The organism is Georgenia yuyongxinii (assembly GCF_006352065.1).
In the GTDB taxonomy this organism is placed as follows: Bacteria; Actinomycetota; Actinomycetes; order Actinomycetales; family Actinomycetaceae; genus Georgenia; species Georgenia yuyongxinii.
Genome location: NZ_CP040915.1, coordinates 1999200 through 2456917 on the forward strand (window position 1 = coordinate 1999200; position 457718 = coordinate 2456917).

Sequence of the window (457718 nt, forward strand, 5' to 3'; positions counted from 1 at the left end):
CCTGATGGCCTACGCCGCGACCATCGTGGGCCATGAGACGGTCGCCGACGCCATGGCCGACCCGACCGTGCGCGGGTGGGTCGAGGACTGGTGGGACGTGGCCGGGGCGCACCTGCAGGTGGACGCGGACGACGTCCGGGCCTACCGGGCGGCGCTGGTCGACCGTTTCGAGAATCCGCGTGTGCGGCACCTGCTGGCGCAGATCGCTGCGGACGGCTCCCAGAAGATCCCGGTGCGGATCCTGCCCGCACTCCGGCTCGAGCGGGCCGCCGGCCGGCTGCCTGACGGGCCCGTCCGGGCCCTGGCCGCGTGGGTGCTCCACCTGCAGGGCCACGGTGCGCCCGTCAAGGACGCCCGGCAGGACGACGTCGTCGCCGCAGCCCAGGGCACGGTCGCGGAGGCGACCACCCGGCTGCTGGAGATGCTCGGCGCCGACGTCCTGCCCGACGACGAGCTGATCGCCGCCGTCACCGCCAAGGCCGAGGAGATCCTCGCGCTGGAGGGGACCGCCACGCAGTCCTGAGACGGGCGCAGGCCACCGCTCGGAGGGGATCGCCGAGTGGTGGCCGGCGCCAGCGACGCGTACCACCGAGGCGACACGCGCGGTCCTGCAGCACGCGGGACGGCCGTGCCGCCTCGTTGGCATGCCCTTGACCTCTCGCCGTTATCTTGCCGAGACCGGGCGAGGCAAGGAGTGGCAACAGATTGCCGCCCGCACGCCTCATATGACTGAATCGACCTGACCCCCTCCGCTAGTGGCGCGGGCTGTCGGCAGTGGACTCACTGGTGAGTTACAACCTCACTGGGGAGTGCAACCGCCGGACGCCGCTCGACGACGGAGCCCTCCACCCGCGTGACCGGGAGACGACCGGTGGCGAAAGCCACCGTCCGAATACCGGGCACGTGCGCCGAACAACCCGCATCGGAGCAATGGTGCGGCGTGCGTGACACCGAACGCTCATCGATGAGCAGAACAGGAATACCCATGAAGCGCAGCAGAATTCTCTCGATGATGGCCCTTGCCAGTGCGACGGCGCTGACCCTGGCCGCGTGCGGCGGCGGGGACGCCGAGGGCGACGGCGCAACCGCCGGCGGCGGCGAGACCGCAGCGGCGGAGGGCAAGACCCTCCGGCTCGCCCTCAACCAGACCGAGGAGCACCCCTCCTTCATCGCGCTGGACAACTGGGGCAACAGCCTTGAGGAGGCCACGGACGGTCGCTGGTCGATCGAGGTGTACCCGAACGAGACCCTCGGCGCCCAGCAGGAGGCGCTGCAGCTCGTCTCCGACGGCAGCGTCGACCTGGCCATCGTCTCCGGTACCCAGCTGGAGAACCTCAACGAGGACTTCCGCGTCTTCAACCTGCCGAAGGTCTTCGACGACGTCGAGCACCAGATGAACGTCGTCCACGACGAGGCCATCGTCGGCGACCTGTACACCTCCCTCGAGGAGTCCAACTCGCTCACCGTCCTGGGTGGCTTCACCCAGGGTGCCCGCAGCGTGTACACCACCTTCGGTGCGGTGGAGAGCCCCGAGGACTTCGCCGGGAAGAAGCTGCGCGTCCAGGAGTCCGACCTGCACATCGCGATGGCCGAGGCGCTCGGTGCGTCTGCCACCCCGATGGCGTTCGGCGAGGTCTACACCGCCCTGCAGTCGGGTGTCCTCGACGCCGGCGAGAACAACGAGGTCTCCTACTGGACCCAGAAGCACTACGAGGTGGCGCCCGACTGGACGTACACCAACCACCTCGTCGGCCTGGACTACCTCGTCGTGAACAGCGACCTTCTCGGGGGCATGTCCGAGGAGGACAAGCAGGTCTTCCTCGACACCTGGACCGCAGCACACGAGGAGCACACCGAGCTGTGGACCACCGCCACGCAGGACGCCATCGAGCAGGCGACCGCCGGTGGCGCGACCTTCCACAAGGTCGAGTCCGCGGCCTTCGACGAGGCGCTCTCCGGCCTCGCGGCCGAGTTCATCACGACCGACACCCAGCAGGCGCTGTACGACGCCGCGCGTAACGCCGCCAAGTGACCGGGAGCGGCGGGGAGGCGCACCGACGCATCGAGTCGGTACGTCTCCCCGCCGCCTCGTGTCGGCCGACGCGCCCCGTTGTGAAGCAACCCCAAAAGACAGCAGTCAGGAACGCACACGCTGTGCCCCCTGAGCGGAGGAACACATGAGTAACAAGGACGTGGGAGGTCCCCCGGCGGACCGCCCAGCAGTCCCCGAGCAGGGGGCGGGCCACCGCCAACGCCCGACCGGGGGACCGGTCGTCGCCGCCCTGGAAGCGGTCAGGGGGTTCATCGACAAGATCCTCGGCGTGATCTGCATCGTCATCTTCGGGGCACTTGTCTTCATCGTGTCCTGGCAGGTGTTCTCGCGCCAGGTGCTCCACTCGCCCGCGACGTGGACCACGGAGATCGCTCAGTACACATTCGTCGTGCTGGCGCTCCTCAGTGCCGCGCTGGTGTTCTCGGAGCGCGGGCACATCGCCGTCGAGGTGCTCGTCAACAAGTTCAACGAGACCTGGCAGCGCATCACCGCCGTCTTCGTCGAGGTGACGATCATCTTCTTCGCCGTGTTCGTCATGATCTACGGCGGCTACGCGGTCGCGCAGAACGCGTGGAACCAGAACATCTCGACGATGCCGCTCACCATCGGCCAGATCTACATGATCCTGCCGATCTCCGGCGTCCTCATCACGTTCTTCTCCCTCTGCCACATCGTGGGGATGTTCGCGGGCACCGAAGAGCCGCTGCCCGAGGTCGACGAGAACAACCAGGGAATCTGAGGCCGCCATGGAACCCGTGACACTTGCACTCATCATCTTCCTGGCGGGCATCGTCATCGGCATCGCCCTCGGTGTGCCCGTGGCCATCTCGATGGGCCTCCCGGCCGCCCTCGCCATCGTCGTCCTGTCCGGCTGGGAGGGCGCCGCCCTCACCTCCGCGCAGAAGATGTTCTCCGGAAGCAACAGCTTCTCCCTCCTGGCTATCCCCTTCTTCATCCTCGCCGGCGGACTGATGAACACCGGCGGCATCGCGCAACGGCTCATCGACCTCGCGCTCGTCGTCGCCGGCCGACTGCCGGCCTCGCTCGCCCAGACCACGGTCGTGGCCAACGCGATGTTCGGCACGGTCTCGGGCGCCTCGGTGGCGTCCGCCGCGGCCGTCGGCTCCGTCCTCTCACCGCCCATGCGCCGGGCCGGCTACGACCCGAACTTCGCCGCCGCGACGAACGCGGTCGCCTCACCCGCCGGCATGCTGCTCCCGCCGAGCAACACGTTCATCGTCTACTCGCTCGTGTCGAGCACCTCGATCGCGGCACTGTTCATGGCGGGCGTCGGTCCGGGCCTGCTGTGGGCGCTGGTCTGCGTCATCATGGTGGCGGTCTACGCCCGGAAGCACCCGGAGCTCAAGGGCACCGAGCACCCGACGCTCCGTGAGGGCCTGATCGTGCTCCTGCGCGCCATCCCGGCGCTCCTCATGATCGTCGTGGTCATCGGCGGCATCCTTGCCGGCATCTTCACCGCTACCGAGTCCGCCGTGATCGCGGTGCTGTACGCCCTGATCCTGGGCCTCATCCAGCGGAACCTGAAGGTCCGCAACCTGCCGGGTATCACCCTCGAGGCCGCGAAGACGACGGCGATCGTCATGCTGCTCATCGGCGTGTCGAGCATCCTCGCCTACCTGCTGGCCTTCGCCCAGCTCCCCGACCTCGTCGCGGACACGATGCTGGGGGTCACGGACAACAAGTTCCTCATCATCATCCTGATCATGATCATCTTGCTCCTGGCGGGCACGGTCATGGACCCGACCCCGGCGATCCTGATCTTCACGCCGATCTTCCTGCCGATCGTCGTCGAGCTGGGCTTCAGCCCGATCCACTTCGGCACGATGATGGTCTTCAACATGTGCCTGGGGAACATCTCGCCCCCTGTGGGCAACAACTTGTTCGTGGCCGCCCGCGTGGCGAAGGTGCGTATCGAGCCGATGATCGGCCGGGTCATGCCGTTCTTCTGGGCGCTGACCGCTGCACTGTTCATCGTCGCGTTCGTCCCGCAGCTCTCGCTGTGGCTGCCCGGCGTCATGGGCCTGCTGCCGCCCGGTACCCCGTAGCCGCGGCTGCACGCACAGCTGTGCCCCCTCGACCGCCGGGTCGGTGGCCGCTCCTCGCGGCCACCGGCCCGGCGTTCGCCGTTCGGCGTCCGGGTGCTCACTAGGATGACGCGACCGCACAAGGAGATGTCGTGAGTCAGGAGCATGCGCACCGGTCGAGCACGAGGGCCGCCGCCGATGCCTGGGAGTCGCTGTTCCGTGCCCAGGTCGTCCTCATGCGTCGCTTCGAGGGCGGCGGCGACTTCGCGCCGCTACGTCCGCGCGAGTACGACGTCCTGTTCACCCTGAGCCTGGCCGTCGCCCACTCGCTGCGGTTGCGCGACCTCAACGAGCAGGTCTTCATGAGCCAGCCCAGCCTGAGCCGCATGGTCGAGCGCCTCGAGGTGCGAGGCCTGGTGAGCCGTGCGCCCGCGCCCGACGATGCCCGCGGCCTCGTCGTGACCCTCACCACTGAGGGACTGGCGCTGCAGCGGCGGGTGGGTCGGCAGCATGTGCGCAGCATCGCGCGCTACGTCGGCGGCGCCCTGGACGAGGAGGAGCTGCGGACGCTCGCCGAGCTGACGAGGAAGCTGCGGACGTACCAGCCCTGAGATCGCGGCCATCGAGCAGCGCGTGACCCAACAAGGTTGCCGGCGCACCGGCGCACCGGCGCACCGGCGCACCGGCGCACCGGCGCGCCGGCGCAGAGCCGCAGAGCTGCAGAGCTGCCGCGGGCCGCGGGTCGCCGTCGCGACGGGCGCGCGCGGGAGGACGGTAGAGTGTTCCCTGGTGCGCCGGGAAGTCTGGTCGGCAACGATGCCGCCGACCCCAGGAGCCCTTGTGCCGCACCCCCAGCCTCACGAGCACCATCACGTTCCCACCACGCACCCGCGGCGCCGCCTCGCCGTGCGGTTGCAGGACGAGCGCTTCTCTGGCCTGCTCCTGCTGGTCGCCGCGGTGGTGGCGCTGGTGTGGGCCAACTCGCCGTGGCGCGAGACCTACCACGCCGTCGCGGGCACCGTCCTCGGTCCGGCGGCGCTCCAACTCGACCTGACCGTCTCCGCGTGGGCGGCCGACGGCCTGCTCGCGATCTTCTTCTTCGTGGTGGGGCTCGAGCTCAAGACCGAGCTCGTCACCGGTTCCCTGCGCAAGCTCGACGCGGCGCTGCTCCCCGTGCTCGCCGCCGTGCTGGGCATGGTGGGACCCGCGGTGGTCTACACCGCCGTGCAGCTCGCCAACGCATCCGGCGCGGGGAAGGGCTGGGCGATCCCCACCGCGACGGACATCGCTTTCGCCCTCGCCCTGCTGGGCATCTTCGGGCGCGGCCTCCCGCCGGCGCTGCGGGTGTTCCTCATGACGCTCGCGGTCGTGGACGACCTGCTCGCCATCACCGTCATCGCGATGTTCTACACCGAGGAGATCCGCGTCCTGCCGCTCCTCGGCGCCCTGGCCGCCGTCGCGGGGTTCGCCGCCGTCGTGCGGCGTCGCGCGCGCCGGTGGTGGCTCCTGGTCCCGTTGGCACTCCTCGCCTGGGGACTCATGCACGCCTCCGGTGTGCACGCCACCGTCGCCGGGGTACTGATGGGTCTGAGCGTGCCGGCCGGGATCCGCCCCGGCGAGCAGGACTCGCTGACTCACCGGTTCGTGGAGCGGGTCCAGCCGTGGTCTGCCGGCTTGGTGCTGCCGGTGTTCGCGTTCTTCGCCGCGGGAGTCACGGTGGTCGACTCCGGGCTCGGCGAGGTGCTGTCGGACCCGGTCGCGATCGGAGTGACCGCCGGCCTCGTGCTGGGCAAGTCGCTGGGCATCTGGGGCGGCGTCGCGATCCTGGTCAAGACGACCCGGCTGCGGCTCGGCAACGGAGTCGACCTGGCCGACCTGCTCGGCGTCGCCATGCTGGCCGGCATCGGCTTCACCGTCTCGCTGCTCATCGCGGACCTCTCCTTCGGTGGGTCAGCCTCGGGGGACGCGGCGAAGCTCGCCGTCATCGCCGGGTCGGTGATCTCGGCGGTGGCTGGAGGAGCGACGCTCCGGATACGAGCGAAGGTGCGGGTCCGTGGCCGCGCGGCGCGCACGGTCACCGGGACCGTACGCGGCGGGTACCGGGCCGCCTCGGGCAGGGCCCGGCGGCGCTGAACGGGGGCGAGCCCCGGGCAGAGCAACGCCGCCCTGGCACGCGGCGCCGGGGCGGCGTTGTTCTGCATCCGTCAGTCCGCGGCGCTGGCCCGGAGCATCCAGGCCTGCTTCTCCAGCCCGGTGGCGATGCCGATGAGCAGGTCGGCGCTGAGGTGGTCCTTCTCGTCCAGCGCGTCGAGGTTGGCCTTGATGCGGTCCGCTGCGGTCTGCAAGCGCTCCTCGAACATGCGGATGGCCTTGTCGGTGGCGATCGGGCCGCCGTCGAGCGCCGGCAGGCCGGAGGACTCCGCAACGGTCGCGGGCCGGCCGTCCGGGGTGCCGCCGACCGCGACGAGCCGCTCGGCCACCTCGTCGGAGGCGGCTCGCACCTGCGCGACGATCTCGTCCAGGTGCAGGTGCACGGCCCGGAAGTGGGAGCCGTGGAGGTTCCAGTGAGCCTGCTTGCCCTGCAGGGCGAGGTCGGTCAGGTCCACCAGGGCCTCCTGGAGGCTCGTGTCGACGATCTTCAGCGGCTTGGTGGGCACGGTGCGGCTCCTTCACGCCTCTCACGAGGCGAATCGTGAATGGGACAGTCCTTGTCACGATAGGTGCCCGGCGCGACATCCGCTTCCCGAGGATCGGGCCCTTTCCGGGGGCGCCCCGCCGCTGCGATAACCTGTACGGCATGACGGCCGCGGTGCTCCTTACCGAGCCGCGCTGACCCAAGAGGGCGCCCTGCCGGGCGCCACGCCGGCGCGGCCCACCTCCCTGCCGGGAGGTCCTCTCATGGCCGGAGCACCCCAGCACCTTCGTAGGCGAGGAACACGCATGAGCACCAACGACGCCACCACCACCGAGGAACGCGTCTCCCAGACCGGCCACCGCTACACCGCGGCCCTCGCCGGGCAGATCGAGCAGGCCTGGCAGGACCGCTGGGAAGAGCGGGGCACCTTCCACGCCGACAACCCCTCCGGTGACCTCTCGACGAGCCGCGACGTCCCGGCCGAGAAGTTCTACCTCCTCGACATGTTCCCCTACCCCTCGGGCAAGGGGCTGCACGTGGGCCACCCGCTGGGGTACATCGCCACCGACGTCGTCGGTCGCTACCACCGCATGAAGGGCAAGAACGTCCTGCACGCCCTGGGCTACGACGCCTTCGGCCTGCCGGCCGAGCAGTACGCCGTCCAGACCGGGCAGCACCCTCGGGTCACCACCGAGGAGAACATCGCCAACATGCGCACGCAGCTGCGCCGTCTGGGCCTGGCACACGATCCCCGCCGCACCTTCTCCACCACCGACCCCGAGTTCGTGCGCTGGACGCAGTGGATCTTCCTGCAGATCTTCAACTCCTTCTACGACGCCGACGCCGAGCGGGCCGACGGCGGACGTGGCAAGGCCCGTCCGATCGCCGAGCTCGAGGCTGAGCTCGCGGCCGGTACCCGCGAGACGCCGGACGGCCGGCCCTGGGCGGAGCTGGACACCAGCGAGCGGCGCCGGGTGATCGACGACCACCGCCTCGCCTACATCTCGGAGGCACCGGTGAACTGGTGCCCGGGCCTGGGCACCGTGCTGGCCAACGAGGAGGTCACGGCCGAGGGCCGCTCCGAGCGCGGCAACTTCCCCGTCTTCAAGCGCAACCTGCGCCAGTGGATGCTGCGCATCACCGCCTACGCCGACCGCCTGGTCGACGACCTGGACACGATCGACTGGCCCGAGAAGGTCCGGTCCATGCAGCGCAACTGGATCGGTCGCTCCACCGGCGCGCACGTGGACTTCGGCGTCGACGGCGCCGCCGAGCCCCTCACCGTCTTCACCACCCGCCCCGACACCCTCTTCGGCGCCACCTTCATGGTGGTCTCCCCGGAGCACCCGCTGCTCGCCGACGGCATCGTGCCCGCCTCGTGGCCTGAGGGGACCAAGGACGCCTGGACCGGCGGTGCCGCCACCCCCGCGGACGCCGTCGCCGCCTACCAGCAGGCGGCCGCCTCGAAGACGGACGCCGAGCGGCAGGACGAGGGGCGCACCAAGACCGGTGTCTTCACCGGCATCTTCGCGACCAACCCGGTCAACGGCGACGCCGTCCCGGTCTTCACCGCCGACTACGTCCTCATGGGCTACGGCACCGGCGCCATCATGGCCGTGCCCGCCGAGGACGAGCGCGACTACGAGTTCGCCCAGGTCTACGAGCTGCCCGTGATCCGTACGGTCCATCCGCCCGAGGGCTTCGACGGCGGGGCGTTCACGGGCGAGGGCGTGACGATCAACTCCGCGAACGCGGAGATCTCGCTGAACGGCCTGGCCATGGCCGAGGCGAAGCAGACGATCACCGAGTGGCTCGAGGCGAAGGCCGCCGGCCGCGGGGCCACCACCTTCCGGCTACGCGACTGGCTGTTCTCCCGCCAGCGTTACTGGGGCGAGCCGTTCCCGGTCGTCTACGACGAGGCCGGCCAGGTGCACGCCCTGCCCGACTCGATGCTGCCGGTGGACCTGCCGGAGGTGCCGGACTACTCGCCGCGCACCTTCGACGCCGACGACGCCGAGTCCTCCCCGGAGCCGCCCCTGGGCCGCGTGCCCGAGTGGGTGAAGGTCGAGCTCGATCTCGGCGACGGCGTCAAGACCTACTACCGCGACACCAACACCATGCCGAACTGGGCGGGGTCCTCCTGGTACGAGCTGCGCTACCTCGACCCGCGCAACGACAAGGCGCTGGTCGACCCCGAGGTCGAGCAGTACTGGATGGGTCCGCGGCCGGCCACCAGCCTGACCGACGGCACCACGGTGCCGGCGAACGTCTCCGGCGGTGCGGACCTCTACGTGGGCGGGGTGGAGCACGCGGTGCTGCACCTGCTCTACGCCCGGTTCTGGCACAAGGTCCTCTTCGACCTGGGGTACCTCTCCAGCTCCGAGCCCTTCCACAAGCTCTTCAACCAGGGGTACATCCAGGCGTACGCCTACGCCGACGCCCGCGGCCAGTACGTGCCCGCCGACGAGGTCGTGGAGACCACGGACGCCGACGACAACGGCTCCGCCGAGCCCACCTACACGTGGAACGGCCAGGAGGTCTTCCGCGAGTACGGGAAGATGGGCAAGTCCCTGAGGAACATCGTCACCCCCGACGAGATGTACGACGACTACGGCGCGGACACCTTCCGCGTCTACGAGATGTCCATGGGGCCGCTGGACGTCTCCCGCCCGTGGGACACCCGCGCCGTCGTCGGCTCCCAGCGGTTCCTCCAGCGGCTGTGGCGCAACGTCGTCGACGAGCACACCGGCGAGACCACCGTCGCGGACACCCCGGCGGACCTCGAGACCCGCAAGCTCGTGGCCCGCACGGCGGACGGGGTCGAGACCGAGATGTCGGCGATGCGGGTCAACACCGCCATCGCCCGGATGATCGTGCTCAACAACCACCTCACCGCGCTGCCCGCGGTGCCCCGCGAGGCCATCGAGCCCCTGGTGCTCATGGTGGCGCCCATCGCCCCGCACATCGCCGAGGAGCTGTGGTCGCGTCTGGGCCATCCCGAGTCCCTGGCCCGCGAGCCCTTCCCGACGGCGGATCCCGCCCTGCTGGTGGAGGACACGGTCGTGTGCGTGGTGCAGGTGGCGGGCAAGGTCCGCGACCGGCTCGACGTGCCCGCCTCCATCGGCGAGGACGAGCTGAAGGCCTTGGCCCTGGAGTCGGCGGCCGTCCGCCGCACGCTCGGGGACAAGGGGGTCCGCACGGTGATCGTGCGGGCGCCGAAGCTCGTCAACATCGTCCCCGCGAAGTAGCGGCACACAGGCCCCGCCCTGGCACCGCCCGCGGTTGACGCGCCGGTGGGTGCTGCGGGCCTCGGCGCGGGTGGGCGCCGCTGACGTCAGGCAGTGAACAGGCGGGCGATCGCGGCGTCGGCGCGCGCGAGCTCGTTGCGGTCGTACGTGGAGGTGGTCAGCATGACCTCGTCCGCGCCGGCGCGCCGCACCAGGTCCGCCAGCTCCGCGGCGACCTCGTCCGGCGAGCCGTAGATCGCCTGGTCGTAGAACTGCTCGACGCTCTCGCGCTGCTTCGGCGTCAGGCTCCGCCGGCGTACCGCGGCAGCCTCCTCCAGCGGCGGGTAGGCGCCGGTGGCGCGCGAGGCTGCCATCGCCCACCCGTCGGGCAGCAACAGCTCCTCGGCCGCGGCGCGGGTGGCGGCGACCATGACGTTCGCGCTGACGATCACGTACGGCCGGGCGGGCGTCGCAGCAGCACCGTCGTCGAACGCCGCCCGGTAGGGCGCCAGCGGCGCGGGCCCCAGGAGCACCGGGCCGCCGACGACGACGGGCAGGCCGGCCCGGGCCGCGAGGGTCAGACCCGCGCCGCTCGCCAGCACGAACATCGGCGGGGCCTGCGCCACGGCGGGCCGGGCGGTGACCGGGCCGCGGCCCTGCAGGTACGCGCGTACCTCGGCCACGTCCCGCAGGAACTCCTCGGGATCGGTGCGTGCGGTGCGGAGCGCCTCGCGCACCGGGGCGCTGAAGCCCAGCGAGCGGCCGAGGCCGAGGTCGATGCGCCCCGGGTACAGGCTCTCCAGCACGGCGAACTGCTCGGCCACGACCAGCGGGACGTGGTTGGGCAGCATCACCCCGCCGGACCCCACGCGGATGCGGTGGGTACGGGCGGCGACGGCGGCGGCGAGGACCGCGGGGCTGCCGCTCCCGATGCCGGGGACGGCGTGGTGCTCCGCCACCCAGAAGCGTGAGTAGCCCAGCCCCTCGGCGCGGCGGGCGCGCTCCACGGTCGCGCGGACCGCGACGGCGTCCGCTTCGCCCGCGCGGGTGCGGGAGCGGTCGAGAAGCGAGAAGGGCACGTCGAGAGCAGTCATCGACCGTGCAACCCGGCGGCGCCGCCGGGTATTTCGCGGATCCGTGACCGGCCCACGGGTGCCGGTTCGTGCACGGTCGTGCCCGCGCCTCGGGGGCGGGTGGCGTCTCGGCAGGCGGGCCAAGATCGGCGTCCGAGGCGGGTTGGGGGCAAGGTGGGGCGACTGCCGACCGACCGACCGACACCTGGAGCGACCCGATGGAGACTGCCCCGACCGATGCGCGTGCGACCGTGGAGCACGGCACGCTCGACGGCGAGCCCACCTGGGTCCTCACGCATCCCGACGGCGCCCGGCTGGTTGTGGCGGAGGTCGGCGCGACGCTGCTGTCCTGGCAGGTCCCGGGGCTGGACGGTGAGCTCGTCGAGCTCGTCGACGGCTACCTCTCCGCGGAGGAGCTGACCGCGCAGGACGGGTACCGCGGCGCGGTCCTGGTGCCGTGGAGCAACCGCATCCGGTCCGGCCGCTACACCTTCGCGGGGCAGGCCCAGGAGCTGGGGGGCTCGGGCCGTGACGGCGCGCTCCACGGGCTGCTCACCGCCTCGCGCTGGCAGCGCGCTCAGGCGAGCGTGAGCGACAGCGACCGGATGCTGCGCCTGGTCACCTCGATCGGGCCTGCCGACCACCCCGGCTACCCCTTCTCGATCGACGTCGTGGCCACCTACTCGCTCGGGGTCGGCTCCGAAGGCGAGCAGCGCCTCGGGCTGGAGCTGACCGCCGTGAACACCGGGGCGGACGCCGCGCCGGTCGCGCTCGGCTGGCACCCGTACCTGCGACTGCCCGGGCACGAGACGATCGACGGCCTCGAGCTGACCATTCCCGCCCGGTCGCGGGTGCTCACCGACGACGCCCTCATCCCGCTCGCGGGGGAGCAGGCCTACGGCGGAGTGGCCGCCCCGGTCCGGTACGCCCCGCTCTCCGGCACCGTCCTGGACGACGCATTCACCGGACTGGTCCCGGACGACGACGGGGTGGTCGCGACCGTGCTGCGCTCGGCCCGTACCGGGGAGAGCCTCACCGTGGAGCAGGAACCGTTCCAGGCTCAGGTGGTCCACGTCTTCACGGGAGACACCCTCGAGCGGGGCCCCCGCGCCTCGCTGGCCGTGGAGCCGTGCCAGCTGGTGGCCGACGCCTTCAACCGGGCGGACAGCACCGACGCGCTCACGCTGGAGCCCGGCGAGCAGCGGCAGCTGGTCAGCGACATCGTGTACCGGCGCCGCTGAGCAACGCGTCGCGGACCCCGGGGCCCGCCGGTCAGCGTCGACGCGTCCCGAAGATCGACCGGGTGATCTCCCTGCCGAGCTGTGTGCCCGCCGAGCGGACGAAGCTGTCGAAGGCGCTCGTGCGGCGCGGCGCGGATCGTCGGGTGGCCTCGCGGGTGCGGGACTCGTCGCGTTCGATCTTGGCCTGAAGCTCCTTGAGCTCCCGCGCGCGCGCGTCCGCCGCTCGCTCGGCCTCCTTGGCCTGTGTCTCCGCGAGCCGGTCCGCCTCGGCCCGTGCCGCGGCGGCCTGCGCCGCGGCCTCCTGTTGCGCCACGCGCGCGGCGAGAAGCTCGTGGGCAGACTCCGGGTCGACCGCTTCGGCGTAGCGGGCGCGCAGCGGCGAGGCGGCGACCACCTGTTCCGCGGCACCCGTCGTCGCGGGGTCCATCGAGGAGCGTGGCGCCCGGATCCGGGTGGCGGCGACGGGGGTCGGGGCACCCTTTTCGGAGAGCACGGTCACCACCGCCTCGCCGGTGCCGAGCGTGGTGAGCACCTCCTCGAGGTCGTACGGCGAGGTGGGAAAGGTACGCACGGTCTCCCGCAGCGCGTCGGCGTCCTTCGGCGTGAAAGCCCTCAGTGCGTGCTGCACGCGCGCCCCGAGCTGGCCCAAGACGTCCGCGGGGACGTCTTTGGGGGTCTGGGTGACGAAGAAGATGCCCACCCCCTTGGACCTGATCAGCCGGACCGTCTGCGTCACTTGGCGAAGGAACTCCTCTGAGGCGTCGGTGAAGAGCAGGTGCGCCTCGTCGAAGAAGAACACCAGCTTGGGCCTGTCCAGGTCACCCACCTCGGGCAACGAACCGAACAGGTCGGCCAGCAGCCACATGACGAACGTCGAGAACAGCGCCGGCCGGTCCTGCAGGTCTGGCAGCTGCAGCGCGGAGACGATCCCACGCCCGTCCGCACCGGTGCGCAGCAGGTCCGTCGTCTCGAACGCCGGCTCCCCGAAGAACACGTCGGCCCCCTGGGCCTGCAGGGCGGAGATCTCTCGCAGGATGACCCCGGCTGTCGCCGTCGAGATGCCACCGATCTCCTTCAGCTCCGGTTTGCCGTCCTCGCTGGTGAGGTAGGCGACGGTCGACCGCAGGTCCTTGAGGTCGATCAGTGCCAGACCCTGCGCGTCCGCCCAGTGGAAGATCAGCTGAAGGCTCGACTCCTGAGTCTCATTCAGCCCGAGCACCTTGCCGAGCAGCAGGGGACCGAAGTCGGTGACGGTGGTGCGGACAGGCACGCCGCGGCCGATGCCACCAAGAGAGAAGAGCTCGACGGGGAATGCGGCGGGCGCCCAGTCCTGACCGATGCCGCGAGTGCGCTCGAGGAGCTTCTCGCTCGGCTCACCCGCCGCGAGCAGCCCGGACAGATCGCCTTTGATGTCGGTGAGGAAGACGGCGACCCCTGCTTGTGACAGGCCCTCGGCGAGCACCTGCAGGGTGCGTGTCTTGCCGGTGCCTGTCGCGCCGGCGACCAGGCCGTGCCGGTTGAGCATGCCGAGCGGGAGGGTGACCTGCGCGCCAGGGACGGGGGCGCCGTCGTCGACCAGCGCCCCGAGCGGGAGGGTGGCGCCGGCGAAGGCATACCCCGCCGCAACGGTGGCGGCGTACCCGGTCGGTGCGATCTTTGTCGCCGCGGGTTCGCCGGCGGGGGAGGGGTTCTCGGGAGTTGGTGGGGCGAGAGGCGGGGCAGTCTCACCCACGCGAGCCTCACTCACGGCAGCGTGACCCACGGGACCGGCGCCCCCGGCGCCCGCAGCGGCGAGCGCAGCGTCCAGCGCCGCCTGTGCGGCGGCGGCCCTTGCCTCGGCGGCCTCGGCGGCTGCCTGGGCCGCGGCGGCCTTCAGCTGCGCCAGCCGGGCAGCATCGGATCCGGGGGGTGCGTCGTCGGCCATGGTCGGATCGTAGGGCGACCTGCCGATACGGCAACCGAGATCCGGAACCCTAGGGTGAGGGTATGAATCCGGACGTCGTCGTCGTCACCGACTCCACCGCGAGCCTGGCGCCGGAGGTGGCCGTCGCGTACGGCGTCCGGGTGGTGCCACTGCACGTGGTGGTGGACGGAGCCGACCGCGAGGACAACGAGACGGCACGGGCGGACCTCGTCTCCCGGATGGCCGTCGGCGCCACCGTCACGACGTCGCAGCCCTCGGTGGGCGAGCTGGCGGCGGCGTACCGCGCCGCCGCCGAGGGGCGGCGCGCCGTCGTCAGCCTGCACCTGTCGGCCGAGCTGTCGGGCACCGCGGCCGGGGCCCGGCAGGCCGCCGAGCTGGTCGCCCGGGAAGGCATCAGCGTCCATGTGCTCGACACCCGCACCGTCGCCGGCGGCATGGGTCTGGCCGCCGTCGCGGCAGGTGAGGCTGCGGCGGCGGGTCGGCCGGTGGAGCAGGTGCTGGCGGTGGCGCGGGAGACGGCCGCGAAGTCGACCGTGCTCTTCGCGGTGCCCGACCTCACCTGGCTCCAACGTGGCGGCCGGATCGGCTCCGGGGCGGCGTTCGTGGGTACGGCGCTGGGCATCCGACCGGTGCTGGGGATCGCCGACGGTCGCATCACGGTGCTGGAGTCCGTTCGCGGTCTGGCCCGGGCCCGACGGCGGGTGGTCGCCCGCGCGGTGCAGGCGGCGGGCGGGCCGGGGGCGCCCGTGCCGCACCCGCCGGCGGTGCGCGTGCGGCTCGCGGTGCACCACTTCGGCGACCTCGAGCATGCCGAGCAGCTGCAGGACGAGCTCGCGGAGGCCCTCGCCCACACCGGCGCGATCGTCGCCGAGACGTTGCGCAGCGAGCTGACGGCCGTGGTCGGAGCGCACACCGGTCCGGGCGTCCTCGGTGTGGTGGTGGCGCCCGCCGGCTGAGTGGTGCCCCCGCGTCCACAGCCGAGGGTCCCGCTCGTCCCGCCCTGTCACCGCGCCCTCCTAGCGTGCCGGGCGTGGAGACCCGTGACCGGCTGCGCGCGCTGACCCGGGCCGCGTACACCGCGGCCGCCGGCCACCTCGAGGTGGCCCCGGAGGACGATCCGGCGCCCGCCGGGTGGCGGTGGGCGCCGAACCTGCGCGCCGCCGTCGCGGCCGCGATCGTGATCGCGGTGCTCGGGCTCGGCTGGGCGGCCTGGTCGTACGCGACGGCGCCGACCGCGCCCATGCCGTTGCCGCCAGCCCCGTCGGCACCGGTGGGAGGCGACGCGGTGGCGGGGGACCGCACCGGGGCCCCGCCGCCCGCGCCGCCCGCGACGGCACCGGAGCCGGCTCCGACGCCGGGCCCCACGCCGGCCCGCGCGGACACGTCGGTGGTGGTGCACGTCGCGGGGGCGGTCGTGCGGCCCGGGGTGGTGGAGCTGCCGAACGGCGCCCGCGTGGCGGACGCCGTCGCGGCGGCGGGTGGCGCCACCGACGCCGCTGAACCGTCCGCGGTCAATCTGGCCCGGGTGCTGCTGGACGGGGAGCAGGTCTACCTGCCGACCGTCGGGGAGGCGGTCCCAGGCGCTCAGGCCGGGCCGGGTGCGCCGGCCGGGCCAAGTCCCCCGGCCGGCCAAGGACCGGGGGCGGCCGGACCGCCGGGTGATGGCGACCCAGGCACGGCCGGCGGGCCGGTGAACCTCAACACCGCGACCGCCGGCGTGCTCGACACCCTGCCCGGCGTGGGCCCCGCCATCGCCGAACGGATCATCCAGTGGCGGGATCTGAACGGCCCCTTCACCTCGGTGGACGACCTCGACGCGGTGGCCGGTATCGGCCCGGCCACCATGGACCGCCTGCGTCCCCTGGTGACCGTATGAGTGGGCACGGCGCCGCTCCGGCCCGCGGCGGGCACACGTCCTCGGCAAGACGTTCGCAGGCACCGCCGTCGACCGTGGCGGTCGACGCGCGCCTCGTCCCGCCCGCGGTCCTCGCCTGGGCGGCCGCCGGCGTCGCGGTGGCGCAGGACGTCCGCATGGTCCTGGCCGGAGGAGGGCTCGCGGCGCTCGTTACCGTCGTAGCCGTCGGTCGACACGTCCGGCACCGTCGGGCGCAGCCGTCACCGCCGTCACCGCCGTCCCCGAAGCAACGCCCGAGACGGCGCCCGGGACGCCGCCGGCACCGCGGGCCACCGGTCCGTTCGACCGCAGTGGTGATCCTGACGGCGTGCGCGCTCTCGGCGGTCCTGGTCTCGACCGCCGCGCAGCAGCACGTGCGGTACGCCGCTCCGCTGGCTGAGCTGGCCGCACGCGGTGCCAGTGTGGTGCTGACCGGGCGGGTCGCGAGCGAGCCCCGTGCCGTCTCCGACCAGCGGGCGTGGGAAGACGCACCCCGCCGCCGCCTCACACTGCGGGTGGAGGAGCTGAGCGGGCAAGGTCGGGCGGCTGAGGCTGCGGCGGAGGTCGTGCTCGTCGGTCCGCCGGAGTGGCACGACGCCCCGCTCGGAGCGCGGGTCCGCGTGCGGGCGACCCTGGTGTCGACCGCGCCCGGGGACCGAGCGGTCGCCCTCGCCGTGGCCGCGCAGGCGCCGGAGGTGCTCGACCCGCCGCACGGGCATCTCGCCGTGGTCAACGAGCTGCGGGACGGACTGCGGGCGGTCACCACCGGACTGGCGCCCGATGCCCGCGGGCTCGTGCCCGGGATCGCCGTCGGTGACGATCGCGCCGTCCCGCTCGATCTCGAGCAGGCGATGCGGGCGACCGCGCTGACACACCTCACCGCCGTGTCCGGCGCCCATGTGGCGATCGTCCTCGGCACCGTGCTCGCCGCCCTGGTCTGGGCACCGCGACGATGGCGCCTCACCCTGGCCGCCCTGGCCCTGGTCGGGTTCGTCACGCTGGTGCGACCGGAGGCCAGCGTGCTGCGTTCGGCGGTCATGGGTGGCGTGGTCCTCGCCGCGCTGGCTGCCGGCCGCCCGGCGCGGGCCCTGCCCGCCCTGTGTACCGCCGTCGTCGCGCTGCTCGTCGTCGACCCCTGGCTGGCCCGCTCCTTCGGCTTCGCGCTGTCCGTGCTGGCGACGGCCGGTCTCGTCCTGCTGGCGGCCCCGTGGCGGCGGTGGCTCGCTCAGCTCGTGCCCTGCTGGCTGGCCACGGCCGTCGCGGTGCCCGCCGCGGCTCAGGCGGCCTGCGCGCCCGTGGTCGTGCTGCTCGAGCCCAGCGTGGCGGGCTACGCCGTGCCCGCCAACCTCCTCGCGGCACCCGTGGTCCCGCCGGTGACCGTGCTCGGTGTGGCCGCGACCCTGCTCGCGCCGGTGTGGCCATCCGGGGCCACGGCGCTTGCCGTGGCCGCGTCGGTCGGCACCGGGTGGATCGCCACCGTCGCGCGCGTCCTCGCCGGCCTGCCCGGGGCGCAGCTGCCCTGGGTGTCCGGGCCCGCGGGTCTGCTGCTGATGGTCGTGGTGACCGTGGCGGCGGTCGTCCTCCTTGGGCGGGCGGGACCGCGGCTCGCGCGGAGCCGTGGCGCCGTCCTCGCGGTGGGGGCGGCCGTGACCGTGCTCCTTGTGGTCACGTGGCTGAACCGAGCCTCCTGGGTGCCGGGGCCGCGGCCACCGCCGGACTGGGTCGCGGTCCAGTGCGACGTCGGACAGGGCGGGGCGTTCCTGGTCCGCTCGGGTGAGCGCTCCGCCGTCCTGGTGGACGTCGGCCCAGCAGACGGTGACGTGGTGACGTGCCTGCGCGCAGCCCAGGTGGAACGCCTCGACCTCCTGGTCCTCACGCACGCCCACGCCGACCACATCGGTGCGTTGCCGGCGGTGCTGCGAACGGTCGAGGTCGCCCGTGTCCTGCTCGGACCCGGCCCGGAGCCGGCGGCCGCGGTCAGCGCCGTCCTCCGCCAGCTTGGCGACGTGCCGGTGGCGCGGCCGGTGTCCGACGGCGCGGACGCACACGGTCACGCCGGCACCGTGGAGTGGCGCGTGCTGTGGCCGCCGGCCGCGACGGTGACAAGCATGGCCGGGGATGACGGCATCAACGACCTCTCGCTCGTTCTGGACATGCGCACCTCCCACCTACGGACCGTTGCGCTCGGCGATCTGGAGCTGACGGGACAGGCGGGCTTGCTGCGGCGCCTACGCTCCGCGGGCTTCCCCGGGCCGGTCGATGTGGTCGTCATGGCGCACCACGGCTCGGGTCGCCAGGACCCGGCGCTCGCCGCGCACCTGAGGACCCGGCTCGCCGTGGTCAGCGTCGGCGTCGACAACGACTACGGTCATCCCCACCCCGACGCGCTGTCCCTGTACCGGCAACAGGGTGCCCTGGTGCTGCGGACGGACACCTGTGGGCCGATCGCCGTCGTTCCCGCCGGCGTTGACCTCGGCGTGCACTCGGCGTGCCCGCCGTGAGGAACGGCCCAGGGGCGGCCGAGCCGGGGCGTCGCGCCAGAGCCCGCGCCCGGTGGACGGGACGGCGGCCATGTCCCCGCTGCATGGCACCCTTGGCACGTGCCACCCACCCGCCGCAAGACCGCAGCCGCTCCTGGCCTGTCATGGGACCAGGTCGAGCTTGCGCCCGTCGTGCTCGTGCGCGGCACCGAGGGCCTGCTCGCCGACCGGGCGGTGGATCGCCTGCTGGACCAGGCCCGTCAGGCGGATCCCGAGGTCGAGGTCACCCGGCTGGAGGCAGCGGCCTACGAGCACGGACACCTGGAGATGGTGGCGAGCCCCTCCCTGTTCGGCGAACGTCGGATGGTGGTGGTCGAGGGCGCCGAGTCCATGACCGACGCCCTGCTCGACGACGGGCTGGTCTACCTCCGGGCCGTCCCGGACGACGTCTGGCTGGTGTTGCGCCACAACGGCGGCACGCGTGGGAAGAAGCTGCTGGACGCCATCGGTGCGGCCGGCTACCCGGTCGTGGCGTGCGAGCCGCTGAAGCGGGACAGCGACAAGGCCGACTTCGTCCGTGCGGACTTTCGCCGCGCCCGCCGCAGGGTCGACGCCGAGGCCGTCCAGGCGCTCGTGGAGGCGGTCGGCGCCGACCTGCGTGAGCTTGGTGCCGCCACGAGCCAGCTCATCGCCGACACCACCGGCACGATCACCGCGGACACCGTGCTGCGCTACTACGGCGGCCGGGTGGAGGCGACCGGGTTCAAGGTCGCCGACGCCGCCGTGGCGGGGCACGCCGGCGAGGCGGTCGCAATGCTGCGCCACGCCGTCGCCACCGGCACCGGGCCCGTCCCGATCGTCGCGGCACTGGCCGTCAAGCTGCGCACGCTGGCCAAGGTCGCCGCCGTGCGGGGCCGTTCGGGCGTGAGCGCCGGTGAGCTCGGTCTGGCGCCGTGGCAGATCGACCGGGCCCGTCGTGAGCTCGACGGATGGACCCCCGAGGGGCTCGCCCAGGCCATCACCGCCGTGGCCGCCGCGGACGCCGAGGTCAAGGGGTTGGGCCGGGACCCGGTGTTCGCAGCCGAGCGTGCGGTGCTGAAGGTCGCTGCGGCACACGGGCGGCGGCGCTGAGCCGCTGCGCGGAGCGGCGCTGCCGGAGGAGGGACGCCGGCCGCCGGCGAAGGAACACCCACAGCCAGCGGTTTTACCGACACCGTCCGGAATCTGGCGGGTAGACACCGCGCCTACCGCGGGGGTCTAGCGTGTGGCAGGTTCGCGTGGTGAGGGAAGGAAGTCCGAAATGTCTAAGAGCCGGCCGACGGCGGCGGCCCTGACGCGCTCCGAGCGCCTCGACCGCCTGCCCGTCACCCGCGAGCACGGCCGTCTCCTCGGTGGTTCGGGCATCGGCTGGGCGCTCGACGCGATGGACGTCGGGATGATCTCGTTCGTCATGGCCGCGCTCGCCCAGCAGTGGCAGCTCGACGACACCCAGCTCGGCTGGATCGGTTCCATCGGCTTCGTGGGCATGGCGCTCGGCGCCACGCTGGGCGGCCTGCTCGCGGACCGGATGGGACGCCGCAACGTCTTCGCCGTCACCCTCCTCGTCTACGGCCTCGCCACCGGCGCCTCCGCCCTGGCCACCTCCGTGGCGGCGCTGCTGGTGCTCCGGTTCGTCGTCGGGCTCGGACTGGGCTCGGAGCTGCCCGTGGCGTCGACGCTGGTCAGCGAGTACGCCCCCACCAGGGTGCGCGGCCGGCTCGTGGTCATCCTCGAGGCGTTCTGGGCCGTCGGGTGGCTGGCCGCGGCGCTCATCGGGTACTTCGTCATCGCCGGCTCGGACGACGGCTGGCGCTGGGCGCTGGCGATCGGCGCCGTGCCCGCGGTGTATGCGCTGTACGTTCGCCGGTCCATCCCGGAGTCGGTGCGGTTCCTGGAGTCCCGCGGTCGGCACGCCGAAGCCGAGGCGGCCGTGCGGCGGTTCGAGCAGTCACCACCGCTCTTCCGGTCCGCAGGCACAGGCGCAGGCGCCCCGGTCGAGGAGCGCGAGGCCGGCGGGCCAACCGTGGTCTCCGCGTCGGCCCATGGCACCGGTCCGGCCGCACTGTGGTCCCCGGCGCTGCGCCGGCGAACCACGGGGCTGTGGGCGGTGTGGTTCCTGCTCAACTTCGCCTACTACGGCGCGTTCACGTGGCTGCCGACCCTGCTGGCGGCGGACGGCCTCGGCCTGGTGAGGTCGTTCGGGTACACCGTCATCATCACGGCGGCGCAGCTGCCCGGCTACGCCGTGGCCGCGTACCTGATCGAGCGGTGGGGCCGCCGCCCGACCTTGTCGACGTTCCTCGTCGGCGCCGCCGGCGCCGCGTTCCTCTTCGCGATCGCCGACAGCCCGGCCTTCGTCATCACGGCCGGCTGCCTGCTGTCCTTCTTCGCGCTCGGCGCCTGGGGGGCCCTGTACGCCGTGACCCCGGAGATGTACCCGACTGCGATCCGGGGCACCGGAGCCGGCTGGGCCGCCGGGTTCGGCCGCATCGCCTCTATCCTGGCGCCGCTCACGGTCCCGGTCCTCAACCGGGCGGGCGACATCTGGCTGGTGTTCACCGTGTTCGCGGCGGCTTTCGTGCTCGCCTCCCTCGCCACGGCGTTGCTGACGGAGCCGCGCGGGCGCGCGCTGGAGGCCTGACCCAACCGTTCACCGGCGCGTCACCAACACCCGCCAGACCCGTGGTCCGGCGGCCACCTGGTGCCGCCACGGTGGCCTGGTGCGAATCGCTCTCGTGACAGAGTCCTTCCTGCCGTCCGCCAACGGGGTGACCACCTCGGTGGTCCGAGTGCTCGACCACCTCGCCGCCGCAGGTCACGACGCCGTCGTGGTCTGCCCCGGCCCCGCCCCGCGCTCCTACGCCGGGTTCCCCGTGGTGGAGGTCCCGGCCTTCAGCTACCGGGGGTTCCGCGCCGGGATCCCCAGCGCCGGTCTGGTGCGCACCCTCGACGACTTCCGCCCCGACGTCCTGCACGCAGCCTCGCCGTTCGGCATCGGCGCCCAGGCGCTGATCGCGGCGCGACGGCGGGGCATCCCCACCGTCGCCATCTTCCAGACCGACGTCGCCGGTTTCGCCCGCCAGCACGGCCTGGCCGTCACCGCACCGACCGTGTGGCGGTGGCTGCGGCACATCCACTCCTACGCCGACCTGACGCTCGCGCCGTCATCGGCGACCCTCGCCGACCTCGAGGCGAACGGCATCGGCCGCACCCGGTGGTGGGGACGCGGCGTCGACACCACCACGTATCACCCCCAGCACCGTCGCACGCAGGCCGGGCGGGCACTGCGCGCGGAACTGCTCGCCGGAGCGGCGCCGGGCACCGCGCTGGTGGGCTATGTCGGCCGCCTGGCTCCCGAGAAGCGCGTCGAACGCCTGGTGCGCCTGGCCTCACTACCGGGCGCGCGCCTCGTCGCGGTGGGCGACGGCCCGTCCCGGCCCGGCCTCGAACGGGCACTGGCCGGCACCGAGGCCCGGCTGCTCGGCCGGCTCGACGGGCCGGAGCTCGCCCGCGCCTACGCGGCGCTCGACGTCTTCGTGCACACCGGTACGACCGAGACCTTCGGGCAGACCCTCCAGGAGGCGATGGCGAGCGGGCTGCCGGTCGTCGCCCCGGCCGCCGGGGGGCCGATCGACGTCGTCGCCGAGGGCGTGACCGGGTATCTCTACGCCCCCGAGGACGACGACGCGCTCGAACGCGCGGTGCGCGTGCTCGGCGCGGACCCCGAGATGCGCGCGCGGATGGGGGAGGCGGGGCGTCGTCGTGTGCTGCCCCGGTCGTGGGAGGCGCTCGGCGAGGCCATCCTCGGTCACTACCAGGACGCGATCGCGCAGCGGGTGAGCACCCGGGTCTGAGGACGGCCGCACCACAAACGACGGCGCCGCCCCCCGTGCGGGGAGCGGCGCCGTCGTTGCTGGACGAACCTGTGGTCCGTCAGCGGGCCGGGCTCAGAGGCCGGCGACCTGCTTGGCCAGCTTGGACTTGCGGTTCGCAGCCTGGTTCGCGTGGATCACGCCCTTGCTGACGGCCTTGTCCAGCTTGCGGCCGGCGGCCCGGAGAGCGGTGTCCGCGGTCTCCTTGTCACCGGTTGCGACGGCCTCACGAACTCGACGCACGTACGTCTTGAGCTCGGACTTCACGGCCTTGTTCCGCAGCCGGGCCTTCTCGTTGGTGCGGATGCGCTTGATCTGGGACTTGATGTTCGCCACGTAAGGACTCTCTTGTGCGTTCGCCGAAGCGATCTGTCAACGGTCGTAGAGGGGTGTGCCGCAACCGGGACTGGGGCGTGGGGATACCTCGTGGTTGGTCGCTGGCCGGGTCCCCGCCGACCGGGCGGCGACCCAAGGAGACAGACTAGCAGGAACCGCCCTGGTCACGGCCGACACGCGCTGTGACAGGCGCCGCTCTCAGCCGTGGAACGCCTGCATGGCCGCCGCGACCTCGGCGTAGCGGGCCGGGTCGAGTGCCGCGCCCTCACGGCGCACCGCCGACGGGTCCACCCACAGCAGCCGGTCCACCCGGACCTCGCTCTCGCGCCCGCGTGCGTCCCAGGCGCCGGACCCGACGTCGACCCAGTGCCGGCCGAACCGTGCCTCGTCGGCCTGGTCCCGGTCGTGGTCCTTCGACGTCATCTGCGCGACGACGAGGCCGGCGCCCTCCCGCGCGAGCACCAGCACGGGCCGGTCCTTGCCCTGCTGGGGGTCGTCCTCGTACGGCACCCACGTCCACACCACCTCACCCGGGTCGGGCTGGTCGTCGTGCTGTGGGCTGTAGCTGAGTGCCGGCAGTCCCAGGCGGGCGACGTCATACTCGGTCGTCTCCAGCGAGGCGGCCTGGACCTGCTGCTCGCCCGAGCTGGCTCGCGGCGCGACGGCGCCGCGCGCACCGGCGTCGGGACGGGACCGGCGTGGGATCGGCCCACCGCGTTTCGCGCGGGTGCTCACTCGCGGCTGCTTGAGGTAGTCCCGGACCACGGACGCCGCGGCGACCCCGGCGATCCGCGCGGCCCGACGCCAGATGCTGCTCATGCTCTGCAGAGTAGGGCCAGGCACGTCAGCGGGAGAGCAGCACTGCCGCGGTCGCGATCCACCCGATGGTGGACAGCGGCACCGCGGCCAAGGTGCCCAGCAGCGCGACGACGGTCACCCGCAGGTCGTCAGCGAGGTACGGAGCACGCACGGGCCCGCCGGCCGCGAGGAGTGCCGCCCGCTGCGCGGCCTCCACCCGGGGCAGGAACCGCGCCGTGCGCATCGCCCCCTCCGCCACGGCGGCGTTGAGCGTGTCGACCTCCTCGCGGAGGCGGTCGGTGGGTTCGGAGGTGACGACCACCACCCCCACACCCGTCTGGTCGACCGTCCGGTGCACATGCAGGTCCTGAGTGCGGGCCTGCAGCCGTTCGCGGCGCACCGCGAGGACAAGGACCGGGACGGCCAGGACGACGGCGAGACCAAGCGGCACCCACGCCGCCCAGCCCTCCCCGGTCAGCCCGGCCACCAGCCCGAGGGCCGCGAACAGCCCCACGCCGACCCCCGCGGCGGTCAGGAGCAGCGCACCGGGACGGCGGGCCAGGCGCACGAGCGTGGGCACCACCTGGTTGAGGAAGTCACCGGTCGCCGTCATGCCACCAGACTCGCACGGGGATGGCGCGGCAGGGCAGCGCTCCTCGCCGCGGGCGAACAGACGCCCGGCCCGACACCCAAGACCCTGGGCGCGCGAACATCCGGTGAGGGACGCCGTCGCCCTGCTGCCACGCGGCATGGGACGATGGGCACGAGTTTTGTCCGACCGCGCGTTCCCGCGTTCCCCCGTAGAGGTAGTTGTGTCACCCATCCCCAGCCCGGCCCTGGCCGCGCAGATCCGCCCGGCGGCGACCCCGCCGGAGCTGCTGCGCAACTTCTGCATCATCGCCCACATCGACCACGGCAAGTCGACCCTGGCCGACCGCATGCTGCAGCTGACGGGGGTCGTCGAGTCCCGCGACATGCGCGCGCAGTATCTCGACCGCATGGACATCGAGCGCGAGCGCGGCATCACCATCAAGTCACAGGCCGTCCGCATGCCGTGGCAGGTGGGGGAGCAGGCCTACGCCCTGAACATGATCGACACCCCCGGGCACGTCGACTTCTCCTACGAGGTCAACCGGTCGCTGGCCGCCTGCGAGGGGGCGGTCCTGCTCGTCGACGCCGCACAGGGCATCGAGGCGCAGACGCTGGCCAACCTCTACATGGCCATGGAGAACGACCTGACGATCATCCCGGTGCTGAACAAGATCGACCTGCCGGCCGCCCAGCCCGAGAAGTACGCCGAGGAGCTCGCCAACCTCATCGGCGGCGACCCCGCCGACTGCATGAGGGTCTCGGGCAAGACCGGCGTGGGCGTCACCGAGCTCATCGACCGGATCGTGCGCGACATCCCGGCGCCTGTCGGGAACGCGGACGCCCCCTCCCGGGCGATGATCTTCGACTCGGTGTACGACACCTATCGCGGCGTGGTCACCTACGTGCGGGTGATCGACGGCCAGCTCAGCCCGCGCGAGCGCATCCAGATGATGTCTACCCGCGCCACGCACGAGCTGCTCGAGATCGGCGTCATCTCGCCGGACCCGGTCCCCTCGGACGGGCTGGGCGTGGGCGAGGTCGGGTACCTCATCACCGGCGTGAAGGACGTGCGCCAGTCCAAGGTCGGGGACACCGTCACGAACCTGTCGAAGCCTGCCGCGGAGGCCCTCGGCGGGTACCGCGAGCCGAAGCCGATGGTGTTCTCGGGCCTGTACCCCATCGACGGCTCGGACTACCCGTTGCTGCGCGACGCCCTGGACAAGCTCAAGCTCAACGACGCCGCCCTGGTGTACGAGCCGGAGACGTCCGTCGCCCTCGGGTTCGGCTACCGCTGCGGCTTCCTCGGGCTGCTCCACCTGGAGATCGTCCGCGAGCGGCTCGAGCGGGAGTTCAACCTCGACCTGATCTCGACGGCTCCGAACGTGTTCTACGACGTCACGACCGAGGACGGCACCGAGGTCCACGTCACCAATCCCAGCGAGTTCCCCGAGGGCAAGATCTCGAGCATCCGCGAGCCCGTCGTCCGCGCCACGATCCTCTCGCCGAGCGAGTTCATCGGCGCGATCATGGAGCTGAGCCAGGGCCGCCGCGGCATCCTGCGCGGCATGGACTACCTCTCCGAGGACCGGGTGGAGATCCGCTACACCCTGCCGCTCGCCGAGATCGTCGGGGATTACTTCGACCAGCTCAAGTCGAAGACGCGCGGGTACGCCTCGCTCGACTACGACGCCGAGGGCGACCAGGAGGCCGACCTCGTCAAGGTCGACATCCTGCTCAACCACGAGACCGTGGACGCGTTCTCGGCGATCGTGCACAAGGACAAGGCGTACACCTACGGGCTGACCATGGCCGGCAAGCTCCGCGAGCTCATCCCGCGCCAGCAGTTCGAGGTGCCCATCCAGGCGGCCATCGGCTCACGCGTGATCGCCCGCGAGACGATCCGGGCGCTGCGCAAGGACATGCTCGCCAAGTGCTACGGCGGTGACATCAGCCGGAAGCGCAAGCTGCTGGAGAAGCAGAAGGAGGGCAAGAAGCGCATGAAGAACATCGGCCGGGTCGAGGTGCCGCAGGAGGCCTTCATCGCCGCGCTCACCTCCGACGCCCCCACCGGTAAGAAGTGACGACGGCGGCCACCTTGCCGCCCGCCCTTGTCACCCACGTGTGCCGCGTCGGCACGTTGCACGACGACGCCGGCACCGTCGGCGTCACCGCGATCGACAAGCGGCCGGTGGACGGGGCCGTCCAGGTGGGCACCTACGGGCTCCGCGGGGACGTCCAGGCCGACCGCAAGCACCACGGCGGGCCCGAAAAGGCGCTCTACGCCGTCGACCAGGCCGAGGTGGACCACTGGGCCGCCGAGCTTGGGACGCCCGTGACACCGGGGCGCTTCGGGGAGAACCTGCGCCTCGCGGGCCTGGCCGTGGACGACGCCTGCCACGCTCGTGCTTCCGTGGTCGGTACCTCACCCGGCCCGGTCGGGGGGCGTGCCGTGCGTGTCGTGGTCCCCGCCGCCCGCCGCCGGGCCCACCCGCGGCTCGTCCACCTCTTCCAGGCCGGCGTGGCGCAGCCCGATCCGGACCGCACCCCCGAACACCTTGACGACCGCGCCGAGGATGAGCAGCCCGGCCACGATCTGCACGGTGGCGCCGATTCGTGCCGGTTGGGAGACCGCGGCGATGTCGCCGTAGCCCACAGTCGCGAGCGTGGTGACCGTGAAGTACAGGGCATCCGTGCGGTTGAGCGGCTCTGTGAAGGCGGACTCGTCCTGGCCTGACATGGTGGTGTAGAACGCGGCGAAGAGGACGACGAACAACGGGATCGACGTCGCGAGGGACTCCACGGCGCGAAGCCGCGGGGACGGCGCCGTCTGCACCGCGCGGACCTGCCACGCGAGCAGCACCGCCAGGCCGGCCAGCGCCGCCACCAGCCCGGGAAGCGTGCCGCCGTGCGTGTCGTCCAGCGGCAGCGCGTAGTAGACGACCACCAGCGCGACGGCCGTCAGGGCCGGTCGCACCAGCGCCCACCCGCGCAGCCGACGGCTGCGCCCGGCGGGTATGTCATCCACGGTGGACATCGAGAGCCATCATCGTCCTCCATCCCGTGCACGGCACAGCGAGGCGTGCAGCGACGGGCACGGGCGACGCGGTCGGCACTCGAGCCCGCCCGCTCCGGCCTTGCCGCGTCCGTCACGGTGGGGCCGGGCGCCGGAATGGTCACATCGCGGGTGTGCCTGGCATCGCCGACGGCATGGCGCCGCCCCACAGCGCCTGGGCCAGGTCCGGTCGTAGCGCCAGCAGCAGGGCCATGGCGAGGGCGCCCGCGGCGATGAGCCGTGAGGTGGCGACACCGTGCGTCCACAGCTTCTCCAGCGCGACAAGCCCGCTCAGCGCCGCCATGGCCACCAGGTTCATCAGGCCGACAGCCATCAGCGCCACGAACAATGCCCAGCAGCAGCCGAGGCAGTACAGACCGTGGTGGACGCCCACGCGCACATCCCGGAGCGGGCCGGTCAGCTGTGCGTACCGGAGGAACTGACCCAGCGGAGAGCGGCAGCTCCGCAGGCACACCCGCTTGAGCGGGCTGACCTGGTACGCGGCGACGGCCACGAATGTCGCGACGGCCAGCAGCTGTGCGGTGCGCGGCTGGCCGGCGGCGAGTCGGCCCGCCCCACGGGCCAGCAGGTACGCGGGCACCCCCGCGCCCACCCACGCGAGGAGGTATCCGCCGAGAAAGCCGACGACGCGCCCGGGCCGGGACGTCCGGATGGTCCGCAGGTACAGCGCTGCTACCGGCGCGACGGCGGGCAGCATCATCGCGGCCATCATCAGCACCCACACCCCGAGGAAGGCCACGAGCGACAGACCCATCGTCGCCGGCATGCCCGCCGCGCCCATGCCGCCGAGTGCGAGGGCGGCTGTCAGGGCCCACGCCAGGGCCGCAGCCCCGAGCAGGGCGGCGATGACGGCGTTGCGGCGGCCGAGCCACCCGGCGAAGGTCGCTCCGGAACCCATCTGGCCGTACTCCTCAGGCGGCCCAGGCAAACGGCGCGGAATGGCCGTTGGACCCCAGACTGTCCATGCGGACGCCAAAGGCGTCGACGTGCGAACGGGTGGACCGGGCCATCGTGAGCACAGGCGCCGGGAACGTCATCCCCGTCAGCTTTGCCACCTCGTCACTGTTGGGCAGCACCCAGTCCTCAATCACCATGTCGATCACGTCGCCCACTCGCAGGCGGTGGGTGCGCCCGTCGTCGGCGTAGGTGATGGGTACCCGCTCCGCGCCGAGCATCTCACCGACGAGTCCCGCCAGGGTCGCCCAGATGCCGCCCCGCTGACCCGAGAAGACGGCGCCGAGGTGCTCGAACTGCTCGTCCGTCGCGTGGTCGTCGACGAACAGCCCCACCTTCCAGCCACCCTCGCTCATCAGTCGGGGGGCGTCGGCGACGAGGACGGCCGTGCGGCCCGCCACGTCGACGCCGTCGATGCTCCCGGTGTCGATGTGGAACGCCAGGATCACCGTGCACCGCTCCTGGTCCGCCGGAAGTGTCAGCCCGGACGTCGTACACGGACAGACCATCCCGCAGGGGCAGTGCTCGAAGTAGGTGCCCGAGAGCTGCCAGGTCATGACGGTCTCCCTCCGGGCCAGGAAGCACATGGGAGCACAAGGTGGTGGCCGGCCAGGTCCGCGCCGGCGCGGTGTGCACCTGGTCCATCACGCGTAGCGGACCTATTGTCCGACTCGGTTCGGCCGGTGGTCAATGGTTCTGGGGCAGCACGGCGACCCGCATGACCCGCTGTGGCCCGAGCGACCCGCCGAGGTAGCGGCCGACATCGGTGAAGCCGCCGGCGGCGTAGGCGCGGATGCCCGCGGGGTTCGCCTCGTTGACCGTCAGGTACAGCCAGCGTGCCGCCGGCACCACCTGGCGCACCAGCCCTGGGAGCAGCCGGGCCGCGGTGCGCCCGTGACCGCGGTACTGGTGGCGAGCGTCGATGTAGAACGCCCGTAGCAGCGCCGCCTCCCGCGGCCGGTCGGTGAGAGCGTCGAGGTAGCCGACGGCGTCGACCACTCCGAAGCCAACAGCCTGTCCCGCGTGCTCGACGAGGAACGGCGTGCGGTACGGGTCGGCGTCGGCGGCCGGCAGGGTGACCTGGGCCCGCGAGGAGTACCTCTCCTGTTCCCGGAGCGGCCGCAGGGCAACGGCCGCCGCCCGCCGCGCCAGCGTCGCCGGGCCGGTCCCGGTCAGGACGTGCAGGGCGATGGTGCCGTCGGTGAAGACCGGTGGGGTCTGCGGGTCCGGGCCGTCCCGGCCGGTGTGACGGATCCCGGGCTGCTCGCCGTCCGCTCGCGTGCTCATCGTGGGAGAGGATAGAGGCCATGCCAGCCCTGCCCGATGGCGAGACGCCGCCCGACAGCGGCGCCCTGCCCACCTCCGCGGCGCTGGGTGCCGGCGCCCGCGACCTCGGCGTCTACCTGCACGTGCCGTTCTGCCGGGTGCGCTGCGGGTACTGCGACTTCAACACCTACACCAACGCCGAGCTGGGCGGTGGCGCGAACGCCGCCAGCTACGCCGACACCGCACTGCGCGAGCTCGAGCTGGCCGCGGGCGTGCTGGCCGACCCGGCCCTCACGGCAGCCGGGATGCCCACCCGCGTGGTCTCCACCGTCTTCGTCGGCGGTGGCACGCCCACGATGCTGCCGGCCACGGACCTCGTGCGCATGCTCGACGGCGTGCGGGCCACCTGGGGGCTGGCCCCCGACGCCGAGGTGACCACCGAGGCCAACCCCGACTCCGTCGACGCCGCCTCGCTCGCCACGTTGGCCGCGGGCGGCTTCACGCGCGTCTCCTTCGGCATGCAGTCCGCCGTGCGGTCGGTGCTCGCCACGCTGGACCGCACGCACGATCCCGCCCGCCTGCCCGACGTCGTCGGCTGGGCGCGCGCGGTCGGCCTCGAGGTCTCGGTCGACCTCATCTACGGCACGCCCGGGGAGTCGCTCGCAGACTGGCGCACCAGCCTGGACGCCGCCGTCGCCCTCGAGCCGGACCACGTCTCGGCCTACGCGCTCGTGGTGGAGCCGGGAACCAAGATGGGCGCCCAGGTGCGGCGCGGCGAGCTCCCGCTGCCGGACGACGACGACGCGGCCCGTAAGTACGAGCTCGCCGAGGAGGTCCTCACCGCCGCCGGCTACCGGTGGTACGAGGTGAGCAACTTCGCGCGGGCGGAGGGCGGTGAGCGCGCGGGGGCCGGCGAGCGGCCGCACACGGGTGCTGGCGCGACCGGCAGCGCGACTGGCGGCGCGCCCGCCGTCGGCCACGCCGCACCTCCCCACGCCAGCCGGCACAACCTCTCGTACTGGCGCGGGCAGGACTGGTGGGGCATCGGGCCCGGCGCGCACAGCCACGTCGGCGGGGTGCGGTGGTGGAACGTCAAGCACCCGCGCACCTACGCGTTCCGGCTCGAGCAGGGCCTGAGCCCCGCCTCGGGCCGCGAGGTGCTCGGCGGCGCCACCCGCGAGCTCGAGCGCGTGATGCTCGGCGTCCGGCTGGCCGAGGGCCTGGAGCTCGCCCCCAGCACCGGGACGGTCCCGGAGCACCTGCGCGGCGCCGTCGCCGATCTCATCGGCCAGGGCCTGATCGAGTTTGCCCCTGCCCGGGCCGGCCGAGTCGTGCTCACCCTTCGCGGCCGGCTGCTCGCCGACGCCGTCGTGCGCGCGCTGACACCCTGAGGGCGACCCGCCTCTTTGTCCGGCGGCCGGCGCACCACCCGGGTGCTGCTCACCCTGGTCGGCGCGCCTACGCCGTCGGCTCGGCCCTGCTCGCCGCCGCCCTGGTGCTCGTGGTGTTCCTGCCGTCCCAGCCGCCCGTGGGTTACGCCCTGTGGAAGCGGTCGCGGCTCCTATACGGAGATCGGGCTGATCGGCGCCTGGCTTCTGGTGGTGGCAGGGCGGCTGGGGGTGGCAGGGCGGCTGGGGGTGGCGGGCGACCGCCCGCCGGGCACATGATCCATCGAGCAGCCCTCGAGCAGCCCTCGATGATGAGGGACCGCCCGAGGCTCGCCCAGGTGCCTGGCAAGGTGCGGGCCGCCTCGCTCCGGCGGCGCTCCGTCATCGACCGACTACCGTCGGGCCGAGCGACGGTGGCGCACCACCCTCGGTCGGCCCGACGACCCTCGGTCGATGACAGAAGAGCAGCGGGAAGAAGGGTGTGCGCGCGCCCGGCGGCCGCCTACTCCGGCACCGCGGTGACGAAGTCGATGAGCTCCTCCATGCGTCCCAGCAGTGCGGGGGAGAGGTCCTTGTACGAGCGAACCGTGCGCAGGATCCGCTGCCAGCCCTGCGCGATGTCGGCCTGGTCGGCGTGCGGCCAGCCCAGCGCCGCGAGTGTCCCGACCTTGATGTCGGTGCCGCGCGGCACGTCCGGCCACGCTCGCAAGCCAACCCGCTCGGGCCGCACCGCCTGCCAGACGTCCACGTAGGGGTGGCCGAGCACCAGCACGTGTGCACCGGCCGGGCCCGAGGTGACCTGCGCGGCGATGCGCGACTCCTTCGACCCACGAACCAGATGGTCCACGAGCACCCCGGCGCGCCGGCGCGGGCCGGGCTGGAAGTCGCGGAGCACCGCCTCGAGGTTGTCGACGCCGTCGAGCAGCTCCACCACGACACCCTCCACGCGCAGGTCGTCGCCCCACACCTTCTCGACCAGCTCGGCGTCGTGGCGACCCTCCACGTAGATCCGCGACGCGCGCGCCACGCGGGCCCGCTGCTGCTCGACCGCGATCGAGCCCGACGCCGTGAGCCGGCGTCCGCCGGCGGTCACCGGGCCGCGGGGTGCCGCCGGCGCCGGTACAGGCGGCACGAGCCGGACTGGCTTGCCCTCCACCCAGAACCCGGCGCCGAGGGGGAACGTGCGGGTGCGCCCCTTGCGGTCCTCGAGCACCACCACGTGCATCCCGCCGGACTTCTCCACCCGGACCACCGCACCCACCCAGCCGGTCTCGACCTCCTCGACCACCAGGCCCTTCTCGGCAGCCCGGTCCTTGGTGGTGGCCCGGTGGGCGAAGGCACCGGAGCGGTGCGGGTCGGTGGACAGGACGTCAGATCCGTATCGGTCGCTCACCACCGCAGGCTAAGCCGGGTGTGGCCGTCACCACGGCGAGGCCGGGCGCGTGGCGCGTAGGATTAGCACTCAGGTCAGCAGAGTGCTACCCCTGCCCGGGTGCCGCCGCCGCTTCGGCGCGCAGCCGTGGCAGGGTGGGCGCGGCGCACTCGGGTGCGGGGAGGAGGAACGGTGAGCGACGAGCGACGGCTGGAGGTCCTGCGGGCGATCGTGCAGGACTACGTCCACACGCGTGAGCCGGTGGGCTCGCGGGTGCTGGTGGAGCGGCACTCCCTCGGGGTGTCCCCGGCGACCATCCGCAACGACATGGCGGCCCTCGAGGAGGGCGGGTACATCGCCCAGCCCCACACGTCCGCCGGCCGGGTACCCACCGACAAGGGCTACCGCGCCTTCGTGGACCAGATCTCGACCCTCAAGCCGCTCTCACCCGCCGAGCGCCGAGCGATCCAGGAGCTCCTGGACGACGCCGTCGACCTCGACGACGTGGTGGAGCGCACCGTCCGGCTCCTCGCCCAGCTCACCCACCAGGTGGCGGTGGTGCAGTACCCGTCGCTGAGCCGCTCGGCGCTGCGCCACCTCGAGCTCGTGCCGCTCAGCCCCCATCGGCTGCTCGTGGTGATCATCACCGACGCCGGCCGCGTGGAGCAGCGCTCCATCGAGACCGCCGCGGAGACCGACCCCGGTGTGATCGCCGAGCTGCGCGCCCGGCTGAACGTGGTGTGCGCGGGCCGACGCCTCAAGGCGCTGACCGGCCCCCTCTCCGAGCTGTCCGAGCAGTTCGCGCCCGAGCACCGTGCCCTGGTGGAGGCGGTGGCCGAGGTGGTCACCGACACCCTGCGCCAGGAGGCGGAGGAGCGCATCGTCATGGCCGGCACGGCCAACCTCGCCCGCGCGGACCTCGACTTTCCCCGGACCATCAGTCCGGTCCTGGAGGCCCTGGAGGAGCAGGTGGTCCTCCTGCGGCTGTTCTCGGAGATGGAGGACGACGCCGTCGCGGTGCGCATCGGCGCCGAGAACCACCACGCAGGACTGGTCGAGGCATCCCTCGTCGCCAGCGCCTACGGTGGTCCCAGCACCGAGGGCGTCGCACGCCTGGGTGTCCTGGGCCCCACCCGCATGGACTACCCGGGCACCATGGCGGCCGTGCGCGCCGTCGCCCGCTACCTCTCCCGCATCCTCGCCGGATGACCGCTCCCGGCCATCCCGCAGCACCCCCGCACGACGAGATCCACCCCCAGCAGACCCCCAGCAGAGAGTGACCTGGTGAACGACTACTACGAGATCCTCGGCGTCTCCCGTCAGGCGAGCCAGGAGGAGATCAAGAAGGCGTACCGCAAGCTCGCCCGCAAGCTCCACCCCGACGTCGCCGGGCCGGACGCGCAGGACAAGTTCAAGGACGTCACCCGCGCCTACGAGGTGCTCTCCAACCCGGAGAAGCGCCAGATGTACGACGTCGGCGGGGAGCAGGCCTTCGGTGCCGGCGGGGCCGGCGCGGGCTTCGGTTTCCAGGACATCTTCGAGACGTTCTTCGGTGCCGCGGCCGGCGGCGCCGCACGCGGCCCGGTCCCGCGCGGCCGGCGCGGCCAGGACGCGCTCGTCCGGCTGGACATCGACCTCGAGGAGGCCGTCTTCGGCACCGCCCGCGAGCTGCAGGTGGACACCGCCGTGGTCTGCCCCACCTGCAACGGCACCTGCTGCCGCCCCGGCACCCACCCCGAGACCTGCGCCGTCTGCCACGGCCGCGGCTCCGTGCAGCGCGTGACCCGGTCCTTCCTCGGCCAGGTCATGTCCACCTCGGCGTGCACCGCCTGCCAGGGGCACGGCACGATCATCCCCGACCCCTGCCAGGACTGCTCCGGCGAGGGCCGGGTTCGCACCCGCCGCAGCCTGCGCGTGGAGGTGCCCGCCGGCGTCGACTCCGGCACCCGCATCCGCATGGCCGGGCAGGGCGAGGTCGGCCCCGGCGGCGGGCCCGCCGGCGACCTGTACGTCGAGATCCGCGAGAAGGCCCACCCGGCGTTCGTCCGCCGCGGCGACGACCTGCACTGCACCCTCGCGATCCCGATGACCGCCGCCGCGCTGGGCACCGTCGTCGAGCTCGACACCCTCGACGGCGTCCGCGAGATCGACGTCGAGCCCGGCACCCAGCCCGAGCAGGTCATCACCCTGCGCGACCTCGGCGTCGGGCACCTGAACCGGGCCGGCCGGGGGGACCTGCACGTCCACCTCGACGTGCAGACCCCCACCCGCCTGGACGACCGGCAGCGCGAGCTGCTCGCCGAGCTCGCCGCCCTGCGCGGGGAGGAGCAGCCCGAGCCGCGCCTCGCCGCCTCCGGCTCCGGGGTCTTCTCCAAGCTCCGCGACAAGCTCTCCGGTCGCTGAGCCCGCCGGCATGACCACCGCCGTGTTCCACGCCGCCGGCATCCTCGACGGCGCCCGGCCGGGCGCCGTCGTGACGGTGACCGGCCCGGAGGCCCGGCACGCCGCCACGGTGCGGCGGATGCGGGCCGGGGAGGACGTCGAGCTCGTCGACGGCGCGGGGCTGCGGGTGGCCGGCACGATCGCCGCCGCCACCAAGGACGCGCTGAGCGTGACCGTCACCGCGGTCGTGCGTGAGGCCGCCCCCGCCGTCCGGCTGGTCCTGGCCCAGGCCCTGGCCAAAGGCGGGCGTGACGAGCAGGCCGTCGAGACCGCCACCGAGCTGGGCGTCGACGCCGTCGTGCCGTGGCAGGCGGACCGGTCCGTGTCCGTGTGGACCGGCCCCAAGCTCACCCGCGGACGCGAGCGGTGGGCCGCCGTCGCCCTCGCCGCGGCCAAGCAGTCCCGCCGCGCCTGGGTGCCCGAGGTCGCCGAGCCCGCGTCCACCACGGCACTGGCCGCCCTGGCGGCCCGGGTGGTCACCGGCGGCGGGGCCGTCCTCGTGCTGCACGAGCAGGCGACCACCCCGCTGGCCGCCGCCCGGCTCCCGGAGCCGGACGAGCGGGGCGCCGACGTCGTCGTGGTGGTGGGGCCCGAAGGTGGCATCACCGACGCCGAGGTCACCGCGCTCGAGGCGGCGGGCGCCCAGCCGGTCCTGCTCGGCCCGCACGTGCTGCGCACCTCCACCGCCGGGCCCGCGGCCCTCGCCGTGCTCGCCCAGCGCCTGGGCCGGTGGGGCTGACCGGGCCCCGCACACCACTCGCGCCGCCCCCGGCTGGGGCGCACGCACCCGGACCGATATCCTTGCCCAGACCGTGCCGCATCCGTCGAAGGAGAGACAAGGGCCCCCGCCCAACCTCATGTCGCACAACCCGCCCACCGGTGGCCTCCACGCCGGGCACGTCCAGCACCAGGTCTCCGTCCCCGAGGACGTGCCCATGGTGGCCCTCCTCGGCCAGCGCGACGAGGTGCTGCGCGCCATCGAGACCGGATTCCCCACCGTCGACGTCCACGTCCGCGGCAACGTCCTAACCCTCACCGGGCCCGGCCCGGACGTCTCCCTCGCCGAGCGCCTCGTCGACGAGCTCGCCGAGGTCGCCACCGCCGGGCAGCCGCTGAGCGCCGACGCGGTCCAGCGCGCCATCGCGATGCTCACCGCGCCGTCCACCGAACGCCCGGCGGACGTGCTGACCACCAACATCTTGTCCACCCGCGGGCGCACCATCCGCCCCAAGACGCTGGGGCAGAAGAAGTACGTCGACGCCATCGACTCCGCCACGATCGTGTTCGGCATCGGCCCCGCGGGCACCGGCAAGACCTACCTCGCCATGGCCAAGGCCGTCGGGGCGCTGCAGTCCAAGCAGGTCAACCGGATCGTCCTGACCCGGCCCGCCGTGGAGGCCGGGGAGCGGCTGGGATACCTGCCCGGCACGCTCAACGACAAGATCGACCCGTACCTGCGCCCGCTCTACGACGCGCTGTACGACATGCTGGACCCGGAGACGATCCCCAAGCTCATGGCCGCCGGGACGATCGAGGTGGCGCCGCTGGCGTACATGCGCGGGCGCACCCTCAACGACGCCTTCATCATCCTCGACGAGGCCCAGAACACCTCGCCCGAGCAGATGAAGATGTTCCTCACCCGGCTCGGCTTCAACTCCCAGGTGGTCGTCACGGGCGACGTCACCCAGGTGGACCTGCCCAGCGGCACCAAGTCCGGCCTGCGGGTGGTCCAGGAGATCCTCGACGACATCGACGACATCGTCTTCTGCCGCCTCACCAGCGCCGACGTCGTCCGGCACCGGCTCGTCAGCGACATCATCGACGCCTACGAGCGCTGGGACGTCACCTCCGCCGCGCGGGGCGACGGCGTGCGCGGGGACACGGCGCGGCGGCCGACGGACCGTCGCGAGCGGTTCGAGCACCGCGGAGGTAACCGATGAGCGTGGAGATCAACAACGAGTCCGGGTACGAGGCCGACGGCGAGGAGTTCGCCGCGCTGGCCCGGTACGTGCTCGAGGAGATGCGGGTCCACCCGCAGGCCGAGCTGTCGATCCTGTTCGTGACCAGCGACGTCATGGCCGACCTGCACGTGCGGTGGATGGACGAGCCGGGCCCGACCGACGTGCTGTCCTTCCCCATGGACGAGCTGCGCCCCGGCCGCGCCGGCGAGGAGCCGCAGCCGGGCACGCTCGGTGACATCGTGCTGTGCCCGGAGGTGGCGGCGGCGCAGGCCAGGGACGCCGGGCACTCCACCGTGGAGGAGCTGCTGCTGCTCACCACGCACGGGATCCTGCACCTGCTCGGCTACGACCACGCCGAGCCGGAAGAGGAGAAGGAGATGTTCGCGCTGCAGCGCAAGCTCCTGCTCACCTTCCTGGCCGAACGCTGAGGCGACCGTGAACGGCATGATCGACCAGGTCCCCGAGGTCGCGATGGCGCTGCTGGCGCTCCTCGGGGTCGGGCTCGGCTCCGCACTGAGTGCCGGGGAGGCGGCTCTCGCCCGCATCACCCGCACCTCGGCCGCCGAGCTGCAGGCGGGCCGGCGACGCAACGCCTCCGCCGTCGCCGCCCTGGTAGCCCGCCGCTCCGCCGCCCTGGCTGCGGTGGCGTTCGTGCGGGTCCTGGTGGAGATGACGGCCGCTGCCGCCATCACGCTGCTCGTGGCGGACCTCCTGCCGCACTGGTGGCAGGTGCTCCTGGTGTCCGTGGCCGTGACGGCGCTGCTGCTCGCCGTCGTCGTCCACGTCAGCCCGCGCCGGGTCGGACGTCGTAACCCCACCGGCGTGCTCCTCGCCCTGGCGCCGATGATGAACCTGCTCGCCGTGGTGGGCGGCGCCGTCGGACGGGTGGTCGGCACGATCACGCCCGGGCCCGCGCGCACCGACCACGAGGCCCGTGACGCGCAGGAGGAGGACCTGCAGGACATGGTCGACCGCGTCAGCGAGTCCGACCAGCTCGAGGAGGAGGAGCGCGAGCTCCTCCAGTCCGTCTTCGAGCTCGGCCGCACCCTGACCCGCGAGGTCATGGTGCCGCGCACGGACATGGTCACCATCGACGCCGACGAGCCGCTCGACCGGGCGATCACCCTGTTCACCCGTTCGGGGTACTCCCGGGTGCCGGTGGTGGGGGAGTCCACCGACGACCTGCTCGGCGTGCTGTACCTCAAGGACGTCATGCGCCGCGTGCACCGCCGCAACGACACCGTCGGCCTGACCGTGGCCGACGTCATGCGCGGGCCCACCTTCGTGCCCGAGACCAAGCTGGTGGACGACCTGCTCCGGGAGATGCAGTCTGGCAGCGTCCACATCGCCATGGTGGTGGACGAGTACGGCGGCATCGCCGGTCTGGTCACCATCGAGGACCTGCTCGAGGAGCTCGTCGGCGAGATGGTCGACGAGCACGACCGCGCCGAGCCAGAGGTCGAGGAGCTCGGTGACGGCGTGGTGCGCGTGCCCGCCCGGCTGCCCATCGATGAGCTCGGTGAGCTCTTCGGCCTGGAGATCGACGATGACGACGTCGACTCCGCGGGCGGGCTGCTGGCCAAGGCGCTGGCCAAGGTGCCGCTTCCGGGCGCCGAGGTCGACGTGCTCGGGCTGCATCTCGTGGCCGAGCGCGCCGAGGGCCGCCGGCGCCGCATCTCCACCATCCTCGCCTCCCGGATCCCCGACGAGGCGGCCGTCACCCACGACGACGAGGCACAGGTGCACCGATGAGCTTCCCCTCCGACGACGAGCTCATGGCGGGCCCCAACGCCCTCGAGCCCGAGCTGATCGCCGCCGACGACTATCCCGCGGACTTCCGGGCCGGGTTCGCCTGCATGGTGGGCCGGCCCAACGCGGGCAAGTCCACCCTCACCAACGCCCTCGTCGGGCAGAAGGTGGCCATCACCTCCGGCCGCCCGCAGACAACACGGCACACCGTGCGGGGCATCGTCCACCGCGAGGACGGCCAGCTCGTGCTGGTCGACACCCCCGGGCTGCACCGCCCGCGCACGCTGCTGGGGCAGCGGCTCAACGACCTGGTGCGCGAGACTCTGTCAGAGGTCGACGTCATCGTGTTCTGCCTGCCCGCGGACGAGAAGATCGGCCCGGGGGACAAGTTCATCGCCCGGGAGCTGAGCCAGCAGCGCACCCCGGTCATCGCGGTCGCGACCAAGGCGGACAAAGTCTCCCGCGAGGCGCTCGCCGCCCACCTCCTCGACATCCAGCAGCTGGGGGAGTGGGCCGAGATCGTGCCCGTCTCCGCCGTCCGGGGCGAGCAGGTGGAGCTGCTGACCGACCTGCTCATGGCTCGCATGCCCCTGTCCCCGCCGCTGTACCCGCAGGGGGAGCTGACCGACGAGCCCGAGAACGTCATGATCGCCGAGCTGGTCCGTGAAGCGGCGCTGGAGGGTGTGCGCGACGAGCTGCCGCACTCCCTGGCTGTGGTGGTCGAGGAGATCATCGAACGGCCCCGCGAGAAGGGCGACCAGCGCCCCCCGATGCTCAACGTCCACGTGAACATCTACGTCGAGCGCGACTCGCAGAAGGCGATCGTCATCGGCAAGGGGGGTTCGCGGCTGCGCGACGTCGGCACCCGTGCGCGGCACGGCATCGAGGCGCTGCTCGGCGCCAAGGTCTACCTCGACCTGCACGTGCGGGTGGCCAAGGACTGGCAGCGCGACCCCAAGCTGCTCCAGCGGCTGGGCTTCTGACCCGCGCGGGTGGAGGAACACCCGCGTGAGCCGCAAACGCCAGCGCGCGGCGTCGGTCAGGCTGTGTGTGGGCGGCACCACCGACCACCCGTGAAGGTCCGACGAACCACACCAACTACCCTGTCCCGGTGAGATACCGCAGGCTGGCCGCGACGATCGTCGTCGTCCTCCTGCTCGGCCTCGTCGGCTCGCTCGCCGGCCCGGGATGGAACCCGCAGTCCCTCGGCCACACCATCGTCCCCGAGACCGCCAGCACCCGCATCGGGTCGGACGCGCTCACCCCGCCGGTGGGCACCTTCGAGGTCATCCGCGAGGTGGTCGACGTCGCCGTGGACGACGGCGTCACGATCCAGGCGACCATCGCCTCACCCGTCGGCGCACGCGGCGAGCGCCCAGGCCTGGTCTTCATGCACGGCGCGGGCACCGCCACGCACGAGAACTTCGCCGACACGACGACGGACCTCGCCAGCGCCGGGATCGTCACCATCGTGCCGGACAAGCGCGCGGACACCTACACCACCCGCGAGCGCGACTACGTCGCGATGGCTGAGGAGTACCTGGACGCGTGGGACGTGCTCCGCAGCTGGCCAGGCGTCGACCCGGACCGGGTGGGCGTCTATGGCGAGAGCGAGGGTGCGATGTCCGCCCCCATCGCCGCGGTCCTGGACGATGACGTCGCGTTCGTCGTGCTCGTCTCCGCCCCGGTGCTTCCCATCCGCGAGCAGGGCGCCTTCGCCGCCGACACCTACCTTCGTGAGGTCGGCGTGCCCGACCGCCTGCTGCGCGCCATCCCTCGGCTCGTCGGGGGGCAGCTGCCCGGCGGCGGCTTCGACTACTTCGACTTCGACGTCTCCCCGTACCACCAGCAGCTCGCCCAGCCGGTCCTCATGGTCTACGGCACCGGCGACGCCTCCATGCCCATCGTCCAGGGGGCGGAGAAGCTCCTCGCGGACCTGGCGGTCGCCGGGAACGACCAGTACACGATCCGCTACTACGAGAACGCCAACCACGGCATCAAGGTCGACGGCGCCCTCGCGCGCGGGTTCACCGAAGACCTCGCCCGCTGGGTCCAGGGCCTGCCCGAGACCGCCGCCGCGCCGCCGCGGATCGCCGGCGACCAGCCGGTTCAGGAGTTCCGCGCCGACCCCGTCGACCGCCCACGGTGGTACGCGAGCGGCGACATGATCCTGGTGACGGTCCTTGGTGGGCTCGGCCTCCTCGTGCTTGCCGCGCTCGGGTGGATCCTGGGCCGGCTGCCACGCCTGTGGGGCGGTGAGCCGAGCACCACCGTCCGGCCGCTGGGCCGGTACACCCTCGGCCTCGGACTGGCGACCGTGGCCACCTGGGTGGTGTTCGTCGCCTACGTCGCCGGTGTCGCGGACCTGGCGCTGAACTACCGCACCAACGCCCTCCTCGTGCAGGGCGGCTGGCTCGCCCTGCAGGGCGTCGGCATCCTCGCCGCCGCCATGCTCGTCGTCACCGTGGCGGCCGCGCTGCGGCAGGCACGCGCGCCCCGGGGCAGCGCCGCCATGGGCCGTGCCGGCTGGTTCGCCGTCGGCTGCGCCGTCCTGGGCGCCGTGGTCCTCCTGGTCGCGGCCGCCTACTGGGGGGTCTACCCGGCGGTGCTGTGACGGGCGCCGTCGCGCCGCGCCGCAACCTGCGATGCGCCGCTCCCCGGCGTGGCACGCTGTGCCCTGAGGAAAGGGAGCGCATGGACACCCGATGGGGCATGGCCACGGACACCGGCCACCGCAGCGTCAACGAGGACGCGGCACTCGCGCACCCGCCGGTCTTCGCCGTCGCCGACGGCATGGGTGGCCACGCCCGTGGGGACATGGCGAGCCGGTCCGCCGTCGACGCCCTGCGTGAGCTCGCCGAGCACGCCGGTGCGCCGCTCACGGCGGCGGACGTCGGGGCCGCGCTCACCCGAGCCGCCGAGCAGATCCAGGCGACGATGGCCGCGGAGGCGGGGCCCGACGCGATCGCGGGCACCACCGTCGCCGGCGCCGTCCGGACCGAGCACGCCGGTGAGCCGGCGTGGCTCGTGCTCAACGTCGGCGACTCCCGCGTCTACCGGCTGCGCGGCACCACCTTCGAGCAGGTGAGCGTGGACCACTCGCTCGTGCAGGAGATGGTCGACGCCGGCACGCTCGACCCCGCCGCCGCGCGCACCCACCCACGGCGCAACATCATCACCCGCGCCGTCGGCACCGACCTCGAGGTCGAGGCGGACTTCTTCATGCTCCCCGCCCACCCCGGCGACCGGTTGCTCATGTGCACAGACGGCCTGGTGGGAGAGCTGGAGGACCAGGAGATCGCCGCGGTGCTGACCGCGACGGCGGACCCCGCGGAGGCGGCGGCCGCGCTGGTGGCCCAGGCCGTGGCGTCCGGCGCGGAGGACAACGTCACCGTCGTCGTCGTGGACACCGATGACGACGCCGACGACCACCGCTCGCCCTCGGATCGTGAGACACCCGAGCCCGGAACGTGACGCCGTCGGCCGCGCGCGCTAACCTCGAAGACGTGCGCACGGCTCGCTACGAGCAGCACCGGCTGCTCCTTCTCTGCCGCGACGAGGCCAACTAAGGCCGGCTCCTCGTCGCGGCGGTCGTTGTGCCTGGCCACCGAGCACCCGCACCAGCGACGAGGAACCCCCACGATGAAGACGCAAGGCTCGATCACCGCCCAGCTGCCCTCCGGCATGCCGGTGACGAAGTACCGCCCCTTCCAGGTGACCAACCCTGTGGACCTGCCCGACCGGCAGTGGCCCACCCGGCGCACCACCCGCGCACCGCGGTGGCTGTCCACCGACCTGCGGGACGGTAACCAGGCGCTCATCGAGCCGATGAACGCCGAGCGCAAGCGCACGATGTTCGACCTGCTGGTCAAGATGGGCTACAAGGAGATCGAGATCGGCTTCCCCGCCGCCTCGCAGACGGACTTCGACTTCGTCCGCTCCCTGGTGACCGACGACGCCGTGCCCGACGACGTCACCGTCTCGGTCCTCACCCAGTCCCGGCCGGAGCTGATCCACCGGACCATCGACTCCCTCGTCGGCTTCCCGCGCGCCACTGTGCACCTGTACAACGCCACCGCGCCGGTCTTTCGCGAGATCGTGTTCCGCAACGACCGCGAGGCCACCAAGGAGCTGGCCGTCTCCGGCACCCGTGAGGTCATGGCGTATGCCGAGAAGGTGCTCGGCGACGAGACCGTCTTCGGCTACCAGTACTCCCCGGAGATCTTCGTCGACACCGAGATCGAGTACGCCCTCGAGGTGTGCGAGGCCGTCATGGACGTCTGGCAGCCCGAGGTCGACCGCGAGATCATCCTCAACCTGCCCGCCACGGTGGAGCGCGCCACCCCCAACGTCTACGCCGACCAGATCGAGTGGATGAGCCGGCACCTGTCCCGCCGCGACGCCGTCGCGATCTCCTTGCACCCGCACAACGACCGCGGCACCGGTGTGGCCGCCGCCGAGCTGGGCATGCTGGCCGGCGCCGACCGTGTCGAGGGCTGCCTGTTCGGGCAGGGCGAGCGCACCGGCAACGTCGACCTGGTCACCCTGGGGCTGAACCTGTTCAGCCAGGGCATCGACCCGATGATCGACTTCTCCGACATCGACACCGTGCGCCGCACGGTGGAGTCCTGCACCCAGATGGACGTCCACCCGCGCCACCCGTACGGCGGCGACCTCGTCTACACCTCCTTCTCCGGCTCCCACCAGGACGCGATCAAGAAGGGCTTCACGGTGCGCGAGGAGAAGGTGACCGCCGCCGGTGGGGACGAGACCGACGTCGTCTGGGAGCTGCCCTACCTGCCCATCGACCCTAAGGACGTGGGCCGCAGCTACGAGGCGGTCGTGCGGGTCAACTCCCAGTCCGGCAAGGGCGGGGTGGCCTACCTGCTCTCCTCCACCCGGCACCTGGACCTGCCCCGGCGGCTGCAGATCGAGCTGTCCGGCATCGTCCAGAAGCACACCGACGCCTACGGCGGCGAGATCGACGCCGAGCAGCTGTGGGCGATCTTCGCCGACGAGTACCTGCCGCACACCGCCGCGATGGGCCTGCAGCCCTGGGGGCGGTTCGCCCTCAAGGGCACCACGGTGACCACCGCCGGGGAGGGCGCGGGCGCCGTCCTGACCGTCACGCTCGTGGACGACGGCGAGGAGAAGGTGATCGCCGCGACCGGCAACGGGCCGATCGATGCCTTCGTCAACGCCCTGCGGGAGGTCGGGGTGGGCGTGCACGTGCTCGACTACGCCGAGCACGCCCTGTCCGAGGGCGGCGACGCCACCGCCGCGGCCTACCTCGAGTGCGAGGTGGACGGCCAGGTGCTGTGGGGCGTGGGCATCGACCCCTCGACGATGACCGCCTCCTTCAAGGCCATCGTCTCCGCGCTCAACCGCGCCCTTCGGTGACGGCCCAGCCGAGCGGGCCGGCGACCGCCTGGCGCATGTCACTGCCCGCCGGCTGGGTGGTGTGGACCCCGGGGGCGGCCGATCTACCGGCCCTGCGGGCGAACGCGGCCACGACCAAGCGGGCGATCCTGCCCTTCTCCCGGGGCGTGGCCGCGGTCGAGCGTCAGCTCGCCAAGGCCCGTGGTGACGTCGTGCAGGTGGGCGTGCGGGTGCCCGACCCCGCGGCCGGCCTGGTGACGGGCAGCCTGTTCCTGACTCACCTGCCCCGCCCGGTGGGGAAGGACGGCAAGCCGCTCACCGCCCGCCAGCTGCTGGAGAACCGGCGCGCGCAGCGCCAGGCTCGTGGTCGCATCTACCACCACCAGGAGCTCTCGCTCGTCACGGTCCCCGCCGGGCGTGCGGTGCTCAGCAACGAGCTGTGGCGCAAGTCCTGGGGCATGCGTGACGTCGCTCTGCTCGCCACCGAGATCTTCCCCCGTGGCACCGACTCCTTCTTCCGGCTGGAGCTCACGTCCAGCTACCGCGAGCTGCAGCCCACGCTCATGGCCGAGATCAGCCACATGGCGCACTCGTTCACCGTGGACAGGCGCGGCCCGGATGCCGGCCCGGATGCCGGCGAGGAAGCCGATGCCGAGGGGGACGACGGCGCGTGACCCCGCCGCCGCGGCGCGCACCTGGGATGATGGTGCGGTGAAGCTCTACCGGGACGAGGCCGTGGTGCTGCGCACCCACAAGCTCGGGGAGGCCGACCGCATCATCACCATGCTCACCCGCGAGCACGGGCAGGTCCGTGCGGTGGCCAAGGGCGTGCGGCGCACCACCAGCAAGTTCGGCGCCCGGCTGGAGCCCTTCGGTGTCGTGGACATCCAGCTGCACCTGGGCCGCAGCCTCGACACCGTCACCCAGGTCGACACCATCGCCCCGTACGGCCGCTCCATCGGGGCGGACTACGCGCTGTACACGACGGCGACGGCGATGGTGGAGACCGCCGGGCGCCTCACCGACCTCGAGGGGGAGCCCGCACCGCAGCAGTACCTGCTGCTCATCGGGGCGCTGCACGCACTGGCCACCCGCCGGCACGCCCCCTCGCTGGTGCTCGACTCCTACCTGTTGCGCGCGCTCGCCGTGGCCGGGTGGGCGGCGAGCTGCTACGACTGCGCGCGCTGCGGCGAGGCCGGCCCGCACCGGGCGTTCAACCCCGCCCTCGGTGGCGCGCTGTGCGACTCCTGCCGGGTGCCGGGCTCTGCCGCGCCGGACCGCGAGACCGTCGTCCTGCTCGGCGCCCTGCTCTCCGGGGACTGGTCGTTCGCCGACGCCTCCGAGCCGCGCCACCGCAAGGAGGCCTCCGGACTCGTGGCCGCCTACCTGCAGTGGCACCTCGAACGCCAGCTGCGCTCCCTGCGGATGGTGGAGCGCGCGTGAGCGAGTTCGAGTCCACCCTGCGCACGTTCCCAGACCTGTCCGACGGCGGAGCACCGGCCGACCGCGCAGCTCGCCTCGCCGGTGACGTCCCCGCCGGCGCCCGGCGCGGTCCCGTCCCCCCGCCTCCGCACCCCTCGGGCGAGCGGGCCCCGCACATCGACCCGCGGTTCGTGCCGCGGCACGTCGCCGTCGTCATGGACGGCAACGGCCGGTGGGCCAACGCCCGCGGCCTGCCGCGCGTCGAGGGCCACAAGGCCGGTGAGGCGGCTCTGCTGGAGGTGATGGCCGGCGCGATCGAGCTCGGCATCACCCACGTCTCCGCCTACGCGTTCTCCACCGAGAACTGGAAGCGCTCGCCCGACGAGGTGCGCTTCCTCATGGGCTTCAACCGCAACGTGCTGCACCGCCGCCGCGACCAGATGGACGCCTGGGGGGTGCGGGTGCGGTGGGCCGGGCGCCACCCGAAGCTGTGGCGCTCGGTCATCCGCGAGCTCGAGGTGGCCGAGGAGCAGACCCGGCACAACACGGTGTGCACGCTGACGATGTGTGTGAACTACGGCGGCCGCGCCGAGATCGCCGACGCCGCGCGCGCGATCGCCCGGGAGGTCGCCGCCGGGCGCCTCGACCCGGAGAAAGTGAGCGAGAAGACCGTCGCGCGCTATCTCGACGAGCCCAAGCTACCGGACGTCGACATGTTCCTGCGCACCGGCGGCGAGCAGCGCACGAGCAACTTCCTGCTGTGGCAGTCGGCCTACGCGGAGATGGTCTTCATCGACGACGCCTGGCCCGACGTGGACCGGCGCACCCTCTGGCGCGCGGTGGAGACCTACGCCAGGCGGGACCGCCGCTACGGCGGCGCGGTGGACAAGCCCGCAACCCCGTGAGACGTCAACTCTTCCGCGAGATGTCAACTCCTCCGCGAGATGTCGACTCTGGCCCGAGACGTCAACTTTCCCGTGAGAAATCATCCCCGGCGTACGAGGCGTCGTCGGCGAGGGTGCCCGGCGCCGTGACATCTCGCGGAGAAGATGACATCTCGCGCACTCCGTGAGGTGTGCGGGCATCTCTGCTGCCTCGGCGCCGTCGCACGAGCACGCTGGCCACGATCACCACGGCGAGCGCCACGATGCCCGCGAGGCCCCAGGGGGAGCCGGCCGCGGCGGCCAGGGCGGCCTCCCAGACCGCGAAGCCGATCGTGGAGTAGATGGTTGCCCAGGCCATGGCCCCGGGGATCTGCGCGAGCGAGTACCGTGGCCAGCCGATCCGCAGCACCCCGGCGCCGGCGTTGACCATCGTCTGGAAACCGACGGTGAGGTAGGAGAACGGCACGACCGCCAGACCCCAGCGCCGGATGGCCTCGATGCCCCGCTCGGTGCCCTCGCCCTGGAGCCAGGTGTGCGCGCGCAGCCGCCATCCGCCGATGGGGTGGTTGCGCCGCAGCGCCTGCTCGGTGATCAGTCGCCCGATCCAATAGGTGGTCTGGCCCCGGATGGTGGCGCCGACGTAGAGGAACAAGAAGACGAGCCAGAAGGGCCACGCCGTCAGGAAGTCGGGCACGTGGTGGCTCCCTTCTGGTCGTGAACGGCATGGGCGTGGTCGGCAACGGCTCGGGCGGCGCGGGCGCTCGGGGTGGCGAGGGCGGTGGGACTCACGGCGAGAGCTGTTTCGCCGCGCAGTCGCCGCAGGTGCCGAACAGCTCGGCCGTGTGGTCGACGGCGACGAAGTCGTGCTCGCGGGCCACCCGGGCCGCCCAGGTCTCGACCGGTTCGCCGGCCACCTCCACCGTCCGGCCGCACTCGCGGCACACGAGGTGGTGGTGGTGCTCCTTGCGGGCGCACCGTCGGTAGAGGCTCTCGCCGTCGTCCATGCGCAGCACGTCGACCTCACCGGCGTCGGCCAGGGTCTGGAGGGTGCGGTAGACGGTGGCCAGGCCCACGTTCTCCCCGCCCTGCCGGAGCATCTCGTGGAGCTGCTGGGCGCTGCGGAAGTCTGCGGTGCGCTGGAGCAGGTCGCTGACGGCGGAGCGCTGCCGGGTCATGCGCAGCATCTCACACCACCTCCTTGACCTCGACGTCGTCCTCGACATCCAGGTGCGGATCGTGGGGCCGCGCGGGGCGCACGAGCACCGGGCGCAGGATCGATGTGACGGCGTACACCGCGATGGCCAGCACGACGATCGTCGCACCCGGCGAGAGCGGCACGAAGTACGTGATCGAGAGCCCGACGACGCACACCGCCACCCCGACCGCCATCGCGCCGCGCATGGTGGCGGTGAATGAGCGCGCGAGCAGCTGGCTCGTCGCGACCGGCACGATCATCAGGGCGGAGACCAGCAGCACGCCGACGACCCGCATGGAGACGGAGACGGTGAGCGCGGCCATGACGGCCACCAGCACGTTCAGCGCGCGCACCGGCAGGCCGGCGGCCCGGGCGAACTCCTCGTCGTGGCACAGCGCGAACAGGGCCGGCCGCAGCCCCAGCCCAGCACCGAGGACGACGACGGCGAGGCCCACCGTCAGCCACACGTCGAGGGTGGACACGGTGGAGATGGACCCGAAGAGGTACCCGGTCAGGCTTGCCGACGTGCCGCCCGCCAGCCCGATGAGCAGCACCCCACCGGCGATCCCACCGTAGAACAGCAGGGCGAGGGCGACGTCGCCGCTCGTCTTCCCGCGGGCGCGGACCACCTCGATGAGCACCGCCCCGACGATCGAGGCGACGACGGCACCGGGGACGGCGAGGGCGTCCAGGGGCGTCAGGCCGAGCGCGCCGCCCACCAGCCAGCCCATGGCCACACCGGTGAGGGCGACGTGCCCGATGCCGTCGCCGAGCAGCGACAGGCGCCGCTGGACAAGGTAGGTGCCCATGACCGGCGCGGCGACGCCGACGAGGAGGGCCACCAGCAGGGCGCGCTGCATCAGCGGGCTGCCCACCATCTCGGCGAGGGTCTCGAGCATGCTCACCACTCCACCTTCAGGTCGGGGGACCGCGTGCCGGGGTCGGCCTGGTCCTCGTGGGCGTGGACGTGGTCGTGACCCGCGGCGTCGTGGCCCTGCGCGGCCCGGGGCGGCGCGCCGTCGTGCACCACACGGCCGTGCCGCAGGACGACGGCGCGCTGCACCAGACCGGCAAGCTCACCGAGCTCGTGCAGCACGATGAGCATGGTGGTGCCGCGGGCGCGCAGGTCCGTCAGGGTGCCGGCCAGGGCCTCCTTCGAGCGGCGGTCGATGCCGGCCAGGGGCTCGTCGAGGATGAGCAGCTCGGGCTCGCGGACCAGGGCGCGGGCGATGAGGACCCGCTGCTGCTGCCCGCCGGAGAAGACGTGGACGCCGTCGTGGGCGCGGTCGGCGAGCCCCACCTGGTCCAGCGCGGCCAGGGCTCGGGCCCGGGCGCCCGCGCGCAGACGCAGCCGGCGCCCGTGGAGAACACCGGAGGAGACCACCTCGAGGGCGGTCGCCGGTACCCCGCCGGCGGCGGTGAGCCGCTGGGGCACGTAGCCCACCCGAGCCCACGGGACCCTGCGGGAGGTCACGTCCGCGCCGAAGAGCTCGGCCCGGCCGTTCGCGATCGGCACGACTCCGACCAGGGACTTCACGAGCGTGGACTTGCCGGACCCGTTGGCGCCGAGCAGCGCGACGGTCTCGCCGGCGGGGATCGTCAGGTCGATGCCGCGCAGGATGGTCGAGGAGCCCAGCACCACCGAGAGGTCAAGCGTGCGAACCGGGGCGGCCGCGGTGGCCGGCGGTGCCTGCGTGGGGCGAGGGCGGTGGGTCGTCACGCGCATCGCAGGCCTTCGCGCAGCGCCTGAAGGTTGTCCCGCATGATCTCCTGGTAGTCCTTCGTCTGGTCGAGCCGGCCGTCGAGGGGGTCGAGGACGGCGACCTCAACGCCCACCTCGCCCGCCAACGTCTCGGCGACGGCGGGGTTGACGAGCCGTTCGGCGAAGATGGTGGTCACGCCCTCCTGCCGGACGACGTCGGCGATCTCGGCGAGCCGGGCGGGGGAGGGCTCGGACTCGGGGTCGAGGCCCGAGACGCCCACCTGTGTGAGGTCGTACCGCTCCCCGAGGAACCCGTAGGCCTCGTGCGCGACGACGAGCGTGCGTGACCCGCACACCTCGAGTGCGGCCGAGAAGTCCTCGTCGAGCGCGGTGAGCTCGACGGCCAGATTCTCGGCGCGGGTGCGGTAGTCCGCGGCGTGGGCCGGGTCGGCGGCGGCCAGCTCGGCGGCCACGCCGTCGGCCACGTTCGCCAGGAGGGTGGGGTCGAGCCAGAAGTGCGGGTCCGCACCGCCGTGGTCGTGGCCGTGGCCGTGGTCGTGGGACTGCTCGGCATGGCCGGCGTCCGCGTCACCCTGGAGGTGGGCGGCGACCCCGGGGAGGGTCGCCACGTCGAGGACGTGGTCGGGGGTGGTCTGCTCGACTGCGTCGTCGACGGCGGCCTGGAAGCCGGAGAGGTAGAGGACCAGGCCTGCGGCGTCGAGCTGGGCGACGTCGTGCGGCGCGAGCTCGAGGTCGTGCGCGTCCACGCCCGGCGGTGTCAGGGAGGTGATCGACACGTCAGACCCGCCGACCCGCTCGGCCACGTACTGCAGCGGGTACACCGTGGTGAGGACGTCGAGCCGAGCCGCGCCGGGCTGGGCGCCCGCGCCGGGCGAGCAGGCCGCGAGGACGCCCGCGGCAGCCACTGCCGCGACGGCGGCAACGACAGCTGGGGTGGGCGTCTTCATGAGGACGATTCTCATTGCAGATGAGAACCGGAGTCAAACTCATCAGCGGTGAGAGGAGACACGCTCACGCCCCGGGTCGAGGCGCGCGGCCGCGGCGGCACCCTGGCCGCGCACACCGGTAGGTTGGAGGCCGCACGTGCGGGAACGGCCCGAGCCACCCGCCGGCGCACCCGTGCCAGCCGGGCACGGGCCCGCCCCTTCCGCCTGCACCCGCCAGGTGCGGGTTCTTTGAGAACCGGAGTGATCACACGTGGCCGCACCCTCGCGCCTGGACAACGTCATCAACCTCGCCAAGCGGCGGGGCTTCGTCTACCCCTCGGGGGAGATCTACGGCGGGACCCGATCCGCCTGGGACTACGGGCCGCTCGGCGTCGAGCTCAAGGAGAACATCAAGCGGCAGTGGTGGCGCAACATGGTCACCTCGCGCGACGACGTCGTCGGGCTGGACTCCTCCGTGATCCTCCCGCGCCAGGTCTGGGTGGCCTCGGGCCACGTCGGGGTCTTCACCGACCCGCTGACCGAGTGCCTGAGCTGCCACAAGCGCTTCCGCGCGGACCAGATGGAGGAGGAGTTCGAGGAGAAGAAGGGGCACGCGCCGGCGAACGGCCTGGCGGACATCGCCTGCCCCAACTGCGGCAACCGCGGTCAGTGGACCGAGCCCCGCGACTTCAACATGATGCTCAAGACCCACCTCGGCCCGGTCGAGGACGACTCCGGCCTGCACTACCTGCGGCCCGAGACGGCACAGGGCATCTTCGTCAACTTCGCCAACGTCATGACCTCGGCGCGCAGAAAGCCGCCGTTCGGCATCGGCCAGATCGGCAAGTCCTTCCGCAACGAGATCACGCCGGGCAACTTCATCTTCCGCACCCGTGAGTTCGAGCAGATGGAGATGGAGTTCTTCGTCGAGCCCGGCACGGACGTCGAGTGGCACCAGTACTGGATCGACGCGCGCACGGACTGGTACACCGACCTGGGCATCGCCCGGGACAACCTGCGCCACTACGAGCACCCGCAGGAGAAGCTCTCGCACTACTCCAAGCGCACCGTGGACATCGAGTACCGCTTCGGCTTCCAGGGCAGCGAGTGGGGCGAGCTCGAGGGCGTCGCCAACCGCACGGACTTCGACCTCACCACACACTCGGAGCACTCCGGTCAGGACCTCAGCTACTTCGACCAGGCCAAGAACGAGCGCTGGGTGCCCTACGTCATCGAGCCGGCCGCGGGCCTGACCCGCTCGCTCATGGCGTTCCTCGTGGACGCCTACACCGAGGACGAGGCTCCGAACACCAAGGGCGGCGTCGACAAGCGCACCGTGCTGCGCCTGGACTCGCGGCTGGCGCCCGTCAAGGCCGCCGTCCTGCCGCTGTCGCGCAACGAGCAGCTCTCGCCCGTCGCCCGTGACCTCGCCACGGAGCTGCGGGGCTACTGGAACGTCGACTTCGACGACGCCGGTGCGGTCGGCCGGCGCTACCGGCGCCAGGACGAGGTGGGCACGCCCTTCTGCATCACGGTCGACTTCGACTCGCTCGAGGACCAGGCCGTCACGGTGCGCGAGCGCGACTCCATGACCCAGGAGCGGATCTCCCTGGACAAGGTGCGGACCTACCTCGCCGAGCGCCTGCCCGGCTGCTGAGGCCTCGTCCGACCACGGGCCGCACCGAGCGGCGATGGAACGGGCACGTACTCGAATGTTGCCCGTTCCGTCGCCGCAGCCCGGAGGCCCGTGGTCCCGGCGCGATCCGGCTGCCGTCGACGCCACGCGAGGCGCACACACCTGGATCCGGCAACGAGCCGTCTGCCCGACGCTCTGTCGCCGATCTCGACTTGCCGGGGGGCTGCCAGGGCTGACGGCCGGTGTGGCTGCCAGGAGGCGCCCGCGTGGCAGGTCACAACGCCCACGGGTTGGGTGACCTGCACGTCTCGGGGAGAATGTCCGGGTGACTGACCTGCAGATCGGCGACATCCGCCTCGGGAGCCCGATCGTCCTCGCCCCGATGGCGGGTGTGACGAACCCGCCGTTCCGTCGGCTGTGCCGTGAGGCGGGCGTCGCCGGCCTGGCAGCGGGCGCGGCGGCCGACGGCACGACGGCGGAGCTCGCCGGACCAGCCGGTGCAGCGACGGTGACGGCGGACCGCCGGGGCACCTACGCACCGGCCGGCCTGTACGTCACCGAGATGATCACCTCGCGGGCGCTCGTGGAGCGCACGCCCGAGACGATGCGGATGATCACCCCGGACCCCCAGGAGCCGGTGCGCTCCGTCCAGCTCTACGGCGTCGACCCGGCGACCATCGCCGCCGCCGTGCGCATCCTCGTCGCCGAGGACCGCGCCGACCACGTCGACCTCAACTTCGGCTGCCCGGTGCCCAAGGTCACCCGCAAGGGCGGCGGGGCGGCGCTGCCGTGGAAGCGGGACCTCTTCGACGCCATCGTCACCCACGCCGTGGCGGCGGCCCGGGAGGCCTCGGCCGGCCGGGACCACGAGGTGCCCGTGACCGTGAAGATGCGGATGGGCATCGACCCCGACCATCTCACCTACCTCGACGCCGGCCGGCTTGCTGAACGGGCGGGCGTCGCCGCCGTCGCCCTGCACGCGCGGACCGCGGCGCAGCACTACGCCGGCCAGGCGCAGTGGGACACCATCGCGCGTCTCAAGGAGACCGTCACCACCATCCCTGTGCTCGGCAACGGTGACATCTGGTCCGCCGAGGACGCCGAGGCGATGGTGACCCAGACCGGCTGCGACGGCGTCGTGGTCGGCCGCGGCTGCCAGGGGCGTCCCTGGCTCTTCACCGACCTCGTGGCCGCCGCGCACGGGTCTGCGGTACGCGTCACCCCCGGCCTGCGCGAGGTCGCCGCCGTCATCCGCCGGCACGCGGAGCTCATGGTGGAGCACTTCGGCGAGGAGGGCCGGGCGCTGCGCGAGATGCGCAAGCACATGGCCTGGTACCTCAAGGGATACGTGGTCGGCGGGGAGGCCCGGCACGACCTCGGGATGGTCTCGTCGCTCGACGACCTGGACGAGCGCCTCGCCGCCCTCGATCTCGACCAGCCGTACCCGGGCGCCGCGGCGGAGGGTCCGCGGGGGAGGGCCGGCAGCCCCAAGCAGCCGCACCTGCCCGACGGGTGGCTGGGCAGCCGCGACATGGACGAGGAGCTCCTCGCCATGCTCGCGCACGCCGAGCTGTCGGTCTCGGGCGGCTGACCGGCCGATCGGGCGGACTCGGGCGGGTGGGTCAAGCAGTCACCGCTCGCTATCCGGTGCGGCGCACGAGCCAGACGGTGGTGTCCGCGGGCAGGGTGACGCGGCCGTCGTCGTGCAAGAGCTCCCCGCTCGCCAGCAGCACCTCGGTGCCTTCCGGCAGCATGAGCGGGGTGGCGCCGAGGTTCGCGACGACGAGCACCGCCGCCCGAGCCTCCTCGGGCAAGGCGGTGTTGATGAGGCCGACCACCGTGTCACTGTCCCGGTGCTCCTCCGCGAGGGCGAGACCGCCGACACCGAGGCCGAGCTCGCGGCGCAGCCGCAGGGCGGTGCGGTACAGCTCGAGGGTGGAGCCGGCGCGGCCGGTCTGGGCGTCCACCGCGAGTGCTGCCCACGCCGCGGGCTGGGGAAGCCAGGTGGTCCCGGTGGGCGAGAAGCCGAAGCCCGGGGCGTCCGCCTCCCAGGGCAGCGGCACCCGGCAGCCGTCGCGGCCCTTCTCGTCGCCGTTCGTACGGAAGAACGCGGGGTCCTGCCGGACGGCGTCGGGCAGCGCGGTGTGCTCGGGCAGGCCGAGCTCCTCGCCCTGGTAGACGTACGCGGAGCCGGGCAGGGCGAGCATCAGCAGCGTGGCGGCGCCGGCGCGTCGCAGGCCGAGTGCGGCGTCGGGCTGGGGGTCCTCCGGCCCGATGCCGTTGGGTCCCTTGCCGGTCCGCTCGAGCCCCAGCCGGGACGCGTGCCGCACGACGTCGTGGTTGGAGAGCACCCACGTCGTCGGCGCACCGACGTCGTCGTTGGCGCGCAGCGAGGCGGTGATCACGTCGCGAAGCGCCGGTGCGTCCCAGCGGGAGACGAGGTAGCCGAAGTTGAACGCCTGGTGCATCTCGTCGGGGCGGACGTAGCGGGAGAGGCGCTCGACCGGGTCGACCCAGGCCTCGGCGACGAGGATGCGCTCACCGGGATAGGCGTCGAGCACGCGCCGCCAGGCGCGGTAGACCTCGTGGACGCCGTCCTGGTCGTACATCGGCGGCCGGGCGTGGTGCTCCTCGGACGTTCGGGACACGGGCGGCTCGTCGCTGGTGTCCTCGGCGTCCTCGGCGCCCTCCACCATGGTGACGTGGCCGCTCCAGTCGGGCATGCCCGGGGCCTTGACCAGGCCGTGGGCGACGTCCACCCGGAAGCCGTCGACGCCGCGGTCCAGCCAGAACCGCAGCACGTCCTCGAACTCCGCGCGGACCTCGGGGTTGTCCCAGTTGAGGTCGGGCTGGGAGGAGTCGAACAGGTGCAGGTACCACTGGGCGTCGTTGGCCCAGGACGACCCGACGGCGTCGACCCGGTCCCGCACCCGGGTCCAGGCGGCCCCGCCGAACACCGACTCCCAGTTGTTCGGGGCCTCCTCGCCAGTCTCGCCCTGCCCCTCCCGGAAGATGTACCGGGCGCGTTCCCGGCTGCCCGGGCCCGCCTCGAGCGCCGCCTGGAACCACGCATGCTGGTCGGAGGTGTGGTTGGGCACGAGGTCGACGATCACCCGCAGGCCGAGCTCGTGGGCACGGGCCAGGAGGGCGTCGGCGTCGGCGAGGGTGCCGAAGATCGGGTCGATGTCGCGGTAGTCCGCGACGTCGTAGCCGCCGTCAGCCTGTGGGGACCGGTAGAACGGCGAGAGCCAGACGGCGTCGACGCCGAGTGTGGCGAGGTGGTCCAGGCGCCCGGTGATGCCGGGGAGGTCACCCAGGCCGTCGCCGTCGGCGTCGGCGAACGAGCGGGGATAGACCTGGTAGATCACCGCATGGCGCCACCACTCCTCGTCCCGGTGGGGCTCGGGGGTGTGGACGGTCAGGTCGGTGCTCGGGCGCAAGGTCTTCACGGTCAGGATGCTCCGTCGGGTTGGTCGCGGTGGTATGCGCGCATGCGCGCGGGTCGTTGTTGCGTGCTCAGGGCCGGCTCGCTCGCCGCGTCGCCGTGTCCGGTGAGCGGGCCGACCGGTCGTGCCGGCTGAGGGGCAGCTCCCACCCTCGCATCGCCGGTGGGCCTCGGGCCACCGCAGGGTGCGTGCTGCCGCCCGCCCGCCGTCAGATCATCAAGCCGTTCGCCGAGCCGGGCGCCGCTCCGGTGGAACCGCGCACGATGAGCTCGGGCACGAAGAGCAGCTCGGTGCGGGGCACCGTGGAGCCGCCGATCTCCGCGGCGAGCGTGGTCACCGCGGCCTGGCACATCGCCGCGACCGGCTGGCGGATGGTCGTCAGCGGCGGGTCGGTGTAGGGGATGAGCGCGGAGTCGTCGTAGCCGACCACGGACAGGTCGTTGGGCACCTTCAGGCCACGGGATCGGGCCGCCCGGACCGCGCCCAGCGCCATGAGGTCGGATCCGCAGATGACGGCGGTGCACCCGGCATCGAGCAGCAACGACCCGGCGCTCAGGCCCCCCTCCACGGTGAACAGCGTGGTGACGACCGGCGGGTCGGTCACGTCCAGGTAGGTGTGCATGGCTTCGAGGAACCCCTCGCGCTTGCGGTGCGCCGGCACGAACCGGTCGGGCCCGAGGGCCAGGCCGATGGTGCGGTGGCCCTGCGAGGCGAGGTGACGTACCGCCAGGTCCATGCTCCCGCGGTCGTCGGCGGAGAATGACGGCGCGTCGATGGCGGGGTTGTGCCCGTTGAGGAGCACGAACGGTACGCCGCGCTCGCGCAGGCGCAGGTATCGGGACGGGTCCGCCTGGGAGTCCGCGTGCAACCCGGAGACGAAGACGATGCCGTCGACGTCGTGGTCGAGCAGCATCTCGACGTAGTCGTCCTCGGTGGTCCCGCCGGGTGACTGGGTGCACAGCAGCGGAGTGAACCCGATCGTGGCCAGCATCGACTCGATGGCCTGCGCGAACGCGGGGAACACCGGGTTGGAGAGCTCGGGCACGATCAGGCCGACGAGGCCCGCGGACCGAGCGCGCAGCTTCTCCGGTCGCTCGTACCCGAGCAGATCCAGGGCCGCGAGCACGGCTCTACGGGTCTCGCCCGCCACGCCCGGTTTGCCGTTGAGCACGCGGGAGACGGTTGCTGTGCTGACGCCGGCCTGGTCGGCGACGTCTGTCAGCCTGGTGCGCCCTTGCATGGCTGGTCCTGACCAATCTGTCACGCGATGCGCGGTGCGCGCAGCGACTCTGTATCTGATGCCTGAAAGTTACTGCAAGAGGTTGCAAGAAAGCCAGCACATGGATACCGTCATTGGTATCCGGAAGGGCTCCTGGGAATTGTAGACAGGACTGAAACCGGCTTGAAACAGACGACACACACTTACAGGAGCTGAAAGATGCGACGGAGCATCACCCTTGTGGCCGCGGCGGTCGGAGCGACGCTGGCCCTGGCCGCCTGCGGCGGCGGTGACACCACGAACGACGAGACCCCCGAGCCGGCCGCCGAGGAGACGACGGAGGATGGTGAGCTCTCCGGCACCCTGACGATCTGGGCCGACGAGACGCGTATCGATCTCGTCAAGGAGATCGGTTCCCAGTTCACCGAGCAGACCGACATCGGCATCGACGTGGTCCAGAAGGCCTCCGCCGACATCGGTGACGACTTCATCAACACCGTCCCGACCGGCGAGGGCCCGGACATCATCGTCGTCGCCCACGACGGGCTCGGCGGCTGGGTCACCAACGGCGTCGTCGGCACGGTCGAGCTCGGTGAGAAGGCCGACCAGTTCTCCCAGTCCGCCCTCAACGGCGTGACGTACGACGGCCAGGTGTACGGCGTCCCGTACGCCATCGAGAACATCGCGCTCGTGCGCAACAACGCGATGCTCACCGAGACCCCGGACACCTGGGACGCGATGGTCGCGGCCGCGCAGGAGACCGGCGCGAAGTACCCGGTCCTCATCCAGCAGGACCCCGTGGCCTCCGACCCCTACCACCTGTACCCGCTGCAGACGTCGTTCGGGGCGCCGGTGTTCGCGAGCACCGAGGACGGCTCCTACACCGCCGACCTCGCCATGGGTGACGACGCCGGCCAGGCGTTCGCCGAGTTCCTCGCCGCACAGGGCGCCGCCGGGGTGCTGGACGTGAACATCAGCGCCGACATCGCCAAGCAGGCGTTCCTCGACGGCGAGTCCCCGTACATCGTCACCGGGCCGTGGAACACCACCGCCTTCACCGAGGCGGGCATGGACATCAGCGTGCTGCCCGTGCCCAGCGCCGGTGGCCAGGAGGCGCAGCCGTTCGTGGGCGTCCAGGCCTTCTTCCCGAACATCGACTCGGAGAACGCGCTGCTCGTGAACGAGTTCCTCGTGAACTTCATCGCGACCCCCGAGGTGCAGACGCAGCTCTTCGAGCTCGGCGGGCGTGTGCCGGCGATGACCGAGGCCGCCGAGAGCCTGGAGGACCCGATCCTGCAGGGCTTCAACGCCGCGGGTGCCACCGGTGCCCCGATGCCTGCGATTCCGCAGATGTCCGCGGTGTGGGAGTTCTGGGGCGCCGCCGAGGCCGACCTCATCAAGGGTGCCGCCGCGCCGGCCGACCGCTGGACCACCATGGTGGACAACGTCTCGACCGCCATCTCCGGCAGCTGATCCAACCTGGTTCGACCGGGTGACGGCGCGGCTCCCGGCCGCGCCGTCACCCGGCGTCATACCCGCCCCGGAGCCCGGGGCGACGACGTCATCGCCGACGAAGGAACAGACGTGACACCTGCGCCGCGCACCGCGGAGAGACTGCGCCGAACCGCCACCGACCTCCCGCGTACCGACTCGCACGCACGCCGGTACGGGCCCGGGTTCCTGGCCAAGCTCGCTGCTGTCGGCCTCGTCGACGCGCTGGGCGTCTACGGGATCTTCGCCGCCTCGGCCGTGTCCCACTGGGGGATCGTCGCGGTCCTCGCGGTGGCGCTCATCGCGGTGAACTGGGTCTACTTCTCCCGTCGCATGGTGCCGGCGAAGTACCTGGTCCCGGGACTGTTCTTCCTGCTGATCTACCAGCTGTTCGTGATGGCCTACACCGGGTACGTCTCGTTCACGAACTACGGCGACGGGCACAACTCCACCAAGGAGGACGCGATCACCGCGATCCTCCTGCAGAACGACCGGCGGGTCGAAGGATCCCCGACGGTGCCCCTGGCCGTGGTTCGCGAAGGGGAGACCCTCGGGTTCGCCGTCGTGCAGCAGGACGGCGACGTCGCGGTCGGGTCGGCCGAGGAGCCCCTCGCCGTCGTGGACGACGCCGTGGTCGAGGGCGACCGCATCACCGCTGTGCCTGGCTGGGAGGTGCTGCCCTTCGGCGAGGTCGCGAGGATCCAGCAGGAGGTCACCGGGCTGCGGGTGCCGCTGACGGAGGACCCCAACGACGGCGCCGTGCGCACGCAGAACGGCTCGAGCGGGTTTATCTCGCGCAGCTTCTACACCTACGACGCTGCGGCCGACACGATGACCAACACCGACGACGGCACCCTGTACCGCCCCAGCGACTCCGGCTCCTTCGTGGCCGAGGACGGGCGCGCGCTCACCCCGGGCTGGCGGGTGCCCGTGGGCCTGGACAACTACGTCGAGATGTTCACCAGCAGCCGGGTCTCGGGGCCGTTCTTCCAGGTCCTCGCGTGGACCTTCGCCTTCGCTGCACTGTCGGTCCTCACCACCTTCGCACTGGGACTGTTCCTCGCGATGGTCTTCAACGACCCGCGGGTACGTGGGCGGCGGCTTTACCGAGTCGCGCTCATACTGCCGTACGCGATCCCAGGCTTCCTGGGCACCCTGGTGTGGCGCGGCATGCTCAACGAACGGTTCGGCTTTCTCAACGAGGTCATCCTCGGCGGTGCGTCGATCCCGTGGCTGAACGACCCGTGGCTCGCCAAGCTCTCCGTGATCGGCGTCAACCTCTGGATCGGTTTCCCCTACATGTTCCTCATCTGTACCGGTGCGCTGCAGTCGATCCCCGGCGACGTCATCGAGTCGGCCCGGATGGACGGCGCCGGCCGGCTGCGGATCTTCCGCTCCATCACGCTGCCGCTGCTGCTCGTGTCCACCGCGCCGCTGCTGATCGCGTCCTTCGCCTTCAACTTCAACAACTTCAACCTCATCTACATGCTCACCGGCGGCGGGCCCAACTTCCCCGACGCACCGATCCCGCTGGGCGCCACCGACATCCTCATCACCATGGTGTACTCCACCGCGTTCGAGGGCGGCCAGCGCGACTACGGGCTCGCCTCCGCCATGTCCATCGTCATCTTCATCATCGTCGGGCTCGTCGCCTGGCTCGGCTTCCGTCAGACCCGCAAGCTCGAGGAGATCTGAGATGGCCACGAACGCGCACGCGCAGACCCGGCTCCGCCGGGCCCGCTGGTGGCGGGAGATCGGTTGGCGCCACGTCGTCGGCGTCGTCGCCGTCGTCTACTGCGTGGTCCCGATCCTCTACGTGCTCTCGGCCTCGCTGAACCCGCAGGGCAGCCTCACCGGCTCCAACAAGCTCTTCCGCGTGGTGGCCGCGGAGAACTACGCCGCTCTGGCCGAACGTGGGTTCTGGCAGTGGGCGCTGAACTCGCTGGTGGTGGCCGGTGCCACCGCGGTGGGCACGGTCGTCATGGGCGCCGCCGCCGCCTACGCCTTCTCCCGGTTCCGGTTTGCGGGGCGGCACGGCTCGCTCACCGCACTGCTGCTCGTCCAGATGTTCCCCCAGATGCTCGCCTTCGTCGCGATCTTCCTGCTGCTGCTGAGCCTCGGTGACGTCTTCCCCGTGCTCGGCCTCAACAGCCAGCTGGGTCTGATCGCCGTGTACCTCGGCGGCGCGCTCGGGGTGAACACCTTCCTCATGTACGGCTTCTTCAACACGGTGCCCAAGGAGCTCGACGAGGCGGCGAAGCTCGACGGCGCCAGCCACGCGCAGATCTTCTTCACGATCATCCTGCGCCTGGTCGCACCGATCCTCGCCGTGGTGGGCCTGCTGTCGTTCATCAGCTCCTACGGCGAGTTCCTCATCGCCCGGACCGTCCTGCAGACCAACGACCGGTTCACCCTCGCTGTCGGGCTCTACCAATGGGCTTCGGACGAGCGCAACGCCCCCTGGGGCCTCTTCGCCGCAGGGGCTGTGATCGCCGCCATCCCCATCCTCGTGCTCTTCCTCTTCCTGCAGCGCTACATCGTCTCGGGCCTGACCGCAGGATCCGTGAAGGGATGACGGCCCAGCCGTGGTGGCGCGACGCCGTCGTCTACCAGATCTACCCGCGCAGCTTCGCCGACGGCGACGGCGACGGCGTCGGTGACCTCGCCGGCATCCGGGCACACCTGCCGTACGTGCGCGCGCTGGGTGCCGACGCCGTCTGGTTCACGCCCTGGTACCCCTCCGCGGGTGCCGACGGCGGCTACGACGTGGCCGACTATCGAGCCATCGACCCGGTCTTCGGCACCCTCGCGGAGGCGGAGGCGCTGATCGCCGAGGCCCGCGCGCTCGGCCTACGGACCATCGTCGACGTCGTGCCCAACCACCTCGCCGCCACCCACCCGTGGTTCGCGGCTGCCGTCGCCGCCGGGCCCGAAAGCGCCGAACGGGACCGGTTCATCTTCCGCGCCGGCCGCGGAACGCGCGGCGACGCCCCTCCCAACGACTGGGCGTCCGTGTTCGGGGGGCCGGCGTGGACGCGCGTCACCGAACCGGACGGCACACCTGGGGAGTGGTACCTCCACCTCTTCGCGCCGGCCCAGGTGGACCTGAACTGGCGCAACCCGCAGGTGCGCGCCGAGTTCGAGGACGTCCTGCGGTTCTGGTTCGACCGGGGCGTGGCGGGCATCCGGGTCGACTCGGCGACGATGATCTCCAAGGACCCCGCGCTGGCACCGGTGCCGGCACACCCCGGCCCGGGTGAGCATCCCTACATCGACCGCGACGACGTGCACGACGTGTATCGCGGCTGGCGTGCCGTGGCCGACGCCGCCGGGGCAGACCGCATCCTCGTGGGCGAGGTCTGGCTCGACGACGGAGCCCGGCTCGCCGCATACCTGCGCCCGGACGAGATGCACACCGCGTTCAACTTCGACCTGATGACCCAGCCGTGGGACGCAGCCGCGGTGCGCGCCTCGATCGCCAGGACCCTGAGCCATCACGTCCTGGTGGGCGCCCCCGCCACCTGGGTGCTGTCCAACCACGACGTGACGCGACCGGTCACCCGGTACGGGCGCACCGACACCGCGTTCGACATCTCGACGCCGCGCCGCATCGTGCCCACCGACCTGCGCCTGGGCACCGCCCGGGCGCGAGCGGCCGCGCTGCTCGTCGGGGCGGTGCCGGGCGTGCTGTACGTCTACCAGGGCGACGAGCTCGGGCTGCCGGAGGTCGAGGACCTGCCGCCGTCGGCCCGTATGGACCCCATCTTCGCCCAGACCGGCGGTGCGGACCTCGGCCGGGACGGGTGCCGCGTGCCGCTGCCCTGGGACGGGGAGACGCCGCCGTACGGTTTCAGCCCCGCGGGGGCGGCGCCGCCCTGGCTGCCGCAGCCCGAGACGTGGGCGGACCTGACGGTCGCCCGGCAGGAGTCCGAGCCCGGCTCGGTGCTGCGCCTCTATCGCGACATGCTCACGATTCGCAGGGCCGTCCTCGCAGGCCGTGAGGCGCCTCTGCGCTGGGTTGACGCACCGGACGGTACCGTCGCGTTCGAGCGGGAGGGACAGCTCCGGTGCACCGTCAACATGGCCGGCGGACCGGTGCCGCTCCCGGAGGGCGAGGTGCTCCTGGCGAGCGGGCCACTTTTGCCCGGTGAGCTGCCGTCGGACACGGCGGTCTGGACGCGCCCCCGCGTCCGCTGATCGGCGCCGGTCGCGCTGAGCAGCGCGTCCTCAGGACGCCGACATCCACACGGTCGTGTCCGGCGGGACCACCACGTCGCCGTCCAGCGGCGGCGACAGGGTGTCGCTGGCGTGCAGGATCTCCCGACCGGCGGGGACGAGCACCGGCTCGGGCCCGACGTTGACGAGCACGAGCAGGCGGCGGTTGAGGAACGCCAGGGCCCCCTCCCCGGGTGCGTCCACCCACGCCACCGTGCCGGTGCCCAGGTGCAGCTCCGCACGCAGCCGCAGGGCCTGGCGGTACCGCTCGAACACGGTGCCGATGCGGCCCTTCTGCTGCGCCACGGCCTCGGCCACCGCACGGACCGTGGCGGCCACCGAGCCGTCCGCCGTGTCACCGGCCGTCAGCCCGACCGCCTCGCCCTGCGGCACGTAGGCAGTGCCAGGCAGGGCGAGCATGAGCAGCGTGGCGGCGTCGTGGCGACGCCGCCACGCGTCGCTGTCCGTCCTGGTCCAGTCGTCGGTCCGGACGGACGGCGCCGCCAGCAGGGTCCACCCGGCCGTGGCACCGACCGGGTCTCGCAGCGCGTAGGCGTCGGTGATCGCCGTCCGTAGCGCCGCAGCCTGCCACGGGGTGGTCACCAGCCGGTCGTCGCGGGTGATGTGCAGCCAGTCCTCGTGCAGGTGGACGGCGAGGTCGCGGGGGGCGACGGCGGTGCCCGCGCCGGTGGCCACCGTGTCCTCGCCGTGCTCGGCCAGGAGGGCCTGAAGCCCGCCGAGGTCGACGCCGGCGTGCTCGTGGCGGCCGGTGGCCGGCAGGGGGGCGGAGCCCTGGGGGGCCGGGCCCTCCAGGGGGGCGGCGGCGGACAGGTCGATGCCGTCCACCCCGCGGTCCAGCCAGGCGGCGCATCGCGCCAGGTGCCAGGCGGGGTCGGTGCCGTGGGGGGCGTCGGTGCCGACGACGGTGACGATCACCTTGACCCCGCGCTGATGGGCGCGGCGCACGAGGGTGTCCACGGCCGTGCGTGCGGGCTCGGCCGCCGGGTCGACGCCCGGGCAGTGGACCTGGATGGCGTCGGCGCCCAGCCGCGCGACGTGGGAGATCTCCTGCGCCAGCGCCTCGAGACCGGGGACGTCGGTGGCCACGGCCACCTGGAAGACCACCGCCTGCTGCCACCACGTCGTGGCACCGCCGGTGCGTCGGTGCACAAGGGTGGTGGTGGTGACGTCACCGAGGCGTGCGCGCCCGGTGGAGGCGGGCTGCGCCGTCGTCGCCATGCCGGGGTCCGTCACCTCGCCATTGTGGACCATGTCCCGTCCCGCGACCCGCTTCACGTAGGCTCCAGCAGTGCCCCAGGACTTCTCCGCCGCCGCCCGTGCGGCAGACGTGCCGGGCCGGGCCGAGGCCTACACCGACCGCGACCGCCAACGGTGGTGGTCCGAGCCGGCGAAGAATCCCCGCCGCACCGCCTTCGAGCGCGACCGGGCCCGCGTGCTGCACTCCTCCGCGCTGCGCCGCCTCGGCGCGAAGACCCAGGTGCTCGGGCCCTCCAGCGACGACTTCGTGCGCACCCGGCTCACCCACTCCCTCGAGGTGGCCCAGGTGGGCCGCGAGCTCGGCAAGGCGCTGGGCTGCGACCCCGACGTCGTCGACACCGCATGCCTGTCCCACGACCTGGGCCACCCACCGTTCGGGCACAACGGGGAACGAGCGCTGGACGAGGTGGCCGCCGGGATCGGCGGGTTCGAGGGCAACGCCCAGACGCTGCGCCTGCTCACCCGCCTCGAGCCGAAGACCTTCACCGACGACGGCGAGGCCGTGGGCCTCAACCTCACCCGCGCGAGCCTTGACGCCTCCACCAAGTACCCCTGGAGCCGCGGCGCGGGCCCGGTGCGTACCGACGGGACCACAACCGCGAAGTTCGGGGTCTACGAGGACGACCTTCCCGTGTTCGGCTGGCTGCGCGAGGGAGCGCCGGACGGCCGGCGCTGCCTCGAGGCCCAGGTGATGGACCTCTCCGACGACATCGCCTACAGCGTCCACGACGTCGAGGACGCCATCGTCGGTGGGCGGGTGGACTTCGCTCGGGTGCGGCTGCCCGCCGAGCAGGCCCGCGTGGTCGCGCAGGTGCGCGAGTGGTACGACCCGCCCGTGCCCGACGACGAGCTCGGCGCCGCCATCGACCGGCTCCTCGCCCTGCCGATCTGGATGGCCGCCTTCGACGGGTCCCGGCAGGACCTGGCGCGGATCAAGAACATGACGAGCCAGCTGATCGGCCGGTTCTGCGGCGCGGCCGAGGCGGCCACGCGGGAGGCGTACGGCACCGGCCCGCTGACGCGGTACGCCGCGGACCTGGTGGTCCCGCCCGCCACGCTCGCCGAGATCGTGGTGCTCAAGGGTGTCGCGGCGCTGTACGTCATGGCACCGCGGGAGTCCGAGCCGCTGTACATGTCGCAGCGGACCATCCTCTTCGACCTGGCCGACGTGCTCCTGGAGACCGGGGAGCGGCACCTCGAGGCGCCGTTCGTCGCCGACCGTCGCGCCGCGGCCGACGACGACGCCCGGCTGCGGGTGGTGGTGGACCAGGTCGCCTCCCTGACCGACACCTCCGCGCACCAGTGGCACGCGCGGCTGCGGGGCATGCTGTCCGAGGTCTTCTGACCCCCGCCCCCAGGCCCGCGAGATGTCATCTCCTCCGCGAGATGTCACCGGGCATTCGGACCGGCTTGTGCGTAAGGCGACGGGGACGACGCACCGCGCACCTAGACTGACGCCATGGCAGGCCTGATCCGACGCGAGGACATCGACGCCGTTCGCGAGCGGGCCCGCATCGAGGAGGTCGTCGGCACCTACGTCACCCTCAAGACCGCCGGCGTCGGCTCGCAGAAGGGCCTGTGCCCGTTCCACGACGAGCGCACCGCGTCCTTCCACGTGCGCCCGCAGCTGGGTCTGTGGCACTGCTTCGGCTGCGACGAGGGCGGCGACGTCATCTCCTTCGTCCAGAAGATCGACCACCTCTCCTTCACGGAGGCCGTCGAGCACCTGGCGAGCAAGGTGGGCGTCCAGCTGCGCTACGAGGACGGCGGCACCTCCCGCCCCCGGGAGGAGCCCGGCCGCCGTCAGCGCCTGATCGAGGCCCACCGGGTCGCCGAGGAGTTCTACGCCACCCAGCTCGACAGCCCCGAGGGCGAGACGGGCCGGCGCTTCCTCGCCGAGCGTGGGTTCGACCGCCAGGCCGCGGCGACCTTCGGCGTCGGCTATGCCCCCAAGGGTTGGGACCACCTCATGCGCCACCTGCGCGGGCGCGGCTTCACCGAGGCCGAGCTGACGGCGTCGGGCCTCGTCTCGCAGGGCAACCGCGGGATCTACGACCGCTTCCGCGGGCGTCTCGTCTGGCCCATCCGGGACATCACCGCCGAGACGGTCGGCTTCGGCGCCCGGCGCCTGTACGAGGACGACCAGGGCCCGAAGTACCTCAACACCCCCGAGACCCCGATCTACAAGAAGTCCCACGTGCTGTACGGCCTCGACCTCGCCAAGCGCGCGATCGCCAAGGAACGCAAGGTCGTCGTCGTCGAGGGGTACACCGACGTCATGGCCGCCCACCTGGCCGGGGTGGGCACCGCGGTGGCCACCTGCGGGACGGCGTTCGGCACCGACCACGTCAAGATCGTCCGGCGCCTCCTCGGGGACACCGACGACGCCGCGGCCGGGGTGATCCTCGCCTCCGGCGCGACCCGCGGCGGTGAGGTGATCTTCACCTTCGACGGCGACGCGGCGGGCCAGAAGGCCGCGCTGCGCGCCTTCGAGGAGGACCAGCGGTTCGCCTCGCAGACGTTCGTCGCCGTCGGCCCGGACGGCATGGACCCGTGCGACCTGCGCCTGCAGCGCGGCGACGAGGCGGTCCGCGAGCTGGTGACCGGCCGCGAGCCGCTGTTCGCCTTCGCCATCCGCTCGGTGCTGCGTCAGCTCGACCTGGCGACGGCGGAGGGCCGGGTCGCGGCGCTGCGTGCCGCATCCCCGGTGGTCGCCGGCATCCGCGACCAGGCGCTTCGCTGGGAGTACACCCGCGAGCTCGCCGGGTGGCTCGGCATGGATGAACCGTCGGTGCGGCAGGCCGTGCAGGGTGCTCAGCGTGCGGGTGGCCGGCCGGAGATGCCCGTCGCGGTGCTCGCCCCGGGCGGCGCCGGCGGGTGGAACGGCGGCGGGAACCGGCGCGGGTCGGCATCGGACTCCCGGTCCGGTGACCGGCGGTCCTGGGACACGCGCGGAGAGGGCGGTGCCCGCGGCGCCCGGACGTCGCGCGACGGCGGCGGCTACTCCGGGCGCCGGTACGACGACGGCCGCGACGGCTTCCGCGACATCTCTGCCGCACCCGGGTCCATGCCGGGCGGCCACCGGCCACCACGCGAGGATCCCGTGGCCCGTCTCGAGCGCCAGGTGCTCGAGGTGGTGCTCCAGCTGCCCCAGCACGCGCTGGGCGCCGGGTTCGACGACCTCGCGCCCGACACCTTCACGGTGCCCGCCTACCGGGGCGTGCACGACGCCATCCGCGCGGCGGGCGGCACCTTCGCCTACGGCCAGGAGGTCGAGCGCCACGCGGCGGTGCAGCCCGGCGGGGACGCGGCCAGGCACGCGGCCGCGTGGTGGGCCGAGCAGGTGCGGGAGAACGCCGTCGGACCGGTCGCCGGCGTCATCACCGAGCTCGCCGTCACGCCCCTGCCCGAGGACCGGCCCGATGCCCTCGCCGGCTACGCCCAGGGTGTGCTCGTGGCGCTGATCCGGATGGGGCTGACGCGGCAGATCGCCGACGTCAAGGGCCGCCTGCAGCGCACCGACCCGGCCGACTCCGCCTACCAGCAGGTCTTCGCCGACCTCATGGCGCTCGAGAACCGGCGACGCGCGCTGAGCCGGGACTGACGGCAACGGCTACTGAGCCCCGGACTGACCCCCAAGCGGCCGCCGGACGACTGCGGCGGCCGTCATGATCGAGCCGTGACCAGATGCCCCCGGGAATTGGGGGTGCGCACAGGGCCCGATACGACCATCGTTGGAGCAGTGGACGAGCGGCCGGGCGCAGAGCCGGGCGCGAACGTCGGAGCGCACTGTGATGGGGGAGCAGGTGGTCCGCAGGTCGGCCGCGCCGTCGATGCCCGATCACCGCATCGCCGTCGGAGTCCCGGGACAGGCGCGTCTGCGCCGGCTCCGCGCCCTCGCCGCGCGGCTCGCGCCGGCCGCCGTCGTCGCCGTGCTGTGCGTGCTGGCCACCGCGGCCCTGGTCCTCTCGGTCGTCGCCGTGTGGCCCGCCGGGGGAGGCGACACCGGCAGCGCGGAGACCGTGGCCGGCCCGGGTGCCGGTCCTCGGGCCGACGTCATGGCACCCGGCGCGGGTCCGCTGACGGGCAGGCCGGGCGGGGAGGCACCCGCTGGCGCCCTGTCGGGTCGTGCCGCCGCGGTGGACGTCGGCGAGTCGGCCCGCGTCGGCTCATGGGCCGTGCGGTTCGGCCGGACGCTCGGCGACGCGCAGGTCATGGCCGAGAGCGGGGCAAACGCGCGGATCCGGGAGCTGGCCGACGGCGAGCGGCTCGTGATGGCCACCGTCTCCCTCACGAACAACGCCGCCGGCGCCGCCGACCCCGCCCTCGACCTCATCGTGGGCTATCTCGGGTCGGACGGCGTCGAGTACAACGCCCTCACCGGGGCGACGTGCGGGTCCGGGAGGGACGTGCTGGCTCTGGGCGTGGTCCCTGCCCAGGACAGCGTCACCGGGACGGTGTGCCAGATCGTGCCGAGCGCGGTGATCGACGGCGGGTCATGGGTGCTCCGGACCGCCGCTGAGTACACCAGGCCTGTGTTCTTCGACGCGAGCTAGTTGGTCGGCCTGAGCGGGTCGCAGTCCCCGCACAGGAGCACCGCGGCGTCGACGGCCGCTCCCTGGGCGACGTGACGCAGGCTTGCCCCGGTGCGCGCGCATCCGGCGCACCCGTGCGCGGCCCGGGGCCACTCGTCGCTGAGGTCGAGCACGCCGAGAGCTCCGTCGGGGAAGCGCACCGCGTGAAAGGTCATACGAATAAGTATGCCCCGGAGTGTGCGATATGCACGTGTTGCCACGCCCGACGTCGGCCGGCAGCGTCCGTCCGAGCCGCCCGTCTGCCACATGCGCCTCTGGCGTATCGAACAGGCGTTCGATATGCTTCCGGCGTGTCTACGGGGCCGACGATCCTGCATGCCGATCTCGACGCGTTCTACGCGTCGGTCGAGCAGCTGCTCGACCCCGCGCTGCGTGGTCGCCCCGTCGCCGTGGGCGGTGGGCCCCGTGGGGGAGTGGTCCTCGCCGCCTCGTACGAGGCCAAGGCCACTGGGGTCCAGGGCGGGATGCCGGGATGGCGCGCGGCGCAGCTCTGCCCGGCCCTCATCTTTGTCCGGGGGCACTTCGACGAGTACCCCCGGCTCGCGGATCAGGTGATGCACATCCTCGGCGACGTCACACCCGCCGTGCAGCGGATCTCCATCGACGAGGCCTTCCTCGACGTCTCGGGATCCACCCACCTGTTCGGCCCGCCGGCCGTCATCGGGGCGACGCTGCGCGAACGGGTGCGAGCCGAGGTGGGCCTGCCGATCTCGGTCGGCGCGGCACGGACGAAGCACCTGGCCAAGGTCGCCTCCCAGGTGGCCAAGCCGGACGGGCTGGTGGTCGTCGACCCGGAGCGGGAGCGCGAGTTCCTCGATCCGTTGCCGGTAGGCCTCATCTGGGGCGTGGGACCGGTCACGGAGCAACGCCTGGCCGACCGCGGCATCCGCACGATCGGCGATCTCGCGGAGTCGCCCACCGGGATGCTGAAGCGCCTCCTCGGTCCGGCCGTCGGCACCACGCTGCACGCCCTCGCCCTCAACGACGACCCCCGGCGCGTGGCGACATCTGCTCGCGCACGCTCGGTCGGTGCGCAGTCGGCGATGGGCCGTCGACGCCCGACGCCCGAGCTCGTCCGTGAGGTGCTCGGCCACCTGGCCGAACGGGTGGCGGGCCGGCTCCGGGCGAAGAACCGGGCGGGGCGCACGATCACCGTGCGCGTGCGGTTTCCCGGGATGCGGTCCGTGACGCGCTCCCTCACCCTCCCTGCAGCGGTGTCCGCGACGCTGACCCTGACCGAGGTCGCCGAGCAGCTCGCCTGGCAGGCCATCCGTGACCATCCCGACGAGGCGGAGATCAGCCTGCTCGCCATCTCGGTGAGCAACCTGACGCCGCAGCACGGCGTCCAGCTCGAGCTGGAGCTGCCGCCGCCGGATCCGTGGCGGCCCGGCACGGCCCAGGGCTCCGCCAGGTGGGCCCTCGACAGGTCGATGGACGCCGCACGGGCCCGGTTCGGACGCGATGCCGTCGGGTACCTTCCGGCCACCCTGCGAGGCCCGGGCGGCGTCCCCGACGACTTCCGGGAGCTGGCCGAGCGTGACCTGTGAGCGACACCCCGCTCAGGGCCTTCGTGTGTCCGACCGAGCGGCCCGTCGCGCTCAGGCCGCGTTCGCGGGGAGAGGTTGCAGCGTGGCCGTGCCGTCGCCGACCACGCTCCGTCGGTCGGGGCACACCGGGGAGACCACGAGCTCCAGGCCGATGATGAATGCCACGAAGACATCACCGGGTGAGCAGCCGTAGCCGAGCAGTCGAGGGTCAGGTCTCCAAGCTCGCAGGTCAGGTGCCGCGAAACTGCAGCTCTGCTCGGTACGACTCCCGAGGCGTCAGCCGGGACGGTGCCGCCGGGGCGGATGCCCCGTGCTTAGGAGCGGTTCGGTGTCTGGGTTGGGCGCGCCCCTACGTCGCCGAAGCAGTCACGGACCGACTTCGAGCCCAAACGAGAAGGCCCGGAACCGTTGAGGTTCCGGGCCTGGTGGCTCCCGCGACTGGACTCGAACCAGTGCGGCTGGTTCTCGTCGCCACTGGGGCTGACCTGCGCTTTGACCACCTGACCTGCGCTTATGGGGAACAGTAACGGGAGACATGAGTTGACGCAAGAGGACAAGAAGTTACTCTGATCCTGCACGTATCCTGCACGCCGCCCCCACGCACACGACCCGAGGAGACACCCATGGCCGCGAAGAAGCGGGGGTTCGGGCAGATCCGACGCCTACCCTCCAAGCGATACCAGGCCGGCTACACCGGCCCGGACGCCGCCCTGCACTACGCCCCGTCCACCTTCGACGCCCGCGAGGACGCCGAGGCATGGCTCGCCGACGAGCGCCGCCTCATCGCCGCCGGGACGTGGGCCCCGCCCAAGGCCCGGGCGAAGGCCAAGGCCGAGGGTCCGATGACCTTCGGCACCTACGCCGAGTCATGGCTCCGCCGCCGCGACCTCAAGCCCCGCACCCGCGCCCACTACCGACGCCTGCTAGACGACTTCATCCTGCCCCGGTTCGAGGACGTGCCCTTCGCGCACATCACGCCCGTGGCCGTCGCCGACTGGCACGCCGACCTCGGCACCGCCACCGGCCCCACCTACCGCGCCCACGCGTACTCCCTCCTGCGCACCATCTCGCTCACCGCCGTTTCAGAGGACGTCATCGACGCCTCGCCGTGCCGGGTCCGCGGCGCTGGCAACTCCAAGCGTGTGAAGAAGATCGAGCCGGCCACGCTCGCCGAGCTCGAGGCCCTGACGAAGGCCATGCCCGAACGACTCCGGGCGATGGTCATGCTCGCCGCGTGGTGCGCGATGCGGTTCGGGGAGTTGGCCGAGCTGCGCCGGAAGGACGTGGACCTGAAGAACGGCATCATCCGCGTCCGCCGCGCCGTTGTCCGCGCTGACGGCGAGGTCATCGTGGGCACCCCCAAGTCCGAGGCTGGCGTCCGGGACGTGGCGATCCCGCCGCACCTCGTGCCCATGCTGAAGACGCACATCGGCGAGCACGCACAGTGGGGGAGGGATGGCCTCCTGTTCCCCAACCCCGACGGCGAGAACATGGCCTCATCCTCGCTGGCGTGGCACTTCAACAAGGCCCGCGTCGCCGCCAAGCGGCCGGACCTCCGGTTCCACGACCTGCGGCACACCGGAGCCGTCCTGGCCGCACAGACGGGCGCCACGCTCGCCGAGCTGATGGCCCGCCTCGGTCACTCAACCCCGGCCGCCGCCATGCGCTACCAGCACGCCGCGAAGGGCAGGGACGCCGAGATCGCCGCCCTGCTGTCCAAGATCGCCGAAGCGAAGTAGACCCACCCCCAGACGCCCCGGCCACCCATCGAGGTGGCTGGGGCGTTCTGCTGTCCCCTGAATTACCTGTGGACGGCCAGAAGTTCTACGACGACACGACACGCTGATAGGCGCGACACGCCGGGAAATGCGAACTCTTAGGGCTGTGGAAAACCAGCCTCCCCTGGCAACGCGTTGCGTTCTCCGTCCGCCGGCGCATCCGAAAGTGGGCACCGGGATTCTTAGACAAACGTGAGCCGGCTTGTATCGCATTTGTCTACTAGGCGGCCATGCGTCCGCGCAATGGGGCAGGTCAGAGGCTGTGATCGCCGTAGACGCGACGTCTACAACTTGTATGCCAGCAGCTGGCAAATGTTAGACGGCGCCGCGCAGACCGTTCACCTGGGCACCTGACCTGCAGCGATGCACACCTTGTGGGGCCCTCTGTGGATTCACGGTTCCACGCCCCCGGGGCTGCCAGGGCGAATGACACGAGTGGCATTTAGGCCCCTACGATGAGTTGTGTCCAGATAGGAACGTAGATATCCGGGCAAGGAACGACCCGCCCCCTGAACAACCGCCAAGTAACCCAGGGGACGGGCCGCAAACACCTCACAGGAGGCTCGATCAAGCATGGCACACACGACCCTGAGCATGCGCAACACTGCGCCCAGGAATGGCGCGCTCCCGCTCTACGTGAGCATCAAGGAAGCAGCAGCGGCCAAGGGGGTGACCGAGCGGACCATCCGGAGGTGGATCGCGACGAACCACCTCAGCGCCGAACGCGTCGGCCCCCGCCTCATCCGCATCCGCGTCGAAGACCTCGAGCAGATGGGCCACCGGATCGGGGGTGCGGCGTGAACCCCCAGAACACCCCCACCCCCCAGCACAACACCACCCGTCACGTGGCCAACTGCAAGACGAACGGGGGCCACGTCCCTCCGTCGCAGTGCCCCAAGTGCTCCCAGCCGCCGGACTACAAGCTCATGGGCTACCTCATGAAGCTGGACCGCCTCGCCGGCAAGAGGGCAGGTGGCCGATGAGCACCACGCCCGACCTCCAGCCCGTCCTGGACAACACCGACCCGTGGTGGCGGGACAGCGCCGAGCGTGCCCTCCAGGACCTCGCCGCCACCGGCCGCACGTTCGACGCTTTCGACCTCACCGAGATGGGCGTCATCGACCCGCCCCACCCCAACCACTGGGGAGCACTCTTCCGTGCCGCTGCCAGCGCCGGAACCATCGAGGTGGCCGGGTACCACAAGTCCCGCCGCCCGGGGCGCGCAGGGGGCGTGTGCGCCTTCTGGCGGGGGAAGCGGGCGGCGTGACCCAGCGGACCCAGCGGTTCGACTGGGAACGCGCACTCCTCGCGTCCGACCTCCCGGCGTCGGCACGCCTGATCGGGCTCACGCTGGCGACCCGCACGGACCCGGACCTGACCATCCCCGCGGACTTCACGCCCTCCCTGTCGACCATCGCCAAGTGGACGGGGCTGAGCAGGCGCGCCGTCCAGTTGCATCTCAACGGACTCGAAACGGCGGGTTGGGTCACTCGTTCGCGACCGACCGTGATGGCGGCGAGGGTGCACCACGAGCGCACACGGTACGGACTCGCCACACCTGCCGGGGCTGGGGCACCCGATGCCCTAGGGCATGAGATTCCCCAGCCTGGGGAACCCAGTGCCCTAGGGCTAGGGAATGAGGTGCACGGGGCTAGGGCACCAGTTGCCCTCAACCATCACGTTCCATCACCTTCTCCATCACCTTCCATCACCGACGTCGCTGTCGCTGCATCTCCTGGCTTCCGAGACCTCACAGAAGACGAGATTCAGCCCTTCATCGAATTCCACAAGATCCGCCGGTGGCGTCCCTGGCTCAAGAAGGCCATGGGCGAAGGCTTCTACGAGGACTCAATCCGAGAGTTCCGAGGAGCACGAAACCAGCCCGCCGCGACGTCCGACCGGAAGCTCATGCAGCACATGAACGTCGTCGCCGAACTAGAGCAGTACGAAGAACGCCAACTCCCGTACCAGAGCAGCCACGAAACCAAGTTGCTAGGAGCCTGACCATGAAGCCTTCCGAAGCCGCCAAGGTCCTCACCTACGTCGCCGCGTTCAACGGTCGCACCGTCGGCAAGACCGACGCCATGGCATGGGCCGACGCCCTCCACCCTGACGTCACCTACGAGGACGCCAAGACCGCCGTTGCGCAGCACTTCGCCGAGTCGACCGACTGGTGCATGCCCGCCCACATCAACCAGCGCGTCAAGACCATCTGGCGGGAGAGGGTCGACGCCATCGGCGGGGCCGTGCCACCCCCTCCTGACTCCATCGCCGACCGGCCCGGCCACTGCTACAGCGAGTGGCATCAGGTCTTCCTGCGTGCCGTGAAGATCGGTGCCACCCCGGAAGAAGCCGACCAGCAAGCCTGCGCAGCCGTGCAGATCACTCGCGCTCCCAACGATCCCCTCCGCTCACTCTCCTGGCGCCGGGCACAGCGTGAACAGCAGCAGCTCGGCGCCGCCTGATGTCACGCCGGCACGACCCACGCGCCCTCGACACCCCTGAGCGGTCAGAGGGCGCGTGGGAGTACGAGACGTGGGCGGCACAGTGGGGCGACACCGAGACGACCACCCCACCGGCGGACTGGCAGGTCGCATGGGCGGACACCACCATCAGCACCGTCGAGAAGGTCTGGTCCGAGCAAGGCGCCAAGCTGTACGCCCCACACCGGTACAAGTGGTTGCGCGACGACCTCCACACCTGGCTGCTCATCGAGGCCCAGAAGGTCGCCGACTGGTACGTGCCCGTCCCCTGCCCCGACCCCGAGGGCATGTGGGCCGCGACCCTCTGGCGCACCCTCCGCAAGTCGGCCCGGTGGCACTTCGGCACCGTCGCCAAGACCGTCGAAGAACAAGACGCCTACCACCGAGGCGTGACGTCCACCAACTACCTCACGGCAGAAGTCGGCGATGCGTGGCTACCCCGCCACGCGATCCACGGCGACGACTGGACCAGCCGAGACCCCGCCGACGTCGTCGGCCGTGTCGAAGCCCTCGCCGAGAAGGTCCGCCAGGCCGAGACCTACACCCGCGAGCAGGGCAGCACGTACACCACCGAGACGTCCCCGTACTGCTCCGAGCCCCTATGCACCCAGCCCGTCGACATCAACGGGCAGTGCCGGCCCCACTACGAGAAGGAACGACGCCTCTGGGGCAACGTAAACGGGCGCCTCTGCAACATCCCGGGGTGCGGCAGGCCCCACCGCTCACGGGGACTGTGCAACACCCACCAGGCCCAGCTGCGCGGCGGCAGGCTCCCCGCCGAGTACATGCAGTACGCCGAGGCCAAGCAGCAGCCCGCCACCGGGTGCCAGGTCCCCGGCTGCGACAGGCCCCACGACGCCCGCGGGTACTGCGCCAAGCACTACGCCATATGGCGCAAGGGCACGCTGTGAGCGGGGCACAGGCGAGGGCAGGTCACACCCTCCCAAAATGCCCCCACCCCCCTACCGGGCAGCAAGGCGCACACCGCTGCCCCCACCGATGCGCGCACGCCCCATGCCCCCGAGGCCCAGCCCCGGCCCGTCCCCACGCGGAGCCGACGGGATCACCGGCGCGAGCAGTTCAACATCTGCGGAAGCGAGGCAAACACCATGAGTAAACATTCATCAGCCGGTTCAGCATGGCAAGCAATCAGATTGAGAATCCTGCAGCGCGACGGCTACACGTGCGCGTACTGCGGCAGGGAAGCAGACACGGTTGATCACATCGTCGCGAAAGCGAACGGCGGAACAGATGATGAATCGAATCTGATTGCAGCTTGCAGGACGTGCAACGGGTACAAACAGGACCGCCAACAGATCAGGGTCCCCTACGTCAATACCAAATGGCTGACCAGCGTCTGATTCGGTCGAGGCTGGTCAACGCCGCCGAGTCGAGATCGGCCCGTTTCTTTAGCAGGGCCCCGGCAGCCCCGCCCCCAACTGTCGTTTTCATGCGTGAAGCTTCAAATATTCGGAGGAGGTGGCCAGATGGCTGCCAGGACGTTCGTGTCGTCGCTGAGGTCGTTCCAGAAGGCGTCGCCGTGGTTGGGCCCGGAGCATGACCCGGCGCTGGTGATGCTCGAGGCGATGGCGAAGGAGTTGGACGGCGGGGAGCTGACCCCGGCGCTGCTGTCGCAGTTCGGTCTGGCCTATCGGTCGCTGCAGAAGCTGGCCCCGCGGTCGGACCGGGGCGAGGTGGACCCGTTGGACGAGGTCCTGGCCGAGCGGGGGCGCTGAGTGGTGTTCGCACCGGCGTTGATGACCCCGCCGCTGTCGGAGGACTTCACCACCGATGGTGACTGGCTGTTGCGGTTCGCGGACCTGGCGTGGTGCACCCCGGAGTCGCCGGCGGGGATCGAGTTGGACGCGTGGCAGCGGGAGTTGCTGCGTCGGATGCTGGAGACGTATCCGCCGGGGCACGAGCGGGCCGGGGAGTTGCGTTACAGGCAGGTGCTGGTGTCTCTGGGGCGCCAGAACGGTAAGTCTGTGATCGGGGCACTGCTGGGTCTGTACGGCCTTCTGCGGGCCCCTGGTGCGCTCGTGATCGGTGTGGCGTCGACGGCGGAGCAGGCGCGGATCATCTACGACCGGACCATGTTCGTGATCAACCAGAACCCCACGCTCAAGCGCCGGTTCGAGCGGCTGACCGACACTCGCGGCATCCAGGCCAAGGACGGCAGCAAGTACGAGATCAAGGCAGCGAAGTCCGCCGCGGTGCAGGGCCTGCCCGTCTCGCTCGGCCTGTTCGACGAGCTGCACATCGCCCGGGAGGAGGTGTGGCAGGCGCTGGTCAACGGCACCGGTGGCCGCAAGGACGGGATCGTGGTGGGGATCACCACGGCCGGGGATGATGAGTCGGCGCTGCTGAAGGGCCTGTACGACCTGGCGAAGAGGGCCGCGGGCGGGGAGGCGACCCTGGAGCGGTTCGGGGCGTTCATCTGGGAGGCCCCGGCGTCACGGGTGCCTGAGGACGACGGCGAGCTGCTGGAGTTCCTCAAGGCGGCGAACCCGGCACTGGCCGATGGGCGACTCGACGCCCAGAACCTCATCAGCGACATCCGCGCCATGCCCGAGCCCGACGTCATCAGGTACCGCCTCAACCGCTTCCTCGACTCCTCCGCCGCCTCGTTCCTGTCCCAGGACCAGTGGGTGGCCGCCGGCCGTGGGGATGGAGAGACGTTCCCCGAGGGGCGCCCGGTGTTTGCCGTTGACCGGTCCCCGGACTGGGGGTTCGCCACGGTGACCGCGAACGTGAAGGTCGACGGGGTGACGCACACCGAGGTCGTGGCGTCGCTGGTGAACCCCACGCTCGAGCGGCTGCTGCAGGTGTGCACGCAACTGTCGGTGCACTCGCCGTCCATGTTCGTGATGGACGGGTACGCGTTGCGGGATCTCGGCGGGGAGCTCAAGCGGCGGGGCCTGCAGGTGCGCATCTGCACTCAGGGTGACGTCGTGAATGCGTCGAGCCTGTTCTATTCCAAGGTCGTGCGCCGGGAATTGCGCCACGGCAATGACGGGCTGTTGTCGGTGCAGATTCCTCGCACGGTGCGCCGGAACGTGGGCGAGGCGTTCCGGATCTCCCGGAAGGATTCCTCGGTCGAGATTGACGCGGTGCTTGCGACGGCATTGGGAGTGTGGGCGGCCGAGGTTGAGACCGATGTCCCGGTGCAAATCTTCTAAAGCCCCGGCGCGCCCTGCGAATAGACTTGCATTAGCCGGTATAGTTATGCGTATGCGGTAGGACACTTCCTTGGAGGCTGGATGGGCTGGTGGGCGTCGTCAAAGTCATGGCTCCTCGGAGCCGACGATTCCGCTCACCTTCAGGCCAGGGCAGAGACGCCCCCGCCGTCGGACCCGTCAACGGCTCGCATAGCGCCTGCCAGGACTGACCTCTCGACTGCCTCGGCGCTGTCGCTGCCGTCGGTGTACCGGGCCGTGTCGATCTTGGCCACCGGTGTCTCCCAGCTCACGGTGGACGTGTGGCGCGGTGACGAGCCCTCGCCTCGCGTCCCGGCCTGGGTGCGTCGCCCCGACATCAAGGTGTCCCGGTCGGCGTTCTTCGAGCAGACCACGGTAGGCCTGGCGGTGACCGGCAACGCGTTCTGGCGGGTGCACCGCGACTCGGCAGCCGACCCGGTGCAGGCACTGACGGTCCTGAACCCGCATGACGTCGTGATCAACGAGGACGGCACCTACGGCTACCAGAACCAGCGGCCGCTGCAGGACTGGCAGGTGCAGCACCTCGCCCTGCTGCGGGTGCCAGGCGCCCGGTACGGCCTCGGCCCGATCCAGGCCGCCCGCGCCGACCTGGCCGGCGTGCTCGATCTGCGCGACTACGCCGCCGAGTGGTTCAACACCGCCGGTGTGCCCAACGGAGTGCTGTCCACCGAGCAGGTCCTCGCGCCGGATCAGGCGGCGCAGTACAAGAAGCAGTGGATGGAGCAGCAGTCCCACAAGAACGGCCCCGCGGTCCTGGGGGCCGGGATCGCGTACTCGCCGATCATGCTGTCCCCGAAGGACGCCCAGTTCCTTGAGTCGCGCCGGTACACGGTCACGGAGATCGCCCGCCTGTTCGGCATCCCTGCGTCGTTGATGCTCGCCACGGTCGACGGGGCGGCGATGACTTACCAGAACGTCGCGGACGCGGACCTGTCGTTCGCCCGGTGGACGTTGGTGCAGTACCTGCGCGAGATCGAGGAAGCGATCTCCACTCTGCTGCCCCGTGGCACCGAGGCCCGGTTCAACCTTGACGCCGTGCTGCGCCCCTCGACGAAGGCCCGGTACGACGCCCACAAGATCGCCATCGAGGCCGGGTTCCTCACCGTTGACGAGGTCCGTGCCATCGAGGGCCTCAAGCCACTGCCAATGAGGGAGCCCCACCGATGAGCGAAGAGCTGTTGACGCGGGAGGCGACGTTCACGGCCTCCGATGTGGAGGCCCGTGAGGTCGTCGGTATCGCGGTGCCGTGGGAGCAGCCCACGGACCTGGCCGGCTACAGGGAGCAGTTCGCCCGAGGGTCCGTCGTGGACTCCGACGAGGCGCTGCTGTTCTACGGGCACGCCGAGCCCATCGGCCGGGTGATCCGCGCCGAGGACACCGACGCCGGGTGGGAGATCACCGCCCGCATCTCAGAGACCGCCCGCGGGGACGAGGTCCTCACGTTGCTGCGGGACGAGGTGCTGACGAAGTTCTCGGTCGGGTTCCGCCCGGTGGAGGCACGCACCGAGGAAGACGGGTTGGTCACCCGCACGAAGGTCAACGTCCGGGAGGTCTCGGTCGTGCCGTTCCCCGCTTATGCGGGGGCATCCATCAGTGAGGTCCGTGAGCGGCCCTCCGACGAGGCGCACCAGCGCCAGGAAGGGGCAGACATGCCCGACAACGTGACTGCCGCGGACCTGGAGCAGGTCCGCGCATCCATCGAGGACCTCGACCGTGAGGTTCGCATGATCCAGACCGACAAGCCCACCGAGCCGGTGGTGGACACCCGCTCCGCCGGTGAGGTGCTCAAGGCCATCGCCTCCGGTGACGAGGCCGAGCTGCGCGCCTACACCGGTGGCACGACCGCCGACACGGTCGCGAAGAACGGCTGGGTCGGTGACCTGACCCGCCTGGTCGACGAGGCCGCCACCCTGCGTGGGCTGTTCTCCACCGGCAACCTCCCGGCCGAGGGTAACTTCATCGAGTACGCCGTCCTGGGTGAGAACACAGCCGTGGTCGGCGACCAGGGCGGCGAGGGCAAGGACCTGCCGTACGGCAAGGTGACGGTCACCACGGCCACCGCCCCGGTGAAGACCTACGGCGGGTACACGCAGCTGACCCGGCAGGAGATCGAGCGGTCCTCCGTGGCCATCCTCGACCACAACCTGCGCGCCCAGTCCATCGCCACCGGCAAGGCCCTCAACGCCGCGTTCCGCACCTTCTACGCCGCCCAGGTGGCCGCACAGACCTCCGCCGGCAACACGGTCGAGATCCCCGCCGCCGCGGACTACACCGACTGGCTCGGTGCCGTCGTGGACGCCGCTGAGAAGTACGAGGACCTCGGAGTCTCCCTCGACGCCCTGGTCGTGGACAAGACGATCTTCAAGACGCTGCTGGGCTTCACCGGTAGTGACGGCCGCCCGATGATGAGCGTCGACGGGTCCGGCGCGAACACTGTCGGCTCCCTCGATGTCAAGGCCATCTCCGGGTCGCTCGCCACGATCCCGGTGCGGCTGAACGCCAAGCAGGCGGCCCCGGGTGCCGCGTTCGTGAACCGGCTCGCCATCCGGTCCTACAACAGCCCCGCGGTGCGCCTGCAGGACGAGAACATCATCAACCTGTCCAAGGACTTCAGCGTCTACCTGTACAGCGCCCTGGCGGCGGAGATCCCCGCCGCGATCGTCCCGGTCGTCGAGGCGGCCTGACTGTGACCGCTGCCGACCTCCAGAAGTACGTAGGCGCCCACGAGGGTGACGCGACCTACGTCGAGTCGTGCTGGGCCGAGGCCGCGAGCCTCGTCGCCCAGTTCGTCGGTGACGCGACGGTGCCCGCTGAGGTCATCCGCCGCGCCACCCTGGAGGTTGGCAGCGAGCTGTACCACCGTCGCAGCGCCCCCAACGGGGTCGCCCAGTTCGCCAGCCTCGATGGCACCGCAGTACGCGTCGCCCGCGACCCGATGGTCGGTGCGTACCCGCTGCTGACCCGGTACGTCGGTGGGGGGTTCGCATGAGCCTGACCGACCACCGCACCACGCTGGCCGCCGCGCTCTCGGGGGCTGGTCTGCAGGTCGAGGCGCACTTGCCCGAACGAATCAACCCTCCGGTCGCGATCCTCACTCCCGGCACCCCGTACCTCGAGGGCGGGGACACCTACGGGTCGTACACGCTGCGGTTCACCGTGCTGCTGGTGACGCCCACCGCGGCGAACGCGACCGCCACCACGGTACTGGACGAGCTGATCGTCAAGGCCGTGGCCGGGGTCGAGGGCGCCGACGGGTTCGGCCTGGAGCGGGTCGACCAGCCCGCGATGCTCCAGGCGAACAACGCCCAGTACATGTCCACGACCGTCGAAGTGCTCAAGCACATCAGGCTCTGAGGGAGGCGCTGTGGGGTCGACCCGGATCAAGTCCAACCGGCTCAGCTTTCGCCTCGGCGACGGCGAGGCCGACTTCTGGGCTGACCTGTCCGAGGTCGTCATGGACGCGGACCGGACCTACGTGCCGCTGCTGGCCGGCGGGTACCGGGCCCGTGAGGAGTGGTTCTTCGACGTCTCGGCGATCCAGTCCACCGCGCCCGGGTCGTTCTGGACGTTCCTGTTCGACCACGCCGGGGAGATGCACCCGTTCGGTTACGCCCCGCACGGCAACCCCATCCCGACCGTGGACGAGCCCCACTTCACGGGGATCGTCCAGATGCCGGCCCGCCCTTCCCTGGGTGGTGCCGCGTCCCCTGACGGCGAGTACAGCTTTGACGCTCGCCTGTTCATCATCTCCGGCCCACTGAGGGTCACCGAGTAAGGAACGGAGGCCCCCTCATGGGCTCTACCCGCATCAAGGGCAACAAGCTCGCACTGAAGTTCGGCTCCCCGGCCGAGGACTTCTGGGCAGACGCGACCAGCGTCGTCCTGGAGAACGAGGAGACCTCCGGCGACGGTGTCATCACCTTCGAGAACGCCGCCCAGGTCGACGACTCCCGGCAGTGGTTCTTCACCCTGTCCGCGATCCAGTCCACCGCCGCCACCAGCTTCTGGCGGTACCTGTGGGACAACACCGGCGAGACGGTGGCGTTCACCTACGCTCCGCACGGCAACGCCGACCCCACCGACAGCGAGCCGCACTTCATCGGCACCTGCAAGATCGGGCCGAAGCCGTCGGTCGGTGGCGAGGCGTCCGCCACGGGGGAGTACACCTTCGAGACCCGCCTCGACGTCGTCACCGGCCCCACGCTGGACGTCGGCGGGGCCTGACCATGGCGGGCGCGGGCGACTTCACCACCGACGGGCCGGTGAAGATCAAAGTCGAGGGGCTGAGGAAGACCGTCCGGGCGATGGAAGCCGCTGGCGCTTCCTCCCAGGACATGAAGGACCTCATGCACGCCCTGGGCCTGATCGTCGTCCGCGCCGCCCAGCCACGCTCACCGATCATCTCCGGCCGCCTGTCCGGTTCGCTGCGGGCCGGTCGGGGCAAGACCAAAGCAGTCGTGCGGGCCGGCGGGGCCCGCGCCCCGTACGCCGGGGTCATCCACTACGGGTGGCCCGCCCGCAACATCGCCGCGCACCCGTTCCTCGCGGACGCGCTGCAAGCCACCCGCTCGCAGATCTTCTCCGCCCTGAACGACGGGCTGGGAGACCTGCTCAAGAAGCACGACCTCACCTGACCACCACACGGAGGAACCATGATCGACATCAACCGCCTCACGCTCGGAGAGATCGCCAAGGTCGAGGAGCTGTCCGGGCAGCCCATCTCCACCATCGGTGACGAGAAGGCACCCAAGGGCCTCGCCCTGGCCGCGCTCGCGTTCGTCGCCAAGCGCCGCGAGGACGCCAAGTTCTCCTGGAACGCCGCCCAGGAACTGACCATCGAGGACGCGAACACCATCCTCGGCCTCGGTCAGGAGGTCACCGACGCCCCTTTGGACGGTGGCTCGGCGAAGCCGGCGAAGACCCGGACGAAGTAGCCCGCCGGTGGGCTGAGGACATGGCCATGTTCGTCGTGCACATGCGCCTCAGCCCCACCGAGTACCGGGCTTTGACCCTGATCGAACGAGACGCCCTGGTGCGCGAGCACAACAAGGCCAACCGCAAGAGGAGGTGACCCGTGGCAGGTCAGACCATCCAGATCTCTGTCCTGGCGGACACCAAGAAGTTCTCCTCCGCGATGCGGGGACTGTCCCAGGAGACGGGTCTGTCCAAGCTCGGGGCCGGGTTCGCCGCCCTCGGCAAGGCTGCTGCTGTCGGGCTCGCCGCCGCCGCGGCGGGCCTCACCGCCCTGGGCGTCAAGGCGGTCGGTGCCGCCGGTGAGCTCGAGCAGTCCATCGGCGCCGTGGACACCGTGTTTAAGGACTCCGCCGGGCAGATCCACGAGTGGGCCAAGGGTGCCGCGGAGGCGGCCGGCCTGACCCGCAACCAGTACAACGAGCTCGGCACGCTGATCGGGACGCAGCTGAAGAATGGCGGCACCGCCATGGATGAGCTCGGCCCGAAGACGAACAACCTCATCACCCTCGGTGCCGACCTGGCGTCCATGTTCGGTGGGACCACCGCTGACGCTGTCGGGGCGCTGTCGTCGGCGCTGAAGGGCGAGCGGGACCCCATCGAGAAGTTCGGGGTGAGCCTGAATCAGGCGGCCATCGACGCCAAGGCCGCGGAGATGGGGTTTGAGAAGGTCGGCGGGGCGCTGTCCGCCGAGGCGAACCAGGCCGCGACCCTGGCGCTGATCATGGACCAGACCGCGGACGCGCACGGCAACTTCGCCAAGGAGTCCAACACCCTGGCCGGTCAGCAGGAACGGCTCAAGGCCAAGCTCGGGAACATCACCGCCACTCTGGGCATGTACCTGCTGCCCATCCTCACGGCGGTGACCGCGTGGGTGTCCGACCGTCTGGGCCCGGCGTTCGAGGCCCTCACCGCCTGGATCGAGACGTCTGCGGTCCCGGCGCTGCAGTCACTGGGCGGCTGGCTGCGGGACAACGTCCTGCCCGCCCTGCAGGACCTGGCCACTTGGGTGCAGGGGACCGTGGTGCCCGCCCTGCAGGCCATGGGTGAGTGGATCACCGGCACCCTCGTCCCGGGCCTGATGGACGCCGGGACGTGGATCAACAACAACAAGGACTGGCTCGCCGCCCTCGCCGTCACCGTGGGCACCATGGTGGTTGCCTACCAGGGGTACGTGCAGGTCATGGCGATCTGGAAGGCCGCCACCGTCGCCGCCCAGGCCGTGCAGGTGGCGTTCAACGCCGTGATGGCCGCGAACCCCATCGGGCTGATCGTCCTGGCCATCGCGGGTCTGGTGGCCGGGCTGGTGTACTTCTTCACCCAGACCGAGACCGGCAAGGCCATCGTCGAGACTGCCTGGGCTGCCATCCAGGGCGCGGTCGAGGCCGTCAAGACGTGGTTCACCGACACCCTCGTGCCGGCCCTGTCGGCGGCGTGGGACACCATCACCTCCGGGCTGTCCACGTTCGCGACGTGGCTGTCGGACACCTGGACGTCGATCAAGAACACCGCCACCGACAAGTGGAACGGCGTCCTGGACTTCTTCCGGGGCATCCCCGGCAAGGTCACCGACTTCTTCATGAACTGGACTCTCCTGGGGCTGCTGATCCAGCATTGGGACTCCATCAAGACCACCGCCACCGAGAAGTGGAACGCCCTGGTCGACTGGGTCAAGGGCATCCCGCAGCGGTTCGTAGACGGGCTCGCCGCGATCGCGAACATCGCGATCCAGATCGGTATCTGGGTGCTCGGCATTAAGGACGCTGCGGTAGAGAAGTTCATGCAGCTCGTCGACTGGGTCAAGGAGCTGCCCGGGAAAATCCTGTCCGGCCTCGGTGACCTCAGCCGCCTGCTGATCAACGCGGGCAAGAACATTATCGAGGGGCTGTGGAACGGGCTGAAGGCGAAGTGGGAGGCGGTCAAGGACTGGGTCGGCGGCATCGCTGACTGGATCGCCGACAACAAGGGCCCGAAGGCGTACGACCTGAACCTGCTGGTCAACGCGGGTAAGTGGATCATGCAGGGCCTGCAGGACGGTCTCCGGTCGGAGATCCCGAACCTGCGCCGCACCTTGGAGGGCGTGTCCGCTGAGGTCGCCAGGACCCCCATGGCGCCCCTGCAGGTGGGCACGTCGGCGTCGTCCACGTCGGCGAGCCGGTGGGGCGCGGCGGGGTCGAACACCAACCCGGCCATGGACGGCGGGCACACCACCGCACCGCTGGACCTGTCCGAGAAGTCCATCCGAGGCATCGCTGACGCGGTCCTCGCGGGGGCGGGGGCTGTCGGCACCGCGTCCGCCCGGGAGCAACTGAACCACGCAAGGCGAGGAGTGAGGCGGTAAGCATGGCCGTGGTGAGTTTCGACAAGCTGATGTTCAACGTGGTGGCGGACCCGTCCGACCGGCTGGGGGTGGACACGATTGACGGCTTCTCCCGCCTCGAGGAAGCCCCAGGCCGATTCGTGCGCGGCGCCGGTGGTCGAGTGCGGGTGATGCGCCGCGCCGGGGCCAACCGTTCATGGTCGCTTGGCCTTCCGGCCCTCACCCAGGAGCAGACCCGGTGGCTGGAGGACCGCGTCGGGGTCCTGCTGTGCGTGCGCGACAACCGAGGCCACAAGATGTTCGGCACCTACATGGGCACCCAGGTCGACGAGATCCCCTCGACGGACAAGATCGCGGACGTGTCATTGACCGTGACCGAGGTGTCCTGGTCCGAGGCCGTATAGACCGCCGCCCCCGGCCGGTGGTGGTCCCGGCCGGGGGCGGTGCATTGTTGCCGATGTTGCGGTGCTCTACGCGTGCGCGTGCGCGAAGGTCAGCCGAGCCACTGCCACCCGCAGCGGGCCTGCGCCGGACCGTCGTCGTCTGCGGGGTAGATCTGCCACGCCGGCACCTGGTCGGCCGGCATGTCGTTGCCGAGGATCACGATGGTCAGCACCCAGTCGACGACGGTCGCGAGCCGGTCGGACGGCATCGCCGGGTTGAGGTCCATCTCGTACCAGGCGTCCTCGTCGAGGTAGCGGGTCAGTTCGACGATCTCGTCGGTGTCCGCGAGGTCCTCGTCCCATCGGACGTCGACGCCGAGCGCCTCGAGGAACTCGATGTCAGTTGCGAGCTGCTCGGTCTGTGTAGCGTTGTGCATGGTCCTGCTCTTTCCAAGGTTGAGGGTGGGACTCGCCCGTCCGGTGTTCCAGCACCGGGCGGGCATTTTTGCTGTCTAGAGGGCAGCCTCGAACAACTCGCGGCGCCGTTGGTAGAACGCGTCAGTGAGGCGCGTGAGGTCAGCGGGTGGGAAGCCGTCGCGGATCATCGCGGCGACCCGCTGCGCGTACTGGCTCTCCAGGGCGTCGTAGTCGGGTGCCGCGAGGACCGCGGTCACCGAGTCGTCAGCGAAGTTCACGGGCGCAACTCTGCCCGGTGGGGGCGGCGAGCAGGTCCGCGACCCGGTACACCTGCCCGGACCCGTCCTCGAGGTACAGGTGCACGGTCCCGTCCGGGTGCGGGACGACCTCGATGGGGGCAGTGCCGGTCGTGCTGTGGACCGTGGTGGCCATGGTGTCTCCCGTCTGCGGGAGCCTGCCCTCATCCTGCACGTATCCTGCACGTCCAGAAATGAGGAAGGCCCCCGACCTAGCATCTCTGCAGGTCAGGGGCCTAGTTGTTGTGGCTCCCGCGACTGGACTCGAACCAGTAACCGTCCGATTAACAGTCGGATGCTCTGCCAATTGAGCTACGCGGGATCGCGAGATTGGACTCTAGCAAAGATTCAGACCCGCTCCAGACCACGAACGGCCCGTTCCCGGCTCATGTGGGGAGTCCCACAGCCGCACGCGCCCGACGCTCGAGAGCGTCGATCAGCCGGCGCTCGTCGTCGTCACCGACCAGCTCTCCCTGGGCGGTGAGCTGAGAGAAGAGAGAGCCGTCCTCGTCGCGCCGGATCTGCGCCCGCACGAGCGCGCCGGTGGTCGTCTGGGCGGTCTCGGTGTGCACCACGGAGGACTGGACGCGCTCGCGGAGCGCGGTGGCGAAGGACTCGACCTCGTCGGTCGCGGTGGTCAGCGCAAGCGGGCGCTGCGCACCGTCCACCCACGTGACGGTGAACTGGTGCATGGCGCCGTCCCACCGGCCGTGCTGGACGGTGTGCCAGGGGTGGCGCGCCCGGATCCCGGAGGCGTCGGCGATCAGGAGCGCGCCGGTGGAGACGACGGCCCAGCCGCCGTCCGTGAGCTCGGCGACGGCGAGGGTGCCGAACGGCTTGAGGTGGACCGCCACGTCCGAGGGCAGTCGGGGGCCACGACCGAAGATCATGCTTCACACGGTAACGCGAGCGGCGCAGGTAGTCTGGTCGCCGCCGCGCAGGCATGCGCGGGCACGCCCTTGTAGCTCAGCTGGTCAGAGCAGCGAACTCATAATTCGTCGGTCGCGGGTTCAAGTCCCGCCGGGGGCACCGGCTCATACCGTCGCGACCGCAGCCGCTGGCTCCCATCCTGTTCTGGTGCTGCCGCACCCCATGAGTCATCCTGGAGCCCTCATGCGTAACGACCCGCAGGGCTCTGCCGCGCCGGCAGCTGGCGGACCGTCGCCCGCACCCGTCGCCGGGGCGGACCGGGAAGGCTCGCGCAGCAAACGTGTCCGCCGGATCGTCGTCGTCTCGTTGCTCACCGGCCTGGTGCTGGCCGGTGTGCTCGCCCTGGGGCTGCTCGGCGGGGCACGCGAGCACGTCGTCACCGGCTCGGCGCTGCTGGCGTTCGCGGTCGGCTGGGCGATGCTCGCGGTGTGGTCCATCCGCAGGTCCGACCAGCCGCAGCGCTGGGCGTTCGTCCCGGCGGCAGCGATGGCCGTGGCCGGGACAGGGCTGTTGCTGCTTGCGCCGGACGACCGTGCCCTCACCGCCGCCGGGTGGGTGTGGCCCCCGGTCCTGCTCGCGCTCGCCGTCTGGATCGCGCTGCGCGCGCGGCGCTCGCTGTCCGCCGGCAGCGGCCGCTGGGCGGTCTACGCCGTCGTCGTGATCATGATCGCCGCGTCCCTGGGCGGGATGGCCGAGACCGTCGCGCTGGCCTCCGACCCACGCACCCAGGCCATGCCCGGGGACGTCTACGACGTCGGCGGACGCCGGCTCCACCTTGACTGCACCGGCTCCGGCAGCCCCACCGTCGTGCTGCAGAGCGGGCAGGGCGAGATGTCCTCGAGCTGGGGGCTCATCGCACCGGCCGTCGCCGCGACCACACGGGTGTGTGCCTACGACCGCGCCGGCCAGGGGTGGAGCGAGGACGCGCCGCAGCTGCAGGACGGGTTGGCGGCCGCCGCCGATCTGCACGCGCTGCTGGCCCAAGCCGGCGAGCACGGGCCGTACGTGCTCGTGGGGCACTCGATCGGTGGTGCCTATGCGATGACCTACGCCGCCCGGTACCCCGACGACGTCGCCGGGATGGTTGAGCTGGACAGCTCCGACCCCTACCAGGCCACTGTCGCGCCGGGTGCGGCCGACAGCGACGCCCCGCCACCGTTCGGTGCGCTCGCCAGCCTCAGCCGCCTGGGGATCTGGCAGCTCGTCCCGGCCGGTGGGTCGGAGCTCCCAGAACCGTCGGCAGGCAGCGCCGACGCGTTCGCCACCAGCCCGCGCGGCTTGCGGAACTTCCGCGACGACTTCGCCACCATGCCTGCCCTGTTCACGGACGCGCAGGCGCTCACCACCTTCGACAGCAAGCCCCTGGTGGTCCTCACCGCCGCGTCGGGGCCGGAGGCCGCGCACGACCGGATGGCCGGGCTGTCCACCAACGGCAGCCACCGCCACACCGACGAGACGCACGCCGGCCTGCTCGATACCGAGACGGGCGCCGAGGTTTCGGTGCGCGCAATCGACGACGTCGTCCAGGCCGTGCGCACGGCGACCCCGCTGCCGCAGGAGTGAGCCCTGCGACGCCGCGGCCCCCGCCGGCCGCTCGGTCCGGCCACCACTCCTGCCGGGCTGTAGGGTCCGGCCAGGCCGGCTCGACGACGGCGACGCCCCCGGTACGCGAAGGAGCACCGCATGAAGGTCGACACCGCCATCCCCGGCTCGGAGTCGGCCGACCCGCGGACCGCCGTCGAAGCCGCCGAGCGCGAGGGCTACGACGCCGTCTGGATGACCGAGATCCGGCACGACCCGCTCCTGCAGGTCGCGCTCGCGGCCACGGCCACCTCCTCCGTGCACCTGGGCACCTCCATCGCGCTGGCTTTCGCGCGCAACCCGATGTCCCTCGCGGTGGCCGCAAACGACCTGCAGACGATCACGAAGGGCCGTTTCCTGTTCGGCGTCGGGTCCCAGATCAGGGCCCACATCACCCACCGGTTTGCCATGCCGTGGTCCCACCCAGCGCCGCGGATGCGTGAGTACCTCGCCGCCATGCACGCCATCTGGGACGCCTTCGAGCACGGCACCCGGCTCAGCTTCCGCGGGGACTTCTACAGCCACACGCTGCTCCCGCCGTTCTTCAACCCTGGCCCCAACCCCTGGGGCCGGCCGCCGGTCTACCTCGCCGGCGTCGGCGAGAAGATGACGGAGGTGGCCGGGGAGGCGGCGGACGGGTTCTTCGTGCACGCCTTCACCACCGAGCGGTACCTGCGCGAGGTCACCGTGCCGGCGCTCGAGCGCGGGTTCGCCCGCCGTGGCGCGCGGCCGGAGGGCTTCGAGATCAGCGGCATGCCGTTCGTCGCGACCGGCCGCACGGAGGAGGAGCTGGCAGCCGCGTGCGAGGGGGTGCGCGCCCAGATCGCGTTCTACGGCTCCACCCCCGCCTACCGGCCGGTGCTCGAGCTGCACGGCTGGCCGGGGCTGGGGGAGGAGCTGCACACGCTCTCCGTCCAGAACCGCTGGGCCGAGATGAGCGGGCTCATCGACGACGACGTGCTGGGCGCCTTCGCCGTCGTCGCCGAGCCGGACGACGTCGCCGCGGAGCTCACCAGCCGCTTCGGCGACCTGTTCACTCGCGCCAGCCTGTATGCGCCGTACGACGCCGGCACCGAGGTGCACCGCCGGATCGCGGCGGAGCTCCGCGGGGCGACGGCACTGGGGCGCCCGTAGCCTTCTCCCACGGAGGCGAAGCGGCCTTCGTTCGCCCGGCAGCTGGGGCCTGGAGCGCGGCCAACGTCACCGCCGCCGGACCGCACGCCCGCGCAGTCGTACCGCTCGGACATGGGACGATATCCCTATGGCATTTCGTGAGATCCGTGTCGTTGGTGATCCCGTCCTGCGCACCCGCTGCGAGGAGATCACGGAGATCGACGACCGCGTCCGGTCACTGGTGGAGGACCTGCTCGAGACGGTCGATGCAGACGGTCGAGCCGGGCTGGCCGCGAACCAGATCGGTGTGGGGCTGCGGGCGTTCTCCTGGAACATCGACGACGAGATCGGCTATGTCCTCAACCCGCGGGTCGTGGAGGTCTCCGAGGACGAGTACCAGGACGGCGACGAGGGCTGCCTGTCCGTGCCGGGTCTGTGGTTCCCGACCAAGCGGGCCTGGTATGCCCGGGTCGAGGGCATCGACCTCGACGGCAAGAAGGTCGTCGTCGAGGGCGAGGAGCTCATGGGCCGGTGCCTGCAGCACGAGGTGGACCACCTCGACGGCATGCTCTACCTGGACAGGCTGGACAAGGCCGTGCGCAAGAAGGCCATGAAGGCCATCCGCGAGCAGCTCTGAGGGCAGGGCGGCGGCAGCACCGGCCACGCACGTCGGTAGCGGCACGCTGTCAGGCCCGCGCCCCCGACACGCCGTGAACGTCCGTTGGCTGGCGGTGGCGGCCCGGTCTCGGGCATGATGGCGCTGTTCGTCGCGAACATGTCCTTACCTGGTGAGGCACGAGGTCGTTGGGGAAGACGCATCTCGGAACAAACCAGGAGGAGTTGACATGAGTGGTGCCTTCACCCGCGGCGTCATCTTCGTGCACTCTGCGCCCCGCGCGCTGTGCCCGCACATCGAGTGGGCCGCGGGCACGGTGCTCGACGCCCGCGTGACCCTGGAGTGGACGGCGCAGCCGGCCGCGCCAGGCATGTACCGGGCCGAGTACTCCTGGACCGGTGCCGTGGGCACCGGGGCGCGTCTGGCATCGGCGCTGCGCGGATGGACCCACCTGCGTTACGAGATCACCGAGGAAGCGAGCTCGGGCTGCGACGGCGGACGCTGGTCGCACACGCCCGAGCTCGGGATCTTCCACGCGCAGACGGACGCCCACGGCAACGTGGTGGTCCCCGAGGACCGTGTCCGCGCAGCGCTCGTCCACGCCACCGACCCGGTGCGCATGCGTCACGAGCTCGACCTCGCCCTGGGGCAGGCGTGGGACGACGAGCTTGAACCCTTCCGGTACGCGGGCGCGGGTGCCCCCGTCCGGTGGCTGCACCGCGTGGGCTGACCATCGACGACGGCGCTCCCTCCCCGGGCTGACCACGAACGACGGCGCCCCCTCCCGCGCAGGGAGGGGGCGCCGTCGTCCTGGGTGCTTGGTGTTCCGGGCTAGTTGGCGCACCCCACGCCGAGCCCGTTGCCGACGTCGACCTGGGCCGCGCGGGCCCGGCCGAGGTTCCACTCGAGGGCATCGTCGGCGCGGGTGTCACGCTGCTGCGCGAGGACGCACTGGGCCAGGTTCGCCGGCAGTCCCTCGGCGATCACCGGTGTGGCGTCGGGACCCAGCGTGGCGAGGTAGGCCGTGTCGATCTTGCCGGTCTCCTCGAACCGCTCGATGTTCTTCGACGCCACCCAGGCCTCCGGGTTGGCGAGCCCGACGGCCAGCAGCAGCGCCGCTCCCGAGGCGAGCGCGGCCCGCGGGAGCCACCGCCCCGACCACCGCACACCGGCGAGGATCACCAGCACCACGAGCAGGCCCAGCCACAGCTCGAACGCGTCCACGAGCACCCGCAGCACCGTGTACCCGAACGCCTGCTGGTAGACGGCCATCCGGAACAGGGCGGAGGCGACGACCCCCAGCGTGAGCAGGCACAGCAGACCCAGGGCGATACGGAGCAGCAGCCGGTCCCGGCTCGTGCGCTGCGGCGCCTTGCGGACCGCGAGGGCGATCGTGGCCAGGGTGAGGATGGTGGCCACGGTCAGCTGCCCGAAGCCCTGGTGGACGTAGTCGGCGTAGCTCATGCCGGTGGTACGCAGCACGTAGCTGTGCCCGCCCCACATCGGAGCGGCCTGCGCCACCCCGAAAGCCACGAACACGGCGATGACGATGCCGACCGGGACCAGCCACTCCCAGGCCCGTGCCACCGGGCGGGCTGCCGGCAGGGCCAGGGCCTCGACCTTGGGCGGGTTCAGCGCCAGGTAGCAGCCGGCGAGGACGACACCGCCGACCAGGACGAACACGAAGGACCGCAGGATCAGGGAGTCCCAGGCCAGGTCGGGGACGAGGCGGGAGACCCAGGAGCCGAAGACGGCGTCGCCGGAGGCGAACAGGCCGCCGAACACCACGAGCGCGACGAGCGAGATCGCGGCGGTGCGCAGGACGGGCCAGAGCAGCCGGTGGCTGCTTGTCGCCGAGATGGTCCGCCCGAGCAGCGGCAGGCCGCGAATGGCCGAGAGCACCCAGGCCGCGGCGGCGCCCGCCATCGGGACGAGGGTGCGGGCGCCGGTGAGGGCGGTGGTGACCAAGACGGCCACCACGAGCAGGGCGAGGACCGCCAGCCACTCGGCGGCGCGCAGGACCAGCAGCGCGCCGAGCCCGAGGCAGAGGGCCGCAGAGAAGAGTGTCCAGGGCCGTCGACGCAGGAGGGCGGTGCGCCAGACCAGGGCGCCGGCGAGCAGCAGCACCATGAGTGTGCCGAGCCCGAGGTTGCGCTCGGGCAGCACGAGGGCGGCGACAACCCCGAGGGCGAGCGAGCCGAAGAGGGCCAGCGGTGCGGTGGCCGGCTCGCGTGCGGGCCACAGACCGACGAAGAGGGACTCGACGAAGCTCGCGGCTGCGGGTGTCGACATGGCCGGGGCCGCCGTGGTGCTCGGGCCGGCTGTGGAGAGCGCCGATGCGGCCGACTGACCGGGCGGCCCGGGTGGGGGCGCCGGAGTGGCGGTGGACATGATGGGCTCCTCGATGCTGGGACTGGGGGCGGGGGCGGCGGGTGACCGCGCCGGCACGCCGGGGTTCCGGGGAAGTACGGCGCGGATGCGGGCGCCAGGTGCGCCGTCCGAGGTCGGGACCACGGCGATCGAGCCGCCGTGGAGGTCGCAGACCCAGCTGGCGATGGCCAGGCCCAGGCCGGTCCCGCCGCCGCCCTCGCCAGCGGTCCAGTAGCGGGTGAAGATCTGCTGGGCGCGGTCGGGTGGGATGCCCGGGCCCTGGTCGGCGACCTCGAGGGCCCAGTGGTCCGGGCCGTCGGCCGCGGTCCGGACGGTCACCTCGCCGCCGGCCGGCGTGTGCCGGATGGCGTTGTCCAGGAGGTTGGCGACCACCTGCGCGAGGCGGCCCGGGTCCGCGGTGACGACCAGTCCCGGCGCGACGTCGGTGACCAGCCCGACCCCGCGGGCACCTACCGACGCCTCCGCGACGGCCCGGTCGACCAGCTCGCCGACGTCGACGGGGCCGAGCCGCAACCGGTCCGCGCCGTCCTCGACACGGCTGAGGTCGAGCAGGTCGCCCACGAGGTCGCTCAGCCGCTCGGACTGGGCCAGGGCGGCACGCAAGGTCGCCTCGTCCGGATGGGTGACGCCGTCGGCCAGGTTCTCCAGGAGGGCCTGCTGCGCCGCGAGCGGGGTGCGCAGCTCGTGCGAGACGGTGGCGACGAGCTGGCGGCGTTGCTGGTCGGCCGTACCGAGATCGGCGGCCATCGTGTTGAAGGCCCGGGCGAGGCGGCCCACCTCGTCGGTGGAGGTGGCCGTGACGCGCCGGGAGTAGTCCCCGCGGGCCATCCGCGCGGCGGCGTCGGTCATCTCCCGCAGCGGCGACGTCATGCCCCGGGCCAGCCACTGGGTGACGGCGAGGGCGGCCGCCACGGTCACCGGGATGCTGAGCCACGCGGGCACCGAGGCGCGGTCGCCGATCTCGGCCACGAGCGCTGCGGTGACCACGCTCAGGCCGACGAGCAGGCCGAACTTGACCTTGATCGAGCGGATCGCGTCGAGCGGGCGGTCCAGGTCCGGTCGGTCGGTGCTCATCGGACGGCCTCGATGGCGTAGCCCACGCCGTGGACCGTGCGGACCCGCGCTGCCCCGATCTTGGCGCGCAGCGCCTTGACGTGGCTGTCGAGGGTGCGGGTGCCGTGGGCGTCGGACCAGCCCCAGACCTCCTGCATGAGGTCCTCGCGGGTGCGGACGGCGCCGGGTGCTTCCGCCAGGGCGGCCAGGAGGTCGAACTCGAGCGGGGTGAGGTGGACCTCGGCACCGGCGACGCTGACCCGGCGCTGGGCCTGGTCGACGGTGAGGTCGCCGATCTCCAGGCGCGGCGTGCCGGACCCGGCGAGCTCTCGTGCCCGATCGACGCGGCGCAGGAGCGCGCGGATGCGGGCGACGAGCTCGCGCATCCGGAAGGGCTTGGTGACGTAGTCGTCGGCGCCGACACCCAGGCCGACGAGCACGTCGGTCTCGTCGACCCGGGCGGTGAGCATGAGCACCGGGACCGGGCGGGTGGCCTGGATGCGTCGGCACACCTCGATCCCGTCGAACCCGGGCAGCATGACGTCGAGCACCACCAGGTCGGGGCCGTGGGTCTCGTGGGCGGCCACGGCGCCAGGGCCGTCGTAGGCCTGGACCACCGTGAACCCCTCGGCCCGGAGGCGGTCGGTCAGGGCCTGGTTGATGGTGGCGTCGTCCTCGACCACGAGGAGCGTCGGCGTCTCGGTCATGTTCCGAGCCTAGGAGTGTGCCCGTGGGTGCCTGGGAGGGGACATGTGGAGGTTGTGTGAAGAAGACCGGGCGCCAGCTCGGACCGTGCGCCGACTCGGACCGTGCGCCGAGCGCTGCGCGTTGCGGCTCGCGTGGGTGGTCCAACACCCACGCGAGCCGCGAACACCCACGCGAGGCGCGAACACCCGCGGATGGCGCAAACACCCGCCGACGCGGAGGGCGCACACTCCCGCGACGTCGCGCTGGTCGCGACCACCCCGTGCTGCATGGCCGCTCCGAGCGCGGGTCAGGCGGAGCGGATCACCAGCGCCACGTTGTGGCCGCCGAAGCCGAATGCGTTGTTGACCGCCGCGATGTCGCCGCTGTGCAGCTCGCGCGGGGTGTCGCGGACCAGGTCGATGTCGATGCCGTCCTGGATCTGGGCGACGTTGATGGTCGGCGGTGCGAGGTGCTCCCGCACGGCCAGCACGGTGAAGACGGTCTCGAGGGCGCCGGCGCCGCCGAGCAGGTGCCCGGTCATCGACTTGGTCGCCGAGATCGTGGCGCCGTCGGCGGCGTCGCCCAGGGTGCGGCGGATCGCGGCTGCCTCCACGCCGTCGCCGGCGGGGGTGGAGGTGGCGTGGGCGTTGACGTGGACCACGTCCGCGGTGGACAGGTCCGCATCGGCCAGGCTGATGCGCATGGCCCGCTCCTGCCCGGCGCCGGTCGGGTCGGGCGGGGCGATGTCGAAGGCGTCGGCGGTCATGCCCACGCCGGCGACGACGGCGTGCACGGTGGCGCCGCGGGCGGCGGCGTGCTCGGCGGACTCCAGGACCACGATGCCGGCGCCCTCGCCCATGACGAACCCGTCACGGTCGACGTCGTAGGGCCGCGAGGCGGCGGCGGGGTCGTCGTTGCGGGTCGAAAGCGCCTGCATCTTTGCGAAGGAGGCCAGCGGGAGGGGGTGGATCGCCGCCTCGGTGCCGCCGGCGATGACGACGTCGGCGCGGCCGGAGCGGATCATCTCCACGCCGTAGCCGATGGCCTCCGCACCGGAGGCGCAGGCGGAGATCGGGGCGTGCGCGCCGGCCTTCGCGCCGAAGTAGACGGAGACGTTGGCGGCGGGGGAGTTGGCCATGAGCATCGGCACGGTCAGCGGGAGGACGCGGCGGGCGCCCTTCTCCTTGACGGTGTCCCACGCGGTCAGCGTGGTCCAGATGCCGCCGATCCCGGACCCGATGACGACGCCGAGCCGTTCGCCGTCGACCTCGGGGGTGCCGGCGTCAGCCCAGGCCTCGCGGGCGGCGACCATGGCGTACTGCGCCGAGGGGTCGAGCCGGCGGGTCTCCTGACGGGTGAGGACCGTGTCCGGGGTGACGGCGAGCTGGGCCGCGAAGTTCACCGGGATCTCGTAGGTCTCGGCCCAGTCGTTGTCCAGCGTCCGCACGCCGGAGCGTCCGGCGAGGGCCGCCTCCCACGTCGATGCGACGTCACCCCCCAGGGGGTTGGTGGTACCCAGACCGGTGATGACGACGGACGGGCGTGCCATGAGCTGCTCCTGGTCTCTCGGTGCCGGGCTTCCGGCGGGAGGGCGGACGCGCCGCGCCCGGAATGACCGGGCGCGGCGCGGGTCGTGCGGGGCCGCGCAGGCACGCCGCAAGGGCACGCCGCGCAGATCACGCGGGAGGCCCGCGCGACGGCGTCAGGCGGTCTGCGCGCCGTTGATGTAGTTGACGGCGTCCTGGACGGTCTTCAGGTTGCCGACCTCCTCGTCCGGGATGCGCACCTCGAACTTCTCCTCGGCGAGTGTGGCGATCGTCATCATCGAGAGGGAGTCGACGTCGAGGTCGTCGGTGAAGGACTTCTCGGCGGTGACGGACTCGGTGGGCAGCCCCGTCTCCTCGTTGACGATCTCGGCCAGGCCGGCAAGGATCTCCTGCTCGCTGAAAGCCATGGGTGTCTCCATTTCGTTGGTGTGTCGAACTCTGTGTCGGTTGACAGTCTCGTACCGGCGGGGCGTACGGACCAGGGCGGGAAAGCGCCGTGGTGACGGTACCCGCCCGCGGCTTCCGTTACGGCAGCACCACGACCTGCGCAGCGTAGGCGAGGCCTGCGCCGAAGCCGATCTGCAGGGCGATGTCGCCGCTCTTGGCCTGGCCCTCGCGCAGCAGCCGCTCGGTGGCCAGCGGGATGGACGCCGCGGAGGTGTTCCCGGTCTCGGCGATGTCCCGGGCGACGACCACGTCCTCGCGCAGCCCGAGGTACTTCACCATGTGGTCGATGATGCGCATGTTCGCCTGGTGGGGGAGGAACACGTCGATGTCCTCCGGCTTGAGGCCGGCGGCCTCGATGGCCTGCTTGGCCACCGGCGTCATCTGGAAGACCGCCCACTTGTACACGGACGGGCCCTCCTGGCGCAGGGTGGGCCACTCCACCTCCGCGCCCGGCTCGGCGTTGCGGTAGTCGAGCCAGGAGTGGGTCTGGCCGATGACCTTGGCGGCGGAGCCGTCCGAGCCCCACACCGTCCGGCCGATGCCCGGCGCGTCGGAGGGGCCGACGACGGCGGCACCGGCGCCGTCGCCCAGCAGGAAGCTGATCGAGCGGTCGGTGGGGTCGATGAAGTCGGACATCTTCTCCACGCCGACGACGAGCACGTGCCGGGCCGTCCCGGCGCGCACGAGCGCGTCGGCCTGGGCAATGCCGTAGGCGTAGCCGGCGCAGGCGGCGGAGATGTCGTAGGCGGCGGCGGGGTTGGCGCCGATCCGGTCGGCGAGGACCGCGGCCAGGGACGGAGTCTGCTCGAACCATGTGACGGTGCCCACGATGACGGCGTCCACCTCGGCGCCGGTGATCCCGGCGGCCTCGAGCGCGGCGTTCGCGGCGCCCTCGGCCAGATCGACGACGGTGGTCTCCTCGGCGGCACGACGGCGCGAGACGATGCCGGTGCGCTGGCGGATCCACTCGTCGGAGGAGTTGATCGGCCCCGCGATGTCGTCGTTGAGGACGACGTTCTCGCCGCGGACGCCGCCGACGCCGAGGATGCGGGCGTGGCGGACGGGCTGGGCGGCGAGCAGGGCGGGGCGGGTCATCGGGTTCCTCCGTGGCGGGTCATCAGCTCGCGGGCTGCGGGCAGGTCGTCGGGGCTCTTGATCGCCACGGTCTCGACCCCTGGCAGAGTACGCCGCGCCAGCCCGGTCAGGACGCCGCCGGGGCACAGCTCCACCGCGCCGGTGACCCCGAGGGCAAGCATCTGCTCGCAGCACAGGTCCCACCGCACGGGGCTGGCGACCTGGTTGATCAGGCGCGTCAGCACCTCTGGTCCGGAGGCGACCGGGGTGCCGTCCGCGTTGGAGAGAAGGGTCACGGTGGGCTCGCCCGGGGTGAGCGTCACGGCGACCTCGCGCACGTGGGCGACGGCGGGGGCCATGTGCTCGGTGTGGAACGCACCGGCGACCTGCAGCGGGATCACCCGAGCGCGGGCGGGCGGGTCGGCGGCGAGGGCGGCGAGCTGCTCGAGGGTCCCAGCCGCGACCACCTGGCCGCCGCCGTTGACGTTGGCGGCGGTCAGGTGCTGCCGGGCGAGCGCCGCGGCCACCTCCTCCGGATTCCCCCCGACGACAGCGGTCATGCCGGTCGGGCGCGCGGCGGCGGCGTCGGCCATGGCACGGCCGCGCTCGCGCACGAGGACCAGCGCGTCCTCGTCGCTGAGGACACCGGCGATCGCGGCGGCCGCCAGCTCACCCACGGAGTGACCCGCGGTGACGTCGGGACCGGGGGCTCCGCCGTCGAGCAGGAGGGCGTGGAAGGACAGCAGCGAGGCCGCGGTCAGCAGCGGCTGCGCGACGCGGGTGTCCTTGATGGTCTCCGCGTCGGCGGTGGTGCCGAGGGCGACGAGGTCAAGCTCGGTGACGGCGGCGTAGGACTCCAGGCGCTCGCGCAGGACCGGCTCATCGAGCCAGGGGGCGAGCATGCCGGGGGTCTGGGCGCCCTGTCCAGGGCACAGGAGGGCAAGCACCTGTCCACTCTGCCAACCGCGACCGCGCAGCCCGCGCCTACGACGCCTACCAACTCGGGCGGGGCCGGTTGTCGGAAACCTACAAACCTGTGAGGGGCGTCTCGTCGATCGCGTGGGTGAGTGGGTCGCGTCGGCGGCCTCGACCTGCGGTGAGGCGACCTGCTGTCGGGCGACCTGGGGTCAGGCGACCGGCTGTCGGGCGAGCTGCGGCCCGTCGACCTCAGACGCCGCTGTGCCGGGCGGCCGTCTCCGCCAGCCGCCCGACGGCGAGGGCCACCTGGAGCACGAAGCCTTCGCGCGCGTCGGTGGGGTCCCACCCGACCACCTGCCCGATGCGACGCAGCCGGTAGCGCACGGTGTTGGGGTGGACGTACAGCGCGCGGGCGGCACCCTCGAGGGATCGGCCTTGGGCCAGGTACTCCTCGAGGGTCTGCACCAAGGTGGTGCCACCCGCGACGAGGGGCTTGTAGAGCTCCTCCACCAGGGTGCGCCGGGCCAGCGGGTCACCGTTGAGCATGCGCTCGGGCAGCAGGTCGTCCGCGACCACCGGGCGGGGTGCCGCCTGCCAGGCGTGCACGGCCAGGAGCCCGGCGACGGCGGCACGGGCGGAACGGCCGGCGTCGCCGACGTCGCGCACCTCGGGGCCCAGGACCACCGGGCCCTGCCCGAACCTGGGGAGGATCGAGTCGACCGCCGCGCGCAGGTTCCCCTCCCCGCCGAGGACGACCACGAGCCGGTCCCCCTGGATGCCGACCAGGGCGTCCTCGGCGGCACGTCGGCAGGCGCGGCGCACGTCGGCGGTCCGCCGTTCGTCCATCTGGCCCGGGGCCCGGCCGACCATGACCAGGGTGGCGCCACGGCCGGACCACCCCAGGGCGGTGATGCGCGAGCGCAACGACTCGTCGGAGACCCCCCGCACGAGCGAGTCGACCACCAGCGCCTCGAGGCGGGCGTCCCAGGCGCCGCGCGTCTCGGCGGCACGGGCGTAGACCTCGGCCGCGGAGAAGGCCACCTCGCGCGAGTAGAGGAGGACGGCGTCGCGCAGGTCCCGCTGCTGGCCGGGCTCGGCGAGCTGGACGGCGTTGTCCTCGACCACCTCGACCACGATGCGGACCAGCTGGAGGGTGTGCTGGAGGGAGATCGACCGGGTCAGCTCCGGCGGCGCGGCCCGGAAGATCTCCTGGGCGTTGTACGAGCCGTTGGCGGGCTCTTCGTACCAGGAGATGAAGGCGGCGATACCGGCCTGCGCGACCAGCCCGATCCAGGAGCGGTCCTCGGCGGCGAGATCGCGATACCAGTCCAGCTCCGCGTCGAGCCGCTTGAGGGCGGCGGCGGTGAGCATGTCGGTGCCGCCGCGCAGGCGCCGGACGACGTCCGAGCTGCCTTCCTCGCGGCCGGCGCGTTCGCTCACGGTCACAGCGGCGAGCATAGGGCAGCGGCACGCTGACCTTGTGGGATGCCTACAAAGTGGGACGCGCCTCAACTACCGGGAGGCTCCCGGAAGATCACCCGGCGTGAGGAGGACGTACCGGATATGGTCGTCGGCATGGCTCTCCTCGATCGACTCCGGGCACTGCTGACGAGAAAAAAGCCGGGGCACCTCGTGGGCGCCCGGCGTCCCTCGGCAGTGGCGCGGCCCGCCGACGCCATGCAGGAGGACGCGCTGCGTGCCCGGCTGATCGAGGACCCCAACGACATCGAGGCGTTCAAGGCGCTGGCGGAGCTCGTGCGGCGCCGCGCCGCGGGAGTCGGGCCGGCCGACCCGCTCACGGCGGAGCAGCTGCCGCCCGACGTGCGGCGCGCCTCCGACCTGGCCGGGTGGGCTCTCTCTGAGGAGATCGCCGGCAACCCCCGCGCCTGGTACGCCCTCGTCGAGCTCGGACGCCTCTCGCTGGAGGACGACCACGAGGCGGCCATGCGCCGGCTCAACGGCGCCTGCGAACGCGAGACGACCGGTCGCGCGCTGGCCGAGAGCGTGCGGATGCTCCGCGAGGCCGGCCTGCCGGGCGAGGGGCTGGGCCTCGGCGTGGGGCACTGGGCCCCGAAGGACCACATCGTCGAGGCGGGTCGCCAGGTGGTGCTCGCGGCGCTCGAGGCGGACCGCCCGCAGGACGCACGTCGGCACTTGCAGACCCTCGCCGGCGCCAAGGACCACGCCGCGGCGAGTGCCGCGATGGCCGAGCTCGAGCCCCGGGTCGCGGCTGCCGAGGTCGGCAACGAGGTCTAGTTCGCTCGGACCCTCCCCCTCGGCGAGACGTCAACTCCTCGGCGAGATGTCAACTTCTCCGCCAGATGTCATTCCGCCGGTGCATCGGCGGATATTCGAGCGGGCGGCGCGTCCGCGCTCTCGCGGGGCTCACGCAGCGTTCTTGTCAATCGCGGCCGGGAGTTCGGGGGCGAGGGACGCCCGGGGCCGGGGTCTGATCCCCGTCACCAGTTCCCCATCCTTCATTTCCGAGGAATAGAAACCCAGGTGGCCTGGGCTCTTTCGCGCGAGCGCCCCACCTGCTCTTTCGCGCGCGCGCCCCACCTGAGGGGAGAATCTGCCGTCCGAGATGACATCTCGGTGAGGAGATGACATCTCGCGGGCACGTGGCGGCGGGGGGAGACGACGGCGGCGGCCGGCCACCCGAAGGTGACCGGCCGCCGTCGGACCTGATCGGTCAGGCGTCGCCGCCCGCCGTGCCGGACTCGCCGGCGTGCACATTGAACAGGTCGTACTTCTCGATCGCCTGCCGCGGGACGTCCCGATCGATCTCACCGCGGTCCGCCAGCGCCTGCAGCGTCCGCACCGCCATCGAGTGGGCGTCGATGAAGAGCTGACGCCGGGCCGCCGGGCGGGTGTCGGAGTAGCCGAAGCCGTCCGCGCCGAGCGTGTAGTAGTCGCCCGGCACCCACTCGCGGATGGAGTCCTGCACCTGGTGCTCGTAGTCGCTGGTGGCCACGTACGGGCCGCCGGCGTCGCGAAGCCGGGTGGTCACGTACGCCTCGCGGCGCTCCTCGGTCGGGTGGAGGAAGTTGTGCTTGTTGGCCTCCAGACCGTCGCGGCGCAGCTCGTACCAGCTCGTTACCGACCAGACGCCCGCGCGGACGCCCCAGTCGTTGGCGAGCAGCTCGCGGGCGTGCACCGCCCACGGCACCCCGACGCCCGAGGCGAGCAGCTGGGCACGCGGGCCGTCACCCTCCGGCTCGGCGATGCGATGGATGCCCTTGAGGATGCCCGCGACGTCCACGTTCTCCGGCTCGGCCGGCTGGTGCATCGGCTCGTTGTACACCGTGAGGTAGTACATGACGTTCGGGTCGCGTGGGTCCTCGCCGTACATCCGCTGCAGACCGTCCTTGACGATGTGGCGGATCTCGTAGGCGTAGGCCGGGTCGTAGTGCACGAACGCCGGGTTGGTAGACGCGAGCACGGGGGAGTGGCCGTCCATGTGCTGGGTGCCCTCGCCCGCGAGCGTCGTCTTGCCGGCCGTCGCTCCGATGACGAACCCGCGCGCCAGCTGGTCCCCGGCCGCCCAGAACTGGTCGCCCGTCCGCTGGAAGCCGAACATCGAGTAGAAGATGTAGACCGGGATCATCGGCTCGCCGTGCACGGCGTACGACGTTCCGACCACCTGCATCGCCGAGGCCGAGCCGGCCTCGTTGATGCCGGTGTGGAGGATCTGCCCCTGCTCGGACTCCTTGTAGCTGAGCATGAGGTCGTGGTCCACCGAGGTGTAGTTCTGTCCCTTGACGTTGAAGATCTTCGCCGTCGGGAAGATGGCGTCCAGGCCGAAGGTGCGTGCCTCGTCGGGGATGATCGGCACGAGCCGCCGGCCGATCTCCTTGTCCTTCATCAGCTCCTTGAGGAGGCGGACGAAGCCCATCGTGGTGGCGACCTCCTGCTTGCCGGAGCCCTTCGCGAGGATCTCGTAGGGCTTGTCGTCCGGCAGGGTCAGCGTCTTGACGGGGTCGCGGCGCTCGGGGACGAAACCGCCGAGGGCCTTGCGGCGCTCGAGCATGTACTGCAGCGTCTCGTCGGACTCGTCCGGGCGGTAGTACGGAGCGTTGTAGGGGTCCTCGAGCTGCTCGTCCGAGATCGGGATGCGCAGGGCGTCACGGAGCATCTTCAGGTCCGTGGTCTTCATCTTCTTCATCTGGTGCGTGGAGTTGCGCCCAGCGAAGCTCGGTCCCAGCCCGTAGCCCTTGACGGTGTGGGCCAGGATGACGGTCGGCTGCCCGGTGTGCTCGGTGGCGGCCTTGTAGGCGGCGAAGATCTTGCGGTAGTCGTGCCCGCCGCGCTTGAGCGCCCAGATCTCGTCGTCCGTCATGTTCTTGACGAGCTCCTTGGTGCGCGGGTCGCGACCGAAGAAGTGTTCGCGCACGTAGGCGCCGTCGTTTGCCTTGTAGGTCTGGTAGTCCCCGTCAAGGGTCTCGTTCATGAGGTTGACGAGCGCGCGGTCCTTGTCCGCGTTGAGCAGGGCGTCCCACTCACGGCCCCAGATGACCTTGATGACGTTCCAGCCTGCCCCGCGGAACTGGGCCTCCAGCTCCTGGATGATCTTGCCGTTGCCGCGCACCGGTCCGTCGAGGCGCTGCAGGTTGCAGTTGACCACGAAGGTCAGGTTGTCCAGGTTCTGCTGGGCGGCCTGCTGCAGCATGCCGCGCGACTCCGGCTCGTCCATCTCCCCGTCACCGAGGAACGCCCAGACGCGCTGCTCCGAGGTGTCCTTGATGCCACGCTCGTGCAGGTAGCGGTTGACCCATGCCTGGTAGATCGCCTGCGCCGGCCCGAGTCCCATGGACACGGTGGGGAACTCCCAGAAGTCCGGCATGCGGCGCGGGTGCGGGTAGGACGGCAGCCCGCGGCTGCCCTCCGGATGGGAGTACTCCTGCCGGAACCCGTCCAGGTCGGCTTCACTGAGGCGGCCCTCGAGGAAGGCGCGCGCGTAGTTGCCGGGGGAGGCGTGCCCCTGGAAGAAGACCTGGTCGCCACCGCCCGGGTGGTCCTTGCCGCGGAAGAAGTGGTTCATGCCCACCTCGTACAGCGTGGCCACCGAGGCGTAGGAGGAGATGTGTCCGCCCACCCCGATGTCCGGCCGCTGGGCGCGCGTGACCATGACGGCCGCGTTCCAGCGGATCCAGCCGCGGTACTTGCGCTCGACGACCTCGTCGCCGGGGAAGTACGGCTCCTCGTGGATCCCGATCGTGTTGACGTACGGGGTGGTGATCGGGTTGGGGATCGCCACGCTCCGCTCACGGGCGCGCTTGAGCAGGTTGAGCATGATGTACCGGGCGCGCGGGCCGCCACGGTCGTCGATGAGACCGTCGAGGGACTCCAACCACTCCTGGGTCTCGTCGGTATCGATGTCCTTTACCTGGCTGAGCAGTCCGTTGATCAGCGGCGAGGACTCGTCTCGTGAACTCACGCGTTCCCTCTTCTCACTTCTGGCGGCGGCGGTGGCGCTGTCGGCGCTCCGCCGTTCAGGGTAGGACCATTGTCCGCCCTTGACCTGAGTGTGGCCCACCCCGAACCGCCTGACGTGCTGTGACTCTGCTGACAGCATCGACCGAAAAAGTCCGGCAATGAGTCGCGAGACCTCCCGGCTTGCACATTGCGGCCCCGCTACGGTGGGGTTGACCACACAGCGGCGGCACGGCGACCAGCCTGCCGCCCGGACGGGGATCGCCCCAGGGAAGGCAGGACACACGTGGCAGTCAGCGCGGGCGCGGGAGCCGGCAACAGGTTCGGCTTCACCACCGGGCAGGTGATCCAGGAGTTCGGTTACGACGACGACGTCGACCCCAGCGTCCGGGAGAAGATCGAGACGGTCACCGGCACGGAGCTCGTCGACGAGGAGTACGGCGACGTCTGCGACGGCACCCTGATCTGGTGGCGCGAGGACGACGCCGAGCACGAGGACCTCACCGACCTCCTCGTCGAGGCCCAGTCGAACCTGGAGGACGGCGGCGGTCTCATCTGGGTCCTCACCCCCAAGCCGGGGCGTCAAGGGCACGTGCGGCCCGCCGATGTCGAGGAGGCCGCCCAGACCGCGGGCATGCACGCCACCTCCGCCGCCACCGTCGCGGACGAGTGGTCCGGCATCCGCATCGCCTCCCGCAGCCGAGGACGCTGAGTGGCAGCGCAGGCGACGACGGCGCCTGGCGGCGTCGTCGTGGGTCAGCCGGCTCCGGACTTCGAGCTGCCGGACACGCACGGCACCCCGGTGCGGCTCTCCGGCCTGCGGGGTGCGCCGGTCGCGCTGGTGTTCTTCCCGTTCGTGTTCTCCGGGATCTGTACCTCCGAGCTGTGCGAGCTGCGGGACAACCTCGCCGACTTCGCCGCGCGGGGCGTGCGCCTGCTGGCGATCTCCACCGACGCGATGTTCGCCCAGCGCGCCTGGGCCGAGGCCGAGGGGTTCGGGTTCGACCTGCTCTCGGACTTCTGGCCGCACGGCGCCGTCTCGCGCGCCTACGGCGTGCTTGACGAGGCCAACGGTCACGCGCTGCGCGGCAGCTTCCTACTCGACGCCGACGGCGTGGTCCGGTGGAGCGTGGTCAACCCGCGTGGGCAGGCCCGCGAGCTTGCTGCCTACCGGGCCGCACTCACCGGGCTGGGGGAGTAGCGCTCCCGCCGGGCTGGGGCGAGTAGCGCCGCTCTCGCCCACCCCACGGTTGATGGCTCCAGGAGCGAGCGGCCGGACCCGTCCTCCGGGCGGTCGCCGCTGCCCTAGGCTGTCCCGGGCGCGTACCGCGCCGCACGGGCCTGTAGCTCAGTTGGTCAGAGCGCCGCGCTTACACCGCGGAGGTCGTCGGTTCGAGACCGGCCGGGCCCACCAGAACCGCCGCTCGACGGCGGCTGCCCGCCATCACCTGCGCCGGTAGGCTCCCCGCCATGCCCCTCACGCTCGCCGACGTCGTAGACCTCCTCGAGCGGCGGTACCCGCCCGGGACCGCCGAGGACTGGGACGCCGTCGGGCTCGTGGCCGGTGACCCCGCCGCGCCCGTGCGCAAGGTGCTGCTCGCGGTCGACCCCACCGAGGAGGTCGTCGCGGAGGCCCTCGAGTGGGGCGCGGACCTGCTGGTCACTCACCACCCGCTGTACCTGCGGGGCACCTCGACCGTGGCCGCCACGACGCCCAAGGGCCGCATGATCCACGCGCTGCTGACCGGCGGCTGCGGCCTGTACGTCGCCCACACCAATGCCGATGCCGCGTCCGACGGCGTCGCGCAGGCTCTCGCGGACACGCTCGGCCTGGTCGGCACCCGCCCGCTCGTCCCGCTTGACGGGGCCGCGCTCGACACACTCGTCACATTCGTGCCCCGTGAGCACACGCAGTCCCTGCTCGACGCGCTGGCCGACGCCGGTGCGGGCCGTCTGGGGGAGTACGAGCGGGCCGCATTCACGTCGCCCGGCACGGGCACGTTCCGTCCGCTGGCGGGGGCACAGCCCGCGATCGGGCAGGTCGGGACGGTGGAGGCGGTGGCCGAGGACCGGCTGGAGATCGTGCTGCCCCGGGAGCGCCGCACCGCGGTGCTCGCCGCGCTGCAGGCGGCGCACCCCTACGAGGAGCCGGCCTTCACGCTCGTGGCGCAGCCGACGCAGCCGGCCGTGACCGGCACGGGTCGGGTCGGGGAGCTGCCCGCACCCGTGACACTGCAGGCCTTCGCCGAGCAGGTGGCCACCGTCCTCCCCGCGACGCCGCAGGGCATCCGGGTGGGGGGCGACCTCGACGCCGAGGTACGCACCGTCGCAGTGTGCGGCGGGGCCGGGGATTCGCTGCTCGAGGTGGCACGGCGCAGCGGCGCGGACGTCTATCTCACCGCCGACCTGCGCCACCACCCCGCCTCGGAGCACCTGGCGGGCGGTCGCCCGTTCCTCGTCGACGCCACCCACTGGGCGAGCGAGTGGCCCTGGCTGCCCCGCGCCGCCGAGGGGTTGCGTACCGACGCCGCCTCGCGCGGCGCTAGGTTGGACCTGCGGGTCTCCACGTTGGTGACCGACCCCTGGACTCTGCGCCTGGCGCAACCGCACTCACAACAGCACAGCTGAGCACAACCGAAGGAGCACGCCTGTGACCACCGCCCCCGTGAAGGACCAGCGCCGGCTGCTCGACCTGCAGGCGCTCGACACGCGCGCCGCGAAGCTCGCCCACCAGCGCCGCTCCCTGCCCGTGCTCGCGACCCTGGCCGAGCTCGAAGGGCGGGCCGAGGACCTGCACCGGGCCCAGGTGGAGGCGAAAACCCTGGCGTCGGACACGCGCCGCGAGCTCACCAAGGCCGAGGCCGACGTCGAGCAGGTCCGCAGCCGCGCCGTCCGGCACCAGGCCAAGCTCGACGCCGGGGCGGGCCTCTCCCGTGAGCTGGTAGCCCTGCAGACCGAGGTGGCCCAGCTGGCCCAGCGTCAGGGCGTGCTCGAGGAGATCGAGCTGGAGATCATGGAGCGGCTGGAAGCGGCGGAGGTACGGGTGGCCGACCTCGATATGCAGGAGCGCGCGGTCGCGGCTGACGTCGACCGGCACACCGCCGACCGGGACGCGCAGTTCGCGACTCTCGACGCCGAGATGGCCGAGGTCCGCGCCGAGCGGGAGACGGTCGCCGGCGACATCGACGCGGAGCTGCTCGACCTGTACGAGTACGCCCGCCGCCGCACCGGCGGGCTCGGCGCCGTCGCGCTGCGCGGGCGGCGCACCGAGGGCGCGCAGGTGGACTTCTCGCTCAGTGAGCTGGCGGCCATCGACGCCGCCGGGCCCGATGAGGTGCTCACCTCCGAGGAGCACGGCTACGTTCTGGTCCGGCTCGACGAGGGTCAGTGACGACCACCCCGGGTGACGAAGGAGACCAGGGCGCGCTCTTCTCGCACGGCCAGGGCGACGTCTTCGCGCGCGGGGCCTCGGCCGGTCCGCCCGGGGCATCAGGCGCTTCAGCCGGTCCGCCCGCCCCGTCGGGGCGCAGGCTGGTCGTCGAGACCGACGGCGGCTCGCGCGGCAATCCCGGCCACGCCGGGTACGGCGCCGTCGTGCGCGAGGCGGGCACCGGCCGGGTTCTGGCGGAGTGGGCGGGCTACCTGGGCATCGCCACCAACAACGTCGCCGAGTACATGGCGGTGGTCAACGGGCTGCTGGCCTCAGCCGAGCTCGACCCGGGCGCCACGGTGGAGGTCCGGGCCGACTCCAAGCTCGTCGTCGAGCAGATGAGCGGGCGCTGGAAGATCAAGCACGCCGACCTGCGCGCCCTGGCCGAGCAGGCCCGGGCCGCGTTCGACCCCGCGCGGGTGCGCTACACGTGGGTGCCCCGCGAGCAGAACACCGCCGCGGACGCACTGGCCAACGCCGTCATGGACTCCCACGGCCAGATCCGCCGGAACCACGACCGGCCCACCGCCGCGCTGCGTGCCGTGCCTGGCGAGGTCGGTGTCCCGTGGGACGTGCCCGCCCCCGCAAGCGTGCGCGGCCCTGCCCACGACGCGGGGCCCACGGCCGACGACGCACCGGCCACCGCCGCCGGGGCGCAGGTCGTTGCCGGCAACGCCCAGACCACCGAGGAGGTCGTCGCCGCCCGGACGAACGCGCCGCGTATGTCGGGCACACCGCTGCCGCGCATGGGCGGTGAACCGGCCACCGTGGTCCTGGTGCGGCACGGTGTCACGGAGCTGACGGAGACCGGCAGGTACTCGGGCGGTGACACGCCCGGGCCCGCCCTCAGCGTGCAGGGCCGCGCCCAGGCCGAGCGTGCGGCCATACTGGTGGGCCGGGTCGGGGTGGACGTCTGGACGGACGTGCCCGTCCCGACGGCGGTGGTCGCCTCGCCGATGGTCCGCACCCAGGAGACCGGGGCCGCGGTGGCTCGGTCCCTCGGGCTGCCCGTCGTCAGCGACGACCGGTTCGCCGAGTGCCGCTTCGGGCAGTGGGACGGGTTGACGGTGCCCGAGATCGAGGCGGGCTGGCCCGGCCAGGTGCTGGACTGGGCCACCACCGCGGACGTGCGGCCGCCGGGCGGCGAGTCCCTGCGAGACGTGGGGGCGCGGGTGGCACGTGGGCTGCGCGCGGTCGCCGCGCGCCATCAGGGCGCCACGGTGGTCCTTGCCGCCCACACCGTGGTGATCCGCGCCGCGGTGGGCCTGGTGGGGCGGCTCGCCCCCGGCCACTGGTCGGCGGTCCGCATCCCGCCCGCCTCGCTCACGATCGTGCGGGTCTGGCCGCGGCCGGACGTGGACGGCAGGCTCGTCGGGGACCTCACCGTGGTGGGATGCCCCTCCGAGCTGGTGGCCTAGGCGAAGACGGTCACCCACAGCCGCCAGTCGTTGTCGTCGAGCTGCTCCGGCGTGTAGGCCCAGGAGTGCTCCCGCGGCATCACGCCGTCACCGCGCAGGCGCAGGGTGAAGCCGGCGTGGTCGGGGACGTCGGCGAACTCGGTGGTCCAGTGGCAGCCGTGCGGCGAGGGCCGGGGGGCGCCGTCGAGCGTGGCGGCTTCGATCACGGCACCGGCGCCGTCGAGGAGAGCGACCTCGGCGCCGTCGAAGAACGAGCCGGTGTACTCGTCGGCGGGGCAGGAGTCGCGCACGGTCGAGCCGGCGTCGCTGACGACGACACTGAGCGTGGCGGGGTGCTCGGCGCCGGAGACCGCAGAGCCAACCATCGCGACCGTGACGCCGATGGGCAGTACTGCGGCGGCCACGAGCGCGGCACGTCTCCTTCGGGAGCGTCCGCGCGGTTCACGGGTTCCGGACACTGCCGGGTCAGCCGACGTGCTGGTTGCGCCGTCATGCTGGTGAGCCGCGACTGCGGACATCTACCCTCCTGTGCTTTTGTGGTGAGACAAACATTCTATGCGGGGCGATTCGGACGAAACCGTCATCCTGGGGTCGCGGCGCGGTGACCTGCCACACCAGGCCGAGCGGGGGCAAACATGCCGCGGGACGTGCCGGCGGGATGGTGTACCGGCACCGGTCCGGTCAGGAGCGCTCGACCAGCGTGAGAGTCCGGGGCCCCCGCACGGCCGGGCCCAGCTCCACGGCATGGACGGCGCCCGCCTCCTGGCCTGCTGTGCGGGTCAACTCCTCCGCCGCTCCGGCCAGGTCCTCGGCCGTGCGCGGGGCGCGCCCGCCACGGGTGAGCAGATGGTGGGTGAGGACTCCACGGGCGTGCTTGGCGTTGTGCGAGACCACCTGACGGCGGCCGTCCTGCTCCCGCACCACCTGGACGACGACGTGCTCGGCCCCCGCGGGAGGTCGCCAGGCCGTGGCGTACGTGGCGGAGCGGCAGTCCACGACGACGTTACCCGTGGCCTGCTCGTCGAGGGCGTCCCCGAGTCGCGAGCGCCAGAACGCCGCCAGCTTCCCGGCTCCCGGGAGGTCCACGCCCATGGACAGCCGGTAGGCGGGGACGGCGTCGGCGGGCGTGAGCACGCCCCACAGCCCGGAGAAGATGCGCACGCTCTCGCGGGCGCGGCGGGCGGAACTACCGCGAAGCGCGCGCAGCCCGGCGGCGGCGTAGAGCACCCCGGTGTACACGGCTGCGGCGGGCGCCGCCGGCGCCGTGCGGAGGACAAGGTTGTGGCCCACCTCGTCTGCGACCTTGGCTCCGACGCCCAGGATCGCGGGCGCGTCGGGTCGTGCGGAGACCTGCTCGACGGCGCCGAGCACGAGCTCACGGGCACCGGTCAGCGCCGGCGCGCTCAGGGCGGCCAGGTCGACCGGTGCACCCGTCGCCGGCGGGGTCTTGCCCTCGGAGGGCGGCAGGAGCAGGAGCACCGGTGGATGGTAACGCCGCGCCGCTCCCGACTTCGGACGGTGCCCGGCCGGTGGACTCAACCCTGGGGAGCGTGGCCCCTGGACGCGTGGCGTGGCCGAGAGGCGTGGCCGCTGTGGCCGCGGGCAGCAGGTCACCCGGCCACCGGGACCGGTCGGCACCCACCCGCCGACGGTGGCCGGTAGACTGCGGGCGCGGATGAGTCGGCCAGGCGGTCGCGTCGTCCCGGCTCCGGCCGGGGCGCCGAGGAACGTCCGGGCTCCGTAGGGCAGGGTGGTGGGTAACGCCCACCCGGGGTGACCCGCGGGAAAGTGCCACAGAAAGCAGACCGCCACGGTGCCTCGGCACCGCGGTAAGGGTGAAACGGTGGTGTAAGAGACCACCAGCGCGGCGGGTGACCGTCGCGGCTAGGTAAACCCCACCCGGAGCAAGACCAGACAGCAGGCGTTCGAGGGCGGCCCGCCCGAGCCTGTGGGTAGGTCGCTGGAGGCGTGCGGCAACGTACGTCGTAGATGGATGGCCGCCACCGCGGCGCCGGTAACGGCTCCGCGGGACAGAACCCGGCGTACCGGCCGACTCATCCGCCCACGTCGGGCAACGGCGTGCGCAGCCATCCGAGGACGGCTGCGCACGAGGCGGGGTCAGTACTCGTTGGGCATGAGCACCCAGAGGATGAAGTAGACGATGAACTGGCTGCCTGGCAGAACCATGAGCAGCAGGACGAAGAGCAGTCGGGTCACCCAGGGCCCCAGGCCGAACCGGCGCCCCAGGCCGGCGCAGACGCCGGCGATGACCCGCGTGTCGCGGGGGCGCACGAGCCCCTGACGGCGGAAGTTGGTACGGACGTCGGTCACTGGATCGGCCCTTCTCGTAGCGGTGGTGCGATGACTCCACTACGGTCGCGCACTGCGGTGATCCGCCGCATCAGGGACGTCCCTGGTTCAGCCCCTGATCACCGGCCAGGGCGTCCCGGCCTGCGCGGCCGCATGTCCGACGGCGTGCGCAGGGCAGGGCGCGCGGCACGACCCGATGCCGACGTCATCGGTCAGGTGGCACCACCCGCGGCAAGGCGGGCAGCGCCGACGATCCCGGCCGTGTTCCTCAGCACGGCCGGAACGATCGGGGCCTTGGTGCGCAACAGTGGCAGGAACTTCGCGTGCTTCTTGCTGACGCCGCCGCCCACGACGAGCAGGTCGGGGGAGAACAGCATCTCCACGACCTCGTAGAACCGCTGGAGGCGTGCGGCCCAGTCCGACCAGCTCAGCCCCTCGGTCTCCTTGGCGGCCGACGAGGCCCGGTGCTCCGCCTCGTGCCCGTCGATCTCGAGGTGGCCGAGCTCCGTGTTGGGCACGAGGTGACCGTCGACGACCAGGGCGGAACCGATCCCGGTCCCGAGGGTCGTCAGCAGCACCACGCCCGGCACCCCCTTCGCGGCGCCGTAGGCGACCTCGGCGACGCCGGCGGCGTCGGCGTCGTTCACCGCGGTCACCCGGCGTCCGGTCGCCTCATTCATGAGCGCCGGCACGTCGACGCCCTTCCAGGACCGGTGCAGGTTCGCGATGAACGGCACGAGGCCGTGCTTGATGGGCGCCGGAAACGTCAGGCCCACCGAGGCGCCGGCGGGCAGGTCGAAGGCCGCCACCAGCTCGGCGACGGTGGCGGCCACCGCCGTCGGGGTGGACGGGCTCGGGGTGGGGATGCGCACCCGTTCCGCCGTCAGCACGCCGGTGGCCAGGTCCACGGGGGCGCCCTTGATCCCGGAGCCGCCGATGTCGATGCCGAAACCGATCTGCTCGTTCACGCTCAACCTCCGGTGGTGATCCGGGCAGGATCAGTTTCGATCAAGGCAGGGTGAGGACCTCGGCGCCGTCCTCGGTCACGACGAGGGTGTGCTCCCACTGAGCGGTGCGCGAGCGGTCCTTCGTCAGCACGGTCCACCCGTCGTCCCACTGGTCCCACTCGATGGTGCCCAGGGTGAGCATGGGTTCGATCGTGAACACCATGCCGGGCTCGATGATGTCGTCGTAGCGCGGCGCGGAGTCGTAGTGCGGGATGATCAGGCCCGAGTGGAAGGCCTCGCCCACCCCGTGCCCGGTGAAGTCCCGGACCACCCCGTAGTCGAACCGCCTGGCGTAGGCCTCGATGACCCGGCCGATGACGTTGACCTCGCGGCCCGGCTTGACGGCCTTGATGCCGCGCTCCATCGCGGTCTTGGTGCGCTCGACCAGCAGCCGGGACTCCTCGTCCACGTCCCCGACCAGGAACATCGCGTTGAGGTCACCGTGCACGCCGTCGACGTAGGCGGTGATGTCGACGTTGAGGATGTCGCCGTCGGCAAGGACCGTGGTGTCGGGGATGCCGTGGCAGATGACCTCGTTGACCGAGGTGCACAGCGACTTGGTGAACCCCATGTACCCAAGCGTGGACGGGTAGGCGCCGTGGTCCACCAGGAACTCGTGCCCGACGGCGTCCAGCTCGTCCGTGGTCACCCCGGGCGCCACGTGCTTGCCGACCTCGGCCATGGCCTGTGCGGCAATCTTCGACGCTTGGCGGATCCGCTCGATCGTCTCCGGCGTCTTCACTTCCGAGGCGGTGATCCGCTCGGGCCCGGTGCGCCCCACGTACTCGGGCCGGGGGATGGAGGCGGGGACCGGGCGCATCGGGGAGACGACGCCCTTGGTCAGGGTGCCCCGCGGGGCGCGGTCGGCGAGCATGGTGGTGTCAGGCATGGGGCGAGTCTACGGACCGCCCGGAACGTGGGACGATCCGGTCGGGCCGCACAGGCCGCGGAAGGAGGAGCCGGCGATGGCTGGTCGAGAGTTCTACTACAACCTCGCTACCGGGGAGGTCGAGGAGGGAAAGGTGCACGGCGCCACCAACCGCATGGGCCCCTACCCGACGCCGGAGGCCGCGCGGGCGGCGCTGCGGCAGGCGGAGGAGCGCAACGAGAAATGGGACGCCGCAGACGCGGCGTGGGAGGAAGACACCGAGGAGTAGGGCCGGCGGGGCGCCGCGGCGCCGTCGACAGGACGCCGGGTTCGGTGCCGGCCCCACGCGCCTACTGCTCGAACGTCTCCTCGGGCCCCGGGAACGTGCGCTCCCGCACGGCCGTGCCGTACTCGCGCGCCGCCCGGTAGAGCTCGGCGCCGACCTCGCCGAAGCGCCTGGCGAACCGCGGGGACCAGGACGCCATGCCCGCCATGTCGATCCACACCAGCACCTGGCCGTCGCAGCCGGGCCCGGCGCCGATGCCGATGGTCGGGATGGGGACCACCTCGGTGATGCGATCAGCCACGGGGGCGGGGATCATCTCCAGGACGACAGCGACCGCACCGGCCTCGGCGAGCGCCATGGCGTCGGCGACCAGGTGCTCGGCAGCCTCGTTGCCCCGCCCCTGGACGCGTTTGCCGCCGAGGATGTTCTCCGCCTGCGGGGTGAACCCGAGATGCCCCACCACGGGGATCCCCGAGCGGGTCAGCAGCTGGACGTGCTGGGCCAGGTGCGCCCCGCCCTCGAACTTCACGGCGTGCGCGCCGCCCTCCTTGACCATGCGCACCGCCGTGGCCAGGCACTGCTGGGGGGAGCCCTCGTAGGAGCCGAAAGGTAGGTCCGCCACCACCAGGGCGCGGCGGGCCGCCAGCGAGACCGCTCGCACCGCGGGCAGCATCTCCTCGACCGTGACCGGGATGGTGGTCTCGTGGCCGTGCATGGCGTTGCCGATGGAATCTCCGATGAGCAGCATGTCGATGCCGGCCTCGTCGAAGATCCGGGCGCTCACCCCGTCGTACGCGGTGAGCATGGTCAGCGGTTCGCCGCGCTCCTTGGCCTGGCGCAGGTGGTGGACGCGGACCCGCTTGGGCACCGGCACGCCACCAGGGGCAGTGCCGCCGGGGCCTCCGGGCGGGGTGGCCGGCCCACCAGGGCGGGTGCTCTCGGCGAAGTTCGGGTTCTCGGTCATCGGCACGTTCTCCAGGCTAGGACGGGTGCGGCGGGACGAATGTGGGCTGCGACCTGAGCGCCGGAGCGCCCCCCGGTCACGGGGCACCGGCCGGGCGAGGCTGTACGCCGTCGGCGGTCGACGGATCCGAGCCGGCTGCGACAGCGGCGGCGTGCTCGCGCCACCGGGTGCTCACGGGCAGGCGCCGATCGCGGCCGAACGCCATCGCGGTGACCTTCGGGCCGAGCGGGTACTGCCGGCGCTTCCACTCGGCACGGTCGACGAGGGTGAGGACCAGCTCGACGGTGTCGGCGTCGAAACCCGACGCGAGCAGCTCGCCGCGCCCGAGGCTGCGGTCGACGTAACCCTCCAGGACGTCGTCGAGCAGCTCGTACTCCGGCAGCGAGTCGGAGTCCTGCTGGCCGGGCCGCAGCTCGGCCGAGGGCGGCTTCTCGATGGAGGACCACGGGATCGGCGGCGTCTCGCCCGCCGCGTCCGCCGCCTCGTTGCGCCACCGGGCGAGCGCCCACACGCGGGTCTTGAGCACGTCCTTGATGGGGGCGAACCCGCCGACGGCGTCGCCGTAGATGGTCGAGTACCCCACCGCCAGCTCGCTCTTGTTGCCGGTGGCCAGCACCAGCGGCCCCTCGGCGTTGGAGACGGCCATGAGGATGACCCCCCGCATGCGGGCCTGGAGGTTCTCGGCGGGCACCCCCGTCAGGTGCAGGGCGTCCTCGAAGGCGTCGACCATCGGCGCGATCGGCTGCACGCGGTAGTCCAGGCCGATGCGGGCGGCGAGGTCGGCGGCGTCCCCCCGGGAGTGGTCGGAGGAGTACCGCGACGGCATCGACACCCCGACCACGTTCGCCCCGCCGATGGCGTCGGCGGCGACGGCGGCCACCAGTGCCGAGTCGATACCGCCGGACAGGCCGAGGACCACCTTGGTGAAGCCGTTCTTGCGCACGTAGTCGCGCAGCCCGAGCACGACGGCGGCGTACATCTGCTCGATGTCGTCGCGTTCGCGCGGGAGGGCGTACCCCGCCGGCGTCACGGGCGCGCTGCCGTCGCTGGGGAGCTCGACGAGGAGCTGGTCCTCCTCGAAACCGCGGGCGGCGGCGACGAGGTCGCCTGCGGCGTCGACGACGAAGGAGTGCCCGTCGAAGACGAGGTCGTCCTGGCCGCCGACGAGGTTGACGTAGGCCACCGGACAGCCGAGCCGGGTGGCCCGCTCGCGCGCCAGGCGGCGGCGCACCGCGCCCTTGCCGTACTCGTAGGGGGAGCCGTTGAGGACCAGCAGGGCGTCCAGGCCGGCGCCGGCGAGCTCGGCGACGGGTCCGCCGTCGACCCAGATGTCCTCGCAGATCGCCAGGCCGAGACGGTGGCCGCCCACCTCCAGGACCACCGGGCCGGTGCCGGGGGCGAAGATCCGGTACTCGTCGAAGACGCCGTAGTTGGGCAGATGGTGCTTGGTGTAGACCGGCCCCACCGCGCCGTCGTGCAGCACGGCGGCCGTGTTGGTGGGCCGCCCATCCGTCGCCGTGCCCAGGGTGCCGACCACCACGTGCAGGTTGCACAGCCCGTCCGCGGCCAGCTCGGCGGCCAGCTGGGTGAGCCGCGCGGCGGCGGCGCGCTGGAATGAGCCGCGCAGCGCGAGGTCCTCCACCGGGTAGCCGGTGAGCACCATCTCCGGCAGCAGGACGACGGCGGCCCCCGCCTCGGCAGCGCGGGCGGCGGCGGTGCGCACGGCCGCGGCGTTGGCCTCCAGGTCGCCCACCGCGGCGTTGACCTGGGCGAGAGCGATGCGCAGGGCAGACATGGCGCTCACCCTATTGCGGTCCGGCCGCGACTGCCGACGGCCCCGAAGCGCGAACGGGTTCCCGCCGACGGCGCCGGCACCCCGACTTCGAGCCGACACCGTGCGGCTGGCGGACCGGGGACGGCCCCGTGCGCCATGATGGGACCCGGGCGGCCCGTGCCGCGCCCACACCGGCCCGGCCTTCGGACCGACCGGCCCCCGTGCGCACCCAGGAGTGGTTGATGGACAAGCAGCAGGAGTACGTGCTCCGCACGATCGAGGAGCGCGACGTCCGGTTCATCCGGCTGTGGTTCACGGACGTGCTGGGCACCCTGAAGTCGGTCGCGATCGCCCCGGCCGAGCTCGAGGCGGCCTTCGCCGAGGGCATCGGGTTCGACGGCTCTGCGATCGAGGGCCTCACCCGGGTGTACGAGGCCGACATGCTGGTCCGCCCGGACCCCGCGACCTTCCAGATCCTGCCGTGGCGTGGCGAGGAGAACTCCGTCGCCCGCATGTTCTGCGACGTGCTCACCCCGATGGGCGAGCCCGCCCGGTCCGACCCCCGCAACGTGCTCAAGCGGACCCTGGCCCGGGCGGCGGACGCCGGCTTCACCTTCTACACCCACCCCGAGATCGAGTTCTACCTCTTCCAGCGCACCCAGCACCCGGACGACCCGCTCATCCCCATCGACACGGCCGGGTACTTCGACCACGTGGCCCGGGGCAGCGCGCACGACTTCCGCCGCGACTCCATCACCACGCTGGAGTCCATGGGCATCTCGGTGGAGTTCTCCCACCACGAGGCCGGGCCCGGCCAGAACGAGATCGACCTGCGCTACGCCGACGCGCTGAGCATGGCGGACAACATCCAGACCTTCCGCGCCGTGGTCAAGGAGGTGGCGCTGCAGCAGAACGTCATGGCCACGTTCATGCCCAAGCCGCTGGCCGACGAACCCGGCTCCGGGATGCACACCCACCTCTCGCTGTTCGAGGGCGACCGCAACGCCTTCTACGACCCGGCGGGGGAGTACCAGCTCTCGGACACCGCGCGGAAGTTCATCGCCGGCCTGCTGCGTCACGCCGCCGAGATCACCGCGGTGACCAACCAGTTCGTCAACTCCTACAAGCGGCTGTGGGGCGGCGACGAGGCACCCAGCTACGTCTGCTGGGGCCACAACAACCGTTCCGCACTCGTGCGGGTACCGCTGTACAAGCCCGAGAAGGGCGGCTCGGCGCGCATCGAGTACCGCGGGCTGGACTCCGCCGCAAACCCCTACCTCGCGTTCGCCGTCCTGCTGTCCGCGGGCCTGAAGGGCATCGAGGAGGGCTACGAGCTGCCCGAGGGCGCCTCGGAGGACGTCTTCGCCATGAACCGGTCCGAGCGCAGGGCGCTGGGCATCCAGGAGCTGCCGAACTCCTTGCACGAGGCGGTGCAGATCATGGAGGGCTCGGACCTCGTCGCGGAGACCCTGGGGGAGGAGACCTTCGGGTACTTCGTGCGCAACAAGCTCACCGAGTGGCAGGAGTACCGCAGCCAGGTCACCCCGTTCGAGCTGCGGCGGTTCATCCCGGCCCTGTGAGCACCGGCCGCGCCGGGGAGGTGTGATGGTACGGGAGGTCACCCGCACGAGCCGGCTGCGGCGGCTGGGCTTCACCGACGCCCCACGCGCCGAACGGCTGCTCGCCGACCCCGCCGTCGCCGAGGTCGTCGCGGCGGCCGAGGCCGCCGGGGCGCCGCTGCCGGAGGCGCTGAGCGAGACCGCCGACCCCGACCAGGCCCTGCTCGCCGTGCTGCGCCTGGTCGAGTCGGCCCAGGAGCACGCCCTCGCCGGGCCCGTGGAGGCGGTGCTGACCTGCGACGGCCCGCACCGCCGTCGTCTCCTCGCCGTGCTGGGGGCGTCCTCGGCGCTGGGGGACATGCTCGTCGCCCACCCCGGCGACGCCGCGCTGCTGCACGACCACGCCGGCGAGGACACGGTCCTGGACCTTACGCCCGACGACGAGCGCGCCCGCGCCCTGCAGGCGGTCGGGGCGGACCCGGACGCCCCGGTCCCGGTGGCCACCCTCACGGGTGAGGACGGTGTGGCCACCCTGCGCCGCACCTACCGCCGCCGCCTGCTCGAGATCGCCGCGGCGGACGTCACCAGCGCGGACCCCCTGGCGGACCTGCCGCGCGTGGCCGCCGCGATCGCGGACATCGTCGGCGGTGCCCTGGACGCCGCGCTCGCCGTCGTGCGCGCGGACCAGCCGGGCGGGGCCCGCGACGTGCGCCTGGCCGTCATCGGCATGGGCAAGGCCGGGGGGCGCGAGCTCAACTACATCTCCGACGTCGATGTCATCTACGTCTGCGAGCCGGCACCGGGGTCGGACCTGCCCGAGGACGAGGCGCTCGCCGTCGGCGCGAGGCTCGCGACCCAGCTCGCCAGGGCGTGCTCCGCGGTCGGCACCGAGCCGGCGCTGTGGCCGCTGGACGCGAACCTGCGGCCCGAGGGCAAGGACGGCCCGCTGGTGCGCACGGTCGACTCTCACGTGGCGTACTACGAGCGGTGGGCCAAGGGGTGGGAGTTTCAGGCGCTGGTCAAGGCCCGCCCGGTGGCGGGTGATCGGGACCTGGGCGCGGCCTACCGGGATGCGTTGGAGGACTTCGTGTGGCGCGCCGTCGAGCGCGAGCACTTCGTCGAGGAGGCCCAGGCGATGCGCCGGCGGGTCGAGGACCACGTCCCCGCCGCCGACGCCGACCGGCAGCTCAAGCTCGGCAAGGGCGGGCTGCGCGACGTGGAGTTCACGGTCCAGCTGCTCCAGCTGGTCCACGGCCGCACCGACTCCTCGATCCGGTCCGGCACCACCCTCGAAGGCCTCGCGCAGCTCGCCGCGGGCGGGTACGTCTCGCGTGACCACGCCGCGGAGCTGTCCCACCACTACCGGTTCCTGCGCGTCCTCGAGCACCGCATCCAGCTGTACCGGCTGCGCCGGTCCCACGTGGTCCCGTCCGCGGAGGCGGACCTGCGCCGGCTGGGCCGCGCCATGCGCACCGATGGCGTGGACGGCGCCGAGAGCCTCGAGGCGCGGTGGCGGCAGGTGCGCCGGGAAGTGCGCCACCTGCACGAGGAGATCTTCTACCGACCGCTGCTGCCGCTGACCGCGCGGCTCAGCGCCGAGGATGTCGCCCTGACACCTGACGCCGCCCACGCACGGCTGCGGGCCATCGGCTACCACGACCCCGATGGTGCGCTGCGGCACATCGCGGCGCTGACCGAGGGCCTGTCGCGGCGCGCGGCCATCCAGCGCCAGCTGCTGCCGGTCATGCTGGGCTGGTTCGCGGCCGGGCCGGAGCCCGACTCCGGGCTGCTGTCCTTCCGCAAGCTCTCCGAGACCATGGGCACCACCCACTGGTACCTCAAGCTGTTGCGCGACTCCGGCGTCGCGGCCCAGCGGCTCGCGCAGGTGCTCTCCACCAGCCGGTACGCGGCCGAGGCCCTCGCCCGGCTGCCCGAGGCGGTCGCCTGGCTCGACGACAGCGCCGAGCTCGCCCCCCGCGGTGAGGCGGCTCTGGCCGGTGAGCTCATCGCGTTGCAGGGCCGCCGAGACCAGCCTGTTGCCGGGGTGATGGTGGCCCGGTACCTGCGTCGTCGTGAGCTGCTGCGCGCCGCCCTCGGCGAGGTGCTCGTCGCAGGCGGCTTCGACCGGTCCGCGGGGATCGTCACCACCGCGGCGGACGTGGCCCTGCAGGGCGCGCTGCGGGTGGCCGTTGCCGAGGCGACGGCGGAGGCGGGCCTGGGTGCACCGCCGTCGCGCTATCTCGTGGTCGCCATGGGCCGGCTGGGCGGGGCGGAGATGAGCTATGCCTCCGACGCCGACGTGCTGTTCGTGCACGACCCCCTCCCGGGCGCCGACCTCGAGGTCGCCTCTCGTGCGGCGGTGTCCGTGGCCTCGAAGGTGCGGTCCCTGCTGGGCGAGACCGGGCCGGAACCGCCGCTGCCGGTCGACGCCGGGCTGCGCCCCGAGGGGCGCAACGGGCCGATGATCCGCACCCTGGGGTCCTACGCGGAGTACTACGGGCGGTGGGTCGAACCCTGGGAGCGGCAGGCGTTGCTACGGGCACGGCCGGTGGCGGGGGACGAGGGCCTCGCGGCGCAGTTCGTCGAGCTGGTCGACCCGCTGCGCTACCCCGAAGGTGGTCTGGGCGGGGCGGCGCTGCGCGAGCTGCGTCGCATCAAGGCCCGGGTGGAGTCCGAGCGGATGCCGCGCGGGGTGCCACCCACCCGGCACCTCAAGCTCGGCCCCGGCGGGTTGAGCGATGTGGAGTGGACGGTCCAGCTGCTCCAGCTGCGGCACGCCGGCGCGGTGCCCGAGCTGCGCACGCCCGCGACCTTGCCGGCGTTGCGCGCCCTGGAGGCGGCGGGCCTGGTGCCGGCGGAGGAGGCCGCCCGCCTGGCGGAGGCCTGGTCGCTGGCGTCGCGGATCCGCAACGCCATCGTGCTGGGCACCGGCCGGACCACGGGGCAGCGGATCGACGTGCTGCCGCACGAGTCGGTCGAGCTCGAGGTGGTGGCCCGCATCCTCGGCCACGGTTCGGGCGGGCGGCTGGACCTGGAAGAGGGCTACCTACGCGCCGCCCGCCGGTCCCGTGCGGTGGTCGAGGACCTCTTCTACGGCTGAGCCTCACCCCAGCGACCAGACTGGCATTCTGGCTGCGACCAGACTGGCATTCTGGCTGCTGCCTGAAACGACTGCCTCCCTGGGCAACTACCGACGAACACCGCGGGATCGTTCCAAGGCGTCGACGACGGCACGGACGACAAACAACGGACGTTCGGTGACGTCGGACCACGTGAACCGCAGGACGGTGTAGCCCAGGTTGCCTAGCGCGAGGTCACGGGCGCGGTCTACCGCCGGGTCGTGGAACCGTTCACCATCCAGCTCAAGGACCAACTTCTCTTCGTGAAAGAGGACGTCCACACGAGCGATGATGCGTCCGTGCTGGTAGATCTTCTGGTCACCCGACCACCCGGATATCCGTGCTGTGCGCAAGAGTTCGTGCAAGGCGAGCTCGCCTCCATTGACCGCTCCCACAGCGGCCATCTGCGCCAGCCGTGCCAGCTGTACGCCGTGGGGGCGTCCGGTGCAGCGTTCCGCAGCCTCCAGCAGCGCGCTGGGCGCGACGAGCTCGCGTGTGACGACCCAGGCGAGCAACCGCTCGGCCTCCTGCAAGTCAAGACGCATGAGGCAGTCCAAGACGGTGCGCCGTCGCGAGGTCACGGCGATGCCCTCGAGGTCGGTGACGTCGGAGCGTTCCAGCCGGACGTCATGCACTGACAGACCCGAACGGTCTCTCCGGCCGGACCCGAGGTGGATGTGGGTCGTGCCGTCGTCCTCCACCGGGAAACCGTGGAGCATCGCGGCGGTGCGCCTGATCACCACGGCGTGTGGGTAGGTCAAGCGGGCCGCGACCACCCGCCGGCGCACGTCGATCTCCAGATTGGCGTCGGCGATGCCGTCACCCACGACCGCCTTCCACCAGCCCTTCGCCAACCGGTGCCGTACGGCGCCACGGGTGAAACCTGACTGCATAGCCATGCGCGCAGTGAAGATCCCAGCGACCTGACGCCGTCGAAGCTGGGTCTCCGCGAGCTCGAGCGCGTGGATGTCCACAGAATCAGCGTGCCTGGATCAGCGGCGAGGCCCTGGCGGCCCTGTGGACACCGCCGCCCGCCGGCCCTCACTCAACAGCCAGACTGGCAATCTGGTTGTGGGCATCGGGGTCACAGCACCTTCGACAGGAACTCCTGGGTGCGCGTCTGGGTGGGATGGTCGAGCACATCGGCCGGGCGCCCCTGCTCGACGATCGTCCCCTCGTCCATGAACACCAGCTGGTCGCCCACTTCGCGGGCAAAGCCGATCTCGTGGGTCACGACCATCATCGTCATCCCCGAGGCGGCGAGATCCTGCATGACGGCGAGCACCTCCCCGACCAGCTCGGGGTCCAGCGCCGAGGTCGGCTCGTCGAAGAGCATGAGCTCGGGGTCCATGGCGAGCGCGCGGGCGATCGCCACCCGCTGCTGCTGCCCGCCCGACAGCTGTGCGGGGTAGTGCCCGGCCCGGTCGGCCAGCCCCACCCGGTCAAGCAGCTCGGTGGCGCGTGACCGGGCGGCCGTCTTGGTCACGCCCTTGACCTGCACCGGCGCCTCCATGACGTTCTCCAGGGCCGTCATGTGCGGGAAGAGGTGGAAGCGCTGGAAGACCATCCCGATGCGTGAGCGCTGCCGCGCGATCTGCTTCGGGTGCAGCCGGTACAGCTCCGGTGCGCCGCCGCGGGTCTGCGTGCCGCCGCGGGTCTGCGTGCGGTAGCCCATGAGCTCGCCGTCCACCCGGATGCGGCCGGCGTCGATCTCCTCGAGCTGGTTGACGCACCGCAGCAGGGTGGACTTACCTGAGCCGGACGGGCCGACGACGACGCAGACCGAGCCGGCGGGCACCTCCAGGTCGACGCCGCGCAGGACGTGCAGCTCGCCGAAGAACTTGTGGACGCCGTCGATCTGGACCATCGGTGTTCCGGCCACAGGGGCGGCGCCCGTGGGGGTGTCTGCCGCGTGGCCGTCGGGGATGGGGGCGTCGGTCATGGGGTGTACTCCAGGAACGGGTCGTCCTTCGTGGTGCCGGCGGCGAGGATGGCCCGCTGTTTGCGGCCAAGCGCCCGACCACGGCTGCCACGGGGCGCGCCGGCGCTCTGGAAGCCGCGGCCGTAGTACCGCTCGAGGTAGTGCTGGCCCACCATGAGCACCGAGGTGATGGCGAGGTACCAGATCGCGGCGACCATGAGCAGCGGGATGGGCAGGAACAGGCGGTTGCCCACCGCGTTCGTGGCGAAGGTCAGCTCGAGAGTGAACGGGATCGCCAGGACGAGCGAGGTGGTCTTGAGCATGGAGATCGTCTCGTTGCCGGTGGGCGGGACGATCACGCGCATCGCCTGCGGCAGGACGATGCGCCGCAGGATCGTCGACTCCTTCAAGCCCAGCGCCCGAGCAGCCTGGGCCTGCCCGGCGTCCACGCCGCCGAGCCCGGACCGGAAGATCTCGGCCAGGTAGGCGGCCTCGTTGAGCGCCAGGCCCACGATCGCGGCGTAAGCGGCGTTGAAGACGTCGTTGGTGTCGAAGACGACGAGCTCGGGCCCGAACGGCACGCCCAGGCTCAGGCGGGGGTACAGCACGCCGAGCAAGCCCCAGAACGTCAGCTGGGTGAAGATCGGCGTGCCGCGGAAGAACCAGATGTAGAACCAGGACACCCAGCGCATCACCGGGTTGTCCGAGCGGCGCATGATCGCCAGCGCAAGGGCCAGCACGATGGCGATCGCCATCGACGCCACGGTGAGCAGCAGCGTCCAGCCCACTCCGCGAACGACCGTGACGTCGCGCAGGTACAGCCACACGACGTCCCACCGGAAGTTCGGGTTGGTGACCAGCGCGTTGATCGCCATCGCCGTGAGCACGGCGACGACGGCGGCGGAGACCACCCGCCCGGGGCGCGGTACCGGGCGGGCGCGGATGAGCTCGGGTGCTGCTCCCGTCACGCCCCGGGTGTGGTCGGTGGCCATCTCAGACGGTGGGGTTCAGCTCGGCGGTCTCGAGCGCGCCGGTGACACCCCAGGCGTCGAGGACGTCCGCCCAAATGCCCTCGTCCATGAGGTGCTGCATCGCGGCCTGGAGGGCGGCCGTCATCTCCGGGTCGTCCTTGGCGACGGCAATGCCCTGCGGGGCCGCGTCCGTGACGTCACCGAGCTGCTCCACCTGGCCCCCGGTCTGCACGGCGGCGTACTGGCCTACGGGGGAGTCGGCGTACATGACGTCGACCTTGCCGCCCACCACGTTGGTGGTGACGTCCGCCTGGGAGCCGTACCGCAGGATCTCGATCGGCTCCTTGCCGGCGGCCACGCAGTCTTCGGAGAGGCCGTCGACCGTCTCGTCCTGGACCGTGCCGGTCTGCACGCCCATGGTGGTGCCGCACAGGTCGGCAGGGTCGAGGCCTTCGGGGTTACCGGCCTTGACCGAGAACGTGGAGCCCGCGGAGAGGTAGGCGATCATGTCGACCTGCTCAATCCGCTCGGGGTTGATCGAGAACGAGGCGATGCCGGCGTCGTACTGCGTGCCGATGGCCGGGATGATCGAGGCAAACTCGGCGTGGCTGATCTCGACCTCGGCGCCGAGGACCCGCCCGAGCGCCTTGGCCAGGTCGACGTCGTAACCGGTGGGGGTCTGGCCGTCCGGGCCGCCGAAGAACTCGGCCGGGGCGTACTGCAGGTTGTCCCCGATCGAGAGCTTGCCGTCGAAGTCGGCGGGGAGCAGAGCCGCTATCTCGTCGACCTTCTCGATCGCGGAGACGTCGTAGGAGGGCTCCGCGGGGGTGCCGGCGGCGGTGGTGGCGTCGTCGGTGCCCGCCTCAGCCGCGTTCGTGCACGCGCTCAGGGTCAGTGCCCCGGCGACGGCGAGGAGGGTGAGGGTGGGCAGGCGACGCATGTCGAAGCCTTTCGGGAGGGAAGCTCTGTGAACCCACTCATGGTATATCCGGATTAATGCATGACTATTCATCCACGGTGTGGGGTGCCGCACATGGGTCGCGCGTCCCATGTGCGGACGCCCAGCAAGAGTTGGCGTGACGCGTGCCCGCCCGTTGCCGCTCCACACCCGAGCGACGTCGAGCGGGGCGACGCAGAGCCACGGTCCTGTCCGGGGGCTTCCGGAGGGATCGGCGGATGATCAGAACGGCGGTGCCGGAGCATGTCCGGCTGGGATGTCGTCGTCCCACACGGATGGTTGAGGGTGAGCGCACCGGGCCACCTGAACGGGCAAACAAGAACGGCGGCTGACACGCGGAGACGCAAGATGTCCCACGAGGTCAGCCGCCGATCTCGACGACTTCACACGGGCCTGGGCCCGCGCAGGATCACAGGTCGTAGTACAGCTCGAACTCGTGCGGGTGCGGCCGCAGGCGCAGCGGGTCGATCTCGTTGGTGCGCTTGTAGTCGATCCACGTCGAGATGAGGTCCGGGGTGAACACGTCGCCCTCAGTGAGGTAGTCGTGATCGGCCTCGAGGGCCTCCAGCACGGCGGGCAGCGAGTCGGGGACCTGATCGATCTTGGCGTGCTCCTCGGGCGGCAGCTCGTAGAGGTCCTTGTCGATCGGCTCGGGCGGTTCGATGCGGTTCCGGATGCCGTCGAGGCCGGCCATGAGCATCGCCGCGAACGCCAGGTACGGGTTGGACGACGGGTCCGGCACCCGGAACTCGATGCGCTTGGCCTTCGGGGAGGTGCCGGTGACCGGGATCCGGATGCACGCGGAGCGGTTGCGGGCCGAGTACACCAGGTTGACCGGGGCCTCGAATCCGGGCACGAGGCGGTGGAAGGAGTTCACGGTCGGGTTGGTGAACGCGAGGAGCGACGGCGCGTGCTTGAGCAGGCCGCCGATGTACCAACGGGCCATGTCGGACAGCCCGCCGTAGCCGCGCTCGTCGAAGAACAGCGGCTTGCCGTCCTTCCACAGGGACTGGTGGGAGTGCATACCGGAGCCGTTGTCACCGTAGAGCGGCTTGGGCATGAAGGTGGCGGACTTGCCCGCCTCCCAGGCCACGTTCTTGATGATGTACTTGAACTTCATGACGTCGTCAGCCGCCGCGCGCAGCGTGTCGAAGCGGTAGTTGATCTCCATCTGACCGGCGGTGCCGACCTCGTGGTGCGCCCGCTCGACGTCCAGGCCGACCTGCTGCAGCACGGTCACCATCTCGTCACGCAGGTCGGCCATCTGGTCCGAGGGGGAGACGGGGAAGTAGCCGCCCTTGTACCGGGTCTTGTAGCCGAGGTTGCCGCCCTCCTCCTCACGGCCGGTGTTCCAGGCCGCCTCCTTCGAGTCCAGGTAGTAGAAGCTGGAGTGCTGAGTGGTCTGGAACCGGACGTCGTCGAAGATGTAGAACTCGGCCTCGGCACCGAAGTACACGGTGTCGGCGATGCCGGTGCTCTTGAGGTACGCCTCGGCCTTGGCGGCGATGTTCCGGGGGTCGCGCGAGTACGACTCGTCGGTGAAGGGGTCGACGATGGAGAAGTTCACGACGAGGGTCTTCTGCTTGCGGAACGGGTCCACGAAGGCGCTCGTCACGTCGGGCACAAGCTTCATGTCGGACTCGTGGATCGCCTGGAAGCCACGGATCGAGGAGCCGTCGAACATCAGCCCGTCCGTGAAGGCGTCTTCGTTGAAGGCCTCGACCGGGATGTTGAAGTGCTGCATGACACCCGGCAGGTCGCAGAACCTGACGTCGACGAACCTGACGTCCTGCTCCTTCGTGAAGGCGATGGCCTCCTCGGCGGTCGAAAACATTCGTTGCTCCCTCTGGTGGTGAACTCTGAACCGATAGTGAACCTAGCGGGAGGTGGTTTCCCGGGTGTCACTCGAATGTGTCGGGGATGTTACGCCGCGCCCGGGCCTACGAGTCCTGCGTCACAACAAGAACAGCGCCGCCTGGGGGCCGTCAGAGCGCTGGGTAGGCTCGGCTGGTGCCCGATACGACGACCTCGACCCCCACGGTGGCGAGCCTCAGCCGCCGGATCCTCGCCCTCTGCGTCGACTGGGCCCTCGCGAGCGCCATCAGCGCCGGCTTCTTCCAGTTCGACGCGATGGCGACGCTGGGCATCTTCGCCCTCATGACCTGGCTCATGCTGTCGACACTGAGCGCGACCATCGGCCACGTGCTCGCAGGGCTCGCGGTGCGCACCCTGGCCGGTGGGTTCGCCGGTCCGCTGCGCGCGCTCATCCGCACCGTCGGTGTGTGCCTCGTCATCCCCGCGGTGGTCTGGGGCCCCGACGGGCGTGGCCTGCACGACATATGGGCGGGCACGGTCATCCGCAAGATCCGCTGAGCCACCGCGAACGCCGGGTACGCGAGCGCCGCGGTACCGCGAACGCTGCGGCCCGGCAGCCATCTGGCTGCCGGGCCGCGGCGTTCAGGGAGAGCGCGTCTCAGCGACCGCGCATGCCCTTGCGGTCGGGACGGGCGCGCATAGGGTCCACGCCCTTCGGGATCGGCATCCGGGCGGAGCCCAGCGCCTGCAGACGCTTGGCGACGGCGGCCACCTCCGCCGGGGTGAGCTTGCCCTTGAGCTTCTGCACGTGCCCGACCAGCTTCGGCAGCGAGACCTGCCCGTCCTCGTTGCCACACTGCACCAGGTGCACTGGCACGTTCGGGGCCACGCGCGCGACCTTGCGGCGTTCGTCGTCGAGCATGCGCTGAACACGGTGGGTGGGTCCCTCGGAGACGAGCACGATGCCCGGACGACCCACCATCCGGAAAACCAGGTCCTGCGTGCGGGGGTTCACCGCGACCGGCTGTTCCTGGATGTTCCAGCCCCGGCGGATCTGGCCGAGCGCCGCACCGGCGGCCCCGGGCTGCCCCTCGATCTGAGCGTATCCGGCCTTCCGTGTCTGCTGGGCGAGCACGATCATCATGAGCATCAGGGCCAGGAGAAGCCCGAAGAAGGTCATGTACCACGGATGCCCCCAGGCGAACCCGATGACCAGCGCGATGCCCATGACGAGCACGAAGACGCCGATGAGGATCCACGTGATGTTGGGGTTGACCTGCTTGGTCATCCGGTACGCGTCGGCGATGTTGTGGTACCACCGCCGCTTCTTCTCCTGGGGGGCGGCGGAGGAACCCTCGACGTCGCTCTTGCTCTTGCGGGCCATGATCACGAAGGATACCGGGCCCACGGGCGCCCTTCCGCGCGCCGTCGGTCACTCCGGCCACGCAGCCGTCACCTGGCGGTGCGCCTCAGCCTCCGGCTCGGCGGCGCCGTCACACATCGCCCGGGGCAAGCCGGCGCTGCGGCACCCGCACCGCCACCGCGGCGACGGCGAGAGCGGCAGCGCTGCCAGCGGCAACGGCGAAACCGGCCTGGGCGCCGTACAGGTCAGCGAGGTGCCCGGCCAGGGCGGCCGCCGCCGCCACACCTACGACGTTGGCCGAGCCCATCGCCGTCATGGCGACCGCCGTGCCGCCGGGCGGGGCAATCCGGCCCGCGGCTGTGAAGAGCGTCACCAGGGCAGGACCGACCAGGAGGCCGACGGCCAGGACCAGGGCCGTGAGCGCCGCGGTCGATGTGGCAGCCGTCATGGCCGCGGAGATCCCGGCGATGCCGGCGCCGCAGACCATCAGCCGGAGCCGGAGGCTGACGACGTCGGGCAGGGCGACGACGGCGAGCGCCATCACCGCCGAGCCCACCCCCATGACCGCGTAGATCAACCCGGCCCGGCCCGGCGTCCCGGCGGCGGTCGCGAACGCCGTGACCGCCGTCTGGCTGGCGCCGAAGAACATGCCCACGCACGCCATGCCCGCGAGCGCGGGCGCCACCGCCTTGAGCACCGCGACGAGCGACGGCGCCTTGTGGGCTGTGACCACCGATCGCACCGGGGCGGCGACACCGCTTGCCCGGGTCGCGGCCGGTGACAAGGCGCGGACGGGCTCGGGCTCCCTCGCGGTCCCTGCCGCCGAGCGGTGCAACGCGAACGCGGTGACAAAGAGCAGCACCAGGACGGCGGCGATGAGCACGGGCAGCTCCGGTGTGCCGAGCGAGGCCGCCACTCCGACGAGGGCGGGACCGAGCACGAACACCATCTCGTCGGCCATCGACTCGTAGCCCAGGGCCGCACCGCTCTGCCGTGGCCCGCCGCCGAGCGCCAACCATCGCACCCGGGCGAGTGACCCGACCGGCACGGTCGTGGCACCCACGGCGACGCACAGCACGCACAGGACGGACAGCGGCGCGCCGCCGCCCGCCGCGACAACGAGAGCAGCCAGCGCGGCCGCGTTGACCGGCGCGAGGATCAGAAGCGGTACGCGCTGCCCGCGACGGTCCGTCCACCGCCCGATGATCGGCCCGGAGACGGCGGTGGACAGGGCGAGCGACGCGGAGGCGAGACCGGCGTCACCGACGGACCCGGTTGCCGAGGCCACCAGGGTGAGCACGCCGAGCACCACCATCGAGGTGGGCAGCCGGCCGAGGAAGCCGACGACGAGGAAGGACCAGCCGAGCAGCCGCGGCAGGGCGCCGTACTGGCGGAAGGTTCGCAGCTGCGACACCCCTAGACCAGTGCCGCGGCTTCCTGCCGGGAGGTGCGCTTCTCGGCGAGGTGGGCGAGCTCGACCGGGATGGGCAAGCCCTTGCGGGACATCGCCTGCCCCCACAGCCGGCCGGCGCGGTAGCTGGACCGCACCATGGGGCCGGCCATGACGCCGAGGAAGCCGATCTCCTCGCCGATCTCGGCGAGCTCGACGAACTCCTCGGGCCTGACCCACCGGTCGACGGGGTGGTGACGGACCGAGGGCCGCAGGTACTGGTTGATGGTGAGCAGGTCGCAGCCGGCGTCGCGCAGCATCTGCATCGCGTCCACGACCTCGTCGAAGGTCTCACCCATGCCGAGCATGAGGTTGGACTTGGTGACGAACCCGTCCTCGGCGGCGGACGTGATGACGCTCAGGGACCGCTGGTAGCGGAACCCGGGACGGATGCGGCGGAAGATCCGCGGCACGGTCTCGACGTTGTGCGCGAGCACCTCTGGCCGGGACGAGAAGACCTCGGCGAGCTGGGCGGGGTCGGCGTCGAAGTCGGGGATGAGCAGCTCGACGCCGGTGCCGGGGTTCAGGTCGTGGATCTGCCGGACGGTCTCGGCGTAGAGCCAGGCTCCGCCGTCCTCCAGGTCGTCGCGGGCGACGCCGGTGATCGTGGAGTACTTCAGGCCCATCTTCTGGACGGAGAGGGCGACCTTGCGCGGTTCCATCCGGTCCAGCGCGGACGGCTTGCCGGTGTCGATCTGGCAGAAGTCGCACCGGCGGGTGCACTGCGACCCCCCGATGAGGAAGGTGGCCTCGCGGTCCTCCCAGCACTCGAAGATGTTCGGGCAGCCCGCCTCCTCGCACACCGTGTGCAGCCCGTTGCCGTGGACGAGCTGCTTGAGCTCGCGATACTCAGGGCCCATGACGGCCTTCGTCTTGATCCAGTCGGGCTTGCGCTCGATGGGGGTCTCGGCGTTGCGCGCCTCGATCCGCAGCATCTTCCGGCCCTCTGGTGCGATGGTCACGTCTGGCTACCTCGTCCCTCTCGACGACCGCCATGTTCCGGCGGCTCCGCCCAGATCCTACGTCGACCCTCCGACATGCACCCGGAAGTCCCGGCCGGCGGACACCGGAGGGCTGCTCAGACGGTCGCCGTCGCCGGCACCGCGGCTCGGTCAGCGGACGGGCCGGGGCCGGGGGCGACCTGCGCGAGCGCCCGCAGGAGCAGCTGCTCCGTGGCGTCGGCGATGTCCGTGACGGTCACGGTGCGCCCCGTCTCGGCGGACAGTGAGGTCACGCCCGCGTCGGTGATGCCGCACGGCACGATGCGGTCGTAGGCGGCCAGGTCGCAGGAGGCGTTGATCGCGATGCCGTGCATGGTCACCCCTCGCGCCACACGCACGCCGACCGCGCAGAGCTTGCGCTCGCCCCCGCGGGCGTCCGCCGGTACCCAGACGCCGGAGCGGCCGGGCACCCGCACGGTCTCGACGCCGTAACCCGCGGCGAGGTCGATGACCGCCTGCTCGAGCACCCGGACGTAAGCGACGACGTCGATCGGCGCACGCAGCCGGACGATGGGGTACGCGATGAGCTGCCCGGGCCCGTGCCAGGTGATGCGCCCGCCGCGGTCGACGTCGACGACGGGGGTGCCATCGGTGGGCCGGTCCCACGACGCCGTGCGCTTGCCGGCGGTGTAGACGTCCGCGTGCTCGAGCAGGATGAGCGTGTCCTCGGCTCCGTCGACCACCTCGGCGTGGATACGGCGCTGGAGGTCCCAGCCCTCCTGGTAGTCGATCAGCTCGGTCCCCAGGCTCACCCGCATCGTTCGCACGAGAGCGATGCTAAGCCCGCCGCCCGTGTTGTCCACAGGCGCGGGCCCAGCGGCAGCGCGTGGCGGCCCTCGCCTGCTTGGCTGGCGGCATGTCGATCACCAAGCGGCGTCGCGGCCGGTCCGGGGGCTCGGCCGGCACCGGCCGCGGCCCGGTGGTGCCGGGGTACGAGCTGCTCGCGCCGGTGGGGTTCGGTGCGACGGGTGCGGTGTGGTCGGCGCGGGACGGGTCGGGGCGGCCGGTGGCCGTGTCGATCCTGCCGCTCGCGTCGGGTGCGCGGGGTACCGCGCAGCTGCGCCGGCTCGGCAACCTTCGAGCGAGCCGGCACCCGCACCTGGCGCGGGTCGACACCGTCGTCGGGCTCGACGGCGGCCGGTGCGCGGTGGTCAGCGAGGTGGTCACCGGGCCCAGCCTGGCGACCGTGCGTGCGGCCCGTGGCCCGCTGCCGCCCGGCGAGGCGGCGACTCTGCTGGTGGCACTGGGCGCAGCGCTGGGCCACCTGCACGAGCGGGGCGTGATCCACGCCGACGTGGCGCCGACCAACGTGCTGCTCGCCCCCGGCGGCGTGCCGGTCCTTGTGGACCTCGCCGGGGAGGGTGCCCACGAGCGGGGCACGCCCGGCTTCGTGGCGCCCGAACGTCGCCGCGGTGCGGCGCCTGGCGCGGCTGGGGACGTGTGGGCGTTGGCACGGCTGCTGATGTGGGCCACCGACGGCGACCCCGAGGTGGCCCAGCTGCTTGCCCCGGCCCTCGCTGACGATCCGGCCGCCCGCCCACGGGCACGGGACCTGGCGGCACGGGCGCCGTCATTGGCGGAGGCGACGGCGGTGCACCTGCCGCCGCAGCCGGATCTCGCGCAGGCGCAGCTGCGCGCGGGCGTGAACCAGGTGCCGACCCAGCTGGCTGTCGCGCGGCGCCCCCGGCGCCGACACGCGCGCCCAGGCGCGTGGTGGGCCGCGTCGATCGTGGTGGTCCTGGCGGCGGCCGGTGGGGGAGCGGTCGCCTGGGGCGGGCCCGGTGGGCCGGCCGGGCTCCCGGCCGGGGATACCGAGCCGACTCCCGTCCCCGGGACGCCGCCCGCCAGGCTCAAGTCACCGATTGTTGTTGACGTCGGTGCCGACTTGCCGCCCGAGGCCACCGGTACCGGTACGAGCACCGACATCGGTGGCCGCACCGGCACCCCACCCGAAGAGGACCTGACCGTCGTCGTGGCCGATCTGCTCCGGCTCAGGGACGCCGCCCTCGAGGCCGCCGACGCCGATGCCCTTGGGGAGTTGACCGTCCCGGGCTCGAGGGCCGCCGCCGCGGATGCTGACCTCCTCGCCCGTCTTCAGGGCGCCCGGGTCCGCCTCGAGGGGCTGCGCACCGAGGTCGGCGACGTCCGCGTGGTCCGCGCCCCGGCCGGCGGCACCCTTGCCGAGGTCGAGGTGATCCTGAGGCAGCGGGTGCACCACCGACTCGCTCGGAACGAGGACGGGACCGACGCCGCGCGCTCCGACAGCGTTGTCGCGGTGCCGTCACGGCCTCCAAGGTGCGTCGCTCTGACCCTCGAGGGGCCCACGCCGTGGCGGGTGGCGACTGCGAGGCCGTGCGAGGCGGGGGAGGAGGTCGGCTGAGACGCGCGGACGCCAGAGGGCCTGCGGCATGCTCAGGCGTCGGACCTCAGGCGGCGGCGAAACCTAGGCCTCGGGTCTCGAGCTCCTCGGCAAGGATCCTGATCGCCTTGGGGCCCACGCCGTGGATGCGGAGCAGCTCCTGCGGGGTGACGGTCGTTAGCTGGTGGTACCGGGTGTACCCGCGCAGGGCGAGCTCCCGCCGCGCGACCTTGCCGATGCGCGGTGTGAGCTCAGACGCGTCTGGGTTCGTCACGGGCCTCCTCCATGTGCCGGGGGACGGCAGGAGCCCCGCACCGAGGGTGCGGGGCTCCAGCCAGATGCCGAACCGTCAGAGACCGACCTCGGCCTCGAACGCGCCCTCCTCGAGCCGTGCCTTGACGGTCTGGAGGAACCGACCGGCGTCGGCGCCGTCGACCAGGCGGTGGTCGTACGTCAGCGACAGGTAGATGATCGAGCGGATGCCGATGGTCTCGTTGCCCTCGGCGTCCTTGACAACTGCCGGACGCTTGACGATGGTGCCCACGCCCATGATCGCGACCTCGGGCTGGTTGATGATCGGCGTGTCGATCAGCAGGCCCGCCGAGCCCGTGTTCGTGATCGTGAAGGTCGACCCGGACAGCTCGTCAGGCGTGACCTTGCTGTCGCGCGTGCGAGCGGCGAGGTCGTTGATCTTCTTGGCAATCCCGCCGATGGTCAGGTCGCCGGCGTCCTTGATGACCGGGACCAGGAGCCCGCGGGGGGTGTCCACCGCGATGCCCATGTGCTCGGCGCCGTGGTAGATGACGTTGTCGCCGTCGATCGTGGCGTTGAGCTTCGGGTGCGACTTGAGCGCCTCCGTCGCGGCCTTGACGAAGAAGGGCAGGAAGGTGAGCTTCGTGCCCTCGGCCGTCTGGAAAGCGTTCTTGGCGCGAGCCCGGAGCGTGGCCACGCGGGTGACGTCGACCTCCATCACCGAGGTCAGCTGCGTCGAGGTGTCCAGCGACTCCCGCATGCGCTTAGCGATGACCTTGCGCAGGCGGGACATCTTCTCGGTCGTGCCGCGCAGCGGGGAGACCTCGACCTGGGTGGGCTGCTTGGCGGGCGCGCCGGCCGGCGCGGCAGCAGGTGCGGCCTGAGCTGCGGCCTTCTCGGCTGCGGCCTTCTCCGCCGCTGCCTCGACGTCCTGCTTGCGGATGCGGCCACCCACACCGGTGCCGGTGAGGGAGGAGAGGTCGATGCCCTTCTCCACCGCGAGCTTGCGTACGAGCGGCGTGATGTAGGCGGTGCCAGCGGCGGCCGGGGCGGCCTCCGCGCGGGCCGGCTGGGCGGTCTTGGGTGCTTCAGCCTTCGGTGCTTCAGCCTTCGGTGCCTCGGCCTTGGGCGCCTCAGCCTTCGGTGCCTCGGCCTTGGGCGCCTCAGCCTTCGGCGCCTCCGGGGCCGGAGCCTCCGCCGGAGCCTCCTTCGGTGCCTCGGCTGCGGGCGCTGCGGCGCCTGCCTGACCGACGATGACCAGGTCGGCGCCGACCTCGACCGTCTCGTCCTCCTGGACAAGGATCTTCAGCACGGTGCCGGCCACGGGGGAGGGCACCTCGGTGTCGACCTTGTCGGTGGAGACCTCGAGCAGCGGCTCGTCGACCTCGACCGTCTCGCCCTCGGCCTTGAGCCACCGGGTGACGGTGCCCTCGGTGACGGACTCACCAAGCGCGGGCATCTTCACGGCCTCACCGGCCGGTGCGCTGCCCCCGGTGGGCGCGTTCTGCGTCGCCTGGGCCTTCGCCTCCTCGGCGGGCGCGGCCTCGGCAGAGACGGGCTGGGCTGCCTCGACCTCCTCGGCGGCGGGGGCCTCGGAAGCGGCCGGCGACGTCTCGGCCGGGGCGCTGTCCTCGGCCGGGGCGCTCTCGCCGCCGCCGGTGCCGTCACCGATGACGACGAGCTCGGCGCCGACCTCGACCGTCTCGTCCTCCTCGACGAGGATCTTCTCCACCACGCCGGCGACCGGCGACGGCACCTCGGTGTCCACCTTGTCGGTGGACACCTCCAGCAGCGGCTCGTCGACCTCGACCGACTCGCCCACGGCCTTCAGCCACCGGGTCACGGTGCCCTCGGTGACCGACTCGCCCAGCGCGGGCATCTTCACGGACTCAGACATGTCCTGGCGTCTCCTTCGATCGGGTCAGTTGTGAGCGTGCAGGGGCTTACCGGCGAGCGCAAGTGCGGCTTCGCCCACCGCCTCGTTCTGGGTGGGGTGCGCGTGGACGAGGGACGCGACGTCCTCGGGGTACGCCTCCCAGTTGACCATGAGCTGGCCCTCGCCGATGAGCTCGCCGACGCGGTCGCCGAGCATGTGCACGCCGACGATGGGGCCGTCCTTCTCACGCACCAGCTTGATGAAGCCGGTGGTCTGCAGGATCTGGCTCTTGCCGTTGCCGGCGAGGTTGTACTCGACCGTCTCGACGCCGTCGACGCCGTAGGTCTCCTTCGCCTCGGCCTCGGTGAGACCGACGGAGCCGACCTGCGGCTCGCAGTAGGTCACGCGCGGGATGCCCGACTCCACGATGGGCGCGGGGTTCAGTCCGGCGATCTGCTCGGCCACGAAGATGCCCTGGGCGAACCCGCGGTGGGCGAGCTGCAGGCCGGGAACGATGTCGCCGACGGCGTAGACGTTGCCGACGCCGGTCCGGAGGCAGTCGTCGGTGAGGACGAATCCGCGCTCCATCGGGATGCCGTTCTCCTCGTAACCGAGGTTCGCGGTCGCGGGGCCACGGCCGACGGCGACCAGCAGCAGCTCTGCCTCGAGGGTCTTGCCGTCCTGGGTGGTGACCACGACGCCGTCGTCGTTCTGGGTCACGCCGGCGAACATGGTCTTGGTGTGGAAGGCGATCTTGCGCTTGCGGAAGGCGCGCTCGAGGCCCTTGGAGAGCGACTCGTCCTCGTTGGGGACCAGGTGCGGCAGGCCCTCGATGATCGTCACGTCGGCGCCGAAGGAATTCCAGACGGAGGCGAACTCGACTCCGATGACGCCGCCGCCCAGCACGATCGCGCTCTTGGGCACGTAGTCGAGCTGGAGCGCCTGCTCGGAGGTGATGACCCGGCCGCCGATCTCCAGACCCGGGAGGGACTTCGAGTAGGAGCCGGACGCGAGCACGACGTTCTTGCCGCGGTAACGGGTCCCGTCCACCTCGACCGTGTCCGCGGCAACCAGCCGGCCCCAGCCGTTGATGAGGTCGACCTTGCGGGAGGAGACGAGCCCCTGCAGGCCCTTGTAGAGGCGGGCGACGATGCCGTCCTTGAACGTGTTCACCCCGCCCATGTCGATGCCGCCGAAGGTGCTCTGCACGCCGACCGCCGCGCTCTCGCGGATCGTGTCGGCCACCTCTGCGGAATGCAGCAGGGCCTTGGTGGGGATGCATCCCCGGTGCAGGCAGGTGCCGCCGAGCTTGTCGCCCTCGATCAGGGCCACCTTCATGCCGAGCTGCGCACCGCGCAGCGCGGCGGCGTAACCACCACTGCCCGCTCCAAGGATCACGATGTCGTACTCCTGCGTTTCAGCCACGTACCTCTCCTCGAGCGCTCACAAGGCCCTGCAAGGTCCGGTCTGGGCCCGGGGCCGCCGCCATTGTTCCACCACCGTGGCGCAGGGGACTAAACGTTCCGTGCCGTGCCCGTCACAAAGTCGCGCCAAATCACCGACAACGTCCTGTGCACGCTCCCGCAACTGTCAGCGTTCCCTCAGTTGGGGGGCCTAACGTATGGACCGTGCGTCTGTTCTCACGCCGCAAGCGCAACGACGGGCTCGGGACCAAAGAGGCCCGCGCCCGCACGCTCGCGCACTTCCGCGAGTTCACCGCCACGCGGGTGGGCGTCGAGGCGTACATAGAACCGCCCACGGCGCACGACCCGCACACGATGGTGCTCGTGGCCCGCACAGGGGAGTGGACCCGCCGTCGGGTGCCCGACGTCCGCGAGGCCCGTGCCCTCGCCGGCGAGCTGCAGATACCGATCTACGACGTCCACCTCACCGGATACCCGGCGAGCATGCGCCGGTGGAGCGCCGCCAACCGCCGTCGGGCCTGACGGCCACGCCCCGCCCACCGAAGCCGGCGGACGGGGCGCGTCTCGTCCGAGCGGTCAGCGCCGTGCCGCGGCCTCCAGCACACCGAGCAGGGTGCGCAGGCCCATGCCGGTGCCGCCCTTGTGGGTGTAGCCGTACGGCGCGGACTCGTTGAAGGCCGGCCCGGCGACGTCGAGGTGCGCCCAGGGCGTCTCGTCGACGAACTCGCGCAAAAAGAGGCCGGCGACGAGCATGCCGCCGAACCGGTCACCCATGTTGGCGATGTCGGCCACCGGGGTCTTCATCGACTCGCGTAGCTCCTCGGGCAGCGGCATCGGCCAGACCTGCTCGCCGACCTCTCCGGCCGTGGCCACGACGGCGTCGCGCATGGCCTCGGTGCCCATCACGGCCGCGACCCGGTTGCCCAGGGCGACCACCTGCGCACCGGTCAGGGTGGCGATGTCCAGGACGGCGTCGGGCTTCTCCTCGCAGGCAGCCACCAGCGCGTCACCGAGCACGAGGCGGCCTTCGGCGTCGGTGTTGAGCACCTCCACCGTCGTTCCGTCCCGCATCGTGATGACGTCGGAGGGGCGCTGCGCGCCGCCGCCGGGCATGTTCTCGGCGAGCGCGAGCCATCCGGTGACCTTGACCGGCAGCTCGAGAGCGGCGGCCGCGAGCACCGTGTGCAGCACGGTCGCCGCGCCGGCCATGTCGCTCTTCATGGCCTCCATACCCTTGGCCGGCTTGAGGGACAGACCGCCCGAGTCGAAGGTGATGCCCTTGCCCACGAGCGCGTAGTGCGCCACGGGCCGGGCGGGGGAGTAGACCAGCTTGACCAGTCGCGGCGGGCGGGCCGAGCCCTGCCCGACGGCGAGGATCCCGCCGTAGCCGCCGGCGGCCAGCTCACGCTCGTCCAGAACGGTGACCTTGACCTTGGTGCCCTTGGCGGCGGCGCGGGCCTCGTCCGCGAACGTCTCGGGGTACAGGTGCCGCGGGGAGGCGTTGACGAGGTCGCGGGTGGCGCGCACGCCGTCGCCCACGGCGCGGGCTCGGGCGAGCGCAGCCTTGGCCTCCTTGTCGCGGGCCAGCGGGGTGGCCAGCTCCAGGCGGGCGACGGGCGCGGGGTCGGTGCTCTTGTAGTGGTCGAAACGGTAGGCGCCGAGCAGCGCGCCCTCGGCGACGGCGCCCACCTGCGCTGCGGTCTCGGCCGGCAGCGCGAGCACGGCGTCGCCGGTACCGGCGAGGCTGCGCGTGGCGGCGCCCGCGGCTCGGCGTAGCGCCTCGGGCGTGGGCTCGCGCGTGACGCTTCCCACACCGGTGAGGACGACGATGGTGGCTGCGACCTCGTCGCCGGCGGGCACGCGGACCACCTCGTCGGCCTTGCCGGTCACCCCGAGGGCGGGCAGCACGGCGGCGAGCCTCGTCACGCTCTTCGCGGGCAGCTGCCCGGGCAGGAACAGGCGCGGGCCGTCGTCGGTCTGGGCGACGGCGAGGACGAGGGCGTCGGCACTGATGCGGGCAGGGTTCTTGGTGCTCAGGTTCAGGTCGGTCATCCAGCCGATGCTAGTCCGGGCCGCCGTGGGCGGTAATCTCCCGGGGTGCAGCTGACCGTCACCCTCACCGCAATCCTGGTCGCGCTGCTCGGGCTGTGGGCGCTGTGGTTCGCCGTCATGGGCCGAGCCGTGATCCTGCGTCAGCTCATCGCCGGCGGCGTGGTCGAGGTAGCCATCGTGGCGCAGCTCGTGGTGGCGTTCATCGGGGTCGCGCGCGGGTACGAGCTGGCGGATCCCTGGACGTTCTGGGGGTACGTGGTCACCGCCCTGTTCCTGCTGCCCGTTGCTGGAGTGTGGGCACTGGCGGACCGCACCCGATGGAGCTCCGTGGTGCTGGTGGTGGCCTGCCTGGCGATCCTCGCCATGCAGGCGCGGGTGTGGCAGGTGTGGTCGGCGTGAGCCGGAAGGACGAGGACGAGAACCCCATGGCACAGCGCGAGCAGGCGACCTCCGAGCACGTCGCGACGACGTCGGCCACCGACACCCGCCGCCCGGCCTACGGTGTGGGGCGGGTACTCATCCTGGTCTACGGCATCTTCGCTGTTGCCGCCTCCGCCCGGGCGAGCGTGCAGCTGCTGCGCGACGCCGCGGAGGCTCCGGTCGCCTACAGCCTCTCAGCCCTCGCCGGCGCGATCTACATCGTGGCCACGATCGCGCTGGCCCACAACGGCCGGCGGATGCGCCGGGTGGCGTGGGTCGCCGTCGTCATCGAGCTGCTCGGCGTGCTGATCGTCGGCACCCTCAGCCTCGTGGAGCCCGCTCTGTTCCCGCAGGACACCGTCTGGTCGCGGTACGGCGGCGGATACGGGTTCGTGCCTGCGGTGCTGCCCCTGCTGGGGATCGGGTGGCTCTGGTACTCCAGCCCGGCCCGGGTGGTCGCGCGCGCCGAGCGCGGCTGAACGCGCGTCCCGTTCGCCGACCGGCGGACCGACTCGGGCTGGCGACAGGCGGCTGCGATAGGTTGACCGGGTGCCGCACGCCCGCAGCCTGCTCTCCCTCCTCGACCTCCCGCGCCCGGAGATCGAGCGACTCTGGCTCGCCTCCGCGGGGTGGAAGGACCAGCGTTCCCGGCGGCGGGCCCGCTTCGCCGACCGGCGCGTCGCGACCATCTTCGACGGCCCGGCGTTCCGCACGCGGCTGGCGTTCGACACCGCGATCGACGCCGTCGGCGCGCACCGCGTGGACCTGCCGCTGGTGCTGGGGGAGCGCGAGCCGATCGAGGACACCGCGGCCATCCTGTCCTCCGCCGTTGATGCCGTCGTGGTGAGAGCCCGCGACCACCAGTCCGTCGCCAGCCTCGCCGCCGCCTGCGACGTCCCGGTCATCAATGCCATGACCGACGCCGGGCACCCGGTGGAGATCTTCTCCGAGGCGTTCAGCGTGCTGGAGCGGCGCGGCCCCATCGACGACGTCGTCCTCACCTTCGTCGGGGACGCGACCAACGTGCTGCGCTCGTGGTGCGAGCTCACCGTCGGCTTCGAGCTGCAGGTGCGTCACGTCTGCCCGCCCGGGCACAACCTGGACGAGGACTTCCTGGCGGGCCTGGCCGAGCTGGGGCAGCGCGGGAGCGTCACGACCACTCACGACCTCGCCGAGGGCGTCGAGGGCGCGGACGTGCTGTACACCGACGCGTGGCCCCTGGCGGCACGCAAGCCGGGCCGGCGCCGCGCCGCCTTCGAGCCCTACCGCATCACCACGGACGTGCTCGACGCCGCTGGGCCGAAGTCGATCCTCATGCACGTCATGCCGGTCAAACGAGGCGACGAGGTGACGGCGGAGGCGTTCGCCGATCCGCGCTCGGTCTCGCTCGCCGCCAAGCGCAACCTTGCCCCGACCCACGCCGCCATCGTCGAGCGCGCCCTCGGCTGAGCCTCCTGATCCTCCGTGGCACCGGGAACGGCGGCCCTGGAGCGATGTCAGTGGCGTGCGCCACTCTGGGAACACGCGTTCGAGTGCGGTGCTCGGACAGACCAGGGGAGGGGCGATGTCGGTCGACGACGGTGTGCAGGTGCTTGAGGACGAGCTGGCAGGACTTGCCGAGCTGCTCACGGCGCCGCGTCGCGGGGAGTGCCTCATGTGCTTCACCAACCGCATGCTTGTGGAGTTCGGGTGTGACCGGACGCTGCGGTGGGCCCGGCGGTACGCGCAGCTGCGGTCGCCTCACGCGTACGCGCTGCGCCGCCGGCTCGCGCGGCACGGCGCGTTCTGCGACTGCGAGATCTTCGCCAACGGCTGGGACGTGACCGTGCCAACCGTGCGTGACCCGGAGCACGGGGCGGAATGTTGGCCGTCGGAGGTCACCGGCTGCCGAGGCGTGCGGACGGGCTCGACGCAGCCGTGCAGCTTGTGGGCGCTCCGTCGGCGCGAGACCCCGCTGCGATGAAGGGCGAGGGGTCGCCCGCAGCACGGACGATGCGGACCAGTTTCACCGTCGCGCATCACGTCGCATCAATTATGATGCAGAGCATGCGCACGACGGTGGATCTACCTCCCGCCGTGCACCAGCGTGCTCGTCAGCTCGCTGCCGTGCAGGGCAAGTCCCTATCGGCCGTAATAGCCGACCTCACCATCCGTGGCCTCGCCCAGCTCGATACGCCTCTGCGGCTGCGTGTCGATGAGCGGACCGGGTTGCCGGTCCTGTCCGTAGGCCGCAGCGTCACCGACGCGGACGTGGCAGAGGCACTGGAAGACGCGTGACCCGTTTCCTGCTCGACTCCAACGTCCTGATCGCTGCCACCATCGCCGAGCACGAGCATCACGACGCGGCCGCGACGTGGCTGGCTGACGCAGAGGGGTTCGCGGTCTGCCCCGTCGTCGAAGGGGCGCTGGTGCGTTTCCTTATGCGCATCGGCGAGTCCGGGGACACTGCATCCCGGATTCTCGCGGCCGTCCGAAGCCACCCGCGAAGCCAGTTCTGGCCCGATGCCGTCTCTTACGTGGACGTCGCGCTCTCCCGGATCCGAGGACATCGGCAGGTGACGGACGCGTACCTTGCTCGGCTCGCATCGAGCAAGGGGAGCCTCCTGGCGACGTTTGACACCACCCTGGCGGAGTTATGGCCGGACCAGACAATGCTCATTCCACACGAGAAAACGCATTCGCCGGACGTGTGAGGCGTGGGCCCACAACGGCGGGACCATGAGTGGACCGCACAGGCGAAACGTGGCGGCCATCCCGCGACGGCTCTCGGCGGCTGGCGGCCTGCGGCTCACCTGCGTAAAAGCACATGGGTCGGCCAGCACCACCTCGCACAGCACCGCGTAGGGGAGGTCGTCTTATCCGAGCGAGTCCGAGCGGCCGCGCGTTCTGACATAATGTGCATTATCGGATCGCAGTGACGATTTGACTGACACTCGACCTCAGAGCTGTCCGGCCTCGCCTTGCTCGTCCAGCATCTCGGCTGCATCGCGGCTGCCTGCGTCGGCAAGGCGACGCAGCTCGGCCATGTCGCCACGCTCGCCAGCAAGCTCGATCAGCTGATCCACCGCATCGCGGCTGCCTGCGTCGGCAAGGCGACGTAGCTCGGCCATGTCGCCACGCTCGCCAGCAAGCTCGACCAGCTGGTCGATCGCGTCTCTGTTTCCCTTCGCTGCAAGGGCTCGCAGTTCGTCTAGTGCCTGGTCGTCCACGTCCGACCTCCGATCAAGCTGCGGCGTCCCTGCCTACCTGCGTGGCCACGCGCCCCGGGTCGCACACACTGCCGGTAGACCGGCCCGCAAAATGCGCGTACTCCGGACGTATTTATGGCACAGAACTCTCCGGAATAGCGTGGCCACGTGGATTCGGCGGAACCCACGGCAGAACTCTACCCGAAGGTTCACCCAACGTAGCGTTATATAATCCGTCATGAGGTCGTCGTTATCCCAAGGCATTGGCGCAGGGCGCACCTTCACCATTCATTGGTGCAAGCGGCAGGAGCCGCTTCCCTGGTCACCTCGGCGGCTGCAGCTACCGAAAGCCCCATCCTCTCCCCCGGCCGCGAATCACAGAACGGCATCCGCTGAGAGCGGTGCTGTCGGACGCCCACACGGTTTTTAAAGCCCACACGGTTTTTAAAGGCGCCCCGCCTTACCCGCTGAAAATGCCCGTACAATCGGCGAAACCAGCAAGACAAACAATTGTTGTGGAAGGCCGATCGGTGTCAACAGGCGCGCCTGTTGACACCTCACCAACCTCGCATGGCCCGGCACGGCACGGCACGGCACGGCACGCCTGAAGCCCTCCGCGGTGGCCCCTGACGGCGGTTACCCTCCCGCCGGGCAGTTCCCCAACTTCGCACGGGTGAGGCATGCATGGCTCGGGCACCGGAGAGGACCGTTTCACAGTCGGTGGCGCCGGAGGCACCGCGTGCTCCCATGGCGTCGACCAGAGCCCGGCGACACATCCGTATCGCCGGGCCGGGACAGGCGGAGTCACACCAGACCCGATGTCGAGAATCCGCACTCGGTTCCGTCCCCGCAGTGATCACGGCCACAATGGCCGCAACCCATGAAGGAGTCAACGATGGCCAAGTACCTGCTCCTCAAGCACTACCGTGGCGCGCCCAGCTCGGTCAACGACGTGCCGATGGACCGGTGGACGCCCGAGGAGATCACCGCGCACGTGCAGTACATGAACGACTTCGCGGCCCGGCTCGAGAGCACCGGCGAGTACGTCGACGGGCAGGCACTCTCCCCCGAAGGCACCTTCGTCCGTTACGACGGCGAGGGGCGCCCGCCGGTCACCGACGGACCGTTCGCGGAGACCAAGGACCTCATCGCCGGCTGGATGGTGATCGACGTCGAGAGCTACGACCGTGCAGTCGAGCTGGCGGGCGAGCTCTCGGCGGCGCCGGGAGCGGGTGGGAAGCCGATCCACGAGTGGCTCGAGCTGCGGCCGTTCCTCGCCGCGCCGCCGACCGTCACGGAGTGACCGCCGTGGACGAGGCCCTGGTGCGCGACCTGATACCGGGCGTGATCGGGGTCCTCGTCCGGCGCGGCGTCTCCTTCGCCGAGGCCGAGGACGCCGTACAGGACGCCCTGGTGGAGGCCCTTCGAGCATGGCCGGACGACGCACCGCGGGACCCGAAGGGCTGGCTGGTCACCGTGGCCTGGCGCAAGTTCCTCGACGGCGCGCGAGCGGACGTTGCCAGGCGAAACCGCGAGGTACGCGCCGAGCACGAGGCCGTGCCCGCCGTGAGCCCATCGGTGGACGACACCCTCCGGCTCTTCTTCCTGTGCGCCCACCCGTCCCTGACGCCCGCCTCGGCCACAGCGCTGACGTTACGCGCCATGGGCGGGCTGACCACGCGCCAGATCGCGCGGGCCTACCTGGTGCCGGAGCCGACCATGGCGCAGCGCATCAGCCGGGCCAAGCGCACCGTGTCGGGCGAACGGCTCGATCAGCCGGGCGACGTCGCCACGGTGCTGCGGGTGCTCTATCTGGTCTTCAACGAGGGGTACTCGGGCGACGTCGACCTCGCGGCCGAGGCGATCCGGCTGACGCGCCAGCTCGCGGGGATGATCGACCATGAAGAGGTATCCGGGCTCCTGGCGCTCATGCTGCTCCACCACGCACGACGCCCGGCCCGCACGCGGGAGGACGGCCGCCTCGTGCCCCTGGCCGAGCAGGACCGCACACGGTGGGACACCCGACTCATCGCCGAGGGCGTCGACGTGCTCCAGCGGGCGCTCGCGCGCGACCGGCTCGGCGAGTTCCAGGCCCAGGCCGCGATCGCGGCCCTGCACGCCGATGCGCAGACCGCCGACGAGACAGACTGGGTTCAGATCGTCGAGTGGTACGACGAGCTGGTGCGGCTGACCGACAGCCCGGTGGCCCGCCTCAACCGGGCCGTCGCGGTCGGCGAGGCCGACGGCCCACGGGCGGGTCTCGCCGCCCTGGCCGAGCTCGATCCCGCGCTCCCCCGCCACACCGCCGTCGCTGCCTACCTGCACGAGCGTGACGGCGACATGGTGGCCGCGGCCCGGCTGTACGCCGAGGCGGCCCGGCTGGCATATAACACCGCTGAACGGGACCACCTGACGCTTCAGGCGGCGCGGCTGAACGCGGCCAGGTGACCAGCGGCCCTGCCAGCCAGATCCGGACGGCACCTCCGACCAGCTCGGGCACGCCGTACTGCTTCCCGCACCGATCTGCCGCCGAGCACGCCGAGCTACGGGCGCAGGCCTGGGGCTACTTCGCGGACCGGTGTACCAGTGCCCATGCGCGCACCGCCGAGCTGCAGGGTGACACGCTGGAGCGGGTCGACCGTGGCGAGGTACACCTAGGCGTTGACGGCAGGGGTCACCGGCCCACGTACGCCGCCAGGTGCTTGCCGGTGAGGGTGGACCGTTCTGCGACGAGGTCGGCGGGCGTGCCCTCGAAGACGATCCGGCCGCCGTCGTGCCCCGCGCCGGGACCAAGGTCGATGATCCAGTCGGCGTGCGCCATGACGGCCTGGTGGTGCTCGATGACGATCACCGACTTGCCCGAGTCGACGAGCCGGTCGAGCAGACCGAGCAGCTGCTCGACATCCGCCAGGTGCAGGCCGGTGGTCGGCTCGTCGAGGATGTAGACCTCCCCCTTCTCCCCCATCTGGCTGGCCAGCTTGAGCCGCTGCCGCTCACCGCCGGAGAGGGTGGTGAGCGGCTGGCCGAGGGTGAGGTAGCCGAGCCCGACGTCGGCGAGCCGGTCGAGGATCTTGTGTGCGGCGGGGATGCGTGCGTCGCCGTCGCTGAAGAACTCCTCGGCCTGGGTCACGGGCATCGCGAGCACCTCGGCGATGTTCTTTCCGCCGAGCGTGTACTCCAGGACCGCCGCCTGGAACCGCTTCCCGCCGCACTCCTCGCAGGTGGACTCGACGGTGGCCATGACGCCAAGCTCGGTGTAGATGACGCCGGCGCCGTTGCAGGTGGGGCACGCACCCTCGGAGTTGGAGCTGAACAGGGCCGGCTTGACACCGTTGGCCTTGGCGAAGGCCTTGCGGATCGGGTCCAGCAGACCGGTATACGTGGCGGGGTTGCTGCGCCGGGAGCCGCGGATCGCGCCCTGGTCGATCTCGACGACGCCGGCACGGCCGGCGACCGAGCCGTGGATCAGTGAGCTCTTGCCGGAGCCCGCGACTCCGGTGACCACGACCATCCCACCGAGGGGGATGTCGACGTCGACGTCCTTCAGGTTGTGTGTAGCGGCGCCACGCACCTCCAGCGCCCCGGTGGGCTTGCGCACGCCGGCCTTGAAGGTGGCGCGGTCGTCCAGGTGCCGACCGGTGAGCGTGTCGCTGGCGCGCAGCCCCTCCACGGAGCCCTCGAACACCACTTCCCCGCCCTCGGTGCCGGCGCGCGGGCCGAGGTCGACGACATGGTCGGCGATTCCGATCATCTCGGGCTTGTGCTCGACGACCAGCACCGTGTTGCCCTTGTCCCTCAGCTGCCGCAGCAGCTCGTTCATCCGTTCGATGTCGTGCGGGTGCAGGCCGATGCTCGGCTCGTCGAAGACGTAGGTGACGTCGGTCAGGGAGGAGCCGAGGTGACGGATCATCTTGGTCCGCTGGGCCTCTCCCCCGGACAGCGTGCCCGCCGGCCGGTCGAGTGAGAGGTAGCCCAGGCCGATCTCCGTGAAGGAGTCCAGCAGGTGCTGCAGCCCGGTGAGCAGGGGTGCCACCGACGGCTCGTCGAGCTCTCGGACCCAGGCGGCCAGGTCGCTGATCTGCATCGCGCACAGGTCGGCGATGTTCTTGCCCTTGATCTTCGACGACCGCGCCTCCGGACTGAGCCGGGTGCCGTCGCAGTCCGGGCAGGTCGTGAATGTCACCGCCCGCTCGACGAAGGCGCGGACGTGGGGCTGCATCGCGTCGACGTCCTTGGACAGCATCGACTTCTGGATCTTCGGGATCAGCCCCTCGTAGGTGAGGTTGATGCCTTCCACCTTGATCTTGGTCGGCTCGGCGTACAGGAGCGTGTGGAGCTCCTTCTTCGTGAACTTCCCGATCGGCTTGTCCATGGGAAGGCCGGCGCCGGTGAAGATGCGGCCGTACCAGCCGTCCATGCTGTACCCGGGGACGGTGAGCGCGCCGTCGTTCAGCGACCTCGAGTCGTCGTAGAGCGCCGAGAGGTCGAAGTCGTTCACCGAGCCCATGCCCTCGCAGCGCGGGCACATGCCGCCGAGCTGGGTGAACGTCGCCTTCTCGGCCTTGGTCTTGTTGCCGCGCTCGACAGTGATCGCGCCGCTGGCCCTGACCGTGGGCACGTTGAAGGAGAACGCGTTCGGCGACCCGATCTGCGGCTGTCCGAGTCTGCTGAAGAGGATCCGCAGCAGCGCGTTCGCGTCGGTGGCCGTGCCGACGGTGGAGCGCGGGTTGGCACCCATCCGCTCTTGGTCGACGATGATCGCCGTGGTGAGGCCGTCGAGCAGGTCGACGTCCGGGCGCGGTAGGTTCGGCATGAAGCCCTGGACGAACGCGCTGTAGGTCTCGTTGATCATCCGCTGCGACTCCGCCGCGATCGTGTCGAAGACGAGTGAGCTCTTCCCCGAGCCGGAGACGCCGGTGAACACCGTCAGCCGGCGCTTCGGGATCTCCACGCTGACGTCCTTGAGGTTGTTCTCCCGCGCACCCTGCACCCTGATGAGGTCGTGGCTGTCGGCGACGTGCGGGGTGCTCGGCTGCGTCTCGGTCCTCGTGGCCATGCTCATGTCTCTCCGTCTCCAGGCCCGGTGCCGGACGAATCGCCCGGATCGCCGTCACATGCTCCCAGACCCCGAGGGGTTCGGGGTGCAGCCCTCCCCCGCTCCGCAGGTCTGCGAGTCCTCTTGCAGCGGCCCACCGTCGCCAGTACAGGCGGGTGCAGAGGTGGACCGGCCCGCGTCGTCAGCCCACCTGGTTGATGCGAATGAGGTTGCCCGTGGGGTCGCGGAAGGCGCAGTCGCGGACGCCGTACGGCTGGTCGGTCGGCTCCTGGACGACGTCGGCCCCGCGGGCCTGCAACCGCTCGAACAGGCCGTCGAGGTCGTCGGTGGCCAGGGTGACGCCGGCGTAACTGCCCTTGGCGATGAGCTCGAGGATGGTGCGGCGCTCGTCGTCGGTGATGCCGGGGTCGGCGGCGGGCGGTTGCAGGACGATGGACGTGGCCGGCTGGTTGGGCGGGCCCACGGTGATCCATCGCATGTCTTCGTACCCGACGTCGTTGCGAACCTCGAAGCCGAGGGTGTCGCGGTAGAACGCCAGCGCGGCGTCAGGGTCGGTCTGTGGGAGGAACGCGTAATGAATGGTGATGTCCATGCCGATTACGCTAGTTGGGGCTCCCTCGTCCGCGCTTCTCGATTCCTGACCGGTCTGGTGACCTGTTTGGCGAGGCACGGCGGGATCCCCTTTCCCACCTGCGACGGCTGACGCCGGTACACGCTGGGCGGCACGCCGACCAGCTCGGTGAAGCGGGTGCTGAAGGTGCCCAGCGAGGAGCACCCGACCGCGAAGCAGACCTCCGTGACGCTGAGGTCGCCGCGACGCAGCAAGGCCATGGCGCGCTCGATGCGCCGCGTCATCAGGTAGGAGTACGGCGACTCTCCGTAAGCACGCCTGAACTCCCGGCTGAGGTGGCCGGCCGACATGTGTACGCCGCGGGCGAGCGCCTCGACGTCCAGGGGCTGCGCGTACTCCCGGTCCATCCGGTCACGCACCCGGCGCAGCAGCGTGAGGTCACGCAGCCGCTGCGCCTCGGCGGGTGTGCTCGTCACGTTCACGATGGTGTCACGTGACGCCCTGCGTCGCCCAGCACCTCGGCTTGTCGTGCAGATGGTAGGTGCAGCCTTGACTTCGGCGTCATCTTGGAAGGCGCCGAACCATCGGCTCGACGTGGTGACACGCCGCCCGGCGTCGTCATCGTGCCGGGCGGCGTGGTGGGCGGCGTGGTTGGCGGTCAGCGCAGCTGGCCGCGGATGGCGCCGTCCGGGTACTTCTTGGTGTGAACGTTCGCGTAGTAGTCGTGCGGATCCTCGAGGATGTCTCGCGCGAGCCGGTACCGAACGTCCACGCAGCCCTTCGAGAAACCGTCCTTCGGTGCCTTGAGCGGCACGACGACCGGTCCGTTCTCGCCCCGCTCACCCTTGTGGATGTGCGCCTGGGTGACGCGGTCGAGGTTGCGCACCGAGATCGCGTAACAGATCTCGCTGTCCCGCCCGTCCAGCTTCACCTTGAACCAGGCACGTCCGGAGCCGTCGCGGTCGCCTCGGTGGCCGACCTCGTTGCGCCCGTTCAGCCATGCAGAGAGGGTCTTCTCCTCTCGGTCGTTGTCGTGGCCGCCGTACCGCTCGTCTGCCACGGCCGATGTGCTCAGCAGGACCGAACTGGCAAGAACTGCCGTCGCCGATGCGAGCGCTGCAAACTTGCGCCTCATCGTGCACCTCCAAGAAGTTGTGCAGTGAAATGGCGCCACCACGCTACGTCCGTCGTGGGGCCGGTGACTGCCCCACACGGGCGACCGACACGCCGTAACGGACGCGGCGGCGACCCCTACACCGGTCCCGTGGCACCTCACGGCGGGGTCACGGGCGAGCGGCATCCGGGGCGACACCGAGGGCCACCACGGCTCCGTGCTCGTCGTCGTGCACCAGCCGGGCCCCTAGGCCGGCGTCACGCACGGCCGCCACGATCGCGGCCGCCTGCTGATCGGCGCACTCGAGCAGCAGACGGCCCCCAGGCGCCAGCCACAATGCGGCTCCGGCCACGACCTGACGCAGCACGGCGAGCCCGTCCGGGCCGCCGTCGAGCGCCGTCGCCGGCTCGTGGTCCCGGGCCTCGGGCGGCATCAGTGCGATCGCGTCGGTGGGGACGTACGGGCCGTTAGCCACCAAGACGTCGACGTGGCCCCGCAGGCCGGCCGGCAGCGCCTCGAAGAGGTCGCCCTGGTGCACCTGGCCGAGTGCCCCGAGGTTGCGGCGTGCGCACCGCACGGCCACGCCGTCCACGTCGGCGGCGTGCAGGTCGATGCCGGGCACGTGTGTCGCCACCGCCAGAGCCACCGCGCCGGAGCCGCAGCACAGGTCCACCACGACCGCGCCGGGCTGTGAGGCAGCGATCGCCTCCCGGGCCAGCAGCTCGGTGCGACGGCGTGGCACGAAGACGCCCGGCTCGACCTGCACGCGAAGCCCGTAGAAGGCGGTCCACCCGAGCACCTGCTCCAGCGGCTCCCCCGCGACCCGCCGGCGGACCAGGGTGGTCAGCGCCGCGGTGGACGCCGCCGCGGCCGCGAGGAGGTCGGCCTCCTCCTCGGCGAAGACCGAGCCCGCCGCGCGGAGCCGGGCGACGAGCGCCGGGTCAGCCGGCATCGCCCGCCGGCTCGATGACGTCCCAGCGGTTGCCGTAGAGGTCCTCAAGGATGATGACTCGCCCGTGGGGCTCGTCGCGCGGTTCCTCGGTCGCGACGGCGCCGTGGGCGAGGGCGCGTTCCACAGTGGCGTCGAAGTCCTCCACGTGCAGGAAGAAGGCCACGCCGTCGCCGCTCTGGGTGCCCACCCGCGCCAGCTGCGCCTCCTTGGTGGCCAGCGCCAGCCGCAGGCCGGCACCACCGGTGCGCGAGCCGACCACCACCCACCGCTTGGTGCCACCTTGCGGGGTGTCCTCGAGCAGCTCGAGCCCGAAGGCGCCGGTATAGAACGCGATGGCCTCGTCGTAGTCACGAACGAGGACGTTGACCAGGGCCACGTACGGCACGGGTGCCCCTCTCCCCCGGGCCTACCGGGCCCGGACTAGTCCCGGGCGAACCGCCCGGAGAAGCTCCTACTGGTTCTTCACATCGTGGGCACGCACCGGCAACCAGGCCAGCACGTCGCGGATCTTGGCGTCCCAGTACGCCCAGTCGTGGGCGCCGGCACCGGTGTCGTACGTCAGCGGGACGCCCGCCCGCGCTGCCTCGTCGCGGAACGTCTCGTTGCCGGCGAAAAGTGCGTCGTCGGTGCCGCAGCAGACGTACAGGTCGGGCAGGTGGACGTCGTGAGCGCCCGCCCGGTGGAGCAGTGCGAGGAGGTCGAACTCCCCGCCCGCTATCGGCTCGTCTCCGAAGATCCGCGGATACAGGTCGTCCCGGTGGTCCTCGCCCTGTTGGGAGGCGAGGTCGAGCACACCGGACAGGCTGGCGGCGGCCGCGAACCGGGTCGGACGGGTCAGCGCCCAGCGCATGGCCCCGTAGCCGCCCATGGACAGACCAGCGACGAAGGTGTCCTCCCGGCGGGAGGAGACCCGGAAGAAGTGCCCCACGAGCTCGGGGAGCTCCTCGGTGAGGAAGCTGCCGTACCGGTTGCCGTAGCGCTCGTCGACGTAGAAGCTGCGGTCCACCTGGGGCATGACGACCGCCAGGCCCAGGTCAGCGACGTAACGCTCGATCGAGGTGCGCCGCATCCAGATCGTCGCGTCGTCGGTGAGGCCGTGCAGGAGGTAGAGCACCGGCGGTGGGCCGGCCGGTGCGGCGCCCGTCATGCCGATCTGCGCGCGTGTCGCCTGCGGCAGGATGACGGTCATCGAGGTGCTCAGGCCGAGCACCTCGGAGAAGAAGTCACAGCGGATCAGCGCCATGATCGTGCTCACCTCAGCTCTGCGGTCATACGGGTGCCGGCAGGTCGCGTCAGCGCCGCTCCCCCAGCAGGCGCCACGTGCCCGGCAGCAGCAGCGCGGCGGCCACGGCCTTGACGACGTCACCGATCAGGAACGGCGTCACGCCGAGCGCGAGCCCCTCCGCCAGGCCGACACCCAGGTGCGCCATGAGCCAGGGCAGGCCGACGGCGTAGACGAGGGCTGTGGCGGCCACGGCGGCCGCACCGGTGCGCCACGTCGAGCGGTCCCCGCCCCGGCGAGCGAGCCAGCCGAGGCAGGCGGCTGCCGGGAGGTAGCCGAGCACGTACCCGAAGGAGGCGAAGGCCCAGCCGCTGTTGCCGTCGGCGAAGACGGGGATCCCCGCCACCCCGCCGAGGACGAGCACAGCGATGCTGAGCGCGCCGCGCGCGGGGCCCAGTGCCGCGCCGACGAGCAGCACGGCGAAGGTGCCCAACGTCAGCGGTACCGGGGTGAACGGCAGCGGGATAGCGGCCTGCCCGACGGCGGCCACGAAGGCCGCCCCGCCGAGCACCAGGACCAGGTCGCGGGCGCGGACGGTGGCCCCGGCCGCAGCGGCACCGGGCAGGGCGTCGGCGAGCACGCGACGGGGGGAGGTGGGGACGGCGGCGACGGTCATCGGCACTCCTGAGGTTCTGTCATGATGTACGGCCTAGCATGCCGCACCCGACAGACGTGGGTCGTGCATGCCCACGGCGCGCCAGGTTGACGAGGGTCACACCATCGTTCACCTCTTGTTTGGAACACCACGGAGGGGCGCCGCGTTGGACCTGGTGGATGACGCGGGTGGTGGGCCCATTTCTGGCCCCCGCATCCGGCTGCCGCGGACCAGGCGCCGGAGAACTTTCGAGCGAGGGAGATGCACATGGCGGAGCGCTCATTGCGAGGCATGAAGATCGGCGCGAACAGCCTCGAGTCGGACGACGGCGTCGAGTTCGCACCCCGGATCATGGCTCAGTACAACTGCCCGGACGGCCACAGCTTCGAGCTACCCTTCTCGGTCGAGGCGGACGTCCCGCCGGTGTGGGAGTGCCGCTGCGGCAAGGAGGCCCTTCTCCTCGACGCGACCAAGCCGGAGCCCAAGAAGCCGGTGAAGCCCCCGCGCACCCACTGGGACATGCTGCTCGAGCGGCGGACCATCGCCGACCTCGAGGTCCTGCTGGAGGAGCGACTGGCGCTGCTGCGCAGCGGGGAGCTGCGGCGACGCAGCGCCTGAGGCGCAACAGGTCACAGGCACGACCAACGGCCCGCCCGGTCAGATGACCGGGCGGGCCGTTCCGGTCGATCCCCTGGGTCCGGGCCTCGTCGATCCCCTGTTCCCGTCCATCCCGTGGGTCAGGGCCGCGTGCGGGTGGCCCGGCGGGTGACCAGGGCGCGCAGCTGGGCGCCTCGGTGCCCCAGCCCCCACACCGTGCAGCGCCACAACGCCTCCACCACGATGTCCCGGGACATCTTGGACTGCCCCTCCGCCCGCTCCACGAAGCTGATGGGCATCTCCACGATGCGTCCGCCGGCGCGGTGGACCCGCCAGGTCATGTCCACCTGGAAGCAGTAGCCCTGCGACTGGATCTCGGCGAGCGGCAGATTGCGCAGCGTGTGGGCCCGGTAGACCCGGAAGCCTGCCGTCGCGTCCCGCACCGGCAGCCCGAGCGCCGCCCGGATGTAGAGGTTCCCGCCGCGGGAGAGCGCCTCGCGGTGCGCGGGCCAGTTCACCACCTCCCCACCAGTGACCCACCGTGAGCCGACAACCAGGTCGGGCTCGTCGGACAGGGCGGCCCGCTCGAGCAGGAGCGGGAGCTGCTCGGGCTGATGGGACCCGTCGGCGTCCATCTCCACGACGAGCTCGTAGCCGCGCTCCAGCGCCCAGCCGAAGCCGGCCACGTAAGCACGGCCGAGTCCGTCCTTGGCGGTGCGGTGCAGCACGTGCACCCGGGGGTCGGCGGCCGCCGCGGCGTCGGCGAGCTCCCCGGTGCCGTCGGGGCTCGCGTCGTCGACCACCAGCACGTCTGCGGCGGGGACGGCGGCGCGCGTGCGGGCCAGGGTGCGCGGTAGGGCGTCGCGCTCGTTGTAGGTCGGGACGATCACCAGGGTCCTCATCGCCGCGCCCCTCCCCCGCCGCGCGACCCCGAGGTCGCGGGCTGCCGCACGGTCCACGCCGTCGTCGCTCCGCGCGAGCCGGACCCGCGGCGCTCGCGGTCCGCACGCCGGTCACGCAACGTGGTGAGCAGACCCGCACCGAGCATCAGCACGGTCAGCACCGCGACGGCGACGGTGGGCCACCGCCCGAGCCGGTCGGCGAGGGTGAGCGACGTGCGCAGCGGCAGCTCCTGGGCCATCTGCGCGGCGGTGAACAGCTCGCTCTGGTGGAGCACCACCCCGTTGGGGCTGATGATGCCGCTCACCCCGACGGTCGAGACCTGAACCACAGCGCGGCCGTGCTCGACGGCACGGAACCGGGACATGGCCAGCTGCTGGGTGGACTCCTGGGTGCGTCCGAAGGAGGCATTGTTCGTGGGGATGACGATGAGCTCGCCGCCGGCCACGACGGACTCGCGGATGAGGTCGTCGTAAGCCACCTCGAAGCAGATCGCGGTGGTCACCGGGACGGTGCGGGCGAGCCGGTCGACCGGCACGGGCAGGAGCGCCATGCCGGTGCCGGGCAACATGTCGGTGCCCACGAGGTCCACGGCAGAGGTGAACTGGCGGAAGAAGTCCCGGTGAGGCATGTACTCGCCGAACGGCACAGGGTGCTGCTTGGTGTAGGCCACGTCGCCGCCCGCGCCGGCCTGCCAGAGGATGTAGTCGTTGTAGCGCACGTCCCCGGTGAAGCGCTGGGTGCCGAGGAGGATGGGCACCCCTGCGGCAGCCGCGGCCCCGTCGACGACGGCGGCGACGCCGTCGTCCGTGCGGGGGTCGATGTCCGAGGCGCTCTCAGGCCACAGGACCAGGTCGAGGCGGCCGTCCCCGACCTCGGCCACCAGCGCCTCGGTGCCGGCGGCGTGGTTCGCGGCGACGGCGCGGGCCTGGGTGTCCCAGGCGGCGCCCTGCTCGGGCACGTTGCCCTGGACCGCGCCGACCCGCAGGGTCCCGGCCTCGGCGCGGGCCCCGGTCGGCACGGCCCAGGGCGCGAGGAGGACGGCGGCACCCACGACAAAGGCGGCGCTGGCGGCGCCGATGCGCAGCCGACGCAGGTCGGCCAGGGCGTGGGCGAGCAGCGCGGCGAGCACGACGACGACGGCGCTGACGAAGGTGGTCCCCCCGACTGCGGCGAGCCGCAGCAACGGGGCGTCGGTCTGGGAGTACGCCAGAGCACCCCAGGGGAACCCGCCGAACGGCCACCGGCCGCGCACCTGCTCCACCGCGACCCAGACGACGGCGACCGCGAGGACCCCGAGCCAGGGCCTTCCGCGCACCCAGGAACCTCGACGGACCCACACCCACAGGGCGCCGAAGGAGCCGATCGCGCCGGCCTCGGCCACGGAGAGGGCGATCCAGCCGATCGGCTCGCCGACGGCCTCGTTCGCCCACCACAGGTGCGGCAGGAAGAAGCCCAGCCCCCACAGGAACCCGACGACGAAGCCCCACCGGGCGGAGTCCCGGCGCAGCGCAAGAAGCAGCAGCGCGACGCCGAGGTAGGCCATGGGCCACCAGGACTTGTCCGGGAACGCCGTCTCCGTCACCAGACCACCGACGCCGGCGAGCAGCAGGGTCCACCGGCGGGTGGGCAGGGAGGGAGGCACGAAAGTCAGTCTAGGTGCGGCGCCCCACGTGGTGAGGCACCGCACCGGACCAACGCGCAGGACCGGGCCCGCGCACCCTTCGGACCGGATGCCTCACCGGGGCGAGGAACAGCCGTTTTCTAACGGGTGCGCGGGCCTGGTCACTGCTTTCCCGAGAGTGGTGTCAGCCGCACAGCGCGGTGCCGCTGCGGTGGCCTGCTCGGCGGGGGTAGGGCACGAACCTAGCGTCCCCCGTGCAGTTCCGACAAGCGGCCGTCGGCGCTGGTGGCGGGGAAGCGCACAGGTCAGGCGGGGGTGAGATTCTGCTGTCTGTCGGCCCGGCCCGGCGTGTCGTCGGAGTGTCGTCGGACGCCCCCGCCACCGCCGGTGTCCCCCGCTCAGGGGCCTCAGGCTGGACCTCACGTCACACGTTGGACCACGCCACCACCCCGCGCCGCACCAGGCCCATGGCCTCGTGCGCGCGGCGGGCGGTCCGGTCGTTGGGCGCGGCGGTGGCGAGCTGGTCGAGGACGTCCAGGACCTGCTTGCACCAGCGCACGAAGTCGCCGGCGCCGAGCTCGGCCGCGTCGAGCGCGTCCGCCAGGGGCGCGCCGGACGCCCACAGGTGGACGGCGCCGACGAGCCCCATGTCCACCGGGGCGGTCACGGGCAGGCCGTGGAGCCGCTCGAGCTCGGCGAGCCGGTCGCCGATCCCGGCCGTCTCGACCAGGGCCTGGCCGAGGCGGCCGTTCCGGCCGCCGGGCACGGGGCCCGGGCCGCGCTGCTCCGGGGTGCGTGCCTCGTACACGGTGGTCGAGACCACCGCCGCGAGCTCGGCCGGCGTCAGCTGGTCCCACGCGCGGCGCCGCAGGCACTCCGCGAGCACCAGGTCCTTCTCCGCATAGACGCGGGCCAACCATCGGCCGTCGTCGGTGACCTCCCGCAGCGGCGGCTCCCCCGCCGCGCCCGCCCCCCCGCCTGTGAGGTACCCCAGCTCCCCGAGCACGGCGCAGACCCGGTCGAAGTCCTCGGCGATGGAGCCGGTGCGCCGGTGGATCTTGTCGAGCAGCTGCTCCTGCTCCTCGACGGCCCGCTCCCAGCGCTGCGCCCACCGGGCGTGTTCCTCGCGCTCGGAGCAGCCGTGGCACGGGTGCGCGCGCAGCTGGGCCCGCAGCCGGGCGAGCTCGTCGTCCGTGGCCGCGGCGGATCCGGCACGCGGGCCGTGGTCGCCCGCCTGGTAGGGGCGCACCTCACCCCCGTCGCCGAGGCGCCCCTCGGCGAGCGCGTTGCGCAGGGAGGAGGCGAGGTCGCGCCGCTGGGCGGGGTTGCGGGGGTTGAAGTTCTTCGGCACCTTCACGGCGCCCACCCGGCTGACCCCGTGCGGCAGCTCGGTGGTGGTCAGGGTGCGCACCTGCCGCTCGTCGGTGAGGACCCGCAGCTGGGGGCCGTCGAAGCCGCCGTCGATCGTCTCCAGCACGACGGCGTGGGCCGGCCGCCGGCCGCGGGTGTATCCGATCACCGTCCCCCGTCGCAGGTTTTCCATGGAGCCCCGCGCCTGCTGGCGCTGGACGACGGACCGCTCGCGGGAGAGGTTGCCCTCGCGGGCCTTGATCCGACGGCGCAGCTCGGCGTACTCGATGAAGTCGCCCAGGTGGCAGCGCATCTGCTCGGCGTACTGCGCCACGGCGTCGGCATGTCGGCGGGCCTGCCGGGCGAGACCGACGACGCCGCGGTCAGCCTGGAACTGGGCGAAGGAGGTCTCGAGAACCTCCCGGGCCTTGTCCAGCGCCAGGGTGCCGAGCAGGTTCACGGCCATGTTGTACGTGGGGTGGAACGCCGACCGCAGCGGGTAGGTGCGACGCGAGGCGAGCCCGGCGACCGCGACGGGGTCGATCTCCTCGGAGTACAGCACCACCGCGTGGCCCTCGACGTCGATGCCGCGCCGCCCGGCGCGACCGGTGAGCTGGGTGTACTCCCCCGGCGTCAGCTGGACGTGGGCGCTGCCGTCCCACTTCACCAGCGACTCCAGCACCACGGATCGGGCGGGCATGTTGATCCCGAGCGCGAGGGTCTCGGTCGCGTAGACGACCTTGACGTACCCGGCGGCGAAGAGCTGCTCGACGGTCTCCTTGAACACCGGCAGGAGCCCGGCATGGTGGGCGGCGACGCCACGCTCCAGGGCGTGGGCCCACGCCTCATAACCCAGCACGGCCAGGTCCTCGGGAGGCACGGCCGCGCAGGAGGCCTCCACCACCTCGCGGATGGTGGCGGCCTCCGCCGCCGTGGTGAGCCGGATGCCGGCGGCAACGGTCTGGTGCACGGCCGCCTCACACCCGGCCCGGGAGAAGATAAAGACGATCGCCGGCAGAAGTCCGTCCCGGTCCAGCCGCTCGACGACCACCGGGCGCGGCGCCCGGCGCACCCGTCCGGGGAACCGGGCCGCGTCGCGGCCACCGCCGCCGCGGTGGTAGCGGCCCGACCGGCCACCCCGAGGCCCCGTCCCGCCATGACCCGAGCCTCGGCCGGGCGCGTCGCGGGCGCTCCCGGTGCGCTGGGCGCGCCGGATGGCCTCGAGCAGGTCGGGGTTCAGCGGCGGGTCGGCCCGCACCTCGGTCGGATCCACATGGGCGGAGTACAGGTCGAGCAGCCGGCTGCCCACCATCATGTGCTGCCACAGCGGCACGGGACGGATCTCCGAGACGACCACCTCGGTGTTGCCCCGCACCATCGTCAGCCACTCGCCGAACTCCTCGGCGTTGGACACCGTCGCGGAGAGGGAGACCACCTGGACCGCCGGGTCGAGGTGGATGATGACCTCCTCCCACACCGGCCCGCGGAACCGGTCGGCGAGGTAGTGCACCTCGTCCATCACCACGAAGCCGAGCCCGTCGAGCGTGGGCGAGGCGGCGTAGAGCATGTTGCGCAGCACCTCGGTCGTCATCACCACCACCTGGGCGTTGCCGTTGATGGTGGTGTCCCCGGTCAGCAGGCCGACGCTGGCGTTGCCGTGCACCGCGATGAGGTCGAGGTACTTCTGGTTGCTCAGCGCCTTGATCGGGGTGGTGTAAAAGGTCTTGCGCCCCGTGGCCAGGCCGAGGTGGACGGCGAACTCTCCCACCACGGTCTTGCCGGCGCCGGTGGGTGCGGCCACGAGCACGCCGTGGCCTTCCTCCAGCGCCTGGCAACCGCGCACCTGGAAGTCGTCGAGCTCGAACTCGAGCCGCTGGCGGAACCGGGCCAGCTCGCTCCGCTCGTCGCGCTGCCGGCGGCGGGCGGCGGCGTACCGGGCGGCCGGGGAGCGCTCGTCAGCCGGGGTCGTCATTCCTCGAGCGTACGTGCCAGGACCTGGGCGGCGCCCGGATGGAGATCGCACTGCAGCGGCAGGGCGTCGAGCCGCTCGCCGTCGGCGAACGCGACCGGGGGCGCGGCGCCGTACCGGGCGGCCGGCTCGATGAGGACGCTGCGTGCGCGGTGCACCCGCACCGCGGGGTGATTCAGGTGGGTGCCCTTGTAGACGCGGGGGAAAAGGCGCATCAGCTCGGTGCGGGTGAGCCCGTCGGCGATCAGCACGTCCAGCAGGCCGTCGTCGGGCACGGCGTCCGGGGCGATGCGCATGCCGCCGCCGAAGCAGGGGGTGTTGGCGACGGCGACCAGGGTCCCGTCGCCCTGCCAGACCTGCCCGTCCATCGTGACGCGGTACCCGAAGGGCTCGAACGCCGCGAGCTCAACCATGAGTGCGCGCACGTACCGGCCCGCACCGGCGGGCCACGTCATCCTGTTGGCGCGGTCGTTGACGGCGGCGTCGATGCCGCAGGACAGCACCGCCATGTACCAGTGCTCCACGGGACCGCCCGGCCGGGAGACGGCGACGGCGTCCAACGTGCGAACCCCCGGCACGCCGTCAGCGGCGCCCCCCGCCCTTCCGTCCGCGGCGGTGCGATCCCCGTGCCCCAGTGCGGCGACGATGAGTGCCACCGAGGCGGCGACGTCGTGCACAGGCAGGGCGAGGTCCCGTGCGACGTCGTTGCCGGAGCCGACCGCGACGATGCCGAGCGGCACGCCGGTGCCGGCCACCACGTTGACGCCCAGGTGCACCATGCCGTCGCCACCGACGACGACGAGGGCGTCCAGACCCTGCACCAGGCCGGTGCGTGCCCGGGCCTCGGCGGTGTCGGCGTCGGGGCCGGAGAGGTCGAGGGCCGTCAGGCCGGCGCGGGACAGGCCGGCGCGCACCGCCTCGGCTGCCCGCGCGCCCCGCCCCTTCCCCGCGGTGGGGTTGACGACCACGCCCACCCGGCCGGTGCGGGGGCGTCCGTCCTCTCCCGTCACAGGCCGGCGGCCGCGTCGGCGGCGTCCTGAGCCGCGCGGCGCTTGGCGACCCGACGGTCGCGCAGGAAGCTGATGCCGACCGCCCCGAAGTACAGCGCGCAGATCGGCGCGGCCATCGCGATCATCGACCACGCGTCGGGCAGCGGGTTGGCGAACGCGGCAAACACGAAGGCGCCGATCACCGCCCAGCGCCACGCCTTGAGATAGGTCCGCCCGGAGACCACGCCGAGGAAGTTCAGGCCGACCATGATCACGGGCAGCAGGAAGGCGACGCCGAACGCCAGGATCACCCGCATGAAGAAGGTGAAGTAGGTGCGCGCGTCCATGAGGTTCAACGCCATGGTGGGCGTGAACGAGGTGAGGATCTCCACCGCGTGCGGCAGCACCCACCACGCCATCGTGCCCCCGGCCACGAAGAGCAGCGCGCCGGAGATGATGAAGGAGAGCGAGTAGAGCCGCTCCCGGCGCGTCAGTCCCGGGGTCACGAACATCCAGAGCTGGCCGATCCACCACGGGCTGGAGATGAACAGGCCGAGGAAGATCGAGACCTGCACCTTGAGGTCGAAGGCGGACCCCACCGTGCCGAAGTTCAGCGCGGCCTCACGGCCCTGCTCGGTGATGACCTCCAGAGGCGCGGTCATCGCGCCGAGCAGTGGGTCGTACAACAGCCACCCGACGACGGCGCCGACGATGATGCCCAGCGCCGCCCACATCACCCGTCTGCGCAGCTCGCGCAGGTGGTCGCCCAGGGGCATGCGCCCCTCGGGGTTCTTCTTGCGGGAGTGTGCGCGGTCCGTCGCGCTCACCGTCAGGGCTGCGGCGGCGGGTTCTGACCCGGCTGCTGGGGTGCCTGGCCGGTGTGGGGGTCCTGCACCGGCGGCGGGTAGACACCCGGCTGCGCGGCCTGCGGGTAGGCGGCCGGCTGCCCGGGCTGCGGGTAACCAACCGGCTGCTCGGCCTGCGGGTAGCCAACCGGCTGCCCGGCCTGCGGGTAGCCAACCGGCTGCCCGGCCTGCGGTACACCGGCCGGGGGCACCTGCGCGCCCGGGTAAGGCGGGTAAGCGGTCTGCGGGGGCTGGCCACCGGTGGCGGTGTAGGAGGACGCGCCGTCGTCGTCCTCGCGCAGCTCCTTGACCTCCTTCTTGAAGACCTTGAGCGACTGCCCGATGCTCTTCGCGATGTCCGGGAGCTTCGACGCACCGAAGATCAGCAGGATCACAAGCAGCAAGATGATGATGTGCGTGGGCTGCAGGCCGTTGCGGAACATCGGACACACTTTCGTTCGTGAGCGGGACTGTGCTCCAGCCTACCCGCCCCCACCTAGGACCTTTCGCCCGATCACGCCCGTGCCCGACCGCGGCGCGCAGGAAGCGTGGTGCGGGTGCCCGGCGCCGGTGGAGTGCCGGGTGCGGGTGCAGCGACGGCCAGGTCAGTCGGTCAGGCCGTGGCCTCGCCACCGGCCGCGGGCACGGTCCAGGCGGGCCCGGCGCAGCCGGACCCGCTCGTCGGTGATCCGGGCGCGGGTGGCGCGGGCGGCGTCGAGGGTGGCGGGCTCGCCCAGCGCGCCCGGCGCGTGCACGGCGGCGGGGACCGGGGCGTCGTCGTCCAGGCGGGCCGTCAGCTCCGCGGCCACGGCGAGGTCACGGCCCAGCGCCTTCGCCTGGCGCCAGAGCCGCAGCGTCAGGAGCGCGCCGGTGCCCAGCGCGGCCAGCACGAGGAGAATCCAGACGAGCCACCACATGCCGGTCAGGATAGGTGCTCGTAGGCGGCGAGCGCGGCACGGGCCCGTACCGCGGCGTCGTGGGCGGCCTCCGGCGGCTGGACCGACCGCACGGCCGGGCCCAGGGAGAGCACCAGGTTGCTGAGCCAGGCGGCGTCACCCACGAGCAGGCGCACCCGCAGGGCGCCGTCGGGTAGGTCCTCGACCTCCTCCACCGGGGTGTGCTCGGCCACCCACCGCGCCTGGGAGGTGAGCTCGAGGGTGAGCTCGCGGCCCTCCTCCCACGGCTGGGGCTCGATGAGGTCAGGGTGGTCTGCGGCCGGGGTGGTGAGGACGTCGACGTCGAGGATCCGGTCGAGCCGGAAGGTACGCGGTCCCTGGGCGCGGTGGCACCAGGCCCGCAGGGACCAGGACGCGCCGTCGGAGCGCAGCTCCACGGGGTCGACCTCCCGGTCGGTGACCACGTCGGCGGCGGAGACGTACCGCAGCCGTAGCCTCCGGCGCTCGGCCAGCGAGCGCCGCACCGCCGTGAGCGTGCCGACCGGTACCTCGGCGCTGACACGGACCTGCACGGCGGCGGCCTGGGACGCGGCGTCGCCGGTGGCCCCGGCGAGCTTGGCGATGGCGCTCTCCAGGGCGTCCGGCGACGCTGCGACTCCGCTCGCGACGAGCTCACGCAGCGACCGCAGCGCGACCAGGAGCGAGAGCGCCTCGGCGGGGCTCAGCCGCAGCGGGCGGTCCATCCCGCGGGCGTCGGTCAGCGTCAGCTCGCCGTGGTCCATCGCCTCGGCGGAGAAGTCGATGAGGTCGTCGGGGAAGTACCCGGGCGTGCCGGCGACCCACAGCAGGTTCACGTCCGCGAGCACCTGCGCCTCGGTGGTGCCGAAGTGGGCCGCGACGTCGGGCACCGGGGCGCCGGGATGGTCGTGCAGGTAGGTCACCAGGGCGAGCAGCCGGGTGACGCGGTCGGCGGTGGTCTCAGCCACGGGCGGTCACCTCGTCCAGCGCCGCTACGGCACGTAGCCGGCCAAGGACCGCGGCACGCAGCTCCGCCGGGGCCAGGACGAGCACCGCCTCGGCGTAGGTGGCGACCTCCTCCGAGAAGGCCTCCAGGTCCGCGTAGGGCACCTCGATGACGTCGCGGTCGGTGAGGGCAGCAGCGGGCCGAGGCCCATCGGCAGAGCTCTTCCCCGCCGGGTCCGCACCTGCTGCACCGGGCAGTGCGCGGGTGCGCAGGGCGGCCGCCCGATCGGGCAGCACGGCCAGGCGGGCGGTGCCGGAGCGGGGCCGTGCGCGCTCGAGGAGGCTCTCGACGTCGGTGTCCGCCGGGACCGTGAAGGCGCCGGGCGCGCCGGTGGCCCGGACGCGTCCAGTGATGCGTGAGAGGCGGAACGCGCGGGGCGCCGCGCGGTCGACGTCCAGGCCCACGAGGTACCAGCCGCGGTCGCGGCTGAGGATGCGCCACGGCTGGACGGTGCGTCGGGCCGTCTCCCCCGTGCTCGCCGCCCGGTAGGTGAACGTCACCGCCTGGCGGGCGTCGATCGCCTCGAGCAGCGGGGCGAAGGCGGCCTCGGGCCCGCGCACGCGTAGCGCGAGGCCCGCGTGGGCGCCCGGGTCGGGCGCGAGGCCGACGGCGCGCAGCTTCGTCACGCCACGCGAGGCGAACGCGCGCAGCGAGGCGTCCTGCCAGAGCTCGGCCGCCAGGGAGAGCACGCCTGCCTCCTCGGGCGTGAAGGCGACCGGGGGCAGGGTGTAGCCGGCGGTGTCGACGCGGTAGCCGACGTCGTCCTCGTGCACGACGCCGTGCTCGACGACGATCGGCACCCCCATCTCCCGCAGCAGGTCCTTGTCGCGCTCGAACATCCGCTCGAAGGCCTCGTCGCTCACGGCGTCGGCGTACCCGTTGACCCGCTCGCGGATCTGGCGCTTGCTCATCCACCTCGGGGTGTGCGTCAGCGCGATCACCAGGTCGAGCAGCCGTTCGGCCGCCTCCACGCGCTGTGCCACGCGCTCACGGTACCGGGCCGCCGGCCGGCGGTGCCGCAGGCCTGGGCATTCGGCGAGGCCGTGACGAGGGCCGTCATCCACGCAGCAGCCGCACGGCGAGCGCGATCATGACGACCCCGATGACGAGATCGAGCACCCGCCAGGTGGCCGGACGGCTCATGACGCGCGAGGCGGCGCGGGCACCGAACCCCAGGGTGGTGAACCACAAGAAGCTGCCGGCCACGGCGCCGGCGGCGAACCACCAGCGCGCCTCGCCGTGCTGGTTAGCGATGGAGCCAAGCATGAGCACCGTGTCGAGGTAGACGTGGGGGTTGAGGTAGGTCAGCGCGAGGGTGGTCGCCACGACCGTCCGGCGCCCTGCCCCGCCGCCCTCCAGCGGGTTCAGGGCCTGCGGCCGCCGGGCCTTCCACAGCGACCGCACGCCGTATGCGGCGAGGTACGCCCCACCGACCCAGCGCAGCACCGTCATCGCCGTCGGGTGGTCCTGCACGAGCGCACCGACGCCGCTCACCCCGACCGTGATGAGGAGCGCGTCCGAGACGGCGCAGATCGCCACGACGAGGCCGACGTGGTGGCGGGTCAGTCCCTGCTTGAGAACGTAGGCGTTCTGGGCGCCGATCGCGACGATGAGCGAGAGGCCGGTCAGGAGGCCGGGGAGGGCGGCGGGCACGCCGTCGAACCTAACGCCGCCCGCGCGTGAAGGACAGCGAATGTTTCTGACGGGCCATTAGCGTTGCTTTATGCAGGTCCGACCCGAGCAGCTCGCCGCACTGGTGGCCATCGTGGACGAGGGCACGTTCGAGGCGGCAGCGCGGCGGCTGTCCGTGACGCCGTCGGCGATCAGCCAGCGCATCCGCGCGCTCGAGACCCAGGTGGGCCAGGTGCTCCTGGTGCGGACGACGCCGAGCCGGACTACCGAGGCGGGCGGCGTGCTGCTCCGCCTGGCGCGTCAGCAGCAGGTCCTCGAGCACGAGGCACTGGCCGCGCTGTCAACCGGGGACGCCGGCGAGGCCGCCACCGCCGGGACCATGGACCTGGCGGTGGCGGTCAACGCCGACTCGCTCGCGACGTGGTTCGCGGAGGTCCTCAGCACGTGCGCTTCGTGGGGTGACGTGACCGTGCGGCTGCACGTCGAGGACGAGGGCCACTCCGCGGCGCTCCTGCGCACCGGGGAGGTCCTGGGAGCGGTCACGTCCGACCCCGTCGCGGTGCAGGGCTGCTCGGTGGAACGGCTCGGGACCATGCGCTACCTCCCGGTCGCGACGCCGGAGCTCGCCCGGCGCTGGACGAAGGGACGAGGCACGGACTGGGCGCGGATGCCGGTCGTGCGGTTCAACGCCAAGGACGACCTGCAGCACAAGGTGCTCGCCGCCCACGGGGTCACGGGCACGCCACCGACCCACATCGTCCCCACTTCGCAAGGATTCCTCGCTGCCGTGCGGGCGGGGCTGGGGTGGGGTGCGGTGCCCGAGGCACAGCTCGGCGACGACCTCGAGACCGGTCGCCTGACACGGCTCAGCAGCCGCGACCGCGTCGACGTCCCGCTGTACTGGCAGTGCTGGCGCATGCGCTCCCAGAGCGTGGAGCGCATCACGGAGGCCGTGCGGGTCGCGGCGGCGTCCCTGCACCGCTGACGTGGCGCGACCCCGGGCTAGAGTGCGCGTCACCTGCGAGCGTTGGAGGCAGCTCCGTGCGGCACACACCCCACTTCCTGCTGGAGGACGTCGCCGAGGTCAAGCGGCTCATCCGGGAGAACCCATGGGCGACGCTGGTGAGCCACACCGCCGCGGGCCTCGTGGCCAGCCACTACCCGGTGGTGCTCGAGGACGGTCCGGCGGGCGAGATCAGCATCGTCAGCCATGTCGGCCGGCCCGACGAGGTGGCGCACGAGCTCGGCGCGGGCGAGGTGCTTGTGATCATCCAGGGGCCGCACGGCTACGTCTCCCCGAGCTGGTACCCCGAGGGTGACCTCGTGCCCACCTGGAACCACGTCACGGCGCACCTGTGGGGCACACCGGAGATTCTCTCGGCCGAGGAGAACTACGCGGTCCTCGAGGCCCTGGTCGACCTGTTCGAGCAGCGGATGCCGCGGCCGCGGAGCCTGCGCATGGACGAGGACCAGAGCCGGCGCATCGCCACGGGCACGGTCGGGCTGCGGCTCCGGGTGACCCGGTTCGACGCGCGGGCGAAGCTGAGCCAGAACAAACCCGCCGACGTCGTCGCCCGCATCATCGAAGAGCTCGAGACGGACCGGCCGTACGCGAACGCCGCGCTCGCAGGCGAGATGCGGCGGTTCCACGGCGGCTGATCGGGAGCTCACCTCAGCGGCGCGGAAGGATGTCGGAGAGCCTGTAGCTGACCGGCTCCTCGAGCTGGTCGTAGGTGCAGGACCGTGGGTCGCGGTCGGGGCGCCAGCGCCGGTACCGGGGGATGTGCCGGAACCGGTTGCCCTCCATGTGGTCGTAGGCGACCTCGACCACGAGCTCGGGGCGCAGCGGGACGAAGGAGAGGTCCTTGGTCGCGTTCCACCGGCTCACAGCACCGGGCAGCCGGTTCTGCGGGTGGGCCTCCTGGTCGGCCCAGGCACCCCACGGGTGGTCGGCGAGGTCCACGTCCCGGTAGGGCGCCAGCTCGTCGAGCAGGCTCTTGCGCCGGGCCATCGGGAAGGACGCCGTCACGCCCACGTGCTGGAGCTGCCCGTCCTCGGTGTACAGCCCCAGCAGCAGCGAGCCGACCACGCCGCCGGTCTTGTGCCAGCGGAAGCCGGCGACCACGCAGTCCGCGGTGCGTTCGTGCTTGATCTTGTACATCGCACGCTTGTTCGGCTGGTAGGTGCTGTCCAGCGGCTTGGCGACGACGCCGTCGAGCCCCGCGCCCTCGAAGGTCTCGAACCACTGCAGGGCCTGGGCGAGGTCCGTGGTGGCCGGCGTGGGGAAGATCGGGTCGGCGGCGTCGTCGAGGGCCTCGAGGAGGAGCGCGCGGCGCTCACGGAACGGCCTGCGCATGAGGTCGTCGTCGTCGAGCGCGAGGAGGTCGAAGCCGACGAAGGAGACCGGGGTTTGCTCGGCGAGCAGCTTGACGCGGCTCGCGGCCGGGTGGATCCGCTGCTGCAGGGCGTCGAAGTCGAGCCGGTCACCGGTGACCAGGATGATCTCGCCGTCGATGACGCAGCGCGCCGGGGTGTTGGCCTTGATCGACTCGATCAGCTCGGGGAAGTACCGGGTCATGGGCCGTTCGTTGCGGCTGCCGAGGACCACCTCGTCGCCGTCGCGGAAGACGATGGTGCGGAACCCGTCCCACTTGGGCTCGGTGTGGCCGAGGTCGGGGACCTCGGGGACCGACTTGGCCAGCATGGGCGCGACCGGTGGCATGACGGGCAGGTCCATGACTCAGTCCTTCTTGGCGCGGCTTGGCTGCACCCGGGCCGGCTCGCCGGGCATCTTCGGGTACTCCGGCGGGTAGGGCAGGTCGCCGTGGCCGGACGCCTCGTCCCGCGCGTACCACTCCAGCAGCGGCGTGAGGTCGTGGGCGACGTCGTCGATGGTGGCGTGCAGGTCCCCGCGCTCGGCGAACCGGGCGGGCATCGTGCGCACGGTGAGGTCCCGGGGGTCGACGTCGGGCAGCTCGTCCCACAGCACCGGTGCCGAGACCGGCGCGTGCGCCAGCGGGCGGATGCTGTAGGCGCTGGCGATGGTGCGGTCGCGGGCGTTCTGGTTGTAGTCGACGAAGATCGTCTCCCCGCGCTCCTCTTTCCACCAGTGCGTCGTCACCTTGCCCGGCATGCGCCGCTCGAGCTCGCGGCCGAACGCGATGGCCGCGTGCCGCACGTCGGTGAACGTCCACCGCGGCTGGATGCGCACGTAGATGTGCACGCCCCGGTTCCCGGACGTCTTGGGGAAGGCGACCCAGCCGAGCTCCTCGACCAGCGCACGTGCCTCGCCGGCGACCGTGACGGCGTCGGTGAAGTCCGTGCCGGGCTGGGGGTCGAGGTCGATGCGCAGCTCGTCGGGATGGTCCACGTCCGCCTGGCGCACCGGCCACGGGTGAAACGTGATCGTGCCCAGGTTGGCCGCCCACGCGACGGCCGCCAGGTCGGTGGGGCACAGCTCGTCCGCGGTGCGGCCGCTGGGGAAGGTGATCGTGGTGGTGGGGATCCAGTCGGGCGCGGAGTCCGGCACCCGCTTCTGGTAGAACGCGTCGCCGCGCGGGTCCGCGCGGGTGGCGCGTTTGGCGCCCTCGCGGACCCCACCGGGCCACCGCTCCAGGGTCACCGGCCGCTCGCGCAGCGCCCGGAGGATCCCCTCCCCCACGCTGAGGTAGTACTCGACCATCTCGCGCTTGGTGATGCCGACTTCGGCGAAGTAGACCTTGTCGGGGTTGCTCACCCGCACGCTGCGGCCGGCCACCTCGATCTCGATCGCCGGTGTCTTCGACGGTGACATGGCCGGAACGCTACCGTGCGGCCTTCGCGCCGGCCCGAGGATCCCCCGCACGCCGATTGGGAGGGACGACGGCGCACCCCGCCGCTCGTCGTCGCGGCCGGTAGCGTGGCGGCCGTGATGATCTGGCGGGACGGCGTCGTGCGTGGCCTGGGGACGTCGTGGACGGGCGCCGTCGAGCTCGACGTCGAGATCACCGTGGCTCCCGGCCCCGACCGTGCGGAGGGCGCCGGTCCCCTGCCACCCGGGTCCCTGCCACCCGGGACGCTGCCGCCCGGGTCCCACGTCCGGGCCCTGGCCTATCCGCGCCTCGTCGGGGAGCCGAGGCTCGGCGACCGGGTGCTGCTGTCGGCAGCGCCGCTCGCCCGTGGGCTCGGCACCGGCGGGTACGCGCTGGTAGTCGCGTTGCCCGACCGGCTGCCCGCGGACCCGCCGCCCGCGCCCGGCCACCTCGTCAAGGCCCGGTACACCCCGCTGCAGGCCATGGTCCTGGGCGCCGACGAGCAGGAGTCGGCGCACCACCACCTCCTGGAGGACGCCGACGACCTCGCCGGGCTGCCGGTGGTGGTGGCGGACCTGCACTCGGCGCTGCCCGCGGTCGTCGCCGGCGTGCGCGCGGCCGAGCCCGCCCTGCGGGTGGCCTACGTGATGACCGACGGCGGAGCGCTGCCGGCCTGGTTCTCCCGCACGCTCGCCGGGCTGCGCGAGGCCGACTGGCTGTGCGGCTCGGTGACGGTGGGGCAGGCGTTCGGCGGCGATGTCGAGGCTGTCTCGCTGCACTCGGGGCTGCTGGCGGCGCGGATGGTGCTGGGAGCCGATCTCGCCGTCGTCGCGCAGGGCCCAGGCAACCTTGGCACGGGCACGCGGTGGGGGTTCTCTGGCACGGCCGGCGGGGACGCGGTCAACGCCGTCGCGGCCCTGCGTGGGCGCCCGGTGGCCGCGCTGCGAGTCTCCGGGGCAGACCCGCGCGAGCGGCACCTGGGCATCTCGCACCACTCGCTCACCGCCTACGGCCGCGTGGCGCTCGCCCCGGCCGACGTGGTGGTGCCCGCCTTCGACGCGGGCACGGACCTGGAGCAGTCCCTGCCGGAGGGTCTCCCGGCGAAGGTGCGGGCCCAGGCGGCCGCGCTGGCCGCCCCGGCCGGCATCCACCGGCTGGTGGAGGTCACGACGGCGGGGCTGGCCGAGGCGCTCGCGACCTCGCCCGTGCGCCTGTCCACCATGGGTCGCTCACTCGAGCAGGACCCCGCGGCGTTCCTCGCGGCCGCGGTGGCCGGGGTGCATGCGGCGCGGCTGGCGGACGTCGCAGACGCCTGGCGATGACATCTCACCGACAAGATGACATCTCACGGAGAAGATGACATCTCGCAGGCCGGGGTGGGTGGGCGCCGCTAAAAGCGGGGCTCGTGCAGGGCCACCAGCGTGGCGAGGCGCCGGGACTCGGCGACGGCGCGCGCGCCGTCGGCTCGCTGGATCGCCATGACCGCGAGCGTGTCGCCGTCGGTGAGGTCGAGCTGGACCCAGGGGCTGCCTTCCCCGAAGTTGACCGACACGATCTCCGTCCATTCCACGGCGCGGGTGTAGATGAAGTTGCGCACCGTCAGACCGGCCTGGTCGGGCAGGGCTCGGACGGCGCCCTGGCGCCACAGCAGCCAGAGGATGCACGCCGCGAGCAGCACCATGCCCGTGTGGTCGGCGAGGGTGAAGGTCACCCCCGGCATCTGGGGCACCAGGATCATGACCAGCGCCGTGCCCACGACCGTCAGCACACCGAGCACGATGGCGACCCGCCGGGCGGCGCGGGGCCGGAACGGCAGGTGCAGCTCGGCGGCCGTCGTCATGTCAGACGCGGCAGGCGTGGATCGAGGTGACCAGGATGGCCCGCGCGCCCACGTCGTACAGCTCGTCCATCACCTTGTTGGTGACGTCCTTGCGGACCATCGAGCGCACCGCCGACCACTTGCCGTCGTGCAGCGGCGAGACGGTCGGGGACTCGAACCCGGGGGTGATGGCCACGGCGGCCTCGAGGTGCTCGTTGGGCACGTCGTAGTCCATCAGGACGTACTGGCGGGCCACGAGGACTCCCTGGAGGCGCCGGTCGAGGATCGTCAGGCCGTTGGAGGGCTCCGCCTCGCCCGGCTTGCGGATGAGCACCGCCTCTGAGCGCAGGATCGGCTCCCCGAAGGTGGCCAGCCCGGCGGCGCGGAGGGTGGAGCCGGTCTCCACCACGTCCGCGACGACGTCGGCGATGCCCAGCTGCACCGAGGACTCCACCGCACCGTCCAGGTGCACCACCGCGGCGTCCACGCCGTGCTCGGCGAGGTAGTCGCCCACCAGCACGTCGTAGCTCGTGGCCACCCGCTTACCGTTCACCTGCTCGAGGCTCGTGATCTCCCCGGCGGGCGCGGCGAACCGGAAGGTGGAGGTCGCGAAGCCGAGCGGCCGGTGCTCGACGGCCTCGACGCCGGAGTCCAGCAGCAGGTCGCGCCCGGTGATGCCGACGTCCACCGTCCCGGAGCCGACGTAGACGGCGATGTCCCGCGGGCGCAGGTAGAAGAACTCGACGTCGTTGGCCGGGTCGGCGAGCACGAGCTCACGGCCGCCCGGGCCGCGCTGACGGTAGCCCGCCTCGCTGAGCATCTCGGACGCGGGCAGGGACAGCGAGCCCTTGTTGGGGACGGCGATACGCAGCACTTCAGCTCCGGTTCGGGGCGCGGACGGTCGGGGGGCGGGCCGGCTCACAGGTGACGGTAGACGTCGTCGAGCGTGAGCCCCTTGGCGATCATCATCACCTGCAGGTGATAGATCAGCTGGCTGATCTCCTCGGCCGCCGCCTCGTCGCTCTCGTGCTCGGCCGCCATCCACACCTCGGCGGCCTCCTCGACCACCTTCTTGCCGATGGCGTGGATGCCCGCGTCCAGCTCGGTGACGGTCCGGGAGCCCTCCGGCCGGGTCGCGGCCTTGTGCTGCAGCTCGGCGAAGAGCTGGTCGAAGGATTTCACGGCGCCCACCCTAGTTGGTGGCGGCGGGCAGGAACTTCGCCGTCCAGGCGTCGGCCGCGTCCACGTCCGCCTCGAGGAGTCCGCGCTCGGTCATGAACGCCACCATCGCCGCCCAGGTTGCGGGGTCCTGGGCTCCGAACGCGGACGCCTCGCCGTACAGGGGCACGGTGGCCTCGAGCGTGGCGAGCGCGGCCTGCTGCCGGTCGGGCCGGTCCAGGTCCGGCACGTAGTCGGCGGCCAGCTCGACGGCGGCGGCCGGGTCCGCGGCGACGTCCGCCGCCCCGCGCAGGGTGGCCTCGACGACGGCGGCCACGTCGTCGGGGCGGGAAGCGGCGGTCTCGTCGAGGACGCCCAGGCCGATCCCGACGAGGGGGGTGACGCCGTCGGCGTTCGGGGGGATCTCGATGGTGCGCACGGCCATGCCCGCGCCCGCGAAGTTCACGGCGTCGTTGTTGACGAAGCCCATGACTGCGTCCACGTGGCCCGCCGCGAGGGCGGCCTGCTGGGTGAAGCCGATGTGCTCGACGTCCACGTCGGCCTCGGTCAGGCCGGCCGCGCCGAGGAGAGCGAGGAGCCCGAAGTAGGTCTCGCCGAACGGGCCGGGGACTCCCACGCTGTGCCCGGCCAGGTCGGCCGGGGATGTGATGGGCGAGTCCTCCGGGACGATGAGGACCACCGGGTACTCCTGGTACAGCGTCGCCACGGAGAGCAGCGGCACGTCCTGGGATCGGGCCTGCAGCATCTCGTCACCGCCGGCGACGACCACGTCCTCCTGGCCGGCCGCGATCGCGGTGAACAGCTGCTCGCTCTGACCGTGGTGGCGCAGCGTGACGTCCACGCCGGCCTCGTCGTAGTAGCCCTTCGCGTCCGCGACGTAGAACGGGGCGAATTGGATGTCCGGCACGTAGGTCAGCCCGACGGTCACGGCTCCCGCGGCGGCGGGTGACGCGCCGCCCGCGCCGGCCGTGGTCTCTTCGCCGGAGGGTTCCCCGGTCGGTGGTGCGGCGCAGGCTGCGAGGGTGAGTGCGGCGAGGCCGACGGCGGCGGCGAGGCGGGCGCGGAAGGTCATGGATCGGCTCCTGGTGGCGCGGGCTGGCGGGCGGATGAGGTGAGGCTGGCGGGTGAGGTACTGCGGGCGGGCGGGCGGGTGAGGTGGGGCGGGCGGGCGGCAGGTCGGGGCGGGCGATCGGTCCCGGCGGAAGGACGTGGTGCGGTTCAGCGGTTGACCAGGTGCCGCTCCAGGGCGGTGAGCAGGCCGTAGATCGCCATGGCGAGCGCGCACAGGACAATGAGGGTGGAGAAGATGCCGGTGGTGTCGGCGGACCGGCCGTGCGCGGCGAGCATGAGACCGAGGCCCTCGCCACCGATGACCATCTCGCCTACGACCGCGCCGGTCACGGACAGGGTGAAGCCGTTGCGCAGCCCGGTGAGCAGGCTCGGCAGGGCCAGCGGCAGCTGGATGGAGCGCAGGAGGTCCCACTCCCCCGCACCGTCGAGCCGGGCGGCGGCGACGACGTCCGGGTCCAGGGACCGCAGCCCGTGCACGGTGGCCAGGAGGATGGGGAAGAACACCAGGAGCGCGCAGAGCACGGCGATCGGGACGAGGCCGTACCCGAGCCAGATCGTCAGCAACGGCGCGACCGCGACGGCCGGCAGCGCCTGGGACGCCGCGATGTAGGGCTCGAGCGCGGCGGCCGCCCAACGGCTGCGGAAGACGGCGTAGCCGAGCGGGAGCGCGACGACGGTGCCGAGCACGCACCCGAGGGCAGCCTCCACCAGCGTGGGTGCGGTGTACGCGAGCAGGTTGCCGGTCGTCAGGTCCTGCCCCAGGCGTACCGCCACCGCGGTGGGGGCCGGGAGGAAGAACGCCGGCACCACGCCGGCACGAGAGACCAGCTCCCAGGCGACAAGGACGACGGCACCGGCGACGATCGCCGCACCCCCACGGCGGCGCAGCGGGACTGCTCGCCGGGGCGGACGGGAGAGGCGGTCCACCGTGCGCGTACGGTCTGCCGACGAGACGGACGGCACGAGCGTCGCCGCTCTGCCGTGGCCTGCCTGAGTAGTCACCTGCGTCCTCCCCGTCCGGGCACATGGACCGGGGACGACGGACCGGCGGCGGCACGAAGCCGTCACCGAGCCTCGGCGCGCACGAGTTGCGCGCGCCGCGTGCTTCCTCCCATCCGGACTTTTACCGTCGGTCCTGGAGTTTCACCAGGTCAACCGAGCACCCGAGGGTGCGCGGCTCGCGGACTGTCACCGCCGGTTCGGACTCTCACCGACCCCGGAGCACGTGCTTGTTACCGGGCCAGCATACGGGAGACGCGTGTCCCGGCGCAGCCGTCCTCGCGAAAGCCGGCGTGGCCGCTCTCGGGGGGCGCCGCTCCAGAGCGACCGCAAGCATCTCGATCAGGTCACGATCTGGCGGCTCTGCGGTGCAAGCGACCGGGCTGTGGGCCTCGGCAGCCGGCAGGTCCACAGAGCGAACACCGGCTGGAGCGCAGCGCTCACTGCTGCCCCGACTGCCCTACCCACCCGCAGACTCCGGCCGCGCACAGCCGTTTGTTCCCCATGCGCACACCTGGTTCCGGCGCCGTCGCCACTCTCGCCCGACCGATGCACACGAGCATCGGGGCCGCGCACGACGCTTCCGCCCGTCACTCGGGACACGTCCAGAGGTCCTTGACGTGTGACCTTCGTCCCACCTAGGTTCTCCATGCGAACCACAGTTGCACCTGAGAACCACACGACCTTCCGGTCCGGCCCCGCATTGCTGCGGACGGGCCGGCGGGCCGCTACCCCCGAGAGCGCCCGCCACGACGACGAGACGACACGCGAAGCCGTACCACCCTCCACCGCCTCACGGCGGCCAGCCCAGTCGTCAGCCGACGACTTCGCCTGAAACCTTCGAGGAAGGACTCATCCCCATGAGAGCACGACGCCTGCCCCTGGCTGTTGCCGCAGCCTCCGCCCTCCTGTTCACCGCAGCCTGCGGCGGCGGTGGCACCACCGAGGAGACCTCGGCCGCCCCTGGCACCGAGGAGACCACCGGCGCCGAGGCCGGCGGCGACCTCACCCCGATCACGGTCGGTGTCATCCCGATCGTCGACACCGCCGCCATCTGGCTGGGCGTGGACCAGGGGATCTTCGAGGAGCACGGCCTCGACGTCACGCTCGACGTGGCCCAGGGCGGTGCCGCGATCGCCCCCGCAGTCGTCTCCGGGGACTATCAGTTCGGGTTCTCCAACGTCGTCTCGTTGCTCATCGCCTCGTCCAAGGGCCTACCGCTGCAGATCGTGGCGCCGGGCAACTTCTCCACCGGCGACACGACGGCGGACATCGGCGCCGTCGTGACCAAGCCCGACTCCGGCATCACCTCGCCGGCCGACCTCGCCGGCAAGACCGTCGCCGTGAACACCCTGAACAACATCGGCGATGTCACGGTCAAGGAGGTCGTCGCCAAGGCGGGCGGCGACCCCGAGTCGATCCAGTTCGTGGAGATGGGCTTCCCGGACATGCCGGCCGCCGTCGAGAGCGGGCAGGTGGACGCCGCGTGGATCCTCGAGCCGTTCCTGACGATCACGAAGGAGCAGGGCGCCGAGGTGGTGACCCACAACTTCGCCGAGGTCGACCCCGACATGATGATCGCCGCCTACTTCACCACTCGGCAGTACGCCCAGGCCGAGCCGGAGATCGTCGAGAACTTCACCGCGGCGATGAACGAGTCGCTGGACTACGCCGAGGCGAACCCGGACGAGGCCCGCGCGATCATCAGCACCTACACCGAGATCGACCCGGCGGTGCAGGAGGCCATGGTCATGCCGAAGTTCTCCAGCAAGATGGGCACCGACAGCCTGCAGCTCCTCGCCGACCTGTCCCTCAAGTACGGGCTGGTCGACGAGGAGGTCGACCTGAGCCAGCTGCTGCCGTGAGCACCGTGACCGCTGCATCCCCCCTGGGGACCACCGCCGCGGCCTCCCCCCGGCGCCGTTCGCGGCGCCGGGGCGGGAAGGGCGCGTTGGGTCTGCTCGGCATCATGGTCGTGGTGGTGCTCCTGGAGATGCTGCCCCGCATGGGGGTGGTGGACCCTCGGTTCCTGCCCCCGTTCTCGGAGATGTTCGCCGCGCTGGTCGAGCGGGTGCAGACCCCGGAGTTCTGGACGGCGTTCCGTCAGACGCTGACCACGTGGGCGATCGGGCTCGCGATCGCGATGGCCGGCGGCATCGTGGTGGGCATCGTGGTCGGGTCGGTGCCCTTCCTGCGGGAGGCGACCGCCTCGACGATCGAGTTTTTGCGGCCGATCCCGTCGGTGGCGCTGATCCCGTTGGCGGTGCTGCTCTACGGCACCGGCATGCGGTCCACCTTGCTGCTGGTGGTCTACGCCTCCTTCTGGCAGGTGCTGGTCCAGGTGCTCTACGGGGTCCAGGACGTGGACCCGGTCGCGAGGGACACCGCCCGGACCTACCGGTTCCGGGCCCTGACCCAGGCCCGCACCGTCATCTGGCCCACCGCGCTGCCCTACGTCGTGACCGGGTTTCGCCTGGCCGCGTCGGTCGCGTTGATCCTGACGGTCACCGGTGAGCTGATCATCGGCACCCCGGGTCTGGGCAAGCTCGTCGCCGTCGCGCAGCAGTCCGGCGCGGTGGCCTCCATGTACGCGCTGGTGATCGTCACCGGCCTGCTCGGCATCGCGGTGAACACCTTCGCCCGGCTCGTCGAGCGGCGGGTGCTGCGCTGGCACCCCTCCATCAGGCGGGAGACGTCCTCATGACCACCACGACCACCACGATCGCGGCCCCGATCGAACGCGACACCCAGCGGCGCCGCCGCGGCGGCTCGCTCCTGCGCCGGTTCCTCATGGCGCTGGGTCTGCCGGTCATCCTGCTAGGCATCTGGTGGGTGGCCTCGGCGGGGAGCGAGTCCTTCTTCTTCCCGCCCCTGTCCGAGATCCTGGCCACCTTCCCGGCCACGTGGTTCGAGGGCCGGATCACCGCCGAGGTGCTGCCCTCGCTCTACCGGCTGGTCGCCGGGTACCTGATCGCGCTGGTGGTCGGTGTCGCCGCCGGCACGGCGATTGGCCTGTCCCCGCGGTTGCGGGCCCTGACCGAACCCACGTTGGAGTTCTTCCGCGCCATCCCCCCGCCGGTGATGATCCCGATCATCATGCTCTTCCTGGGCATCTTCACCTCGATGAAGATCTTCGTCATCGCCACCGGGGCACTGTGGCCGATCCTGCTCAACACCATCGAGGGCGTGCGCGGCATCGACGACGTCCTGCGCGACACCTCCCGCGTCTACCGGCTGCGCCCAGCCACCCGGCTACGGACCCTGGTCCTGCGCGGGGCGTCCCCGCAGATCGTCACGGGTGCCCGCCAGGCACTCTCGATCGCGATCATCCTCATGGTGATCTCGGAGATGTTCGCCGCGTCCAACGGCCTGGGCTTCACCATCGTGCAGTTCCAGCGGTCCTTCGCCATCCCCGAGATGTGGACCGGCATCATCCTGCTCGGCCTGCTCGGCTTCCTGCTGTCCCTGATCTTCCGCGCCCTGGAGCGCCCCGTCCTGGCCTGGTACACCGGGCTGCGCCAGTCCCAACGAGGAGGCAACTAATCGTGTCCACCCCCACCGACCGGCCCGCCCCCGGGTCCACCATGCTCGACGTGTCCGGGCTGAAGAAGGTCTACACCTCCTCCACCGGGAACACCGAGGCCATCCGCGACCTGACCTTCCAGGTCAAGGCCGGTGAGATGGTCTGCATCGTGGGCCCCTCCGGGGCCGGCAAGACCACCCTGCTGCGCTGCATCTCCGGCCTGCTCGCGCCCACCGCCGGGACCGTCAGCCTCGAGGGCGAGACCGTCGCCGGCCCGCCCAAGGGCATGGCCGTGGTCTTCCAGGAGTACGCCCGCTCCCTGTTCCCCTGGCTCACCGTGGAGCAGAACGTCGAGCTCCCCCTGAAGGAGAAGCGCATCGGCAAGGCCGAACGCCGCCGCCTCGTCGACACCGCCCTGGACGCCGTCGGCCTGGCCGACGTCCCCCGCTCCTACCCCTGGCAGCTCAGCGGCGGCATGCAGCAACGCGTGGCCATCGCCCGCGCCGTGGCCTACGAACCACACATCCTCCTCATGGACGAGCCCTTCGCCGCCGTCGACGCCCAGACCCGCGCCGACCTCGAGGATCTCGTCCGCGCCCTGTGGCACCGCCTGGGCGTCACCGTCCTGTTCGTCACCCACGACATCGACGAGTCCATCTACCTCGGCCAACGCGTCCTGGTGCTGTCCGGCCGACCCACCGTCATCCTCGAGGACGTCCCCGTCAACCTCCCCGACCAACGCGACCAGCTCACCACCCGCAACGACCCCGAGTTCGCCCGCCTACGCGCCCACGTCTGGGACCTCGTCCAAAAGGCCAAGCGCGGCTACCGCCCCGAGGACGCCGTCCCGGTGGCCTCCACCGGCGGACCGAGCGACCTGCCCCCGACGGTCGGCGACGGACCCTACGCGGGACTCGCAGGGGCGTGACCGACGAGCGGACGCAGGTGGTGATCATCGGCGCCGGGCCCGCGGGGCTGCTGCTCTCCCACCTGCTCCACCTCGCCGGCATCACCTCGGTGGTGCTCGAGGACCGGGACCGTGCGCACATCGAGAACCGGGTGCGCGCGGGCGTCCTCGAGCACGGGACCACCGAGATCCTGGAGCAGGTCGGGGTGGCCGACCGGCTGCACCGTGAGGGTCTGGTCCACGAGGGCATCGAGCTGCGGTTCGACGGTGCGGGCCACCGGATCCCGATGACAGAGCTGACCGGGCGCCACATCACGGTGTACGGGCAGCAGGAGGTGGTCAAGGACCTCCTCGCCCGACGGCTGGCGGACGGCGGCGACGTGCGGTTCGAGGTCGCGGAGGTCCAGGTCCACGACGTCGACACCGCGGAGCCGTCGGTCACCTACCTTGCCGGGGGCGCGCGCCACCGGGTGGTGGGCGACGTGCTCGCCGGTTGCGACGGGTTCCACGGCGTGAGCCGGGCAGCGGCCGGCGACACCCTTCGCCACCTGGACCGGACGTACCCGTTCTCCTGGCTCGGCATCCTCGTCCACGCCGTACCGCGCACGGACGAGCTGATCTACGCCTCGCACCAGAACGGGTTCGCGCTGTACAGCATGCGCAGCCCAGAGGTGACGCGGCTGTACCTCCAGGTCGGTGCGGAGGAGCAGGTGGAGAGCTGGCCCGAGGACCGGATCTGGGAGGAGCTCGCCGTGCGGTTCGGCCTCGACGGCGAGCCGTGGGACCCCGGCCGCGGGGAGATCTTCGACGTCGGCATCACCCCCATGCGGAGCTTCGTCACCGAGCCGATGCAGCGCGGCCGCCTGCTGCTGGCCGGCGACGCCGCCCACATCGTCCCGCCCACCGGCGCGAAGGGCATGAACCTCGCGGTCCACGACGCACTCCTGATGTCGCGGGCGATCGAGCACTGGTACAGCACCGGAGAGGAGACGCTGGTGAACAGCTATACGACAGACGCGCTGGCTCGCGTCTGGCGCGCGCAGCACTTTTCGTGGTGGATGACGTCGATGCTGCACAAGTTCCCCGGTGACGACCTGTTCCAGCACCGGCTGCAGACCGCCCAGCTGGCGAACGTGACCGGCTCGCGCGCCTACGCCACCGCACTCGCAGAGAACTACGTCGGATGAGCGAGGCACCTGTGATCAGCGCGGACACACCCGCCGAGGCGGAGCGCTCTGCCGGCTTCGTCCAGTCGCTCGAGCGCGGCCTGGCCGTGATCCGGGCCTTCGACGCCGAGCACTCGCGGCTGACCCTGAGCGAGGTCGCCCGGCGCACGGGCCTGACCCGGGCCGCCGCCCGGCGGTTCCTCCACACCCTGGTGGAGATCGGGTACGTCGACGCCGACGGCCGTCTCTTCAGCCTGCGCCCACGGGTGCTCGAGCTGGGGTACGCCTACCTGTCCTCGATCTCGCTGCCCGAGCTGTGCCGCGTGCACCTGGAGCGGCTCGCGACCCGGGTGGACGAGTCCGTGTCGGTGTCCGTGCTCGACGGCACCGACGTGGTCTACGTCGCGCGGGTGGCGAGCTCGCGCATCATGAGCGTCGACCTTGGTGTCGGCGCCCGGCTGCCCACTTACGTCACCTCGATGGGCCGGGTCATGCTCGCGTGGTTGCCCCCGGACCAGCTCGAGGAGCACCTCGGCGAGCTGCGGCCCCTCACCCGGTACACGATCACCGACCGCGACCAGCTGGTCGACGAGCTCGGCAAGGTGCGCGCCCAGGGCTGGGCGATGGTCGACGAGGAGCTGGAGGAAGGCCTGCGCTCGATCGCCGCCCCGATTCGTGACCGCTCCGGCGGTGTCGTCGCCGCCGTCAACATGTCCACCGCCGCCCGCCGCGGACCCGCGGCGGCGATCATCGCCGAGATGCTCCCCCACCTGCTCGCGACCGCCGCCGCGATCTCCGCCGACGTCGCCGCCCTGCGGTAGTCGGGAGTCACGTGCTGAACCGTCCCCCGGAGACCCGCCGCCCCGCTGGGGTGGGACTCCTGGTGGTGACCACTGTCCTGATCGGGCTGAGCCTTCGCGGCCCGATCGTCGGCATCCCACCACTGATCGGCCGGATCGGCGCGGAGCTGGAGCTCACCGGCACGGCGGCGGGCCTGATCACGTCCTTGCCACTGGTGTGCTTCGCCGTCGGCTCACCGTTGGTGGCGTTGCTGGCCCGGCGGCTCGGCCTGGACCGCACCCTGCTGGTCGCGCTCGTGGTGCTCGGGCTGGCGGTCGCCCTGCGCCCGTGGGGCGGGCTGCCGCTGCTGCTCGCCGGCACCGTCCTCGTGGGCTTGGCGATCACCGTGGGCAACGTGCTGCTGCCCGTCCTCGTCCGCCGCGACGCGGGCGGGCGCACCAAGGGCGTCATGGCCGCCTCCACGAGCTCCTACGGCCTGGGCGCCGCACTCGCCGCGGCCGTCGCCGTGCCGATGGCGGGGTCCCTGGGCTGGCGGGGCGCGACGGCGTCGCTCGCCGTGCTGGTGGCGCTCGCCCTGGTGATGTGGCTGGTTCGGATGCGCCGTGGTGCCACCGGCCCGGGCGGTGCGGGCTCCGGCCGTGGTCGGGCGGGCGGTGTCGGGGCGAGCGGCGCCGGACCCGCCGGGTCAGCCGCGTCCGCTCCGGCGGCAACGTCCGCAACGTCCGGTACGGCTGCCGGGTCTGCTGCGGCTGCCGGGGCAGAGCGGAGCGTATGGACGATGCCGAGCGCGTGGTGGTTGGCGCTGTTCTTCGGCCTGCAGGCGGCGCTGTTCTACAGCGTGAGCGCGTGGCTGCCGCCGATGCTCGTCGACGAGGCCGGGGTAAGCGAGGCGACCGCCGGGACCGCGGTGTCGTTGTTCCATCTTCTGGGCATCCTCGGCACCCTTGCCGTACCCGCGATGCTGTCCTGGTTCGGCGACGCGCGCCGCGTCGGCCTGATCATCGCCGCCGGCTGGGTGGTGCTGCTCCTTGGCGTCGTCCTGCTGCCCGGGACTTGGCTGCTGTGGGTCGTCGTGGGTGGGGTGGCGCAGGGGGCCGGCATCGGTCTGGGTCTTACGCTGGTGGCGGTCCGGCCCGTCGACGTCGACTACGGCCGGTCGTTGTCCGCGATGGTGCAGGGCGCGGGGTACGGTCTCGCCGCCGTCGGGCCGGTGCTCATCGGCTGGCTCGCCTCCAGCACCGATGGCTGGGCCCTGCCCGTGACGGTCCTCGTTGCCGCCGCCGTGGCACTGGGGCTGGCCGGCCTGTTCGCCGGCAACGAGCGGCCCATCGGCGTCCCGCGCGGCTAGAGCCGCGGGCTCGACGTCAGTGAGCGTGGGCGCCCCGGGCGAGCTCGCGCAGGGCGTCGACCTCGGCTGAGGCGTCCTCCGCGTTGTAGACGGCCGAGCCGGCGACAAAAACGTTCGCTCCGGCGTCGGCGGCCCGCTCGATCGTGGCGCGCGAGACACCTCCGTCCACCTGCAGCCAGACGTCCAGCCCGGCCGCCTCGATGGCCGCCCGCGTGCGGGCGATCTTGGGCAGGGTGCCGTCGATGAAGGACTGTCCGCCGAAGCCGGGCTCGACAGTCATGACGAGGATCATGTCGAACTCGGGCAGCAGGTCGAGGTAGGGCTCGATCGGGGTGGCCGGGCGCAGGCCGAGACCGGCGCGTGCGCCCTGAGCACGCAGGTCGCGTGCGAGCTTGACCGGGGCGGTGGCTGCCTCGGCGTGGAAGGTGACGGACGCGCACCCGGCCTCGGCGTAAGCGGGGGCCCAGCGGTCCGGGTTCTCGATCATGAGGTGGGCGTCGACCGGGACTGGGGTGACCCTGAGAATGCTCTCGATGACCGGCAGACCGAGCGTCAGGTTGGGCACGAAGTGGTTGTCCATGACGTCCACGTGCGCGTAGTCGGCGCCGGAGATCTTGGCGAGCTCCCCACGGAGGTCGGCGAAGTCCGAGTTCAGGATGCTGGGCGAGATGACGATGCTCACCCCGTCACCCTAGGGCCACGTGGCGATGGGGGGCCCGGCCGTCCATCCTCCCCGTCCCCCACGAACGCGTGGGCAGCGGGCAGCCGGCAGCGGGCGGCGCGCCGGGCGGCCGCGCGCCGCACTGATGCCGCCGTTGCCGATGGCAACCGGTGCTCGAGCCGATCAGGCTCAGGCGGTCTTACGGAGAAGGGCGAGGAACATCGCGTCCGTGCCGTGCAGGTGAGGCCACAGCTGCACATAGGGTCCGTCCCCGAGGTCCGGTAGCGGCTCGTTCGCCACCTCCTGCACGGTGGCGACGGCGTCCAGCACCTCGACGTCCGTCCGCCTTCCGAGCACGTCCTCTACCACCACGGTCGTCTCGGCCACGTGGGGTGAGCAGGTCACGTACGCGACCACGCCCCCGGGCCGGGTCGCATCCAGCGCCGAGGTGAGCAGCGCCCGCTGCAGCGGCCCGAGCGCCGCGAGGTCCTCAAGGCTCCGCCGCCAGCGGGACTCCGGGCGGCGGCGTAGGGCCCCGAGGCCCGTGCACGGGGCGTCGATGATCACCCGGTCAAACCGGCCCGGATGGGTCTCACCCATCTCCCGGCCGTCGCCGGTCAGCACCTCGACCGTGCCCGCCGGAAGTGCCGCCACGGAGGCGCGCACCAGGCGGGCCCGGTGTGCGGCCACCTCGTTGGCCAGCAGGTGGGCCCCGCGCTGGTGCGCGATGGCGCCGAGCAGCGCGGCCTTGCCGCCAGGACCGGCGCAGAGATCCAGCCAGGCACGGTCACCGGTGTCGGCACTGTCGGTGCCGCCTCCCGGACGGTCGCCGTTGCCTCCGGTACTGGCGGCACCTGGTTCGGGCGGCGCGAGCGGTGCGGCCGCCAGGGCCAGCGCCACCAGCTGGGACCCCTCGTCCTGGGCGCCGGCAGCGGAGCGGCGTACGGCCGGCAGCTGGGCCGGGTCCCCGCCGCCGAGCACCAAGGCCTGAGGCGACCAACGTCCTCGGCGGGGCATACCGGCGTCGGCCCGCTGGGCCTGTGCGGCGAGCTCGTCGACGGAGACGAGACCGGGCCGTGCGACCAGAGTGACCTGCGGTGCAGTGTTGTCCGCCGCGAGGAGGTCGGCCAGCTCCATGGCCGGCCGCCCGTGCGCGAGGAGGGCCTGGCGCATTGCCCGGGCGATCCAGTCCGGGTGGGACTGGGTGACCGCCAGCCGCGCGACGGCGTCCGTCCGGTCGGGGTCAGCCACGTCTCCCACCGCGTCGAGCCAGGACTCCAGGCTGCGTCGGGACACCGCCCGAAGTACCGCGTTGACCAGCCCGGCAGGGCCAGGACCGGTCACCTCACGGGCGAGGGTGACCGTCTCGGAGACGGCGGCGTGACTGGGTACCCGCATGCCCAGAAGCTGGTGGGCACCGAGGCGGAGCAGGTCGAGCACCGGTGCGTCGAGCGTCTCGAGCCGGCGGCCGTCGGTGCAGCGCGCGAGGACGGCGTCGTAGCGCCCGCGGAGCCGGAGCGTGCCGTAGGTCAGCTCGGTGACGAAGGCGGCGTCCCGGCCGGTGATACCGCGCTCGCGGAGCAGCCCGGGCAGGACGAGGTTGGCGTAGGCGTCGGACTCCGCGACCTGTCGCAGCACGTCGTACGCCGCCCGACGGTGAGCGTCCGCGGTATGCCGGCGCCGCGGTTGGCTGCGGCCACCCGGGCGACTCGCGCCGCCACGGCCACCGCCACCGGAGCTCGCCTCGCGGCGGCCACCGCCACCGGAGCTCGTTCCGCCACGACCACCGCCGCCGGAGCGCCCCCCGGAGGGACCGCCGCGTCCCGTGCCGCCCGTGTCGCTCATCGGTCCACGCCCAGGCGGTCACCCGCGGCCGGGTGAGCGCCCCGCGCCCACGCCTCTGCTGGCATCCAGCTCTTGCCCGCCGGAGCCACCTCACCAAGGGCGACGGCATGAGACCCCGTCCCTACGAGGACCTCGTGCTTGCTCGCCCTGAGCTCCCCCGGACCTAGGTCGTCGACGTCGGGTCGAGGCGTCACGGGGCGCAGCTTCAGCCGAGCGCTGGTCGGGGTCGTCGTCCAGGCCCCCGGCGCCGGTGTGCAGCCACGAATGAGCCGGTCGACGGCGAGAGCCGGGTCCGCCCAGCGCACGCGGGCGTCGTCGACCTCGAGCTTCGGCGCCGAGCTGACGCCCTCGGCGTGTTGCGGTTCGGGCCGTGCGGAGCCGTCGGCGAGGGTGTCGAGCGCAGCCAGGAGTAGGCCGGCGCCGGACTCAGCCAGCCGGGCCAGCAGGTCTCCTGCCGTGTCCCGGGGCCGGACCGTCTCGGTGAGGGTCGCGTAGACCGGGCCGGTGTCGAGACCGGACTCGAGCTTGAAGACGCTGGCACCGGTGACCTCGTCGCCGGCGATCACCGCGCGCTGAACCGGGGCGGCGCCGCGCCACGCGGGCAGGAGCGAGAAGTGCAGGTTGACCCAGCCGTGCCGCGGGACGTCGAGCAGCTCGGGCGGCACGAGGCCGCCATACGCCACGACCGGCGCCACGTCGAGATCGAGTGCGGCGAGCTGCTCGGCGATGCCGTCGTCCCGCAGGCTGCGCGGCGTCAGGACCGTGATCCCCTCCGATCGGGCGAGCTCCGCGACGGGGCTCGCAGCGAGGCTGCGGCCGCGCCCGCGGCGCGCATCGGGGCGGCTCAGTACGGCGGCGATCTCGTGCTCGGAGTCGAGGAGGGCACGAAGGGTGGGCACCGCCACGTCGGGGGTGCCGGCGAACAGCAGGCGCATGGTTGCCGAGTTTAGGTGACTGGCCCGCTCTCGGCTGCGCGCGGGGCCCACCCCGCTCAGGCCGCCCAGTACAGGTCGAGCATGAGGCGTTCGATGGGGCTGTGGTTGGCGGCCGGGTTCGGTGCCTGGGGGGCGCGTGATGGCCGGGTAGGGCGGGCGCGGCCGAGGTGTAGCGGTGGCCCGTCGGGGTGGTGGTCTGCACGACGTGCCCGGGGTCGGGTCCGGCGCGTTGCTGTTCTGCCGCTCCGGCGCGTTGCTCGCCGGTGGTCAGGGGGTGGTCGCGCCAGCCGGGTGCTTGTTTGGCGTAGTTGCAGGCCTCGCAGGCGCCCTTGAGGTTCGCCGCGGTGGTGGGTCCGCCGTCGGCGTGGGCCACGACGTGGTCGTGGTGGCGGACCGGGGCGTCGCAGTACGGGGTGCGACAGCCCTGGTCGCGCAGGTCGATGAACCGCGCCAGCCCGGCCGGGACGCTGCGGCGCCGGAAGTCCGGCGCGACCTACAACCGCCGGTCACCACAAGGTCGGCTGGCTCACCACAGGTCAGGCGGGTCGACCTGAACCCGGACCGCGCCGTCCTCCTTGCGAGCGCTGCGCGCCGCGGCGGCGTGGGCGAGCCGGCGGCTCAGCGCGGCCCCCTGCCGGCGGTCGACCCGCAGGACGGCCCGCACCTCCGGTTCGGGCACGAGCGGGCGTGGGGGTACCGGCCGTGCAGCCGCCCGCGGCGACCCGTTCCGAGGACGGCGCGTGGGTGCCGGGGCCTCGGTGCGGGGGTCGGGGGCCTCGACGGCCACGGGACCGAGCACCTCGAGCCCGTCGAGCGGCTCGAGGTGACCGAGGAGCGAACGGACGGCCGTGGGCGGGCCCTGCACGGCCGCGAGGCGCACGGCAGGTGGAAAGGACAGCTCGGCCCGCTCGGCGAGCTCGCGTGCGGCGAAACCAGCCGGATCCCAGCGCACCAGTGCCTGCGCGGGCACGGGGGCGGGCTGGCCGAGCAGCATCACCCGTCCGCCGGCTTCGGCGCCACGCACGAGGGCGGCTGCCCCGAGCCAGCGGCGCAACGCCTCCGCGGATGCCCACAGCTCGGGGCGGGAGGTGCTCGCGGCGCCGTCGAGCAGCAGCGCGGCCGCGTATCCGCCCCGCGCGACGGGCTCGGCGCCGGGGGTTGCGACCACGAGCCGTGGGCGGTCGTCGACCGTCTCGACCACCCCGTGGTCCGCCGTCGCCCCGGAGATGACCACGGGTACCGATGGGAACGCACGGCCCAGCTCCTCGGCGGTGCGCGTGGAACCGACCCGGGTGGCCCGCACGCGGTTGTCGCCACACGTGGAGCACGCCCAGTCCGCAGCGATACGCCCGCACCAGGAGCACGACGGCGCCGCGCCGGCCCTCTCGAGCCGCAGGGGCCCATGGCACGTGCGGCACCGCGCGGGTTCGCGGCAGCGTGCGCAGGCCACCACGGGGACGTAGCCGCCCCGCGCGACCTGTACCAGGACCGGACCGGTCGTCAGCGCCTCCTTGGCGATGCGCCACGCCGGGTGCGGAATCCTGGCCGCGGCCGCGGGTCCCTCGCGGGCGAGTTCAACCTCTCCGGGAGCCTCGACGCGGGGCGTGACCCGCCGCAGCACCTCACGCGGCGCCTGGACGGGGTGCGCCCAGCGTTGCTCCACGAGAAGCTGGGCCTCGACGGTTCGAGTGAAACCGCCGACAAGCAGGGCGGCACCCTCCCGCTCGGCGCGCAGGGCGAGGACCTGCCGGGCGTGCGGGTACGGGGCGCGTGGCTCCGCGAGGCGATCGTCGCCGTCGTCGAAGATCACCGCGAGTCCGAGGTCGGTCACCGGGGCGAACGCTGCGGCCCGGGTGCCGACCACCAACCGCGCCTCGCCCAGGAGTGTGCGCAGAAAGGCGCGGTAGCGCCTCGCGGGCCCGTCGTCGGCGACCAGCCGGGCCACCGGTTCGTTCGGCAGGGTGGCGGCGAGGGCGTCGACCACCTGTGTCACGTGCCGGGTGGTGGGCACGACGACGAGCACGCCCCGGCCCGAGGCGAGGGTCGCCTGCGCCGCCTGCGCGATCGCCGTCGGCCAGGGCGGGACGCCCTCCGGCACAGTCGGCTCCGCCGGCGACCCCACCGACGCGGACCCGTTCGACAGTGCCGCACCCGGCACCGGCTCGTGCCCCGGTAACGCGGTCCACACGGCCCGCGGGCTCTCGCCCGCCGCCAGGTGGCGCAGGAACGCCGGCCCGCCCGTGTAGGCCTGCCACGCCTGGGAGTCCGGCGGGTCCACCACGGCTCCGACGAGAGCACCAGGCGCGTGCTTCTCCAGCACGGCCTTCTCAGTGGTCGCGTGACGCGGCGGAACCGCGAGCCGGACAACGTCCATCAGCGTGCCGGCGTAGCGGTCGGCGACCGCACGGCACAGGTCGAGCACGGTGGGGCTGAGCACCGGGACCGGGGAGACGGCGCGACGTAGCGGGGCGAGGGTGGTGCGGTGGTCGGTATCGGACCGGCGCTCCACGACGTAGGCCGAGCGGTCCCGGCCCGCGAAGCGGACCTGTACCCGGGTGCCCGGCAGGGCAACCGACGCCATGGCGGGCGGCACGAGGTAGTCGAACGTGTGGTCCAGGTGGGGCAGCGTGACGTCGACCACCACGCGGGCCACCGGCTCGCTCACGCCCTCGCCGTCCACCGCCTGCGGCGCGGTCGCGGGCAGGTCGAGGAGCGCGCCCTGCTGGGGGCGGGAGCGGCTCGTCGGTGTCATGTCCTCATCTCACCACGCCCGACCGACAGCACCGGCCGCGGCCGCACAGGTGTATGGACGTACCGCGAAGAGAGTCCCGCGCCTGCACGCGTCGGTCCATACAGCCCGCGTGGCCACCGCGGCGCCTGCACGCGGCGGTCCACACAGCCCGACCCGACCGTCAGGCGACGGCGGCCTGGAGGTCGCCGACCCGGTCGGTTCGCTCCCAGGTGAACTCGGGCAGCTCGCGCCCGAAGTGCCCGTAGGCGGAGGTGTGCCGGTAGATCGGCCGCAGCAGGTCAAGGTCCCGGATGAGCGCAGCAGGACGCAGGTCGAACACGTCCCGGATCGCCGCCAGGATCCGCTCCACCGGCACCGCCTCGGTGCCGAAGGTCTCCACGTACAGGCCCACGGGGTGCGCCTTGCCGATGGCGTACGCCACCTGCACCTCGCACCGGCGCGCCAACCCTGCCGCAACCACGTTCTTGGCCACCCATCGCATGGCGTACGCCGCGGACCGGTCCACCTTGGACGGGTCCTTCCCGGAGAACGCCCCGCCGCCGTGCCGGGCCATGCCCCCATAGGTGTCCACGATGATCTTCCGGCCCGTGAGCCCGGCGTCGCCCATCGGCCCACCGACCTCGAACTTCCCCGTCGGGTTGACCAACAGGTCGAACCCGTCGGTGTCCAGGTCGAGCGCGGCGGCCGCGAGCACGGGTGCCACGACGGCCTCCTCGACCTGGCCCCGGAGAAGGTCCTGGCGCACCCACCCGTCGTGCTGGGTGGAGACCACCACCGTGTCCACCGACACCGCGCGGTCGCCCTCGTAGCCGATGGTCACCTGGGTCTTGCCGTCCGGGCGCAGCCCCGCGACCAGCCCCTCCTTGCGCACCAGCGCCAGCCGCTCCGCGAGCCGGTGCGCCAGGTAGATGGGCACCGGCATGAGCGCCGCCGTGTCGTCGCACGCGTACCCGAACATCAGGCCCTGGTCCCCCGCGCCCTGGACGTCCAGCGGGTCCAGGGCGGCCGTGTCGTCGCGGCCCTCCACGGACTTGCTGACCCCGGCGGAGATGTCCGGCGACTGCTGCCCGATCGAGATCGACACCCCGCACGAGCGCCCGTCGAACCCGATCTTCGAGGAGGTGTACCCGATCCGGGTGACCTCCTGCCGGACGATCTGCGGGATCTCCACGTACGCGGACGTCGTGACCTCACCGGCCACGTGCACCAGGCCGGTGGTCACCATCGTCTCCACCGCCACCCGCGCCGACGGGTCCTGCTCGAGGATCGCGTCCAGGATCGTGTCGGAGATCCGGTCGCACACCTTGTCCGGGTGCCCCTCGGTCACTGACTCGGACGTGAACTGGCGGGCTGCGTGGGCGGGAGAGGTCACCGGACGATCGTAGTGGTCGCCCGCAGACGGTCGGCGACGGCGTCCAGCAGCGCCTCCGCGACGTCGCCCTTGGTGCCGCGGGCCCGGGCGACGATGTCGCCGGCGGCGTCGAGCACGGTGACCTCGTTGGGCACGTCACCGAAGCCCACGTCGGCGCCCACCTCGTTCACGGCGAGCAGGTCGGCGCCCTTGCGGCGTGCCTTCTCCCGGCCGTGCTCGAGGACGCCGCGCTGCCCGTCCCCGGTCTCGGCAGCGAAGCCGACAACCACCTGGCCGCGCCGCAGCCGGTCGGCGGCGAGCTCGGCGAGGATGTCGGGGTTGGTGACCAGCTCGATGGGCGCGGGGGCGCCGGACGTCTTCTTGATCTTGTGGCCGGCGGACGCGACGGGCCGGAAGTCGGCTACCGCGGCGGCCATGATCACGACGTCGGCGCTCGTCGCGGCCGCGCGAACGGCGTCGCGCAGCTGCAGCGTGGTCTCGACCTGCTGGACCTCGACGTTGGCCTCGCGGGGCAGGATGACGTCCTCGACGTTGGCGGCGACGAGCGTGACGCGGGCCCCGCGGTGGGCGGCGGCGACGGCCAGGGCGACGCCCTGCCGGCCGCTGGAGCGGTTGCCGAGGAAGCGCACGGGGTCCAGCGGCTCGCGGGTGCCGCCGGCGGAGACGACGACGGTGCGGCCGGCGAGGTCCGGCCCGGCCGGCACGGGGGTCGCGGGCGAGGCGGCGGAGGGGGCGGCACCGGTGACGTGACCGAGCAGACCCAGGGCGGCCTCGACGATCGTGGCCGGCTCGGGCAGCCGGCCCGGCCCGGTGTCGGCCCCGGTCAGGCGCCCGGAGTCGGGCTCGAGGACGTGGACGCCGCGCGAACGCAGGGTTGCCACGTTGGCTCGGGTGGCCGCGTGCTGCCACATCTCGGTGTGCATCGCCGGGGCGAGCAGCACCGGGCAGGTGACGGTGAGCAGGGTGGCCGAGAGCAGGTCGTCGGCGAGCCCGGCGGCCGCCTTGGCGAGGAGGTTCGCCGTCGCCGGGGCCACGATGACCAAGTCGGCGCCGCGGCCGAGGGCCACGTGGTCCACGTGCTCGGCGTCGTCGAAGACGGAGGTGCGCACAGGCTCGCCGGACAGGGCCTCCCAGGTGGGTCGCCCCACCATCCGCAGGGCCGCCTCGGTGGGCACCACACGCACGCGATGCCCGGCCTCCCGGAGCAGCCGGAGCACGAAGACCGCCTTATAGGCCGCGATGCCGCCGGTGACACCCAGGACGACACGCAACGCGCCGCCCGTCCCCGGAGGGGGCGTGGCGGCGCGTTCGGAGGACTCCGTCATGCCGACGAGGTTAGTCCTCAATCCGGGTCAGGGTGAGCATGCCCTCGTTGACCTCGCGCATCGCGATGGACAGGGGCTTGTCCTCCTGGGCGGCCGGCACGAGCGGGCCGACGAACTCCAGGAGACCTTCCTGCAGCTGCGCGTTGTAGGTGTTGATCTGCCGGGCGCGCTTGGCGGCGTAGATCGCCAGGGCGTACTTGGAGTCGACCTTCTCCAGCAGCTCGTCGATGGGCGGGTCGGTGATGCCCTCGGGGGCGGCGACGGTTCCGTACATGCGTGACCTTCTTCGCTTGGTCGGGTGGATCGCGGGCGGCGCCCCGGCACGGGCGCCCGACGCATACAGCCTTCTATACTACCTGCTCCCGCAGGCCCATAAGGTTCATGAGCTCCTCCGTGGCGCGTGCCACGTCGTCGTTGACGACGACGTCGTCGAACTCGGACACGGCGGCGAGCTCCTGGCGGGCGGTGACAAGGCGCCGCTCCCGCTCCTCCGGGCCCTCGGTGCCGCGGCCGACCAGCCGTTGGACGAGCTCCTCCCAGGTCGGCGGTTCCAGGAACACGAACCGTGCCTCCGGCATGGCCACGCGCACCTGACGTGCCCCCTGCAGGTCGAGCTCGAGCAGCACAGGCCGGCCCCCGGCCAGCTCACGCTCGACAGGCTCGCGCGGGGTGCCGTACCGGTGGACCCCGTGCACGACCGCCCACTCCAGCATCTGCCCGGTGGCGACCATCTCGTCGAACTGCTCGGCGGTGACGAAGTGGTAGTGCACACCCTCGACCTCGCCGGGCCGGCGCGGGCGGGTGGTGGCGGACACGGAGATCCACAGCTCCGGGCGCCGACGGCGCATCTCGGCACTGATGGTGCCCTTGCCGACGGCCGTGGGACCCGAGAGCACCGTGAGGCGGGCGCGCTGGGTGGTCGGGATGGCGGTCGCAGGGGCGGGCTCAGTCATGCGAGCCATCCTGCCAGCACCCGGCAGCAGCTACCGAGACCGTCCTCAGCCGAACCGCTCGACCAGCGCCGCCGCCTGGTGCGGTCCCAGCCCCCGGACCCGCCGAGCCTCGGAGATACCGATCTCGGCCATGAGCGAGCGGGCGGTCGCCTTGCCGATCCCGGGCAGCGACTCCAGCAGCGAGACCACCTTGAGCTTGGCCAGCGCCTCGTCCGTGCGGGCCGCCTCGAGCACCTCCGAGAGCCGCACCTGGGAGTACTTCAGCTTGTTCTTGACCTCCGCCCGCGTGGTGCGGGCGGCGGCTGCCTTCTCCAGTGCGGCGGCACGCTGTTCGGGGGTCAACGGCGGCAGAGCCACGGCGGTCACCTCGTCGTTCGCAGATGGGCAGGGGTCGGTGCGGTGGAGGCTAACGAGTCACCAAGGTACCGGCAACGGTCCCGGTCGGGGCGGTGAATGCCGACGGACCCGTCACGGTGAGGGCGGTGAATGCCGGCGGTCCCGTCCTGCGGCTCGGGGCCCGTCACATGTGATGAAGAGCCTCCTGCGCCCGGCGCACCACCGCCTCGAGGCCGGCGCTGTGCGCACCGCGCCAGAAGGGTCGCCCGCACCCGGTGCAGCGCGCGAACTCCTCGTAGGTGCGCCGGGTGCCCGCGGGCAGCAGGTGCGCCAGCTCCGCCTTGGCAGCGGGCTCCAGCTGGGCCCCGCACCTGAGGCACCGCGTCCACGGTGCCAACGGCGGTGCGAACCGTCGCAGCACCTCGACCATCTGCTCGTCCGTCGCGGTGGCGTGCACGAACGCGCCGTGCCGGGGCGGGACGGACAGCAGCCGACGGCGCAGCAGCTCGCGGTCGCGGGTGAGCAGCACGCGGTCGCCGGCGAGCGCCTGCGCGGCCAGGGAGTCGTCGTCGGCGTCGCGCTCGTAGGCCACGTCGAGCCCCACGAGCCGGAGTCGGCGGGCGAGGGCACCGAGGTGGACGTCCAGGACGAACCGGGGCGGCCAGGTGGGCACGGGCTGCGGGTGTGGCACGGGCGTGACGACAAGGCGGCGCCCGACGGCCCGGGTGCCGGGGTCCACGCCCACGCCGTCGAGCTCGAGGACGCCCACCTCGGTGAGCGGTACCCCGAGGGACTGCACGACGTGCCCGACCGTCACCGTCGACGTCGTGCGGACCTGGACGCGGTCCGCGCGGCGGGCTGGTGGCAGGTGCAGCCGCAGGTCGGGGTCGACCACGACGTCGAGCGTGCCGACGGGTGCAGCGACGGGACGCCCGGGTGGCCCGTCCGGCGCCACGGACGACCGGCCGTTCGAGCCGCCGTCGTGCCGTTCCATGCCACCCCTCCCCCGGCCGGCCTACAGGGTGAGCGCCGCCCGGGCGGCGTCGACCGCCGCGTCGAGGGCGTCCCGGAGCGCGTGCGGCTCGGGGCCGGCACGGAGCACGCCGCGGGAGGTGGCGGCGAGCACCTGGGTGCGGGCGTCACCGAAGACCTCGGCAAGCTCGGCGGCCCCGGCGCCCTGGGCCCCGACGCCGGGGGCGAGCAGCGGTCCGCGGACCGCTGCGAGGTCGAGTCCCAGCTCGTGCACCGCGCTGCCGGTCGTGGCCCCGACGACCAGTCCGACGGGTCCGAGGGCCGCCACACCGTCCGCCCCAGAACCGTCCGGGCCGGCCTCGGCGAGCACCCGGGCGTTCTCCTCCGCGGCCCCGGCGACCATCTGGCCGGCGACCGACCCGCCGGCGGTCCGGGCGTGCTGCACCGCGGCGCCCTCGGGGTTGGAGGTGAGAGCGAGCACGAACACACCGCGCCCGGTCTGCCGGGCCAGGTCGAGGGCGGGTCGCAGCGACTCGAAGCCGAGGTAGGGCGAGAGGGTCACCGCGTCGGCCGCGAGCGGGGCGCCGTCGCGCAGGTACGCGTCGGCGTAGCCGGCCATGGTCGAGCCGATGTCACCGCGCTTGACGTCCAGCACGGTGAGCGTGCCGGCGGACCGGGCGACCGCCAGGACCTCCTCGAGGACCGCGACGCCGCGGGCGCCGTGCCGCTCGAAGAACGCCGACTGCGGCTTCACCGCGGCCACGCGGCCACCGATGGCTTCGAGGACGCCCAGCGCGAACCGGCGCAGCCCGTCGACGTCGTCGCCGAGCCCCCACCGTTCGAGCAGGCCGGGGTGGGGGTCGATGCCCACACACACCGGACCATGCGCGTGCATCGCCGCGGTGAGCCGGGTCCCGAAGTGCCGCAGCCCTGCCGGGGCGGGCGCGGCGCCGGACCCGCCGCCGGCTCGGGGCCCGTCCGCGTGGACCGGCACCTCGGTCCCGGTCACGAGAGCCGCCCGGCCGGCACGGTGGCGGGCACCGCGGCCACCGGCGTCCCTGTGCGGGCGGCACGGTCGGCGTCGTGGTCCTGCAGGCTGCGGACGGTGAACGGCCCGGCCGTGACCGCCTCGATCGCCTGTACGGCCGCACCGAACTGCTGCACGGTCGTGATGATCGCCTTGTCGGCTGCGGTGGTGGCCGTGCGGATCTCGTAGCCGTCGGCACGGGCACCCTGCCCGCTGGGGGTGTTGACCACCATGTCGACGCTGCCGTCGTTGATGAGGTCGATGATGGTCGGTTCGCCACCGGGACCGCGGCCCTGGGACGCCTTCCGCACCACCGTGGCGTGCACACCGTGGCGGCGCAGCACCGCGGCGGTGCCGCCGGTCGCGAGGATCTCGAAGCCGAGCTCCACCAGCCGGGTGACCGGGAAGACGATCGAGCGCTTGTCCCGGTCGGCCACGGAGACGAACACACGCCCGGAGGTGGGCAGTCCGCCGAAGGCCGCGGACTGGGACTTCGCGAACGCGAGCGGGAACGTCGCGTCGAGCCCCATGACCTCGCCGGTGGAGCGCATCTCCGGGCCGAGGACGGTGTCCACGACGGTGCCGGCCGCCGTCGCGAACCGCTTGAACGGCAGCACCGCCTCCTTCACGGCGAGCGGGGCGTCCAGGTCGACGACCGTGGCGTCCTGCGCGGGCAGCATCCCGCGCTCACGCAGCGACGCGACCGTCTCCCCCGCCATGATCAGCGCCGCCGCCTTCGCCAGCGGCACGCCGGTGGCCTTCGCCACGAAGGGCACCGTGCGCGACGCGCGGGGGTTGGCCTCGATGACGTACAGGACGTCGGAGACGAGCGCGAACTGGATGTTGATGAGCCCGCGCACCCCGACCCCCTCGGCGATGGCCTCGGTGGAGCGGCGGATCCGGGCGATCTCCGTCTCGGAGAGCGTCACCGGCGGCAGCACGCATGCGGAGTCCCCGGAGTGGATGCCCGCCTCCTCGATGTGCTCCATGACCCCACCGAGGAAGAGCTCGGTGCCGTCGTAGAGGGCGTCGACGTCGATCTCGATCGCGTCGTCGAGGAACCGGTCGATGAGCAGCGGTGCCGGACGCCTGGACGCGTCGGAGCCGCCGGTGTGCCCGCCAAGGGCGGAGCGCGAGATGTAGTCGTGCAGACCCGGCTCGTCGTAGACGATCTCCATGCCGCGTCCACCCAGCACGTAGCTCGGCCGCACGAGGACGGGGAAGCCGATCCGGGCGGCGACGGCGTGCGCCTGCTCCGCCGTCGTCGCGGTGCCGAACGCGGGGGCCGGCAGCCCGGCGCGGTCGAGGACGGCGCCGAACGCGCCGCGGTCCTCGGCGGCGTCGATGGCGTCGGGCTGGGTGCCCAGGATCGGGACCCCGGCGTCGGCGAGACGCTGTGCCAGGGAGAGCGGGGTCTGCCCGCCCAGCTGGACGACGACACCGGCCACCGGTCCGGCGGCCAGCTCGGCGTGGTAGACCTCCAGGACGTCCTCGAAGGTCAGCGGCTCGAAGTAGAGCCGGTCGGAGATGTCGTAGTCGGTGGAGACGGTCTCCGGGTTGCAGTTGACCATCACGGTCTCGTACCGCTCCGCGAGGGCCATGGTGGCATGGACGCAGGAGTAGTCGAACTCGATGCCCTGCCCGATCCGGTTGGGCCCGGAGCCGAGGATGATCACGGCCTCCCGCTCGCGGGGCCGCACCTCGGTCTCGGTGTCGTAGGCGGAGTAGTGGTACGGCGTCAGGGCCGCGAACTCGGCCGCGCAGGTGTCGACGGTCTTGTAGACCGGGCGGAGCCCGTAGGCGTGGCGCACCTCGCGGACGGCCTCCTCGCCCAGGCCGCGCAGGCGGCCGATCTGGGCGTCGGAGAAGCCGTGCCGCTTGGCGAGGCGGAGCACGCTCTCGGTCAGGGCGCCGGCGTCGCGGACCTCGGCGGCCACCTCCTCGATGAGCACGAGCTGGTCGAGGAACCACGGGTCGATCGCGGTGGCCTCGAAGAGCTCCTCCACGGTGGCCCCGCCGCGCATGGCCTGCTGGACGTCCACGAGCCGGTGCTCGGTGGGCGTGCGCACCGACTCCAGCAGCGCCGCCACGGTCTCGGCGTCGGGCCGGGGCCCGTCCCAGTGGAAGACGGCGCCGGTCTTGTCGATCGAGCGCATGGCCTTCTGAAGGGCCTCGGTGAAGTTGCGGCCCAGCGCCATGGCCTCGCCGACGGACTTCATCGTGGTGGTCAGCGTCGGGTCCGCGGCGGGGAACTTCTCGAAAGCGAACCGGGGCACCTTGACCACGACGTAGTCGAGGGTGGGCTCGAATGAGGCCGGGGTGGAGCCGGTGATGTCGTTGGGGATCTCGTCCAGGGTGTAGCCCACGGCCAGGCGGGCGGCGATCTTCGCGATCGGGAAGCCGGTGGCCTTTGACGCCAGCGCCGAGGAGCGCGAGACGCGCGGGTTCATCTCGATGACGACGACGCGCCCGGTGCTGGGCTCGACGGCGAACTGGACGTTGCACCCGCCGGTGTCCACGCCCACCTCGCGGATGATCGCGATGCCCACGTTGCGCAGCTTCTGGAACTCGCGGTCGGTCAGGGTGAGCGCGGGCGCCACGGTGATGGAGTCACCGGTGTGCACCCCGACGGGGTCGACGTTCTCGATCGAGCAGACCACGACGACGTTGTCCGCCTTGTCGCGCATGAGCTCGAGCTCGTACTCCTTCCACCCGAGGATGGACTCCTCCAGCAGCACCTCGGTGGTGGGCGAGTAGTGCAGGCCGGCGCCGGCGATGCGGTCGAGGTCCTCGGGGGTGTACGCCATGCCCGAGCCGAGGCCGCCCATGGTGAAGGACGGGCGGACCACCAGCGGGAAGCCGAGGTCGGCGGCGATCGCGTGGGCCTCGGGCAGGGTGCGCGCGATCGCCGAGCGGGCGCTCTCGGCGCCGCAGCGCTCGACGACGCCCTTGAACGCCTGCCGGTCCTCGGCGGCGTTGATGGCGTCGATGGAGGCGCCGATGAGCTCGACCCCGTACTCCTCGAGCACACCGTTCTCGTACAGGGCCAGGGCGGTGTTCAGCGCGGTCTGACCGCCCAGGGTGGGCAGCAGGGCATCGGGCCGCTCCTTGGCGATGATCGTGGCGACCACCTCGGGCGTGATGGGCTCGACGTAGGTGGCGTCGGCCAGCTCGGGGTCGGTCATGATCGTGGCGGGGTTGGAGTTGACGAGGATGACCCGCAGGCCCTCCTCGCGCAGCACGCGCACCGCCTGGGTGCCGGAGTAGTCGAACTCGGCGGCCTGGCCGATGACGATCGGGCCGGAGCCGATGACCAGGACGCTGGAGATGTCGGTGCGCCTCGGCATCAGCGGGCCTCGCTCTCGGTGGTGGGGGCGGTGGTGGTCGGGGCGGTGGTGGTCGGGGCGGTGGTAGCGGCGGCGGTGTCGGGGGTGCGGGCCTCGCCGGTCGCGGCCGGGTTGCCGGAGCCGGCCAGCGGTGCTTCGGCAGGGCCGTCGTCGTCACCGTGGGGCTGGGTCTGCATGAGGCGCACGAACCGGTCGAAGAGGTGCTCGGCGTCGTGCGGGCCGGCGGCGGCCTCGGGGTGGTACTGGACGGAGAACGCGGGGAGGTCGAGTGCCCGCAGGCCCTCCACCACGTTGTCGTTGAGGGACACGTGGGAGACCTCCACGCGGCCGTACCGCCCGTCCTGGTAGGGCGCGACGGACGGCTCGGCCACCGGCGCGTCGACGGCGAAGCCGTGGTTGTGCGCGGTGATCTCCACCTTGCCGGTGGTCCGGTCGAGGATGGGCTGGTTCACGCCGCGGTGGCCGTACTCGAGCTTGTAGGTGCCGTAGCCCAGCGCCCGGCCGAGCAGCTGGTTGCCGAAGCAGATCCCGAAGAACGGCAGCCGGGCGTCGAGCACGCCGCGCAGCAGGTCCACCTCGTGGGTGGCGGCCTCGGGGTCACCGGGGCCGTTGGAGAAGAAGACCCCGTCGGGCCGGTGGGCGAGCACCTCGGCGAGGGTGGTGCGCTGGGGCACCACGTGCACGCGCACGCCGCGGGCCGCGAGCTGCTGCGGGGTCCGGGCCTTGATGCCGAGGTCGACGGCGACGACGGTGGCCACCGGCTCCTTCCCGGCGAACTCCCCCGCCGGCTCGACGACGTAGGCCTCCTCGGTGGAGACCTCCCGCGCGAGGTCGGCGCCGCGCATCTGCGGCGACTCCCGGACGACCTCGAGCAGCACCTCGCGGGCCTGCTCGGTGAGGTGCTCGGCGCCGGCGGGCAGGGCCGCACCTGAGAAGATCCCGGCGCGCATGACGCCCCGCTCGCGCAGGTGGCGGGTCAGCGCGCGGGTGTCGACGTCGCAGAGGCCGACGATGCCCTGCTCGGCGAGCTCGTCCTCCAGCTCCTTGGTGGCGCGCCAGCTCGACGCGCGGCGGGCGGCGTCGCGCACGACGAACCCGGCCACCCAGACGCGCCCGGACTCCGGGTCCTCCTCGTTCACGCCGGTGTTGCCGATGTGGGGGGCGGTCATGACCACGATCTGGCGGTGGTAGGAGGGGTCGGTGAGGGTCTCCTGGTAGCCGGTCATGCCGGTGGAGAAGACGATCTCGCCCACCGTGCGGCCGGTGGCGGCGTAGGCGCTGCCGCGCAGCACGTAGCCGTCCTCGAGCACCAGCAGCGCCGGTGCGCGCACCGCGCCCCTGGGTGCGGCGGTGGTCGGGGTGTTCGTGGCGGGCGCGGTCATCGCGCCACCTCCTCACGCGCCACGGGGGCGCCGTCGAGCACGGTGGCGTGTCCCCGCAGGAACGTCGCCATGACCTGGCCGGGAAGCTCCGTCCCGGCGAACGGGGAGTTGGCGGAGCGCGTCGCCTGGGCGGCGGGGTCCACCACCCGGCGGACGGCGGGGTCCACCAGGGTGAGGTTGGCCGGTTCGCCGACCGCGAGCGGGCGGCCGTGGTCTGCCACCCGGCCGATGCGGGCCGGGGCCTCGGCGAGGACGCGGGCGACGTCGGCCCAGGTGAACCGGCCGGTCTCGACCATGACCTCCTGGACCACGGGCAGCGCCGTCTCCAGGCCCGTCATGCCGAAGGCGCCGGCGGCCCACTCGCAGTCCTTGTCCTCCGCGGCGTGCGGGGCGTGGTCGGTGGCGACGACGTCGATCGTGCCGTCTGCCAGCCCGGCGCGGACCGCCTCGACGTCCTCGGCGGTGCGCAGCGGCGGGTTGACCTTGAACAGCGGGTCGTAGGAGCGGGCCCGCTCGTCGGTGAGGATCAGGTGGTGCGGGGTGACCTCGGCGGTCACCGCGATGCCGCGGGCCTTGGCCCAGCGGACGATGTCCACGGACCCGGCGGTGGACAGGTGGCACACGTGCAGGCGGGAGCCCACGTGCTCGGCCAGGAGCACGTCGCGGGCGATGATCGACTCCTCGGCCACCGCCGGCCAGCCGGCCAGTCCGAGCTCGGCGGAGACGGCACCCTCGTGCATCTGGGCGCCCACGGTCAGCCGGGGCTCCTGGGCGTGCTGGGCGATGACGCCGTCGAACGCCTTGACGTACTCCAGGGCGCGGCGCATGAGCACCGGGTCGGCCACGCACTTGCCGTCGTCGGAGAACACCCGCACGTGGGCGGCGGAGTCGGCCATGGCGCCCAGCTCGGCGAGCATCTCCCCCTGCAGGCCGACGGAGACGGCCCCGACGGGGTGGACGTCCACCCATCCGGCCTGCCGGCCGAGGTTCCACACCTGCTCCACGACACCGGCGGTGTCGGCGACCGGGGTGGTGTTCGCCATGGCGTGCACGGCGGTGAACCCGCCCAGCGCCGCGGCACGGGTGCCGCTGAAGACGGTCTCGGTGTCCTCCCGGCCCGGCTCGCGCAGGTGGGTGTGCAGGTCCACCAGGCCCGGCAGGGCGACGAGCCCGTCGGCGTCGAGGGTGACCAGGTCGATGGACTCCCCGGCGAGGCGGCCGGCGTCGGAGCCGACGGCGGCGATGATCCCCCCGCTGAGGAACAGGTCCGCGGGTGCGGCGCCCAGCGGGCGGGCCCCCCGGATGAGGTAGTCGGTCACAACGCGTTCCCTTCGGTGGCCACCGCGGCGGCCCGGATCTCGGCGGCGGGTGCGGCGGCGGCGTCCCCACCGGCCAGCAGCAGGTAGAGCACCGCCATCCGCACGCTCACCCCGTTGGCGACCTGCTCGATGATGGTCGAGCGGGGCGAGTCGGCGGCCTCGGCGCTGATCTCCAGGCCACGGTTCATGGGCCCGGGGTGCATGACGATGGCGTGGTCGGGCAGGGCGCGCAGGCGGGCGCCGTCGAGCCCGAACCGGCGGTGGTACTCCAGCGGGGAGGGGAAGAACCCGCCGCCGGCGGAGGACATCCGCTCGCGCTGGACGCGCAGCATCATGATCGCGTCGGGGGTGTCCTCGGCGATGGCGGCGTCCAGGTCGTACCGCACCGTCGCGGGCCAGCCGTCGATGCCGACCGGGAGCAGCGTGGGCGGGGCCACCAGGGTCACCCGGGCGCCCAGCGTGGTGAGGAGCTCGACGTTCGAGCGGGCCACCCGGGAGTGGAGGACGTCGCCGACGATCGTGACTCGCGCGCCGGCCAGGTCGGTGCCAGCCGGGGCCGGTGCGCCACCGGGGGTGTGCAGGTGCCGGCGCAGGGTGAAGGCGTCGAGCAGGGCCTGGGTGGGGTGCTGGTGGGTGCCGTCGCCGGCGTTGAGCACCGGCACGCCGATCCAGCCGGAGTGGGCCAGGCGGTACGGGGCGCCGGACGCGGGGTGGCGGATGACCACGCCGTCGGCGCCCATCGCCTGCAGGGTCTGGGCGGTGTCCTTGAGCGACTCGCCCTTGGACACGCTCGAGCCCTTGGCGGAGAAGTTGATGACGTCCGCGCTGAGCCGCTTCGCGGCGGCCTCGAAGGAGATGCGGGTGCGGGTCGAGTCCTCGAAGAAGAGGTTGACCACGGTGCGGCCGCGCAGCGTGGGCAGCTTCTTGATGGTGCGCTGCTGGGTGGTGGCCATGGCCTCGGCGGTGTCGAGGATCTCGACGGCGGCCTCGTGGCTGAGATCGGCGGCGCTGAGCAGGTGCCTCATCGGGCCACCTCCTCGTCGGCCGGGGCGGTGCCGCCGGAGATGGTGACGGCGTCGGGGGCGCCGTCGTCGGTCTCGCTGAGCTGGACGGACACCCGCTCGGCGCGCGACGTCGGCAGGTTCTTGCCCACGTAGTCCGCCCGGATGGGCAGCTCGCGGTGCCCGCGGTCGACCAGGACGGCGAGCTGGACGGCGCGGGGGCGGCCGAGGTCGTTCAGGGCGTCGAGGGCGGCGCGGATGGTGCGGCCGGAGTAGAGGACGTCGTCGACGAGGACGACGACCTTGCCGTCGATGCCGCCCTCGGGGACCGTGGTGGGGCCCAGGGTCCGGGTGGGCTGGCCGCGTAGGTCGTCGCGGTACATGGTGATGTCGAGGGCGCCCACCGGGACTGTGCCCGAGCCCTCGGTCGCTTCGATCCGAGTCGCGATCCGCCCCGCGAGCGGCACTCCGCGGGTGGGGATGCCGAGCAGGACGACGTCGTCGCTGCCGCGGTTGCGCTCGAGGATCTCATGGGCGATCCGGGTCAACGACCGGGAGACGTCCGACTCGGAGAGCACCTGGCGTGAGGCACCGGCGCTCATGGGCATGCTGGCCACAAAGGACCTCCTTCCCCGCCTCACAGGACGGGCCTTAAAGGATGTCTGACGGCGGCGATCGTACATCGCCGCGCAGGTGCCGCCGTCGCCCCGTCCCGGCGCGCGAGACGGATGGCAGCGCGCACGGGCCGTGCGTCGCGGCTGCGGCGCGGACGCGCCCGGCGTCGCGGCTGCGGCGCGGGCGCAACCGGCGCGGCTACTCAGCCCAGCAGGGTGGGCTTGAGCTCGAGGAGCCGGCCGAGCAGGCCGTTGACGAAGGCGGGCGAGTCGTCCGTGGAGAGCTCGGCGGCCAGTGCGACGGCCTCGTCGATGGCGACGGCGTCCGGGACGTCGTCGTTGTGGAGCAGCTCCCACGTGCCCAGGCGCAGGATGCACCGGTCCACGACCGGCATTCGCTCGAGTGACCAGCCTTGCGAGTAGGTGCTGAGCAGCTCGTCGATCTCGGCGCGGTGGGCGGCCACCCCGCGGACGATCTCGCCGGCGTAGGGCGGGAACGGGCCCTGGGCGACGGTCACGAGCTCACGCTCGGCGAGGAGCGCGAGGAGGTCGTCGGCCGTGTCGTCACGGCCCTTCTGGTCGGCCTCGAAGAGGACGTCCAGCGCCCGCCGGCGGGCCTTGCTACGTGCGGACACCGGGGTCCTTCCTGTGCGTGGGCGGGTGCCCGGGGTTGCGGTGGCCGTGAGTGGGTGCCGGCGTCCGGCGGGCCCGGCCCCCGCGTGGGGAGCCGGGCGCCAGCGTCAGCTGACGCGGCCGAGGTAGTCGCCGGTGCGGGTGTCGACCTTGACCTTGGTCCCCATCTCCAGGAACAGCGGCACCTGGATCTCGTAGCCGGTCTCGACGGTGGCAGGCTTGGTGCCGGCCGAGGAGCGGTCACCCTGCAGGCCGGGCTCGGTATACGTGATCTCCAGGACCACGGAGGCGGGCAGCTCGACGAAGAGCACCTGCCCCTCGTGCATCGCCACGATGGCCTCCTGGTTCTCGAGGAGGAAGTTCGCGGCGTCGCCCACGGTCTCCGCCGAGATCGGCAGCTGCTCGTAGGTGGAGGAGTCCATGAAGACGAAGTCGGTGCCGTCCTTGTACAGGTACTGCATGTCGCGACGGTCCACCGTGGCGGTCTCCACCTTGACACCGGCGTTGAAGGTCTTGTCGATGGTCTTCCCCGACAGGACGTTCTTGAGCTTGGTGCGCACGAAGGCGGGGCCCTTGCCGGGCTTGACGTGCTGGAACTCCACGACGGACCAGAGCTGTCCCTCGAGGTTGAGCACCAGGCCGTTCTTCAGGTCGTTGGTCGAAGCCACAGTTGTCGAGCCGTTCGTCGTCGGGATGTGTGATGCCGGCTGGCCGGTCATGGGCCGTGTGCCGAGCGCCCGTCAGGATACCGCGCCTAGCGTCCGGCAGCCGAAGCCACTGTGCACCCCCCGGCCGAATGCGCGGTACGGCACAACACCCAGCACATGAGCGATGGGCTTATACCGAACATGCGATCAGCGCTAGGCTAATGCTTTCAGGTAGACGACCGCGGCGGCCGCCAGCGCCCAGCTCGCGAGGCTGCCGATGAGGAACTCCTCGGCCTTGGAACCTGACCGGCGGTCCTCGGAGATCTCCGGGAACCGGACGATCCCCTTCGCTGCGAGCACCGCCGCGATGATGGCCTGCGCGCCGCCGAGGGCGAGCAGCACGATGAGCAGGCGCTCGAGCGGCCCGATGAGGCGGCCACCGCGCAACGTCGCGCCGTGAGCTTCCGGATGTGCCGGGGGCTCGACCGAGCCGACATGCTTTCCTCGGATCCGAAGCTCCCACCTCCGAGGGGCGGCTGGCACCGTCTGGGCGTCGTCCTGCAGTGCCCGCCCGAGGGCTGCCCGGGCGACGATGTTGCCGCTGACCGTCAAGAAGACCGTCACGGCCACCGCGGCGACGACGCTCGAGAGGGAGACGCTCCCCAGGACGTCCAACCGCGTGTCCGCGTAGAGGTCGGCGAGGAAGCCTTGCTCGTCCGCGGCGGCACCGTAGCTCGCGCCGACAGCGACGAGGACGACCAGGATCACGGCGGGCCACAGCCTGCGCGGCCGAGGCCCGTCGTCCACCGGCATCAGGAACACCCAGACCGCGGCGAGCACGAGGCAGGACAGGACAGAGAGCACGGCCAGGCCGAGGCCCCAGACGCCGAGGCCGGCCAGGACCAGCCACGACAGCCCCACGGCAGCCAGGAGGACCCCGCGCGGCCAGCCGACGGAGCGCACCGCGTCGGTGGTGCCGACCAGCAGGAGCAGGAACGAGGCGATCATGACGTGCCCGGCTCCTGCATCGCGTGGTGCCCGGCGAGCAGGGCGGCCCCGCCCGAGCGTCGCAGGCTCTGGGACACCGCGGACTGGGTGATGCCTTCGGCCCCAGCGATCTCGGCCTGCGGCTGCCCCAGCAGGCTGCCCGCCGTGACTCGCCGCTCCCGGGGCTTCATGGCGCTGATCAGGTGGTCGCGCATGAGCAGGTAGGAGTTGACGACGCCGTCCTCGGCAGGCCGGTCCGCTGACATGAACCACGACCTCAGGTAGGGGTTGGTGGCCTTCTCTCGCCGGTGTGCCTCGTCGATCGCGTCCCGGGCGCACCACCACGCGGAGCCGTCCTGGATCGGGCCGGTCGCCCCCTCCCCCACGTCCTGGATCTCGCCGGCGCCGAGGCCGAACCGGCAGTCGATCTGCTCGGGGAGCAGCAGCCGACCCATCGTGGTCGCCATCAGCGCGTCGGAGAGGTGGGCGAACACTGCCTGGAACTCGTCGCCCACGGTGGGCCACAGCGGCTGCTCGAAGTCGACGACGCGCGCGATCGCGCGGAAGGTCTCCTCGATGCGCTCCTGGGCCGCCTGCCGGTCGGGCAGCTCCCGGGAGCGGACGATGTCGACGATGAGCCCAACCGGTCCGAACTCCACAACATAAGTGTAACGCTTATTTCCACGCTCATATAAGCTTTTTGTCGAACAACTTGCCTACTGCGTCGACCACCTTGTCGATGCCGAGGCCTGAGGTGTCGATCACGGCCGTGGCGTGTCGGGCGTACAGCGGTCGGCGTTGCTCGGCCATCGAGGAGAACTGCGCCCGGGGGCTGCCCAAGGTCACGGTGCGGGGGGCGTTCAGCCCTACCCGGGGCATGCCGGCGGCGAGCGAGACGTCGAGGAAGACGACTGTGCCGCCCTGAGCGCGGTACTGCTCGAGCAGCGCGGTGCCGCCCTCGACGGCGCCGCTGCCCAGCACGAGGATGCCCGGGTGGGCGAAGGCCTCGGCCACCACGGCGTGCTCCAGCTCGCGGAAGCGCTCCTCGCCGACGTCGATGAACAGCTCGCCGATGCTCCGGCCGGCCTGCTCGGCGAGCACGGCGTCGGTGTCCGTCATGGGGACACCCAGCCCGGCAGCGAGCCGCTCCCCCACGGTGCTCTTCCCCGAGCCAGGCGGCCCGACGAGGACGAGGGCGGGAGCGTCTGCCCCGTCGGACGGCGTGACGGGGCGGTTCTCGGTCGGCGTGCTCACCTCGGCACCGTAACCGCCCGGCGGGCTCGGGTGCGCGTGCGACCCTCAGGCGGACGCGCGCACGCGGGCGTAGGCCTGCTCGAGGTGGGCGAGCTCGGGGGCCCGCAACACGGTCGGCCGCCCGATGTCCTCGAGCAGGACGAACCGCAGGGCGTTGCCGCGCACCTTCTTGTCGTGGGTCATCGCCTCGAGAAGCTCGGGCCAGGTCCCGCCTTCGTAGCGCACCGGCAGGCCGACCATCGTCAGCAGCTCGCGGTGCCGCTGCACGCCAGCGGCGTCGAGGATGCCGGTGGCGTGCGCGAGCTCCGCGGCGAAGACCATCCCGACGGCGACCGCATCACCGTGGCGCCATCGGTAGCCCTCGGTGCGCTCGATCGCGTGGGCGAAGGTGTGCCCGTAGTTGAGGATCTCCCGCAGCCCCTGCTCGCGCAGGTCCTCGGAGACCACGCGCGCCTTCACGGCCACTGCGCGCTCGACGAGCTCCCGCAGGACGGCAGAGCCGGGGGTGCGGGCGCCTGTTCCGCCGTCGGCCTCCACCAGACGGAGGATCTGGGGATCGGCGATGAACCCTGCCTTGATCACCTCGGCCAGTCCGGCGCGCAGGTCACCCGCGGGCAGGGTCGCCAGTGTGGTGAGGTCGCACACCACACCGGCGGGCGGGTGGAAGGCGCCCACGAGGTTCTTCCCGGCCGCGGTGTTGATGCCGGTCTTGCCGCCCACCGCGGCATCGACCATCGCCAGGAGCGTGGTCGGCACGTTGACGAGCCGTACGCCCCGCAGCCAGGAGGCCGCCACGAAGCCGGCCACGTCCGTGGTCGCGCCGCCGCCGAGGGCGACGACGACGTCCTCGCGCCCGAACCGCTCGGTACCGAGCAGGTCCCAGCACTCGGCGACGACGTCGAGGGTCTTGGCCTGTTCGGCGTCGGGGATCGTGTGGCGCATGGCGGTGCGGCCGTCCCCCTCCAGGGCTGTCCGCAGTGACTCGGCGCGGTCGGTCAGCGCACCCGGGTGGAGCACCAGCACGCGCGTGGCGTCGGGGCCGACCATGGCGGCGACCTCGGCGTCCAGGTCGCGGCCGACGACGACGTCGTACCCGGCCGGGCCGCTGACGTGGATGCGGGCCAAGGCGCCCCCGCGGGCGGCGAGCGCCTGCAGGATCTGGGCGGCGACCTCCGCGGGCCGCCGGTCGGTGGTCACGCACACCGTCGTCGCGACGGCCTCGTAGACGGCGCGACGCTCGCGCATCAGCGCGTCGAACTTGCCTGACGGGTCGCCCGCGAGCAGGGGACGATTGCCCGAGCGGCCGACGCGACGGACGGCCTGGCGGGTGTCGACGTCGAGGAAGACCACCATGTGGTCCCGTAGCGCCTCCCGGGTGGCGGGGTCCATGACCGCGCCGCCCCCGAGCGCCAGCACCCCGGTGTGCCCGGCCAGCTCCGTGGTGACCGCCCGGTGCTCGAGCGCCCGGAAGTGTTCCTCCCCGAGGGTGCGGAACAGCTCGGGGATGGTGGTCCCGGCGGTCTGCTCGACGGCCTCGTCGGTGTCGTGGAAGTCCACGCCCAGCTTGCTGGCGAGCAGCCGGCCGACGGTGGTCTTGCCCGCGCCGGGCGGACCGACGAGGACGACGACGGGACGGGTGGAGGAATGGCTGGGCACAATCCCACGCTACCGAAGTGCCCGCATGGTGGAAGCAGAGGTCTCAGGCGGTAGGACGGTGGAGATGCGCCACCGTCCGGGCGACCTCGGCGCATGTGCGGGGTGGCTCAGCGCATGTGCGCCGGGATCGCCTCGAGGTAACCCCGCAGGTTTCGGGCGGACTCGGCCACCGAGTCCCCGCCCACCTTCTCGAGCAGCGCCTGCGCGAGAACGAGGGCGACCATGGCCTCGGCGACGACGGCGGCCGGCGGCACGGCGCACACGTCGGAGCGCTGGTGGATGGCCTGGGCCACCTCCCCCGTACTGACGTCGACGGTGGCGAGGGCGCGGGGCACGGTGCTGATGGGCTTCATCGCGGCACGCACCCGCAGCACCTCGCCGTTGCTCATGCCGCCCTCGGTGCCACCGGCGCGGTTGGTCCGGCGCCGCAGCCCCTCGGTGCCGGGGACGATCTCGTCGTGCGCCGCCGAGCCGCGGCGGGCGGCGGTGCGAAAGCCGTCGCCGATCTCCACGCCCTTGACGGCCTGGATGCCCATGATCGCCCCGGCGAGCCGGGCGTCCAGGCGCCGGTCGCTGGACACGTGGGAGCCCAGGCCGGGCGGCAGGCCGTACGCGAGCACCTCCACGACGCCGCCGAGGGTGTCGCCGTCCTTCTGGCACTGGTCGATCTCGTCGACCATCGCCGCGGAGGTGGCGGCGTCCAGGCAGCGCACGGGGTCGGCGTCGAGCGCGGCGACGTCGTCCGCGCCGGGCAGGGGGGCGTCGTCGGGCACCGCGACCGGTCCGATCGCGACCACGTGGGAGACGAGGCGGACGCCGGCGACCTGATCGAGGAGCGCGGCGGCCACCGTGCCGAGGGCCACCCGGGTGGCCGTCTCGCGTGCGCTGGCACGCTCGAGGATGGGCCGGGCGTCCTCGAGGTGGTACTTCTGCATGCCGACCAGGTCCGCGTGGCCGGGCCGCGGCCGGGTCAGGGCGCGGTTGCGGGCAATCTCGCGCTCGTCGCCGGTGCCGGCGTCGACGAGGAGCGCCTCGCGTGGGACCGGGTCGGCGGACATCACGGTCTCCCACTTGGGCCACTCGGTGTTGCCGATCTCGACCGCGACGGGCCCGCCCATGGTGCGGCCGTGGCGGACGCCGCCGAGCAGGCGCACCTCGTCGCGCTCGAACTTCATGCGCGAGCCACGGCCGTGCCCCAGGCGGCGGCGGGCCAGGGCGTCCTGGATCTCCTCGGTGGTGACGGCCACCCCGGCCGGCACCCCCTCGAGGATCCCGACGAGGGCCTGGCCGTGCGACTCACCTGCGGTCAACCATCTGAGCATGGCTGCGATCCTGCCATGCCGGTCCGACATGCCCCCGCGGCGTCCACCGGAGGTCCGGGTTCGTCAGCGGCTCACTCCCACGAGCGAGACCGCCCCAGTGCCGCCGCCGGCTATCAGCGCGGTGACCACGGCGGCGCCGAGCAGCATCCACGGCCCGAACGCGATCGCCGTCGTCCGGGTGGCCCGCCGGGTCACGAGCAGGCCGACGGCGTACACGCCACCGAGCACAAAACCGGCAAGCACGCCGGTGAGCGCGGCGGACCACCCGAACCAGCCCAGCCAGAGCCCGAGCAAACCTGCGAGCTTGACGTCGCCGAGGCCGAGGCCGCCGGCCCGGAGCAGAGCCAGCACGAAATAGGCCACCAGGCACACCGCGCCGGCGGCCACAGCGCGGCCGAGCGGCGCCCACCCGCCGCCGGTGGCGGCGGCCAGGACGAGCAGGAGAAGGGCGCCGAGCGTCCCGGCGCCGACGAACCGGTTCGGCAGGCGGTGGGTGCGCAGGTCGACGACGGTGAGGAACGCGGCCACCAAGGCCAGCCATCCGCCGGCCGCGGCGACCGCCGCACCGTGCGGCATCAGGGCCCAGAACGCGGCGACGGCCAGGACCAGCCCGACGGCCACCGCCGCGTACCCGGCGGTGGCGAGGTCTTCGCGCAGCGACGGGCTGGGCGCCGGGGATGCCTCGGTCGGGGAGCCCGCCCTGGTGGGCGAGCCCAGGTCGGTCTGCGTGCCCGCCTTCTCGTCCCGCACCGAGCGGTCCCGGCTGGTCATCGCTGCGGCAGGTCGAACGGCGGCGGCGGCGCCGGCACGGCGCCGCCGGCGGCGGCGCGGCGCGCGAGCTCGGCGAGCAGGCCGGTCCGCATGGCCTCGACATCGGGCACGCGGCCGGTCATGAGCCGCACCTGCGCCTCGGCCTGGTGCAGGAGCATGCCCCAGCCCGGGGCCACGGTGCCGCCCGCCCCGCTCCACGCCCGCACGAGCGGTGAGGGCCAGGGGTCGTAGACGACGTCGAGCAGCACCCTGTCGGTCAGACCCTCGGGTCGCGCCTCCCCGGCCACGAGCGCGGTCAGTGCCGCGGCAACCGGGTCGGCGACCCCGGCGGGCACCGTGGAGATCACGAGGTCGGCGTCGCGCAGCACCGCGGCGACGTCCTCCGACCTCGACCACGGCAGGTTGGTGGTGGTCAGCCCCATCTTGTGGGCGGCGGCCGCGGCGGAGCCGGGGCCGGCGAAGCTGCGCGCCACGAGCGTGGGGCTCGTGCAGCCGAGCTCGCCGAGTGCGGCCAGGGCGGAGGACGCCGTCGCCCGGGCGCCCAGGATGACGCCGCGCTCCGGGCGCCACCCGGGCGGGGCGGCCTCACGGACGGTGGCGACGATGCCGTGCACGTCGGTGTTGAAGCCCACCAGCAGCCCGGTACCCGCCCGGGCGGGCTGGACCACCAACGTGTTGACGGCGCCGGTCACGTCGGCGAGCGGGTCGACGACGTCGAGGAGCGGGAGGACGGCCTGCTTCAGCGGCATGGTGAGCGAGAGTCCCGCCCAGGTGCCGTCGAGCTGCTCGACCACGCCGGGCAGCTCCGCCGCGGTCACGTCCTGCAGGCCGTAGGCCCAGGTCGTGTCGAGCCCGAGCTGGGCATAGGCGCTGCGGTGCAGCGCGGGTGAGAGCGAGTGCGCCACCGGGTGGCCGAGCACGGCGGCGCGCCGTTCGACGCCGGGGGCGGACAGGTCCTGCCCGCCCAGCACGTCGTCCACCCGCGACATCCTCGCTCCGTTCATTTGGCTGCATCCAGGTCTACCAGGTGACGCCACCGAGCCCGGCCGACGTCCACAGCACGCCCGGGCCCGCTCCCGCTGCGACCGGCGACCCGCCGGCCGCGCTGGCTACTGCGGGTTCTCCGCCATGTACTTGCGCAGCTCGGCGACGTTGGCGTTGTGCTCCTGGAGCGTCGCCGCGAACTTCGTCTCCCCGGTCTCCAGGTTGACGGTCGCGAAGTACAGCCAGTCCCCCGGCGGCGGGTCGACGACCGCGTCGATCGCGGCCTCTCCCGGTGCACCGATCGCCGTCGGCGGCAGGCCGGCGTGCATGTAGGTGTTGTACGGGTTGTCGTTGTCGAGGTCCTCCTGGGTGGGCACGCCGCCCACTTTCCCGACCCCGTAGAGCACCGTGGAGTCCATCTGCAGCCGGCCGGCCACCTCGCCGCCATTGGTGATCCGGTTCTCGATGACCCGGGCCACCTGGCCGTAGTACTCGGGCAGGTTCACCTCGCGCTCGACGATCGAGGCCTCGATGAGCACCTGCTGGCGCTCCTCGACGGGCACCCCGCGCTTGTCGAGGCGGGCGACGGTCAGCTCGACCATGGTGCCGAGGATCTCGCGGGCGTCGTCACCGGGCTGGAAGGAGTAGGTCGCCGCGGCGAGCCACCCCTCGGGGTTCCCGCCGGCCTCGGCCGGCAGCCCGATCCCGGCGGGGTCGGCCGCGGCGGCCTGGACCTCCTCGAGCGGGATGCCGGCGACGTTCGCGATCCGCTCGTACACCTGCTTGGCGTGGAAGCCCTCGGGCACGGTGATGGTGACCTCGGACTTGTTGGCCGGGTCCAGCAGGGCGGCGACGGCGTCGCGCGCCGGCATCTGAAGCAGCAGCGCGTAGGTGCCCGGCTGGATGCGGGGCGCGTTGACGTTCTCCTTGAAGGCGTCGGTGAACGCCCGCACGGAGGCGACGACGTCGGCCTCGTGCAGGACCGTGCCGATGTCCTGCCCGGTCGAGCCCTCCTCGATGACGACCACGGCCTCGCCCGAGCCGGGGCCCGGGTAGTCCTCCGGGCCGCCGGACCCGCGGACGAGGTCGGTCACGCGCGGCACCGCCCACACCGACAGGGCGGCGAGCAGCGCCACGGTCACGAACAGCACCACGGCGCTGCGGCGACGGCGGCGCTTGCGCCGGGCATCGCGGGCGCGGCGGTGCTCGCGGCGCGCGCGCCGGACCTCGGCGTCGTCCCGTTCCGGGGCGGTGGCCTCGAAGAGGTCGCTCACTCCGTCTCCTCCTGCGCTCGGGTGGGGCCCGGGCCGACCAGCTCACCGGCGGGGACGCCGGTGCGCCGCTCGATCTCGAGCGCCTGCTCCACGATCATCACCGCGGCCACCTGGTCCACGACCTCCCGGTGGCGGCGACCCGGCCGACCGGAGGCGTGCAGCGCCTGGTGCGCGCTGACGGTGGTCAGCCGTTCGTCGACCAGGCGCACCGGGAGAGGGGCGAGCGTGGCTGCGACCCGGACAGCGTACCCACGGGCGGCCGCGGCGGACTTGCCCTGCCGTCCCGACAGGCTGCGCGGCAGCCCCACCACCACCTCGATCGCCTCGTGCTCGCGGGCGAGCGCGACCACCTCGGCCAGGTCCGAGCCGTCCTTCTGGCGGGCGACGGTGCGCACCGGGGTGGCCAGGATGCCGCTGGGGTCGCACCTGGCGACGCCGATGCGCACCGTGCCGACGTCGAGGCCGAGCCGGACGCCGCGTCGGAAGGGCCGCGCGGCGCCGGGCTCGTCGGCAGGGTCGGCACCCGCCGGGCCGTCAGTCATGCGCCGACCAGGACGGCCAGCTCCGCGCGGACGCCGTCGAGAGCCTGCGCCAGCGCGGCCGGGTCGGTCCCGCCGCCCTGGGCGACGTCGTCCTTGCCGCCGCCGCCCCCGCCGAGGGTCTTGGCGGCGGTGCGCACCAGGGCGCCGGCGCGCACGCCGGCCTCGCGTGCCCCGGCGTTGGTGGCGACGACGACGACGGGCCGGTCGTTGGCCACGCCGCCGACCGCGACGACGGCGGGGGCGGACTCCCCGAGGCGGGCGCGGACGTCCAGGGCCAGGGTGCGCAGGTCGTCCGCGGAGGCGACCTCACCGGCGTCGTGCGTGACGACGCGTGCGGGACCGACCTGGGCGGCGCCGTCGGCCACCGTGCCCGCGGCGGCGAGCAGCTGCTTCTGACGCAGCGCGGCGAGCTCCTTCTCCGCGGCCTTGAGCTTCGTCATCAGGGAGTCGACCCGCTCCGGGAGCTCCTCCGGGCGCCCGCCGAGCAGGCTGGTGACCTGGCTGACCAGGGCGTGCTCCCTGGCGTGGTAGCCGTAGGCGCCGGCACCGACGAGGGCGTCGACCCGGCGCACGCCGGAGCCGATGGAGGACTCCCCCAGCACCGTGACGAGGCCGAGCTGGCCGGTCTGGGGCACGTGGGTGCCGCCGCACAGCTCCTTGGACCAGTCCCCGCCGATGGAGACCACGCGGACGTTGCGGCCGTACTTCTCGCCGAACAGCGCCATGGCACCGGCCGCACGGGCGGCGTCGATGTCCATGACCTCGTCGGTGACGTCGAGGTTCTCGGCGAGCTGGGCGTTGACCCTGCCCTCGACGTCGCCGAGCACCGACGCCGGCACCGAGGAGCCGTGGCGGAAGTCGAAGCGCAGGCGCGACGGCGCATTCTCCGAGCCCGCCTGGGTGGCCTGGTCGCCGAGGAACTCGTGCAGTGCCTTGTGGACCATGTGCGTGGCGGTGTGCGCGCGGGCGATGGCCTTGCGGCGGGCGGTGTCGATGGCGGCGACGCCGCGCTCGTCCAGGGTCAGGGTGCCCTCGGTGAGCCGGCCACGGTGCACGGACAGGCCCTTGACGGGCGCCTGGACGTCGGCGACGTCCACGATCGCGCCGCCCTCGAAGGTGATCGTGCCCTGGTCGGCGAGCTGGCCGCCGGCCTCGGCGTAGAACGGGGTGCGGTCCAGGACGACCTCGACGTCGGCCGGCGCGGACGCCGTCGGCGCCGGGACGCCGTCGACCAGGAGACCGACCACGCGGGCCTCCGCGGTGGTGTCGGTGTAGCCGAGGAACTGCACGGGCCCGCCCAGACGCGCCTGCAGGTCGGTGTACAGGGACGTGTCCACGTGGCCGGTCTTCTTGGCCAGGGCGTCGGCACGGGCGCGCTGGCGCTGCTCGTCCATGAGGGAGCGGAAGCCGGCCTCGTCCACGGCGACGCCGTGCTCGGCGGCCATCTCCAGGGTGAGGTCGACGGGGAAACCGTAGGTGTCGTGCAGCGCGAAGGCGTCCGCGCCGGAAAGCTGCGCCCGCCCGCCACCGGAGACCGCGGTCTTGGCGCGGGACACGGCGGTCTCCAGGATCGTGGTGCCCGAGGCGAGGGTGCGGCGGAAGGCCTCCTCCTCCGCGTAGGCCACCTGCGAGATGCGGTCGAAGTCCTTCTCCAGCTCCGGGTAGGAGCCCTTCATCGCGTCCTTGGAGGCGGTCAGCAGCACCGGCAGGGCGGGCTCGTCCACCCCGAGCAGGCGCATCGAGCGCACGGCACGGCGGATGAGGCGGCGCAGCACGTAGCCACGGCCGTCGTTGCCGGGGCGCACGCCGTCGCAGATCAGCATCATCGCCGAGCGGACGTGGTCGGCGACCACGCGCATGCGGACGTCGTCCTCGTGGCCGCCGGGGGCGCCGTATGTGCGGCCGGACAGCTCCTGCGCGGCGGCGATCACCGGGTAGACCTCGTCGGTCTCGTACATGTTCGCCTTGTCCTGCAGCAGGAAGGCGAGGCGCTCGACGCCCAGGCCGGTGTCGATGGCCTTGTTGTCCAGCTCACGCAGCAGCGGGTAGTCCTTGCCGGCGCCCTCGCCGCGCAGGTACTGGTCGAAGACGAGGTTCCAGATCTCGACGTAGCGGTCGCCCTGGGTGTCCACCGCCGGGCCGCCGTCGGGCCCGAACTCGGGCCCGCGGTCGTAGTGGATCTCCGAGGTGGGGCCGGCGGGGCCGGGCTGGCCGGTGTCCCAGAAGTTCTCCTCGCGGGTCTGGAACTGCAGCCGCTCGGCGGGCAGGCCGATCTTGTTCAGCCAGATGTCCTTGGCCTCGTCGTCCTGCTCCCAGCAGGTGATCCACAGCCGCTCGGGGTCGAGACCGTAGCCGCCGTCGTCCAGGGAGCTGGTGAGCAGCTCCCACGCCATGGTGATGGCGCCGTCCTTGAAGTAGTCCCCGAAGGAGAAGTTGCCGCCCATCTGGAAGAAGGTGCCGTGCCGGGTGGTCTTGCCGACCTCTTCGATGTCGTTGGTGCGGATGCACTTCTGCACCGACGCCGCCCGCGGCCACGGGGCCTGCTGGGTCCCGATGATGTAGGGGATGAACGGCACCATGCCGGCGATCGTGAAGAGGATGGACGGGTCGGGCGAGACCAGCGGGACGCTGGGCACGACGGCGTGGTCGTGCTTGGCGAAGTAGTCCAGCCAGCGGGTACGGATCTCAGCGGTGCGCATGGTTCCTCAACGGTTCGGTGCGTGGGGCGGTGGGCGAGGCGGCGCGGCCCGGGGCCGCGGTCAGTAGAACGAGTACGGCAGGTCGTCGGTTTCGTCGGGGTCCGTCGCGTCGGCGCCGGTGGCGCCGTCCACGCCGGCGAAGCGGCGTCCGTCGGCAAAGCGCCGTCCGTCGGCGCGGCGCCGGGCCACGTCCGCGCGGGCGGCAGCGACGGCGTCGTCGTCGGGGAGGAGCGCGGTGCGCAGCTCGGCCTCGCGACGGCGGTAGGCCGCGGTGAAGTCGGCGGGCACGGCACGCAGCCGGTCCAGCACGGAGGGGGTGCGGGCGACGACGGCGAGCGTCGCTGTCACCGCGATCGCGCCGAGCACGGCGACGCCGAGGAGCACCTTGGGGCGCACGTCAGCGCCCTCCCCGGCCGCCGAGCACCGAGCGCACCGCGTAGGAGAACGCGGAGATCTTGATGAGCGGCCCGCCGACGGTGGCGGAGACCAGCGTGGTCAGCGCGGAGACGTCCTCGGTGACCCGCGCGGCGGAGGCGGTGATGGTGTCGACCTTCTCGAGCTGGCCGTTGGTCGCCCGGATGGTGGCGACCGCCTCGTCGATGGCCGGGAGGGTGTGGTCGGTCACCTGGCGGACGGTGCCGCGCGCCTCGTCCAGGACCTTGCCGAGCTTGAGCAGCGGGACGGCGAGGACGACGACGAGTGCGACGAACGCCAGCGCGGCGATCAGGCCGGCGATGTCACCGACGGACATGTGGGCTCCTTTGTGCGGGCGCGGACCGGTGCTTCGGACGCGCGGGGGGCGGTCCGGGCACGCGTCAGGCGCAGCGCCCGGACCGCCGGGAACGAGGCTACCGGTTCAACGGCGACGCCCCGGGCACCGGCACAGGCCGGCCGCCCGGGGCGCCACGGTTCGCGAGAAGGATCAGCGCGAGTAGTACTCGACCACGAACTGCTCGTTGCAGGTGACCGGCACCTCGGCGCGCTTGGGGCGGCGCACCAGCTCGGCGCGGAGCTTGGTCAGCTCGACCTCGAGGTAGGCGGGCAGGTTCGGCAGCACGTCGCGGTGCGCGCCGGCGGCCGCGACCTGGAAGGGCACCATGGCCTGGCTCTTCGGCTTGACCTGGACCACCTGGCCGGGCTTGACGCGGAAGGAGGGGCGGTCCACGAGCTTGCCGTCCACCAGGATGTGGCGGTGCACCACGGCCTGGCGGGCCTGGGCGATGGTGCGGGCGAAGCCGGAGCGCAGCACGACGGCGTCCAGACGCATCTCGAGCAGCTCGACGAGGGACTCACCGGTCAGGAACTGCTCGCGGCGGGCCTCCTCGAAGTAGCGCACGAGCTGGGCCTCGCGGATGCCGTACTGGGCGCGCAGACGCTGCTTCTCCTTGAGGCGGACGGCGTAGTCCGACTCGGTGCGGCGGCGGGCGCGGCCGTGCTCGCCGGGCCCGTACGGGCGCTTCTCGAAGTACTTGACGGCCTTGGGGGTCAGCGGGATCCCCAGGGCGCGGGAAAGGCGCACCTGACGGCGCGTGCGGCTCACTGCCATGTTTCGTCCTGTCGTTTGTCTTGACGTCACACCGTGCGGGCGGAGCGCCCGTGCGGCGCGGGGTCGACCGTGATGGCCAGGACCCCAGGTGGTCACCTGTGCCGGAAAAGCCCGGCGAGGCAACCGAAAAAGGTTACCACTACCGTCCCGCGAGGATCTGCCGCAGCCGTTCGAGGCGGGCTGTGATGTCCCGCTCATGGCCGTGCGCGGTGGGCTCGTAGTAGCGGGTGCCTGCGAGCTCGTCGGGGGCGTACTGCTGGGCGGCCACGCCGTGGGGGTAGTCGTGGGCGTACCTGTACCCGTCGCCGTGGCCGTGCTGCTTGGCCCCGGCGTAGTGCGCGTCGCGCAGGTGCGCCGGCACCGGGCCGGCCTTGCCGGCGCGGACGTCGGCCATCGCGGCGTTGATGGCCTTGTAGGCGGCGTTGGACTTGGGCGCGGTCGCGATGTGCACCACCGCCTCGGCGAGCACCAGGGACGCCTCGGGCATGCCGATCATGGCCACGGCCTGGGCTGCGGCGACGGCGGTCTGCAGCGCCGTCGGGTCGGCCATGCCGACGTCCTCGGCGGCGCAGATGACGACCCGGCGGGCGATGAAGCGTGGGTCCTCCCCCGCGACCACCATCCGGGCCAGGTAGTGCAGCGCGGCGTCGACGTCGGAGCCGCGCATGGACTTGATGAAGGCGCTGGTGACGTCGTAGTGCTGGTCGCCCGCGCGGTCGTAGCGCACGGCGGCGACGTCCACGGCCCGCTCGACGGTCTCGAGGGTGATGACCCCCTCGCCACCGTCCTCCGCGGCACCCGCGGCGGCCTCGAGGATGGTCAGCGCCTTGCGGGCGTCGGCGCCGGCGAGGCGGACGAGGTGGTCCTCGGCGTCGGCGTCGAGAGTCAGGGAGCCGCCCAGGCCGCGCTCGTCGGTGACGGCGCGGTGGACGAGGGTGCGGACGTGCTCCTCCTGCAGCGGGCGCAGCGTGAGCAGGAGGGACCTCGACAGCAGCGGGGAGATCACGGAGAAGCTGGGGTTCTCGGTGGTGGCGGCCACGAGGGTGACCCAACGGTTCTCCACGCTGGGCAGCAGGGCGTCCTGCTGGGACTTGGAGAAGCGGTGAACCTCGTCGATGAACAGGACGGTCTCCGCGCCGGAGGTGACCAGGCGGCGGCGGGCCTCCTCGACGACGGCGCGCACGTCCTTCACGCCGGCGGTGACGGCGGAGAGCTCGGTGAAGCGCCGGCCGGAGCCATGCGCGACGAGGTACGCCAGCGTGGTCTTGCCCGTGCCGGGCGGTCCCCACAGGACCACCGAGGACGGACCGGCGCGGCGCGGGCCCTCTGCGGCTGGCTCGACCAGACGCCGCAGCGGGGAGCCGGTCTCGAGCAGGTGGTCCTGGCCGAGGACCTCTTCCAGGGACGCCGGCCGCATGCGCACGGCCAGCGGCGCCGTCGCCCCGACGACGGGCACGCCCGCGTCGTCGGCCCCGGCCGCCTCGAACAGATCCATGCCCCCGACCCTACTTCGCGCCGTGCCGCCCCCTTCCCGGCGAGATGTCATCGTCTCCACCAGATGTCATCTCCTCCGCCAGATGTCATCTCCGCCGGGACATGTCGCCGCTCGCGGCGCGGCCCCTGGGCGGACTGTGCCGCTCGAGGTGGCAGCGACATCACGCACGAGGGCGGGTGGCGGTGGCCGGGGCGGGGGCGGGCCGGTGCGAAGATGTCCTGCGTGTTCGACCGTCTCGGCCGTCTGGCCACCCGCCGTCCACGCACGATCGTCGCCGTGTGGGCCGTGTTCGCGCTCCTGTGCGCGCTCACCGCGCTCATGGGCGTGACCGGGCAGGACCTCTTCGAACGGCTGCGCACCGGCGAGCCCACCGTCCCCGGCTCCGAGAGCCAGGAGGGCCGCGAGATCCTCGCCGACGCGGAGGACTCCGGCACCCAGGTCTCCTTCGTGGTCCAGGGCGCCGACCTGACCGACCCGGACCAGGTGACGGCCATCGGCGAGGCCCTCGCTCCCGCGCACGCCGACCTCGCCGAGATCCACGGCGTCGACACCGTCGTGGACGCCTTCCTGCTGCCGGACACGGTCGCCAACCCGGCGGCGGCCGGGCTGGTCTCGACGGCGCGTGACGGCTTCCTCATGGTCGTCATGCTCGAGCCGACGCTGACCGAGGAAGCCGAGGAGAGCGCGCACGACCTCGTCGTCGCCCGCCTCGAGCGGGTGCCCGGCGAGCTCTCCGCCGCCGTGCCGGGGGTCACCGGCATCGCCAGCTCCTCCGCGATCCTTGCTCAGGAGGTCGTCGACCAAGTGCGCGAGGACCTGGTGACCGGGGAGACCGTGGCGCTGCCGGTCGCCCTGGCGATCATGGTGCTCGTCTTCGCCGGTTTCCTCTCCGCCGGGCTGCCGCTGGTGGGCGCGCTGGCGTCGATCGTCGGCGGGCTCGGCGTGCTGCTCGCGATGACGTACGCGATCGACATCGACTCCTTCGTCATCAACGTCGTGACGGTCCTCGGGCTCGGCCTCTCGATCGACTACGGGCTCCTCATCGTCTCCCGGTTCCGCGAGGAGGCGCACCGCCTGCTCGCCGAGACCGCCGCCGGGACGAGCGTGACCCCGCCGGCCGGGCTGCGCCGTCGGCGTCGCCATCGTGGCCACACGGTCGAGCAGGCGGTGCGCACCACGGTGGCGACGGCGGGCCGCACCGTGGCGTTCTCGGCTGTCACCGTCGCCCTGGCGGTCTCCGGCCTGCTCCTGCTGCGCCCGGAGGTGCTGCGCTCCATCGCCGCGGCCGGGGTGGCGGTGGTGCTGCTCGCCGTCCTGTCCGCGATCACGCTGGTGCCCGCGCTGCTCATGCTGCTGGGCGAGCGGATGCTGCGCCCCTCGCTGCTCGGCCGGGTCCCAGGCCTGCGCCGCGTGGTGAACGGGCTGGGCGACGTCGCCCCCGAGGACGGCGTGTTCTCCCGGCTGGCCCGGGGGGTGCACGCGCACCCCTGGATCGTTCTCGTCGGGACCCTCGCGGTGCTGGGACTGCTGGCCTCACCGGTCGCGGGCCTGCAGATGCGCAACTCCACCACCGAGCTGCTGCCCTCGCAGTCCCCGCAGCGCGACTACATCGCGACCCTGGCGGCGGACTACCCCGCGGCCACCGCGCCGGACGTCACGGTCGTCGCCCGGGCCGGCGCGGACGAGGTCGCCACCCTGGCCGAGGGGGTCACCACCCTCGAGCACGTCGCGGATGTTGCCGCCCCCGTCGCGCTCGACGGCTACAGCGTGCTCAACGTGTTCGTCGACACCGACGACGCCGGCAGCCTTGAGGCCGCCGCAGTCGTGCAGGACATCCGAGCGCTCGACCCCGGCTTCGAGACGTGGGTGGTGGGACAGGCCGCCAACCAGCTGGACTTCAACGCCGCCTTGGTGGAGGGGCTGCCGATCGCCGGCGGCATCATCGTCCTGGCGGTCCTGGTGCTGATATTCCTCATGACTGGGTCTGTCCTCGTGCCCGTGAAGGCCATCGTGGTCAACGTCCTCTCGCTCGCCGCCTCGCTCGGCGTGACGGTGTGGGTGTTCCAGGAGGGGCACGGCGCCGACCTGCTCGGCTTCACCCCGCTCAGCGGCCTGGAGTCCTACGTGGTGGCGGTGGTCGTCGCGTTCGGCTTCGGCCTGGCGATGGACTACGAGGTCTTCCTGATCTCCCGGATCAAGGAGTACTGGGACGCCGGGTACTCCAACGACGAGGCGGTGGAGAAGGGGCTGCAGCGCTCGGGCCGGATCATCACCTCCGCCGCCCTGATCATCGTCGCCGTGTTCGCCGGGTTCATGGCCGGCGACCTCATCGTCATCAAGCAGGTCGGCTTCGCACTGGCCATCACGGTGCTCGTCGACGCCACCCTCGTCCGCATGCTGCTGGTCCCGGCGACCATGACGCTGCTCGGCAAGTGGAACTGGTGGGCGCCGGCGCCGCTGGCACGGCTGTACGACCGGCTCAAGATCGTGCACTGAGCAGCGCTGTTCGGCCCCCACGCCGCTGCGGGTCAATGCCCTCTTCGTCCGGCCCGGGGATTAAGACTAGATCCCTAAAGGCGTTGGTATTCCGCCGATGTCAGCGGCCGCGCATAGGTTGTACTCATGTTCGAAGACGAGCAGGTGAGTGCAACGGCAACCGACGGCGCCGAGGCCACAGTCGACTCCGGCACTGCCCCGGCCGGGCCGTGTTGTCCGGACGCGGCCGAGGATCTGGTGTGTGAGCACCTGCGGGCCTGGTACGCCGCGGAGCTGGCCGAGGTCCGCGCCGCCGAGGCCGCCGAGGTGGCCGCGCTGACCAGATGGCGGTACTGGACCGGGTCGCCCTGGCCCGCGAGGGCCACGAAGGCGCGGCCGAGTCCCTGGGGTGGGTCCCCGAGCACGACGACACGGCACCGGCGTGGGCCGCGCTGGAGCTCCTGCCCGTCACCGGGCTCGACGCCCTGTCCACCGTTGTCCCGCCCGACCCGGCCACCCTGCGGCCCGGCCCGGCCGCCGCGGACCTGCACCCGGACGTGCTCGCCGAGCTCCCCGGCGACACCGCCGCGAGATCGACAGCACCACAACACCCCTGAGCCCCACCATGAACCCCTTCACAAACCCGGCGTACTGAGGGCGGCACACCTCACTGTCGCTCAAGGCTGCCCGTGGCTCGCACGGTCGGTCGAGGGCGCGGCCATCGCCAAGGCAACGATCGCCAGGCAACCGTCAAGGGCTCCGGCTTACCGGGACACCTCTCCCTCAGCCCGAGGCCCTCCCCGGCACAGCCCGTTGCAAACCCATCCGTCCTGCGGAGGAGCGGGCGTCCGCGAGAAGATGCAATGCATGACTCCATCTCGTACCGCGCACGGTGACCCTTCGCACAGCACGCTGGCGATCGTCGGTGGCTACGTCGTCCCCATGGACGGGCAGCCCATCGCGGGAGGAACGGTCCTCGTGGAAGCCGGCCTCGTCACTGCCGTCGGCACCGACGTCACGGTGCCCGATGGCACACCGGTCGTCAACGCCGAAGGTCGCTGGGTCCTGCCGGGATTCATCGACGCCCACGCCCACCTTGGGGTGGCCGAGGAGGGCGACGGCTGGGCCGGCGACGACACCAACGAGAAGACCGGTCCCAACATGGCCGCCGTCCGGGCGATCGACGCGATCAACATCGAGGACCTCGGCTTCCGTGACGCCCTCGAGGGCGGGGTGACCGCCGTCGTCGTCAAACCGGGCTCGGCCAACCCGATCGGCGGACAGACCGCGGCCATCAAGACCTGGGGCGGGCGCACGGTGGACGAGCAGGTCATCAAGGCCGAGGTCTCGGTGAAGTCGGCCCTCGGAGAGAACCCCAAGCGTGTCTATGGCGACCGGCACGAGATGCCGTCCACCCGTCTCGGCGTTGCTCGCGTCATCCGTGAGGCCTTCGTCGGCGCCCGCAACTATGCCGCCGCCCGAGCGCACGCCGCTACCGAGGGCAAGCCGTTCGACCGGGATCTCACCAACGAGGTGCTTGCGCGCGTGCTGGACGGTGAGCTCGTGTGGGACCAGCACACGCACCGGCACGACGACATCGCCACCGCCATCCGGCTGGCCGAGGAGTTCGGCTACCGGCTCGTCGTCAACCACGGGACCGATGGCGCCAAGATCGCCGACGTGCTCGCCGAGAAGGGGATACCAGTGATCTTCGGACCGATGATCTCCAGCCGCTCGAAGGTCGAGCTGCGGGATCGGGGCTTCGCCAACCTCGCGCGCCTCGCCGAGGCCGGCGTCGAGGTGGCGATCACGACCGACCATCCGGTCGTGCCGATCAACTTCCTGGTCCACCAGGCGTCCTTCGCGGTCAAGGCAGGCCTCGACCGCGAGGTCGCCCTGGCGGCGCTGACTGTCAACCCAGCCCGGATGCTGGGTTTGGACGGCCGGGTCGGTCGGCTGGCGCCCGGCCTCGACGGCGACGTCGTCATCTGGTCCGGGGACCCGCTGGACGTCTACTCCTACGCCGAGGCGGTCTTCATCGCCGGGCGGGAGGTCTACAGCCGTGATCAGGGGGTGCGCGAACGCAGCGACCTGCGCTGACCCATCGCCCTCCACCGCCTTGGCCCCTCCGGGGGAGCCAGGCCGCCGGCAGCCAAGTCACGTACGCTGGTTGAAAGTTGGACTATCTGGAACTGAGGTCACGTATGAGCAGCGAAGCACCTGAGGTCGCCGGCACCGCAGCAAAGGTCGTCGAGCTTCCCGAGCACGCCGAGGGCGGCAAGTACACGACCCCGGGCAAGGAGTACACCCGGGACACCCGCTACATCACCACGCGGATCACGGCCGACGGCGCCGACGGCTACCCCGTCGCGGCAGGCCGCTACCGGCTCGTCGCTGCCCGTGCGTGCCCCTGGGCGAACCGGGCGATCATCGTGCGCCGGCTGCTGGGTCTCGAAGACGCCATCTCGCTCGGCCTGCCCGGCCCCACCCACGACGCCCGGTCCTGGACGTTCGACCTCGACGACGGTGGTACGGACCCGGTCCTGGGCATCGAACGGCTCCAGGACGCCTATTTCCGCCGGTTCCCGGACTACCCGCGGGGCATCACGGTCCCCGCGATCGTGGACGTCCCCACGGGCGCCGTCGTCACCAACGACTTCGCCCAGATGACCCTCGACCTCTCCACCGAGTGGACGGAGCTCCACCGCCCGGGCGCCCCCGACCTGTACCCCGAGCACCTGCGCGAGGAGATCGACGCCGTCAACCGCAAGGTGTTTGCCCAGGTCAATAACGGCGTCTACCGCTGCGGGTTCGCCGGTTCTCAGGAGGCTTACGACCGCGCCTACGACCGGCTCTGGTCGGCGATGGACTGGCTCGAGGAGCGGCTCACGCACCAGCGCTACCTGGTGGGCGACACCATCACCGAGGCGGACGTGCGCCTGTTCACCACGCTCGTCCGCTTCGACGTCGTGTACCACGGGCACTTCAAGTGCAATCGCAACAGACTGACGGAGATGCCCGCGCTGTGGGCCTACGCCCGGGACCTCTTCCAGACGCCCGGATTCGGCGACACGGTGGACTTCCAGCAGATCAAGGAGCACTACTACGTCGTCCACACGGACATCAACCCCACGCAGATCGTGCCCAAGGGCCCGGACCTGTCGGGGTGGCTGACGCCGCACGGCCGCGAGGCACTCGGCGGGCGCCCGTTCGGTGACGGCACGCCGTCCGGCGCGGTCCGGGATGGTGAGCGGGTCGACCCCGCCCACACCGCCTCCTCGATGCGCGGCTGAGCCGGCTCAGCCTCGACTACTGATAGCTGACGAACGCGGGCGCGGGCTGCACCTGCATGGTCTGCTCCGGGGTGAGCATCGGGCTGTCCTCGTCGTAGAAGTTCTTCCAACCCCACCACCGGATGCTCGGGGCGTTGGCGTGCAGCGTGCTCCAGGTGGTCTGTTTGGCCGGCTGGGAGCCCTGCCCGTCGGCGTGCACCACGATCGCCAGCTCCGATCGCGACTGGTCGACCGCGTCCACGCCGGGGATCATCCGCACCTGGAACTGGTGCAGGATCAGCACCTTCTGCGGCAGGGAGTTCGCCCGGACCAGGTCCGCCAGCCAGGTGACCACCTGGTCGACCTCGGCGACGTCGACCTGACCGATCTGTCGCAGATGGACCTGGTCCGGCTTCAGCCGCCACTCCGGGTCCAGCGCCAGCCCCACGTTGGGCAGCTTCAGCAGCTCCTCGTAGCGCTTGGCCTGGGTGAGGAAATCCGTTCGGCCAGGCTGGAGGTCGAGGACGACGTACTGATCCTGCTCGTGCGCGAGGTCGACCAGCGGGCGCAGCTGCTCCACCGTCGCCTCGGCCGAGTAGTTCCCGTCGTCGCCCGGTCCGGCCGACGCCACGGTCGCGATGATCTCCAGGGCCGGCACCACCTGGGTGTCGGTCAGCGCTCGGAACGGCTCGGCGTGGGCACGTGCCCGCTCGGTCGTGGCGGCGGCGTCCTGCTCGCCCAGCACCCCCAGCGCACTGCTGCCCGGGTGCCCGTAGAGCGCGATGTAGGTCTTGCCCGGCAGGGCGAGCTGACCGCCGCCGGGCAGCTCGGTCCCCGTGCGAGCGGTCGCGACGCGCCAACCCAGCGTGCCGGCGTCGCCGAACGCGGTGCCCAGTCCCAGGACGACCTCGGGGGCGTTCGCCGCGGTCTCCTGGACGGACTCGGCGGTCGCGCGAGGGTCACCGGTGGGCACCACCTGAACCTTGGCACCCGCCACCCGCGCGTTGGCCACGGCGGCGGCCTGCTGGGGCTCGCCGGTGGTCATGACGACGACGGCCTCCGCCGCCGGCTCCGGCGGTGCGGAGAGCGGCAGCTCGGCGGCCTCGGCGGCCTCGGCGGTGGCGTCAGCCGACGGCGATTCATCGGTTTTGCCGGCTGTCGGTCCGGGAGTGGTCGACTCTTCGGTGTCCGGCGCCACCCCGGCCTCCGGCGCGGGCTCGGCCTCCGGCGCAGGCTCCGCGGGCTTGAGCAGCACCGGAGCCGCCGGGTCGAGACTCGCCACGGCGGCGACCTCGCCGCCGGCCGCCACCGGCTCCCCCGTGCCCCACGTCACCTCGAGCAGCTCGCCCAGCGCCTCGGCGTCCCGGGGCGCCTCGACCACCGCGACGTCCGGGGCGCCGTCGGGCAGGTCGGCGTCTCCCACCATGAGCACCGCCTCGGGATCCAGTCGCTCGAGCTCGCCGCGCACGACGGCGTCGTCACCGTCCACCAGCACGGGCACCCCGAGGGCGCTGGCGGCGGACGCGCCCTGGAGCACCTCGACCTCGCTCGCCAGCACCACCACCGGCGCAGAGGTGAAGAACGCCCGGCTGGACTCACCGGCCAGGCCCGCGGCGTCGTCGACCGCGAGCACGGCGGTCTCGGCAGGCACGGTCAGCGCGCTGACCGCAGGTTCGGGCGACGGCGACGGCGACGGCGGGGTGCTCGTCGCGCCGTCGTCCTGACCGGCCGTGGTGCAGGCGGCCAGGAGGAGAGCGACGGGCAAGACAGTAATGGCGCGACGGCGCACGAGGGATCGGTCCTTCCGGTGGATGCTGCGTCCGGGGGCCACGGTACGTGCCCGTCGGAGGCCGACAGGATTGCCGTGCCGAACGTCTCAGCGGATGACGGCGCGCAGGTTCCCCAGCGTCAGCGGGCTCGGCGGCAGCCCGCGCCCGGCAGACCCGGCGAGCGACCAGCACGCCCACGTCGCACCGCCTACGCCGTCCGCGGGACCCCGCGCGTGCGCGCAGCGGGCCAGCACGGTCAGCCCGAGCCAGGCGGTCGCCTCACGCGACTCCAACCACGTGACCATCCCTTCCGGGTCGTCGGTCAGGGCGCGCCCCGCGACCAGGGACAGGTCCTGCATGTCCAGCGCCAGCTCCAGCTGGGCGGCCGCACCCGTCGGTCCGGCCACCGTGCCGGCGCCGATGTGGTCCAGGGCGTTCCCGCACGAGCGCAGCACTCGCGCGACGTACGCGCGCACCATCGGCATCGCGCTGCCCCGCGCCACCAGCAGCAGCACCAGCACCGCGACCGCCAGGCCGATCACGGTGTCGAGCAGACGCTCGGAGATCACCTGCCCGACGGCGTCGCCCCCGCCGGAGGTCGCGATCGTCAGGGCGAGCGGGGTGATCAACGAGACCGCGACGGCGTAGTTGCGCGGCACCGCCAGCTCGATCGCCCCCTGCAGCACGATGAGGATCGCGACGGTGACCCACTGGGACGGGTCGGCCAGTGTGATGAGCGCGAAGATGGCGAGGCCGACGATGGTGCCGACGAACCGGTTGCGAGCGCGAATCAGGGACCGACGCCGGTCCAGGCCCTGGTACAGCACGAGCGCGGCGACCATCATCGCCCAGTAAATGTGGTCGGTCCCTGCGGTGAGGGCGATCAGGCCGGAGACGACGATCCCCAGGGCGACGCGACCAGCGGCGTCCAGCGGCACGGTCGGGGACCGGAACCCGCGCACCAGCATCTGCCTGGTGGTCGGCAGGCGCAGCGGCGCCTCGGCCTGGTCGGCAGCGAGATCGGGGTTCGGGGACGTCCCGGGCAGCATCTGGGCGGCGTAGGAACGGTGCAGCCCCTGCAGCTCCGCCACGCGGGCGGTCGCGCCCGGGCGGCGCGACGTGGTGTCGCCGCTGTCCCAGAGCATCCCCCAGGCGTGGTGCAGCGCCGCGGCGGCGTGCTGGGACAGCATCTCGGCGCCGTCGGAGTACGGGTTCGCGGCAAGGAATCTCTCGACGGCGGAGCGTGCCTGGCGCAGCGCCCGCAGCTGCGGGGCCGCCGGGTTGAGCAGGAGGTCGGCCATGGCGATCGGCACCGCGCAACCGGCTCCGATGGCGGTGGCCGCGATCATGAGGGTGGGTGACACGGAGCCCTGGGCGGGGATGAACCCCGCCACTCCCGCGACCATGACGAAGAAGAACGCACCGGGCGGGCCGACGCGCAGAGCCAGGGTGGCGAAGGTCGCGACCGCGCCGATGAGTGTGAGCAGGGCGATCGCCGCCCAGCCGATGCCGGCCGTCAGGGCACCCAGCGCGGAGGACGCCACGAAACCGAGGGCGACGACCACGAGCATCTTCCAGCGGTACCGCAGCGGACGGCCCGCGCCGTAGAGCACGGTGAATGCCCCGGTGCTGGCCATCAGGCCCACCTGGTGGTGACCGAGCAGCGTCAGCGTGATCAGCGGGACCGCGATCGCGGCGCTGGCTCGGGCCGCGGTCGGCCACGCCAGCGAGGCCAGCCATCCGACGGACTCGCGGGCCTCGGTCCCGACGCCCCCGGTCCGTGCGGTCACAGATGCGCTCCTGTCGGGGGTGTGGGGGTCGGCTGCAGAACCCAGGATATCTGCGGACACCGGTACCCACCTCGAGGGGCGCGGGTGGTGGTGGCCACCCGGAAGGAACCACCGCCGTGCGCGGTTCCACTGAGAGCCAAGGCGGTCGCCCCGGTGCCACACGCGTCGACAGGAACGCCATGTCGGACTACGGACACACCGTCCACCTCGGGATCTTCCCCACGCCCACCTCGCGCGAACCCGCCCGCGTGGTCCGGCTGGCGCGGCTGGCCGAGGAGGTCGGGCTCGACCTCGTCGCCATCCAGGACCACCCGTACCAGCCGGCGTTCCTCGACACGTGGACCCTGCTGTCCTACCTCGGCGCGGTGACCGAACGGATCCACCTGGCGCCCGACGTCGCGAACCTGCCGCTGCGTCCGCCGGCGGTGCTGGCCCGCGCGGTCGCCAGCCTGGACCTGCTCACGAACGGCCGGGTCGCCCTCGGGCTCGGGTCCGGGGCGTTCTGGGACGCCGTCGTCGCCATGGGTGGTCCGCGCCGCCAACCTGGCGAGGCGGTCGAAGCGCTGGAGCAGGCGATCGACGTCATCCGTGAGCTGTGGGACCCCACGCGGCGGCACGTACGCGCCGGTGGGGACGTCTACGCCGTCGACGGGGCCAAGGCCGGCCCGGCACCCGCGCACGACGTCCCGATCTGGGTGGGCGCGGCCAGGCCGCGCATGCTACGCCTGACGGGTCGCCTGGCCGACGGCTGGCTGCCCAGCGCGAGCTGGATGCGGCCCGAGGGGTTGGCGGCCGCCAACGCGGTGATCGACGAGGCCGCCCGCGCGGCGGGCCGTTCCCCGGCGGCGGTGCGCCGGCTCTACAACGTCGACGGGTCCTTCGGCGCCGGCACCGGCTTCCTCGAGGGACCCGCCGAGGCCTGGGTCGAGCAGCTCGCGGAGCTCGCCGTCACCGAGGGCATGGGCACTTTCATCCTCGCCGCGGACGACGAGGAGAAGGTCCGCCGCTGGGGCGAGGAGGTGGCGCGCGGCGTGCGCGAGCGCGTGGCCGCCCGGCGGGGCATGACCGATCCCACAGGACCCCGCCCTCCGGACCGCGGAAGAATCGGGGCATGACCATCCCCGCGACCCACCTGACCCCGGGTGACCTCGGCCTGCGCCGCGGCGAGGGCCTCGGCCCGCAGGCCACCGTGGTGCAGGTCTCCAGCGCGTTCTGCGCGCCATGCGCGGCGGCCCGGGCGGTGGCCGCGCGGGTCGCCCAGACGGCCGACGGCGTCCGGCACGTCGAGGTGGACGTGGCCGGGCACGAGGAGCTCGCCGCCATGCTCCAGATCCGCAGCACGCCGACGGTGCTGGTCCTCGACGCCGCCGGCGCAGTCCGTCACCGGGTGGAGGGCGTGCCGCGGCTCGCCTGGCTCCGCTCCGCCGTCGGCGTGGCGTGAACGCTCAGGCGCGTGCGACGGCCAGGCTGGCCACGATGCGCTCGACGAGGTCCGCGGTCTCCTGCCAGTCCTCCACCGCGTGCGTCGGCATCCCGAGGCGGACCACCGGGTAGTCGTTGCCACCCTTGTCGAGCCGGTCGCCCACGAACAGCATGTCCGCCAGCTCGATACCGGTCTGCTCGCTCAGCCGGGTCATGCCGTAGGCCTTGTCCACCCCGGCGCGGGTGATGTCCACCGACGTCGAGCCGCCCGAGCGGACCTCGAGGTCAGGCAGCCGGGCGGCGACGGCGTCACGCAGGGCCGCCTTCTTCTCGCCTGTGGGGTCCCACGCCTTCTTGGCCGCCAGCGGGGCCTGCTGCCCCAGGGCCGAGAAGGTGATCTGCGAGCCACGGTCCTCGAGGATCTCCCCCCAGGTCTCCTGCTCCCACAGACCCAGCCGCCTCGCCTCGGACTCCACCGCAGACCGGGCGCTGTCACGCTCGGCGTCGGTGAGGTCGTGGGCGTACACCTGCTCCCAGTCCCTACCGTCGTGGACCAGGTACCGCGTGCCGCAGGTCGGCATGAGGTGCAGCCGCGAGAGCTGCTCGACGCTGGCTGGCAGGTGGGTGAGGACCTGGTCGCGGAACTGGCCGAAGTGACCGCCGGAGATGATGCACACCGGCACGGAGTCCAGCAGCGCCGCCAGTGCGGCTGCCATCCGGGCGGGCATCGGGGACTTCGACGGCGCGAGGGTGTCGTCGAGGTCGAAGGCGATCAGTCGCACGTGGTCCGTCACATCTCTCCTGGCTGCTCGAGGGCCGGCACCGGGGCGCGGCACGCACGCCGGAACGGCGTGCTCGTCCTGTCGATTATGCCCGGCCGCCCCGCGCGCGGGCACGAACGGGTGGCAGCCCTGAGGGCGACCGACCTGCCGTCGCCGGCGCCACCTGGGCGACCAGGTGGGTTGTTCGGCACAATGGCCGCCATGACTGTGCCCCGGTTCACGCTCAACGACGGTCGTTCCCTGCCCGCGATCGGGCTCGGCACCTGGCCGATGTCGGACGCCGAGGCTCGCACCGCCGTCGCCGAGGCCATCCGCACCGGCTACCGGCTGATCGACACCGCGGCGAAGTACGGCAACGAGGTCGGGGTCGGTGAGGGCATCGCCGAGTCGGGGGTGCTGCGCGAGGAGATCGTCGTGACCAGCAAGCTGCGCGGCGACGACCAGGGGTACGAGGAGACCCTGCGCGCCTTCGAGCAGACCCGCCGGGACCTGGGGGTGGACTACGTCGACCTCTACCTCATCCACTGGCCGCTCCCCCGCCTCGACAAGTACGTCGACTCCTGGCGGGCGCTGGTGAAGCTGCGCGAGGACGGCCTGGTGCGCTCCATCGGCGTCTCCAACTTCACCGCCGAGCACCTCGACCGGATCATCGACGAGACCGGCGAGGCGCCGGCGGTGAACCAGATCGAGATGCACCCGGCCTTCCCGCAGGCAGAGCTCCGGCGTGCCAACGCCGAGCGCGGCGTGCTGACCCAGTCCTACCAGCCCCTGGCACGCGGACGGCTCCTGCAGGAAGCGGCGGTCAGGGAGGCGGCCGGGTTCCACGGCGCGACGCCGGCCCAGGTGGTGCTGCGTTGGCACCACCAGCTCGGGGTGCTGCCGATCCCGAAGAGCGCCGACCCGCAACGGCAGAAGGAGAACTTCGACATCTTCCGGTTCGCGCTGCGCGAGTGGGAGATGGAGCGCATCTCGTCCCTCGCGAGCCGCCGGCTCGGCGGTGACCCGGAGACGCACGAGGAGTTCTGACTCCCCGAGCGCCCTCGCCCCACCCCGTGAGATGTCAAGTTCTCCGCGACATGTCACGGCTCGGCCGCCGGCACCGGCACCGAGCGGCGGCGGCCGCCATGACATCTCGCCGAGAAGATGACATCTCGCCGTACAGGGAGGGGGCGGTCAGCGGGTGGCGTAGTACGCCGCGAGCCGGTCGAACCCTTCATCCAGGCTGACGGTCGGCGCCCAGCCGAGCACCTGCCGGGTACGGCGCAGGTCGAACCAGTGCGCGGTGGACATCTGCTCGGCCAGGAACCGGGTCATGGGTGGCTCGTCCTCCCCCGGCCGCACGGCCCACACCCGTTCGATGAGCCCGCCGGCGGCGCGGGCGAGCGACCCGGGCACCGACCATCGGGGCGGCGGCACACCACCCGCCCGGCACATCGCCGCGATCAGCTCGTACACCGGCCGCGGCTCGCCGTTCGTCACCACGAAAGCCTCACCGTGCGCGCGCTCGGCACGGTCCAGGGCGGCGACGATCGCACCGACCGCGTTGTCGATGTACGTCGTGTCGATGAGTGCGGCACCCGTGTCGACCCGCGGCAGCCGCCCCGCGGCAGCCCGGTCGACCACCCGCTGCACCAGCTGGGTGTCCCCCGGCCCCCACACGATGTGCGGCCGCACCCCGACCACGGCGAACCCGGGAGCGTCGGCGGCCAGGGCGTAGAGCTCCGCGGCGGCCTTCGTCCGGGCGTAGCTGCCGCGTGCCCGCTCCGGCTCCGCCGGCCCGGCGCCCGCCCCGACGATCGACGCGCCCATGTGGGCCACCGACGGGGAGGAGACGAACACGAAACGGGACGCGCCGGCCGTCCGGGCGGCGTCGAGGACGATCCGGGTACCGCCGACGTTCGTCCGCTCGAACTCGGACACTGCGCCGGCGAAGGAGACCTTGGCCGCCAGGTGCACGACGGCGTCCTGCCCGGCCGTCGCGGTGACCACCACCGCCGGGTCCTCGACGGTGCCCCGCACGTCACGGGTACCGGGCACCCCGGAGGGGCGCCGCTGCAGCGTGGTGACCTCGTCGCCCCGGCGCACCAGCGCGGCCGCGACCTCCCGGCCCAGCATGCCGCTGGCACCGGTGACCAGGACCCTCACGGGGTGCCGGCCTTCTCGCCGGCGAGCATCTTCGCGGCCCACACGGCCAGCCGGCCCCGCTCGACCTTGGAGTTGTGCCGAACGTCGGTGGGCACCTGAGGCACCCGGAGCACGGCCGCGACGGGCCTGCGCACCGCCGCACGCACCGCGCGGGCCAGACCCTCGGGCGCCAGCGCGGGCGGCCGCCGGGCGCCGGCGTGCACGGCCGGGTCCGTCTCCACCACCACGACCAGGTGCTGGGTGCCGAACGGGCCCACCCCCACCGCGGCGGCGCGGGAGACGCCCCGGACGCCGAGGACGTCGTTCTCGACCTGCACCGGGGTGACGACGCCGTCGGCAGTGACGATGACGTGGCTGAGCCGGCCCTCGATCCACAGCCGGCCGGCGGCGTCGAGGTGCCCGACGTCGCCGGTGCGGTGCCAGCCCGGCCAGGTGGCCGCGTGGTCCTGCGTGGCCCACAGCCGGTCGTACCGGTCCTTCAGGTGCGGGGCGGTGACGAGCACCTCCCCGGTCACGCCGGGTTCCTCGGTCGGCTGACCGGTGGCGGCACCGACCTCGTCGAGCGGGACGATGCGGACCTGCGCGCCCGCCACCGGGGAACCGACGCAGCTGCCGCCGCCGGCACCGGCCACCTGGCGCGTGTCGGCGTCGGCCTCCGCCGCCTGAACCTCCTCGAGGGAGACGTCCGTCAGCGGCAGCACCTCGGTCATGCCGTACGGGGTGTGGGCCGCGGCGGCCGGCATGACCTCGCCCACCTGGGCGAGGCGGGCCGAGGAGATCGGCGCGCCCGCCGACAGGACGAGCCGCACCCGGCCGAGAGCCTCGCGCTGCCCGGCGGTGAGGTCCCCGGCAGTGCGGACGACGTTCGCCAGCGCGGAGGGCGAGCCGAAGACGGCGTAGGCGTCGATGGCGTCGACGGCGTCGGCCAGCGCGCGGGCGGTGAGGGTCGCCGGGGCGGTGACGTCCATGTCCGGCGTCGCACTGGTCGCGCCGAGCGCGGTGCCGAGCAGGGCGAACGGAGCGAACCCGGCGACGAAGCTCCGCTCAGGCGACAGGCCGTAGGTGGCCGCGACCGCGTCGCGCATCGCCGCGAGGCGGCGGTGTGTGTAGACGACACCCTTGGCCGGCCCCGTGGAGCCGGAGGTGAAGAGGATCGCGGCGTCGGAGTCGGGGTCCGGTGCGGCCGGGAGCACCGCGCCGGCGTCGGCGAGCACGGCGCCGCGGCCGAGCAGCTCCCGGGTGCTGCCGTAGATGCCGAACGTGCGCCGGCGGGTGTGCGCGGTGCGCGGCGGGGTGTAGCCGACCTCCTGCATCGTGGGCCCGGCGACGAACTTGCGGCCCGGCCAGCCCAGGACACGAGCGGCGACCATCGCCTTCTCGATGCCGATGATGTGGTCGGGTCCGGCGCCGCGCACGGCCCGGGTCAGGCCCTTGATGCCCAGTCCGGCGTCGGCGAGGACCACGATGGCTCCCAGCCGCAGCGAGGCGAACAGCGCGGTGGTCAGGTCGATCCCGGGCGGGATCAGCAGGCTGACGCGGTGGCCCGGGCGCACGCCGGCGTCGGCCAGTCCCAGGGCCAGGTGCTGGACCCGGGCGGCGAGGTCCGCCCAGCTGAGCTCCGAGCGACCTCGTGCGGACAGGGCGACGACGGCGGTGGCCGGCGAGGTGGCCTGCTCCTCGAGCGCGGCGTACAGCGGGCGGTAGGCGGCGGGCGGGGCTGCCGGGGTGCGCCCGGTGCCGGCAAGGACGGGCTCCCCGCCCGGTGCGGCGGCTGCGCCGCCGTCGGCCCCGGCCTGGGCGCCCAGTCTGCGGCCCAACCACGACACCAGGGTGCCGGCGACGTCGGCGTCCTCGGGCAGCAGGTGACCGGCTCCTTCGAACCGGTGGACGTCGGCGTGGGGCAGCCGGGTCATGAGGTCGCGCAGGTACCGCTCGTAGAAGACGGGGTCGCGAGGCCCCCACATGATCAGGGTCGGCACCTGGATCCCACGGACGCCCTCGGCGATCCGCTCGAGCTCGGCGTGGCTGGGGTGCGCCGGATCGACGGGGATGTCCTCGACGAACGCGCCGATGCCGCGCCGGTCACCAGCGGTGGCGTAGGGCGCCTTGTACGCCGCGCGCACGGCGGGGTCCAGCCCCGGCCGCGCCAGGGACAGCGTGACGTCCAGGAACGCCGGCGTGCTGACCGTCGCCGGGCCGTGCACACGGTGGTGACGGGCCAGGCGCAGCAGGTAGGGCACCGGCTTCGTGGTGCTCTGGTGCACGCCGGTGTTGGTCAGCACCACCGCGGCCAGCTCGCGCGGGTGGTCCACCGCCCAGCCCAGGGAGACCACGCCGCCCCAGTCGTGCCCGACTGTGACCACGGGGACACCGTCCCAGGACGACCCGGACAGACCCAGGGCGTCGGTGAGCGCACCGAGCTCGCGCACCCGGTCGGCGAGCCGGTGGGTGGCCCCGGTCCGCTCGGAGAAGCCCATCTCGAGCTGGTCGACGGCGATCACGCGCCAGCCCGCGGCCGCGCCGGCGGCGAGCACCGAGCGCCAGAGGTAGGACCAGGTGGGGTTGCCGTGCACGCACAGCAGCACCCCGTGGGGTGTGGCGCCGTCGAGGTCGGGCGCGTTGTCGAGGTAGTGCCAGCGGTGACCGTCCACCTCGGCGCGGCGGGACCAGGCGGGGTTCACGCCGGGCCAGCCCGCGGGGTTCGCGCGCGTGCCGGCGCCGCCGGTGGACGTGTCGGCGCCTCGGATTTCCGCGCCCGGGACAGCGGAGTGCGCGCCAGTCACCAAGCCAGCTCCAGCATCGCGGTGTTGAGGCCGGACCCCACGCCCAGGCACATCACCCGGTCGCCGGCACTGAGCGACTCGGCCTGCTCGGAGAGGGTCATCGCGATCGAGGCGGGCCCCACGTTGCCCCACCGGTCGAACGTGATCGGCACGGCGGCCGGGTCGAGGTCCATGGCGTCCACGATCGCCTGGGTGTACGGCGTCGAGATCTGGTGCGTGACGTAGCGGTCCATCGTGCGCCAGCTCCACCCGTCCCGCTCCGCCTCGTGCCAGGCGTCGGTGACCAGCTTCAGCCCGTTGCTCAAGAGCTTCTTGGTGTCGGTGGTCATCTTCCCGAAGCTGCCCACGCACAGGTCGTGGTGCTCGGTGCCCGCCCGGGCGACACCGCCGAGGATCCGGTGCCCGTCGGGCCTCGTCGAGGCACGCCCGACGACCGCGGCCGCGGCGCCGTCGCCCAGGGTCAGGGAGGCGAACTGGTAGGCGTAGTCCTTCCGGGTGGCCCCCTCGGCGAGCAGCCGCTCGAGGGTGTCCTCCTGCGTGGACCGCACGTCCTCGCTGTTGACGACGACGGCGTACTCGATCTGGCCCGCCTCGATCATCGCCGAGGCCATCTGCAGGCCGTTCACGAAACCCACGCAGGCGTTGGTGATGTCGAAGTTCAGCGCCGAGGAGGGCAGCCCCATCCGGTCGTGGATGCGCACGGCCACCGACGGTTCGAGCGAGCTGCGCGAGACGGACGTGTTGATGAGCAGGCCCACCTCGCCGGGGTCGACCCCCGCCTCGGCGAGGGCCTTGCTGCCGGCCTCCGCCGCCATGTCCTCGAACGCGGTGCCGGCCTGCCACCAGCGGCGCTCCCGCACGCCCGAGACACGCTCGAGCAAGTTGTCGGGCAGCCGTAGACGCCGCCGGGCGGGGGCGAGCCGTTGCTCGAACTCCGCCGAGGTCACCACCACCGGAGCCTCGATGTGGGCGAGCGCGATGAGCGCGCTCTCGCGGTAGCGAAAGGTGGCGTTTCCCCTGAGACTCACCACCCAAGGCTACGGAACGTTTCCGTAGACGCGCACCCGTTCGTCGCGGAGGGCGAACCTGGGAACCTCCAGCGGCCCCCAGGAGTTACGGCCGGAATGCGTCGGTACCTGGGCCACAAAGTGCTACAGCTCACGTCCGGGCGGCGCCTCGCCGTCCGCATCCCCCTCGTCCTCGGTCAGCGGGTGCCGCACGAGGAAAACGATCGCCACCACCAGCCCGCCCCAGACGAGGGCGATGGCGACGACGAGCATGATGAGGGCGCTGGCGGTCATCGGACGCCTCCGGTCGACGGTGGTTTCGCGGCGTTGCCGTCGAGGCGGTCCGGGATGAACTCGTCCACGGGCTGGCGCCACCGGATGGCCGCGAAGACGAATGCGGCTACGACCGCACCACCGATGACGCCCCAGCCGACACCGTTGACGAACGCCCACGGGTAGTCCTCGTAGGGGTGCGTGACGAGGTCGGTCAGCGTCGTGACCAGCATGACGATCAGGGCGATCGGCACCACCACCCCGAGGAGCACGCGCCACCACGTGCCCACGCGCGCGGTGGAGATGGCGTTCAGGTGCGCCTGCAGCTCGGGCAGCTTGCGCACCCCGTAGGCGACCACGAGGCACATCGTGATGGCGGAGGCGACGATCCCGACGTTGTTGGCGTAGTTGTCGGCGGTGTCCAGCATGGCGAGGGACGACGTCGTCGAGTACAGGCCCAGGGAGATCAGCGCACACAGCCCGCCGATACAGAGCACGGCCTGCAGCCGGGTGAGGTTGAACTTCTCCTGGAACGCCGCGGTGATGACCTCGAGGATCGAGACGAGGGAGGTGAATCCCGCGAACGTCAACGAGAGGAAGAACAGCACACCGAAGATCGGCCCGCCCGGCATCAGCGAGATGATCTGCGGGAACGTGACGAAGCTGAGGCTCACTCCCGTCAGACCCTCGATCTCGCCGATCTCGATGCCCTGCTGGGCCGCCATGAAGCCGAGCGTGGCGAACACACCGATACCGGCGAGGATCTCGAAGGAGGAGTTGGCGAACGCGGCCACGTACGAGACCGGCACCAGGTTGGACCGTCGGCGCAGGTAGCTCGCGTAGGTCAGCATGATGCCGAAGGCGATGGACAACGAGAAGAAGATCTGGCTGTACGCCGCGATCCACACGCCCGGGTCCGCCAGGGCGGCCCAGTTCGGCGTGAAGAACGCGTTGAGGCCGTCCATCGCGCCGGGCAGGAACAGCGCACGGACCACCAGGATCGCGAAGAGCACGATGAGCAGCGGCAGCATGAGCTTGTTGACCCGCTCGATGCCCTTGCGCACCCCCCGCGCCATCACCCAGAGCGTCACGACCCACAGCCCGAGCAACGTCCAGAAGATCCCGCCCACGACGTCCGCCGTGACGGTGGGGCCGGCGTACTGGAGGAACTCCTCCGCGAAGAACGTGCCGGGATCGTCGCCCCACGCCTCGGTCAGCGAGAACCCGACGTACCGCAGCGCCCAGACCAGGACGACGGCGTAGTAGGTGGCGATGATGAACGCGATGGCCACCTGGAACCAGCCCAGCGCCTCGAACCGCCGGCCCAGGCGGCGGAACACCGCGGGAGCCGAGCCGCGGTAGCGGTGGCCCAGCGCGTAGTCGAGGAGCAGGATCGGGATGCCGGCCGTGAGCAGCGCGACGAGGTACGGGATGAGGAAGGCGCCGCCACCGTTCTCGTACGCCACGCCGGGGAAGCGCCAGATGTTCCCGAGCCCGATCGCGGAGCCGATCGCGGCGAGCAGGAACCCGAGCTGACCCGACCACTGCTCCCGCTCCACGGCGGGCTTCGCCTCGACCATGGCCCACACTGTCCCGCCATCGCCACACAGCCGCAATCGGACAACACGTACGCGCGTACCGCCGTCGGCCACCCCGTCCGCCATCCGGACGCCTGACGACCGCTTCCCCGCCCACCGAGACGACCCGGCCGGCCACGGGCCCGGGTGTGACGATCGGAGCGACCCACCCACCGTGAGAGGACCCCATGCTCCGCAGCACCGACCGCATCCAGACCACCCACGCCGGCTCGTTGCCCCGCACGGCCGAGCTGCTCGCCGCGAACGCGGCGCGCGAGGCCGGCGAGTCCCGGGAGGGCTTCGCCGAGCTGCTGCGCACCGCCGTCACGGACCTGGTGGGCCGCCAGCTCGACGCCGGCATCACGGTCGTGGGCGACGGGGAGTACGGCAAGTCGATGACCTCGGCCGTGGACTACGGCGCGTGGTGGTCCTACTCCTTCCAGCGCACCGGCGGCCTGGAGCTCGACGGCGACACGTCCTGGCTCACCGACCGGCACCTGTCCTCCCCCGGCGATGTCCGCCTCACCGGGTTCGCCCACCGCCGGGACCGCCAGCGCTTCGCCGAGGCCTACGCCGACCCGTCCTCCGGGATCTTCACCGGTGGTGACCCCAAGCCTTTCCCGACGGCGACCGGCCCGCTGCGTTACACCGGCCAGGAGGCGGTCGGCACCGACGCAGCCAACCTGACGTCGGCGTTGCAGACGACCGGTGCCCAGGAGGGCTTCCTCACCGCCCTCTCCCCCGGGTCCGCCTCGCGGATCTCCAACCGGTACTACGCCTCTGACGAGGAGTTCCTCTACGCCTGGGCGGAGGTGCTGCGCGAGGAGTACCGCACCGTCATCGACGCCGGGCTCGTGCTGCAGATCGACGATCCGTCGATCGCGGAGAACTTCGACCAGATCGAGCCCGAGCCGGCCGTCGAGGACTACGTGCGGTTCACCGAGCTGCGCGTCGAGGCGCTCAACCACGCCCTGCGCGGTCTGCCCGAGGACCGCATCCGCTTCCACCTGTGCTGGGGCAGCTGGCACGGTCCGCACACCACGGACCTGCCGATGAAGGACATCGTGCGCACGATGCTCAAGATCAACGCCGGCGCCTACTCCTTCGAGGCAGCCAACGTGCGCCATGAGCACGAGTGGCGGGTGTGGGAGGACGTCGCGCTGCCCGAGGACAAGCTCATCCTGCCCGGCGTTGTCTCGCATGCGACCAACGTGGTGGAGCACCCCGAGCTCGTGGCCGACCGGATCGAGCGCTTCGCCGGGCTCGTGGGGCGGGAGAACGTCGTCGCCTCGACCGACTGCGGCCTCGGCGGCCGGGTCCACCCGCAGATCGCGGCCGCGAAGCTCGAGGCGCTGGGTGCGGGCGCGGAGCTGGCCACCCGCCGTCTCTGGCGCTGAGCTGCGGCGCGGCCCGGACACCCTGCGCCCCCGGGCCCCGCCGCACGCGCCCCGGAACGCCTCCCACCCATTGCGTCGACGGGTGTGGCGGAAGACACTCGGAGTACAACGAATCGTCCACCCGAGATGAGGTCGACATGCGCAGCGACCCGACAGAGTTCCTCCCCGTCCTGGGCCGGGGCAAGCATCGCAGCCCCAAGCGGGGCGCGTGCTTCATGGAGATGGCCTCGGTGCTGGCGGGAGAACGGTGGAGCGACCACCCGGCCTGCACGCATCCGCTGCTGGCGCACCTGGCCAGGCTGGTCAACGACTTCACCTCCGACGCCGGTCGGCAGCGCCTCACCCCGCTGATCCCCTCGGTGATCGGTCTGCAGAGCGCGGACCGGCGGTGGGACCACGAGATCGCCCTGCTGGTGGCCACGCGCGCGCTGCCGTTCGCCTCCGCCCTGCGCCGCCCGACGGTGGCCGTGGGCATCCTGGCGTGCGAGCGGCTGCTGGCCCAGGCCGAAGGGCGCACGCCCGACGCGCTGCGGCCGTCCAGCGAGCGCGCGCTCGCGCACGACCCCGCCGCGGCCGGCTGGGCGCAGGAGTTCACCCGTCAGCTGGGTTCGGACCACGCCACCCGCCACCCCGGTCCGGCCATCCTGGAGTACTCCGTGCCGGCCATCGCCCACTCGCGCGGGGCCGACGCGGACGACATCCTCTTCACCCTGCTGAGTGACGCGATCACGCTCTGCGAACGGTTCACGAGCCGTGCGGAGCGGGCGACGGCGGAGGTCCAGCCGGTCGAGCGGCCCGCCCAGCTCGCGGTGGCGCTGCCGGGTTGACCCCGGCGACAGCTCATCTCGGAACGGTCGAGCGTGCGACCTCCCCCCGGAGGCCGCACGCCCGCCGGCACGGACTGCCCCGCTGCCACCGGTAGCCAGGGCGGGGCCGTGACGTGGGACGATGCGCGAGCGGTGCGAGATCCTCATCGTGTGCCGCCAACCGTCGTCCGCCGAGAAGGAGTCATCATGGCCACCCCGCACATCGCCGCCGAGAAGGGCGACTTCGCGCCCGCCGTCCTCATGCCGGGTGACCCGCGGCGTGCCGAACGGATCGCGAACCTGCTCATGCCGGACGCCCGGAAGGTCTCCGACGTGCGCGGCATCGGCGCCTACACCGGCACGGTCGACGGCAAGCCGCTCTCCGTGATGGCCTCCGGGATGGGGATGCCCTCGCTGGGCATCTATGCCAACGAGCTCTTCTCGCAGTTCGACGTACAGCGCATCATCCGCGTGGGCACCGCAGGCGGGCTGGCGCACAAGGTCAAGGTGGGCGACGTCGTCGTGGCCCTGGGTGCGCACACGGACTCGGCGATGAACACCACGCGGATCCCGGGCATCCACTTCTCCGCCGTCGCGTCCTACCCGCTGGTCGCCGCCGCTGTCGCCGCCGCCGGGGCCGACACGACGATCCACGTGGCGCCGGTGGTCTCCCGGGACCACTTCTACGGCAACCCCGCCGAGCAGATCCAGGCCCTCGCCGACTACGGCACGCTCGCGGTCGAGATGGAGGCCGCGGGCCTGTACGCCATCGCCGCCCAGTACGACCGCGAGGCGCTTGCCGTGCTCACGATCTCGGACCACCTCCTCGACCACTCCCAGGACATGACCGCCGAGGAACGCGAGCACAACTTCGAGCGGGCGCTCGCGCTCGCCGTCGCCGCTGCGCACTGCTGAGGGCGCGCCACCCTCGCTCCACGTCGGTTCAGACGGTCGGCGCGGCCCCGCGTCAAGCCAACACCCCGACGGCGCCCGAATTTCACCCTCTCAACGGCGTCGTACCCGTTGCACCCGCCGGGTGTCTGGCGCAGACTTGAGTGGGTCAAGAGCGCATCACCCCAGTGCCAAGGCCGGTGAGATCGTGATGATGAAGACCGATCAGCCAGACATGCTCCCGATGCTGTCACGCGGGAAGCACAGAAACCCACGCCGTGGTGCGTGCTTCATGGAGCTGGCCTCGTTCCTCGCCGGTGAGCGGTGGAGCGACCGGCCGTCGTGCACGCACCCCCTGCTCGCGCATCTGGCGCGCCTGGTCAACGACTGCACGTCGGACCATGCCAGGCCCCGGCTAGCACCGCTGATCCCGTCGGTTATCGGGCTGACCAGCAAGGACCCACGCTGGAACCACGAGATCGCCCTTCTCACGGCGGTCAAAGCGTTGCCTGTGGTGGCCGAGGAGACGCAGCGGGCGCTGGCCGTCGGTGTCCTGAGCGTCGACAGGATGCTGGCCGAGACCGACGGCCGTGAGCCGGGCACCTTGCGTCCGGCCACCGCCGAGGCACTCGACGCCGTCCCGCACGCGGCCCGGTGGGCGCGGGAGTTCATCGCGCACGGCGTCATCGGGCCGGTGCGCTACCACCCCGGGCCGGTGATCCTGGACTTCGCGGTGCCGGGCATCGCCACGGCGTGCGTCACCGATGCCGACGACCGGCTGCGCCGTCTGCTGACGGACGCGATCCACATGTGCGAGGACCTGGCGACGGCGGAGCGGGGCCCGGCCGAGGTCGACCGTCTCGCGGATCTGCGGCCGGAGCAGTGGCTGCTCGTGGTGTCGCCCGCAGCGACTCGCTGACCACGTTGGACGGCGGGGCGGACCAGGGACCGCCCCGCCGTCGGCGTGCCACACGGCGCCCGGAGGCGGACACGGGGCGCCACTTGGCGGACGCGGACAACCCGCGCCGCGCCGGGGTGTGCCGTTTACGGCGTGTCGGGCGGTTTTCGGGCTCTCTTTCACAAGCGGCGCGATTCGTCGTCGATTGTCGCTCTGATGTGCCCCGCCGCGACGGGCGCCGCCGGTAACCTCCTGACAAGTCGTCGAGGAAGGGGCCCTGACAATGACGCAGCAGCAATCGCCCGCAGCCGAGCAGCCTCCCGTCCGGCGGGGGCCGGGGCGGCCGCGGCATGCGGACACAGAGGCCCGTGCCTACCGCGCCGTGCTCGAGCTCTTCGGTCAGAAGGGCTGGTCCGGTCTGAGCCTCGACGGCGTGGCCACCCACGCAGGTATCGGCAAGTCGTCGATCTACCTGCGGTGGAAGGACAAGCGCGACCTCCTCATGGACGCGCTTCATGATCTCGAGGAGCACCTCGTGGTCCCCGAGGAGACCGAGAACCTCAAGATCCGGGACTACCTCGTGGCGCATGCCACCGCCCGTGCGGAGCTGTACCTGGGCGAGCACGGCAGTGCTCTGTCACATCTCTACTCCGCCGCCCACGCCAATCCGTCGGAGTTCGCCGAGATCCGCCAGCAGAACATCAGCCGCGGGATCCTGAGCCTCCACGGCCGGATCGAGAAGGCCGTCGCCGACGGTGAGCTGCCCAAGGACACCTCGGTGTTCCATCTGCTCGACGCGATCGAGGGAGCCGTCCTCGTCCACGTGCTCTTCAGCTCGCCCAAGAACAACGACGACCTGAGCACCGGCATCGGGGAGTACGTGCGCAAGCTCGTCGACATCCAGCTCCGCGGGATCGGCGCCACCGTCTGACGGCTGGGGGCCAGGCGCTCACATGCGCGCGTACGCGGCGAGGGTCCACAGATGCGTGACCGCGTACGCGCGCAGCGGCCGCCAGGACTCGGCGCGCGCCACGGCAGCCTGGGCGTGAAGCCCGCCGAGAGCGCGCCTGAGCACCAGGTCGCCGGCGGGATAGGCGTCCCGGTCCCCGAGGGCGCGCAGCGCCAGGTAGTCCGCCGTCCAGGGGCCGACGCCGGGCAGAGCCAGCAGCTGCCGGCGGACGAGGGCGGGGTCGCTCCCCGGGGTGATGTGGAGCCCATCGGCGCAGGCGGTCGCCAGCGCGTGGACGGTGCGGGCTCGCGCCCCGGTCACGCGCACTGCCTCCCGTAGCTCGGTGGGATCGACGCCGGCGAGCCTCTCGGGTCGGGGGAACGCACGCAGGTTCCCCGGGGCGAGGGTCCCGTACGTGCTGACGAGCCGAGCGGCGAAGGTCCGCGCCGCGGCCAGGGAGACCTGCTGACCGAGCACCGTGACGACGGCGGCCTCGAAGCCGTCCACATGGCCAAGCACCCGCAGCCCCGGCCGCGCCGCGACAAGCGGTCCCAGGAGCGGGTCTCCGCCCAGTACCTGCGCCACACCAGACGGCTCTACGTCCAGATCAAGCCAGCGGCGGACCAGCTCGAGCACCGCCGGCACGTCAGGCGCCGCCGCCTCCAGGACGGCATCGACGTGCGTCTCGGTCAGCCGGACGGTCACGGCAGCCGGCCCGTGCGCCGCCGGGACGGTGCGGGTGTGGGTGGCTGCGCTCGAGTCGTGGCGCTCGGCGCCCTGCAGGGCGTGCGCGGCCAGGGCACCGAGCACTCCGGCCACGTCGAAGGGCGCGTGCAGCGCCAGGCGCACCTCTGCTCGCACGGTGGTCGACGCCGTCGGCCGCGGTGCCGGCGTTCTCACCGACGTGACCCGTCCGGGTGCCACAGCCCGGAGCAGGCGCGCCGGTGCGAGCCCACCAGGTGGGTGTCGACCAGGCCGATGGCTTCCATGAGGGCGAACATGGTCGTCGGTCCGACGAAACGGAAGCCGTGGCTGCGCAGCTCCTTGGAGAGGGCGACGGACTCCGTGCTGGTGGTCGGCAGCTCCGCAAGCGTCCGCGGGGCCGGGGTGACCTCCGGCTGGAAGGACCAGACGAGCGCGTCGAGGCCACCCACCGCGCGCAGCGCGACCGTGGCGCGTGCGTTGGTCACCGTGGCCGCGATCTTCGCCCGGTTGCGCACGATCCGGGCGTCGGTCATCAGACGGTCGACGTCGGCGTCCCCGAAGGCTGCCACCACGTCTGGGTCGAAGTCGTGGAACGCCTCACGAAAGGCGGCACGCTTGCGCAGGATCGTCGCCCACGACAAGCCGGCCTGGAAACCCTCGAGGCAGATCCGCTCGTAGATCCCGCTCTCGCCGCGTACCGGTACGCCCCACTCGGTGTCGTAGTACTCCCGGAGGAGCGCGTCGGTGGCCGCCCAGGCCGGGCGAGCGAGACCGTCCGACCCGACGACGAGGCCGTCGTCGATCAGGCCCTCCGAGGTTGCTGAGGTCATGCGCCCACCCTGCCAGGCGTCACCCACATTACCGGACCCGCATACGGAGAAGACGTCCTCATGCTGCCTGCTCGAGCTCGAGGAGGCGCCGCTTGATCTCCGGGCCGCCCAGGTACCCGCCCAGCGAGCCGTCCGAGCGCAGCACCCGGTGGCACGGGACGACCAGAGGCACCGGGTTGGTCGCGCACGCTGTGCCCACCGCGCGCACGGCGCGGGGCCGGCCGGTCGCCGCAGCCACCTCGGCGTAGCTCTCGGTCTGCCCGAACGGGATCGCGGGCAGGTGGTCGAGCACCTCTCGCCGGAACCCGGTGGCCAGGCGCAGATCCACAGGCAGGTCGAACGCGCGGCGCCGGCCCCCGAGGTACTCCTCGACCTGGCGGGCGGCGCGGTCCAGACGCGCCGGTGCCCGCAGGATGCGGGGGCTCACGCGCTGCGCGAGCCCGGCCAGGACTTCGTCGTGGTCCTCGGTGTCGAAGGCGACGCGCACCAGCCCCGCGCCGGTCGCCGCGAGCAGCAGTTGGCCGAGCGTCGTGTCGAGGGTGCGGTAGGCGACGTCGAGGACGCCCCCGGCGGCCGCCTGGCTCGCCAGGCGGGTGTGCAGTCGCTCGAGGTCGGCGGCGTCGATGGTGCCGAGCGAGCTCAACGGGTCGGTGCTGGTCATCATGCGTGCTCCTGGAGGGTGGAACGCAGGGTCCTCATGCCGTCGGCGGCGGCCCGGCGGGCCGCCGCCGGAGTGCCGCCGACGAGGGCGGCGACCTCGGCGTACGGCAGACCGGCGAGATGGTGGAAGGCGATGGCCTCGCGCTGGCGGTCGGTGAGTGCGCGAAGCGCCTCCCACAGGCCGTCCTCCGGCGGGGCCGGGACACCGTGCGGGGAGACCTGGTCGGGTGTCTCGGCCACGGGCACCGCCCGGCGGCTGCGGGCACGGTGGAGGTCGATGGCCTTGCGGCGGGCGATGGTGACCAGCCACGCCTCGACGTTGGCGCCCTCGGACAGCTCCGGGTAGGCGCGCAACGCGGCGAGGAACGTCTCGGACCAGGCGTCGTCGGCATCCGTGGCGCCCAGGAGCGCGCGGCACACCCGCAGCACGGTGGGCCCGTGCTCGGCGACGACGTGTTCGAATGGCTGCACGTGAGGTAGACGTCCTGGGAAGCGCAGATGTGAGGACTTGACTCTATCCGGGTGCTGCGCCGCCCCTGCTGGACGCCACTCGCCATCGGGAAGGGTGCTGGCGCCGACCGTCCCCTCGGAACCTGAGAAGAAGTGACCCCCGCAGGGTGGAAGCCCGCGGGGGTCTGCCGGACACCTGGCGAAGGGTGGCCGGCACTCCCAGCCTACCCCGGCGGAGATCAAGCCCTGTGGAGTGGTGAGTGAGCTTGGCTCACGGGGTTCTGCGGGCGGCGCGCGGTTGCCGGACCAGCACGCCGGATAGCGCCCCGGTGGTCCTCGGTGCGAAGAGGCTCTGGACGGGCCTTGCCGTGTTTGCCTAGAGTCGCAACACCGAGTGTCCGTGCAGAGCTCGCGATGTCCGTCGACGGAGAGGACAGTCGTGGTGGACCTGTCCGCCTCACGCGCCCGGAGCCGCACCCGCCTGCCCGGCGCGCCTGGCACCAGGAGGGGTTCCCCATGATCACGTCCACGCTGGAGCTCACCCGCAAGGGGCAGGACGGCGGCTATGCCGTCCCCGCGGTGAACATCCTCGACGACCTGAGTCTGCGGGCGGTGATCGACGCCGCGGTCGAGAAAGCCTCGCCGGTGATCGTCCAGGTCTCGGTCAAGACCGTGCGGGCGGTCGGCGTGGACCTGATGACCAAAACCTTCGCGGCCGCCGCGACGTCGGTCCCCGTCCCGGTCGCGCTGCACCTGGACCACTGCCCCGACCGGAAGGTCATCGACGACGTCGTGGCGGCCGGCTGGTCCTCGGTGCTCTTTGACGCCTCGGACCGCGACCTCGCCCAGGCCGAGCAGGAGACCGGCGAGGTGGTCGCCCTCGCGCACGGGGCCGGGGTCGACGTGGAGTCGGAGGTCGAGAACATCGTCGGCGTCGAGGACGGCGTCGGCTCCGACGTCGCCGTGCACGCGTACTCCGTGGACCAGCTCGCCGAGATCGCCGAGCGCACGGGCGCGGACCTGCTCGCCCCCCAGCTCGGCACGGCCCACGGGCAGTACACGAAGGCCCCCGTGCTGCTCCCGGACCGGGTCCGCGAGCTCGCCCGGCTCACGGACCGCCCGATCGTGCTGCACGGTGGCACGGGCCTGAGCGACGCCGACTTCCGGACGTTCATCGACGCCGGGGTCTCCAAGATCAACATCTCCACCGGGCTGAAACGGGCGTACATGCACGCCGCCCTCGAGCACCTGCGCCGGGCGGAGGAGCGCGACAAGTGGGACCCGCCGTCGATGTTCAAGGACATCTCCGCGGCCGTGACGACCGAGATCGCCCGGTACTTCGACGTGTTCGGCTCGACCGGGCACGCCGACGGCGCGGGAGCGAACTGATGGCCCCGACCCTGATCTTCGACTGCGACGGCGTCCTGGCCGACACGGAGCGCTTCGGCCACCTGCCGGCCTTCAATGAGACCTTCGCCGAGGTGGGTCTGCCGGTGCAGTGGTCCGAGGAGGAGTACGCCGAGCGCGTCAAGATCGGCGGCGGCAAGGAACGCATGGCGAGCCTGCTCACCCCGGAGCTCGTCGCGGCGGCGCACCTGCCCACCGACGCCGCGGAGCAGCAGGCGATGATCGCGGACTGGCACAAACGAAAGACGGCCCACTACACCGCCCGGATCGGCGCCGGCGTCATGCCGCCGCGGCCCGGGATCGCCCGGATCGTCGAGGAGGCGGCCGCCGCCGGCTGGGGCCTGGCGGTCGCGTCCACCTCGGCCGAGGTCTCCGTGCGCGCCGTGCTGGAGCACGCCGTCGGGGCCGCGCGGGCCGCGGCCTTCGCCGTGTTCGCCGGCGACGTCGTGCCCCGCAAGAAGCCGGCCCCTGACATCTACCTGCACGCCCTGGACGAGCTCGGCCTCGAACCCGGCGACGCCGTCGTCGTCGAGGACAGCGAGAACGGACTCCGCGCCTCCCTTGCCGCGGGGCTGGCCACCGTCGTGACGGTGAGCAGCTACACCGCCGAGGAGAACTTCGACGGCGCCGCGCTGGTCCTCACCAGTCTGGGCGACGACACCGAGCCCGCCCGGGTGCTCGCCGACCCCCTCGGCCTGGGGGTGGGCGACCGCGTCCGCCTCACCGACCTGAGCACGATCCTGGACCGGACAAGGAAGGCGCCCCGATGACCGCAGCGCTTCAACGCACCGAGCTCGTGGTGCGGACCATCGCCGAGACGACCGTCGCGAACGAGAAGTACTTCGGCGATCTCGACTCCGTGGTCGGCGACGGCGACTTCGGCTACTCCCTGGCCCGCGGCTTCGAGAAGGTGCTCGAGCAGTGGGACGACCTGGACCGCACCGACGCCGGGGTGTTCCTGCAGAAGGTCGCGATGGTCATCTCCAGCCGCATGGGTGGGACGTCGGGGCCGATCTGGGGCACGGCGTTCCTGCGCGCGGGCGCGGCCGCGAAGGGGAAGCAGGAGCTGGGCAGGTCCGACGTCGTCGAGATGCTCCGGGCGGCGATCACCGGCATCAAGGCCCGCGGCGGCGCCGACCTCGGCGAGAAGACCCTCCTCGACGCGCTCGTGCCGATGACCGACACGCTGGCCGATCATCTCGAGCAGGGCGGTCAGGCCCAGGTGGCCCTCGACGCCGCAGCGGTGCAGGCGCGCGAGAGCGCCGAGGCCACCAGCGAGCTCCAGGCCAGACGCGGCCGGGCCTCCTACACCGGCGAGCGGAGCATCGGCTCGCCCGACCCAGGGGCCCTCGCGATCGCGGTGCTCGCGGAGGAGATCGCGAAACGGTGGCAGGACGGTTCCGCTCCCGCCGCCGGCTGAGGCTGCCACGCTGGCACAGTCGCCGGCCCCCGGGCCGGACCGAACATCACCGATCACTCACAACGATGTGGAGGACGCCGTGAAGAAGTTCGTCAACGACCCCAAGGATTACGTCCCGCAGATGCTCAAGGGCATCGCGCTCGCCAACCCGGACACCCTGCGCTACGTGCCTGACTACAACCTCATCATGCGGGCCGACGCCCCCCGCCACGACAAGGTCTCCATCGTCCAGGGCTCGGGCTCGGGCCACGAGCCGGCCCACGTGATGGCCGTGGGCAAGGGCATGCTCGACGGCGCCTGCCCCGGTGACGTCTTCGCCGCGCCGCCGTCGGACTACGTCTACGAGAGCGCCAAGCTCCTCGCCTCCGACAAGGGTGTGCTGCTGCTGGTCAACAACTACACAGGCGACAAGATGGCCTTCGAGATGGCCCAGGAGCTGGCCGAGGCCGACGGGCTCACCGTGCGCACCCTCTTCATCGACGACGACGTCGCCGTGCAGGACTCCACCTACACCGTGGGGCGCCGCGGGGTCGCGGGCAACTTCTTCGTCATTAAGGCCGTGGGCGCCGCCGCCGAGGCCGGGGCGGACCTGGACGAGGTGGTCCGCATCGGGGAGAAGGTCAACTCCGTGACCCGTACCCTCGGCATCGCCCTGACCGCCTGCACACCGCCAGCCAAGGGTGCGCCGTTGTTCGAGCTCGGCGACGACGAGATCGAGATCGGCGTCGGCATCCACGGCGAGCCGGGGCGCCGCCGGGCGAAGGTCATGACGGCGGACGCGATCGTCGACGAGTTCCTCGGCGCCGTGGTCCCCGACCTGCCCTACGCCTCGGGCGACGACGTCGCGCTGATGATCAACGGGCTCGGCGGCACCCCGATCAGCGAGCTGTACCTGCTCTACGGCATCGCCCACGAGAAGCTCGCGGCGCAGGGCATCAACGTCCGGCGCAGCTACGTCGGGGAGTACTGCACCTCCCTCGACATGGCCGGCGCCTCGCTCACGCTCGTCAAGCTCGACGACGAGATCACGAAGCTCCTCGAGGCCCCCGCGGAGATCGCCATCCGCGTGTTCTGATTCCGCCGCCCGCCTGCCTGACCACGGACGACGCCGGACCCCGCCTGCCCGGGTCAGGTCCGGCGTCGTCCGTGGTCAGCGCCCCTGCGGTCAGTGCCCCTTGTGGTCAGTGCCCCTGCGCGGCGGTCATGAAGCGCCGCTGGTAGCTGACGACCTGGTTCGTGGACGTGAACCGCGCGAGGTAGCCCGGCTCCGCCGTCACGACCACGCGGCGGCTCATGTCGCAGAACTCGTCGCTGGCCAGCAGCTTGTCGACCTCGGGGTAGTTCCGTTCGCCCTCCATGGAGCAGACGATCAGGCGGGTGTCGGGCAGGTTCGTCTCGCGCAGCACCCGCAGGTTGTGCCGTACGGAGTCCAGGCCGTCCCGGCCCTCGGGCGTGCGGGCCTGGCGGTAGGTGACCAGCTGCTCCGCCATGCGCCGGCACTCCTGAAGGGGGAAGTCGGTGTCCGTGCGGGCCAGGTAGTCGTTCTGGATCAGGTAGTCGCGCAGGGTGACGAGCACGCCGTCGTCCCGGCTCTCGGCGAAGTCGTCGAGCAGCTCGATCATCTTCGTGGACTGCATGAGGCGGTGCCGGATGAAGCTGTTGATGAAGTAGGGCCGCGCCTGCAGCGCCAGCTGGGCCTGGTACGGCTCGAACATGAGCGTGAAGTTCACCCGGAAGCCGTGCTCGCGCAGCTTCAGGGCGAGGTTGTGCCCGCGGAGGGCGTCCGCCGTCGCCGGCTCCCACCACCGCCGGTCCAGGTGCTTGTCGCCGCTGAGGAGCTGGCCGACGTTGGCGTCGTTGACCGGTCCGGTGTGCGGCACCTTGATCACCACCCGCCAGCGCGACAGGATCTGCCGGAACCGCTCGGCCTCCTCCAGGATCTTGCCGAAGTCCGCCTCGAACGGGTTGTTGAGCTCCACGCACACGTCGCAGCCAGGGCCCAGGATGCGGCCGATCTCGGCCATGACCTCCTCGCGCGTGTGGAAGGTGCCGTCGACGTTGGCCTCGGGGTTGTTGAGAAAGAGGTCGTAGATGATGCCGGGGTTGCAGGTGAGGTTCGCGATCAGCCCGGCGATCGGCGCGATCTCGTAGGGGTTGGCGCTGTCGGCGGAGAACAGGACGTTGGTGGGACGTAGCGTGCCGTCGGTGTCGTAGGAGATGTCCCGGACGAGGTCGATCGCGAGGAGCCCGTCCGCCTCGAGGTTCAGGGCGAGCCGGAACCCCGGGGGTGTGTGCCCCGCCGGCGTGCCGAAGTAGCCGACGACCTCTCTGAACTCCGCCGTCACCCCGACGTGCCGGGCGGCGCCCTCCAGCTCGCGGAAGGTCTCCGCGGCCAGGGGTTGGTCCAGCACCCGGTGGACGTCGTCCTCCTCGCCGGGCACGATCGGCAGGCCCAGCGAGCGCAGCCGGTAGGTGAGGGGCATGAGCGGTGTCGCGGCCATGGTGGCTCCCTGACGCGTGCAGGGCCGACGGCGTCGTCCGTGGCGAGCGGCGGCAGAGGGCCCGCTGGGCACACTGTACAAGGGGCCGTGGTCGGTGACCATGGCGCGATGAGGCTCGCGCAGACTACCCGCTCGCCGTCGTGCCCCGGCAGACCGATGGGGCGAAGTTCAACCGCTCCGGAGCGTTACTAGTCACGCAGCGATCTGATCTCGATGGTGCCCGCGCCGCCGTCGACCGTGACAACCTGCCCGTCGCGTAGCCGTGCGGTGGCGTCCGTGGTGCCGACGACGGCGGGTATGCCGTACTCCCGGGCGACGAGTGAGGCGTGTGCGGCAAGGGTGCCGCCGTCGGTGACCACGGCTGCGGCCCGGGCGAACAGCGGGGTCCAGGCGGGCGAGGTCGCCTTGGCGACAAGGATGTCACCGGCGGCGAATCGGGTGAAGTCCTCGGGTGAGGTGACGATGCGTACCGGGCCCGTGGCGCGGCCCGCGCTGGCCGGCTGCCCCACGATCGCCCCTGCCGGGACGGCCTCGCGGGTGCGGGCGGCGTCGGCCGCGCGGGCAAGTGGATCGCCGACTAGTCGGGGAGGCGCACCGAGAGTGAGCGGCGCAACGAGCCGGCGCTGCCGCTCCCACAGCGCCCGACGAGCCGCGGCCACCCTCGCCCGTGAGGTCGCGTCTCCGTTCAACGCGGCGGTCAGCTCTTCGCGGGTGAGGAAGAAGGCCTGCTCACGGTCGCCGATCACGCCCTGACGGGTGAGATGGTCGCCGAGGGCGTGCCCACAGCGCCGCAGCAACGGCCAGCCCAGGGTGAGGTCCCGGGCCTGCTCCTCGCGGGCCACGGTGTACCGCTGCACTGTGCGCAGCAGCCGCCCGAACCGGTGCAGGCGCCGGGGCCGGTCGCGCAGTGCCGCGACGACGGCACGCTCGGCCGCTACCCGTGTGGCGGCATGTTTCGTGTGCCGCGCGTCGACGCCCGTTGGGGCGCCGGTGCCCAGCTCGCCGGCGGTGGGCAGGAACCAGTCGACCGACTGCACCGCATGACCGGGCAGTGCGGGCTCGGTGCCGGGCAGACCGGTCAGCAGCGCCTGGACGCTGTCGATGACTCCGGGGATGAGTCCGGACGTACGGCCGAGCGCCGCGAGGTGACCCTCCATCTTCCACGCCGAGCCACCGACGATCGCGAGGTACCACAGGTACTCCCCCGCCATCCGGCTCACTTGGTCCACGATCTCCACCAGCCGGCGCGGGCCGGCGGTGGCGACCTCGCGTTCCCCGGCCTCGACCAGCCGCCGGTAGGCGGGAAGCGTGCCCGCACGCCACTCCTGCTCGAGGCCGGCGAGGAGCGCGCGGTCGGCGCCGACCGGGTTGGTGGAAACCCGCACGAGGGCGTTGAACAACAGCCACGGCGCCCGACCGCGGCTCTGTACGATCACGCGGCCCAGCAGCCATGGCGTCGGGACAGGCAGGGCGTTGTAGTACCAGCCGTTGACGACGGCGTAGCGGAACGGGACCACCGTGCCGACCGTGGCGCGCTCGCCGTCGAGGTACCCGGCCTCGATCCGGTCGAGCGGCCAGCTGGCGAACAGCGGCGTCATCGCCTCGGGCAACCACTCCCCCAGGCGGAGGTTGCGCATCCAGTATCCCGGCCCGGGTGCCTCCCACACGACGGGTCCGGGCAGAGCGGTCATCGGCCTGGCCTGCACCAAGAACAGGACCCCGTCCCGATCGATCGCCCACTCGATGTCCTGGGGCGCGCCGAAGTGCCGGGCCACGTGGCCGGCAAGTTCGGCAACGGCCGCCGCCCGGTCCCGGTCCAGGACCTTGTGGTCGGGGCCGGCGCGGGTCATCTCCACCGCCCCACCGCGGATGACCCACTCATCACCAGTCATCTCTCCGGACACCAGCCGCTCACCCAGACCGCGGACGGCGGTCACGACGGTCTCGTCGCGGTTGCCAGTGAGCGGATTGGCGGTGAACGCCACGCCCGCCGCGGCGGCGTTGACCATCTGTTGTACCAGCACGACCATCCCCGGCGAACCGCCGTCGCCGCGGTCGGCGTGGCCGCCGGTCCGCTGGCCCCTGACGGCCTGGTAAGCGCCGACTCGAGCTGCGCGCGACGAGTCCATGCAGCGACGGATCGCCTCGTGGAGGCCGTCACGATCCACATTCAGGTACGACTCGTACATCCCGGCGTAAGAGGCCCCGGGAAGATCCTCGGCCACCGCTGAGGAACGCACGGCGTACGGGCCCGGGACGGCTCGTGCGGCGGCGTCGACAGCGGCGCGCAGCTCGCTGGGAAGAATGCCGTCGGCCGGCGCAGCCACGATGAACCCCGGTGGCACCGGGAACCCGGCATGGGACAGCTCGGCCAGGACCCCTGCCTTGCTCCCCGTGGCCGACCGGTCGAGGCCGGCCGCCTCGGCGAGCCTCGTCACCGTGCCGACGGCGTCCATGCCGGCCCCCTTCGCTCCGAGACGGCCTGGCCCTTCACTGTTGTCGGCGTGCCGCGGTCCTGTTAGCAGCAACCGACGTTGGCGTTGTGGTCGACAGTGTGCTGGGTGGTGAGGACGTTGCCGAGGGCGTCGAGCGCCGCCGGGACGACCGCGTAGTAGGACCACTTGCCCCGCTTGTCCCTGGTGACGAGGCCGGCGTCGACGAGCACCTTGAGGTGGTGGGAGACGGTCGGTTGGGTCAGGTCCAGCGGTTCGGTCAGGTCGCACACGCACGCCTCCCCGCCGTCGTGGCTGGCGATGATGGAGAGCAGGCGCAGGCGGGCGGGGTCGGCCACGGCCTTGAAGGTGCCGGCCAGCCGGGTCGCCTCATCCGCGGCGATCGGTTCGCGGGTCAGCGGGCTGCAGCACGCGGCGGCAGCCGTGACGTCGGTCAGCGGCAGAGCGGCCATGCCGGCCAGTATTGCGCATCAATTGACAGACGTCGATGCGTGCGGCGTCCTCGCATCCCGAACCTGGCATTGAGAACACTCGACAGGACGGCAGTGGTCGGAGATCTCCGGCGCACGCCGGCGGAGGAACCCACGGTGGAAGTCCCCCGGCCTCACCGACATTCCTCCTCGCCACCGGCTGCGAGCACCGGCGAGGAGCCGCGCAAGCGGTTTGTAGGGTCGCGCGCCCCCGCCTCGTGGCGCGGGGCGGGCACCGGTTTCAGGCGGTGACCGCAACCGGGCTCGTGGTCAGGGCTTCCAGGGCGGGGATGCCGACCGGCTCGCGGGCGAGGAGCGGGAGCACCGCACATCGTGAGGAGCCCTCGGCCATGATCTTGGTGATCTCGGCGTGCTCATTGCGGGCGCGGCGGCGCAGCAGCGGGTCGGTCGTGGCCGCGGCGGCGAGGGAGTTGTTGACCACCCAGGCCCAGGGCTCGATGCCGGCCCGGCGCAGGTCGGCCTGCAGCTGCTCGGCCTCCATCACCGGGGTGGCCTCCGGCAGGGTCACCACGATGACCTTGGTCAGCTCGGGGTCCTGCAGCCGCATCATCGGGGTGACGAACGAGGCCCGCTCCCCCATCTGCCGCAGGACGTCGCGGTGGTAGGAGCCGGTGGCATCCAGCAGCAACAGGGTGTGCCCGGTGGGGGCGGTGTCGATGACGACGAAGCGTCGCCGGGCCTCGCCCACGGCCTTGGAGAAGGCCTGGAAGACGGCGATCTCCTCGGTGCACGGCGAGCGCAGGTCCTCCGCGAGGGCGGCCAGGCCGGCGTCGTCCAGCGCGGCCCCCTTGGTGCGCAGCACCGTCTCGCGGTAGGTGCGCGTGGCGACCTCGGGGTCGATCCGGGAGACCTGGAGGTTCTCCACGGCGCCGGCCAGGGTCTCGGTCAGGTGCGCGGCGGGGTCGGTGGTGGTCAGGTGCACCGGCAGGCCACGATCGGCCAGGGCGACCGCGATCGCGGCGGCGACCGTGGTCTTGCCGACACCCCCCTTGCCCATCAGCATCACCAGACCGTGGTCCTGGGCGGCGAGCTCGTCGACCAGCGCGTCCAGGCCGCCGACACCTCCGGGGATCTGTGGCACGGTGGCCGGCGGTACCGGCTCCGCGCCGGCGGCACCGGCCGGGCCGGGCTCGAAGAGCCTGCCGAGGGCGTCCAGACCCACCATGTCCTCGCCCTTGAGCTCCAAGACGTCGGTGGGCAGGGCACGCAAGGCGGGGGGCAGGCCATTCAGGACGGCCTGCTCGCGCGCGTGCACCGCGGCAGCCAACTCGTCCGGGCCCTCGGGTGCGGGCATGACGGAATTGACGACGACGTGCTGCCCGCCCATGCCCAGGGCGGCGAGCTCGCCGCGGGTGCGCTCGATCTCCGCGATCGCCGCCCGCTGGGCGCGGGTGACCAGCACCAGGCGGGTGCGGGCCGGGTCGCCGAGGGCGGCGACCGCCGCGGCGTACGCGGTGCGCTGGCGCTCCAGGCCGGCGAGGGGGCCGAGACAGGAGGCGTCGCCCTTGCCCTCGTCGAGGAAGTCGGTCCAAGACCCCGGCAGCTGGAGCAGACGGATGGTGTGGCCGGTGGGAGCGGTGTCGAAGACGACGTGGTCGAAGCCGGCGATGGACTCCTCGCCGGTGAGCAGTCCGGTGAACTCGTTGAACGAGGCGATCTCGGTGGTGCAGGCTCCGGAGAGCTGCTCCTCGATCAGGTCGACCTCCACCTGTGGCAGGAGGCCCCGCACGGGGGCGACGATGCGTTCGCGGTACGCCGTGGCCGCCTGGTCGGGGTTGATCTCCAGGGCGGACAGGCCCGGCACGGCCGGGACGGCGGTGACCGCGTTCCCGATGGTGAGTCCGAACACCTGCCCGACATTGGAGGCCGGGTCGGTGCTCACCAGCAGCACCGAACGTCCCTGGCGAGCCAGGACGATGGCAGCGCCACAGGCGACGGAGGTCTTGCCCACCCCGCCCTTGCCGGTCAGGAACAGGTAGCGCGGCGCCCCGATGAGGAAGGACGGCACAGTCATGGTCACAGCCTTCCGGGTCAGCAGCAGCCGGAGCCGCCGCAGCAGCCTCCGCCGTCCTGCGCCAGTCCCAGCTCCGTGCGCCCCGCCGGCACCGGGGTGAGCCCGGCCCAGTGGGCGAGCTGAGCACGGTCCGGATACCGGCCCGTCATCGCGATGACGCCGTCCACCACCACCAGCGGCAGCCCTTCGGAGCCGGAGACCTGCAAGAACTGGACAACGGCCTGCCGGCCGGTGAACGCTGTCGGCTCGCTCGCCAGGTTGAACCGCGCGATGTCACCGCCCTGGGACCGGAGCCAGTCCAGGTCGGCCGAGAAGGTCACCAGCTCCTGTGGCACGTCGGTGCCGCACACCCCGGTGCTGCAGCACATGGCCGGCTCGAAGACCTCGATGGTGCTCATCGCTTCTTCCCACTCTCCGATCGATGATTGTCTATGCGTGGAAGCATACGAGCCGGCCCTCGAGCCACGTCACACCAAGGTCCCGCCCAGGAGAGCGCCAACCCAGCGTGTGGCGCCGCGCCTGCTCAACCCCGCTGGGCGAGCACCGCCGCCTCGGGCAGCCGGTCCCGCGGTGCCGGCGCGGGGGCGGGGTAGAAGAACCGGGCAGCCAGCACCCCGATCGCGGCACCCAGCAGCTGGGCGAGGACGAACGGCAGCACGGAGGCCGGTGCGATGCCCGCAAAGGTGTCGGAGAAGACCCGGCCGATGGTGACGGCCGGGTTCGCGAACGCGGTCGAGCTGGTGAACCAGTACGCCGCCCCGATGTAGGCGCCGACGGCAGGCGCGACCAGTCGGCCGCGGCCGGAGCGGGTCAGGGCGAAGATGACGAGGACGAGGCCGGCGGTGGCCACCACCTCGGCGAGCAGCGGCCCCGCGCCGGCCCGGTCGGTCGTGGCCAGCGTGGTCGGCACCTCGAACATGAGGTTCGCCAGGACCGCGCCCGCAACACCGCCCACCACCTGGGCGAGGGCGTAGGCGCCGGCCGCTCGCAGGTTCAGGCCGCCGCCGGTCCCTCGCCCGAGGACCCATTCGGCCAGCGAGACCGCCGGGTTCAGGTGCGCCCCGGACACCGGCCCCAGGACGACGATCAGGATCGCCAGTCCCAGCGTGGTGGCCAGGCTGTTCTGCAGCAGCTGCAGACCGATGTCGCCGGGCGAGAGCCGCTGCGCGGCGATTCCCGACCCCACGACCACGGTGACCAGCAGACCGGTGCCCACGAACTCGGCCACCAGCCGGCGACCCCACGACGGCGCCACGGCCGTCCCCTCGTTGCTCATGCCTGCCATACTTGACGAACCGGGGTGCCTCAGTCAATATTGAGGCAATGAATGCCGAGCGAGGTGACGAGCTGCTGCGCCGGGCGGCGTTGCACGCGGCCCTGGCCGACCCGGCGCGGCTGCAGATCGTCGACACCCTGCACCTGGGCGACGCTTCCCCCTCCGAGCTCGCCGAGGCCCTGGCCATGCCGTCGAACCTTCTCGCGCACCACCTGAAGGTGCTCGAGCGTGAGGGGATCGTGGGCCGCACCCGTTCCGAGGGCGACAAGCGGCGCACCTATGTCCAGCTGGTGCCCGGTGCCCTGGACGACCTCACCGTTCCGAAGCTGCGGTCGGTCCCGCGGGTGCTGTTCGTGTGCACGGCCAACTCGGCCCGCTCCCACCTGGCGGCCGCGCTGTGGCGGCGAGCCAGCGAGGTGCCCGCCGTCTCGGCCGGCACCCACCCCACCGAGGCGATCGCCGATGGCGCCCTGGACAGTGCCCGCCGCCACGGCCTCGACCTCCCGGCGGTGCGGCCCCAGCACGTCAGCGACGTCCGGACCGATGACGACCTCATCGTCACGGTCTGCGACCGCGCGCACGAGGAGCTCGACTTTCCCGTCGACGTCCACTGGTCCATCCCCGACCCCCTTCTCGCCGGCACGCCCGAGGCGTTCGACCATGCCCTGGAGGAGATCGGCCGCCGCGTCGGCAGCCTTGCTCCGCGCCTGACCGCACTCAACAGCCCACAAGGCTTCCGGCCTGGCCGTGCACCGGCCGTCACCCACCACTGACCCACCACCCGATCGTCAAGAGGAGATTCCCGTGTCCGAGCGCCCCAGCGTCCTGTTCGTCTGCGTCCACAACGCCGGCCGTTCCCAGATGGCCGCCGCCTGGCTGTCCCACCTCGCCGGCGACGCCGTCGAGGTCCGCTCCGCCGGCTCCGCGCCGGCGGACCAGGTGAACCCCTCCGCTGTGCAGGCCATGGCCGAGGTCGGCATCGACATCGCCGCCGAGCAGCCCAAGGTCCTGACCACCGAGGCGGTCAAGGAGTCCGACGTCGTCATCACCATGGGCTGCGGCGACGCCTGCCCGATCTTCCCCGGCAAGCGCTACGAGGACTGGGAGCTCGAAGACCCGGCCGGCAAGAGCATCGACGGCGTGCGGCCCGTGCGCGACGAGATCAAGGGACGCGTCGAGGAGCTCATCGCCAGCCTCCTGCCCACCAACGCCTGACCGGAGCAACCCTCATGACGCAGGAGAACACCACACCCGAGATCCACGACGTGATCATCGTCGGCTCCGGCCCGGCCGGGTACACGGCCGCGATCTACGCGGCCCGCGCCGACCTTCGCCCGCTCGTCTTTGCCGGTGCCATCACCGCCGGTGGCGCGCTGATGAACACGACCGAGGTGGAGAACTTCCCCGGCTTCCCAGGCGGCATCCTCGGCCCGGAGCTCATGGAGAACATGCAGAAACAGGCCGAGCGCTTCGGCGGCGAGGTCCGCTACGAGGACGTCGTCGCCGTCGATCTGACCGGCGTGGTCAAGACCGTGACGACCGACGACGGCGAGACCGTCGCGGCACGGGCGGTCATCCTGGCCAACGGCTCGGAGTACAAGGAGCTGGGCCTGCCCGCGGAGACGACCTTCTCCGGCCACGGCGTTTCCTGGTGCGCCACCTGCGACGGCTTCTTCTTCCGTGGCCAGCAAGTCCTGGTCGTCGGCGGCGGCGACTCCGCGATGGAGGAGGCCACCTTCCTGACCCGGTTCGCTCAGAAGGTCACCGTCGTCCACCGTCGCGACACCCTGCGCGCGTCGAAGATCATGGCGGCCCGCGCCCTGGCACACGAGAACATCGAGTTCGCCTTCAACACCGAGGTCGCCGCGATCCACGGCAACGGCAAGGTCACCGGTGCCCGCCTGCGCGACACCGTCACCGGTGCCGAGCGCGACATCGACGCGACCGGCATCTTCGTCGCCATCGGCCACCGGCCCCGCACGGATATCCTCCGGGGCCAGGTCCACCTCGACGAGGCCGGCTACATCCAGGTCGCCCACCCCCACACCGCCACCAACGTCCCGGGCGTGTTCGCGTGCGGGGACGCCGTCGACCACACCTACCGCCAGGCCATCACCGCCGCCGGCACCGGCTGTGCCGCCGCCCTGGACGCCGAGCGCTACCTCGCCGCCCTGGACGAATCCGGCGACCCGGTCACCGACGCCGCCCAAGCACCCCAAAGCGCCGTTCTCAGCTGAACCACGAGCAATCCGGGAGAAGTCATGAGCACCGTCACCGCCGTCAGCGACACCACCTTCGAGACCGAGGTCCTCCGGGCAGACGGTCCCGTCCTGGTCGATGTCTGGGCTACCTGGTGCGCCCCCTGTCGCCGCACCGAGCCGATCATCGAAGAGCTCGCTGCCGAGCACGGCGACAAGATCAAGTTCGTCAAGCTCGACGCTGACGCCAACACGGAGACCGTCACCCAGTGCGGGGTCGTGTCGATCCCGACCTTCAACCTGTACATCGACGGCGAGGTGGTCAAGAGCCTCGTCGGCGCACAGACCAAGAAGCAGTTTCTCAACGAGCTCGGGGACTACCTCGGATAAGAGGGCGCCTAACCACGCAACGTTCCGGGACTCCGGGCACGGCCCCCAACTTCGAGCGGCGTGAGCGCAAACCGCAAATCTGCCCCTCCGCCATGGTGCAGCGCGCGTTCCCGGCACGGACTGGGCGAAAGCGACCAGCAAACGATTCAGGGAGCGCCCTTCGCTAACTATTCAGGGGCCGTCCTTCGCAAGGCAAGGTAGCGAGCAGGGCCGCAGCGCCTGGCAGAGATCCCGCCCTCTGCCAGGCGACACCGCGACGAAGTCATTCGTGCATCGTCGCACTCGAGGCCACACACCGCGTTGGACGCCGACCGCCCCCTCCCTGGCAGCTCGTCGAACGGACAGCTCTCAGGGGGATCAAGCCGATGGAGGTTTCACTGCAATGCTCTGGATTTCCAGGCGCAGCTTTGGGTCAGCCGCCATCCTCGTCACCTCGACCGAGGCGCTGGTGGGCACATGCCCTTGGAACCACTTCTTCTGGTATTTGTTCACAGTATCCTGATCTTCATCCACATTCGTGAAGAACCGAGTCATGTAGACGACGTCGCTCCTACTGCACCCAGCCGCTTCGAGCCGCTGGTCGAGATTGTCGAAAATGATTTGGAGCTGCCCCTCGATGTCCCGTGGAATAGCATCGAAGACCTCGGGCACGTGTGGGTGGTCGTGGTAGGTAGGAGACGCCGACACACCTGAGATAAACACCATCGTGCCCGCCGACGCTCGGATCGCCGGCACAAAGGGACTATTGATGCTGGGGTCATGCCCATCATGGTGAATAATTTCGAGATTGCTCGATGTGGACTGGTTGACAAGACTCATCGTTCTCGGTGTCCCTTCGGTGTAGTGATCGACCAAATAGCCCATCGGGTCGAAGAATCCATCTTCAGGCAGGTCGTCGGGATCACCCCGCCGAGCAGGCGGTATCCGCAGCCCGGTCGGGAGCGACTTCCCTGAGCGCCGACAGGTCGACGTAGTCGCAGACCTCGTAGTCCTCGGGAAGGCTTCCCTTCTCCACCAGCCATCGAGCCATGCGCTCAAGAAGCCCGTGCGTTTCCGCCGAGAACTGCGGATTGAAGTCGAGTTCTGCGTTGTCGATCGCCTCGTGATACTGCGCGTCGGTCAAGCCGTGCATCCCGGACACTGCTTCCAGTGCACCTTCAGGGTCGGACTCAATTTCCTCCGCCCCCCTAGCGAGCACCTCCAGCACACCAGCGACAGCCTCTGGATTCTCCGAAAGGTAGTCGTTCCTGACGATCAGCGTGAGCACCGAGGGCCACGTCTCAAGCAGTTCGAACTCCCCGCTCTCGATCGCCGTCAGAGCTTGCGCCAAGAACGTCGCGGCCGCATCGATCTCCCCCTTAAGGAGCGCAGGCACATGGCTGCCGGGATCCAGGTAAATCACCTCAACGTCGTCAGCAATGCCGTTCTCGGCGAGGTACTCCGCGAGCCAAAACTCCGTTGAGGAGCCCTGATTCACGGCAATCCTCTTGCCGACCAAATCCTGAGGTGACTGGATGTCCTTGGAAGCGACAAAGCGCAGCCCGGTCCACGACGTGACCTGACCGACGATCGTCGCATCATGGCGATCAACGAAGCTTACGCTCGGCAGGTCGCCGGCGACGAGCATTGTTCCATCCTGGGTCGCAAAGGCCTCGGCCGACTCGGGGCCCGACGAGAAGCCGGTGACGTTGATGTCAAGGCCCGCCTCCGAGAAGCTGCCCCGAGCATCGTCCTCACCCAGGAAGACGTGCCATCCGATCATGTTTGACGAGATGAACAGATTTGCTGGCGGAGCGCTGGCATCTGCGCCGTCGCCAGGCGTGTCCGCCCCCTCTGCACCCCGACTGCACGCTGCTAGCAGCGAAACAGACATGGCCAGTGCTGCGGCCGCTGCGATGGCCGTCTTGTGCCTTCTCACGATGTGATCTCCTCCTGCGGGCGAAGCCGCAGTAGCTAGTCAACCTGTGGTTGCCCCGAGCAGCCATGCCACATCCTGGCCACTGGGGGTGGTTCAGTGCACAGTCGTTCACACTGGGAATGGTGACAGCGTCATCTCTCGCTGGGAGATGGTGACCCTGTCATCGGTCGCCCTGCCCCTACAACGTCTCGGAGAACTCCTTACCGACATATGCCCCACCAAAACGCCGGATCAATCGGCGGAAGAGGTAATCGATACTGAAGCCGATTACGGAAAGACAGAGCAATCCTACGAACATCCTGTCGACCAGCATCGAGTACCGAGATTGGATGATCAAAAATCCGATACCTTCTTCGGCAGCGATCAACTCGGCGGCGACGACCGACATGAAAGCCAGCCCAAGGCCGATCCGCATCCCCGCTAGTATGTACGGAATAGCCGAGGGAAACACAACGAGTCTAAAAACGCTGAACCCACTCGCCCCAAGGGTTTGCGCAGCCCGAATCCGGGTGGGGGGCACCGAGGCAACGCCGGTCATCGTATTGAAGAAGATCGTGATGAACGCCGTGTACCCGACGAGCACAACTTTCGACATCTCCCCGATTCCGAACCAAATGATCATAAGGGGTACCAGTGCGACGGGAGAGATGGGCCTCACAAGATTCATCACGGGCATGATGAGTCCGCGCGCCGCGGCAATCCGTCCGGCGGCGGATCCGAGGATGATCGCCCAGACACACCCGTTCGCGTAACCGATAATGATCCGCATGAGGCTCGCACCCACGTGGTTGGCGAGCTCGCCGTCCACGATCATCGAATACGTCGTACTCAGGACGGTCCAGGGTGACGGTAATATGAGGGAATTAACGAAGGTCCCTGACGCGATCGTCCAAAGAATCAGCAAGGACGATACGGAGACGATGGAAAGCCCGAGTGGGCTTCGCAGTGACTTGCCCCAGCGACTTGGCGACCGCTCAGACCGTTCGTCCACCGGCTCGGCCGATTTGGTGCTGATGGACGTCATGCCGCACCCGCCTCTTGCGCGCGAGTACGGTTCGCGCTCTGAGGGACGTGAGAGATGGGATCGAGAATGAGGTCGGTCATTTCTTCTACTACCTCCACGATGTGGCGATCGGTCACCTTGCGCGGGCGCTCCGACACGATCTCGATGCATCGGGTCAGCTGTCCGCGCGTCCCCATGACGTAGACGAAATCACCGAGGAGGGCGGCTTCGCCGATGTCGTGTGTCACGAAAAGGATTGTCGCTCCCGTGCGTTCGTGCAGGTCTTGCAACTGTTCTTGCAAGAGAGAACGTGTGAGGTAGTCGAGCGCCCCGAAGGGCTCGTCCATCAGTAGGATTCCGGGTTGCAGCACGAGGGCACGAGCGATCTGCACACGTTGCTGCATCCCGCCACTCAGCTCGAAGACAAACTTGTCGCGTGCTTCCGGCAAGCCGACCAAGGCAAGTGCCTCCCTCGCTCGCTCGGCGCGCTCTCGCTTCGAGACTCCGGCCACTTTGAGACCGAACTCAACGTTCCGCTGGGCGGTGAGCCAGGGCATGAGCGATCCCTGAACGTCTTGGAAGACCACGACGCGGTCGGATCCAGCACCGTCGACTTGGCGGCCGTCGACCAACAGCTGCCCGCGGGAGGCCTTTTCGAATCCAGCAACGAGATTGAGAAGGGTTGTCTTCCCGCAGCCCGAAGGTCCAATGATGCAGTTGATGGTGCCAGGCTGCATCGTGATGCTGAGGTCTTCTATCGCCGTGGTGGAAGCACCCAGAGACGCTGCATAGGACTTCGAAAGTCCGCGGATTTCGACGCTCAGTCCGGTGCTCTGACCATTGTCGAGACGGGGGCGAGTTTGTTCACGACGTGTCGGAGTAGACATTGGCACCATTGCCTCCAATCGATTGGGCTGACTGTAGGGTCACCCTCTTGGGCTGTCAACGACATTTGCTGCAGACCCGCACGGGCAGAGCGTGGGGGGCGATGAACTGTGATGTTGACGATGAATGGCAGAACGCCGATTCCAGTCGTCGCCTTGCGGACAGTGGGGCGGGGGGATTGTTGCACTGAGCGGGGCGAGCCGCCCTCCCCGATCAAGAAAGGTTTCGGCGCCGGTTCCGAGGCTCGCCACCGTTGGCTTCTCCATCGAAGTCCGTCCCTCCATTGGGTCGACCTCGAACGCTAGGGCAAACGTTTGCGGTTGGTCAAGCGTTTGCGCGGTCCATGTTCGCTACCCCCGGCGGTCTGGCACCGAGGGGCCCCCCGGACCAGTGCTGGAACGCAGTATCCGCACCATCTCATCGACCTCCTTGCGCGCCAGGAACCGCGGAACGTGGCCATCGGGACCCGGGACGTCCCCGCCCGGGCCGCGTTCGAACAGCGGAGCTAGGGGGACGGGCACGATTCGATGGTGAGTTGCTTGACGACCGCAAACGATTGCACCTACGGTACGTCGAACATGGCCGGGGCAAAGACCACGATCCCGGCGATGTGACTGTGCTTCCCCCTGGACCGCCCCGACTCTGTTGGAGACAGGGTTGCTCGATAGGTCACCGGATTGGAGGGATCAGACTGTGGGACCGACAGCAAACGCGCAGGTAGGCATCACGTTGGCGGATCCGCTTGACCGTCGCCTTCCCCGCATTGCCGGCCCGTGTGGGCTCGTCATCTTCGGCGTCACGGGGGACCTCGCCAAGCGCAAGCTGATGCCGGCGATCTACGATCTCGCGAACCGCGGACTCCTCTCCCCGGCCTTCGCGCTGACTGGCTTCGCCAGGCGCGACTGGTCGACTGCGGACTTCGCCCAAGTCGTCCGAGACGCGGTCCGTGTGCACGCCCGCACCCCGTTCGACGAGCGGACGTGGGAGCAACTCGCGTCCGGGTTCCGCTTCGTCCAGGGCGAGTTTTCGGACGACGACGCCTTTGACCGCCTTGCTGCCACGGTGAAGTCGCTGGACGAGGAGCGCGGGACGGGTGGGAACCATGCGTTCTACCTCTCGGTGCCGCCCGGCTCGTTCCCGCTCGTGTGCGCCCAGCTCGCACGCTCGAGGTTGTCTTCCCCCGAGCCAGAGACCTGGCGGCGCGTCGTGATCGAAAAGCCCTTCGGCCACGACCTCGCCTCCGCACGCGAGCTCGACGCCGTCGTCTCCGACGTCTTCGCGCCGGGCTCGGTCTTCCGGATCGACCACTACCTCGGCAAGGAGACGGTCCAGAACATCTTGGCCTTGCGCTTCGCCAACCAGCTGTTCGAGCCGATCTGGAATTCGAATTACGTCGACCATATCCAGATCACCATGGCCGAAGACATCGGCATCGGCGCCCGCGCCGGCTACTACGACGGCGTCGGCGCCGCCCGGGACGTCATCCAGAACCACCTCCTCCAGCTGCTCGCACTCACAGCGATGGAAGCCCCCGTCTCCTTCGACCCGGCGGCACTGCGCGCAGAGAAGGAGAAGGTGCTCTCCGCCGTCCGGTTGGGGGCCGACCTCGACGCCACTACTGCCCGCGGTCAGTACGCCCCAGGATGGCAGGCGGGGGCGTACGTGCGCGGCTACCTCGGCGAGGACGGTATCCCCCCGGGCTCTGCCACGGAGACCTATGCCGCGCTGAGACTAGAGGTAGACACCCGCCGATGGGCCGGCGTGCCGTTCTACCTACGGGCTGGGAAGCGCCTTGGGCGCCGGGTGACGGAGATCGCCGTCGTCTTCAAGCGCGCGCCGCACCTACCTTTCGACCTCGGCGCCACGGAGGAACTCGGGCAGAACGCGCTCGTCATCCGCATCCAGCCAGACCAGGGCGTGACGATCCGGTTTGGTGCGAAGGTCCCTGGGGCCGCAACGGCGGTACGGGACGTGACGATGGATTTCGGCTATGGCCATGCGTTCACCGAGGACTCACCCGAGGCCTACGAGCGGCTTATCCTCGACGTCCTCCTCGGCGAGCCGCCACTCTTCCCCCGGCAGCGCGAGGTCGAACTCTCCTGGGAGATCCTCGACCCCGTGACCGCCAAGTGGGAGTCCTCGGACCAGATCCAGCACTACCGGCCCGGTTCGTGGGGCCCCATAAGCGCCGAGCAGATGCTCGCCCGTGACGGACGCGCCTGGCGCATGCCATGACAAGGGGCAGCCAGCAATGACCGTCACCATGTCGGGCACGACCTCCGCCGCAGTGAGTACCCGGCTGGTCGAGGTGCGCGAGGCCACCGGGATCTCCGCGCTGGGCCGGGTACTCACCCTCATCATCGTCGCGACCGACAACGACGTCGCAGAGCGGGCGATCCAGTCCGCGAAAGTCGCCTCACGTGAGCACCCGTGCCGGATCATCGTCATGGTGTCCGAGGATGGGCCTGGAAACACTCGGCTCGACGCCGAGATCCGGGTCGGCGGCGATGCCGGCGCGAGCGAGGTCATCGTCCTTCACGCGCGCGGCCGGGCCCGGCAGGCGTCCGACGCTATCGTCGTCCCGCTCCTGCTGCCCGACGCCCCGGTCGTCGCGTGGTGGCCAGGGACACCACCGCGCGATCCGGCCGGTGACCCTATCGGAGCCATTGCGCAGAGGCGGATCACCGATGTCTCCTCAGCCCCGGATCCGCTCGCCGCGTTGCACCGGCTCGGGCGGGCGTACTCCCCTGGTGACACGGACCTCGCATGGTCACGGGTGACGCTCTGGCGCGGTCTGCTCGCCGCGGCTGTCAACGAGCCGCCGCACGAGGCGATCACCGCCGCGACCGTCACGGGTACGTCGAGCAAGCCTTGGGTCCACCTACTAGCCGGCTGGCTCGCCGAGCGGCTCGGAGTGCCGGTCCAGCTCGCCGCCAAAGCCCGTGAGGTCATCACTACAGTCGAGCTGGCGCGGCCGAGCGGGCCCATCATGCTGCGGCGCACCCCGGCCTCCTCTGTCGCCTTTCTCACCCGGCCCGGGCGCCCGGACCAGCGCATCAACCTTCCCCTGCGCTCCGTCCAGGATTGCCTCATCGAGGAACTGCGGAGTCTCCACCCCGACCAGACCTACGGGCGAGCGCTCACCCGTGGACTGCCCGTCCTGGAGGAACGATGAGCTACGCCGACGCGGACGGGCGACGTACAACTCGTGCCCCTCCCAATCGACTAGCGGCCGGTGCGCGCCCTCCACATGGTGCTCGCCCGTGGGATCCGCATCGCGGTGCGCTACGCAGCCGCTCAGGTCCACAGCTGAGTCTGCGGTGGAGCCCCGACTGTGAACTCGTCGTTGGTTCTCGGTCCGTGTACGATCGCCGCCTGCTCCATTACCAGCCAGTGCCTATACTGTCTGGCAATTGGTGCCGGCTCATCATCCAGATGCGCAAGAGCCAATGAGTGTGTCGAATGGGTGCGTGATGACGAAATTTCGCCCGCTCGTGCTCGCAGCGGTCGTTTTTGCAGCATCCCCTAACCGCAATCTCAGCGAGCGGCGATCGACAAGCCTTCGATGCCGCATGAAGGAGGTCTCCCGTGCCGGGACATGCACCTCAGACCTGCGTCGATCCGGGTGAGGCATCTGGTGCGCCGGCGAGGCTCCCATGAGCAGTCGCCGCAGCGAAGGACAATCAGAGCACTCCGATTCACTCAACGGAACCAAGACCGCGACCACCAGACCGCAACGTCCGCCCACGCTCCGTGAGGTAGCCAGTGTCGCGGGAGTCGACGTATCGACCGCCTCCCGTGCACTGCGGACAGAGACGCGCGGCACCGTCAAGTCCGAGACTCTCGAGCGAGTGGTGGCAACGGCAGAAGCGCTCGGCTACCGGGCCAACCCGTTCGCGCGCGGATTGAAGGACCATCGGTCCATGACAGTCGGGATGCTCATCCCCGACCTTGCGAACCCGCTGTTCCCACCAATCGTGCGTGGAATCGAGGACGGACTCGGAGAGCACGGCTATGTGGCCATTCTCGCGAACACGGACATGGACCCTGATCGCGAGCGCCACTTACTGGACCTCTTCTTGGAACGCCGTGTCGACGGACTCTTCCTGGCGACAGCTTTACGGTCTTACCCATTGATCGAGAAGGTCGTGGAGTCCAGGATCCCAACTGTTCTGGTAAATCGCACCATGGATGACAAACGGGTGTCGATGGTCACGACGGACGACTATCACGGTATGGGGCTGGCGCTCCGGCATCTCGTGAATCTGGGGCACAAGCGCATCGCTTTTGTCGGGGCTGCACCTTCTACATCCACCGGATACAACCGGCACAAGTACTTTCTCGCCTGGATGGACAGGCTCGGGCTTCCGCTCGACGAGGAGCTGCTCGTCACCGCTCCGTGGTTCAACAAGCAGAGCGGCGCCGAGGCCTGTGACGAGCTGATCAATCGCGGGCGGGAGTTCACGGCGATCATTGCCGCAAGTGACATGATCGCTCTCGGCTGCTATAGCTCGCTGCGCGCTCATGGCCTGAAAATCCCAGACGATGTCTCCGTTGTGGGGTACAACGGTTCACGGTGGTGCGACGAGTTCAACCCACCACTGACGGCCGTCCATGTACCAAAGTACGACCTCGGTCGTGCAGCCGCAGATCTTATGCTCAGCCTGCTCCAGGGCCCCGACACGGAACCGTCGAGAGTCTTCTTGGACACCTCGCTTCAGGTGCGCGAGTCCACGCGCCAGATTTGAACCGGCTTCCTGCCCCGAGCATCGGCAACGGATTGGTCCTTCGCACCAAGAGATTTTGAGGGCCCGAGCGTCGACGACCCCGCACGGACCAGCGCGAACGAAACCGTCCTCAGCCGGCCAATCCCTGCCACACGAGCACACCCGCCGCCACCCCCAGGAAGGCCAGCACGACGCGTCCGAACACGGCCGGATCGAGCAACTTGCCCAGGCGCACCCCCGGCACCAAGAAGGCGGCCACGGGGACCAGGGCGAGCAGCCCTTCCAGGAGAAGTTCAGTGCTGTAGGCACCCAACCCTGCCAAGGTCGCCACCTGGGCCACCGAGAACACGCCGAAGAGCGCAGAGAGCGAGAAGACGTAGGCGCCCGGCGTGAGCCGCAGGCTGTGGATGTAGGTGGCGAGTAATGGACCTGAGATGCCCGTCGAGCCCTGGAGCGCTCCTGCCGCGAGCCCGATCGGTGGCGACAGCCAGAAGCTCGCGCGGCGCGAGACATGCAGTCGTGGCGCAGCGACACGCAGGACGACGTAGACGAGGATGAGCGCAGCCAGCACAAGCGAGAGCAGCCGGCCGTCCACCGTAGTTAGCGCGACAGTGCCCACGACAGCGCCTATCACTCCCGTGAACAGCAAATTCAGTAGGTGACGGCTCTGCGAAGCGCTCTTCACGTGGTTAACGACGAGCCAGAGGTTCGACACGACGCCCGGGATCGACATGATGATCACCGCGCGCTCGACGCCTAGGAAAGCCGCCATCACGGGGACTGCGACCTGCGGAAGGCCGGTGCCGGTCACCCCTTTGACGAATGACCCGACCGCCAGGGCACCCACAATGACGAGGAGATCCGTCATCGGATGAATGTCCTGTGCCCTGTGCGGGGTTGGGGCGTACAGCGTGGCACCACAGTCACAACACCGCCCGATCTAGTTTCAGCAACCGCAGCTCCGAACCTGCCGCTGGACATGGATGCCTGCCGCCACAGCGGGGGACACGCCGCCCCGTAGGGGACAAGCGTGGCATCGCGAAGCATCGTTTCGAGGGCCAAACGTTTGCAGTATCGCGCACCGTGCGATGAAGGTCAATGGCGCCGACACGGCCACCGCGGGGTGTCGCCCGGCCCGGAGTCAGTGCCTGACGGAGTCAGGTTTTGCCACCAGTTCCAGTCTGATCTGCGCGAACGCCTCAGAAGCCCACTTGGAATCGACGCCCTCGACGTTAAAGCCTTGACGTATGCAAACGTTTGCTCTTACGGTGGCCGTGTCGACCCAAAGGAGGGGACAGACAGATGGAGCAGCCAAGGGTGGCGATCCTCGGAACGCGGTACCGGGACTTCTCGATCGAGGAGGAACAGCTCGGCCCGCTCGGCGCAACACTCATCAGTGGGCCTGGCGGTTCGCCGGCGGACATTCTGGAGGTGGCAAGGGGTGCCACGGTCATCCTCGCGGGTTCCCGCCCCCGATTCACCGCGGAGGTACTCGCAGGTTTGTCCTGTCGCGGGATCGTCAGGTACGGAGTTGGCACCGATTCCATCGACCTCGAGGCGGCACACCGTCTCGGCATCGCCGTCGCCCGCGTATCGGACTACGGCACAGAGGCGGTGGCCTTCCACGCGGTCTCGATGGCAGTGGCCCAGTTGAGACGCCTCAACGAGGTGGATCGCTCCATCCGCAGCGGGAGGTGGGGGTTCGGCGAAGTCAGGCCCTTGCACGAACCGAGCACACTGGCGGCAGGTGTCATCGGCTACGGGCGCATCGGCCGGCAGTCGGCGGCGTACCTGAAGGCCCTGGGCATGCGGGTGAGCGCCTACGACCCGTATGCCGACATCCCCGCGGACCACGACGTCGCCGACGTCAGCCTCGAGGAACTTCTCGCCACCACCGACGTCGTCCTGCTCCATGCGGCCGGCCGCCCGGACGGAAGGCCCCTGCTCGACGCCAAGGCGCTGGGGCGGATGCGCCCAGGAAGCATCCTCGTCAACACCGCCCGTGGATCGCTCATTGACTTTGCGACATTGGTCGAGGCCCTCCGTGCAGGCCGGCCGGCTCGCGCCGCGCTCGACGTCTTCCCAACCGAACCGCCGGACCTCAGCGCCCTCAGTGACGTGGCCGACAAGGTTCTGCTGAGCCCGCACATGGCGTGGTACACGGAGGAGTCCGAGGCAGACATGCGGCAGAAAGCCGCCGCTGAGGCGGCCCGGCTGCTGCAGGGCGAGCCCCTCGCCGACCCTGTCGTGGAGATTGGACAACTGGCATGAGCAACGACCTCAGCACGATGACGAGCCCGGAGGCAGCCGAGTCGTTTGCCCGGTCCCGCACCGCTGTGATCCCTCTTGGCAGCGTCGAGCAGCACGGTCCGCACCTACCCAACGGCACTGACATCTTCGCCGCCGAACTCGTCGCCCGGGCGACGGCCGAGAGCCTTGATGCTGTATATGTACCACTCTCGCCGTACGGGGTCACGCCGATCCACGCCGGGCACCCGGGCACGGTCACGCTGCGGCGGGAGACCTTCGAGATGTTGCTGACGGACGTGTGCAGCGAGCTCATCGCCCTTGGGATTCGTACGCTCGTGCTCGTCAACTGGCACGAGGGCAACATCGCTTCGATGGATGCCGTGGCAACCGACCTACAGCATCGAACTGAGGCCGTCTTCATCTCGGCCCAAGCGTGCTACACCGCCCAGCGTGTCTACCGGGAGGCGGGTGGTGAACTCACTCACGGTGGAGGGATCGAGACTCTGGCCGTCATGGCGTACGACCCTGCATTGGCCAAGGTGGACCGAGCAGGCGAGCCGACCAGGCCCGAGGGTGCTGATGCGCTGGACGCCATGCGACGTTCTTCCGAGGTCTACGGATTCGTAACGGACGTCTCCGAACTCGCCGACGACGGCTGGTACGGCAACCCGTGGTGGGCCACGTCTGACCGGGCCACCGCCTTCCCCACCCTCGTGGCGCAGGAAATCGTCGAGCGGGTCCGATCCGTCGTCGCGGCCCACGAAGCACGTTCCTAGCCCGCTGTACTCATCACGCGCCGGGGTCACCCCTGCCAGTGCACAAGCGCAGGGCGGGGCGGGGCGATCGCACAGTACCAGGCAACGTCGACCGTCGGCGTAGCCACAACACCGCAGGAGGACATGGTCATGGAGAATAGGGTCAGGCTCGCATCAGTCGGTCTTGGACGCTGGGCACGGGTGCTCGCGCGCGGCGCCCAGCGTGGTGACACTGTCGAGCTCTATAGCTGCTTCAGCCGCAACGAGGAACGACGTCGCGCCTTCTGTGATGAGTACGGCATACCACGCAGCGCCGCAACCTACGAGGAGCTGCTCGCAGACCCGGAGGTAGAGGGCGTCATCATCACCACCCCGAACGACACGCATCGGGACGTCATCATCCAAGCGCTCGAGGCCGGCAAGGCCGTCTACACGGACAAGCCGATCGCGCACAGCTTGGAGCACGCGAGCGAGATCGCGGCCGCCGTCCGGGCGACCGGGCAGGTCTTCGCGGTCGGGCACAGCTCGCGCAGGCTGTCCGGCCATCGGGAGATGCGGCGCTGGATCGACTCCGGGCAGATCGGCGAGATCAGCCTCGCGGAGGCGAACTTCTCGAACGAGCGCGGCCTGGAGCTGACGCCTGACACGTGGCGCTTCTACGCCGACAAGAGCCCGGGCGGGGCGTTCATCCAACTCGGCGTGCACCATGCCGACACCCTGCAGTACCTGCTCGGGCCGGTGAAGCAGGTCACCGCTCACGCTCGGCGCCTGTTCACCAAGGCAGAGGTGCCCGATGCCGTCATGGCCATCCTCGAGTTCGAGAGCGGGGCCCTGGGGTACATCGGTACCGGGTGGGCATCCCCCGGCGTCTACTCAATGAATCTCCTCGGGACGAAGGCCAACCTCATGTACGACCTGGACTTCACCCACTGGGACGAGTCGCACCTGGCGGACGACTATTCGTCACTCCGATCGCAGTTCTACGGCGAGTCCGAGCGCCAGACCGTCGACCTGCAGCGAACGGACATGTTCCGCGAGCAGCTGGAGGAGTTCGGGCTGGCGATCCGTGGTCAGGCCGCGGTAGAGGTGGGGCCAGAGGAAGCAGTGCGCGCACTCGCCGTGGTTCGAGCGGTGCTGGAGTCGTCCGCGCGCAACGGTGCGGCGGTGAGCATCGACGAGGTGATCGCCAACGCGGACACCAGGCAGACCGTGGCTTGACCGATGCCGGTCTACCGTGGCGTCGAGCTTGGCTTCACGGAGCTTGCCGGCCGGCTGTCGGCCGATCCTCTACCCGGGGACGGCCTGACAGACGATGTGAGCATGCGGGTAGTGCGGATCCGGCCGGGTCCGCGCACCCCGCATCGCCATCCTCACAGCTGCGAGGTCATGTTCGTCGCACAGGGCGACGGGCGGTTCTGGGAGGGCGACACGGTTCACCAGGTCCGTGCGGGTGACGTCTTGTTCGTCCCGACCGGTGTCCCGCACGCGACCGTCTGCGTGGGTGACACCGACATCGTGCTCGCATGCTTCTTCCCCCGGCGGGATCTGCCCAGCAACATCGAGGAGCTCCCAGGTCCGGTACGTCACTGACGTGTGTGGGTCGGGGCCTGTCCACAACGACCCACACACGTCGCGAGCATTGATAAGGGTGAGTCGTGCACCGCTTCGTGACGAACAAGCAAGCCTCTTCCCGCATTCGCACGACGCTGGGTGCCGCCTGGCCCCCGCTGCTCGTGGCCATCGGATGCGCGGCTCTGGCCCGCGTCGTCCCGCTCCTCAGCCCTCTGCTCACTAGCCTCATCGTGGGCGCGGTGGTGGCGAATACTCGCCTGGTGCGCCTCGGGGCGCTCGGGCAGGCCGGCCCGATCGCGAAGACCCTGCTACGGGTTGGCATTGTCCTCGTCGGCTTCCGACTGTCGCTCGAGGCACTGGCCGGAGTCGGTGGCCGAGGGGCCGTCGTCATCATCGTCACCGTCGTCCTGGTCTTTCTTGCGACCTGCTGGGTCGGTGATCGGTTGGGGCTGGACCGCGGTCTTGTCACGCTCATCGCCAGCGGGTTCGCCATCTGCGGTGCGGCTGCGATCGCTGCCGTGGAGGGGGCGATCCGCCGACGCGATGAGGACGTTGCGCTCTCCATCGCCATGGTGACGCTATTCGGCAGCGCGATGATCATCATCGTCCCGCTCGCCGGCGCCGGGCTGGCACTCAGCCCGGAACAGATTGGGGTGTGGGCCGGGGCGAGCATCCACGAGGTCGCCCAGGTGGTTGCCGCAGCTTCTATCACGGGCGGGGCAGCGGTGGCGGTCGCCACAACAATCAAGCTCGGTCGCGTCCTGCTCCTCGGAATTGTCTACAGCGCCGCCCGCTTTCGGGACGGAGCGCCTGGGGGTCTGGACCAGGTCGCCCAGCGCAAGGTGCGGCTCGTGCCGTGGTTCGTCATCGGGTTCGTCCTCGCGATGCTCCTGCGCTCCAGCGGGCTCTTGCCGGCGACAGCGCTTGGCGCGATCGATGCGCTCGCCAACGTGAGCCTCGCCGCCGGAATGTTCGGCCTCGGACTAGGCGTGCGATTCGCCCAGCTCTACCCGCTGCCGTGGAGGGTGGTCGGGCTCTCAGCGGTGTCCACGGCTGTGGCTGCCAGCGCTTCGCTCGGGCTCGTTGTCCTGCTCTTCTAGGACTTTGGGTCAGTCATCTGAGGAGTACGGTCGGCCGCTTGCCGGCTCATGGCGTTGAGGTGCCGTTCCGCCGCCGCCCGCGCTCGCAGAACATGCTCGCGTGCAGCCTCGGCAGCCCCTTCGGCGTCCCCACTCTCGATCGCGGCAAGAATCCGCAGGTGTTCCTTTCGGGAAGCCGCGGCGCGGCCCTCGACCTCTAGCGTCGTCCGCATGCCCTCGAGTAGAAGGTCGTAGATGACTGCCTGAGTCTGTTCCAACAGAGAGTTCCCGGCCGCCTGGACGATCCGCGTGTGGAAGAGGGCGTCGAGCCGTTGCACCTTGTCGTTCTGAACGTCGTCGCTGTCCAGGGCCCCCTCGAGAGTCGCGTACGCAGCGCGAATCCTGGCGAGTTCGCCGGGGTCCTTACGCTGGCTCGCCCACCGAGCGGCGGGGACCTCGATGACCTCACGCATAGCGAAGAGCTGGGACAGATCCTCCTCCCAGTCCTGGAGCGATCCTCGCAGCTTCTGCTGGGTCGCCGGCTCTGCCACGAACACGCCTTGGCCGTGCTTGACCACGAGCCGTCCCTCCGCTTCGAGCGTACGCACGGCCTCGCGCACTGAGGGGCGGCTGACCTCCAGTGCCGCGGCGAGGTCCCGCTCCGCGGGGAGTCGTTCCCCGGGCTGGAGATGCCGCTCGGTCATCACCCGGAGGATCTCGCCCCTGATGCGCGCGATCAGGCCGGACCGACCGATCACCTGCCAGCCCTCGGTCATCTCGCGGTCCTGCGGTGCTGTCACGCGGACGCTCCTCTTGTCATTGACATCTGTGACGAAATACATAGGCTATCAAACACCAGAGGTCGGACCACTTACCAGAAGGAGGGGCCATGATCAGACAGCCAGACTTCCTGGCACACAGGCGGGGCGACTTTGTCGCTGTCGCGGTTCGGGACGTCGAACCAGGAGAGGCCACAGTCGGCTATCTCGACGAGACCCCATCGGCCCAGATCGACGTCACTCAGCCCGTGCCGCTCGGCCACAAGGTTGCACTGTCCCATGTGGCAGCAGAGGCAGACGTCATCGAGTACGGGCTGCGGATCGGCACAGCCAGCAAGGACATCACCAAGGGCGATTACGTCCACATCCACAACCTGAGGAGTGCCCGGTGGCAAAGAAGCCTCGCCTGACAGGATTTCGGCGGTCGAACGGGGCGGTGGGCGTGCGCAATCACGTCGCGATCCTCCCCGTGGACGACCTCTCCAACGCAGCTGCCGAGGGCGTCGCCGCGCTCGTGCCGGGCGCACTTCCCCTCCCCCACGCATACGGGCGGCTTCAGTTCGGGGAGGACCTTGACCTGACATTCCGTACGCTTATTGGGATCGGCTCCAACCCCAACGTCGCAGCTGTCATCGTCATCGGTATCGAGCCCAATTGGACCAACCGGATCGTCGAGGGCATCCAGAAGACCGGCAAGCCCGTCGAAGGATTTTCCATCGAGGGCAACGGCGATCTCAAAGTGATCGAGCTCGCCTCACGCGTGGCCAAGGAGTACATGCAGGCCGCTAGCGAGGAAGCACGCGAGCCCATCGACTGGTCCGACATCCTCCTCACGACCAAGGACGGCGAGTCGGACACCACCACCGGCCTCGGTTCATGCCGAATCACCGCTTACCTGAGCGACAAATGGGTCGAGGCCGGCGGCACGATGATCTTCGGAGAGACAAGCGAACTTACCGGCGGCGAGCACCTCATCGCCGAGCGCTGCATCGATGACGTGGTCCGGGCACGCTTCCAGGGGTTCTACGACGACTACATCCAGATGATCGAGGACACCGGCGCGAACCTTCTCGGCTCGCAACCCACCCAGGGAAATATCGCCGGCGGCCTGTCCACTATCGAGGAGAAGGCCCTGGGCAACATCGTCAAGACGGGCACCGCGCCGATCGTCGGTGCCCTCGCGCCCGCTGAGGCACCGAGCCGCCCGGGGTTGCACTTCATGGACACCTCCTCGGCCGCTGCGGAGTGCGTCACTTTGATGGCCGCTGGCGGGGGCGTGATCAACCTCTTCCCGACGGGGCAGGGCAACGTCATTGGCAACCCCATCATCCCCGTCATCAAGATCACAGCTAACCCGCAGACCGCGGACCTGATGAAGGACCACATCGACGTCGACTGCTCGGGCTTGCTCACCGAAGGGCGCTCGGTTGAGGACGCTGGCGAGGAGCTGATCAACATCGTCGAACGAACCGTGAACGGCAGGCTCTCGTGCGCCGAGGCTCTTGGCCACCGCGAGTTCACCATCACCAAGCTGTACCGGAGTGCTTGACCCGGACGACACGCACGCGGCGACGTCCCCGTCTGACCGGCCAGGCGGGGACGTCGTCGCGTGCCTTGCGATTCTCCACACAAGTTCGCGCGACCTGAAGGTGTTCCTCCCATAGCGACCATGGGTATACCGAGCGGCCCGGTTTGTTCGACTCCCTGACTGTCAGCGACGAACGAAAAGTAGGCCAGTTCCGACGGGGCGAAAAGTCTACCCCGCCGTTGTGTGGCTAGTGTGCCCTGAGGTTTTCGGGTTTACGCATCCTGCCGCCCTTGCCCGGCTCGCTAGTGACCCGCTCCAGCCACTGCTCGGAGTAGTCCCGGAAGGTGATGTCTCGAACCGCTGCCGCCTCGGCCTCCGCCCGCCGCCGGCGAGCGGCCACCGCCGGCGGCTCCCACTCCCCCTTGCTGATGGACCCGTGCGTTCGGTTGAGCCACGCGCGGGCGTCTCCCTCGGTGAGGAACGTCAGCGGTTTGTCGTCCTCGGTCCGCGCCGAGTACAGCTTGCGCCCGGTCCGGTGCAGCTAACCTGGCACCGTTTCGACAGCAGCTTCGAGAGGCTCCCCAACCTTCGCGACGCTGCCGCGCCGCCTTGTTCATCTCGCTCATCTCCGTACCTCCTGTCGCGTGTCCGTCGTGCCATCCCCGTGCCATTGCGAATGGGATTCTCGTGCCTCTCATGTCTCTCGGTGTCCACGACGCCCGAAGACACGAAAAGGCCCGGATCCGCGAAATTCCGCAGATCCGGCCCCTCTGACCAGATTCAACGGCCGGTGGGGCCGAGGAACCGTAGAAGCTGATCGTCAAGTCAGAACAAGTCAAAACCGTTGGAACTTCGCGGACCGGGCCTGGTGTATGGCGCCCGTTCCCGCTACGTGCCACTGCAGGATGACGATGATCGCCAGCTCGCAAATCACAGGAGCGCACAACGCAGCCCTGCCCCGGCTGTGCTCAGCTCTGCGCTGCTGGTGCGTCAACGTGCCCTGTGCGGGCGTCCCCGTCTACCGCTATGTCACTGCTCGGAACGACCACGGCGTCGAGGGCCACCAGGCCGGAGGCCGTCAGCCGCAGCGGGTTCACCTCGATCTCGTCGATCGCTGGGGTCGCGCGTAGGACGCCGCCCAGTGCGGTGAGCACGCCGGCCAGCTGGGTCCGGTCGGCGACCGGTCCGGACCGGTGCCCTAGGAGGAGGGCACGGCCTTGGAGGTCGTCCACCATACCGGCAGCGGCCCGTTCATCTAGGGGCACCGACCGGATCGCGACGTCGGCCATCACCTCGGCGGCCGTACCGCCGATTCCCAGCAGGACGACGGGCCCGAACACGGGGTCACGCCGGGCGCCGACGATGAGGTCGACGCCGGGCGCCGCCATGGACTCGACGAGGAACTCGCGGGCTCCCACGGCCTCCAGGGCATCGAGCGCGCCGTCCATCTCGGCCGCCGTGCGGATGTTGAGGTGGACTCCCCCGAGCTCCGTCTTGTGCAGCACCGCGGCGTCGACGAGCTTCACGGCCACCGGGGTCTCGAGCACGTTGAGTGCCTCGTGCGCCTCCGCCCTGGTGGTGCAGCGCCGGCGTGGCGGCGTCCTCAGACCAATCTGGTCCAGGAGCTCCTTCGCCCGGATCTCGTCCCAGGGTCCGGTCAGGCGTGCCGGCTCTGCCGCCGGGGCGGGTTCCACCGAGCGGGCGAACTGCGCCCGGGCGTCCTCGACGAGCGCGACGAGCCCGCGCGCCAGGGCGGTGGGCCCGGCGAGAAGCGGCAGTCCCAGCTCGGCGGCGGACGCCCGTGCCTGGTCCAGGTCACCCTGGGGGCCGTCCACGCCGATGAGCACCGGGACGACGTCGGACGCACCCGACTGTGCGACGGCTGCGGGCAGGTCCACCACCGGCTCGGTCAGTCCGTACACCGCCAGCGCGTCGACGGCCGGGTCCGCGGCGACGGCGGCGACGACCCGGTCGAACCCGGGGCCTGGTCGGCCGGTGTCCACCGGGTTGGCCTGGAAGGTGATCGGGGGCAGCTGCTCGGCGACGGCCGCCTGGGTCTGCAAGGACAGCCGGGGCAGGTCCACCCCGGCGCTCTGGAGCGCGTCGGCCACGAGGAGACCTGGCCCCGCCTGCGCGGTGATGAGGGCGACGCCGGGGGTGGGCGACGGCGCGAGCCGGCGCCCGGCGAGCGCGGTGACGCCGTCCACCAGCGCCTCCTCGTCGTCGACGAGCACGGCGCCGGCCTGCCGGAGCAGCGCGCGGGTGGTGCGCCAGGAGGTGGCCAGGGCCCCGGTGTGCGAGCTGGCGAACTCGCTGACGTCGCTTCGGCCGACCACCAGGGCGACGACGGGCTTGACCGCGGAGAGCCGTGCCACCGCCCGGAGCAGCGCGGGGCCGTCCTTGACGGTCTCGAGGTGCAGCGCCACCACGCGCGTGCCGTCGTCGCCGACGAGGTGCTCGAGCACGTCCTCGGCGCCGACGTCGAGCGAAGCCCCCAGGCCGACGGCGAGGCTGACGCCGACCCCGGCCCGTTGCAGCCGGAACGCGAGCGCGTGGTTCACCCCGCCGCTCGCGGCGACCACGGCCACCGGGCCCGGGCGAACCGCCGCGACGCCGGGGACGAAGCTGGCCCGCAGGCCTCTGCCGGGCACGAAGAACCCGGACGTGTTGGGACCGAGGAGGCGGATCCCCGTCTCACGGACGGCCTGGACGACCGCGCGTTCATGGGCCTCGCCGGCCGGGCCGGCCTCCCCGAAGCCGCCGGCGCACACCAGCGCCGCGCGCAGCCCGCCGGCGGCGCACTCGCGCAGGGCCTGCGCCGTCGCCGGCGCGGGGATGCACATCACCGCGAGGTCCACCTCGCCTTCGGCGGCCGCCAGGGCGTCGCTGATCGTGGCGTGCATGCCCGCGGCGCGGTTGTTGACGAGATAGAGCGGCGCGTTGTGACCGCGGAGGGACTCCGCCATGACGGCACCGAGCTTCCCCGGCGTGGCGGAGGCACCGACGACCATCACGCCGGACGGCGCGAACAAGGGCTCGAGCGTGGCTGCCGCGAGGCGCGGGGCAGTCGGGGTGGACGTCATCGGGGCTCCGTAGGTCGAGGGTGGCGCAGTCAGGGCAGCACGGCTGGAGCGGGCTGGGCCGGCGCAAGGCTCTTCAGGCCGAGGATCTGCCGGGCCTCCTCCGGGGTGGCGATCTCATGACCGAGCTCGCGGATGATTCGCACCGCCCGCTCGACGAGCTGCACGTTCGTGGCGAGCTCGCCGCGGCGGTAGTAGAGGTTGTCCTCGAGCCCGACCCGGACGTGACCGCCGAGCAGGACGGCGTGGGTGATGGCGGGGAGCTGGTTCGCGGCGACGGCGGAGACGCACAGCTCGGCGCCCTCCGGGAGCTCGTCGACCATCTGGTGGAGGATGCGCGGGGTGTAGGGCAGCGCGCCCTGGAAGCCGCGGTCGAGGCCCAGCACGACGTTGACCCAGTACGGCTGGGCGTCGAAGCCCGCGTTGATCAGGCGGCTGGGGTCCTGGCGGATGTGGGCGGTGCTCATGACCTCCCACTCGGGCTTGATCCCGAGCTCGGTCATCCGGGCGGCCAGCTCGTCGCACTGGGCTGGGGTGGTGAGGTTGACGATCTCGCGACCGCCGGTGGTGATGACGAAGGACTCGGCGTCGAAGGTCGCCATCTCCACATGCGGGGCCTCGAGGCCACGCAGCCGCTCGGTGAAGTCGATGCGCAGCTGGCCCTCGGAGTTCTCCTTGATCATGTCCCCGGAGATGCCGCCGCCGGTAGAGATGTTGATGACGACGTCGGTACGTTCGCGCAGGGCCTCGTTGATGCGGCCGTAGACGTCGGCGCTGCACGTGGCGAGGTCGTCCTCGGGCCGGCGGGCGTGGATGGCGGCCACCGAGGCGCCCGCCTCGACGCAGGCGGCGACGTCGTCGGCGATCTCCTCGGGCTGGGTGGGCAGGTGCGGGTTCTGCTCCTTCGACGCCATGCCGCCTGTGGGGGCGATGGTGACGATGACCTTTCGCGGCTTGATGTTCGCGGCGGTGGTGGTGGCCATGGTGGGGTCCTTTCAGACGCGCAGCGCGAGCCGCTCGGCGGCGCCGCCGGGGGTGAGGTCGAGGTCGAGGTCGTCCGCCGGCTCGCTGCCGGCGAGGTGGATGTCGACGGCGAGCAGGTGCCCGCTGACGGGGCAGAGCCAGCCGGTGACGGCGAGGTCGCGGTGCAGGTGGGACCCCACCCGCTCGGGCAGCGGCAGCGCAACCGGCTTCGCGCCGCTGCGCCACCGTGTGGAGCCGGTGACCAGCACGGCGCCGTCGACGGTCTCCACCCGCCAGACGCCGTCGGTACCGCGGATGGCGCGGAGCCGGTCGGACAGCGGCAGCCAGGTCTCCCCGTCGCGCAGGCCGGCGGGCTGCAGCTCCGGGTCGATGGGCCGGCCACGCTCGGGCACGTCGTCGACCGGAACGCCGAGGCGGGCGGCGCGCTCGCCGCGCCGGAGCACATCGGTCGCCGCTTCGTCGTACCCGGTACCGCCGTCGGTGAGCACGACGCTGTAGGTGTCCCGGGCGGCGGCGGCGGAGACGACGCCGCGGCGCACGTCGGCGACGACGTCGGCCGGGTCGCGGTCGAGTGGGTCGCCGATGCCGCCGCCACCCTGCCACGTGACCGCGAAGACGTCCCGGTCGGTGATCGGGAAGGCGCCGGGCTTGGAGCCCAGGTCGGCAAAGCGGGGGTCCTGCTCGGTGCGGCCGGTCAGCAGGCCGGCCAGCCGCGCGGAGTCGGCGGAGCCGGTCATGATGCCGGCGGCGAAGGACTGCCGGACGAGCCCGGCGGGCAGGCCGCCGCCCAGGCCGGTGGAGTTGGGCACCTGGGCGCCGTGGGTCATCACGAGGGCCTCGGCGGCGGGCACGGACACGGTCAGGGCGACCTCCGCGCCGAGGCCCCCGCGGCGGCGGCCCGCTCCCCCGGTGTCCTGGGCCAGGCGGCGGTAGAGGTACACCAGCGGGGTGACGAGCTCGTTGACCTCGACGTCGGCGATCGAGGGGCAGGGCGCGTTGATCGGGCCCGCGGCGTCCTGGCCGTCATGGGCGGCGAAGGCGCCGAAGCCGCCGGCGAGCGGGTCCATGAGGTGCAGGCCGAAGACCTCGCCGAACTGGTTCTTGCCGCTGAGGTTGAACGTGGCCATCGTGCCGCTGCTGACGGCCTGCGCGCGGTGGGCGTACTCCGGGGTGGCGGCGAGCAGCCGGTTCAGCGCGGCGGAGACGACGTTGGAGACCACCCACACGGTCTCGACCGTCGCGCTGCCCACCGGCGCGGGCGGGATCGCGGTGCACACGAGCCCGTCGGGGGCGACCACGTCGACCGGGCGCAGCAACCCGTCGTTCCAGGGGATGTCGAAGCCGAGGGTCGGGATGAGGGAACCGGCGACCCCGCCGATCAGGCCGGCGCGCGAGCAGTTCACGAAGCCCTGTGCCTGCTCGGAGGAGCCGGAGAAGTCGAGCGTGAGGTGGTCGCCCTCCTTCGTCAGGACGAGGTCGACGGTGTAGAGCTTGTCGGTGTGGCCGTCGTGCTCGAGGAAGTCCCGGGTGCGGACCACGCCGTCGGGGATAGTCAGGAGGCGGTCGCGGAGCTTGCGCTCGGCGTCGTCGACCATCGCCGCCATGGCGCCCTGGACGACGTCGGTGCCGTACCGGTGGCACAGGTCGCCCAGCCGTTCCGCCGCCACGTTGAGGGTGGCGATGAAGGCCCGGATGTCGAGGCCGAGCTGGGCCGGCAGGCGGGAGGCGGACAGGACCATCTCCAGCACGTCCTCGCGCAGCTCGCCGCGGTCGACGAGGGTGACGGCGGGGATCCGCAGGCCTTCTTGCCAGATCTCCTTGGCCTTGGGCGACCAGGAGGCGAAGTCCATGCCGCCGACGTCGGTCTCGTGTGCCATGACGCCGGCCCACGCGACCAGCTCGCCGTCGACGAACAGCGGTGCGCACATCTGGACGTCGTTCTGGTGCAGGGCGCCGACGAACGGGTCGTTGCCGATGATGCGGTCGCCGTCGCGCAGCTTGCGGCCGGAGGCCAGCAGGTGCCGGATGAGGGAGCCGACCGGCGGCGCCTCGAACGTGACCTGGTGACCCATCGTGGCGAAGGAGCCGTCGGGCAGGTACAGGCCGGTGAAGAAGTCGCTGGCCTCGGTGACCGTGGGGCTGCCGCTGACCGATTGCAGCGCGAGCCGCATCTGGTCGGTGATGGCCACCAGGCGGCTGCGCACCACCTGGGCGATCACCGGGTCGGTCGTGGTGGGCGCCTGGGCCGAGAGGTCGAGGGTGCTCATGCCTGTCCTACCTTTACGTGGATGGTGCCGGCGTCGTCGGTGGTGGCACTGCCACCCGGCGGGACGACGACGACGCACCCGGGAAGCTGGATGAGGGCCGGTCCGGCGACGTGCTGGTCAGCAGCGGGCCAGTCGCAGCCGTAGACCACCGTGTCCTCGGGGGCGTGCGCGTCGTCGAAGACGACGGGCCGCACCTCCCGCACCGTCAGCTCCTCCCCGGAGGTCGAGGAGGTCGGGGTGGTCGAGCGCAGGGCCGCGACGGCGCGGACGGAGAGGATCTCGAACCCCGCCTCGCGGAACCCGGCACCCTTGCCGAAGAGCAGCTCGTACTCGGTCTCGAACTCTGCCAGCAGCGCCTCGACCGCGGCGGCGTCGGGCCGGTCGGCGACGGCGATGTCCAGGTGGTGTGCCTGCCCGCGGTAGCGCACGGCGGCGGTATGGCTGACCTCGGCGAGGCCCGGGTCCGGGATCGTGCCGAGGGCCCGCTCGCGCGCGTCCGCCAGGGCCGCCGTCAGCTCGGCGGCGTGCTCCGCGGTCGGCTCCACCCCCGGGGCGAGGCGCTGGTACCTGGTGCGTGACGCCGTCGTGCGCAGGTCGGAGGTGCCCGCGCCAAAGGCGGACTGGGCCGTGGCGGTGGCCGGGACGACGAAGCCGTCCAGGCCGAGCTCGCGGCACAGCTTCCAGGCATGGGACGGCCCGGAGCCGCCCCCGGCGACGAGGGTGAACTCGCGCGGGTCGTGCCCGCGCTCGATGGTCACCGCGCGCAGGAGGTCGGCCATGGCAGCGTCGAAGACCTCCCGCACTGCGCGCGCGGCCTCCATCGGGCTCAGCCCGAGGGGCTCGCCCACCTGCTCGGCCAGCGCGGTGCGGGCGGCGTCGACGTCGAGGCGGATCCCGCCCGAGCCGAAGCGGTCGGGGTCGAGCACGCCGAGGACGAGGTCGGCGTCGGTGGTCGTGGGCTCGGTGCCGCCCTTGCCGTAGCAGACGGGCCCGGGCACGGCGCCGGCACTGCGCGGCCCGACGCTGAGGATGCCGTCGCGGACGGCGGCGATGGAGCCGCCGCCGGCGCCGATGCTGGCGATGTCGACGCTGGGGACGCGCATGTCCGCCCCGCCGAAGGTGACCTCCTCGCGCAGGAGGGGGGCACCGTCGACGACGACGCCGACGTCGAAACTCGTGCCGCCGACGTCGAGGGTGAGGATCTTCGGCCGGTCCAGCCGGACGCCCAGGGCCTGGCCGGCGACGACGCAGGAGGCCGGCCCCGACAGCAGGCCCCGGACGGGAGTGGCGGTCAGCGTCGCGGCCGGCACGACGCCACCGGCGGAGGTCGTCATCATGATCGGGGCGGTCATGCCCAGGGCACGCAGCTCGTCCTCGAGAGTGCCGAGGTAGCCGCCGGCGATCGGGCCCAGCGCAGCGTTGGCGACCGTGGTCGAGGCGCGGGCGTACTCCCCCACGCTCGGTGCGATGTCGTGGGAGACGGAGACGAACGCGCCGGGGAGGATCTCGGCGGCGAGGCGGCCGAGCGCCGTCTCGTGCGCCGGGTTCTCCGTGGCCCACAGCAGGCAGATCGCGACGGCCTCGACACCGGCGTCGCGCAGATGCTCCAGCGCGCGCCGGGCGGAGGGCTCGTCGAGCGGCGTGACGACCTCGCCCTGGGGGTTGACGCGCTCGGTGACCTCCACGACCAGCTCGCGTGGCACCAGCGGGGCCGTGCGGCCGCGCAGGAAGTAGTTGCCGAGATCCAGGCCCTGCAGGCCCGCCGTGCCCCGCCGCAGCCGGCCGATCTCCAGCACGTCACCGAAGCCCAGGGTGGTGACCAGGCCGACCTTGGCGGTACGACCGGTGAGGAGCGCGTTGAGGCCGACGGTGGTGCCGTGACCGAAGCGGGTGACCTGGCGGGCGAGCTCCTCGGTGGGCAGACCCGCGATCTCGGCCGCGAGGTGGAGCGCGTCGACGACCCCCGTGACGACGTCTGCGGTGGTCGGGGACTTGCAGACGAACGAGCGGCCGTCGGCCGCGCGCAGCCACAGGTCGGTGAACGTGCCGCCCACGTCCGTGCCGACGGCCCAGCCGTCCGTGTCCGGCGCCGATGTGGGTGGTTCGGTGATCGCGGTCAACCGGGTGCTCCTTCAGAAGTGACGTCGTCGTCCAGGAATGACGCCGTCGAGTCAGGTCGTAAGTGATGCAGTGGCCCTGGCGGTCCCGTCCGCCGGCGGCGAACGGGACTCCGTGCCCCGGCCGGTCAGGAGTTGATCAGCGCGGCGCGCATGTCGGGGTGGACGCCGTCCTCGGTGGCCGTGAGGCCGTCGGCCGCCGGGAAGGACTCGAAGATCGACTGCGGGATGGGTGCGTTGCGGTAGAAGTTGCTCCCGCCCAGGCCCGGGGTCCAGGTGTTGGGCTCCCAGTCGGGGAGGTAGTTGCGGTAGCCACCGGAGTTGAGCTCCACCCGCAGGCCGCTCGGCTCGCGGAAGTACAGGTACTGCTGCTCGCCGATGCCGTGGACCCCCGGCCCGGACTCCATCGGGGTGCCGTTCTCCATGAGCACATCCGCGCTGATGAGCAGCTCCTCGTGGGTGTCCACCCAGAACGCGATGTGGTTGACGCGGCCGGCCCGCGTGGAGTGGTCGAGCACCACGCCGAGATCGTGGGACTTCTCGTTGGTGGTCAGCACCGAGAACACGCTGATGTTGGTGTCGTCGAGCTGGGTGCGGGCCATGAGCCGGAAGCCGAGCACGTCGCGGTGCCAGGCGGCGAAGCCGTCGACGTCGGTGGCCGCAATGGTCACGTGGTCGAGGAACCGCGGGGCGCCGGCGTGGCTGGAGCGCTTCTCGGGGCGGTCGGGGAAGATCGAGGCGTGCGCGGCGTCGGCCTCGAAGCGGTCGACCTCCCAGAACAGCCGGATGGGGTGGCCGTAGGGGCCCTCGAACTCGAAGGCGCGGCCGTAGCCGTGGCCGCTTTCGCTCCACGTGCCGGTGATGCCAGCGTCCTGGACGCGGCCGGCTGCGACCTCCAGCGCCTCGGCGCTCTCGGTGCGCCAGGCCATGCGGGTCAGGGCGGGATCCGGCCCTTCGGTGATGATCAGGCTGTAGCGGTAGTGGTCGCCCCAGCAGCGCAGGTAGGTAGCGCCGTCGACGCGGTCGACGATGCGCATGCCGAACTGCTGCTCGTAGAACGCGGCCGACGCCTCGACGTCGGGGCTCGCGATCTCGAGGTGGGAGAGGTGTGACAGAAGCTTCTCCATGGGGGATGCCTCCAGGGCGGTCTGGGTGGCGCTCGTCGTCGAGCGGTCTCGTCAACTGTGGTCTGGGCGGGATGGCCTCAGAAAGAGGCAAAGCCGGATGCTGCGGATCGATGCGGTCGATGCGTTCGACATGGACCTACTCGAACATCGACATGTCCACCGGCTTCGACACGAGCCCCTCGTCGTGCGCGAGGCCAGCGAGGGTGCTGAGCGCCTCGAGGTTGATCGCCGTCGCGAACCGGTCCATCCGCACCCGCTCTGCGAGTGCCGGGTCCATCTCGAGCTTCTCGACGAGGATCTCGCGCAGGCCGGCCTCGTCGCTCCCCGCCGCGTCCAGCACCTCGGTCAGTGCGGCGGTGAAGCGCTCGAGCACCTCCGGGTCCTGGTCGGCCGCCGTCACCATCAGCTGCGTGGAGAGCCCCGGGGCGGACTCGGCGAAGTTCCAGGAGACGACCTGCGCGCCGTTGCCCTGGGCGATCGTGATGAACGGCTCGACCTCCCAGATCGCGTCGACGTCACCTGCCTCGAGGGCGCGAAGCATGTCGGGGTAACGGATCTCGACGAAGTCGATCTCCGCCGGGTCGCCGCCGGCCGCGCGGACCGCCTCGTTGATCGTGAGCGTGCCCGCCGAGCTCAGGGTGTTGACGGCGACGGTGCGTCCGGCGAGGTCCGCGGCGCCTGTGATGCCCGAGTCCGGCTTGGCGAGGACGGCGGAGATGTCCTCGTCGCCGTCCTCCCACGCCTGGCTGAAGCCGCCGGCGACCTGCAGCGGGACACCGGCGTCGAGGGCGACCATCAGGGAGACGGAGTTGAGGGTGACGAAGTCGACCTCGTGGGCGAGGGTGGCGGCGACCATCGTCTCGCTGCCCACCCCCGTGTCGATCGTGACGTCGAGGCCGTGCTCCTCGAAGATGCCCTGGTCGACGCCGTACCAGAGGGCGGACGTCGCGACGATGGGCAGGGTGCCGATCGTGATCGGCAGCACCTCGGCCTGTTCCGTGGCCGCCGGTCCGGCGGACGTCGCGGCGTCGGTGGTCGGGTTGCTGCTCGCGCCTGAGCTGCCGCAGGCGGCGAGGACGAGGGCGGCGAGGCTGAGGACGGCGGCGCGGCCGGCAGTGCGGCGTAGAGGGGTCGACATGGTGCTCCTTCGGCATGGGGGATCTCCCGCGGCGTCGTCGCCTCGGGGTCGTGCAGGAGGGTGATCTGGGTGGGCGAGTCAGATGGTCTCGGCGACCCAGTCGGCGATGAAGTTGGTGGCGACGGGCTGGTTGTCGGCGCTGACGTGCTCGACGCCACCTTCGCGACGGGTGAAGATCTTCAGCTCCCGCTTGGGGCTGTTGACGGCGCTGTCGTACTGGGCGTGGGCGTACTCCAGCGGGATCTGCCGGTCGTTCTCCCCGTGGGTGACGAGGAACGGCACGGTGATGTTCTCGACGACGCCGACCAGGCTGACGGCCGGCGCGAAGTCCATGAACTCCTCGAGCGAGTTCTTGCCCCAGACCCACTGGACGTGGTCCCAGTAGTGCGGGACGGGGTTCTCGCCCTCGCGCTCGCGGCGCCGGCGCTGGAGCTCGCCCCAGTTGTAGTTCGCGCCCCAGGCGACGCAGAGGGCGAACCGCTTCTCGAACGCGGCGGCGCGCGGCGCGTAGTAGCCGCCGAGCGACCAGCCCATCACGCCGATCCGGTCCGGGTCGACGTCGTCGCGTGTACACAGGTAGTCGACGCACGCGGCGCCCCAGCGCTCGCTCTCCGGGAAGGCGGTGAGGCCCCGCAGGCGCAGCGCCCCGCCGGTCCCGGGGTGATCGACCATGAGGGTGGAGACCCCGCGGCGGGCGAGCTCTTGGCCGATGCCCGACCAGTAGATCATCTCCTTGGTGCTGTCCAGGCCGTTGAAGTGCACCATCACGGGAGCGGGAGCGCCGGAGCTCTCGGCCCGGACGAACAGCGAAGGCAGCGTGGTGCCCTCGTACGGGACCTCGACGAGCTCGCAGTTCTCCTCCCCCAGACGCACTGCCCGCTCGAAGGCGTCGAGCATCTTGCGGTAGGCCTCGGCGCGAGGCGCGAAGCCGCGAGACTGCATCCGCTCGGCCACCTGGTAGTAGATGGCCGCACGGCGCAGCCGGGTGGCGGCGCTGAGGCTCCGCCCGGCCGCCGCGTTCTCGTCGGCGAGCTCGACCTGCCGGTCGGCGACCGCGCACCACGAGGCGAAGAAGTCCTCGGTACCCGGGTCTTCCCCGTTGCCGGCGGCATCGAGGAGGGGACGGCAGGCCTCGAGGATCTCCTCGATCTCGCCGCCGCTGCTCAGTGCGATGTTGGCCGACAGGTTCCACACGTACTTGTTGGGGAAGATCTCGAACACGAAGGCGCCTCTCTGCGAAATTCGGTGAGGAGAGGCGCGGTCGACGTCGGCCGGCGCCCTCCCGCCGGGACGCTAGAGGGGAGCGGGTGTCGCCCGGAAGGCGAGTTTGGCGATGCGCGGGATCGATGCGGTCAATGTTCGAGCTGTCACGACGTCAGGCGCCGGAGGCGGTCACCTCTCCCGCCAGCTCCAGAAGGCGGGTTCGCAGCCACCGGTGGCCGGCGTCGGCGGTGTGCCGGGACGTCCACACCATGACCTCCTGCAACGGTACGAGCGGCATGGGTGGGTCAAGGAGCTTCAGGTGTGCCTCCTCGACGAGCAGACGGCCCAGATGCTCGTGGATGAGCATGATCAGCCCCGTGCCACGGAGGAGGAATGGCGCCACGACGAAGGACTGCACGGTGACCTGAAGGTTTCGGGGGATCTGCTGCTGGTCGAGCTGGTTCTCCGGCAGGCCGATCATGGCGCCCGCACGGTAGGCGAGGTAGGGCAGCTCGCTGAGCTGCTCGACCGTGATCGCGTCGCCGAGGTCGGGGTGGTCACGGTCGGCGGCGACGAGGTAGCGGTCGGTGAACAGCGCTTTGTACGGGTAACCGACGTCCGCCCCCAGGAGTTCCCGCGGCAGGATCAGCAGGTCGGCCTCGTTGCGGCGGAGCGCGTCGGTGAAGCCCACGGGGTTGATCGGCAGGATGTTGACCCTGACGTTGGGCGCCTCCTCGTTGAGCCGCTCCAGGAGCGGTCGGAGCAGGACGAGGCCGATGTAGTCGCTCGCGCTGATCGTGAAGCTGCGCTGGTCGGTGGTCGGGTCGAAGTCCGTGCGCACCGCCAGCACGGACTCGACGATCGACAGCGCCTCACGGACCGGGACGACGAGCGACTCGGCCAGCGGTGTGGGGACGAGGATGCGGCCCTGTCGGACCAGCAGAGGGTCGTCGAAGAGTCGGCGCAGCCGGGCCAGGGTCGAGCTCATGGCCGACTGACCGACCATCAGCCGCTCCGCGGCACGGGTCACGCTCCGCTCGGCGAGCAAGGCGTCGAGTGCGACGAGCACGTTGAGGTCGACGTTGGCCAGCTTCTCCGACATGTGGCTCCTCCTCCAGCGGGGTGCATCGATCATGTCGATGTGTCGCATCGTCAGCATCTGTTTCCGCGAATCTGCGGCGTCACCTATCTTCCGAGCATCCGTCGAAGGAGAGGGTGGCAATGACGCCTGTTCGCAACTGCTTGGTGGTTGGCGCGGGGATCGGTGGCCTGGGTGCCGCCGTGGCCCTGAGGCAGCAGGGTATCGACGTCGACGTCGTCGAGATCAAACCGGACGCCCGCGTCGTCGGCGTGGGCATCAACCAGCCCGGCAACTCCCTGCGTGCCCTGGACGTGCTCGGGGTGCTCGAGGAGTGCCTAGCGGTGGGGTACCAGTTCGACCGGAACGAGCACTTCGACTGGCAAGGCCGGCACATCCTCCTCACCCCGTGCTCGCTCGGCACCGATCGTGTGCCGCCGAACAACGCGCTCGCCCGGGCTGCTCTGCATCGCATCCTTGGTGACGCCGCCCGGCGGGCCGGCGTGAACGTCAGGTACGGCGCCAGCGTGGCGGACCTGGTCGACGACGGCGACGGCGTGACGGTCACGTTCACCGACGGGCGGGTGGGGCGCTACGACGTCGTGGCCGCCTTCGACGGGATCCGCTCCCCCATGCGCCGGCGACTCTTCGGCGCGGCGGTCGAGCCGCAGTACACCGGCTTCGCGGTCTGGCGGGTCACCCTGCCCCGCCCCGCCGAGGTCACCCACACGATGCTCTTCCACGGCGACCGCTCCAACACCGGGGTGATCCCCCTATCCCCCGAGCACATGTACTTGCTGCACGTCACGGCCGAACCGGCGGGCGCCCGCTACGAGGACGCCGAGCTCGCCGCCCTGCTCCGCCAGCGCCTGGCCGGCTACGGCGGACTCGTGGCGCAGCTGCGGGACACGCTTCCCGACGACGGCGTGGTCTACAGCCCGATCAGCGAGGTCCACCTGAGCGCACCCTGGCACCGGGGCCGGGTCATCGTCCTGGGCGACGCCGCCCACGCCTCGGCACCCAACCTCACCCAGGGTGCCGCGATGGCGCTCGAGGACGCCGTCGTCCTGGCCGACGAGCTCGTGCGGGACCGGCCGGTCGAGGACTCCCTCGCTGCGGTCTCCGACCTGCGCTTCGCGCGCACCAAGCTCGTCCAGGACGTCTCCCACGGCATCCTCGCCACCGAGATGGCCATCACCTCCGACGGGCTCGAGGACTTCGCCGCGAACCTGCGGGAGCACCTCCCCGGCCAGGCCGCCTTCGTCGAAGCCAAGCTCAACGAACACTTCCGTCTGGTGGCCGACCCTGTGACGACCTGAGTCGACGCGGCGCGGCTCTGAACCACACGAGCATCGACCTCGTCAATTCCGCGCATCCAGATTGGCTTGTTCCTCCGATGTGACGCGGCTCATAAGGTCGACACGACTCAGCCCGCGCGCCACCGACGTACCGCCCCCCCACCCAGTCAAAGGAGACAGCGGGACATGACCCAGACCGAATCTTTCCGTCCGACGACGGTAAGCACCCGCCTCGACGAGATCCTCGACAAGGTCGAGGCCGCGCTCGAGGACGACCTTGTCCCCGTCGACATCTTCAACGACCAGGAGGTCTTCGAGGCCGAGGTCGACCGCATCTTCACCAACAGCTGGGTATTCGTCGCGCACGAGAGCGAGATCCCCAACCCCGGTGACTTCGTGCAGCGCCGCATCGGCATCGACCCGGTGATCGTCACCCGTGACGGCCAGGGCGGCATCAACGTCCTGTCGAACTACTGCCGGCACCGCGGGACGCAGGTCTGCCAGACCGACAGCGGGAACTCCCGGTTCTTCAAGTGCCCGTACCACGGCTGGACCTACAACAGCCAGGGTCAGCTCATCGGCACCCCACACCTGCAGGACGCCTACGGCGAGCTGCTCGACCCCGACGACTGGAGCCTCATGCGCGCCCCGAAGGTCGACACCCGCCAGGGCTTCATCTTCGCCTCGCTCAACGCCGACGTCCCCCCGCTGGAGGAGTACCTCGGCGGTGCCGGCTGGATGCTCGACGCCATCGTCGGCCTGCATCCCCAGGGCATGCGGGTGGCCGGGCCGCCGGACCGCTACCGGGTCAAGGCCGACTGGAAGACGGCGGCCGAGAACTTCGCCGGCGACGTCTACCACCTCGACGTGCTGCACTGGGGCACCGAGGAGATCCACGTCTCCCAGGGGCTGCAGATGTCGTGCGAGATCGCCCGGAGGTACGAGTTCGGCAACGGCCACAACTTCACCGGGCACGCCTGGACCAAGGCGATCCACCCCGGTTACGTCCTGTGGGGCTACCCCGAGCACATCGCGTCCCAGTTCGACCTGTCCGGGCTCGACGAGGCACAGCTCCAGGTGGTCAACCACGAGCCGCCGACGGTCGGGACGATCTTCCCCAACCTCAGCTTCATCCGCTTCAACACCCCGGCCGTGCCGGGCGGTCCCATGTCGGTCGTGACGAGCTTCCGGCAGTGGCAGCCGATCGGCCCGGGCGAGATCGAGCTGTGGAGCTGGCAGTTCGTCTGGGACTTCATGTCCGAGGAAGAGATCGAGCAGCACTACGTCACCGGCGAGTTCGTCTTCGGGTCCGCGGGCGTCTTCGAGCAGGACGACACCGTGGCGTGGGAGGGCATCGCCAAGGCCGGCGCCAGCCCCTGGGCGCGCAAGGCGGGTATGTCCCTCAACTTCCAACAGGGTCGCAACAGCGCCGTGGACCAGTCTCCCGACCCCACCTGGACGGGTCCGGGGATCAAACGCAACACCGGTTACGGCGAGCACGTGCAGCTCGCCTTCTACCGCCACTGGCTGAACGTCATGCGCGGCGAGGGCGTGGCGCCGAACGCGACCGAGGGGAACTGACCATGACCACCACCGAGACCACCACTTCGGCCGCAGCGGTCGCGTCCGACCCGGAGATCCGGGCGCTCATCACCCAGTTCCTCGCCACCGAGGCCCGCCTGCTGGACGAAGGGCGCGAGGAGGACTGGTACGAGCTCCTCGACGACGCCTTCGTCTACGAGGTGCCCGTCCGGCAGGCCACCGAGCCGCGCTCGCACGAGTTCGCCCAGCGGGGTATCCGCGTCAAGGACACCAAGGCCCACATCCGCACCCGGATCGACCGGCTCAACACCGGGATCGCCTACTCCGAGGTCCCACCCTCGCGCACCCTGCGCGTGGTCGGCAGCGTCGAGATCCTCGACACCGACGCCCCCGACGTCGTCGCCGTCAACAGCGCCCTGCTGCTCTACCGGCAGCGCGGGATCGACACGTGGAACGACCTCATTCCCGTCCGCCGGGAGGACACGATCCGGCTCGCCGCGGAGGGGCCCCGGCTGCTCTCCCGCCGGGCGCTCACCACCGAGACCACGCTCGGCACTCCGAACCTGGCGGTGTTCCTGTGACCGACCTGAAGAACGCCCAGCAGGTCGCTGTCCACCTCGACACCACCAAGTGCCGCGCCTACGGCATCTGCGTGACCATCGCCCCCGACGTCTTCTCCCTGCCCAAGGGCAGCCCCGTGGCGGTCCTCCTTAAGGACGTCACCGACGGCGAGGACCTCGCCGACCTGGAGGAGGCCAGCTTCAACTGTCCGGCGCAGGCCATCTCCGTGGCCAGGGTCGAGGCAGCGTCATGACGTCCAGCATCCGCAACGTCGTCGTCGCGGGCGCGTCGCTCGCAGGCCTCGCAGCCGCCGACGCCCTCCGGCAAAGCGGCTTCGACGGGTCCATCACCCTCCTGTCGGACGAACGGCGGGCGCCGTACGACCGGCCACCGCTGTCCAAGGACCTGCTCGCCGCCGACGGCGATCCGGTGCCCGTGGCGCTGAGGCCGGAGGGCCACTTCGCCGACCACGAGCTCGACCTGCGCCTGGGCCACGCCGCCGTCGGCCTGGACATCGACCGGCGCTACGTCGTCACCAGCGACGGGGCCGCCCTGCCGTGGGACGCCGTCGTCGTCGCCACGGGCAGCCGGCCCCGGCCGCTGCTGACGACGTCGGGCGAGGCACTGCCCGTGCTACGGACCATCGACGACCTGCTCCGCATCCGCGACGGCGTTGCACGGCACGGCCGCGTGACCCTCATCGGCTCCAGCTTCATCGGCCTCGAGATCGCCGCGAGCCTGCGCCGGCGCGGCGTCGCGGTCACCCTCTTCGGCGCCACGGCGCTGCCGCTGAACGACGTCGTCGGCCCCGAGGTGGCCACCGACATCCGCGACCTCCACGCCGCCCACGGCGTGGACCTGCGCCTCGGTACGCTCGTCACCGCCGTCGAGGGGGCACCGGGCGATTACACCCTGCACCTCTCCGACGGCACCACCCATGCGACGCCGTTCGTCGTGGCGGGCGTGGGCGTCGAGCCCAACGTCGAGTGGCTGCTGGGATCCGGCGTCGTGCTCGACGGCGGGGTGGTCTGCGACGCCGCCGGGCGCACCAACGTGCCCGGCGTGTGGGCGGCCGGCGACGTCGCCGCCTGGGACCACCCGCTCCTGGGCGAGCGGGTGCGGGTGGACCACTGGACAAGCGCTGGGCAACAGGGCCGGCACGTCGCCGCCAGCATCCTCTCGGGTGGCGACACGCCTTTCACCTCCGTGCCGTACTACTGGACCGATCAGTACGACCGGAAGTTCCACTGCTACGGCCGCCGACTGCCCGCGGACGACGCGTTCGTCGCCGAAGGGTCGCTCGCTTCCGGCGAGTACCTCGTCCTCTACGGCACCGCCGGAGAGTTCCACAGCGTCTTCTCCTCCGGGCGTGAGCGATCCCTGCGCGGCTACCGCAAGCTCCTCGAGCGCGGCGGGACGTGGGACGAGGCGCTCGCGATCGCCGACGGCAACCTGCAGTCCACCCAGGTCTGATCACCACCCAGCCCGGGTTTCGTGTGTGGGGACACCCACCCCCGCGACAGTCCCCGGGAGCACCACCCACACAGGGAGAAGCAGTGCAGCTACTTGATGACCACGTCGTTCTCATCACCGGAGGAGGCTCCGGCCTCGGCCTCGGCGTCGCCCGGCAGTGCCTCGCCGAGGGCGCCCAGGTCGCGATCATGGAGATCGCGCCGGACAAGGTCGAGCACCTTGTCGCCGAGTTCGGCGACCGGGTCCTCATCCGGCAGGGCGACGTCCGCAGCGTCACGGACCTCGAGGCACTGAGAGCGGCCATCGTCGAGCGCTACGGCAGGCTCGACGCGCTCATCGGCTGCCAGGGCATCTTCGACGGCAACCTGCCCCTGCGGGAGACCCCCGTCGACCGCATCGACTCGCTCTTCGACGAGCTCTTCCACGTCAACGTCAAGGGGTACATCCTCTCCGCTCGGGTGTTCGTGGACCTCCTCGAGGAGAACGACGGCGCCATCGTCCTGACCTCCTCGACGGCGGCATACGCGGCCGACGGCGGTGGTCTCTTCTACTCAGCGAGCAAGGGGGCCGTCCGTAGCGTGGTCAACCAGCTGGCGTTCGAGTTCGCCCCGCGGATACGCGTGAACGGTGTGGCGCCGTCCGGCATCGCGAACAGCCAGCTGCAGGGGCCGGCCGCCCTCGGCCTGGAGAAGGTGAAGCAGTCGGACATCCCGAAGGAGGATTTCCTCGAGCAGTTCCGGATGCTCGCACCGCTCCAGCACCTGCCCACGCCCGAGGAATACGGCTGGCTATATGCGTTTCTCGCGTCCCGGCGCAACACACTCATGACCGGCCAGACCATCGTCGCCGATCAGGGCCTGTTCAACCGCGCGGTGATCAGCTCGGGATCCAAGGCCGGCGGGATCCCGGTCGGCGTAGTTACCGGGTAGGACGCGCCCGCCCGGCGTTGTTGGCCGCTCAACAGAGCGTCTCAAGATCGATTGTTTTCGGCCACCGGCAACTCTGCACTCATCGCACCGTGCCAAGTACTGGTGGCCGCCGCACCTTTGGATGTTGACACTGCACGGCCGCGCGCACGGACATACCGAGGCCCAAGCACGCGAGGTCAGCGGGCATTGAACCCGGTCATGCGGATGAGCTTGGCCGGCACACCGGCGACGATTGCGTTGGCAGGCACGTCCTTGGTCACAACGGCACCGGCGCCGACGATCGCCCCGTCGCCGATCGTCACGCCTGGGATGACTGTCACGGCGGCCCCAAGCCACACCTTGCGGCCGATCACGATCGGTGCGGGCATCATGTCCGCGCGTCGGTCCGGATCGACGCCGTGGTTGAGAGTGGTCAACGTGCTCCCGTGTCCGATGAGCGAGCCGTCCCCGACCGTGATGCCCCCCGTGTCCTGAAACCGACAACCGACGTTGATGAAGACGTCCCTGCCGAGGGTCAGGTTCTTGCCGAACTCGCTGTAGAACGGCGGGAAGACGACGACGGAGTGATCGATCGGCTTTCCGGTGAGTCTCGCGAGCAGGGCGCGCACTTCGTCGGGCGTGCGGTAGGCGGAGTTCATTTCGGCCACAGTCCGCAGAGCGTCCTGCGCGGCGCCGTGCATGAACTGGTGCTCCTTCGATCCGCCTTCGATAAGCGCTCCACTGTTGACGTGGTCGAGGAAGCTCTGCAGCTCAATATCGTGCATGACGTTTCTCCGTGTGATTTCCGGGACGGATGCAGAACGTCGGCGACTCAGTCACCGTGGACCTCTACGGTGGCCGTGATGGAGCCGTCCCGTTCCGCGATCCGCTGCGCGGCGTCGCCCTCCGATCGCCCCAGGATGACGATGCCGGGGTAGTAGGACTGGTCGCCGTTGTAGAGGACGAGGTCGTTGCCGGGAGCGTAGTAGCCCACGTCGCCCACGTCGGGGTCTGCGCCCTCGGGCTGGCCGTCGAGGGAGAGCGGTGACGGGAGCGGACCGGTCTTCTCAACTCCGCCGTGGTCGGTCATGTCGATGGACACGGGCAGCTGTGCCACCAGATCGCGGGCGGCAGCACTCTCGGCCAGAGTCGCCTGAAAGTGTTGGTTGCCTATGGTGATCTGGACCTTCATCCGGTCCTCCAAGTCGTTCGTGGGGGCAGGGACATCAGGCGGGAACGTACGGTCTAGGGCATCGGGCCTCCGGCAGCGACCGTCAAAGGGTGAGAAGGACCTTGGTGGCGGTGCGCTGATCCATAGCCAGGTAGCCCTCGGCGGCACGCTCGAGCGGGAGGGTGAGGTCGAAAACCTTGCCTGGGTTGATCTTGCGGTCCCAGATGAGCTGGATGAGCTCGGGCAGGTACTGCCGCACCGGCGCGGGTCCGCCGTGGATATGGACACCGGCCATGAAGAGCTCGTCACCGGTGATCGCGACGTCGTGGGAGACGCCGACAAAGCCAACGTGCCCGCCGGGCCGGGTCGAGCGGATTGCCTGCATCATGGCTTCCTGAGTGCCGACCGCCTCGATCACCGAGTGGGCCCCGAGGCCGTCAGTGAGCTCCTTGACCCGAGCCACACCTGCGTCTCCGCGCTCCGCCACGATGTCCGTGGAGCCGAACTCGCGCGCCAGTGCCTGGCGGTCGGCGTGGCGGCTGAACGCGATGATCCGCTCGGCGCCCAGCTGGCTGGCGGCGAGGATTCCCAGCAAACCAACCGCTCCGTCGCCGACAACCGCGACCGTCTTGCCCGGGCCGGCCTCGGCGGCGACGGCGGCGAACCAGCCCGTGCCCAGCACGTCGGAGGCAGCCATGAGCGACGGGATGAGGTCGGGGTCCGGCATGCCGGCGGTGGCGACCAGCGTGCCGTCGGCGAGCGGGATGCGGGCCAGCTCCGACTGGGTACCGATGGTGCCCATAGGGACGCGGTGCACGCAGTACGCCTGGTACCCGGCCTGACAGATCTCGCAGGTGTTGTCAGAGGCCCAGAACGAGCCGACCACGAACTCGCCGACCTTCACGTTGCGGACCTCAGAACCCACCTCCTGGACCACGCCGACGTACTCGTGGCCCATCACCTGGTGGTCCACCGGTTCGGCGCCGCGGTAGGGCCACAGGTCGCTCCCGCAGACACAGGTCGCCGCGAGCCGGATAATCGCGTCGGTCGGCTCCATGATTCTCGGGTCCTCACGGTCCTCGACCCGCACGTCCCCGGGTCCGTACATGACAACCTGACGCATCACAGTGCGCTCCTCTTCGTGGCTCGTCTCATGTGGCGTCGGCACGGCGCCACGATGACGAGTCAACCCCCGGTCCCCGCAGTATGGGAGTCCCGGTCGTTGGGTGCACTGACAGGGCGCCCTTCGCAAAGGGACCGAACGACTGGTTCACTGGTGACGTCTACATCGACCCCGTCGCCGCCGCCCCGCCGCCGTCGCGCGTGACCGCAAACCTGGTGCACTTCATGCCCGGCGCACGGACCCACTGGCACCGTCACCCGCTGAGCCAGACCGTGTTCGTGACCGAAGGCGTCGGCCTGTGCCAGCGCCGCGGCGGCCCGATCGAGGTGATCCATCCGGGCGATCGCGTGCTCTTCGAAGCCGACGAGGAGCATTGGCACGGCGCCACGCCGAACCGCCTCATGGTGCATCTGGCCATGAACGAGGGTGACGACCAGCACGACGTCGTCCACTGGCTCTAGCCGGTGACCGACGACTAGTACATCGCAGCCCATCCACTCGACCGCTGACGGCCCTCGACGAAATTCGACGTACCCAGATTGGGGTTGCGCCAGCCATCTTCGGGCCGAGAACCATGTCGCGAACACGTAGAACGCGTGTACTCCGACCGCGACCACCAAGGCGCCTAGCAGTAGCCCGGGGTGCGCGGTGCGGAAGCCACTGCGATGCTAGGAGCCACAAGGCAAACGGGACAGCCACCGAGGACAGCGTCGTGATCCCTTGACAGATCTCGCCGCGAGCGCTGACATCGTCAGCGGATGGCAGTGTTCGGGGCACGTGCGCTACATCGCCGAAGTCGGCTACGGATCACTTGATCTGCGTGATGCAGTCGATGCCGGTTCGGCGCTCAATGGATTGAGCACAGTTCTCCCCGCGGACCGGACCTGCGGGTCTGGACTTGGGGATGCCGCCGAAACGCTTGAAGGAGGGGCTGGCATTGGACCACACGGACCGGCTCCTCCGGCTTGCCAGCGATCCCGGCTTCACCGAGGATCTCGTGGCGGGACCGGGATGGACGCTGCCTGGCTGGATCCCAGGCCCCGAATCGGACACCTGCAGCGCAGCTGCGATCCGTTGGGCCGAGGGCTGTGACCACTGACCCACCCTTGCTGACCGCTCGGTTCTGGCGAAGCCGACGGTCAGCGGCCCTCGCGGGGATCGTGTTCGCCGTGCTGCTGCTTGCGGCCATGACGATGATGCGCATCGCCCTGTCCGAGGACAGTCTCCGATCGCTCGAGTCGGATCCGCAGCGACGTACCCTGATCCGGCTCAGTCTCAACTTGGTGCCGTTTGCCGGCATCGCCTTCCTGTGGTTCATCGGCGTGGTGCGCGAACAGATCGGCGAGGTCGAGGACCGGCTATTCTCCACGGTTTTCCTGGGCAGCGGACTGCTCTTCCTAGGCATGCTCTTCGAGGGCGCCGTCACCTCGACTGGCCTGATGGAGATGCTGTCCGGATCGAACGTCGACGCCGACATCTTCGCCTACGGTCGCAGCACCACCCAGACGCTCATCTCCATCTACGCCATGCGGATGGCTGCCGTGTTCACCCTCTCGGTGAGCACCCTGGGGCTCCGCACCTCCGCCATTCCACGCTGGGTCTGCTACCTCGGATACCTGGTCGCTGCCGTGCTCCTACTCGTAGCCGGTGAGAACAAGTGGACCCAGCTCCTCTTCCCCGCCTGGGTCCTTCTGGTAAGCATCGTGATCCTCTTGACCCGCCCACAAGTCCGTGCAGCCGCCACCGAATAGCCGCCAATGTCATGGGGTCCCCCTGGCGGCCGCGATCACGCGCTGCCTTCGGGCGGGCGAGGAAGACCCTGCGTCAAAGGCGTCGACACAGCACGCCGCGGCGCTCTGCCCGGTCGGTGAAAATCCCTGACCGATCGACCAAAGACCGCAGCCCCCCGACGCTTTGGCGACAAGGTTGGGAGGATATCGAGACCTTGGTATCAGAGGCAGCAGGTCACAACAGCGCTATGCGACTACCTAGATCCGCCGGCGACGGCGCCCGGGAGTGACGGCGGCAGCCACCACGGCCGTCTTCGCGACCGGCGCTGGACCGGGTGTGACGGCCTTTGCGACGACAGCGGTCTTGGCCACCGGGTGGCCGATAACCCCGACTCGTCCTACTCGAGCTGGCCTGAGGGGCATGTCATTCTCCTTCGGTCGTGGTGTCTTCATCGGCCTCGATCGAGGCGATGATCGCCTGGATGGGAATCCGTCCGTCGGCGATGAGCTGTCCACCCGAGCGCCGCGCGGCGGATGCGAACGGTGCCGCCCACAGATTTTCCCAGATGAGGACTCCGGCCGTGCTTCCCGGGTCCATGGCGGCGGCGAGGTCTGCGACGTCGTCCGCGGCCAACAACTCGGCGAGTTCGGTCTCGATCTGTTGGAGCGGGCCGAGGTCGGGGACGTCGGAGAGCTCCATGGCCTCGACCGAGCCGTCCTCGTCCTTGGTCAGGATCAGGACGTCGATCACACGGATGGTTCCGGAGTCGACCAGGGCGACTAGTTCTTTCGCCATCTCGCCGGTGAAGTTGCTTGCTCCTGCGGGGAACTCGACGACGATGTAGTCGACGGGGCCAAGCCGGTCTAGCGATGTGTCTGTCATCGCTCGTTCTCCCTTCCTATCGGAGGTCAGCCCGCTCCCTGGGTGAGTGCGGTGTCAGACCCCCTGATTTGGCTGGCTGAGTTGCCGATGTCCCTATGCATCGGGCCGCGGGACCCAGCCTGCCTACTGCCGGGCCATGGCGAGGCGGAGCCGTTCCTCGGGGTCGATGAAGTGGTCGTTGTCGTCGGCACCGAGGTCGATCTGTACCCAGTTGATCCGGCCAGTAAAGCGGCTGGTGGCAGGGGTGTAGTCGGGGGTGACGGTGGTGCCGGACTCGTAGCCGATGTCGGTGGTCTCGTCGGCGGAGAAGACCATCGGCTGGGTCATCTGGACTCGGCCGGTGCCGACCTCGGCTCCGTCGTGGAAGAGGGTGACGTCGCCTCCCTTGGCCAGCCCGCCGCCGTCGTAGGCGAACTCCATGCGGACCTGGTGGGTGCCCGCCGGGATGGGCGTCTCGGCCTCGGTGGTGAACTCGTGGATGCCGAGCACGCTGTAGACGAACTTGGCCGTGCCGTCCTTGAGGTAGAGGGACCAGCCGCCGAATCGGCCGCCCTGGGCGATGATCACGCCGTTCGCGCCGGCGACGGGGACCTCGACCTCAGCGGTGACCGAGAACGACTTGTTCTTGATGTTCACCACACTGTTCTCGGAGAGGCGTCCCATCCCGGCGAAGAACATCTGGGAGTTTCCGTGGATCAGGGTCGGGCGTCCGGCACTTTCGGCCAACGCCCGTTCCATGCTCCGGTCGTCTAGGGGCAACACGTTGTACTTGGTGGCCTCGATCAGCCAGAGCAGCTGCAGCTCCGCCAGCTTCTCGGGGTAGTCGGCCGCCAGGTTCCGGGCCTGGCTGTAGTCGCTGTTGCCGTCGTAGAGCTCCCAGACGTCGTCGTCGAACGCCGGCAGGACGCCACCGACCATGACCCAGGGTGTCTTGTGCTTGGTGACTGCGCTCCAGCCCTGGTGGTAGATGCCGCGGTTGGCAAACATCTCGAAGTACTGCAGGTCGTGGCGTTCCGGGGCGTCGGCCTCGTTGAAGCTGTACAGCATGCTCGTGCCCTCCATGGGCGACTGGAGCACGCCGTTGACCATGGTCGGCTCGGGGATCCCGGCGGCCTCGAGGATGGTCGGCGCCAGGTCGATGACGTGGGTGAACTGGGAGCGCAGGCCGCCAGCCTGCTGGATCCCGTTGGGCCAGTGCACGATCGTGCCGTTGCGGGTGCCGCCCCAGTGCGAGGCCACCTGCTTGGTCCACTGGAACGGGGTGTCGTTGGCCCAGGCCCAACCGACCGAGTAGTGGTTGTAGGAGTCCGGTCCTCCGAAGTCGTCCATCTTGCTGCGCATGAACTCGGGCGTCTCGAGTGCGGCCATGCCGTTGAAGTTGGCCAGCTCGTTGAAGGCGCCGTTCATCGTGCCCTCGGCCGAGGCGCCGTTGTCGCCGATGATGTAGCAGACGAGCGTGTCGTCGAGGACCTCCAGGTCGGCCAGGGTGTCGATTAGCCGACCGACGTGGTGGTCGGTGTGCTCGAGGAACCCGGCGTAGACCTCCATCTGCCGGGCCAGCACCGGCTTGAGCTCCTCGGGCATGTCGTCCCAGGCGGGGATCTCTTCGTGCCGTGCGGTCAGCTCGGCGTCCTCCGGGATGACCCCCAGTTCCTTCTGGCGGGCGAAGGTGCTCTCGCGCAAGGCGTCCCAACCGTCGTCGAACTCGCCTCGGTAGCGGTCGGCCCACTCCTTCGGGACGTGGTGGGGGGCGTGGGTGGCGCCGGGTGCGAAGTAGATGAAAAATGGCCGGTCCGGCATCAGCGCTTTCTGCTGACGCACCCAGCCGATGGCGTGGTCGGCGAGATCCTCGGTCAGGTGGTAGCCCTCCTCCGCCGTGGCGGGTGGCTCGACCGGGGTGGTGCCGCTGTAGAGCGCGGGGTCCCACTGGTTGTTCTCACCGCCGATGAAGCCGTAGAACGTCTCGAAGCCGCCACCGCCGGTGGGCCAGGCATCAAAGGGCCCCATCGGGGAGGTCTGCCACACCGGCACCTCGTGGCACTTGCCGAACTGCGCGGTCGAGTAACCGTTGAGCTTCAACGTGGTCGCGAGCGGGGACTTGGTGTTCGGCCGCACCGAGTTGTTGCCCGGCGCCGATGTCGCGAGCTCGGTAATGCTCCCCATGCCGACCGAGTGGTGGTTTCGGCCGGTGAGGAGCGCCTGCCGGGTGGGCGCGCACAAGGCCGTGGTGTGGAACCGGTTGTACCGCAGCCCACGCGCAGCCAACCGATCGGCCGTCGGTGTCCGGCACGGACCCCCGAAAGTGCTCGCCGCCCCAAAGCCCACGTCGTCGAGCAGGACGATCAGAACGTTCGGCGCACCCTTGGGTGGGACGAGCGGCTCGATCGGTGGATACGACGTATCGGGGTGCTTCGCGTCGTACGTCGTCAGCCCCGGCGCCGGACGGTCCGGGATAGGCAACATGCTGCGTGTATGTCGGTCGGAACTCATGACGTTCCTCCTGTTGATTGTTGATTCACTCTGTTGCTCATCGATTCACGACCAGAGCCGCCGCACAGCGTTCATCGACGCCTACCCGCTGCCTCGCGGTCGGGTACGCCAGGAATGCGATGCCCAGCTCGTGTCTGTACGTCGTCAGGGGACCCGAGAGGGGCCGTCGAGTCTGGCTGCGCCACGGCGAGGACTGCCGAGAGGTACATCGGAGGCTCACTCTCCTCACGGACCGATTCCCCCCGGTCCCAGTCCGGTCGTCCGGCTTCAAGCGACTCTGCAGCCCGACCCGCTCCGCACCAACGTACGGCCCCCAGGGGTTACCGTCATCGCGCAGATCGCGTGAAGCCGCGAGGTCTAGCGCTGCCCGCAGTGCCTGCCTGTGCGCGGCCCGGTGGGTGATGGTTGAGCCAGCCCGTCATTGGTCCGTACGCTCAGACCGTGACCGAGGACCTGCGTCACCGAACGCCGGCCGAACCGGCCGTGGAGGTCGATCGGCTGCTTCTCGACGCCAAGCTCTCGGTTCCGCAGCCTCGCCGCGGTTCGGTGAGTCGCGCCGGTCTCATCGAGGCGGCCAAATCGAGCGGCTGCCGGGTCGTCGGGATCACCGCTCCCGCGGGGTACGGCAAGTCGACCCTGCTGTCTCAGTGGGCACTCGCCGAGGATCGTCGTGTCGCCTGGGTGTCTCTCAGCGGCGTCGACGACGACCCCGCGGGCCTGCTCATGTTGCTGGCCTCCGCCTACGCTCGCGTCTCGCCGGGAAACGACGACCTGGTCGCCGACATGGGCGGTCTGGGGGTGTCCGCGTTGGGGCGCGCTGCGCCGCACCTCGCCGCGGTGCTCAGCAACAGCCAAGCCCCATTCGTGCTCATGCTGGACGACCTTCACGAACTCAGGTCACCTGCGTGTCACGATGTCCTGGGTGTCGTCATGTCGGGGATACCTCGCGGGTCTCAATTCGCGGCAGCAAGTCGATCGGAGCAACCGCACATTCCGAGGTTGCGAGCTGATGGTGACGCGTGGGAGCTCGGTGCCAGCGACCTGGCCCTAGACGTCGAGGCGGCCGAGCAGATCTTCGCGCAAGCACGCGTCAGCGCCACGCACGAGGAGGCTGCCGCTGCTACGGAGCGGACTGAAGGCTGGCCAGCCGGCCTCTATCTCGCGGCGATGATCGCCCAAGCCAGCCACGGTCACGGTTCGACGGTTTCCGGTGACGATCGTTTCGTGGCCGACTACCTCTACCGTGAGTCGCTGAGCCAGCTCCCTGAGAGCACGCAGCGATTCCTGCGACGCACCTCGGTGCTCGATCAACTGTGTGCCCCACTGTGCGACGCCCTCGTCGAAGATGCAGGCAGCCAAGATCGCCTGCGCCAGCTCGAGGCCTCGAACTCGTTCCTGATCCCGCTGGATCGTCGGCGAGAGTGGTACCGCTACCACGCACTGTTCCGAGAGTTCCTGCTCGGCGAGCTTCATCGCGTCGAGCCCGAGGTCATCATTCAGCTGCAGCTACGGGCCGCCGACTGGTATGAGGCAAACGGATCCCCCGCGCTTGCTCTCGAGCACCTGCTGAACACACTTACCCAGCGAGACCGATGCGTCCAACTGGTGACGCAGCTCGCAATACCGACCTACAAGGCTGGCCACATGTCAACCGTGCGACGGTGGCTGTCGGCGCTCGGCGACCCAGCGATCGAGAACTTCCCCCCACTGGCCGTGATTGCCGGCTGGTCCGCGGCTCTGACCGGGCAGACCGCCGAAGCGCAGCGGTGGGCCGCGCTCCTCGACGCCGCTTCGTTTGATCCGGCGCCCGTGGTGGGCACGTCGTTCGACTCTGCGCGGAGGATGTTGCGGGCCGCTATGTGTTCCGCCGGTCCCGAGCAGATGATGAGCGAGGCGAGCATCGCGCTGGCCCAGGAGCCACCCTGGAGCCCGTGGCGCGATACCGCGCTCTACTTGAACGCCGAAGCACATCTGCTCACTGGGAACGTCGACCAGGCGTGTGCCCTGTTCGCGGAGTCTTCCTCGGTCGCAGCCACGAATTCCAATGCCGATTGCCTGGTGCTCAGCGAATCCGAGCTCGCGCTGGTGGCGATGGATCGCGGGCGATGGGAAGAGGCTGCTGGACGTCTCGAACGTGCCCTCGCCGTTGTCGATGAGCATCGAATGCACGACTACGCCACCAGTGTCCTCGTCGTCGCCGTGGCGGCTCGGCACGCCGTGCACCGCGGCGACCTGGAGCAGGCGGACCGCCTGATCGTGCGGGCGATGCGGGCACGCCCATCATGCACGTTCGTGATGCCATTCCTTGCAGTGGGCGTCCGAATGCAGCTCGCCAAGGTGCACTTGGCAAGGGGGGACGTCTCGACCGCTCGTCACCTGCTGCGTGAGATCGACGACATCCTGCTTCATCGACCAGATCTTGGCGCCCTCGTCGACCAGGTCTCCGCACTGCGCGCACTCCTCACCGCGAGCACGCAGGGTGAACCCGGCGGCGCGCCGCCCCTGACCGCGGCAGAACTCCGGCTGCTGCCGTACCTCCAGACGCATCTCACGTTGGCCGAGATCGGGGATCGGCTGTTCGTCTCGCGCAACACCGTGGGTTCGGAGGTCACCTCGATCTATCGGAAGCTGGGCGTCTCCTCACGCGCTGACGCGGTGCGGCAGGCGACCGCGGTCGGGCTGCTCGGCAGGTAAGCCGTGGTTCTCGTCCGAAGCCGCGTTCCCCGAACAATCCTGGATCGTCTACCTGAACTGATCCAAGGCCTCGTCGGAGTCGTATCCCAAAGCCAGTGCGAGCTTCGGGGCCGCCGCTACGACACATGGGATCCCGACGACCGGAACGACGCCGACCAGCACGTCGACCATCTCGGCTGCGCTTGCACCGGCATCGACCGCGGCATCGGCCTGAGATCCGTAGGACGAAATAGCGCCACCGACGGCTGCCAAGGCTGCCAGCCGCACCAGCGCCAGCGTCCTGGGATCCAGCGCACGGTCTGGTTGCGAGGTGTCCCCCTCGTCCCCTGCGGCGCAGCGGAGTTCGTCGAGGATGTGTTCGTCGTTGATGGCAAGACGGCGCAAGATTTCGATGTGGTCCAAGGCTCTCCCCATCCTTCCGTGCCGATGACAGCCGACGACGGCACCACCATGCTGAGTGGCACGCCACCCTGGCCCCGGTTCTGTTCTCACCACACTGAGCGACCAGGCAGAGACCTGCATCACGCAGACTAGGTGAACGGTTCGCCTCTCGACTCCCGGGACTGCCCCGGGACCTAGGTGTGACCCGACAACTGAGCCAGCTTCACGTGTTCTGCGTGACGACACCCGCGCATCCCGGCCCGATGATCGCCCTGAAGCCGTGTCCCGATTCACGGCCGGAAAATGTGGAGGAGGGGGAAATGACGTAACAGAGTTCTACGTTGCCACGCACAACTAGCTCTCCACTTCGACGCCACGACCTGGGGTTGGATCCATCTGCTACTGGGACTGCTAGTGATGTTTGTCGGCCTCGCCGTTCGGGCCGGTCAAAGGTGGGTCGAGTCGTCGGCATCTGGGCGCAGGCAGCATACGGCCGCGGGATCCCCGCCTGTCGATCGGACGAGCACCGTATGGCCGAGCCGGCGAACCTTCCTCGCCGGGTCGGCGGGCGGGTCGCTCCCGAGTGTGATCGGAGACATGTCGGATGGACGTGCTGTCGCTGTCGCTGGTCCTGGCCACCGTCTTCGGCTGGTGCGTGCTCGCCAGCCGCCTACAGCGAGCCGGGCTTACCGCCCCGATCGTGTTCGTCACTGCCGGCTTCGTGCTCTCCGAGGGCCTGGAGGTCCTTGATCTCGCTCTCGAACCGCACTTGGTCAAGGTGATCGCGGAGGTGACCCTGGTGTGGGTGCTGTTCGCCGACGCCTCACGGGTTCGACCGAGCCAGTTCCGGCGCGACCTCGGCCTGTACGGTCGGCTGCTCGGGGTCGGGCTGCCGCTGACGGTCGCCCTGGGAACGGCCGCCGCCTTGGTGGTGCTCGACGTCGACCTGTGGGCGGCGCTGCTGATCGGTGCCGCGCTCGCGCCGACCGACGCCGCCCTCGGCGCCACCGTGATGTCTGACCCTGCTGTCCCCGGCAAGGTTCGCCGCGCGCTCAACGTCGAAAGCGGGCTCAACGACGGCATCGCCACGCCTATCGTGTTGGTGGCGATCGCCGGGGTCGCCACGAGCGAGGGAATCGCCGGCGTCGAGAGCCCGAGCCGAGCTGTTCTCTCGTTGGTGGTCGGGGTCCTGGCCGGCGCCGCCGTCGGCGGGCTCGGCGGCGTGGCCACCCGCCTGGCCCGACGCCGAGGCTGGCTTTCCGAGGAACTCTCCGGTCCCGCCGTCCTGGCCCTGGCGCTGCTCGCCTACACCGGGGCCTTGTTGGTCGACGGCAACGGATTCGTTGCCGCCTTCGTCGGCGGCCTGGTCTTCGGCGGGGTCGCTGGACGCGGCGGTGAGAAGGAGGTCTATTTCGTGGAGCAGTCGGGCGACATAGCATCGATGGCCAGCTGGCTGATCTTCGGCGCCCTGGCCGTCCCGTTGATCGGCGACGCATGGACTCCGAACGTGCTTGGATACGCCGTCCTCAGCCTCACCGTGATACGGATGCTGCCCGTGGCGCTCGCCCTGGCCGGCGCCGGCTTCGACCGGTTCGCTGTCGCGTTCGTCGGCTGGTTCGGGCCCCGCGGCCTCGCTTCGGTGATCTTCGCGCTGCTAGCGGTGGAGGATCTGCACGACACGGGGAAGGACCTCGCCGCGGTCATCGCCCTCACCGTCCTGCTCAGCGTCGTCGCGCATGGCTTTAGCGGCGGGCCGCTCGCGAAACGGTTCACGGATTCACCAGACCGCAGCACGGCACCCACTGAACCCTGAGTGTGCGTGCACGCCGTCCGGTCGCAGTGACACGACTACGGCGCTCCGCCGACAATCCCTTCCCAGATCAACCCCTGAGTTCACCGAGCCGCTGACTCGCTCGGACGCCCAGTACTTCACCATCCGAGCCTGAATCTTGTAGCGGGGGCAGTGTGCTGGTTCAGGACATCAGCTTGTAGCGGGGGTCGGGCTGACAGGATTTGACCCTGGCGTCACCTTTCTGGCGCTCTGGAGACTCGCTCCTGACCCGCACTGCTTGTTTGGGCCCTGACCTGCAGGAACCTCGAGGCTCCCCGATCCCATTCCACTTCGCCCACTTTCGCGCCTTTGAGTCCTCTCTTGACCGAATACTTGGGGAATACCAGCGGCACGGCCGCGGGTTGCAGACGCAACTTTCGGCTCCGTGCTCGAACCGAGCCACCTGACGCATCCAATGTTGCGATCGTGCGGCCGACAGCGGGTCCGTGCTGCTGGCGGCCGGCTTGGCGTACTTACTAGATGCCGACGGCGACGCGATAGCGCTCCTCAGGGGTGATGAGGTGGTCGGCATCGTGGGCGTCGTCTCCGATGTCGATCTGAACTCGGTGGATCCGGCCTGTGAACCGGCCCGGGCCTCTGACCAGGTTCGCCGGCCGGTTACGGCCGAGGCATAAACCAAAAGTTGATCGTCTGGTCCGAAGGACCCAGGATCGTTGGACCATGCGGTTTCCGGTCCAAGTTTATGGCGCTCGTGCCCCCTCCGCGCCACTACGGGGATGACGCCGACGCCACGGTTCGAACTCCGACACTCGGTTCCTATTAAGCACGCGGCCGGGAGTTTATATATCGCATCTCGACACCGTTCGGTGCGGTGCCCGTAACCTGTCAGCACAGTGGCGGTCAATAGCAAGATGGCACGCGACCCGCTGCACCCAGGCGGGGGCGTTGTCCACCGACGGCAAGGTTCAACCAGAGTTGGGTCAGCGCTTCGTCGTCTACATCTTCAGCCCACTCGGCCGCTCCCTGCGTCTCAGACGAATTCGGATTCGTCGTCACCTCCAATTACGGTTCAAGGCTCCGATGGCCCGGGCCGTGGTCGCCACGTCGGAAGACGACCTCCGCTAGGTCGGATCGTCCACCCTGAAGACCCTCGGCGACTGCCATAAATGTGCACCATGCCGTGAAATGCTAGAGACGTTCCGACTCGGCTATCGCGGTGGCGATTCCGTACACGCCCAGTTCCAAGAGAAGGTCCGGAACATCGAGTAGACCCGCTCGGTGCGTGCGGTCTCGCAATTGAGCGAGCCCCCGCACGACCAATTCGCTAATGTAGGTGCGCGTCGGCGGCAGCGGAAGTCCTAATGTCTGCGGCCTTGGCACCGTAGACACTAAGGAAACTGGGTGGTCGCGTGGGCATACGACGGTGAATCGATCAGCGCGCTGAGTAGGTCGGCGAATGGCCGAAGGGGATGCCCACGCAAATGGGGCGCGACCTCTGCGACCGCCTCTCGAACTTCGTCGTCGTCATCATTCATCAGGGACATCAGACTGGACGTAGCCAACTCGACGTTCGATGTGCGGTCGATACGCGCTGCACAAACCTCGGCCACGCCCTTACGGACCATCGCGTCCGCCGAGAGTGCTTGAGGCATCAGCTCTGAGCGACCCCATTCCAGCGCAGCGAATGCACCTAGCGCGCCGCCGGCCACGCGGGCTTCATCCTGTTCCGAGCGCAGCATGCGCTGAATGACTGGATCGATGACCTCTGGGTTGACGTTCCCGATGTAGAGCATCAGCTCTTCGACCAAGTCGCTCGCCAGGAACCGATCATCGGCGTCTCTCAACCGCTTGAAGGCGACGAGGGCGTCGGGGCGAGCGTGGCGCAACGCGGGTGCCAAGGTGTGTGCGACGCCCGGCGCAGCTCCGCCACGAGCGCGCCGTACCCGTCGGAGGCGATCGCTTCCTGGGCTTGGGCCTGGGTCATGCGGCCGACACCGGTGAGGGCACCGAGAACGAGCGCCCGCCACCGATCGCGTTCGGCGGTGGTGGCGATGAGGTCGTACTCGGCTGCGAGCTGGGCGATACCTGTCCACCTCTCGTGCTCGGCGGTGATGGTCTGGTGTGCGGATATCTCGAGCCCGGAGTGCTTGAGCACCCCGTAGAGCACTGTCCTTGCCGTGACGTCCGCCGGCTGAGGGGTGGCGTGGGAGTCGTCGGGCTTGTCGAGCGCGACGTAGGCGATGTTGGCGTCCCGGCCGCGGGTCATAGACACGTACAGGTCTCGCGGGTGGTGGTTCCGGAGACGACGACGTGTGCGGTGTCGACGGTGAGTCCCTGGACGCGGTGGGCGGTGACCACGTAGCCGAGGTCGACGTGCCCGCGACGTAGTCGGCGGGCAGCACGACGCTGGCTCCGAGGCGGCGGCCGGCGCGGCGCACCTAAATGGACCCGTCGCGCCGGACGTCGATGACCGTCCAGCGGTCGCCGTTGCGGACCCAGCCGGTGCGGCCGGTGCGCAGCTTGCGGTCGTTGCGGCGGGTGATGACGAGGTCTCCGGTGCTGGCGCGGGCCGTGTCCATGAGGGCGACGTCCCGGCCGGGCGAGGTCTCGTGGTCACGGAGGCGTTCGGCGCGGGCGCGCTCGTTGAGCTGGCGCACGGACTCGGCGGAGTCGGTGACAAGGATGCTGGTGCGCCCGGCGGTCAGGTCGCGCGCCAGGCCTGGTAGGCGGCGTCGATCATCTGGGCGGTGGTGCCCTCGCGCAGCCGGTCGTGGGTGGCGTAGGTGCCGATGACGTCGACCTCGCCTCGGCGCAGCGCCAGCGAGGCGCGCTTCTCCCAGTCGTGGGTGAAGCGGTGTGCACCTCGCTGAGTTCGGGGACGTCGTCGCCGCGCGCGTGGACCAGAAGCGCGAAGGCGCCGCCGGCGTCGACGGACTGCAGCCGGGCCCAGTCCCCGACGAGCAGCACCTTCGCCCCGGCGGCGTGGGCCAGGGCGGTGAGACGGTCCAAGGCACGGGTACCGGCGAGGGTGGCCTCGTCGACGATGAGGAGCTGCCCGGGCCGGAACGCGGCGCGGCCGCGGGCGTGCTCGTAGAGCCACTTAGCCGTGTTGTCGCACCCGATGCCCAGATCTTCGGCCAGCACCGCGGCTGCGGCGGCGGACGGTGCGAGTCCACGACCGAGCCGGCGCCGTGCCGGGCCGTCCATGCCGTCTGGAGGACGTGCATCGCGGTGGTTTGTCAGCCCCCGCCGGGCCGACGATGACGTCCACCCGGCGCCCGGACGTCGCGACGGCCTCGAGCACCCCGGCCTGCTGGGTGGTGAGCGTGTCGCCGTCGTGTCGGACTGCGGCGGCCTGCGCGACCACGGTGGCGGGCACGCGCGGTGCGGTGCGGTTCCGCTGCGTGTTCGAGCAGCCGGCCTTCGGCGGCCAGCAGGTCCTCGGAGGTGAAGTACGCCCCGTGCCGGGGACGGAACATGCTGGTCCCGTCGCCACGCTGCCACAGCGCCGGCGTGGGTGCGATCTCCCGTGGGGTCAGCTGCACGGACTGGCCGGCTGCGGCATCGGTGATCATTGCGACCTTGGCCTCGCGGTCCTCGATCGTGGCGAACCGCCAGCCCATCGTCTGTCGGGCGGCTTCGGCCCATAGGTTCCAGTGCCGCCAGGTCGAACGCCTCTCACCGACCGCGGCGACCACCCGGGCGCCGGGCGCCGCAATCACCTCAATCGGAACCTGATCGGCGGTGTACGCCCCTGCCTGGGAGGAGACGGTCAGGTGACGTGCCCAACCGATCGGGTCGGTGCCGATGCTCTGCTGAGCGCGCCGACGCCAGGCTTCGGGCAGGTCGGCCAGCGGGGCGGATGGTCTTATCCGGACGGGTCGCGAGCGTTGCCTGGGCGCGCAGCCGCACGACCGTCGCCGCCGAGGGTGCATGCCGGTGGTTGCGGGCATACTCGGCGATCAGGCGGTCCTTGGCGATCTCGATGTCGCGGGACCGGCTGGAGAACTCGGCGATCAGCGCGTCGGGGACGCCGGCTATCTCCCACGCCGGGTTGCGGTCCTTACCGCGGGCACGCTGCTCCCACCGGATCCCGAACGTCCCGGTGAGGCGGTCGGCAAGGACGGCGTTGTAGTACTCCGACAGCGCCACGGTGGAGTGGTGGATCGCCCGCGAGTCCAGCGTGCGCCACTCGCCGTCGGCCGCGGTACGGGCCTTATTCGCGACCACCAGGTGGGTGTGCAGTTGCGGGTCGCTGGCGCGCGAGTCCCAGTGGTCGTAGGCCACCGCCGCGACGCCAAACACGTCGACCTGCGCGATGCCCCCGGAACCGACGCGGGTGGCAGCGACCTCGCGCTCGAAGAAGTCCAGCACCTGGGCGACGGCCGCTGGTGGGCCTCGACGATCAGCTCTTGGGTGCGGGCATCGGCCACGCCCCACAGCACCGAGACGGACTTCGGCACGGAGAAGGTCAGGTCGAACCCGGCAACCGAGGTCCGCGGTCCCGCTCGCTCTCCTCGGCCTTGATCCGGGCGACCTCGGCGTCGTACTCCGCGGCGGGGAGCGTGCGGTCGATTCCTGCGACGCGGGCGGCGATGCGCTCCGCCACGCTCGCGGACCGCTGATACGGGCGCCCAAGGCGGGCCCCGGTCAGCGGGTCACACCCCCGGCCAAGCAGCGCCTGCAGCTGCTCCGGGGTAACGGTCATCCACGCTTCCAGCTCGCCGTCGCCGAACTGGGAAACACCGGAGCTCATCCAGGTTCCCGGTGGCGTGCCGGCCTCGGTGTAGTACCGCGTCAGCGCCGAGGTCTGCGACGCCCGGCCGTCGCCGGTCACGACCGAGCGCAGCAAGTACGCATAGCCGTCCCCGGCCGACATCACCCGCATCGACACTGTCACGAGCACACCTCCATGACGAAGGTGCGCTCGCTCGACCAGCCTCAGTGCCAGACGTGTGGCCAGCCTCGAAACGGCAACGAGGACCGCCGCGGTGAAAGGGCAAACGACGGCGACAGCGACCACCTCGACGAGACCGAGCGACGGCGACAGCACCCGCCGCGACGCACCGAACGATGACGAACCGGAGCCCTGGCTGACGTTGCCTGTGAAGGAACGTGGAGCACGACCGACCAGGTCGCCGGTGTATCCGGCGGGATGAGCTGGTCGCAGACCGGGCAACGGTGGGACTACTCCGAGTCCCACCTGCCGCCGAGAACTAACCGCCGTCGGGCCCGGTCCTCCGAGCGGGTCATCCCCGCAGGCGGTCCGGGGCCAGCGGCACGTGGCCGGCCTCGTAGAGGCTGCGGCGCGAGCGGCGGGAGGAGGGCACCGGACCATTCTCGTCCAGCATCACAGGGGCGTCGTCGCCTGCCGGGGATCGGTAAAGTCCCCTTGCTACCCGGTCGGAGACGCCCATCGCGTTGCGCGTAGTTCCGTGAGAAACATTCGCACCCCCGGCGAAGGCGTCGGCCCCTGCCAGACGGCAGCCGCCTCGAGCGGCGGGACCCGCTGGAGCGTGGGCGCCACGTGCACGCCGTCGCCGGCGGTCGACGCCGCCTGCCAGGGCAGCAGCGTGACGAACGAGGCGGCCGACACGAGCGTCAGTGCCGCGGTGGCGGAGGTGCGTTGCCAAGCGGGCGAGATCCCCGCCCCCTCCCATGCTTGATACACCAGCAGGTCGAGACCGCCGAAGGAGGACTGCGCCGCGGCCACCACCCATCGATCCCCGCCGAGCTCTCGCAGGTCCACCACGCCGCCACGCGCCGCCGGATGGTCCCGGGGAAGGACGGCCGCCAGCGGCTCTTGGTGGATGCGCGCGACCTGGAGCCCGGCCGCGGCGGTCGTGCGCAGCTCGTCGGTCGACGCGCAGTACACGATGCCGACGGACGCCCTGCCGTGCCGCACCCGTTCGATGACGTCGTCCGCCTGTGCGTCCTCCACCTCGATGTCAACCCCCGGGAACCGGTGCGCGAACGCCGTCAGAACCTCGGGCAGGAGCTTCCACGTCGCTGCCGCCACGGTGGCGATCGTCAGGCGGCCGGACCGTCCAGACCCCAGCTCCCTGGCACCGCCTACGGCGTCGTCCAGCTCGCTCAGCAGGCGACGCGCCTCACGCGCGAGATGCGATCCCGCGTCCGTCGGTTCGATCCCCCGGGCGTGGCGCAGGAGCAGCGGTACGCCAACCTCCTTCTCGAGCTGGGCCACGGCGGTGGACAGCGGCGGCTGCGTCATGAGCAGCCGCTGTGCCGCGCGGGTGAACGAGCGCTCCTCCACCACGGTGACGAAGTAGCGCAGGTGCCGAAGTTCCATGCTCGAACTATACGTGCCACATATAGGTACAGGGCCATATTGGGATTGGACACACTTCCACGCCCGCACGCACACTATTTGCAAGGGCCGGGGCGACAATTTCTCCGGCCGACGACAGCGGGAACAACTTCGCCTTTGGCGTGCGAATTTCCTATCTGAACACGGCGACCGAGAAACGGTTGTCCAGTTTGGCCGAAATTCCGCGCATTGCTTTTCAGAAGGTGTGACTCGATGAGTGGAACAGGTAATGACGACTGACAATCTTGGCGACGTCTCCGTCACGTGGTGGGGCGCTTCCGCCGTCGCGATCGAGTTCGACTCGTATCGGGCGATCATCGACCCGGTCCTCGTCCCCGACGCCGGGGACTGTTTCGACTACGTGCTGGTCACCCGTGAGGACCACGACCACTGCCACGAACCCACGCTCCGGCGGATCGTTGCGGGCGACCGCTTCACGCGGATGCTTGCGGCGAGCGGGTGCGCCCAGGCGTCGCGCCTGGACGTGCCGTCCCTGGGGGACGGCGACCTGGGCTTCGTCGAGCCCGCGGCGCTGACACTCATGCACCCCAAGTACACCCGGCGCGGCGGCGCGGCGGCGTCCGGGGCGGTCGTCGAGGTGTCGTTGCCGGGATTCCGGGTGGAGGCGACGGAGAGCAACGAGCACGACTCGCTGACCCTCCTCGGCTCCCGCGCCTGGGGCAAGCGCTACCTGCCCGCCGACGGGACGCCCTGGCCGGCCGGCCGTGGGCCGCTCGCGCCCTTCGGCGCGCTGCCGCCGCTCGGGTTCGTGGTCACGGCGGAGAACGGCTTCAGCGTCTGGCACCCGGGGGACCTGCAGATCGGGTACGACGCGCTCTACCGTCTGGCAGGCCGCGTCGACCTCATGCTGTGGCCCCTGAACCCGATGCTCGGGGCCGAGCTGCCGGTGATGGAGATCGTCCGCCCTCGCATGGTCCTGCCGATCCACTACCGGCCCGCATCGCAGTCACCGCCCGCGGTGGCCGAGGGCTTGCGGTTCACCGACCCGTTCTCGGGCCGGCCCCACGACGGCGCCGGCATGGCCGCGTACCGCGAGGAGATCAGATCGCTCATCGCCCACGGGTGGTCCGCCAGCCCCCGTGACGCCGAGCAGCGGATCGACGACCTCCGGCCGGCGATCCACGACCTCGGTGCCGAGCTGCTCACGCCACTGCCCGGTGAGCCGGTCCGCCTCCAGACCCGCACGATCGAGCCCGCGATGGGAGCTGCACGATGAGCACCGACTCGGTGACCTGGCACGGCGCCTCCGGCGTCGAGATCGACGTCAACGGCAAGCGGGTCATGGTGGATCCGTACATGCTTCCGGCAAACGTCCGAGCCCCGCACTACATCTGCGTCACGCACAACGACCACGACCACTTCGACGAGCCGACGATCATGGGGCTCACCGAGCAGCCTGGTTTCGAGCGCCTGATCCTCACCCGGAGCTGCGTGGAGATCGACCGGCTCGACTCCCCTGCGCCCGGTCTCTCGCGGAATCTCTCCTTCGTCCGGGACGACCAGGTCACGGTCATGTACCCCAAGTACGTCCGGACCCCGGGCGACCGGCACACCGGCCCCACCGAGCTCGAGCTCGACGAGTTCCGCATCGAGGGCATCGACAGCAGCGAGCGGCCCGAGCACTACCGCCTGGACCCGTTGTCACCGCCGCGTTGGCCGGAGATCGCCGGGCCCTACGTCGGTCACGCCGAGTTCCCCAACCTCGGGTACCTCATCACGGCGAGGTCCGTCGGCCTGACCTTCTACCACCCGGGCGACCTGCACGAGCTGTTCAACGCCCACCGGGACCTGCGCGGCACGGTCGACGTGCTGTTCTTCCCGGTACCGAAGTTCACCGGCATGGAGATCGCCGTGGTCGACATGCTCCGGCCTCGGGTGGTCATCCCGATCCACCACCGCCCGGACGAGCCGGACTTCCCCATCCCGCTCGAGGTGCCAGAAGGGTTCGACCCGTTCCCGTCCGACTTCGAGGAGTTCCGCGACGCCAAGCAGGTCATCATGCACGGCCACTGGTACGGCGGCGACGACCGGCCGCTCGAGCGCATGGAAGAGCTACGGCCTCGCTTCGAGGCGCTCGGGGCGTCGATCGAGATTCTGCGCGCCGGCAAGCCACGCCCGATCGCGAGCATCGGAGCCCTCCATGCCAGCTGAGCAGCTGACGTCCGTGCCGGCCGACCTGGCGCCGTCAGACGGTGTGACAGCGCCGGTCGGGTTTGCCCTCGTCGGGGCAGGGACGATCGCGCGGGTCACCGCGGACGCGATCTCCCGGCTCGACGGAGCCGAGCTGCGACTGGTTGTCGACCGCAGCGCCGCCTCCGCCGCGGCGCTCGCGGACGAGTACGGCGCGCAGTGGAGCGATGACGTGCCCGGCTACCTGTCCGCACCCGCGGCCGCCTCCGTCGACGTGGTCGTCGTCTCGACGCCGTCGGGCTCGCACGCCGACCTAGTCGTGCCCGCCCTCGAGGCTGCCAAGGACGTCCTGGTCGAGAAGCCGCTCGAGATCACCCTCGATGCGGCCCAGCGGATCATTGACGCCGAGGTGCGCACCGGCCGGGTCGTCGGCGTGGTCTCCCAGCACAGGTTCGACCGCGCCAGCGAGCGGGTCGTCGACGCCGTACGATCCGGCCGCCTCGGCCGTCTCACCTCGGCGATCGCCTCGTGCGCCTGGTGGCGCAGCCAGGCCTACTACGACTCCAGCGGGTGGCGCGGCACTTGGGCGCTCGACGGCGGCGGCGCCGCGATGAACCAGGGCATCCACGTCATCGACCTCATGCTCGCCGTGATGGGGGACCCGGTCGAGGTCTTCGCCCATACCTCTCGGCTGGCTCACGAGCGGATCGAGGTCGAGGACACGGCGGTCGCCACCGTGCGGTTCGCGAGCGGCGCCCTCGGGGCCGTCCACGCGACGACCGCCGCCTACCCGGGGGTCGAGACGAGCCTGCGGATCTTCGGCGACCGGGGTTCCGCCGCGATCATCGACGACGAGCTCGCCTACTTCCACGTCAGGGGCGACGGCGACGCCGAGCGCGTCATGGGCCCCGGGCCCGGCCCGAGCACCAACCAGGCGACCGACGACGACCGCCTCACCCGGGCAGAGCTCGGGCTCGGCCCCTCCCACGGCCACCAGCTCCGCGACATGGTGCGGGTCGTGCGCGCCCGCCGGCACGGTGATCCCCGTGCGGCCCCCCGCGTGGGCACGCGCGAGGGCCACCAGGCCCTCGCCCTGATACTCGCCATGTACGAGTCGGCGAGCACCGGCACGAAGGTTCGTATCCCCGCCGCCCCCTGACGGGGGCCACAAGCGCCCGCCGTTCCACCGTCCCTGTCCACCGCCTCGTGCCATCGTCGACACAGGAGTCCCCCATGCAAGTCACCACGTCCACCACCACCCGCGCCTCGACGGGCGGCAAGCTCACCCTCCGCAACTACCTCGGCTACGCCGCGGGCGACGCCGCCAACGGGCTCTCCTGGTCCATGGCCGGCATGTTCCTGACGCTCTACTACACCAACGTCGTCGGCATCGAGGGCGCCGTCATCGGCACGATGCTCCTCGTCGTCCGCTTCGTCGACGCCTTCACCGACCTGCTCGCCGGCCGGGCCATCGACGCCAAGAAGCCAGGCCGGCTCGGCAAGTTCCGGCCGTTCATCCTGTGGTTCTCCCTGCCCCTGATGCTCACCAACATGGCGATCTACTCGGCAAAGTGGTTCTTCCCGGAGATCTCCGGCACGGCCGCCGTGGTGTACATGTACGTCACCTACCTGCTGATGGCCTCGGTGTTCATGACGCTCGTCAACATCGCCTACGGCGCCATGGCGCCCTCGCTGACCCAGGACCCAGCCGAACGCAGCAAGCTCTCCGCCTTCCGCATGTACGGGGCCGCGATCGCCGTGCTCGTGCTCGCCTTCGTCATCTCCCCGCAGATCAAGGCCTACCTCGAGGACCCGGCGGCCCTCCAGCGGTCGCTGTTCATCACCACTGGCGCGTTCGTCCTCGTGGGAATGGCGCTCTACCTTTTCCTGGTCTTCAACACCAAGGAGAAGGTGCTCCGACCGATGGACACCGTCACGCTGCGGGACAGCCTCCGCACCTTCACCACCAACGGGCCGCTGCGCTGGCTCTCGCTCGGGTCGGTGCTCTACCTCGCCGGCACGACCGCGTTCTCCACGCTGGGCTCCTATATCGCCATCTACGTCCAGCAGGACGCCGGGTACATCGCCTGGAACATCCTCGCCCAGACAGCTGGACTGTTCGCCGTCGGGCCGTTCATCCCGCTGATCGTGCGCACCATCGGCAAGCGCACGGGCTACCTGATCCTCGGTGGCACCACCCTCGTGGCAGCGGCCTTGCTGGCTTTCGGACCGCTCTCGACCGTCCCCGCCCTGGGCCTCGTCGCCTTCTTCGTCGCCGGCATCGGGATCTACGGTGTGAACACCCTCATGTGGGCGCTGGAGGCGGACACCGTCGAGTACGGCGAGTGGCGCACCGGGCTTCGCACGGAGGGCACCACGTACGCCGGCTTCTCGTTCACCCGGAAGATGGGTCAGGCCTTCGGCGGTTTCGTCGGCGGACTGGCACTGACCTGGGCTGGCTTCAGCGCGCAGCAGGCCTCCACCGGCGGCCAGCAGGCCGCAGGTGTGGGTGTCAGCATCCAGCTTTGGGCGGGCCTGATCCTCGGCGCGTTCTCGATCCTCTCCGTCGCCGTGATGTTCTTCTACCCGCTGACGGAGGCCAAGTTCCGCGAGATCACGGCCGAGATCGCCGTGCGGCGGGCTGCAGCCGAACAGTCCTGAGGAGCCGAGGAGCTCGGCGGGGCGGGTCTTCGCCCGCCCCGCCGAGCCCGGCGTTCGATCTTCCCGACACTCCACCGAAAAGAGGACCAGCCCGTGAGTGATCTGTTCAGTCGCTTCCACCACATCTGCATCGTCGTGTCCGACATCGACAGGAGCGTGGCCGCCTACGAGTCCATCGGCATCGGCCCGTGGAACGACATGTCAGCCCTGCCGCCCATCACCGAGTTCACCATCGACGGCGAGGCGGCCGAGCTCGCCGGCGGCTTCCGCTACCGCGAGGCGCACGTCGACGGCGTCGCCATCCGCCTCTGCGAACCGCCCGAGGGTGACTCGCCGCAGCGGCGGTTCCTCGACACGAAGGGGCAGGGCGTGTTCCACGTCGGCTTCGCGGTCGACGACATCGTCGCCGCTGACACCGAGGTGACGCAGGCACTCGGCCTGTCCGCGTACATCAGAGGGCGGCGGTCCGACGGTTCCGGGTGGACCCACTTCGACACCAGTGAGAAGTTCGGCGTCCTCCTCGAGCTGCGACAGAGTCCGGCGGCGAAGTCGGCCGACCTGCAGGACGCCTGACCGGTCTCGCCCGAGCAACCGGCACCACCTCGGGTCCTGCGCGTCCCGAGGTGGTGCCCTCTCCTTTCCGCGGCCAGCGGCCGATCACGTCTGCAGAAAGTCCTCAGATGCCCTCGAAAAAGGTAGCGCCCCGCCGGGTCACGGCCCGCAGCAAGTCCGTGATCGAGTCCGACGGCCTGACGTTCAAGGACCTCAACGCCAACGGCGTACTAGACCCGTACGAGGACTGGCGCCTTCCCACCGAGGAGCGCGTGTCCGACCTCCTGGGCCGCATGACGGTCGCGGAGAAGGTCGGCATCCTGCTGATCACGTCCCACTACATGGGGGCCTCGGGGATCATCGGCGACCCCGACCAGGGACTGCTCAACGCCCACGAGAAGTGGTCCACGGAGAACATCTGGGCCACCGACTCGTCCAGCACCCGGTTCTTCGACCCGCCCGTGCTGGACTATGTCGGCTCGGAGAAGGCCATCCGCGAGCTCTGCCTGCGGTACTTCATCATCCGGGACAACCCGACCTCGTACGACCTGGCAACCTGGGTCAACGCGCTCCAGGAACTCGCCGAGTCCACCCGGCTGGGCATTCCCGTGGTCATGGTCTCCAACCCCCGCAACCACCTCTCCGACACCAAGATTTTCGGCGTGGCGGAGACGGCCGACCAGATGTCGCAGTGGCCCGGCGAGCTCGGCCTGGCCGCCACCCAGGATCCCGACCTCGTCGAGGAGTTCGGACGCCTGTCCGCCGCGCAGTGGCGATCGGCGGGGATCACCAAGGGCTACATGTACATGGCCGACATCGTCACCGACCCTCGCTGGTCCCGGGCAGAGGGCACCTTCGGGGAGAACACCGAGCTCGCCGCACAGATGGTCGCTGCGGTCACACGCGGCTTCCAGGGGCCGCGGCTCGGCGAGCACTCGGTATCGCTGACCACCAAGCACTTCCCCGGCGGCGGGCCGCGCGACCGGGGCCACGACCCACACTTCCACCACGGCCGGTACCAGCCCTACCCCACGCCGGGCAGCCTGTACCGCTACCACCTACCGGTGTTCCAGGCCGCGATCGACGCCGGGACGACGTCCGTCATGCCCTACTACGCAACGACCACCAACGCCAGGTCCGCCCCCCAGCTCCACGGCGACCGGCCGTTCGCGGAGGTCGGCTTCGGGTACGACCGATACCTCCTGACCGACGTGCTGCGCGGCGAGCTCGGCTTCACTGGGTACGTCAACTCGGACACCGGCATCACCACCGGCATGCCGTGGGGCGTGGAGTCGCTGACCAGGCCGGAGCGCTTCGGCCTGGCCATCGAGGCCGGAATCAACGCATTCAGCGGCGACGGCAACCCCGAGCCTCTGCTCGATGCCGTGGCGCAGGGCCTCGTCTCGGACGCCGACCTCGACCGGTGCGCACGATACCTCCTCACGGAGATGTTCGACCTGGGCCTGTTCGAGGACCCCTACGTCGACCCTGACGAGGCGCAGGCACGGGCCGAGGACATGAGCATCGCCGCCCTCGCGGCGCAGGCGCACCGGCGCTCCCTCGTGCTCCTTCGCAACGACAAGGAGCTGCTGCCGTTGACGGCCGACGCGGGTGGCGATGGCCGCGGGACATCGGGTGAGAGGGACCGCGTGACGACCGGAACCCCGGCCGGCCACGCTCCCCGGCTGCCGGCGGCGCGCACGGTCCGGCTCTACGTCGAGGTCTTCACCGGGAAGGACAAGGACGCCGAGAACGCGCGGATCGTCGGGGAGGTGCGCGACGCCCTCGGCACCGATCCCACGATCGAGGTGGTCACCACCCTCGACGATGCCACGCACGTCCTGCTCTGGGTCCGCCCCGCCATGTCACTGCTCGACGACCGCGCAGGTCATGAGCTCTCCATCGTGCTCGACCAGGAGACCGGGATCGACGCCTACCGGGTCGTCGAGATCGAGAACGCTGTGCCGACCATCCTCGCCGTCAACTTCACCAACCCCTGGCTGCTCGACCGGGTCGCACCGGCCGCCGATGCGGTGATCGGGACCTTCGGGACGTCGACCGCGGCGATGATCGACCTCGTCCGTGGCCTGGTCACCCCGACCGGGAAGCTGCCCTACGCCATCCCGGCGAGCGAGGAAGCGGTCCGGGCGAAGGCCTCTGACATCCCGGGCGCCGCGGAGCCGGAGGGCTACGCCTACGTCGACCACGCCGGCGGTGAGTACCGCTTCGGCTATGGCCTCGAGGACTTCTGACGACCTGCCGACGGCGAGCCCTACAGGGTCGCCGGCGGCAGCCGGCCGGTGCCGACAGCTCGGCGTACCAGCGGGCGGAGTCCTTCGGGGAGCGGCCAAGCGTGTCCGAATCCACCCGGACGAGGCCGACCGCCTGGCGTACCGCTGGGATTAGACGACGTGTGAGAGCAGCCACCAGACGACGTACCCGCGCACGTCGACGCCGTCCGCGGCCGTCAACAGACGAGGCACCAAATGGTCCCCTTGCCGAGATCGACCGCTTTTGATGGTCGCGAGGGCGGAGGCCCCGTGACCTTCACTGTTGGCACTTCTCTCCTCAGCGGGACGCTGAGAGGACGCCGTTCAGGGGGACGGAGAGGGGTACGTGCCGGCGTCATCGTTGGGGGCATGGACAGCTCGGCTAATTCCCCAGACAGGCCGCTGGCATCCACGGTGCGTTCCGCCGGCGCGCCGTCGCCGAGAACCGGTTCACTGAGGCGGCGTTCCTGTCGTTCCGTGCGCCGGACACGCGCGTCGGTGCCGCGCGGGAGGCGGCGGCGCCATTCCGAGATCCGAAGGCACCGCCGGCCCTCGGACCGCCCACTCCAGCTGGAAGCCTCGCGGTTCGGAGGCAGCATCGAGGATGGGGAACTGAACGGTGGGTGTGACAGGTTCACGCACGGGAGGCTGACGCCATGCGGCGCCCGCCGCTGGCGGGACATGCCGAAGGTGGTGTTCTCGCGCGCCATATGGCCCCCTCCAGTGACCATGGAGCGAGGCAGAGACGCGCAACCGGTCGGGACTGCCACGCCTGCCTTCCGGATGTCTCAGATCCGCCCGGTCTCGTGGGCCCACATGGCGACCTCGACACGGTTGCGAGCGCCGAGCTTCCTCATGAGGCTGGCCAGGTGGGCCTTGACGGTGCTCTGACTGATGTGCAGGTCAGTGGCGATCTCGTCGTTGGTGCGGCCGTGGGCCACCGAGACGAGAACCTCCTCCTCACGAACGGTGAGCGGTTCGACCGGCTGCCTGGGAGGTCCGGTCTGTGAGTGCGCGAACGCTGCGAGCAGGCGCACGGTCACGCTCGGAGCGATCAGGGCATCCCCGTCAGCCGCAGCGCGTATCGCCTGGGTCAGCAGGGCGGGTCCGGCGTCCTTGAGCAGGAACCCGCGGGCACCGGCCTTGAGCGCCCCGTGGACGTACTCATCGAGGTCGAACGTGGTGATCACCACGATCGGCAGGGGCTCGGCGACGTCGGGCCCGGCGAGCTGACGGGTGGCCTCGATGCCGTCCATCAGCGGCATCCGGATGTCGAACAGGCAGACGTCCGGGCGCAGCTGACGCGCCAGGCGCACCGCCTCGCGCCCGTCACCGGCGACGCCGACCACCTCGATGTCGGGTTGGGCGTCGAGCAGCATCGTCAGACCCGTGCGAACGATGTGCTGATCATCGGCGATGAGCACCCGGATACTCATCGTGCGGACCCGCCGCGGGGCAGCATCGCCTCGACCCGCCAGCCGCGGTCGGCGGTCGGGCCCGCTCGGAGCCAGCCACCCAGCAGCGTGGCCCGTTCCCGCATCCCCACCAGGCCGTAGCCCGCGGTGCGGCCACCGGCCGTGCTGGGGGCGCCGTCGTCGTCGACGGTCAGCCGTACGCCCTCCGCGTCACCCACGACGACCACGCTGACCCGGGTTGCCTGACGGGCATGCCGGCGCGCGTTCGTGATCGACTCCTGAGCCAGGCGGTAGACCGCGGCACCGACCGCCGGGCTGAGGTCCTCGAGCTCACCGGAGAGCGTCACCTGGACGTGAGGCGCCTCGACACCGCCGGCGAGCCGGTCAAGGTCGGCCACTCCGGGCTGCGGAGCGAGCTCCGTGTCCTGCGGGGCGCGCAGGACGCCCACCATGGCGCGCAGCTCCGTGAGCGTCCGGGTGGCCGCGTCCTCGATGGTGGCCAGGGCCTCGATGGCACGCTCGGGGTGGGAGGCCGCGATGGCACGTCCTGCTTGGGCCTGGATGGCGATGCCCGAGACATGGTGGGCGACGGTGTCGTGAAGCTCGCGAGCGAGTTGTTCGCGTTCCCGGGCTTTGGCATGGTCGATGTCGCGGATGCGGATCTTCGTGCGGTAGCGGACCGCGGCGCCGAGCGCGGCGGCGAACAGGAAGAACGCGTACCCTGCGACCGTCTTCCATCCGCTCATGGGGTCGGCTACATAGGTGATGGCGAGCCAGAGCAGCATGACGCCGAGGCCGCTTGCGGCTTCCCGACCGGAGCCCCACCGGAACAGGGCGTAGGCCAGGATCAGCGCCGCGGAGATGCTGTTCAGCAGGGCGCCTTGCGACCCGGTGAGGATTCTGACGAGGTCGACGATCGTCAACGTGCCGAAGGAGACGGCAACCGCGACGAGCGGGTGCGTGCGTCGCCACAGCAGGGGGCCGAGGACCGCGAGCGTCGCGAGTAGCAGCAGCGGGCGCGGCGCCAGGTCCTGGCGAAGCACCGCTTCCACCAGGGACCAGCAGATCAGTACTGCGACCAAGGCCCAGTCCCGCGGCCCCCGGTCCGGGGCATTCGTGGGTCGAGGTTCGGCCCACAGCGAGCGGAGTGCGTGGGTGGCCACGTGATCAGCCTAGGCAGCCCGCGTGCTCGGCGTATCCGCCGAAAGTACAAGAGCTCGGCTGTGCCAACGGCCAGGTCGAATCAGGCTCTGGGGCTGATGTGCGCACCAGCGGCGTCCGTGATCGTGGAGGAGCCACACCCCACCGAGACAACGGAGCACATGGTGAGAACACTTCGAGACAACACCACCGCGCTGGACGACTCGCGACTGCCGGTGCGAGCCAAGCTCGTAGCGGCGTGGACGAGCTTCATGTTCCTGTACGTCTACGTGGACATCCTCGGCTTCTTCGTGCCGGGCAAGATCGACGACATCCTGGTCGGCGTCGTCTTCGAGTACGACATCAGCCAGACGTTGTTGACCGCTTTCCTCACGCTCATGGCCATCCCGATCCTCATGATCGTGCTGTCGGCGATGCTGCCGGCCCGCGCGAGCCGGATCACGAACCTGGTCGTGGCATCGGTCCAGGTCCCTTACGCGGCATTCAACGCGGTGGGCGAGTCCTGGACGTACTTCTACGGCCTCGCCGTCGTACTGGAAGTGATCGTTCTCGCCGTCATCCTTCGGCTGGCCTGGACCTGGCCCCGCCGCACCGCATCGCCGGCGACCACAGCAACCAGCCTCGACCGGGAGCCGCTTCGGACGCAGCATCACGCATAGATCTCGTCCGCGCGCCGGAGCACGCCGAGCTGCCGTATCAGGTCCAGCAGTCCCCCTCATCCAGAAAGGTCCCGGCCATGATCGAGGCGAACGAGCTCACCAAGCACTACGGCGACACCACCGCCGTGGAGTCCGTCAGCTTCACCATCGCCCCCGGAACCGTCACCGGGTTCCTCGGCCCGAACGGCGCCGGCAAGTCCACCACCATGCGCTTGATCATTGGACTGGACCGGCCGACGTCGGGCACCGTCACCGTCAACGGCAAGCCGTACGGGCAGCACCGCTCCCCGCTGCGGGAGGTCGGCGCCCTGCTCGACGCCAAGGCGGTGCACCCCGGCCGCAGCGCCCGCTCCCACCTACGACCCCGTCACGGCCCCGGACATCGAGCAGATGCACGGCGCCGAGGTCATCGCACAAGGCTTCCAGTTCGCCATGCTGACCGTCGCCGTCCTGGGTGCCCTGTTCATCACCGGGGAGTACTCCACCGGCATGATCCGGTCAACGTTCGCCGCCGTCCCGGCGCGGATCCCCGTGCTTGCAGCCAAGGCGGTCGCCCTGGTTGTCCTGACGACCGCTGTGACCGTCGTCGGCGTGACGCTGTCGTACCTCGTCACCATGCCCCAGCTCTCGCAGTACGACCTCGTCCCGGCCCTTGACGACCCGGGCACCTGGCGCGTGCTCGGCGGCACCGTCTACTCCCTCATCGCCGCCGCCCTGCTATCCCTCGGGATCGGCACGCTCCTCCGCTCCACCGCCGCCACCGTGACCGTGGCCCTCACTGTCCTCCTCCTGCTGCCCGGCACCCTCAGCTTCATAAACCTGGACTGGGTCCAGACCATCGTCAGCTACCTGCCGCTGCCGGCGTCCTCAGCGTTGCTCAGGACCGGAGCAACCGACGCGCCGGGTGCCGACCTCTCTGTAGAAGCGAGCCTGGTCGTGGTCGCGGCCTACGCCGTCGTCGCGATGGTGGCGGCCGCGGTAACGCTGCGCCGGCGCGACGCCTGACGCTCTTCGTCTACCACCTCGCCTTGGTCGGCCTCGCAGTCCTGCGGTCCCCTTCGATCCCGACCTGGATCGGAACGCATGGCGACGAAGGCCGAAGCGGCGTCGCGACGGTGACTGCCCCACGCGTCGACGTCACGCCTGCAACACCTCCACGGGACGTCGGCGCCGACAGGTTTGTGGACACCGAAACACCCCCTCGGGGTTCCCTTCCGTACGCAGCATCCGCTTGGCGTGGTGGTCGACCGGCCCTCGGTGTGGTCGACCGACAAGGTTTCCGCGCCGCGTTGGTCTGTACGGCGAATACCGACTCACGGGAGGCTGACGCCATGCGGAAACTGGCGTTTGGCATGAACGTGAGCCTGGACGGCTACATCGCCGCGCCCGGCGACGACCTCGGCTGGAGCGTGCCGAGCGACGAGCTGTTCCAGTGGTGGTCCGACCGGGTGGGGGCGACGGGCCTGGCGCTGTACGGGCGCAAGCTGTGGGAGACGATGAGCTCCCACTGGCCGACCGCCGACCAGCAGCCTGGCGCCACACCGGCGCAGATGGAGTACGCCCGCCGCTGGCGGGACATGCCGAAGGTGGTGTTCTCCTCGACGACCAGCGCGGTCGACTGGAACGCCCGCCTGGTCACCGGCGACGCCGTCACCGAGATCACCCGGCTCAAGACTGAGGACGGCGGTCCCATGGACGTCGCCGGCGCGACCCTCGCCGCGGCGGCCATGCGGGCCGGGCTGATCGACGAGTACGCGATCGTCACTCACCCGGTCCTGGTGGGCGGCGGCACGCCGTTCTTCACGGCCCTGGACAACTGGGTGAACCTGAACCTGGTGGAGACCCGGACGTTTCCCGACGGCGTGCTCCTGACCAGGTACGAGACGACACGCTGAATTCCGACCTCGGATCGGCCCGGGCTCGAGCCCCCCGAGGATCTCGTGGCCGTTAGGGGATCGTCACGCGTAGCGCGACCAGCACCGGATCGCCTTTCGGGACGCGCCCTCACCCCAGATGATCGCCTTGCGTGTACTACATACCGTTGAGTGGTGGGCATGGAGCTGATCTGGGACGTGGCTCAACCCACCGCCTGGCCTGGACCCCCGACGAACTAACGCGGACGGCCACTAGCGTGTTCTGAGGATCAACGAGTTCGACACCATCACCAACGACGTCACTCGGCCAAGAACTCCATCACGAGTTGGTTGAAGTCGTCGGGGCGCTCTAGTGGCAGCACGTGTGAGGAACCGTTGCCCGTGACGATCTGGAATCGGGCTCGGGGGATCCCGTCGGCCACCTCGCGCGCGACCCACGGCGGCGTCAGGAGGTCCTGCTCGCCGACGATGACAAGGGTGGGCACGTTGATGCGGCCGAGCCGATCGGAGGTGTCGAACTGCAGGTATGCCCGTGCCTGACGCTCGTAGGCCTCGGGACCGACGGGGTTAGGATTGCTCGCAAGCAGGACGGCCGTTTCCTGGACCGCCTGCTGGTTGCGGAGGAACGCCCAGGAGAACAGCCAGGTGAACTGCTGACCCGCGAACACCTCGCCGCCCGGGTCGTTGGCTTTGACCCAGTTCCAGATCGAGATCGGGTCGACGACGCTGCGGCCGGGAGCTGCAGCAGGACCGGCGAGGACCAGGCGGTCGAGGCGGTCGGCGTGCCGCTGTGCGAACTCCATCGCGATCATGCTGCCCATCGACAGGCCCAGCAGGTGGGTGCGGCGTACGTCGATCGCATCGAGCAGCCCGACGACGTCGTCAGCCATGTCCGCAATGGTGTACGGGTGGTCGGCTCTAGAGCTGCGGCCGGCGTCGCGGTTGTCGATGAGGATGACGCTGAACCGGGTGGAGAGCGCGGGGACCTGTTCCAGCGTCCACAGCGAGGAGTCGTAACCGATCCCCATCACCAGGACGAGTGGAGGACCGGCTCCGTGGATCTCGTAGTAGAGCTCCTGACCGTTGGTGCTGACGGTGCCTGACCGCGGGACATTCCCGAGGTTCCGGTGCGTCGCTTCCGCCGTGGGATCTGCGGTCGTGCTTTCCATGGGTCCTCCTCGGTCCGCCCTCGCCGTGGCGAGGTCTGGTGGCTTCACACTGAGGGCGTGAGCAACACTGTTACCGCGGTAACTTCCACGGTTCCGGTGGGGCTCAACTACCCCTGCCCCTGACCGGTCACGGACAGGAGGCGCGATGAGCGACGTCGCCAGTCATGGCACGCTCGAGCGAGCGCGTTCGGCCGCGGCGGTGAGTGACTGGCACGAGGCGTTCGACTTGCTCGTGGGCGCCGACGCGGACAACCCCCTGGCGCCCAACGACCTGGCGTTGCTCGGCGAGGTCGCGTACGCGGCTGGCTCCCTCGACACGACGATCGAGGCGTGGGAACGCGCTCACGCGGCGTACATGCAGAGCGGTGAGGTGGTCGCGGCCGCAGGGGCCGCCGTTCGGGTCGCGATGCACCTGCTCTTCGACACCGCTCTGATGGCACCGGTGCGGGGCTGGCTGGCACGCGCCGAACGGCTTCTCGAAGGGCAAGAGGAAGCACCTGCGCACGCGTGGTTCGCGGCCGTCCGCGCCAACGAGCGGATGCTCACCGGAGACCTCACCGGCGCGCGAGGGTGGGCCCGGGCAGCCATCGAGATCGGTTCGAGGCGAGACCTCGCGGCATCCGCCATCGGCGGGGTGGCCGAGGGCCGGCTTCTCATCCTGGACGGCCACGTTCAGCAGGGGCTAGCCCTGCTCGACCAGGCGGGGGTGGCGGCCGTCTCCGGAGACCTCGATCCGCTCTCGACCGGGGTCGTCTACTGCGAGCTCGTGTGCGCCCTGCAGGGCCTCGCCCAGTACGACCTGGCCGAGGAGTGGACCGAGGCGATGGAGCGGTGGTGCCAGACAAACGCCGTCGGCAGCGTCCACGGACGCTGCCGGGTTCACCGCGCGGAGATCCTGCGTCTCCGCGGGTCGTGCGGCGAGGCGGAGAGGCAGGCGTTGATGGCCTGCGAGGAGCTGCGTCCCTACCTGCGCCGTGAGCTCGGTTGGCCGCTGAACGAGCTCGGCCGGATTCGCCTGCACAAGGCGGACATAGAGGGCGCTGAGGAGGCGCTGCTCGCCGCACATCGCGCCGGGTGGGATCCCCAACCGGGTCTGGCGCTGGTACGCCTGGCCCAGGGGGCCGCGGCCACCGCGGCCGAGTCCATACGAGATGCCCTCGAACGCCCCGTCCGAGTGCCCTCGAAGGAGCGACCACCGAGCACCGATCTGCAGCGCGCACCGCTGCTCGAGGCGCAGGTCGAGATCGAGATCGCGGCCGGTGACATGGGCCGGGCTCGGTCGGCCGCCGACGAGCTGGCGCTGGTGGCAGCCCGATACGACAATAAGGCCTTGGTCGCCGGCGCGATCCTCGCTCGCGGAAGGGTACGACTCGCCGACGGCGATGCCGCCGGCGCCGAAGAGTGCGTCTCCGAAGCGGTGCGCCTGTGGAACGAGGTCGGCGCCCCCTACGAGGCGGCGCGCGCACGTATGGACCTGGCCAAGGTCCATGCCGTCCGCGGTAGCGAGCACCGGGCGTTCTTGGAGCTCGAAGCGGCCCGCACGATCCTCGACGGGATCGCCGCCGCGCCTTCGCTGTCCCCACCAGAGCACGCCGAGCGCCAGCATGCTGCCGATGAGCAGCCGGCGGAGAGCGTCAACGTCTTTCGTCGCGACGGGGACTACTGGACCGTGAGCTTCGATGGGCGCACCGTCCGCCTGCGTGACCTCAAGGGCATGCGGTACCTCGCTCGGCTCCTCGCCGAATCCGGCCGGGAGTATCACGTGCTGGATCTCGTCGCCGCCGAGGCCCGCCGAGATCCTCGGGCAGATAGCAGTCAATGTGCCACCCTGCCGCACTCCGCGCTCGGCGATGCGGGCGAGCTTCTCGATGCCCGAGCCAAGGACGCCTACCGCCGACGCCTCACCGAGATCGAGGACGACATCGACCAAGCGCGCGCCATCGGAGACGCCGAGCGGCTAGCTCAGGCAGATGCCGAACGCGACTTCCTCGTACGAGAGCTCGCACGCGCGTTCGGCCTCGGAGGTCGCGACCGACGAGCCGCGTCCGCATCCGAACGCGCTCGTGCCGCCGTAACCCGTGCGATCCGGCAAGCAATGGCCCGGATCGGTGAACACGACCCCCCGCTCGGCGAGCACCTTAGCCACGCGATCCACACCGGCACGTACTGCGCCTACCGCCCCGACCCGCGTGCGCCGGCCTGGTGGCAATCCTGACCTCAACCGCGGTCCTCGTCATCCGGACCGCCGGCGGTGTCGCTGGAAGAATGTTCCCGCCCTCGTCCTCACCCGACGCGGCCGGGAACAGCCGGTGCGCGCCGGCCAGCTGTGGCCCGGGTGCCGCAGTACCTCGACGAGGCGATCGACGCCCGCAACACTGCCGTCCGCGAGACCCTCTCGGCCGGAGTCCGGTACGCCGACCTCGCCACAGTCACCGGGCTCTCCCGAGCGGCAGCTCGACGCCATCCGACGCGGGCAGCGCCGCCAGGGAATGACCCAACGGGCGGCAGGTCGTTCCCAAACGGCCACACGGCTTCGCCTACGTCGTGGCGGTCCTGCCCGACGGGGACGTCCTCCCGATGCGGCTGTGCGACGGCGGCTACGCCAACAACTGGGGCTTCGCGATCTACCGCGTCAGCCACGCGGACTACAAGGACTCCTCCCTACCCACCGGCCAGGGCGCCGGCACCGCCGAAGACGCCCTCGACACCGCCTGCGGGCACTACCTGGCCGACCCCACTTTCTGGACTTGGCCGCCCCCGACGAACTAACGCACATGCCCACTAGCTCCTGGCGAGCCGAGAACGGGCGCGTCCCTTGATCTCGTCGATGACCGCAGTCTTTGCATCGGCGTATGCGTTCATGTCGGGCCAATCGCGTCTCGTCAGATCGCGCTTGGTGGCCTCGTAGAGCTCGCGGTCCGCCTGGTCGATCCGCAGGTGGTCCCGCAGAAGCAGATAGTCGCCAGCAGCTGGGTCCTCGAGCTCGAGGATGTGGACGTGCACATCGCGCTGCTCGGTACGAACCATTCGATGACCCGGCTCGCGAACGCGCATCTCATAGCCCGATGCGAGCAACGGTTCGAGGTAATCCTCTTCCGCGGTGATATCGGCCACCGTGACCAAGATGTCGATGATCGGCTTAGCGGCGAGACCAGGAACCGACGTAGATCCGATGTGCTCGACCGCGACCGCGGCACTCCCCACCGCGGCTCGCACACGAGCCTCATGCACGGCGTACTTGCTCGCCCACGCCGGGTCGTATGCGGCAAGGAACAGCTCGCGCTTCTCCACGCCGCCAACGAGTTCAGTTGCGGTCACATCGTCCCGACGCCGCACGCGGAACCTACGAGATTCGCCCACCGGCATGAGGCTACTCAGCCAACTCCCGGCCCACGAACTCCCGTCGCTGCCAACCTACCGACGAAGGCACGCTCGCGCTGGAAACGCGAGTCACGTGACCGCAAAAGCGGTCCGCATCTCCGCACCTGCAGATTGGTGTCATGGTTCTTCCGAGAGCCCATCCTCTGCCGCTCGCGACAAATGTGCGGACGCATTGTTGCTCTTTTCGCCACGACCCATGGGGTCCACTAGCGCCTTTACGGGCGAACTCGCTCAGGCTGGCCATCATCTGCTCCTCTTCGTGGTTCTCAGCGAGGTACGCGCCGCGTCCTAGACTAGGTCTCGGATCTGCACACAGTGGGAGACGCGGGCTCCGCGATGCGGACACCGCCCGGACAATGGAAGCCGATTTCGGCAGGATGGGACGAAACCTTGAAAACAATCAGATGAGGACGCAGCCATGGCGACGATAGCTGACCACGACGCCTACATTGCCGCGGCGCCCGAGCCCTTCCAGCCCTCGCTGAAACGGTTGCGCGCGGTACTGGCCCGCGCTCTGCCGGAAGCGGAGGAGATCGTGGCTTACAACATGCCGGGCTTCAGGATCGGCGGCTCGGTCGTCGCGGGCTATGCGGCGTTCAGCAAACAGTGCGGGCTGTATCTCCTTCCAGGCGCCATCTCCGAACACGCCGAAGAAATCGCGGCGGCCGGCCTCAAGGCGACCAAGACCGGCATCACCTTCTCGCCGCGAAAACCGATCCCCGACGACCTCGTCGAACGGCTGGCACGGGCGTCGCGAAAGGACGCCGGAGCCTGACGGCTTAGCCTGTCTTTCAGGCTCTTCACAATGCCGGCTGACGCTGCCGCCGATGCCGTCGCCGGTGCTCATCGTCAACCTCGGGGCGCCGTTCCGCATCCTCGCCGGCACCGACATCGAGACGGCCCAGTACGCCGACGGCTGCGTGGTCACCATGCCCATCCACGCGTTGGAGTTTCGGCTATCCACTCCGGACCCGGTCCGTCGGCGTGCACTTCAAGCCGTGGGGGCTGGCTCTGTTCCTGCCGGTGCCCGCGGCCGAACTGTGCGACCGGCCGGTGACGGTCGAGCAGTTTTGCGGGCCGGTCCGCCATGCTGGGCTCCGGGACCGGCTGGCCACGGCGGACGGACCGCTCAAGATGCTGACGGTGCTCGAGGATGAGCTGACGCGGCTGGGGCGACCGCAGCGGTGGCGCAGGCTACTTCGACCAGGCCCACTTCGGTCACGAGTTCCGGGCGTTCACCGGGCTACGGTCGACCCCGTACGTCGAAGTCCGGCGGCGGTTCCGCCGAGAACATCCCAGCCATGCGCTGGACGCTGGCCGCTGCCGGCCGATTGACATTCTCACGAGAACGACGGCTCACGACACCGTAATCTGAGGGCACCTCAAAGCAGAGGAGAGTCCCGTGGGCAAGGTGGTCATGTACGGCTCGGTGTCGGTGGACGGCTTCGTCGCGGACGAGAATGACCAGCCCGGGCCGCTGTTCGACTGGTTGTCCAGCGGTGACGTCCCGTTGGACGAGAGCGGCGAGGTGACGGTGTCGCAGACGTCCTACGACTACACCCGGCCGTACTGGGACCAGATCGGGGCGACACTCGTCGGCCGCCACGTCTTCGACCTGACGGACGGCTGGGATGGGAAGCCTCCGAGCGGGATCGACCACGTTGTCGTCGTCACACACCGGCCGCCGCCCGAGGGCTGGGACCCCGCGGCGCCGTTTCACTTCGTCGACGGCGTCGAGGCAGCCATGGCCAAGGCGCAAGAGCTCGCGGGTGACCGCATCGTCGAGGTCGCCGCTGGCGACGTCGGTGGCCAGGTGCTTGCCGCAGGTCTGGTCGACGAGGTGCGCATGGACGTCGTACCCGTCGTGTCCGGGTCCGGCAAGCGCTACTTCGGGTCGGTCCACGCGCAGCACCTGTTGGAGGATCCTGACGTGATTCAGGGCAACCGGGTGCTTCACCTGCGCTATCGGGTGCGCCGTTGACCGACCGTCGCCGAGGCACAAAGCAGATCCCTTACATAGATCGATGAATTTCTGACGGTCGTGAAGGGGGACGCGCCGTGACCTGTGCTGTTGCCGTGTCTCCCCTCGGGGGGACGCTGGGAGGACGCGGCCAGGGGGACAGAAAGGGGTACGTGCAGCCGCCATCGTGGAGGCATGGACAGCTCGACCGGCCTGCGGTGGCAGGGCTCTGACAGCGATGGTGTGCTCCCCCGACGCATCGTTGTCGACAAGCCCTTCGCTGAGGCGACCACCCCTGCAGAAGCGAACGGTGGGCGTGACTCACGCCCACCGCGGTGACCGGGCCTTGCCAGCTCGGCGGGCTTCCGAGCGACGCCCGTCCCGACCTTGCCGTGCACGGCGGGATCCGCACACCTGAATGGCAAGCGCGTCGACCCGATCGGAGACGACATGGCCCCCAGCAACTCCCGCCCCGCACGAACATCCAGCTTGTCCCGCTCAGCGACGCCGCAGCGCGCTTGAACGTGTCCACCAAGACGCTGCGTCGGCGGATCGCGGACGGCTCCATCACTGGCTATCGCATCGGCCGCCTCGTGCGTGTCGACCTTGAGGAGGTCACCGAGCGCTTGCTCGTCGCGATCCCGACTGTGCGTGGTGCTCGCTGAGCGCTGGACCTGGCCGAGAACGGGAGCGTCCACGGCGATGGCCGTGGACGCTCCCTGCGCTGTGCGGAGCTGGTGTGTCAGACGGCCTCGTCCGAGGGCTTCGTCTTCGCCTTCTCGGTCCGCTGAAGCTCGTCGAGCACCGTCGCACTCATCCGTGCTGCCAGGTCGATGTCCCGCGCCATCGTCGCCTTCTGGTAGCGCAGCACCACGTTGATGTCGGCGTGGCCGCCGCGCCGCATGAGCTCGGCGAGTGTGGCGCCTTCCTGCGCGAAGCGCGTGAGGCCCGTGTGCCGCAGGTCGTGGAATCGGTAGCCATCCGGCAGGCCGGGAACCAGCTCACGGTGATCGGTCCAGACCTGGTTCCACCGGGTGGCCGACATGTGCTTGAGGCCCTTCTCCTTGATCGGCACCACCGGGGCCGCCGGTTCGGCGGCCACGCGCGTGTCGAGGTGCTCGCGCAGTCGCTCGACGATGAGGGGCGGGACCGCCATCGACCGGATGCCCTTCTCGGACTTGGGGTCGGTGAGGTCGCCCGTCGAGCCGTTCTTCTGCCGGCGCACGTACAGTGTCGCCGCGGTCCGGTCGTGGTTCCAGACGATGTCCCGCCGCTGGAGGCCGAGCACCTCACCGCGCCGGAGCTGGCACCACACGCTGAGCAACACCGCGATGCTCCACGGCTGCGGGAGAGCGCCGTACAGCTGGTCCACCTGGCTCGGCGTCGCGACATCGTCCTCGGGCGTGTGGTCCAGGTCGTGGCGGACAGACTTGCGGGCCGGCGTCGCCACGTCGGGCACCTTCGCCAGGATGCCGTCGCGCACGGCGGCCCGCAGGATCATCTTCAGCACGTCGATCGCGTCCCCGGCGACACCGTTGTGCTTCGCGTTCGGCCGCAGCACCGACGGGAGCGCGGCGAGATCCCTGGCCAGGTTGCGGAGCCGCTCGGCGTCGATCTCCCGCACCTTCACGTCGCCGAGCGGCTCGAGCAGGTAGCTCTTGACCCGGCCCCTGTACATCATCAGCGTCCCCGGCTTCCGCATCCTGCCGCCCTTGCCGGGCTCACGCTCAGCGCGCTCCAGCCACTGCTCGGCGTAGTCCCCGAACGTGACGTCCCGAACCGCTGCCGCCTCGGCCTCCTCCCGCTGCCGGCGCGCGGCTTCGGCCGGCGGCTCCCACTCCCCTCTGCTGATGGACGCGTGCGTTCGGTTGAGCCACGCGCGGGCGTCCCCCTTGGTGAGGAACGTCAGTGGCCTGTCGTCCTCGGTCCGCGCCGAGTACAGCTTGCCGTCGGGCCCGTTGTAGCGGGCCTGCCACCGCTTCGAGGGCACTCTCCGCAGACTCCCCCACGCCTCGCGATGCTGCCGCGCCGCCGTCGTCTCGCTCATCTTCGTACCTCCTGGTTCGTGCCCGTCGTGCCATCCCCGTGCCATAGCGGATGGCCTTTTGGGGCCTCTCATGTCTCTAGGTGTCCACCTCTCCCCGAGACATGAAGAGGCCCGAATCCGCTAGATTCCGCGGCTCCGGGCCTCTGACCAGGCTTAACGGCCGACAACGGCCGGGCGACCGACTAAAAGTTGATCATGTGTCCCGTCAGGCCGTGAAACGCCTCCTGCAGCGCCTCGCTGAGCGTGGGGTGGGTATGGACGTTCCGGGCCAGCTCGGCGGCGGTGAGGTCCCACTTCTGGGCGAGCGTGAGCTCGGGCAGCAGCTCGGAGACGTCCGGGCCGATGAGGTGCCCGCCGAGAAGCTCGCCGTACTTCGCGTCGGCGACGAGCTTGACGAACCCGGTCGGGTCCCCAAGGCCGTGCGCCTTGCCGTTGGCGGTGAAGGGGAACTTGGCCACCTTGACGTCGTAGCCCTCGTCCTTCGCCTGCTGCTCGGTGAGCCCGAAGCTGGCCACCTGCGGCTGGCAGAACGTGGCGCGCGGCATCATCCGGTAGTCGCCGAGCTCCATGGTCTCCGCGCCGGCGATGGTCTCGGCCGCCACGACTCCCTGCGCCTCGGCCACGTGCGCGAGCTGCAACTTGGCCGTGACGTCACCGATGGCGTAGATGTGCGGCACCGAGGTGCGCATCCGGTCGTCGATGCCGATGGCGCCCCGCTCGGTGACCGCCACCCCGGTGCGCTCAAGCCCGTACCCGTCCACCCGGGGGGCGAACCCGATGGACATGAGCACCTTGTCGGCCGTCAGCTCGCCGGGCGAGCCGTCCTTGCCGGTGTAGGTCACGGTCACCGCGCTGCCGTCGTCGCGCACGGTCTCAACCTTGGTGGAGGTCAGGATCGGGACGCCGAGCTTCTTGTACGCCTTGGTGATCTCCTTGGAGACCTCGACGTCCTCGTTGGGCAGCGCCCGGTCGAGGAACTCCACGATCGTCACCTCGACACCGAAGTTGCGCAGCACGTAGCCGAACTCCATGCCGATGGCGCCGGCGCCGACGATCACGATGGAGCCGGGCAGCTCGCGGGTGAGGATCTGCTCCTCGTAGGTGACCACGTTCTCGCTCAGCTCGACACCGGGCAGCAGCCGCACGGTGGAGCCGGTGGCAATGATCGCGTGGTCGAACGAGACCGTCTCGCCGTTCACGGTCAGGGTGTGGTCGTCGACGAACTCACCGCGGCCGTCGTATTCGGTGATCTTGTTCTTCTTCATGAGGAAGTGGACGCCCTTGACGCGGCCGTCGGCCACCGCGCGGCTGCGGTCGTAAGCCGCCCCGAAATCGAAGGTCGCCTCCCCCGAGATGCCGAAGTCCTTCTTCTGGTGGGTGAAGAGGTGGGCGAGCTCGGCGTTGCGCAGGAGCGCCTTGGAGGGGATGCAGCCGACGTTCAGGCACACCCCGCCCCAGTACTTCTCCTCCACGACGGCGACGTTCAGGCCGAGCTGGGCGGCGCGGATGGCGGCGACGTAGCCGCCGGGGCCGGCACCGAGGACAACGACATCGTGGTGTGCGCTCACCCTTGGCAGACTAGGACGCCGCCGAGCACGGCGCACACCTTCCACACAGGACGAGACCGCCCGGACGCTCTGGTCCTGGCTGGGCCCGTGCCGTCTGCGTCGTCAGGCTGATCGCGTGATCAGCCCGGCGATCGCAGGCAGGCGGCGGGGCGCCGCCGCATCGTTGACCCGGCTGACGATGGTCCGCAGCCGATCCGTGTCCTCAGCGTCCAAAGTGGCCAGCACGCTGTCGATCAGCCGCACCCGCAGGGCCTCGGCCTGCTGCAGAGCCACCGTGCCCGCCGCCGTGACGTGGACGAGCGTGGCCTCGCCGGTGTTGCGCGCAGCCTCCGGGTGCGCGTGGCGGGCGAGCAGGCCCTTGCGCTCGAGGACGGCGCACGTGGCCTCCGCGGCGGGATCGGCCTGGCCAGTGGCCCGGGCGACGGCGCGGTAGTGGGCCGCACCATCGGCGACGGCGGAGAGTGCCTGCAGCTCGCCGAAGCGGAGTCCCGTAAGCCCTTCAATCGTGGCGTAGATCTGCTTCTGCGACCGGCTCACCGCCGCCGTCTCCTCGACGAGATCGAGCGTCTCGGCGAGGCGGCGGCTGGGCTCGCCGCGCTGCACCGCCGACCGGAGCCGGCGCCCACCGTCGTCGGCTGCAGCGTCGACGGCGGCTGCGGCGTCAAGGTCTGCGACGGTGCCCTCGTGCCTCGCGGCAAGATGAGCGAGAGAATTCGGGGGCAATGAGTCTGAAGAGCGCTTCACGTCATGACCAACGGATGGCAACGGCATCGTGTTCCCCTTGAGTGACCTTTCCGACAGCTGTGACCCTCATGCACCGGGTGCTCGCACCAGCCCCACCCCACGGTCGGCCACGTCCACCCCGGCCGCGATCACGTCCGTCCGGGCATGCGCGAGCAGCCGGGCGGTGACGGTACCCGCGGTCGGCGGCAAGGGTGACGCGAGCACCTCCTCCCACCACAGCGCCGCGACCCCGGCCACGTGCGGCGTCGCCATGCTCGTGCCGCTCAGCGAGGTCAGTCCGCCCCCGGCCCGGGCAGAGACCACGTCCACGCCCGGCGCGGCGACCTGCGGGAACGTGTTGGAGAACCGCGCGACCGTCAGCCCTGCCTGCGACTGCTCGAGCGCGCCCACGGACACCACCCCGTCGGCCGCGGCCGGGAGCGAGACGCCGATCTCGTAGGTCGGGTCGACGGTGCGCCGGCTCTCGTTGCCCGCGGCAGCGACGACGACCGTGCCGTGACCGAAGGCGGCCTGGCTGCGTACCAGCTCCATCAGCGCGTCGAACATGCGCAGGTTGGCGCGGTAGGCCTCCAACGCTGCGGAGGTGGCCAGGTCGGCGGGCCACCCGTCGGCCACGTGCCGGGCGACCATGCCCGGGAAGTCGAACCCGACGGACAGGGAGATGACGTGTGCGCCCTCCTGAACCGCCCACTGCAGCCCGTGAAAGAGCATGGTGGAGTCGCCGGCGCCGTCGTCGCGCAGGACCTTGCCCGCCAGCGCCGTGCTCACCCCAGGAGCCACCCCGATGCGGGTGCCGTCGACGTCTCGGCCGAAGATCGTGCCCGCGCAGTGGGTGCCGTGACCCTGGTGGTCACCGTCGCCGGTACCGGCGAAGTCGCGTTGCACGAGGTCGACTCCGGCGAAGGCGGGGTGGGCGGCGTCGATCCCCGTGTCCAGGACGGCGACGGTCACGCCGGCGCCGGTGCGCGGTGAGACGTCCGCGCCGACGGCTCGCACACCCCAGGTGCTCGGCCCGGGTGACCTGTCGACCGCCTGCTCGGCCACGGGGAAGATCAGCCGGGTCGGCATGACCGGCGCGAACGCCCGAACAGCCGGGTCCCGGGCCACCTCGCCGAGCTCGGACTTGCTGAGCCGTGCCACGTCGACCGCCGGTGCGGCCAGCGTCACGCCGGCCTCACCCAGGACGGTTGGCCCGGGCGTCCGCGGCCGCGCGAACGGTCCCGCCGACGGGTACTCACCGGTCTCACGCAGGATGCAGTAGGTGCCGTCCATGTCTCCCCCTCCGACATCCGGAGCCAACCAGAGACCACTGACAACGCCGCCTCCGACCCGCCGGACGGCGCCGATGGCCGGCGCCCCGGGCCAGTCGTCTGCAGGACCGGACCGCGGCACGGTCGCTACCTTTGACCCGGACGAGCAACCCGGACGAGCAACCCGGCGGTGGGGCGGAGGAACAGATGAGCAGCCATGTGACCACCCATGTGCTCGACGCCGCCCTGGGCCGGCCGGCGGAGGGTGTTCCTGTTCGGCTGGAGCACGTTACCGAGGACGGCTGGGAGCCGGTCGCGGCCGCCACGACCGACGAGGACGGTCGCGCGAGCGACCTCGGCCCCGCGCACCTGCCCGAGGGCGTGTACCGCGTCGTCTTCGACACTGACCACTACTTCGACGCCACCGCGCAGGTGGGTTTCTACCCGGAGGTGACGGTCACCTTCCTGCTGGGTGACGCCGCGGCGCACTACCACGTCCCGCTCCTGCTGAGCCCGTTCGCGTACACCACCTACCGCGGCAGCTGAGCCGGCGCGGGCCCGCCGGGGCGCGGTGGTAGGCGTGTGCTCGAAGGCGCGGCGATAGGCGCGGCGTCCGTAGCCGCGCCGCTGCGTCAGCGCGCGTTCTTCAGCGCACCCCACGCGTGCCAGCGCTCGATCCGGATCCAGGCGCTGACCCGTGGCTTGTCGCGCACGGGGTACGGGTGACCGGTGTAGTGCCGGGAGATCCGGTCGATGTCGGCCAGGTCGGCGTCGTCCTGCATCTCCGCCACCGTGCCGAGGATGCTCACGTGCGTGGTCCACGCCGCGGGATCCATCGCGCTGAGGCTCACGCGCGGGTCGGCGCGCAGATGGGCGAGGCGCCGTCGTCCGGCATCCATGTTGACCAGGACCTGACCGTCCTCGTAGAGGTACCAGGTGGGCACGGAGACGGGGTGGCCGTCGGCCCGGGCCGTGGCGATGGTGGCGTGGTTGGGCCGGGCGAGCATCGTTGCGACATCGGCGGGCAGGGGTGGTCTGGGCACGGCGGCGTCCTCTCGGCGGTTCGTTCCGGACGGTACCAGCGTGCGTGCGCCGCGTTCCGCCGTCGGGCTCGGCCCGATCGGGCAGGATGGGCGAAGCGGGCATACGGGACGAGGAGGTCTGGGTGTGATCGACGAGGCGGAGCTGCGTCATCTGAGCCGTTGCGTCGAGCTGGCGGAGGAGGCGTTGGCTGCGGGCGACGAGCCGTTCGGCTCCGTGCTGGTGGGCGCCGACGGCGTCGCGCTCGCCGAGGACCGCAACCGCGTCGCCGGCGGGGACCGGACCCGCCACCCCGAGCTCGCACTCGCGCAGTGGGCAGCGGCCCACCTCACCCCCGCCGAGCGGGCCGGCGCGACGGTGTACACGTCGGGCGAGCACTGCCCGATGTGCGCCGCCGCGCACGCCTGGGTCGGCCTGGGCCGGATCGTCTACGCCGCCAGCTCGGCGCAGCTCGGGCAGTGGCTGGCCGAGCTCGGCGTGCCCGCCCCGCCCGTACGGACCCTGCCGGTCAACGCCGTCGCGCCGGACGTGATCGTGGAGGGCCCGGTGCCCAAGCTGGCCGAGCAGGTGCGCGACCTCCACGTCCGGCTGCACACGCGCGACGGCGACGGCGGCTAGACACGACAGGACGACGACCCACGCGGACACGACAGGACGACGACGCACAAGGAGTGGACATGGACGTCTCACACATCGCCACCGGCTTCTCGGCCGCGATCCCCGGGTGGGTGCTCGAGGAGGTCGCACGCCTGCCGGCCTCGCTCGGCTCGGCGGAGGACCGGGTCGGCCTGGTGAACCTGCTGGCGGCCCGCAACTTCCGCGAGGGCGGTGGGGGGCCGTTCGCGGCCGCCGTCGTCGAGTCCGAGACGGGGCGGGTGGTCTCGGTCGGCGTCAATCAGGTCATCGCGTCTAACCTGTCGGTCACGCACGCGGAGGTCATGGCCCTGTGCCTGGCGCAGACGGCGCTGGGCAGCTGGGACCTGGGTGGCCCGGGCATGCCGGCCCACCAGCTCGTGGTCAACTGGCGGCCGTGCACCCAGTGCTACGGCGCCGTGCTGTGGTCGGGGGTGTCGAGCCTGCTCATCGCGGGCGATGGGCCGGAGGTGGAGCGCCTCACCTCGTTCGACGAGGGCCCGATGCGCGAGGACTGGGCCGAGCAGTTCCGCAGCCGGGGCATCGAGGTGGTTCGCGACGTGCGGCGCGAGGAGGCCCTGGAGGTCTTCCGTCAGTACGGCGAGGCGGTCGCGAGCGGGGAGGCGGCCGTCTACAACGCCCGCGGCACCGGCACGAACGTGTGACCCGAGGCCTGGTTTTACTGCGGGTCTGCTCGGTGTCTACTCCGCCACCGGCGCGGCCGCGTCCGACGGCGTGTCCTCCCGGTGGTGCAGCTCGGCCACGGCGCGGAGCTTCTCCAGGTCCAGCTCGTCGCTGCGCGCCACGGCCAGGCGCACCGGTGTCAGCGCCAGCAGCGTGGCGGTGCGCCTGCCGCCTTCGAGCACGGCCCGCTCCCCCAGGACCGCGCCGGCGCCGACCTGGGCGAGCTGCTTGCCATCGTGCTCCACGGTGAGGACGCCGTCGAGCACCAGGTAGATCGCCTCGCCCACCTCGCCCTGGCGGGTGACGACCGTGCCCGCGGGCAGCCGGCGAATCTCCGGGGTGTGCCCGGCGCGCATGATCCCGCCCGAGACCTGCCGCTCGACCGCGCTCTCCGCCTCGGCCACCACGGCCTCGGAGTCCTGATCGCCCCAGGGCGTGCGGGGGCCGAAGGAGTGCGCCATCCAGCCTTCCTGGTCGGTGAGCCCGCTCTTGAGGGACAAGGTGCCGTCGGGCCCGTACACCCAGTGCCGGGGGAACGCGCTGGCGCCCGGCATGGCGATATCCGTACTGCCGTCGGAACGCAGGGTGAGCGCCAGGGTCGTCCACACGATCGGGGCCTGCCACATCACGAACGGGGCGTGCGGGACCGGGCGGGGCAGCGGGACCCCCGTGCGTCCACCGACGGTCTGGGTGAAGTGCACGATGCCCGGCTCGACCACCGGCTCCTGCTGGAGGGTGGGCAGGGAGTAGCCGCCGAACGTGGCCCCGACCGAGGCCACCCGCACGGTCGTCGACCCCATGACGACGCCGGAGTCCTCGCCGTACGCCCAGGCGGTGGGCGTGCCGTCGTCGTCGAACTCCGCCCATGCCGTCAGGACATTCGCGAACCGGAACCGGTCGTCGGCGCGGAGCTGCTGCACCGCGTCCAGGCTCGGCAGGCGGTCGAGCGGCGGGACGTCGTAGTGGGCCAGCCCGACGTCGAAGCCGCGCCGCAGCCAGCCGGAGACGGACTCCGAAGGGATCCAGGACAGGGACACCAGGTGGGACTCGACGCGCATCCTCGGCCTCCGTTGGTCGCCGGACGCGGCCTGCGCCGGTTCGGGTGCTCGCCATTCAACACGAGCCGGTGAGCACCCGCTACGCCCTTTCGGAACCGACCGCGCCCGGTCCAGTGCGCCCGCGTGTCTCGGCAGCGGCGGCCCGCGAGCTCAGCGGGGCGTGGTGAGCCAGCCGGGGTCGTCGTCGGGCAGGTCCTCCTGGATCATGGCTCCTCCGTCGGTTCAGCGGCTCACTCCCCCTCGGGGGCGTCGACGACGGCGTCGACCTCGGCGTCGATCTCGGGGGGCGCCGGCGTCTCCCGCTCGACCAGAGCCTGGAGCGCCTCCCGCAGCAGGCGGGACGTCTCGGTGATCCCCGTGAGGACGGCCGCCTGCTTGAGCAGCTCGCCGTCGAGCGAGACGGTGATGCGCAACGAGGCCCTCCACTTGTCAAGCAGCAGACCGGACGGGGGTCGGACCAGTCACGCTACGCCGCGGCGGGGGCAACCGCATCGCCACCCCGCGGCGGCGTCACCGCCGACCTACTAGAACAGGGCGACCTTGCGTGCGGGCGGGAAGATCTCGTCGAGCTCGGCCAGGTCCTGCGCCGTCGGCTGCCACCGGGCGGCGTGCGCGTTCTGGGCGACCTGCTCGGGCCGGGTGGCGCCGGCGATGACCGAGGCGACCGCGGGCTGCGCGGCCAGCCAGGAGAAGGCGACGTCGACCTCGGTGAGGTCCCGGGCGCGCGCGTACGCGGAGAACCGGGCCAGCTGCTCGAAGTCCGTCTGCGCCAGCAGCTGCTGCTTGGAGTAGGACAGCCGGCTGCCCTCGGGGGCGGCGCCGTGCCCGTACTTCCCGGTGAGCAGGCCGTTGGCGAGCGGAAAGTACGGGAGGACGCCCAGGCCGTAGTGCTCGGCGGCCGGGAGCACCTCGAGCTCGGCGCGGCGGTCGAGGAGATTGTAGTGGTTCTGCGCCGAGATGAACCGTGTTGTGCCCATCTCGCGGGCCACGTGCTCCGCGTCGGCGATCTGCCAGCCGGCGCGGTTGGAGTGGCCGATGTAGCGGACCTTGCCGGAGCTGACGAGGTCGTCCAGCGCGTCGAGGGTCTCCTCGATCGGGGTCAGCGGATCGGGGGTGTGGAACTGGTACAGGTCGATCCAGTCGGTGCCCAGGCGCCGCAGCGACGCCTCCACGGCGGTGACGATGTACCGGCGGGAGCCGCGCGCGCCGTAGTCGGGCCCGTTGGCGCCGCGCACGTCCATGCCGAACTTCGTCGCCACGACGACGTCGCCGCGGCGGCTGCCCAGCGCCCGGCCCAGCAGCTCCTCGCTCATGCCCGGTGTGGTGCCGTAGTTGTCGGCGGTGTCGAACAAGGTGATCCCGGCGTCGAGGGCGGCGTGGACGACGGCAGTCGTGCCCTCTGCGGTCTCGGTGGGGGCGTTGGCCCGGCCGAGATTGTTGCAGCCGAGGCCGACGACAGAAACCGTGAGGCCGGACCGGCCCAGACGCGCATACTCCATGTGGCCGACCTTATCGACGGGATCCGTCTATTTCAGTCAGCGACCCGGGGGGCCCACAAGGTCGCACGTCACAAGGGGCGGGGTGGCGGGTTGCGTCAGCCACCGAGCCGTTCCGCGGTGACCCGCAGCGCCTCCAGCACCCGCTCCCAGTTCGCGGTGGAGTGGTCGGCGGCCCCCTGGCTCGGGTTGTTGTCCTGGGTGAGTGTGACCCGGGTCCCGCGCGCGGACTCCTCGAGCGTGAAGGTCAACGTGTGGTAGCTCTCCGGCACGTCCGGCTGCCCGCTCAGGGGGCTGTAGTGCGTGTACCGCAGCAGGCGCGGCTCGTCGGCCTCGAGGATCTCGCCGTGGTCCTCAAAGCTGCGGCCCTCGTACTCCCCGCGGAAGGTGATCGGGCTGCCGGGCTGGAAGTCGCTGGCAACGGTGCTGCCGAACATGTAGGTGCTGGCCAGCTCCGGGTTCACCAGGGCGGACCAGACGGTGTGCGGCAGCGCGGCGACGTCGGTGGTGGATCGAGAGACGTAATCGGTCATGAGTGGCCCTCCGTCGGTCGTCTCCAAGGGTCGTCCCCGTGCCGGGCCCGGGCAAGTCGCATGAGGTTGGCGCTCTCGCGCCGTCAGCGCGTCAGCGCGCGAACCGGGCGGCCAGACGCGGGTCGGAGAGCTGGAGCACGAGCCAGGGGCTGAACGCCCACGGGGCAGCCGTGACGGCCGCAAGCAGGTCGGCCGGCGCCACCCAGGCCACCTCGGCCACCTCGCTCGGCTCCGGCTCGGGACCGTCGAGGAGCCGGGCGGCGTAGACGGGGCACATCTCGTTCTCGACGATGCCGGAGGCGTCCACGGCGCGGTAGCGGAAGTCCGGGAGCACCATCTCCAGGCCCGTGATCTCCAGGCCGAGCTCGAACCGGCCGCGCCGAGTCACCGCGTCCTCGGGCCGCTCACCCGGTGCCGGGTGCCCGCAGAAGGCATTGGTCCACACGCCCGGCCAGGTGAGCTTGGACAGCGCGCGGCGGCTGACCAGGACACGTCCGGCGTCGTCGAAGACATGGCAGGAGAACGCCAGGTGCAACGGGGTACTGGCGGTGTGGACCGCCGCCTTGTCGGCCGAGCCGACGGCGCGGCCCTCGTCGTCGAGCAGCACCACGTGTTCCGGGTGGCCCAGCTCGTCGGGGCGTGCGGGCGCGCCGGGTCGGTCCAGGTCGGTCACGTGGGTCGGTCCCCTTGGATGCGCGGCGGACCGCCCCGTGCGGTCCGTGGTCCCGCGAGCCTAGCCCGGTGCGCCGTCGGGCACGGAGACGGCACCGCCGTCGGGCACGGAGACGGCACCGACGCCGGGCGCGGTGCCGGCCGACGTCCGGCCGGCACCGCGCGGCTGTCATGCGTCGCGGACGTCCCAGGTCTCGCGGACGTCGACGCCCGCGTCCTTGATCAGGTTGAGCAGCGGGCAGCGCGCCGCCACCAGGGTCTGCAGCTCGGCGAGCTGCTCCGGCGTCGCGGTGGTGCTGAGGGTGATCCCCAGATCGAGGTGCTGGAAGTGCGGGGAGACGTCCGCGGTGCCGAGGAACCCGCGCAGGTCGAGCGTGCCGGAGGCCTTGGTCTCCACGGCGCCGACCTCGAGCGACAGCTCGGCGGCGACCGTCCGGACAACCACCGTCAGGCAACCGCTGAGGGAGGCCAGGACGTACTCGATCGGGTTGGCGCCCTCGTCCGCCCCGCCGATGGCCGGCGGCTCGTCGACCACGAGGGTGAACTGCCGGGCCTCGACCCGGGTGTTGAGCCCGCCCTGCCAGACGCCGGAGACGTCGAAGCTGGCGAGCTGGGGCTGGGTGTCGATGCTGGTGGTGGTCATGGTGGTCCTCTTCGCAGTGGGGTGAGCACGGCGCACGCGACCGATCGGCCGGGCGCAGGGCGGCGGCGCGGTGACGGCACGCGTCGCCGGCGGGACACGGCGCACGGGGCGGGACCGTGAGCGGTCCGGGCGGCTCAGGCCGCGGGCGTCCCCGCGCGCCGGCGCATTCGCGTCCCGGGAGGCCGGCGGCGGAGGTCGGCGGTCGTGGCCGCTGCGGCGGCGTGGCGAACGATCACGGCGGCCTCCCTCCGGCTCGATCCGGTCCGCCCGGAACGGGCGGCATGCGGGAAACGCTAGGAGCCACCGCCCGTCCCGTGCAGCGGCGGGCCAGGCCCCGAGATCCCAGCGCACCGCGTCTCACATGCCGAGCGGTTGACCCGACCGCCCGTGGTTCGCTCGCGCAAGCCGGCAAGATGTTGTAGGCGGGGCCGCGACCATGAGGCGGCCGGTCCGCCACGGACGTCGACGATGCCGGGTTTGTGCAAATTGCCTAGGCAGTGTCACCGCCCGCGCGTAGCGTCTTGCCACATGGGATTCGCGATCCAGGCGTCCGGGCTGACCAAGCGGTACGGCGAGGTCCTGGCGCTCGAGGGCATGGACCTGAACGTGTCCACGGGCACCGTGCTCGGGCTGCTCGGGCCGAACGGGGCGGGGAAGACCACCTGCATCCGGATCCTCACCACTCTGCTGCGCCCCGACTCGGGCACCGCCACGGTGGCCGGCGCCGACGTGCTGCGCGAGTCCCGCAAGGTGCGCGAGCGCATCGGGCTCTCCGGTCAGTACGCCGCGGTCGACGAGTACCTCACCGGCTTCGAGAACCTCGACATGATCGGCCAGCTCTACCATCTGGACCGCCGGAAGAGCCGGGAGCGGGCACGCGAGCTGCTGGTGCAGTTCCGCCTCGACGACGCCGGGGACCGCCCCGCCAAGACCTACTCCGGTGGCATGCGCCGTCGGCTCGACCTGGCGGGGGCGCTCGTGGCGAACCCGCCGGTGCTGTTCCTGGACGAACCCACCACTGGTCTGGACCCCCGCTCGCGCCTGGACATGTGGGAGGTCATCCAGAACCTGGTCACCGGGGGCAGCACGGTGCTGCTGACCACCCAGTACCTCGACGAGGCCGATGCCCTGGCCGACGAGATCGTCGTGATCGACCGCGGCCGCCTCATCGCCCAGGGCACGACCGACGAGCTGAAGGCCCAGGTCGGCGGGGAGCGGCTCGAGGTGGTCGTCTCCAACGCCGATCAGCTCGGCGCCGCCCACGAGCTGCTCGCGCCGCTCGCCCTCGCCCCGGCCACGCTGGACGAGCGCGCCAGGTTGCTCGTCCTGCCGGTCTCCGGCGGCACCGGCCCGCTCGTGGACGCCCTGCACCGGCTGGACGACGCACGCGTGTCGGTCGACGACATCGGCATCCGCCGCCCCACCCTCGACGACGTCTTCCTCGCCCTGACGGGGCACGCTGCCGAGGAGGGGGCCGGGGCCGACAGCGGGTCGCAGCCAGGCGAGAGCAGGTCCGGCGGGCAAGGACGCGGCGACCAGCCTGGGGGTGAGCACCGGGGCGCCGGGCAGCCGAGCGACGGACGGCGGGGCGAGCGGACCGCTACGGCCGGGGCCTCGCGCGGCCGGCACGCCGGACCGGACGGAGAGGCGCAGCGATGACCTTGACCGGAGTGCGGGACGGCTACGTGGTGGCCAAGCGCAACCTCATCAAGATCAAGCGGGTGCCCGACCTGCTCGTCTTCACCACCATCCAGCCGATCATGTTCGTGCTGCTCTTCGCCTATGTCTTCGGTGGGGCGATCGCCCCGGAGGACGGCGGGGCGGCGTACCGGGAGTTCCTCATCGCCGGGATCTTCGCCCAGACCGTCGTGTTCGGGGCAACCATCACCGGGGCGGGCCTGGCCGACGACATCAAGAAGGGCATCATCGACCGGTTCCGGTCCCTGCCCATGAGCTCCTCGGCGGTACTGGTCGGCCGCACCCTGTCCGACGTGGTCAACAACATCCTCGTACTGATCGTCATGGGCCTGACGGGGCTGGTCGTGGGCTGGCGGATCCGCACGTCGGTGCCCGAGGCACTGCTCGGCTTCGCCCTGCTCCTGGTCTTCGCCTTCGCGATCTCGTGGATCATGGCGTGGATCGGCATGCTCGTGCCCACGCCCGAGGTGGTGAACAACGCCGCGTTCATCGTGATCTTCCCGTTGACGTTCGTCGCCAACACCTTCGTGCCGATCGAGACGCTGCCCCCGCCGCTGCAGACCTTCGCCGAGTGGAACCCGGTCTCCGCCGTGACGCAGGCCGCCCGCGACCTCTTCGGCAACCCGAACCCGGACCCGAACGCCCCCGAGCCGACGTCCTGGGCTCTGCAGAACCCCGAGCTGTACACGATCCTCTGGACGGTGCTCATCCTCGCAGTGTTCGTGCCGCTGGCGACGTGGCAGTACAAGCGGTCCGCCAGCCGGTGACGTCGCTCACCTCGCGCTGGCCCTGACCGGGGGCAGGACGCCCCTGCCGCTCCTGTGGTGGCGCACCGGGCGGCCCTTGGTCCCGTTCGTCGGGTCGGTCCGGTCCCCCACCATGGAGGTCGACCGCGGGGCCCCGGGCCCCTCCGCCCATGGGAGGCCCAGATGATCGCCCTTCAGCTCGCCGTCGTCCTGGCCGCCATCTTCGTGGGCGCGCGACTGGGCGGGATCGCCATCGGTTTCGCCGGCGGCCTGGGCGTCCTCGTCCTCGCCCTGCTCGGCGTCTCGCCCGGGGCGATGCCGCTGGACGTCATCTCCATCATCATGAGCGTGATTGCGGCGATCGCCGCCATGCAGGTGGCCGGCGGCATGGACTACCTCGTCGACCTCGCGGACCGGTTCCTGCGGCGCAACCCGCGCTACCTGACGTTCCTGGCGCCGATGGTCACCTACCTCATGACCTTCATGGCGGGCACGGGGCACACCGCCTTCTCCACCCTGCCGGTGATCACCGAGGTGGCCAAGGAGAACAACATCCGCCCGTCGCGGCCGCTGTCGGTCGCCGTCGTCGCGTCGCAGATGGCCATCACGGCGTCCCCGATCTCCGCCGCCGTGGTGTTCTTCGCCGGCGCCATGGAGCCGCACGGGGTGGACTACCTCGAGCTCCTCGCTGTGGTGGTGCCCTCGACCTTCCTCGCCTGCATGGCCACCGCGGCGCTCATGATGGGGCTGGACCGCCTGCGCGGCACCAGCGAGCTGAGCACGCACTCGGAGTTCCAGCGGCGCTGGGCCACCGGTGAAGTGGCCGTGGCGGGACGCCAGGACCGCGAGATCAAGCCGGGCGGGCGGCGGTCGGTGGCAATCTTCCTCATCGGCCTGCTCGGGGTGATGACCTACGCCACCCTCATCAGCGACAAGGTGGGCCTCGTCGCCGAGCCAGTGATGGAGCGCGACGCCGCGATCATCGCCTTCATGCTCGCCACCGCCGCGGTGATCGTGCTCGCGTGCAAGGTGCCCACCCAGGACATCCTCGGCGCCTCCACGTTCAAGGCGGGGATGAGCGCGAGCATCTGCGTGCTCGGCGTCGCATGGCTCGGGACGACGTTCGTCTCCGCGAACGAGGAGGCGATCATGAGGGTGGCAGGTGACCTCCTCGCCTCCCAGCCGTGGGCGCTCGCCGTCGTCCTGGCCTTCGCCTCCGCGCTGCTGTACTCCCAGGCCGCCACCGCCAAGGCGCTCGTGCCGACAGCGCTGGCCATCGGCATCGCACCGCTGACGGCGGTGGCCTCCTTCGCAGCCGTCTCGGCCCTGTTCGTGCTGCCGACCTACCCCACGCTCCTCGCCGCGGTGGAGATGGACGACACCGGCACCACCCGCATCGGGCGGTTCGTCTTCAACCACCCGTTCCTGCTCCCGGGAACCCTGAACATCGCCATCGCGGTGTGCCTGGGGTTCGCGTTCGGGTCGGTCATCCTCTGAGCTCGCCGCGCCGCTGACGGTTCCCCGCTCGGGCGGCGCCCTCGCCCGCACAGGGGCACACTTCCGGCCATGAGATGGTCTCGTGCCCTCATCCCCCTCGCCGGTCTCACCGGTGTGGCCGCCCACGACCTGCTGCAGCGCAAGCGCACCCTGCTGCGGAACTTCCCGGTCATCGGGCACGCCCGCTACGCCGTCGAGGCCATCGGACCCGAGCTGCGGCAGTACATCGTGGCCGGCAACGACGAGGAGCGGCCGTTCAGCCGGGACCAGCGGCGCTGGATCTACGCCTCCGCCAAGGGCGAGAACAACTACTTCGGGTTCGGCACCGACAACGACATCGAGCGGTCCGACGGCTACCCGATCATCAAGCACCGCACCTTCTCCGCCGTCGCCCCGCCCTCGCACCCGAATGCCGGGGAGGAGGTGCGCCTGCCGTGTGCGAAGGTCCTCGGCGGCGCCCGTGGCCGCGCGCAGGCGTTCCGGCCGCAGTCGATCGTCAACGTCTCGGCGATGAGCTACGGCTCTCTGTCCGGCCCCGCCGTCGAGGCGATGAACAGGGGCGTCGCGCTGACCGGGGCGCTGCACAACACGGGCGAGGGCGGCCTCTCGCCCCACCACCGCCAGGGCGGCGACCTCGTCTTCCAGATCGGCACCGCCTACTTCGGCTGCCGCGACGAGGACGGCGCCTTCGACCTCGAGCGACTGAAGTCGCTGGTGGCCTCCGCGCCGGTGCGGGCCCTGGAGATCAAGCTCAGCCAGGGTGCCAAGCCGGGCCTGGGCGGGGTGCTGCCGGCGGCCAAGATCTCCGCCGAGATCGCCGCCATCCGGGGCATCCGCACCGACCGCGACTGCATCAGCCCCTCCCGGCACGCGGAGTTCAGCGACGTCGACAGCATGCTGGACTGGGTCGAGCTGCTCGCCGCCGAGACCGGCCTGCCGGTGGGCATCAAGTCCGCGGTCGGGGATTTGGAGTTCTGGCACCAGCTGGCGGAACAGATGGCCGACGGCGCACGCGGCGTCGACTTCATCACCATCGACGGCGGCGAGGGCGGCACCGGCGCCGCGCCGATGACGTTCACCGACTCGGTCTCGTTGCCGTTCCGGGTGGGCTTTCCCCGGGTGTACGCGATCTTCGCCGAGGCTGGACTGGCCGACCGGATCGTCTTCGCCGGTGGCGGCAAGCTCGGGCTGGCCGACAACGCGATCGTCGCGTTCGCCCTGGGCTGTGACCTGGTCAACGTCGCCCGTGAGGCGATGCTCGCGATCGGGTGCATCCAGGCCCAGCGTTGCCACACCGACCGCTGCCCCGTGGGTGTAGCCACCCAGAACCCCTGGCTCACGCACGGCCTGGACCCATCGCTGAAGTCCGTGCGGCTCGCCAGCTACCTGCGCACCTTCAACCGTGACCTGCTCAAGGTGGCCGAGTCCTGCGGGGTGCTTCACCCCGGGCTCATCGACGTCGACGACGTCGAGATCCTCGCCGGCAACCAGGCCGGTCGCCCGCTGCGCGAGGTGGTGGGCTACCAGCCGGGCTGGGGGCTGCCCTCGGCCGCGCAGCAGGCGGAACTGACGGCGATCATGACCGGCGCCGCACCGACGGGCGGGACCGCGCCGGAGTCCGAGACCAGCCAGGGCTGAAGGGATCGCTCAGCCGACCTGGACGTCCACCCGGTGCCAGCCGGTCGCGCCGTCGGGCACGACGCCGGCCCGCTCCCCGGTCTGCACGACACCGTCGAGCCCGGTCGCCCGGACCTCGAGCGAGTGCTTTCCCGGCTCGGCTGGCCACCGGTAGACCCACTGCCGCCAGGTGTCCACGTTGACCGCGTCAGCCAGCTCGGCGGGCCGCCACTCGCCGTCGTCCACGCGCACGTCGACCGCCGCGATGCCGGTGTGCTGGGCCCACGCCACCCCGGCCAGGACCACCTCGCCCGCCGCCAGCTCCCCGCCGCCGCGGGGCACGTCGATGCGCGAGGAGATCTTCACCGGGGCGCGCGGCGACCAGCCGCGGTCGGTCCAGTACGCCGTCGCCTCCGCGAAGCGGGTGACCTCCAACTCGGCCACCCACTTGGTGGCCGAGACGAACCCGTACAGCCCCGGCACCACCAGGCGCACCGGGTAGCCGTGCTCGGGCGGCAGCTCGGTGCCGTTCATGCCCACCGCGAGCAGGGCGTTGCGCTCGTCCGTGAGGACCTCGAGCGGGGTGGAGGCGGTGAACCCGTCGACGCTGCGGGAGAGCACCATGTCCGCACCGGGCAGCGGCCGGGCCCGCGCGAGGACCTCCCGTACGGGCAGCCCGAGCCAGGACGCGTTACCCACCAGGTGCCCGCCCACCTCGTTGGACACGCAGCACAGGGTCACCCACGCCTCGGTCAGCTTCTCGCCGAGCAGCTCGTCCAGGGTCAGGCGCACCTCCTGCTCGACCATGCCGTGCACGCGCAGCTCCCACGTAGCCGGGTCCACCCGGGGGACGAAGAACGCGGTGTCGATCCGGTAGAACTCGGGGTTGGGCGTGCGGTAGGGCGCCAGTCCGTCGATGCGCAGGTCAGCGCCCGGTGGTGGTGCGGGCGCCAGGACGGCGGGGTCCGGCAGCGCGAGCGGTGGCCCTGCGGCGACGGTGCCGGCGCCTGTCATCCGGGACACGGTGGCCCCGACCAGGGCCGCGCCGGTGACCAGGCCGGCGCCCTGCAGGAGGCGTCGCCGGTCCAGGGTGCGCCGGTCCCGCATGGCCCGCCCGGCGTCCACGGGCCGCGCCGGTGCCAGGACGGCGACCAGCACCATCGCCCCTGCCGCGGTCGCGGCGAGCACCGGCCACGTGGCCACCAGCCCGCCGTCGGGCCGCGACGCCGTGGCCGCCGCGGCGAGCAGCCCGAGGAAGGCGACGACCATCGCGCCCGAGTACCGACGTCGTCGTTCCTCCAGGCCCGCGACGACAGCGAGGGCGACCATCACCACGACGATGCCCACGCCGAGGGGCACCTTGTCGTTGGTGCCGAAAAGGTCGATCGCCAGCTCCTTGAGCCAGGAGGGCGTGAGGTCGATGAACGCCTCGGCCACCGCCTCCACCGGCCCCGGGCCCGTGCCGGCGAACCGCGCGAGAAGGTCCGCCAGGACGACGGCGCCACCCGTGACCAGGACGCCGACGAGCGCCGCGCGTGGGCGGGTCAGGCCGGGCTGGGGCGCTGGGGGCGTGCCCGTTCTGCGGGACGCGGAGGAGCTCGGGCGCCGCGATGCCGCCGGCCCACCTGCCGCTCCGGGCGGCTGGTGACGTTCGGGCGCCTCGTGCACGGGACCACCTCCGTCGGTGCGCGTGCCTGCGTGCTGATTGTCCTCCGCCGCGCGGCGAGGTGGAAGGAGGTCCCGGCTACTCGAGCGGCCCGCGGCGCTCCTGGAGGAGGTCTCGCAGCACGGTCAGCTCCGCCGTCTGGGCGTTGACGACCGTCACCGCGAGGCGGCGCACCACGTCCTCCTCGGCCCGGTTCGCCGCGTACTCGGCCATGTCCACGCCCGCCTCGTGGTGCGGGATCATCAGCTGGAGGAAGAGGCGCTCGGCGTCGCGGCCCTCCGCGTCGGCGAGCTGGGCGAGCTCCGCCGGGGTCGCCATGCCGGGCATGCCGGCCTGCGCCGTCGTCGCGTGGTCGGTGTGGTCGGCCATCCAGGCCATGACCGGCTGGGAGGAGGACTGGCGCAGACCCCATTGCTCCAGCCAGGCGTACATCTGCCCGTTCTGATGCTGCTGGGTGAGCTCGATGTCGAGGGCCAGCTGGCGTACGGCGGGGTCGTCCGTGCGGTCCCGCACCAGGGCGGACATCTGGACCGCCTGCGCGTGGTGGGTGCCCATGTCGCGGGCGAACCCGGCGTCGACCGAGGCGTCCGTGGGGTGCCCAGGCCCGGCTGCGAGGCGCGACCCCGCGATGAGCCCGACGATCGCCGCCAGGGCGGCGAGCAGCACCACCCCGGCGAGCAGGGCGGGGTGGCGCGCGGCGCCCGCGCCGGCCGGTGCGGGCCCTGTCACGGCCGGTCGTGCGTCGATGCCCATGGACATGATCAGGCCGGCGTCCCGGTGCCGCCGAAGCAGGCTGCCCCGGGCTCGAGCGTCTGCTCGCCCTGGAGGTACCGCTCGAGGAAGACGTCGATGCGCTCGTCGCCCGCGTCGTCGAGCCTGAGCTGGTGGCCCCAGGCGCTCGCGACGATCGGCGAGTCGAGCCCCTCGTAGGGCGTCAGCAGCGCGTACGCCTCGCCGCGAACCGCGTCCTGGAGGAGCGCGACCTGGTCGGCGGTCAGGTCCGGGGAGTAGGTGATCCACACGGCGCCGTGCTCGAGGGAGTGCACCGCGTTCTCGTTGGCCACGGGCTCGGTGTAGATGCCGCAGTTCTGCCAGACGGTGTTGTGGTCACCACCGACGGGCGGGAAGGTCGCGTATTCGACGGTGCCCTCGACGTGGTTGTTCGTCAGGCCCGTGAACTCCTCGACACCCTCGATCGGCGCGTTGGCGGCCGCCTCGATCTGCTGCTGCTGGCGGACCTGGTTCACCAGCGGCACCGCGACGGCCGCGACGAGACCCAGCGAGACGACGGCCGCGCCACCGAAGATCGTCACCTTGCGGCGCTTGTCCTTCCGGGCCTGCTCGGCCCGCATGGCGGCGACGCGAGCGGTGCGCTCCTGGACCAGCTGCTTGCGGTTGCTCACGTGGCTCCTCGCCGGCGGTGATTAGTTGCTCGTTCAAGTATCGAGGGCCCAGAGTAGCCGACGGCGGGGACAGCGGGAACCGAATCGCCGGACGCCGGCACGGTGGGAGGTTGTGGACCCGTGCCGCTACCCGGCGAGCCGGCGTGCCGACCAGCCACCGGTTGCGCCGAGCACGTACTCGAGCCGGTTGCTCGGTCCAGCGTCCTCACCGCGCCAGAACGCCAGCCTCTCGGGCACGACGTCGTATCCCACCCACCACGGCGGTCGGGTCAGCTCGCCGGGGTGGGACGCAGCGAATGCCTCGAATGCCCGACGGCGGTCGGCGGCCGGGCGGGCGGCGAGCGCGTCGTCGTTCACCCAGGACAGCAGCCGCAGGTACCGCGGCAGGCGGGCGAAGGCGCCGTCGAGCCGGTCCTCCGCCGTACGCGCCACCGCCCCCAGGACGATGAGCTGGCGCAGCTCGTCGCGCCACACGAGGGCCAGCGCCACCCGTGGGTCCGCCTCGAGCTGCGCCGTCTTCCGGGACCGGGCGTCCGTGTGGAACACGAAGGCCTCTTCGGTGACGTCGCTGAGGAGCACGTGGCGGGCGTCCGGCGCGCCGTGCTTGTCGACGGTGGTCAGCGTCATGAGCGTGCTCTCCACGGACGCACCGACCCAGTGGCGCGCGAGCGTCATGGGGTCCGGGGTGTCGTCGGGGTCGACGTCCGTCCCGAAAGGGTTGACCAACTCCATCCTGACCTCCTCCTCGTGTGCCGGCCGGCAATGCCCACCCTCGGGCACCGTCTGGGGATGCGCACGCGCAGCGCGGGGTCGCGGGACGCGGACGGCGTGGCTCGCCTAACGCGGCCGCCACCTCGGCCCGGCGGAATAGCGCCCGCACCTTCCCGGTTGCCCGATCAGTGTCCGCGGACGGACGTTGCCCGATCAGTATCCGCGGATGGACCGACGAGAGGATCGCCGTGGCACAGCAGCTCCAGCTCGGACTCGACACCTTCGGGGACGTGACCTTCGACGGCGACGGCGTCCCCCTGCCGCACCCGCAGGTGATCCGCAACGTGGTCAAGGAGGCGGTTCTCGCGGACGCGGTCGGCCTGAGCTTCATCGGCGTCGGTGAGCACCACCGCCCCGACTTCGCGGTGTCCGCGCCCGATGTGGTCCTCGCCGCGATCGCCGGGCAGACCAAGCAGATCCACCTCGGCTCGGCGGTCACCGTGCTCAGCTCGGACGACCCCATTCGGGTGTTCCAACGCTTCGCCACTCTCGACGCCGTCTCCCAGGGTCGCGCCGAGGTCATTCTCGGGCGCGGCTCGTTCATCGAGTCCTTTTCGCTCTTCGGCTACGACCTGCAGGACTACGAGCTGCTCTTCGAGGAGAAGCTCGACCTGTTCGTGAACCTGCTCAGCGAGGGCCCGGTGACCTGGTCCGGGCAGACCCGTCCGCCGCTCAAAGACCAGAAGGTGTACCCGTACACCGAGGCCGGGCGGCTGACCACATGGATCGGCGTCGGCGGCAGCCCGCAGTCGGTCGTGCGCGCCGCCAAGCACGGCATCCCGCTCATGCTCGCGATCATCGGCGGTGCGCCCGCACGTTTTGCTCCACTGGTGGAGCTGTACAAGCGGGCACTCGCCCAGCTCGGCAAGCCAGAGCTGCCGATCGGGGCACACTCCCCCGGGTACGTCGCCGCCACCGATGTTCAGGCGCGGGAGGAGATTTTCCTGCACCACCGTGCGATGCAGGACCGGATCGGACGCGAGCGGGGCTGGCCGCCCATGACTGTCGAGCAGTTCGAGCACGAGGTCGGGCCCGAGGGCGCGCTCTTCGTCGGGTCGCCGGAGACCGTTGCCGGCAAGATCGCCCGAGCGGCGAAGACCCTGGGCCTGGCGCGGTTCGACATGAAGTACTCCGTCGGCACGCTGCCCCACGAAAAGCTCATGACGAGCATCGAGCTGTACGGCACCAAGGTTGCGCCGCTGGTCCGCGAGATGCTCCAACAGTGAACATGCCCGACGCCGGAACGAGGCTCGCGGCGCGAACCTCCGAACGTCATTCACCGCTCCGCTGATCCGCGCAGACCCATATCGGCTGATCAGGACGCTGTCAGGGGCGATGTCAGTGCTCGCCGATAGCGTCTGGGGCATGCTCGATGACGAGGATGTGGACGCGGTGGTGGGGCCTGTTGGCGCTGCCGCGGTGGTGACGCGTTCTGGGCCGAGCGCGCTGGAAGTGGCGATGATGACGGCGTTCTTCGCAGCACCGGCGTCGGTGCCGCCGGTGAGGGTGGCCCGTGGGCAGGAGCCGGGGGTGCAGTGGTTCCCGATCGTGGCCGGGACGCCCGTGACGTTCGAGCTTGATCTGGTGGTCCCGGAGACAACCACCGCCACCACCGCCGCCGCCGTCTCGTCCGCTGTCTCCTCCGCTCCTGGTGGGAGCACCGGCCCGGTCGTGGCCGCGAGCCTGGCCGAGGCGGTCGCAGCGGGGTGGGTCGCGCCGGCGCCGGCGCCCACGCCGGGGCTGGCCGGGATCGTGGACGCGGCGCAGGAGCTGCTCGGCAGCTGCTCGGCTTGCGGTGCTGGACCCGGTAGAGCCGTTCGGGCAGGACCTGTCCGATTTGGTCGAGCTGGCCGCGCAGTGGTCACGGGTCATCGGCTACGCCCACGCCCGCCGCGCGGACGCGGTCGCGGCGCTGGTCACCGGGTTCCTGGACGATCTGGGCACCGGGACCGCGACACTGGCGGCGACCACCGAGCTGGCCATGCGCCTGGGCGTGACCCGCCAGAGCGCCGCGAAGGTCGTGTCCACCGCGCTGGCGATCAGCGGGCCGCTGGCCGCGACCGGGCAGGCCCTGGCCAACGGGCACCTGGACGCACGCAAGGCGGAGATGATCGCCACCGCCCTGGAGCACCAGCCGTACCCGGTGTGCGAGGCGGTCCAGGACGCGGTGCTGCCCACCGCGGCCGGGCGCACCCACCCCCAGCTGGCCCAGGACCTGACCAAGGCGCTGATCGCGGCAGACCACCACGCCGCCCAGGCCCGGCACCGCACCGCCCGGGACGGGCGGCGGGTCAACCACCCCCGGCACCTGCCCGACGGGATGGCGTCGATCTTCGCGGTGCTCCCGGCGCCCGATGCCCTCGCGCTGGACCTGGCCCTGGACGCCGCGGCCCGCTCCGCCAAGGCCGGCGGGGACGGGCGCACCCTGGACCAGCTCCGCGCGGACATCCTCGCCGCGATCGGGGCCGACGCCCTGATCCAGGGCGGCTTCGGTGCCCCAACCCCGGCCCGCACACCGATCCCGGTCCCACCTGCCCCGCCGGTCGACACCCCGATCCGCCGCCCGGCACCCGACCCCAGCGACCAGCACCTGGACCGTGAAGCCGCAGAGACCACCGACCCCGCGCCGGACGAGCCGGCGGCCCCGCCAGTCAACGCACCGGTGGACGCCGTCGGTCCAGCCGACGCACCCGACGACGCAGACCTCCCAGCACCGCCGACCGGCCCGCCGCCCGACCAGCGGCCCGACGCCGACGGCGTGCCCGACGCCGTCCCACCGCCCGACGTCGACAACGTGCCCGACGCCATCCCGCGAGATGCCGACGCACCACCCAGTGCCCCCGCACCACCAGACACCACGGACCCTCCCGGCAGTGTCGACCCACCCGGCACCGACCCGCCACCGCCGCGTGCGTGGATCCCGCTCGGCCTCCTCGGCGGCGTCCCGGTCCGCGTCAACGTCACCGTCCCGATGGCCACCCTGCTCGGCGGCGACGAACCCGGCACCCTGCACGGCTACGGCCCCATCGACCCCGCCACCGCACGAGCCCTAGCCCTGGGCGGCACCTGGCGCCGCCTGGTCACCGACCCCCTCAGCGGCACCGTCCTGGACCTGGGCCGCACCCGCTACCGACCACCCACCGACCTCGCCGAACTCATCCGCGCCCGCGACAAGACCTGCTTCCGGCCCGGCTGCGGCGCCCACGCCGACGGCTGCCACCTCGACCACACCATCCCCGCCGCCCACGGCGGCCCCACCGCCGACACCAACCTCGCCCCGGCCTGCACGACCGACCACACCCTGAAGACACTCGGCGACTTCTACGTCCGCCAGATCCACCCCGGCGTATTCGACTGGCTCTCCCGACGCACCGCCCGCACCTACCGCCGCGAAGCCGACGGCACCACCACCCCCATCCACCCCCGCACCGGACAATCCCTCACCAGCTCCACCTGGACCCCCGACTACGCCAACGACGAACCACCACCCTTCTGACCGTGAACCGGTTGGTCCATTCGTCGACCGGTCGGCCGGTCCTCGCCCGGCGCGACCAGGACCCGCCGGAGCACCCTAGGGCCCACCCGGTCGGGCGAGGCGGGCCAGCTCGTTCAGCCGGTTCTCGCACTCGCTGACGATGTCGTGGACGATCTCTCCCGCCGGCCGCAGCCCCGCAAATGTGCCGACCACCTGACCGACGAAGAACGACTCCAGGTCTCGAGCCCGCTCATCACCGGCCTGGGCAGCGACATCGATCCGCTCCCAGGCTTCCCGGACCAGCACGGACTGCCAGGGCATCGGAAGTGGCGACGGTGCGCCCGGCCGGCCCCACTCGTCCAACCACGCGCTACGCAGCTGGCGTGCGGGTTTCCCGGTCCGCGTCCTGCTGATCGTCGTGTCCGTACTACGGGCGGAGATCAACTTGTCCTTGATGACCGGGCTCGCCGGGTCCTCGAAGCTGGATAACCAGACCGAACCGGTCCACGCGCCCGCGGCCCCGAGTGCCAGGGCCGCGGCCATCTGCCTGCCGGTGGCGATGCCGCCCGCGGCCAGCACCGGCACGCTGCCGGCGAGCTCCACGACCTCAGGAGTGAGAACCATGGTGGCGACGTTGCCTGTGTGCCCCCCACCCTCGGTCCCCTGCGCGACGAGGAGGTCCACCCCCGCAGCCAGCTGTCGCCGCGCGTGCTCCGCCGTGCCGACCAGCGCCGCGATCGGGACACCCGCCCGCCGGGCCAGGTCGATCATCTCCGGCGGTGGGGTCCCGAGGGCGCTGGCAACGAGCGCTGATCGGTGCGCGAACACCACCTCGAGCAGCTCGTTGACGGTCGCCGCGTCGGTGTTTGTCTCCAGGCTCAGATCGATCCGGCCGGTTCGGTCGAGAACGACGTCGTCGCCGAGCGGCGGGATGCCGAACCGGTCCAGCACGTCCTCGACGAACGCACGGTGCGCGGGGGGAACCTTCGGCGGGTCGCCGTCGAGCGGCTGCACCCGCTCCCCGGTCAGCGTCGGTGTCGGGACAAGCAGGTCGACACCGTACGGCCGACCGCCCAGCTCGTCCTCGATCCACGTGAGCTGCGCGTCAAGCTGTTCGGGGGTGTACATGGTCGCCCCCAGGACACCCAGGGCCCCCGCACGGGAGACCGCCACGACCACGGCGGGCGAACGGTTGAAACCAGCGAGCGGGTGCACCACTCCCACGAGATCGGTGAACGGCGTACGCATTACGGCTCCTCCCTTGCGACGGTGAACAGTGTCTGACCCGGCTCGACTTGGTCGCCCACCGCGGTGTCGACCGACTCCACCGTCCCCGCGTGGGGAGCGATGAGCGGCATCTCCATCTTCATGGCCTCGAGAACACCCAGGACCTGCCCGGCAGCGACCCGCTCGTCGGGCACCACGGACACTGCGCGCACCTGGCCGGGCATCGGCGCGCTCACCACACCGTCCACCGGTGCGGCAGTCGCCGTGGTGAGCGGGTCATGAACTGTGAAGCGGTAGGCCTCGCCGTGATGTGCGACGGCGACGCCAGAGCCGACGCCGGGGACGTGGCCGGGCATGCCCAGATCACCCGCGAGCACGGTGGCGCGCTGCCAGGCACCGCCGACCTCGAGACGGACCTCGATGGCCTGCCGGTCTTCACGGGGCGCGGTGACCGAGCGCCCGACGACCACCGAGAACGGGCCGGCCACCTCGTCCCGGACCCGCTCGACCCGCCGCGCAGCGCGATCTACCCGGAGCCGGTGCCGCACGCCGCCGTGGTTCAGGTCGACGAGCACCGCACCCGGCGGGCCACCCGACCGCCACCCGTCCCCCGCACCGAAGGGGTGCGTCACGTCGTCCGCCGCCGTGGTGCCCAGCACCCAGGCGGCCGCGCACAGCGCGACGTCGGCCGGGCCCGGCGGAAACGCCCGAGGGTGCTCGTCCAGCCACCCGGTGTCGAGCTCGGAGCGGGCGAAGGCCTCGGAGGCGAGGAGACGGCGCAGCATCCCGGCGTTGGTCGTCAGTCCCAGGATGGCGGTGTCGTCCAGCGCGGCGACGAGCCGAAGCCTCGCCGCCTCCCGGGTGGGTCCGTGTGCGATGACCTTGCCCAGCAGCGGGTCGTACCAGGTGCCCACCTCCTGGCCGGCGACCAGCCCGGCGTCCACCCGCGCACCCGCCGGCCAGCGCACCGCCGACGCGCGACCAGCCTGCGGCAGGAAGTCGGCGTCCTCGGCGTACACCCGCGCCTCGATGGCGTGGCCGCGGACGTTGACGTCGGCCTGGGTCAGCGGAAGGGGCGCCCCCTGTGCGACGGACAGCTGGAGCGCGACCAGGTCGAGACCGGTGACGGCCTCGGTGACCGGGTGCTCGACCTGTAGGCGCGTGTTCATCTCCAGGAAGTACGCCTCCGCGCCTGTCCCCTCTCCCGCCACCAGGAACTCCACCGTGCCGGCACCGACGTAGCCGATCTCGCGAGAGAGCCGGACCGCGGCGTCGCACACCCGGGCACGCAGATCGGTCGAGATCGTCGGCGCCGGTGACTCCTCGACCACCTTCTGGTGCCGCCGTTGCACCGAGCAGTCCCGCTCTCCCAGGTGCAGGACGTGGCCGTGGCTGTCTGCGAGTACCTGGACCTCCACGTGCCGCCCGCGCGGCACGTACCGCTCCACGAGCAGCGTGCCATCCCCGAATGCCGCCACCGCCTCCCGGTGTGCCGCGGCCAGCGCCCCCGGCAGCGCGCCGGCGTCGGTCACCACCCGCATCCCCTTGCCCCCGCCCCCGGCCGCCGCCTTCACCATCACGGGCAGCCCCACCTCTGCGAGCGCCCGCGAGGCGAGGCGGCCGTCGTCGTCATCGGTGATCGCGGGCAGCACGTCGACGCCGGCGGCCTCCGCCGCCTCCCGGGCCGCGTCCTTGCGTCCCATCCGCGCCACCACGGCCGACGGCGGCCCCACCCACACCAGGCCGGCCTCCTCGCAGGCGCGCGCCAGCTCGGCGCTCTCGGAGAGGAACCCGTACCCGGGGTGGACGGCGTCGGCGCCGGTGGCGCGGGCGGCGGCCAGGATGGCGTGGATGCTCAGGTAGGACTCGGTTGCCGGGGCTGGACCGAGCCGGGCGGCGTCGTCCGCGGCAGTCACGTGCGGGGCGCCGCGATCGGCGTCGGAGTACACCGCGACGGTGCGCAGCCCGGCCGCGCGGGCGGCTCGGATGACGCGCAGGGCGATCTCCCCGCGGTTGGCGACGAGCAGGCTGGCGAACACGGCGCTCACATCCGGAAGACGCCGTAGGCCGGTGCCGGCACCGGGGCGTTGGCGGTTGCCGCGAGGCAGAGCCCGAGGACCCGCCGGGTGTCGACCGGGTCGATGACGCCGTCGTCCCAGAGCCGGGCGGTGGCGTAGTAGGCGGAACCCTGACGTGCGTACTGCTCGCGGATCGGGGCCTTGAAGGCCTCCTCCTCGGCATCCGGCCAGGTCTCCCCGCGGGCCTGGAGGCCGTCGCGGCGCACGGTGGCGAGCACCGTCGCCGCCTGCTCCCCGCCCATCACGGAGATCCGCGCGTTGGGCCAGCTCCACAGGAACCGCGGGTCGTACGCTCGCCCGCTCATTGCGTAGTTCCCGGCCCCGAAGGAGCCCCCGATGACCACGGTGAGCTTGGGCACCACCGAGCAGGCGACGGCGGTGACCAGCTTGGCGCCGTCCTTCGCGATGCCGGCGTTCTCGTAGTCCCGGCCCACCATGAAGCCGCTGATGTTCTGCAGGAACACCAGCGGGATGCCGCGGTGGTTGCACAGCTGGACGAAGTGCGCGCCCTTGAGGGCGGACTCGCTGAACAAGATGCCGTTGTTGGCGACGATGCCGACCTCGTAGCCCCAGATCCGCGCGAACCCACAGACCAGGGTGGTGCCGTAGAGCGCCTTGAACTCGCGCAGCCGGGAGCCGTCGACGATCCGGCGGATCACCTCACGCACGTCGTAGGGGGTGCGCGCGTCGGCCGGCACGACCTCGTAGAGCCCGGCGGGGTCCTCGGCGGGCTCCTCCGGGACGGCCCGCTGAAGCGACGACGGCGCAGCGCGGCCGAGCGTGGCGACGGCGCCGCGCAGCACCGCCAACGCCTCCCGGTCGTCTGCGGCGAGGTGGTCGACGACGCCGGAAACCCGTGCGTGGACGTCGCCGCCGCCGAGCTCTTCGGCCGTGACCACCTCGCCGGTGGCGGCCTTCACCAGCGGCGGCCCACCCAGGAAGATGGTGCCCTGGCCCCGCACGATGACCGACTCGTCGGCCATCGCCGGCACGTAGGCACCGCCGGCCGTGCACGAGCCCAGCACGGCGGCGAGCTGCGGGATGCCGCGCGCGGACATCTGGGCCTGGTTAAAGAAGATCCGCCCGAAGTGGTCCCGGTCGGGAAAGACCTCGTCCTGCAGCGGCAGGTACGCCCCGCCGGAGTCCACCAGGTACAGGCACGGCAGATGGTTGGCGGCCGCGACCTCCTGGGCCCGCAGGTGCTTCTTCACCGTCATCGGGTAATACGTGCCGCCCTTGACGGTGGCGTCGTTGGCGACGACGACGCACTCGCGCCCGGCGACCCGCCCGACGCCGGTCACGATCCCCGCGGCGGGGACCTCGTCGTCGTACATCCCGGTCGCGGCGAGCGGGGAGAGCTCCAAGAAGGGTGAGCCGGGGTCGAGGAGGAGGTCGATACGGTCCCGGACGAGGAGCTTGCCGCGGCCGAGGTGGCGCTCCCGGGCACGGTCCGGCCCGCCGCGGCGGACGTCCGCCAGACGCGCGCGCAGGTCTTCCGCGAGGTCGGCCAGTGTCTGGCCGGACGTCGTCGTCCTCGTCATCCACACCCCCGGTGCGGCGGTCGATACCCGCCCGACGTTAGCAATCGTTAACGTCACGTGTCTACGATGGTGTCCATGAGCCAGGTCCCGCGGATGGGTGGCACCCCTCAGCCGGACCGCCGCGGTGCGGTCGGCAACAACCGCGGCGCGGTGACGGGCAGCCGGCGCGAGCAGATCCTCGACGCCGCGGCCGACCTGTTCGCCCGAAAGGGCTTCCACGGAGTACCGATCGACGAGATCGGCGCCGCCGTGGGCATCACCGGCCCGGCGCTCTACCGGCACTTCGCGGGCAAGGAGGCGATCCTCGCGGAGATGCTGGTGGGGATCAGTGAGCAGCTCCTGGCCGGCGCCCAGGCGCAGCTCGGGGAGGACGACGGCGGCTCGGCGGACCCGGCGGACCCGGCGGACCCGGCGGACCCGGCGACGCAGGATCCGCACCACCGCGCCGGGCTCGGCCCCGCCCGCGCCACCGCCGTGCTGATCGCGCTGGTGGACCGGCACATCGAGTTCGCGCTCGACCATCCCGCACTCATCACCATCCAGCTCCGGGACCTCGACGCGCTGCCGGCGCAGGACCTCGCGACGGTGCGCAGGCTCCAGCGCGCGTACGTCGGAATCTGGGCCGACCTCATTCGGGCCGCCCGCGGCGGGCCGCCGGCGCGAACCGACGACCCGTACGAGGCGACCGCGATGGCGCACGCCGCCTTCGGGCTGCTCAACTCCACCCCGCACAGTGCGCGGCTGGGCCCCGCCGCGACCGCACGGCTGCTGCACCGGATGGCGCTGCGCGCGCTGCTCGCCCCGGACCCGCCCGTGCCGGACTGACGGCCGTTCGCTCCGTACCCCCTCGAGGAAGGACAGCACCGTGGCTGACCCAGTCCCGCGACCGATCCGGATCGCCAACGTCTCGGGGTTCTTCGGCGACCGGCTCTCCGCGGCCCGAGAGATGCTCGACGGCGGCCCGGTGGACGTGCTGACCGGCGACTGGCTCGCCGAGCTCACCATGGGCGTCCTCGCCCGCCAGCGCGGTCGCGACCCCGACGCGGGCTACGCCGCCACCTTCGTCACCCAGCTCGAGGACGTCCTCGGCGACTGCCTGGACCGGGGCGTGAAGGTGGTCTCCAACGCCGGCGGCCTCAACCCGCACGACTGCGCGGCAGCGGTACGCCGGATCGGCGAGCGCCTGGGCCGGGAGGTGCGGGTCGCCGTCGTCGACGGTGACGATGCCACCGAGGCCTTCGCGAAGGCCCGCGCCACCGGCTGGTCCGCGCCGCACCTGGACACCGGCGAGCCGTTCGCCGACCTCGGCGCGGAGCCGGAGGCGGTCAACGCGTACCTGGGCTGCTGGGGCATCGTCGAGGCGCTCGATGCCGGCGCGGAGGTGGTGATCACCGGCCGGGTGACCGACGCCGCCGTGGTCGTCGGGCCCGCCGCCTGGCACCACGGCTGGCAGCGCACGGACTGGGACGCCCTGGCAGGCGCGGTGGTAGCCGGGCACGTCATCGAGTGCGGCGCGCAGGCCACGGGTGGCAACTTCGCGTTCTTCACCGAGCTGTCCGGCCTGGACCGCGTCGGCTTCCCGATCGCGGAGATCCATGCCGACGGCTCCGCCGTCATCACCAAGCACCCGGGGACGGGCGGCGCGGTGACCCCGGAGACCGTCACCGCCCAGCTCCTCTACGAGGTCGACGGCCCGCGCTACCTCACCCCCGACGTCGTCGCTCGGCTGGACACCGTCCGGGTGGCGCCGGCCGGCGCGGACCGGGTGCGGCTGAGCGGTGCCCGCGGCGAGCCCGCCCCGTCGAGCGTGAAGGTCGGGGCGATCGTGACCGCCGCCTGGCGCAACGCCATGACCTTCGTGCTGACCGGTTCGGAGATCGAGGCGAAGGCGGAAGCGGCCGAGGCGGCCCTGTGGGCGGCGGTGCCCGGCGGCCGCGCGGCGTTCGACGAGGTCGCGGTCCGGCTTCTGCGGGCGGACCGGTCCGACCCCGCCCGGCTGGGGGAGGCGGTAGCACTGCTGACGGTGAGCGTCCTCGACCGGGACCGCGCCAAGGTGGCGGGCTTCGCACGCTCCGCCGTCGAGACCTGGCTCGCGGGCTACCCGGGTCTCTACTTCACGGGGCCGCCGGGCCCGGGCAGCGCGTGCCCGGTCTTCTGGCCCACGCTCATGCCCGCAGAGGACTTCGTACAGCGGGTAAGCATCGGGTCGCGCTCGTGGGCGGTCGCGGCGACCACCCCCGACCGCGCCAGCCCAGCCACCCCCGTCGGCGCCAGCTCCACCACCTCCGACGGCGCCAGCCCCACCACCCCCGACGGCGCCAGCCCAGCCACCCCCCGCGGCGCGACGGTCCGGGCTGCCCTGGGCACCGTGCTGGGTGCCCGGTCCGGCGACAAGGGAGGCAACGCCACCCTGGGGGTGTGGGCGCGCGACGACGCCGCGCACGCCTGGCTGCGGCAGTTCTGGACCGAGGCCCGCCTCCGGGAGCTGGTCCCGGAGACGGCCGGCCTGCCGCTGCGCCTGTGGGAGCTGCCCAACCTCCGCGCCGTGGGCGCCACAATCGTCGGCCTGCTCGGTCGCGGGGTCGCCGCCGACCTCGCCCTCGACTCCCAGGCCAAGGGCCTGGCGGAGTACCTGCGCGCCAAGCACGCCGACATCCCGGCGGCGCTGCTGCCCGGCGCGGCCCAGCGACCAAGCGTGGGCAGCCGGAGCGTGCCGTGAGCGCCGACCTCGTGCACCTGGACCGCGCGGGCGCCGTGACCACGATCACCCTGGACTCCCCCGCCAACCGCAACGCCCTCTCCCGTCGGCTACGCACCCAGCTCGGGGCCAAGCTCGCCGACGCCCTCGCCGACCCAGCCACGCGGGTCATCGTGCTCACCCACACGGGACCGGTGTTCTGCGCGGGCGCGGACCTGACCGAGGCGGGCACGCCGGACGAGCCGGGCACCCCCGACCTGCCCGCGCTCCTCACCACGCTCTGGCACAGCCCGATACCGGTCGTGGCGCGGCTGGCCGGCACGGCCCGCGGCGGCGGCGTCGGGCTGGCCGCCGCCTGCGACCTCGTCGTCGCCGCGGACATCGTGACCTTCGCCTTCCCCGAGGTGCGGCTCGGCGTCGTCCCGGCGGTCATCTCCGCCCCGCTGCGCCGCCGGGTCGCTCCCCACGCGCTGCACGCGCTGTTCCTCACCGGCGAGCCGTTCGACGCCGCACGTGCCCGCGAGATCGGGCTGCTCGACGCCGCCTCACCACCAGATCTCCTGGACGGCGAGGTTCGCCGGCTCGCCGACATGCTGCTGCGCGGTGCACCCGGAGCCCTGGCCACCACCAAGGCGCTGCTGCGAGACCCCCCGGTCGGTGGTCTGACCGCAGAGCTCGCCGAGCTGGGCCGGGTGTCGCACGAGCACTTCACCTCGGCCGAGGGCCGCGAGGGCCTGCGCGCGCGGGCCGAGGGCCGCGACCCCGCGTGGGTGCAGGAGCTGCCTGGTTAGGACGCCCGGCGACGCAGCTCCACCGAGACCGGCTGCGGAGCACCGCCGAGCCCCGACGCCTCTCACGACGACGCGGCGGCCGTCCCCGGTGCGGGACGGCCGCCGTGCCCGCCGGCGCGCGGTATCCCGCGCTGCCGGCTACCGCGGTGTCGACATCTCGCCGAGGTGTTGACGTCTCGGGGAGAGGGAGGGGCCGCGGACGGGTGGTCAGCTCCAGTCGATGCTGAGGTACTGCGTCTCCTGGAACTCGCGCAGCCCCTCGCGGGCGCCCTCGCGGCCGAGGCCTGACTGCTTGACCCCGCCGAACGGGGTGGCGGGGTCGGACACCACGCCGCGGTTCACGCCGATCATCCCGGCGTCGATCTTCTCGGCGGTCTGCATCGCCCACTTCAGGTCGCGGGAGTACACGTATGCCGCGAGGCCGAACTCGGTGTCGTTGACCATCTCGACCAGCTCGGCGTCGTCGCGCCAGGTGGCGATCGGGGCGACCGGGCCGAAGATCTCGGTCCGGAGGATCTCGGCGTCGGCGGGGACGTCGCGCAGCACCGTGGGGGCGTAGAAGTACCCGCCCTCCGTGCCCGCCGGCAGCTCGGCCCGGTGGGTCACCCGTGCCCCGGCCGCGACCGCGGCGTCGACCAGCGAGGTCACCCCGGCAACAGCCTTGGCGTTGATGAGCGGGCCGATCTCGGTGCCCTCCTGCAGGGCCGGTCCCACCTTCAGGGCGGCGACGGCGGCGCCGAACTTCTCGGTGAACTCGTCCACGACGTCCGCGTGCACGTACAGCCGGTTCGCGGCCGTGCAGGCCTGGCCGCCGTTGCGGAGCTTGGCGACCAGGGCACCGGCGACGGCGGCGTCGACGTCCGCGTCGCCGGCGACGACGAACGGGGCGTTCCCGCCGAGCTCCATCGAGCTGTTGACCACGCGGTCCGCGGCCTGCTTGAGCAGGATCCGGCCCACCGGCGTCGACCCGGTGAAGGAGATCTTGCGAACGCGCGGGTCCTCCAACCAGGCGGTGACCAGCGGGGAGGACGAGCTCGTGGGGACGACGTTGACGACGCCGTCGGGCACGCCTGCCTCGGTGAGGATCTTCGCGATGGCGAGCGCAGTTAGGGGGGTCTCGCCGGCGGGCTTGAGGACCACGGTGCAGCCCGCGGCCAGGGCGGGGGCGATCTTCCGGGTGGCCATGGCGGCCGGGAAGTTCCACGGGGTGATGAGGGCGGCGACGCCGACCGGCCGGTGCGTCACCACGGTGCGGGTGCCGCCGGCGGGCGAGGAGCCGTACTCGCCCTCGGTGCGTACGGCCTCCTCGGCGAACCAGCGGAAGAACTCCGCGGCGTAGGTGGCCTCGGAGCGGGCGTCGGCCAGGGACTTGCCGTTCTCCCAGGAGATGAGGGCGGCGAGCTGCTCGGTGCTGGCGACCATGAGGGCGAACGCGCGGCGCAGCACCTCCGAGCGCTCGCGGGGGGCGGTGGCGGCCCAGCCGGGCAGGGCGCGGGCGGCGGCGTCGACGGCGGCGACGGCGTCGGGCACCCGGCCGTCGGCGATCTCTGTGATCGCGGCGCCGGTGGCCGGGTCGATGACCGCGAAGGTGCCGCCGCCCTGTGCGGCGGCGCCGCTGCCGTCGATCCACACCCCCTGACGGGGTGAGAGTGCGTCGACGTAACCGCGCAGGCCGGTGCCGGCGACGCCGGCGAGGGTGCTGGTCATGGTTCCTCCGGGAAGGGAGCAGGCCGCCGGGTGGCGGCTGGGCGGGTGGTCAGGGACGGGCGTCGGTCACGGGTAGAGGCCGCGCAGGGTGTGCGCCTCGGCCACCCGCTCGACCGCCAGGGCGGTGGCGGCGGTGCGCAGGGTGAGGCCCTTGCTGCCGGCGTACCGGGAGACCTGCTCCCAGGCGCCGATCATGCGCTCCTCGAGCCGGGCCTCGACCTCGGCCTCGGTCCACCAGTACGCCTGGTTGGCCTGAACCCACTCGAAGTAGGAGACGACGACGCCGCCGGCGTTGGCGAGGATGTCCGGCACCACGAGGATGTCGTTCTCCCGCATGATGCTGTCCGCCTCGGGCGTGGTGGGGCCGTTGGCGCCCTCCACGACTACCTTGGCCTGCACACGCGGGGCGTTCTCGGCCGTGAGGACGCCCTCGACGGCCGCGGGCACCAGCAGGTCGACGTCCAGCTCGAGCAGCTCGGCGCCGTCGAGCGGGTCGGCACCCTCGAAGCCCACCACCGAACCGGTGAGGTCCACGTGCCGCTCGAGCGCCGGGATGTCGATGCCGCCGGTGCTGACGAGGCCGCCGTACTGGTCGGAGACGGCGGTGACCGTCAGGCCGGCGTCCGCCAGGAACCTGGCCGCGCCGCGACCGACCTTGCCGAAGCCCTGCACCGCGGCGGTCGTGCCGGAGGCGATCGGCAGGCCGCGGGAGGCGAGGGCCGCCAGGGCCACGTCCACCACCCCGCGTGACGTCGAGGTGGCCCGGCCGAGCGAGCCGCCCAGCGCGATCGGCTTGCCAGTGACCACGCCGAGCACGGTGTGCCCGGAGGCGACGGAGTAGGTGTCCATCATCCAGGCCATCGTCTTCTCGTCGGTGCCGATGTCCGGCGCCGGGATGTCCTTCTCCGGGCCGATGACCGGGAGGATCTCTGAGGTGAACCGGCGCGTGACGCGCTCCAGCTCGTTCGCCGAGTAGTTGCGCGGGTCGATGCGCACCCCACCCTTCGCGCCACCGTAGGGCACATCGAGCAGGGCGCACTTCCACGTCATCCACATCGCCAGGGCACGGACCTCGTCCAGATCCACGTTCGGTGCGTAACGGATCCCACCCTTCGCCGGCCCGCGCGAGAAGTTGTGCTGCACGCGGTGGCCGATGAACAGGTCCTGGCTGCCGTCGTCACGACGCAGCGGGATGGAGACCGTCACCTCCCGTCGGGGGGTGGCGAGCAGCCGGTGCAGGCCGTCGGACAGCCCCAGGAACTGCGCGGCCTCCGTGAGCTGGGCGCGCGCGTCGTCCAGCGGGGTGCCGGCCGGCGCGGGGGCCGCCAGGGTGGGCGCGGTGGTCAGGGCGGTGGTCACTTGATCTCCTCGAATACGTCGTCCAGCACGTCGAGAGCCTCCGCGAGGAGACCATCGGGTATGGACAACGGTGGCAGGAAACGCAGGACATTGCCGTAGGTGCCACAGGTCAGGACGATGACCCCGGCGGCGTGAGCCGCACCGGCCACCGCCTTGGCCAGAGCCGCGTCGGGCTGGGCCGTGACGGGGTCCACCAGCTCGACGGCGATCATGGCGCCGCGACCGCGCACGTCGCCCACCCGGGCGTCACGTGCCTGCAGGTCGCGGAGCCGGCCGACGAGGAGCTCACCGATCGCGCGGGCGCGTTCGAGCAGGCCGTCCTGCCGGATGGTCTCCAGCGTGGCCAGGGCGGCGGCGACGGCGAGCGGGTTGCCGCCGTAGGTGCCGCCGAGACCGCCGGGCCCGGCGGCGTCCATGATCTCCGCACGCCCGGTCACCGCGGACAGCGGCAGCCCGTCGGCCACGCCCTTCGCGGTGACCACCAGGTCGGGCACGATGCCCTCGTGCTCGCTGGCGTACATCGCACCGGTGCGGGCGATGCCGCTCTGGACCTCGTCGGCGATGAAGACGACGTCGTTGGCGCGGCACCACTGCACCAGGGCCGGGAGGAAGCCCTCCGCCGGCACGATGAAGCCGCCCTCGCCCTGGATCGGCTCGATCACCAGTGCCGCGAGGTTCTCGGCGCCCACCTGCTTCTCGATGGTGGAGATTGCGCGCCTGGCGGCCTCCGCGCCGGTCAGGCCGTCGCGATAGGGGTAGGACAGGGGGGCGCGGTAGACCTCGGGCGCAAACGGACCGAAGCCGCTCTTGTACGGCTGGTTCTTCGCCGTGAGGGCCATCGTGAGGTTGGTGCGGCCGTGGTAGGCGTGGTCGAACGCGACGACGGCGTCCTTCCTGGTGTAGGCGCGGGCGATCTTCACCGCGTTCTCCACGGCCTCCGCCCCAGAGTTGAACAGCGCGGTGCGCTTCGCGTGGTCGCCGGGGGTCAGCGCGTTGAGCTGCTCCGCCACCGCGACGTACCCCTCGTAGGGCGTGATCATGAAGCAGGTGTGGGTGAACGCGGCCGCCTGCGCCGTCACCGCCTCGACCACCCGAGGGGCGCTGTTGCCGACGGTCGTCACCGCGATGCCCGAGCCGAGGTCGATGAGGGAGTTGCCGTCGACGTCGACGACGACGCCGCCACCGGCTGCGGCGGCGAAGACCGGCATCGTGGTGCTCACGCCGCGGGCGACGGCCCGGCCCTGGCGCTCGGCCAGCCCACGCGAGCGCGGACCCGGGATGGCGGTGACCAGGCGACGCTCCTGCGCCAGGGCGGGACCGCCGACGGCGGTGGGGGTCACAAGGGACATCTGCGGCTCCAGTCGGTGAGGACGCCACGCAGGGAGACCCGGCGCGGGCGTGTGGTGATCACGCTAGAGCCAGCGTCGCACGTCCGATACGTCGTACCTGCACAATCTTTGAACGTGGGGTGTGCAAGGGTGTCACCCATGGTCGGGGTGCAGGACGTGCTCGCCCAGCCGGCGCTCGCCCTGCGGGGCGTGTTCGTGCCGCGCCCGGCGGAGCCGGTGCGCTGGGTTGCCACGAGTGAGCTGGCCGACCCGAGCCCCTTCCTCGAGGGCGGCGAGGTGCTGCTGACCACCGGCCTGGACACCAGCGGGTGGCGTGACGAGTGGGAGGGCTACGTCGCCCGGCTGCGCGCGGCGGGCGTGGCCGCCATCGGCTTCGCGACGGGGCTCACGCACGACCGGGTGCCGGACCGGCTCGAGAGGGCCTGCCGGGCGCGGGAGGTCAACCTCTTCGAGGTTCCGCGGCACACCCCGTTCGTGGCGATCTCGCGTCTCACGGCACGCCTGCTGGAGGAGCGGGACCGGGCGGACTCCCGTCGGGCGGTGGTGATGCAGCGTGAGCTGACGGAGGCGGCGGCGCGCCGCGACGACCCCGGCGCCCTGCTGCGCACGCTGTCCGGCCAGGTGGATGGCGGCACGGCGCTGCTCACCAGCACGGGGACGCCCGACGGCGGACCGGTGGGCACCCCACCACCCCCGAGCCTCGACATGGCCGCGGAGGTGGCGCGTATCCGGCCACAGGGGTTACGGACGTCCGCGTCGGTCACCGTCGGCGGACACACGGTCGTCATCCAGCCCGTCGGCGTGGGCACGCGGCCGGAGGGCTACCTCGCGGTGTGGTCCCCGCAGCCACTCACGGACGGCCAGCGCGGCGCCGTCACCACCGCCGTCGCGCTCCTCGGCCTCGCCGCGGAGCGACGCCACGACCGGCGCGAGACCGACCGGCGCCTGCGGGCCCGGGCGCTCGAGCTGCTCCTGGGAGGTGACGCCCGTACCACTGCGGTCCTCCTCGCCGCCGCCGACGACCGGCCCGGCGAGGCCGAGCTGCCTGAGCGGATCCGCGTGGCCTGGGCCACCGGCGACCCGGACGCCGTCGCCGAAGCGGTTGGCGTGCTCGAATCGGCGCCGGCGGCGCGCGGCACGCCGGTGCTGCTGGCCGGGCCTGCCGGGGACGTGCTCCGCCTGGCCGACGCGCCCGAGCGGGTCGAGCTCGCCGCCGCCCGCCTGGCTGAGCTCGGCCTACGGGTGGGCGTGGGCGCCGCCGTCGGGCTCGACGACGGCGAGCGGGCGGCCACGACCGCCCGGTACGCGCTGGCACAGACCACCGACGTGGTCCCGGTGGTGCACTGGGACGAGCTGGTCGACGACGGGGTGCTGGCCCTGGTGGGCGACCGGGCCGCGGCCGCGTTCGCGGCCTCCTTCCTCGGCCCGATCGCTGGCCGGGCGGATCTCCTGCTCACGCTCCGGGCCTTCCTGCGCCACCACGGCTCACGGGGAAAAGTCGCCGCCGAGCTCACGGTGCACCGCAACACGGTGCGGCACCGGCTCGAGGAGATCGAGGTGGCGCTCGGCCGTTCGTTGGACGACCCCGCCACCCGGGTCAGCGCCTGGGTCGCGCTGCAGGCCGACGCCGCGCGCCGGCTCGAGGGCTGACGAGGCGCGCCGGCTCGAGGGCTGACGAGCCGCGCCGGCTCGAGGGCCCACGAGGCGCACGCCAGCACCGGGGCGACACTGCCGAGAAGGGCCTGTCGCGGCGCCACCAAGTATGCGAAAGTGATCATCACTCATTTAGTTGCGCGTGCCGTTTCGCGGTCGCGCTCCGAACCTCAGAGAAGAGGGTGACGTACGTGCCTCAAGACGCCGTGGTCCTGCAGAACTTCATCGGTGGAGAGTTCGTCGACGCGATCGGCGAAGGACGACTCGACGTGGTCAGCCCCACCACGGGTGAGAGGGTGGCGGTCTCCCCGATCTCCGGCCCGGCCGACGTCGACGCCGCGATGGACGCGGCCGCGAACGCGTTCACGACGTGGAAGCGCACCACACCCAGCGAACGGCAGCGCATGCTGCTCCAGCTCGCCGACGCGCTCGAGGCCAACGAGACCGCCCTGGTCGAGGCCCAGCACCGCAACACCGGCCAACCGCGTCAGATGATCGCCGACGAGGAGGTCGGCGCGGGCGCCGACAACATCCGCTTCTTCGCCGGCGCGGCCCGCACGCTTGAGGGCAAGGCGGCCACGGAGTACCTCGCCGGGCACACCTCGTACGTCCGCCGCGAGCCGGTGGGCGTCGTCGCGCAGGTGACACCGTGGAACTACCCGCTCATGATGGCGATCTGGAAGATCGGACCGGCCCTCGCGGCAGGCAACACCGTCGTGCTCAAGCCCTCCGACACCACCCCGGAGTCGACGCTGGAGCTCGCCCGGGTTGCCCAGGACATCCTCCCGGCCGGCGTCCTCAACATCGTGCTCGGCGACGCCTCCACCGGCGAGCTGATGACCGAGCACCGCGTGCCGTCGATGGTGTCCATCACCGGTTCGGTGCGCGCGGGCAAGGCGGTGGCTGCCAGCGCCGCGAAGAACGTGCGACGCACCCACCTCGAGCTCGGCGGCAAGGCGCCCGCCGTCGTCTTCGCCGACGCGGACCTGCCGGCCACCGCCCAGGCGCTGGTCGAGTTCGGCACGTTCAACGCCGGCCAGGACTGCACCGCGCCCACCCGGGTGCTCGTGCAGGACTCGGTCCACGACCAGTTCGTCGAGCTGCTGGCCGAGGCGGCCCGGGCGACCACCACCGGTGACCCGGACGACGCGAAGAACTACTACGGGCCGCTCAACAACGCCCGCCACTTCGCCACCGTGAAGGAGAAGCTGGAGTCCCTGCCCGCGCACGCGACGGTGGTCACCGGCGGCAAGCCGGCCGGGGAGGCAGGCTTCTTCTTCGAGCCGACCATCGTCGCCGGCGTGCGACAGGACGACCCGATCGTGCAGGAGGAGACGTTTGGCCCGGTGCTGACCGTCCAGCCCTTCAGCACCGAGTCCGAGGCGGTGGCGCTGGCCAACGGCGTGGACTACGCCCTGGCCTCGAGCGTGTGGACCGCCGACCACGGCACCGCCATGCGAGTGTCCCGTGACCTGGACTTCGGCTGCGTGTGGGTCAACACCCACGTGCTGCTCACCTCGGAGATGCCTCACGGCGGGTTCAAGAACTCCGGGTACGGCAAGGACCTGTCGCTGTACTCGGTGGAGGAGTACACCCGCGTCAAGCACGTCATGCACGCGCTCGGCGAGGACTGAGCTACCCCTCGTCCCGCGAGGTGAAGTTCTCATGGCGAGATGTCATCTCCTCCGGGAGATGTCATCGCTTCTGCTCGTTGCGCGGGGGTCCGGCGGGTGCACCCTGCCGGACCCCCCGAGCGCTCGGCGCGCGGCTGACTCACTCCCCCGGCGTGACCGCCTTCAGTCGCGCGCGCAGGCCCTCGACGAGGGCGGTGAGCCCGAGCTCGAACGCGGCCCGCGCCGGGTCGTCGCCCCGCCTGGCCTTGACCGCTGTGGTGAAGACCGGCGCCCGCGCCACCAAGTCCCCCACCTCGAAGACGTCCACCGGCGATGTCGCGTCCATCGCCGACCCGAGCACGAACGACTCCACGGCCACGATCGTCTCGGCGATCAGCGCGTCCGGCCATCCGCCGCGCTGCAGGCCCGCCGCCACCTGCTCGTACATCTCGACCGTGTGCGGTGCCCCGCGGATCGGGGCGACGGCGATGACCGGAACCAGGGGGGCGTGCTGGGCGTAGGTGTCCCGGTAGGACCGTGCCCAGCGCTCCAGGGCCACGTCCCATGCCTCGGTCGCGAACGCGGAACAGTCGAGCCGCTGGTTGAGGTGGTCCTGGATCCACCGCAGCAGGTCCTGCTTGGCGGTGACGTGGTTGTACAGGGCCGACGGCGACACCTTCAGCTCCCGCGCCAGCGCCGCCATCGTCAACGCGCCATAGCCGCGGGCCTCGATGAGCGTCATCGCGGCCGCGGTGATCTTCCCCGCCGAGAGCACCGGCGCGACGGGTCGCCCGCGTCCGCGCGCGCCGTTTGCTGTCACAACCAGACATCCTTCCCGCATCGGGCGCCTTGCCGCTCCCCGACGACACGCCGTGTGGTCTTGACGACACCCACCTCGTTGAGGGTAAATGATTCACGTTCATATGGGGGTCGGAGGTCCCGACTCGCCCACGACGCAACGAAGCGCACCAAACGGACACCGCCGCACACACCCAGACCACTCCCGAAGCGAGCTCAATGAACCCGCAACACCAGCTGATCGATCGTGACGTCGCCGTCGTCGACGCGGGGGCCACCGGCCTGATGGCCGCACGGCGGCTGACGCGCGCAGGCGTGAGCGTCTCCGTCCTCGAGGCGCGCGACCGGGTCGGCGCCGCGCGGGCCAGCGGCTCCAAGACGGTGACCGCATGAGCGCCGCCCGGTACCTGGTCGCCTACGGCGGCGACAAGCGCAGCAAGGATGCGCTACGGCTCGGTGTGGCCCTCGCCGAGTCCTTCAAGGCCGAGCTGGACATCGTCTTGGTGGTCAAGGACGACGATCCTTATGGGACCGCGTACCCGCCCGTCGGCGACGTCACCCCGCTGGTACGCGAGCAGGCCGAGGAGTGGCTCGCCGAGGCCCTCACGCTGGTACCCGAAGGCCTGACCGTCCGGACACATCTGCGCCGCAACCGCTCGATCGCACAGGGGGTGCTGGAGGCGGCGGCCGACCTGGACGCCGCGATGATCGTGGTGGGCGCTGCCTCCGGCGGCGGCAAGCTCGCCTTCACCATCGGCCCCGTGGCGACGGCACTGCTGCACGCCTCGCCGGTGCCCGTGGCGATGGCGCCACGCAAGTACACCCCAGCCGGCCGGCTCGAGCGCCTCTACTGCGCGCTGGGCACCCGGCCCGGGGCCCAGCTCGTCGTCGAGGAGGCCGTCGAGGGGGTGGCTCGCTCCGGCATGGAGCTCCGGCTGCTCTCCCTCCTGGAGCTCGACGGGCGCGCCGGCGCGGACGAGGACGCACGGCGCCGGGTCGAGGAGCTGATGGACCACACGATGAATCGCCTGCAGGACAACGAGGTCACCTTCGAGATCGGGCAAGGACGGAACATGAAACAGGCCATCGGGTCGGTCGGCTGGCACCCGGGCAGCGTGCTGATGATCGGCTCCTCCCGGCTCGCACAGGGAAATCAGACGTTTCTCGGCTCCACCGCGGCGCGGATGCTCCGGCACCTTCCCGTCCCGATGATCGTCGTCCCGCGCCACGAGAGCATCGGGGCATGACGGCCCCCGCCCGCTCGGACGCACCGGAGCGTCCGGTCCCCGACACCGCCGTCGGGGCCAAGGGACTGAGAGCGGGCAGGGTGGGCCTGCTCGGCTCCGTGGTCATCGGCGTCTCCTGCATCGCCCCGGCCTACACCCTCTCCGGTGCGCTCGGCCCGACCGCCGCCGTCGTCGGTGAGCAGCTGCCGGCAATCTTCCTCGTCGGGTTCATCCCGATGCTGCTCGTCGCGGTCGGCTACCGGTACCTCAACACGGCGATGCCGGACTCGGGCACCACGTTCACCTGGACCTCCCGTGCCTTCGGGCCGTGGGTGGGTTGGATGGGGGGTTGGGGCCTGCTGGCCGCGACCATCCTCGTGCTGTCGAACCTCGCCGGCATCGCCGTCGACTTCTTCTACCTGCTCCTGGCCCAGCTCACCGGAAATCCGGAGCTGGCCGAGCTCACCCGCAACGTGCCGGTCAACGTCCTCACCTGCCTGGTGTTCATGGCGGTGGCCTGCTGGATCTCCTACCGCGGCATCGAGACCACGAAGATCGTCCAGTACGTCCTGGTCGCGTTCCAGCTGGTCGTGCTGGTGTGGTTCTCGGTGGCCGCGTTCGCCCATGTCTCCGGCGGCACCGCATTCGAGGGCCTGAGCGTCGACCCGGGCTGGTTCAACCCGTTCAACGTCTCCTCCTTCTCCGCCTTCGCCGCCGGTGTCTCGCTCTCGGTGTTCATCTACTGGGGCTGGGACGTGGTGCTCACGATCAACGAGGAGACGAAGGGGGCCGCAACCACCCCGGGCCGCGCGGCGACCACGACGATCTTCGTCATCGTCGCGCTGTACATGACCATCGCACTGGCGGTGCTCACCTTCGCCGGCGTCGGCGACGGCGAGCTCGGCCTGGGCAACCCCGACATCCAGGAGAACATCTTTGCCGCGCTCGCCGGGCCGGTGATGGGCCCGACGGCGATCCTCATGTCCCTCGCCGTCCTTTCCTCCTCGGCGTCCTCGCTGCAGTCGACATTCGTCTCCCCCGCCCGCACGATGCTGGCGATGGGGCACTACGGCGCGCTGAGCCCCAAGTACGCCCGCATCACCCCCAAATTCCAGTCCCCGGGCTACGCGACCGTGGCCGCCGCCGTCGTCGCCTCGGTGTTCTACGCGGTCATGCGCGTGCTCTCCGAGGACGTCCTGTGGGACACGATCACGGCCCTGGGCATGATGGTCTGCTTCTACTACGGCGTCACCGCGCTGGCGTGCGTGTGGTTCTTCCGCAAGGAAGCCTTCTCGACGGCGCGCTCGTTCCTCGGGAAGTTCCTCGCCCCGCTCGTGGGCGGGCTGTTGCTGCTCGTGTTCTTCGTCCAGACGTCGGTGGACTCGATGCACCCGGCCTACGGCTCCGGATCGAACGTCGGCGGGGTAGGCCTCGTGTTCATCCTCGGGGTCGGGATCCTTGCGCTCGGCCTCGTGGTGATGACCGTGCAGTACCTGCGGCGACCCGGGTTCTTCCGTGGCGCGACGATCGTCCGTGGGGACTCCTTGTCGGTCCATGATCACGAGGAGGTCTGAGCAGCCACCCTTCGCGGTATACCGCACCAGCCCGGTGCCAGGTCGGCCGGGTGACATCGGACCACTACGTGCCCGCGCGCCAGGCCGGCCGGGCGGAGGAAACATCATGACCACCACCGAGACTGCCAAGAAGATCTCCCGCCAGCGCATCACCGAGCTCATCGAACGCGAGGCCGCGGCACTGGACGCCCGCACGCAGCGCTCCCGGGAGATGTACACACGCGCCGCCGAGCACCTCAGCGGCGGCGTCGCGTCCTCGTACCAGCTGCGCGACCCCTGGCCCATCTACCTCGAGGGCGGCCAGGGCCCGAAGGTGCGCGACGTGGACGGCAACGAGTACTGGGACTTCCACAACGGCTTCGGCTCGATGGTGCAGGGCCACGCGCACCCCGCCATCGGCAAGGCCGTCGCCGAGCGCTACCCCAACGGCACCCACTTCGCCGCGCCCACCGAGGACGCGATCGTCGTCGGCAACGAGCTCGCCCGGCGGTGGGGGCTGCCCAAGTGGCGCTACACCAACTCCGGTTCGGAGTCGACGATGGACGCCATCCGCATCGCCCGCGCCTACACGGGCCGCGACACCGTGATGAAGATCTTCGGCTCTTACCACGGCCACCACGACACCGTCATGGTCTCCATCGGGGTGGAGTACGACAAGATCGGCGACCGGGAGAACCTCGCCTCGCTAGCCTACGGCGGCGGCATCCCGCAGGCCACGGTCGACATGACCGTCGCTGTGCCGTTCAACGACGCCGGCGCCATGGAGCGCCGCATCGAGCGCCTCGCCCAGGAGGGCCGCCTGCCCGCCTGCGTGATCATGGAGCCGGCCATGATGAACCTCGGTGTCGTGCTGCCCGAGCCCGGGTACCTCGAGGCCGTCCGCGAGATCACACGAAGCCACGGCATCGTCCTCATCTTCGACGAGGTCAAGACGGGCCTGTGCATCGCCCCCGGCGGCGCCACCGACAAGTTCGGGGTCATCCCGGACATGGTCACCCTCGCTAAGGCCCTCGGCGGCGGCCTCCCCTCGGGTGCTATCGGCGGCAGTGAGGAGATCATGCGGGTGGTCGAGGACGGCACCGTGTACCAGGTGGGCACCTACAACGGCAACCCCCTGAGCATGGCGGCCGCCCGGGCCAGCCTGCTCGATGTGCTCACCCCCGAGGCGTACGAGCACCTCGACCGCCTCAACGAGCGCATCGTCACCGGGTGCCAGGGCATCGTGGACCGTTACGGCCTGCCCGGGTACACCGTCGGCATCGGCTCCAAGGGCTGCGTCACCTTCTCCCCCGAGAAGGTGGTGGACTACGAGACCTTCAAGGCCAACCAGGACGCCGACCTGTCCGAGCTGGCGTGGCTGTTCAACATGAACCGCGGCATCTTCATGACACCGGGCCGTGAGGAGGAGTGGACCCTCTCGGTCACCCACACCGACGAGGCCATCGACGCCTACATCGCCTGCTTCGAAGAGTTGGCGCGCGACCTGACGGCGTGAGACGCCCGACGGCGGAACGCGACCTGACGGCGTGAGACGCCCGACGGCGGAACGCGACCTGACGGCGTGAGACGCCCGACGGCGAAGCTCGCCCGAGGGCGTATCGCGACACGGCCCGTCGACGGTCGTGACACTGAGGTGGGCCCCGGCCCGGCACTCGCCGGGACGGGGCCGGCGGTCTCGTCCAGGCCGCAGCGCCCGCGCCGTGCCCCGGCCCCCCACCGAACGCGGGCACGCGCTTCCGCGGAAGCGGCCGCCGTCAGCTCGGGTCGGGCTCCGCCGTCGCCGCTCCCGTCGTCCTCTCCGCTGCCGCGTCCGTCGTCGTCTCCGCCGCGTAGCGCAGGAAGACCACACCCGAGGCGAAGTTCCGGGTCTCGAGCAGCCGCAGCCCGAGCCGTTGGTCCAATGCCGGGAGGTAGGGCGTGCCCGCGCCGAGCACCACCGGGTGCACGGCGACGCCGTACTCGTCGACCAGCCCGGCACGGATCAGGGTGCCGGCAAGCGCGGGGCCGCCGACGTCGATGACCGCAGCGGGATCGGCCTTCAGCCGCCGCACTTCCTCGACCGGGTCACCCCGGACGAGCCGGCTGTTCCACCCGACCTCCCGCAGGGTCGAGGAGAACACGACCTTCGGCGTCTGGGCCCAGATCTCGGCGAACTCGCGCTCCACCGGGCTGGCGTCCGGGTCAGACGGTGCCGTCGGCCAGTACCCCGCCATGAGCTCGTACATCCGCCGCCCGTACAGGGAGGTGGTCACCTTCCGGGACTGCTCGTTGAAGAACGAGTGCAGCTCCTCGTCCACCTGGACCCAGTCCAGCGACCGGCTCGGCGTCTCTACGAACCCGTCGAGCGACATCGACAGCGAGTAGATCACGGTGCCCATGTCCACCAACCCCTCAGCCGCGAATGGGCACGATGATCCCGGGGCCGTGCACGGCGTGCAACCGCCGGGTGCTCACAGCGCCCGGGTGAGGCTCCGGCGGAGCAGCCACGCACCCAGCGCGAGGAGCACCGCCGCCATCGCGGCCAGCACGCCCAGCTGCGGGAGGATGTCCGTCAGCGACCCGCCGCGGCGCTGGATCTCCGCGAACGCCTCGTACGCCCAGGCGTGCGGCGTCACGTGGGCGATCCGCTGCAGTGAGTCGGGGAAGATCTCCAAGGGCACCATGCACCCACCGAGGGCGGCCAGGATGAGGCCGGTCCCGATGCCGACGCCGGCGGCGGCGCCCTCGCTGTCCATGACCGACCCGATCACCATGGCTCCGGCGGCGGCGACGAGGCTGAAGACCACGAGCACCAGCCCCGACAGCGCGATGTTGCCCCAGTCCACCCCGAACAGCACGGCGGTGCCGATCATGATGTAGGCGCCCTGGAACACCGCGATGGCGAACCGGCCCGTCGCCTGACCTGCGACGGCCATGCCGGTGGAGACCGGCGCCGCGAGCGTGCGGCTCATCACGCCGTGACGGCGCGCCTGGATGAGGGTCGCGGAGCCGGCCAGGGAGGCGAGGAAGACGAACAGCAGCGTCTCGGCGGCGGCGCCGACGTCGAACCCGGACGAGCCCGCGAACGCCTCGGAGATGTCGTCGACGTTGGTCACTTCAAGGCTGGGCGGGTTGACGGTCTCGGCGGCGGCCGCCAGCGCCGTGGCCGCCGCGGACTCCTCGGCGCCGGCGTCGATCAGCGCGCTCAGCTGGTTGCGCTCGGTGGCCACGGCCTGCATCGCGGTCCGCACCCGTTGGAACGTGGCTTGCGCACCGGCTTGGGAGCCGAGGACCACCTCGATGTCAGCGGTGTCGCCGGCGGTGAAGGCTGCGGCGTCGTCCTCGGAGACCAGGACGGCGACGTCGGAGCGGCCACGGGCGAGCTGCTCCCGGGCGTCGTCGGCATCGGCGAAGGTGACGGCGACGTCGTCGTCCTCCATCTCGGTGACCAGGGCGTCGCGCAGGTCGGTCGACTCCCCCACGACCACCACGCGCCCCTGGGACCCATCACCGCCGAACTGGGAGCCGATCACCAGGACCAGCAGCAGCGGCATGATGAAGACGAAGAAGATGTTGGACCGGTCGCGCAGGAACCGGCGCAGCTCCACTCCCGCGATGGCGAGCACGGATCTCACAGGTTCCTCCCCCGGTCGGGTACGAGTCGGGAGACGGCCAGGCACACCACCGCGAAGCCGAGCATGGTCACCACCGGCACACCGAGGTCCGCGAGCCCGCCGCCGCCGGAGGTGATCCCCAGCCCGCGGGTGAACGCCGCGACCGGGTTGAGGTCCAGCACGTGCCCCACCGTCCCGGTGGCGGCGATCGGGAAGAACGCCCCGCCGGCCATGCCGAGCACGAACGCGATGATGGACTGCAGGATGTTCGCCTGCTCCGCCGTCTTGGCGAGCCGGGCGACGATGAACATCAGCGACGTCCCGGCGACCACCACGCACACCACCAGCACCGCGACGGCCACCGGCGAGCCGAAGTCGACGTCGAAGAGCAGGGAGCCGACGGTCAGCAGCACACTCGTGGCGACGATCCCGAGAATGAAGCTGACGAGCCCTTTGGCGGCCACGATCGTGCCCGCGCGCATGGGCATCGAGCGCAGACGGGCCAGGGTGCCGAACTCGCGCTCGGCAACCAGCGACAGCACGCCGAACCCCACGGTGAAGAGCAGGAACAGGCCCGCCTGGCCGGCCACCAGGGCACCGCCGACGCTGAGCTGCTCGGAGGAGGCCTCACCCTGGGTCATCGTGAGGGTCGTGCCGGGGCTAGCGGCCTGCTCGGCGATCTGGCCAAGCTGGTCCGGTGCCAGGCCGAGCTGGGCGCCGGCCGCGGCGGCCTGGGCGCCGGCGGCGAACTGGTCGATGGTGCCCTGGAGGACTGAGTAGAGGATGTCGATCTCGATGCCCGACCCCTCGCCCTCGGTGATGTCGACGACGGCGCCGCCAGCCCCGGTGGTGAACGAGTCGGAGAACCCGGCGGGCACCACCACGCCCAGCTGCGCGTCACCACTGTCGACCCGGTCGCGGACGTCCGCGGCCGGGACCTCCTCGATCGTGACGTCGAGGACCTCCAGCTGGTCGAGCACGCCGAGCAGCACCTGCCCGAGCTGGTCGTCGGGCTCGGCATGGGCCGCAACCGTCACAGGCTCCAGCTCGAGGTTCTGGGTCGAGCCGAACGTGAGGTTGAGGACGAACATCAGCCCGAGCGGCACGACGATCGCGAAGATGAAGACCGACTTGTCCCGCACGCGCAGCCGCAGGTCCGCGGCTGTCATGGTCCAGAGCTGGCGCATGTCAGTCCCGCAGGGCCTTCCCGGTCAGGTGCAGGAAGACCGACTCCAGATCCGGCCGTGAGATCTCGACGTCGCTCAGGGCCATCCCCGCCCCGGTGGCACCCGTGACGATGCCTGCCACCGCCGTCGGCGCCTCGTGGACCGTGAGGGTCAGGGTGCGCCGGTCCGCGTCGACGCGCTCGACGGCGGGCAGCATCCGTAGCGTGTGCGCGGCCGCCGCCGTCTCCCCCGAGCCGGTCAGCCGGATGGTGTCCACCCCACCGGTGAGGCGGATGAGCTCGTCCTGGGTGCCTTCTGCCTGGATCTGGCCGGAGTCGATGATGGCGATCCGGTCGCAGAGGCGCTCGGCCTCCTCCATGTAGTGGGTGGTGTAGAGCACCGCCATGCCCTCCCCCGACAGCGCCTCGACGGACTCGAGGATGGCGTTGCGGGACTGCGGGTCCACCCCGACCGTCGGCTCGTCGAGGATGAGCAGCGCGGGCTGGTGAAGCAGGCCGATGCCGATGTTCAGGCGCCGCTTCATGCCGCCGGAGAACTCCTTGGTCGCGTCCTTCTGCCGGTCGGTCAGACCGATGAGCTCGAGCACCTTGGCGATCCGGCCGGTCAGCTCCTTGCCGCGCATGCCCTGCAGGCGGCCGAAGAACATGAGGTTCTCCCGGGCGGTGAGCTCGGGGTAGATCGCCAGGTCCTGGGGCACGAGGCCGATGTGCCGCTTGACGGCGATCGCGTTCGGCCCCATCGGCTCGCCCGCTACCGTGATCGTGCCGGCGTCTGCCGGGACGAGGCCGGCGATCATGGAGATCGTGGTCGTCTTGCCGGCGCCGTTGGGCCCGAGCAGGCCGAAGGTCTCACCCGGGGCGATCATGAAGGAGACGCCGTCGACGGCCGTCAGGTCGCCGTACCGGCGGACCAGCCCCTCGACGACGAGCACGTTCTCGCCTGCGAGCCTGGGCGCTCTCTCATCGCGCGTCACGGTTCACCTTCGCGTCGTCCGAATCCCCGACCTGCATCGTCATGCTGTCACAGGCCACTGACACGCCGCGCTGGACCTTCGCCCGATGCGCGAACCGTTATGAGACGGAAAGGGTCTGTTGGGTTTGCGTTCGCTTGACGTGAGGCACCGTCGCCGACTGCCGCAGCGGCCGCTGTCCACAGCGCGCAGGCGCGATGTCAGTGGTATCGGGTTGGCTGCGGTCAAGGAGGCAACGACCATGTCGAGAGAGACCTTGCAGTCGCTGAACACCCACACCCTCATCGGCAACACCGCGCACCGCGGCACGGCCTGGCACTACCGGGCGGAGCTACAGGGCGCGGAGCCGAACCACTATCCCGGGCCGATCCCGGTCGAGGACGTCACCCGGCGGCTCTTCGGCTGGGAGGCGCAGTCCCGCGCCATCGCGGTCGAACGGCCGGCCGACGCGCGCACGATGACGCATCTGAGCCCCAAGGGTGCGCCCATGCGGTGGATGACCGTCCCCGGCCGGCAGGCCATCGTGCGGTCCGACCGCGATGACGGGAAGGTGCTCGGCGTCTTCACGGACGCCTACGTGCCACACCCATACACCGAGTTCCTGCTCACGTCGCTGGGCAACATCCTCGATGACTCGCTGTCGGTCAGCTCCGCGGGCCTGCTGCGCGACGGCGCGATCGCCTGGGTGGAGGTGAGCGTGCCGGAGTCCATCACGACGCCTGAGGGCGTGGAGTTCCGGCCCAACCTGCTCGCCACCACCACGCTCGACGGCTCGCTGGCGACCACCTACAAGCGCACCGTCACCGACGTCGTGTGTGACAACACGCGCAACGCGGCACTGCGCGAGCGCGGGCAGGACCTGAAGATCCGGCACTCGCGCAGCTCCCGGCTCAAGCTCGACGCCGCCCGCCGCGCGCTCGCCATGGTCCACACCACCGCGGAGGCGTTCGCCGCCGAAGTCGCCCGGCTGTGCCAGATCGAGGTGGACCGGCGCACATGGAACCGGTTCCTCGACTCCTGGGTGCCGATGACCGGCCCGCACGGTGCGGAGCTGCCGGCGAAGGCACGCCAGTACGCCGAGCGGAAGCGGGAGTCCCTCGCCTCCCTCTACCGCCACGACAACCGGGTGGAGCCATGGGGCGGGACCGCCCATGCGGTCCTGCAGGCGGTCAACACCTACGAGCACCATGCCAGCCCGTTGCGCGGCACCTCCCGGCCCGAGCGGAACATGCTCCGCGCGGTGACCGGCGGGTATGCCGCGCTCGACCGCACCGTCTGGAAGACGCTGCAGAGCGTGCTGGCCGACGCGTGAACCGCCACCCGGGGCGTGACTACGCGCTCTGAGCCGAGCGGTGCGCCGGGATGCCCGACGCATCGTCAGGACGGGTCGGGCGCCAGCGCCTCGAGCACCTCGTGCGCGCGCCGCATCGCCGCGGCGGGATCCGCGTCCGGGTGACCGATCTTCGGGTCGAAGTTGAGGTCGAGGAACACCTCGGTCATGCCCTGGGCCGCCAGGTCGGGCAGGTCGGCCCGCACCTCGTCGAGACTTCCGGTGAGCGGGCGGGTTCGTGGGCCGTCGCGCACCACCCCGCGGCACACGAACCGCATGGTCGCGGGGTCGCGACCCGCTGCCTGGGCGGCGGCCCGCACCTGCGCGATCGGGGCGGCCAAGGTGGTGAGGTCGGCCCGGCTGTTGCTGATCCACCCGTCAGCGAGCCGCCCGATGCGGCGCAGCGCCCGCTCGGACGTCGCTCCCAGCAGGATCGGCGGGCCCGACCGTTGCACCGGCTTGGGCTGCACGCTGGCGCGTGGCACGCGGTAGAAGGCGCCCGCGTGCTCCACCGGGTCAGGTCCCCACAGCGCCCGCAGGCAGTCGAGGTACTCCTCGGCCCTGGCACCCCGGCGGGCGTAGTCGGTGCCGACCGCCGCGAACTCCTCCTGCGACCAGCCCAGGCCGAGGCCGGCGTCCACCCGACCGTCGCTGAGGACGTCAAGGGTGGCCAGCTGCTTGGCGAGCACGGCCGGTGCGAGGTACGGCATGTTGACGATGGCGGTGCCCAGGCGGACACGCTCGGTCACGGCCGCGGCATAGCCGAGCACCATCAGCGGGTCCAGGACGCTGCGGTACACCGGCGGCAGCGTCGAGCCGACCGGCGCGAGCAGCCGCTGGAAGGTCCACAACGAGGCGTACCCGAGCTCCTCGGCGCGCCGGGCGAGCTCGGCCACGTTGGATGGAGTGGCCCAGGAGCCCGAGACGGGCAACGCGAATCCGATCTTCATGTGCTGATCCTGCATCAGGCGCCGGGCGCGGTGGGCGACCCCGCGCGGGGTCGGCGCTAGCCTCTCGACGGAACCGGATCCGAGGTGAAGGAGCAACGATGCGCACGTGGCTGACGGACGCCTTCGCCCTCGACGTGCCCGTCGTCTGCGCACCGATGGCCGGCCCGGGCGAAGGTCCGCTGGCCGCAGCGGTGTCCGCCGCGGGAGGGCTCGGCATGATCGGCGTCGGTGCCGCCCAGACACCGGACTGGGTCGAGGAGCACGCCGCGACGGCCCGAGCCGCCGGCCGCAGCTTCGGGATCGGGCTGATGGCGTGGGTGCTGGAGAGCCGGCCGGACCTGCTCGACGCCGCCATCGCCGCCCGCCCCGCGCTAGTCTCCGTGAGCTTCGGGACGTTCGAGCCACATGTGCGCCGGGTCAAGGACGCCGGCATCGCCGTCACCACCCAAGCGGGCAACCTCGACGAGGCGCGGCGGGCCGAGCAAGCGGGCGTCGACCTCGTCGTCGCCCGGGGCGCGGAGGCCGGCGGCCACGGCCGCGCCGACGTCGGCACGCTGCCGCTGCTCCAGACGGTCCTCGAGCACGTGCAGGTTCCGGTGCTGGCGGCCGGGGGTATCGCCGGACCGAGAGGCCTCGCGGCCGTGCTCGCGGCCGGGGCGGCCGGCGCCTGGGTAGGCACCGCGTTCCTCGGCTGCCCGGAAGCAGCGACCACGCCGGACGCCCGCCGCGCACTGTTCGCCGCGACCGACACCGCCACCGCGTACGGCCGCGTGTTCGACGTCGGCTCACGGGTCCCCTGGCCACCCGAGTTCGGCGGCCGCGCGCTGCGCAACACCTACCTGGACACCTGGGAAGGCCGCCTCGACGAGCTCGCCGACGATGAGGAAGCCGTGGAGCAGCTGGCCCGGGCGCGCGCCACCCACGACTACGACGTCGCCTACCTCTACGCCGGCCAGGGCGTCGGCATGCTCCGGGAGGAGCGGCCGGCGGCGGCCGTGCTCGCCGACTTCGCCCGGGCAGCCGAGACCCGCCACCGGCCCTGACGGTTCTCGGCCGCATTTCGCGCCGGCGCCGCCCGGGCTCCGGGAAGAATCGTCCACATCGGCCCGAGCTCTTCGGCGACGCTCGGCACGGTGAGGAGGAGGACCCGTGGCGTACGACTACGTCATCGTCGGGGGCGGCATCATCGGGCTGTCCACCGCGCTGCACCTCCAGCGCGGCCGGCCGGGGGCATCGGTGCTGGTCCTGGAGAAGGAGGCCGGGCTCGCCCGCCACCAGACCGGGCACAACTCCGGCGTCATCCACGCCGGCCTCTATTACGCGCCAGGCTCCCTCAAGGCCAGGCTGTGCCGTGCCGGCGAGCGGGCCACCAAGGAGTTCTGCGCCGAGCACCGCATCCCTTACCGCACGATCGGCAAGCTCGTGGTGGCCACGGACGAGGTCGAGGTCAGCCGCCTGCACGACCTTCGCCTCCGTGCCGGCGAGAACGGCATCGAGGTAGAGCCGGTCAGCGCTGCGCGCCTTCGCGAGCTCGAGCCGAACGTCGCGGGACGCGAGGCGCTGCTCGTGCCCAGCACCGGCGTCGTCGACTACCGGCTGGTCGCCGAGGCGATGGCCGACGACGTCCGCGCGGCGGGCGGGGAGATCCTGACCGGCGTCGCGGTGACCGGCATCGTGGAGGACGACGACGGCGTCACTGTCCTCACCCCGGGCGGGAACCACCGCGCCGGCCGCCTCGTGGCCTGCGCCGGCCTGCAGGCCGACCGCGTGGCCCGCCTCGGCGGGCTCGCTCCCGACTTCCGGATCATCCCGTTCCGTGGGGAGTACTACGAGCTGCCCACCTCCCGTGCGGGGCTGGTCCGCCACCTCATCTATCCCGTGCCCGACCCGGAGCTGCCCTTCCTCGGGGTGCACCTGAGCCCGACCATCGACGGACGGATCACCGTCGGACCCAACGCCGTCCTCGGTCTCGCCCGGGAGGGCTACCGCAAGAGCGCGGTCTCGCTGCGCGACGTCGCCGACTACGCCACCTTCCCCGGCATGTGGAAGGTGGCCCGGGCGAACCTGCGCACGGGTGCCACCGAGGTGCTGAACTCCCTGTACCGCCCCGGCTACCTCTCCCAGTGCCGCAAGTACTGCCCCTCGCTCACCCTCGCCGACCTCCGCCCGCACGCCGCCGGGATCCGGGCCCAGGCCGTGCTGCGTGACGGCAGCCTCGTGCACGACTTCCTGCTGCGCGAGACCGCGCGGCAGCTGCACGTGGCGAACGCCCCCTCACCCGCGGCGACGTCGGCGCTGCCGATCGGGGAGATGCTCGCCGAGAATGTGCTGGGCCGTTACCGGCCGAAAGTCTCGTAGTACTCCCAGGAGGCAGGCACCCGGCCGAACGCGCCGGTCGCCAGCCGGCGCCCCGGCGTGCCCCGTCCGCCGGGCGTGCCGGGCGCCTCCATCAGCGTCACCAGCCCGAGCACCAGCGCGAAGCACATGAGCACGGCGAGAGCGCCGGAGACGAACGGCGTGCCGAGCCCCGCCACACCGACGACCATGGTCGTCACCACTCCCAGCCCGAGCAGCAGCCAACCGCGACGTGCGAGGGCGGGAAGCGCGAACCAACCACGACGAAATCTGCCCTGGGACCAGGTCACCGGTGACCTCCGTATGACGCTCGGGTGAACTCTCTCGGGACCTTAGTCCCGGCTCTCGGCGCAGCGCCAGGCCTTGTCCGAACCATCCGGAAATGTCCGTCCGCACGGTGCCCGGGGAGCCGGTCCGCGACGAGCAGGCTCGTCTGCACGGCGGCGGGCTGACCGTCGGCCAGGCGCTGCCGCCGCACCGGGAGCATGTCGCTGCCTGAGACACGGTCGAGGGCAGCCTGCCAGATCGGAGAGGTCGCACCGCGAGCGTGCGGGCCCACGCCGGGGGACGTCCCGCGTGGTCGGCGGGACGTCCCCCGAGCCGCCGCGCCCGCTGCACCGGCGGGCCCGTTGAAAGCGGCAGTTGGCCGAAATCTGTCAGAACATTGCCGATCCGGAAATACCCGGGGCCGGGTGAATTTCAGACTGCTCACATTCATCCAGGAGGGTGAGGCAGGGTGAACTCCCCTCGCTGCCAGGGCGCCGCGGCCGCCCCACGAGCCGTGGAAACGCCGCCGCACGAACCCGGCTGTCGGGCTTCGTCGTTGACGTCCCGGGGGATCGCCAGCCCGCCGCACGTCGCCCATCCACGCGCGGACCGCCTCGGCCCCGCCTCACCCTCGCTGCTCCAGCCGAGACCGTCGGTCGCCGCCCGCGCTTCGCCCCTTGCAGCGGTGCAACCAGGTCAACCATCGGGAGCTCATTCCCCATGGCGCCGCCGCTGTTCCCTTTTAGGGTGACCGCCATGCCGAGGACGGGGAACACGAGCCTGCGAGAGCGCAAGAAGCAGCTCACGCGCGAGGCGATCGCAGAAGCGGCGCTCGCGCTCGCCATCGAGCACGGGCTCGCCAACGTCACGGTCGAGGAGATCGCCCGCCTGGCCTTCGTCTCCCCGCGGACCGTGTCCAACTACTTCTCCTGCAAGGAGGAGGCGGTCGCCACGGCCGGCTGCCAGGACCTTCCCGAGCTTGCCGAGGACCTCGCTGCCCGCCCCGCCGGGGAGCCGCCCGCGGACGCGCTGCGCGCCGTCCTCCTCGCGTACGTCGGCTCCCGCACACCGGAACAGCTGCGGCTCGAGGTCCACAAGCTCGCGGTCGAACGCGAGCACCCCGCGCTGCGGCCCTACTGGGTGGCGCAGTACGACGACCTGGAGGCGTCCCTGCGCGCGGCGATCGCGGACCGCACCGGCACGGATCCCGACGTCGACGTCTTCCCGTGGCTGGCGGCGGCCACTGCGGCGTCCGCGCTCAGCGCGTCGGTGCGGATCTGGGCACGCCCGGAGGCGAACCGCCAGGCCCTGCCGGACCTGGTCGCCGCCGCGTTCGACGAGGTGGCCGCCGGCCTTCGGGGCCCCGTCCGGGCCTAGCGGTGCCTGACCGGTCGGTACAGCTCGGCCAGCCTGCCCCTCACCCCGGAGCCTCTCCCCCGCCGCTCGCGTCCCGCCGCGTGCTCACGGGGCCCGTGTCCAGGCCAGCAGCTCGTCCACCGCCAGCGCGTTGACGATCCGGTCCCGGGTCAGGCCCGCCGCCTGCGCGCGCTCGCAGCCGTAGTCCAGGAAGTCCAGCTGTCCCGGCGCGTGCGCGTCGGTGTCGATGGAGAACCGGCAGCCGGTCTCGATCGCGAGCGTCAGCAGCCGGGTGGGCGGGTCGCGCCGCTCGGGTCGGGAGTTGATCTCCACGGCGACGTCGTGGGTGCGGCAGGCCTGGAACACGGCCGGCGCGTCGAACTGGGACTCCGGCCGTGTCCCCCGTCCACCGGTGATGAGGCGCCCGGTGCAGTGCCCGAGCACGTCCACCCGCGGGTTGGACACCGCCCGCACCATCCGCTTGGTCATCGCGGCCGCGTCCATGCGCAGCTTGGAGTGCACGCTGGCGACGACGACGTCCAGCTGGGCGAGCAGCTCGTCCTCCTGGTCGAGGCCGCCGTCCTCGAGGATGTCCACCTCGATCCCGGTGAGGATGCGGAACGGCGCGAGCTCCGCGTTGAGGTTCGCGACGACGTCGAGCTGCTCGCGCAACCGGTCGGGGCTGAGACCGCGGGCCACGGTGAGCCGGGGCGAGTGGTCGGTCAGCGCGAGGTAGTCGTGGCCGACGGCGACCGCGGCGGCCGCCATCTCCTCGATGGCGGTGGTGCCGTCGCTCCAGTCGGAGTGGGCGTGGAGGTCCCCGCGCAGCCAGCCGCGCACCGTCTCGCCGCCGGGGAGGAGCGGCGCCTGGGCCCTGGCCTCGAGCTCGGCAAGGTAGTCGGGCACGTCCCCCGCGGCGGCCTGGCTCGCGACGGCCGCGGTCTTCGGGCCGACGTCGGGCAGCTGGGTGAGCGTGCCGGCCTGCACCCGCTGGGCGATCTCGGCGGGCGACAGGGACGCCAGCCGCAGGGCCGCCCGCCGGTAGGCCTTGACCCGGTGCGACTCGGCGAGCTCGCGCTCGAGCAGGAAGGCCACGCGCCGCAGCGCCGAGACGGGGTCCACAGCGTCGACGCTAGTGGCGCCGGTGTGCGCGCGCCGGGTGAGTGACGCCGCCGGATGAGCGGCGGCGTCGAGGTCAAGGCCGGCACGCGGGTGCCGGGCATCAGGAATCACGCCTCGCTCACCGAGTGAAAATCACTTGCGTTGACGGCCCGACCTGAGGCGCACTGGAGGTCTTCCCTCTTGCCCGGTCGGTCGAGAGACCGCGCCGGCGCCGATGACGCCGCGCCGCGTCATGGTGTCGAACCGGGCAGGCCCCCGTACGACGTACGAGTGTCCCGCCGGACATGCCTCCACCCGAGAGGAACCCCCGATGACCACCTCCGCCTCGGCCCTCTTCGAGGTCGAACGACTCCGTGACGTCCTCGACGGCTCGATCGTCCTGCCCGAGGACGCCGACTACGACGCCGCGCGCACCATCGTCTCCGGCGCGTTCGACGACCGCCCCGCCGTCGTCGTCCGCGCCGCGAGCGTCGACGACGTCGTCCGCACCGTGCGCCTGAGCCGTGACACCGGGTTAGAACTCGCCGTGCGCTCCGGCGGCCACAGCAACGCCGGACACGGATCCGTCGAGGGCGGCGTCGTGCTCGACCTGCGCCTCTTGAAGGAGTTGCGCATCGACGCCGCAGCCCGCACCGCCACCGCCCAAGCCGGCCTGACCGCCGCCGAGTACACGCTCGCCACGTCCGAGCACAGCCTGGCCACCGGATTCGGCGACACCGGCTCCGTGGGCCTCGGCGGCCTGGTCACCGGTGGCGGCGTCGGGCTGCTCTCACGCAAGCACGGCCTGACCATCGACTCGCTGCTCGCGGCGCAGGTGGTCACGGCCGACGGAGAGGTGCTCGAGGTCGACGACACCCACCACGCCGCGCTGTTCTGGGCCATCCGCGGCGGAGGCGGCAACTTCGGCGTGGTCACCCGGTTCACGCTGCGACTGCACCCGGTGGGCGAGTTCGTCGGGGGCATCCTCGTGCAGCCCGCCACGCCAGCCGCCGTCAGCCGGTTCCTCGAGCAGGCGGCTGCCGCCCCGCGCGAGCTGACCACGATCCTCAACGTCATGCCCTGCCCGCCGCTGCCGATGGTGCCGGCGGACGTGCACGGCCGGCTCGTCATGCTGGCGTTCGTGGCCTGGGCCGGTCCGGTCGAGGAGGGCACCCGCGTGATCGACGGGCTTCGCGCGATCGCCCCGCCGCTGGCCGACCTGGTCCGGCCGGGGCCCTACATCTCGATGTTCCCGCCCGAGGTGGAGGACTACCACCCGGTCGCCGCGGCCAGGACGCTCTTCCTGGACCACGTGGACGAGCCGCTCGCTGCCCGCATCCTGGAGCGGCTCGAGGCGTCCGACGCCTCCATGCGGGCGGTCCAGCTGCGGGTGCTCGGCGGCGCCATCTCCGACGCCCCGGCCGACGCCACGGCGTACGCGCACCGGGCGGCTCCGATGATGGCCAACGTGGCCGCATTCGTCGACCGGCCGGAGCAGCGAGACGCCCGCGAGGCGTGGGTGGACGAGCTGTCCGCCCAGCTCGACCAGGGCGTGCCCGGGGCGTACGTGAACTTCCTGGCCCGCGAGGGGGCCGACCGTGTGCGCGCGGCCTACCCGGACCCCACGTGGGAGCGGCTGCGGCAGGTGAAGGCGGCGTACGACCCGACGAACCTGTTCCACGTCAACCAGAACGTCCCCGCCGCGAGCGCCTGACCCCGGTCACGACCGGTGCACGGGCGCCCTCCAGCGCAGCTCAGCGGTCGAGGCGGGTGAGCCAGTACGCCGTGTCGGGTGTGGGTGTCGTGGAGAAGCGCGCGTTGACCAGATACAGCGAGCCGCGGAACGCTGCGGCCGTGGACGGGAAATCGAGGTCGTCGTCGGTCAGGTATCCCTTGAACCGGCCCTCGGTGCCCTGCCGGTTGAGCCGGAACTCCGCGACCCGGTTGTCGAGGCCCTCCACCACGTAGAGCGTGCGCCCCTCCAGGACCAGCCCGTCGCCGTTGAGGACACTGGTGCCGCCGAGGTCGACACGGTCGGCCTCCCCGGTCCGGGGGTCGACCCGGTAGAGCTCCCCTCGGATGGTGTTGACGACGAGCAGGGCCCGTCCGTCCGGTGTCTGCTCGATGCCGTTGGCGTTGAACTGCCCCGGCACCTGCACCCAGTCACCGCCGAGCGGGACCTCGGTGACGCGGGCCGGGTCGGCGAGGTCGCCGTGGTGGCCACGCGCCACGCGGTACAGGGCGGCCCGGCTGGAGTCGGTGAACCACGCGGCCCTGGACGTGAGCACGACGTCGTTGACGAACGTCGGGGCGGCGTCGTCGACGAAGTCATAGGTGGCCAGGGTCGTGCCGGTGCGCGGGTCCACCACGCGGCCCTCGCCCACCGGGCCGCCCGCCACCCACAGCCGCCCGCCGCGGTCGATCTTCAGCCCGACCGACGGCGTGCCCGGGCCCTCGGCGACTACCTCCCCCTCGCCGGTGCGCAGGTCCGCCTCGTAGATGTCGCCGTCGACGAGGGACCCGACCCACGCGGTGGGGCCTCGCCCGATGGCGATGCCCTCGGGTTGGAACCCGTTCGGCAGGTCGATGTGGTTCTCGAGGGTGTCGTGCCGGTGGTCGGCCGTGGCCGGAGCCGACGCGCCGAATGTCAGCGCGAGGATTCCTGCGGCCACGGCGGTCAAGCGTCGCTTCATCACGACCTCCTGCAGGTGTGCCGGCGCATCGCCGGCGGGCGGGATGACCGGTCAAGCGTAGGTCGTCGCCACGTCGCCCGTTGCCCCCGGTTCGGGGGTCTGTGCGCGGGCGGCGCGGCCCTCTGGGTGCAGAGCTACGCGCGCGGCCACATGGTCTCGGTGGCGGCGTCGTCGGCGTCTCGCAGCACGCGCAGCATGTTCCCGCCCGCGAGCGCGGCCAGCTCGGCGCCCGACCAGCCGCGGTCCGCGAGCGCCTGCAGCAGGCGCGGGTACCCGGAGACGTCCTCGAGCCCGTCGGGCAGGCGGTCCACACCGTCGTAGTCCCCGCCGAGGCCGATGTGCCCGACGCCGGCCACCTCGCGGGCATGCTCGACGTGCGCGACGACGTCGTCGATCCCCACCTGGGGGCGGGGGTGCTCGGCCTCCCACTCCACCAGCCGCTGCGCCCAGACCACCTCGGGGTCCGCGGCGACGTTCTCCGCCGCGACAGCTGCCGGGACCTCCCCCGCCCGGGGCGCCCGCGCCCAGTGCCAGCCGCTCCCGCCCAGGGCCTCGTGCGCCTCCTCGGTCCACCGCGCGGCCGCCGGGGAGACGAACTTGGGCACGAAGGTCACCTGCAGCACACCCCCGTTCGTCGCCAGCCGTTCCAGCACGGCGTCGGTCGCGTTGCGCGGGTGGTCGCACACTGCCCGGCAGGAGGAGTGCGACAAGATCACCGGGGCGGTCGCCACGTCGAGCGCGGCGTGCTGGGTGGTCTCGGCGGTGTGGGAGAGGTCCACGAGCATGCCGATGCGGTTCATCTCGGCGACGACGGCGCGCCCCTCGTCCGTCAGACCGCCGACGGCGGGGGTGTCGGTAGCGGAGTCCGCCCATTCCACGTTGTCGTTGTGGGTCAACGTCATGTACCGCACGCCCAACCGGGCGAGCATCCGCAACGCCCCGAGCGAGCGGCCGATGGAGTGCCCGCCCTCCGCGCCGAGCAGGGCGGCGATGCGCCCGCCGCGGAACGCGGCGAGCACCTCCTCCGCCGTGCAGGCGAGCGCGAAGCTCTCCGGGTACCGGGCGATGAGCCGGTGGACGGCGTCGACCTGCTCGACCGTGCCCAGCACGGCCTCGGCACCGGTGAGCGTGGAGGGCACGAACACCGACCAGAACTGCCCACCCACCCGGCCGGCCCGCAGCCGCGGGATGTCGGTGTGCAGGCCGGGCCGGTGCGTATCGAGGCCGTCGACGGCGTACCCGGCGGTGGTCCGCAACGCGTAGGCGAGGTCGTTGTGCCCGTCGATGAGCGGGGTGCCGGCGAGGACCTCGTCGACCACGCGGCGGGCGTCGGTGGCTGTCATGGGCACCATCCTGCTCCTGCGTGCGGACGCCAGGCCGCCGGGGCAATGCGGACACCCGGCCGCCAGGGTCGAGCGCACCGCGCACGGGTCCGCCGTCGCCCCTAGGAGGATGGTGGTCCTCCGGGCGTCTAGCGGGTCCCGCGCGCCCCCGCGGCCGGCGCGGCGACGGGGTTGGGACCGTTCAGCGTGTCCTGTGCCGGCCGCCGGTGGTGCGCGCCGGCGAACACGGCCGGGCGTATCGCCAGCAAGGTCACCGTGGTGAGCAGCAGCAACGGCAGGTCCGGCACCCAGGCCCGGAAGGCCACCAGGTGGAGGACGAAGAACACCGGGAGGTACCACAGCCCCATCCAGGCGAGCCGGCTCGGCCGAGAGCCGGTCGCGAGCAGGGCGGTCACGATGACCAGCACGCCCATCCCCGCGCCAGACGTCGCCGCGAGCAGGCTCTCGTCCGTGCCGTCTCCAACGAACGCCGGTGAGGCGCCGAAGACCACAGTGAGGCACCCGACAGCCACGAGCACCACCCGTGCCCATGTAGTGCCACGTCGCGCAGTTCTCATCGCTCTTTCCCTTCGCCGATGGCATCCGTGGGCCGACCCTAGGAAGACGGGCGGATGGAAGCCTCCCCCTCACGGGTGAGCACGGCTCCACCGTGCAGCGGAGGCGTCGCTCGGCAAATCGGGTTCCCCGCGTGCGTGGGCACGCTACGGTCGCCGCGTGCCCCGGCTCCGCCCGTCCACCACCCAGGCCACGGCGTTGGCAGTCACGCTGGTGGTGCTCGGACAGGCCGAGCTGTGGCTGCTCCCGTCGCTCGACACCGAGCTCGTCCGGGCACGGACGCACCTGCTGCCCTTCGCCGTCCTCGTACCGGCAGCCCTCGTCCTGCGGGCCCGCGCCCCGCTCGCGGCGGTGCTGGTCGCGGCCGGCGCCTTGGTAGCGCAGGCGATCATAGTCGCACCGGCAATGCTCCTGACTCAGCTCGCGGCACTGCTCATCGCCGTGTACACGGTGGGCGCCCATAGTCCGCTGCCTCGCGCCCTCGCCGGCCTGGTCGCGGCCTGCACGGCTCCGGCGGCTCTCGCGCTGCGCACCGACGCCACCGTGCAGGAGACCGCCTCGATCGCCGTCTTCGCGACGGCACCGTGGCTGGCGGGTCGGGTGATCGCCCGGGTGCGTGCCTACGCCGCTCGGCTCGAGCAGCTCACCGCCGAGCTGGAGCGGGAGCGGGAGCGCAGTGCGGCGCTCGCCGTCGCCGAGGAACGTGGGCACATCGCCCGGGAGTTGCACGACATCCTCGCGCACGGCCTCGGGTTGATGACGCTGCAGGCCGGCGGAGCCCGCCGCATGCTACGGCGCGACCCCGACCGCGCACACGCCGCGCTGGTCACGATTGAGGACTCCGGACGCCAGGCGCTGGCGGAGGTACGCCGGTTGCTCGAAGCCGTCGATCCGCGACCCGGCGTCGGGGCGGCACATCCGGAGCACGCCGAAGGGCGGGCCCAACAGCGGTTACCGATGGGCGCCGAGGGACCACCGCCCGGCCTCGTAGAGGTCCAGCGGCCGCAACCGAGCCTGGCCGACGTCGGGTCGTGGTTGCGTCGGACCGTCGTCCGGAGCCACCCGGTGAGCGTGCACGTCGAAGGGGACCCGCGCAGCCTGCCACCGGGGCTGGACCTGACCGCCTTTCGCATCGTCCAGGAGGCCGTGACCAACGCCCTCAAACATGCCCCCGGGGCGGCCACCTCGCTGCGGGTGCGCTACTCGGGCGACGCGGTGGAGCTGGAGGTGGCCAACGAGCGTGGCGAGCCCGGCCCCGCCGGCCCGCCCGCCGCGGCCGGCCCGCCCGGCCCGCCCGGCCGGGGGCGAGGCCTGATCGGGATGCGTGAGCGGGTGGCGATGTTCGGCGGCAGTCTCGAGACCGGTCCGACCGACGACGGCGGCTTCCTGGTCCGGGCGCACCTCCCGGTGGAGCCGGCCCGGTGAGCGTCCGCGTGCTGATCGCCGACGACCAGGAGCTCGTGCGTGCCGGACTGAGGTTGATCCTCGACGCGGAGGACGACATCGAGGTGGTCGCCGAGGCCCGCGACGGGCGGGAGGCACTCGAGCAGTGCGACCGGTACCGGGTCGACGTCGTGCTCATGGACGTGCGCATGCCGGCCCTCGACGGCGTCGCCGCCACCCGGCGGCTGCTCGATGACGGGCGTCGTGGCGCACCGCGCGTCATCGTGCTGACGACCTACCACGTGGACGCCCACGTCGACGCCGCGCTCCAGGCGGGCGCGAGCGGGTTCCTGCTCAAGGACGTCCCGCCCGAGCAGCTTGTCGTCGCGATTCGCGCGGTGGCGGCCGGTGACGCGCTGCTCTCGCCGCGGGTCACAGGGCGCCTGCTGGACCGCTTCGCTCGAGTCGCGCCCACGCCAACGCACCGGCGGCAGCTGGCCAGCTTGAGCGCGCGCGAGCGCGAGGTGCTGGTGCTCATCGCCGGCGGCCTCTCCACGGTCGAGATCGCCGCGGAGCTGGTGGTGGGCGAGGCGACGGTCAAGACCCACACCTCCAACGTGCTGCGCAAGCTCGGCCTGCGGGACCGGGCCCAGGGCGTGATGTTCGCCTACGAGTCGGGGCTGGTGGAGCCGGGCGGACGGCCCGGGACCGCCGGCCTCGACCGATAGGACGGCTGAAGGTCACACCGGCAGGTGCGTGCGCGGGGCCATGCGTGGGCCGCGGCGCGGGTGGCGCAGCCCGGCGACCTCGACCAGCCGCTGCACGCGGTAGCGGTGGGGGCGGAACGGCTCGAGCAGCTCGGCGAGCATGGCGTCGTCGCCCTCCTCCCCCGTCAGCGCCCAGGTGATGTCCCGGGCGACGTGGTAGTCGCCGAAGCTGACGGCGTCGGCGTCACCGTGGGCGCGCGAGCGCACCTCGGCGCTGGTCCAGACCCCGATGCCGGGCAGGGACCGCAGCCGCCGGTCGGCCTCGTCGCCTGGCACGGCCAGGGTGCGTTCGAGCGACGGTGCCACCCGGGCGGCGCCGACCACCGTGCGGGCGCGCCTCGGGTCCACCGGCAGGCGGAGCCAGTCCCAGGACGGTATCCGCGTCAGGGTCGCGGGTGCCGGCGCGACCCACAGGTGCCGCTCGGCGCCCGGGCCCGGGGCCCGCTCACCGAAGCGGTGCACGAGGCGGCGGTAGCCGGTGAAGGCCTCGCTCCCGGTGACCTTCTGCTCGATGACCGCCGGGACCAGCGACTCCATCACCAGTCCGGTGCGCAGGACGCGCAGGTGCGGGTGGCGTCGCCAGAGCTCGGCGACCACCGGGTGGCGGTGGGCGGGGAAGGGAGCGACGTCGTCGTACGCCCCGAGCATGGCGGGGACGGCGTCGAGCACCCAGGCGGCGCCGTCGCCCCACGCCGTGGCCCGGACCTCGCCGTCGCGCGGGCGGGACTCCACGCGCACGGTCGCGGTGCCCTCAGGGGTGCGCACGCCCCGCCAGACGGCACCGTCCTCGTCGCGACGGAAGGTCGGATCGCTCCCGCCGTGGCGCAAGACGCCGAGCAGCAGGCCCGCCGGGCACGGCCACGGCGGCACCCACGTCCGCTCCAGGGCCTGCACGGCTCCAGCCTACGAGCCAGGGGTGACACGTCGTCCCGCGTACCGCGGCCGGCCGCGCCACTCGTCATCAGGTGTGGTCGAAAACGGACTTTCGTCCTGTGCCGGATCTCACAGCCGGGGCATGATGAGGCATGGACTACGACGACGGCGACCGCATCAAGTCCCTCACCGAGCTGCAGTGCTGGGAGCTGGTCGAGTCCGAAGACCTGGCCCGGCTCGCCGTCAGCGTCGACGACCGCCCGGACATCTTCCCGGTCACCTACGTCAGCCACGGCGGCAAGCTGTACGTCCGCACCACGCAGGGCAGCAAGCTGCTGGAGCTGGCCATCAACAACCAGGTGGCCGTGGAGATCGACAAGGTGCAGGAGGACTCGGCAACCAGCGTCGTGATGCACGGACAGGCCCGCCGGCTGGAGTCCGAGGCGGAGATCCTCGCGGCGGAGAAGCTCCCCCTGCGGACCCGGCGGCAGATCACGTCGCCGGTGTACATCGAGATCACCCCGAGCGACGTCAACGGCCGCTGGTTCGACTTCTCCCCCGCCGAGGCGGGCTGACGCGCCCGAGCGCCGGCCCCGGCGTCCTCGCCAGGACCGACGCCCGGGTGCCGCTCAGCGGAACTGCTTGGGGAACTGGGCGATGATGCCGCTGGAGAGGGTGTCCGCCAGGTCGAGCATGTGCAGGTGGGCCTCCTCGTAGTCGGCCACGCTGGCCGCGTAATCACCGGAGAGCTCGTGCGCCGCCTCGGCGAGCGTCTGGTCCAGGTGGACGGACATGCCCGACTTCATCGCCGCCGCGGGCCAGTTCTTGGGGTTGGCCTTGGTGAGGAACTCGGCGATGTCGTTGCCGTTCTGGTACCAGCGGGTCTTGGCGTCGGTGAAGGCGGCGTCGTCACCGGCGTCGACGGCCTGCAGGATCTCGACGGCGATGGTGATGTGGTCGCGCAGCAGAGCAGTGAGCTGGTCGCCCGCGGCCTTGCCGTAGTAGGGCTTGATCGCGTCGCCGAGGTCGGTCTGGTTCTGCAGCAACCGCCCGGCGGTGGCCGGGAACGAGTCCGAGCCGTCGGCGAAGGTGACGATGGCGAGCCGGGTCCAGGTGACGTGGTCCTCCCACAGCTTGCGCATCTGGTCGTGGAAGGCCATCTGGGCCGCGTTCCGGGGTAGCGCTGCCCGGGCTCCGTGACCGTGCCCCTGGCCGTGGCCGTTGCTCGCGGCCGCGACGGCGGGGGCGGGGGCTGCGTCGGCCGCCAGCTTCGGTACCCCCCAGGCCAGGAATCCGACGAGCAGGGCGACGAAGAGGATGAAGGCCGACTTGAGCGGGTGGCGGCGGGTCGCCGCGAGGGTAGTGTGCATGAGGAACGTCCTTCCATGTGGAGCTCGATGACGAGACGGGGCGCTGACGCATGACACCTGGGTTTGCGTCACGCGGGCCGGGATCCTTACCGGCCGGCGTGGTTCTGACGGACGTGCCGCCCGGACGGGGCGCGGACGCCGGGTCCACCTCGGACGTCGTGACGGAGCTGGTCGTCGGGTCCCGGGTCGGGGACGAGGCCGAGGCATGGCCCGAGGCGCTCGCCACCCCGGGGCCCGAGCGTGACGCGGCGCTCAGCGCCCTGCACGAGCTGATGCTCCGCGCCGCCCGCAGTCAGGTGCACCGCATGGCCGCCCGGCTGCCGGGAGCGGGCGCCGTCGTCCTGGACGAGCTCGCCCACGCGGCCGCCGACGGCGCGCTGGCCGCGCTGCTCGGCAAGCTCGACACCTTCGAGGGCCGCAGCCGATTCACCACCTGGGCCTACAAGTTCGCGATCCTGGAGGCCGCGACCGAGGTGCGGCGCCGCGCCTGGGTGGGCCGCGACGTCCGCCTGGACGACGCCGACCTGTGGGCCGACCCCGGCCCCGGACCAGCCGAGCTGGCCGAGGCCCGGGACCTCGCGGGTGCCGTCCGGGTAGCCCTGAACGAGGTGCTGACCACCCACCAGCGCCGCGTCGCGGTCGCGCTGCTGGTCGAGGAGGTCCCCATCGACGTGCTCGCCGAGCGGCTCGGCACCACCCGCGGCGCCCTGTACAAGACCCTGCACGACGCCCGCGGCCGGATCCGGGCACACCTCACCGCTACCGGCCATCTCCTCCCCTCCCAGGCAGGTACCCGATGACCGCCGACCGCCGGCTGACCGGCTCCGCCGTCCGCCAGCTCACCCTCCCGACCGAGCCGTGGCTGTCCTGCGAGGACTGCTTCGACCGCATGGACCGCTTCGTCGAGGCCGTGCTGGAGCGGCCCCGCACGACGGCGTTCCCGGACATGCGCCTGCACCTCGCCGGATGCCCGGCGTGCGCGGAGGAGGCGGAGTCGCTGCTCGTGCTGGTGGCCGAGGAGGACGGCGTGGACCCGACCGTGGCACGGGCCGGCCTGCTGCAGCAGAGCCCCTGAAGCCGGGCGAGCATAGCCGTAGCTGCGACCTGCCGCGGCATGGGTGTCGTCGGTCATGCCGGTCAGCCAGGGCCGCTTCCGAGCGCGCCGTGTCGGTGCTGACTGCCATGATCGTGCCGTGCTCCTGGCCCAGCTGGTCGAGACGTCCGCCGCGGTGACGGCCACCCGGTCGCGCCTGGCCAAGCGTGCCCTGCTCGCCGGTGCGCTGCGAGACGCCGGCGACGACGAGGTGGAGATCGTCGCCTCCTACCTCTCCGGCCGGCCAAGGCAACGGCGCACCGGAGTCGGATGGCGCGGTCTGGCGGACCCGCCGGAGCCCGCTACAAACCCTTCCCTGACCCCGGTCGGTGTCGACGCCGCACTGGAGCGGATCTCGGCACTGGCGGGCACCGGCTCGCAGGCCGCCCGGGCCGCCGCCGTCGCCGCGCTGTTCACGGCGGCGACCACCGCAGAGCAGCAGTTCCTCCGCGGGCTGCTCTTCGGCGAGCTGCGCCAGGGCGCGCTGGACTCGCTGCTGCTGGACGCCATCGCCGAGGCCGCCGACGTCCCGCTGGCGACGGTGCGCCGCGCGGCGATGTTCAGCGCCCTGTCCGGGCCGATCGCCGCGGCGGCCCTGACCGGCGGCGCGGAGGCCCTCGGGGAGTTCCGGCTCGAGGTGGGTCGACCGGTGCGCCCCATGCTGGCCGCCACCGCGCCCGACGTCGGCGCGGCGCTCGACAAGGTCGGCGGCCGCGTCGCCGCCGCCGACGGCAAGATCGACGGCATCCGCATCCAGGTGCACCGGGACCGTGACGAGGTCGCCGTCTTCACCCGCTCTTTGGACGACATCACCGACCGCCTCCCCGAGGTGGTCGAGGTGGCCCGTGCGCTGCCGGTGGACGCCGTCGTGCTCGACGGCGAGGCCGTCGCGCTCGGGCCGGACGGGCGCCCGCGGCCCTTCCAGGAGACCGGCTCGCGGACCGGGAGCCGCGACGGCGCCGCGCTGCGGGAGGAGGTGCCGCTGACCGCCTACTTCTTCGACCTGCTCCACCTCGACGGGCGTGACCTCATCGACGCCCCTGCACACGAGCGCTTCGCGGTCCTGGCCGACGTGGCGGCCGCGCACCTGGTGCCGCGCAGGGTCACGGCCGACCCCGTCGAGGTGGCCGCGTTCTTCCAGGAGATGATCGACGCCGGGCACGAGGGCCTGGTGATCAAGGACCTTCAGGCGCCCTACGACGCGGGCCGGCGCGGAGCGGCGTGGGTGAAGGTCAAACCCAGGCACACCCTCGACCTCGTGGTGCTGGCCGTCGAGTGGGGCAGCGGCCGGCGGCAGCGCTGGCTGTCCAACATCCACCTCGGCGCCCGGGACGGCGCGGGCGGGTTCGTCATGCTCGGCAAGACGTTCAAGGGCATGACCGACGAGATGCTCACCTGGCAGACCGAACGGTTCCTCGCCCTGGAGACCGGACGGCACGGCCACGTGGTGACGGTGCGGCCGGAGCAGGTGGTCGAGATCGCGTTCGACGGCATCCAGCGCTCCAGCCGCTACCCCGGCGGCATGGCGCTGCGCTTCGCCCGCGTGGTGCGCTACCGCGACGACAAGAGCGCCGACGAGGCCGACAGCGTGGAGACGGTCCGGGCGATCGCCGGAAGCGCGTAGCGAGAGGACGCCGATGGGAGGCCCGTCGCGGCGCCCCGAGCCGGGTGCGTGGGGGGACGACGCCGGGCTGCTGACCCTCCCGTCCGGCGCCCGGGTGCGGGGCCGCCGGATCAGCGACGGTGCCTCGGCCGCGGACTTCGCGCTCCTGCTGGCTCGAGGTCCGCTGCCGCCGTGGCCGTCGCGGCGGGTGCACTGGCCGGACTTCTGGGTACCGCTCGACCGTGCCGACGCCGCCGACGCGCTGTGCGAGGCGCTCCGCCGCGCGACCGCCGGGGAGCGGGTGGAGGTCGCGTGCCGGGGCGGAGTCGGCCGCACCGGGACCGCGCTGGCGGCGTTCGCCGTCCTGGAGGGTCTCGCCCCGGGCGAGGCCGTCGCGTGGGTGCGCGCTCGCTACCACCCGCGCGCCGTCGAGACGCCGTGGCAGCGGTGGTGGCTTCGCTCGCTCACCTGACTCACTCGGCGCCGAACCGCCCCCGCGCCTCGTGCGGGATGAGGGGTTTGTCGGCGCGCGCCTTGATCTGCTGGACCGCCCAGGTATTGCCGTCAGGATCGGTGAAACCGAAGAAGGTGCCACCGTCGCGCTCGTCGAAGACCGTGACCTCGCTGCACATCACGCCCCGGTCGACGAGCTCCTGCCGGGCGGCGGCCGCGTCGGCCACCACCAGCTGCACCCCGTGCAGGGAGCCCGGTTTCATCCCCCGCTGCGACGGCAGGGAGCCGACGACGATCGAGCACCCGGAGCCGCGGGGCGTGAGCTGGGCGACGTCCATGTGCTCGTTGGTGGTGCGGTGGTCCAGGTCGAAGCCGAGCTTGTCGTGGTAGAAGTCGACCGCCCGGTCGATGTCGCTGACGGGGACGACGACGACCTCGAGGGTCCAGTCCATGTGCTGCTCCTTCGTGGTGGGACGTAGGGAGTGATCGGGCGGGCGGCTCAGCGACGCGCGGCCGCCACGATGAGCCGGGAGAGATCGGCCGGCCGGCTGAACATGGGCCAGTGTCCGGTGGGTAGCTCGACGATCTCCAGGTGTGCCAGGTCTGCCAGCTCGGCGGCCCACGGTTGCCGCTCGTCGATAGCGGTCCTCAGCACCTGTGCGGGCATCGACGCACAGACCACGGTCGTCGGCACCTGCTTGCGGCGGGGGTCGCTCAGGTGCGACGGCGCCCGCGCGACACCGGCGGGCTCGGGCACCGACCGCTCACGGAACCGGGCCAGGCCGTCCTCGTCGATGCCGGCCACGCTGGTGCCGTCCCGTTCGAGGTCCGCCCACTCCGGCAGCGGCCAGTCGACGGCGTCGGCCGGGAGGTCCGGCATGATGGCCGCGCCCTCCGGCAACGGGCCGGCGTCGACGTAGACGACACGCCTGATCCGCTCCGGGTCCGCGTCGACGACGGCGCTCACCGGCGCCGCGCCACCACTGTGCCCGACCAGAACGACCGGCCCGTCGAGGGCGACCACGACCTCACGCAGGGCGGCGACGTGGTCGGCGAGGGTGAGGCCGGCACGGTCCGCGGACGGCGCGTCGAGGCCGGGCAGTGTTACCGGGTGCGGGCGCAGGCCGGCCCGCTCCAGGTCCGGGACGACGTGCTCCCACGCCCAGGCACCCAACCAGAAGCCCGGCACCAGGACCACGTGCACCGGTTCGGGGTGCTCCTGCGATGAGGTCATACCGGCAGCCTGCCCGGTGCCGGTGACATCTGTCAGGACATTTCGGGCGTCCTGTGCGTGGCACCCTGGGGTCATGAACGCCGCAGACTTCCAGCCGGGTCCGCTCGCCGAGGTCAGCTCCCGCGCCGAGGCCGACGGGCGGTGGACGCTGACGCTCGTCCGCGACCTCCCCCACCGTCCCGAGCAGGTCTGGGCGGTCCTCACCGAACCGGCCCGGCTCGGCGCGTGGGCGCCCTACACCGCCGACCGGGACCTCGCCGCCACCGGCCCGGCGACCCTGACGATGGTCGACGGCCAGACCCCCACGGACCTGCCCGCGACGGTCACTCGCGCCGACGCCCCGCACGTGCTTGCCCACACCTGGGGCGAGGACTCCGTGCTCTGGGAGCTGCAGCCCACGCCGCCCGGGACGCGACTGACGCTCTCCCAGACCGTCGAGGGCCCTCAGTGGCTGGCGCAGGTGGCAGCGGGCTGGCACCTGTGCCTGGTCGTCGCCGCGCGGCTGCTCGACGGCGACCCGATCCCGCCGATCGTCGGCCGTGCCGCGATGGACTACGGCTGGGAGGACCTGCGCGACGCCTACTCCGTACGCCTCGGCACCGGGCACGACGGGACCGCGGCGGGATAACAGCTGGCGCGCCGTCGAGCTGCGCCCGCCGTTCTCCGGACGAACCCGCAGGTCAGTGGCAGAGTGCCCCCGTGAACCAGCCGGCCCCCACCGACAGCGCGTCGGTCCTGCGCACCCTCGGCCTGGACGCCCTCGTCGAAATCATCGAGACCATCGGCTACGGCGTCTGCATCACCGGGGAGAATCACACCTGGACGTACGCCAACCCCGCCGCCGCGCGGATCATCGGCGAGCCGTTCGAGCAGCTGCGCGGCCGGGACTACCTCCTGCACTTCCCCGAGCACGAGCGGGCTCCTCTGCTGGCCCTGGAGCACAAGCAGCGCGAGGGCGACACCGCCTTCTACACCAACACCGTCATCCAGCACGACGGCACCGAGCTGGAGATGACGTGGTCGGGCACCGTCGTCGAGGTCGACGGCGTCGAGCTCGCCCCGGCGATCTTCCACGAGACGACCGCCGTGCGCCGGGCGCAGCGGGAGGCGGCCGAGCTCGGTGTGGGGTCCGTGCGGATCGCCCAGGGGCGGTCCACCGCCGAGGTGTTCGACGCCCTGGTCGGTGAGGCCGTGGCCGCCACCCGCGCCGAGGCGGCGCTGCTGCTGACCGCCGGCGGCGACGGGCTGCTGCGCCTGACGGCGACCGAGGGGGTGCCCGCCGCGCTCGAGGCGGCCGTCGAGGCCTCCCCTGCCCGGCTCTCGGACCTGCCCGCCGGGCCGCTCCTCCTGCGCGGGCGCAGCGGCTTCCTCGCCGACGACCGCACCCGGCTGGCGGCCAACCCCGTGACCCGGTCGTGGGCCGAGGCCGTCGGCGACCTCGAGTGGGTCGGCTCCGCGAAGTTCCCCGTGCATCACGACGGCGAGGTGGTCGGCTGCCTCGTGGTGGTGGTCCCCGAGCGGCTGACCGCGCCCAGCGAGGCCGAGCTCGCGCTGTGGTCCTCGCTGGCCGAGCAGGCCGGCGTCGCGCTCGGCGCCGACCTGCTCCGGCACGAGGTGTCGCACGCCTCCGCGATGCTGGAGCGCCAGCGGATCGCGCGCGAGCTGCACGACTCCGTCAACCACGCGCTCTTCGCCCTGCAGACCCGCGCGTACCTCATCCAGCGCGCGCTCGAGAGCGCGGACCTGGAGCGGGCCCGCGCCGCCGCCCTGGACCTCGACGACCTGGCCCGGCAGGCCACGACCGAGATGCGCGAGCTGCTCACCGAGCTGCGACCGACCGCCACCACCGCCGTCGACCTGACCCGGTCGCTGCGCGACCTCGCCGACCTGGTCACGCGCCGGGACGGGGTCGCCGTGGACGTCGCTGCGCCCACCACCGGGGACCTGGGCCTGCACGCGGCCACGACCGAGCATCTGCTCCGGATCGCCGGGGAGGCGCTGCACAACGCCGTCAAGCACGCACAGGCCAAGAGGGTCACCATCACCCTCACGCACGGTCCGCGGCAGGTGGAGCTCGCCGTCGTCGACGACGGCGACGGCTTCGACCCGGCCGTCGTCCGGCCCGGCACCCACGGCCAGCAGACGATGCGCGAACGTGCCCGCCTTTGCGGGGGCCAGCTGCGCGTGACGAGCCGCCCCGGTGCCGGGACGTCCGTCGCCGTCGTCGTGCCGGGCTGAGTCGCACTGGTCAGCTCGCCTCGAGCAGGTCGGCCAGCGAGTCGTGGACGACGACGGCGGCCCCGTCCCGGGCACCGTCGCGCACCTCACGCCCGTCCAGGGGTGCCGCGAGCCGGACCGTCTGCACCATGAGCACCCCCACGTCGTCGCAGCCGAACCCCTGGCGGGTGGCATGGCGCGCGACCGTGAACGCGGTGACCACCACGTCGTCGGCCGTCTCGTCGACCTGGATCCGCGCCGGGTCGCCGCACCCAGGCGAGCCGCCGACGTACCGGATCACGAGATCATGCGGGTCGCCTGTGCGGGCGACCGCGTCGACCGCCGCGGGGCTCACGCGATCGAACCCGATGACCACGGCGTACACCCCTACCGCGACGCCGACTACCACGAGCGCGCCGACCAGGTACAGGCTCATGGCCCGCACGCGGTCCTTCGCCTCGCCCGAGAGGTACTCCATTCCCGCATCGTTGCGGTTGTGGTCGCTGATCGCCAAGGGGCCCGCCCGGCCCGCCGTGCCCCGCCTGCCCTTCGACATGCCCACTCCTCAGCGAGTCACCAACCGTGACGTCGGTGTCGGGTTGCGGAGCGCACCGTGCGCCGCCACGCTCCGGTGAAGACCGCTGAAGGGAGCTCGAGGATGAGCGCGACCACCACGCGAACCGAGCCTGAGCTGAAGAAGGTCATCGGGCCCAAGCTGCTCCTGCTCTTCATCGTCGGCGACATCCTGGGAACCGGCGTCTACGCGCTCACCGGTGCGGTGGCCGGCGAGGTCGGTGGTGCGGGCTGGGCCGCGATCATCCTCGCCTTCGTGGTCGCCACGCTCACCGCGTTCTCCTACCTCGAGCTGGTCACCAAGTACCCACAGGCGGCGGGCGCTGCCCTGTACTGCCACAAGGCGTTCCGCATCCACTTCCTGACGTTCCTCGTCACCTTTGCCGTGCTCAGCTCGGGCATCACCTCGGCCTCGACCGCCTCAAAGTTCCTGGGTGAGAACTTCATCGTCGCGTTCGGGCTCGACTGGGACCAGGGCGGCGTCACGGCGATCGCCGTCGCGTTCGTGGTGCTGCTGGCGCTCGTCAATCTGCGCGGGGTCTCCGAGAGCCTGAAGTTCAACGTGGTGCTCACTCTGGTCGAGCTGACCGGGCTGCTCATCGTCATCGCGGTCGGGTTCGTGGCCATGGGCCAGGGCAACGTGGACTTCAGCCGGGTGGTCGTCTTCGAGGCCCCGGAGGACAAGAGCGTCTTCCTCGCACTGACCGCGGCCACGTCACTGGCCTTCTTCTCCATGGTCGGCTTCGAGGACTCCGTCAACATGGCCGAGGAGACCAAGGACCCCGTGCGAATCTTCCCTCGCACGATGCTGACCGGCCTGAGCATCACCGCTGTCGTGTACGTGCTGGTCTCGGTGGCCGCCGTCGCCGTGGTGCCCGTGGGCACACTGGCCGAGAGCCCGACGCCGTTGCTCGAGGTGGTCAGGGTCGGCGCGCCCGGGCTGCCGGTCGAGACGGTCTACCCGATCCTGTCGATGTTCGCCGTCGCGAACACGGCCCTGATCAACATGATGATGGCCAGCCGGCTGCTCTACGGCATGGCCCACCAGGACGTGCTGCCCCGCTCGCTCGGCAAGGTCCTGCCCGGGCGCCGCTCGCCGTGGGCGTCGATCGTGTTCACCACGGTGATCGCCGCCGGGCTCATCTACGTGGTCACCAACCTCCTGGGCACCGAGACCGTCACCGCGCTCGGCGGCACCACCGCTCTGCTGCTGCTCGCCGTCTTCACGGTCGTGAACATCGCCGTCATCGTGCTGCGGCGCCGTCCCGTGGACCGGCCACACTTCCGGGCGCCGAAGGTGCTTCCCTACCTCGGGGCGCTCACGTGCGCGTTCCTCGTCGGCCCGTGGGCGCAGGACCCCATCGAGTACCAGATCGCCGGCGGCATGCTCGCGCTCGGTCTCGTGCTCTGGGTGCTGACGTGGCTGTGGAACCGGGGCGTACGGGCGAAGAAGACCTACTTCCGGGAGCCGGAGGCTCTCGCGCACGGCGAGTGAAACCGGACGGCGAGATGCCGCTGCGCAGTCACGCGCCGTCGGCGAGCACTGGCGCGTCCGTCCTCATCGACAGTGCCGGGTCCGGCACGACCTCGGCCCCCACGCCGCCCGCTCCTCTGGTGCCGTCCTGGCCGGGGAACCCGGGGTCGGCGTCGAGGACCTCCACGAGCTCGCCGATCTTGGTGACATCGAGGAGGAAGCGCACCACGTCGGGAGGTTCGATCAGCCGCAACCGGGACGGCACCCGGTGCGTCAGCCGCGCGAGCACAGCGATCACGGACGAGTCCATGAAGGTCACGTGCCTGACGTCCACGTCGATGGGCAGACCGGTCTGCTCGAGCTCGGTCGAGGCCTCCATCAGCTCGTCGTTCATGCTGACGTCCACCTCGCCGGCGAGGACGAGGCGCGCCTGGGTCGCCGAGGTGAGTACCGCCGCCGACCCGGGTACGTCCGCGAAGGACGGGCCAGCCTTCACGCCGCCATCATGCATGGGACGCCGCCTTTCCTCTGGCATTCGGCTTCGCTGAACCTGGTGTGCCAGGGCTTGAACCACCGGCTTACAACGTAAACAACCCGAGCATACGGCATGCACCGGCGCTGGCATAGCACCGCTCGCGCCTTGCCCACCCAGGCCGCGAGCGCCCCACCGAGCCCACCGATCTGAGCAGGAAGATGGGTCGTTCCCGCGCCGATGGGCGTGTGCCTGAGTCGCAGCCGTAGGCTGGCCCTCCCGCCGGACTCAGGACCAGGAGCAACGCATGACGCAGCACCAGCCCGAGGCCGGCCGCGCGGACCGCCAGCCGCTGAACCGCGAGCGGATCGTCCAGGCGGCCCTCCAGCTGGTGCACGACGGCGGGCTGCCGGCCCTGAGCATGCGTCGGCTCGGCGCCGAGCTGGACGTCGAGGCGATGGCGCTCTACCGCCATGTGAACGGCCGCGAGGACCTGCTCGAGGCGATGGTCAGCCACCTGACCAGCCGGCTCGAACGCCCCGCCGAAACCCAGCTCGGGCCCGACTTCGGGTGGCAGGGACACCTGCAATGGCTCGCGCACGCGGTCCGGGACGTCGCCTTCGAGCACCCCGAGGTGTTCCCGCTCGTCGCCACGCGGCATCCGGCCGCCCCGTGGCTGCGCCCGCCGCTGCGCAGCCTGGAGGTGGTGGAGGAGTTCCTCGTCGCCCTGACCAGCCGCGGGTTCACGGACGACCAGGCGGTCTCGGCGTACCGGGCGTTCACGAGCTTCCTCATCGGGCACCTGCTGCTCACCGTCGCGCAGATGGGGGTGGCCACGACGGAGGAGACGATCGACGAGGGCGGCGCGTCGGCGCCGAACACCACCGAAACACTGGTGGAGTTCCCCAACGTCGAGCGCCTGGCGGACAAGCTCTCCGAGGACCGCTCCCAGGAGGAGTTCGAGAGCGCCCTGGAGGACTTGCTCGACCGCATCGACCGAGCGGTGAGTCAGTAGCGGGCGCACGCGATCGCCTCGACCGGGCGGCGGGACGTGCCACGATGTGCCACGTCCCCACAGTCCCCGCGAAGGTGATGCAGGCATGACGGCTCCCGCCCAGCAGCTCACGGTGACGATGCCGGCCGAGTGGGACCGGCACGAGCGCACCTGGATGGCCTTCCCACCGCCGAACGCCACGTTCGGCGACGACGGCTCCCCCACCCTGGCCTCCGCCCGCCGTGCCTGGGCCGCCGTCGCGCGCACGATCGCCCGGTACGAGCCGGTCACCCTGGTCGCCGGCCCCGGCCAGCGCGACCTGGCACGCGAGCTGGTGGGCACCGCCGTCGACGTCGTCGAGCTGCCGCTGGACGACGCCTGGCTGCGCGACAGCGGCCCGACGTTCGTGCGCGACGGCACCGGCCGGCTCGCCGCCGTCGACTGGGTCTTCAACGGCTGGGGCGCCCAGCCGTGGGCCACCTGGGCCCAGGACAGGCGCCTTGGCGGGCGGGTCGCCGCGCTGGCGGAGGTGCCGGTCACGCCGTCGTCCCTGGTCAACGAGGGCGGCGGGATCCACGTCGACGGCGCGGGGACCGTGCTCCTCACCGAGACCGTCCAGCTCGACCCCGGCCGCAACCCCGGGCTGACCAGGGCGGAGGTCGAGGCCGAGGTCCACGCCCGGCTCGGCACGACGAGAGCGATCTGGTTGCCCCGCGGGCTCACCCGCGACTACGACGAGTTCGGCACCCGCGGGCACGTGGACATCGTCGCGACCTTCCTGCGCCCGGGGGTGGTCGCCGTCCACGACCAGACCGACCCGCGCCACCCCGACTTCGCGGTCACCCGCGAGCTGCGCGAGATCCTCGCCGGCGCCACCGACGCACGCGGCCGGCGCCTGGAGGTGGTCCCGGTCCCCGCCCCGACCGTTCTTCAGGCCGACGGCGGCCCCACCGACTGGTCCTACATCAACCACTACGTGGCCAACGGCGTGGTCGTCCTGTGCGCGTTCGACGACCCGCACGACGCCGTCGCCGCCGAGATCCTCGCTCGGGCCTATCCCGGGCGCACCATCAAGCTGGTCGACGCGCGCGGGATCTTCGCCCACGGCGGGGGCGTCCACTGCATCACCCAGCAGCAGCCGGTCACCACGCCCGCCATCACAAGCCCCGACCCGGCCGCCGCCGTCCGGCCGTAGCCGCTATGCCCCCGCCTCCCGCGCCCGACCCTGGACAGGATCTCCGCACCGCGATCCGCGGCGCCCTCGCCGCCGCCGCCGACCCTGAGCGGGCCGCCGGGCAGCAGCGGTACATGAAGTCCGCGATGCCGTTCCGAGGGCTGACCAGCCCGGTCCTGAAGGCGACGTTGCGGCCGCTCCTCGCGGACCCCGCCCTCGCCCTGCCCGACCGGTCCACGTGGGAGGCCGCGATCCGCGACCTGTGGGACGGCGCCGAGTTCCGCGAGGAGCGCTACGCCGCGATCGCCCTTGCCCGCCACCGCCGCTACGCGGGGTGGGCGGCCGAGCCCGCCGCGCTGCACATGTACCGCCACCTCGTCGAGACCGGCGCCTGGTGGGACCTGGTCGACGACGTCGCCGCGCACCTCGTCGGGGCGGTGCTCCGCGCCCACCCCGCGGAGGGCGGCGCGCACATGCGCACCTGGGCCGTCGACGACCACCTCTGGGTGCGCCGCACCGCGATCCTCAGCCAGCTCAAGAGCAAGGCCGGCACGGACACGGACCTGCTCGCGGACTGCATCGGGGCGAACCTCGCCGGCAGCCGGCACGGGCACGAGTTCTTCATCCGCAAGGCGATCGGCTGGGCGCTGCGCGAGTACGCCAAGACCGATGCGGCCTGGGTCCGCGCATACGTCGAGGCGGCCGGGTCCACGCTCGCGCCGCTCTCGCGCCGGGAGGCGCTGGAGCACCTGGGGTGATGGGCGACGCCCGCTGGAACGGTCAGGGCTTCTTCTTCACCTTCGGGGGCAGCGTCGCGGCGAACTGGGCGCCACGCACCAGCAGCTCGGCGGCGTCAGCATCGTCTGGCACGGTCACGTAGCCGCTCATGGGACGTTCCGGCGGCCCGTACGGGCGCGCCCCGCGCTCCCGGAGTGCAGCCAGCTCGGGCTCGGGCAGCTTGACGCCGACGTCGGCGCCGAAGAGCCCGGCGAACATGTGCCCGCCCAGGAAGGCACCGAGCTGACCGAACATCGGCTTGACCTCGATACGAGGGTCGTCGGGGACGAGGGCACGGAAGCGTGCCTTGTCCTCCTCCGTCGGTCTGGGCATCTGCACGGGGTGCTCCGTCGTCCTCGCCGGTCACGACCGGTGGTGCTCCGGCCGCGGAGGACCAGCCTGCCCCTGACACGGGTCCGTGTCACCTGGTCCAGCCGCGGCAGGGCTCAGGCGTCGGCGAAGAAGCTCACCGGGCCGGCGACGATCACGCCCACCTCGTCCACCTCGGGCAGCGGCCCCTGGGTGCGGCACAGCACCGGCAGCCGCTCGCCGTCGGGTCCCGGCACCTCCAGGCGCACGCTGGCGTCGTGGCCGTAGAAGGTCGAGCCGACCACCGTGGCCCGCACGCCGCCACGACCGGCGCGCACCAGGTGCAGCTGCTCGGGGCGCAGCACCACCCGGCCGGTGCCGCCGTCGCCGACAGGTCCGCGCAACAGCGCCAGCCGGCCCAGCGCCGTCGTCGCCACGCCCTCCTCCACCCGGGCCGGCAGCACCACGGCCTCGCCCACGAAGGTGGCCACGTCGAGGTCCGCCGGCGCGAGGTAGAGGTCGCGGGGGGCGGCCTGCTGCACGACCACGCCGGCGCGCATGACGGCGACGACGTCGGCCATGCTCAGCGCCTCCTCCTGGTCGTGCGTGACGAGCACCCCGGTGGCGCCGGTGGCCTGCAGCGCGGCACGGACGTCCTCGCGCAGCGCGGCGCGGAGCCCGGCGTCCAGCGCGGAGAACGGCTCGTCAAGAAGCACGACGTCGGGGTCGGGGGCGAGTGCGCGGGCCAGGGCCACCCGCTGCTGCTGGCCGCCGGAGAGCTCCGCGGGCATGCGCGCGGCGAGGTCCGCGAGCCCGACGAGCTCGAGCAGCTCCGCCACCCGGGCGCTGCGCCGTCGGGCCCCCGCACCTCTGCGCGGCAACCCGAAGGCGACGTTCTCGGCCACCGACAGGTGCGGGAAGAGCGCGCCCTCCTGCGGGACGATGCCCACGCGGCGCCGCTCCGGCGGGAGGGCGACGCCCGGTCCGGTCACCACCCGGCTGCCCACGCGCACCTCGCCCGCGTCGGCCCCCTCGAAACCCGCGACCACCCGCAGCAGGGTGGTCTTGCCGCACCCGGACGGACCGAGGACGGCGGCCAGCGCGCCCGAGGGGACGTCGAGGTCGACGCCGCGCAGCACCGGTGTGGTGCCGAAGGACTTGCGCAGCCCCCGCACCTGCAGCCGCTTCATCAGTCTCCCCCGGTCTCTTCGAGCACGTGCCCATTCTCCATCGCCGTGCCGGTGCGCCGGGGTGCGACGAGCCGCGCCTGCGCGCGGGTCAGCAGGAACGTCGGCACGGCGGCGAGCAGCACGAGGGCGACCGCGTAGGGCGCTGCGGCGGCGTAGGCGCCCACACCCGTCTCGGTCCACAGCCGGGTGGCCAGGGTGTCCATGCCGGTGGGCCGCAGCAGCAGCGTGGCAGGCAGCTCCTTCATCACCGTCAGGGTCACCAGCGCGAAGCCGGCGGCGATGCCGGGGCCGGCCAGCGGCAGGGTGACGCGTCGCAGGACCGCGCCCGGGGCGTGGCCGAGCGAGCGGGCCACCTCCTCCAGCCGTGGCGGGCTCTGGGCGACGGCGGCCCGCACCGACCCGATGGCCGCAGGCATGAAGAGGACGGCGTAGGCCAGGACGAGCAGCGGGGTGCGCTGGTAGATCGGCTCGGCCCAGCGCACCCCGAAGAACACCAGAGCCAGGGCGACGACGATCCCCGGCAGGGCGTGCCCCGCGTAGGTGGTGTGCTCGATCGCCCGTACCGCGCGGCCGTGGTGGCGGGCCGCGAGCACCCCCACCGGCACGGCGAGCGCGGTGGCTGCCAGCGCCCCGAGGAGCGCCACCCACAGCGTGGACGCACCCGCGGGCAGCAGCCGGTCCCACTCCAAGCCGGCGGAGTTGCCTCGCGCCATCCAGTAGGTCAGGACGACGGCGGGATAGCCGAGGGAGACCGCGGCCACCGCCGCCGTGCCCACGAGCGCGAGCGGCTGGGCCCGTCCGAGCGGCACCGTCGGCGGGACACGCGCCGCGCCGCCGCCCACCCGGGCCGCCCCGGCGCGACCGCGGCTGCGGGCCTCCGCGACGGTGATCGCGATGGTGAGCACCACCAGCACCAGGGAGAGCACCGCCGCCGGGGTCCGGTCGAAGGAGGCGCGGTACGAGGTGTGGATGACGCGGGTGAAGACGTCGTACCGCATGAGCGAGGGGGTGCCGAAGTCGCTGAGCGCATACAGCGCCACCAGCAGCGCCCCGGCCGCGGCGGCCGGACGCACCTGCCGGGCGGTGACCGTGAGGTACGTGCGCAGGGCGGAGCGGCCCAGCGAGCGGGAGACCTCCTCCAGCGCAGGGTCCACGCGGCGCAGCGCCGCGGCCACCGGCAGGTACACGTACGGGTAGGAGCAGGCTGTCAGCACCAGGAACGTGCCCCAGAAACCCGCCAGGCTCGGCACCACGGAGATCCACGCGTAGGCGGCAACAAAGCTGGGCACCGCCAGGGGCAGCGCGGCGACCACGCCCCAGACGCGTCGGCCGGGCAGGTCGGTGCGGGTGGTCAGCCAGGCCAGCGTGACACCGATGGCCACGCATGCCGAGGTCACCGCCGCGGCGAGGCCCAGGCTGCGCAGCACCAGCCACAGGGTGCGGTCGCGCCAGAGGATCTCCCACACCTCGGCCGCGCCCGCCTCGCCGGCCCGCACGAACAGGTACCCGATGGGCAGCAGCGCGACGGCCGCCGCCACGATCCCGGGCAGGACCAGGACCGCCGGCGCGCGTGCGACGGCGGTCCTGGGGCGGCCGCGCGCGGGCGCGGCCGAGCTGGCGGGCTCGGTCAGGTCAGGCCCACCTCGTCCAGCAGCGCGAGGGTCTGGTCGAGGGAGTCGAGGTCGTTGAGGTCGACCGCGGAGCCGGACAGCTCGCTGAGCGGGGTGAGGTCGTGCTCCGTGGTCGTGATGCCCTCGACCACGGGGTACTCCGCGGTGGTGTCGGCGAAGTACTGCTGCGCCTCGTCGGAGAGCAGGTACTCCACGGCGGCGAAGGCGGCCGCCTCGGCGTCGGAGCCGGCGAGCACGCCGACGCCGGCGACGTTGATGAGCGCGCCGGGGTCGTCGGCGTCGAGGAAGCGGATCTGGGCTGCGACGGCGTCGGCGCCCTGCTCGGCGACCTTCTCGTACCAGTAGTAGTGGTTGATCAGGCCGATGGCGGCCTGACCACTGTCGACTGCGTCGAGAACGGCGTTGTTGTTGTCGTAGGCCTGGGGCTCCAGCGCCGCGAAGTCCTCGAGCCACTGACGGGCGCCGTCCTCACCGCGGTCCACCCGCAGCGCGGTGACGAAGGCGTGGAACGAGGCGTTGGTCGGGGCGTAGGCGACCTTGCCCTGGTACTTCTCGTCGAGGATCTGGTCGATGCCGGTGAACTCCTCGACCTCCGGCGCCTGCGCGGGGTCGTAGGCGAGCACCCGGGCGCGGGCCGAGGTGGCGACCCAGCGGCCGTCGTCGTCGCGGTACTTCGCGTCGACGAGGTTCAGGACGTCGTCGGGCAGGGTGGCGAGGCGGTCGGCCTTGGCCAGGGCGCCCAGGGCACCGGCGTCCTGGGAGAAGAACAGGTCGGTGTCGGTGCCCTCCCCCTCCTCCAGCAGCTGTGCGGCGAGCTCGCTCGAGCCGGCGTAGCGGACCTCGACGTCGGTGCCGACGGCGGCCTCGAGCTGGTCGAGGATCGGGCCGACGAGCTCTTCGTTGCGCCCGGAGTAGATCGTGAGCGGTCCGGTGGCCTCGGCGGCGGTGGTGGCGTCGCCGGTGGTCTCGGCGGCCGGTTCGTCGCCGCCGCACGCGGCGAGCGTGCCGGTGGCGGCCAGGGCGAGGACCACGACGGCGGCCCGTGAGGTGGTGCGAATGCTCATCTGCGCTCCAGAGTCGGGGGGTGACGCCGTGGCCACCCCGGGAGACTTTAGGTGAGGCAAGGCTCACCTAACAAGTGACGTAAGTCCTATTTGCGTCGACCGGCCCGGGTCGAAGCCCCTCGGCCGTCGGCACCGCGGCCGGGTGCCGCTCGACGACCGAGGGTCGTCCCACCGAGGGTCGTGTGACCCACCGAGGGTCGTGGGGCCCACCGGGGGTGGTGGGCCACGCTCGCTCGGCCCGAACACCCTCGCTCGATGGGGCGTCGCGAGGGCACCCCGGAAAATCCGGGCGACATCGCACCGTGATGGCCGCTTCAATCGGAGCTATGACACTCCCGCACGGGCTCACCCAGCGTCCCCTCACGCTCGTCGACGCGGCAGCGGTCACCGCGATCATGGCCGCGGAGGAGCTGCGGAACACCGGTGAGGTCGCCATCGAGGAGGCGGACGTCGTCGCCGACTGGCAGCGTCCCAGCTTCGACATCGCCTCCCGCACCGTCGGTGTCCTCGACGGCGACCGGTTGGTCGGGTACGCCGAGCTCTCCGGGCGCGACCGCGCCCATGCCGCGGTGGACCCAACGCACCACGGCCGTGGCATCGGCACGTTCCTCGCCCGGTGGCTGCAAGACCGGGCGCTGCGCCTCGGCAGCACCGAGGTCGGCATGCCCGTCCCGCAGGGCTCACCTGGTGACCGGCTGCTCACGGCGCTCGGGTTCCACGTCCGATGGACGTCCTGGGTCCTGACACTCCCGGCGGGCCGGGTGCTCACGCCGCAGCCGCTGCCTGCCGGGTACACGCTGCGCGAGGCGACCGCGGCCGACTACCGCGAGGTCTGGACCGTCGTCGAGGACGCCTTCCTCGAGTGGGCACGGCGCGAGCGCCACCCGTTCGAGGACTTCGCCGCCCAGGTGATGGGCCGCCCGGGATTCGAGCCGTGGAACGTGCGGGTCGCCGTCGGGCCCGACGGCGAGGTGGTGGGCGCCGTCGTCGTGTTCCTCGCGGGCGAGACCGGTTACGTCGACAAGGTGGCCGTGCGCGAGGACCGGCGTGGGCTGGGCCTGGCGCGGGCCCTGCTGACGGACGCGTTCAGCCACGCCCGCGCCCACGGGGCGAGCCGGTCCGAGCTGAGCACCGATTCACGCACCGGTGCGCTGGGACTGTACGAGAAGGTGGGGATGGAGGTCACGTCGGTCTGGCTCAACCGCGCCATCGCGGTGCCGACGGACGCGCACACCCCCGCCCGGTAGCCTGCCCCGACACCTACGCGGCGCGGGGGCGCCGGTATCGCTCGGCCAGGCGGCGGTGCCGGTGGCGGAATAGGAAGGCGACCGTCGCCATCATGACCGGGCGCAGCGCGGGCCACCTCGGGACGAAGGAGACCCGGTCGGTGAGCCGGCACGATCCTGCATCGATCTCCTCCACGATGCGCTCGTGCTCCCACACCCGGGAGGTCAGCATGCGCGAGCGCTCAAGAAAGCGGCCCGCGCCGATCTCCGCGATGGTCAAGTCGTCGTACTCGACCGGCAGGACACCGCCGAGCAGCAGCCACGACCGGAAGAGCCGGGCACCTGGGACGATGCTGTGAGGGTCGAGCGTCGTCGTGCCCCTCGGCGCGGTCATCCGGAGCAGCGGGTACAGCTCGCCGTTGATGCCGCCGAAGTGGGTCGCGTGCCGCCACACCAGCTCAGCCGGGACGGGCAGCGTCGAGACCCAGGCCTGGGTGGTGGCGGCGGTCGGCACCTCGCGACACTATCGCGGTGCGGTGACGGCCCGGACGGCCCGGGGCGGGCCCGGCCGCACCGGCCGGGCCCGCCCCTGGTGGCATGAGCGTCAGGCGGTCTGCCGCTCGTGCTCACCCTCGGCGATCTCCTCGACGAGCTTGTCGTTGAACGCTGGCAGGTCGCCCGGGGTGCGGCTGGAGACGAGGCCGTTGTCGACCACGACCTCCTCATCCACCCAGGTCGCGCCCGCGTTGCGCAGGTCGGTCCGCAGGCTCGGGTAGGACGTCATGGTGCGTCCCTCGAGCACGTCGGCGTCGGTGAGGATCCACCCGCCGTGGCAGATCACCCCAACCGGCTTGTGCTGCTCGAAGAAGGACCGGACCAGGGACACGGCCGCCTCGTCCATGCGGAGCTTGTCGCCGTTGGCGACCCCGCCGGGCAGGACCAGCGCGTCGAAGTCGTCGGCCTTCGCCTGGCCGACGGCCAGGTCGACCTTCGCCTCGTGGCCCTTCTTACCGGTGACCGTGCCCGACTCGGGCGCGACGAGCACCGCCTCGGCGCCGGCGGAGGTGACCGCCTCCCAGGGCGAGGTGAGCTCGGAGTCCTCGAAGCCGTTCGTCAGCACGAACGCCACCCGCTTGTTCTTCAGGTCCGTCATCGCTTGCTCCTCTAGTAGGGATTCCTTCGACCGTACGAGCCGACGGCGGGACTCGCCTCTCGGGGTATGTGGGTCTCACCGGGTGGCGCACGCGAGACGCCCACAGGGCGCCGGGACGCCCACGGAGCACGTGCGCGGAGCGCCTGCCCCGTGGGCGTACCCAGGACCGGCCGGCGCCCGTCGAGGCGCCGGCCGGTGCGGGTCAGAGCTCGGTGACGTCGGTGACCTGCGCGTCGCCCGTCTCCGCGTCGACGGCGACCCGGTACTGCTTGGTCGCGGTCTCCACGGTGATGACGAAGGACTTCTCCCGGCCCTGGAAGTCACGGACGGCCTCAACGACGCGGCCGGTGGAGTAGTTGACCTCCCGCAGCGCGGCGGCCTTGGCCTCCGTGATGTCGACGAAGCGGCCCTGGTTGGTCTTCACGCGGAAGTCGATGACCGCCTCGCGCTCGCCCTCGGGGTCCTCCTCGGCCGGGACCTCCTCGGGCATGGTCCACACCACGTGGAGGACCGGCCCGGCGTTGCTCTCGAAGGCGTCCGCGCTGCGGTTGCCCTCACCGGTGATCTTGAAGACCATCGCGTTGCCGGTGGCCCAGCTGTCGCGGTCGACGATCTGCTGGAGCAACGCGCTGAGGTCCGGCGTGCGCTGGTCGGGGCCGGCCTCGCGGTCGACCGTCCAGAGCGGGACGTCCGCCCAGCTCACCGCCTGCTCGCTGAACGCGCGCGAGGTGAGGTTGGCCGTCTCCGTGGTGAACGGGGTGGCGTCGTCGACGTCCTCGACGCGGATGTCCACGGCGAAGTCCTCTGTGCTCGCCTCCGGCTCGTCGACCGTGAACTGCACGTACGCCTCGCTGATCTGCGCGCCGGCCGGGATGGGCAGGTCGGCGAAGCGCAGCCCGACGGCCTGCTCCGTGGTGCCTTCGCGGACGATCTCCAGATCGGAGCTGTCCAGGTACATGCGGCCGCTGGAGACGTACTCCTCGACGTCGTCGTCGCCGGTGAGGACCGGGGCCACGACGAGGTTGTCCGTCGAACCGACGTCGACGGTCAGGGTGACGTCGTCGGTGTGCACCTGCCCGGCCGCGATCACCGTTACGCGGACCTTGACGGCCATGTTGGCCAGCGGCGGGTTGACCACGGTGATGGTGCCGTCGTCGGCGACCGAGATGATGTCGCCCGGCACGGTGTCGTAGGCGACGACGGCGCCGGAGAGATCCACCGGCGCGCCCTGGGCGTCGGTCGCGGTCGTGGTCACCTGGACCGGCTGGTCCGCCGTGACGGTCGTGCTGGACGCCGTCAGCTCGATGCCGCCGACCTCGACGACCTCGCGGCCCGGACCGCCGTGGACGCCGAACGGCTGGGTGAAGGAGATGCCGCCGGGGCCGACGAGCTCGGCGCGCACGTAGGAGCCGACCTTGCCGTCGTGGTCGTCCAGGTCGATGGTGGCGCCCTCGGCGATGACCTCACCCTCGCTGATCCACCGCACCGACTCGGTGTCGACGCCTGTGATCGTCACCGTGTCCGCGTCGCCGTCCACCGTGATGTCGCTGATTGTCGGCGTAGCGCCCTGCGAGATGAACTCGTTGCCGAGCTCGCGGTAGGACACCTTCGCGGACGCGTAGTACGTGCCGGCTTCCAGCGAGTGGCGGAACGCGCCCTCGCTCAGCTCGGGCATGAGGTGGACGTTGTAGCTGAATCCGAGCGCGCCGTTGGAGTGGGCGTCGTCGTTCGACTGGGCCCACACGGGCCGCTCGGGCATCGTCTGCGTGAGGATGTTGTCCCACAGGATGCGGTCGCTGGCCGAGTCGCCGTCCTTCTTGTTGATGATCTCCATGCCGACCGCGGAGTCGTACCGGGTGAACAGGTCGACGTACTTCTGCACCGTCTCGGGGTGCGAGGAGGCGATAAGACCCTGAGCGCCGGTCTGGCGCGCGCCGCCGGTGTAGCGCCCAGGGTGGGCGACGACGGACACCCCGCCGAGCTCCTCCGCCTGGGCGATGTTGCCCTCCAGCGTGGCGCCGGACTGGTTGTTGAAGTCCGCCCAGAAGGTCAGCAGGTGGTTCGCGCGGGACTGCTCGTTGGCGTAGGAGATCGGCAGCATGCCCTTCGCGTCACGGCCGACGCCGGCCCTCATCTCCTCAAGGCGGTCGGTGGACAGGTACTCCAGCTTCCCGCGGTCGTTGGACTCCGGACGATCGGTCCGGTCCCACGCGGTGTTGGTGAAGTTGTGGTCGGTCAGGGCGAAGATGTCGAAGCCCTTGGCGTACGCGTCCTCGAAACGCTCCGCGGGGGTGTTGCCGCCGTCGCTCTCGTAGCTGTGGTTGTGCAGGGCGGACGTGTACTGGGCCCAGTCGCTCCACTTGACGTCGGCGTAGGGGTTGTCGATCGTGTAGTCGGTCTCGTTCGCCAGCGCCGGGGTGGCGGCGGCCGCGCCGAGCACGACGGCCAGGGCCGCTGACATGAGCATGCGGGAATGGCACTTCATGGGTTCTTGTCTCTCGTTTCTTCGCGTGTCACAACGTGGTGCCGGCCGGCTTTACCGACGCTAACGACCGCAGGTTGCGCCGGCGCCGACGCGAGGTGGCCGGGACGCCCCGACCCGGTGGCTCCGGGGTGAACGGCGTGGCCCACCCGGCGAGCGGCGACGTGCGCCCGGGGCGCCGGTCAGCCGCCGGTGCGGCTGATGGCGAAGGCGACCACGAACCCCACGGTGGCGATCAGTCCCGTCAGGGCATGGGCCCGCTCGAAGGCCTCGGGGATCATCGTGTCCGCCACCATGGTCAGGATCGCCCCGGCCGCCACCGCCGTGATCAACGCGGTCACCTCGGGCGACGCGCCGCCGAGTAACTGGTAGCCGGCCGCCGCAGCGACCGCGCTGATGGCGGCGATCGTTCCCCAGACGCCGAACACGTAGCCGGCGCCCCGGCCTGCGTTCTTCATGCCGGCGGCGCTGGAGAGCCCCTCGGGCAGGTTCGAGAGGAACACCGCCGCCACCACTGCGGAGCTGACGCCGCCGCCTCCGAGCAGGCTGGCTCCCAGGACGACCGACTCCGGGACGCCGTCGAGAAGTGCGCCCAGCGCGATCGCCATGCCGCTACCGCTCTGGTCGTCCTCCGAGGACTGCTGGTCCTGCGAGCGTTTCCGATGACGCGCCCCGCGGCGGGCGAGGAGGGCGTTAGCGAGCATGTAGACCACGGCACCGGTCAGGAACCCGGCGACCGCGGGCAGCAGGCCACCGGTGTCGGCCGCCTCCTCCATGAGGTCGAACGCCAACGCCGAGATGAGCACGCCCGCACCGAACGCCATCACGCTCGCGATGCCCTTGGCCGGGACGCGGACGAACCAAGCGATTCCGGCACCGATCACCAGCGCCAGGCCACCGACCGCGCCCCACACCCCGGCCTCGACCGCCCCCGTCACGGCGGCACTCCGAGCCCGGACATGACACGAGGGTCCCAGGCGACGGACTGGACGGCATGGGGTAGCGCTACCCGCGAGCGGGTGCCGGAGCTATCCGAGCGCCCCTAGAGTGCGTCGGCAGCCTCGGGAGCAGGGACACAGATGGACGACGACGGTCGCTGGGACGCACGCCACCGCGACGCGCCCGATCCGATGCCCCGCCCACCGGACGGTCTCGCCGGCCTGTTGGACGTCCTCCCGCAGCGGACGGGCCGCCGCGCCCTCGACGTGGCGTGCGGGCTCGGGGCCGTGAGCCTGTGGGCCGCCGGACAGGGGTTCGCCGTCGACGCCGTGGACCGCTCCGCCGTCGCCATCTCGCGGCTCCGGGACCGCGCCGTCGCGGCCGGATTGGGCGGTCTGGTCCTGGCGCGGGTCGCCGACGTCGCCGGTGCGCTGCCGGCGGACGTGACCGGGCCGTATGACCTCGTCGTCTGCCAGCGCTTCCGCGACCCGGCCGTCCTCCGGTCGCTCCCCGGACTCCTGGGCGCCGGCGGCGTGCTGGTCGTCACCGTGTTGTCGGAGGTGGGGGCGGCGGCGCCGTCACGGTTCGCGGCCGAGGCGGGTGAGCTGGGCCGCCTCGCGCGAACGGCAGAGGGCTGCGAGGTGCTGCGTGACGTCGAGGGCGCCGGGGAGGCCACGATCGTGGTGCGCCGGGCGGAGCCTTGAGCAGACGGGATGGTGCTGCGCCGGGCGGGATGATGGGTATCGTTCGCGACCCAGACACACCAAGGAGGATCGTGAGCATCAAGGTCGAGGTCGCTGAGCTCGGCGCGGCGATGGCGGAACACGATTTCGCCTACCTGCTCAGTCCCGGCCAGGAGCGACCCCACGTCGTCGCACTCGTCCCTCGACTGGTCGGTGGTGAGCTGGTGCTCGACTCCCCCGGCCGCTCCGCCCTCGCACTGGCGGGCGACCATCCAGCGGTCACCCTTGTCTTCCCGCCCCGCCAGGCGAGCGGGTTCACACTCATCGTCGACGGCGTCGTGCGGGCCGTCGACGCTGAATCCGACAGTTCGGGCGTCCCCACACTCACCGTGGTCCCGGCGCACGCGATCCTCCATCGTCCGGCGGTTCGCACTTCGTGACCACCCGTTCCCCGGCGGCCTCGGTACCCTCGGCCGACGCTCCGAGCGGTCGCGGCGGTGACCTCATCCGCCGTAGGGCCTGGTGATGATCTCCAGGTTGTGGCCGTCGGGGTCGTTCCAGTAGAGCCCACGGCCACCGTCATTGGTGTTGATGACGTCCGGGCGGCGGTGATACGGATCGGCCCAGTACGGCAGGCCGCGCTCGATGATCCGCTCATGAATGGCGTCGAACTCGTCCTCGGCCACGAGGAAGGCGTAATGCTGAGACCGGACCTCCCCCTGCTCGTCCGCGAAGTCGAGGGACACGCCGTTCCCGGTCTGGACGACCACGAACGGCCCGTACGACGTCGGCGCGGGCAGACCCAGGATTCCGGCGAGGAACCTCGCCGACGCATGCTTGTCCTTGACGTGCACGATGGTGTGGTTCAGCTGGACGGTCATCGTCGGTCTCCCGTCGCGTCGGTGCGAACGGTGACCAGGGTATGGCGCCCCCGTCCGCACGGCCGCCCTGGTTCCTCCCTCACCCAACCGGCGAGCGTCCCGAGCGCCGAGAACCGCGGCGGCCCCCACAAGACCGCTGCCGGTGGCTGCCCCGTCAGGCGAGCTGCAGGGTCGTGACGCAGGTGGCGCCGTCGTCCGTGGTGGTGAAGTCCGCCTCACCCTCGCGACCCTCGTAGGACACGCGGATGGTGCCGTCGACGTCGCGCGGCAGCCAGAAGCCGACGAAGCCGTTGTCGTAGGTCGTGGTGGTCTCCTCGACGAGCACCTCCCCCGCATCGTCGACGATCGTCACCTGCACCTCCTCGCCGGAGAGCTCACCGGTGCAGGTGGTGAGCGAGTGGTAGAAGCACTCGTGGGTCTGGTTGACGAAGGGTGCGATGGAGACGTAGAAGCGGTCCTCGGGCAGCGGCAGGGCGATTTCCTCGTGACCGTCGGAGAGCAGCAGCTCGTCCGGGCGGATGGACGCCATGAGGTCCGTGGCCCGCTCGTCGAGGGGGGTCTTGTCGAGGAGCTCGATGACCTGCTGGGCCTCCAGGCCGTCCAGACCGTGGTCGGTGAGCAGCTCCGTGCTTTCCGTCGCGGGCGACGGCGCCGGGACGGGTGACGTTGCCGGAGCCGCCGGCTCGATCGTCACGGACGAGCATCCGGCCAGCACCAGCGCGGCGCCTGCCACGATCACGGCGAGCTGCTTCTTCAACTTCTACCCCCTTCGAGCGCACACCGTCCGTCGGCGCCGTTCACGATGACCATCGTCGCAGCGGTATGGGACGGCTCAGTAGGACAAAAGGCACGGGCGCGGAGCCTGTTCTTCGTGAGCTCCGCACCCGGCCAGGCTCTGATCAGACGGCTGTGTAACCGCCGTCGACGAGGTGGTAGCTGCCCGTGATGAACGAGGCGTCGTCCGAGAGCAGGAAGCAGACCAGGTGCGAGACCTCCTCCGCACGGCCGAGCCGACCGAGCGGGTGCTTGCCCTCGAGGGCGGCGAGGAACTCGGCGGGCAGCCCCTCGAGCAGCGGGGTGCGGATGTAGCCCGGCCCGACGCAGTTGATACGCAGGCCCTGTGGCCCGTACTCGGCGGCAGCGTTCTTGGTGAGCCCGACGACGCCGTGCTTGGCGGCGGTGTAGGCGCCGTTGCCGAGTGCGGCGACCATGCCGTGGATCGACGCCATGTTCACGATCGCGCAGCGCCGGGAGCCGGCCTCGAGCATCGCCGGGATCTGGTAGCGCATGCCGTACAGCACCCCGGAGAGGTTGATGGAGATGACCCGGTCCCACTCGTCCAGGTCGGTCTCCCCCGCCGGGGCCTGCGCCCCGCCGATCCCTGCGTTGTTCACCGCCAGGTGGAGGGCCCCGTAGGTATCGACGGCGTGGGCGACCGCCCGTTCGGAGTCCGCCGGCTTCGCGGTGTCCGCCGCGAAGGCGCTCGCCGTGCCGCCGGCCACCTCGATCTGCGCGACCACCCGCTCGGCGGCTGACTGGTTGATGTCGCCGACGACCACCTTGGCGCCCTTGGCAGCAAGCTCCTTGGAGATCGCCTCACCCAGCCCCGACCCGCCGCCGGTGACGATCGCAACCTTGCCCTCGAACGTGGACATCGTTGTCCTTCCTGTGCATGAGAAGTTCGGTCGGGGGCCTCTCCATCGAGACCCCCCGCGACCATGGTCCGCCGGGACGAAGGTCCGGTGGGGGACGTTGGTCCCGGCACTCGTCCGGTTCGGCGGATACGCACCCGACCAGATCGACGGGTCTACCCGGGCCGGTCCGCCACCGGGTCCTCGGGTCCGTCGACCGCATCGCCGGCAGCGCTGATGCCGGACCAGCACGCCGTCGAGCGCTTCACCGCCGCCCAGGACGACACGTACGACGCCGCACTCGCCGAGGTGCGCCGCGGTCACAAGCGGGGCCACTGGATGTGGTTCGTCTTCCCCCAGGACCGCCCGGGCTGGGCCGCAGCGAGACCGCGCGAATCTGACCCCCACCGGACTGGTTGGGTGACGTCCTGGTGAGTCAGGTGACGTCCCGGCGCAGCGTCGTGAGCCGCCCGAGCAGGGCGAAGACGACGGCATAGCCGAGCAGCACCAGCAGCCCCGCCCAGGACGGCAGCAGCCCAGGCGCCATGCCGGTGTCGGCGTAGAACGAGCTGCCCGTGATCGCCTCCCCGGCCGCGCCGGGCAGGAACTTCGCCACCCCCGTCAGCGCATCGAACTGCGCCAGCACGATCCGCAGGATCGGCTCCACGAACTGCGTGAACGCCAGGATCACCACGATGACGGCTACCTGGTTGGTCAGCCACGCGCCGAACCCGACACCCACCACCGTCCACACCGTCAGCGCAAGCACCGACAGTCCCGCGCTACGCAGCACGACCGGGTCGCTCAGGTACGTCGACTCCCCCAGCGCGGCGAGCACGGTCGCGCCGGCCCCGACCGTCGCCGCCGTCCCGACCACCCCGAACAGCAGACCCACGGCGACGCTGGAGAGCATCTTCGCCGCCAGCACCACCGTGCGGCGCGGCTCGGCGAGGAACGTCGGGGTGATCGTCTGGTGGCGGAACTCGCTCGTCATCGCCAGCGCGCCGACGACCACGGGGAAGACATACCCCAGCGACGTCGCGACCGTGTACACGCTGCGCGCGGCCTCCTCAGCGCTGGGCGGCGCCGACGCCCCGGTGCCGGGGATCCCGCCAGTCACCGACGCCGGGTCCTGGACCAGCACGAACGCCAGGATCCCGCCGAGGAAGACCATGTAGGCGGCCATCGCCACGAGCAGCACCCACCACAGGCGCGTCGTGACGAGCTTGCGGTACTCGGTGACCAGCGCCGCCCTCATCGCGGCCCACCGCCCACCGGGGCCGACGGCGGGAGCCTGGTACCGCCGTCGGGCATCACTCGCGTACCGCCGTCGGGCACCGGGTGCTCCCCCACCAGCTGCAGGAAGAGCCCCTCGAGGCTGACCTCACGCGGGGTGAGCTCGTGCAGCTCTACGCCGGCGGCGAAGGCGCGGGCGCCCACCTCGGCGGCGGCGACCCGGCGGACGACGGCGGAGCCGGGCCCGGTCCGGTCGGTGCGGTCGGCCCAGCCTGCCGCGGCAACGAGCGTGTCCAGGCCGGCGGGGTCGGGCGAGACGACGCGCACGCTGGGCTCCGCGCGAGCGGCCAGCTCGGCCAGCGGCGAGGTGTGCACGAGGGCGCCGCGGGCGATGATGATGACGTCGTCGACGGTCTGCTCCACCTCCGAGAGCACGTGGCTGGAGACGAGCACGGTGCGGCCCTCGGCCGCCAGGTGCCGCAGCAGCGCACGCAGCCAGGCGATGCCCTCGGGGTCCAGGCCGTTGGCGGGCTCGTCGAGCAGGAGCACGGGCGGGTCACCCAGCAGCGTGGCGGCCAGCGCGAGCCGCTGCCGCATGCCCAGGGAGAAGCCGCCGACGCGTCGGTCGGCCGCCGCGGTGAGGCCGACGAGATCCAGCACCTCCCGGCAGCGCACGTCGGGCACGCCGACCTGCGGCGCATACACCCGCAGGTGGTCCAGCGCGCTGCGGCCCGGGTGGAAGCTGGCCGCCTCCAGGGCCGCACCGACCGTGCACATCGGCTTGGTGAGCTCGGCATAGGTGCGACCGCCGATGGTCGCGGTGCCCGCCGTCGGGCGCACCAGGCCGAGCAGGATCCGCAGCGTGGTGGTCTTGCCCGCGCCGTTCGGACCAAGAAAGCCGGTGACCCTGCCGGGGTGGACGGTGACGGTGAGGTCGTCGACGGCGCGGACCTCGCCGAATTCCTTGGTGAGGTGCTCGATGGCGATGACGCCGTCGGTGGGCGCGTTCATGTTGACGGGCCGTCCTCGCCGAACCACTGCACGTAGGCGTCGATGCCCGCACCGATCAACGTGCCGTGATTGCGCACGCTGACGTCCCGGCGACGCGCCAGGCACCTATGGCGCACGGGCTCGAAGGTCATGGGGCGCATTCTGGCGTAGCGGCGCGGCCGACGCGCCCCCAATACGCACCGCGCGGCAAGTGACGCACCGGGATGGGCGCCACTGGACGCCCTCCGAGCCAGATCGCGCCACGGGGTTCCTCGCCCCCGCGGCCATGCAGGGGCTCCAAGCGAGCACACTCGATCACGACAGTCGTGCGCCGTCGAGGGTGGCGCGGAAGAAGACGCCGATGCCGGTGTCCCAGCCGGCCTCGAGGGACCGCGGCAGGACGACGACGCCGCCGTCCAGAACGACGGGCAGCTCACCGTCGAACGTCACGGTGAACTGGTGCTCGGCGAATCCGTCGCCGCTCGGGTCTCCCCACCGCGGCAGCGCGATCCGGCGGACCGCGCCGTCGTCGTCGACCTCCACCTCTACCGGGTGGGTCGAGCCGCCCAGCGGGATCAGTGCCGTCGCACAGTGGTCGTCCTGCGCCTGCCAGGTGATGGCCGGATCCAGAGCGGCGGTCGGGACGAGCATCGTCTCGGCAGCGAGGCGCCCGGCGGCACTGCGCGTGACGTCGGCATCCCGAGCGGAGACCGCGGGCAGCAGGCCGCCGACCGTCCAGCGCATCTGCCCCTGCCCGCGGGTGTACCGGTCAAAACCACGGAACCGCACGAACCCACTGCCGGCCGAGGCCGCCCAGACGTAACCCGCGGGCGCTAGGACCTGCAGGGCGCTGAAGGGGCGCCACCGGCCCACGAGGATCTCGCCGTGCATCGCCAGCAACGCGGTGCGCGAGAGCGGAGTACCCGGGGCGATCGCGGAACGCAGCCAGCGGGCGATCGGGACAGGCAGGTGCTCGACGGCGGCCGGGTCGAACGAGCGCGGAGCCGGCGTCGGGTTGGCGAGCGTGCGCCAGTCGCGGCGGGCGGCGCGAGTCAGCCCGGCGGGCGTGGCGGACCTGCGGGACCGCTGCTCGTGGCGCGGCCAGCGACCACCGCGCCGTGCGTTCCGCTCGGCCCGCTCCTTCACTCCGAGCAGCATCCGCCGGTCCATGGCGAACCCGATCGGCTCGATGAGCGCGGGTCCGAACGCCAGGCGCATGGCCATGTTCGTGGAGGAGGTGGAACGGAAGCGGCTGACGAACCGGCATCGGCCACCGGGCAGGTCCTCGAGGTGGAACAACCAGGACACCGCGGCCCACGGTTTGCCGGCCGCCACGTCGGCGGCGTCGGGCGCGGCATGAGCGACGAGCCAGCGGCCAGGCTCCATCGCGACCACGGGCACCGGCGGCGACTTCGGGTGCAGGCTCAGCCGGTCACCCACCTGTAGCTGCCAGCCGGGCACGATGGTCTCAGCGTTGCGCAGCCCGCATCCGACGAGGTTCTCGAGCCACTCGTAGCTGTAGAACCCGCCACGGTCCGCGCCCACCTGCGCGATCCACGGCCACACCTCGGCCGCCGGGGCGTCGATCTCGATCCCGTGGGTCCACTGCCAGCGCGGTGCGTCGATGAAGTCGTCACCGGGATAGGGCCGGTCCGCAAGGTCGCCGAGACCCCACCGGTTCCGGCGTGGCCGGTCTAACGGGGTGACCACCGCGGCAGCCATGCGAGCGGCACCACCCAGTCCCTCGACGGCGGCGCGCCAGCCGAGGTCACGAGCGCGGACCCTCGAGCCGACGTCAAGTTCCATACGTCCAGCGTGACCACCGACGCACCGGTCCGCGAGGGGCCAAGGTCACGCCGGCCGCGGTGCGCGCCTCGAGCGCCAGAACTTACGGCTGCACGGTCGCCGGGACTGCCGTGCCCCTCAGTCCCGCCGGATCGTGACGTCAACCTCTCCGGTGACGGTCTCGACGTCGTGCCCCGCCCGAGCGAGGAGCTGGTCGGCCAGGTGGTGCAGCGCCCGCGCCAGGGCCACCTCGTCGCCGATCCGGGGTACGGCCGGGTCGTGGCCGCCACGATGGCTCGCCCCCTGGGCGTCCAGCTCGCCGATGACGTCGCTGATCAGCGCGACGCGGGCGGTGGTGTCGTCGCCGGCCGGGAAGAGCGAGACCCGGATCTGCCACTCGTGTGCCGAACTTGCCTCGGCAGACTGACCTGCGCCCGCCGCCTCGGCCTCCTCGCGAGAGTGCGCCACGCGAAGCTCGGCGTCGGGGCCGGGGAAGACCAGCGCCTCCCGCCCGTCGCTCCAGCGGACGAGGTAGGGCGGGCTACCGCCCTCGCCGCGCACCTCGAGGATCTCGCCATCGCGCACCGTCTCGCCGACGCGCCCCCCGGCGAGAACGATGTGGTCTCCACGCTGAGCCCTCATGACCCGCTCCTTCGCGTCTCCGGTTGCGCCTGTAGGTCCACTCTGGCGCAGCCGGGACGACGGCGGAAGTGGCTTGCGTCCTGAGCGGCGGCCTCCCCGGTCACAGCCGCCGCTCGCTCTGGCGCACCACGTGGCTACAGTTGGCCAACGACTTCTGGCGACAGGAGGTACAGCGACCTCGTGGTCGAGCAGCGCCGGTGAGCGGGTACCTCGACGCATCAGCCTTCGTGCCGCTTCTGGTGTGGCCGCCGGTCGCGTGAACGCGATGGACGGCGGCGCACGCACGCGGTTCGCTCAGGCTCGGGTGGCCCGGCTCGCGTCGGTGACCCCCGGCGGGGCCCCGCACATCGTCCCCGTGACCTTCGCGCTGGTGGGCGACGTCGTGTGGACCGCCGTCGACGACAAGCCGAAGTCCACCCGCCGGCTGCAGCGGCTCGTCAACATCGCGGCACACCCGGCGGTGAGTGTGCTGGTGGACCACTACGCCGACGACTGGTCCACGCTGTGGTGGGTCCGGGCCGACGGAGTCGCCAGAGTCGAGCACGTGGACGGCGGTCCCGAGGTGCTCACGGCGCTGGCCGTGCTCGCGGCCAAGTACCCGAAGTACGCCGCGCCGCCGCAGGGGCCGCTCATCCGCATCGCGGTGACGTCGTGGCGCACCTGGCGCGCACGCAACGAGTACACCTGACACGGCCGCACGCGAGGGGCCGCCGCCCCGGCGAGCGCGATCGCTCTGCGCGTCGAAATCTCCTCCGTGGACGGTATTCAGGATCGGGACCTGCGTCCGGGAGGATACTGACCGCGTGAGCCGCGATGAGCTCCTCGTGCAGGCCCGGGCGGCGCACGCCGGTCGGCGGTGGGTGACGGCGTTCGACGCCTTCCAGGGCGCCGAGCGCGCCGCGCCACTCGAGCCGGAGGACCTCGGCCGGATGGCAGAGTGCGCGCACCTGCTGCATCGGATGGACGACTACTTCGCGGTTCGGGGGCTGGCATACCAGCGCTATCTCGACAGCGGCAACCCCGTCGGCGCGGCGGTCAGCGCGTTCTGGCTCGGTGCCCAGTACCTGCACGAAGGAGAGGTCGCGCGCGGCACGGGATGGATGCAGCGCGCCTTCCGCATCGCGGCCACCAGAGAGGACGACGAGCGCCTGCGCGGGTACCTCAGCTTCGCCCGGACGTTCCCGGCCGCGGGTGCCGGCGACCTCGACGGCGCGGCCCGCCTCGCCGTCGAGGCGGTCGAGACGGCGCAGCGGTGCGACGACACCGACCTCACCGCCCTCGCGCTGCACCAGGCCGGGATCCTCCACCTGCGGGCCGGCCGCATCGACCAGGGCCGGGCCCTGCTCGACGAGGCGATGGTCGTCGTCACGGCCGACCACGCCTCACCGATGGTGACCGGCATCGTCTACTGCGGGGTCATCGCGGGCTGCTGGAGCGTCTACGACATCGGCCGCGCCCACGAGTGGACGGACGCGCTCGCGGGCTGGTGCGCGGCGCAGCCGGAGCTGGGCAGCTTCGTCGGCGAGTGCCGGGTCCGCCGGGCCGAGCTGCGCCAGCTCCACGGCGACTGGGCCGTGGCGGCCGCCGAGCTCGACGGCATGGAGGACGACGTCGACCGGGTCTCGGCGGCGCTCGCCCTCTACGTCCGCGGCGACCTCCAACGGCTGCAGGGCCGGTGGGACGAGGCCGAACGGTCCTTCGTCGCCGCCGCGCGGCTCGGGCAAGAGCCTCAACCGGGACTCGCCCTGCTGCGCCTCGCCCGCGGGAGCACACAGGCGGCCGCCGCGATGGTGCGCCGCTCACTCACCGAGGTGAGCGGCCCCCGCCGGGTCGCGGTGGTGGCGGCGGCCATCGAGATCCTCCTCTCCATCGGGGACGCGGACGGGGCGACGGCGGCCGGCGAGGAGCTGGACCGGCTCGCCGCCCGGCACGACAGCGACGTCGTCCGCGCCCTCGCCGCGCAGGCACGGGCCCACCTCGCGATCGGCGCCGGGCACCCCGAGCAGGCCGGTGAACCGGCGCGCACCGCGCTCGAGACATGGCTGCGGGTGGGCGCGTTGTACGAGGAGGCCCGTGCCCGGTCGCTCCTGGGGACGGCGTGCCGGGCGCTCGGTGACGTCGAGTCCGCGGCCCGGGAGGAACGCACAGCTCGGGACATCTTCGAACGGCTGGGCGCGCGCCCAGACCTGGACGCGCTGGACCACCACGCCCGGCAGACGCTCAGCGCCCGGGAGGTCGAGGTCCTCCGGCTTGTCGCGACCGGCGCCACCAACCGGGCCATCGCCGCGGAGCTCGTCCTCAGCGAGCGCACCGTGGACCGGCACGTGAGCAACATCCTCACCAAGCTCGGCGTCGCGACCCGCGCGGCCGCCACCGCCCGCGCCGGTGAGTGGCAGCTGCTCTGACCCGTGTACCCACCGCCCGCGACCGACGCGAATGGGTGATGTCACCGACGCGGCCCACCGCCGCTGCTCCGTAGCGTCGATCCCGACCGATCGACACGAAGGAGCCGACCATGAACCGCACGATCGTCATCGGGGCCGGGCAGGCGGGCCTCGCCGCCGGCTACCAGCTCACGCGCCACGGACTGCCCTTCACCATCCTGGAGGCCGACGACCGGATCGGTGGCTCGTGGAACCACCGCTGGGACACCATGCGGCTCTTCACCCCCGCGATCAAGGACGGACTGCCCGGCGTGCCCTTCCCCCGGGGCGACCGCTTCCCGACAGGCGCGCAGATGGCCGCCTACCTCTCCGGTTACGCGGACCGGTTCGGCATGGTCGTCCGCACCGGTATCCAGGTGGACGGGCTCTTCCGCGACGGCGAGCGGTACACCGTGACGGCAGGATCGGAGAGCTTCGAGGCCGAGAACGTCATCCTGGCGACCGGGGCCGAACGGGTCCCGAACGTCCCGCCCTTCGCCGCCGACCTCTCCCCCGCGATCGCCCAGCTGCACTCGGGCGACTACCGCAACCCGGTCCAGCTACAGCCCGGCGCGGTCTTGGTCGTCGGTGCCGGCAACTCCGGGGCGGACCTCGCCCTCGACCTGGCACCGACGCATCCCGTGGTGCTCGCCGGCCGGCACCCTGGCCACATCCCGCCGCGCATCGAGTCCCCGGTCATGCGGGTGGGGTTCCGGTTCATCGCGTTCGCGTGGACGTACATCCTCACCGAGAACACCCGGCCCGGCCGGGCGTCGCGGGAGAAGGTGCTCGCCGGCCACTCCGGCCCGCTCATCCGGGTCAAGCCCCAGGACCTCGACGCGGCGGGCGTCCGCCGGGCACCTCGGGTCACCGGAGTGGTGCACGGGCTGCCGCAGACCGAGGACGGCGACATCCACGACGTCGCCAACGTGGTCTGGGCCACTGGCTTCCGGCCCGGCTACGAGTGGCTCAGCCTGCCCGGGCTCGACACGTCCGGCGGTCTCGAGAACGACCGGGGCGCCGTCGTCGGGCAGCCGGGGCTGTACGTCCTTGGGCAGCTGTTCCAGTACCGGTTCGGCTCGCACAACGTGGTCGGCGTCCCGCACGACGCAGAGATGGTCGTCGCGGACATCCGCCGCCGGGCGGGCCGCGGCGTCAGCGTCGCAGGCGCAGCGCGCAGCAGGTGGTGACGCGACCGTCGACGCCTCCCGGCGGCGGTGACGCATCAGGGCTGGCCCCCGTCCTCCCCACGCGGGGCGTCGATCGCCCCGGCGATGCGCTGCTCGAAGGCGTCGGTGGTGGCGGTCGGCAGCACGACGAGCCCCTCGAGCTCGCGCGTCGCGCGTTTGTAGGCGGACTGCCGCTCGGCATGGGTGGCCGCCGGATCGTCGGCGATGGCGATGAACTTCTTCGCGCGGACCAGCGCCTGCTGCTCCGGCACGGTGAAGTCCGACGTGCGACGCCGCCTTGCCTCCTGCTCGGCCAGGTCGAACGCCGTCTCGAAGTGGCGCACGGCGTCGCGGTACTCGGCGAGCAGGCCGGCGTCCTGCAGCTCCATCGCGTCGTCGGGCCGCAGGGCGTCCGCGTCCCGCTTGGCCCGGTGGAAGTCCAACGTGAGCGGCTCGCGCATGTCGGTCATGAGCGGGTAGTCGATGAGCTTGGCGACGTCGAGCTCGTAGTCGAGCCACCGCTTGGTGACGGCCTGGTGCCGTGCGAGGGTCCGGTCGATCTCGCTCTGGGTGACCCTGGCCTGCTCGGCCGCGGCGGCGCGGGCGCCGTACTTGATCCGCGCGAGCTCGATCCTGTCCTGCCGGCGCCGCTCGTCCCACTTACGGGCGTTGCGCATAAAGGCGTTGACGGAGCCGCCGAGGGCACCGCCGATCGGGAAGACGAGCCACCAGTAGTTGCCGATGAACTCGAGGACATCCACGGCGGGAGTCTAGGTGACCATCCATCCACCGGGACCGCGCTCCGTTTCCTCGCGCGCCGCCATCGTCCGTTTCGTAGTGTCGACGCCATAACCACACTGCCGCCCCCTTGTCGCGACATGTCATCTGCTCCGCGACATCTCATGACATGTCGCGAAAATGACTCAGCCGGCTGGCCCCAGCCTCTACGGCGATATCAACGGAGACGGCTGCAACGGTCACTTGTGCGTCCGCCTCGGAAGGGCGCCCTCGGGCTGTCGCGACCGAGAATCAGTCCCGGCCGGTCCTGCTCACGGCGTCGAGGATGACCTGCGCCAGCTTCTCCGGCTGGGTCAGCTGCGGCCAGTGCCCGCCGGGCAGGTCGACGTACTCGACCTTCGCGCGGGCCAGCTCGCTGACCGCCTCGTCCCCCGAGTCGACCCACGTGCGCAGGTCCGCGGCGGTGTACTCGGGGCACACCGCGGTCACCGGCACCTCGAAGCGGCGCTCGTCGGAGAGCCGCACTGGGTCGGTGAGCACGGCCGCCGGCGCCGGGATGGCGTCGGCGTAGAGCCGGGCGAGCGCGGCGTCGTCGAGGTCGACGATGTTGGCCTCCTCGCCGATCGCCGCCCAGTCCGGCATCGTCACCTCGCCGTCCTGCTCGGGCAGCCCGGTGAGGAGCGAGTCGCCGTCGGCCGACGGGAACCCGCCGACGTAGACCGCCCGCATCACACGGTCCGGGCGCGCGTCGACGGCGGCGTGCGCGATGCCGCTGCCGGCCGAGTGCGCAACCAGCAGGACGGGCCCGTCCGCCTCGTCGACGGCGGCGACCACCGCGGCGACGTGGTCGGCCAGGGTGATCCCGGACCGGTCGGCGTCCTTGCTCTCCATGCCGGGCAACGTCAGGGCCCGAGCTCGGTGGCCGTGCTCCTCGAGGAGCGGCGTGACACGGTCCCACGACGAACCGTGGAGCCAGAGACCTGGAACGAGCACGATGTCCATGGCAGTCCTCCGGGTAACGTCGGAGCCGACGATCGGGACTTCTCGACCGTCCGCGACGACGCTAACAGGCGACCCGGGACGCCGGTCGCTCAGCCGGGCTCGCCCGCTTGGACGAGGCCCGACTCGTAGGCGACGACGGCGATCTGGACCCGGTCCCGCAGGTCGAGCTTGGTCAGCACCCGCGAGACGTAGGTCTTCACGGTGGCCTCGCTCAGGAAGAGCTGCGCCCCGATCTCGGCGTTGGACAGGCCCCGGGCAACCAGTCGCACCACACCGATCTCACGCTCGCTCAGGGCGCTCAGCTCCGCGGGCAGCTGCCCCGCCCGCGGCCGGCGCGCGAACTGGGCGAGCAGCCGGGTGATCAGCGCCGGAGCGAGCATCGACTCCCCGCGAGCGACCACCCGGACGGCGTGCACGAGGTCGTCCGGAGCCACGTCCTTGAGCAAGAACCCCGCGGCCCCGCCGCGGACCGCGGACCACACGTACTCGTCGAGGTCGAACGTGGTCAGGACGAGGATCTTCGGGTGCGGGCCGGCGCCGGCGAGGATCTCGCGGGTGGCGGCGACGCCGTCGAGCCGGGGCATGCGGATGTCCATGAGCACGACGTCGGGGCGCAGCTCGCGCGCAGCGGTGACGGCGGCCCGGCCGTCCGCCGCCTCGCCGACGACGTCCAGGCCGGCGCGCTCGAGGATGAGCCGGAAGCCCATCCGGACGAGCTCCTGGTCGTCGACCACGAGCACGGTGGTCGGGGGTGCCGCCGTAACGGGCGCCGCGGTACCGGTCGCCCTCGCTCCGGAAGGGGTGCTCACGCCCCCTCCAGAGGCAGGACGGCGTCGACGGTGAACCCGGGCGCCGACGTGACGGTGAGGGTGCCGCCGAAGAGGGCCGCCCGCTCCCGCATGCCGACGATCCCGTGCCCGGGCTCGCCCTCGGCGGAGCGGGCCGGGCCGCCGTCGGACACCCGGATCCGCAGGTCCGCCTCGCCGAAGTGGAGCGCGACGCGGGCCCGCTCGGCCACGGAGTGTCGGCGCACGTTCGTCAGCGCCTCCTGGACGATCCGGTACGCGGTCAGGTCGAGGCCCGCGGCGAGCGGGGTCCGCTCCCCCGTGACCTCGACGTCGACCTCGAGACCCGACTCACGCACCGCACCGACGAGCTCGGGCAGCGCGTCGACCCCGGGCTGCGGGGTGAACGCACCGACCGGCTCGAGCTCGCGCAGCATGTGCACCATCCGGCGCATCTCGGTCAGCGCACCGGCACCAGTGGAGCGGATGGCGGCCAGCGCCCGGCGAGCGAACGCGGGGTCGTCGTCGACCACCTGCTCGGCGGCGCCGGCCTGGACCACGATGACGCCGACGGCGTGGGCGACGATGTCGTGCAGCTCCCGGGCGATACGGGCTCGCTCCTCGGCGACGGCGGCCGCGGCCCGCTCCCGCGCCGTCGTCTCGGCCTGGTGGGCGCGCACGGCAGCCGCGGCGGCGTGTTCGGCCGCGGCGGCGGCCCGGTCCGCGGACACGCGCAGCCCGTGCCCGCACAGGAACGCCAGGGTCACCGCGCCCCAGTGGAAGACCAACTCCCCCGGGTCGCGCAGGAGCGGGAGGAAGAGGTCGGCGACGACGAGCAGCACCGCCATCGCGACCGCGGTCAGCCACCGCAGCCGGCCGGGCGCGTGCCGGGCGAGCGAGTAGACCAGGACGAGCATCGGCACGAGCTGGCCGAGAAAGAGGACCTGGAGCGACCCGCCGGTCATGACGCCAAGGACCGGCCACACCGCGAGCGCGGCCAGCGCCAGGCGTGGCCGGGTGCGGCGCTGGGACAGCAGCGCCGCAAACGCCACGATCCCGGCCGAGCTGACGACGGGCGAGCCCGAGCCGTAGACGGACTCCATCGGCAGCCACACCTCGACCAGGCCCAGCACGGCGACCAGGGCGGCGACGCCGACGTCCTGCATCCGTTCCCGCCTAGGGTGCTCCACGGGCTCAATGTACGGCGGCTGCCGCCGGTCCGGTGTCGTTCCGGAGGTGACTGGCAGTCAACCCGGGTTGATCCGGGTGGCGCGACGGGTCAACTCCAGGCGCCATCCCCGGCGACCCGCCGCCGATGCCGGGTGACCTGGCCCGTCCCTAGCGTCGGTCCCAGCCGGCACTGTCGCCGGGACCTCTTCGAACCCGGCACCGTCGCTGGGACCATCCCAAGGAGCCACCATGCACATCTCGTCCCCCACCGTGCGTTGGACCGTCGTCGTCGCGCTCGTCCTCGCCGCCCTGACGACCGTTGTGAGTGTCCTGCTCATGCCGGACTTCTCAGGCACCCACGCGGACTGGCTGACGGCGATCGCCGCCGGCCCCGCGGCGGCCACCGCGTCCTCGCACCTGTTCACGGTGTCCCAGCTCTTCGTCGCCGTCGGCGTGGTGGGTGTCGCCGCACAGATCTACCGCCGGGCGCCGCGCCTGACGTTCCTCGCGGCGTTGCTGGTCGTGCTCGAGGCGTTCGGGCACGCGGTCCACGGCGGCCTCAGCGCGACGATGGTCGAGATGGCGGCCGACCCCGCCAACGCCGATACCTATGCCGCTCTGCTTGAGGGCGTCGAGTCCCCGACCGGTCTGCTGCCGTACATGGCGCTCGGGCTGCTGGGCGCGGTCGTCGGCCTGATCCTGCTGGGCGTGGCGCTGTTGCGCGCGGGGTACGGCCCGCGGTGGCTGGGCGTCACGCTGATCGCGTTCGTGGTGGTCGAGTTCGGTCTCTCGGGGATCAGCATGTGGGCCACGTACCTCTCGGGCGCGCTGTTCCTCGTGGCCTTCCTCGCCATGGCGGCCCTCACCGCCCGCGGGTCCGACGGCGGAGCGCGCCGCCCGGCGACGGCGTCGACCGCCGCCGAGGTGGGCTCGAAGTGAGCCCACGGTGACGGAGCGAGCCCCGCAGGGGCGCGTGGCTTACCGGTCCGGGCGCGTGGCCTTGCCGTCGGCGGGTCCTCACCGAGCGACTACGTCTGACCACCGGCCAACGCTTCGGCGATGGCCTTGCACATCGGCCGTGCTCAGCTCTCCAGCTTCTTGACGATGCGCTGGACGGTGAGCCAGGTGCGCGTGGTGATGTCCTTGCCGTAGGTCTTGTCCAGCCAGAACATGAAGTCCGGGGTCTGGCCGGGTTGGCTGTTGTCGATGACCGCGAGGAAGACGCGGGCCGCCTTGTCGTAGCCGACAATCCGGGTGCGCGGATCGGGCGACTCCGGCAGCCGGCCCGGTCCCGTGGCGCCGTCCTTGAGGAATGTCGCGGTCAGGTAGGTGCCCCGGCCGTGGGTCAGCCCGGGGAAGGGATCGCTGTCCAGCAGGGCACGGAGCTCGGCGTGGTCGCGGATGATCGTGCCGCCGGCGATGCCGAGCTCGCTGTGAAGCGCGCTCAAGATCCGCTGCTCGAGAATCGGGACGTCGGCCTCGGTGCTGGTGGAACACGATGTTGCCGCTGGCCAGCACCGAGCCCACGTGCTCGAACCCCAGACCTTCGAACACCCCGCGCAGCTTGTCGTTGGTCATGTTCGGGTTGCTCGGTGTGATCCCGCGCAGCAGTGCCGCGTACCTGTACACCCCACCGAGGGTAGTCAGCCGACGCCGGGGTGTTTTCGCAGTCGGCGCGACGTCGATCGCGCGGATCGCGCCACCTACGCCCTATCTCGCGCCGGCTCAGCAGCGGCGACCAGGCACGACGCGCGAGGGCTCGTGGGACGCCGTCGCCCGCGGCCGCGGTCAGGCGGAGACCCACGGCTCAGCCGCTGAGCTTGTGCCCGTCAGGCCTTGGGCTCGTCAGGCCGTCACGCTGACCGGACGCCCTCACCGTATGCGAGCACTGCCTTGTCAACCGTGAGCAGCTCGACTCCCTCCTCGAGAGCCTGCGCCACCAGCAGGCGGTCGAACGGGTCGTTGTGAAGCGGCTGAAGACTACGCACACGCAAGACGTGCGCCCCCGTCACCACCACCTCGCCCAGACCGGCCAGCCGCGCATAGGTGCGCACCGCCTCCGGATCGACATTGAAGTCCCGCCGGTCGGGGCCGGCCTTGATCACGATCTCCCACAGGCTCACGACACTGAAGGACACCTGCTGAGTGGTGTCCTCGAGGAGCGCGCGCGTGAACGCGGGCAGGCGAGCCGCCCCGAGCGCGGCCCACAGCAGGACGTGGGTGTCGAGCAGATAGGCCGTCACTGCCCCAGCCCGAAGAGCTCGGCGACGTCGTCGGACATCATCTCGTCGAAGTCATCGGGGATCTTGGTTTCCGCGGCGATGCTCGGTGGCAGAAATCCCACTCGGGGAACCGCCGGCGCGTCGACGATGGGGATGACGCGGGCCACGGGCTTGCCGTTGTTCGCGATGATGAACTCTTCCTTGACGAGGCGCGAGAGGTGCGTTTTCGCCTCGTGCATGTTCACCGTCCGCATGGTCACCCCTTAGTTCGGCTTAGTCTACCGCGGTATCGGCAGCCGGTTCGTAGGCATGCCTAACGCCGCGGTCGCACGCCTGCTCGTCGTGAGTGAGAAGGCCGTGGCCGGGCGTACCGCGACCGGCGGAGACGTACCGCTGCTCCGGGAGCACCGCCCGTGTCGGTAGGGTTGCCTCCCTGATCAGCGGCGACGACATCCGCCGGTGCCGGGACGACAGGACCAGGACCGCGAACTCCATGGCGAGCACATCAGCAACGCGCGGGGTCGGCTTCCGCTCCGAGCGGGGCCCCGTCCTCGTCGCGCTCATGCTCACCACGGCGCTCATCGCCATCGACTCCACGATCGTCGCGACGGCGGTGCCCTCGATCGTCGACGACATCGGTGGGTTCACGTCCTTCCCCTGGCTGTTCTCCAGCTACCTGCTCGCCCAGGCAGTCACCGTGCCGATCTACGCCAAGGTCTCCGACATGATCGGGCGCAAGCCGGTCGTCTTCATCGGAATCGGGCTGTTCCTCCTCGGGTCGGTCCTGAGCGGGTTCGCGTGGAGCATGCCCGTGCTCATCGCCGCCCGGCTCGTGCAGGGCCTCGGCGCCGGTGCGGTGCAACCGATGGCGATCACGATCGCCGGGGACATCTACACGGTCGCCGAGCGGGCCAAGGTCCAGGGATACCTCGCCAGCGTCTGGGCGGTCTCCGCCGTCCTCGGCCCGACCCTCGGCGGGACGTTCGCCTCGCTGGGGATCTGGCGGGCCATCTTCTTCGTCAACGTCCCGGTCTGTCTGCTCGCGGCGTGGATGCTTGCCAGGTCCTTCCACGAGTCGGTCGGGCGTGAGCGGCACCGGGTCGACGTCCTCGGGGCGACGCTGCTGACCGTGGCGCTCAGCCTGCTCATGCTCGCGCTGCTCGAGGGCGGGCACGCGTGGGCGTGGGACTCCCCGGCGGGCATCACGATCGTCGCCGCCGGCGCCGTCCTGCTCATCCTGTTCGTCCTCGCCGAACGACGTGCGGCGGAGCCGGTGCTGCCCGCCTTCGTCTTCACCAGGCGCCTCCTGCTCACGACGACGCTCATCGCCTTCGGTGTCGGCGCGGTCCTGCTCGGGCTCACCTCCTACGTCCCTACCTATCTCCAGGGGGTCCTCGGCGCCGACCCGATCGTCGCCGGACTGGCTCTCGCCACCCTCACCATCGGCTGGCCCATCGCCGCCTCGGTGTCCGGGCGCATCTACCTGCGGCTGGGCTTCCGAGCGACCAACCTCATCGGAGTCGCGCTCGCCATCGCGGGCACGGTGGTCCTCGCCATCGTCGTCGCCCTCTCCCCCACGGTGCTCCTCGTGGCGACCGGATGCTTCATCGTCGGCCTCGGGCTCGGCTTCACCTCCACGCCGAGCATCGTTGCCGCGCAGTCGAGCGTGGAGTGGGCCGAGCGAGGTGTGGTCACCGGGACGAACATATTTTCCCGGTCGGTGGGCAGCGCCTTCGGCGTGGCCGTGTTCGGCGCCTTGTCCAACGCCGTCTATGCCCGGCTCGGCAACCACGGGCCCGACGCCATCGCCGAGGCCTCCAGCGCGGTTTTCCTGGCCGCCGTCGTCGCCGCGGTCCTCATCGCCGCGGCGGTCCTCGCGATGCCGAAGGTCATGGCACCGTCTGCCTGAGAGCTGCGCCAACCCCGCAACGGGGGCGTCGGCGGCTCAGGCGTTGCCGACGCGGGCTGGTAGTACAACACTCAGGCAACGCCTGAGGAATGTACTACCAGCCCGTGCGTGGTCCACTGATCGTCGAGGCAAAAGAGCCCCCGGGAAGACACTGCTGGCACCGACCCCGCTTCGCCGCAACCCAGTCGGCCGAACCCTGATCTGAAGACCCTGGACCGGTTGGTCGGAACCTGGGAAATCTCCGGTGACGCCGAGGGGAGGGTCACCTACGACTGGACGGAAGGCGACTTCTTCCTGTTCCAGCATGTCGACCTTGGCGGCACCAGTGGGCTGGTTGTCATCGGCCACCTCCAGCTGTACGGCGAGGAACTGAGCGCGGACATCAGGTCGCGCTACTACGGCTTCTCCGAGGGCGTGACCTTCGACTGCACCCACGAGATCGTCGGAGACACGCTCACTGGCGCCGGGCACTAACCCCGGAGGCGGCGGCTACAGCACCGTCTCGACCCGGCGCAAGATCTAGGTCTTTTGACCCTCTGCCCGCGGTGCGGACGCGGCTAGGTTGGTGCCACAAGACCAGGACTCCCCGGCGGCCAGACGGACGCACACGCCGCCCACCGCCGGAGGCGAACGGTGCGGATCGAGCTGGACGAGGTGATGCGTAGCAGTGACGAAGCACCGCAGCGCCACCCCGGCCGCCAGGCACACGTAGCGACACACTGGCCGTTGATGCGCAGTCAGCACCGGCACAGCCCAGGATCGGGCAAGGTCGAAGAAGCCGGCCCCCGTGGTGACGAGCAAGAGGCCCGGGTCTTCGGACCCGGGCCTCTCGCATCCCCGCCGCCTACACCCCCGCCTCGAGCGGAAGACGACCCCTAACGGTCAGGGTCCGTGCCGGGTGGCCGAACAGTCACCTGGGAGGAGGTCGTCGAGCTTGACGTCCAGGACGGCGTCGCAACGGAGTCGAACCGTCACGGGGTGGCTCCAGCGACCCCGTGACAGTTCGGCATCAGCCTAGGGATTGATAACCGACCGCAGCATCGCCTGCGTCTCTTCGTCGGTCGACAGCACGAGGGTGCCGCGCAGCCCACGTGTGAGCAGGACCTTATAGACGTGCCGCACTAGACGGTCGAAGGTCGCATCGTCGACCGTATTGCGTGACTTGAAGTCCGGGTCTTTGTTGAACTCACGTCGCGAGACCCACCGGTCGTCCCGCCACACCAGATCTGGACCGATGACGACGCCGTTCCAGGAGTACTCGAATCCTTGCGCGGTGTACACACAGCCGACCTGCTCGAAACCGGCAGGGTCGTACGCCCACAACCATGACGGTGGCGCGCCGCCGATCGCCCGATCGCTCTTGAGGTTCCACGGCTTCGACCAGGCCCCGATCCGGACGTCCGCCACGAGCGAGCCGTCCGTGTTCGGGTTGCTCCAGGGCGACGACGGCCGGCCGCGGCTCATGGAGCTCGAGGCCGTCGAGAAGAACCTGTATTTCGACAGCGCACCGAGCTCCGTGGACCGGCTGGCCGACGCCGTCGTCACGCGCGCCGCCCGGCCCGGAGCGTGACCGGGGTGCGCGACGCCGCCGGGGTGCGCCGCTCGCCCGTGCGCCGCAGCGCATAGGCACGACCTCGAGGCCTCCGCCCCGGCTCACCTGCCCTCGGGGTGTTCAGAGCCAACGCGGCCTGGCTGATCTGTGCCGTCGTGGCCTTTGACCTCATGCGCTCGCGCCACACCGTCCGTCCGGGCCAAAATCAGCCCACCCCACCCGCCCCGTCGGTGGATCGAGGCAATGCGGCGACCGGTGTGCTGTAGGCCACATTCGGACACTCGCCGGGCGGTAGCGTGCCAGGCGTGAAGACGGACGAGCTGTTCGCGAGCCCGGAGTCGTTGGCCGCCGCCCTCGCCACCACCGGTTATCTCGCCGACGTCGGGCTGGCGACGGTCACGTGGCTCGCGCACCGGCTTCAGCGGCCGATCCTGGTGGAGGGCGAACCGGGGACGGGCAAGACCGCGCTGGCCGAGGCGCTCGCCCAGGCCGCCGGGCGTCCGCTGATCCGGTTGCAGTGCTACGAGGGCATCGACGCCTCCCAGGCGCTCTACGACTGGGACTTCCCGCGCCAGATTCTTCACCTGCGCGCGGTCGAGGCCCTGGCCGGGGCCCGAGCCGCCACCGCAGCAGCTGCCAGCGGGACCGGCACCGGCACCGGCACCGGCGAACCGCAGCCGGACGCCGTCGTGCGCGAGGCGGAGCTCTTCGACGAGCGGTTCCTGCTGGCCCGGCCGATCCTGCGGGCGCTGCGCGAGAGCCCCTGCGTGCTCCTTATCGACGAGATCGATCGGGCCGATGACGAGTTCGAGGCGTTCCTGCTGGAGGTGCTCTCCACCTGGCAGGTGACGATCCCGGAGATCGGGACGGTCACCGCCACCGAGCCGCCCATGGTCGTGCTGACCTCCAACCGCACCCGCGATCTGCACGACGCGCTCAAGCGGCGCTGCCTGTACCAGTGGATCGACCATCCCGGCTTCGAGCAGGAGGTCGACATCGTCCGCACCCGCCTGCCGGAGGTGGACGCGGCGCTGACCGAGCAGGTGGTGGCTCTGGTTCAGAGCCTGCGCCGCGACGGTGAGCTCATCAAGCCCCCCGGGGTCGCCGAGACCCTCGACTGGGCTCGGGCCCTGGACGCGCTCGGCGCGAGCGCGGTCGACCCCGACGTCGCCGCCCGCACCCTGGGCGCGGCGATCAAGTACCGCGAGGACGAGCACCGGGTGCGCGAGCTTCTGCATCAGACGGGCCGGCAGCCGTGACGTCGCGCCCACCCGGCGTCCCGCGCGCTCCCGGACGCCCACCCCCGCCCGGAGGCCGGTGAGTCGGGTGCCGTGGACTGTCCAGGAGTCCCTGCTCGGTTTCGCCCGGGCGTTGCGGGCGGCCGGGCTGCCGGTCACGGCCGCACACGAGCGTCTGTTCCTGCAGGCGGCGGCAGAGGTCGGCATCTCTGCCCGGGAGCAGGTGTATTGGGCAGGCCGTTGCACCCTGACCGGCTCGCCGGACGACGTCGTGCCCTTCGACGAGATCTTCGCCAGCTGGTTCGGCGGGGCATCGTTCGAAACGCTGACCCGCAGGCCCTCGCCTCTGCCGTCTGGGCTACAGGCCCCGCTGGTCGACGGGGCGGAGAGCGTGCTGCGCCTGTCGGGCAGTCCGGCCCCGGCGGTGGCGTCCACGACCGAGGTGCTCCGACACCGCGACATCGGCGTGATGGGCGCCGCGGAGCGCCAAGAGCTCCGGCGCCTTCTGGCCACCCTCGACCCCCGCCCGCCACGGCGCCGGGCCCGGCGGCACACCGCCGCGCGGCGCGGTGACCTGGACGGCCCTCGCACCCTGCGCGAGCAGCGCCGCCGCATGGGCGAGGTCGGACCGGTGGTCTACCGCCGCAAGCGGCTGCGCAACCGGCGCACCGTGGTGCTGCTCGACGTCTCCGGCTCGATGCGGCCCTACGCCGACTCCAACCTCCGCCTGGCCCACCGGATGCTCCACGCGGCGCCGCGGACCACCGAGGTGTTCACCATGGGCACCCGCCTGACCCGGGTGACCCGCGCGCTGCGCCCCCGCACCGCCGACCAGGCCCTGGTCGCGGCCGGCGACGTCGTGCCGGACTGGGCCGGCGGCACCCGGCTCGGTGAGATGCTGCGGGCCTTCGTCGACCGGTGGGGCCGCGGCGGGTTGGCCCGGCAGGCCGTCGTCGTCGTCTTCAGCGACGGGTGGGAGCGGCAGGAGCCCGAGCTCCTCGGCGAGCAGGCGCGCCGGCTGCGTGCGCTGGCCCACTGCGTGATCTGGGTCAGCCCGCACCGCGGCAAGGCGGGGTACCAGCCGGTGCAGCAGGGCATCATGGCGGTCCTGCCCCACATCGACCACTTCGTCGCCGGGCACTCCCTGGCCGCGTTCGCCGAGCTGCTCGACGCCGTCGCCCAAGCCTGACGGAGTGCTCTCTGCTGCGGGCCTGCCCGCGCTCACGTGCGGCGGGCTCACCGCCCCTCCACCCCCCGGGCCGCGCCAGAGGGCCAAACATCGCAACGTCGTCACGGTCGTGGCCCGGGACGACGCGGCGAACGGTCGAGTGTGACGCTGTCGCGCTCTCGGAGGGGTCGCACACCGCAACTTCGCCACATTGGTGTGCGGGCACAACGCGTCACGCCGTCGAATGTGACGGTCTTGCGCTCCAGAGGTGCCAGAAGCGTGCAGTTGTCCGGGTCGGGCGAGCGAGCGAGCCACGTCCGACTCTGCGAGTAGGCACCGGCGCTGCTGCCTTGTAGCTAAGAGCTGCGCCCGGCCCGTCCGACGACGATCCCCGCCACCAGCCCGACGAGCCCGACCGCGCCGATCATGGCGTAACGCCGCACCAGCACTGGTAGCACGGCCGCGCCGAGATCCACCGCGTCCGTGGTCTGTCCCGCCGGCGCCGGGGTGGGTCGTATGCCTCGGGCGGCGTCCGGCGCAGGCCGGGATGCCGTGGCCATGGCCGGCGGCGCAGCCGCAGGCGCAGGCACCGCCGTCGGCCCGGACTCCCCCAACCCCGGCTCCGCCGTCGGCCCGGACGCGGTCTCGAACTGGCTCTCGATGCACGCGACGAACTGGCCGAGGAGCTTGTCGGAGACGTCCTGCATGACCCCGCGGCCGAACTGGGCCGGCTTGCCGGTGATGCTGAGGTCGGTGAGGACCTCCACCCGGGTGCCGGCGCCGTCGTCGGTCAGCGACATCGTCACGGTGACCGACGCCGTGCCGTTGCCGCGCCGATCCTTCCCCCGGGCCTCGATGACCGCCCGGTGGCCGGCATCGTCCCGCTCGACGAAGCTACCCGTGCCCGTGTACGTCAGGGCGATGGGCCCGAGCTTGACCTTGACGGTCCCGGTGAAGGAGTCGGCGTCGGCCTCGGTGACGCTCGCGCCGGGGAAGCAGCTGCCCACCCGGTGCAGGTCGGTGAGCAGCGCCCAGGTGCGGGCCGGGTCGGCGGGGACGGTGAAGGCGTGGGTCAGCTCCACGGCCTCACGCCCCCACGGCCGTGAGCACCGCCCGGCGGGTCAGGACACCGGCGAGGTGTCGGCGGTACTCGGCGTCGCCGTTGAGGTCCGACGGCGGCTCGGTGCCCTCCCCCGCCCGGGCGCAGATCGCGTCGAGGTCCGTCGCGGTGGCCGGCATCCCGATCAGCAACCGCTCGACGTCACGGGCCCGCAGCGGCGTGGCACCCATGTTCGTGAGCGCCACCCGGGCCTCAGTGATGGTCCCGGCCTCGGCGCGGGCGGTGACCGCGACCCCGACGATCGCCCACTGGTGGGAGACGCGGACGAACTTCTCGTACGCGCAGCCCCACCCGGTGTGCTTGGAGATCTCGACGGCGACGAGCACCTCGCCCGGTCCTACCGCCGTCTCGAAAAGGCCGAGGAAGAACTCCGCGGCCGGTACCCGCCGCTCGGTCCCGTCCGCGCCGGCGATGACCATGGTGGCGTCGAGGGCGAGGACGGGCGCGCCGACGTCGCCGGCCGGGTCCGCGTGGGCCAGTGCCCCGCCCAGGGTGCCCCGGTGGCGGATCTGCGGGTCGGCGACCTCGGTGATCGCCTTGACCAGCACGCCGGCGTGCTGGTCGACGGCGGGGTCGTCGAGGAGCTGCTGATAGGTGGTCATCGCGCCGATGCGCAGTCGGTCCCCGGCGTCGGTGATGCCGGCCAGCCCGGGGACCTTGGCGAGGTCGACGAGCACCTCGGGGGCGTTCAGGCGCATCCGCAGCACGGGTAGGAGGGACTGGCCGCCGGCGATGATCTTGGCGTCGTCGCCGTGCTCGGCCAGGGCTGCCAGGGCATCGGACAGGCTCGTGGGAGCGAGGTAGTCGAACGCTGCGGGGATCATCGGGCACCGCCTTCGTCGTCGCGGGGGTTCTGGTCGGCGTCGCCGGGCAGCGGGTCCTGGTTGGGCTCGCCCGGCGCGAAGTGTGCGGCCGCGTCGGGCGGGGCTGCGCCGTCGGGCAAGGCTGCGCCCTCGGGCACGGCTGCGCCGTCGGCCCGGGCTCCCCCGGCCTCCCGAACCGCGCGCCACACCCGCTGCGGGGTCAGGGGCATGGTGATGTCCTCCACCCCGAGATGACGGACGGCGTCGAGCACGGCGTTGACCACGGCCGGGGTCGAGGCGATGGTCCCGGCCTCCCCGACGCCCTTGGCGCCGAGGTCGTTCGTCAGCGACGGGGTCACGGTGTTCTCGGTGACGAAGGAGATCGTGTCCGCGGCCGTGGGCAGGGTGTAGTCGACGAACGAGCCGGACACCAGCGTGCCCTGCTCGTCGTAGACCGCCTCTTCCCATAGCGCCTGGGCGATGCCCTGGACGAGGCCTCCGTGCACCTGCCCCTCGACCAGCAACGGGTTGACGATCGTGCCGACGTCGTCCACGCACACGTAGCTGCGCATCGTCACCTGGCCGGTCTCGGTGTCGACCTCCATCGCGCACAGGTGGGTGCCGTGCGGGTAGGAGAAGTTGACCGGGTCGAAGGTGGCGTCGGCGTCCAGGCTCGGCTCCATGCCGTCGGGCAGGTCGTGGGCGGCGAAGACCCGCAGGGCCAGGTCGGTCAGCCCGATCGCGGTGTCGGTGCCCTTGACCTGGAACTTCCCGCCGGTGAACTCCAGGTCGTCCTCGGCGGCCTCGAGCACGTGCGCGGCCAGCGGCAGGGCCTTCTCGATCACCTTGTCCGCGGCCTTGACCACGGCCTGGCCGCCGACGACGAGTGAGCGGGACCCGTAGGTGTCCAGGCCCTTGTGGGAGATCTGGGTGTCACCGTGGAGGACCTCGACGTCCTCGAAGGGCACCCCGAGCCGGTCGGCGACGATCTGGCTCCACGCCGTCACGTGCCCCTGGCCGTGCGGGGAGGTGCCGGTGACCACCTCGACCTTGCCGGTGGGCAGCATCCGCACCGCGGCGTGCTCCCAGCCGCCGGCGCCGTAGCTCAGCGCGCCGAGCACCCGGGAGGGGGCCAGCCCGCACATCTCGGTGAACGTCGAGACGCCGATACCGAGCTGGACCGTGTCGCGGGCGGCGCGGCGCTCGGCCTGCTCGCGGCGCAGCGCGTCGTAGTCGAAGAGCTCCTTGGCCCGGGCCGTGGCCGCCTCGTAGTTGCCCGAGTCGTACTCCAGGCCGGCGACGGTGGTGAAGGGGAACTCCTCGTGGGTGATCCAGTTCTTCTCGCGCAGCTCGAGGGGGTCCATGCCGAGCTCGGCGGCGAGGTCGTCCATGAGCCGCTCGATGGCGAAGGTCGCCTCGGGCCGGCCCGCGCCGCGGTAGGCGTCGGTCCACGTCTTGTTGGTGAAGACGTTGGTGCAGGTGAAGTGATAGGCGGGGAACTTGTAGATGGCGTTGTACATGAACGCCCCGAGGATCGGCACCCCGGGGGTGACCAGGCCCAGATAGGCGCCCATGTCCGCCGTCAGCTCGACCTTGAGCCCGGTGACGGTGCCGTCGCGCTTCGCGGCCAGGGTGAGCTTTTGCCACTGGTCGCGGCCGTGGTGGCCGGAGACGAGGGACTCGCTCCGCGTCTCGGTCCACTTGCACGGCTTGCCGGTGCGGCGCGCCGCGAGGAAGGTGATGACCTCCTCGGGCGTGACCTGCAGCTTGCCGCCGAACCCGCCGCCCACGTCGGGGGCGATGACCCGCACCTTCGACTCCGGCACGCCCAGGGTCAGGGCCAGCATCACCCGCAGGATGTGCGGGACCTGCGTGGAGGTCCACATCGTGTACTGCTCGCCGGTGGGGTCCACCGCCGTCGCGCGCGGCTCCATGTAGGCGGGGATGAGCCGCTGCTGGCGGAACTCGCGCTCGATGAGCACCTCCGCGCCGGCGATGGCGTCCTCGACGTCACTGCCGGTACCGGCCGCGGCGGAGTCGAAGGTCCACACGGCCGAGACGTTGGTGCCCAGGTCCGGGTGGGCCAGGGCTGTGTCGGCGGCGGCGTCCTTGAGATCGACGACGGCGGGCAGCTCGACGTAGTCGACGTCGACCAGCTCCGCGGCGTCGCGGGCGGCGGCAGGGCTGCGGGCGATGACGACGGCGACGATCTCCCCGGCGAAGGCGACCCGGTCGACGGCGATGGCCGGGTGGGGCTGGGCCTTCTGGTCGGGCGTGATCGGCCAGGCGGTGGGCAGGGCGCCCTGTTCGTCGGCGACGTCCGCGCCCGTAAGGACGGCGACGACGCCCTCGGCGTCCTTGGCGGCGGCGGTGTCGATCGCGGTGATGGTCGCGTGGGCGAAGGGGCTGCGCACCATGGCCAGGTGCAGCATGCCGGGCAGCACGATGTTGTCGGTCCACCGGGTGCGGCCGGTGATGAGCCGGCGGTCCTCCTTGCGGCGGCGGGCCCGGCCGATCTCGGAGGTGGCCGTTGCGGTGCGCTCCTCGGTGAGGGTCATGACCGCACCTCCGCCGTCGCCATGGCCGCCGGTGCTGTCTCCTCGGCCTCCGCCGTCGTCGCGCCGGCTGCCTGCTGCACGGCGCGGACGATGTTGTGGTAGCCGGTGCACCGGCACAGGTTGCCCTCGAGACCGACGCGGATCTTCTCCTCGGTGAGGTCCTCGGTGTGGGCGATGAGATCGGTGGCCTGCATGATCATGCCCGGCGTGCAGTAGCCGCACTGCAGGGCGTGGCAGTCGTGGAAGGCCTGCTGGACAGCGGTGAGCTCGCCGTCCTGCGCGAGCCCCTCGATGGTGGTCACCTCATGCCCGTCGGCCTGGACGGCCAGGACGTTGCAGGACTTCACGCTGCGCCCGTCGAGGTGGACGGTGCAGGCGCCGCAGTTCGAGGTGTCGCAGCCGATGACGGTCCCGGTCTTGCCGAGGGTCTCGCGCAGGTAGTGGACGAGCAGGGTCCTGGGCTCGACCTCGTCGCTGTACCGGGTGCCGTCGACAGTCACGCGAATGCGAGTCATGGATCCTCCAGGTAGGGACGTCATCGTCATCTCGGATCATGGCGGCGTTCCGGGGCGCTCGCAGCCGAATGGCGGCCCTGAGTTGGTGCCCGCACGGTTCGCTCGCCAACCCTCGCGGAACAGGCAAAGTTCCGGCCTTCTGGCCGGCCTGCCGGTGCAGGTGAGGGTCCTGCGCAGGACCATGGGTGCATGGGCACCGTCGACGAGACCATTGCCGAAGTTCCTTCGCCGTCGCGCGAGGCCCTCCGGCACGTCATCGACATCGCGCGGCGTCTCGCACCGGGGGCTGAGGACGGCATGAGCTACGGAATGCCGGCCCTGAAGGTGGCCGGAAAGCCGTATGTCGCGGTCGTCGCCGCTGCCAAGCACCTTTCCCTGTTCCCGTTCTCGTCCGCGGCGATCGACACCGTCCGCACGGACCTGACGGGCTACTCGCTGTCGAGGGGCACGGTGCGGTTCTCGGCCGAGCACCCGCTGCCCGACGACGTCGTCGAGCGCCTCTTGCGCGCCCGGCTGGCCGAGATCGGCGGGTAGAACACCATGTGAGCAGATCGCCCGCTCAGGGATGCAGCGGCCAGGTCGAGGGCGTGTCCGTCGCGATGGACACCACGTCAGCCGTGATCCCGTAAAGCCCCCAGACGACCAACAGGACGAACAAGATCCGGCCGGCCGCCGTGACGGCATCACTCCGCCACGCCCGCAGGACCGCCTCCGACCGGCTCAGGCCGAACGCCGCGGCGAGCGGCAGGGCCACGAAGACGAGGGTGGCGTGCAGCGCTGCCGCGCCGGCGACGAGCACCAGCCAGACCGGCGCGCGACGTGCCCAGCCGCCGGGTGCCTCCAGCCGGTCGACAACCGCCGGAGCGAGGAGCCCGAACCCGGCCGGAATGGCCACGAACGTCACGACCGCGAGCCATTCCGGGCGCAGGGCCGAGAAGTCGAACGAGGGATGGTCGTGCACGAAGAACGCTCCGCCGATGCTGCCGGTGAAGAGCGCGAAGAGCCCGGACCGGGCTCGCCGCGACGGCGGCAGCACCCGGCGGACCCACAGGTAGATCAGGCCCGCGATGGCGCCGAGCGCGATAGTCGTCACGAACAGGGTGACGGTGCCGCGCAGGGAGATCTCGCCCACCCGCGCCAGGTCGTCCGTCATCTGTCCACGAGCCGTCGAGGGCGAAGTCACGGCGAGGACCCGCATGACCAGCCGGCCCAGCACACCGCCGACGAGCAGACCGGCAAGCCCGCCGCCGAGGGCACCCGCGGCCAGCGTGCGCCAGAACGACGCCGCCGTCGGACGGGCCAGCGGGCCGCCGTCGGGAGGTAGTTCCTTGACCAGCGACACGCGGACCTCCGGTTCTCGTCTGTCGGCGGGACAAGGATGCCCGCCGACAGACCGTTTGTCCGCGAGTTCAGCACGTACATCACCAGGGCCCACGACGAGCACAGCGAGGCGTTCCCTGCCGGGCGGCCACCGCGCTGACGGACCGGGCACCTACGCTGCTCCCATGCCGAACCCCACTGCCGCGATCCTCGTGATCGGTGACGAAGTCCTCTCCGGGCGCACCCGCGAGGCCAACGCCTACCACCTCGCCGGCGAGCTCACCCGCGTCGGGATCGACCTGCGGGAGATCAGGGTGGTGCCCGACGACCACGCCTTCATCGTCGACGCCCTCAACGCCCTGCGCGCCGCGCACGACCACTTGTTCACCTCGGGGGGCATCGGCCCCACCCACGACGACATCACCGCCGACGCCGTCGCCGCGGCTTTCGACGTCGGCATCGACGTGCGCGACGACGCCCGCGAGCTGCTCGAGAACGCCATGGCCGGCCGCGGACAGACCGCCACCGAGGAGCAGCTGCGCATGGCCCGCATCCCCGACGGCGCCACCCTCATCACCAACGGCATCTCCGGCGCGCCAGGATTCAGCATCGGCAACGTCCACGTCATGGCCGGGGTGCCGAGCATCTTCGTCGCGATGCTCGCGGTCGTCCTGCCCACGCTCGACGCCGGCACCCCGCGCCTGTCCCGCGAGGTCCGATTCGAGGTGGGCGAGAGCCGGATCGCCTCCCCGCTGCGCGAGCTCGCCGAGGAGGTGCCGCAGCTGAGCGTCGGCTCCTACCCGTTCCGCGACGGCGACGTCCGGGGCACGAACGTGGTGGTGCGCGGCACCGACCCGGCCATGGTCGAGGACGCGGTGGCGCGGCTCGAGGCGCTGCGGGCGACTGTCGGCGCGTGAGGCCGGCCTCGTGACCACGGAGCCCTCGCGTTCTCGACCGTCAGCCCTGCCCGTAGGTCAGGTGCACCACGCCGTTGTCGTAGACGTCGTGCTCCTTCAGCGCGAGGCGGGTGGGGGCGCCGTCGGCCTCGAACAGGTGGGCCCCCGTGCCGCGGGCGACCGGGTAGACGAACAAGTGCAGATCGTCCACGAGGCCGTCCCGCAGGAGCGCCCGGACGAGCGTGCCGCTGCCGGAGACGTAGATGATGCCGTCGGTGCTCTCCTTGAGGTCGCGGATCGCGTCCGCGGAGTAGGGCAGCCGCGTGGACGGCCCCCATTCCACGCTCGGCTCGCGGGAGGCGACGACGTACTTGTGGGTGTCGTTGAAGAACGGCGCTCCTGGGTCGTCCTCGACCGTGCGGGTTGACCAGGCGGGCGCGAACATCTCGTACGTCGTGCGCCCCAGCAGGATCGCTGTCGACGCGCCCGTGATCGCCCCGAGGGTCTCCCCCATCTTCGGGTCGAAGCCGTACTCGGAGGTCCATCTGGGGTCCTCGTACACCCCGTCGAGCGCGATGAACTCGTGAATCGCGATGGTGCCCATGGGGCCGCCTCTCTGCTCGCCAATGTCGGGCACAGCCTTCGGGACCGGGCCCCCCGCGTCAACGGTCCGGTCGGACCGCTCGAGCCTGGCGTCGACCCTCGGGCCGGATCGGGGCACGGCCAACCGGCGTAGGCTGAAGTCGGGCAGGACCTGGGCGTCCAGCGGAGGTAGCGATGCCCCAGCGGAGAGCGTCTGACACCACTCCCCCGTGGAAGAAGCCCGAGGTCATCGCGGCCGCTCTCGCAGCCGCAGCAGCGGTGACCGTCGCGGTCATCAACGTTGTCGGGGACGACGACGGCGGGGCCGATGACGGGGCCACCGGTGATCCCGCGCCCACCATCGAGCTGTTGCAGACCGGGACGATGCCCGCGGACCCGCCGCCGGCCGTCTCGTACTGGTTCGAGGGGCGCGTGCAGAAGCTGCAGTCCAACCAGCGGGTGTTCGTCTTCGGATACTTCGATGAGACAGCGTCCACCGACCAGAGCAGCGACGACCCGGTGACCGAGCCACAGCAGCAGCCGGTCTCACCTCCGGCGGAGTACTTCCCAGGTGGGTCGTGGCGGGTCGACTGGATCCTGGAGCAGCCGCCAGGATCCGCCCGGTTCGAGGCCGTCCTGGTGGAGGTGCCGGAAAGCGGGGACGGCGGCAATCCGGGTGACCCCGGCGCCGTGCCCGGCGATCCCCCGACCGACGGTGCCCCCAGCCCAGGCGATCCCCCGACCGACGGTGCCCCCAGCCCAGGCGAGACCCCGACCGACGGTGCCCCCAGCCCAAGTGCGACCGCCTCACAGACGGACCCCGAGTCCCCCGCCCCACCGTCTCCCGACGACGCCCTCTCCCGCCTGATCCTGGACCGGTTGATGCAGTCCGGTCCCACGAGCCCGCTCATCGTGGCGCGGGACGATGTGGTGATCGAACCGGAGACCGGCTCGCCCTAGGGCGAGCCCGCCATGGCTGACAACCAGGCACAGCAGCCGGACACCGACCGTGTGCGTGCACTGCGAACCCGTGACCGCAGACCCCCGACGGCACGGGTCCCGCCTGACGACGGATCGATGCCGGGTGCGGACCGGGATGCCAGGAATGCTGAGCGGCTGGTGCGAGAAGCTGGGCTGGACGGCGTACGCCACCGATCCCCTGCAGGACCGGTACGGCGCATCGCACGCGGCGCTCGTCCTGGGGGTGGCGTGGGCGCTTGTGCATGTCGTCCCCTATGCGCAGGCGGGCAACGACGCGCGGTGGATCGTGGGCCAATGCCTCTTCACGGTGGCGCTGCGCGTGGTGCCAGCCTGGATCTACAACAACACCGGCCACAGCGTCCTGGCCGTCGCCACCTGTCAGGCGTCGTCGAACCTCGCCTGGTCCCTGGTCCCTGTTCCCAGACCAGGGCTCGCACTTCGACCCGGTCGTGACCGCGCTGCTGACGACGGCGATCACGCTCGCCGTCGTGCTGCGCTTCGGGCTCGCACGCTCGCGCGGTAGCTCTGCCGCCAGCGACGCCTTCTCAGGCCCGGTGTTCAGGAGCATGCTGAGGCATGGCCGATCGCGAGGAATTCCTGAGGTGGGTCGAGACCTCCCTGTACGACGCGGAGCTCGCGCTGCACAACGGCGACGCCGGCCCCCGGCGGGCGCTGTGGTCACGCACGGAGCCGGTGAGCGTCCTCGGCGCGTTCCGCAACGCTCATGGACTCGCCGAGATGGACGAGCTCTTCACCGCCCTGGAACGCTCCTTCTCCGACTGCACCTCCTACGGTTTCGAGATGCAGGCGTATGACGTGATCGGGGACATGGCCTACACCGCGGGCCTGGAACACACGTCGACGTCGATCGACGGCCAGCCGCGCACCTACACCCTGCGGGCCACACAGGTGTACCGCCGCGAGGGTGGTGCCTGGAAGGTGGCCCATCGGCACGCGGACACGGTCACCGACTGACGCGCCTGAGCGTGCACGGGCCGCGGCCGCGCTGGTGTCGGAGGCGTCCGGCCGGTCAGCGGTCCTGCTGACGGTTGGCGTGGGGCAGGTCGGTCATGGCCTCGGCGAGGAAGCCGGCCAGTACGGCGCCGTGAGCCGCTCCACCGTCCGTTCGAGACCATGGACGAAGACGCCGACGTCGGGGTGCAGCTCCGGGTCGGACGTCACTGTCACGGCGAGCCGCCCGGCGTAGGACAAGGCGGCCACGCTGACGCCGATGTTGCCCACCACGTTCGTCAGCGGGAGGAGCTCGAGCACCCGGGCCCCGGCGAGCCACGCCGGCTTCGGGGGGCCGGCGAGGTTAGCGAGGTAGATGTTCGAGACCCGCTGGCGGGCGGCCAGCGCCACGGCGCCGCGCAGTACCAGCGGGGAGCTCAGCACCCCGGAGCGGCCGAGGTCGAGCGGCTGACGCTTGCGCTCCTGCGTGTCGGCGACGACGGCCGCCAGGCGCCGCTCGTCGTCGTCCTCTCCCACCGGCAGGCGCACCAGCATCCCGGTGCGGGCGTTCTGCGTACGGCCCGGCTCCGGCGGCCCGGCGACGGGCACGGACGCGCGCAGGACCAGCCCGGGCGAGAGCTCGCCGCGCGCGGCGAGCAGCTCGTGCAGGCCGCCGGCCAGGGCGGCGAGGAGGACGTCGTTGACGGTGGTGGCGTGAGCGTGGGCGGCGGCGCGCACGGCGTCGAGGTCGAACCGGGCGACGTGCAGCGCCCGGCGGCGGCCGACGCGTTGGTTGAGACTGGTTCGTGGAGCGTGCCGGTCGTAGCCACTCAGCGCCTTCCGGCTCTGCCGCGCCGCGCCGGCCACGCCGCGCGGGTGGGTGGCCGCGGCGGCGATCGAACGGAGCGCGTGACCACGCCGGCGCAGGGCGTCGAGGGCGAGCTCGGCATTCGTGGGCGCGGGCCGGGGCGGCCGGAGTGCCGTCGTCCAGGGTGCTGCCGGTGGCGCGGGCTCTGGGTCGAAGACGGCGCCGACGGCGGTCAGCGCGCCCGCACCGTCGGTCAGGGCGTGGTGGAGGACGACGAGCAGGCCGACCCGTCCGTCGGTGAGGCCGGGAAGCACCCACACGCGCCACAGGGGTCGGGCGGGATCGAGGGGCGCCTCGTAGAGCCGGGCGCAGGTGGCCAGGAGCGCGGCGTCGTCGCCCGGGGTGGGGACGGGCACCACGGTGACGTGCCGGGCCAGGTCGAGGTCGCCGTCGTCCACCCATACGGGTCCGCCGCGGCCGGGGCCGGGCTCGTGAAGGACCTGCCGGAACCGGGGCCAGGCAAGCACGCGGCCGACGGCGGGCAGGAGGCGGTCGAGGGCGACGTCGCCGTCCGAACCGCGCAGCGGCGCGCCCTCGACGACGGCGAGCGCCCCGATGGTCTGGGGCCAGCCGCGCCGGCCGGGCCAGACCTCGACGAGCTCGTGCGGCGTCAGGCGCTCGATGATCGCGGTCATGGTTTCCACGGTGCGCGCCGGGGCGACGGCGTGCCAGGGACCGGGGTCCCCGCGCGGTGCCAGGCTGGCCCCATGGTCACCGTCTCGCTCCAGGCCTCGCCGGCCCCAAGGTCGCGAACTTAGTGGACCACCTTCTCGGCGAACCTCTGACGGCCCGCGCCACTACTTGCTCGAGGAGCCGCGAGAAGTGCGCCATTGCCTCCTCGATGCTCACCCCAGTGACCAGGCGCACTAGCCTGTGTGGCTGACCGCCGACCACCTCGGCACCGCTACCGCAGAGCTGGGCGACCTCCGGCGTCGCCCCTCGAAATTCCGTGGACTGCGGGCGCTTTCAAGCCTCACCCTGGGTGGACCCCACTGACTCGCGCCGACTGGCGCGCACACGAAAGAGACATCATGTCGCAGGCCACGCCGACGACCACGCCCCGCCGGGAGCTCCCCCGCGCGCTGCGGCCGTTCGGCGTCGCCCAGTACCGCGTCCTCGTCGGCGCCCTCACCCTGTCCCTGCTCGGGACCGGGATGTGGCTCGTCGCCGTCGTCTGGCAGGTCATCGAGCTTGGGGGCGGCCCCGTCGAGCTGTCCCAGGTGGCCACCGGTGCCGCGACCGGTGCCGTGGCGGCGGTCCTGTTCGGCGGCGTGCTCGCGGACCGGGTCTCCCACCGCTGGATTCTCATGGGCGTCGAGGCCACCAAGGCCGCGCTTATCGGGGTCGCGGCGTGGCTCTCCCTGACCGGCTCGCTCGAGCTGTGGCACATGGTGGTGCTCGCCGTCGTCGTCGGCGCGACGGACGGGTTCTTCTACCCGGCCTACACCGCGATGCTGCCCACGATCCTGCCGCCCGAGCAGCTGCTCGCCGCCAACGGGGTCGAGGGCATGATGCGCCCGGCGCTCATGCAGGCAGCCGGGCCGGCGCTGGCCAGCGCGGCGATCGCCGCCGCCTCGCCGGGCCTCGCCCTAGCCCTGGTCGCAGGCTCGCAGGTGATCGCCGTCGTCGGACTGAGCCAGCTGCGCGTCGCCCGCGTGCACCGCGAGGTGGACGCCGTCGGCACCCATCCGCTGCGCGCGATGGTCGGTGACCTGCGTGAAGGTGTCGCGTACATGGTCCGCACGCCTTGGCTGCTGGGCACGCTGCTGTTCGCGTGCGGCTGGGTGCTGCTCATGATGGGCCCGATCGACGTGCTGCTGCCCTTCGCAGTGCGTGACCACGCCGGCGGCGGCCCGGGCGACTTCGCCTTGGTGCTCGCCGGGTTCGGGGTCGGCAGCGCGATCGGCTCGCTGGCGGTGGCGTCCTGGCGGCTGCCGCGCCGGTACCTGACGGTACTGGTGGCTTCCTGGAGCATCGGCAGCGTGCCGCTCGTGGCGGTCGGCCTGACAAACCAGCTGTGGGTGATGGTGGCGGCGGTGTTCGTCGTCGGCGTCACGAGCGGGATGGGCAACGTCATCTGGGGCACGCTGCTCCAACGGCGGGTGCCGCCGGCGATGCTCGGCCGGGTCTCCAGTCTGGACTTCTTCGTCTCGTTGTTGCTCATGCCGGTGTCGATGGCGTTGGCCGGGCCGGTGGGTGAGGCGATCGGGCTGCGGCCGGTGTTCATGGTCGCGTCGCTGGTGCCCGTGCTGTTCGGGGTTGCGGTGTGGGTCTTCGCGCGGATGGCGAAGGACGAGGTCGCGCACCCGTTGGAGGCGACGGTCCCAGACGCGGAGCACGCCCTGGCGGGTTGAGGTGCCTTCCGGGCACTGAAGGCTCCTGGCCGCCGTCGGCGACTTTGCCGAAAGGCGTGGGTGCGTCGCCCGGAGCCGGACGGCGTGCCACGGCAGGCGCCTCGCGGCCCGGGTAGGTTCCCGGTGTGAAGCAGGAACGCGGCCGGACGGTCGAGGTCGAGTCGCTGGCCGACTTCGACCAGCGCGTCGGTGCAGGCGCCGAGGCCATGGCCGGCTGGCACCTGCAGAACGTCGACCTGCGAGGGCGTGGCCCGGTGCTGCGCCGGCTCGACCCAGCCGGAGCCCTGTTCCTCGGCTGTGGGCTCGAGCCGGTGGACGAGCAGAGCCTGCGTGCCCGCGGTGCCCTGGTCTTCCCGGAGGTACCCGATGCCCCGGTCCGGCAGTACCGCGCCAGCCTGTACACCCCGGGCGAGCTGTACGACCGGCTCGCAGGCAGCTATCACGCCACCCTCGACGCCCGCGTGTACGGGTGGTCAAAGCAGCCACCGGACCTTGACCGCAGCCTGGCCAAGGCACTTCACGACCACTCCATCGATGACGCGCTGCACGAGTTCGCCGCGGGTCGGCGGCTCGTCGGGGTGATGGGCGGGCACGCGCTGGCGCGTGGGTCAGCGCCCTATGCGGCGGCGGCCCACCTGGCCCACCGGCTGGCCGGGGCCGGTCTGACTGTAGCCACCGGCGGCGGGCCGGGCGCCATGGAGGCGGCGAACCTCGGCGCCTACCTGTCCGCCCGGCCGGCCGGTGTGCTGGACGCGGCCCTGGACCTGCTCGCCGTCGTCCCTGGTTTTCGGCCGTCGGTGCACGGCTGGGCCCGGGCCGCCTTCGACGTGCTGGAGCGATGGCCGGACGGCGTGCACTCCCTGGGCATCCCCACCTGGCACTACGGGCACGAGCCGCCCAACGCCTTCGCCACCGACATCGCCAAGTACTTCAAGAACGCCATCCGCGAGGACGTGCTGCTGCACCTGGCCACGGCCGGGATCGTGTTCCTGCCCGGGGCGGCGGGCACGGTCCAGGAGATCTTCCAGGACGCGTGCGAGAACTACTACGCCGACCGCTCCGGGGTGGCCCCGATGGTGCTGGTCGGGCGCTGGCACTGGACGGAGACGGTGCCGGTGTGGCCGGTGCTGCAGGCGCTCGGCGAGGGCCGCGACATGGGTGCTCACCTGCACCTGGTCGACAGCCTCGACGAGGCGGTGGCCGTGCTGGCGGCAGATGGTGGCGCGGCAGGACTACCGGCTCGCGCCTGAGAGCGTCCGAGCACCGACAGAACCTGAGCGCCTCGTTGGCCCCGGGCCAGCTGGTCCGCACGATCGAGGTCTGACCGACGCCCGTTGCCAGCCGATCGGGTGAACCTGCACGGCACCGCTCCTCGCCTGCGTAGCATCGCAAGCAGCTCGCCGGAGACCGCACGGGGTAGGCCAGCAACGACCATGCGGACCTCCCGGTGGTGCGCCACGCTTCGGTCCCTGAGGAGAAGCCAGATGATCCCCGTCGGTGCCGGCCCCGTGCCGATAAGCGCAGCCGAACTGGCGCGGCGGGTGACCGCGGCGCTGGTCGAGACCCTCACGCTCAGCCCCGAGCACGTCAACGTCGAGGCAGAGATGTCGGCCACGGGGGATGTCGACCGACTGTCGATCGACCTGTCCCACACTGTGCTGGACGCGCGGCACCTTGCGCCCAGCGCCCGCTCGTGGCGTCCGCCCGCGGCGAACCAGGGCGACGCACCGGTGACCGTGCGCTCGCTGCGCTCGACCGGCCTGCCGCTCGTGGCCTTCGGCACCCCCGTCACCGCGCAGCTCGAAGCGCAGAACGTCCCCGCAACGTGGGCCCGCGACGGTCAGGCCCGGCTGTGGCTCGCGTTCACGGACACCTCCTCCCCCGACGCACCGGCGAGCGGGAGGGCACTCCTCGAGGGCGACGTGGCGGCCGCAAGTGCGGTGATCGCCACCGAGCTCGCGCGCCAGCAGGGCATCAGCTTCAGCAACGTGCGGATCGTTCCCACGAGCGCCGGACACAACCAGGTCCGAGTCGACGTGCAGGCCACGGCGGCGAAAGGGTTCATGAAGGGCCAGATCACCGCCCACGTGGACGTCCGGGTCGACGACGCTCTCGTACTCCACGTCGAAGCACTGCATGCCAAGGCCGGGGGGCTCATCGGCGCACTGGCGGAAAACTTCATCAAGAAGCGCCTCGAGCCGTGGCAGAACAAGCAGATCCCGCTCACGCGGGAGTCGTTCGCCGGAGCCCGGCTCACGGACCTCGAGATCGACGTCGACGTCACAGGCCTGTTCCGGGTCGCGGCGACGCTGGGCTGACCGCGGCCATCGGCACGCACCTGGTCGACAGCCTCGACGAGGCGGTGGCCGTGCTGGCTGTGGCCACCGCTCACACGGAGACGATGTAGTCCTCCGCAGCGTCGTCCCACCGCAGGTGCACCACCTCATCCGCCTGCGCGGCCTTGCAGAACTGGAGGAAGTTGCGGTACCCGAGCGCCTTCTCGCTGAAGTCTGGGCGCCGTTTGCGCAGGCTGTTCTTCAGGCCGGAGAGCAGCACGAACCCGTCCGCGCTCGCGACGACCTCGCGAAGCAGCTCGAAGGCGCTGTCCCGCTCGCCGAGCTCCGGCAGCGAGACCTCCGGGTCGCCGGCTGCAGGGCCCTTCGAGAGCTCCACGATGCCCCGCTCGGCAAGATGTTTGAGGATCTCGCCGAAGGACCGGAAGCCGTAGTCGGACTCGCTGAACGTCGGGTCCTTGCGCAGGAGGGAACGCTTCAGGAGCGACGCGGTTACCGCGCCCGGTGCGGACGCGAGTCCGGCCAGCGTCTGGGCGAGGAGCACCTCGAGGGGCTGGGTCTCGGCCTCGGGCTGGTCCTCGGTCTCGACGGCCTCCGGCTCGGCCGGCGAGGCCGGCTCCACGGACGCCGGCGCGCCGCCGGGCTGCTCCGCCGTCGTGGAGCGCGTCGCGGGCTCACGTCTCGTGGTGGTGCCGCGGGAGCTGCGCGAGCGCCGCTCACGCGGCTCGGTCTCCTCGGGGACCTCGACGCCTTCCAGCCGGTCGTAGAACAGGAACTCGTCGCACGCCGGCGGGAGCAGACGGGACGTGGAGTTCTCGACACCGACGCCGATCACCCGCTTGTCCAGCTCGCGGAGCTTGTGCACGAGGGGCGAGAAGTCGCTGTCCCCCGTGCACATGACGAACGTGGAGATGTAGTCACGCTCGAAAGCCATCTCGATCGCGTCCACCACCATCTTGATGTCCGCGGCGTTCTTCCTCGACGCACCCATCTTCTGGGGCATCTCGATGAGCTCGACCTGGTGGCGGGTGAGGGAGCGCCGGTCCTCGTCGAAGTAGGACCAGTCCGCGTAGGCGCGACGTACGAGGACCCTTCCCCGCACGGCGAGGGCATCGGCGATCGGCCCGAAGTCGAATGTCATCCCGCCGAGGTGCTCGCGGGCGCCCAGTGCGAGGTTCTCGTAGTCGAGGAAGACGGCCAGGCGTTCTTCAGTGTCCATCCGGACAGCCTAGGTGGGCGCACGGAAGGGCGGTTTCAGGTGGGCGTGGACCGGTCGGGATACACATCGCACAATGACGCGGGCCAGGAGCTCGGTCGGCGGCGGTCCGGCGGCGCGCTCCGGCGTACCCCAAGACCTGCATGTTGCGCCCAAACATGCCGGTGGAACGACAGGTGTCGGTCGGAAACCGCAGGTCTCGCCGCTTTGAGGTGTTCACGAGATCGACCTCTCGCCCCGCAGAGCTCCGAGCAGCACCGGGACGCCACCCCTCGCAGCATTCGCCGTACTCGGCCGCGCCGTACTCGGCGGTCGGGGTCGCCAGGGTTCAACAAGGGTGTGCCCGCTCACAGACATCGACACGGCCCCGGGCCGGAAACGAGATGGCCAAGATGGCTGGAAAAACGACCACCTCGGCCA

Annotated in this window: 432 protein-coding genes, 3 tRNA genes, 1 other RNA gene, 7 pseudogenes and 1 riboswitch (1 of these 444 only partly in view); of the genes and pseudogenes, 212 read left to right on the plus strand and 231 right to left on the minus strand. The window is 71.6% G+C overall.

Annotated elements, in window-relative coordinates; all coding sequences use genetic code 11:
* From FE374_RS09005 to nhaA, 6 genes are all read left to right on the plus strand, one after another.
* Nucleotides 1-523, plus strand: partial view of a mannitol dehydrogenase family protein gene (locus FE374_RS09005; protein ID WP_223173682.1) — the end only. The gene continues 890 nt to the left of window position 1, outside the view; the window shows 523 of its 1413 coding nt (coding positions 891-1413); its start codon lies beyond the left edge, outside the window; it ends in the stop codon at nt 521-523.
* A gap of 462 nt (nt 524-985) precedes the next feature.
* The gene (locus FE374_RS09010) at nt 986-2032 is read left to right on the plus strand and encodes a TRAP transporter substrate-binding protein (protein WP_139928371.1); all 1047 of its coding nucleotides are present in this window, start codon (nt 986-988) and stop codon (nt 2030-2032) included.
* Nucleotides 2033-2177: 145 nt separating this feature from the next.
* On the plus strand, nt 2178-2792 hold the full coding sequence (locus FE374_RS09015; protein WP_139928373.1) for a TRAP transporter small permease: 615 nt from the start codon (nt 2178-2180) through the stop codon (nt 2790-2792).
* 7 nt (nt 2793-2799) lie between these two features.
* Nucleotides 2800-4119 (plus strand): TRAP transporter large permease, encoded by a 1320-nt coding sequence (locus FE374_RS09020; RefSeq protein ID WP_139928375.1) that lies wholly within the window; start codon nt 2800-2802, stop codon nt 4117-4119.
* A 131-nt stretch (nt 4120-4250) separates the two neighbouring features.
* Nucleotides 4251-4709 carry a MarR family winged helix-turn-helix transcriptional regulator gene (locus FE374_RS09025; RefSeq protein ID WP_230978528.1) on the plus strand — a complete coding sequence of 153 codons (459 nt, stop codon included), beginning with the start codon at nt 4251-4253 and terminating at the stop codon, nt 4707-4709.
* A gap of 229 nt (nt 4710-4938) precedes the next feature.
* Nucleotides 4939-6231: a Na+/H+ antiporter NhaA gene (nhaA, locus tag FE374_RS09030; RefSeq protein WP_168205644.1), complete on the plus strand. Its 1293-nt coding sequence runs from the start codon at nt 4939-4941 to the stop codon at nt 6229-6231.
* 71 nt (nt 6232-6302) lie between these two features.
* On the opposite strand, the gene FE374_RS09035 is transcribed toward nhaA, so the two are convergent.
* Nucleotides 6303-6755, minus strand: a complete 453-nt coding sequence (locus FE374_RS09035; RefSeq protein WP_139928379.1) for a Dps family protein — start codon at nt 6753-6755, stop codon at nt 6303-6305.
* Nucleotides 6756-7038: 283 nt separating this feature from the next.
* Here FE374_RS09035 and leuS point away from each other — a divergent pair, with 283 nt between their 5' ends.
* Complete coding sequence (gene leuS, locus FE374_RS09040) at nt 7039-9981, plus strand: leucine--tRNA ligase (RefSeq protein ID WP_139928381.1); 2943 nt, start codon at nt 7039-7041, stop codon at nt 9979-9981.
* Between the two features lie 86 nt (nt 9982-10067).
* Here leuS and FE374_RS09045 read toward each other — a convergent pair whose 3' ends face one another.
* Nucleotides 10068-11054, minus strand: a complete 987-nt coding sequence (locus tag FE374_RS09045) for an MsnO8 family LLM class oxidoreductase (protein WP_139928383.1) — start codon at nt 11052-11054, stop codon at nt 10068-10070.
* 197 nt (nt 11055-11251) lie between these two features.
* Here FE374_RS09045 and FE374_RS09050 point away from each other — a divergent pair, with 197 nt between their 5' ends.
* Nucleotides 11252-12274: an aldose 1-epimerase gene (locus FE374_RS09050; protein WP_139928387.1), complete on the plus strand. Its 1023-nt coding sequence runs from the start codon at nt 11252-11254 to the stop codon at nt 12272-12274.
* 31 nt (nt 12275-12305) lie between these two features.
* Here FE374_RS09050 and FE374_RS09055 read toward each other — a convergent pair whose 3' ends face one another.
* Nucleotides 12306-14198, minus strand: coding sequence for a helicase HerA-like domain-containing protein (locus FE374_RS09055; RefSeq protein ID WP_139928389.1), 1893 nt, complete (start codon nt 14196-14198; stop codon nt 12306-12308).
* 62 nt (nt 14199-14260) lie between these two features.
* Between FE374_RS09055 and FE374_RS09060 the strand changes: the two genes are divergently transcribed.
* The 6 genes from FE374_RS09060 to FE374_RS09085 all read left to right on the plus strand — a co-directional run bounded on the left by FE374_RS09060 (nt 14261) and on the right by FE374_RS09085 (nt 22465).
* A complete protein-coding gene (locus tag FE374_RS09060; RefSeq protein WP_139928390.1) occupies nt 14261-15154 on the plus strand; it encodes a DegV family protein in 894 nt (297 codons plus the stop codon).
* Between the two features lie 74 nt (nt 15155-15228).
* The gene (locus tag FE374_RS09065) at nt 15229-16074 is read left to right on the plus strand and encodes a ComEA family DNA-binding protein (protein ID WP_230978529.1); all 846 of its coding nucleotides are present in this window, start codon (nt 15229-15231) and stop codon (nt 16072-16074) included.
* 332 nt (nt 16075-16406) lie between these two features.
* Entirely contained in the window at nt 16407-18593 is a 2187-nt protein-coding gene (locus tag FE374_RS09070) for a ComEC/Rec2 family competence protein (RefSeq protein ID WP_168205645.1), read from the plus strand.
* A gap of 99 nt (nt 18594-18692) precedes the next feature.
* The gene (gene holA / locus FE374_RS09075; protein WP_139928394.1) at nt 18693-19703 is read left to right on the plus strand and encodes a DNA polymerase III subunit delta; all 1011 of its coding nucleotides are present in this window, start codon (nt 18693-18695) and stop codon (nt 19701-19703) included.
* Between the two features lie 169 nt (nt 19704-19872).
* Nucleotides 19873-21252 (plus strand): MFS transporter, encoded by a 1380-nt coding sequence (locus tag FE374_RS09080; RefSeq protein WP_139928396.1) that lies wholly within the window; start codon nt 19873-19875, stop codon nt 21250-21252.
* Between the two features lie 79 nt (nt 21253-21331).
* The gene (locus FE374_RS09085; RefSeq protein WP_139928400.1) at nt 21332-22465 is read left to right on the plus strand and encodes a glycosyltransferase family 4 protein; all 1134 of its coding nucleotides are present in this window, start codon (nt 21332-21334) and stop codon (nt 22463-22465) included.
* A 93-nt stretch (nt 22466-22558) separates the two neighbouring features.
* Here the strand turns inward: FE374_RS09085 and rpsT are convergent, their stop codons facing one another.
* The 3 genes from rpsT to FE374_RS09100 form a co-directional block, all read right to left on the minus strand.
* A complete protein-coding gene (gene rpsT / locus FE374_RS09090) occupies nt 22559-22819 on the minus strand; it encodes a 30S ribosomal protein S20 (RefSeq protein WP_139928402.1) in 261 nt (86 codons plus the stop codon).
* Nucleotides 22820-23017: 198 nt separating this feature from the next.
* Nucleotides 23018-23638 carry a type II toxin-antitoxin system PemK/MazF family toxin gene (locus tag FE374_RS09095; protein WP_139928405.1) on the minus strand — a complete coding sequence of 207 codons (621 nt, stop codon included), beginning with the start codon at nt 23636-23638 and terminating at the stop codon, nt 23018-23020.
* A 25-nt stretch (nt 23639-23663) separates the two neighbouring features.
* Complete coding sequence (locus FE374_RS09100; RefSeq protein WP_139928407.1) at nt 23664-24230, minus strand: hypothetical protein; 567 nt, start codon at nt 24228-24230, stop codon at nt 23664-23666.
* 199 nt (nt 24231-24429) lie between these two features.
* On the opposite strand from FE374_RS09100, the gene lepA reads away from it, so the two are divergent.
* Nucleotides 24430-26289 (plus strand): translation elongation factor 4, encoded by a 1860-nt coding sequence (lepA, locus tag FE374_RS09105; protein ID WP_330998445.1) that lies wholly within the window; start codon nt 24430-24432, stop codon nt 26287-26289.
* A 125-nt stretch (nt 26290-26414) separates the two neighbouring features.
* Nucleotides 26415-26606 (plus strand): annotated as a pseudogene (locus FE374_RS20190) (MOSC domain-containing protein); the annotation flags it as partial.
* A 24-nt stretch (nt 26607-26630) separates the two neighbouring features.
* Here FE374_RS20190 and FE374_RS09115 read toward each other — a convergent pair.
* The 4 genes from FE374_RS09115 to FE374_RS09130 form a co-directional block, all read right to left on the minus strand.
* Nucleotides 26631-27242 carry a potassium channel family protein gene (locus tag FE374_RS09115; protein ID WP_139928408.1) on the minus strand — a complete coding sequence of 204 codons (612 nt, stop codon included), beginning with the start codon at nt 27240-27242 and terminating at the stop codon, nt 26631-26633.
* 139 nt (nt 27243-27381) lie between these two features.
* Nucleotides 27382-28179: a DUF2182 domain-containing protein gene (locus FE374_RS09120; protein WP_139928410.1), complete on the minus strand. Its 798-nt coding sequence runs from the start codon at nt 28177-28179 to the stop codon at nt 27382-27384.
* A 13-nt stretch (nt 28180-28192) separates the two neighbouring features.
* Entirely contained in the window at nt 28193-28792 is a 600-nt protein-coding gene (locus FE374_RS09125) for a DUF1326 domain-containing protein (RefSeq protein WP_139928412.1), read from the minus strand.
* Between the two features lie 130 nt (nt 28793-28922).
* Nucleotides 28923-29522 (minus strand): GNAT family N-acetyltransferase, encoded by a 600-nt coding sequence (locus tag FE374_RS09130; RefSeq protein ID WP_139928414.1) that lies wholly within the window; start codon nt 29520-29522, stop codon nt 28923-28925.
* Between the two features lie 20 nt (nt 29523-29542).
* Between FE374_RS09130 and FE374_RS09135 the strand changes: the two genes are divergently transcribed.
* A complete protein-coding gene (locus FE374_RS09135) occupies nt 29543-30892 on the plus strand; it encodes a coproporphyrinogen-III oxidase family protein (protein ID WP_139928416.1) in 1350 nt (449 codons plus the stop codon).
* 499 nt (nt 30893-31391) lie between these two features.
* On the opposite strand, the gene FE374_RS09140 is transcribed toward FE374_RS09135, so the two are convergent.
* Nucleotides 31392-32282 (minus strand): DUF3097 domain-containing protein, encoded by an 891-nt coding sequence (locus FE374_RS09140; RefSeq protein WP_139928418.1) that lies wholly within the window; start codon nt 32280-32282, stop codon nt 31392-31394.
* A 171-nt stretch (nt 32283-32453) separates the two neighbouring features.
* Here FE374_RS09140 and hrcA point away from each other — a divergent pair, with 171 nt between their 5' ends.
* From hrcA to FE374_RS09205, 13 genes are all read left to right on the plus strand, one after another.
* A complete protein-coding gene (gene hrcA / locus FE374_RS09145) occupies nt 32454-33470 on the plus strand; it encodes a heat-inducible transcriptional repressor HrcA (RefSeq protein WP_139928420.1) in 1017 nt (338 codons plus the stop codon).
* 75 nt (nt 33471-33545) lie between these two features.
* Nucleotides 33546-34664: a molecular chaperone DnaJ gene (gene dnaJ / locus FE374_RS09150; protein WP_139928423.1), complete on the plus strand. Its 1119-nt coding sequence runs from the start codon at nt 33546-33548 to the stop codon at nt 34662-34664.
* Between the two features lie 10 nt (nt 34665-34674).
* Nucleotides 34675-35442, plus strand: coding sequence for a 16S rRNA (uracil(1498)-N(3))-methyltransferase (locus FE374_RS09155; protein ID WP_139928425.1), 768 nt, complete (start codon nt 34675-34677; stop codon nt 35440-35442).
* A 118-nt stretch (nt 35443-35560) separates the two neighbouring features.
* A complete protein-coding gene (locus FE374_RS09160) occupies nt 35561-36643 on the plus strand; it encodes a PhoH family protein (RefSeq protein ID WP_139928427.1) in 1083 nt (360 codons plus the stop codon).
* On the plus strand, nt 36640-37092 hold the full coding sequence (gene ybeY, locus FE374_RS09165) for an rRNA maturation RNase YbeY (RefSeq protein WP_139928429.1): 453 nt from the start codon (nt 36640-36642) through the stop codon (nt 37090-37092). The genes FE374_RS09160 and ybeY overlap by 4 nt, the downstream gene beginning before the upstream one ends.
* Before the next feature lie 19 nt (nt 37093-37111).
* Nucleotides 37112-38416 carry a hemolysin family protein gene (locus FE374_RS09170; RefSeq protein ID WP_456319099.1) on the plus strand — a complete coding sequence of 435 codons (1305 nt, stop codon included), beginning with the start codon at nt 37112-37114 and terminating at the stop codon, nt 38414-38416.
* Complete coding sequence (gene era / locus FE374_RS09175) at nt 38413-39396, plus strand: GTPase Era (RefSeq protein ID WP_139928431.1); 984 nt, start codon at nt 38413-38415, stop codon at nt 39394-39396. Before FE374_RS09170 ends, era begins: the two co-directional genes overlap by 4 nt.
* A gap of 128 nt (nt 39397-39524) precedes the next feature.
* The gene (locus tag FE374_RS09180; RefSeq protein ID WP_139928433.1) at nt 39525-41027 is read left to right on the plus strand and encodes an alpha/beta hydrolase family protein; all 1503 of its coding nucleotides are present in this window, start codon (nt 39525-39527) and stop codon (nt 41025-41027) included.
* Nucleotides 41028-41107: 80 nt separating this feature from the next.
* The gene (locus tag FE374_RS09185) at nt 41108-41887 is read left to right on the plus strand and encodes a PP2C family protein-serine/threonine phosphatase (RefSeq protein WP_139928434.1); all 780 of its coding nucleotides are present in this window, start codon (nt 41108-41110) and stop codon (nt 41885-41887) included.
* A 168-nt stretch (nt 41888-42055) separates the two neighbouring features.
* Entirely contained in the window at nt 42056-43813 is a 1758-nt protein-coding gene (leuA, locus tag FE374_RS09190) for a 2-isopropylmalate synthase (protein ID WP_230978530.1), read from the plus strand.
* Nucleotides 43814-43848: 35 nt separating this feature from the next.
* Nucleotides 43849-44466: a hypothetical protein gene (locus FE374_RS09195; protein WP_139928436.1), complete on the plus strand. Its 618-nt coding sequence runs from the start codon at nt 43849-43851 to the stop codon at nt 44464-44466.
* A 37-nt stretch (nt 44467-44503) separates the two neighbouring features.
* Nucleotides 44504-45235: a DNA repair protein RecO gene (gene recO / locus FE374_RS09200; RefSeq protein WP_139931497.1), complete on the plus strand. Its 732-nt coding sequence runs from the start codon at nt 44504-44506 to the stop codon at nt 45233-45235.
* Entirely contained in the window at nt 45232-46119 is an 888-nt protein-coding gene (locus tag FE374_RS09205) for an isoprenyl transferase (protein WP_269142060.1), read from the plus strand. Before recO ends, FE374_RS09205 begins: the two co-directional genes overlap by 4 nt.
* A 61-nt stretch (nt 46120-46180) precedes the next feature.
* On the opposite strand, the gene FE374_RS09210 is transcribed toward FE374_RS09205, so the two are convergent.
* The 5 genes from FE374_RS09210 to FE374_RS09230 form a co-directional block, all read right to left on the minus strand.
* The gene (locus FE374_RS09210) at nt 46181-46792 is read right to left on the minus strand and encodes a DedA family protein (protein WP_139928437.1); all 612 of its coding nucleotides are present in this window, start codon (nt 46790-46792) and stop codon (nt 46181-46183) included.
* A gap of 91 nt (nt 46793-46883) precedes the next feature.
* Nucleotides 46884-47282: a Fur family transcriptional regulator gene (locus tag FE374_RS09215; protein ID WP_139928439.1), complete on the minus strand. Its 399-nt coding sequence runs from the start codon at nt 47280-47282 to the stop codon at nt 46884-46886.
* Between the two features lies 1 nt (nt 47283).
* Nucleotides 47284-48192: a metal ABC transporter permease gene (locus tag FE374_RS09220; protein ID WP_139931499.1), complete on the minus strand. Its 909-nt coding sequence runs from the start codon at nt 48190-48192 to the stop codon at nt 47284-47286.
* A 2-nt stretch (nt 48193-48194) separates the two neighbouring features.
* Complete coding sequence (locus FE374_RS09225; protein ID WP_139928442.1) at nt 48195-49019, minus strand: metal ABC transporter ATP-binding protein; 825 nt, start codon at nt 49017-49019, stop codon at nt 48195-48197.
* A complete protein-coding gene (locus FE374_RS09230; protein WP_223173685.1) occupies nt 49010-49963 on the minus strand; it encodes a metal ABC transporter substrate-binding protein in 954 nt (317 codons plus the stop codon). Before FE374_RS09230 ends, FE374_RS09225 begins: the two co-directional genes overlap by 10 nt.
* 250 nt (nt 49964-50213) lie before the next feature.
* Between FE374_RS09230 and FE374_RS09235 the strand changes: the two genes are divergently transcribed.
* Both FE374_RS09235 and dusB read left to right on the plus strand, forming a co-directional pair.
* A complete protein-coding gene (locus FE374_RS09235) occupies nt 50214-51599 on the plus strand; it encodes a glycine--tRNA ligase (RefSeq protein WP_139928446.1) in 1386 nt (461 codons plus the stop codon).
* A gap of 304 nt (nt 51600-51903) precedes the next feature.
* Nucleotides 51904-53169, plus strand: coding sequence for a tRNA dihydrouridine synthase DusB (dusB, locus tag FE374_RS09240; protein ID WP_139928448.1), 1266 nt, complete (start codon nt 51904-51906; stop codon nt 53167-53169).
* Between the two features lie 49 nt (nt 53170-53218).
* Here the strand turns inward: dusB and FE374_RS09245 are convergent, their stop codons facing one another.
* Nucleotides 53219-55018: a glycoside hydrolase family 13 protein gene (locus tag FE374_RS09245; RefSeq protein WP_139931500.1), complete on the minus strand. Its 1800-nt coding sequence runs from the start codon at nt 55016-55018 to the stop codon at nt 53219-53221.
* A 214-nt stretch (nt 55019-55232) separates the two neighbouring features.
* On the minus strand, nt 55233-56264 hold the full coding sequence (locus FE374_RS09250) for a LacI family DNA-binding transcriptional regulator (RefSeq protein WP_139928449.1): 1032 nt from the start codon (nt 56262-56264) through the stop codon (nt 55233-55235).
* A 198-nt stretch (nt 56265-56462) separates the two neighbouring features.
* On the opposite strand from FE374_RS09250, the gene FE374_RS09255 reads away from it, so the two are divergent.
* The 4 genes from FE374_RS09255 (at nt 56463) to FE374_RS09270 (ending at nt 61931) form a co-directional block, all read left to right on the plus strand.
* A complete protein-coding gene (locus tag FE374_RS09255) occupies nt 56463-57716 on the plus strand; it encodes a sugar ABC transporter substrate-binding protein (protein ID WP_139928451.1) in 1254 nt (417 codons plus the stop codon).
* 111 nt (nt 57717-57827) lie between these two features.
* The gene (locus tag FE374_RS09260) at nt 57828-59429 is read left to right on the plus strand and encodes an ABC transporter permease subunit (protein WP_139928453.1); all 1602 of its coding nucleotides are present in this window, start codon (nt 57828-57830) and stop codon (nt 59427-59429) included.
* A gap of 1 nt (nt 59430) precedes the next feature.
* Entirely contained in the window at nt 59431-60309 is an 879-nt protein-coding gene (locus tag FE374_RS09265; RefSeq protein ID WP_139928455.1) for a sugar ABC transporter permease, read from the plus strand.
* Nucleotides 60306-61931 (plus strand): glycoside hydrolase family 13 protein, encoded by a 1626-nt coding sequence (locus tag FE374_RS09270; RefSeq protein WP_139928457.1) that lies wholly within the window; start codon nt 60306-60308, stop codon nt 61929-61931. Before FE374_RS09265 ends, FE374_RS09270 begins: the two co-directional genes overlap by 4 nt.
* A 30-nt stretch (nt 61932-61961) precedes the next feature.
* Here the strand turns inward: FE374_RS09270 and FE374_RS09275 are convergent, their stop codons facing one another.
* Nucleotides 61962-63203, minus strand: a complete 1242-nt coding sequence (locus FE374_RS09275; protein WP_139928459.1) for a DUF3459 domain-containing protein — start codon at nt 63201-63203, stop codon at nt 61962-61964.
* A 55-nt stretch (nt 63204-63258) separates the two neighbouring features.
* Between FE374_RS09275 and FE374_RS09280 the strand changes: the two genes are divergently transcribed.
* From FE374_RS09280 to FE374_RS09290, 3 genes are all read left to right on the plus strand, one after another.
* Nucleotides 63259-64572, plus strand: a complete 1314-nt coding sequence (locus FE374_RS09280; protein WP_230978531.1) for a deoxyguanosinetriphosphate triphosphohydrolase — start codon at nt 63259-63261, stop codon at nt 64570-64572.
* 114 nt (nt 64573-64686) lie between these two features.
* On the plus strand, nt 64687-66831 hold the full coding sequence (dnaG, locus tag FE374_RS09285) for a DNA primase (RefSeq protein WP_139928461.1): 2145 nt from the start codon (nt 64687-64689) through the stop codon (nt 66829-66831).
* 229 nt (nt 66832-67060) lie between these two features.
* On the plus strand, nt 67061-67783 hold the full coding sequence (locus tag FE374_RS09290) for a hypothetical protein (RefSeq protein ID WP_168205646.1): 723 nt from the start codon (nt 67061-67063) through the stop codon (nt 67781-67783).
* Here FE374_RS09290 and FE374_RS09295 read toward each other — a convergent pair.
* The gene (locus tag FE374_RS09295; RefSeq protein ID WP_139928464.1) at nt 67780-67977 is read right to left on the minus strand and encodes a hypothetical protein; all 198 of its coding nucleotides are present in this window, start codon (nt 67975-67977) and stop codon (nt 67780-67782) included. The two genes, FE374_RS09290 and FE374_RS09295, sit on opposite strands and share 4 nt — an antisense overlap.
* 135 nt (nt 67978-68112) lie before the next feature.
* On the opposite strand from FE374_RS09295, the gene dinB reads away from it, so the two are divergent.
* The 21 genes from dinB to FE374_RS09395 all read left to right on the plus strand — a co-directional run bounded on the left by dinB (nt 68113) and on the right by FE374_RS09395 (nt 84543).
* Nucleotides 68113-69369: a DNA polymerase IV gene (dinB, locus tag FE374_RS09300; protein WP_139928467.1), complete on the plus strand. Its 1257-nt coding sequence runs from the start codon at nt 68113-68115 to the stop codon at nt 69367-69369.
* Nucleotides 69370-69992: 623 nt separating this feature from the next.
* Entirely contained in the window at nt 69993-71108 is a 1116-nt protein-coding gene (locus FE374_RS09305; RefSeq protein WP_139928469.1) for a tyrosine-type recombinase/integrase, read from the plus strand.
* A 612-nt stretch (nt 71109-71720) separates the two neighbouring features.
* Nucleotides 71721-71948: a helix-turn-helix domain-containing protein gene (locus FE374_RS09310; protein ID WP_223173686.1), complete on the plus strand. Its 228-nt coding sequence runs from the start codon at nt 71721-71723 to the stop codon at nt 71946-71948.
* Complete coding sequence (locus FE374_RS09315) at nt 71945-72130, plus strand: hypothetical protein (RefSeq protein WP_139928471.1); 186 nt, start codon at nt 71945-71947, stop codon at nt 72128-72130. Before FE374_RS09310 ends, FE374_RS09315 begins: the two co-directional genes overlap by 4 nt.
* The gene (locus FE374_RS19165; RefSeq protein ID WP_168205647.1) at nt 72127-72414 is read left to right on the plus strand and encodes a hypothetical protein; all 288 of its coding nucleotides are present in this window, start codon (nt 72127-72129) and stop codon (nt 72412-72414) included. The genes FE374_RS09315 and FE374_RS19165 overlap by 4 nt, the downstream gene beginning before the upstream one ends.
* Nucleotides 72411-73151 (plus strand): helix-turn-helix domain-containing protein, encoded by a 741-nt coding sequence (locus tag FE374_RS09320; RefSeq protein WP_168205648.1) that lies wholly within the window; start codon nt 72411-72413, stop codon nt 73149-73151. Before FE374_RS19165 ends, FE374_RS09320 begins: the two co-directional genes overlap by 4 nt.
* Nucleotides 73152-73153: 2 nt before the next feature.
* On the plus strand, nt 73154-73612 hold the full coding sequence (locus FE374_RS09325) for a hypothetical protein (RefSeq protein WP_139928475.1): 459 nt from the start codon (nt 73154-73156) through the stop codon (nt 73610-73612).
* Nucleotides 73612-74541 carry a hypothetical protein gene (locus FE374_RS09330; protein WP_139928477.1) on the plus strand — a complete coding sequence of 310 codons (930 nt, stop codon included), beginning with the start codon at nt 73612-73614 and terminating at the stop codon, nt 74539-74541. Before FE374_RS09325 ends, FE374_RS09330 begins: the two co-directional genes overlap by 1 nt.
* 198 nt (nt 74542-74739) lie before the next feature.
* Nucleotides 74740-74991, plus strand: a complete 252-nt coding sequence (locus FE374_RS20295; RefSeq protein ID WP_139928479.1) for an HNH endonuclease — start codon at nt 74740-74742, stop codon at nt 74989-74991.
* A 126-nt stretch (nt 74992-75117) separates the two neighbouring features.
* A complete protein-coding gene (locus tag FE374_RS09340; RefSeq protein WP_139928481.1) occupies nt 75118-75366 on the plus strand; it encodes a hypothetical protein in 249 nt (82 codons plus the stop codon).
* Nucleotides 75367-76809, plus strand: a complete 1443-nt coding sequence (locus FE374_RS09345; protein ID WP_139928483.1) for a terminase large subunit domain-containing protein — start codon at nt 75367-75369, stop codon at nt 76807-76809. It begins immediately after the preceding gene.
* An 81-nt stretch (nt 76810-76890) separates the two neighbouring features.
* On the plus strand, nt 76891-78015 hold the full coding sequence (locus tag FE374_RS09350) for a phage portal protein (protein WP_139928485.1): 1125 nt from the start codon (nt 76891-76893) through the stop codon (nt 78013-78015).
* Nucleotides 78012-79532 carry an HK97 family phage prohead protease gene (locus tag FE374_RS09355; RefSeq protein ID WP_139928487.1) on the plus strand — a complete coding sequence of 507 codons (1521 nt, stop codon included), beginning with the start codon at nt 78012-78014 and terminating at the stop codon, nt 79530-79532. Before FE374_RS09350 ends, FE374_RS09355 begins: the two co-directional genes overlap by 4 nt.
* Before the next feature lie 2 nt (nt 79533-79534).
* Nucleotides 79535-79837: a hypothetical protein gene (locus FE374_RS09360; protein ID WP_139928489.1), complete on the plus strand. Its 303-nt coding sequence runs from the start codon at nt 79535-79537 to the stop codon at nt 79835-79837.
* A complete protein-coding gene (locus tag FE374_RS09365; protein ID WP_139928491.1) occupies nt 79834-80202 on the plus strand; it encodes a hypothetical protein in 369 nt (122 codons plus the stop codon). Before FE374_RS09360 ends, FE374_RS09365 begins: the two co-directional genes overlap by 4 nt.
* A gap of 10 nt (nt 80203-80212) precedes the next feature.
* Nucleotides 80213-80623: a hypothetical protein gene (locus FE374_RS09370; protein ID WP_139928493.1), complete on the plus strand. Its 411-nt coding sequence runs from the start codon at nt 80213-80215 to the stop codon at nt 80621-80623.
* Nucleotides 80624-80640: 17 nt separating this feature from the next.
* A complete protein-coding gene (locus FE374_RS09375; RefSeq protein WP_139928495.1) occupies nt 80641-81072 on the plus strand; it encodes a hypothetical protein in 432 nt (143 codons plus the stop codon).
* Nucleotides 81073-81074: 2 nt separating this feature from the next.
* Nucleotides 81075-81482 (plus strand): HK97 gp10 family phage protein, encoded by a 408-nt coding sequence (locus FE374_RS09380; protein WP_139928497.1) that lies wholly within the window; start codon nt 81075-81077, stop codon nt 81480-81482.
* An 18-nt stretch (nt 81483-81500) separates the two neighbouring features.
* Nucleotides 81501-81782 carry a hypothetical protein gene (locus FE374_RS09385; RefSeq protein ID WP_139928498.1) on the plus strand — a complete coding sequence of 94 codons (282 nt, stop codon included), beginning with the start codon at nt 81501-81503 and terminating at the stop codon, nt 81780-81782.
* Between the two features lie 140 nt (nt 81783-81922).
* Nucleotides 81923-84160, plus strand: a complete 2238-nt coding sequence (locus tag FE374_RS09390) for a phage tail protein (protein WP_139928500.1) — start codon at nt 81923-81925, stop codon at nt 84158-84160.
* Nucleotides 84161-84171: 11 nt separating this feature from the next.
* Nucleotides 84172-84543: a hypothetical protein gene (locus FE374_RS09395; protein WP_139928502.1), complete on the plus strand. Its 372-nt coding sequence runs from the start codon at nt 84172-84174 to the stop codon at nt 84541-84543.
* Nucleotides 84544-84632: 89 nt separating this feature from the next.
* Here FE374_RS09395 and FE374_RS09400 read toward each other — a convergent pair whose 3' ends face one another.
* The 5 genes from FE374_RS09400 to FE374_RS09415 form a co-directional block, all read right to left on the minus strand.
* On the minus strand, nt 84633-84959 hold the full coding sequence (locus FE374_RS09400) for a hypothetical protein (protein ID WP_139928504.1): 327 nt from the start codon (nt 84957-84959) through the stop codon (nt 84633-84635).
* Nucleotides 84960-85034: 75 nt separating this feature from the next.
* Nucleotides 85035-85217: a hypothetical protein gene (locus tag FE374_RS09405; protein WP_139928506.1), complete on the minus strand. Its 183-nt coding sequence runs from the start codon at nt 85215-85217 to the stop codon at nt 85035-85037.
* Nucleotides 85204-85371 (minus strand): hypothetical protein, encoded by a 168-nt coding sequence (locus FE374_RS19170; protein ID WP_168205650.1) that lies wholly within the window; start codon nt 85369-85371, stop codon nt 85204-85206. The genes FE374_RS09405 and FE374_RS19170 overlap by 14 nt, the downstream gene beginning before the upstream one ends.
* A gap of 110 nt (nt 85372-85481) precedes the next feature.
* A tRNA-Asn gene (locus FE374_RS09410) sits at nt 85482-85557 on the minus strand.
* Nucleotides 85558-85621: 64 nt separating this feature from the next.
* Nucleotides 85622-86125 carry a hypothetical protein gene (locus FE374_RS09415; RefSeq protein WP_139928508.1) on the minus strand — a complete coding sequence of 168 codons (504 nt, stop codon included), beginning with the start codon at nt 86123-86125 and terminating at the stop codon, nt 85622-85624.
* Nucleotides 86126-86190: 65 nt separating this feature from the next.
* Between FE374_RS09415 and FE374_RS09420 the strand changes: the two genes are divergently transcribed.
* From FE374_RS09420 to FE374_RS09440, 5 genes are all read left to right on the plus strand, one after another.
* Nucleotides 86191-86264 (plus strand) — tRNA-Ile (locus FE374_RS09420).
* Between the two features lie 84 nt (nt 86265-86348).
* Complete coding sequence (locus FE374_RS09425) at nt 86349-87728, plus strand: alpha/beta fold hydrolase (protein WP_168205651.1); 1380 nt, start codon at nt 86349-86351, stop codon at nt 87726-87728.
* Nucleotides 87729-87848: 120 nt separating this feature from the next.
* Entirely contained in the window at nt 87849-88880 is a 1032-nt protein-coding gene (locus FE374_RS09430; RefSeq protein WP_139928512.1) for a TIGR03617 family F420-dependent LLM class oxidoreductase, read from the plus strand.
* A gap of 127 nt (nt 88881-89007) precedes the next feature.
* The gene (gene def, locus FE374_RS09435) at nt 89008-89496 is read left to right on the plus strand and encodes a peptide deformylase (RefSeq protein WP_139928514.1); all 489 of its coding nucleotides are present in this window, start codon (nt 89008-89010) and stop codon (nt 89494-89496) included.
* 208 nt (nt 89497-89704) lie between these two features.
* Entirely contained in the window at nt 89705-90205 is a 501-nt protein-coding gene (locus tag FE374_RS09440; RefSeq protein WP_139928516.1) for a DUF3145 domain-containing protein, read from the plus strand.
* A gap of 101 nt (nt 90206-90306) precedes the next feature.
* Here FE374_RS09440 and FE374_RS09445 read toward each other — a convergent pair whose 3' ends face one another.
* From FE374_RS09445 to FE374_RS09475, 7 genes are all read right to left on the minus strand, one after another.
* Nucleotides 90307-92940: a DUF4153 domain-containing protein gene (locus FE374_RS09445; protein ID WP_139928518.1), complete on the minus strand. Its 2634-nt coding sequence runs from the start codon at nt 92938-92940 to the stop codon at nt 90307-90309.
* Nucleotides 92937-93626 carry a response regulator transcription factor gene (locus FE374_RS09450; RefSeq protein ID WP_139928520.1) on the minus strand — a complete coding sequence of 230 codons (690 nt, stop codon included), beginning with the start codon at nt 93624-93626 and terminating at the stop codon, nt 92937-92939. Before FE374_RS09450 ends, FE374_RS09445 begins: the two co-directional genes overlap by 4 nt.
* Before the next feature lie 287 nt (nt 93627-93913).
* Nucleotides 93914-95155: a beta-ketoacyl-[acyl-carrier-protein] synthase family protein gene (locus FE374_RS09455; RefSeq protein ID WP_139928522.1), complete on the minus strand. Its 1242-nt coding sequence runs from the start codon at nt 95153-95155 to the stop codon at nt 93914-93916.
* Between the two features lie 153 nt (nt 95156-95308).
* Nucleotides 95309-95560, minus strand: coding sequence for an acyl carrier protein (locus FE374_RS09460; RefSeq protein WP_139928524.1), 252 nt, complete (start codon nt 95558-95560; stop codon nt 95309-95311).
* A gap of 118 nt (nt 95561-95678) precedes the next feature.
* A complete protein-coding gene (locus tag FE374_RS09465; protein WP_139928526.1) occupies nt 95679-96695 on the minus strand; it encodes a beta-ketoacyl-ACP synthase III in 1017 nt (338 codons plus the stop codon).
* Nucleotides 96692-97621 carry an ACP S-malonyltransferase gene (locus FE374_RS09470; protein WP_139928528.1) on the minus strand — a complete coding sequence of 310 codons (930 nt, stop codon included), beginning with the start codon at nt 97619-97621 and terminating at the stop codon, nt 96692-96694. The genes FE374_RS09465 and FE374_RS09470 overlap by 4 nt, the downstream gene beginning before the upstream one ends.
* Nucleotides 97622-97841: 220 nt before the next feature.
* A complete protein-coding gene (locus FE374_RS09475) occupies nt 97842-99050 on the minus strand; it encodes a PucR family transcriptional regulator (protein ID WP_139928530.1) in 1209 nt (402 codons plus the stop codon).
* Between the two features lie 117 nt (nt 99051-99167).
* On the opposite strand from FE374_RS09475, the gene FE374_RS09480 reads away from it, so the two are divergent.
* Entirely contained in the window at nt 99168-99848 is a 681-nt protein-coding gene (locus FE374_RS09480) for a hypothetical protein (RefSeq protein ID WP_139928532.1), read from the plus strand.
* 436 nt (nt 99849-100284) lie between these two features.
* Here FE374_RS09480 and aceE read toward each other — a convergent pair whose 3' ends face one another.
* Nucleotides 100285-103029, minus strand: a complete 2745-nt coding sequence (aceE, locus tag FE374_RS09485; protein WP_139928534.1) for a pyruvate dehydrogenase (acetyl-transferring), homodimeric type — start codon at nt 103027-103029, stop codon at nt 100285-100287.
* Nucleotides 103030-103311: 282 nt separating this feature from the next.
* Between aceE and FE374_RS09490 the strand changes: the two genes are divergently transcribed.
* The 6 genes from FE374_RS09490 (at nt 103312) to FE374_RS09515 (ending at nt 107873) form a co-directional block, all read left to right on the plus strand.
* On the plus strand, nt 103312-103737 hold the full coding sequence (locus FE374_RS09490; RefSeq protein WP_139928536.1) for a DUF3052 domain-containing protein: 426 nt from the start codon (nt 103312-103314) through the stop codon (nt 103735-103737).
* Nucleotides 103738-104226: a peroxiredoxin gene (locus tag FE374_RS09495; protein ID WP_139928538.1), complete on the plus strand. Its 489-nt coding sequence runs from the start codon at nt 103738-103740 to the stop codon at nt 104224-104226.
* A 136-nt stretch (nt 104227-104362) separates the two neighbouring features.
* Nucleotides 104363-104439 (plus strand) — tRNA-Val (locus tag FE374_RS09500).
* Nucleotides 104440-104495: 56 nt separating this feature from the next.
* Complete coding sequence (locus FE374_RS09505) at nt 104496-105653, plus strand: Nif3-like dinuclear metal center hexameric protein (RefSeq protein WP_139928540.1); 1158 nt, start codon at nt 104496-104498, stop codon at nt 105651-105653.
* Nucleotides 105654-105675: 22 nt separating this feature from the next.
* A complete protein-coding gene (locus tag FE374_RS09510; protein ID WP_139928542.1) occupies nt 105676-106416 on the plus strand; it encodes a zinc ribbon domain-containing protein in 741 nt (246 codons plus the stop codon).
* On the plus strand, nt 106413-107873 hold the full coding sequence (locus FE374_RS09515; protein ID WP_230978229.1) for a bifunctional RNase H/acid phosphatase: 1461 nt from the start codon (nt 106413-106415) through the stop codon (nt 107871-107873). Before FE374_RS09510 ends, FE374_RS09515 begins: the two co-directional genes overlap by 4 nt.
* Here the strand turns inward: FE374_RS09515 and FE374_RS09520 are convergent.
* The gene (locus FE374_RS09520; protein WP_139928544.1) at nt 107870-108277 is read right to left on the minus strand and encodes a hypothetical protein; all 408 of its coding nucleotides are present in this window, start codon (nt 108275-108277) and stop codon (nt 107870-107872) included. The two genes, FE374_RS09515 and FE374_RS09520, sit on opposite strands and share 4 nt — an antisense overlap.
* A 277-nt stretch (nt 108278-108554) precedes the next feature.
* Entirely contained in the window at nt 108555-109352 is a 798-nt protein-coding gene (locus tag FE374_RS09525) for a YaaA family protein (RefSeq protein WP_139928546.1), read from the minus strand.
* 197 nt (nt 109353-109549) lie between these two features.
* Between FE374_RS09525 and rnpB the strand changes: the two genes are divergently transcribed.
* Nucleotides 109550-109934, plus strand: an RNA gene (gene rnpB, locus FE374_RS09530) — RNase P RNA component class A.
* A gap of 57 nt (nt 109935-109991) precedes the next feature.
* On the opposite strand, the gene FE374_RS09535 is transcribed toward rnpB, so the two are convergent.
* The 3 genes from FE374_RS09535 to map form a co-directional block, all read right to left on the minus strand.
* A complete protein-coding gene (locus FE374_RS09535) occupies nt 109992-110204 on the minus strand; it encodes a PspC domain-containing protein (RefSeq protein ID WP_139928548.1) in 213 nt (70 codons plus the stop codon).
* Between the two features lie 191 nt (nt 110205-110395).
* Nucleotides 110396-111151, minus strand: coding sequence for a polyphosphate--glucose phosphotransferase (ppgK, locus tag FE374_RS09540; protein ID WP_139928550.1), 756 nt, complete (start codon nt 111149-111151; stop codon nt 110396-110398).
* A 40-nt stretch (nt 111152-111191) separates the two neighbouring features.
* Nucleotides 111192-112079: a type I methionyl aminopeptidase gene (map, locus tag FE374_RS09545; RefSeq protein ID WP_139928552.1), complete on the minus strand. Its 888-nt coding sequence runs from the start codon at nt 112077-112079 to the stop codon at nt 111192-111194.
* Nucleotides 112080-112155: 76 nt separating this feature from the next.
* Between map and FE374_RS09550 the strand changes: the two genes are divergently transcribed.
* Complete coding sequence (locus FE374_RS09550) at nt 112156-112347, plus strand: SPOR domain-containing protein (RefSeq protein WP_139928554.1); 192 nt, start codon at nt 112156-112158, stop codon at nt 112345-112347.
* 61 nt (nt 112348-112408) lie between these two features.
* Here the strand turns inward: FE374_RS09550 and panB are convergent, their stop codons facing one another.
* Both panB and FE374_RS09560 read right to left on the minus strand, forming a co-directional pair.
* Nucleotides 112409-113308: a 3-methyl-2-oxobutanoate hydroxymethyltransferase gene (gene panB, locus FE374_RS09555; RefSeq protein WP_139931504.1), complete on the minus strand. Its 900-nt coding sequence runs from the start codon at nt 113306-113308 to the stop codon at nt 112409-112411.
* A 76-nt stretch (nt 113309-113384) separates the two neighbouring features.
* Complete coding sequence (locus FE374_RS09560) at nt 113385-115103, minus strand: NAD+ synthase (protein WP_139928556.1); 1719 nt, start codon at nt 115101-115103, stop codon at nt 113385-113387.
* Between the two features lie 221 nt (nt 115104-115324).
* On the opposite strand from FE374_RS09560, the gene glnA (FE374_RS09565) reads away from it, so the two are divergent.
* Both glnA (FE374_RS09565) and FE374_RS09570 read left to right on the plus strand, forming a co-directional pair.
* Nucleotides 115325-116662, plus strand: coding sequence for a type I glutamate--ammonia ligase (gene glnA, locus FE374_RS09565; protein ID WP_139928558.1), 1338 nt, complete (start codon nt 115325-115327; stop codon nt 116660-116662).
* 25 nt (nt 116663-116687) lie between these two features.
* Nucleotides 116688-119741 carry a bifunctional [glutamine synthetase] adenylyltransferase/[glutamine synthetase]-adenylyl-L-tyrosine phosphorylase gene (locus FE374_RS09570; RefSeq protein WP_139928560.1) on the plus strand — a complete coding sequence of 1018 codons (3054 nt, stop codon included), beginning with the start codon at nt 116688-116690 and terminating at the stop codon, nt 119739-119741.
* Nucleotides 119742-119828: 87 nt separating this feature from the next.
* Here the strand turns inward: FE374_RS09570 and FE374_RS09575 are convergent, their stop codons facing one another.
* From FE374_RS09575 to glnA (FE374_RS09595), 5 genes are all read right to left on the minus strand, one after another.
* Entirely contained in the window at nt 119829-120734 is a 906-nt protein-coding gene (locus tag FE374_RS09575; protein WP_139928562.1) for a DUF559 domain-containing protein, read from the minus strand.
* 110 nt (nt 120735-120844) lie between these two features.
* Nucleotides 120845-121627, minus strand: coding sequence for an amino acid ABC transporter ATP-binding protein (locus FE374_RS09580; protein ID WP_139931505.1), 783 nt, complete (start codon nt 121625-121627; stop codon nt 120845-120847).
* 71 nt (nt 121628-121698) lie between these two features.
* Entirely contained in the window at nt 121699-122673 is a 975-nt protein-coding gene (locus FE374_RS09585) for an amino acid ABC transporter permease (protein WP_139928564.1), read from the minus strand.
* A 1-nt stretch (nt 122674) separates the two neighbouring features.
* On the minus strand, nt 122675-123592 hold the full coding sequence (locus FE374_RS09590) for an ABC transporter substrate-binding protein (protein WP_139928566.1): 918 nt from the start codon (nt 123590-123592) through the stop codon (nt 122675-122677).
* Nucleotides 123593-124019: 427 nt separating this feature from the next.
* Entirely contained in the window at nt 124020-125444 is a 1425-nt protein-coding gene (glnA, locus tag FE374_RS09595; RefSeq protein ID WP_139928568.1) for a type I glutamate--ammonia ligase, read from the minus strand.
* Between the two features lie 176 nt (nt 125445-125620).
* Here glnA (FE374_RS09595) and FE374_RS09600 point away from each other — a divergent pair, with 176 nt between their 5' ends.
* A complete protein-coding gene (locus FE374_RS09600; RefSeq protein WP_168205652.1) occupies nt 125621-125983 on the plus strand; it encodes an RDD family protein in 363 nt (120 codons plus the stop codon).
* Between the two features lie 100 nt (nt 125984-126083).
* Here the strand turns inward: FE374_RS09600 and FE374_RS09605 are convergent, their stop codons facing one another.
* The 4 genes from FE374_RS09605 to lipB form a co-directional block, all read right to left on the minus strand.
* Nucleotides 126084-126809: a DUF4191 domain-containing protein gene (locus FE374_RS09605; RefSeq protein ID WP_139928572.1), complete on the minus strand. Its 726-nt coding sequence runs from the start codon at nt 126807-126809 to the stop codon at nt 126084-126086.
* A gap of 109 nt (nt 126810-126918) precedes the next feature.
* The gene (locus FE374_RS09610) at nt 126919-128202 is read right to left on the minus strand and encodes an MFS transporter (protein ID WP_139928574.1); all 1284 of its coding nucleotides are present in this window, start codon (nt 128200-128202) and stop codon (nt 126919-126921) included.
* A 2-nt stretch (nt 128203-128204) separates the two neighbouring features.
* Nucleotides 128205-129200, minus strand: coding sequence for a lipoyl synthase (lipA, locus tag FE374_RS09615; protein ID WP_139928576.1), 996 nt, complete (start codon nt 129198-129200; stop codon nt 128205-128207).
* Nucleotides 129201-129316: 116 nt separating this feature from the next.
* The gene (gene lipB / locus FE374_RS09620; RefSeq protein ID WP_139931506.1) at nt 129317-129997 is read right to left on the minus strand and encodes a lipoyl(octanoyl) transferase LipB; all 681 of its coding nucleotides are present in this window, start codon (nt 129995-129997) and stop codon (nt 129317-129319) included.
* Between the two features lie 98 nt (nt 129998-130095).
* Between lipB and FE374_RS09625 the strand changes: the two genes are divergently transcribed.
* Nucleotides 130096-131619: a serine/threonine-protein kinase gene (locus tag FE374_RS09625; protein ID WP_139928578.1), complete on the plus strand. Its 1524-nt coding sequence runs from the start codon at nt 130096-130098 to the stop codon at nt 131617-131619.
* A gap of 46 nt (nt 131620-131665) precedes the next feature.
* Here the strand turns inward: FE374_RS09625 and FE374_RS09630 are convergent, their stop codons facing one another.
* From FE374_RS09630 to lpdA (FE374_RS09640), 3 genes are all read right to left on the minus strand, one after another.
* On the minus strand, nt 131666-131872 hold the full coding sequence (locus tag FE374_RS09630) for a helix-hairpin-helix domain-containing protein (RefSeq protein ID WP_139928580.1): 207 nt from the start codon (nt 131870-131872) through the stop codon (nt 131666-131668).
* A 75-nt stretch (nt 131873-131947) separates the two neighbouring features.
* Nucleotides 131948-133747 carry a 2-oxoglutarate dehydrogenase, E2 component, dihydrolipoamide succinyltransferase gene (gene sucB, locus FE374_RS09635; protein WP_139928582.1) on the minus strand — a complete coding sequence of 600 codons (1800 nt, stop codon included), beginning with the start codon at nt 133745-133747 and terminating at the stop codon, nt 131948-131950.
* A 24-nt stretch (nt 133748-133771) separates the two neighbouring features.
* Nucleotides 133772-135151, minus strand: coding sequence for a dihydrolipoyl dehydrogenase (gene lpdA / locus FE374_RS09640; RefSeq protein WP_139928584.1), 1380 nt, complete (start codon nt 135149-135151; stop codon nt 133772-133774).
* A 203-nt stretch (nt 135152-135354) separates the two neighbouring features.
* Here lpdA (FE374_RS09640) and FE374_RS09645 point away from each other — a divergent pair, with 203 nt between their 5' ends.
* A complete protein-coding gene (locus tag FE374_RS09645) occupies nt 135355-135672 on the plus strand; it encodes an oxidoreductase (protein ID WP_139928587.1) in 318 nt (105 codons plus the stop codon).
* A gap of 54 nt (nt 135673-135726) precedes the next feature.
* Here FE374_RS09645 and FE374_RS09650 read toward each other — a convergent pair whose 3' ends face one another.
* Complete coding sequence (locus FE374_RS09650) at nt 135727-137202, minus strand: leucyl aminopeptidase (protein WP_139928589.1); 1476 nt, start codon at nt 137200-137202, stop codon at nt 135727-135729.
* A 45-nt stretch (nt 137203-137247) separates the two neighbouring features.
* On the opposite strand from FE374_RS09650, the gene FE374_RS09655 reads away from it, so the two are divergent.
* The 6 genes from FE374_RS09655 to FE374_RS09680 all read left to right on the plus strand — a co-directional run bounded on the left by FE374_RS09655 (nt 137248) and on the right by FE374_RS09680 (nt 140315).
* Nucleotides 137248-137601, plus strand: coding sequence for a hypothetical protein (locus FE374_RS09655; protein ID WP_139928591.1), 354 nt, complete (start codon nt 137248-137250; stop codon nt 137599-137601).
* Nucleotides 137598-138101, plus strand: a complete 504-nt coding sequence (locus FE374_RS09660; RefSeq protein WP_230978230.1) for a hypothetical protein — start codon at nt 137598-137600, stop codon at nt 138099-138101. Before FE374_RS09655 ends, FE374_RS09660 begins: the two co-directional genes overlap by 4 nt.
* 70 nt (nt 138102-138171) lie before the next feature.
* The gene (locus tag FE374_RS09665) at nt 138172-139071 is read left to right on the plus strand and encodes an ornithine carbamoyltransferase (RefSeq protein WP_139928593.1); all 900 of its coding nucleotides are present in this window, start codon (nt 138172-138174) and stop codon (nt 139069-139071) included.
* Nucleotides 139072-139186: 115 nt separating this feature from the next.
* Nucleotides 139187-139585, plus strand: coding sequence for a DUF2695 domain-containing protein (locus FE374_RS09670; RefSeq protein ID WP_139928595.1), 399 nt, complete (start codon nt 139187-139189; stop codon nt 139583-139585).
* 83 nt (nt 139586-139668) lie between these two features.
* A complete protein-coding gene (locus FE374_RS09675) occupies nt 139669-139899 on the plus strand; it encodes a hypothetical protein (protein WP_139928597.1) in 231 nt (76 codons plus the stop codon).
* Complete coding sequence (locus FE374_RS09680; protein WP_139928599.1) at nt 139896-140315, plus strand: TA system VapC family ribonuclease toxin; 420 nt, start codon at nt 139896-139898, stop codon at nt 140313-140315. The genes FE374_RS09675 and FE374_RS09680 overlap by 4 nt, the downstream gene beginning before the upstream one ends.
* Before the next feature lie 246 nt (nt 140316-140561).
* On the opposite strand, the gene FE374_RS09685 is transcribed toward FE374_RS09680, so the two are convergent.
* A complete protein-coding gene (locus FE374_RS09685) occupies nt 140562-140831 on the minus strand; it encodes a hypothetical protein (protein WP_139928601.1) in 270 nt (89 codons plus the stop codon).
* An 874-nt stretch (nt 140832-141705) separates the two neighbouring features.
* Here FE374_RS09685 and FE374_RS09690 point away from each other — a divergent pair.
* Complete coding sequence (locus tag FE374_RS09690) at nt 141706-142113, plus strand: YciI family protein (RefSeq protein ID WP_139928603.1); 408 nt, start codon at nt 141706-141708, stop codon at nt 142111-142113.
* Between the two features lie 5 nt (nt 142114-142118).
* A complete protein-coding gene (locus tag FE374_RS09695; protein WP_139931508.1) occupies nt 142119-143258 on the plus strand; it encodes an RNA polymerase sigma factor in 1140 nt (379 codons plus the stop codon).
* Between the two features lie 226 nt (nt 143259-143484).
* Here FE374_RS09695 and FE374_RS09700 read toward each other — a convergent pair whose 3' ends face one another.
* From FE374_RS09700 to FE374_RS09735, 8 genes are all read right to left on the minus strand, one after another.
* A complete protein-coding gene (locus FE374_RS09700) occupies nt 143485-145872 on the minus strand; it encodes an ATP-binding cassette domain-containing protein (RefSeq protein ID WP_179957302.1) in 2388 nt (795 codons plus the stop codon).
* Between the two features lie 175 nt (nt 145873-146047).
* Nucleotides 146048-146458, minus strand: a complete 411-nt coding sequence (locus FE374_RS09705; RefSeq protein ID WP_139928605.1) for a VOC family protein — start codon at nt 146456-146458, stop codon at nt 146048-146050.
* Between the two features lie 5 nt (nt 146459-146463).
* The gene (locus FE374_RS09710; protein ID WP_139928607.1) at nt 146464-146913 is read right to left on the minus strand and encodes a helix-turn-helix transcriptional regulator; all 450 of its coding nucleotides are present in this window, start codon (nt 146911-146913) and stop codon (nt 146464-146466) included.
* Between the two features lie 182 nt (nt 146914-147095).
* Complete coding sequence (locus tag FE374_RS09715; protein WP_168205653.1) at nt 147096-147572, minus strand: CHRD domain-containing protein; 477 nt, start codon at nt 147570-147572, stop codon at nt 147096-147098.
* A 148-nt stretch (nt 147573-147720) separates the two neighbouring features.
* Nucleotides 147721-148503, minus strand: a complete 783-nt coding sequence (locus tag FE374_RS09720; RefSeq protein WP_139928612.1) for a putative protein N(5)-glutamine methyltransferase — start codon at nt 148501-148503, stop codon at nt 147721-147723.
* A complete protein-coding gene (locus tag FE374_RS09725; RefSeq protein ID WP_139928614.1) occupies nt 148493-148888 on the minus strand; it encodes a VOC family protein in 396 nt (131 codons plus the stop codon). Before FE374_RS09725 ends, FE374_RS09720 begins: the two co-directional genes overlap by 11 nt.
* A gap of 66 nt (nt 148889-148954) precedes the next feature.
* Nucleotides 148955-149746, minus strand: coding sequence for an alpha/beta hydrolase (locus FE374_RS09730; RefSeq protein ID WP_139931510.1), 792 nt, complete (start codon nt 149744-149746; stop codon nt 148955-148957).
* 49 nt (nt 149747-149795) lie between these two features.
* A complete protein-coding gene (locus FE374_RS09735; RefSeq protein WP_139928616.1) occupies nt 149796-150401 on the minus strand; it encodes a biotin transporter BioY in 606 nt (201 codons plus the stop codon).
* Between the two features lie 246 nt (nt 150402-150647).
* Here FE374_RS09735 and FE374_RS09745 point away from each other — a divergent pair, with 246 nt between their 5' ends.
* Nucleotides 150648-150998 (plus strand): RNA polymerase-binding protein RbpA, encoded by a 351-nt coding sequence (locus FE374_RS09745; protein ID WP_139928620.1) that lies wholly within the window; start codon nt 150648-150650, stop codon nt 150996-150998.
* A 119-nt stretch (nt 150999-151117) separates the two neighbouring features.
* On the opposite strand, the gene FE374_RS09750 is transcribed toward FE374_RS09745, so the two are convergent.
* The 10 genes from FE374_RS09750 to FE374_RS09795 form a co-directional block, all read right to left on the minus strand.
* Nucleotides 151118-151879: a polyprenol monophosphomannose synthase gene (locus tag FE374_RS09750; RefSeq protein ID WP_139928622.1), complete on the minus strand. Its 762-nt coding sequence runs from the start codon at nt 151877-151879 to the stop codon at nt 151118-151120.
* Complete coding sequence (gene lnt, locus FE374_RS09755; RefSeq protein WP_139928624.1) at nt 151876-153522, minus strand: apolipoprotein N-acyltransferase; 1647 nt, start codon at nt 153520-153522, stop codon at nt 151876-151878. Before lnt ends, FE374_RS09750 begins: the two co-directional genes overlap by 4 nt.
* Nucleotides 153523-153925: 403 nt before the next feature.
* Nucleotides 153926-156823, minus strand: coding sequence for a DEAD/DEAH box helicase (locus FE374_RS09760; protein ID WP_139928626.1), 2898 nt, complete (start codon nt 156821-156823; stop codon nt 153926-153928).
* Nucleotides 156820-157830 carry a diacylglycerol/lipid kinase family protein gene (locus FE374_RS09765; protein ID WP_139928628.1) on the minus strand — a complete coding sequence of 337 codons (1011 nt, stop codon included), beginning with the start codon at nt 157828-157830 and terminating at the stop codon, nt 156820-156822. Before FE374_RS09765 ends, FE374_RS09760 begins: the two co-directional genes overlap by 4 nt.
* Nucleotides 157827-158636: a twin-arginine translocase subunit TatC gene (gene tatC / locus FE374_RS09770; RefSeq protein WP_230978231.1), complete on the minus strand. Its 810-nt coding sequence runs from the start codon at nt 158634-158636 to the stop codon at nt 157827-157829. The genes FE374_RS09765 and tatC overlap by 4 nt, the downstream gene beginning before the upstream one ends.
* A gap of 2 nt (nt 158637-158638) precedes the next feature.
* On the minus strand, nt 158639-159097 hold the full coding sequence (gene tatA, locus FE374_RS20195; protein WP_139928630.1) for a twin-arginine translocase TatA/TatE family subunit: 459 nt from the start codon (nt 159095-159097) through the stop codon (nt 158639-158641).
* 162 nt (nt 159098-159259) lie between these two features.
* Nucleotides 159260-159571 carry a hypothetical protein gene (locus FE374_RS09780; RefSeq protein WP_139928632.1) on the minus strand — a complete coding sequence of 104 codons (312 nt, stop codon included), beginning with the start codon at nt 159569-159571 and terminating at the stop codon, nt 159260-159262.
* A 5-nt stretch (nt 159572-159576) separates the two neighbouring features.
* Nucleotides 159577-160536, minus strand: a complete 960-nt coding sequence (locus FE374_RS09785) for a helix-turn-helix transcriptional regulator (protein WP_139928634.1) — start codon at nt 160534-160536, stop codon at nt 159577-159579.
* Nucleotides 160529-161557 (minus strand): helix-turn-helix transcriptional regulator, encoded by a 1029-nt coding sequence (locus FE374_RS09790; protein WP_230978232.1) that lies wholly within the window; start codon nt 161555-161557, stop codon nt 160529-160531. The genes FE374_RS09785 and FE374_RS09790 overlap by 8 nt, the downstream gene beginning before the upstream one ends.
* A 73-nt stretch (nt 161558-161630) precedes the next feature.
* Nucleotides 161631-162227, minus strand: coding sequence for a LysE/ArgO family amino acid transporter (locus FE374_RS09795; protein WP_168205654.1), 597 nt, complete (start codon nt 162225-162227; stop codon nt 161631-161633).
* A gap of 70 nt (nt 162228-162297) precedes the next feature.
* Between FE374_RS09795 and FE374_RS09800 the strand changes: the two genes are divergently transcribed.
* A complete protein-coding gene (locus tag FE374_RS09800) occupies nt 162298-163191 on the plus strand; it encodes a LysR family transcriptional regulator ArgP (protein WP_139928636.1) in 894 nt (297 codons plus the stop codon).
* Between the two features lie 56 nt (nt 163192-163247).
* Nucleotides 163248-163865: an FMN-binding negative transcriptional regulator gene (locus tag FE374_RS09805; RefSeq protein WP_139928639.1), complete on the plus strand. Its 618-nt coding sequence runs from the start codon at nt 163248-163250 to the stop codon at nt 163863-163865.
* A 13-nt stretch (nt 163866-163878) separates the two neighbouring features.
* Here FE374_RS09805 and FE374_RS09810 read toward each other — a convergent pair whose 3' ends face one another.
* Complete coding sequence (locus FE374_RS09810; RefSeq protein WP_139928641.1) at nt 163879-164943, minus strand: ATP-dependent DNA ligase; 1065 nt, start codon at nt 164941-164943, stop codon at nt 163879-163881.
* Nucleotides 164944-164946: 3 nt separating this feature from the next.
* Nucleotides 164947-165999, minus strand: coding sequence for a non-homologous end-joining DNA ligase (gene ligD / locus FE374_RS09815; RefSeq protein ID WP_139928643.1), 1053 nt, complete (start codon nt 165997-165999; stop codon nt 164947-164949).
* Between the two features lie 114 nt (nt 166000-166113).
* Here ligD and FE374_RS09820 point away from each other — a divergent pair, with 114 nt between their 5' ends.
* The gene (locus FE374_RS09820; RefSeq protein WP_179957303.1) at nt 166114-167319 is read left to right on the plus strand and encodes a DUF3866 family protein; all 1206 of its coding nucleotides are present in this window, start codon (nt 166114-166116) and stop codon (nt 167317-167319) included.
* Nucleotides 167320-167387: 68 nt separating this feature from the next.
* Here FE374_RS09820 and FE374_RS09825 read toward each other — a convergent pair whose 3' ends face one another.
* From FE374_RS09825 to FE374_RS09845, 5 genes are all read right to left on the minus strand, one after another.
* Complete coding sequence (locus FE374_RS09825; protein ID WP_139928645.1) at nt 167388-167837, minus strand: PH domain-containing protein; 450 nt, start codon at nt 167835-167837, stop codon at nt 167388-167390.
* A 1-nt stretch (nt 167838) separates the two neighbouring features.
* Nucleotides 167839-168690: an ATP phosphoribosyltransferase gene (hisG, locus tag FE374_RS09830; protein WP_139928647.1), complete on the minus strand. Its 852-nt coding sequence runs from the start codon at nt 168688-168690 to the stop codon at nt 167839-167841.
* A 44-nt stretch (nt 168691-168734) separates the two neighbouring features.
* A complete protein-coding gene (locus tag FE374_RS09835) occupies nt 168735-168998 on the minus strand; it encodes a phosphoribosyl-ATP diphosphatase (protein ID WP_139928649.1) in 264 nt (87 codons plus the stop codon).
* 10 nt (nt 168999-169008) lie between these two features.
* Nucleotides 169009-170067: an ABC transporter substrate-binding protein gene (locus FE374_RS09840; protein WP_139928651.1), complete on the minus strand. Its 1059-nt coding sequence runs from the start codon at nt 170065-170067 to the stop codon at nt 169009-169011.
* A gap of 146 nt (nt 170068-170213) precedes the next feature.
* Entirely contained in the window at nt 170214-171068 is an 855-nt protein-coding gene (locus tag FE374_RS09845; RefSeq protein WP_230978233.1) for an ABC transporter permease, read from the minus strand.
* A gap of 96 nt (nt 171069-171164) precedes the next feature.
* Nucleotides 171165-171294: riboswitch (FMN riboswitch) on the minus strand.
* Nucleotides 171295-171925: 631 nt separating this feature from the next.
* Here FE374_RS09845 and FE374_RS09850 point away from each other — a divergent pair.
* The 7 genes from FE374_RS09850 (at nt 171926) to FE374_RS09880 (ending at nt 178810) form a co-directional block, all read left to right on the plus strand.
* Nucleotides 171926-172930 carry an ABC transporter substrate-binding protein gene (locus tag FE374_RS09850; protein WP_139928653.1) on the plus strand — a complete coding sequence of 335 codons (1005 nt, stop codon included), beginning with the start codon at nt 171926-171928 and terminating at the stop codon, nt 172928-172930.
* 5 nt (nt 172931-172935) lie between these two features.
* A complete protein-coding gene (locus FE374_RS09855; protein ID WP_456319100.1) occupies nt 172936-173769 on the plus strand; it encodes an ABC transporter permease in 834 nt (277 codons plus the stop codon).
* Nucleotides 173770-173855: 86 nt separating this feature from the next.
* Nucleotides 173856-174608, plus strand: coding sequence for an ABC transporter permease subunit (locus FE374_RS09860; RefSeq protein ID WP_223173725.1), 753 nt, complete (start codon nt 173856-173858; stop codon nt 174606-174608).
* Between the two features lie 41 nt (nt 174609-174649).
* Entirely contained in the window at nt 174650-175516 is an 867-nt protein-coding gene (locus FE374_RS09865; RefSeq protein WP_139931517.1) for an ABC transporter ATP-binding protein, read from the plus strand.
* Nucleotides 175513-176682: a 4-hydroxybenzoate 3-monooxygenase gene (locus FE374_RS09870; RefSeq protein WP_139928657.1), complete on the plus strand. Its 1170-nt coding sequence runs from the start codon at nt 175513-175515 to the stop codon at nt 176680-176682. The genes FE374_RS09865 and FE374_RS09870 overlap by 4 nt, the downstream gene beginning before the upstream one ends.
* On the plus strand, nt 176679-177482 hold the full coding sequence (locus FE374_RS09875) for an IclR family transcriptional regulator domain-containing protein (RefSeq protein WP_139928659.1): 804 nt from the start codon (nt 176679-176681) through the stop codon (nt 177480-177482). Before FE374_RS09870 ends, FE374_RS09875 begins: the two co-directional genes overlap by 4 nt.
* 11 nt (nt 177483-177493) lie before the next feature.
* Nucleotides 177494-178810 carry an MFS transporter gene (locus tag FE374_RS09880; protein ID WP_139928661.1) on the plus strand — a complete coding sequence of 439 codons (1317 nt, stop codon included), beginning with the start codon at nt 177494-177496 and terminating at the stop codon, nt 178808-178810.
* 16 nt (nt 178811-178826) lie between these two features.
* On the opposite strand, the gene rpe is transcribed toward FE374_RS09880, so the two are convergent.
* The 32 genes from rpe to FE374_RS10045 form a co-directional block, all read right to left on the minus strand.
* Nucleotides 178827-179492 carry a ribulose-phosphate 3-epimerase gene (rpe, locus tag FE374_RS09885; RefSeq protein WP_139928663.1) on the minus strand — a complete coding sequence of 222 codons (666 nt, stop codon included), beginning with the start codon at nt 179490-179492 and terminating at the stop codon, nt 178827-178829.
* A gap of 168 nt (nt 179493-179660) precedes the next feature.
* Nucleotides 179661-181316 carry an RsmB/NOP family class I SAM-dependent RNA methyltransferase gene (locus FE374_RS09890; protein WP_139928665.1) on the minus strand — a complete coding sequence of 552 codons (1656 nt, stop codon included), beginning with the start codon at nt 181314-181316 and terminating at the stop codon, nt 179661-179663.
* A complete protein-coding gene (gene fmt / locus FE374_RS09895) occupies nt 181313-182251 on the minus strand; it encodes a methionyl-tRNA formyltransferase (protein ID WP_139928667.1) in 939 nt (312 codons plus the stop codon). Before fmt ends, FE374_RS09890 begins: the two co-directional genes overlap by 4 nt.
* 526 nt (nt 182252-182777) lie before the next feature.
* Complete coding sequence (locus tag FE374_RS09905) at nt 182778-185003, minus strand: primosomal protein N' (RefSeq protein WP_139928669.1); 2226 nt, start codon at nt 185001-185003, stop codon at nt 182778-182780.
* A gap of 160 nt (nt 185004-185163) precedes the next feature.
* Complete coding sequence (gene metK, locus FE374_RS09910) at nt 185164-186375, minus strand: methionine adenosyltransferase (protein WP_139928671.1); 1212 nt, start codon at nt 186373-186375, stop codon at nt 185164-185166.
* Nucleotides 186372-187646: a bifunctional phosphopantothenoylcysteine decarboxylase/phosphopantothenate--cysteine ligase CoaBC gene (gene coaBC / locus FE374_RS09915; RefSeq protein WP_139931518.1), complete on the minus strand. Its 1275-nt coding sequence runs from the start codon at nt 187644-187646 to the stop codon at nt 186372-186374. Before coaBC ends, metK begins: the two co-directional genes overlap by 4 nt.
* Before the next feature lie 64 nt (nt 187647-187710).
* Nucleotides 187711-187974: a DNA-directed RNA polymerase subunit omega gene (gene rpoZ / locus FE374_RS09920; RefSeq protein ID WP_139928673.1), complete on the minus strand. Its 264-nt coding sequence runs from the start codon at nt 187972-187974 to the stop codon at nt 187711-187713.
* A 73-nt stretch (nt 187975-188047) separates the two neighbouring features.
* Nucleotides 188048-188653: a guanylate kinase gene (gene gmk / locus FE374_RS09925; RefSeq protein WP_139928675.1), complete on the minus strand. Its 606-nt coding sequence runs from the start codon at nt 188651-188653 to the stop codon at nt 188048-188050.
* A 45-nt stretch (nt 188654-188698) separates the two neighbouring features.
* Nucleotides 188699-189010: an integration host factor, actinobacterial type gene (gene mihF / locus FE374_RS09930; protein ID WP_139928677.1), complete on the minus strand. Its 312-nt coding sequence runs from the start codon at nt 189008-189010 to the stop codon at nt 188699-188701.
* A gap of 163 nt (nt 189011-189173) precedes the next feature.
* Nucleotides 189174-189983: a Mut7-C RNAse domain-containing protein gene (locus FE374_RS09935; protein WP_139928679.1), complete on the minus strand. Its 810-nt coding sequence runs from the start codon at nt 189981-189983 to the stop codon at nt 189174-189176.
* Between the two features lie 21 nt (nt 189984-190004).
* On the minus strand, nt 190005-190889 hold the full coding sequence (gene pyrF / locus FE374_RS09940; protein WP_269142065.1) for an orotidine-5'-phosphate decarboxylase: 885 nt from the start codon (nt 190887-190889) through the stop codon (nt 190005-190007).
* Nucleotides 190890-190966: 77 nt separating this feature from the next.
* Entirely contained in the window at nt 190967-194335 is a 3369-nt protein-coding gene (gene carB / locus FE374_RS09945; protein WP_139928681.1) for a carbamoyl-phosphate synthase large subunit, read from the minus strand.
* On the minus strand, nt 194335-195717 hold the full coding sequence (gene carA / locus FE374_RS09950) for a glutamine-hydrolyzing carbamoyl-phosphate synthase small subunit (protein WP_139928683.1): 1383 nt from the start codon (nt 195715-195717) through the stop codon (nt 194335-194337). Before carA ends, carB begins: the two co-directional genes overlap by 1 nt.
* On the minus strand, nt 195714-197036 hold the full coding sequence (locus FE374_RS09955; RefSeq protein ID WP_139928685.1) for a dihydroorotase: 1323 nt from the start codon (nt 197034-197036) through the stop codon (nt 195714-195716). Before FE374_RS09955 ends, carA begins: the two co-directional genes overlap by 4 nt.
* On the minus strand, nt 197033-198061 hold the full coding sequence (locus FE374_RS09960; RefSeq protein WP_139928687.1) for an aspartate carbamoyltransferase catalytic subunit: 1029 nt from the start codon (nt 198059-198061) through the stop codon (nt 197033-197035). Before FE374_RS09960 ends, FE374_RS09955 begins: the two co-directional genes overlap by 4 nt.
* Complete coding sequence (pyrR, locus tag FE374_RS09965) at nt 198058-198645, minus strand: bifunctional pyr operon transcriptional regulator/uracil phosphoribosyltransferase PyrR (protein WP_230978567.1); 588 nt, start codon at nt 198643-198645, stop codon at nt 198058-198060. Before pyrR ends, FE374_RS09960 begins: the two co-directional genes overlap by 4 nt.
* Nucleotides 198646-198854: 209 nt before the next feature.
* On the minus strand, nt 198855-199286 hold the full coding sequence (nusB, locus tag FE374_RS09970) for a transcription antitermination factor NusB (RefSeq protein ID WP_139928689.1): 432 nt from the start codon (nt 199284-199286) through the stop codon (nt 198855-198857).
* A 105-nt stretch (nt 199287-199391) separates the two neighbouring features.
* A complete protein-coding gene (gene efp, locus FE374_RS09975; RefSeq protein WP_139928691.1) occupies nt 199392-199952 on the minus strand; it encodes an elongation factor P in 561 nt (186 codons plus the stop codon).
* 192 nt (nt 199953-200144) lie between these two features.
* Nucleotides 200145-200939 carry a hypothetical protein gene (locus FE374_RS19530; protein WP_223173502.1) on the minus strand — a complete coding sequence of 265 codons (795 nt, stop codon included), beginning with the start codon at nt 200937-200939 and terminating at the stop codon, nt 200145-200147.
* Nucleotides 200936-201577, minus strand: coding sequence for a SatD family protein (locus FE374_RS09985; protein WP_139928693.1), 642 nt, complete (start codon nt 201575-201577; stop codon nt 200936-200938). The genes FE374_RS19530 and FE374_RS09985 overlap by 4 nt, the downstream gene beginning before the upstream one ends.
* A 28-nt stretch (nt 201578-201605) precedes the next feature.
* Nucleotides 201606-202172, minus strand: coding sequence for a shikimate kinase (locus FE374_RS09990; protein ID WP_139928695.1), 567 nt, complete (start codon nt 202170-202172; stop codon nt 201606-201608).
* A gap of 45 nt (nt 202173-202217) precedes the next feature.
* Nucleotides 202218-203828 carry a 3-dehydroquinate synthase gene (aroB, locus tag FE374_RS09995; RefSeq protein WP_139928698.1) on the minus strand — a complete coding sequence of 537 codons (1611 nt, stop codon included), beginning with the start codon at nt 203826-203828 and terminating at the stop codon, nt 202218-202220.
* A 107-nt stretch (nt 203829-203935) separates the two neighbouring features.
* Nucleotides 203936-205150 (minus strand): chorismate synthase, encoded by a 1215-nt coding sequence (aroC, locus tag FE374_RS10000; RefSeq protein ID WP_139928700.1) that lies wholly within the window; start codon nt 205148-205150, stop codon nt 203936-203938.
* Nucleotides 205151-205213: 63 nt separating this feature from the next.
* Nucleotides 205214-205921: a prepilin peptidase gene (locus FE374_RS10005; protein ID WP_230978235.1), complete on the minus strand. Its 708-nt coding sequence runs from the start codon at nt 205919-205921 to the stop codon at nt 205214-205216.
* Nucleotides 205918-206910, minus strand: coding sequence for a shikimate dehydrogenase (locus FE374_RS10010; protein ID WP_139928702.1), 993 nt, complete (start codon nt 206908-206910; stop codon nt 205918-205920). The genes FE374_RS10005 and FE374_RS10010 overlap by 4 nt, the downstream gene beginning before the upstream one ends.
* Nucleotides 206911-207030: 120 nt before the next feature.
* The gene (gene mltG / locus FE374_RS10015) at nt 207031-208179 is read right to left on the minus strand and encodes an endolytic transglycosylase MltG (protein ID WP_139928704.1); all 1149 of its coding nucleotides are present in this window, start codon (nt 208177-208179) and stop codon (nt 207031-207033) included.
* Complete coding sequence (gene ruvX, locus FE374_RS10020; protein ID WP_139928706.1) at nt 208176-208721, minus strand: Holliday junction resolvase RuvX; 546 nt, start codon at nt 208719-208721, stop codon at nt 208176-208178. Before ruvX ends, mltG begins: the two co-directional genes overlap by 4 nt.
* Nucleotides 208718-211420 (minus strand): alanine--tRNA ligase, encoded by a 2703-nt coding sequence (alaS, locus tag FE374_RS10025; protein WP_139928708.1) that lies wholly within the window; start codon nt 211418-211420, stop codon nt 208718-208720. The genes ruvX and alaS overlap by 4 nt, the downstream gene beginning before the upstream one ends.
* Nucleotides 211421-211480: 60 nt before the next feature.
* Complete coding sequence (locus FE374_RS10030; protein ID WP_139928711.1) at nt 211481-211816, minus strand: hypothetical protein; 336 nt, start codon at nt 211814-211816, stop codon at nt 211481-211483.
* Between the two features lies 1 nt (nt 211817).
* The gene (locus FE374_RS10035) at nt 211818-212171 is read right to left on the minus strand and encodes a DUF948 domain-containing protein (RefSeq protein ID WP_139928713.1); all 354 of its coding nucleotides are present in this window, start codon (nt 212169-212171) and stop codon (nt 211818-211820) included.
* A 171-nt stretch (nt 212172-212342) separates the two neighbouring features.
* Nucleotides 212343-212966, minus strand: coding sequence for a 30S ribosomal protein S4 (gene rpsD / locus FE374_RS10040; protein ID WP_139928715.1), 624 nt, complete (start codon nt 212964-212966; stop codon nt 212343-212345).
* A gap of 139 nt (nt 212967-213105) precedes the next feature.
* Nucleotides 213106-214461, minus strand: coding sequence for a replication-associated recombination protein A (locus FE374_RS10045; RefSeq protein ID WP_139928717.1), 1356 nt, complete (start codon nt 214459-214461; stop codon nt 213106-213108).
* Between the two features lie 213 nt (nt 214462-214674).
* Between FE374_RS10045 and FE374_RS10050 the strand changes: the two genes are divergently transcribed.
* From FE374_RS10050 to FE374_RS10065, 4 genes are all read left to right on the plus strand, one after another.
* Nucleotides 214675-216957 (plus strand): MMPL family transporter, encoded by a 2283-nt coding sequence (locus FE374_RS10050; protein WP_139928719.1) that lies wholly within the window; start codon nt 214675-214677, stop codon nt 216955-216957.
* Nucleotides 216958-217280: 323 nt separating this feature from the next.
* Nucleotides 217281-217553, plus strand: a complete 273-nt coding sequence (locus FE374_RS10055) for a hypothetical protein (protein ID WP_139928721.1) — start codon at nt 217281-217283, stop codon at nt 217551-217553.
* 250 nt (nt 217554-217803) lie between these two features.
* Entirely contained in the window at nt 217804-219036 is a 1233-nt protein-coding gene (locus tag FE374_RS10060; RefSeq protein WP_139928723.1) for an amidohydrolase, read from the plus strand.
* Nucleotides 219037-219140: 104 nt separating this feature from the next.
* The gene (locus FE374_RS10065) at nt 219141-220229 is read left to right on the plus strand and encodes a glutathione S-transferase family protein (protein WP_139928725.1); all 1089 of its coding nucleotides are present in this window, start codon (nt 219141-219143) and stop codon (nt 220227-220229) included.
* Between the two features lie 16 nt (nt 220230-220245).
* On the opposite strand, the gene FE374_RS10070 is transcribed toward FE374_RS10065, so the two are convergent.
* Together FE374_RS10070 and FE374_RS10075 are read right to left on the minus strand one after the other, a co-directional pair.
* A complete protein-coding gene (locus tag FE374_RS10070) occupies nt 220246-221973 on the minus strand; it encodes a hypothetical protein (protein ID WP_230978236.1) in 1728 nt (575 codons plus the stop codon).
* Nucleotides 221974-222084: 111 nt separating this feature from the next.
* A complete protein-coding gene (locus tag FE374_RS10075) occupies nt 222085-223767 on the minus strand; it encodes an FUSC family protein (protein WP_139928729.1) in 1683 nt (560 codons plus the stop codon).
* Between the two features lie 179 nt (nt 223768-223946).
* Between FE374_RS10075 and FE374_RS10080 the strand changes: the two genes are divergently transcribed.
* Together FE374_RS10080 and FE374_RS10085 are read left to right on the plus strand one after the other, a co-directional pair.
* Complete coding sequence (locus FE374_RS10080) at nt 223947-224882, plus strand: LLM class flavin-dependent oxidoreductase (protein ID WP_139928731.1); 936 nt, start codon at nt 223947-223949, stop codon at nt 224880-224882.
* Nucleotides 224879-225208: a thioredoxin family protein gene (locus FE374_RS10085; RefSeq protein ID WP_139928733.1), complete on the plus strand. Its 330-nt coding sequence runs from the start codon at nt 224879-224881 to the stop codon at nt 225206-225208. The genes FE374_RS10080 and FE374_RS10085 overlap by 4 nt, the downstream gene beginning before the upstream one ends.
* 4 nt (nt 225209-225212) lie before the next feature.
* Here the strand turns inward: FE374_RS10085 and FE374_RS10090 are convergent, their stop codons facing one another.
* A complete protein-coding gene (locus FE374_RS10090) occupies nt 225213-225983 on the minus strand; it encodes an HAD-IIB family hydrolase (protein WP_139928735.1) in 771 nt (256 codons plus the stop codon).
* Nucleotides 225984-226163: 180 nt separating this feature from the next.
* Here FE374_RS10090 and FE374_RS10095 point away from each other — a divergent pair, with 180 nt between their 5' ends.
* Nucleotides 226164-226997 (plus strand): aldo/keto reductase, encoded by an 834-nt coding sequence (locus FE374_RS10095; protein ID WP_456319079.1) that lies wholly within the window; start codon nt 226164-226166, stop codon nt 226995-226997.
* A 147-nt stretch (nt 226998-227144) separates the two neighbouring features.
* On the opposite strand, the gene FE374_RS10100 is transcribed toward FE374_RS10095, so the two are convergent.
* The 5 genes from FE374_RS10100 to FE374_RS10120 form a co-directional block, all read right to left on the minus strand.
* Complete coding sequence (locus FE374_RS10100; protein ID WP_139928739.1) at nt 227145-228116, minus strand: NAD-dependent epimerase/dehydratase family protein; 972 nt, start codon at nt 228114-228116, stop codon at nt 227145-227147.
* Nucleotides 228113-230899, minus strand: a complete 2787-nt coding sequence (locus tag FE374_RS10105; RefSeq protein ID WP_230978237.1) for an alpha/beta fold hydrolase — start codon at nt 230897-230899, stop codon at nt 228113-228115. The genes FE374_RS10100 and FE374_RS10105 overlap by 4 nt, the downstream gene beginning before the upstream one ends.
* Nucleotides 230896-231927, minus strand: a complete 1032-nt coding sequence (locus tag FE374_RS10110; protein ID WP_139928741.1) for a 3-oxoacyl-ACP synthase III — start codon at nt 231925-231927, stop codon at nt 230896-230898. The genes FE374_RS10105 and FE374_RS10110 overlap by 4 nt, the downstream gene beginning before the upstream one ends.
* A 123-nt stretch (nt 231928-232050) precedes the next feature.
* Entirely contained in the window at nt 232051-232200 is a 150-nt protein-coding gene (locus FE374_RS10115; protein ID WP_139928743.1) for a methionine/alanine import family NSS transporter small subunit, read from the minus strand.
* Nucleotides 232197-233759, minus strand: coding sequence for a sodium-dependent transporter (locus FE374_RS10120; RefSeq protein ID WP_139928745.1), 1563 nt, complete (start codon nt 233757-233759; stop codon nt 232197-232199). The genes FE374_RS10115 and FE374_RS10120 overlap by 4 nt, the downstream gene beginning before the upstream one ends.
* Nucleotides 233760-233944: 185 nt before the next feature.
* Here FE374_RS10120 and FE374_RS10125 point away from each other — a divergent pair, with 185 nt between their 5' ends.
* The 5 genes from FE374_RS10125 to FE374_RS10145 all read left to right on the plus strand — a co-directional run bounded on the left by FE374_RS10125 (nt 233945) and on the right by FE374_RS10145 (nt 238679).
* Nucleotides 233945-235153 carry a cobalamin-independent methionine synthase II family protein gene (locus tag FE374_RS10125; RefSeq protein WP_139928747.1) on the plus strand — a complete coding sequence of 403 codons (1209 nt, stop codon included), beginning with the start codon at nt 233945-233947 and terminating at the stop codon, nt 235151-235153.
* A 137-nt stretch (nt 235154-235290) separates the two neighbouring features.
* Nucleotides 235291-235980: a hypothetical protein gene (locus FE374_RS10130; protein ID WP_139928749.1), complete on the plus strand. Its 690-nt coding sequence runs from the start codon at nt 235291-235293 to the stop codon at nt 235978-235980.
* 186 nt (nt 235981-236166) lie between these two features.
* Nucleotides 236167-236874, plus strand: a complete 708-nt coding sequence (gene deoD / locus FE374_RS10135; RefSeq protein ID WP_139928751.1) for a purine-nucleoside phosphorylase — start codon at nt 236167-236169, stop codon at nt 236872-236874.
* Between the two features lie 268 nt (nt 236875-237142).
* Nucleotides 237143-237769, plus strand: a complete 627-nt coding sequence (locus FE374_RS10140) for a hypothetical protein (RefSeq protein ID WP_230978238.1) — start codon at nt 237143-237145, stop codon at nt 237767-237769.
* Nucleotides 237770-238031: 262 nt separating this feature from the next.
* The gene (locus tag FE374_RS10145; RefSeq protein WP_139928754.1) at nt 238032-238679 is read left to right on the plus strand and encodes a TetR/AcrR family transcriptional regulator; all 648 of its coding nucleotides are present in this window, start codon (nt 238032-238034) and stop codon (nt 238677-238679) included.
* Between the two features lie 18 nt (nt 238680-238697).
* Here the strand turns inward: FE374_RS10145 and FE374_RS10150 are convergent, their stop codons facing one another.
* From FE374_RS10150 to FE374_RS10165, 4 genes are read right to left on the minus strand one after another with little or no spacing between them, the layout of a single operon-like run.
* Complete coding sequence (locus tag FE374_RS10150; RefSeq protein WP_230978239.1) at nt 238698-239597, minus strand: DNA-3-methyladenine glycosylase family protein; 900 nt, start codon at nt 239595-239597, stop codon at nt 238698-238700.
* Nucleotides 239594-240232: a DNA-3-methyladenine glycosylase I gene (locus FE374_RS10155; RefSeq protein WP_139928756.1), complete on the minus strand. Its 639-nt coding sequence runs from the start codon at nt 240230-240232 to the stop codon at nt 239594-239596. Before FE374_RS10155 ends, FE374_RS10150 begins: the two co-directional genes overlap by 4 nt.
* A gap of 58 nt (nt 240233-240290) precedes the next feature.
* Nucleotides 240291-240893 (minus strand): methylated-DNA--[protein]-cysteine S-methyltransferase, encoded by a 603-nt coding sequence (locus tag FE374_RS10160; protein WP_139931525.1) that lies wholly within the window; start codon nt 240891-240893, stop codon nt 240291-240293.
* On the minus strand, nt 240893-241363 hold the full coding sequence (locus FE374_RS10165; RefSeq protein ID WP_139928758.1) for an RNA polymerase sigma factor: 471 nt from the start codon (nt 241361-241363) through the stop codon (nt 240893-240895). Before FE374_RS10165 ends, FE374_RS10160 begins: the two co-directional genes overlap by 1 nt.
* Before the next feature lie 495 nt (nt 241364-241858).
* On the opposite strand from FE374_RS10165, the gene FE374_RS10170 reads away from it, so the two are divergent.
* The 4 genes from FE374_RS10170 to dhaK all read left to right on the plus strand — a co-directional run bounded on the left by FE374_RS10170 (nt 241859) and on the right by dhaK (nt 245244).
* On the plus strand, nt 241859-242731 hold the full coding sequence (locus tag FE374_RS10170; RefSeq protein ID WP_139928760.1) for a class II fructose-bisphosphate aldolase: 873 nt from the start codon (nt 241859-241861) through the stop codon (nt 242729-242731).
* Entirely contained in the window at nt 242731-243519 is a 789-nt protein-coding gene (locus tag FE374_RS10175; protein WP_139928762.1) for an HAD-IA family hydrolase, read from the plus strand. Before FE374_RS10170 ends, FE374_RS10175 begins: the two co-directional genes overlap by 1 nt.
* Nucleotides 243516-244169, plus strand: coding sequence for a dihydroxyacetone kinase subunit DhaL (gene dhaL / locus FE374_RS10180; protein ID WP_139928764.1), 654 nt, complete (start codon nt 243516-243518; stop codon nt 244167-244169). The genes FE374_RS10175 and dhaL overlap by 4 nt, the downstream gene beginning before the upstream one ends.
* 79 nt (nt 244170-244248) lie before the next feature.
* Nucleotides 244249-245244, plus strand: a complete 996-nt coding sequence (gene dhaK / locus FE374_RS10185; RefSeq protein ID WP_139928767.1) for a dihydroxyacetone kinase subunit DhaK — start codon at nt 244249-244251, stop codon at nt 245242-245244.
* 106 nt (nt 245245-245350) lie between these two features.
* Here the strand turns inward: dhaK and FE374_RS10190 are convergent, their stop codons facing one another.
* The 6 genes from FE374_RS10190 to FE374_RS10215 form a co-directional block, all read right to left on the minus strand.
* The gene (locus FE374_RS10190) at nt 245351-246670 is read right to left on the minus strand and encodes a transaldolase family protein (RefSeq protein ID WP_223173504.1); all 1320 of its coding nucleotides are present in this window, start codon (nt 246668-246670) and stop codon (nt 245351-245353) included.
* Between the two features lie 188 nt (nt 246671-246858).
* Nucleotides 246859-249126, minus strand: coding sequence for a PEP/pyruvate-binding domain-containing protein (locus FE374_RS10195; protein WP_139928769.1), 2268 nt, complete (start codon nt 249124-249126; stop codon nt 246859-246861).
* Between the two features lie 62 nt (nt 249127-249188).
* The gene (locus FE374_RS10200; protein WP_139928771.1) at nt 249189-249575 is read right to left on the minus strand and encodes an ArsR/SmtB family transcription factor; all 387 of its coding nucleotides are present in this window, start codon (nt 249573-249575) and stop codon (nt 249189-249191) included.
* Nucleotides 249576-249834: 259 nt separating this feature from the next.
* The gene (gene arsA, locus FE374_RS10205) at nt 249835-251628 is read right to left on the minus strand and encodes an arsenical pump-driving ATPase (protein ID WP_139928773.1); all 1794 of its coding nucleotides are present in this window, start codon (nt 251626-251628) and stop codon (nt 249835-249837) included.
* Between the two features lie 17 nt (nt 251629-251645).
* Nucleotides 251646-252026: an arsenite efflux transporter metallochaperone ArsD gene (gene arsD, locus FE374_RS10210; RefSeq protein ID WP_139928775.1), complete on the minus strand. Its 381-nt coding sequence runs from the start codon at nt 252024-252026 to the stop codon at nt 251646-251648.
* A 125-nt stretch (nt 252027-252151) separates the two neighbouring features.
* Entirely contained in the window at nt 252152-252904 is a 753-nt protein-coding gene (locus FE374_RS10215; protein WP_139928777.1) for an MIP/aquaporin family protein, read from the minus strand.
* Between the two features lie 47 nt (nt 252905-252951).
* Between FE374_RS10215 and FE374_RS10220 the strand changes: the two genes are divergently transcribed.
* Genes FE374_RS10220 through trxA form a run of 4 tightly spaced genes read left to right on the plus strand, consistent with a single transcriptional unit; the run spans nt 252952 to nt 255492 of the window.
* Nucleotides 252952-253677, plus strand: a complete 726-nt coding sequence (locus tag FE374_RS10220) for an arsenate reductase/protein-tyrosine-phosphatase family protein (RefSeq protein ID WP_139928779.1) — start codon at nt 252952-252954, stop codon at nt 253675-253677.
* A 31-nt stretch (nt 253678-253708) separates the two neighbouring features.
* Entirely contained in the window at nt 253709-254119 is a 411-nt protein-coding gene (locus FE374_RS10225) for an arsenate reductase ArsC (RefSeq protein ID WP_139928782.1), read from the plus strand.
* A gap of 14 nt (nt 254120-254133) precedes the next feature.
* Nucleotides 254134-255141, plus strand: coding sequence for a thioredoxin-disulfide reductase (gene trxB / locus FE374_RS10230; RefSeq protein WP_139928784.1), 1008 nt, complete (start codon nt 254134-254136; stop codon nt 255139-255141).
* A gap of 24 nt (nt 255142-255165) precedes the next feature.
* Nucleotides 255166-255492, plus strand: a complete 327-nt coding sequence (gene trxA, locus FE374_RS10235) for a thioredoxin (RefSeq protein ID WP_139928786.1) — start codon at nt 255166-255168, stop codon at nt 255490-255492.
* Between the two features lie 357 nt (nt 255493-255849).
* On the opposite strand, the gene FE374_RS10240 is transcribed toward trxA, so the two are convergent.
* From FE374_RS10240 to FE374_RS10255, 4 genes are all read right to left on the minus strand, one after another.
* Nucleotides 255850-256356, minus strand: coding sequence for a RidA family protein (locus FE374_RS10240; RefSeq protein ID WP_139928788.1), 507 nt, complete (start codon nt 256354-256356; stop codon nt 255850-255852).
* 37 nt (nt 256357-256393) lie between these two features.
* A complete protein-coding gene (locus FE374_RS10245; protein ID WP_139928790.1) occupies nt 256394-257410 on the minus strand; it encodes an ABC transporter substrate-binding protein in 1017 nt (338 codons plus the stop codon).
* Between the two features lie 178 nt (nt 257411-257588).
* Nucleotides 257589-258224 (minus strand): ABC transporter permease, encoded by a 636-nt coding sequence (locus FE374_RS19175; protein WP_168205655.1) that lies wholly within the window; start codon nt 258222-258224, stop codon nt 257589-257591.
* A 206-nt stretch (nt 258225-258430) separates the two neighbouring features.
* Nucleotides 258431-259300, minus strand: a complete 870-nt coding sequence (locus FE374_RS10255; RefSeq protein ID WP_168205656.1) for an ABC transporter ATP-binding protein — start codon at nt 259298-259300, stop codon at nt 258431-258433.
* 691 nt (nt 259301-259991) lie between these two features.
* Between FE374_RS10255 and zwf the strand changes: the two genes are divergently transcribed.
* The 3 genes from zwf to FE374_RS10270 all read left to right on the plus strand — a co-directional run bounded on the left by zwf (nt 259992) and on the right by FE374_RS10270 (nt 264046).
* On the plus strand, nt 259992-261533 hold the full coding sequence (gene zwf / locus FE374_RS10260) for a glucose-6-phosphate dehydrogenase (RefSeq protein ID WP_139928796.1): 1542 nt from the start codon (nt 259992-259994) through the stop codon (nt 261531-261533).
* 16 nt (nt 261534-261549) lie between these two features.
* A complete protein-coding gene (locus FE374_RS10265) occupies nt 261550-262473 on the plus strand; it encodes a glucose-6-phosphate dehydrogenase assembly protein OpcA (protein WP_139928798.1) in 924 nt (307 codons plus the stop codon).
* Nucleotides 262474-262954: 481 nt separating this feature from the next.
* The gene (locus FE374_RS10270; protein ID WP_139928800.1) at nt 262955-264046 is read left to right on the plus strand and encodes a LacI family DNA-binding transcriptional regulator; all 1092 of its coding nucleotides are present in this window, start codon (nt 262955-262957) and stop codon (nt 264044-264046) included.
* Nucleotides 264047-264155: 109 nt separating this feature from the next.
* Here the strand turns inward: FE374_RS10270 and FE374_RS10275 are convergent, their stop codons facing one another.
* Nucleotides 264156-264893 (minus strand): sulfite exporter TauE/SafE family protein, encoded by a 738-nt coding sequence (locus FE374_RS10275; protein WP_139928802.1) that lies wholly within the window; start codon nt 264891-264893, stop codon nt 264156-264158.
* Between the two features lie 449 nt (nt 264894-265342).
* Here FE374_RS10275 and FE374_RS10280 point away from each other — a divergent pair, with 449 nt between their 5' ends.
* The 5 genes from FE374_RS10280 to FE374_RS10300 all read left to right on the plus strand — a co-directional run bounded on the left by FE374_RS10280 (nt 265343) and on the right by FE374_RS10300 (nt 269702).
* The gene (locus FE374_RS10280) at nt 265343-266296 is read left to right on the plus strand and encodes a C-terminal binding protein (protein ID WP_168205657.1); all 954 of its coding nucleotides are present in this window, start codon (nt 265343-265345) and stop codon (nt 266294-266296) included.
* Nucleotides 266293-267051, plus strand: a complete 759-nt coding sequence (locus FE374_RS10285; RefSeq protein WP_139928806.1) for a creatininase family protein — start codon at nt 266293-266295, stop codon at nt 267049-267051. Before FE374_RS10280 ends, FE374_RS10285 begins: the two co-directional genes overlap by 4 nt.
* Nucleotides 267052-267180: 129 nt before the next feature.
* Entirely contained in the window at nt 267181-268248 is a 1068-nt protein-coding gene (locus FE374_RS10290; RefSeq protein WP_168205658.1) for a Gfo/Idh/MocA family protein, read from the plus strand.
* Nucleotides 268249-268350: 102 nt separating this feature from the next.
* Nucleotides 268351-268620, plus strand: a complete 270-nt coding sequence (locus tag FE374_RS10295) for a cupin domain-containing protein (RefSeq protein WP_168205659.1) — start codon at nt 268351-268353, stop codon at nt 268618-268620.
* Nucleotides 268621-268685: 65 nt separating this feature from the next.
* Nucleotides 268686-269702, plus strand: a complete 1017-nt coding sequence (locus tag FE374_RS10300) for a YeiH family protein (RefSeq protein ID WP_139928812.1) — start codon at nt 268686-268688, stop codon at nt 269700-269702.
* On the opposite strand, the gene FE374_RS10305 is transcribed toward FE374_RS10300, so the two are convergent.
* Nucleotides 269699-270481, minus strand: coding sequence for a FadR/GntR family transcriptional regulator (locus FE374_RS10305; RefSeq protein ID WP_223173505.1), 783 nt, complete (start codon nt 270479-270481; stop codon nt 269699-269701). The two genes, FE374_RS10300 and FE374_RS10305, sit on opposite strands and share 4 nt — an antisense overlap.
* Before the next feature lie 89 nt (nt 270482-270570).
* On the opposite strand from FE374_RS10305, the gene FE374_RS19535 reads away from it, so the two are divergent.
* The gene (locus FE374_RS19535) at nt 270571-270870 is read left to right on the plus strand and encodes a UxaA family hydrolase (protein ID WP_223173506.1); all 300 of its coding nucleotides are present in this window, start codon (nt 270571-270573) and stop codon (nt 270868-270870) included.
* Nucleotides 270849-272009 carry a UxaA family hydrolase gene (locus tag FE374_RS10310; protein ID WP_223173507.1) on the plus strand — a complete coding sequence of 387 codons (1161 nt, stop codon included), beginning with the start codon at nt 270849-270851 and terminating at the stop codon, nt 272007-272009. Before FE374_RS19535 ends, FE374_RS10310 begins: the two co-directional genes overlap by 22 nt.
* Nucleotides 272010-272956: 947 nt before the next feature.
* Here FE374_RS10310 and FE374_RS10315 read toward each other — a convergent pair.
* The 8 genes from FE374_RS10315 to FE374_RS10350 form a co-directional block, all read right to left on the minus strand.
* A complete protein-coding gene (locus FE374_RS10315; protein ID WP_139928818.1) occupies nt 272957-275071 on the minus strand; it encodes an acetate--CoA ligase family protein in 2115 nt (704 codons plus the stop codon).
* 29 nt (nt 275072-275100) lie between these two features.
* Nucleotides 275101-276051: a BKACE family enzyme gene (locus FE374_RS10320; protein ID WP_223173508.1), complete on the minus strand. Its 951-nt coding sequence runs from the start codon at nt 276049-276051 to the stop codon at nt 275101-275103.
* A 12-nt stretch (nt 276052-276063) separates the two neighbouring features.
* The gene (locus FE374_RS10325; protein ID WP_139928820.1) at nt 276064-278319 is read right to left on the minus strand and encodes a hydantoinase B/oxoprolinase family protein; all 2256 of its coding nucleotides are present in this window, start codon (nt 278317-278319) and stop codon (nt 276064-276066) included.
* Entirely contained in the window at nt 278316-280439 is a 2124-nt protein-coding gene (locus FE374_RS10330) for a hydantoinase/oxoprolinase family protein (protein WP_223173509.1), read from the minus strand. The genes FE374_RS10325 and FE374_RS10330 overlap by 4 nt, the downstream gene beginning before the upstream one ends.
* 125 nt (nt 280440-280564) lie before the next feature.
* Complete coding sequence (locus tag FE374_RS10335; protein WP_139928822.1) at nt 280565-281563, minus strand: VOC family protein; 999 nt, start codon at nt 281561-281563, stop codon at nt 280565-280567.
* Nucleotides 281564-281699: 136 nt separating this feature from the next.
* Nucleotides 281700-282701, minus strand: coding sequence for an ABC transporter substrate-binding protein (locus FE374_RS10340; RefSeq protein WP_139928824.1), 1002 nt, complete (start codon nt 282699-282701; stop codon nt 281700-281702).
* Nucleotides 282702-282779: 78 nt separating this feature from the next.
* Nucleotides 282780-283922, minus strand: coding sequence for an alpha/beta hydrolase family protein (locus tag FE374_RS10345; protein ID WP_139928826.1), 1143 nt, complete (start codon nt 283920-283922; stop codon nt 282780-282782).
* A gap of 154 nt (nt 283923-284076) precedes the next feature.
* Nucleotides 284077-285006 carry a LysR family transcriptional regulator gene (locus FE374_RS10350; protein ID WP_168205661.1) on the minus strand — a complete coding sequence of 310 codons (930 nt, stop codon included), beginning with the start codon at nt 285004-285006 and terminating at the stop codon, nt 284077-284079.
* A 119-nt stretch (nt 285007-285125) separates the two neighbouring features.
* Between FE374_RS10350 and FE374_RS10355 the strand changes: the two genes are divergently transcribed.
* The 6 genes from FE374_RS10355 to FE374_RS10380 all read left to right on the plus strand — a co-directional run bounded on the left by FE374_RS10355 (nt 285126) and on the right by FE374_RS10380 (nt 290785).
* Complete coding sequence (locus FE374_RS10355; RefSeq protein WP_139928830.1) at nt 285126-286301, plus strand: FAD-dependent monooxygenase; 1176 nt, start codon at nt 285126-285128, stop codon at nt 286299-286301.
* 165 nt (nt 286302-286466) lie between these two features.
* On the plus strand, nt 286467-287861 hold the full coding sequence (locus FE374_RS10360; RefSeq protein WP_139928832.1) for an aromatic ring-hydroxylating oxygenase subunit alpha: 1395 nt from the start codon (nt 286467-286469) through the stop codon (nt 287859-287861).
* A 2-nt stretch (nt 287862-287863) separates the two neighbouring features.
* Complete coding sequence (locus FE374_RS10365; protein WP_139928834.1) at nt 287864-288403, plus strand: aromatic-ring-hydroxylating dioxygenase subunit beta; 540 nt, start codon at nt 287864-287866, stop codon at nt 288401-288403.
* A complete protein-coding gene (locus FE374_RS10370; RefSeq protein WP_223173510.1) occupies nt 288400-288636 on the plus strand; it encodes a ferredoxin in 237 nt (78 codons plus the stop codon). The genes FE374_RS10365 and FE374_RS10370 overlap by 4 nt, the downstream gene beginning before the upstream one ends.
* The gene (locus FE374_RS10375) at nt 288633-289856 is read left to right on the plus strand and encodes an NAD(P)/FAD-dependent oxidoreductase (RefSeq protein ID WP_139928836.1); all 1224 of its coding nucleotides are present in this window, start codon (nt 288633-288635) and stop codon (nt 289854-289856) included. The genes FE374_RS10370 and FE374_RS10375 overlap by 4 nt, the downstream gene beginning before the upstream one ends.
* A gap of 83 nt (nt 289857-289939) precedes the next feature.
* Nucleotides 289940-290785 carry an SDR family oxidoreductase gene (locus FE374_RS10380; protein ID WP_139928837.1) on the plus strand — a complete coding sequence of 282 codons (846 nt, stop codon included), beginning with the start codon at nt 289940-289942 and terminating at the stop codon, nt 290783-290785.
* 176 nt (nt 290786-290961) lie between these two features.
* Here the strand turns inward: FE374_RS10380 and FE374_RS10385 are convergent, their stop codons facing one another.
* The 3 genes from FE374_RS10385 to FE374_RS10395 form a co-directional block, all read right to left on the minus strand.
* Complete coding sequence (locus FE374_RS10385; protein ID WP_139931530.1) at nt 290962-291540, minus strand: DapH/DapD/GlmU-related protein; 579 nt, start codon at nt 291538-291540, stop codon at nt 290962-290964.
* Between the two features lie 56 nt (nt 291541-291596).
* Complete coding sequence (locus FE374_RS10390) at nt 291597-291956, minus strand: cyclophilin-like fold protein (RefSeq protein WP_139928839.1); 360 nt, start codon at nt 291954-291956, stop codon at nt 291597-291599.
* A gap of 82 nt (nt 291957-292038) precedes the next feature.
* Nucleotides 292039-293058 (minus strand): zinc-dependent alcohol dehydrogenase family protein, encoded by a 1020-nt coding sequence (locus tag FE374_RS10395; protein WP_179957305.1) that lies wholly within the window; start codon nt 293056-293058, stop codon nt 292039-292041.
* A gap of 83 nt (nt 293059-293141) precedes the next feature.
* Here FE374_RS10395 and FE374_RS10400 point away from each other — a divergent pair, with 83 nt between their 5' ends.
* The gene (locus FE374_RS10400) at nt 293142-293519 is read left to right on the plus strand and encodes a (R)-mandelonitrile lyase (RefSeq protein ID WP_139928842.1); all 378 of its coding nucleotides are present in this window, start codon (nt 293142-293144) and stop codon (nt 293517-293519) included.
* A 708-nt stretch (nt 293520-294227) separates the two neighbouring features.
* Nucleotides 294228-294809: a hypothetical protein gene (locus FE374_RS10405; RefSeq protein WP_139928844.1), complete on the plus strand. Its 582-nt coding sequence runs from the start codon at nt 294228-294230 to the stop codon at nt 294807-294809.
* A gap of 403 nt (nt 294810-295212) precedes the next feature.
* Here FE374_RS10405 and FE374_RS10410 read toward each other — a convergent pair whose 3' ends face one another.
* Nucleotides 295213-295671 (minus strand): DUF6325 family protein, encoded by a 459-nt coding sequence (locus FE374_RS10410; RefSeq protein WP_139928846.1) that lies wholly within the window; start codon nt 295669-295671, stop codon nt 295213-295215.
* Between the two features lie 123 nt (nt 295672-295794).
* Nucleotides 295795-298161: an arylsulfatase gene (locus tag FE374_RS10415; RefSeq protein WP_139928848.1), complete on the minus strand. Its 2367-nt coding sequence runs from the start codon at nt 298159-298161 to the stop codon at nt 295795-295797.
* 441 nt (nt 298162-298602) lie between these two features.
* Here FE374_RS10415 and FE374_RS19820 point away from each other — a divergent pair, with 441 nt between their 5' ends.
* The gene (locus FE374_RS19820) at nt 298603-300855 is read left to right on the plus strand and encodes a helix-turn-helix transcriptional regulator (protein WP_230978242.1); all 2253 of its coding nucleotides are present in this window, start codon (nt 298603-298605) and stop codon (nt 300853-300855) included.
* Nucleotides 300856-300903: 48 nt separating this feature from the next.
* On the opposite strand, the gene FE374_RS10425 is transcribed toward FE374_RS19820, so the two are convergent.
* A complete protein-coding gene (locus FE374_RS10425) occupies nt 300904-301257 on the minus strand; it encodes a carboxymuconolactone decarboxylase family protein (protein WP_230977195.1) in 354 nt (117 codons plus the stop codon).
* A 336-nt stretch (nt 301258-301593) separates the two neighbouring features.
* Here FE374_RS10425 and FE374_RS20395 point away from each other — a divergent pair.
* Nucleotides 301594-301986, plus strand: a pseudogene (locus tag FE374_RS20395) (DUF7144 family membrane protein); the annotation flags it as partial.
* Entirely contained in the window at nt 301892-303049 is a 1158-nt protein-coding gene (locus FE374_RS10430; RefSeq protein WP_456319101.1) for a cation:proton antiporter domain-containing protein, read from the plus strand. The pseudogene FE374_RS20395 and the gene FE374_RS10430, both read left to right, overlap by 95 nt.
* Before the next feature lie 1367 nt (nt 303050-304416).
* Here FE374_RS10430 and FE374_RS10435 read toward each other — a convergent pair.
* From FE374_RS10435 to FE374_RS10445, 7 genes and pseudogenes are all read right to left on the minus strand, one after another.
* Complete coding sequence (locus FE374_RS10435; RefSeq protein ID WP_139928852.1) at nt 304417-304836, minus strand: hypothetical protein; 420 nt, start codon at nt 304834-304836, stop codon at nt 304417-304419.
* A gap of 32 nt (nt 304837-304868) precedes the next feature.
* Complete coding sequence (locus tag FE374_RS19825) at nt 304869-305300, minus strand: hypothetical protein (RefSeq protein WP_230978243.1); 432 nt, start codon at nt 305298-305300, stop codon at nt 304869-304871.
* Between the two features lie 166 nt (nt 305301-305466).
* Nucleotides 305467-305685, minus strand: coding sequence for a hypothetical protein (locus FE374_RS19830; protein ID WP_230978244.1), 219 nt, complete (start codon nt 305683-305685; stop codon nt 305467-305469).
* 79 nt (nt 305686-305764) lie between these two features.
* Nucleotides 305765-306235, minus strand: a complete 471-nt coding sequence (locus tag FE374_RS19835) for an AAA family ATPase (protein ID WP_230978245.1) — start codon at nt 306233-306235, stop codon at nt 305765-305767.
* Between the two features lie 516 nt (nt 306236-306751).
* Nucleotides 306752-307491 (minus strand): annotated as a pseudogene (gene mobF, locus FE374_RS19840) (MobF family relaxase).
* Nucleotides 307492-307499: 8 nt separating this feature from the next.
* A complete protein-coding gene (locus FE374_RS19850; RefSeq protein WP_230978247.1) occupies nt 307500-307928 on the minus strand; it encodes a relaxase domain-containing protein in 429 nt (142 codons plus the stop codon).
* 495 nt (nt 307929-308423) lie between these two features.
* Nucleotides 308424-309338 carry a LysR family transcriptional regulator gene (locus FE374_RS10445; protein ID WP_168205662.1) on the minus strand — a complete coding sequence of 305 codons (915 nt, stop codon included), beginning with the start codon at nt 309336-309338 and terminating at the stop codon, nt 308424-308426.
* Between the two features lie 247 nt (nt 309339-309585).
* Here FE374_RS10445 and FE374_RS10450 point away from each other — a divergent pair, with 247 nt between their 5' ends.
* From FE374_RS10450 to FE374_RS10475, 6 genes are all read left to right on the plus strand, one after another.
* Entirely contained in the window at nt 309586-310593 is a 1008-nt protein-coding gene (locus tag FE374_RS10450) for an MBL fold metallo-hydrolase (RefSeq protein ID WP_139928856.1), read from the plus strand.
* On the plus strand, nt 310590-311528 hold the full coding sequence (locus FE374_RS10455; protein ID WP_139928858.1) for an MBL fold metallo-hydrolase: 939 nt from the start codon (nt 310590-310592) through the stop codon (nt 311526-311528). The genes FE374_RS10450 and FE374_RS10455 overlap by 4 nt, the downstream gene beginning before the upstream one ends.
* On the plus strand, nt 311518-312666 hold the full coding sequence (locus FE374_RS10460) for a Gfo/Idh/MocA family protein (protein WP_139928860.1): 1149 nt from the start codon (nt 311518-311520) through the stop codon (nt 312664-312666). The genes FE374_RS10455 and FE374_RS10460 overlap by 11 nt, the downstream gene beginning before the upstream one ends.
* A gap of 74 nt (nt 312667-312740) precedes the next feature.
* Nucleotides 312741-314168: a glycoside-pentoside-hexuronide (GPH):cation symporter gene (locus FE374_RS10465; protein ID WP_139928862.1), complete on the plus strand. Its 1428-nt coding sequence runs from the start codon at nt 312741-312743 to the stop codon at nt 314166-314168.
* Between the two features lie 93 nt (nt 314169-314261).
* Entirely contained in the window at nt 314262-314741 is a 480-nt protein-coding gene (locus FE374_RS10470) for a VOC family protein (protein ID WP_223173511.1), read from the plus strand.
* Nucleotides 314742-314848: 107 nt separating this feature from the next.
* On the plus strand, nt 314849-316972 hold the full coding sequence (locus FE374_RS10475) for a glycoside hydrolase family 3 protein (RefSeq protein ID WP_139928864.1): 2124 nt from the start codon (nt 314849-314851) through the stop codon (nt 316970-316972).
* A gap of 806 nt (nt 316973-317778) precedes the next feature.
* Here the strand turns inward: FE374_RS10475 and FE374_RS10480 are convergent.
* Both FE374_RS10480 and FE374_RS10485 read right to left on the minus strand, forming a co-directional pair.
* Nucleotides 317779-318426, minus strand: a complete 648-nt coding sequence (locus FE374_RS10480) for a response regulator (protein ID WP_139928866.1) — start codon at nt 318424-318426, stop codon at nt 317779-317781.
* Nucleotides 318423-319568: a sensor histidine kinase gene (locus tag FE374_RS10485; protein ID WP_139928868.1), complete on the minus strand. Its 1146-nt coding sequence runs from the start codon at nt 319566-319568 to the stop codon at nt 318423-318425. Before FE374_RS10485 ends, FE374_RS10480 begins: the two co-directional genes overlap by 4 nt.
* A gap of 159 nt (nt 319569-319727) precedes the next feature.
* On the opposite strand from FE374_RS10485, the gene FE374_RS10490 reads away from it, so the two are divergent.
* The 4 genes and pseudogenes from FE374_RS10490 (at nt 319728) to FE374_RS10505 (ending at nt 322120) form a co-directional block, all read left to right on the plus strand.
* Nucleotides 319728-320225: a DUF6326 family protein gene (locus tag FE374_RS10490; protein ID WP_223173512.1), complete on the plus strand. Its 498-nt coding sequence runs from the start codon at nt 319728-319730 to the stop codon at nt 320223-320225.
* Nucleotides 320226-320302: 77 nt separating this feature from the next.
* Nucleotides 320303-320611, plus strand: a pseudogene (locus FE374_RS20300) (ATP-binding cassette domain-containing protein); the annotation flags it as partial.
* Between the two features lie 4 nt (nt 320612-320615).
* Entirely contained in the window at nt 320616-321230 is a 615-nt protein-coding gene (locus FE374_RS20305; protein WP_230978248.1) for an ABC transporter permease, read from the plus strand.
* Nucleotides 321231-321556: 326 nt separating this feature from the next.
* Nucleotides 321557-322120: a dihydrofolate reductase family protein gene (locus tag FE374_RS10505; protein WP_139928871.1), complete on the plus strand. Its 564-nt coding sequence runs from the start codon at nt 321557-321559 to the stop codon at nt 322118-322120.
* 278 nt (nt 322121-322398) lie between these two features.
* Here FE374_RS10505 and FE374_RS10510 read toward each other — a convergent pair whose 3' ends face one another.
* Entirely contained in the window at nt 322399-323268 is an 870-nt protein-coding gene (locus FE374_RS10510; protein WP_139928873.1) for an alpha/beta fold hydrolase, read from the minus strand.
* Nucleotides 323269-323413: 145 nt separating this feature from the next.
* Between FE374_RS10510 and FE374_RS10515 the strand changes: the two genes are divergently transcribed.
* Together FE374_RS10515 and FE374_RS10520 are read left to right on the plus strand one after the other, a co-directional pair.
* Nucleotides 323414-325483, plus strand: coding sequence for a transcriptional regulator (locus tag FE374_RS10515; RefSeq protein WP_139928875.1), 2070 nt, complete (start codon nt 323414-323416; stop codon nt 325481-325483).
* Between the two features lie 329 nt (nt 325484-325812).
* Nucleotides 325813-326037, plus strand: coding sequence for a hypothetical protein (locus FE374_RS10520; protein WP_139928877.1), 225 nt, complete (start codon nt 325813-325815; stop codon nt 326035-326037).
* A gap of 12 nt (nt 326038-326049) precedes the next feature.
* Here FE374_RS10520 and FE374_RS10525 read toward each other — a convergent pair whose 3' ends face one another.
* On the minus strand, nt 326050-326628 hold the full coding sequence (locus tag FE374_RS10525) for a GrpB family protein (RefSeq protein WP_230978249.1): 579 nt from the start codon (nt 326626-326628) through the stop codon (nt 326050-326052).
* 439 nt (nt 326629-327067) lie between these two features.
* Here FE374_RS10525 and FE374_RS10530 point away from each other — a divergent pair, with 439 nt between their 5' ends.
* The 4 genes and pseudogenes from FE374_RS10530 (at nt 327068) to FE374_RS20080 (ending at nt 329274) form a co-directional block, all read left to right on the plus strand.
* Nucleotides 327068-327424, plus strand: a complete 357-nt coding sequence (locus FE374_RS10530; protein ID WP_139928880.1) for an iron chaperone — start codon at nt 327068-327070, stop codon at nt 327422-327424.
* Nucleotides 327423-327984: pseudogene (locus FE374_RS20400) on the plus strand (AraC family transcriptional regulator); the annotation flags it as partial. The gene FE374_RS10530 and the pseudogene FE374_RS20400, both read left to right, overlap by 2 nt.
* 67 nt (nt 327985-328051) lie before the next feature.
* On the plus strand, nt 328052-328630 hold the full coding sequence (locus FE374_RS10540; RefSeq protein WP_139928883.1) for a dihydrofolate reductase family protein: 579 nt from the start codon (nt 328052-328054) through the stop codon (nt 328628-328630).
* Between the two features lie 461 nt (nt 328631-329091).
* The gene (locus FE374_RS20080; RefSeq protein ID WP_139931535.1) at nt 329092-329274 is read left to right on the plus strand and encodes an excisionase family DNA-binding protein; all 183 of its coding nucleotides are present in this window, start codon (nt 329092-329094) and stop codon (nt 329272-329274) included.
* Between the two features lie 77 nt (nt 329275-329351).
* On the opposite strand, the gene FE374_RS10550 is transcribed toward FE374_RS20080, so the two are convergent.
* From FE374_RS10550 to FE374_RS10565, 4 genes are all read right to left on the minus strand, one after another.
* Nucleotides 329352-330656 (minus strand): tyrosine-type recombinase/integrase, encoded by a 1305-nt coding sequence (locus FE374_RS10550; protein WP_139928885.1) that lies wholly within the window; start codon nt 330654-330656, stop codon nt 329352-329354.
* A gap of 182 nt (nt 330657-330838) precedes the next feature.
* Nucleotides 330839-332224: a dihydrolipoyl dehydrogenase gene (gene lpdA / locus FE374_RS10555; RefSeq protein WP_139928887.1), complete on the minus strand. Its 1386-nt coding sequence runs from the start codon at nt 332222-332224 to the stop codon at nt 330839-330841.
* 102 nt (nt 332225-332326) lie between these two features.
* Entirely contained in the window at nt 332327-332947 is a 621-nt protein-coding gene (locus FE374_RS10560; protein ID WP_139928888.1) for a helix-turn-helix domain-containing protein, read from the minus strand.
* Nucleotides 332948-333034: 87 nt separating this feature from the next.
* Nucleotides 333035-334240 (minus strand): S8 family peptidase, encoded by a 1206-nt coding sequence (locus tag FE374_RS10565; protein WP_139928889.1) that lies wholly within the window; start codon nt 334238-334240, stop codon nt 333035-333037.
* Nucleotides 334241-334425: 185 nt separating this feature from the next.
* On the opposite strand from FE374_RS10565, the gene uraH reads away from it, so the two are divergent.
* Nucleotides 334426-334764, plus strand: a complete 339-nt coding sequence (uraH, locus tag FE374_RS10570) for a hydroxyisourate hydrolase (RefSeq protein ID WP_139928890.1) — start codon at nt 334426-334428, stop codon at nt 334762-334764.
* A gap of 86 nt (nt 334765-334850) precedes the next feature.
* Here uraH and FE374_RS10575 read toward each other — a convergent pair whose 3' ends face one another.
* Nucleotides 334851-335261 (minus strand): PPOX class F420-dependent oxidoreductase, encoded by a 411-nt coding sequence (locus tag FE374_RS10575; protein ID WP_139928895.1) that lies wholly within the window; start codon nt 335259-335261, stop codon nt 334851-334853.
* A 124-nt stretch (nt 335262-335385) separates the two neighbouring features.
* Here FE374_RS10575 and FE374_RS10580 point away from each other — a divergent pair, with 124 nt between their 5' ends.
* Nucleotides 335386-335877, plus strand: coding sequence for a nucleoside deaminase (locus FE374_RS10580; RefSeq protein WP_139928896.1), 492 nt, complete (start codon nt 335386-335388; stop codon nt 335875-335877).
* Between the two features lie 59 nt (nt 335878-335936).
* Entirely contained in the window at nt 335937-336557 is a 621-nt protein-coding gene (locus FE374_RS10585) for a nucleoside deaminase (RefSeq protein WP_139928900.1), read from the plus strand.
* 36 nt (nt 336558-336593) lie between these two features.
* On the opposite strand, the gene FE374_RS20085 is transcribed toward FE374_RS10585, so the two are convergent.
* The 6 genes from FE374_RS20085 to FE374_RS10615 all read right to left on the minus strand — a co-directional run bounded on the left by FE374_RS20085 (nt 336594) and on the right by FE374_RS10615 (nt 340978).
* Complete coding sequence (locus FE374_RS20085; RefSeq protein WP_139928901.1) at nt 336594-337634, minus strand: cyclic nucleotide-binding domain-containing protein; 1041 nt, start codon at nt 337632-337634, stop codon at nt 336594-336596.
* 230 nt (nt 337635-337864) lie between these two features.
* Nucleotides 337865-338047 carry a type II toxin-antitoxin system VapB family antitoxin gene (locus tag FE374_RS10595; protein WP_139928903.1) on the minus strand — a complete coding sequence of 61 codons (183 nt, stop codon included), beginning with the start codon at nt 338045-338047 and terminating at the stop codon, nt 337865-337867.
* A gap of 111 nt (nt 338048-338158) precedes the next feature.
* Entirely contained in the window at nt 338159-339133 is a 975-nt protein-coding gene (locus FE374_RS10600; protein WP_139928905.1) for an aldo/keto reductase, read from the minus strand.
* 95 nt (nt 339134-339228) lie between these two features.
* Nucleotides 339229-339663 (minus strand): SRPBCC domain-containing protein, encoded by a 435-nt coding sequence (locus FE374_RS10605; RefSeq protein ID WP_139928907.1) that lies wholly within the window; start codon nt 339661-339663, stop codon nt 339229-339231.
* Between the two features lie 91 nt (nt 339664-339754).
* On the minus strand, nt 339755-340336 hold the full coding sequence (idi, locus tag FE374_RS10610) for an isopentenyl-diphosphate Delta-isomerase (protein ID WP_230978251.1): 582 nt from the start codon (nt 340334-340336) through the stop codon (nt 339755-339757).
* Nucleotides 340337-340504: 168 nt separating this feature from the next.
* A complete protein-coding gene (locus tag FE374_RS10615) occupies nt 340505-340978 on the minus strand; it encodes an OsmC family protein (protein WP_139928909.1) in 474 nt (157 codons plus the stop codon).
* 528 nt (nt 340979-341506) lie between these two features.
* Between FE374_RS10615 and FE374_RS10620 the strand changes: the two genes are divergently transcribed.
* The 4 genes from FE374_RS10620 (at nt 341507) to FE374_RS10635 (ending at nt 346557) form a co-directional block, all read left to right on the plus strand.
* The gene (locus FE374_RS10620; protein ID WP_139928911.1) at nt 341507-342637 is read left to right on the plus strand and encodes an ATP-binding cassette domain-containing protein; all 1131 of its coding nucleotides are present in this window, start codon (nt 341507-341509) and stop codon (nt 342635-342637) included.
* A complete protein-coding gene (locus FE374_RS10625) occupies nt 342634-343443 on the plus strand; it encodes an ABC transporter permease (RefSeq protein ID WP_139928913.1) in 810 nt (269 codons plus the stop codon). Before FE374_RS10620 ends, FE374_RS10625 begins: the two co-directional genes overlap by 4 nt.
* Nucleotides 343444-343605: 162 nt before the next feature.
* Nucleotides 343606-344919, plus strand: a complete 1314-nt coding sequence (locus FE374_RS10630; protein ID WP_139928915.1) for an anaerobic C4-dicarboxylate transporter — start codon at nt 343606-343608, stop codon at nt 344917-344919.
* Between the two features lie 69 nt (nt 344920-344988).
* The gene (locus tag FE374_RS10635; protein WP_139928917.1) at nt 344989-346557 is read left to right on the plus strand and encodes an FMN-binding glutamate synthase family protein; all 1569 of its coding nucleotides are present in this window, start codon (nt 344989-344991) and stop codon (nt 346555-346557) included.
* A gap of 9 nt (nt 346558-346566) precedes the next feature.
* Here the strand turns inward: FE374_RS10635 and FE374_RS10640 are convergent, their stop codons facing one another.
* The 4 genes from FE374_RS10640 to FE374_RS10655 form a co-directional block, all read right to left on the minus strand.
* Nucleotides 346567-348204 carry a molybdopterin-dependent oxidoreductase gene (locus FE374_RS10640; RefSeq protein ID WP_230978252.1) on the minus strand — a complete coding sequence of 546 codons (1638 nt, stop codon included), beginning with the start codon at nt 348202-348204 and terminating at the stop codon, nt 346567-346569.
* Nucleotides 348205-348280: 76 nt separating this feature from the next.
* Nucleotides 348281-348931 (minus strand): DUF305 domain-containing protein, encoded by a 651-nt coding sequence (locus FE374_RS10645; RefSeq protein WP_230978253.1) that lies wholly within the window; start codon nt 348929-348931, stop codon nt 348281-348283.
* 32 nt (nt 348932-348963) lie between these two features.
* Nucleotides 348964-349605 carry a DUF3105 domain-containing protein gene (locus tag FE374_RS10650; RefSeq protein WP_230978254.1) on the minus strand — a complete coding sequence of 214 codons (642 nt, stop codon included), beginning with the start codon at nt 349603-349605 and terminating at the stop codon, nt 348964-348966.
* Nucleotides 349606-349731: 126 nt separating this feature from the next.
* Nucleotides 349732-350337 carry a pyridoxamine 5'-phosphate oxidase family protein gene (locus tag FE374_RS10655; protein WP_139928921.1) on the minus strand — a complete coding sequence of 202 codons (606 nt, stop codon included), beginning with the start codon at nt 350335-350337 and terminating at the stop codon, nt 349732-349734.
* A gap of 227 nt (nt 350338-350564) precedes the next feature.
* Between FE374_RS10655 and FE374_RS10660 the strand changes: the two genes are divergently transcribed.
* Nucleotides 350565-351602: an LLM class flavin-dependent oxidoreductase gene (locus FE374_RS10660; RefSeq protein WP_139928923.1), complete on the plus strand. Its 1038-nt coding sequence runs from the start codon at nt 350565-350567 to the stop codon at nt 351600-351602.
* 569 nt (nt 351603-352171) lie between these two features.
* Nucleotides 352172-353872 carry an HNH endonuclease signature motif containing protein gene (locus FE374_RS10665; protein ID WP_168205663.1) on the plus strand — a complete coding sequence of 567 codons (1701 nt, stop codon included), beginning with the start codon at nt 352172-352174 and terminating at the stop codon, nt 353870-353872.
* Nucleotides 353873-353947: 75 nt separating this feature from the next.
* Here the strand turns inward: FE374_RS10665 and FE374_RS10670 are convergent, their stop codons facing one another.
* The 3 genes from FE374_RS10670 to FE374_RS10680 are packed head-to-tail and all read right to left on the minus strand — an operon-like array spanning nt 353948 to nt 358697.
* Nucleotides 353948-355099 (minus strand): NAD(P)H-dependent flavin oxidoreductase, encoded by a 1152-nt coding sequence (locus tag FE374_RS10670; RefSeq protein WP_139928926.1) that lies wholly within the window; start codon nt 355097-355099, stop codon nt 353948-353950.
* Complete coding sequence (locus FE374_RS10675; RefSeq protein WP_179957306.1) at nt 355099-357117, minus strand: acetyl/propionyl/methylcrotonyl-CoA carboxylase subunit alpha; 2019 nt, start codon at nt 357115-357117, stop codon at nt 355099-355101. The genes FE374_RS10670 and FE374_RS10675 overlap by 1 nt, the downstream gene beginning before the upstream one ends.
* Nucleotides 357118-357122: 5 nt before the next feature.
* Nucleotides 357123-358697, minus strand: coding sequence for a carboxyl transferase domain-containing protein (locus FE374_RS10680; RefSeq protein ID WP_139928930.1), 1575 nt, complete (start codon nt 358695-358697; stop codon nt 357123-357125).
* Nucleotides 358698-358772: 75 nt separating this feature from the next.
* On the opposite strand from FE374_RS10680, the gene FE374_RS10685 reads away from it, so the two are divergent.
* From FE374_RS10685 to FE374_RS10695, 3 genes are read left to right on the plus strand one after another with little or no spacing between them, the layout of a single operon-like run.
* Complete coding sequence (locus tag FE374_RS10685; protein ID WP_230978255.1) at nt 358773-359522, plus strand: TetR/AcrR family transcriptional regulator; 750 nt, start codon at nt 358773-358775, stop codon at nt 359520-359522.
* Between the two features lie 40 nt (nt 359523-359562).
* Nucleotides 359563-361416: an acyclic terpene utilization AtuA family protein gene (locus FE374_RS10690; RefSeq protein WP_139928932.1), complete on the plus strand. Its 1854-nt coding sequence runs from the start codon at nt 359563-359565 to the stop codon at nt 361414-361416.
* Nucleotides 361413-362186 carry an enoyl-CoA hydratase-related protein gene (locus tag FE374_RS10695; RefSeq protein WP_139928934.1) on the plus strand — a complete coding sequence of 258 codons (774 nt, stop codon included), beginning with the start codon at nt 361413-361415 and terminating at the stop codon, nt 362184-362186. The genes FE374_RS10690 and FE374_RS10695 overlap by 4 nt, the downstream gene beginning before the upstream one ends.
* Nucleotides 362187-362393: 207 nt before the next feature.
* Here the strand turns inward: FE374_RS10695 and FE374_RS10700 are convergent, their stop codons facing one another.
* The 3 genes from FE374_RS10700 to gabT form a co-directional block, all read right to left on the minus strand.
* Nucleotides 362394-363893, minus strand: coding sequence for an NAD-dependent succinate-semialdehyde dehydrogenase (locus FE374_RS10700; RefSeq protein ID WP_139928936.1), 1500 nt, complete (start codon nt 363891-363893; stop codon nt 362394-362396).
* A 66-nt stretch (nt 363894-363959) separates the two neighbouring features.
* Nucleotides 363960-365252, minus strand: coding sequence for a Glu/Leu/Phe/Val family dehydrogenase (locus FE374_RS10705; protein ID WP_230978256.1), 1293 nt, complete (start codon nt 365250-365252; stop codon nt 363960-363962).
* A complete protein-coding gene (gabT, locus tag FE374_RS10710; protein WP_139928938.1) occupies nt 365249-366601 on the minus strand; it encodes a 4-aminobutyrate--2-oxoglutarate transaminase in 1353 nt (450 codons plus the stop codon). The genes FE374_RS10705 and gabT overlap by 4 nt, the downstream gene beginning before the upstream one ends.
* Before the next feature lie 138 nt (nt 366602-366739).
* Here gabT and FE374_RS10715 point away from each other — a divergent pair, with 138 nt between their 5' ends.
* Nucleotides 366740-368251: a PucR family transcriptional regulator gene (locus tag FE374_RS10715; protein ID WP_139928940.1), complete on the plus strand. Its 1512-nt coding sequence runs from the start codon at nt 366740-366742 to the stop codon at nt 368249-368251.
* 194 nt (nt 368252-368445) lie between these two features.
* Nucleotides 368446-369888, plus strand: coding sequence for a gamma-aminobutyraldehyde dehydrogenase (locus FE374_RS10720; protein ID WP_179957307.1), 1443 nt, complete (start codon nt 368446-368448; stop codon nt 369886-369888).
* Nucleotides 369889-370027: 139 nt separating this feature from the next.
* Here FE374_RS10720 and FE374_RS10725 read toward each other — a convergent pair whose 3' ends face one another.
* Nucleotides 370028-370687, minus strand: coding sequence for a TetR/AcrR family transcriptional regulator (locus FE374_RS10725; RefSeq protein ID WP_230978257.1), 660 nt, complete (start codon nt 370685-370687; stop codon nt 370028-370030).
* 197 nt (nt 370688-370884) lie between these two features.
* On the opposite strand from FE374_RS10725, the pseudogene FE374_RS10730 reads away from it, so the two are divergent.
* From FE374_RS10730 to FE374_RS10745, 4 genes and pseudogenes are all read left to right on the plus strand, one after another.
* A pseudogene (locus tag FE374_RS10730) lies at nt 370885-371019 on the plus strand (FAD-dependent oxidoreductase); the annotation flags it as partial.
* Between the two features lie 35 nt (nt 371020-371054).
* Nucleotides 371055-371912 carry a universal stress protein gene (locus tag FE374_RS10735; protein ID WP_139928946.1) on the plus strand — a complete coding sequence of 286 codons (858 nt, stop codon included), beginning with the start codon at nt 371055-371057 and terminating at the stop codon, nt 371910-371912.
* Nucleotides 371909-373465: an APC family permease gene (locus tag FE374_RS10740; RefSeq protein WP_139928948.1), complete on the plus strand. Its 1557-nt coding sequence runs from the start codon at nt 371909-371911 to the stop codon at nt 373463-373465. Before FE374_RS10735 ends, FE374_RS10740 begins: the two co-directional genes overlap by 4 nt.
* Nucleotides 373466-373571: 106 nt before the next feature.
* Nucleotides 373572-374960, plus strand: coding sequence for an aspartate aminotransferase family protein (locus tag FE374_RS10745; RefSeq protein WP_139928950.1), 1389 nt, complete (start codon nt 373572-373574; stop codon nt 374958-374960).
* 259 nt (nt 374961-375219) lie between these two features.
* Here the strand turns inward: FE374_RS10745 and FE374_RS10750 are convergent, their stop codons facing one another.
* The 4 genes from FE374_RS10750 to FE374_RS10765 form a co-directional block, all read right to left on the minus strand.
* Nucleotides 375220-375843, minus strand: a complete 624-nt coding sequence (locus FE374_RS10750; protein ID WP_139928952.1) for a dihydrofolate reductase family protein — start codon at nt 375841-375843, stop codon at nt 375220-375222.
* Nucleotides 375844-375915: 72 nt separating this feature from the next.
* Nucleotides 375916-377079 (minus strand): ABC transporter permease, encoded by a 1164-nt coding sequence (locus tag FE374_RS10755; protein WP_230978258.1) that lies wholly within the window; start codon nt 377077-377079, stop codon nt 375916-375918.
* The gene (locus tag FE374_RS10760) at nt 377076-378245 is read right to left on the minus strand and encodes an ABC transporter permease (RefSeq protein WP_230978259.1); all 1170 of its coding nucleotides are present in this window, start codon (nt 378243-378245) and stop codon (nt 377076-377078) included. The genes FE374_RS10755 and FE374_RS10760 overlap by 4 nt, the downstream gene beginning before the upstream one ends.
* Before the next feature lies 1 nt (nt 378246).
* Complete coding sequence (locus tag FE374_RS10765) at nt 378247-379218, minus strand: ABC transporter ATP-binding protein (RefSeq protein WP_230978260.1); 972 nt, start codon at nt 379216-379218, stop codon at nt 378247-378249.
* A 238-nt stretch (nt 379219-379456) separates the two neighbouring features.
* Here FE374_RS10765 and FE374_RS10770 point away from each other — a divergent pair, with 238 nt between their 5' ends.
* Nucleotides 379457-380527 (plus strand): DUF932 domain-containing protein, encoded by a 1071-nt coding sequence (locus FE374_RS10770; RefSeq protein ID WP_139928954.1) that lies wholly within the window; start codon nt 379457-379459, stop codon nt 380525-380527.
* Between the two features lie 65 nt (nt 380528-380592).
* On the opposite strand, the gene FE374_RS10775 is transcribed toward FE374_RS10770, so the two are convergent.
* Nucleotides 380593-381495 (minus strand): TIGR03619 family F420-dependent LLM class oxidoreductase, encoded by a 903-nt coding sequence (locus FE374_RS10775; RefSeq protein WP_139928956.1) that lies wholly within the window; start codon nt 381493-381495, stop codon nt 380593-380595.
* Between the two features lie 98 nt (nt 381496-381593).
* On the opposite strand from FE374_RS10775, the gene FE374_RS10780 reads away from it, so the two are divergent.
* Together FE374_RS10780 and lhgO are read left to right on the plus strand one after the other, a co-directional pair.
* Nucleotides 381594-382538 carry an NAD(P)H-dependent flavin oxidoreductase gene (locus FE374_RS10780; RefSeq protein ID WP_139928959.1) on the plus strand — a complete coding sequence of 315 codons (945 nt, stop codon included), beginning with the start codon at nt 381594-381596 and terminating at the stop codon, nt 382536-382538.
* A 106-nt stretch (nt 382539-382644) separates the two neighbouring features.
* On the plus strand, nt 382645-383853 hold the full coding sequence (lhgO, locus tag FE374_RS10785) for an L-2-hydroxyglutarate oxidase (RefSeq protein ID WP_139928961.1): 1209 nt from the start codon (nt 382645-382647) through the stop codon (nt 383851-383853).
* Here lhgO and FE374_RS10790 read toward each other — a convergent pair.
* On the minus strand, nt 383832-384140 hold the full coding sequence (locus tag FE374_RS10790; RefSeq protein WP_139928963.1) for a hypothetical protein: 309 nt from the start codon (nt 384138-384140) through the stop codon (nt 383832-383834). The genes lhgO and FE374_RS10790 overlap by 22 nt on opposite strands.
* A 733-nt stretch (nt 384141-384873) precedes the next feature.
* Between FE374_RS10790 and FE374_RS10795 the strand changes: the two genes are divergently transcribed.
* Complete coding sequence (locus FE374_RS10795; RefSeq protein WP_168205664.1) at nt 384874-385494, plus strand: TetR/AcrR family transcriptional regulator; 621 nt, start codon at nt 384874-384876, stop codon at nt 385492-385494.
* 84 nt (nt 385495-385578) lie between these two features.
* Here FE374_RS10795 and FE374_RS10800 read toward each other — a convergent pair whose 3' ends face one another.
* Nucleotides 385579-386595 carry a PHP domain-containing protein gene (locus tag FE374_RS10800; RefSeq protein ID WP_139928967.1) on the minus strand — a complete coding sequence of 339 codons (1017 nt, stop codon included), beginning with the start codon at nt 386593-386595 and terminating at the stop codon, nt 385579-385581.
* Nucleotides 386596-386905: 310 nt separating this feature from the next.
* Between FE374_RS10800 and FE374_RS10805 the strand changes: the two genes are divergently transcribed.
* Entirely contained in the window at nt 386906-388288 is a 1383-nt protein-coding gene (locus FE374_RS10805) for an FAD-binding oxidoreductase (RefSeq protein WP_139928969.1), read from the plus strand.
* A 40-nt stretch (nt 388289-388328) separates the two neighbouring features.
* Here FE374_RS10805 and FE374_RS10810 read toward each other — a convergent pair whose 3' ends face one another.
* The 3 genes from FE374_RS10810 to FE374_RS10820 all read right to left on the minus strand — a co-directional run bounded on the left by FE374_RS10810 (nt 388329) and on the right by FE374_RS10820 (nt 391167).
* The gene (locus tag FE374_RS10810) at nt 388329-389267 is read right to left on the minus strand and encodes an SMP-30/gluconolactonase/LRE family protein (RefSeq protein ID WP_139928971.1); all 939 of its coding nucleotides are present in this window, start codon (nt 389265-389267) and stop codon (nt 388329-388331) included.
* 134 nt (nt 389268-389401) lie between these two features.
* Entirely contained in the window at nt 389402-390610 is a 1209-nt protein-coding gene (locus FE374_RS10815; RefSeq protein WP_139928973.1) for a dipeptidase, read from the minus strand.
* A 128-nt stretch (nt 390611-390738) separates the two neighbouring features.
* A complete protein-coding gene (locus FE374_RS10820) occupies nt 390739-391167 on the minus strand; it encodes a hypothetical protein (RefSeq protein ID WP_139928975.1) in 429 nt (142 codons plus the stop codon).
* 157 nt (nt 391168-391324) lie between these two features.
* Between FE374_RS10820 and FE374_RS10825 the strand changes: the two genes are divergently transcribed.
* Together FE374_RS10825 and FE374_RS10830 are read left to right on the plus strand one after the other, a co-directional pair.
* Complete coding sequence (locus FE374_RS10825; protein ID WP_139928977.1) at nt 391325-392590, plus strand: sensor histidine kinase; 1266 nt, start codon at nt 391325-391327, stop codon at nt 392588-392590.
* Nucleotides 392587-393276 (plus strand): response regulator, encoded by a 690-nt coding sequence (locus FE374_RS10830; RefSeq protein WP_139928979.1) that lies wholly within the window; start codon nt 392587-392589, stop codon nt 393274-393276. Before FE374_RS10825 ends, FE374_RS10830 begins: the two co-directional genes overlap by 4 nt.
* A gap of 12 nt (nt 393277-393288) precedes the next feature.
* Here FE374_RS10830 and FE374_RS10835 read toward each other — a convergent pair whose 3' ends face one another.
* Complete coding sequence (locus tag FE374_RS10835) at nt 393289-394209, minus strand: DNA-3-methyladenine glycosylase family protein (protein WP_139928981.1); 921 nt, start codon at nt 394207-394209, stop codon at nt 393289-393291.
* Between the two features lie 131 nt (nt 394210-394340).
* Between FE374_RS10835 and FE374_RS10840 the strand changes: the two genes are divergently transcribed.
* Entirely contained in the window at nt 394341-394763 is a 423-nt protein-coding gene (locus FE374_RS10840; RefSeq protein WP_139928983.1) for a pyridoxamine 5'-phosphate oxidase family protein, read from the plus strand.
* 54 nt (nt 394764-394817) lie between these two features.
* On the opposite strand, the gene FE374_RS10845 is transcribed toward FE374_RS10840, so the two are convergent.
* Complete coding sequence (locus FE374_RS10845; protein WP_139928985.1) at nt 394818-395558, minus strand: hypothetical protein; 741 nt, start codon at nt 395556-395558, stop codon at nt 394818-394820.
* A gap of 98 nt (nt 395559-395656) precedes the next feature.
* Here FE374_RS10845 and FE374_RS10850 point away from each other — a divergent pair, with 98 nt between their 5' ends.
* From FE374_RS10850 to FE374_RS10865, 4 genes are all read left to right on the plus strand, one after another.
* Nucleotides 395657-396358, plus strand: coding sequence for an RNA polymerase sigma factor (locus FE374_RS10850; RefSeq protein WP_230978261.1), 702 nt, complete (start codon nt 395657-395659; stop codon nt 396356-396358).
* A complete protein-coding gene (locus tag FE374_RS10855) occupies nt 396355-396633 on the plus strand; it encodes a hypothetical protein (protein WP_179957308.1) in 279 nt (92 codons plus the stop codon). Before FE374_RS10850 ends, FE374_RS10855 begins: the two co-directional genes overlap by 4 nt.
* A 118-nt stretch (nt 396634-396751) precedes the next feature.
* Complete coding sequence (locus FE374_RS10860; RefSeq protein WP_139928989.1) at nt 396752-398275, plus strand: ATP-dependent DNA ligase; 1524 nt, start codon at nt 396752-396754, stop codon at nt 398273-398275.
* Nucleotides 398276-398288: 13 nt separating this feature from the next.
* Nucleotides 398289-398726 carry a protein-tyrosine phosphatase family protein gene (locus FE374_RS10865; protein ID WP_139928991.1) on the plus strand — a complete coding sequence of 146 codons (438 nt, stop codon included), beginning with the start codon at nt 398289-398291 and terminating at the stop codon, nt 398724-398726.
* Between the two features lies 1 nt (nt 398727).
* Here the strand turns inward: FE374_RS10865 and FE374_RS10870 are convergent, their stop codons facing one another.
* Both FE374_RS10870 and FE374_RS10875 read right to left on the minus strand, forming a co-directional pair.
* Nucleotides 398728-399159, minus strand: a complete 432-nt coding sequence (locus tag FE374_RS10870; protein ID WP_139928992.1) for a VOC family protein — start codon at nt 399157-399159, stop codon at nt 398728-398730.
* A 47-nt stretch (nt 399160-399206) separates the two neighbouring features.
* Nucleotides 399207-399941 (minus strand): alpha/beta fold hydrolase, encoded by a 735-nt coding sequence (locus FE374_RS10875; protein WP_139928994.1) that lies wholly within the window; start codon nt 399939-399941, stop codon nt 399207-399209.
* A 73-nt stretch (nt 399942-400014) separates the two neighbouring features.
* Between FE374_RS10875 and FE374_RS10880 the strand changes: the two genes are divergently transcribed.
* Complete coding sequence (locus tag FE374_RS10880) at nt 400015-400569, plus strand: SRPBCC family protein (RefSeq protein WP_139928996.1); 555 nt, start codon at nt 400015-400017, stop codon at nt 400567-400569.
* A gap of 71 nt (nt 400570-400640) precedes the next feature.
* Nucleotides 400641-402179, plus strand: coding sequence for a sensor histidine kinase (locus FE374_RS10885; RefSeq protein ID WP_168205665.1), 1539 nt, complete (start codon nt 400641-400643; stop codon nt 402177-402179).
* Between the two features lie 10 nt (nt 402180-402189).
* Here FE374_RS10885 and FE374_RS10890 read toward each other — a convergent pair whose 3' ends face one another.
* Nucleotides 402190-402714: a hypothetical protein gene (locus FE374_RS10890; protein ID WP_139929000.1), complete on the minus strand. Its 525-nt coding sequence runs from the start codon at nt 402712-402714 to the stop codon at nt 402190-402192.
* A gap of 102 nt (nt 402715-402816) precedes the next feature.
* Between FE374_RS10890 and FE374_RS10895 the strand changes: the two genes are divergently transcribed.
* Nucleotides 402817-404226, plus strand: coding sequence for an APC family permease (locus tag FE374_RS10895; RefSeq protein ID WP_139929002.1), 1410 nt, complete (start codon nt 402817-402819; stop codon nt 404224-404226).
* Between the two features lie 28 nt (nt 404227-404254).
* Here FE374_RS10895 and FE374_RS10900 read toward each other — a convergent pair whose 3' ends face one another.
* On the minus strand, nt 404255-404701 hold the full coding sequence (locus FE374_RS10900) for an STAS domain-containing protein (protein WP_230978262.1): 447 nt from the start codon (nt 404699-404701) through the stop codon (nt 404255-404257).
* 283 nt (nt 404702-404984) lie between these two features.
* Here FE374_RS10900 and FE374_RS10905 point away from each other — a divergent pair, with 283 nt between their 5' ends.
* From FE374_RS10905 to FE374_RS10915, 3 genes are all read left to right on the plus strand, one after another.
* Nucleotides 404985-405692, plus strand: a complete 708-nt coding sequence (locus FE374_RS10905; RefSeq protein WP_139929006.1) for a TetR/AcrR family transcriptional regulator — start codon at nt 404985-404987, stop codon at nt 405690-405692.
* A gap of 85 nt (nt 405693-405777) precedes the next feature.
* Nucleotides 405778-406866, plus strand: coding sequence for an agmatine deiminase family protein (locus FE374_RS10910; protein WP_230978263.1), 1089 nt, complete (start codon nt 405778-405780; stop codon nt 406864-406866).
* 5 nt (nt 406867-406871) lie between these two features.
* Complete coding sequence (locus FE374_RS10915; RefSeq protein ID WP_139929008.1) at nt 406872-407603, plus strand: DNA alkylation repair protein; 732 nt, start codon at nt 406872-406874, stop codon at nt 407601-407603.
* 22 nt (nt 407604-407625) lie between these two features.
* On the opposite strand, the gene FE374_RS10920 is transcribed toward FE374_RS10915, so the two are convergent.
* The 4 genes from FE374_RS10920 to FE374_RS10935 all read right to left on the minus strand — a co-directional run bounded on the left by FE374_RS10920 (nt 407626) and on the right by FE374_RS10935 (nt 411816).
* Nucleotides 407626-407955, minus strand: coding sequence for a TfoX/Sxy family protein (locus FE374_RS10920; protein ID WP_230978264.1), 330 nt, complete (start codon nt 407953-407955; stop codon nt 407626-407628).
* A 113-nt stretch (nt 407956-408068) separates the two neighbouring features.
* Nucleotides 408069-409121: an ABC transporter ATP-binding protein gene (locus FE374_RS10925; protein ID WP_139929012.1), complete on the minus strand. Its 1053-nt coding sequence runs from the start codon at nt 409119-409121 to the stop codon at nt 408069-408071.
* Entirely contained in the window at nt 409121-410659 is a 1539-nt protein-coding gene (locus tag FE374_RS10930) for an ABC transporter permease (protein ID WP_230978265.1), read from the minus strand. Before FE374_RS10930 ends, FE374_RS10925 begins: the two co-directional genes overlap by 1 nt.
* Nucleotides 410660-410748: 89 nt before the next feature.
* On the minus strand, nt 410749-411816 hold the full coding sequence (locus FE374_RS10935) for an extracellular solute-binding protein (protein WP_139929014.1): 1068 nt from the start codon (nt 411814-411816) through the stop codon (nt 410749-410751).
* A gap of 326 nt (nt 411817-412142) precedes the next feature.
* On the opposite strand from FE374_RS10935, the gene FE374_RS10940 reads away from it, so the two are divergent.
* On the plus strand, nt 412143-413063 hold the full coding sequence (locus FE374_RS10940) for a GNAT family N-acetyltransferase (protein ID WP_223173514.1): 921 nt from the start codon (nt 412143-412145) through the stop codon (nt 413061-413063).
* 13 nt (nt 413064-413076) lie between these two features.
* Here the strand turns inward: FE374_RS10940 and FE374_RS10945 are convergent, their stop codons facing one another.
* The 4 genes from FE374_RS10945 to FE374_RS10960 form a co-directional block, all read right to left on the minus strand.
* Entirely contained in the window at nt 413077-413556 is a 480-nt protein-coding gene (locus FE374_RS10945; protein ID WP_139929018.1) for a hypothetical protein, read from the minus strand.
* A 90-nt stretch (nt 413557-413646) separates the two neighbouring features.
* Entirely contained in the window at nt 413647-414195 is a 549-nt protein-coding gene (locus tag FE374_RS10950) for a type 1 glutamine amidotransferase domain-containing protein (protein ID WP_139929020.1), read from the minus strand.
* 202 nt (nt 414196-414397) lie between these two features.
* A complete protein-coding gene (locus FE374_RS10955) occupies nt 414398-416662 on the minus strand; it encodes a CehA/McbA family metallohydrolase domain-containing protein (RefSeq protein WP_139929022.1) in 2265 nt (754 codons plus the stop codon).
* A 197-nt stretch (nt 416663-416859) separates the two neighbouring features.
* On the minus strand, nt 416860-417615 hold the full coding sequence (locus FE374_RS10960) for a ZIP family metal transporter (RefSeq protein WP_139929024.1): 756 nt from the start codon (nt 417613-417615) through the stop codon (nt 416860-416862).
* A 141-nt stretch (nt 417616-417756) separates the two neighbouring features.
* Between FE374_RS10960 and FE374_RS10965 the strand changes: the two genes are divergently transcribed.
* Nucleotides 417757-418320 (plus strand): class I SAM-dependent methyltransferase, encoded by a 564-nt coding sequence (locus tag FE374_RS10965; protein WP_139929026.1) that lies wholly within the window; start codon nt 417757-417759, stop codon nt 418318-418320.
* 71 nt (nt 418321-418391) lie between these two features.
* Entirely contained in the window at nt 418392-418739 is a 348-nt protein-coding gene (locus FE374_RS10970; protein WP_139929028.1) for a pyridoxamine 5'-phosphate oxidase family protein, read from the plus strand.
* A gap of 63 nt (nt 418740-418802) precedes the next feature.
* Here the strand turns inward: FE374_RS10970 and FE374_RS10975 are convergent, their stop codons facing one another.
* The 3 genes from FE374_RS10975 to FE374_RS10985 all read right to left on the minus strand — a co-directional run bounded on the left by FE374_RS10975 (nt 418803) and on the right by FE374_RS10985 (nt 420835).
* Nucleotides 418803-419180, minus strand: coding sequence for a VOC family protein (locus FE374_RS10975; protein WP_139929030.1), 378 nt, complete (start codon nt 419178-419180; stop codon nt 418803-418805).
* A gap of 154 nt (nt 419181-419334) precedes the next feature.
* Entirely contained in the window at nt 419335-419937 is a 603-nt protein-coding gene (locus FE374_RS10980; protein ID WP_139929032.1) for a CueP family metal-binding protein, read from the minus strand.
* Between the two features lie 142 nt (nt 419938-420079).
* Nucleotides 420080-420835, minus strand: a complete 756-nt coding sequence (locus FE374_RS10985) for an SDR family NAD(P)-dependent oxidoreductase (protein ID WP_139929034.1) — start codon at nt 420833-420835, stop codon at nt 420080-420082.
* A 213-nt stretch (nt 420836-421048) separates the two neighbouring features.
* On the opposite strand from FE374_RS10985, the gene FE374_RS10990 reads away from it, so the two are divergent.
* Entirely contained in the window at nt 421049-421246 is a 198-nt protein-coding gene (locus FE374_RS10990) for a DUF1810 family protein (protein ID WP_230978266.1), read from the plus strand.
* 1 nt (nt 421247) lies between these two features.
* Here the strand turns inward: FE374_RS10990 and FE374_RS10995 are convergent, their stop codons facing one another.
* The 5 genes from FE374_RS10995 to FE374_RS11010 all read right to left on the minus strand — a co-directional run bounded on the left by FE374_RS10995 (nt 421248) and on the right by FE374_RS11010 (nt 425464).
* Complete coding sequence (locus tag FE374_RS10995) at nt 421248-422069, minus strand: ABC transporter permease (RefSeq protein ID WP_139929036.1); 822 nt, start codon at nt 422067-422069, stop codon at nt 421248-421250.
* A complete protein-coding gene (locus FE374_RS11000; RefSeq protein WP_139929038.1) occupies nt 422066-423058 on the minus strand; it encodes an ATP-binding cassette domain-containing protein in 993 nt (330 codons plus the stop codon). Before FE374_RS11000 ends, FE374_RS10995 begins: the two co-directional genes overlap by 4 nt.
* A complete protein-coding gene (locus FE374_RS20090) occupies nt 423055-423189 on the minus strand; it encodes a hypothetical protein (RefSeq protein ID WP_269142035.1) in 135 nt (44 codons plus the stop codon). Before FE374_RS20090 ends, FE374_RS11000 begins: the two co-directional genes overlap by 4 nt.
* Before the next feature lie 163 nt (nt 423190-423352).
* Nucleotides 423353-424843 carry a DUF6544 family protein gene (locus tag FE374_RS11005; RefSeq protein ID WP_139929040.1) on the minus strand — a complete coding sequence of 497 codons (1491 nt, stop codon included), beginning with the start codon at nt 424841-424843 and terminating at the stop codon, nt 423353-423355.
* 117 nt (nt 424844-424960) lie between these two features.
* Nucleotides 424961-425464, minus strand: coding sequence for a DUF1918 domain-containing protein (locus tag FE374_RS11010; protein WP_139929042.1), 504 nt, complete (start codon nt 425462-425464; stop codon nt 424961-424963).
* 265 nt (nt 425465-425729) lie between these two features.
* Between FE374_RS11010 and FE374_RS11015 the strand changes: the two genes are divergently transcribed.
* The 3 genes from FE374_RS11015 to FE374_RS11025 all read left to right on the plus strand — a co-directional run bounded on the left by FE374_RS11015 (nt 425730) and on the right by FE374_RS11025 (nt 429077).
* Nucleotides 425730-426152, plus strand: coding sequence for a TIGR03668 family PPOX class F420-dependent oxidoreductase (locus FE374_RS11015; protein WP_139931547.1), 423 nt, complete (start codon nt 425730-425732; stop codon nt 426150-426152).
* 115 nt (nt 426153-426267) lie between these two features.
* Nucleotides 426268-427869 carry a LuxR family transcriptional regulator gene (locus FE374_RS11020; RefSeq protein WP_139929044.1) on the plus strand — a complete coding sequence of 534 codons (1602 nt, stop codon included), beginning with the start codon at nt 426268-426270 and terminating at the stop codon, nt 427867-427869.
* 110 nt (nt 427870-427979) lie between these two features.
* Nucleotides 427980-429077: a flavin-containing monooxygenase gene (locus FE374_RS11025; protein ID WP_139929046.1), complete on the plus strand. Its 1098-nt coding sequence runs from the start codon at nt 427980-427982 to the stop codon at nt 429075-429077.
* Nucleotides 429078-429112: 35 nt separating this feature from the next.
* Here the strand turns inward: FE374_RS11025 and FE374_RS11030 are convergent, their stop codons facing one another.
* The 4 genes from FE374_RS11030 to FE374_RS11045 form a co-directional block, all read right to left on the minus strand.
* Nucleotides 429113-429817 carry a hypothetical protein gene (locus FE374_RS11030; RefSeq protein WP_139929048.1) on the minus strand — a complete coding sequence of 235 codons (705 nt, stop codon included), beginning with the start codon at nt 429815-429817 and terminating at the stop codon, nt 429113-429115.
* Between the two features lie 268 nt (nt 429818-430085).
* Nucleotides 430086-430796: an alpha/beta fold hydrolase gene (locus FE374_RS11035; RefSeq protein ID WP_139929051.1), complete on the minus strand. Its 711-nt coding sequence runs from the start codon at nt 430794-430796 to the stop codon at nt 430086-430088.
* A gap of 89 nt (nt 430797-430885) precedes the next feature.
* A complete protein-coding gene (locus FE374_RS11040) occupies nt 430886-431605 on the minus strand; it encodes a response regulator (protein WP_168205666.1) in 720 nt (239 codons plus the stop codon).
* Nucleotides 431602-432771, minus strand: coding sequence for a sensor histidine kinase (locus tag FE374_RS11045; RefSeq protein WP_139929053.1), 1170 nt, complete (start codon nt 432769-432771; stop codon nt 431602-431604). Before FE374_RS11045 ends, FE374_RS11040 begins: the two co-directional genes overlap by 4 nt.
* A gap of 229 nt (nt 432772-433000) precedes the next feature.
* On the opposite strand from FE374_RS11045, the gene FE374_RS11050 reads away from it, so the two are divergent.
* The gene (locus FE374_RS11050) at nt 433001-433690 is read left to right on the plus strand and encodes a hypothetical protein (RefSeq protein ID WP_139929055.1); all 690 of its coding nucleotides are present in this window, start codon (nt 433001-433003) and stop codon (nt 433688-433690) included.
* Between the two features lie 143 nt (nt 433691-433833).
* On the opposite strand, the gene FE374_RS19860 is transcribed toward FE374_RS11050, so the two are convergent.
* The 4 genes and pseudogenes from FE374_RS19860 to FE374_RS11065 all read right to left on the minus strand — a co-directional run bounded on the left by FE374_RS19860 (nt 433834) and on the right by FE374_RS11065 (nt 435227).
* Nucleotides 433834-434199, minus strand: coding sequence for a hypothetical protein (locus FE374_RS19860; protein WP_230978268.1), 366 nt, complete (start codon nt 434197-434199; stop codon nt 433834-433836).
* Nucleotides 434200-434245: 46 nt separating this feature from the next.
* Nucleotides 434246-434329: pseudogene (locus FE374_RS20310) on the minus strand (DUF1697 domain-containing protein); the annotation flags it as partial.
* Nucleotides 434330-434604: 275 nt separating this feature from the next.
* Nucleotides 434605-434994, minus strand: a complete 390-nt coding sequence (locus FE374_RS11060) for a type II toxin-antitoxin system VapC family toxin (RefSeq protein WP_179957309.1) — start codon at nt 434992-434994, stop codon at nt 434605-434607.
* Nucleotides 434991-435227 (minus strand): type II toxin-antitoxin system Phd/YefM family antitoxin, encoded by a 237-nt coding sequence (locus tag FE374_RS11065; protein ID WP_139929057.1) that lies wholly within the window; start codon nt 435225-435227, stop codon nt 434991-434993. The genes FE374_RS11060 and FE374_RS11065 overlap by 4 nt, the downstream gene beginning before the upstream one ends.
* A 197-nt stretch (nt 435228-435424) precedes the next feature.
* Here FE374_RS11065 and FE374_RS11070 point away from each other — a divergent pair, with 197 nt between their 5' ends.
* Nucleotides 435425-436882 carry an MFS transporter gene (locus tag FE374_RS11070; RefSeq protein WP_139931550.1) on the plus strand — a complete coding sequence of 486 codons (1458 nt, stop codon included), beginning with the start codon at nt 435425-435427 and terminating at the stop codon, nt 436880-436882.
* Nucleotides 436883-437101: 219 nt separating this feature from the next.
* Nucleotides 437102-437356: a hypothetical protein gene (locus FE374_RS11075; RefSeq protein WP_223173517.1), complete on the plus strand. Its 255-nt coding sequence runs from the start codon at nt 437102-437104 to the stop codon at nt 437354-437356.
* A gap of 540 nt (nt 437357-437896) precedes the next feature.
* On the opposite strand, the gene FE374_RS11080 is transcribed toward FE374_RS11075, so the two are convergent.
* Nucleotides 437897-438289 (minus strand): DNA/RNA helicase domain-containing protein, encoded by a 393-nt coding sequence (locus FE374_RS11080; protein ID WP_230978270.1) that lies wholly within the window; start codon nt 438287-438289, stop codon nt 437897-437899.
* A gap of 13 nt (nt 438290-438302) precedes the next feature.
* Here FE374_RS11080 and FE374_RS19180 point away from each other — a divergent pair, with 13 nt between their 5' ends.
* From FE374_RS19180 to FE374_RS11090, 3 genes are all read left to right on the plus strand, one after another.
* On the plus strand, nt 438303-438452 hold the full coding sequence (locus tag FE374_RS19180; protein ID WP_168205512.1) for a hypothetical protein: 150 nt from the start codon (nt 438303-438305) through the stop codon (nt 438450-438452).
* A gap of 287 nt (nt 438453-438739) precedes the next feature.
* Complete coding sequence (locus FE374_RS11085) at nt 438740-439693, plus strand: AAA family ATPase (protein ID WP_223173518.1); 954 nt, start codon at nt 438740-438742, stop codon at nt 439691-439693.
* A 67-nt stretch (nt 439694-439760) separates the two neighbouring features.
* A complete protein-coding gene (locus FE374_RS11090) occupies nt 439761-440861 on the plus strand; it encodes a vWA domain-containing protein (protein WP_330998410.1) in 1101 nt (366 codons plus the stop codon).
* Between the two features lie 335 nt (nt 440862-441196).
* On the opposite strand, the gene FE374_RS11095 is transcribed toward FE374_RS11090, so the two are convergent.
* Genes FE374_RS11095 through FE374_RS11110 form a run of 4 tightly spaced genes read right to left on the minus strand, consistent with a single transcriptional unit; the run spans nt 441197 to nt 445836 of the window.
* Nucleotides 441197-441922: an SRPBCC family protein gene (locus tag FE374_RS11095; protein WP_139929063.1), complete on the minus strand. Its 726-nt coding sequence runs from the start codon at nt 441920-441922 to the stop codon at nt 441197-441199.
* A 4-nt stretch (nt 441923-441926) separates the two neighbouring features.
* On the minus strand, nt 441927-442784 hold the full coding sequence (locus FE374_RS11100) for an FAD binding domain-containing protein (RefSeq protein ID WP_139929065.1): 858 nt from the start codon (nt 442782-442784) through the stop codon (nt 441927-441929).
* Nucleotides 442781-445321 (minus strand): xanthine dehydrogenase family protein molybdopterin-binding subunit, encoded by a 2541-nt coding sequence (locus FE374_RS11105; protein ID WP_139929067.1) that lies wholly within the window; start codon nt 445319-445321, stop codon nt 442781-442783. Before FE374_RS11105 ends, FE374_RS11100 begins: the two co-directional genes overlap by 4 nt.
* Complete coding sequence (locus tag FE374_RS11110) at nt 445318-445836, minus strand: (2Fe-2S)-binding protein (RefSeq protein WP_139929069.1); 519 nt, start codon at nt 445834-445836, stop codon at nt 445318-445320. Before FE374_RS11110 ends, FE374_RS11105 begins: the two co-directional genes overlap by 4 nt.
* Before the next feature lie 189 nt (nt 445837-446025).
* Here FE374_RS11110 and FE374_RS11115 point away from each other — a divergent pair, with 189 nt between their 5' ends.
* Nucleotides 446026-446370 (plus strand): iron chaperone, encoded by a 345-nt coding sequence (locus tag FE374_RS11115; protein ID WP_139929071.1) that lies wholly within the window; start codon nt 446026-446028, stop codon nt 446368-446370.
* A gap of 25 nt (nt 446371-446395) precedes the next feature.
* Here the strand turns inward: FE374_RS11115 and FE374_RS11120 are convergent, their stop codons facing one another.
* On the minus strand, nt 446396-447178 hold the full coding sequence (locus FE374_RS11120; protein WP_139929073.1) for a hypothetical protein: 783 nt from the start codon (nt 447176-447178) through the stop codon (nt 446396-446398).
* 163 nt (nt 447179-447341) lie between these two features.
* Between FE374_RS11120 and FE374_RS11125 the strand changes: the two genes are divergently transcribed.
* On the plus strand, nt 447342-448073 hold the full coding sequence (locus FE374_RS11125; RefSeq protein WP_139929075.1) for a competence/damage-inducible protein A: 732 nt from the start codon (nt 447342-447344) through the stop codon (nt 448071-448073).
* 40 nt (nt 448074-448113) lie between these two features.
* Here the strand turns inward: FE374_RS11125 and FE374_RS11130 are convergent, their stop codons facing one another.
* A complete protein-coding gene (locus FE374_RS11130; protein ID WP_139929077.1) occupies nt 448114-448656 on the minus strand; it encodes a dihydrofolate reductase family protein in 543 nt (180 codons plus the stop codon).
* Between the two features lie 173 nt (nt 448657-448829).
* On the opposite strand from FE374_RS11130, the gene FE374_RS19185 reads away from it, so the two are divergent.
* The 3 genes from FE374_RS19185 to FE374_RS11145 all read left to right on the plus strand — a co-directional run bounded on the left by FE374_RS19185 (nt 448830) and on the right by FE374_RS11145 (nt 450590).
* On the plus strand, nt 448830-449594 hold the full coding sequence (locus FE374_RS19185) for a hypothetical protein (protein ID WP_168205667.1): 765 nt from the start codon (nt 448830-448832) through the stop codon (nt 449592-449594).
* 136 nt (nt 449595-449730) lie between these two features.
* A complete protein-coding gene (locus FE374_RS11140; RefSeq protein ID WP_139929079.1) occupies nt 449731-450138 on the plus strand; it encodes a CPBP family glutamic-type intramembrane protease in 408 nt (135 codons plus the stop codon).
* A gap of 53 nt (nt 450139-450191) precedes the next feature.
* Nucleotides 450192-450590 carry a nuclear transport factor 2 family protein gene (locus FE374_RS11145; RefSeq protein ID WP_139929081.1) on the plus strand — a complete coding sequence of 133 codons (399 nt, stop codon included), beginning with the start codon at nt 450192-450194 and terminating at the stop codon, nt 450588-450590.
* A gap of 93 nt (nt 450591-450683) precedes the next feature.
* Here the strand turns inward: FE374_RS11145 and FE374_RS11150 are convergent, their stop codons facing one another.
* Nucleotides 450684-452069, minus strand: a complete 1386-nt coding sequence (locus tag FE374_RS11150) for a wax ester/triacylglycerol synthase domain-containing protein (protein WP_139929083.1) — start codon at nt 452067-452069, stop codon at nt 450684-450686.
* 396 nt (nt 452070-452465) lie between these two features.
* Here FE374_RS11150 and FE374_RS11155 point away from each other — a divergent pair, with 396 nt between their 5' ends.
* The 3 genes from FE374_RS11155 to FE374_RS11165 all read left to right on the plus strand — a co-directional run bounded on the left by FE374_RS11155 (nt 452466) and on the right by FE374_RS11165 (nt 456106).
* Nucleotides 452466-453788: an MFS transporter gene (locus FE374_RS11155; RefSeq protein WP_139929085.1), complete on the plus strand. Its 1323-nt coding sequence runs from the start codon at nt 452466-452468 to the stop codon at nt 453786-453788.
* A 125-nt stretch (nt 453789-453913) separates the two neighbouring features.
* Nucleotides 453914-455038 (plus strand): LOG family protein, encoded by a 1125-nt coding sequence (locus tag FE374_RS11160; RefSeq protein ID WP_139929087.1) that lies wholly within the window; start codon nt 453914-453916, stop codon nt 455036-455038.
* Nucleotides 455039-455272: 234 nt separating this feature from the next.
* Entirely contained in the window at nt 455273-456106 is an 834-nt protein-coding gene (locus tag FE374_RS11165) for a hypothetical protein (protein ID WP_139929089.1), read from the plus strand.
* A gap of 70 nt (nt 456107-456176) precedes the next feature.
* Here the strand turns inward: FE374_RS11165 and FE374_RS11170 are convergent, their stop codons facing one another.
* Entirely contained in the window at nt 456177-457301 is a 1125-nt protein-coding gene (locus FE374_RS11170) for a PIN domain-containing protein (protein WP_139929090.1), read from the minus strand.
* Nucleotides 457302-457718: the final 417 nt, after the last annotated feature.

Excerpts from the sequence above, each read along its gene's own strand:
- FE374_RS09010 (WP_139928371.1), top strand. The coding sequence starts at position 986 with ATGAAGCGCAGCAGAATTCTCTCGATGATGGCCCTTGCCAGTGCGACG.
- FE374_RS09015 (WP_139928373.1), top strand. The coding sequence starts at position 2,178 with ATGAGTAACAAGGACGTGGGAGGTCCCCCGGCGGACCGCCCAGCAGTC.
- FE374_RS09020 (WP_139928375.1), top strand. The coding sequence starts at position 2,800 with ATGGAACCCGTGACACTTGCACTCATCATCTTCCTGGCGGGCATCGTC.
- leuS (WP_139928381.1), top strand. The coding sequence starts at position 7,039 with ATGAGCACCAACGACGCCACCACCACCGAGGAACGCGTCTCCCAGACC.
- FE374_RS09045 (WP_139928383.1), bottom strand. The coding sequence starts at position 11,054 with ATGACTGCTCTCGACGTGCCCTTCTCGCTTCTCGACCGCTCCCGCACC.
- FE374_RS09050 (WP_139928387.1), top strand. The coding sequence starts at position 11,252 with ATGGAGACTGCCCCGACCGATGCGCGTGCGACCGTGGAGCACGGCACG.
- FE374_RS09055 (WP_139928389.1), bottom strand. The coding sequence starts at position 14,198 with ATGGCCGACGACGCACCCCCCGGATCCGATGCTGCCCGGCTGGCGCAG.
- FE374_RS09060 (WP_139928390.1), top strand. The coding sequence starts at position 14,261 with ATGAATCCGGACGTCGTCGTCGTCACCGACTCCACCGCGAGCCTGGCG.
- FE374_RS09080 (WP_139928396.1), top strand. The coding sequence starts at position 19,873 with ATGTCTAAGAGCCGGCCGACGGCGGCGGCCCTGACGCGCTCCGAGCGC.
- FE374_RS09095 (WP_139928405.1), bottom strand. The coding sequence starts at position 23,638 with ATGAGCAGCATCTGGCGTCGGGCCGCGCGGATCGCCGGGGTCGCCGCG.
- FE374_RS09100 (WP_139928407.1), bottom strand. The coding sequence starts at position 24,230 with ATGACGGCGACCGGTGACTTCCTCAACCAGGTGGTGCCCACGCTCGTG.
- FE374_RS09115 (WP_139928408.1), bottom strand. The coding sequence starts at position 27,242 with ATGTCCACCGTGGATGACATACCCGCCGGGCGCAGCCGTCGGCTGCGC.
- FE374_RS09120 (WP_139928410.1), bottom strand. The coding sequence starts at position 28,179 with ATGGGTTCCGGAGCGACCTTCGCCGGGTGGCTCGGCCGCCGCAACGCC.
- FE374_RS09125 (WP_139928412.1), bottom strand. The coding sequence starts at position 28,792 with ATGACCTGGCAGCTCTCGGGCACCTACTTCGAGCACTGCCCCTGCGGG.
- FE374_RS09130 (WP_139928414.1), bottom strand. The coding sequence starts at position 29,522 with ATGAGCACGCGAGCGGACGGCGAGCAGCCCGGGATCCGTCACACCGGC.
- FE374_RS09135 (WP_139928416.1), top strand. The coding sequence starts at position 29,543 with ATGCCAGCCCTGCCCGATGGCGAGACGCCGCCCGACAGCGGCGCCCTG.
- FE374_RS09155 (WP_139928425.1), top strand. The coding sequence starts at position 34,675 with ATGACCACCGCCGTGTTCCACGCCGCCGGCATCCTCGACGGCGCCCGG.
- FE374_RS09160 (WP_139928427.1), top strand. The coding sequence starts at position 35,561 with ATGTCGCACAACCCGCCCACCGGTGGCCTCCACGCCGGGCACGTCCAG.
- ybeY (WP_139928429.1), top strand. The coding sequence starts at position 36,640 with ATGAGCGTGGAGATCAACAACGAGTCCGGGTACGAGGCCGACGGCGAG.
- era (WP_139928431.1), top strand. The coding sequence starts at position 38,413 with ATGAGCTTCCCCTCCGACGACGAGCTCATGGCGGGCCCCAACGCCCTC.
- FE374_RS09185 (WP_139928434.1), top strand. The coding sequence starts at position 41,108 with ATGGACACCCGATGGGGCATGGCCACGGACACCGGCCACCGCAGCGTC.
- leuA (WP_230978530.1), top strand. The coding sequence starts at position 42,056 with ATGAAGACGCAAGGCTCGATCACCGCCCAGCTGCCCTCCGGCATGCCG.
- FE374_RS09195 (WP_139928436.1), top strand. The coding sequence starts at position 43,849 with ATGTCACTGCCCGCCGGCTGGGTGGTGTGGACCCCGGGGGCGGCCGAT.
- FE374_RS09215 (WP_139928439.1), bottom strand. The coding sequence starts at position 47,282 with ATGCTGCGCATGACCCGGCAGCGCTCCGCCGTCAGCGACCTGCTCCAG.
- FE374_RS09220 (WP_139931499.1), bottom strand. The coding sequence starts at position 48,192 with ATGCTCGAGACCCTCGCCGAGATGGTGGGCAGCCCGCTGATGCAGCGC.
- FE374_RS09225 (WP_139928442.1), bottom strand. The coding sequence starts at position 49,019 with ATGCGCGTGACGACCCACCGCCCTCGCCCCACGCAGGCACCGCCGGCC.
- FE374_RS09230 (WP_223173685.1), bottom strand. The coding sequence starts at position 49,963 with ATGAAGACGCCCACCCCAGCTGTCGTTGCCGCCGTCGCGGCAGTGGCT.
- FE374_RS09250 (WP_139928449.1), bottom strand. The coding sequence starts at position 56,264 with ATGCAAGGGCGCACCAGGCTGACAGACGTCGCCGACCAGGCCGGCGTC.
- FE374_RS09255 (WP_139928451.1), top strand. The coding sequence starts at position 56,463 with ATGCGACGGAGCATCACCCTTGTGGCCGCGGCGGTCGGAGCGACGCTG.
- FE374_RS09265 (WP_139928455.1), top strand. The coding sequence starts at position 59,431 with ATGGCCACGAACGCGCACGCGCAGACCCGGCTCCGCCGGGCCCGCTGG.
- FE374_RS09270 (WP_139928457.1), top strand. The coding sequence starts at position 60,306 with ATGACGGCCCAGCCGTGGTGGCGCGACGCCGTCGTCTACCAGATCTAC.
- dnaG (WP_139928461.1), top strand. The coding sequence starts at position 64,687 with ATGGCAGGCCTGATCCGACGCGAGGACATCGACGCCGTTCGCGAGCGG.
- FE374_RS09290 (WP_168205646.1), top strand. The coding sequence starts at position 67,061 with ATGCCCGATCACCGCATCGCCGTCGGAGTCCCGGGACAGGCGCGTCTG.
- FE374_RS09295 (WP_139928464.1), bottom strand. The coding sequence starts at position 67,977 with ATGACCTTTCACGCGGTGCGCTTCCCCGACGGAGCTCTCGGCGTGCTC.
- FE374_RS09305 (WP_139928469.1), top strand. The coding sequence starts at position 69,993 with ATGGCCGCGAAGAAGCGGGGGTTCGGGCAGATCCGACGCCTACCCTCC.
- FE374_RS09310 (WP_223173686.1), top strand. The coding sequence starts at position 71,721 with ATGGCACACACGACCCTGAGCATGCGCAACACTGCGCCCAGGAATGGC.
- FE374_RS19165 (WP_168205647.1), top strand. The coding sequence starts at position 72,127 with ATGAGCACCACGCCCGACCTCCAGCCCGTCCTGGACAACACCGACCCG.
- FE374_RS09325 (WP_139928475.1), top strand. The coding sequence starts at position 73,154 with ATGAAGCCTTCCGAAGCCGCCAAGGTCCTCACCTACGTCGCCGCGTTC.
- FE374_RS09330 (WP_139928477.1), top strand. The coding sequence starts at position 73,612 with ATGTCACGCCGGCACGACCCACGCGCCCTCGACACCCCTGAGCGGTCA.
- FE374_RS20295 (WP_139928479.1), top strand. The coding sequence starts at position 74,740 with ATGAGTAAACATTCATCAGCCGGTTCAGCATGGCAAGCAATCAGATTG.
- FE374_RS09340 (WP_139928481.1), top strand. The coding sequence starts at position 75,118 with ATGGCTGCCAGGACGTTCGTGTCGTCGCTGAGGTCGTTCCAGAAGGCG.
- FE374_RS09350 (WP_139928485.1), top strand. The coding sequence starts at position 76,891 with ATGGGCTGGTGGGCGTCGTCAAAGTCATGGCTCCTCGGAGCCGACGAT.
- FE374_RS09355 (WP_139928487.1), top strand. The coding sequence starts at position 78,012 with ATGAGCGAAGAGCTGTTGACGCGGGAGGCGACGTTCACGGCCTCCGAT.
- FE374_RS09365 (WP_139928491.1), top strand. The coding sequence starts at position 79,834 with ATGAGCCTGACCGACCACCGCACCACGCTGGCCGCCGCGCTCTCGGGG.
- FE374_RS09375 (WP_139928495.1), top strand. The coding sequence starts at position 80,641 with ATGGGCTCTACCCGCATCAAGGGCAACAAGCTCGCACTGAAGTTCGGC.
- FE374_RS09380 (WP_139928497.1), top strand. The coding sequence starts at position 81,075 with ATGGCGGGCGCGGGCGACTTCACCACCGACGGGCCGGTGAAGATCAAA.
- FE374_RS09385 (WP_139928498.1), top strand. The coding sequence starts at position 81,501 with ATGATCGACATCAACCGCCTCACGCTCGGAGAGATCGCCAAGGTCGAG.
- FE374_RS09400 (WP_139928504.1), bottom strand. The coding sequence starts at position 84,959 with ATGCACAACGCTACACAGACCGAGCAGCTCGCAACTGACATCGAGTTC.
- FE374_RS19170 (WP_168205650.1), bottom strand. The coding sequence starts at position 85,371 with ATGGCCACCACGGTCCACAGCACGACCGGCACTGCCCCCATCGAGGTC.
- FE374_RS09415 (WP_139928508.1), bottom strand. The coding sequence starts at position 86,125 with ATGATCTTCGGTCGTGGCCCCCGACTGCCCTCGGACGTGGCGGTCCAC.
- FE374_RS09425 (WP_168205651.1), top strand. The coding sequence starts at position 86,349 with ATGCGTAACGACCCGCAGGGCTCTGCCGCGCCGGCAGCTGGCGGACCG.
- FE374_RS09430 (WP_139928512.1), top strand. The coding sequence starts at position 87,849 with ATGAAGGTCGACACCGCCATCCCCGGCTCGGAGTCGGCCGACCCGCGG.
- def (WP_139928514.1), top strand. The coding sequence starts at position 89,008 with ATGGCATTTCGTGAGATCCGTGTCGTTGGTGATCCCGTCCTGCGCACC.
- FE374_RS09440 (WP_139928516.1), top strand. The coding sequence starts at position 89,705 with ATGAGTGGTGCCTTCACCCGCGGCGTCATCTTCGTGCACTCTGCGCCC.
- FE374_RS09445 (WP_139928518.1), bottom strand. The coding sequence starts at position 92,940 with ATGAGCACCGACCGACCGGACCTGGACCGCCCGCTCGACGCGATCCGC.
- FE374_RS09450 (WP_139928520.1), bottom strand. The coding sequence starts at position 93,626 with ATGACCGAGACGCCGACGCTCCTCGTGGTCGAGGACGACGCCACCATC.
- FE374_RS09455 (WP_139928522.1), bottom strand. The coding sequence starts at position 95,155 with ATGGCACGCCCGTCCGTCGTCATCACCGGTCTGGGTACCACCAACCCC.
- FE374_RS09460 (WP_139928524.1), bottom strand. The coding sequence starts at position 95,560 with ATGGCTTTCAGCGAGCAGGAGATCCTTGCCGGCCTGGCCGAGATCGTC.
- FE374_RS09465 (WP_139928526.1), bottom strand. The coding sequence starts at position 96,695 with ATGACCCGCCCCGCCCTGCTCGCCGCCCAGCCCGTCCGCCACGCCCGC.
- FE374_RS09475 (WP_139928530.1), bottom strand. The coding sequence starts at position 99,050 with ATGCTCGCCGCTGTGACCGTGAGCGAACGCGCCGGCCGCGAGGAAGGC.
- FE374_RS09480 (WP_139928532.1), top strand. The coding sequence starts at position 99,168 with ATGGCTCTCCTCGATCGACTCCGGGCACTGCTGACGAGAAAAAAGCCG.
- FE374_RS09505 (WP_139928540.1), top strand. The coding sequence starts at position 104,496 with ATGCCCCTCACGCTCGCCGACGTCGTAGACCTCCTCGAGCGGCGGTAC.
- map (WP_139928552.1), bottom strand. The coding sequence starts at position 112,079 with ATGCCTGACACCACCATGCTCGCCGACCGCGCCCCGCGGGGCACCCTG.
- FE374_RS09550 (WP_139928554.1), top strand. The coding sequence starts at position 112,156 with ATGGCTGGTCGAGAGTTCTACTACAACCTCGCTACCGGGGAGGTCGAG.
- panB (WP_139931504.1), bottom strand. The coding sequence starts at position 113,308 with ATGACCGAGAACCCGAACTTCGCCGAGAGCACCCGCCCTGGTGGGCCG.
- FE374_RS09560 (WP_139928556.1), bottom strand. The coding sequence starts at position 115,103 with ATGTCTGCCCTGCGCATCGCTCTCGCCCAGGTCAACGCCGCGGTGGGC.
- glnA (WP_139928558.1), top strand. The coding sequence starts at position 115,325 with ATGGACAAGCAGCAGGAGTACGTGCTCCGCACGATCGAGGAGCGCGAC.
- FE374_RS09570 (WP_139928560.1), top strand. The coding sequence starts at position 116,688 with ATGGTACGGGAGGTCACCCGCACGAGCCGGCTGCGGCGGCTGGGCTTC.
- FE374_RS09580 (WP_139931505.1), bottom strand. The coding sequence starts at position 121,627 with ATGGTCCAGATCGACGGCGTCCACAAGTTCTTCGGCGAGCTGCACGTC.
- FE374_RS09585 (WP_139928564.1), bottom strand. The coding sequence starts at position 122,673 with ATGGCCACCGACCACACCCGGGGCGTGACGGGAGCAGCACCCGAGCTC.
- FE374_RS09590 (WP_139928566.1), bottom strand. The coding sequence starts at position 123,592 with ATGCGTCGCCTGCCCACCCTCACCCTCCTCGCCGTCGCCGGGGCACTG.
- glnA (WP_139928568.1), bottom strand. The coding sequence starts at position 125,444 with ATGTTTTCGACCGCCGAGGAGGCCATCGCCTTCACGAAGGAGCAGGAC.
- FE374_RS09605 (WP_139928572.1), bottom strand. The coding sequence starts at position 126,809 with ATGGCCCGCAAGAGCAAGAGCGACGTCGAGGGTTCCTCCGCCGCCCCC.
- lipB (WP_139931506.1), bottom strand. The coding sequence starts at position 129,997 with ATGCGGGTGAGCCTGGGGACCGAGCTGATCGACTACCAGGAGGGCTGG.
- FE374_RS09625 (WP_139928578.1), top strand. The coding sequence starts at position 130,096 with ATGTCGATCACCAAGCGGCGTCGCGGCCGGTCCGGGGGCTCGGCCGGC.
- sucB (WP_139928582.1), bottom strand. The coding sequence starts at position 133,747 with ATGTCTGAGTCCGTGAAGATGCCCGCGCTGGGCGAGTCGGTCACCGAG.
- FE374_RS09650 (WP_139928589.1), bottom strand. The coding sequence starts at position 137,202 with ATGACCGACCTGAACCTGAGCACCAAGAACCCTGCCCGCATCAGTGCC.
- FE374_RS09670 (WP_139928595.1), top strand. The coding sequence starts at position 139,187 with ATGTCGGTCGACGACGGTGTGCAGGTGCTTGAGGACGAGCTGGCAGGA.
- FE374_RS09675 (WP_139928597.1), top strand. The coding sequence starts at position 139,669 with ATGCGCACGACGGTGGATCTACCTCCCGCCGTGCACCAGCGTGCTCGT.
- FE374_RS09690 (WP_139928603.1), top strand. The coding sequence starts at position 141,706 with ATGGCCAAGTACCTGCTCCTCAAGCACTACCGTGGCGCGCCCAGCTCG.
- FE374_RS09700 (WP_179957302.1), bottom strand. The coding sequence starts at position 145,872 with ATGAGCATGGCCACGAGGACCGAGACGCAGCCGAGCACCCCGCACGTC.
- FE374_RS09705 (WP_139928605.1), bottom strand. The coding sequence starts at position 146,458 with ATGGACATCACCATTCATTACGCGTTCCTCCCACAGACCGACCCTGAC.
- FE374_RS09715 (WP_168205653.1), bottom strand. The coding sequence starts at position 147,572 with ATGAGGCGCAAGTTTGCAGCGCTCGCATCGGCGACGGCAGTTCTTGCC.
- FE374_RS09720 (WP_139928612.1), bottom strand. The coding sequence starts at position 148,503 with ATGCCGGCTGACCCGGCGCTCGTCGCCCGGCTCCGCGCGGCGGGCTCG.
- FE374_RS09730 (WP_139931510.1), bottom strand. The coding sequence starts at position 149,746 with ATGGCGCTGATCCGCTGTGACTTCTTCTCCGAGGTGCTCGGCCTGAGC.
- FE374_RS09735 (WP_139928616.1), bottom strand. The coding sequence starts at position 150,401 with ATGACCGTCGCCGCCGTCCCCACCTCCCCCCGTCGCGTGCTCGCCGAC.
- FE374_RS09745 (WP_139928620.1), top strand. The coding sequence starts at position 150,648 with ATGGCGGAGCGCTCATTGCGAGGCATGAAGATCGGCGCGAACAGCCTC.
- FE374_RS09750 (WP_139928622.1), bottom strand. The coding sequence starts at position 151,879 with ATGAGGACCCTGGTGATCGTCCCGACCTACAACGAGCGCGACGCCCTA.
- FE374_RS09760 (WP_139928626.1), bottom strand. The coding sequence starts at position 156,823 with ATGACGACCCCGGCTGACGAGCGCTCCCCGGCCGCCCGGTACGCCGCC.
- tatA (WP_139928630.1), bottom strand. The coding sequence starts at position 159,097 with ATGTTCCGCAACGGCCTGCAGCCCACGCACATCATCATCTTGCTGCTT.
- FE374_RS09780 (WP_139928632.1), bottom strand. The coding sequence starts at position 159,571 with ATGTGGTGGCTCGTCTGGATTCTCCTCGTGCTGGCCGCGCTGGGCACC.
- FE374_RS09800 (WP_139928636.1), top strand. The coding sequence starts at position 162,298 with ATGCAGGTCCGACCCGAGCAGCTCGCCGCACTGGTGGCCATCGTGGAC.
- FE374_RS09810 (WP_139928641.1), bottom strand. The coding sequence starts at position 164,943 with ATGGACCTGCCCGTCATGCCACCGGTCGCGCCCATGCTGGCCAAGTCG.
- ligD (WP_139928643.1), bottom strand. The coding sequence starts at position 165,999 with ATGTCACCGTCGAAGACACCGGCGATCGAGATCGAGGTGGCCGGCCGC.
- FE374_RS09825 (WP_139928645.1), bottom strand. The coding sequence starts at position 167,837 with ATGACGACGGCCGCCGAGCTGCACCTGCCGTTCCGGCCCCGCGCCGCC.
- FE374_RS09840 (WP_139928651.1), bottom strand. The coding sequence starts at position 170,067 with ATGACCTTCCGCGCCCGCCTCGCCGCCGCCGTCGGCCTCGCCGCACTC.
- FE374_RS09850 (WP_139928653.1), top strand. The coding sequence starts at position 171,926 with ATGAGAGCACGACGCCTGCCCCTGGCTGTTGCCGCAGCCTCCGCCCTC.
- FE374_RS09860 (WP_223173725.1), top strand. The coding sequence starts at position 173,856 with ATGGCGCTGGGTCTGCCGGTCATCCTGCTAGGCATCTGGTGGGTGGCC.
- FE374_RS09865 (WP_139931517.1), top strand. The coding sequence starts at position 174,650 with ATGCTCGACGTGTCCGGGCTGAAGAAGGTCTACACCTCCTCCACCGGG.
- FE374_RS09875 (WP_139928659.1), top strand. The coding sequence starts at position 176,679 with ATGAGCGAGGCACCTGTGATCAGCGCGGACACACCCGCCGAGGCGGAG.
- FE374_RS09890 (WP_139928665.1), bottom strand. The coding sequence starts at position 181,316 with ATGAGCGACACGGGCGGCACGGGACGCGGCGGTCCCTCCGGGGGGCGC.
- fmt (WP_139928667.1), bottom strand. The coding sequence starts at position 182,251 with ATGCGCCTGCTGTTCGCCGGCACCCCCGACGTGGCGGTGCCCACCCTT.
- FE374_RS09905 (WP_139928669.1), bottom strand. The coding sequence starts at position 185,003 with ATGACACCGACGAGCCGCTCCCGCCCCCAGCAGGGCGCGCTCCTCGAC.
- rpoZ (WP_139928673.1), bottom strand. The coding sequence starts at position 187,974 with ATGTACGGAACCGTCGCCGCCCCCGAGGGCATCACCGACCCGCCCATC.
- gmk (WP_139928675.1), bottom strand. The coding sequence starts at position 188,653 with ATGACTGAGCCCGCCCCTGCGACCGCCATCCCGACCACCCAGCGCGCC.
- FE374_RS09935 (WP_139928679.1), bottom strand. The coding sequence starts at position 189,983 with ATGGAACGGCACGACGGCGGCTCGAACGGCCGGTCGTCCGTGGCGCCG.
- carB (WP_139928681.1), bottom strand. The coding sequence starts at position 194,335 with ATGCCGAGGCGCACCGACATCTCCAGCGTCCTGGTCATCGGCTCCGGC.
- carA (WP_139928683.1), bottom strand. The coding sequence starts at position 195,717 with ATGACCGCGCCCGCCACGAACACCCCGACCACCGCCGCACCCAGGGGC.
- FE374_RS09960 (WP_139928687.1), bottom strand. The coding sequence starts at position 198,061 with ATGAGGCACCTGCTCAGCGCCGCCGATCTCAGCCACGAGGCCGCCGTC.
- pyrR (WP_230978567.1), bottom strand. The coding sequence starts at position 198,645 with ATGCCCATGAGCGCCGGTGCCTCACGCCAGGTGCTCTCCGAGTCGGAC.
- FE374_RS19530 (WP_223173502.1), bottom strand. The coding sequence starts at position 200,939 with ATGATCGCCTCGTTCCTGCTCCTGCTGGTCGGCACCACCGACGCGGTG.
- aroC (WP_139928700.1), bottom strand. The coding sequence starts at position 205,150 with ATGCTCAGATGGTTGACCGCAGGTGAGTCGCACGGCCAGGCCCTCGTC.
- FE374_RS10005 (WP_230978235.1), bottom strand. The coding sequence starts at position 205,921 with ATGACCAGCCGGGACCGCTCGGTGCGGGACGAGAAGGCGGGCACGCAG.
- FE374_RS10010 (WP_139928702.1), bottom strand. The coding sequence starts at position 206,910 with ATGTCGCGGGTGGACGACGTGCTGGGCGGGCAGGACCTGTCCGCCCCC.
- ruvX (WP_139928706.1), bottom strand. The coding sequence starts at position 208,721 with ATGACTGACGGCCCGGCGGGTGCCGACCCTGCCGACGAGCCCGGCGCC.
- alaS (WP_139928708.1), bottom strand. The coding sequence starts at position 211,420 with ATGCGCACCGCTGAGATCCGTACCCGCTGGCTGGACTACTTCGCCAAG.
- FE374_RS10035 (WP_139928713.1), bottom strand. The coding sequence starts at position 212,171 with ATGTCCGTCGGTGACATCGCCGGCCTGATCGCCGCGCTGGCGTTCGTC.
- rpsD (WP_139928715.1), bottom strand. The coding sequence starts at position 212,966 with ATGGCAGTGAGCCGCACGCGCCGTCAGGTGCGCCTTTCCCGCGCCCTG.
- FE374_RS10045 (WP_139928717.1), bottom strand. The coding sequence starts at position 214,461 with ATGGATCTGTTCGAGGCGGCCGGGGCCGACGACGCGGGCGTGCCCGTC.
- FE374_RS10050 (WP_139928719.1), top strand. The coding sequence starts at position 214,675 with ATGTCCTGCGTGTTCGACCGTCTCGGCCGTCTGGCCACCCGCCGTCCA.
- FE374_RS10055 (WP_139928721.1), top strand. The coding sequence starts at position 217,281 with ATGGCGGTACTGGACCGGGTCGCCCTGGCCCGCGAGGGCCACGAAGGC.
- FE374_RS10060 (WP_139928723.1), top strand. The coding sequence starts at position 217,804 with ATGACTCCATCTCGTACCGCGCACGGTGACCCTTCGCACAGCACGCTG.
- FE374_RS10065 (WP_139928725.1), top strand. The coding sequence starts at position 219,141 with ATGAGCAGCGAAGCACCTGAGGTCGCCGGCACCGCAGCAAAGGTCGTC.
- FE374_RS10080 (WP_139928731.1), top strand. The coding sequence starts at position 223,947 with ATGTCGGACTACGGACACACCGTCCACCTCGGGATCTTCCCCACGCCC.
- FE374_RS10085 (WP_139928733.1), top strand. The coding sequence starts at position 224,879 with ATGACCATCCCCGCGACCCACCTGACCCCGGGTGACCTCGGCCTGCGC.
- FE374_RS10095 (WP_456319079.1), top strand. The coding sequence starts at position 226,164 with ATGGCCGCCATGACTGTGCCCCGGTTCACGCTCAACGACGGTCGTTCC.
- FE374_RS10115 (WP_139928743.1), bottom strand. The coding sequence starts at position 232,200 with ATGACCGCCAGCGCCCTCATCATGCTCGTCGTCGCCATCGCCCTCGTC.
- FE374_RS10120 (WP_139928745.1), bottom strand. The coding sequence starts at position 233,759 with ATGGTCGAGGCGAAGCCCGCCGTGGAGCGGGAGCAGTGGTCGGGTCAG.
- FE374_RS10125 (WP_139928747.1), top strand. The coding sequence starts at position 233,945 with ATGCTCCGCAGCACCGACCGCATCCAGACCACCCACGCCGGCTCGTTG.
- FE374_RS10130 (WP_139928749.1), top strand. The coding sequence starts at position 235,291 with ATGCGCAGCGACCCGACAGAGTTCCTCCCCGTCCTGGGCCGGGGCAAG.
- deoD (WP_139928751.1), top strand. The coding sequence starts at position 236,167 with ATGGCCACCCCGCACATCGCCGCCGAGAAGGGCGACTTCGCGCCCGCC.
- FE374_RS10140 (WP_230978238.1), top strand. The coding sequence starts at position 237,143 with ATGGAGCTGGCCTCGTTCCTCGCCGGTGAGCGGTGGAGCGACCGGCCG.
- FE374_RS10145 (WP_139928754.1), top strand. The coding sequence starts at position 238,032 with ATGACGCAGCAGCAATCGCCCGCAGCCGAGCAGCCTCCCGTCCGGCGG.
- FE374_RS10155 (WP_139928756.1), bottom strand. The coding sequence starts at position 240,232 with ATGACCTCAGCAACCTCGGAGGGCCTGATCGACGACGGCCTCGTCGTC.
- FE374_RS10160 (WP_139931525.1), bottom strand. The coding sequence starts at position 240,893 with ATGACCAGCACCGACCCGTTGAGCTCGCTCGGCACCATCGACGCCGCC.
- FE374_RS10170 (WP_139928760.1), top strand. The coding sequence starts at position 241,859 with ATGATCACGTCCACGCTGGAGCTCACCCGCAAGGGGCAGGACGGCGGC.
- FE374_RS10175 (WP_139928762.1), top strand. The coding sequence starts at position 242,731 with ATGGCCCCGACCCTGATCTTCGACTGCGACGGCGTCCTGGCCGACACG.
- dhaL (WP_139928764.1), top strand. The coding sequence starts at position 243,516 with ATGACCGCAGCGCTTCAACGCACCGAGCTCGTGGTGCGGACCATCGCC.
- FE374_RS10190 (WP_223173504.1), bottom strand. The coding sequence starts at position 246,670 with ATGGCCGCGACACCGCTCATGCCCCTCACCTACCGGCTGCGCTCGCTG.
- FE374_RS10195 (WP_139928769.1), bottom strand. The coding sequence starts at position 249,126 with ATGGACGCCGTCGGCACGGTGACGAGGCTCGCCGAGGCGGCCGGCCTC.
- FE374_RS10200 (WP_139928771.1), bottom strand. The coding sequence starts at position 249,575 with ATGGCCGCTCTGCCGCTGACCGACGTCACGGCTGCCGCCGCGTGCTGC.
- arsA (WP_139928773.1), bottom strand. The coding sequence starts at position 251,628 with ATGACTGTGCCGTCCTTCCTCATCGGGGCGCCGCGCTACCTGTTCCTG.
- arsD (WP_139928775.1), bottom strand. The coding sequence starts at position 252,026 with ATGAGCACCATCGAGGTCTTCGAGCCGGCCATGTGCTGCAGCACCGGG.
- FE374_RS10215 (WP_139928777.1), bottom strand. The coding sequence starts at position 252,904 with ATGAGCAACGAGGGGACGGCCGTGGCGCCGTCGTGGGGTCGCCGGCTG.
- FE374_RS10220 (WP_139928779.1), top strand. The coding sequence starts at position 252,952 with ATGAATGCCGAGCGAGGTGACGAGCTGCTGCGCCGGGCGGCGTTGCAC.
- trxB (WP_139928784.1), top strand. The coding sequence starts at position 254,134 with ATGACGCAGGAGAACACCACACCCGAGATCCACGACGTGATCATCGTC.
- trxA (WP_139928786.1), top strand. The coding sequence starts at position 255,166 with ATGAGCACCGTCACCGCCGTCAGCGACACCACCTTCGAGACCGAGGTC.
- FE374_RS10240 (WP_139928788.1), bottom strand. The coding sequence starts at position 256,356 with ATGGGCTATTTGGTCGATCACTACACCGAAGGGACACCGAGAACGATG.
- FE374_RS19175 (WP_168205655.1), bottom strand. The coding sequence starts at position 258,224 with ATGATCGTGGACGGCGAGCTCGCCAACCACGTGGGTGCGAGCCTCATG.
- FE374_RS10255 (WP_168205656.1), bottom strand. The coding sequence starts at position 259,300 with ATGTCTACTCCGACACGTCGTGAACAAACTCGCCCCCGTCTCGACAAT.
- FE374_RS10265 (WP_139928798.1), top strand. The coding sequence starts at position 261,550 with ATGACCGTCACCATGTCGGGCACGACCTCCGCCGCAGTGAGTACCCGG.
- FE374_RS10270 (WP_139928800.1), top strand. The coding sequence starts at position 262,955 with ATGAGCAGTCGCCGCAGCGAAGGACAATCAGAGCACTCCGATTCACTC.
- FE374_RS10275 (WP_139928802.1), bottom strand. The coding sequence starts at position 264,893 with ATGACGGATCTCCTCGTCATTGTGGGTGCCCTGGCGGTCGGGTCATTC.
- FE374_RS10285 (WP_139928806.1), top strand. The coding sequence starts at position 266,293 with ATGAGCAACGACCTCAGCACGATGACGAGCCCGGAGGCAGCCGAGTCG.
- FE374_RS10290 (WP_168205658.1), top strand. The coding sequence starts at position 267,181 with ATGGAGAATAGGGTCAGGCTCGCATCAGTCGGTCTTGGACGCTGGGCA.
- FE374_RS10295 (WP_168205659.1), top strand. The coding sequence starts at position 268,351 with ATGCGGGTAGTGCGGATCCGGCCGGGTCCGCGCACCCCGCATCGCCAT.
- FE374_RS19535 (WP_223173506.1), top strand. The coding sequence starts at position 270,571 with ATGATCAGACAGCCAGACTTCCTGGCACACAGGCGGGGCGACTTTGTC.
- FE374_RS10315 (WP_139928818.1), bottom strand. The coding sequence starts at position 275,071 with ATGACGTCCACCCCGACTGCCCCGCGCCTCGCGGCAGCCACGCTCGAG.
- FE374_RS10320 (WP_223173508.1), bottom strand. The coding sequence starts at position 276,051 with ATGGCCACCACCACCGCCGCGAACATCAAGCCGCGAAAGGTCATCGTC.
- FE374_RS10325 (WP_139928820.1), bottom strand. The coding sequence starts at position 278,319 with ATGAGCACCCTCGACCTCTCGGCCCAGGCGCCCACCACGACCGACCCG.
- FE374_RS10335 (WP_139928822.1), bottom strand. The coding sequence starts at position 281,563 with ATGGAGAAGCTTCTGTCACACCTCTCCCACCTCGAGATCGCGAGCCCC.
- FE374_RS10340 (WP_139928824.1), bottom strand. The coding sequence starts at position 282,701 with ATGTCGACCCCTCTACGCCGCACTGCCGGCCGCGCCGCCGTCCTCAGC.
- FE374_RS10350 (WP_168205661.1), bottom strand. The coding sequence starts at position 285,006 with ATGTCGGAGAAGCTGGCCAACGTCGACCTCAACGTGCTCGTCGCACTC.
- FE374_RS10355 (WP_139928830.1), top strand. The coding sequence starts at position 285,126 with ATGACGCCTGTTCGCAACTGCTTGGTGGTTGGCGCGGGGATCGGTGGC.
- FE374_RS10360 (WP_139928832.1), top strand. The coding sequence starts at position 286,467 with ATGACCCAGACCGAATCTTTCCGTCCGACGACGGTAAGCACCCGCCTC.
- FE374_RS10365 (WP_139928834.1), top strand. The coding sequence starts at position 287,864 with ATGACCACCACCGAGACCACCACTTCGGCCGCAGCGGTCGCGTCCGAC.
- FE374_RS10375 (WP_139928836.1), top strand. The coding sequence starts at position 288,633 with ATGACGTCCAGCATCCGCAACGTCGTCGTCGCGGGCGCGTCGCTCGCA.
- FE374_RS10390 (WP_139928839.1), bottom strand. The coding sequence starts at position 291,956 with ATGAAGGTCCAGATCACCATAGGCAACCAACACTTTCAGGCGACTCTG.
- FE374_RS10395 (WP_179957305.1), bottom strand. The coding sequence starts at position 293,058 with ATGCGTCAGGTTGTCATGTACGGACCCGGGGACGTGCGGGTCGAGGAC.
- FE374_RS10400 (WP_139928842.1), top strand. The coding sequence starts at position 293,142 with ATGGGAGTCCCGGTCGTTGGGTGCACTGACAGGGCGCCCTTCGCAAAG.
- FE374_RS10410 (WP_139928846.1), bottom strand. The coding sequence starts at position 295,671 with ATGACAGACACATCGCTAGACCGGCTTGGCCCCGTCGACTACATCGTC.
- FE374_RS10415 (WP_139928848.1), bottom strand. The coding sequence starts at position 298,161 with ATGAGTTCCGACCGACATACACGCAGCATGTTGCCTATCCCGGACCGT.
- FE374_RS19835 (WP_230978245.1), bottom strand. The coding sequence starts at position 306,235 with ATGGACGGCCCGGCACGGCGCCGGCTCGGTCGTGGACTCGCACCGTCC.
- FE374_RS10445 (WP_168205662.1), bottom strand. The coding sequence starts at position 309,338 with ATGGAACTTCGGCACCTGCGCTACTTCGTCACCGTGGTGGAGGAGCGC.
- FE374_RS10450 (WP_139928856.1), top strand. The coding sequence starts at position 309,586 with ATGACGACTGACAATCTTGGCGACGTCTCCGTCACGTGGTGGGGCGCT.
- FE374_RS10455 (WP_139928858.1), top strand. The coding sequence starts at position 310,590 with ATGAGCACCGACTCGGTGACCTGGCACGGCGCCTCCGGCGTCGAGATC.
- FE374_RS10460 (WP_139928860.1), top strand. The coding sequence starts at position 311,518 with ATGCCAGCTGAGCAGCTGACGTCCGTGCCGGCCGACCTGGCGCCGTCA.
- FE374_RS10465 (WP_139928862.1), top strand. The coding sequence starts at position 312,741 with ATGCAAGTCACCACGTCCACCACCACCCGCGCCTCGACGGGCGGCAAG.
- FE374_RS10475 (WP_139928864.1), top strand. The coding sequence starts at position 314,849 with ATGCCCTCGAAAAAGGTAGCGCCCCGCCGGGTCACGGCCCGCAGCAAG.
- FE374_RS10480 (WP_139928866.1), bottom strand. The coding sequence starts at position 318,426 with ATGAGTATCCGGGTGCTCATCGCCGATGATCAGCACATCGTTCGCACG.
- FE374_RS10490 (WP_223173512.1), top strand. The coding sequence starts at position 319,728 with ATGGTGAGAACACTTCGAGACAACACCACCGCGCTGGACGACTCGCGA.
- FE374_RS20305 (WP_230978248.1), top strand. The coding sequence starts at position 320,616 with ATGCACGGCGCCGAGGTCATCGCACAAGGCTTCCAGTTCGCCATGCTG.
- FE374_RS10505 (WP_139928871.1), top strand. The coding sequence starts at position 321,557 with ATGCGGAAACTGGCGTTTGGCATGAACGTGAGCCTGGACGGCTACATC.
- FE374_RS10510 (WP_139928873.1), bottom strand. The coding sequence starts at position 323,268 with ATGGAAAGCACGACCGCAGATCCCACGGCGGAAGCGACGCACCGGAAC.
- FE374_RS10515 (WP_139928875.1), top strand. The coding sequence starts at position 323,414 with ATGAGCGACGTCGCCAGTCATGGCACGCTCGAGCGAGCGCGTTCGGCC.
- FE374_RS10530 (WP_139928880.1), top strand. The coding sequence starts at position 327,068 with ATGGCGACGATAGCTGACCACGACGCCTACATTGCCGCGGCGCCCGAG.
- FE374_RS10550 (WP_139928885.1), bottom strand. The coding sequence starts at position 330,656 with ATGAGCGAGACGACGGCGGCGCGGCAGCATCGCGAGGCGTGGGGGAGT.
- FE374_RS10565 (WP_139928889.1), bottom strand. The coding sequence starts at position 334,240 with ATGGACGGCACCTACTGCATCCTGCGTGAGACCGGTGAGTACCCGTCG.
- uraH (WP_139928890.1), top strand. The coding sequence starts at position 334,426 with ATGAGCAGCCATGTGACCACCCATGTGCTCGACGCCGCCCTGGGCCGG.
- FE374_RS10585 (WP_139928900.1), top strand. The coding sequence starts at position 335,937 with ATGGACGTCTCACACATCGCCACCGGCTTCTCGGCCGCGATCCCCGGG.
- FE374_RS20085 (WP_139928901.1), bottom strand. The coding sequence starts at position 337,634 with ATGCGCGTCGAGTCCCACCTGGTGTCCCTGTCCTGGATCCCTTCGGAG.
- FE374_RS10600 (WP_139928905.1), bottom strand. The coding sequence starts at position 339,133 with ATGGAGTATGCGCGTCTGGGCCGGTCCGGCCTCACGGTTTCTGTCGTC.
- FE374_RS10605 (WP_139928907.1), bottom strand. The coding sequence starts at position 339,663 with ATGACCGATTACGTCTCTCGATCCACCACCGACGTCGCCGCGCTGCCG.
- FE374_RS10615 (WP_139928909.1), bottom strand. The coding sequence starts at position 340,978 with ATGACCACCACCAGCATCGACACCCAGCCCCAGCTCGCCAGCTTCGAC.
- FE374_RS10620 (WP_139928911.1), top strand. The coding sequence starts at position 341,507 with ATGGGATTCGCGATCCAGGCGTCCGGGCTGACCAAGCGGTACGGCGAG.
- FE374_RS10625 (WP_139928913.1), top strand. The coding sequence starts at position 342,634 with ATGACCTTGACCGGAGTGCGGGACGGCTACGTGGTGGCCAAGCGCAAC.
- FE374_RS10630 (WP_139928915.1), top strand. The coding sequence starts at position 343,606 with ATGATCGCCCTTCAGCTCGCCGTCGTCCTGGCCGCCATCTTCGTGGGC.
- FE374_RS10635 (WP_139928917.1), top strand. The coding sequence starts at position 344,989 with ATGAGATGGTCTCGTGCCCTCATCCCCCTCGCCGGTCTCACCGGTGTG.
- FE374_RS10655 (WP_139928921.1), bottom strand. The coding sequence starts at position 350,337 with ATGGAGTTGGTCAACCCTTTCGGGACGGACGTCGACCCCGACGACACC.
- FE374_RS10670 (WP_139928926.1), bottom strand. The coding sequence starts at position 355,099 with ATGCGTACGCCGTTCACCGATCTCGTGGGAGTGGTGCACCCGCTCGCT.
- FE374_RS10680 (WP_139928930.1), bottom strand. The coding sequence starts at position 358,697 with ATGACGAGGACGACGACGTCCGGCCAGACACTGGCCGACCTCGCGGAA.
- FE374_RS10685 (WP_230978255.1), top strand. The coding sequence starts at position 358,773 with ATGAGCCAGGTCCCGCGGATGGGTGGCACCCCTCAGCCGGACCGCCGC.
- FE374_RS10700 (WP_139928936.1), bottom strand. The coding sequence starts at position 363,893 with ATGACCAGCACCCTCGCCGGCGTCGCCGGCACCGGCCTGCGCGGTTAC.
- gabT (WP_139928938.1), bottom strand. The coding sequence starts at position 366,601 with ATGTCCCTTGTGACCCCCACCGCCGTCGGCGGTCCCGCCCTGGCGCAG.
- FE374_RS10715 (WP_139928940.1), top strand. The coding sequence starts at position 366,740 with ATGGTCGGGGTGCAGGACGTGCTCGCCCAGCCGGCGCTCGCCCTGCGG.
- FE374_RS10735 (WP_139928946.1), top strand. The coding sequence starts at position 371,055 with ATGAGCGCCGCCCGGTACCTGGTCGCCTACGGCGGCGACAAGCGCAGC.
- FE374_RS10740 (WP_139928948.1), top strand. The coding sequence starts at position 371,909 with ATGACGGCCCCCGCCCGCTCGGACGCACCGGAGCGTCCGGTCCCCGAC.
- FE374_RS10745 (WP_139928950.1), top strand. The coding sequence starts at position 373,572 with ATGACCACCACCGAGACTGCCAAGAAGATCTCCCGCCAGCGCATCACC.
- FE374_RS10750 (WP_139928952.1), bottom strand. The coding sequence starts at position 375,843 with ATGGGCACCGTGATCTACTCGCTGTCGATGTCGCTCGACGGGTTCGTA.
- FE374_RS10760 (WP_230978259.1), bottom strand. The coding sequence starts at position 378,245 with ATGCGCCAGCTCTGGACCATGACAGCCGCGGACCTGCGGCTGCGCGTG.
- FE374_RS10770 (WP_139928954.1), top strand. The coding sequence starts at position 379,457 with ATGTCGAGAGAGACCTTGCAGTCGCTGAACACCCACACCCTCATCGGC.
- FE374_RS10775 (WP_139928956.1), bottom strand. The coding sequence starts at position 381,495 with ATGAAGATCGGATTCGCGTTGCCCGTCTCGGGCTCCTGGGCCACTCCA.
- FE374_RS10780 (WP_139928959.1), top strand. The coding sequence starts at position 381,594 with ATGCGCACGTGGCTGACGGACGCCTTCGCCCTCGACGTGCCCGTCGTC.
- FE374_RS10795 (WP_168205664.1), top strand. The coding sequence starts at position 384,874 with ATGCCGAGGACGGGGAACACGAGCCTGCGAGAGCGCAAGAAGCAGCTC.
- FE374_RS10805 (WP_139928969.1), top strand. The coding sequence starts at position 386,906 with ATGACCACCTCCGCCTCGGCCCTCTTCGAGGTCGAACGACTCCGTGAC.
- FE374_RS10810 (WP_139928971.1), bottom strand. The coding sequence starts at position 389,267 with ATGAAGCGACGCTTGACCGCCGTGGCCGCAGGAATCCTCGCGCTGACA.
- FE374_RS10815 (WP_139928973.1), bottom strand. The coding sequence starts at position 390,610 with ATGACAGCCACCGACGCCCGCCGCGTGGTCGACGAGGTCCTCGCCGGC.
- FE374_RS10820 (WP_139928975.1), bottom strand. The coding sequence starts at position 391,167 with ATGAGAACTGCGCGACGTGGCACTACATGGGCACGGGTGGTGCTCGTG.
- FE374_RS10840 (WP_139928983.1), top strand. The coding sequence starts at position 394,341 with ATGGACTACGACGACGGCGACCGCATCAAGTCCCTCACCGAGCTGCAG.
- FE374_RS10845 (WP_139928985.1), bottom strand. The coding sequence starts at position 395,558 with ATGCACACTACCCTCGCGGCGACCCGCCGCCACCCGCTCAAGTCGGCC.
- FE374_RS10855 (WP_179957308.1), top strand. The coding sequence starts at position 396,355 with ATGACCGCCGACCGCCGGCTGACCGGCTCCGCCGTCCGCCAGCTCACC.
- FE374_RS10865 (WP_139928991.1), top strand. The coding sequence starts at position 398,289 with ATGGGAGGCCCGTCGCGGCGCCCCGAGCCGGGTGCGTGGGGGGACGAC.
- FE374_RS10870 (WP_139928992.1), bottom strand. The coding sequence starts at position 399,159 with ATGGACTGGACCCTCGAGGTCGTCGTCGTCCCCGTCAGCGACATCGAC.
- FE374_RS10875 (WP_139928994.1), bottom strand. The coding sequence starts at position 399,941 with ATGACCTCATCGCAGGAGCACCCCGAACCGGTGCACGTGGTCCTGGTG.
- FE374_RS10880 (WP_139928996.1), top strand. The coding sequence starts at position 400,015 with ATGAACGCCGCAGACTTCCAGCCGGGTCCGCTCGCCGAGGTCAGCTCC.
- FE374_RS10890 (WP_139929000.1), bottom strand. The coding sequence starts at position 402,714 with ATGTCGAAGGGCAGGCGGGGCACGGCGGGCCGGGCGGGCCCCTTGGCG.
- FE374_RS10895 (WP_139929002.1), top strand. The coding sequence starts at position 402,817 with ATGAGCGCGACCACCACGCGAACCGAGCCTGAGCTGAAGAAGGTCATC.
- FE374_RS10905 (WP_139929006.1), top strand. The coding sequence starts at position 404,985 with ATGACGCAGCACCAGCCCGAGGCCGGCCGCGCGGACCGCCAGCCGCTG.
- FE374_RS10910 (WP_230978263.1), top strand. The coding sequence starts at position 405,778 with ATGACGGCTCCCGCCCAGCAGCTCACGGTGACGATGCCGGCCGAGTGG.
- FE374_RS10915 (WP_139929008.1), top strand. The coding sequence starts at position 406,872 with ATGCCCCCGCCTCCCGCGCCCGACCCTGGACAGGATCTCCGCACCGCG.
- FE374_RS10920 (WP_230978264.1), bottom strand. The coding sequence starts at position 407,955 with ATGCCCAGACCGACGGAGGAGGACAAGGCACGCTTCCGTGCCCTCGTC.
- FE374_RS10925 (WP_139929012.1), bottom strand. The coding sequence starts at position 409,121 with ATGAAGCGGCTGCAGGTGCGGGGGCTGCGCAAGTCCTTCGGCACCACA.
- FE374_RS10935 (WP_139929014.1), bottom strand. The coding sequence starts at position 411,816 with ATGAGCATTCGCACCACCTCACGGGCCGCCGTCGTGGTCCTCGCCCTG.
- FE374_RS10940 (WP_223173514.1), top strand. The coding sequence starts at position 412,143 with ATGACACTCCCGCACGGGCTCACCCAGCGTCCCCTCACGCTCGTCGAC.
- FE374_RS10950 (WP_139929020.1), bottom strand. The coding sequence starts at position 414,195 with ATGACGGACCTGAAGAACAAGCGGGTGGCGTTCGTGCTGACGAACGGC.
- FE374_RS10955 (WP_139929022.1), bottom strand. The coding sequence starts at position 416,662 with ATGCTCATGTCAGCGGCCCTGGCCGTCGTGCTCGGCGCGGCCGCCGCC.
- FE374_RS10965 (WP_139929026.1), top strand. The coding sequence starts at position 417,757 with ATGGACGACGACGGTCGCTGGGACGCACGCCACCGCGACGCGCCCGAT.
- FE374_RS10975 (WP_139929030.1), bottom strand. The coding sequence starts at position 419,180 with ATGACCGTCCAGCTGAACCACACCATCGTGCACGTCAAGGACAAGCAT.
- FE374_RS10985 (WP_139929034.1), bottom strand. The coding sequence starts at position 420,835 with ATGTCCACGTTCGAGGGCAAGGTTGCGATCGTCACCGGCGGCGGGTCG.
- FE374_RS10990 (WP_230978266.1), top strand. The coding sequence starts at position 421,049 with ATGCCGGACCAGCACGCCGTCGAGCGCTTCACCGCCGCCCAGGACGAC.
- FE374_RS10995 (WP_139929036.1), bottom strand. The coding sequence starts at position 422,069 with ATGAGGGCGGCGCTGGTCACCGAGTACCGCAAGCTCGTCACGACGCGC.
- FE374_RS11000 (WP_139929038.1), bottom strand. The coding sequence starts at position 423,058 with ATGAACGCGCCCACCGACGGCGTCATCGCCATCGAGCACCTCACCAAG.
- FE374_RS20090 (WP_269142035.1), bottom strand. The coding sequence starts at position 423,189 with ATGACCTTCGAGCCCGTGCGCCATAGGTGCCTGGCGCGTCGCCGGGAC.
- FE374_RS11005 (WP_139929040.1), bottom strand. The coding sequence starts at position 424,843 with ATGGAACTTGACGTCGGCTCGAGGGTCCGCGCTCGTGACCTCGGCTGG.
- FE374_RS11010 (WP_139929042.1), bottom strand. The coding sequence starts at position 425,464 with ATGAGGGCTCAGCGTGGAGACCACATCGTTCTCGCCGGGGGGCGCGTC.
- FE374_RS11015 (WP_139931547.1), top strand. The coding sequence starts at position 425,730 with ATGGACGGCGGCGCACGCACGCGGTTCGCTCAGGCTCGGGTGGCCCGG.
- FE374_RS11025 (WP_139929046.1), top strand. The coding sequence starts at position 427,980 with ATGAACCGCACGATCGTCATCGGGGCCGGGCAGGCGGGCCTCGCCGCC.
- FE374_RS11035 (WP_139929051.1), bottom strand. The coding sequence starts at position 430,796 with ATGGACATCGTGCTCGTTCCAGGTCTCTGGCTCCACGGTTCGTCGTGG.
- FE374_RS11050 (WP_139929055.1), top strand. The coding sequence starts at position 433,001 with ATGCACATCTCGTCCCCCACCGTGCGTTGGACCGTCGTCGTCGCGCTC.
- FE374_RS11065 (WP_139929057.1), bottom strand. The coding sequence starts at position 435,227 with ATGCGGACGGTGAACATGCACGAGGCGAAAACGCACCTCTCGCGCCTC.
- FE374_RS11100 (WP_139929065.1), bottom strand. The coding sequence starts at position 442,784 with ATGATCCCCGCAGCGTTCGACTACCTCGCTCCCACGAGCCTGTCCGAT.
- FE374_RS11105 (WP_139929067.1), bottom strand. The coding sequence starts at position 445,321 with ATGACCCTCACCGAGGAGCGCACCGCAACGGCCACCTCCGAGATCGGC.
- FE374_RS11110 (WP_139929069.1), bottom strand. The coding sequence starts at position 445,836 with ATGACTCGCATTCGCGTGACTGTCGACGGCACCCGGTACAGCGACGAG.
- FE374_RS11115 (WP_139929071.1), top strand. The coding sequence starts at position 446,026 with ATGGGCACCGTCGACGAGACCATTGCCGAAGTTCCTTCGCCGTCGCGC.
- FE374_RS11125 (WP_139929075.1), top strand. The coding sequence starts at position 447,342 with ATGCCGAACCCCACTGCCGCGATCCTCGTGATCGGTGACGAAGTCCTC.
- FE374_RS11130 (WP_139929077.1), bottom strand. The coding sequence starts at position 448,656 with ATGGGCACCATCGCGATTCACGAGTTCATCGCGCTCGACGGGGTGTAC.
- FE374_RS19185 (WP_168205667.1), top strand. The coding sequence starts at position 448,830 with ATGCCCCAGCGGAGAGCGTCTGACACCACTCCCCCGTGGAAGAAGCCC.
- FE374_RS11140 (WP_139929079.1), top strand. The coding sequence starts at position 449,731 with ATGCCAGGAATGCTGAGCGGCTGGTGCGAGAAGCTGGGCTGGACGGCG.
- FE374_RS11145 (WP_139929081.1), top strand. The coding sequence starts at position 450,192 with ATGGCCGATCGCGAGGAATTCCTGAGGTGGGTCGAGACCTCCCTGTAC.
- FE374_RS11150 (WP_139929083.1), bottom strand. The coding sequence starts at position 452,069 with ATGACCGCGATCATCGAGCGCCTGACGCCGCACGAGCTCGTCGAGGTC.
- FE374_RS11155 (WP_139929085.1), top strand. The coding sequence starts at position 452,466 with ATGTCGCAGGCCACGCCGACGACCACGCCCCGCCGGGAGCTCCCCCGC.
- FE374_RS11165 (WP_139929089.1), top strand. The coding sequence starts at position 455,273 with ATGATCCCCGTCGGTGCCGGCCCCGTGCCGATAAGCGCAGCCGAACTG.
- FE374_RS11170 (WP_139929090.1), bottom strand. The coding sequence starts at position 457,301 with ATGGACACTGAAGAACGCCTGGCCGTCTTCCTCGACTACGAGAACCTC.